Here is a 461,373-nt window from a genome sequence, read left to right on the forward strand (position 1 = left end):
TTATCGGCTTCTTCGTTGCCTTTATGCCGCTGTATATTCTCGGCTTTATGGGAATGACGCGTCGTCTGAGCCAGCAAATCAACCCTGAATTCCACGCCTTACTGGTTGTGGCATCCATCGGTGCAGTGCTGATCGGTATCGGTGTGCTGTGTCAGGTGATCCAGTTCTACGTCAGTATCCGTGACCGTCACCAGAACCGTGACCTGACGGGCGATCCGTGGGGTGGGCGTACGCTGGAGTGGGCAACCTCTTCTCCTGCGCCGTTCTACAACTTCGCTGTCGTGCCGCATGTTGACGAGCGTGATGCGTTCTGGGAAGCGAAAGAGAAAGGTGAAGCTTACAAGCGCCCTGCCAGCTATGAAGAGATTCACATGCCGAAGAACACCGGCGCTGGTGTGATTATCTCCGCATTCAGCCTGGTATTCGGTTTTGCCATGATCTGGCATATCTGGTGGCTGGCCATCGCTGGCTTCGCTGGCATGATTGTGACCTGGATTGTGCATAGCTTTAATCAAGACGTGGATTACTACGTGCCGGTTAAAGAAATTGAGCAAATTGAGAATCAGAATTTTGATCAACTCAGTAAGGCAGGCGTGAAACATGTCAACTGAAACTCTGACTAACCACAATACAGCCCATGCAGAGCATGGGCACCACGACACAGGAGCCAACAAGGTATTCGGCTTCTGGGTCTACCTGATGAGCGACCTGATCATTTTCGGGTCACTGTTCGCAACCTATGCAGTACTGGTTAACGGTACTGCTGGCGGCCCAAGCGGGAAGGACATTTTCCAACTGCCCTTCGTGCTGGTAGAAACGTTCGCGTTGCTGTTCAGTAGTATTACCTACGGCATGGCAATGATCGCCATGAACAAGGGTAACAAATCACAGGTTAATGCCTGGCTGGGCGTAACGTTCTTGTTCGGTCTGGTGTTTATCGGGATGGAAATCTATGAATTCCATCACCTGATTGTTGAAGGCTATGGCCCGGATCGCAGTGCGTTCCTGTCTGCCTTCTTCGCACTGGTCGGCACTCACGGGCTCCACGTAACAGGCGGTCTGATCTGGTTGGTCATCATGATGATTCAGGTGTCCAAACGTGGCCTGACGGCAACCAACAAAACACGTCTGATGTGCCTGAGCCTGTTCTGGCACTTCCTTGACGTGGTGTGGATTTGCGTCTTCACCGTTGTTTATCTACTGGGGGCAATCTAATGAGTCATTCAACAACCGATCATTCAGGTGCTAGCCACGGTAGCGTTAAGTCATACGTAATAGGTTTTGTACTGTCAGTAATTTTGACCGTCATTCCTTTCAGTATGGTCATGAGCGGCACTGCCTCACATAACGCCATTCTTTTCACGGTGGTGGGATGTGCAGTGGTTCAGATTCTGGTGCATCTGGTGTACTTCCTGCACCTGAATACGTCCTCAGAAGAGCGCTGGAACGTGGTGGCTCTTGTGTTTGCCGTCCTGATTATCGCCATTGTCGTCGTGGGCTCCATCTGGATTATGATGAGCGCACACCACAATATGATGATCCAGTAACCGAGCCGTAAAAGATGATTAAGCAATACCTGCAAGTTACTAAACCAGGAATTATTTTCGGAAATCTGATTTCCGTTATCGGTGGATTTCTCCTTGCGGCCCAAGGCCGCATTGATTATCCCCTGTTTCTCGCCACCCTTGTGGGGGTGTCGTTAGTCGTTGCGTCTGGCTGCGTATTTAACAACGTCATTGACCGCGACATCGACAAGAAAATGGAGAGAACCAAAAATCGGGTTCTGGTAAAGGGGCTGATTTCACTGAAGGTAACGCTGGTTTACGCATCGCTGTTAGGTATTGCGGGCTTTGCTCTGCTGTACATCGCGGCTAACCCGCTGGCCATGTGGCTGGCGGTGATGGGCTTCGTTGTGTATGTCGGCGTGTATAGCCTGTATATGAAGCGGCATTCTGTTTATGGCACGCTGATTGGCAGCCTGTCAGGCGCAGCACCACCGGTTATCGGTTACTGTGCCGTCAGCAACCAGTTCGATGCTGGCGCGTTGATTCTGCTGCTGATCTTTAGCCTGTGGCAAATGCCCCATTCATACGCGATTGCGATTTTCCGCTTCAAGGATTATCAGGCCGCCAACATCCCGGTGCTGCCGGTTGTGAAAGGTATCTCCGTTGCGAAAAACCACATTACGCTGTATATCGTGGCGTTTGCGGTCGCAACATTGATGCTGTCTCTCGGCGGTTATGCTGGCTACAAATATCTGATCGTTGCCGCAGCCGTTAGCGTGTGGTGGTTGGGCATGGCGCTGTCAGGCTATAAAAACGCGATTGATGACCGTGTATGGGCAAGAAAACTGTTTGTTTTCTCCATCGTCGCAATTACCTCACTGAGCGTGATGATGTCTGTGGATTCAATGGCACCAGCGCATGAAGTTCTGCTGACCTACCTGCGTTAATCACAACCGCGTTCTATGCGTTAGTAAAAACAGGTGGCTTGTCCATCTGTTTTTTTATGGCTTATTTCCTGCGTGCTACCCTTTGGGCCGCCGCAAGCGACGTTGAAAAACACGCTTTGCGCTTTTTATTTCCCTCTCCCCTCCTCCGCCAAATCACGTAACAAACCTATCGTTTACTGTCTGGCCAATAACGCACTAAAATAGCGCCAATTGTTTTCAGAGGTACGCATGAACGATAATAAAATGACCCCTGGCGAATTACGCGCCACATGGGGCTTGGGAGCCGTTTTTTCACTGCGCATGCTCGGCATGTTCATGGTGCTGCCTGTGCTAACGACTTACGGCATGGCATTACAAGGCGCCAGTGAAGCACTGATCGGGATTGCGATTGGTATTTATGGCCTGATGCAGGCTATTTTCCAGATTCCCTTCGGCCTGGTCTCCGACCGTATCGGCAGAAAGCCTCTGATTGTTGGAGGACTGCTGATTTTTGCAGCCGGCAGCGTCATCGCCGCACTCAGCGACTCTATCTGGGGCATTATCCTTGGCCGGGCTTTGCAGGGCGCGGGCGCCATCTCCGCTGCCGTCATGGCATTGCTTTCCGACCTGACGCGTGAACAGAACCGCACGAAAGCGATGGCATTTATCGGCGTAAGCTTCGGTGTCACCTTTGCTATCGCGATGGTCGTCGGTCCTATCGTTACCCACGCCTTCGGTTTACAGGCGCTCTTCTGGGGTATCGCTCTTTTATCACTCGCGGGCATTGTTATTACTCTGACCCTGATTCCTTCCGCACCAGCACACGTTCTGAATCGGGAATCCGCGATGGTACGCGGCAGTTTTCGCAAAGTACTTGGCAATAGCCGTCTGCTGAAACTGAATATCGGCATCATGTGCCTGCATATTTTATTGATGTCGAGCTTCGTCGCCCTGCCCCGCGCGATGGAGTCCGCTGGACTGGCACCACAGGACCACTGGAAAGTCTATTTGGTCACCATGCTGATCTCCTTTGCAGGCGTTGTACCTTTCATTATTTATGCCGAAGTGAAAAGGCGGATGAAGCAGGTCTTCATCGGCTGCATCGTGGTGCTGATCGCCGCAGAGGTGGTCTTATGGGGTTCAGGTAACCATCTCTGGCAAATTATCATCGGCATACAGCTGTTCTTCCTGGCTTTCAACGTGATGGAAGCACTGTTGCCATCGCTGATTAGCAAGGAATCACCAGCGGGATATAAAGGCACGGCGATGGGCGTTTACTCCACCACGCAATTTATTGGTGTAGCCATTGGCGGGAGTCTCGGCGGCGGGCTGTTTGAGCTTTATGGCGCTTCTGCCGTGTTTATGGGTGGCGCAGCCATTGCGGCCATTTGGCTACTCGTCAGCTTCACCATGCAAGAACCACCTTATCTAAGCAGTTTGAGAATCGCGCTGTCCGATGTAGCGTTGCAGGATCGTGAGCTGGAACAGAAAATGCGTACTCAGCCCGGCGTTGCCGAGGTCGTTATCGTGCCGGATGAGTACAGCGCCTATGTGAAGATCGACAACAAAAAGACCAGTCGCCAGCAGCTAGAACAACTCGCAGGCCAGATCTGATTAAACAAAAGGCCAGCTTTCGCTGGCCTTGCTGTTCATCGACAAATGATGAAGAAGCATCAATCCCGGAAGTTGGTAAACTGGAACGGCTGCCCCAGATTCCCACCGCGAATCAACGCCATCACGCCCTGCAAATCATCACGTGATTTGCCTGTAACGCGAACTTGCTCACCCTGAATCTGTGCCTGTACTTTCAGCTTACTGTCTTTAATCAGCTTGACGATTTTCTTCGCCTGCGTGGTTTCGATGCCCTGCTTCAATTTGGCTTCCACGCTATACGTTTTACCGCTGTGCTCGAACTCTTCCGGGACCTCTAACGCCCCGCCTTCAATCCCGCGCTTCAGCAATTTCTCGCGCATAATATCAATCAGTTGCTGGACCTGAAAATCAGACTCGCTGGTCGCTTTAATGCTTTGCGATTTCTCATTCAGTTCAAAGCTGGCCGGAACATTGCGGAAATCCCAGCGTGTGCTCAGCTCACGCGTGGCATTTTCCACCGCGTTGCGGACTTCCTGCATATCAATTTCCGAAACAATATCGAAAGATGGCATAATTCGCTCTCCTGACAAATGTGGCTGGCGAGCATAATAACCGCTCTTCTGCGATAAGCAAGATACCAGACACGATCCCGATTTTTACTCTACATCGGGTAAACAGGCCGAATAGCACAAGATCGTGACATGAATGATAGCCTATGATGGCAGAACAACAGCGCCCGCATCAAATAAGGGAGACGCACATGAAAATCACCGTTCTTGGCTGTGGCGCGCTAGGCCAACTTTGGCTCGCCGCGCTGCATCAGCAAGGGCATGATGTCCAGGGATGGCTGCGTATTCCGCAACCTTATTGTCCGGTCAATGTCACGATGCTGGACGGCCAGCACTGTAATCTCAACCTGACAGCTAACGATCCCGAACACCTTGCCCAAAGCGAATTGCTGCTGGTAACGCTAAAAGCCTGGCAGGTTTCCGATGCCGTTACCGTACTGCTGCCACAGCTCAACCCACACTGCACAATTCTGCTTTTACACAACGGGATGGGCACGCGAGAAGAATTACCGTCGCTACAGCAGCCACTGGTACTGGGTATTACCACTCATGCCGCACGGCGCGACGCAAACAACGTCGTGCATGTTGCCGCAGGCACAACGCATATCGGCACGTTTAATGGCGACAGCAGCCAAAGCCATCTGGCCGAAGTGCTGCATCAGGCCTTACCTGATGTCGCCTGGCACACCAATATTAGCGCCACCTGCTGGCTGAAGCTGGCGGCTAACTGTGTCATCAACCCACTCACGGTGAAATATCACTGCACCAATGGCGAGCTTTCTGCGTACCCGGAATTGATTGCGTCGCTTTGTCAGGAAGTAGCCAGCGTCATGGAACGAGAGGGTTTCCATACATCGCGAGACAGTCTGCTGCTCTACGTTAATCAAATTATTCTGAACACCGCAGCAAACACCTCATCAATGTTGCAGGACATCATCGCTCAGCGACATACCGAAATTGACTACATTACCGGGTATTTACTGCACCGTGCGCGCCTCCACGGCCTGACGCTCCCCGAAAATGCCCGCCTGTTTGACTACATTAAGCAAAAGGAAAATGATTATGACCGCATCGGCACTGGTGTGTCTGGCACCTGGTAGTGAAGAAACTGAAGCCGTCACAACCATCGATTTGCTTGTCCGGGCAGGCATTCAGGTAACGCTTGCCAGCGTAGCCAGCGATGGCAATCTTGAAATTGTCTGCTCACGCGGGGTAAGGCTACTGGCGGATGCGCCGCTGGCTGCCGTTGCCGATCGGCCTTTCGATGTGTTGGTATTACCGGGGGGGTTGCAAGGTGCGGAATGCTTCCGCGATAGCCCAATACTGGTGGAATGCATCAGACAAGCGCATCTGGAAGGAAAAATTGTCGCCGCGATGTGTGCAACCCCTGCGCTGGTGCTTGAGCATCATCAACTGTTCCCCGTGGGAAACATGACGGGCTATCCGGCCTTCAAAGATCGCATCGCGCCAGAGAAATGGATGGAAAAACGTGTCGTCTACGATCCTCGAGTGAATCTGTTAACCACACAAGGGCCGGGCACCAGTATGGATTTCGCTTTGAAGATCATTGATTTGCTGCTGGGGAGAGAAAAAGCCGCCGAGGTCGCCGCACAGCTCATCCTGCCGCCGGGAATTCATAACTATCGTGATTAGCACTCACGTGCTTTATAACCGCCGCGATGAAAAATGAAGAAAAAGGCGCTTGCGCGCCTTATTCCTATTACGGTCGGTAGACCTTCACATTGCTAAAGCCTTGCTCGCGCAGGTACAGCGCCTGCAAGCGGCTCATTACGCCACGCTCGCAGTAAAGCAGATAGGTTTTGCTCTGATCCAAATCGCCAAACTGCGTACCCAGCTTGTAGAACGGTAAGGATTTGATTTCGATCTGATCAAGCTCAAGCGGCTTATCGTCCTGTTCATCCGGCGAGCGGATATCCAGCAGTACGTCAGTTGGGGCAAATGACGCGACCGTTTCGACTTCAACCACTTCTTGCTTGGTCTGCTCGGCGATCTGACGGATATCAATATTCCGCGCTTCGCTTACCACACGCTCCAGAATGGCAAAATCAAAGTGGCTTTCTTCAGCCTCAATCTTCGCTTTTACCGCCTTCACCGTCGGGCTTTTCGAGATCACACCACAGTATTCCGGCATCGTTTTGGCGAAATCTTCCGTCCCCAGTTCGCGAGCCTGTTTGATAATGTGTTCTTTATCATGAGAAATCAGCGGACGTAGAATCAGCGTATCAGAGGCATTATCGATCAAACGCAGATTGGTCAATGTCTGGCTGGAAACCTGCCCTAACGCTTCACCGGTCACCAGCGCCTGAACACCGTAACGCTCAGCAATTTTGGAGGCCGCACGCACCATCATGCGCTTTAATACGACGCCCATCTGGCCGTCGTCAACCTTCTCCAGAATTTCACCTACGACAGGATCGAAGTCGATAGCAATGAAACGCACTCGGTGTGAGCTACCAAAACGGTTCCACAGATAATGTGCGACCTGTTTTACACCAATCTCGTGCGCCGCACCGCCAAGGTTAAAGAAGCAGTAATGCACGCGACACCCACGACGCATCAGCATGTAGCTGGATACACCGGAGTCAAAACCACCGGAAATCAGCGACAGCACATCTTCCTGCGTACCGATCGGGAAGCCGCCGATCCCTTCATAACGTCCTTTAATCAGCAGCAAACGGTCCTGCTCGATTTCCAGATGCACGGTAACCTGCGGTGCTGTAAGGTTGACCCGCGCCGTTTCAATGTGCTGGTTCAGACCACCGCCGACGTAGCGTTCCACGTCCTGTGAACTAAACTCATGCTTACCGCGGCGTTTCACTCGTACACAAAACGTTTTGCCTTCCAGTTGCTCACGATACAGCGCCAGCGACTGCTCAAAGATATTGTGCACATCGGTGTAGGCGTGATCTTCAACTTCCAGAATATGATGGATACCCGGAATTCTCGTCAACGCATCACGAATCGCCGAACGCTGGCTTTCGTCTTTGGCCCGAACTTCGATATGATCCCAGTGACGGACAACCGCCAGCGTTTCATCATAGTGTTTTAATACGTTGCGAATGTTTCCGGTTAGAATCTTGATAAAGCGCAATCGCACAGATTGGCTCTTGATGGTGATTTCCGGGAACAATTTAATGATAAACTTCATGGTGGCTGTCGTTACTTGGTCAGAAAGGTGTAAATAAATTTACCCTGAGTACTAAAATCACGTTATCGGTAAAATCAGCCGGCACAGAGATGATTTTACCAATAGCATCCAGGGCGCGGAGTATATCATTATATGAAGTTATACTGTGCACCCTAACCGTATAATTGTTATGCATCCACGGATGAACACACGTAACACCACGCTCTGCCGCCACAAGCCAACGGCGTATAACACCAGGATTCTGAAACCACTATGCCTAAGAAAACCGAGCAGCCAGTCAGCTTTGAAAGCTCGCTGAACGAACTGGAAAAAATCGTTACCCGTCTCGAATCAGGCGAACTGCCGCTGGACGATGCGCTGAATGAATTTGAGCATGGCATCCAGCTCGCTCGTCAGGGTCAGCAAAAACTGCAGCAGGCGGAACAGCGCGTACAAATCCTGCTGAGCGACGATCCCGATGCGCCGCTGTCACCGTTCACGCCGGATAATGACGCGCTATGACCGATTTCAGCACGCAACTAAGTGCACACTACCAACGCACTAACCGTATGTTGGGGCATTTCATCGCCACCCTCCCCTTTCAGAGTAGTCCACTGGTTAATGCAATGGAGTATGGCTCACTCTTAGGGGGCAAACGCCTGCGCCCATTTCTGGTTTATACTACGGGTGAACTGTTTGGCATGCCGTTAGAGAGTCTGGATGCCCCTGCAGCGGCAGTAGAATGCATCCATGCTTATTCACTGATTCATGACGATCTGCCAGCGATGGACGACGACGATTTGCGCCGCGGACAGCCGACCTGCCACATCAAATTTGGCGAAGCCAATGCCATTCTGGCGGGAGATGCATTGCAAACGCTGGCATTCTCCATTCTGGCCGATGCGCCGATGCCGCAGGTCTCTGACCGCGATCGGCTGGCGATGATCTCAGAATTGGCTCAGGCCAGTGGTGTTGCAGGCATGTGCGGCGGGCAGGCTTTCGATCTGGAAGCGGAAGGTCATCAGGTCGATCTGGCAGCGTTAGAGCGGATTCACCGCCACAAAACTGGCGCCTTGATTCGCGCCGCTGTCCGGCTGGGCGCACTTGCCGCCGGTGAAACAGGACGCGCAGCCTTGCCCCATCTGGATCGCTACGCTAACGCGATTGGGCTCGCTTTTCAGGTTCAGGACGATATTCTCGATGTTGTTGGCGACAGCGCGACAACAGGCAAACGTCAGGGTGCAGACCAGCAGTTAGGTAAAAGCACCTATCCCAGCCTTCTGGGGTTAGATAACGCACGAAAAAAAGCACAGGAGCTTTATCAGGAATCACTGGCATCGCTGGACGATCTCGTCACATCCAGCCCGATTCCTCTGAATATAGCCCCACTACAAGCGCTGGCGAATTTCATCGTTGAACGCGATAAGTAATTACCTAATGAGTCTCTATGAGTTTTGATACCGCGAAGTACCCTACATTGGCATTAGTGGAAACACCGGATGAACTTCGGCTGTTGCCGAAAGATAGCCTGCCGAAGCTGTGTGATGAGCTGCGCCAATATCTGCTGGACAGCGTCAGCCGTTCGAGCGGCCATTTTGCTTCAGGATTAGGGACGGTTGAATTAACGGTTGCGCTGCATTATGTCTACAACACTCCTTTCGATCATCTGGTGTGGGATGTCGGCCATCAGGCTTACCCGCATAAGATCCTGACGGGCCGCCGCGATCGTATTTCAACGATCCGCCAAAAAGGCGGTTTGCATCCCTTTCCGTGGCGTGATGAAAGCGAGTATGACGTATTAAGCGTTGGGCATTCATCTACCTCAATCAGTGCTGGACTGGGGATGGCCGTTGCTGCCGAGCGTGAAGGCAAAGGCCGTCGTACGGTTTGTGTCATTGGTGATGGCGCGATTACCGCGGGTATGGCCTTTGAGGCGATGAACCACGCGGGCGACATCCGCTCCGACCTGCTGGTTGTGCTGAACGACAATGAAATGTCGATTTCGGAAAACGTTGGCGCATTGAACAACCATCTAGCGCAACTGCTATCCGGCAAGCTCTATGCCAGCCTGCGTGAAGGCGGCAAAAAGGTGTTATCCGGCCTGCCACCAATCAAAGAACTGGTGAAACGCACCGAAGAACACCTTAAAGGCATGGTCGTGCCGGGTACGCTATTTGAGGAGCTGGGTTTTAATTATATTGGCCCTGTCGACGGCCATGACGTTCAGGCGCTGGCGCACACGCTGAAAAACATGCGCAGCCTGAAAGGTCCGCAGCTTCTGCATATCATGACGAAAAAAGGCAAAGGCTACGCTCCTGCCGAACAAGATCCGATCAGTTGGCACGCGGTGCCAAAATTCGATCCAGCCAGCGGTACCTTGCCGAAAAGCAAGGAAGGCGCTCAACCCACCTATTCAAAAATCTTCGGTCAATGGCTACAGGAAACGGCAGCCAAAGACAGCAAGCTCATGGCGATCACGCCAGCGATGCGTGAAGGTTCCGGTATGGTGCAATTCTCCCGCGACTACCCGCAGCAATATTTTGATGTGGCCATTGCCGAACAGCATGCCGTGACGTTCGCTGCTGGTCTCGCGGTTGGCGGCTATCATCCGGTTGTTGCCATTTATTCGACGTTCCTGCAGCGAGCCTACGATCAGGTTATCCACGATGTGGCAATCCAGAATCTCCCGGTTCTGTTTGCTATCGATCGCGGCGGTATTGTGGGTGCGGATGGGCAAACCCATCAGGGGGCATTCGATCTCTCTTTCTTACGCTGTATTCCGAACATGATCATCATGACACCCAGCGATGAAAATGAGTGCCGCCAGATGTTGCACACGGGCTATCACTACCAGAAAGGCCCTACGGCGGTGCGTTACCCACGAGGAAACGGTACGGGTACTGAACTGACACCACTATCAGAACTGCCAATCGGTAAAGGCGTGGTTCGTCGTCAAGGCAAAACGATCGCGATTCTGAACTTCGGTACGCTATTGCCAGAAGCACAGATTGCGGCAGAGAAGTTAAACGCCACCCTCGTCGATATGCGTTTTGTGAAGCCACTCGATGAAGCGTTACTTGAAGAACTGGCACAGTCTCACAGCACGTTTGTGACGCTGGAAGAGAATGCGATCATGGGCGGTGCGGGAAGCGGCGTGAATGAATTCCTGATGGCAAAACGTCTTGCAGTCTCGGTGCTGAACATCGGGCTACCGGACGTATTCATTCCGCAAGGTTCGCAGGAAGAAATCCGTGCCGATCTGGGCCTGGATGCTGCGGGCATCGAGCGCAAAATCACGCAGTGGATGGAATAAGCGATTTAAACGACAACCGGGGCACATGGCCCCGGTTTACTAATGCAATGGTTCAGTAATACAGTGGTTCAATAATTCGACATCGTCAGAATATCGGCCAGTGATAGCCGATAAAATAGATAATCCCCGCTGAAATCACTCCCGCGACGATATCATCGACCATAATCCCCATACCGCCATGCACGTTGCGATCAAACCAGCGAATCGGCCAGGGTTTCCAGATGTCCAGACAGCGGAAAACAACAAACCCTGCCGCTACCCACTGCCATTCATCCATCGGAATCGCCATCAGGGTAATCCACATACCGACAAATTCGTCCCAGACGATGCTGCCGTGATCGTGAACACCCATATCCTTCGCCGTCTGGTGACACAGGTAAACACCGATACAAATACTCAGCATGACCAGCAGCGAATACAATTCAAGCGGCAGGAAGGACATGAGATACCACAGGGGAATCGCCGCCAGCGATCCTACCGTGCCAGGCATCCAGGGAGACAGGCCGCTGCCAAACCCCGTCGCCAGCAGGTGCCACGGGTTGCTCAGCCGTAAGCGGCGTTTCGCCACCTCAGCGCCTTTCGTCTTGCTCGCGGAATCAGTTTTGCTCGCTAAAATGGTCATACCCCTTCCAGTTCAGCTCGGTCGCTTTATTATCCCTGAAAAAGCGTACCCCTTCAGATGCAGGCCCGATTTGCCCGATACAGGTGTAGCTGGCACCGAGATGCCCCAAAGCCAGCTCCAGTGCACCACGGTTAATCTCTGGTACGGTAAAGCACAACTCATAGTCTTCGCCGCCAGATAGCGCCCAACGCAACGCCTGCTCTTCATCAACGCAGCCTCGCAGCCAGTCTGATTGCGGGATCGCGTCCAGATTAATCCGCGCACCGCACTCGCTCGCTTTAAGTATATGCTGTAGATCGGATATAAGGCCGTCGGAAAGATCGATAGCCGAATTGGCCAGATCGCGCAGCGCCTGACCTTGCAGGATTCGGGGTTGAGGGCGGAGATGACGCTGGATCAATCCCTGACGAGCCTCTTCATCATCAACGTGCAGCGTATTCTGTAGAATAGCCAGACCTGCAGCGCTGTCGCCTAATGAACCAGTAACATAAATCCAGTCGCCAACTCTGGCTCCGCGACGCGTCAACGCCCGACCAGCAGGCACAAGGCCGTGGATAGTCAGCGTCAGGCTCAGTGGACCGCGCGTCGTATCTCCGCCAACCAACTGCATACCGTAATAATCAAGTAGCTCGAACAAGCTGTCGCTATAGGCGGACAGCCACTGGCTATTGCTTGTCGGTAGGGTAATGGCCAGAGAAAGCCAGGCAGGATCGGCGCCCATTGCAGCCAGATCGCTTAAATTGACCGCCAGAGATTTGTAACCCAGATCGGCGGGATCGATATCGGGTAGGAAATGAACGCCAGATACCAGCGTGTCGGTACTCACCGCCAGCATCTGCTTATCTGCCACCGTCAGTAACGCACAGTCATCACCAATGCCTAACTCAACATCGCGACGTGAACTTCGGACCCGATTAAAATAGCGGGCAATAAGGTCAAACTCACCTTCAACCATAACCTTTCCAGCCAGCCTATCATTCAAAAGCGATCAGGGCCGGATATCCGGCCCTGATTCGATTCATTTTACTTCTTGCCTTTCCGTACACTCGGAGCAGCTTTATCCAGCACGCCATTCACAAACTTATGACTATCTTCGGCGCCGAAGACTTTAGCCAGTTCGATGGCCTCGTTAATCGCCACCTTGTAAGGAACGTCTTCGCGCTTGCTCAGCTCAAACATCGCCAAACGCAGAATCGCTTTCTCAACCTGTCCCAGTTCCTCAATTTGGCGAGACAGGAAAGGTGCCATCAGTTGATCAAGCTTCTCAGCCTGAGTGGCAACCCCCGCCAGCAATTCACGGAAATAGGTAATGTCGACATCTTTGACATCCTGCTCGCTCAGGAATTGGTGTTCAACATCGGCAATATCATTTTTAGATAACTGCCAGGAGTAAAGCGCTTGAACCGCACATTCACGAGCGCGGCGACGAGCAGCAGGTTTCACGGAATTCCCCTTACTTAATCAGGCTTACTTAATCGCTTTCAATACATTAATCATTTCTAGCGCGGTCAGGGCAGCTTCAGCACCTTTGTTACCCGCTTTCGTACCAGCACGCTCAATCGCCTGCTCAATGCTTTCCGTCGTCAGAACGCCGAAAGCAACAGGGATTTCGCTGTCCATCGCAACGGAGGACAGGCCAGAGCTACATTCGCCAGCAACAAATTCAAAATGCGCTGTTCCACCACGGATAACCGTTCCCAGAGCGATAACGGCATCATACCCGCCGTTTTTCGCGCTTTTAGTCAGCGCACGAACCGTCAATGGCAGTTCGTAAGCACCCGGCACCCAAACAACGGTGATATTTTCGTCTTTTACCTGACCGATGCGTTTCAATGCATCAATCGCACCTTCCAGCAGGCTGTCGTTAATAAAATGGTTAAAACGCGCAATCGCAATCGCCACACGGGCATCAGGAGTAGCAACAACACCTTCGATAACGTTCATAGCTTTCCTTGTATCTGGTCTTTATAGCCCGCAGGGGGGCGGATTCTATCATAATTTTTGTGGGCACGTATCCGGTTTTGTCGGACCTGCGCCACGTATTTACATACACATCAGAATTTAGGTTTCAGGCGTAATCGCAAATCCGGACCAATCTGCCGAACCTCTGCGATGTCAAATTCCGGAGCCTGAGACAGTTGATCCAACCCTGGCAAGAGGCACAGCGAACGGGCGTTTTCACCCAGCAGTTTTGGCGCAAGATAAACGATAAGTTCATCAACGACACCCGCATTAAGCAGCGCACCAGCCAGACTGGCTCCGGCTTCAACCCAGACAGAGTTAATCTGCCGTCTCCCCAGCACCATCATCAGCGCTACCAGATCAACGCCGCCATTGTGCTGCGGTAAGGTGACCTGCTCAACGCCCTGTGGCCACGCCTGTTCATCTGCTTGCACCCGCGCCAACCAGGTTTCACCCGGTTGGCTAACAATCCGATGCTGCGGTGTGACACGCCGCTGGCTGTCCACAATCACTCGTACGGGCTGCCTGAGATCCGCTTCTGAATAACGAGTCTGCACATCGGCACCCAGCTCTGACCACCGCACCGTCAGAGAAGGATCGTCAGCCAGCACCGTCGCACTACTGCTCAAAATCGCTGCGCTCTCCGCACGAAAACGCTGCACATCCTGCCGCGCCTGCGGCGAGGTAATCCACTGACTTTCTCCCGAGGCCATCGCAGTACGCCCATCCAAAGATGCCGCCATTTTGAGCTGCACGTAAGGAAAGCCTGTCCGCATGCGCTTCAGGAAACCTACATTGACTTTCTCTGCTTCAGCCATCATCAAACCATGGCTGACAGCGATCCCCGCCTGCTGCAAACGATGTAAGCCACGACCTGCGACCTGCGGATTGGGATCCTGCATCGCGGCAACCACACGGGAGACACCAGCAGCAACCAACGCATCAGCACAAGGCGGCGTTCGGCCATGATGGCTGCACGGCTCCAGCGTGACATAGGCTGTCGCACCACGTGCGCGCTCCCCTGCCATTCTCAACGCATGAACCTCAGCATGAGGTTCGCCTGCGCGGAAATGATAGCCTTCACCGACAATTTCACCATCGCGCACGATCACGCAGCCAACATTGGGATTGGGTGCCGTCGTAAAACGGCCACGACGCGCCAACTCTAACGCACGCGCCATGTATAATTCATCCTGCGGCAAGTGGCCGTTTTCCTGAAAAACGCTCATTCCCGAACCTCTTATCTCTCTCAAATCAACGCGACTTAATCCTGCAAACGCGCAATCTCTTCGCCAAATTCGCGGATATCTTCAAAGCTGCGATACACCGATGCAAAGCGGATATAAGCCACTTTATCCAGCTTTCTCAACGCTTCCATCACCAGGTTGCCGACCATCTTGGTGGTAACTTCACGTTCACCGGTAGCACGAAGATGAGATTTAATGTGATTAAGCGCCATTTCGACGTCATCAGAACTGACCGGCCTTTTTTCCAGCGCTTTCAGCATACCGCTACGCAATTTATCTTCATTAAAAGGCTCGCGTACTTCATTGCTTTTGATGACTCGCGGCATCACCAGTTCAGCCACTTCAAACGTGGTGAAGCGTTCATGACAAACCAGACACTGCCGACGACGGCGTACTTGGGAACCTTCGCCGACCAGACGGGAATCAATGACTTTGGTATCAACAGCGGAGCAAAACGGGCAATGCATGATGTGTCCTGACCAGTAATCCTTAACGTAGACACAGTTTACCCTGAATTAACGGACTAACCAAAACTCCTGATCCACGTTGCGAAGGGTTTCGCATCTCTTCCGGTAATAGGATGAAAAAAGCTGTCTCACCTATGACTTAGGCATAATCACAGCTAAACTCAGCAACAGGGATCAACGGATCAATGAATAAAACATCGAAAGGGGAACCACAGATATGAGAACCCGATATCGCGTACTGACCTTCCTGCCAGCGCTGCTTTTGCTCGCTGGGTGCGCCGAACAGCGCCAGATGCCAAAGCTACAAAATCAGATAGGTCAGTTAAACCAGCAATTACAAACGCTGACCGACCAGGCCACGGCATTAGAGCGGCAAAATGCGTTGAATTCCCAATCCACTTCTGGCGTTTATTTACTGCCCGCAGCACAAACCAGCACGATGCTGGAAAGCAGCATTGGCAGACTCAGCGTGTCGTTACGCAATATCGAGACGGAAGCGAACGGAACAAGCGCGTTACTGCATATTCGCACGCTTGATGCGAAGGGGTTACCGGCCTTTGGCGCACAGCTTGACTGGGGGCGACTCGACCCGGTGAGTGGTCAGCCTTTAGCGGGCGATACACAAACACAGTCCTTTGTGGTTTCCCCTACGCTGTTACCTAAAGCCGAAGCCGTTATTGAATTACGCCTGAGCGGTTTACCACCGGAAGAACTCGGTTTTGTTCGCTTACATCAGGTTCAGGAGATACAGAGTCCGCCTCCTGTTGCCGCCACCGAGTCCCCTTAATATATCCGTCATACTTCAAGCCGCATGTGCGTTGGCTTTCCTCGCTCACCCCAGTCACTTACTTATGTAAGCTCCTGGGGATTCACTGTGTCGCCGCCTGCATGCAACTCGAATTATTTAGGATATCAACACATTTCCCAACGCTAAGATGCAAAAAACCCCGCAGCGATGCGGGGTTTTCATGCTTACCGTCAGCAGATTAAGGCAGGATAGACGGTTGGTCCGCCCCTTCTTTTTCCACTTTCTGAACAATCAGGTGTTCACGCTTCATACCCAGTTTCAGTGCCAGAGCAGAAGAAACATAGATAGAAGAGATCGTACCGATGATCACACCAATAAACATCGTCAACGAGAAGCCATGCAACAAGGCGCCACCGAAGACCATGAGGATCACGATCATCGCCAACGTGGTCGCTGATGTGATAATGGTACGGTGAAGCGTCTGCGTCAGTGAAATGTTGGTGATTTCGTAAGGTGTCCCACGACGAACCTTGCGGAAATTCTCACGAATACGGTCAGATACAACGATCTTATCGTTAAGTGAATAACCAATTACCGACATCAGTGACGCAATGATCGTTAGGTCAATCTCAATAGAGAACAGAGACAATAGACCCATCGTGATGATCACGTCGTGCCCCAAAGCCAGTACAGCCCCCAACGCCAGACGCCATTCAAAACGAAAACCGATATAAATGAGGATAGCAATCAACGCAGACAGCAGCGCCAATGCGCCAGCCTGTGCCAAATCGCTACCCACGCTCGGCCCGACGAATTCAATACGTTTCACCGTTGCATGCTGCTGGAAGGTATCATTCACCACCTTCAGCACTTTGTTACCGAGCGCTTCGTTCTCACTGCCAGAAACCGGTGGCATACGTACCATCACATCACGGCTGCTACCGAAATTCTGTACCTGCGGCTCTGAAAACCCAGAGGTCTCTAACGAACTACGCAAGACATCAAGATCGATTGGTTTCTCAAGGTTAATCTCAATAACCGTACCACCGGTAAAATCGAGTCCCCAGTTAAAACCACGAACACCCATAATCGCGATAGAAGCAATGATCAGCAGGGTGGAAATGGCAAATGCCAATGTGTCCCAGCGCATGAAATCATAGACTTTACGCCCATGGTTTAGTTGTTCAATGTTGTATTCCTGTTCCTGTGCCACAACGCACTCCTCAGATAGACAGCTTGTTGATGCGTTTACCGCCGTAAAGCAGGTTAACGATGGCACGAGTACCGACGATCGCCGTAAACATTGAGGTCGCAATCCCAATCGCGGTCGTGATAGCGAACCCTTTGATAGAACCGGTACCAACCGCATACAGGATGATGACTTTAATCAACGTCGTGACGTTCGCATCAACAATGGAGCTGAATGCCCCTTTGTAGCCCTCATGAATAGCCTGCTGCACGGAGCGACCATTACTGAGCTCTTCCTTGATACGTTCGTTAATGAGAACGTTAGCATCCACAGCGACCGCCAGTGTAAGCACGATACCCGCGATACCCGGCATGGTTAGCGTCGCGCCTGGCAGCAGCGACATCACGCCGACAATCAATACCAGGTTAGCAACCAATGCACTGGTCGCGATGACGCCAAATTTCTTATAGAAGAAGACCATGAAGAGGATCGATGCGATCAAGCCCCACAAACAGGCCTCCAGACCCTGAGTGATGTTTTGCATCCCCAGCGTTGGCCCAATGGTACGTTCTTCCACAATCTGAATCGGCGCAATCAGCGCACCCGCACGCAGCAGCAGAGACAGCTGACGCGCTTCGTTCGGATTATCAATACCGGTAATACGGAAGCTGTTACCCAGTCGCGACTGAATCGTCGCTACGTTGATCACTTCTTCGTGTTTTTCCAGTATCGAACGGCCCGTTGCATCTTTCTTACCGCTGTCTTTGTATTCCACGAACAGCGTCGCCATCAGCTTGCCGATACTGTCTTTAGTGAAGTTGGACATGGTGTTACCACCAGCACTGTCCAGAGAAATATTCACCTGAGGACGGTTGTATTCGTCATTGCTTGATGTTGAGTCAGTGATGTGGTCGCCCGTCAGAATGACGCGTTTGAACAGCACAACGGGTGAACCGTCACGCATATTCTTCACTTCGGAATCGCCCGGCACGCGGCCGTTCGCCGCTGCGGTCGCATCAGCATTACTGTTGACCAGACGGAATTCCAGCGTAGCGGTGGCACCAAGAATTTCTTTCGCGCGCGCTGTGTCCTGAATACCCGGTAACTCAACAACGATACGATCGGCACCCTGACGCTGTACCAGCGGTTCGGCAACGCCCAGTTGGTTTACACGGTTACGCAGGATATTGATGTTCTGCTGTACGGCGTATTCACGCGCTTCACGCAGACGTTCGTCAGACATCACCGCGCGTAGCAGGTTGCTGCCGCTGCTGCTGAGAACCAGATTGCGATGACGGGACGTCAGATAGTTGATACCGTCATCACGCGTTTGAGCATCACGGAAACGAATTTCGACGCCGTAATTATCAATTTTACGCACTGAGGCATAAGGGATGTTCTTCTCACGCAGATCGCTGCGCAAAGAGTCCATGGTTTGTTCTTGCAGTTTACCCAGCGCCGTATCCATATCCACTTCCATCAGGAAGTGAACGCCGCCGCGCAGGTCGAGCCCCAATTTCATCGGTTCAGCGCCTAACAACCGCAGCCAATTTGGCGTAGCAGGAGCCAGGTTAAGTGCAACGACGAATTTTTCGCCCAGCTCATTAACGAGCGCTTCACGCGCGCGGAGCTGAACATCAGGGTTAGAGAAGCGAGCCAGAATTGCACCATTTTCCAATGCAATCGACTTACTGGTAATGTTTTGTTCTTTTAAGACATTCTGGACTTGGATCAGCGTCGTTTCGCTGGCGGCGGTTCCCCGCGCGCCAGTAACTTGTACCGCCGGATCCTCACCATATAGGTTAGGAAGTGCGTAGAGCAGGCCGACGAACAACACCACGACCAGCATCAGGTACTTCCACAAAGGATAACGATTTAACACGGCAGTTCCCTTCGGGAAAATCGGAAATTACAGGGCCTTAATCGTGCCCTTCGGCAGCACGGCAGCCACGAAATCACGTTTGATAACCACTTCATTGGTTTCGTTCAACGCAATCGCAATATAGCCAGTTTCGGACACTTTAGTCACGCGACCAACCAGACCACCGGTCGTTAATACTTCATCGCCCTTGCTGATAGAATCCATTAACTTTTTGTGTTCCTTGGCGCGTTTTTGCTGAGGACGCAGGATCATAAAGTAGAAAATCAGACCAAAAACGGCCAGCATAATAACCAGAGAGTACGGGCTTCCCTGAGCCGGAGCGCCGGTTGCAGCTACAGCATCGGAGATGAAAAGACTCATTTAAATATCCTCTTTTTTGTCAAAAGATAAGCTATCAAAAAGATAAATTATCAACCTTACAATCGTAAAAACGCTTCACAGCAAAATGCTATTCATAGCAAACAGGCTTCAGTTGCTTGCGGCAACGTCTTTTTCAGCCAGCGGCGGAATGGGTTTACCTATCCGTTGGTAGAAATCCACCACAAAGTGCTCTAATTTACCCTCTTCAATGGCCTGACGTAAACCCGCCATTAAACGCTGATAATAACGCAAGTTATGAATGGTATTGAGTCGTGCTCCGAGTATTTCGTTGCTACGGTCAAGATGATGCAAGTAGGCGCGGCTATAATTGCGACACGTGTAGCAATCACAGTGTTCATCCAGCGGACTCACGTCATCTTTATACTTAGCATTACGGATTTTCACCACGCCATCAGTAACGAAGAGGTGTCCATTACGTGCATTGCGCGTTGGCATCACGCAGTCAAACATATCGACACCGCGACGTACGCCTTCGACCAGGTCTTCCGGCTTACCAACGCCCATCAAATAGCGCGGTTTATCTTCTGGGATCTGCGGACAAACGTGCTCCAGAATGCGGTGCATGTCTTCTTTCGGTTCGCCCACCGCTAAACCGCCCACAGCGTACCCATCAAAGCCAATGTCTACCAGCCCTTTTACGGATACATCACGTAAATCTTCGTAAACACTTCCCTGAATAATGCCGAACAGCGCGTTTTTATTCTCCAGCTCATCGAAACGCTGGCGGCTACGTTTTGCCCAGCGCAGTGACATCTCCATCGAGCGCTTGGCGTAATCCCAGTCGGCAGGATACGGCGTGCACTCATCAAAGATCATTACAATGTCGGAACCGAGATCGTGCTGAATCTCCATTGATTTTTCCGGGCTAAGGAAAATCGAATCCCCATTGATCGGGTTACGGAAATGCACGCCCTGTTCAGTAATCTTGCGAATATCACCGAGGCTGAACACCTGAAAACCACCGGAGTCCGTCAGAATCGGGCCATGCCACTGCATGAAATCGTGCAGATCGCCGTGCAGCTTCATGATTTCCTGACCGGGACGCAGCCACAGATGGAACGTATTGCCGAGCAGAATCTGCGCGCCGGTATCTTTTACTTCTTCCGGCGTCATGCCTTTCACCGTGCCGTAAGTCCCCACGGGCATAAAAGCCGGGGTTTCCACCACGCCGCGTTCAAAAATCAATCTACCGCGTCGCGCACGGCCGTCCGTTGTTTGTAATTCGTACTTCACTTAGCCTCCAGCATCAGAAAAACAGTCTGATGGTAATGATGTATTAATGCCTGACAGAGCGTGGTCTGTGGCATCGCTATTATGCAGAAAGCAGGGTTTATCCCACTTTTTCCTGTTCGGCCATCGGGTTGTGCGTAATAAACATCGCATCACCGTAGCTGAAAAAACGATACTGCTCTGACACCGCCTGGCGGTAGGCAGACATCGTGTTCTGGTAGCCAGCAAAGGCCGACACCAGCATGATTAACGTCGATTCGGGCAAATGGAAATTGGTCACCAGCACATCGATAATGCGGTAGTGATAACCTGGATAGATGAAAATTTTGGTATCGCCGAAAAACGGTTCGATTGGCGCGTTCTGGCTGGCCTGTGCGGCACTTTCCAGTGAGCGTACCGAGGTGGTGCCAACGGCTATCACACGGTTTCCACGCGCCTTGCACGCCAGCACGGCATCAACAACGTCCTGCGGCACTTCGGCATATTCGGCGTGCATGATGTGATCTTCGATCGTATCGACGCGAACAGGCTGGAAAGTCCCCGCCCCCACGTGCAGCGTTACAAACGCCATTTCGATGCCCTTCTCGCGCAGCGCAGCCAGCATCGGCTCATCAAAATGTAAACCCGCTGTCGGCGCCGCTACGGCACCCGGACGCTGGCTATATACCGTCTGATACAGCTCACGATCGGCGTCTTCATCAGGCCTGTCGATGTAAGGCGGCAGCGGCATGTGGCCGATATCATTCAGGATCGACAGGACATCACGGGAATCATCGAAATGTAGTTCAAACAGCGCATCGTGGCGAGCCGCCATCGTCGCTTTAACGCTTTCATCATCGCCCAGCAGCAGCTCTGTACCCGGTTTTGGCGCTTTTGACGCCCGAACGTGCGCCAGCACCCGATGATCATCCAGCACGCGCTCCACCAGCACTTCCAGCTTGCCGCCACTGACTTTACGGCCAAAGAGACGAGCTGGAATCACACGCGTATTGTTAAACACCAGCAGATCGCCGGGATTCAGTTTATCCAGCAGATCGGTAAACACGCCGTGCGTCAGATCTCCCGTCGGCCCGTCCAGCGATAGCAGACGGCAACCACTGCGTTCCGCTTGTGGATAATGGGCAATCAATGATTCAGGAAGTTCAAACGAAAAATCGGCAACACGCATGGCAATTCACTTAGCTGTTAATACATTAAAAATGGGCGGCCTAGTCTAGAGCCGCAAACGCATGGCTGCAAGAAATAAGCACGCGGCAGGCGTAACGCATCACAATCCGCACCACATCACGTTCAGCGAATGCCCACACCGACATATAAGAGGACGTGCACAATAAAAGAAGAAGCGGATATACTAAGGCCATGAATTTTCTCGCTCACCTCCATTTGGCCACGCTGGCCGACAGTTCTCTATTAGGCAATCTGATGGCGGATTTCGTGCGCGGCAACCCGCAGGATAGCTATGCTGACGAGATCGTCGACGGCATCCGCCTGCATCGCCGCGTCGATTCGCTGACCGACAGCCTGCCGGAAGTCAAACAGGCGCGTCAGTATTTCAGCGATGAATTTCGCCGCGTTGCGCCCATTACGTTGGATGTGCTGTGGGATCACTACCTTGCGCGCCATTGGTTACAGTTGGTGCCGGATACGCCCCTGCAAACCTTTATCGATGGCGCACAGTCACAAATCGAACCACATCTGGCGCACACGCCTGAACGTTTTCAGAACCTGAATCGCTATCTGTGGCCGGAGCGCTGGATGACGCGCTATGCAGAGCTGCCGTTTATCGCCGATGTGTTGCACAGAATGTCGGTACGCCGTCCTAAACTGGCGGCGCTGTCCGGTTCTTTTCAGGATATCGAGCAACACTATCACCAATTTGAAATACTCTTCTGGCAGTTTTATCCACGGATGATGCAATTAGCGAAAGCGCAACAGCTGTAAGAAAGATCGCAACGTTTCCATTTTTCTACGCAACATATACCCTAAATAATTCGAGTTGCGTGACAAAACGTGAGCGTTTTGAACAACGCTCTGCGTTGGTCCTTTAGGACAAGGCCATGCGGCCTTGTAACGCGGCAAGCGCACGACAAATCGGTTTTAAACCGATTTGAATAGCGCTAGCGCTAGCCCGAAGGGGGAACCTCATTTATGAGGTTCATTAGTCCCCAGGAGCTTACACAAGTAAGTGACTGGGGTGAGTAAGAATAGCCAACGCACAAGCAGCTTGAAGTATGACGGGTATTGTCCTTTCAATTAAAAGGGTTAATCTATTCCCTTGAAAGGAAATAGCGATGAGTTCAATAGACAAAAGCTATCTCATTGATTGGTCTCTTTGCCTGTATTCACTCGGGCAGAATCCCTATACTGATCGCTGTTTTTTATATCATCCGATCATTAACCGCTATCTACAGGAGTAATTATGGTCCTGGTAACTCGTCAAGCCCCAGACTTCACCGCAGCTGCCGTTTTAGGCAGTGGCGAAATCGTCGAAAATTTCAACCTGAAGAAGCACATCAACGGTAAAGCTGCCGTGATCTTCTTCTGGCCGATGGACTTCACCTTCGTTTGTCCGTCAGAACTGATTGCTTTCGATCACCGCTATGCCGAGTTCAAGAAACGCGGCGTAGAAGTGGTTGGCGTTTCCTTCGACTCCGAGTTCGTACACAACGCATGGCGTAAAACCCCTGTGGACAAAGGCGGCATCGGCGAAGTGCAATACGCAATGGTTGCTGACATTAAGCGCGAAATCCAGAAGGCCTACGGCATTGAGCACCCAGAAGCCGGTGTTGCACTGCGTGGTTCTTTCCTGATCGACAAAAACGGCGTGGTTCGCCACCAGGTGGTGAACGATCTGCCACTGGGTCGTAACATCGATGAAATGCTGCGTACTGTTGACGCGCTGCAATTCCACGAAGAGCACGGCGAAGTGTGCCCAGCACAGTGGGAAAAAGGCAAATCCGGTATGGGCGCGTCACCAGATGGCGTAGCGAAGTACCTGTCTGAAAACGCAGACAAGCTGTAATCCCTCATCGCTGCCCTAAGGGGTAATGTGATAATCAAGCCAGTTGCTATGCGACTGGCTTTTTTTTGCCTGTGATATTTCCCTCACCGCTTCTCCGCATTGCTCAACGCTTCCTAACACAACGATCTCAGAGAATACAAAAGGTTGACTGGGAGCGCTAAATCCTTAGCCTTAAAGCCACATCGTGTTAATGCACGACAGATTCATTGGAATAAAGGAGAACGCATGCAACAAAATCTCGCGCTGTGGCTGAGAGAAGCCGGAATACAACACGCTAGCATCATTGCGTTACTGATTGTTCTTGGGCTGATATTGCTCATTTCTGCCGTCATTCATCTGATTTTGCATCAGGTTGTGCTGAAAAGAATGGTGCTGCGTTCACTCAATAAGCCAGGGAAAACCGAGGGGCACGGGTGGAAACAGGCGCTAACGCAACACAACCTGTTTAATCGGCTGGCCTTCCTGCTACAAGGGGTGATCCTCAATATTCAGGTCTTCGTATGGCTGCCTTCGCAAAGTGAAACCCGTGAAGCGCTCATCATCTGCTCCCAAGTGTGGATCATGATTTTTGCGCTGCTGTCCCTGTTTTCGCTACTCGATGTTTTGCTCAACGTCTCCGCACGAACCAAAGTCGCTGCACAGTTGCCGCTACGCGGCATCTTTCAGAGTCTGAAGCTGATTGCCACCATCGTTATCAGCATCATGGTGGTGTCATTACTTATCGGGAAATCCCCGCTGATTCTGATTAGCGGTTTAGGCGCGATGGCTGCCGTGCTGATGTTGGTGTTCAAAGATCCGATTATGGGATTGGTCGCGGGCATCCAACTCTCCGCCAACGATATGCTAACGCTGGGAGACTGGCTCGAAATGCCAAAATACGGTGCTGACGGCGCTGTTATCGACATCGGGCTGACAACGGTAAAAGTGAAAAACTGGGACAATACCGTTACCACCATCCCCACCTACTCGCTGGTGTCCGACTCTTTCAAAAACTGGCGTTCGATGTCGGAATCAGGGGGACGGCGTATCAAGCGTAGCATCAACATCGATACCACCAGCGTGCATTTCATGACGGAAGACGAACAGGCACGCTTGCTGCGCAGCAAGCTCCTGTCGCCTTATATTCAAAACAAGAAGAGCGAACTGGAGCAACACAACGCACAGTCCGAGTCCGATCTGACCTCACCGCTGAATGGCCGCCGCCTGACGAATTTAGGCACGTTCCGCGCCTACCTTCAGGTTTATCTACGCACTCATCCGGGGATTCACAAGGGGATGACGCTGATGGTACGGCAGCTCGCGCCAACGTCAGAAGGGGTACCACTGGAAATTTATGCGTTTACCAACACAACCGCCTGGGTCGATTATGAAAGCATTCAGTCCGATATTTTCGACCATATCTTTGCGATCTTACCGGAGTTCGATCTCCGCATTCATCAGACGCCAACCGGTCACGATATGCGGGTCATGGCACAGCAAATAACGACGCCGAAAGCGTAATATCTCATGCAAAGGAACAAAAGCGGCTGACAAGCCTATTTACCAAATGAAAACGGGAGTGACGGAATAGAAGAGTAAAGCGTTTGCGCCAGGGATGGCGCAAGCCGAGCTTACATGGACGTACTTGCAGCGTCTTTACGATCTATCCGTTACCCCCGCTCTGCGGACTTTTTCAGCAACCTCGCTTTTTCTGATGCAAGCGACGCGCTTAATTCTGTGCAACCACCGCGTTCTGACGCTTCTTCTTCCAGACATAGCCCACTAAAAGCAGCAATATCCAGATAATACCGACATACAGCGACACACGTGTGTCCGGGAAGTAGCCAATCAGACCGATGATGAAGAACAGGAAGATAATGCCGAACACGGAGGTCGCGATACCGCCGCGTAGTGGGAACGCCAGCGCCTTCACTTCATCCGGACTCAGACGGCGGCGGAACGCAATCTGAGAGAACAGAATCATGATCCACACCCACACCGTCGCAAACGTTGCCAGTGAAGCAATCACCAGGAAAACTTTGCCGGGCATAATGTAGTTCAGGTACACGGCGACCAGCAGCGCCATCATCATCACAACGACCGTTACCCACGGTATGCCGCGTTTGGAAATGCGGCTAAATACTTTCGGCGCGTGCCCCTGCTCCGCCATCCCGTGCAGCATACGGCCTACGCCGAAGACATCGCTGTTAATCGCCGACAGCGACGCAGTAATCACAACAAAATTCAGGATACCTGCCGCAGCCGTAATGCCCATATGTTGGAACGTCAGCACAAACGGACTGCCGTTAGTACCAACCTGATTCCACGGATAAATCGACATAATCACGAACAGCGTACCGACATAGAACACCAGAATACGCCACGGCACAGAGTTAATCGCGCGAGGGATAGACTTCTGCGGATCTTTGGCCTCACCGGCGGTAATCCCGATGATCTCCACGCCGCCGTACGCAAACATCACCAGTTGCAGCGAGAGGATCATCCCCATCACACCGTTACTGAAGAACCCGCCATTGCTCCAGAGATTATGGATACCGGTCGGTTCGCCGCCGTTGCCAATCCCCCAGACAATGATGCCGATCCCGGCAACAATCATGATAATAATGGTGGCAACTTTGAAGAAAGAGAGCCAGAACTCCAGTTCACCAAAGGCTTTCACATTCATCAGGTTGATGGCGCCAATGATAAGCACCACGCTCAAGACCCACACCCAGTGCGGCACGGCGGGGAACCAGACGCCCATGTAGATGCCAAACGCAGTCACATCGGCGATGGCGACAATCAGCATCTCAAAGCAGTAGGTCCAGCCAGTGATATATCCCGCCAATGGCCCAAGGTAATCTTGCGCATAGCGAGAAAACGAACTGGACTGCGGGTTGTGTACCGACATTTCACCCAGAGCGCGCATGATGATATACGCGACAACTCCACCGATCAGATAAGCCAGTAACACGCTGGGGCCAGCCATTTGGATCGCACTCGCGGAACCATAAAAAAGACCGGTTCCGATCGCTGAGCCAAGGGCGATAAAGCGAATATGCCGCGTGCTTAACCCACGCTTGAGCTTGGAAGATGGTTGTTCCATTGATAAGCAACCCTGTCTTATAGAAAGAAAAACATTACAAAAAGAAAAACCACAGGCAAATACCTGTGGTGCAGAAACCCAACGTTGGGCCGGAGCAGTACGATATTCCTACCGCTCCAGCGCTATCAGGCATTAACGATATTATTGATGTACCGTAACTTCCTGACGACCACACACTCTGTCGTAAATCACCGCGACCAGCAAAATCAGCAGTGACGGTGGCAACCATGCCAACCCTTGCTCACTCAGCGGCAGGTTGAGGCTCCACTCTGGCAACAGCGATTTGAAAGCCGACGATTTTATACCATCAACCATGCCAAATAACAGACTAACGAGCATGACGGGCGCCACAATACGTGAAGCGCTATTCCACCAGCGCAGCGTAAAGCTCAATAAAACCAGAATGATACATGGCGGATAAATCGCTGTCAGTACAGGAATAGAAAGTTGGATCAGATGGCTAAGACCCAGGTTCGACACCACCATTGAGAAGATGCCCAGCACAAACACCAGCGTGCGGTAAGACAACGGCAGGTATTGCGCAAAGAATTCAGCGCAGGCACAGGTTAGCCCCACCGCCGTCACCAGACAGGCGATAAAGATTAACAACGCCAGGAAGCTGCTCCCCATATTGCCAAACGAGTGTTGTACATAGGCATGGAGAATTTCAGCGCCGTTCTGCGCCTGTGGCACCAGTTCGCCACTGACGGAACCAAGCTGGAACAAACTCAAATAGACGAGAGTCAGGCCAATACCGGCAATCAAGCCCGCCCACATCGTGTAACGCGTCAGCAGCATAGGGCTTGAGACCCCACGTGAACGCGCCGCATTGACGATCACGATACCAAAGACCATCGCGCCCAGCGTATCCATCGTCAGATAGCCGTTGACGAAGCCATTGGAGAACGGCAGTTGCTCATACGCTTCCGTCGCGGGAATTGGCGTACCCGCAGGCCACAGCACCGCCGCAATACCCAATACCGCCAGCGCAATGATCTTCAGCGGCGCGAGCACATGACCAACCGTATCCAGCAGTTTGCCCGGATACAGAGAAATCGCGATAACAATGGCAAAGTAAATCAGGCTATAAATCAGCAGCGGAGACGCTCCGTTGCCGACCAGAGGAGCCAGGCCGACTTCAAACGACACGGTTGCCGTACGCGGCGTAGCGAACAGTGGCCCAACAGCCAGATAGCACACCGTGGCCAGAACCACGCCCGCTTTTTTACCAATCGGCGAGCTGAGCGCATCTACGCCACCGCCAACCCGAGCCAGTGCGATCACGGTCAACACCGGTAGACCAACTGCGGTCAGCAGGAAGCCGATCGCCGCCGTCCAAACGTGCTCTCCCGACTGTAATCCCACCATAGGCGGGAAAATAATATTCCCAGCCCCCACGAATAAAGCAAAGGTCATAAAACCTAATGCCACAATATCTTTGGACGTTAAACGATGACTCATAGTTATGTCGTGTTGCCTGTATCAAATCGATAAAAAGAAAGCTGTGTCGTTTATCGCCGCCAAAAACCGTTTACCAAGAGTTAGCTCGAAGCATGATGCCAACACTCCGGCGGCGCGAAAATGGCGGTCATAGAAGTTATTTTTTGCACAGCCATATTGGGTGCTAAGTAAAACGTTTATAGCGTAAAAAGACAAGCAGAGATCCAAAAACCAGAGTATCCAGCCTAACTATGCCAAAAAATAAGAATATAAATTGGTTTATCTCGTTTTGCATAACACATGATTTGCGCATTTATCGATATTTCATTGCAATAAAACTGACAAAAATCGGGATAAAATGCGTTGTTCGATCATAAAAAAACATATTTCACAGAACGCCGCGGGTAGAGAGCAGAAGAATGAGCACAAAAAAGGCCGGATCGAATGATCCGGCCTTTATTTATCCATTACAGTGATACGGTTATTTCACTGAGTGTCACCACACGCGATTGGCAATATCTACGACAAGCTTCAGCTTATTCCACTGCTGCTCTTCCGTCAGGCTATTGCCCTCTTCCGTTGAAGCAAAACCACACTGCGGGCTCAGGCAAATCTGGCTGAGATTGACATATTTTGCCGCTTCCGCGATACGCGCCTGCACCACCTCAGCATCTTCCAGTTCACCGTTCTTCGTGGTAATCAGTCCCAGAACGACTTGCTGATGCCCCGGCTTCACAAAGCGCAGCGGCTCGAATCCGCCCGCTCTCTCGGTATCGTATTCCAGGAAGAAGGCATCGACATTGACTTCGCCAAACAGAATTTCTGCCACAGGCTCATAGCCGCCTTCAGAAATCCAGGTCGAACGGAAGTTACCCCGGCAAACGTGTAAACCGATCACCAGATCCGCAGGCTTATCTGCCAGCGCTTTGTTCAACACGTCGGCGTATGTCCGCGCCAGCTGTGCCGGATCTTCACCACGTTCACGGATCTGGCGTTTTTGATCGTCAGAACACAGGTAGGCCCACACGGTGTCATCCAGTTGCAGGAAGCGGCAACCTGCGTCATAAAATGCATGAATCGCATCGCGCCAGGTTTGCGCCAGATCGTCGAAGTAGTCGGCCAGATCGGGATAAACCGTCGCATCAATCGCTTTACGTCCGCCGCGGAAATGCATCACGCTAGGGCTAGGAATCGTCATTTTAGCGACTGCATCGCCAGAAATGCTGTTCAGGTAGCGGAAATGATCGAGCATCGGATGCTGAGGGTTGAAACTCACTTTATCTACGACGCGAATCGCATGAGATTTCGTCTGAATACCGTTGAATTGAATACCGTGATCGGCTTCGTAGCGCTCTACGCCGTGTAAATCAGCAAAAAAGTCGAAATGCCACCAGGCACGACGCAGCTCACCATCCGTCACAATCTGCAAACCCGCTTCGCGCTGCTTTTCTACCACTCGCAGGATTTCACGATCTTCAATGTTGCGCAGCGCGATATCATCAATCTCGCCCGCTTGATGTTGAAGACGCGCCTGTTTGATGGCCTCGGGACGCAAGAAACTGCCGACGATATCTGCACGGAAAGGGGATAAGGTGTTCGCCATGTGTCGCTCCTGACATGTTGCCAGCGTGGATCCTCATAGAAGAAGCGAGCTGGCAGATAGTTTCAATATGAAATATTTACCCAGAGGGATAGTTACATTTAATCTTATTTAGCCATCTGGACGTCTAAATTTAAAACTATCCTGTCACGTGACAACCCACAGGGCAATGGAAGAATTTTCACATTACATGAAGAAAATTCATGTAATGTGAAACATCGCCAATTCGTGGGTAAGAAATATTACTCTGGCAGGCCAATCTGCTGACGCGCCTGACGACGCGTTTCTTCCGGCAGCGGTAAATAACCATCCTGATTCACCAGCGACTGCCCCGTTTCGGACAGTACACGATCTAAAAATGCCGCTGTCAGCGCTTCCAATGGTTGGCTGGGCGCTTTGTTCACATAGATGTAAAGGTAACGGGTGTAGGGGTATAAACCGCTGCGGATATTTTCAGTCGAGGGGTAAATGTAATCGGTCCCTTGCGCGGCTAGCGGCAGCATTCTCACACCGCTGGTACGAAAGCCTACGCTGGCATAGCCTATGGCATCAGTTGACGCAGCAACCGCCTGTACAACGGATGCCGAACCGGGTAGTTCATTGACTTGAGGAAGGAAATCCCCCCGGCATAGCGCCTTTTGCTTAAAGAACCCATAGGTTCCTGACGCAGAATTCCGCCCATAGCGCAGTAGCGTGCGTTTTTCCCAACTGCCCTGTAGACCAAGATCGCCCCACTGTTTTATCGGCTGGTGGTTACCGCAGCGCTGCGTAATCGAAAAAATAGCGTCCAACTGCGACAGGTTCAGCCCAGGCAACGGGTTATCCTGATTGACCAGCACGACCAGCGCATCCATCGCGACCGGCACCGCCAGCGGCGGATAGCCGTAGTGCTGGACGAACGCCTCTATTTCGCTGGCCTTCATCGCCCTGCTCATCGGCCCAAGCTGCGCGGCGCCCGATGCCAGAGACGTCGGTGCAGAGGATGAGCCGGCGGCCTGAATCTGTAAATTCACGTTCGGGTAATGCTGGTTGAAATCCGCCGCCCAAAAGGCCATCAGGTTAGCCAGCGTATCCGATCCCGCGCTGGAGAGGTTGCCCGCCAGCATCTGGCGAGGCTGCGCAGCACAAAACGCGCTGAACAGCAGTAAAAAAGCGCCCGCAATACGAGTGGCGGATGTCATGGGTAGCGTTTTCCGTCAGGCCGAAGGTTTCACCGTATTTTCAGCCAGAGAGGCAGGGACAATCAACCGATTCGGCAACGTAAAGACAAAACGCGAGCCCAAACCATCCTCACTCATGATTTCCAGACGGGAATCGTGGTGGCTGAGCGCATGCTTAACAATCGCCAGCCCCAGGCCACTGCCGCCTGTCTGGCGTGAACGCGCCTTATCGACCCGGTAAAAGCGCTCAGTCAGGCGCGGCAAATGCTCGGCCGCAATGCCCGGCCCGTTATCGCTGACCTGAAATTGCGCCCCCTGCGGGATCTTCTGCCAGCAGACTTCGATACGCGTTCCCGCTGGCGTATGGTTGATCGCGTTATACACCAGATTGGATACCGCGCTGCGCAGCTGTTCTTCATTACCAAACACGCGAAGATTTTCGTTCACACGAAAGACGATCTCATGGCGCCCCTGACTCAGGGTTTGCGCTTCACGCTGCAATACACGCAGCATCAATGGAATATCGACTTTTTCATTCAAATCGATCGCCGTCGCCGCTTCAATACGGGACAAGGTCAGCAACTGTTTGACCAGCCCGTCCATACGCCGGGTCTGTTCCTGCATGGTATTCAGCGCTTTTCCGCGCAGCGCCGCATCCAGCGTTTCTTCCTGCATCATTTCCAGATAGCCCTGCAAGACCGTCAGCGGCGTACGCAGTTCATGGCTCACATTGGCAAAGAAGTTACGTCTGGCGCCTTCGAGCTGGTGCATCTGCGTAATATCACGCACGACCATCAATAGCTGCCCTTCGGAATAGGGCATCACGCGGAATTCAACATGGTGGGAATTATTCAGCTGCAACGTGAGAGGACGGCTAAAATCTTGCCCTTTCATGTAATTCGTGAATTCGGGGTAACGTAGTAAGTTGAGGATATTCTGACCGTTATCCTCCGGCCAGCGGAAATTGAGCAAGTGCTGCGCCAGATGATTACACCAGAAAATGGTTCCTTCTTCGGTGGTGATAACTACAGCATCCGGTAGGGATTCGGCCCCGCTGCGAAAGCGTTTGATCAGGAGCGCCAGTTCACGGCGTCGACGTCGGTTACGCAGTTGCATCTGGTAAAGCCCGTAAAACAGCGGCTCCCAGCTCCAACGACCGGGCGGTGGCGTCATGCTGCGGTCAACCCACAGCCAATAAGAGAGTTTCAGCTGGTTATAAAAATTCCAGCAGAGTAAGCCTAAGACGGCGACCAGCAGAAACCAGGGCAGATAGCCAAAAATCAGCCCCAGTAACAACGCGGGCAAACAAAAAAAAGCCAGCTCCAATGCCAGCCTTTTCCAGGATAAACGTTCTAGCACGTTAATATTTCTCCGGTTACGATCACCTCAGTAACGCGTTGAAAAACGGTAGCCCGTTCCCCGAACGGTTTGCACCATTTTATCATGTCCGCTGGTTTCCAGCGCTTTACGCAGGCGACGAATATGGACGTCGACAGTACGATCCTCAACATAAACGTTAGTGCCCCAAACGTGATTCAGCAACTGTTCCCGGCTATAAACACGTTCAGGATGCGTCATAAAGAAATGCAGCAGCTTAAATTCCGTCGGCCCCATATCCAGCGCATGTTCTTCCGTCGTCACACGATGTGAGGAAGGATCGAGGCTCAGGCCACGCATTTCAATGACTTCTTCCACCGCCATCGGTGAAATACGTCGCATCACAGCTTTGATTCGCGCCACTAATTCTTTGGGTGAAAACGGCTTGGTAATGTAATCATCCGCGCCCACTTCAAGGCCGCGTACGCGGTCTTCTTCTTCACCGCGTGCGGTCAACATCATCACCGGAATATCACGCGTCAGTGCCTCGCGCTTCATATGCTTGATGAATTGCAGGCCCGAACCTCCTGGCAGCATCCAGTCCAATAACACCAGTTCTGGGAACGGCTCCGACAGTTGCGTGACCGCACTGTCATAATCTTCGGCTTCAACTGGCTGATAACCATTTTGTTCCAGTACAAAGCAGACCATTTCACGAATTGGTGCTTCATCTTCCACGACTAATATGCGTTTTGCCATTGTTAATCCTGTCGTTAATCATCGTCGCTGTTAGCAAGCGAAAGGCATTATGCGTCAGTTTTATGACAGATTTATGAAAAACACACGGCCCTCTGCGCGCGATGTTACAACGCATACATCCGATTTTTCGAGCCGCTTTCCAAACTCAGGATTCCACCGCGACAGCCGGCATCCCGGCTATATATAATCATCGCATTACGATGACAGAGCACCCTTCCCTATAATGACAACGTCATCCACCGCCACGCGGCATGAATATCGAGAGAACACGATGCGCATTATCCACACCGCCGATTGGCATTTAGGACAATATTTTTATACCAAAAGCCGCGCGGCTGAACATCAGGCTTTTCTTCACTGGCTCATCGCTCAGGTGGAGCAGCATCAGGTCGATGCCATTATCGTCGCAGGCGATATTTTTGATAACGGTTCTCCCCCGAGCTATGCCCGGGAAATGTATTATAGCTTCGTAGTAGAACTACAGCGTACAGGCTGCCAGCTCATCATTCTCGGTGGAAACCATGATTCCGTCGCGATGTTAAATGAATCCCGTGATTTGCTGGCCTGCCTGAACACGCGCGTGATTGCCTGCGCCAGCGACGATCCCGTCCAACAGGTGCTCCTGCTGGAAAACCGTCAGCAGCAGCCCGGCGCCCTGCTCTGCGCCATTCCCTTTTTACGCCCGCGCGATGTATTGACCAGCAAAGCTGGACAGTCCGGTGATGAAAAACAGCTGGCGCTACAAGAGGCCATCACGGCGCACTACCAGCAGTGTTACCAACTGGCTTGCCAAAAACGCGATGAACTCGGCCTGCCGCTGCCGATTATAGCCACCGGGCACCTGACGACAATTGGTGCCACCGCCTCCGAATCCGTGCGCGATATCTATATCGGTTCGCTCGATGCGTTCCCTGCTCAGGCTTTTCCCCCTGCGGATTATATCGCGCTCGGCCATATTCACCGCCCGCAGCGCGTGACTCAAAGTGAGCATATCCGCTACAGCGGTTCGCCTATTCCGCTAAGTTTTGACGAACTCAACAGTGAGAAATCTGTTTGTCTGGTCAGTTTTACACCAGACGCGTCGCCGCCAATTCCCCCGCAGATAGATACGCTGCCCATCCCCGTCACCCAGCCGATGCAGTTGATTAAGGGCAGTCTGAGTGACATTGAACGACAGCTGTCCGCGTTCCAGCACTATCAGGGTGACAAGCCCGTGTGGCTGGATATCGAAATCAGCACACAGGATTATCTTAGCGACATGCAGAAGCGCATTCAGGCAATGACCGAGAACCTGCCCGTTGAGGTGCTTCTGCTACGCCGCACGCGTGAGCAACGTTTACAGGCGATGACCCGGCAAGATAAAGAAACGCTGAACGAGCTCAGCGTACATGACGTTTTTGAACGTCGTCTGGCAACGGAGACAGACATGGAAGAAGGCCGCCAGCAGCGGGTTCGCACCCTGTTTAATCAGGTTATTGATGAACTGGAAAATAGCGAGACTGCCAAATGAAAATCCTCAGTCTGCGCTTAAAGAACCTCAACGCGCTGAAAGGCGAATGGAAGATCGACTTCACGCAGGAGCCCTTTTCCAGCAATGGCTTATTTGCGATTACCGGCCCCACTGGCGCGGGAAAAACCACGCTGCTGGATGCCATCTGTCTGGCGCTTTACCACGAAACGCCGCGATTGGGTCAGCTTTCCGCCAGTCAGAATGACCTGATGACGCGTAATACCGCAGAGTGCCTTGCTGAAGTCGAGTTTGAGGTGAAAGGTGTCGGATACCGCGCCTTCTGGAGCCAGCGTCGAGCAAGAAATGCGCCAGACGGCAACTTACAATCCCCCAAAGCCGAACTTGCGCTCATTGAAGACGGCAAAATTCTGTGTGAAAAACTCAATGATAAGAAAGAGATGATCACACAGCTCACCGGGCTGGATTTCGGCCGTTTCACGCGATCCATGATGCTATCGCAGGGCCAGTTTGCCGCCTTCCTCAATGCAAAACCAGATGACCGCGCAGAGCTACTGGAAGAGCTGACCGGCACGGATATCTATGGCCTGATATCTGAGCGCGTCTATGACAAGCACAAGCAGGCAAATGTCACATTGAACACGCTACAGGCGCGTGCATCCGGTATTCAGCTGTTGACCGATGAGCAGCGTCAGCAGGTGGAAGCACAGCTTGCCGAACTGATCCAGCAGGAACAACAGGGCAACGTTGAGCGTGAGCAAGCACTGACTACGCTACGCTGGTTTGAGCAACTAACGCAGCAGCAAACGTCGGTAACTCATACGCAGGCGCAATACACGAGCGCCGAATCCGCCATTCAGCAGGCCAGGCCGCAGCTCGACAAATTAGCCAATAGCGAACCGGCAGAAAAACTGAGGCCGCTACATCAGGATAAAGAGCGCTATCGGCAGGCGTCCCTGGCACTCGCCCAGCAGATTGAACAACTCAACGGCAAGCTGGCCGCAGAACAGCTGGCGTTAAGAACGTTACGTCAGCAAGAAGAAAAAGCGGAACAGGACGTTAGTGAGCACAAGCAGATACGACAACAGCAAGAGCAACTGATCAACGAGCAGGTTGTGCCGCTTGACCATCGCATTGCTACGCTGGAACAGCAAAAAAACCAGCAGCAGGACGAACTGGCAAAAACGCAGGCTCGCCTGCACGCCGACGAGGCTAAACAAACCCAGGTCGCAGCAGAACAACAGCAGGCTAAACGGCAGCTTGAACAAATCCAGTCTTACCGCCAGCAACATGCACATCATCAGCAGTGGGGAGAGCTGTTGCCTCTGTGGCGCACCCAGTTTCGGCAGCTACACCAGTTACAGGACGAGCACCAGAAGCTGAACCAGAAACAGGCACAGCATACGGCAGAGTCGACGGCACGGCAGCAAGAAGCCGACAATCTGGCGGCACAGCAGCGTGAACAACAAAAAGTCGTTGATGCTGTACGCCAGCAGTTCACGCAACACGATGAAACGCGGCAACATCAGGACACGCATCAGCCACTTTCCACTCTGCACCAGCGCTTTAATCAGCTTATGGATCAGCAGGCGACATGTCGACAACTCGCCACTGTCAGCGACCAATACCAGCGCCTTCAGGTGCGCAAGCAGCAACATCTCGCCAAACTCGTTGAGGCACAAGGCCATATCGACCAGTCAGAAATATTGCAGAAACAGCAGCAGTCTGAACATCAGCAGCGCAGCGAGCGTCTGGCCGATTTGGAAACGATATATCGGCAGGAAGTGCATATCGTTAAGCTGGAAGCCGAACGGCAGCGGTTACAGGCCGGAGAGGCGTGCCCGCTGTGTGGCTCAACCGAGCACCCCGCTATCGAGCGATATCAGGCACTACAACCGTCTGAAACCCAACGGCGTCTGACGGCGTTACAGCAGGACGTAAACCAGTTAACCATCGCGCTGGCGAATACCACTGCTGAACTGAACGCACGCTTACAGCAGCGGGAGCAGCTGCAATCGGAACTTGCTCAATGCGATAGCGAACATCAGGCTCTGCTGCAACACTGGCAAAGTGTCAGTGAGCGCTTACAAGTTAGCTACTCGCTGGAACAGCAGGACGAGATAGCCGTCTGGCTTACACAGCGTGAAGCCGAAGAACAGGCCATTCGACAGCAGATTGCCGCGCGCGAGCAGTCGCAAAAACTGTGGCAGGAAAGTAAGGATTTACTGACTGCTGCAGAAGCATTATTACGGGATCTCGAACAGAAAATCGCGCTGAATGCCCAGCAACAAACTTCGCTAGGCGTTACGCAGGAAGAAACAACGCAGTCGCTGCAAAACGTGCACCAACAGATCACGCAACATACTCAGGACATCACGCAAACGCTGGCAACGGTGGGGCTTCTTCCGCCAGACACTGACACACAAGATGGCTGGCTGGCTCAGCGTGACAGCGAATGGCAAAACTGGAAAGCCAAAGAGCAGGAGCAGTCTCGCTTAACCCCTCTGTTAGCCACGCTGGAAAGCGATCTTCAACATCTGCGTCACAGCGTAAGCGAGGCAACACAGCACATCCAAACGCAGCAACAGCAGTTGGCACAGCACCTCGCGCAGCTCAACACAAGCCAACAAGAGCGACAGGTGCTATTTGGGGACAAGCAAATCACCGATGTGCGCGAACAGCTACAGCGAACCAGCCAGCAGTATGACGATGCACTCAGGTTCGCCCAGTCATCCCGTCAGCAAACCGAAACGGCGTTAAGCCGTCTGACGGGAGAGCTGGCTAGCACGCAGCAGCAATATGAACAGAGCACGCGCCAGCATGAGAGTGCAACCGAACGCTTTACTCTGGCGTTGCAGCAAAGCACCTTCGTTGATGAAACCGCCTTTCTCCATGCACTGCTTGATGAGCAGGAACGTCAGACGTTGCAGGAATTCAAGGAAACGCTGCATCAGCGCTTGCAGCAAGCGGCGACACTGCGCCAGCAGGCTGAACAGACATTACTGGAACATCAACAAAAACGGCCAGCATCCCTGACGGAAGACGCTACGCAAGAAGCGATACAGCAGCAGTTGGATGCGCTGGACGACACGCTGAAAACTAACCTGCGGCAGCAGGGGGAATTCCAGCGTCAGTTATCTGACGACAAACAACAGCGCCAGAATCAACAGGATTTACTCAACGAGATCGCCCAAAGCCAACAAAAGAATGACGACTGGGAGACGTTAAACTCGCTGATCGGCTCCAGTAAAGGGGATAAATTCCGCAAATTTGCTCAGGGGCTGACCTTGGATCATCTGGTCTATCTCGCCAATCTCCAGCTTTCACGCCTGCACGATCGCTATCAGCTCAAACGTAAGCCCGGTGGCGATCTGGAACTTCTGGTGATGGATACCTGGCAGGCGGATGCCGAGCGCGACACAAAAACGCTATCCGGCGGCGAAAGTTTTCTGGTCAGTCTGTCGTTGGCGCTGGCGCTGTCCGACCTGGTCAGCCATAAAGCCAGTATCGACTCGCTGTTTCTGGATGAAGGCTTCGGCACGCTGGATGCCGAGACGCTGGATATCGCACTGGATGCGCTGGATAACCTGAACGCCTCGGGTAAAACCATCGGCGTCATTAGCCATGTTGAAGCCATGAAAGAGCGAATTCCGGTACAGATCAAAGTGCAGAAGGTTAACGGGCTCGGCGTCAGCCGGCTGGCGCCGCAGTACGCCGTTTAGCCATCATTCGATCTGCAATTACTTCGTCTTCGGCCAAAGCCAGGCGGCTCCGCGTACCCCACTGGAGTCGCCGTGTATCGCCTGACGCACGGGCGTTTCGCACTCGCCGCCAAAGATCCATTGTTTAATCTTTGCCGGCACGGTCTGGTAAAGGCGAGAAACGTTGCTCATTCCGCCCCCCAGCACCACTACATCAGGATCGAGCAGGTTAATCACATGCGCCAGTGACTTCGCCAGCCGATGTTCATAGCGCTGCAACGCCAGCTCGGCGATGGGATCGCCCTGCTCCGCTAAGGCAATAATTGCTTCGCCCTTGTGCGGCTGGCCGCTCAGACGCTGGTAATCCGCGGCAAATCCGGTACCGGAGATAAACGTTTCAATACAGCCGGATTTGCCGCAATAACAGGGAACCGTCTGCCGATAACGCAGCTCGTCCTCATCCATCCAGGGCAGCGGGTTATGTCCCCATTCTCCAGCAATACCATTGCCGCCGACGTGAGCCTGACCGTTCAGCGCAATGCCCGATCCGCAGCCGGTCCCAATGATGACCGCGAAGACGGTTTGCTTCCCTGCCCCGGCACCGTCAACCGCCTCTGAAACAGCGAAACAGTTTGCGTCATTGGCGACCCGCACCGGCCGATTCAGCAGCGTGGCGAGGTCGAGATCCAACGCCTGACCGTTAAGCCAGGTGGAGTTGGCATTTTTTACTTTGCCGGTAAACGGCGATAGCGTGCCGGGGATCCCTACGCCGACGCTGCCGCGACAGCCAATCGCTTTTTCCGCCATCTCGACCAGCGTGACAATAGTCCGTAGCGTTTCCGGGTAGTCATTTCTTGGCGTCGGCATACGCTGCCGAAAACGTTCCAGCCCTTCATCATCCAGTGCGATAACTTCCGTTTTCGTCCCGCCCAGATCGATACCGATTCTCATGATGTCTCCCCCGTGTTGTAAATAGGTCGGCGTTCCCCGAAAAATGAGGTGCTGACAAAGTTGGTCGAGCAGTAATCGTTCTTGTTCCGCAACAGTCAGTTTGTTACCGACCTGAAAATGTTCTTAATAGAGATAATCAGAGAAAGCAATCTGCTGTCACTCAAAGCGTGATAGGTATTCCTCTGAATCCCGGTATTTTATTCCACATTACGGCCTCGAATTCGTTATCATGCGCGCAACATTACAAACCCGCGTGCAAACCTGCGCGCCCAGTCAGGGATAACACCATGTTGTGGTTTAAAAACTTAATGATTTACCGCCTAAGCCGGGATAGTGCACTGTCTAAAGATAACGTTTTATCTGCAGATGAGCTGGAAAAACGGCTCAGCGCTTTCGCGTTCACCCCGTGCGGCAGTCAGGATATGATGAAAACGGGTTGGGTATCACCGATGGGATCGCATAGCGATGCATTAACGCATGTCGTTAATGGGCAAATCGTTATCTGCGTCCGCAAAGAAGAAAAAATCCTGCCTTCTCCGGTCATCAAACAAACCCTTCAGGCCAAAATCGAACGTCTGGAAGCGGAACAGCACCGCAAGCTGAAAAAAACCGAAAAAGATTCGCTGAAAGATGAAGTGCTGCATAGCTTGCTGCCGCGTGCGTTCAGTCGTTTCAGTCAGGTCTGGATGTGGATCGACACGGTTAACGGCCTGATTATGGTCGATGCCGCCAGTGCTAAAAAAGCGGAAGATACGCTGGCGCTGCTGCGCAAAACGCTGGGGTCACTGCCCGTTGTGCCACTGACTATGGAAAATCCTATTGAGCTGACGCTGACCGAGTGGGTACGCTCCGGTGAACCGGCAGCTGGCTTCGTGCTACAGGATGAAGCAGAGCTAAAAGCGATTCTGGAAGACGGCGGCGTTATCCGCTGTAAAAAACAGGATTTGGTCTGCGATGAAATCGCCGTCCATATTGAAGCAGGCAAGCTGGTCACCAAGCTGGCGCTGGACTGGCAGGAACGTATTCAGTTGGTCTTGTCCGAGGACGGTTCGGTAAAACGCTTGAAGTTCTCCGATACGCTGCGGGAACAAAACGACGATATCGATCGGGAAGATTTTGCGCAGCGGTTTGATGCCGATTTCATTTTAATGACCAGCGAACTGGCTGCATTGATTGCGAATCTGATTGAAGCGTTGGGCGGAGAAGCCCAACGTTAATACGATCGATTGTTAATACTATCGCTCGTTAATACTATCGTTCGTGAATACTACCGATTATTAATACAGTCGGTGATTGCCCGCCACCGTTCTGGCAGCGGGCAATACCTCCTCAGTGACAAATCCGTTAGACCCGGAATGCCCCGACGACGGCGTTCAGTTCTTCCGCCTGTGATTGCAACGCACCTGACGCAGCAGCAGATTCCTGCACCAGCGCGGCGTTTTGTTGCACCATCGAATCCAACTGTGCGACCGCCTTGTTGATCTCGTTGATACCGCGCATTTGTTCATCCGCCGCATGCGTAATTTCAGACATCACCGAGCTCACCGTAGACACGCCACCGACAATTTCATTCATCGTGTCGCTGGCCTGACGAACCTGCACAGAGCCAGACGTCACGCTGGAGACCGTCGATTCAATCAATTCTTTAATTTCTTTTGCGGCCTGCGCGCTGCGCTGTGCCAGGCTGCGAACCTCACCGGCAACCACGGCGAAGCCACGGCCCTGTTCACCCGCACGCGCAGCTTCTACCGCTGCGTTAAGCGCCAGAATGTTAGTCTGGAATGCAATGCCATCAATCACGCCGATGATATCGCCGATTTTCCCAGACGCGACCACGATCTCTTCCATCGTGACAATCACATCGGAAACCACTTTCCCGCCCGTGCCCGCATCTTTCGACAGCAGCAGCGCTTTAGCGTTAACCTGTTGCGCCGATCCTGCCGACTGCGTCACCGCCGCAGAGATTTCCTCCAGCGAGGCCGCCGTTTGCTGAATGCTCGACGCCGCAGATTCGGTGCGTGCAGAAAGATCGTTGTTCCCCGCTGAGATTTCATCCGCCGCTACCTGAAGCGATGCGCTGATATCCCGAATCTGGATCATGACCTGACTGATCTTATCGACAAAGATATTAAACGAGCGGGCAATTTGCGCGACTTCATCATGCCCTTCGTCCGGCAGACGCTGCGTCAGATCGTTATTACCGTTGCTGATATCATCCATCGCATCACGGATTTGCAGCAGGCGCTTGAGCGTTGATGTGATAATGAAACCAATCACCAACGTGCCCAACAGCGCGATGGCAACTAGCGTGATGACCGAGGTAGACAGCAGAGAACGCATACCCGCCGTCGCTTCAGCTTTGTCCAACGCCACCAGCATGAACCAGCTCGTGCCGGTAATCGGTTTTGCCAACACCAGTTTTGTCGAACCGGAAAAATCCACATCGCGGGCACTATCCGCAGAAAGAATGTCGTTCAGGTTAATCGCAGGAGCAATCTCGGTGATATTTTTCAGCGTCAGCTTTTCATCTGGGTGCGCAATAATCGTACCATTACGGTCAATCAGCACGCCGAAACTCCCCGGACTCGGGTTGATCGCTTTGACGTTTTCGATCACGCTCTTCATGGTGACGTCGCTACCGACGACGCCTCTGACGGTTCCCCCTTCCACTACAGGCGCAACGAAAGACACGACCAGCGTATTCGTTACCATATCCACGTACGGCGCGGTCGCTAACGGCTTACCTTCTTTCACAGCCTGCTGATACCAAGGTCTGATGGTAGGGTTGTAATCGGCAGGAATACCACCGGGATCGGCAAACTTGGCCGTGCCATTGGCGTAGCCCATGTAGACGTTCAGGAACCCGCCGGAAGCCACGATCTGTTTAAATAGCGGGATCGGATCTTCATCCTTTATGGCGCGATCGTGCAGAGCTGAAATCATCTGCGTTTTAGAAGCAACCCAGTCGCTGATGGCTATACTATGACTGGTTGCTACCGCATCCAGCGTATTTTGGATCGATTCCTTATTCGCGTTATTGGCGATGGTGTAATTTAGAAAAGTATTGATAACCAGTGAAAGTACAACAATGGTCGAACAGGCCGCAAGAATGCGGGAGCGCGTCGTTTTCAGCATAAAATACTCTTTGCATAGAATAGTTATACTATCCATAACGGCACAGCAAAATAAAACTTGAATGCGATCACATTCCACCACCGCCATTTATCTTGAAACCCAGAACAACACTTAATACGTTCAACCATATCCTGATATAAAAAAAGACACCAAATGGAGTTGGAATCAATTAACCAATATAACAACCTTATAAAAACAAAAATTAAAGAATAAAAAACTTATCATTTACCATAAGATAAAATTATCAGTAAATCCTTTAATCTATTGTATTTTAACAATCTAGGGATTATTCCTAATAATTACCTCATTCTTTTATACGATTAATTAATCAACACCATTAAATAAAATGGCTCATATATGGAATATATGAGCCATGCTACAAAAAAGAGCGATAGATTTCGTAACAGCGAATTATGCTGGAAATTATGGGTATGGGTTATTTTTTATGTGGCAAGATAACAACGCATTTTCAGTATAGACTGAATAATACCAGTGGTATTATAGAATCTACGCAGGCTGGCAGGATCAGAGAAGAATGGAACATGCGCATACTCAATTAATAGCACAGCTTACTCAGCGCTTTGCGACTGCAGACAATACCCCGCTCTACCTAAAATTTGCCGAAACGGTAAAAAATGCCGTACGTAGCGGCATGTTGGAACATGGCAATATTTTGCCGGGCGAACGCGACCTGAGCCAGCTGGCCGGCGTATCGCGCATTACCGTGCGTAAAGCCATGCAGACGCTGGAAGAAGAAGGTGTGGTCACTCGTGTGCGCGGATACGGTACGCAAATCAATAATATATTCGAGTATTCGTTGAAAGAGGCGCGCGGGTTTTCACAACAGGTTGTACTGCGGGGTAAAAAACCGAATACGCTGTGGGTGAACAAACAAATTGTGAAAAGCAGCAAGGAAGTGGCTGAACAATTGGCTATTGCGCCGGACACCCCCGTTTTTATGTTGAAACGTATTCGCTATGTCGATGAGGATGCCGTTTCAATTGAAGAGTCGTATGTCCCTGTTGATCTGATCGCTGACGCTGAAGATATCGGCGTTTCACTGTATGACTATTTTCGCAGTCAGAATATCAATCCGCAGCGTACACGCAGCCGCGTCAGCGCACGCATGCCTGACGCCGAGTTTCAGTCCCACATTCAGCTTGATAATAAAGTACCGGTTCTGGTCATCAAGCAGGTTGCGCTCGACCCACAGAACCGGCCCATTGAGTACAGCATCAGCTATTGCCGTAGCGATCTATACGTGTTCGTCTGCGAGGAGTAACCGGGCGCGAAGTTCAGCCTGCGTGGGTGCGCAGTCTCCGCCACGGTGGCTCACGACATATGCGGCAACAGCATTCCCCAACGTGATGGCATCCGCCAGCGACCAGCCAGCAGCCAACCCCGCGAGTGTTCCTCCGGCGTGACTGTCTCCCGCACCGATGGTATCAACCACCGTTGCCGGAAACGGAGAAATGCAGCCCTCAGAAGCGGCATCGAAATACCATGCCCCCGCCTTGTCCTGACGAATAATCACCGGTGCGCGGTACGTCTCTGTCCAGGCGCGCCCCAGCGTTTGCACATCCGCTGACACACCGAGCATTTCTGCTGCCACTTCCGCTTCCTGACGATTAAGGGAAACGATGGGGCGAAGCGCCATAATACGCGCCATCAGATCGGGAGAAATATCAGCAATACGTGGGCCAAAATCGATAAATGGGGTGACGTTATGCAAGGTTTCCAGCCAGCTCACCAGACGCCCGCCGCACGGTGCCGCCAGTTGGTAGCCCGAAAGATAGACCAGACTCCCTGATGGGACAGATAACGATGCCAGCCAACTGTCGCTCCACTGGTTCTCAACACCGCTGAAGGACATAAAAGTCCGCTCGCCGTCCGGTTCAACCAACGCCAGACACCAACCGTTGTCTCCCGCGTCGGTTTGTACCACCGTGGTCAGATTCTGCTTTTCCAGACTATGGCGAATGATATCCGCCCATACCCCTTGTCCGACAGGCAGGGCATTTTGTGCATCGATGCCGAGACGTTTAAGCGCAATCGCAATATTCAAGGCGCAACCGCCAATATTCACGCTTTGCTGCTTGAGCTCGATATCACATCCGCGATACGGCAGTGCGTACGCATCGGCAATCACATCAATGACCGCGGCGCCAATAATAGTTAGCGGCTGACGTGCCGTGAGTCCATCCAGTTTTGCGACAAGTTCGCTGGCCTTCATCACGCCTCCCGTGCTGAGCGATATTGCAGGAGAAGGCTGGCGTAGCGACCAAAATCAAGCTGGTTAATATCATCCAACTCCTGTTTCAGCGCAGCATTAATCGCCGTTACCCCGTGTAGCGCACCGCATATCGCCGTCGCCATCGCCCCGATCGTATCGGTGTCTCCCCCGAGGTTGGCACACAGAATCGCACAGCGGTTTGGATCCGTTTGCGCTAATTCCACCATCGCTATGGCGGTCGCGACGGATTCAATGGTGCTTGTTCCCGCGCCAATCAATTGATAAAGCTGCTCGCTGGCGCTTTCCGTACCGTTTGCGTTACGCACGATATTCAGTGCCAACTCCAGACGCGCGGCGAGGGAAGCGCTAAACGTCGTGATACGTTTTTCCTGCGCGTGGCGTGCTACAGACGGTAATGCATCAACGATCGCCTGCCAGTTGGCGCCGTCAATCGCCCGGGAGATTGCCCAGGCAATCACGACCGCCCCCGCAATCGCCACATCAGATTTATGCGTGGGGCTGGATGCCAGCGCCACCTGATCGATAAACGCATCGAGATCGTGGGTTGGCAGCAGGCAGCCTAGCGGAGAGGCGCGCATTGCCGCGCCATTCGTTACGCCATTATTTTCCAGTTCGCTGACTGGCGTGCCCTGGCGGATCGCTTTCAACGCAATTTTAGAGGTGGGGCCGAGCACATTTTTATTAAAGGCATCGAACGATTCCGCCCATTTAAGGATGTGACGGCCAATCGCATCGGCATTGATTTCACCGTCACATTCAATGATCGCGTCGGCCAGACTCAGCGCCATCGAGGTATCATCCGTAAATTCGCCGCGACCGAAATAGCACGCCGCATTGTTTTCCGCCGGGCCGGGTAAAAAGCGATCGATCCAGCCAAAATGCGCTTTCACGCGCGTTCGGGGCCACAGTTCCGATGGCATACCCATCGCATCCCCTAAAGCCTGCCCATATAAGGCACCGAGAATACGTTCTTGTTTCATTTGTTTTCCTCTGTACTGAAATGCTGATTTGCACCGTCTACATCAATTGTCGAGATCGTCTTATCCGATTCACGGAAAAACAGGATAAAGATCAGCGCAATAATCGCGATCATCACCGCGCCAAACAGCCACATGCCGGTCCAGTTGAAGGTTAGGCCGTTAACCGGCTCGCCGTGGGCGAAAAGCTTCTCCATCATCACCCCACCCAGACGATATCCCAACAGGCTGCCGAATCCCTGACAGCAGAGCGTAATCAGCCCCTGCGCCGCCGTGCGCATATGCACCGGCGCTTTTTTATCAACGTAGATATAAGCGGTAACATAGTAAAAATCGTAACTCACGCCGTGCAACAGAATGCCGAGGAACAGCAGCGCATACGTGAAGTAGTGGTAAGCATCGCCGTAGACGAAGAACACATAGCGGATCGCTGCTGTAATCAGCCCCAGCAACAATACCTTTTTAATACCAAAGCGCTTGGTGAAAAACGGTAGTGCCAGCATGAAGAAAATTTCTGAGAATTGACCCAACGTCATCCAGCCCGTCGCGTTTTTCATGCCGACCTCGGTGAGGAAGCCGGTGGCAAAAATGTAATAAAACGCCAGTGGCATCGCGAACAAGAAGGAGCAGACAAAGAACACCAGAAAGTTTTTGTCTTTCAGCAACACCACTGCGTCCAGCCCCAGCATGACTTTAACATCCAGCTTGCCGGTGCTTTTCGGTGACGTATTGGGCAGGAAAAGCGCAAAGCAACCGAGCAGCGCAGAACTGGCGGCCGTAATCAGTAACGGAATATTGGTCGGAGAGATATCGCTAAATCCAAGCCACGTCGGTAGAAATCCGCAGACGATACCAGAGGCGATCCAACCGATCGTGCCCAATACGCGAATGCGTGGGAAATCTCGTTCTACGTCGGCAACATGCGAGAAAGCGATACTGTTAGTCAAGGCGATCGTAGGCATATAGGTCAGCGAATACGCCAATAGCAGCGGGAAGAAATACATGAATTCTGTTTGCTGCGCCGCCAGGTACATCAGTATCGCGCCAGCGAACATCAGTACGGCCAGCACCTTTTGCGCGGCAAAAAAGCGGTCGGTGAGTGACCCCACAAGAATCGGCGACAAGATAGCGGCAATAGCCGTACAGGCATACGACCAGCCGATTTCCCCCGCCGTAAATCCGCTTTTGCTCAGATACAGCCAGAGTGGAACAAACCAGGCTCCCCAGATAAACCATTCAACGAACATCATGAACGACAGCTTTGCTGTAGTTTTCATATTTACATCCTTCATGACAGAGTAAGGTACACCTTTAAAATACCAATTAATAATACCTTTTAAATACCTTTGGGTTCGTTATTTGAGCTACTTAACATTTTTGTAGCATTCTTTATAACCATTAGAAGAAGCGTGGCAGAAAAGCGTGAGCAGGACGAGATGAAAAGCGGGGATGGCGCAGAACCGGTATAAAAAACGCCGCGTCATGTAGCACACGACGCGGCGAGAATGGGTAAAGTTTATAAAATAGAGTATATATTACAGGTATTTACATAAATAAGAGGTTGGCTCAACCACCTGTAAATTGAATTCACTTTTTCCCGGAACGAAGAACGTTTCTCCCGGAGTGAAAACCTGCCAATCCGGTGCGCCTGGCAACAGCACTTTCAATGCGCCGGTGATGACCGTCATTTCTTCCGGCTGCCCGGTTCCAAACGTATATTCACCCGCATCCATGACGCCGACACTCGCGCGGCCAATGCCGTCGCCTTCAAAACCGATTGATTTGACCTTCCCTGCAAAATACTCATTTACATTCAGCATAGCGCGGCACCTATCGTCGAAAAATTCAGAAAATTCATCTTAAAAGGAGAGTCGCGCCACTGTCACGATCTATTCATTGAAAGTTAGTGTTCGGTAACACTGACTGGTGATTATTTTGCCAGTGTCCGCTTACCGTCCTACGCCGCCGACAAACGCAGCGCTTTCAACACGCTTGCCACAATCGCTTCCGGTGCCTGCGAGGCATCGATAACGTGGTGCGCGACGCCGCGATAAAGCGCCTCGCGCGCGGCCAGCACATCGGCCATCTCCTCCGCGATAGGACGACCAGTCAGCGTCGGCCGCTGGTTATCCTGCGGGTTTTCTTCCAGTCGCTGAGCCAGCAGCTCTGCATCCGCATGGAGATAAATAACGGTGCCTTTATCATGCATAAAACGCCGATTGGCTTCCGCCAGCACCATACCGCCGCCCGTCGCGATGATGCAGCGGTTAGATGTCACCTGCTGAAGCGCCAGACTTTCACGCTGGCGGAACCCATGCCATCCTTCCTGCGCGACCACATCAGCCACCGTCATGTTGGTCGTCTGCTGCATAAACAGGTCGGTATCGACAAAGTCATATCCCAACGCCTGCGCCAGCTGATGCCCAACGGTGGTCTTCCCACAGCCTCTGGCACCAACCATAAAAATGGGGTGTGTCATGTAATGACGTATCCTTTTTTTACTCACCCGCTCCGTCATACCTCAAGCAGCACGCGCGTCGGCGCGTCCCGCAGCTCGAACTATTTCGGGTATCAAAGATAAATGGGGGTGATTACCTGCTTTGTCGTGGGCTGAATCATACCGATAAAATCAGCATAGAGGGAAGTGACTTCTCTTTGGGAATGAAAAGTTGAATAACGAAAAGTCAAAATGGGATGACAGGAAATATACCCTAAATAATTCGAGTTGCAGGACAAAACGTTAGCGTTTTGAACAACGCAAAGCGTTGACCCGCAAGGGCGAGGCTCATTTATGAGTCTCGTAATGCGGCGAGCGAGGGCATCCCGATGAGCTTACTGAAGTAAGTGATTCGGGTGACTGACAAACCTACCAGAGGCAGGTTTGAACGCTGCTTGCAGCGGCCCCAACGGGGCGAGGTACACGCCAGTGTGCCGAGTAACGACGCCAACGCACATGCAGCTTGAAGTATGACGGGTATAAAAAGCCCCGCGTTTAAGGGCGGGGCTATGACACAAAAAACCGCTCAGGCGATTAATACGTGTGGAAGTAATCCTGAATCACCGCAGGATTCGTCGTTTTCGTCAGCGCCAGCATCAGCAGAATGCGTGATTTAGCCGGGCTCAGAGAATCGGCAACCAGACCAGGCTGTCCTGCATCCGGTGGTACGATGCCACTGCCAGTACGGCTGGAACGAACGACAACAATACCTTTGCTTTCCGCTTTACGGATGCCTGCGTCGCCGCGTTTGGATACGCTACCTGCGCCCATCCCCGCATACACAATGCCTTTTACGCCATGTTTGATGGCCGCGTCATACATGTATTCTGGATCGTCCTGATAGCCATAAATAATGTCGACGGCGGGCAGTTTATCGATGTTGGTCACGTCAAATACGGAACGTGTGGTGTGGATTTTGTCCAGACGGGTCTGGTAGTAAACTTTGTCACCGATAATCACGCCCAGATAACCTTCTTCCGGAGCTTTAAAGGTATCCAGCGTAGAGGCGTTGGTTTTGCTAATGAAACGAGCAGAACCGATACGGTCGTTCAATACAACCAGCACACCGCGACCACGTGAGTTTTTATCCGCTGCCACTTTGACCGCACCGTACAGGTTCATTGGACCGTCGGCGCTGATTGCCGTTGCCGGACGCATCGCTGCGGCAAAGACCACAGGTTTGTCACTCTTCACCGTCAGGTTCAGAAAGTAAGGCGATTCGTCGAGCGTATCCGTACCGTGCGTAATGACCACGCCATCAACATCGCTGCGTGCCAGCAGCTCGTTCACACGCTTGCTCAGCTTCAGCAAGACATCGCTGGTCATATTCTCACTACCAATGCTGGCAACCTGCTCACCGGAGATATTGGCAAGCGTTTTCAGCTCTGGCACCGCTTGAATCAGCGTCTCTACGCCCAACGCACCCGCTTTATACCCCGTGGTTTGCGTGTTAGCTGCTGCGGAACCAGCAATCGTACCGCCCGTTGCCAGAATGACAATGTTAGGTAGATTTTCTGCCGCATTTGCCAGAGACGAAAAACAAACAAAAACAACAACGAATAATGCGTTAAACATCCTTTTCATAACATATACCAACTTATTGAGTTAAGTGGCAGACCAGATACGTCAGGTGACTGATCTGTAAGTGAAAAACCTCAACTCTGTTGGCAGCCTGCCAACATTGGCGCTTATAATGCCCCAGAATTCAACGAATTAATATATGCCTGTCAGACTTCACACTAACGGTGTGCCATGACTCACAGCGCAGCATTCAGCTGCGCGAATTTGCGCTACCGGCTAATCTGCGCCACCGCATCCTGCGAGGCCTGTTCACGCGCATCGCCTGTCAGTTCAGACAGCGTCCCCTGATGCATTTCAAGCAGGCGATCGGCATGTTCAAAGTAGTGATCGTCATGGCTGATCGCCACAATCGTTTTCCCCAGTGCGCGTAGTTGCGGTAACAGCTCAAGATAGAACACGCGGCGGAATTGCGGATCCTGATCGGCAGCCCATTCATCCAGCAGCAGGATGTCCCGCTGTTCGGCGACAGCCAGCAGCAGCGCAACACGCTTACGCTGCCCCTGAGAAAGCTGTAAATTCATCACCTGATGATGCTCCAGCGTCAGCTTATACCGCATGTTCAGACGATCCAGCCAGCTGTCGACCAGCGCCGTATCCGGTGCTGTTCCCTGCGGGCCCATCATCTGCCCAAACAGGTGGAAGTCGGTAAAAATGGCAGAAAATAGCTTTTGGTAATCCGCTCGCGTTTCCGTCGTAACGGGACGATTATCCAGCAGTAACGAGCCGGAAACCGGGGTATAAAGCCCTGTCAACAGCATCGCCAGTGTCGATTTTCCGCTTCCGTTACCGCCAATCAAAAACACCAGTTCGCCACGCTTTATCACCAGATTGATCGGCCCGACTTCAAACCCGGAATCGTTATAACGAAACACCACATCACGCAGTTCCAGCGTCTGCCAATCCGCAGGGGCAATGGCAGCGGAAAACGGTTCCTGATAATCCGCTAAATCGAAACGTTTCAACTTATTGAACGCGACTTGCGCACTCAGTAACGTCGGTAGCGCGCCAACGGCCTGTAGCATCGGCGTGCGTAAAAAAAGCAGCGTCAATGAGTATGTCGCGGCAACATTGGTATCCGCCCAGCCAAGATTGTTTGCCATGAAAAAGACCGCGCCAATCACGCCCAGCATCATAATATTCGACCAGTTCACCGCACTGAGGTGAAAGGTATCGGCACGAATCACGTTCTGTCGGTAATCCTGCGCATTGGCCTGATAAACCTCTTCATACAGCTTCTGCGCCCGTTCACGATTAAGCGTCAGTTCTTTACGCCCATTAATCACGGTTTCGTAATCTTTCTGGAGACGATCTTCCGCTTCCCGCACCTGAGTAAGGTGGCTATACACGCGGGAAACCAGCATAAATCCGCCCCAGAGCGTTATCGCAATCCAAACGGACGTCACCACCAGCATTTTCGGGGAGAGCCAGGCCAGATAAGCCGCTGAACCGATGGTGAGCACGATGCCCTGAATCAGTTCCGGCAGACGCACAAACGCAATCGTGATATTGCGGATATCGCTGGACAGGCTGGCAAGCAGCTGCGCACTGCCGATCTGCTCGATACGCGCAATATTGGTGTCCAGAATACGCTTGATAAATTGCCCACGCAGACGATAAACGAAATGGTGCCCCAGCGTGGTCAACGCCAGTTGTGACACCAACGTCACGCCCATCAGGAGCAGCAACAAGCCCAAAAATTGCGGCAACACACTCAACGATTGATTGACCGTTTCAATCAATTGCAGGTTGATAAAGGCAATCAGTCCGATGCCCAATGCGGCACTCAACAAACTTAACAGGATAACGGCAAGAAAGGGCCAACGGTATTGTTGGTAAACGATGCGGAGCAACTCCATAACAACCTGGTCTCTATAATGAAAACAATCGCCCGCAGTTTAATGGCGATGGCCGTGATATCAAGAATAATTCTCATATCCAACGCCGCGCCAGCGTTCTCCCCCCATCCAGCATCGCTAATACAACGCATTAAAAAAAATGATGAATGACCACGCTTAGTTATCATTTAACCGACGACATGCATCGTTAGCATTCACCTTCCATCGCTAATAACAATAAACACAAATTGATACAATCAATATAGATATAAACACCCTCCCGCTAGTGAGGTCTCTGGGCTATCACGCGCAAAAAACCTATTTCTATACGATAAAGAACGCTAAGTGATGGTAATTAAACATGATAATTAGTGGGGTAATGATTTAATCAGGAAATTAAAACGGCTAAGCCATTTAATACGTAAGAATATTGTCATATTTTTTATTTTCAAAACATTTCAAAAAAGTTGGATTTTTGGTTAAGCCACACCTATAAATATCAAGAATAGGACAAATCTCATACTGTGAAGATTCCCTATGGAAAGGGGCATACTCAGCATTCAATTTAGCCAAACTTTACTGTTTTCTAAACCAGGCCTGTTTTTGTGCACCATTTTGGTTGCGCATATACCTATACACTCCCGTTGCCGCATCGAACTGACGGGGATGTATCCAGACAATGGTTTCAGATGATAAGTAAGAGGCTATTTCATGTCAGATATGAATGTTATTGCTGGAAATGTGAATATCCTGTCGCGCCAGAATGGCCAGTTCATAGAAAACATTCCACAGGGTACAAGGAACGTTGAACTACTGGAAAGCAGCACGGTTCGAATTCATGGCACGCCAGATATGGTGTCTCGCTATGAGCGCGTCAGCAACGATCTTATCTTGCACATGAAAGACGGTACAACCGTCCGCTATGAAAGCTTCTTCACGCTGGATGCCGCGGGTTACCACAGTGAGCTGATTTTTGATGATGGTACGCGTCTCATCCATGCGCAATTCTCTGGTGCAGCAGCGGCTGAAGGGGCAGCACTCGCGGCAGAAGCGGTTGCCCTGACGCCAGAATATTCTGCGCTGGGCGATATGACGTCATTACTAATTGGTAGCACCACCACCAGTACACTATCTACAGCCTCACTGGGCAGCATATTGGGGGCGGTTGCTCTCGGCGGAGCCGCTGTTGCAGGAGTGGCGGTCGCCGTGGCCTCATCAAGCGACGATGACAACACCTCCACTCCACCGCCAGAACCCTTAACCATTGATGCCTTTGCCGGAAATAACGGACTGAACCGTACGGAAATCGGCCAGCCTCATATCCTCAGCGGGAAAACAACGGGCGTCAGCGCGGGGCAAACCGTCACCATCACGTTGAACGGCGTGGTTTACACTACCACCGTTGCCGCCGATGGAACCTGGCGTTTTACCCTGCCAGCGGATGCGTTTACCGGTCTGGAAGACGGCATTTACGCATTGAAAGTCAGCGTGCCGGGTGCGAACGGCGTGGTCCATGAGAAAACCCTCGATCTCACCATTGATACCCTGCCTCCGCATTTAACCGTGGATAAATTTACGGGCGACAATTACCTCACCGTAGGAGAACTAGCGAATGGCCAGGTTCTGAACGGAACTGGTGAGGCGGGCCGGAACGTCACCATCACGCTCAATGGGAAAACCTATACCACGACCATTAATGCTGCCGGTAACTGGACTCTGACCGTACCTGCCGCAGATCTTCGCGCACTGAGCGAAGGCGAACACGCCATGTCGTTTACGATCAGCGATAATGCCGGCAATGTCACCGTGGTCAACCGCACCATTATTGTTGATACCACACCGCCGGAACTGACCCTGTCACCGTTTACCGGAAACAACCTGCTCACCGCCGACGAACTGCAGTCTTCGCAGTTTGTCTCCGGCACGGCTTCCCTATCAGATGTCGGCCAGACCGTAACCGTAACGTTTAACGGCACGACCTACACAACGACGGTAGGAAGTGATGGCTCGTGGAGCGTTTTCATTCCTTCCGGCGATATGCAGGCGTTGACTAATGGCACTTACAATCTGGTGGCGTCATTAACGGATAAAGCAGGTAACACCACGACACTGCCTCCGCAAACCATCACAGTGGATACTAACGCCGAAGCGGTCAACATCAGTATCGTCTCGACGGATGACCGCCTGAATGCCGTAGAAGCGGGACAGCCGCTGACGGTCAGCGGGACCACCGCCAACGTTGCTGCAGGCCAAACGGTTACCGTCAGCCTCACCGTAGCGGGGGCAGTAAAAACCTACACCACAACAACGGGGGCAGACGGCAAATGGTCTGTGGACATCCCCAGCGCCGATCTGCTTCTGCTGCCAGACGGCAGCCACACTCTCACGGCCAGCGTTCAGGGAATAAGCGGTAATACCGTCACCGTCGACCACACGCTGGATGTACACATCAATACTCTCCCCTCCATCACGCTGACACCGCCGTTCACCGACGGCGTATTAAATGCAGCCGAAGCCGCGCAGGATCAGGTCATCAGAGGGGAAACCGGAATTAATGGCAGAGGGCAAACGGTTAGCCTGACGATCGGCGGGAATTACGTTACCGGAACAGTCGATGTTAATGGGAACTGGACGGTGACGATCCCCAAAGACATCCTGCAAAGCCTGCCATCGGATAACGTCAGCGTGCTGGAGATTGTCGTCCGCGATATCGCAGGCAACGAAACGACCGTGACGCAGAATATCAGCGTGGACACCACGCCGCCGACGCTCAACGTCTCCGCTATCGCTCAGGACGATGTCCTCAACGGCGCAGAGCTGGCCGTCAATCAGGTAGTCAGCGGAACGGCGTCACTCAGTGAAGCAGGCCGCGTAGTCACCGTTGCGCTCAATGACAAAACCTATACCACCACCGTCGGCAACGACGGAAACTGGAGCATCACGCTGCCGACAGCCGATCTGGTGGCTATCGCGGACGGTAACCATAATTTGACCGTCACGCTGACCGATACCGCGGGCAACACCACAACGGTTACCCGTCCGCTGACCATTGACAGCGGCACGACCACCGCACCAACCATTACCATCAATAACGTCGCGGACGATAACGTCATTGATGGCGCAGAAGCCAAAGTCAGCCTGCAACTGAGCGGGACGACCACTAACGTTGAAGCGGGACAAGTTGTCACCATTAGCCTGAATGGGAAAACCTATCTCGCGACCGTGCAGTCCGGCGGCGTCTGGAGCGTCAACGTTTCAACCGCAGATATCGCCTTGCTCGCGGACGGTGCGCACAGCATTAGCGTCAACGTGAGCAACAAAGCGGGCAACGCCGCGAGCGGAAGCCGCGATATCAGCGTGGATAAATCTGGCGACAGCATCGCCATCAATATCATCGCCAGCGACAACCTGCTAAATCAGGCAGAGTCACTCCAGCCGCTGGCTATCAGCGGTAATACCGCCAATGTTCCCGCAGGACAAACGGTTACCGTGACGCTGAACGGGAAAAATTACACCACCACCGTTGCTGCGGATGGCAGTTGGACGCTGCAAATCCCCAGCGCAGACCTCCAGCAACTGTCAGACGGCAATGCCACCATCAGCGCTAGCGTCAATGTAGCGGGTGGAACCGTAACGGATGCGCAGACGCTGGGTGTTCACATCCATACGCTGCCGCAGCCGACGATTGATACCCCATTTGGTAACGGTTCACTGAACGGCGCAGAGGCGCTGGTTAGCCAGACGATTACCGGCCATACCGGCATTAGCGGTGCCGGGCAGACGGTCATCTTGTCCCTCGGCGGGAAGTCTTACACAGGAACTGTTGATACGGCAGGTAACTGGAAAGTCACCGTCCCTGCGGCCGATCTCCAGCAACTGCCGGAAGGAAACAACACGCTGTTGGTCACGGCACAGGATGCCGCAGGCAATCAGGCTGGTAAGACGTTTGTCAGCCATACCGACTTCACCGCCCCGACCCTGACTATCGGCACCATTGCCGGCGATGACACCATCAATATGGTCGAATCGCAAAGCAACCAGACCGTCAACGGCACCGCCTCAATCAGCGAAGCGGGTCGTACTGTCGTTATCACCTTCGATGGACAGTTCTACACTGGCGTTGTTGGCAATGATGGCAACTGGAGCATCAACTTACCCACAGCGGCCCTGCGCGGCATGGCCGATGGCAGCTACACCCTGTCCGCGTCGCTAACCGATGCTGTCGGGAACACCGCCAGCGTCGAGAAATCCGTTACGCTCAGTGCAGACCCTGCGTTCCAGCCCACGATCTTCGTTAACGCTTTTGTTGATGAGAATAACGTTATCACCGCGGCCGATCTCAAAGTCAGCCAGTGGCTGACAGGCACCAGTTCGAATGTAGAAACGGGTCAGGTCGCCACCATTCTCCTCAACAAAAAATTCTACTTTGCCACGATCCAGAGCAGCGGCAACTGGAGCGTAGAAATTCCCGCTGAGCATATGGCTGAACTCAGCGAGGGAACGGTATCGATCTCTGCCAGCATTACCGATATGGCCGGTAACGAGGGTAGCCATGAAATCTGGTCCTCGATCGACACCAACAATGACAGCATCTCCATCAGTATTGTCGCACTGGATAACCAGATTAATCGACTTGAAGCCTCACAGCCGCTAACGATTTCAGGCTCGACGGTCAACGTTACGCCAGGAGAAAGCGTTACTGTTACGCTCAATGGCAAGACCTACACGGGCACCATCGCCGCCAATGGCAGTTGGAGCGTGATCATCGACAGCAGTGACATGCTCGCCTTACCGGATGGCACAACGACCATCATCGCCAGCGTGGCCAACCCCGGCGATGTTCCTGTTACCGCCAGCCGCACTATCGATGTTCATATCAATAACCTGCCGCAGCCAACGATAAACCAGCCTTTTGGTGACGGCATACTGAACATTACCGAGGCCGCCAGCGGGCAGAGTCTGACGGGCAAAACGGGAATCGCCGGTGGGGGTCAAAGCGTCCTCGTCACGTTGAACGGGAAAACTTATACGGCAATCGTCGATAATCAGGGCAACTGGAATGTCGCGCTTCCCGCCGCCGACCTGCAATCCCTCCCGTCCGGCGTACAGACTATCCGTGTCGAAGCCACTGACACGGCGGGCAACAGCATAGAGAGCACGCGCGATGTTACCGTCGACCTGACCAGCCCCATTCTGACCTTGAAGCCGCTGACTGGCGACGGCATCATCAACGCCGCCGAGAGTCTGAACGATCAGGTCATCTCCGGTAATGCGCTGCAATCCGATGCCGGACGCACCGTCACTGTCACGATCAACAACAAAAATTATCAGGCTCAGATTCAGGCCGACGGTAGCTGGAACGTCACGATCCCCGCTGCCGACCTTCAGGCTCTCGCTGACGGTAATTACACCGTGACGGCAACCTTGACCGGCGCATCAGGCAACAGCGCCACCAGTACCGGGTCATTAACGCTGGATGCCAGCCCGGCTAACCAGCCCCTGCTCACCATCAATGCCATCGCGCTCAATAACATCATCGACGGGGGGGAAATCAACGTCGCGCAAATCATCAGCGGCGGCAGTCTGAATGTTGAGGCAGGACAACGCGTTACCGTCACGCTCGGCGACAATACCTACACCACAACGGTTGACAGCAACGGCCAATGGCGCGTCAGTGTACCGTCTGTCGATCTCCTTCATCTGGCGCAAGGCGCACATACCGTCACGATTGGCGTCAACGACGTCAGCGGTAATCCGGCAACGCTCAGCCAGACGATTACGGTGAATACCTCATTGAGCGGCATCGCCATCGATACCATCGCTGGCGACGACAAACTGAATCAAGCAGAGGTGGCGCAAGATCTGACCGTCAACGGCAGCAGCCAGAACGTGGCGGCAGGCACCACCGTCACCATCATGCTGAACGGGAAAAGCTACGATGGCGTGGTACAGCCGGACGGTTCCTGGAGCATCATCGTATCGGCGGCTGACGTCAGCGCACTGGCCGACGGCACGTCAACCCTCACCGTGACAACGGTAGACAGCGCAGGGAATGCGTTGAGCGGCAGCCGTACGATCGATGTGTTCACCCACAGCAGCCCAACGCTGACGCTGAACACACCATTCGGCGATGGCATACTCAATGCCGCAGAGGCTGGCGTTACCCAGACGCTCAGCGGCACAACCGGTATCGCCTCACCAGGGCAAACCGTCACCGCCACACTTGGCGGCGTGACGTACACCGGGATTGTTGATGCAGCAGGTAACTGGACGATTTCTCTGCCTGTGAATAGCCTGCAAAATCTGCCGAACGGCACCACGGCATTGCAGGTTAGCGTCAGCGACGCAGCCGGAAACAGCAGTACCCTGACCAGCAATATTACCGTGGCTCGCACGCCGCCTACGTTGACGACGGCAAGTTTTGCGACCGACAACATTCTGAATAGCACCGAGGTGCAAAGCAGTCAGTTGCTAACCGGCACCGCTTCGCCATCCAGCTCGGGGCAAACCGTTACTGCCACGCTGAACGGCAAAACCTACAGCGGCACCGTCGGCAGTGATGGCACCTGGAGCATCACGATTCCATCAGCCGATCTCAGCAATTTGTCCGATGGCAACTACAGCATTGTGACGCGTCTGACGGATACCGCTGGCAATACCACTACCGCCACACAGGCTATTGTCGTCGATGCCAGCGCGCTAAACGCACCAGTCGTCACGATTGGCACCTTCGCTGGCAACAACATTATTGATGGCGCGGAAGTCCGGGTCAGTCAGGTGCTCAGCGGCACCAGCAAAAACGTTGAGCAAGGCCAAACGGTGACGATTAGCTTCAATGGCAAAGCCTATACCGCACAGGTTCTGTCGAACGGGAGTTGGAGCACCACGATCTCAGATGCGGATATGGCACTGCTGACTAACGGCAGCCAGACCATTACCGTCAGCGTGAGCGATGTCTCCGGCAATATCGCGACATCCAGCAGCACCGTCACGGTGAACACCAATGCGAGCGGGCTGTCTATTGCGCCAATCACCGGGGATAACCAGCTAAATGTGCTGGAAGCAACAAACGGCATTACGATTAACGGCAATACCGTTAACGTCGCGCCAGGCACGAATATCAACGTCATACTCAACGGGAAAACCTATACCGTGCTGGTGCAGTCAGACGGTACCTGGAGCGCAAACATTCAACCTGGCGATCTGCAAGCGCTGGGGGATGGCATCATCGCGGTGCATGTCACAGCGGTCGATCAGGCGGGTAACGCTCTGTCGAGCACACAACAACTGGGCGTGAGCATCCATAATCCACCCGTTGCCTCGCTGAATACCCCATTTGGTAACGGCTACCTAAACGTGAGTGATGCGCAAGCCGGGCAGACACTTTCCGGCACCACGGGGATTCACGCCGTGGGTCAAACCGTCAGCGTCACCATCGGTGGTATCAGCTATACCGGCACGGTTGACAGCAATGGCAACTGGAGTCTTCAACTCTCGCCAGCCATTCTGGGGACGCTAGCAGACGGCGTGCAGAATATTTCCGTTACTGTTACGGATACGGCAGGCAATACCTCTACCGTTCAGGGTAGCGTATTTGTTGACTTGACCCCACCGGTGCTGACCATCAACCCAATTGGCATCGACGATATCATCAACATCGCGGAAAGCCTGCAGCCAGTGGTCATCAGCGGTACGTCGCCTGTTAATGACAGCGGTCGCCCTATTATTGTCAACGTCACCATCAACGGTCAGATCTATCAGGGACTGGCACAGGCCGATGGCACATGGAGCGTCACCGTACCTGCTGGCGACTTGCAAAACATGCCGAACGGCGTTACGGCAATCACCGCTACCTTGACCGATGCCGCCGGCAATACCGGCACCGTCAGCCACTCGATTGTTCTGGATACCGACCCCGCGAAAGCACCAACCCTGACGATCGCGACGCTGTCGACCGACGATTATCTCAATCTGGCCGAATCGAACCTGCCATTAACCATCAACGGCAGCAGCCAGAATGTGGAACAAGGCCAGCAGGTCACCGTCACGCTCAATAACCAAACCTACTTTGCTACCGTAGGCGCGGATGGCAGTTGGAGCGTACAGGTTCCGGCAACGGATGTCGGCAATGTGCCTGATGGCAAGCAAACCGTGAGCGCCAGCGTGACGGACGTAAGCGGCAACCCCGGTTCAGCCACACACTCGATTACCGTCATTACCGATGCCGCCAACCTGCCCGGCATCACCATTACGACCCTATCTGGCAACGACGTCATTAGTGCACAAGATACGCAATCCGATTTGATCATCTCGGGTTCTACAACGAATGTTCAGACAGGACAGCGAGTCACCGTCACGCTGAATAACAAAACCTATCTGGCGACCGTTGGCGCTGACGGAAGCTGGAGCACAACCGTTCCCGCCAGCGATGTGCAAAATCTGCCGCAGGGCAGCCAGAATGTGACCGCAACGGTCAGCGACATCGCACAGAACCCGGCTACGGCAACCCATCCGGTTACCGTCGATACCGTTCCACCCTTGCTGTCTATCGATATGTTGGTGGACACCAGCGATATCGGTCTGGCGGACGCGCTGGCCGGGCTACCGTTAAGCGGCAAGGCCGAAGCGGGATTGTTGGTCACGATCAAAGTCGGCACGGCCGTTTATAGTGCGGTCGCCGATGGCAACGGCATCTGGCAAATCGCCATTGCGGCGAACGACCTGCTGGCATTGGGCGACGGTGTGAAAACACTGGCAGCCAGCGTGACCGACGGCGCTGGGAATGCCAGTGCCGCCAGTATCGATATCACGCTAAAAACACAGTCGCTTCCAACGCTGACGCTAGATTCTCTCTATGGCAACAATGTTCTCACTAGTGCAGAACTGGCGACGGAAACCACCATTGGCGGCAGTTACACCAATCTCCCTGTAGGAACAGCGATTCAGGTCACGATCGGGGCGTACACCGTAACCGGCGTAACGCTCGCGGGCGGCCTGTGGAGTGCCACCATTCCCGCCAATGCGCTGAGCATACTGGCGGATGGCAACGTGCAGGTCAGTGCGACAGTAACAGACAGCGCAGGCAATACCGGCAGTGCAAGCGGCGCGCTGGACGTTGTCATCCACACCAATTTCGCCATCACTATCGCCACACCGTTTGTCGACGGCGTGCTAAATCAGGCGGAAAGCACGGTGGACCAGTTGCTGACGGGCACAACGGGGCTGCTTGACCCAGGCCAGAGCGTGTCGGTTTCGGTAACCAACGGCACGATCACTACCACCTACAGCGCTACCGTAGCGGCAAACGGCCAGTGGAGTGTGACGCTGCCCGCCGCCGATCTCGTTGCATTTGGTGACGGCACACACACCATCAACGTCACCGTCACGGATCATGCTGGCAATACAGGAGCAGGAAGCGGAACGTTCTCCAGCGTCATTGTCGGGGTTCCCGTCGCCTCGCTGGATACCCCTTTTGGCGATGGCAAACTGAGTCTGGCTGATGCGCAGCCGGGTGCTATGCTGTCCGGGCAAACGGGGCTCACCAGCAACGTGGGACAAACCGTGTCGGTTAGTATCAACGGCACGAATTTCCCAGCCACAGTGAATGCCGACGGCAGTTGGACACTGTCGTTGGCTAGCCAGACGCTGATCGACCTACCGGATGGCACAGTGAATTTCACCGTCATCGTGACCGACTCTGCGGGCAACACCAGTACTGCAACGGCCACAGCGAGTGTGCTGACCACCACCCTGCCCGTGGCAACATTGGATCTGCCTTTTGGCGACGGCATCCTTAACGCCACTGAAATTCAGGCCATTCAGACATTAACCGGTAAAACCGGTATTACCAGCGCGGGTCAGGAAGTCACCGTTACGGTGACCAATAAAACCACGCTGATAGACACCACCTTTACCGCCGTCGCTGACGGGTTGGGCGGCTGGTCCAGAGAGCTGTCCCCTGCCGATTTGGCGATCTTTACCGAAGGCAATTACAGCATTAGCGTCAAGGTCACCGACTGGGTCGGCAACGCCAATACCAGCACCCCGCGCGATGTTAGCGTAGCGCTGACGCTGCCTGCCCCGCTTATCGACGTCGTCCCCTTTGGTATCGATAATATTCTGAGCAGCGCCGAAGCCGCATCCGCACTCACCTTCTCTGGCCGTACGCAGATTGGTGGCAGCGGGCAAAGCGTTAAACTGGAGATCGATCTCAACGGCATCCGCTACACCGCGACGGTAGACAGCGCTGGCAACTGGTCAGTGACGCTGCCTCCAAATGCGTTGAATTCGCTAACCGACGGCCAGCATACCATCACGGTGACCGCCGTCGATGCAGCAGGCAACGTGGGCTCCGCACCGATTGCTTTTACCAGCGATTTCACCCCACCAGCCATTACGCTGAATACGCCGTTTGACGATGGTTATCTGAATATCGCTGAGGCCGCTTCGCCTACAGGCATAACCTTAAGCGGCAACGCGGGGGATGCAGCCAGCATGACCGTCACGCTGGGAGGGCAAACGCTTGTTACGCAAATTAACGGAGGAGTCTGGACGGCTGAACTGACGACAACCCAGCTCAGCCAGCTTGCTGACGGTACACAGAGTATCGTCATCACGGCGACAGATGCCGTAGGTAACAGCACCACGCTGAATTCTCAGGCCATTCTCGCCGTGAAAGCCGCCCCCACCGTCTCCATTACCACCTTCGCGGGTCTGGACGGCCTTGACTATGCCGAAAGCCGGACTACGCAGTCAGTCAGCGGTACCTCGACCGGGCTGGAAGTCGGCCAGAACGTGACTATCAGGCTGAATGGCCTGGATTATCAAACCCAAATTCTCAACGGTGGCTTATGGAGCGTTAACATCCCTTCCTCTGCGTTGCTGGTGCTGGCCAACACGACCTATTCACTTTCTGTCAGTGCAGAGGACCGGGCCGGAAATCCAACGCAGCCATCCAGCGTTAACTTTAACGTCAACCTGACGCCGCCTCCGACGGTGATGACCATTAACCCTATCTCGACCGACAACATCATCAACGCCGTCGAGATCAACGGCAATATCACGATTTCCGGGCGTTCGATCGGGCCAGCGTCAGCGATGACCTCGGTACAAGTTTCGGCCAACGGAGTGCTACTTCAGCCTAGTCCCATCACCGATGTCAACGGCAACTGGAGCATCACCATCCCGGCTCTGCCGACATTCTCCTCGCAGGGTGAGGTGTTCATTACCGCCACGTCGCTGGACGCGACCCTGACAACCATCGTCACCGTGGACACCATTGCCCCTACGCTGGATATTGTCTCCTTTGCCTCGGACAACGTGCTCAGCGCCACGGAAATGAGTACGGCACAGGCGATTACCGGTACGGCATCCATTACAGAAGCAGGACAAATCGTTTCGATTAGCCTGAATGGAAAAACCTACAGCGCGCAGGTTTCCGCAACAGGTGCCTGGAGTGTCAACGTTCCCGCCGCCGATCTGGCACAGCTAACCGACGGCAACTACACCATCACGGCGACCCTCGCCGATAAAGCGGGCAATAGCACCACCACGACACAGACGGTTGCCGTCGATACCGCCATCCCACTGCTTAGCGTTACGCTGTTTGATGACAATATTCTGACGTTGGCAGAGGCGCTGGCGGGAGGGGCGATTACCGGGACAGGCGAAGTGGGCGCCACCGTTACGCTAACCGCAGGCCCGCTGACAGGCACAACCACTGTCGGCCCGAACGGCAACTGGAGCATTCCGGTGCTGTCCGCCAATCTGCAAAACCTGATCGATGGGCCACAGGTTATTGGCGTAACACTGACCGATACCTCCGGCAACACCACACACCTTGATGTCACGTTGGATGTCGCGCTGAATAAGACGCTCGGCGCAGGCATTACCGATATCTTCGGTAACGACGGTATCCTCAATCTGGCCGAATCTCTGGTGACACAGGTCATCAGCGGTAACGCGACCGGTGACTATCTGGGTGCGAAAGTCCAGGTCACCGTGCTGGGAAATACGGTGGAAGGCACCGTGGGCGCCAACGGCGCCTGGAGCGTCGCCCTTGCTCCAAATCTGTTCACAGGCCTGAGCAATGGCTTACTGGCGGTTAACGTCGACATCATCGATTCGCACGGCAACGTGAAGAATCAACTGGTCAACATCGACGTGTTGAAGTCCCTGCCGGTCATCAATTCGGTTGTGGCCTTCACGGATGGCGCATTGAATGCGGCGGACGTCGCGACCAGCCAGATTATCAGCGGCGTGGTCAGCAACGTGGACATCGCTGCTGGCGCAACGGTCGCCGTAACGTTGGGCAACAAGATTTACACTGGAATTAGCGTCGGTGCAGGTGGAGCCTGGAGCCTGTCTGTTCCCGCCCTCGACTTGCAGGCCCTGCAGGATGGAACGCTGGCATTGGGCATCGCGGTCACCGATCACGCAGGCAACACGGCCAGCCAGATCGTGAACGTCCCAACAGTGATCAGAAACCTGCCAAGTATTACGTTGAATCCGGTCTTTGGCGATAGCCTGCTTAATCTGGGCGACCTGCTGGTCAACCAAACTCTCAGCGGTACAGCCACCGGCCTGGCAGGCAGAACCATTACGCTGAGCATTGCGGGTTCACAAATCGCAACGGCCGCCGTCGGCGTTGATGGCAAATGGAGCGTTGCCGTCACCCCAAGCGTACTGGGGATCCTGCAAGGGCTGGGCAGCGGTGATTTCACCGTAGCCGCTACCGCGACAGACAGCGTAGGCAATACCGCCAGCGGCAATGCCGGCATCAAGTTCGATTTTGCCCAACCGGTGATTACGCTAAACCCGGTATTTGGCGGCGATGGCTTCATCAACGCGGCAGAAGCGCTGGTGGCGCAAACGATCAGTGGCGTGGTCACCAATGCCAGCGCCGGATCGCAGGTTGCGGTTACCCTTGGCGGTAAAACCTTCCTGTCTACGGTTGGGGCGGGGGGCGCGTTCAGCCTGACGCTGCAACCGTCCGATCTCAGCGCGTTGGTCGATGGCAACACCACGCTGAATGTATCGATCACAAACACCTCCGGCAATACCGGCACGATCAACAACGCCATCAATATTATTGCCAAAAACCTGCCGACGATTAGCCTGGGTTCACTGTTTGGCGGCGATGGCTTCCTCAATGCTGCGGAAGCGGCACTGACACAAACGATTAGCGGCACCACCACCAACGCCATCGCGGGCTCATCCATCGTCATACGCATTGGCACGTTGACGCTAAACGCGACGGTCGGCAGTGACGGCACCTGGAGCGCCAGCGTCACGCCGCTGCAACTGTCTGGACTGGCCAACGGTAACCTCACCGTCAGTGCGACGGTGACCGACCCGGCAGGCAACAGTAATAGCATCAGTGCAGGTCTCAACGTTTCCATATTGCCGCCGACTATTACGCTCAACCCGCTGTTCAACAACGGCGTACTGGATCTCACCAGCTTGTTGAGTGCACAAACCATCAGCGGGACGACGACCAATGTGGCAGCCGGTACAGCGATCAACGTCACGCTGGGCAGCAAAACCTACACTACAACGGTCGGCGCAAACGGTAGCTGGAGCCTGCCAGTTCCTAACCTCGATCTGAAAGCTCTCACAGATGGCATCACCAACATTGGCGTTCGTCTGGTTGATGCAGCGGGTAACGTTGGCCAGCAAGCCGGTACCGTCAGTGTGGCGATTAACGGCCAGCCGACGCTGACCCTAAACCCGCTCTTTGGCGGCGACGGCCTGCTCAATGCGGTCGAGGCTGCTGCGGGTCAGATTATCAGCGGAACCAGTACCAATGCGATAGGCTCCACTATCCAGATCTCGCTAGGCACCAAGACCTACTCTGCCGTGGTGCAAAGCAATGGTTCCTGGTCCGTCAGCCTGCCTTCACTCGATCTCAACAATCTGACTGACGGCACGCTTTCTCTCAGCGCCTCTCTGACCAACGCAGCAGGAAAAAGTGCCAGCGTGGGGGCTTCGATCGGCGTGGGCGTTCACACATTGCCAACGGTCAGCCTCGGCTCTCTGTTTGGCGGGGACGGCTACCTGAATCTGGCCGAAGCAGGCATCAACCAGCTCATCAGCGGCACCACGACCAATGCGGCTGGCGGTAGCGTCACGCTGACGGTGGGCGGACTGGTGCTCACCGCTGCGGTAGCCAGTAACGGCACCTGGAGCATCAGCGTGCCGAGCGCCAACCTGCTCAACATTGCCGATGGCAATTTGACCGTCGGCGTCACCGTCGCCGATCGCTATGGCAACACTAACAACACCAGCAGCAATGTGATCGTGAAAACGCACCAGTTGCCGCAGTTGGGTATTGATGCCGTGGGGTCACTGATCGGGAATACCATTGGTCTGCTGACGAACGGCGTCACCATCAGCGGAGCATCGCGCTATGTTCAGCAAGGCGCTAAGGTCACCGTCACGCTGCTCGGTCAGACACTACAGGGTACCGTCGGCGCCGATGGCAAGTGGAGCGCTCACTTCAGCAGTTCGCTGCTGGGCATCAACGCTTTCAACGTGGGCGCGATTTTGACAGCGCTATTGGGAACAGCGGTTGAAGCCTCCGTCACCGATCAGGCGGGTAACTTCACTGGCGTATCCGCTGGATTAACCTCCGGTATCTCGCTCGGGTTACCGCTGATGAGCATGATGGCGCTGGATGTTGACGACAGCAGTCTTGCGCAGGTGTCTTCGCTGTCCAGTGAACAGCTTGATGGCGAGGAAAGCGCCGTAGTGCAACCTCTTCAAGTCAGCTCGAAAATGGCGGCTGCCACGCTCAGTGAGACACACACCATCGACAATAGCGCCAGCACCGAAGTGGAAGACAACGTTTATGCCATCGGTGGCGTCGTTGTCAACCTGGCCGACGGCACTGTGCAAACGGGCACGGATGTCGAAGGCGGAGAAGGCGACGACATTATTACGCTTTCAACGCTAGACTTTACCCAGATCGACGGTGGCGACGGCATTGATACGCTGGTTCTGGATGGCACCGAGCTCAATCTGGACCTCACGGCGCTGGGGCTGAAAATCGATAACGTAGAGATCTTCGATTTAGGCCAAAACGGCACCAACAGCATCACGCTGGATCTCGACCGAGCCCTGAATGTTACCGACCGACCAGAAGATGATCTGCTGATCGTCGGGGGCGAAGGCAATCAGGTGAACCTGATTCCGGGCGAAGGAGCCTGGAGCACGGTAGGACAGCGCGATATTGATGGCCAACGCTTTGATGTCTACCACCACTCATCGCTGGATAGCGCCAACAACCTGGGAGATGTACTGGTGCAGCAAGGCCTGCTCGTCAATATGGTGTAACAACAGCCCTCTTATGATGAGGTTTTACTGTTACCCGGCGTAAAAATTATGCAGCGGTGGGCATGAGCACCGAGTGAGCGGCATGGATGCCGCGAAAGTCAGTGCCGCGTAGGGAACGCGTCACTGGCGGCTCGAATCGTGCTCATGAACACCGCTGGAACCGCGCCAGCGGCATGATTTCCGCCAAAAGCCTGGGGTCTCGGGGCGAGCGGCGTTTGAGCCGTCCCGAGTCGGGCGCGTGCTACGAGGTAGCATAAAAATAGCGACATTATCGCGCACGAAACGACATCAGCAGCGGCATAGAAATATGACGAAGAGGGAAAGCGGAAGGGGTATTAACGCATTTTGCCAGCGCCCTCTCCCTCCTTTAAAGGAACTAAAACAAAGAGTGATGAAAACAGGGGTCATTGATGCACACACCATTTTTTATCAGGGGCATGTTTTTTCCACACAATCGCGCTTTTTTGACTCACACATTACGCCATCACACACCGCGTTATGTACTGGCCCTCGGGCTCGCCTGCAGTAGCTTCGCAAGCCTCTACAGCCCGCCGACGCTCGCTCAAACCGTCGCGTTTGACTGGTCCGCCGCACCAACAGAACAGCAGGTCGATAGCCTGGATCTCAAACAGGCCATTCTTCGCGCGTTTGCACGCAACCCACAAATCGCACAGGCTTCGGCACAAATTCGCGTCGGCGACGCCGATCTCCGGGCCGCACAAAGCGCCTGGTTCCCACAAATCGGCCTCAGCGGCAACGTCGGCCAGTCCGATCAAAGCGATACCGGCGGCACGATGAGCAACAACTCCACCGCTGGCATCACGCTGAAACAGCTGCTGTATGATTTCGGTAAGACAGGCGGCAGCATTGATGAGCAGCACAGCCTGTCAGATGCCTATCGCTATCAGCTCTATGGCGTCATGACCACGGTAGGTCAGCAAACCTTACTGACCTACCTGAAAGTCAAACGCTATCAGGAATTGGGTCAGGCAGCAGATCGCAATATCGCGTCGCTCAGTCAGGTCAAAGACATCGCGACGCTCCGTTCCGAGGCAGGCCTCAGTACGCAATCCGACATCCTACAGGCGGAAACCCGCATCGCGGGCATGAAGGCGACGCTGGAGCAATATCGTGCGCTGGAGCGCTCCTCGCTGGCGCAACTCAGCGTGTTGACTGGCGTTCTCCCCACCACCCTGCCCGATCTGCCCCGCGCGCTGCTGCAACAAAAGATTACGCTCAAGACGCTCCCTTACCAGCAGAGTAATTCGGTATTAAGCGCACAGTCCAAGCAGGAAGCCTCGCGCCACCGCATTCGTCAGGCGGAAGCCCAGCACTGGCCTACCATTGCCGTGCAGGCAGGCCGTACCCGCTATGAAACCAACCGGCGTAATTACTGGGATGACCAGCTACAGCTGGTTGTAGAAGCCCCGCTGTATCAGGGTGGTGCCGTCAGCGCACGCGTTGATGCTGCATCAGGCACGCGCGAAGCCGCACAGGCTGAAGTCGAAGCGGCAAAGCTGGATATGAACCAGAAAGCCTCAACGGCCTATGCCGACCTCATCGGCGCACAGCAGCGTGAAAAAGCCAGCCAGCAACAAATCACCAGCGCAACCTACACCCGCAACGTTTATCAGGATGAATACAAACTCAGCAAACGCAGCCTGAATGACCTGCTCAGCGTTGAACAAGACGTATTGCAGGCCGAAACCTCACGCATCGGCGCGCTATACGACGGCTGGGAGGCAGCGGTTAACTATGCCGCGGCCGTCGATAATCTGCTGGATATGCTGGGTATTGAGCGTCATCAAGCCACTGGCGAGACGTTACCGTCGCTGTAAGCCGGCTCACCTGCCGGATAAGAACATGCAGGAATGTGAATGACACACGTAACCCAAACTGAAATCTGGATTGCCGCCATGGCCCGCGCCGCCGCTCACTATGGACAGGTGGTCGATATCCAGTCGGTACGCCAGCAGATGCGCTGGTACGAACAGCAGCCCATTGCCCGCCAGTTAGAACAAATCAGCCATCTGATGGGATTAAGCATCAGCCTGCGACACACGGAGAAGCTCCGCTGGCGCAACAAGATCTTGCCCGTGCTGGCAGAAACCGACGACGGTGGCGTCATCGTCATTGAGTCGTTAAATGATGAGGGCATCGCCACCTACTGGCTGAATGACGGGGGTGACCTTCAACGTGAAGCTGAACTGACGGAACTCATCAAACACAGTCAGGGGATTATCGTGCTGGTCGGCATCGCCGAGCGTGGCCGCGATACCCGCATCGATGATTTCGTCAAACCGTACCGCAAGCACTGGTTCTGGCAACATTTTCGCGGTGCAAAACGGCAGATCGGGGAAATTTCTCTCGCGTCTATCGTAGGTAACGTTCTGGCATTGGCGGGGATTCTGTTCTCCATGCAGGTGTATGACCGGGTGATCCCGGCGCAGTCGATTCCCACCCTGTGGGTGTTGTTTTTCGGCGTACTGCTGGCTGCCGCATTAGAGTACGCCATCCGTTTATCGCGCACCGTCGTCTCCGATCTGATGGGCAAAAGCATCGATCTGCACGTATCGGGGATGCTGTTCGCCCGTGCATTGGCGATCAAAAATGAGGCCAGACCGAAATCCACCGGCTCGTTTATTTCACAGCTGCGGGAAATCGATCAGGTACGTGAGCTGCTGACGTCCACCACCGTCGGGGCAGCCGCCGATATGCCGTTCGTCTTTTTATTTCTCGGTATCATGGCGATGATCGGCGGGCCACTGGTGCTGATCCCCATGCTGGCGATCCCGCTGATTGTGATCCCCGGCCTAATGCTGCAATGGCCGATGGCGAAGCTCGCCAAGGAAGGGATGCGCGAAAGCGCGTTGCGGAATGCGGTGCTGGTCGAGTCCATCGAAGGGATCGAAGATATCAAAGCGTTACAGGCCGAACCCTACTTTCAGCGCCAGTGGGAGCAGACGCACGAAGTCAGCGCCGCCATCGGGATGAAACAACGCGTCTGGGGCGCACGACTCAGCGGTTGGGCGTCGACCGTCCAACAGCTCACCTATGCCGGCATGCTGGTGTTCGGCAGCTATCTGGTGCTGGCGGGCGATATCACCACCGGTACGCTTGTGGCCTGTAGTCTGCTTTCCTCGCGCACCATCGCGCCACTCATGCAGCTAACGATGGTGTTTTCCCGCTGGCAGCACGCCAAAACCGCCATGACCGGGCTGGATGACATTCTGCAAAAACCGCTGGATCGGCCGGAAGAGGGCAAAATGGCGCACTGCCCGATCCTTCAGGGACACTTCCAGCTCCACAACGTGCAATACAGCTACGATCCTGAACAGGGCGATACCGCCTTGCAGGTCGGTAAGCTGGAGATCAAACCGGGCGAAAAAGTGGCGCTGCTCGGTAAGGTTGGGGCGGGTAAATCCACCCTGCTCAAGCTGCTTGCCAATCAGGCGACCGCGACGCGCGGCAAAGTCATCATTGATGGTGTCGACATCAGTCAGATCGATCCGGCGGATGTCCGCCGCCAGTTAGGTTTTCTGTCTCAGGAATCGCGTCTGTTTTTCGGCAGCCTGCGGCAAAACCTGATGCTCGGCAACCCGCACGCGACCGAGCAGGAGCTGTTGCAGGCGCTACGTATTAGCGGCGCGCTCAGCCTGATCCAACAGGATGCTTCCAGTCTGGATCGCATCATTCATGAAGGTGGACGCGGTTTGTCCGGCGGGCAGCGGCAGATGATTCTGCTCAGCAGGATGCTGTTACGTAATCCCCAGATCGTCCTGCTGGATGAACCCACCGCCTCGATGGACGAACAGTTGGAAAGCCACGTTATCCACCAGTTAAGCAGTTGGCTCACGGGGCGCACGCTGGTGCTGGTGACACACCGCCCGGCGCTGCTCAAGCTGGTTGACCGCGTGGTCGTGATGGATGGCGGGCGCATCGTGGCAGATGGCCCACGTGACCAGATTTTGAAGGCCGTCAGTAAACCGGCAGACAGCGCACAGAGCGTGGCGTAAGGGGAGCACAATGAGTAGCATCACTATCCATGATGACCTGAAACGTCAGGGGCGGCGCGTCTCCGTCATTATCTGGCTCAGTCTGCTGGGGCTGGTCGTGTTTTTTATCTGGGCCACCTTCGCCGTGCTGGATGAAGTCTCGGTCGGGAGCGGCAAAGTGACACCGTCGACACGTGCGCAGGTGATTGAAAGCCTGGACGGCGGGATCATCGGCCAGTTGTATGTGCAGCAGGGCAACGTCGTCGAGAAAGGTCAGGTGCTGGCGCAGTTGGACGTCAACCGCTTCCAGTCGGTCTACGGTGAAGCCTTCTCCCGCGTGCAGACGCTGCGGGCGTCCGCCGAACGTCTGTACGCCGAGCTCAGCGGCGAACCGCTCAAATTCAGCGCGGAAACTCTGAAGGAACCGGCGCTGGCTGCACGCGAGCGCCAGCTTTATGAATCACGCTTGCGTAATCGCGATGAAACGGTCGCCAATCTGCAACAATCGATGCGGCTGGTGGAGCAAGAACTGCGGATGACAGAGCCGCTGGTGCAGCGAGGTGCCGCCAGCGCCGTCGAGGTGATTCGGTTACGCCGCCAGATTAGCGAAATCCGCGGCAAAATCGATGAAGCCCGCAACCAATACGCCGTACGGGCGCGGGAAGAACAGGTCAAGAACAACGCCGATCTGGAAGCACAAATGGAAGTGGTCAGCGGGAAAGCCGACCAGCTCAAGCGTGCCACCATTACGTCACCAGTACGCGGGATTGTGAAAGACATTCAGGTAACGACCGTTGGCGGCGTGCTGCAACCGGGCGGAAAGCTGATGGAAATCGTACCGCTGGAAGATCAGTTGCTAATCGAAACGCGCATCAATCCGCGTGATATTGCCTATATCCGGCCGGGTTTGCCTGCCACGGTAAAAATCACCGCTTATGATTCCTCCATCTACGGCAACTTAACCGGTGAAGTCGAAAGCGTGTCGCCCGACACCCTTCAGGACGAAGTCAGGCGCGATCAGTTTTATTATCGGGTCTATGTACGCACCACGCAGGCGGAGCTGACCAATAAAGCCGGGGAGAAATTCCCCATCGTGCCCGGTATGGTCGCCAGCGTGGAGATAAAAACTGGCCAGAAGAGCGTGCTGGACTATCTGATTAAGCCTTTGAACAAGGTCAATGAAGCGCTGCGTGAACGTTAAACTCACGTATGGTAGAACGAGCGTAATTGACAAAAAACAGCGCCGCCGGTTTCCCGTGCGGCGCTGTAATGACAAAACAACGTAGTGATCAAATTACTTCTTCACGGTGACGTTCTTGATCTGCCATGTGCTGTCGCTCGTCAGTTTGACGTTCTTCATCGTCACTTCGATCGGCTTTTTCGCGTTCTCGCCGTTCAGCACAACCACACCTTTGGTTTGGGAGGTAATATCTTTAAACGTAATGTCGCTCCAGTCAGGCACATTACTTCCCTCTTTCTTCTCATATACCGTATCAATCACAATCGGCTTCGCCACATTCTTCATGACCACATTGCTATACCGAATGCCGTTGACCACCCCGGCAGCCGATTTGTCACTCTTAATGCGCAAGCCATTCGTGGTGCCATTCATGTTCAGATCATCGACGGTGACATTGTAAACCCCCATCGTTTCGCTGCCGATCGACATACCGTGACCCGTTCCGAATTTATTATGCAAAATGGAAATATTGCGTGTCTCGGCACGGCCTTTATAGGCTTTGATCGCCACGTTATCGTCACCCGTCGAAATATTGCTGTGGGCAATCGTGATGTTTTTTGATGACATCGGATCGATACCGTCGGTGTTTCTCGCGGTGGACGGGGTTTTGATCGTGGTTTTCCACGCGGTGAAACCATCACCATCGCTGAACACGACGTGGAAGTTAGGGGAGTTAATGAGAGAGACGTTATACAGTGTGAAATTCTTACTCTTATTAATCTGAATCAGCCGCGGGGTATTCTGTTTTAGCTTTTTCACTTTGGCGTCAGCAGCCAGATCCCACCAGCTCACCTTTTTATCCTGAAGCTTCACGCCCCCTTGCCCATCAATGATGCCCGGCCCATAGATTCCGCTGTTCGTCGTACTCGTGGCGGTAATAAATGCATTACAACCTTTACCGTTGTTATCCACTACGCCACAGGATGACGCCGCATTCTCAAAAGACTTGGCATTATTCACAGCTCGTAGCGTCACCCCGCTATCGATTAATAAGCTGACGCCCGAAGGCAGAGAAAGTGGACCGCTCAGAAAGACGGAGGAACTCCCCGCGCTCAGCCTGACCGCTTTGCCTTGTCCGCAGTTATTCAACGCTTTTTGAATGGCGCTGGTGGCCGTGCTGCTGTCCGCTTTCAGTACCGTACAGGAGGACGGTGCTTTCGGCTCGCTCACCGTTCGTGAGTCAGAAGCAAATGCCGATGCGCTGAACAGGCCGATAAGACCCAGTGATAGTGATAAAACTCGCTTACCTGATTGATATTCCATGTCAAACCTTCCCTTATATCCCCGTCATACTTCAAGCCGCAGGTGCGTTGGCTTCTCTTAAATACTCGGCCCGTCGTGGGCCTCGCCCTAAAGGGCCGCTGCGAGCAGCGTTCAAATCTGCTCCCGGCAGATTTGTCACCCCTGTCACTTACCGGTGTAAGCTCTTGGGGACTAATGAACCTCATAAATGAGGTTCCCCCTTCGGGCTAGCGCTAGCGCTGTTCAAATCGGTTTAAAACCGATTTGTCGTGCGATTGCCGCCTACCCGCAACTCGAATTATTTAGGGTGTAGATATCCGCAACGTTATCGTGACTAAAAAGGAATGCCATTTTCCTTTGGATTAATAAGAAAAATAAAACGCCTTTATAGAAACTAAAAATTGTCGAATATGCATATGTAGATTAATAAAAAGTCCATTTACATAAAAAGTTGTCTATTTTTTAGAAAAGGCATTCTGTTTTATGCATGATTAAATTATCACCAGAAAATTAAATGAAGTATCAACAGAACGTGGAAAGAAACCGAATCCTGTCACGAGCAGTAAAGGGGGAGTGGTAAGATTTTTATCTCTTCAAGCCATTCACTTTTCTTATTTCTTTAATAAGAACCTTCCGAATATTTATTAGTTTATAACAAATAATTAAATAAAATATAATAAACAAAAGATAAAATTAAATATAAAATAATCACAGAGTAAATTAAATAATCTGATTAATCTCAACAATTCTGACGAATCATTATTCATTTCAAATTCTCTGCTATATAATCCTTTTCGATGCGCAAGGACTCCCTCTTTATTTAGAATAAATGAAGAGAAAAAATATCCGTTTAATTTACAAGGAAAAACACATGTTTAAGTATTTAACACCGATATTTTTATGTACTGCTGCTTTTTCTTTTCAGGCTCAAGCTGATGACACCATGCTGATGCTGCTGAAAAAAGATAATGCCACCTATTTAAGCTGGTCTACCGATGCAGGCAACCTTGTTCGCCAGGATGTGTATCGCAGCACCAGTAATAATCAGGCGAGCAGCGAAAAAATTGCAGAGCTCAATTCCACCGACAGAACCTTTACCGATTTAACCGCCAATCCAAAGTCGGATTATTGGTATTGGGTGGATACCGTTAGCGGCAATAATAATGTACTGAAGTCCAACGCAGCACCGACCAACCCAAGTCTGGAGCCAGCACCACTGCGCGCTGCTTCACTTAAAGCAGCCAGTTCAGAATGTAAAGCGGGAGCGGTAATTAAAGATAAAACCGTCGACTGCGGGGGAATTACTCTGGGTCTGAGCTGTAAGGGCGACAGTGATAAGCAACCTCCCGTTATCACGCTGGAAAATGCCACCATTAAAAACCTGCGCATCTCCGAAAAAGGCGGTTCTGACGGTATCCACTGTAAATCAGGCAACTGCCGTATCGAAAACGTAATCTGGGAAGATATCTGTGAAGATGCGGCGACCAACAACGGCAAAACCCTGACCATCGTCGGCGGTGTCGCACATAACACCACCAATGGCCCTGGCGGCAAGCCGGACAAAGTACTGCAACAGAATGCCAAAAACAGCCACACTATCGTACAGGGCAACTTCACTCTGACGGGTCAACACGGCAAACTGTGGCGTTCTTGCGGTGACTGCACCAACAACGGCGGTCCACGCAACCTCACCATTATTAGCGCAACCGTTAACGGCACCATTGATAGCATCGCGGGCGTAAACCGTAACTTTGGTGATGTCGCTGAAATCCGCGATCTGCGTATTAAAAACTACAAAGAAGGCAAACCGCCTGTATGTGAAGAGTTTACCGGCGTAGAAAAAGGCAAAGGTAACTCTCCTAAACACGGTGAATTCTGGGATACCAAGAACTGCAAAGTCAGCCGTTCAAACGTTAAAGCTCTGTAATTCTGCCAGCAAAGTTCACGTCTAAGTTGCTATATCCTCTGGGGTTCTGACGCATCAGCCCTCAACAGACCGTGCTTATTCAAGCACGGTCTGTTCTATTTCATTGCCCTTGCTGCAATTCGTTAAACAGCGTGCGCTTCAGCGCCAGTTCAACACCACGCAACTCCGCCAGCCCTTTCAGACGACCAATGGCCGAGTAGCCGGGATTGGTTTTCTTCTTCAGATCGTCCAGCATTTGGTGCCCGTGATCCGGACGCATCGGGATCGGACGGCGATCGCCTGCCTTCTGACGACGTAGCTCCTCCGCCAGAATGGCATTAATGATCGCCACCATATCCACATCCCCTTGCAAATGCGCCCCTTCGTGGAAGGAATTGGGATTGTCTTCACGACAGGTCGCACGCAGATGAGTGAAATGCACGCGATCGGCAAACGTTTCCAGCATCGTAACCAAATCGTTATCGGCCCGTACGCCGTAAGAACCTGTACAGAAGGTAAAGCCGTTATGCAGGCTATCGACCGTCTGTTTCAGCCAGCGCATGTCGTCAATGGTAGACATCACTCGCGGTAGCCCAAGGATTGGACGCGGCGGATCGTCAGGGTGAATCGCAAGGCGGATACCTGCCGCTTCCGCAACAGGCACAATCTCACGCAGGAAATGCCCAAGATGCTCACGCAGTTTGGCATGGTCGATGCCATCATACTCTGCCAGACGGCTACGGAATTGCTCCAGCGTATAGCCCTCTTCAGACCCCGGCAGACCCGCGATAATATTCCCCGTCAGACGCGCAATCTCTTCTTCACTCATCGCTCGGAAGTAATCGGCAGCCTGTGCCTGCTCACCTGCCGTGTAATCTTTTTCGGCACCGTGGCGTTTCAGGATGTGCAGCTCAAAAGCCGCAAAGGCAATATGATCGAAACGCAGTGCTTTTGAACCATCCGGCAGAACATACTCCAGATCGGTTCGCGTCCAGTCCAATACAGGCATGAAGTTATAGCACACGGTATCAATCCCGCACTGCGCCAGGTTACGCAGCGATTGCTGGTAATTGGCAATATGCTGCTGATAATTCCCCGTCTGGGTTTTGATCTCTTCATGCACCGGTACGCTTTCCACCACCGACCACACTAGCCCCTTCGCCTTCAATTCGGCTTTGCGCTTTTCAATCTCCTCAATCGACCAGATTTCGCCATTGGGGATGTGGTGCAGCGCCGTCACCACGCCGGTCGCTCCCGCCTGCCGAACATCATCCAGTGAGACAGGATCGTTCGGGCCGTACCAACGCCAAGTTTGTTCCATACCGAGTTACCTTTTTCGCCAAGATAGTTGTTTCATCAATAATGAGGAAAAGCCTACCTCACCAGAACAAAGTGTCAAACGAAACACACAAATTGATTGACCAATTACACAAAAAAACCGTTTTTTGGCCTAACACCTGTAAAAAAAGCTATAAAAGTGAAGGTGAAATAAGGAAATGGATTTTTTGGTCTGATATCTTTCTCTCCGTGCACCGATGTGATGCAGGAGAGCAAGTGTACGCAGAAAGGAAATATCGGGGGGAATCAGGATTCCAGACGGGAGGGAACGGACTCGAACAGGTAACCATCGAACGCCGGATCGTCCACATTCGAGATTTCCAGCAGTTTGATTTTTACGTTCTCCAGATGCTGCCACATCGCCTGACGCGCCATGTTTACATCACGACGAGACACGGCGCGCAGGATCTGCTCATGATCGTCCAGCCACTGGCGCTGATAGCTGAAATCTTCGGTATGGGAGTGGATGCCCTGCCACATCGGGCTGCGTTTACGCGCCTGCCACACCTCATACACCATGTTGGCTAAGACGCTGTTTTGGGTAGACTGCGCCAGCAGGCAATGGAATTGTTCATCGGCGCTTTCATCCACGCTGCCGTTCTCAAGCGATGCCCTTTCTTGTTCAATGGCCTGCCGCATTTTCACGATATCGCTTTTGGTCGCCTGCATGGCGGCAAACGCAGCAACCTCGCCCTCCAGCAGTTGACGCGCCTGCATCAGCTCAAAGGGGCCATAGCCGCTGTCCACCACGCCATCTTTTCCCTGCGCGGTTGGCAGTTGCATGACATAAACGCCAGAGCCTTTACGCACCTCGATCAGCTTTTCCAGCTCCAGCATGATCAGCGCTTCACGCACCACGCTACGGCTGACGTTGTAGGTTTCAGCAATATCACGTTCGGGAGGCAAGCGATCGCCAATCTGATAGTTGCCCTTCAGAATTTCCGCGCGAAGATTGTCGCCAATCTGCTGATATAAACGCATACCGCCATCCCTTTATTCAACATCGGCCATCGCAATATTGGCCTGACCAAAAGACAGAAAAATGCCCAATTTGTCTGAAGTATAACATGAAGCCCCACTACGCCGCACGTTGAGCAATCTGCACGCGAAATAATTTCAGATATAGTGTTGTCGAAACGCCATTACCCCGTTCGCGATCAGGTTGATGTTGCCCAATCGGCAAGGAGCATAAATGACAATAAACGTATTCCGGTTCGTTTCGTGGACCACCTGGAAGCAGGTGATGGCGAGCCTGTTCGCTCTGGTCGGTGTGCTTTTTATCGTGGGGTGCAATAGCAATCCGCGTGATATCACACCATTAGGACAAGCGTCATTCGAGCGTTATCAGCAAGACACGACGCGTTGGGTAGAACAACACCGCGCCTTCCAAACCACGGATAAACAGTTGGAATTACGCTGGAACACTCCCAGCGAAACACGCCCTGCGGGTCAGCCGCATAAAGCGATTTTGCTGGTGCACGGGCTGGGAGATTCACCCGGCTCATTCATTGACGTCACGCCGCAATTGGTCAAACAGGGATTTCTGGTCAGAACCGTGCTGCTACCGGGGCATGGCACCCAACCATCCGATCTGCTGCACGTCACCGTCGATGACTGGCGCGAAGTCGTCGCCGAGCAGGCCGCTATTCTCAGTAAAGAAGTCGATGAGGTCTATCTGGGCGGCTTTTCCACCGGTGGCAATCTGGTGCTGGAATACGCGTTGCAACACCCTGCAATCAAAGGGCTGGTGCTGTTTTCGCCCGCGATTAAATCCAATGAAAAATATGACTTCATGACGCCGCTGCTGTCGGTGTTTACCGACTGGCTGATGCCGCCTCGCCCCGGCTACCCACAGCAGTTAGCAACCCGCTATATGCGCGTGCCGACCAACGGCTTCGCCCAATATTATTATTCCAGTAGCGGTGTTCGTTCACAGCTCGCCAAAAAGCCTTATGACAAACCGGTATTAATCGTGCTAGCAGAGCATGATTCCGTCGTCGATACGGCCTATATTGTCAATATGTTCGATACCCAGTTTACCCACCCGCGCAGCCGACTGATCTGGTATGGCGATCGCCCTGCTGGTGTCCACTCCTCGCGCGTTTTGGTGCGTACGGGTTCGCTGCCAGACTGGCGCATCAGCCAGTTCTCGCACATGTCGCTCCTGTTTTCGCCAGACAATAAGGAATACGGAAAAACCGGTGCGATTGTCATTTGCGCTAATGGACAAACCAATAGCGACCTGGCGGCCTGTGCGGATCGCAGCACGCTGTGGTATTCCGACTGGGGATACGTGGAAAACGGCAAAACCCACGTGCGCCTGACCTTTAACCCCTATTTCGACTGGCAAAATCAGATCATGGCCAACGTATTGGACGCGCAATAACCTTATCGCAAACCGGGAGTTGTCATCATTTGGTCATCAAGGTCGGGTATTTTGACTTAAAGACAAATCCGCCCAAAGATTAGCCATGATCGCCATGCCCGTTCCTTGCGCCCGACCGCTCCTCCGGGGTACACCGGTGGCGCGAGATCTTTGCATTCCCTTGCCGGACGTTTCTCCTAACACCGACAACGCCACCGTATTGCAGTTATTCAGTAAAAATAAAGAGTGGGTCAGCCTGCCTGTCGTTGAGGATGGACGCCCTTTCGGCTTAATCAACCGCCATATTTTTCTCTCACAGATGTCGCGGCCTTTTTATCGCGAACTGTACGATAAAAAGAGCTGCATCGCGTTTATGGATAAAAATCCGCTGATTGTTGATGCGCTGGCGTCGTTAAACGACGTTGCCGATCAAACGGTGATCACCGGTGATAAATCGCTGACGGACGGCTTTATGATCACCGAGAATGGGCGTTATATCGGTATCGGACTGGGCATCGATTTGATCAAGGCCGTCTCCGATATGCACCTGCGCCAGCATCAGCAGATTATGCAGAGCATCGAATATGCCAGTGTGATTCAGGCCGCGATGCTGACGACATCAACGCAGGCGATGTCCCGCACGCTTGCCGACTGGTGTTTAGCCTGGGAACCGCGAGACTGTGTCGGCGGCGACTGCTATGCCTTTAAAACCTACCAGAACGGCTGGTTTGCCGCCGTCGCAGACTGTACCGGACACGGCGTGCCCGGCGCATTTATGACGCTGATTTTCTCTTCCGCATTAGAGCAGGCGCTGACACAACACGGTCCGATGCTGCCAGCGCAGCTATTACAGGCAATCAACCGCCATATTAAAGATACGCTGGGGCAGCGTGACGAAACGCGCCAGCTCTCTAGCTCTAACGACGGCTGCGACGCCATGCTGGTGTTCTGCGATATGACGCGCAATACGCTGACGTTTGCCGGCGCGAGGATGCCAGCCTTCATGCTGCAACGCCAGAACGGACAGCTGACGCCACTCCAGTGCGATCGTATGGGAATCGGTTATACCGAAACGCCTTATGACTACCAGTGGTCGAGCTATGAATTGCCGCTCCATGATAACGATATGTTTTTTACCACCACGGACGGATTGACGGACCAAATCGGCGGCGAACGCAGGATTATGTTTGGAAAACGCCGGCTACAGGAGCATCTCCAGCACTATCAACACCAGCCGATGCGTGAACTGGCTAACCAGCTTCTGTCGGCACACAAGATCTACCAGGGCGATCAGACCCGACGAGACGATTTAACTTTTTGGGGCTTCCGACATTGTTCGACTTTTGTTTAATCAGGCAGGCAGAATGATGCCAAACATCAAATACACTGAATTTTTTTCGCCCTCGCACCAGCATGACATCACGCTGTATTACGTGGGCTATTTTTCACAAAACATCATCAGTTCACTGGCTGAAACCATGCGGCTACAGCTGGAGAAAAAGCAGCTTCCTGCCGGTATCCGCCGTCGACTGTTCTCTACCTTCGTCGAAATGGTGCAAAACATTACCCGCTATTCCGCCGCCCCGCTAACGGCGCTCGATCAGCCCGTCGAGGTCCGTCATGGCTCCGTCTGTCTGGGTTACGAAAATGGCAAATACTTCCTGCTGTGCGCTAACCCGATACACCCCGACGATGTCGAGACGCTGCGGGGACGCCTTGAGCCGCTGCGTGGCATGACGCTTGATGAAATCCGACTCGCGTACAAGGCCTCTCTGCGTGATGAAACCCCGTCATCAAGCAAAGGCGCGGATATGGGGTTGTTAACCGTCGCGCGTGATGCCAGTGAGCCACTCCAGTTTACGTTTCGGGCCGACGCATCAACGGGGCTATCTACGTTTTATCTGAAGGCAATCATTTGACATGAAAAATATAACAACCTTAAGCAACCTCCATATTTCGGGGACATCCTGTACCCCGGCCGTTGATTTTCACTTTGACACACACCGTCTTTATCTTTCCGGCGAATCTTATCCTGAGAATGCCGCGGCGTTTTACCGTCCGCTGCTTACAGAGATTGAGGCGTATCTGCTCGCGTTGACGACCTGCGCGGAAACGATGCCACCGGATGAGGCACTGCCGAGCATCGAGATTCACGTCTCCCTGATTTATTTCAACAGCTCCAGCACCAAGATGCTGTTCAGTTTATTCAACCTGCTTAATCAGGCGGCGGAACAGTCGCTATCGATTGCACTGTATTGGTATTACGACAAAGACGACGACATTGCGGAAGAATTTGGTGAAGAACTGCACATCGACTTCCCTGCCCTGACCTTTCACAGCACGATTTTGAGTGATAACCATGAGCACAATTGAATTGTTTACACCGGAATACGACATTCTGCTCGCCGCACGCAACATCGCTAACCAGCAGGAAAGACCTGCTGAAGTCTATCGCGACACGCTGCTGGCGTTAACCGACCATTACCAGCGGCTGGTACGAGAATCGCACCGCCTGATATCACGCAGCGATCGCGCAGAGAAGGAGCTGAACCGCTTGAACGCCCAGCTCAATCAACTGGCGGTAGAATTGGAATACAAGGCCAGCCACGATCCGCTGACTAGCGTGTATAACCGTGGCGCGATTATTGAACGCATCAACCACGCGCTCGAACGCAATCAGGCAGCGCTCATCGTGCTGGATATCGATCACTTCAAACTGGTGAACGATACCTACGGTCACCCTACTGGCGACGCCGTCATTTGCGATCTGGTATCGCGCGTGCAGAACGTGCTGAATACCACAAGCAGCATTGGCCGCGTTGGCGGTGAAGAGTTCACCATTCTGCTGGAAGGACATACGCTCATGCAGGCCGTCTCGCTCGCCAGCCGCCTTCATCAGGATCTCAACAGAATGCCGCTCAGCGTACTGCCACAACAGCGCGTTACCGCCAGCTTTGGCGTTAGTTGGGCACCACAAAAAACCCGTTTCGATGCGCTCTATAGCGCAGCGGATGCCGCACTCTATCAGGCCAAGGAAAAAGGCAGAAATAGAGTGGAATTTCAGTAAGTCGCGTGCCGGGCGATTGCCGTCGCCCTGACTCGCGACCATAATAGTGGGTATCGGCTTCTCCGAGACAGATTCCCGCTATGCGATTCGATTTAACCGATCTCCGGCTGTTTCTCAATATTCAGAAGGCAGGCAGCATTACCGGTGGCGCAGGAGCGTCCAGCCTGACCGTTCAGGCCGCCAGCGAACGTATCCGCGGTATGGAAGAGGAACTTGGCGTACCGCTGCTGCTGCGGTCAAAGGCTGGCGTTTCTCTCACCGACGCGGGATTTTCACTCGCGCACCACGCCCACATCATCCTGCGTCAGGTAGAACATATGCGCAGTGAATTACACCAATACAGTAAAGGGCTGCGCGGCCATATTCCGCTGCTGTGCAACTCTGCGGCGCTGAATGAATATTTACCCGCCCTGCTGGGTCGCTATCTGGTGGTCTGTCCGCAGATATCCGTAACGGTGAATGAAAAACTCAGCCGTGACATTGTTAATGCAATCCGCAATCAAACCGCCGATCTCGGCATTGTGGCCGATTCCGTACCGCTCGACGGGCTGGAAACGCGCCCGTTCCGTCAGGACGAACTGGTCGCGGTGGTTCCTCGCGCCAGCCTCTGGTCTGACGCATCGCAGCTTACCTTTTCCGATATTGCCGACGCCGAATTTATCGGGCTTAGCGAAGGGGCGGCGTTACAGGAGCACATCGACGAGCACGCCAAAAGGCTGGGGAAACGTCTGAATTACCGCGTGCGCCTTGCCAGTTTCGACGCTGTTACTCAGGTGATTCACAGCGGTATCGGCATTGGCATTCTTCCGCGACATGCCGCACAGCGCATGATGGAGCGGCTGGCTATCCGCACGATCCCGCTCGCAGACGGCTGGGCTACGCGTAATCTGGTTGTCTGCACCCGTCAGTTTTCCGCGCTGCCCGGTTATGTTCAGGATTTCGTGGCGTTTATTACAGCCGAGAACGCCGCTTAAAGCAGCCCGCGCATGGCCATGTATCCACCCAGCGCTATCAGCCCGATGAAAAAACAGCGCCGGAAAACCTGCTCACTAATCGCGTGGCGCAGGCGTTGTCCCATCATCATGCCCAGTAACGCGGGGATCAGCGCTAACATCGACTGCCAGAGATCGATGCCCTGTAGCCCGATTCCCTGCATCAGTTGTAACGCCAGCCCTAGCGTGGAAACGGTAAACGCCAGCCCCAGCGCCTGTACCAGATCGTTTTTATTGAGTCGCAGGCATTGCAGGTAAGGCACGGCAGGAATCACGAAAACCCCCGTTGCCGCCGTGATAGCACCTGTGATGTAACCCACCAACGGCGACAGCCAGATTTCATGACGGCCAGGCTGCGGCAAGGTGGTCGCCAGAATCCCCCACAGGCCGTAAACTACCAAAATGCCGCCGAGCGCCGCGCTCGTCCATGACGATGACGAAGTCAGCGTCGGCAGGCCACTCCAGAGCGTCCCGATAATAATCCCGGCAAACAGCGTCCAGAACCGCTTAATCAGGCTAAGAAAGGCGGGGCCGCAGGCAAGCTGCCAGATGTTGGTCACCAGTGACGGAACAATCAACAACCCCGCCGCGCTGGCAGCCGGCATCACCAGCGTTAACAAGCCCATGGCGATTGTCGGTAACCCCAGACCAATCACGCCTTTCACCACACCAGCCAGCAGGAACACCACCATCATCGTCGTCATTCATCGCCTCAGTTTGCAACGTCATAGGAAGATCCCTACGTATGAATATTCCAATGAGACGGCTGTTGGTGTCGATGCGGATTGTATTGAGGGTGATTCAGGGAAAATTGGAGGTAAAGGAAGGATTGGGAGGATTGATATTCTCGAGGGCTCTCGCAGTCACATGTTTATGCAGGCTCAGAGACCGTTTCGTGCGCAACAATATCGCTATTCTCATGCTACTGCGTCGCTCACGCCCGACGCAGGGCGCTCAGTCGCCGCCGCCCTGCGAACCCTGGCTTCCGGCTAAATTATGTCGCTGCGCGATGCCATCGGTGTTCATGACCGCTAATCGAGCCACCAGTGACGCGTTCCCGACGCGGCACTGGCTTTCGCGGCATCCATGCCGCTCACTCGGCGGTCACGCTCACCGCTGCATAATTTCTTATGCCGGATAACGGCCAACCCCACTTACGTCCCTGCATTATGTAAGAGACAGACCCGGCGAATGGGGCTACCAACACCAAACAGCAGATATCTTAGTAACTCTGGCCTTGGCGCGCGCGGCCTACGGCCTCACCCAGTTGCCATACGGCCATCGCATAGTGTGTGCTGTGGTTGTAACGCGTGATGGTGTAAAAGTTCGGCAAGCCGTACCAGTATTGGTACCCCGTACCGATATCCAGACGCAGCAGGCTGGCTTCACTGTATCCCGCCAGCGAATGCTGTGGCGTTAATCCCGCGGCCTGTAGTTCAGTGAGCGAGTAACGGGTATTAAAACCATTCGCCAGCAGTGGTGCCTGACCGTTTGCCTGCACCGCCACAGGGGCGCCCTTCACCCACCCGTGCGCTTTGAAGTAATTCGCCACACTGCCAATCGCATCCACCGGATCCCACAGGTTGGTATGCCCGTTGCCGTCGAAATCCACGGCGTAATTCTTGAAGGATGACGGCATAAACTGCCCGTAGCCCATCGCCCCCGCGTAAGAGCCGCGCAGGCTGAGCGGATCGTTGCCTTCTTTACGCGCCATCAGCAGGAACGTTTCCAGCTCGCCCGCAAAGTAATCGGCACGTCGCGGGTAATCAAACGCCAGCGTTGCCAACGCATCGATGATGCGCGTTTTCCCCATGACTCTGCCCCAGCGGGTTTCAACGCCAATAATGCCGACGATGATCTCAGGCGGAACACCGTAAATGTTTTGGGCACGCTGTAACGCATCCTGATATTGATTCCAGAACGCCACGCCGTTCTGCACGTTGTCTGGCGTAATAAACTGATTACGGTAGCGGTTCCAGGCACCGTTCGGCCCTGAAGGCGGACGCGAAGTCGGGGCTTGTTTATCCATCAGGCGGATTACCCAGTCCAGACTCTTTGCCTGGACCAGCACATCATGCAGTTGCTGGCGATTAAAGCCGTGTTCCAGCACCATTTTATCGACAAACCGCGCGGTAGCCGGGTTGGTCGCAAAATCGCCGCCTAACGGATGGACGTTGTGTGCAGGTTCAAGCAGGAAGCCGCCTTTAAAAGGATTACCTGAAGGCGCTTCTGCGGGAGGGGGAGCAGGCTGACTGCTACAAGCCGAGAGCAAGACGAGCAGAGGGAGAAAACGAACCAAATGACGCATCAGATATCCGTATAGCCAGGTAAGAAATCAATATCAGCTATGGTAAAGGATTGTCTGATGTGAAAAAACCAGCCAGAGGTGAAAAAGTGCCGCGCGCCGACCGAATGGAAGGCCAGCACGCGCCATCACACTCAAATCAGTTTTTCTTCACAAACTCGGATTTCAGCTTCATCGGACCGAAACCGTCGATTTTACAATCAATATTGTGATCGCCTTCCACCAGACGAATGCCCTTCACGCGGGTGCCGATTTTCAGCGGGGTCGAACTGCCTTTTACTTTCAGGTCTTTAATAACCGTGACCGTATCGCCATCTGCCAGCAGATTACCGTTGGCATCTTTTACCACTAAAACGTCATCCTGCGCCGCCGCATCGCCTGCTGCGGACCACTCATTTCCACATTCCGGGCAGTTAAGCATTTCGCCTTCTTGCCAGGTATATTCAGAACTGCATTTTGGACAATGAGGTAACTGTTGCATGATAAACTCCTGAAAAATTCACGATAAAAAAGTAATAAATATCATTAGGTAACTGCCATATTCTCTATATTTTACCCTTTTATGCGTATTTTTGATAGTGAAGCAGCCTTTATCGTGATTTCATTGCCTACCCGATAACGTTTCACCTCTTGCCGCCAGAAACGCCAGCAAGGTGTCTTGCGTGAGCGCTTTGGAGTACAGCCAGCCCTGCGCATAAGCGACGCCAAGGCTTTTCAGATAGGCTTCCTGAATCGGGGTCTCAACCCCTTCGGCAACAATGTGCAGATTCAGACAGTGCGCCATGCTGACAATATGAGACAGCACGATATCGGTGGGTGAATGGTTATTAATGTTTCCAACAAAGGATTTATCGATTTTAAGCTTATTGGCTTTCACCCGCTCAAGATACGACAGCCCGGAATACCCGGTCCCAAAATCATCAATGGCAACATCAACGCCTTTTTGTTGATACAGCCCCACCATCGGTGCCGCTTTTTGTGGTTCGATCATGGAGGATTCGGTTAATTCGACATTCACATTGGCGCCAGCGAGATTATGTACCGCAATCTGCTCCATGAGATAATTGAAAACGGACATATCTTCAAATTCTGCCGCTTCAAGATTGATGGAGACAAACATCTCAGGGTAGCTTTTCTTCAGTACGCTGGCCGTTTGTAGCGCCTCATTAATGACGAAAAGCGTTAACTCTTTCATTAGCCCAACCTGGCGAGCCATCGGAATAAAGGAATCTGGTGAAATTAATTGCCCGTCCGAATGACGCCAGCGTATCAACGCTTCACATCCCACGATCTGAGAGGTATTCAGTTTAATAATCGGCTGATAGTGCAATTCAAACTCTTTTTGTACCAGTGCCTTATTTAATAGATGGTAAGGATTTTGAATTGCCTGCGATGTTCTGGAGATAAGTCCCGCCAGAAGTAGAGAAAGCCCTGTAAAAATGGGAAGAAAATAGAGGAATAACATAAAAGCAAAACGATAAGCTTTAGGCTCGTCAGCGTTAACCACTAATACAATGTTACCGTTTGGCATCGGCTTCAAACGAAAATATTTATTGCTGTGGTAAAATCGTTCTGTTGCAGGAGACTGGCCAAAAAGAATTAAAGCGATATTCGAAGGGTGCTCATTCGATATGATGACCATTCCGTTATCTTTTTCAACAAAAGCATATTTTATATTGTGGCTATAAGAGGGAATGTTCATAAAAGAATTCGGATTGAGGACGATGAGATAATTCGACAACCCGACATAAATCATCCGGCGATATCTGTTAAGTGTATTATCCGCGTTATACCAGACCCGGTATTTATTTTTATAGATAAGATCCGGCGAAAGCAGTGGAGAACGGTTTATATCACTTAACATCAAAGAACAACGGGGTCGATTATCCTCGACATAAATCACATCTTGCACATAATCATTGGAATAAGAAGCACGCCTGAGTAGCTCCATATGTTCACTCGAGCACGAACGAAACGTGTTTTTATCAAACACATCCAGCACTCTGGTCGCCTGCGCCATTATTTCTTCAGCATGCCCGACGGCGACATCAGAAAAACTCTCCACATCATGCTCAAACTGTCTTAACGTCACAGCCGCATACACCAAAAGAACCAGCGCGCAGATAGCAGCAAAAAGACAAAAAAAAGCAGAAAAAATCAGGAAAAAACCGCGCTTAAAATAGAGCGTTTGAAAATAGGCTAACAGGCTTTTTTTCATAGAGGAGACGCGTCATCATCATGAGAAATCCAACATAGCACACAACCCTTCCCCACTATCTAGCCATATCCTAAATAATTCTGATTCTACTACGTCGGCAACCATCCTCCCGAATATCCATACATACAGCATGCGATACATTTATTCTCTTAAAAAACAGAATATTGCCTCACGCTTCCTCTGTCGTGGCGATTTCATCTGATGATTTAATTGTAATGAAAACCATTATCATATTAACATAGCGCCCCATTACTACTTTTAGCCATTGATAGCTGTTTTTATGTCTGACTATACCTCCCCTCTCTGTTGGTTTAGCGCTCGCATTACTACAGAACAACACTGGCGTGAACAACATCTCTCCAATAAAAACCCTAATACGGACCGCTCCGTACTTCCTACATTCAAAGGGCACCGAAATACTGCCCCGCACTCTTTGCTGGGAAAAAACCAGCTTCACTATTAATGGAGTTACGCTATGTTTGCTCTGATTCGCGTTGCCCTGATTGCAACACTTTGTCTGTTCGGATTAGGTCGCGCCAATGCCGTCACGGTGCAGGATGAACAAGGTTCCTTTACGCTAGATACGCCACCTCAACGCATTGTGGTGCTGGAACTGTCTTTTGCCGATGCGTTGGCTGCGATAGACGTCAGCCCAGTTGGCATTGCCGATGACAACGATCCCGATCGAATTATGGCCGATGTACGTGAACACATTAAACCCTGGCATTCCGTTGGCACACGCGCACAGCCAAGCCTGGAAGCTATCAGCGCACTGAAGCCAGATTTAATTATCGCCGACAGTAGCCGTCATAGCGGTATTTACACGGCGCTGAAGGCCATTGCGCCTGTGCTGCTGCTGAAATCGCGTAACGAAACCTATGAAGAAAACCTGCACTCTGCGGAGATCATCGGCAAAGTGCTGGGGAAAGACAGCGCGATGCAGGCTCGTCTCACCCAACACCGCGAAACCATGAAAACCTACGCCAACCAGCTTCCCAAAGGGACAAGTGTCGCCTTCGGTACTTCACGCGAGCAGCAGTTTAACCTGTACTCCAGCGAGGCCTACACTGGCAGCGTGCTGGCCGCACTCGGCCTGAGCGTGCCTAAACCGATTAACAATGCGCCAATGGCCTCCATCAATCTGGAACAGCTGTTGGCGATTAACCCGCAGTGGCTGATAGTGACGCACTACCGCGAAGAAAGTATCGTTAAACGCTGGCAGCAGGATGCGCTCTGGAACATGCTGGAAGCCCAGAAAAAACAACAGATTGCCGCCGTAGACAGTAACGCCTGGGCGCGGATGCGCGGTATTTTTGCTGCGGAACGCATCGGCAGCGACACGGTGAAGATTTTTAAGCATCAGCCCGTTAGCGTCAGCAGCGAGCAATGAGGCAAGATTTTCATCCGTTCTGGCGTTGGGGATTGCCGATAGCGGCACTGCTGGGCGTGTTCTGGCTCAGCCTGTTCTGTTATTCCGCGATCCCCATTCCCGCATTGAGCGCCGTCAAGGCGCTGATAACCGGCTCGCCTTCTTCACTACCCGAGGCGCTAGTGCTCAACTTGCGTCTGCCACGCAGTCTGGTTGCCATTCTGATCGGCGCCAGCCTGGCACTGTCCGGCGCTCTGCTCCAAACCCTGACTCATAATCCTCTGGCCTCACCTTCTCTGCTCGGTATTAATAGCGGCGCAGCGCTGGCGATGGCACTGACCAGCGCCTTCAGTTCTTCACTTTCCGGTTACCCTATCGCCTTTGTTGCCGCTGGCGGTGGCGGCCTGTGCTGGCTGGTCGTCATGGCTGCTGGCGGCGGCTGGCGACAAACGCTCGACCGTAATCGGCTGATTCTGGCGGGTGTTGCGCTTTCCGCCCTGTGTATGGCCTTAACGAGGATCACGCTCCTGCTGGCGGAAGATCACGCCTATGGCATTTTTTACTGGCTGGCGGGGGGCGTATCGCACGCGCGCTGGGTGGAATTCTGGCAACTCTTCCCGTTTGTCATTACCGTCACGCCCGTTGTTCTGTTGATGGCTAACCAGCTTAATCTGCTGAATATCGGTGATGTCAGCGCCCATACGCTGGGCGTCAACTTAGGTCGGCTGCGCCTCATCCTCAATCTGGCAGTGCTGCTTTTAGTGGGCGCCTGCGTGAGTGTGGCCGGTCCGGTGGCGTTTATCGGCCTGTTGATACCGCATCTGGCGCGTTTCTGGATCGGTTACGATCAGAGAAAACTGCTCCCTATGAGCATGTTGATGGGCGCAGCGTTTATGTTACTGGCCGATCTGCTCGCCCGCGCACTCGCCTGGCCGGGCGAGCTGCCAGCCGGCGCAGTATTGGCGCTCATTGGCGCCCCCTGTTTCGTCTGGCTGGCAAGGAGGCGAGGATAATGCGCCCCGTTATTGTGTTTATTTCAATCACACTGCTCCTACTGACGATCAGCATTCTGTCGCTGCGCCTGGGAGCCATTCCGCTGCCGTGGTCGGCGCTGATGAGCGGCTGGTACAGTGCCAACGAACATCATTATGTGCTGACGCAGTATCGTCTGCCACGTGTGCTGCTGGCGCTGTTTGTCGGCGCGGCGCTAGCCATTTCCGGCGTGTTGGTGCAAGGCATTGTACGTAACCCGCTGGCATCACCGGATATTCTCGGAGTGAACCACGCGGCGAGTCTGACGACCGTCAGCGTACTGATGCTGGTACCTGCACTGCCGGTGATTTGGCTACCGCTTCTCGCGTTCATCGGCGGCATCGCTGGGCTACTGCTGCTGAGACTGATCGCGGGAGCGTCATCCCCGATGCGGCTGGCGCTTATCGGCGTCGCGCTGTCCGCCACTTGGGCAAGTGTCACCGATTACCTGATTCTCTCGCGACCGCAGGATATCAACAACGCGCTGCTGTGGCTGACGGGTAGCCTGTGGGGACGCGACTGGTCATTCGTCATGGTCGCGTTGCCTGTCCTCTGCGTGCTGATTCCGCTCAGCCTGCGATTTTGCCGCGATCTGGATCTCCTGGCGCTGGGCGACGACCGCGCCAGTACGCTGGGCGTCAACATCAGGCGCATCCAGTTCTGGGGACTGGCGCTCGCCGTCGCGCTCGCCGCAACCAGCGTAGCCGTCTGCGGCCCCATCGGCTTTATCAGCCTCGTGGTGCCACATCTCATTCGCTACTTAGTGGGAGGACGGCACCGCTGGCTCCTCCCAGCTTCTGCTATTGCTGGTGCGCTGGTTCTGCTGCTTGCCGATCTGCTGGCACGCACGATAAACCCACCGATGGAATTACCCGCTGGGGTACTCACTGCCATTATCGGCGCCCCTTGGTTTTTTTGGCTTCTTGTGAGAATGCGCTAAATGGAACTGACAACACAAAACCTGACGGCGGGCTATGGCGACAAACGCATTCTTGACGAGCTGTCACTGTCGTTACCCGCCGGAAAAATTACCGCCCTGCTCGGCCCCAACGGCTGCGGCAAATCAACTCTGTTGAAGTGCTTCGCCAAACTGCTTACCCCGGAATCCGGCGCGATTGAGCTCAACGGCAAACCACTCTCTGCATTCTCTGCCCGCCAACTCTCGCGTCATCTGGCGCTATTGCCGCAGCAGCACTTGACGCCAGAAGGGATCACCGTGCGTGACCTGGTAGCCTACGGGCGTAGCCCCTGGCTATCGCTATGGGGACGACTATCACAGGACGATCGCCAGCGCGTACAGCGTGCGATGGAGAAAACGCACATCGTCGACCTCGCCGACAAACGATTAACCGACTTGTCCGGGGGACAACGTCAGCGGGCATTTCTGGCAATGCTGCTGGCACAGGATACCCCCGTCGTCCTGCTCGATGAACCGACCACCTACCTCGATATCAATCATCAGGTTGAGTTAATGAAACTACTGCGTGAACTCAATCAGGCTGGCAAAACGGTCGTAACCGTCCTGCACGATCTGAATCAGGCCAGCCGCTACTGCGATCATCTGGTAATGCTGGCGGGTGGGCGCGTGATAGCGCAGGGATCGCCGCATGAGGTCATGACGCCGACATTACTACAGCAGGTGTTCAGCATTGATGCGGAGATCCACGCAGAACCCGTATCAGGGCAGCCGATGTGCGTGGTGCGGTAACGCCCCCAATCAGTCTACACCGTAAAAATAAAAGACCGCGCGGCCAGCACCGCAGCGGTCTTTACGTTATTGGCATCATCATTCAAGCGCGTTTGCGCCCGACTTAAGACATGCGGCGGGGAAAACCTGACGTTATCTTCCTTCAAACTGCTTAATATTATCCGCAACAAAGATAGCGTTAAATTCATGGACATCATAATTAGCCAAATCTAACGGGTAATAGACATCCTCGGCGAGGATTTTTTCTAAAGCGTCCCGATTTTCCGCCTGTGCAATAATGACACCCGCGTGCTCTTTATCTTGATAAGGGCCAAGAATTAAAAAATTGCCTTCTTTAAAATATTTGGCGAACCAGTGACGATGCTGTTCGAAACGCTGATCCGCTGTCTTGTCATCAGTATGGCTGTCTTTTAGAGAAATATTAATCAGGAACATATCGCCACCTCAAAGGCTGTTTATTTTTTCGATGAGTTTTTCTGCATGCGCTAGCGCACGTACCCGCATATCAACGCGCTGCTCTTCGTTTTTAGCAATATAAGAGAGATTTCCCGTATATATATGCCCCGCCCATTCCATTCTACAGAGATTAGCAAACTGCTTGAGCGGCGGAAGGAAATCCTCTATTGGATAGTTTTGTATTCCACCATATTGATACATGCTTTCTGGCGCGCCCGATGTAAAGGAAAGGAGTAGTTTCTTTCCCTTCACTTTATCGCCAGTAGCGCCATGTGAAAAACCATGAACAAATACATCTTCAATCCATTTCTTCATTAATGAAGGAACGCCGTACCAAAAGAAAGGGAATTGCAGGACGATAATATCAGCATTCATCAATCGTTCCTGCTCTTTAGGAATATCGAAAACATAGCTGGGATAGAGCTTATCCAGGTGAATCTGTCTCGCATCCGGAAGAGTCTGTTCCAGATTATCCAGAATAATTTTATTAGCAAAAGAGTTATCTAAATCGGTATGCCCGGAAATAATCAGTACATTTTTCATATAGCATTCTTTTTCAAAATGACATTCATAAATTTAATAGAGTAAGCCCTTATTCTCGCGAGAGGGCTTCTTGTACAGCAGTGATAGATATTTGGCCTACTATGCGGCAAACCCACCATCAACCGCATAGTCAGAACCCGTCACAAAACTGGCTTCTTCTGAAGCCAGAAATGAAACCACATACGCGACATCTTCAGCTATATAAGCAATCCGCGAATTTTGTTTTGCTGATTCTTTTAATGCGTCGATGTTGCGCCCCAGAATCACGACATGACAGCCATGATCGGCCAAATGCTTAGCAATTGTGCGCCCAATGCCAGAACCGCCTCCGGTAACCAAAGCGACTTTATCATTAAATTTTGCACTCATGATTCACTCATATCCTGTCGATCGCTTGAACATAATTGTCTCAGTATCATAAACGGTCATTTATCGATGTTAAGGCCACATTGGGTTGAACGATCATTAACTTAAGGTTGTTAGTGATCGCCCTGATAACGCGTTATAATTTATGTCCAAATGAATTAAATTCAATTAATATCAAACAGTTAACCTAAGGTAAAATGCAAATGGAACTCTCTCAGCATGTCCGGGCCATTTTATCGTTTGTCGAAGCTGCTGATGCCGGGAGCTTTGCTGCTGCGTCCCGCCAGCTAAAAATAAGCCCGGCGGCAGTGAGCAAAAATATCGCCAATCTTGAGAAGGTTCTTGGGGTGCGCCTAATGAACAGGACAACAAGAAGGTTGGCATTAACAAAAGAAGGAACCGTATTTCTTGAGCAAGCCCGCATTGCGTTGGGTGCGTTAGAGAACGCCGTTGATATGATCGTCACCGAAAAGCTGGAACAGCTCATGTAAAAATTTCAACGAGCGCAGCGTTTGGCGCTGAATTTATCGTGCCTGAGCTTCCAGCATTAATGAATCAATATTCTAATTTGACGGTAGAAGTAGATTTTGATGATAGGGTGACGGACTTAGTCAATGATGGATATGACATCGTTATTCGAGGCGGTCGAATTATTGATTCTTCACTGATATCAAGACCTATTTGCCAAATGAATACCATTCTTGTTGCCTCCCCCGATTACCTTAATAAATATGGCATCCCCAACACTCCCGCTGAACTTAAAAACCACGTGCTGATTGCGAGAAAATTCCTTAGCGGCCGCCTCTCTCCCTGGGGATTTAAAGCAAAAGATAATAGTATGAGTTTTATTGAACCCACCGGCGCAAAAATTACGCTTTCCGAGCCAGCATCATTAGCACGATTAGCCGCGTTAGGATTAGGTATTGCTCAGGTAGGTGTTCACAATGCCATACCATATTTAGCGGCGGGAAAGCTGAAAATTGTGCTATTTGACCAACATGATGCAGGCAGCTACGAGATGGTCATTCAATATCCGCACCGGGCATGGATTGCCCCACGAGTGCAAATCACCGTTGAATATTTATTGGGTCAGCTTAAAAACAATAAAACCTTAAATGTACCTCTCACATCTCTGTCTCAATATTGCGTCGGCAATTCTCCCGATGACGTTTCGTAAGTACACCAGCAGTGCAGCCATCTCATAAAAATATTTATGCCCCCTCGAAAATAGCTTTGTTAGCCGCAAACCACCGAAACCGCTACTCTGCGTATATTGCATGGAATCAATGCACGTAGTGGAAACAACATCATGGCGATTAACTCAAACCACCCGAATTTAAGGAAGAGTAGTATGGGATTAAAATTACACCATCTTAATGATTCACGGTCTGTTCGTATCCTCTGGTTGCTTGAGGAAGCGGGGATACCTTATGAGCTTGTCAGATATCAGCGGGATGAAAAAACGCATCTGGCACCAGCCTCATTGAGAGCGATACATCCGTTAGGTAAATCACCGTTGATTGAAGAAGATGGAAAAATCATCGCAGAATCCGGCGCTATCGTTGAATACCTGATCAATCGCCATGCAAAACACCTGGCCCCGGATGCAAGCGCGGCCGAATACATTGACTATCTTCAGTGGATACACTTTGCAGAAAGCTCCGCCATGCTTCCGGTTTTATTGAAGATCTTTGGCGAGTTTGAAAAAAATACGGGCACCACGCTGAATTTCCTCGAAGGTTACGCTGACAACGAATTCGAGAAAGTCTTTTCATTCTTAGACGATTCGCTATCTTCACGGGAATTTATCGTGGGCGATAAGCTGAGCGGCGCGGATATTATGCTGGGCTTCGTTATTAATATTGCCGTCGAGCGACTCGCTTCCAGAGAGCGATTCCCGAATATTCAGCGCTACTCACAGCGCCTGAAAAACCTGCCGAGCTGGCAAAAAACTCAGGTCATTGAATCACGCGCAGAATAAGGGATCAGCGCGAGGCATCACGCCATTGGGAATACTTGCGTACCGCCTCGCGCGACCAGACTATTGTAGAAAACTGGCCCCTCTTATCTTTTTCACACTGATAAACTAGCCCAATATAAAGAGTTGTACAGTCCCTCCTGCTCTCCTCTGGTTAGTTAAGTTAAAAATAATTAGCATGTTAATCACTTCAGAAATCAATCATGCTGAGTGATATACACCACACGATAACCACTATTGACTCATTGATTAAAAAATGTAGAAATTACCCACCCATAAGGAAAAAGGATTTATGGGGCAGGATTATGGATAACATTAGGGAATAAATAATGGCAAATTTGATCTATCTAAAACTCACTGGCATCAAACAAGGTCTTATCTCTGCGGGCTGTTCAAGTGCAGACTCGATTGGCAATAAATATCAGATTTCCCATGAAGATGAGATTTTTGTTTATGAGTTAATGAATCGAATAACTCGGCAGGATAATGTTTCCCTCAATCCTGTGGAAATCAGAAAACCGATAGATAAGGCAACGCCTCTTCTGGCACAGGCATTAGGTGATAACGAAAAACTAACCTGTGAATTCCTGTTCTACAGGACCTCTCAAGCGGGTGGCAACGAACTCTATTTTAAAATGGTGCTAAGAGACGCCATTATCAATGACATTCAGTTTTTCTATCCTAACTCATTAACACATAATGAAACCCAGCCACAGGAAAGCATTTCGTTCAAGTTTGCATCAATCGAATGGGAGCATGTGGTAGCAAGAACCAGTTCTTTCCTCTTATGGACTGATTCAGCTTACTAATACATAACGGTGGGCGATAGTGTTAACATATTGCTACGCCCTATAAAGTATAATAAAAGTTAGGAGAAAAAAACCATGAATGACCAAGAGATAGAGAAAGAACTCTTAGAGAATGGTTTCACACAGAATGATATTAACTTCATGAGAAAAATAATCTCTCGTGGTGGGGATAGTGAAGAGACACTATTGATGTTAATGCACACACTAAAAAGCAGATTTCACACCGGATGCTTTTTATGCGTTGTTCTAATCGCTATATTTATAGCAATCCTGATTATAAGAAATGACATTATTGTCATCTCGGTATATTTTTCATTCACACTTATTTTTGTTTTTCTTATCTATTATATTACCCCAATGAACTTAGCATACAAATCATACTCCTATCTAAAGAAAAAAGAAAAAACGGGCTAATCTAGCCCATTATCTTAAAGAGAGTCATCTTTATATATATAAGACATTATTCGTATCTTATTTCCAGCCCCGATCATCTTCAACATCAGTGATGCTCTGCTCATCGTATTTATTTTTCTATAATAATCGCTTGGAATATATCGAAAAAGCCTCCAAGCATCGGGTTTTAGTGTTAATTTTACGATGCCATAGAATGAAGTGACAAGATCGACTGAATGATAAGCTAACAGGCCTGATTTTTTATCAAACCCCAAAAATTCTGCTGTACGTATATAACCAGACTTCATAAATCCAATTTCATTATCATTCCCAATAAGATGGAAAAAACTCTCTATGGATGAACTTGCACCAGTGAAGGCAATGTGAGCACCAATAAACCTCCCAATATATGTTGTTGCACCAGCAAGAATACCAAATCCAGAAACAAACTGAGCACCACCAACCATCACACCAATTGCATTTATTGTATAACCAATTTCCTTCTCTCTTTTCTCCATGTTGATGGTAATAAATACCTTGGCTTTCTCAAGAGAAAGCATTGTTCCTTGTCTTTCAATATTGGCACATTCTTCCTTAATGTTATTAATAGCAATCTGACACTCCGATGAGCTACTGGCATTTCTAACGATGTCCAGATTTCCATTGGAAAAACGCCGAATTTCATCCTCAAATTTTGCTTTAAGAAAAAGATCGTTAATATGGCGAGAGGAAACAATTCTGGCCGTTTTCATTAGATCAAACGCGGCGGCCTGAGCCATAGCCAAAAAATATTGATTATTAACACTATTTCTATTTAGGTAATTGTCCATATCTCGCATCCTTGACGTTAAAGAACATTGATAACCATCATCCATTCCCTTGGTTATCTGTTTTGCTAATCAGCTAACTTTCAGCCCTTCGGCTCAATCCGTTACTTTCTCAATTCCTGACGAGCCAGTTGTTTGAACCCATTGCCGATGGCTAACATCTTCTTTTGCTACTGCAATCTTACCCTATGGTTGACTGCGCTATTGGGCAGAAATGTCGCCCATTATAAGCTCAATAACATTGATTGTTCCCCGACTTGACTCAACCCTCACCTCGTTGACCTTATGCCTTTTCCAGACAAACTTGCGAGCCGCCTCGCGCGCCTGAGCAATAGAGGAAAAATCGCATACGCATCCCGGTCCCAGTCTGGTAACGTCGTCTGACGCCAAATAACGGCCACCAGTGATAAGATAGCGCATTCGCGGGTGATGTTTTTCATCTGCCAGCCAGTATACTTCTGGCATTCAATTTCAATGCTCAGGTGGCTAACCATCAGCAAGGTTGACCATCCAACCCTGCGCCATCACCTGAACAAACAAAAGCGTTAAGACTGAGTAAAATCACTATGAAAGATTCTACCGACAAGGACTTCACCGCCCACACGCCCATGATGCAGCAGTACTTTAGGTTAAAGGCTGAGCATCCGGAAATCCTGCTGTTTTACCGCATGGGTGATTTCTACGAACTGTTCTATGACGATGCCAAGCGGGCTTCCCAACTGCTGGACATTTCGCTGACGAAGCGCGGCGCCTCCGCAGGGGAGCCGATACCGATGGCGGGCGTCCCTCATCACGCTGTTGAAAACTACCTTGCCAGATTGGTGCAGATGGGCGAATCCGTCGCTATCTGTGAACAGATCGGCGATCCGGCCACCAGCAAAGGTCCGGTAGAACGTAAAGTCGTACGTATCGTCACGCCGGGAACCATCAGCGACGAAGCACTCTTGCAGGAAAAGCAGGATAACCTGCTGGCAGCGATCTGGCAGGATAATCGGGGATTCGGCTATGCCACTCTGGATATCAGCTCAGGGCGCTTTCGTGTGAGCGAGCCGACCGATCGGGAAACCATGGCGGCCGAACTACAGCGCACCAACCCGGCGGAGTTACTCTACCCGGAATCCTTTGAGTCCATGGATTTGATCGAGAACCGCCACGGACTTCGCCGTCGTCCTCTGTGGGAGTTTGAACCAGATACCGCACGCCAGCAGCTTAACCTGCAATTTGGCACCCGCGATCTGACCGGTTTCGGCGTAGAGCAGGCCAAGCTCGCATTACGGGCCGCCGGTTGCCTGCTGCAATACGCGAAAGACACCCAGCGTACCTCGCTGCCGCATATCCGTGGGATTACCATGGAGCGCCAGCAGGACGGCATCATCATGGATGCGGCCACCCGCCGCAACCTTGAACTGACGCAAAATCTGTCCGGCGGCGTGGAAAATACGCTGGCTGCCGTGCTGGACTGCACTGTAACCGCCATGGGCAGCCGGATGCTGAAACGCTGGATTCATATGCCCAGCCGCGATATTGATGCGTTGCAACAGCGCCAGCAGGCTATCAGCGCGTTGCAGGACATCACGCCCGATCTGCAACCCTATCTGCGACAGGTCGGCGATCTGGAGCGTATTCTGGCGCGACTCGCGTTGCGCACGGCACGCCCACGCGATCTGGCACGCATGCGCCACGCTTTCCAACAGTTTCCCGATATTCGTGAGCAGCTTGCACCGCTGGAGATTGACTCCGTTCGTCGTCTGGTCAGCCTGATTGGACAATTTGATGAACTACGCGACTTGCTGGAACGCGCGGTTGTCGAAGCACCACCCGTGCTGGTTCGTGACGGTGGCGTCATCGCGCCGGGCTACAATGCGGAACTGGACGAGTGGCGTGCGCTGGCCGATGGTGCCAGCGATTATCTGGATCGTCTGGAAATTCGTGAACGAGAAAAACTGGGACTCGATACGCTGAAAGTCGGCTTTAATGGCGTACACGGCTATTACATTCAGGTAAGCCGTGGCCAAAGCCATCTGGTGCCGATCCACTATGTACGCCGCCAGACGCTGAAAAATGCCGAACGCTACATCATCCCCGAACTGAAAGAGTACGAAGATAAGGTTCTGACCTCGAAGGGCAAAGCGCTAGCGTTGGAAAAAGCGCTCTATGATGAGCTGTTCGATCTGCTGCTGCCACATCTGGCCGAGCTTCAACAAAGCGCAGCCGCGCTGGCTGAGTTGGATGTCCTGACGAATCTGGCCGAACGTGCCGATACGCTGAATTACGTTTGCCCAACGCTGAGTGATAAACCCGGTATCAAAATCACGGGCGGCCGTCACCCTGTCGTCGAGCAGGTGCTTCGTGAGCCATTTATTTCGAACCCCCTGTCGCTGTCGCCACAGCGTCGTATGCTGATTATCACTGGCCCGAACATGGGCGGTAAAAGTACCTATATGCGTCAGGCCGCACTGATTGTGCTGATGGCGCACATCGGCTGCTTTGTGCCTGCGGATCAGGCGGTTATTGGCCCCGTCGATCGTATTTTCACTCGCGTGGGGGCCGCGGACGATCTGGCATCTGGACGCTCTACCTTTATGGTGGAAATGACGGAAACGGCGAACATTCTGCACAACGCCACGGAAAACAGCCTGGTATTGATGGACGAAATCGGTCGTGGAACTTCAACCTACGACGGCCTGTCACTGGCTTGGGCCTGTGCCGAAAATCTGGCGAACCGCATCAAAGCCATGACGCTGTTTGCAACGCACTACTTTGAGCTGACCACCCTGCCGGAAAAAATGGAAGGTGTGGTGAATGTTCACTTAGATGCACGCGAACACGGCGATACCATTGCCTTCATGCACAGCGTACAAGACGGTGCGGCCAGCAAAAGTTATGGTCTTGCCGTTGCCGCTCTGGCTGGCGTACCGAAAGAAGTGATTAAGCGCGCACGCCAGAAACTGAAGGAGCTGGAAACGTTGTCGAATAATGCGTCATCCAGCCATATTGATGGTGCGCAGTTGGCGCTGCTGGGCAATGATGAGCCGTCTCCGGCCATTGAAGCGCTGGAAGCCATCGACCCTGATGTGCTCACGCCACGTCAGGCGCTCGATTGGCTTTATCAGCTAAAGAAAATGCTCTAGCGCGTAATCGATACAAAAAAGGCACTGAGAATCAGTGCCTTTTCTTTTTAACGCAGCGTTAATCTATTTGTGTATCGCAGTTTGCTCGTGCTCTCATACGTGCTTTATCGCTGCCGTTAGGGACCACAGCCTTCACCATCTGCCCTTCTTCCATCGACGGAATCACGGCAAAGTGCGCAGTAAGAACAAGTAATACCGGTTCAGCGGCTTTATCTCTCACGCGAAAATATTGTCTCTCCAACTCCGCGCTATCATCCATCACAAAGGTCTTTCCTGTCGCACAATCAGAGAAGGTCGCGACGTCCGCCATATAACGGTACATTCCCTTCATTACCATCGGCGTGTTTGGCAAAGGCTGCTCGGTTGCCGTCAGTTGACGAGGAAGGGATGAGTTGATGGGCAAACCTTGCTGATCCAGCATTTCAAGTGAGTTGTCGACTGGGCGGAAGTAACGTTTTTCACCCGCGCTATCCGTCAACACCAGCTTATCCGCAGTACGGCGCCACTGCCCATAGGAGGCAAACGTGTTGTTACCCTCTCGCGTTGTTTGGTACTGCTCGCGCAGAACAAACGTGCCATCTTTTTCCAAAAACAGTGACGTATCAATCCCCCCGCAGTCCGCACAGGGTAAAACGCCACGATAACTTTGCGCCATTGGTTTAAGGGGCTCTTCCTGAACTTGTGAACGGGTATGGCACCCGATCAACCCAGAAATCCCTGCAATCAACAGCACACCGATAGCCAGTTTTTTCATCATTATTTTCCTGCCGTCTCTGCCCTGTTTTTATCGTTCTTACTCAATGTCCTGGAACGTGTCCGGTCTGTTATCATCCCTGAGTCTGAGGAATTTTCCACTCAGAAAATGCTATTTCCAGACTATTCTTATCGTCAGACAACCAGATCGTTCCTTCCTGTATCGTTGCCTGCAATGCCATCGTGCGCGCGGCCAGTCCGGCAAGCTGAGCCAGTTGATTATCATCCAAAAAGCGAATGGCCAGATTCTTGTACCCGGAAACCTTACTCGATATCGCACTCCACCAGACCTGTGCCGCGCGCTCGCTGTAAGCGTATAGCACTACGGCGCGGGACTGGTTGCAGGCTTTCTTCAGCCGCTTTTCATCCGGCAAGCCTAGCTCAATCCACAATTCCAGTTCCATCGTATCGTTGCGTCGCCAGATTTCTGGCTCGTCATCGGCACTGAGCCCTTTGGTAAAGCGTAGGTTTTCATCAGCATGGCAAATCCACGCTAAAAGCCGCAGCATCATGCGCTGCTCCGTTTCAGACGGATGCTGCGCTATCGTCAGGTTCGCGTCGTGAAAAAAATTCCGATCCATATCGGCAATATTGATTGCTGCTTTGTAAACCGTTGCTTTTAGTGCCATCAGTAACCTCGTCGTTATTCCCTTTAGTTTACTTGAGTTAGCGCCATCCTCACAGTAAAGGTGATATCTGCCACGTAACTGATAGATTAGGCCTCTAAGGACTACTGATATCCTGTTAGTGCCTATGCTATAGTCGGTTTGATAAATAGAGTTTATCTTCGTAGGCTTACAACATCGCGCACCGCAACAGGTGATGATGCATGAATATCTACCGAGCTAAGCTTTCAAGGGAGGATATAGTGCAAGAATACTGTGAATTAGTACGTCGCTTATACGCAGAGATCGCCAGTGGCGATCTGGGCTATATACCCGATTCGCTGGGTTGTGTTTTGAAAACCCTGGATGGCATTGCCGCGAATGATGCGCTGCCATCCTCCGTCAGGGAACAGGCTGCTTTTGCCGCCGCTAACTTATTGGTGAGTGATTATGTCAATGAGTAATGAATATCAACCCATCAACTGTGATGATTACGACAGCCTGGAAGCCACTTGTCAGCAGAATCTGACGCTGACGCTGGAACTACGCAATGGTGAAGTTGTGACCGGTAAAGCCAGTGACATGATCTCCCGTAAGCAGGTCGAATATCTGGTGATCGAAGCCTCCGGTGCAACGCGCGAACTGCGCCTCGACCACATCGTCAGTTTTAGTCATCCTGAAATCGGGAAGGTCGTCGTCAGCGAATCCTGACAGACCTCTCCTTTCATTCAGCGGCAAACGCTGAACAAACGCTTCCAAAACGGACAACGCAGGTTGTCCGTTTTTATTTCAGCACGTGTCCGCGTCAGCTTTTATCCAGACCGCTTTAGCTTTTTCCCAAGCCTTATTTTTCCCAAGCCTTATCTTTCCCAAACAACGTGCCATACGGGCTGATGTTCTCTCACCTGCCCTTCACGCGTGACGAACCGTCCCACGGCCGCAATCAGTTGCTCGTTGTAAAACACCAGTGGTGTGTGGTCGCGCCACCAGGGCGGAACGCCCAGTTCCTGCCACAGTTTCTTGATGTGCCGCCCGTGGGCTCTGCCGACAATATGCACGGTTCCCTGGGTCGAAAAGCGGATGCTCACCGCCTCACCGTTTTCTGGCGCACGAACTGCCATCCCGTTATCGGCCAACCGCAGCGTGCCGAGATTGTCGGGGAGCGATAGCGAGCATGACGTCGGCTGCCACGGCAGAATGCAGTCCTGTAGCGAGGTCATCAGCGGCAACAGGTAGAGATGCTGACGAAAACGGCGGATTTGCAGCTGATGTAACTGCAATATCGGTTCCGCATCCTGACGGCTCATCGCGACCTCATCCCAGAGTCGTTGCAGCTGTTCACGCGAGGGCATCGTCGCCCCTTGCTGCGCCAGCCAACGACGCAGCAGCGCAAAACGACGCACCGGGCTTAGCGGCACCAGACCGTCAATGCTCAGCGCCCCATCCGGCTGACATAACGTCTGTAATGATTCCTCCAGCAACTCATCGAGTAATTGTTCCTGTTCGGCACACAGCTCAGCGCTACGCGCTACTGCGGAGGAGAAATGCGGCCAGCGCTGCGTCAAACGCGGTAAAATCTGGCGGCGTAGAAAATTGCGGTCGAAACGCTCATCCTGATTGCTGTCATCTTCAATCCAGTGAAGCTGATGCCGCTGCGCATACGCTTCCAACTGCAAACGAGAAAACCCCAGCAGCGGACGAATGAGACGATGCTGCCCCAGCGTACTTTGTGCCGCCATCGCAGACAATCCGGCAGGCCCGCTTCCGCGTTTAAGCGCCAGCAAAAACGTTTCGCTCTGGTCATCAAGATGCTGCGCCGTCAGCAAGGTTTCTCCCTCTTGCAGATGCGCTTGCAGTGCCTGATAACGCGCTGTTCTGGCAGCCGCTTCAATACCGCCGTTCTGCGCCTCAACCACCACTGGCAGCGAGGCAAACGACACCCCCCAGCGTTCACACTGCTGACGACAATGTTCAGCCCAGCTATCTGCCAGCGGGTTTAAGCCGTGATGGATGTAAGCCGCGCGAATAGCCAGCCCAGAACGCCGACGTACAGCCACCAGCAGATGCAGCAACACGCTGGAGTCCAAACCACCGCTGTAGGCCAGCAGGAACGACCCGCATCCCGCCGTTTGTGCCACGATCGTCTGGAGCAATCCATCGTCAGGTTCAGTGCAGTTCACAACATCAGATCTCATACAGTTCTAAGGGCAAGCCGTCAGGATCGGAGAAAAACGTAAAGCGCTGCTGCGTTTCAGGATCGATCCGTACGGGTTCGCAAATAACGCCAGATTGCTCCAACGAGGCGACGGCCTGTTCAACGTCAGCCACGGCAAAAGCCAGATGGCGCAGGCCACAGGCTTCTGGCCGACTCACGCGTGCAGGTGAATGGGGGAAAGAAAATAGCTCGATGGTATAACGCCCATTTAGAGAGAGATCCCCTTTCCACGACTGTCGCGCATCACGGTAAACCTCATGGTTCAACGTAAACCCCAGCACATCACAATAAAACGCCTTGCTACGTTCATAGTCAGAGGCAATAACCGCAATGTGATGGACATCAAGCAACTTCAGCATGCTTCACCCCCTCATAGCAAAAAATCCGCTGTCATTTCTGACAACGGATTTTCAGAGTAACGCCAGAATCGCCTGATTTATAATACTGCAATCAATCAGACAATCACGCTATCAGCAGTAACCATAGTTCATCAAACGCTGATAACGGCGGTTTAGCAGTTCTTCTTCCGTCAGACCGTCGAGGTCGAGCAAATCGGCCAGCAGTTGCGCTTTCAGCGACTCGGCCATTGCCGGGACGTTACGGTGCGCCGAACCCAGCGGTTCAGGAATCACGGTGTCGATCAGCTTCAGCTCTTTCAGACGCGGCGCAATGATACCCATCGCTTCCGCTGCCAGCGGCGCTTTATCCGCACTCTTCCACAGGATAGATGCACAGCCTTCCGGTGAAATAACCGAGTAGGTGCTGTACTGCAACATGTTGACCTTGTCGCCCACGCCGATAGCCAACGCACCGCCGGAACCACCTTCACCGATAACGGTACAGATGATTGGCACTCGCAGCGTCGACATTTCACGCAGGTTGCGTGCAATCGCTTCAGACTGACCGCGTTCTTCCGCGCCAACGCCCGGATAGGCGCCCGGCGTATCGATAAAGGTAATGATCGGCATCTTGAAGCGTTCGGCCATTTCCATCAGGCGCAACGCTTTGCGATAGCCTTCCGGTGCTGGCATGCCGAAGTTACGACGAATTTTTTCTTTGGTTTCACGTCCTTTCTGATGACCAATGATCATCACCGGACGCCCATCCAAACGGGCAATCCCACCGACAATGGCTTTGTCATCGGCATAGGCGCGATCGCCAGCCAATTCATCAAAGTCAGTAAAGATGTGCTTAATATAATCAAGCGTATAAGGACGTTGTGGATGGCGCGCTAACTGCGCAACCTGCCAAGCGCCTAAATCAGCGAAGATTTTACGCGTCAATTCAACGCTCTTCTCACGCAGGCGCTGGACTTCTTCGTCCAGATTAATATCCAATTTTTCGTCTTGACGGCTGACTGCGGTCAGCGAGTCAATTTTCGCTTCCAACTCTGCAATCGGCTGCTCAAAATCAAGAAAATTCAGACTCATAGTATTCCTATATTAGTCAAATTCCAGTTCCACCTGCTCATTACCCACTAATGTGCGCAGCTCGTTCAGTAGCGCATCGGCAGGCGTTACACGCCATGCTGCGCCGAAACGTAGTCGGGCGCGCGCATCTTCACGCTGGTAATAGAGATGCACTGGGATCGTCCCCGATCGATGGGGTTCCAACGATTGGCGGAGACGGTTTAATAGCTGGTCATCAATTTGCCTGTCAGTCAGCGAGATAGCAAGCCCGCGCGCGTATTTTTCCCGCGCTTCACTGATATCCATTAACTCTCGGACGGTCATTTTAAGCCCGCCGCTGAAGTCATCAAAGCTGACCTGTCCACTGGCGATAAGGATACGGTCTTTCTCAAGTAAATGCTGATATTTTTCCAATGCATCGGTAAACAGCATTATCTCAAGCCGACCGGAACGATCGTCCAAGGTACAGACACCAATACGGTTACCCCGCTTGGTTACCATGACGCGAGCCGCCAACACCAGCCCAACGGCAGTGGTCATTTTACCCCGATCCGTCGGGTGCATATCTTTCAAACGCACGCCACCGGCATAGCGTTCGATTTCCTTAATATATTGCGTGATCGGGTGGCCGGTCAGGTACAGCCCCAGCGTTTCCCGCTCACCATCCAATACGACCTGCTCCGGCCACGGTGGCACGGTGCTGTAGGATTGTTCAACCTGCTCGGGCGCCTCGGCCAACACGCCAAACATATCCACCTGACCAATGGCTTCCGCTTTCGCATGCTGATCGGCGGCCTTCAACGCATCAGCTAATGAATTCATCAGCGCGGCACGGTGCGGCCCCAGGCGGTCAAAGGCCCCGGACATGATCAGTTTTTCCAGCACGCGGCGGTTCAACTTTTTAATGTCGGTACGCGCACAGAGGTCAAACAGTTCTCTAAAATAACCGCCCTGATTACGCGCCTCGATAATCGCCTCAATCGGGCCTTCACCCACGCCTTTAATCGCGCCGATGCCGTAAACAATCTCGCCATCGTCGTTCACGTGGAAGTGATACAGACCGCTGTTGATGTCCGGAGGCAAGATTTTTAACCCCATCCGCCAACATTCATCAACCAGCCCGACCACTTTATCCGTGTTGTCCATATCGGCCGTCATTACCGCCGCCATGAATTCAGCCGGATAGTGTGCCTTCAGCCACAGCGTCTGGTAAGACACCAGCGCATAAGCCGCAGAGTGCGATTTATTAAAGCCGTAACCGGCGAATTTTTCCACCAGGTCGAAAATTTTAACGGCCAGTTCGCCGTTCACGCCGCGAGCTTTGGCACCATCTTCAAAGCCACCACGCTGCTTTGCCATTTCGACCGGGTTCTTTTTCCCCATCGCACGACGCAGCATGTCCGCACCGCCCAGCGTATAACCCGCCAGTACCTGGGCGATCTGCATAACCTGTTCCTGATACAGGATAATGCCGTAGGTCGGCTCCAACACAGGCTTGAGTGACTCGTGCTGCCATTCGATATCAGGATAGGAGATCGCTTCACGGCCATGCTTACGGTCGATGAAGTTATCCACCATGCCGGATTGCAGCGGGCCGGGGCGGAACAGCGCCACCAGAGCGATCATATCTTCAAAGCAGTCAGGCTTCAGGCGTTTGATCAGGTCTTTCATGCCGCGCGATTCAAGCTGGAATACCGCCGTGGTTTCCGAGCGTTGCAGCATGTCGAAACTTTTCTTATCGTCGAGCGGAATGGCCGCGATATCAATCGGCTCCTGACCTTGCTTCGCGCGACGGGCGTTAATCATCTCCAGCGCCCAGTCGATGATGGTCAGCGTACGCAGGCCGAGGAAGTCGAACTTCACCAGTCCGGCATATTCCACGTCGTTCTTATCAAACTGGGTAACCGGGTGGTTCCCTTCTGCATCGCAGTACAACGGCGCGAAATCGGTAATCTTGGTGGGGGAAATCACCACCCCACCCGCATGTTTACCGGCGTTACGCGTTACCCCTTCGAGCTTGCGCGCCATATCAATGAGGGCCTTAACTTCCTCATCGGCCTCATAAATTTCCGGCAGCTGCGGCTCAGCAGCAAAGGCTTTTTCCAGCGTCATACCCGGATCGGGCGGCACCAGTTTTGAAATACGATCGACAAACCCATATGGGTGCCCAAGCACGCGCCCTACGTCACGAATAACCGCTTTCGCCGCCATCGTACCGAAGGTAATAATCTGTGATACCGCATCGCGACCGTACATTTCCGCAACGTGATCGATCACTTTATCGCGTTTTTCCATACAGAAATCGACGTCGAAGTCAGGCATGGAAACACGTTCAGGGTTGAGGAAACGTTCGAACAGCAGGTCGAATTCCAGCGGATCCAGATCGGTGATTTTCAGCGCATAGGCCACCAGCGAGCCAGCACCGGAACCACGCCCCGGCCCAACAGGCACGTCGTTATCCTTCGACCATTGAATAAATTCCATTACGATGAGGAAGTAACCGGGGAACCCCATCTGGTTAATCACGCCCAGTTCAATATCCAGACGCTCATCGTACTCTGGTCGCCGCGCAGCGCGCACTTCCGGGTCAGGGAACAGGAATTCGAGGCGCTCTTCCAGCCCCTTTTTCGAGCACTCAACCAGAAAGTCTTCCGTGGTCATGTCACCCGTCGGGAACTGCGGCAGGAAATATTCACCCAGACGAATCGTTACGTTACAACGCTTGGCAATTTCTACGCTGTTCGCCAGCGCTTCGGGGATATCAGCAAAGAGCTCGCACATTTCCTCTTCGGAACGCATGTACTGCTGCGGGCTGTAATTACGTGGACGTTTAGGGTCGTCAAGCGTGTAGCCATCGTGGATAGCAACGCGGATTTCGTGAGCGTCAAAATCATCAGTGCTGATAAAACACACTTCATTGGTCGCCACCACGGGCAGCCCGTGCTTCGTTGCCAACTCGACGGCAGCGTGCAAATAGCTTTCTTCGTCGGGGCGTGACGTGCGGATAAGTTCCAGATAGTAACGCTGGGGGAAGTGCTCCTGATAAAACGCCAGACACTGCTCTGCCTGTGTCTGGTTGCCGCGCAGCAAGAATCGACCAACATCACCCCGGCGACCACCAGACAGTAAAATCAGTCCTTCACGATGCTCAATCAGCCAATTCCGGTCAATTGTCGGCCCGGCAGCACCATAACCCCGCTGGTAAGCCTGAGAAATCAGCAGCGTGAGATTCTGGTAGCCTTCATTATTCATGGCCAAGATAGTGAGATGCGCGAGTTCATCCCCTAATTCGTCGCTTTCGACACAGAAGTCTGCGCCGATAATAGGCTTGATGCCCGCGCCATGCGCGCCACCATAGAACTTAACCAGCCCACACAGGTTGGTGAAATCGGTAATCGCCAGCGCTGGCATGCCAAGTGCCGCCGCCTTTTTTACCAGCGGACCGACTTTAGCCAGCCCATCGATCATGGAATAGTCACTGTGAACACGCAGGTGAACAAAACGTGGTTCGGCCATCTCCAGATCCCAGAATTTATCGATTAGTCAGCATGGCAGGCACGACTACGTGCGCACGCCACACCGAGAGTTAATGATGATGTTTTACGCCAGCCCTAATGCTCGTTTGACTGGCGCGAAGCTCCGACGGTGAAACTCAGTGGCACCCAGCGCGGCCAGTTTCTCCAGATGGAAAGCCGTTGGGTAGCCTTTGTGTTGGGCAAAACCATAAGCGGGGAAGCGTTCATCCAACTCGACCATCTCACGATCGCGAGTCACTTTCGCCATAATCGAGGCCGCGCTGATTTCTGCCACGCGACTATCCCCTTTAACAACCGCCTGAGAAGGCATCGGCAATGCCGGGCAACGGTTACCATCAATCAGAACAAAATCGGGTACAACAGCCAATCCGGCCACCGCTCGCTGCATTGCCAACATGGTAGCATGCAGGATATTCAGTTGATCAATCTCTTCCGGCTCAGCCCGGCCAAGGCTCCACGCCAGCGCCTTCTCTTTGATTTCATCATAGAGTGCTAGCCGGCGTTTTTCACTCAGCTGTTTAGAATCTGCCAGCCCGACAATTGGCCTAGTCGGATCAAGAATCACCGCCGCCGTCACGACAGCACCAACCAGAGGACCGCGCCCCACTTCATCAACGCCAGCGATACAGGTCGCCTGCGGATAGATAAATATTTCACTCATGGCTTTATTAACATGGTCTTACGAATAGGGTTTTATTAACGCGGCTTGACTAATTCCAGTACCGCCTGAGCCGCTTGCTCATCAGCGTTACAGCGAATCTGCTGATGCAAATCCACAAATGTCGTACGCAGCGCAGCCGTTTTATCCGAATCTGCAAACAGCGGCAATAGCGCAGCGGCCAGCTTGTCAGGTGTACAGTCGGTCTGAAGCAATTCCGTCACCAGTTCACGCCCAGCCAGCAAATTCGGCAGCGACACCCACTGTGTTTTGACCAGACGCTGTGCCAGCCAGAAGGTAAAGGGTTTCATGCGGTAACCCACCACCATCGGGCATTTTGCCAGCATACACTCCAGCGCCGCCGTACCGGATGCCAATAGCGCCGCATCACTGGCAATCATAGCTTCCCGCGCCTGTCCATCCAGCAGATGCACGCGCAAATCGGGGGCCACACTGCTTTTGATCTGCTCAAACTGTTCACGCCGCTTGCTGTTCACCAGCGGAACGACAATTTCCAGATCGGGAAAATGTTCGCGCAGCAGTACAGCGGTCTTGAGGAAATCGGCACTAAGCATTTCTACTTCTGCGTTGCGGCTACCCGGCAGCAGCGCCAGACAATGTGCCTCTGGCGCAATGCCCAACGTCGCACGCGCGGCCTGCTTATCGGGATGCAGCGGCATTGCATCGGCCATCGTGTGGCCGATAAAGCGACAAGACACATTGAAACGATCGTAAAACGCTTTTTCAAAAGGCAAAAAGGCCAGCACCAGATTGGTCGCTTTACCTATTTTGAAAACGCGTTTTTGACGCCATGCCCACACGGACGGGCTGACGTAGTGAATGGTATTGATGCCGCGCTGCTTGAGGTTCCCCTCCAGCGTGATGTTGAAATCAGGTGCATCAATCCCCACGAAGACATCGGGCTGAAGCTCGCTGAAACGTTGGGTCAAATCCCGCCGAATTTTCAGCAGGCGAGGAAGCCGACCCAGCACTTCAACAATGCCCATGACGGCCAGCTCTTCCATCTCGTACCAGGCTTCACAGCCTTCAGCCTGCATACGCGGTCCAGCAACGCCGACAAACCGCGCATCGGGCACCTTTTCTTTTAGCGCTCGGATCAGGCCCGCGCCAAGGATGTCGCCGGAAGTTTCCCCGGCGACCAGCCCAATAGTCAAAGGACGTGATGACATGGATTAACGAATGATGCCGCGAGTAGAACGGGCAAAGAAATCGGTAAACGCCTGCACAGCCGGGTGTTCCGCCGCCAGAGCTTCAATTTCCGGCTTCACTTCGTCCAGCGTTTTACCGCTGCGGTAGAGCAGTTTGTACGCGTTACGGATCGCGTGCAGAGTATCTTTCTCGAATCCACGACGCTTCAGACCTTCAATGTTCAGGCCAAACGGCGTGGCATGGTTACCCTGCGCAATAACATATGGCGGCACATCTTGCGCCACACCGGAACATCCGCCCACCATGACGTGAGCACCAATGATGCAGAACTGGTGTACCGCCGTCATCCCACCGATAATCGCAAAATCATCGACGGAAACATGGCCGCCCAGCGTTGCGTTATTCGCCAGAATACAGCGATTGCCCACTACGCAGTCGTGCGCGATATGCGTGTTGATCATCAACAGGTTATCGCTACCGACTTTAGTCAACCCACCGCCCTGTGTCGTGCCACGGTGAATCGTGACGCTTTCACGGATACGGTTACGATCGCCAATCTCAACGCGGGTCGGTTCCCCGGCATATTTGAGATCCTGGTTCACTTCACCAATTGACGTGAACTGATAGATTTCGTTATCGCGACCAATTTTAGTGACGCCATTGACGACGACATGTGATTTCAGCACCGTACCTGCACCGATCTCAACCTGAGAACCGATATAGCAGAACGGGCCAATATGAACGCCAGCGCCAATGATGGCACCGTCTTCAACAATCGAACTTGGGTGAATAAAGGCGGTTTGATCAATCACGTTATCAGGACTCCCGACGGCGAGCACACATCATTGACGCTTCACAGGCCACTTCGCCATCAACTTTGGCAACACCTTTAAAGCGTGCAACGCCGCGACGCTCTTTGATGAATTCAACTTCAAGGATCATTTGATCGCCTGGCTGTACAGGGCGCTTAAAGCGCGCTTCGTCCACAGCGGCGAAATAGTACAGCTCACCCGGCTCCAGTTTTCCCACGCTTTTAAACGCCAGAATACCGGTGGCCTGAGCCATCGCTTCCAGAATCAGCACGCCGGGAAAAATCGGTTTGCCCGGGAAATGGCCCTGGAAGAAGGGTTCGTTGAAAGAGACGTTTTTCACCGCCCGCAGAAACTTCCCTTCTTCAAAATCCAGTACCCGATCAACCAGTAAAAATGGGAAACGGTGCGGTAATAGTTCTAAAATCTCTTCAATATGCAGAGTATGAGTGTCAGTAGTCAAAATACTCTTCCTGTCCATAAAAACTGATGCCATCAACAACACGGCCTGCGCAGACCCTAAATTAGGTGTCTTCAGGCAGGCCGCAAATAAAAACGCGAGTGATTAAACGTTATCGACTTTTCGTTCAACGGCTTTCAACCGTTTGCTTATCTCATCAATATTCATCACCAGCGCTGCGGTTTTACGCCATACTTTATTGGGTTGCAAAGGAATGCCCGAAGAGTATACCCCAGGTTCTGTGATTGGTCGCATGACCATCCCCATTCCCGTTACCGTCACTTTATCGCAAATCTCCATGTGCCCGTTGATTACGCTGGCACCGCCGATCATGCAATAACGACCAATTTTCAAGCTCCCCGCCATAATGACGCCACCCGCTACCGCGGTATTGTCGCCAATCACGACGTTGTGCGCAATCTGACATTGGTTATCAATGATAACACCATTGCCAATGACCGTATCATCCAACGCGCCACGATCGATGGTCGTGCTTGCGCCGATCTCAACCCGATCGCCAATTCTAACCGTGCCTAACTGCGGGATTTTTACCCAGTTACCGCGATCGTTGGCATAACCAAAACCGTCTGAACCGATAACCGTTCCTGACTGGATCAGGCAATGATCACCCAGCTCAACGCGGTGATAAATCGTTACATTTGCCCACAAACGAGTACCGGCACCAATGCGGGCATCTTTGCCGATGAAGCAGCCGGGACCAATGACAACACCATCACCCAACTGTGCGCCAGATTCGATGACGGCATTTGCACCAACGGATACCTGCTGCCCCAGCGTTGCGTCTGGCGCAATAACCGCGCTCGGCGCAATATCGGTTGCCGGTTGTGGCGTGGTATCCAGCAGCTGTGCCATACGCGCATAGGTAAGATAGGGATTCTTCACTACCAGCGCAGCAACCTGACAGTAAGGTAAATCCGCTTCCGTCAGCACAACAACTGAGGCTTGCGTCCCAGCCAGTTGCTCACGGTAACGACTGTCGGAAAGAAACGTAATTTGCCCAGTTGTTGCTGAATGCATAGAAGCAACACCGGTGATGACGATATCGCCATCACCGTGTAATTGTGCATCCAACTGTTGAGCTAACGCGTCCAGTCGAATTGAATACATGTATTATTTAACCTGTTTCAGCACATCAGCAGTAATGTCTTTCGCATTGGCGACATACGCAACCGCGTTAGCATCAATCACAACATCATAGCCTTCTTTGGTTGCAACAGCTTTTACTGCATCCTGAATACGGCTCAGGATTTTGTTGCGCTCTTCCATCTGACGACGGCGGTTGTCCTGATCAAAAGCCTGCGCTTTAGTAGAGAACTGCTCGCGCTGCGCCATGACGTCCTTCTCCATTTTGCTGCGATCGCTCGCTTTCATGGTAGAACCATCACGCTGCAACTTCTGCATCTTGGTCTGTAAATCGTTTTCCATAGATTGCAGTTCAGAAGCACGGCCTTTGAACTCGTTTTCCAGCTGTTTGCCAACGGTTTCACGCTGCGGCAGTTGTTGGAAAATGCTGGAGACGTTAACAACGGCAATTTTGTCAGCAGCCTGAACGCTGGCTGAAGCAGCCAATGCTAAACCGAGGCCTGCGGCACATAACCACTTTTTCACTATAAACTCCTCAACCTAACCTATTTGTGTCTTAACACTTTAATTATGAGCATCGCGTCGTAGTATGAACGGCTTATGTTCAACCGTTCATATTTACGAACAACGAGGCGACATTCCCTGCATACGACCTATTGACGTCACACTACCAGGTTTTGCCAATGTTAAACTGGAATTGTTCCGACTTGTCTCCATCGTACTTTTTAACCGGCTGGGCATAGGAGAAGACCAATGGCCCAAGCGGAGACATCCATTGCAATGCAATACCGCTGGAAACACGGAAGTTGCTCGCCTTGCTGTAATCCGGTACGCCTGCGGCAATCGTTGCAGGGGTATTTTCCCAGTGGGTATCCCACACTGTACCACCATCAACAAAGAAGGAAGTACGGACGGAACTCGCGTATTTATCGCTGATAAACGGCGTCGGCACGATCAGCTCCGCACTCAACACCACCATCGCATTCCCCCCCACTGCGTCATCCAGATTAGTCGAATCGATTGGGCAGTTAGCATAAGAAGATTCGCTGCCATTACATTTGTAATACGCCGCCTTAGGACCGATCGTGTTGGACTGGAAACCACGCACCGTGCTGGAGCCACCGGCGTAGAAGTTGTCGTAGAACGGCACTTCTTTACTCCCGATACCATCAGCAAACCCTGCACGCGTACGCCCCATCATGACCCATTTTCCGCTGTCTGTCAGCGGGTAGTAGCTCGCCGAATCAAACGTCAGTTTGTAGTATTCGTTATCCGAGCCCGGAACGGTGACTTTAGCATTTGCAGACGCACGCGTTCCTTTCGTCGGGAAGTAGCCGCGATCAAGATTGTTATACGACCATCCCGTATTCAGGAAGAAATCGTTCGCTTTGACATCTTCGCTGGATTTGACATTTTCGCCAACTACAGAGGGATTGACCCCCACGGAATCCAGGTAACGCCACATCGCCACCTGCGGTAGCATATCCGACAGATCGTTATGTACATAATCCAGACCGACACGCAGTGAGTTATTCTCGTTAATCGGGAAGCTCAGCGTGCTGCCAACACCGTAACTCACGTTGGTATAGTCAGACAAATCGGCATCGTACGCTTCAAATTTGTTATAGAAAATGCGGCCACCGAGGCTAACACCATCGACGGTAAAGTACGGGTCGGTCAGCGACAGCTCGACATAGGTCTGATAGTCGTTTTTAGTTCCACTGATACCAACGGAGTTACCCGTTCCCAGCCAGTTATCCTGCTGAACCCCCGCCTGGAAGCTCACACCGCTTTCCGTACCGAAACCGACACCAAAGTTGAAGGTACCCGTATTACGCTCTTTGACTTTATACGTTACATCAACCTGATCGGCCACACCGGGAACGCGCTGCGTTTCTACATCAACGCTTTCAAAGTATCCCAGTCGGTTTAGACGCTCTTTGCCCTGTTCAACCAGATCGTTACCTAACCAGGCACCTTCCATCTGGCGCATTTCACGGCGCAGAACAGAATCTTTCGAAGTGTCATTACCGTCAAAACGGATATGACGCACATAGAAGCGGTTACCCGCATCAACGTTGATGTTTAATTTCACCGTCTTGTCTGCGTCATTAATTTCCGGCTGTGTTACCACGCGCGGATAGGCATAGCCATAACGACCCAGCAGCTTCTTGATGTCCTCTTCCATCCGGGTCACTTTCGTCCCGTTGTAGAGTTCACCTGGCTCGATCTTCGTCAATCCTTCGATTTCCGCAGAGTGACCAGCCAGATTGCCTTTCACCGCTACGCCGGACAGCTTGTACTGCTCGCCTTCCGTCATATTGATAGTGATATAGATACCTTTCTTATCTGGCGTCAGACTCACCTGCGTGGAATCGATGTTGAAACGCGCATAGCCGCGATCCAGATAGAAACTCCGCAGGGTTTCCAGATCGCCAGACAGTTTTTGTTTCTGGTATTTACGGTCACCGACCACATTCCACCACGGCACTTCGTCACGCAGTTGGAAGCGGGAGATCAATTCGTCGGAACTGAATGCTTTGTTACCGACAATATTAATCTGTTGGATCTTGGCGGAAACGCCTTCCGTGAAGACCAGTTTCAGGTCTACACGGTTACGCGGGAGTGGCGTGACAACGGCTTTAACCGACGCACTATATTTACCCACGCTATAGTAGAAATCTTCCAGTCCTTTTTCGATGCTAGTGAGCGCGGTGCGGTCTAACGCTTCACCGACGCGCACGCCAGAGGCCTCCAGGTTTTCTTTCAGCATGTCGTCTTTGACGGACTTATTGCCGGAAAACGTGACGCTGGCGATTGTCGGACGTTCTTTCACCTGCACAATCAGCGTGCCGCCATCGCGCAGGACGCGAACATCTTCAAAATTTCCGGTCGCAAACAAGGCACGGATGGTGTTACCGATATCATCGTCGCCGATGGTATCACCAACGCGGACTGGCATACTGAGTAGTGCCGCTCCGACGGCAACCCTTTGCAGGCCCTCGAAATGAATGTCCTTCACTACGAACCCGTCTGCACCGTATACGGTTGCGCTGCTGAACAGCAGCGACGCTATGAGCAACTTTTTGATCGCCATCGTTGTTATGCGTTTTTCCTAACCTAATCCCGCGCCTAGAGACGAGAGAAATCATTGAAAAGTGCGAGTCCCATTAACAACATCAGCAACACTGTACCAATGCGATAGCTAACGTCCTGCACACGCTCAGAAACCGGCCTGCCCTTCAGCTTTTCAACCGCAAGAAAGAGCAGGTGTCCACCATCCAATACCGGCAGAGGGAACAGATTGATGATCCCCAAATTGACGCTGATTAAGGCCAAAAACATCAGGTAATAAATCAATCCATAATCTGCTGACATTCCTGCGCCCTGAGCAATCGAAATGGGACCACTCAGGTTGTTTAGCTTAACATCACCCATAACCAGTTTCCCTAACATACTGACGGTCAATTTCATCAGTTGCCAGGTTTTATCTGTTGCCTGGTAGATTGCGCTAAACGGCCCATACTGGCGCACAGTTCTGTATTCTTCAGGCAGTGGCGTCACACTTGGCATAACGCCCGCCAGCCCTTCAACTCTGCCACTCCCCACAGATTTGCTGTCCGGCGTTAACGTCAACGGTACTGCTGCACCGTTTCGTTCCACCTCCAGAGCAATAGATTGTCCGGGGTTATCACGCACGGCGATGACGAAATCCCGCCATTGCGCTAGTACCTGCCCGTCGACTTTAACGATCCTATCTCCGACTTGCAAACCTGCTTTTTCCGCCGCCGACCCTGCCTGTACCTGGTGCAGTACTGGCTCGATTTGCGGACCGCGCGGAATAATCCCGAGCGAGGCGGCCGGATCTTGCTTATCAGGCTCGAACTGCCAATCGCGTAAATCCAGCGTTTTTTGAACGACACGGTCAGAACCTAACGGTGCGCTTCCGATTACAACCTCGCTATCGCCGATTTTACCGATCAGCGCCAGACGCGCAGTATCCCAATCAGGCGTTTCGATACCATCTACTGACTTTAGTTCCATTCCCGCCGACATTTCCGCTTGCGCCGCGATGGAGTTGGGCAGTATTTCACCCACTACCGGGCGCACGCCTGGCACGCCGAGAATAAACACCAGCCAATACGCCACAATGGCAAACAGGAAATTGGCAATCGGACCGGCGCTGACGATCGCCGCACGCTGCCAGACCGTTTTACTGTTAAATGATTGGTGACGGAATTCTGGCGCAACCGTGTCGACACGCTCATCCAACATCTTGACGTAGCCACCAAGTGGAATCAGCGCAATCACGAATTCGGTACCGGTACGATCGCGACGACGCCATATTGCGCGACCGAAGCCAACGGAGAAGCGTTCTACCTTCACACCACAGCGGCGAGCCACCCAGAAATGCCCAAACTCATGGACGGTGACCAGCACACCCAGTGCGATGATAAACGCGGCAAGATTCCAGAGAAAACTCAGCATAAATAGCTCTACCGCTTTATTCTAAGCCACTTTAAACAGCAGCAGCATCAGGCAAGAGAACACAGGAACCGCAGCAGTCAGGCTGTCGATACGATCGAGCACACCACCGTGCCCCGGAATCAAATGGCTACTGTCTTTGATGCCCGCCTCGCGTTTGAACATGCTTTCCGTCAAATCACCCAGTACCGAGGCCAACGCAGCAGCGATAGAACATATCAGCAGCGTCGATGGTGCCACCGTTAATGGCGCGTAAAGGCTAAACAGCACAGAAATGAGCGCTGAGGTCGCCAGGCCGCCAAGAAAGCCTTCCCAGGTTTTGCCCGGCGAGACTTTTGGCGCGAGTTTACGCTTACCAAACAGTTTACCGAACATGTAAGCACCGCTGTCCGCCCCCCACACCAGCAGCATGACGTAGAGCAGCCACCAGGCACCCGAGAACGGATTAATCGCGTAATTATAATGACGAAGCGCGACCATGCCCCAGAAAAACGGCACGATCGTCATGATGCCGAACACCAGCCGCAATGCGCGCGAATGGCGCCAGAATGAGGCGGAAGCCGGATAGAACAGAACCAACAGAAGCGCCACACCCCACCACGCCAGCGATGACCAGAGTGCGATACTGATCTGCGGAATATGAACGGAATAATGGTAGGCCGGAAGTGATAACAGCATCAGCGCCAGCAAGAAACCACACAGAATCGCGAGCCACAGGCGTTGACCATAAGAGGCAAACCCCGCCAGTTGACCCCATTCCCATGCAGCCAGCATACAAACGGCCAGCGTAACAAGCGTGAATCCCAGAGGAGGCAGCAAGAAAAGAGCCGCAATAACAATCGGGATTAAAATAAAAGCAGTAATCAGGCGATACTTCAGCAAAAGTTCCCCCTAGGATGCATCAGCATCGATAGGTGTTGTTCCCCCGAAGCGGCGCTCGCGTTGTGCAAAAGCATTCAGCGCACCTTCAAAGACTTGTTCATCGAAATCAGGCCAGAGGACATCAGTAAAGTAAAGTTCAGCATAAGCAATTTGCCACAGAAGAAAATTACTGATGCGGTGTTCTCCACCGGTTCTGATCACCAAATCAACCGGAGCCAGATCATTCAGACAGATGTACTGACATAATGACGCTTCATTAATGCTATCAGGGCGCAGAATGCCTTCCTGGACCTGCTCCGCAAGTTGCCGTACTCCCTGAATAATATCCCAACGGCCGCCATAATTCGCGGCAATATTCAGTGTGAGCCCCTGATTCTTTTCTGTCAGCGCCTCTGAACGGCGAATGCGTTCTTGTAAACGCGGGCTGAAGCGACCGATATCTCCGATCACCCGCAAGCGAACATTGTGCTTGTGCAGGCTTTTTACTTCGCTATCCAGCGCCCGAACAAACAGCTCCATGAGTGCGGATACTTCCTGCGCAGGGCGGTTCCAGTTTTCACTACTAAATGCGTAAAGCGTTAGTGCGTCCAGCCCTTGGCTTACTGCAAAACTGACTGAACGTCGAACAGCCTTTACACCAGCCTGATGGCCAAAAATCCGCATTTTCCCCCGGCTTTTCGCCCAGCGACCATTGCCATCCATGATAATGGCAACATGCCGCGGCCCGGCGGGTGGCAGATCGTTAGTATTTTTTTGATTATCGGACGGCATAACGCGTACTTATTTCCTCAAGCAAGAAATACAACAGTCCTTCCGTAACATCAGACCCCGTTAGCGCAAAAAAAGCCGTGAACGATCACGGCTTAGCTTCATTAGTCGATTAAACAATCGTTCGCATAATCAACCATTGAGTGGCGCAGACTATACCACCTCCACCGCACATGAACAAATTGTGCCATGGTCTATCCGGCTATCGCGCGTAGTGTGTCAGGATCTGTGTTGCGGCCTGTCTGGCCCAGCGATCGATGTAAAGAACATCATCAACACTGTCGGGCTCTGGTAATGTAAGTTGTTCAATAACATGTCGATTTACCGCCGCAATATCCGTAAAGCGAATCTGCGACTGCAAAAATGCGGCTACCGCAATTTCATTCGCGGCATTCAATGCCGTCGTGGCCGACTGGCCCTGATTACAGGCATCAATTGCCAACTGCAAACAAGGATAGCGCGCATAGTCCGGTGCCAAAAATGTCAACGCACCAATCTGGCAAAAATCTAACGCTTTTGCGCCAGATGTCACACGCTCGGGATAAGCCATCGCATGAGCAATCGGCGTACGCATATCGGGCGATCCTAGCTGTGCCAGAACGCTGCCATCACGGTAACGCACCATCGAGTGAATCACTGACTGCGGATGAATAATGACTTCCATCTGCTCGGCAGAAGCGTTAAACAGCCAGCGAGCTTCGATATATTCCAACCCTTTGTTCATCATCGTGGCAGAATCAACCGAAATTTTGCGTCCCATTGACCAGTTTGGATGCGCACATGCCTGATCCGGCGTCATGTCCGCCAACGCCGACACCGCTGTCTCACGAAACGGTCCGCCAGACCCAGTCAAAATAATCCGTTCGACACCATGCTGCGACAATGAAGCGTAGCCTAATTGACGCTGAATTTGCTCAGGTAAACTCTGAAAAATCGCATTATGTTCGCTATCAATCGGTAAAAGCTGTGCGCCACTTTGCGCTACGGCGTCCATAAAGAGACGTCCACAGGTAACCAGTGATTCTTTATTCGCCAACAAGACCTGTTTTCCGGCATGGATTGCCGCCAGCGTCGGCAATAATCCTGCCGCCCCCACAATCGCGGCCATGACTTGATCGACACCATCCAATGCAGCAAGGTCACACGCCGCTTGTTCCCCCGCCAAAACCTCTGTTTTGCAACCGTATTCCGCCAACTGTTGGCGCAGAGCTGTTGCAGAAACTTCATCGGCCATTGATGCGTAGGCAGGTTGGAAAGTGAGGCACTGCTCCAGCATCAGCTTGACGTTGTACCCGGCAGATAACGCACGTACAGCAAACTTATCGGGATTGGCTTTAATGACTGCCAGAGAACTGACGCCGATAGAGCCAGTGGAACCAAGAATTGTCAGTTGCTTCATTAAAAATGCTCTGAATAACCGGATTTGATGACAGGAAGGTACACGAGTCTGAGACGATTACCATGATATATCTCTGCTATCGATCACAGTCACGACAGCCGCAGACCTATACATAGCAAAAAATTGTTTACTACCCAGAGGGGCTGGCCTTCACCCATTCCTTGTACAAAAAATAAAGCGCCGCCGGAAAAAGGGGCAAGCCCACACGTTTCCTGCGACGCAATATCTAACAGGCTGATTAGAACTCCATCAGCTCCGCTTCTTTTTCTGCCAGTGCTGTATCTACTTTCTTGATGAAGTTGTCAGTCAGTTTCTGCACGTCGTCCTGTGCGCGACGTTCTTCATCTTCGCTGATCGCTTTATCTTTCAACAGCGCTTTCAGTTTATCGTTAGCATCACGGCGCACGTTGCGTACAGAAACACGGCCCTGCTCTGCTTCACCACGGACGACCTTGATCAGATCTTTACGGCGTTCTTCTGTCAGAGGTGGCAACGGAACACGGATTACTGTGCCAGCAGAAGACGGATTCAATCCAAGATCGGAAGCCATGATCGCTTTCTCAACCGCCGGGCCAAGCGTACGATCGAATACCGTGATCGCCAGCGTGCGGGAATCTTCTACGACAACGTTAGCAACCTGACGCAGTGGCGTTGCGCTGCCATAGTATTCAACCTGGATGCCATCGAGAATGCTAGGCGATGCACGGCCGGTGCGGATTTTGCTGATCTGGTTTTTAAACGCTTCAACACATTTGTCCATGCGCGTTTCAGCATCTTTTCTGATTTCATTAGTCACGTTGTGAACCCTTGAAAACTGGTTGCCTGGCGGACCATGTCAGGACACGATCCGGTGAATAATTAATGCCAGCGCTCGGCTGACGTATGGAGCAATACTGACAATATATTACCCCATAATTGACGTTACTGGCTGATTAACGTCCCTTCTTTTTCACCCATGACAACACGACGCAGTGCGCCCGGTTTGTTCATGTTGAAAACACGGATCGGCAAATTATGGTCACGCGCCAGCGTGAACGCAGCAAGATCCATCACTTTCAGTTCACGTTCTAACACTTCCTGATAGGTCAGTGAATCGTATAACGTTGCTGAAGGATCTTTTACCGGATCGGCAGAATAGACGCCATCGACCTTGGTCGCTTTCAATACGACATCCGCTTCAATCTCGATGCCGCGCAGGCAAGCTGCAGAATCCGTGGTAAAGAAAGGGTTACCTGTTCCGGCGGAGAAAATCACCACGCGATTATTACGCAGCAGGCTGATCGCTTCCGCCCAACTGTAGTTATCACAGACGCCATTCAGGGGAATCGCAGACATCAGGCGAGCGTTCACATAGGCACGGTGCAACGCATCACGCATTGCCAGACCATTCATGACGGTCGCCAGCATTCCCATGTGGTCGCCCACAACGCGGTTCATACCCGCTTTAGCCAGACCCGCGCCACGAAACAGGTTACCACCGCCGATAACCACACCGACCTGAATGCCTAACTCAACCAGTTCTTTCACTTCCTGAGCCATGCGATCCAGAATGCTCGCATCGATACCAAAACCTTCAGTTCCCTGTAAAGCTTCGCCACTGAGCTTCAGCAGGATTCGTTGATAGACGGGTTTTGCATTGGTTGCCATGGTGTTCTTATCCTACAGGCTGTCGTCGTATTGGGGGGTTGTAAACATCAAAACTGTTCCACCCGACTCCCTATCTGAATGCAGGAAGCCAAGCGAACTAAAACTATTGGGGCTGGATAAAAAGGAACCGCCAACTGGCGGCTCTTTTTTTTACTGATTAAGACTGCTTACTCATCGCTGCAACTTCAGCAGCAAAGTCAGTCTCAACTTTCTCAATACCTTCACCCACTTCGAAACGGATGAAGTTAGTCACGTCAGCATTGTGCTCTTTCAGCAGCTGACCAACAGATTTGGCTGGATCCATAACGAAAGGTTGACCAGTCAGAGAAACTTCGCCGGTGAATTTCTTCATACGGCCTTCAACCATTTTCTCTGCGATTTCTTTCGGCTTGCCAGACTGCATCGCGATTTCCAACTGAACCTGGTACTCTTTATCTACCACTTCAGCAGACACGTCTTCAGGCTTAACGAATTCAGGTTTGCTTGCAGCAACGTGCATAGCAAGGTGTTTAACCAGCTCTTCGTCAGCGCCTTTAGCAGCAACCAGAACACCGATGCGCGCACCGTGCTGGTAGTTACCCAGAACTTCGCCTTCCAGAGCAGAAACACGACGAATGTTGATGTTCTCACCGATTTTCGCAACCAGCGCAACACGCTCTTCTTCGAACTGTGCTTTCAGCACGTCAACATCAGTGATTTTGCCTGCAACTGCAGCGTCCAGCACTTTGTCAGCAAATGCCTGGAAACCACCATCTTTAGCAACGAAGTCGGTCTGGCAGTTAACTTCCAGAATCACAGCGTAGTTACCGTCGATCTTAGTCTTGATTACGCCATCAGCAGCAACGTTACCTGCTTTCTTCGCCGCTTTGATCGCGCCGGATTTACGCATGTTTTCGATTGCCAGCTCGATGTCGCCGTTAGCTTCAACCAGCGCTTTCTTACATTCCATCATGCCCGCAGCGGTACGCTCACGCAGCTCTTTTACCAGGGATGCGGTAATTTCAGCCATTCTAAAATCCTCGGAAGATTTGTTCTGCCCGGTCGTCACGACCAAACAGCTTTAAAAGTGAAAAAGGGGCCATAAAAAGGCCCCTAACCAAACTAGTACTACCTGGTTAATAAGGGCTCAGCGAGCCAGACTTATTATTCAGCTTCTACTAAGCCTTCTTCTGCCTGCACAGCCAGATCCTGAGAACGGCCTTCGCGGACAGCAGTAGCAACAGCGCTCAGGTACAGGCTAACTGCACGGATTGCGTCATCGTTACCAGGGATGATGTAGTCAACGCCATCTGGATCGGAGTTGGTATCAACCACTGCGAATACCGGAATACCCAGGTTGTTAGCTTCTTTGATTGCGATGTGCTCGTGATCGGCGTCGATAACGAACAGCGCGTCTGGCAGACCGCCCATATCTTTGATACCGCCCAGGCTGTTTTCCAGCTTGTCCAGTTCACGAGTGCGCATCAGCGCCTCTTTTTTGGTCAGCTTGTCGAACGTGCCGTCTTGAGATTGGGTTTCCAGATCTTTCAAACGTTTGATGGACTGACGAACGGTTTTCCAGTTAGTCAGCATACCGCCCAACCAACGATGGTTCACGAAGAACTGATCGCAGTTGTTGGCTGCATCTTTTACCGCTTCGCTTGCTGCGCGCTTAGTACCAACGAACAGAATTTTGCCTTTGCGAGAAGCAATTTTGCTCAGTTCAGCCAGAGCGTCGTTGAACATTGGTACAGTTTTTTCAAGGTTGATGATGTGAACTTTGTTACGCGCACCGAAGATGAATGGCTTCATTTTCGGGTTCCAGTAACGGGTCTGGTGACCAAAGTGTACGCCAGCCTTGAGCATATCGCGCATGGAAACAGTTGCCATGATTACCTCTATTAATTAAGTATGGGGTTATGCCTCCACATGTCCCATTGCGCCGACCCCATCCGGTGAAACACCTCAGGAGCACCCCGGCGAACGTGCCGACATGTGTGTGTTATTTACACAAAGTGAGTTTAGTCGATGTGGTTGGGTACCGTATAACTGATAACCAGCCGGATCATCGGCGCGCTTTATACCATAAATCCCCCTACGACACCAACATTTGTTATTCATTAGTCCACGAATCAGAATGATAGTTTGGCAAGCCAGCGGCATGACTGGTAACATAAGTTATTAGTTATTCATCTTAATTCTCGTGTCTTAAATGGCACCTGCGGACAACCACCAATGGCAATTTCAATTAAAACTCCTGAAGACATCGAAAAAATGCGCGTCGCTGGCCGTCTGGCTGCCGAAGTCCTGGAAATCATCGAACCCCACGTGGTGCCGGGCGTGAGTACTGCTGAATTAGACAGAATCTGCCACGATCACATCACCAACAAGCAGCAGGCCATTTCTGCTTGCCTGGGCTACCACGGCTTCCCGAAATCCGTCTGCATCTCTATCAATGAAGTGGTATGCCACGGAATTCCTAGCGACGAGCGTATTTTAAAAGATGGCGATATCGTCAATATCGACGTCACTGTCATCAAAGACGGCTTCCACGGTGATACATCAAAAATGTTCATCGCTGGTAAACCAACTATTCTGGGCGAGCGCCTCTGCCGCATCACGCAGGAAAGCCTCTATCTGGCGCTGAAAATGGTTAAACCTGGTATTCGCCTGCGCACGCTGGGCAAAGCGATCCAGCAGTTTGCAGAAGGGAATAACTTCTCCGTAGTGCGTGAGTATTGCGGTCACGGTATCGGCAAGGGTTTCCACGAAGAACCACAGGTTCTGCACTACGATGCGGATGACGGCGGCGTGGTGCTGCAGGCGGGTATGGCATTTACCATCGAGCCGATGCTCAATGCTGGTGATTTCCGTATTCGTACGATGAAAGACGGCTGGACGGTAAAAACCAAAGATCGCAGCTTGTCGGCGCAGTACGAGCATACTATTGTGGTAACCGATAACGGCTGCGAAATAATGACGTTGCGAAAGGATGACACCATCCCCAACATCATCACGCATGAACAGTAAACACTAAGCCGGCAGATGCCGGCTTTTTTTGGGCTGCGCTATGACAGATAACCGCTTTTCGCCAGACAGTACGCCACCTGACGCGTCCTCACCAGACAGCCCTGTAGACACCATAGCATCCGCTCAGCTCCCCGCATCACCGCTGACCTACGCGGATGACATGCTGAACTGCCAGACGCTAAAACAGCAGTTGGAACTGTTTCAGCTTTGGCTCGGTTCAGAATTCCGCTCCGGCGTCAGCGCGGAAAAGCTCATTGATGCCAGAACCTTGTTCATCGATCGCCTGTTGCAGCGGCTGTGGTACTTCTACGGTTTTGAAAATATCGCCCAAACCTCTCTGGTCGCCGTAGGCGGATATGGCCGCGGTGAACTACACCCACTTTCTGATATCGACGTGCTGGTATTAAGCCAAACGGCGCTGAGTGAGGAACATTCCCAACGCGTCGGCCAATTCATCACCCTGCTGTGGGATCTGAAACTGGAAGTCGGTCATAGCGTCAGAACGCTGGAAGAGTGCTTACAGGAAGGGCGTGCCGATATTTCCGTCGCAACCAATCTGATCGAATCACGCATGATATGCGGCGACGTCGCCCTGTTTCTCACGCTGCAAAAACACGTATTCAGCGATGAGTTTTGGCCGTCATCCGCGTTTTTTCCGGCAAAAATCGCCGAACAACAGGAACGCCATCAACGCTATCACAGCACCAGCTACAATCTGGAGCCCGACATCAAGAGCAGCCCAGGCGGGCTACGCGATATTCACACGCTGCTGTGGGTCGCAAGACGCCACTTCGGCGCCACCTCGCTGAATGAGATGGTGGGGTTCGGCTTCCTGACAGAGGCAGAACGTAAAGAGCTGAACGAATGCCAAAGCTTTTTGTGGCGCATCCGTTTCGCTCTGCATCTGATCCTGCCGCGTTACGACAACCGGCTGCTGTTCGACAGGCAGCTTAACGTCGCACAGCTGTTGCAATATCAGGGCGAAGGCAACACGCCAGTAGAGCGCATGATGAAGGATTTCTACCGTATGACGCGTCGCGTCAGCGAGTTGAACCAGATGCTGTTGCAGCTCTTTGACGAAGCGATTCTGGCACTGGATGCGAGTGAGAAGCCTCGTCCGATTGACGATGAATTCCAGCTACGCGGGAATCTGGTGGATCTGCGTGATGAAAACCTGTTCATTAAAAAACCAGAAGCCATCATGCGCATGTTCTACCTGATGGTGCGTAACCGTGACATCAGCGGTATTTACTCCACCACGTTGCGCCAATTGCGCCATGCTCGTCGTCACCTCGCCAGCCCGCTCTGCACCATCCCGGAAGCACGTCAGCTATTCATGAATATTCTGCGCCACCCGCATGCGGTGAGCCGTGCGCTGCTGCCAATGCATCGCCACAGCGTGCTGTGGGCGTACATGCCGCTGTGGGGAAACATTGTCGGTCAGATGCAATTCGATCTGTTCCATGCTTATACGGTGGATGAGCACACGATTCGCGTCCTGCTCAAGCTGGAAAGCTTCGCCGACGAGGAAACGCGGCCACAGCATCCGCTGTGCGTAGAACTCTACCCTCGCCTGCCTCAGCCCGAATTATTGCTGCTGGCCGCCCTGTTCCACGATATTGCGAAAGGCCGCGGCGGCGATCACTCTGAGCTGGGTGCGCAGGACGTGCTGGAATTTGCCGCGCTACACGGGCTGAACTCACGCGAAGCACAACTGGTTTCCTGGCTGGTGCGCTGCCACCTGCTGATGTCCGTCACCGCCCAGCGTCGCGATATTCAGGATCCCACCGTCATTCAGCAATTTGCCACCGAAGTGCAAAGCGAAACCCGCCTGCGCTATCTGGTCAGCCTGACGGTTGCGGATATCTGCGCCACCAATGAAACGCTGTGGAATAGCTGGAAGCAAAGCCTGTTGCGTGAACTCTATTTCGCGACGGAGAAACAGCTGCGCCGTGGCATGCAAAATACGCCAGATTTACGCGAACGCGTCCGACACCACCGCTTGCAGGCGCTAGCATTGCTGCGTATGGATAACATTGATGAAGAAGCGTTGCACCACATCTGGAGCCGCTGTCGAGCTGATTATTTCCTACGCCACTCGCCAAACCAGCTTGCCTGGCACGCGCGTCACTTGCTGGAGCATGATGTCAACAAACCGCTGGTGCTGATCAGCCATCAAGCCAGCCGCGGCGGTACAGAGATCTTTATCTGGAGCCCAGATCGACCCTATCTTTTCGCGGCGGTCGCCGGCGAGTTAGATCGACGTAACCTCAGCGTGCACGACGCGCAGATTTTTACCAGCCGTGACGGCATGGCGATGGATACGTTTATCGTACTGGAACCCGACGGCAGCCCTCTGGCGCAGGATCGGCATGAAATGATACGCCACGCGCTGGAACAGGCGCTGACACAGCGGCATTATCAACACCCACGCGTACGCCGACCGTCGCCTAAGCTGCGCCACTTTAGTGTGCCAACAGAAGTCAACTTCCTGCCGACACATACGGACAGACGCAGCTATATGGAGCTTAGCGCGCTCGATCAACCGGGGCTGCTGGCACGTATTGGTGAGATTTTTGCCGATCTCAACCTGTCGCTGCACGGCGCACGCATTTCTACGATCGGCGAACGGGTGGAAGATCTTTTCATTCTGGCCGACAGCGACAGACGGGCATTAAAGCCGGAATTGCGCCTTAAATTGCAAGAACGGTTGACAGAAGCCCTTAACCCAAACGATAAAGTACCATTGAGTTAATTTTTACAATCAGGAAAGAGAAATCAGGATGCACCAACAACTACAGAACATCATTGAGACGGCTTTCGAGCGCCGCGCTGAAATCACTCCGGCAAACGCAGATACCGTTACGCGTGAAGCCGTCAATCAGGCTATCAGCCTGCTGGATAGCGGCGCCCTGCGCGTTGCAGAGAAAATCGACGGCCAGTGGGTTACCCATCAGTGGCTGAAGAAAGCCGTACTGCTCTCTTTCCGTATTAACGACAACCAGGTGATGGAAGGTTCGGAAACGCGTTATTACGACAAAGTGCCGATGAAGTTTGCGAACTATGACGAAGCCCGCTTCCAACGTGAAGGGTTCCGTGTAGTGCCACCAGCAAGCGTGCGTCAGGGTGCGTTTATTGCTCGTAATACCGTACTGATGCCGTCTTACGTCAACATCGGTGCTTACGTTGATGAAGGCTCAATGGTGGATACCTGGGCAACCGTTGGTTCTTGTGCCCAGATCGGTAAAAACGTTCACCTGTCCGGCGGCGTAGGCATCGGCGGTGTTCTGGAGCCGCTGCAGGCGAACCCAACCATCATCGAAGACAACTGCTTCATCGGCGCACGTTCTGAAGTGGTAGAAGGCGTGATCGTGGAAGAAGGCTCCGTTATCTCCATGGGCGTGTTCATCGGCCAAAGCACCCGCATTTACGATCGTGAAACTGGCGAAATCCACTATGGTCGCGTACCGGCTGGCTCCGTTGTGGTTTCCGGCAACCTGCCGTCCAAAGATGGTAGCTACAGCCTGTACTGTGCCGTTATTGTGAAGAAAGTGGATGCGAAAACCCGCGGCAAAGTGGGTATCAATGAGTTATTACGCACCATCGACTAAACTAGAAACGGCGGGTTAATCACCCGCCGTTTTTTTATGCACGAACGATAAGTTATTTATATGTTCCCTAAATACTTCGGTATGGCGGGTATACCCTAAATAATTCGAGTTGCAGGAAGGCGGCAAGAGAAGGAGTCCCGATGAGCTTACTCAAGTAAGTGATTCGGGTGACTGAACGCAGCCAACGCACATGCAGCTTGAAGTATGACGAGTATAAACAGCGTAGGTTCTCGCTGGCATAATAATCAGGACTCTATAGAAACCGAGAAGGTGACGCTATGTATGACAATCTAAAAAGCCTGGGCATTACCAATCCCGATGATATCGATCGCTATAGCCTGCGTCAGGAAGCGAACAACGACATCCTGAAGATCTATTTTCGTAAAGATAAGGGAGAATTTTTCGCCAAAAGCGTGAAATTCAAATATCCACGTCAGCGTAAGACCATCGTGGCAGACAACAGCGGGCAGGGCTATAAAGAGATCAACGAGATCAGCCCAAATCTGCGCTATGTGATTGATGAGTTAGACAAGATCTGCCAACAGGAACAGGTTGAAGTCGATCTGAAACGCAAAATCCTTGATGATCTGCGTCATCTGGAAAGCGTCGTTTCCAACAAGATTACCGAAATCGAAGCGGATTTAGAGAAGCTGACCAAGAATCGCTAAAACACGATCATCGCTAACAGGCCGCAACGAAAACGGGAGCACGACTGGCTCCCGTTTCTCATTTCAATACGGCATTACTGCGCATCAACCAGGTCTGCCCATCCTTCAACCCACGGACATGAAATCACTTCCGGTTCAGGATGTTCGACGGCATCAATGTCCAAAACATCTCCCAGACGCTTAGCACCGATTTCCTGCAATAGCGCATCGAAAAGATGCCCACCCGCGCAGAAATTCGGGTAACTGCTGTCACCCAACGCGATCACGCCATAGCGCAGCGCAGGCTGGTAACCGCCTTTATCACGCAGTGCGGCGTAAAGTGGAACGATAGAATCAGGTAGTTGGCCTTGTCCCGTCGTCGACGTTACAACTAAAACCGTCTGCTCGCGATAGTCCAGCCAGGATTCCAGCGTCGCATCTTCAAAGACTTTAACCTCATGGCCACGCTCCCTGAGGATATTTTCGGCTTCTTCGGCCACCAGCAATGCATTCCCGTAGACCGTACCAACAAAAATACCAATCTGCGCCATGCTTCTGACTCCCTTTTGAATTCGATGTGTTTGATATAAAAGCTATACAAAAGCTATATAAAAGTAATGCGGCAGATATTACCCGATGAAATGCTCGCTATCCTGCCCCGAGTCAGCGGGAAACTCAACCCCTTCAAAATCAGGGAGAATGCCCTGCCAGCCAAACTGAGTCATCACGCCCTGCCACGGCGCATCCCAGCGAGCTTGCAACGTCAAGGGCTGTCCGCTCACTGGATGATTCAGTTGCAGTTCGCTGGCATGCAGCATAAGTCTACCGCAGGAGAAATGCGTCTCCATGCCGCGGTTGTGTCGCAGGTCACCGTGCGCGGTATCGCCGATAATGGGATGACGAAGGTGTGACATATGGCGACGGAGCTGATGCTTACGCCCGGTCTGCGGTTTCAGTTCCATCAGACTGTAGCGTGCCGTTGGGTAACGACCGATGGCAACCGGCATTTCGACCTGCGCCAAAGAACGATAATGTGTGACAGCAGGCTGCGGCGCCTTATCAGGATTAGTGAACTTGTCGGCGATCTTGTCCAGCTCTTCGGTGAGTGCATAGTCGATCACGCCGTCATCCAGCACATAGCCCCGTACAACGGCATGATACATTTTCTGCATCTGGTGTGATTCAAACTGCTGGGATAGCGCACGCGCCACCTCGCTGGACAACGCGAGCAGCAACACGCCGGATGTCGGCCTGTCGAGACGATGAACGGTATACACGTGCTGGCCGATCTGATCGCGCACGGTCTGCATCACCACGACCTTTTCTTTGCGATCCAGCCAGCTACGGTGGACTAACCAGCCGCTGGGTTTATTGACGGCGACCAGATGCTCATCCTGATAAATAATCTCAAGCATCGTGTACTGCGCCATCCTGTGCATCCGGGCGGAACAGTTCATCAAGCAGCCCGATACGCAACAGGATCGCCGCCGTCTCTTCTGGCGTGCCTTCCAGCGCTTCTTCAAAATAGGGAAGTAAAGCCAGCTCAGCGGGCAGCGCTAATTCGCTATCCAACAAGGCATGCATGCGCGGCAAAAAGACCCACTGCAACCACTCTTCGGGTTTCATGGTATCCAGGCTGAAAGGCTCCGTGCTGTTAAACGCCTCATCTTCCGGCGGAACAACCTGCCAGAAAGGACTTTCTCTCAATGCGCGCTCAATATCGAATAATGACTGACGGACCTGATTCTCTCTACTCATGCGGTTTCTCGCCCTTGAAGCCAACAGTAATGGCGGCAAAGCATAGCATTGATATCAGCCTGACCCAATCGACACATGTTGACCACGCGCTATCACGGATCTCCAGACATTAGGCTGTCAGAGGCAAAAAAGTGGGGGTACTGATTGCTCAGTACCCCCGGTTCGTTTTATAGCTATCCCGCTACACATTTGCATCCCTGCTCATCCGTGAAAACTTTTCCTTTTTGGTCATCCTGACCCACAATCCTTGCTGGCGTCCCACTTTCTTCCTGACGTTTCCATCCTGTATCTTCCGTGATTCAATCCCTTTAGGCTCCTGCCCCACCGATATTCCTAATCGGCTCTCGGTCTCCTTCCTGGAGGTGTCCTTGATTTCATCCTGAAACCGTTTTTCTTCCTGAAAACTGCGCTTCTTCCTAAAACAGTGTTTATCCCTAAAACAGCGTTTCATCCTGAAACTGTGTCTCTTCCTGAAACAACGTTTCGTCCTGAAAACAACCCGAGTGCAGTAACGCTATTTTGTTACCGACAGTTACCGTCACACACACTGTAACCGGTTACTAACTTAAGTAATAAGATGTATTAATTGTCAGCTTTCGGCAAGGGGCAAGTGACAATGTTTCTCAACGCCCCTTAAGCAAGGTAGTGTATTTTTGTCGCAATTAGCTAATTAATAATGAAAAAATAAAAATGAAACATATTTTCAACATTAAAGATAAGACATTTCTTACAGCAAATGTAAGAGATCTCTCACAAAGCCGAAAGTGAAATTCGATTAACCATTAGACCGCTAACGGGTTAAGGCCAAACAGAAACGCTGCAAGCGTCGGTGCCAGGATCTGGCGCTTTTTCGTGCCGAATTCTTCCAGGATGATTTCACCGGAAATATTACACAACGACACCATTGTCATCTCAGAATCGGTCGTCGCCAGAAACAGCGTCGGCGTAAGCTTAAGGCGTTTCTGCGTTAACAAATGGCCAATCAGATTCTCCTGCATGCGGGTGAAATCGTCTTCACTCCACACCTGTAATAGCTGGCAAGACAGCGAATCGAACTGCGCCGCCATATCCCCGGCATATTGCGCGGTGTAAAAAGCATGGACATCAGGATGCAGGCTGATTTCCAGCGCACGCTCCACGCCATCCAATGCGGCTGCAGGAGCAAAAGGCTGTGGCGACCAGTAAACCGTATCCTCATGATTTTCGACAATACACGGGGAAGGTATACCGTAAAGCGCTTCACTGGCGGGCAAATGTCCCTTCTCCTGTTGCCAACAGTCAACATAGCGCTGGGTAAACGCCGCCAGCGCCGAAACGACCTCATGCTCCATAATTTTTCTCATCACTCTTTTAGTCAGGTTACACTATTCGCCATCACGCTTATCACATCAAGGTAACAGCATGTCCGTTTATGACAAGCACCAGGCCCTGAGCGGGCTGACATTGGGCAAACCCACTCCCTACCACGACCGCTATGATGCCGCCCTTCTGCAACCCGTGCCACGTAGCCTGAACCGCGATCCACTCGGCATTCATCCTGATAGCCTACCTTTTCATGGCGCAGATATCTGGACGCTCTACGAGCTTTCCTGGCTGAACAACCGTGGCGTGCCTCAGGTAGCCGTCGGTGAAATGCATCTCAATGCGGAAAGCCTGAATCTGATTGAATCAAAAAGTTTTAAGCTGTACCTGAACAGCTTTAATCAGACGACATTCGACAGTTGGGAGAGCGTACGCGCGACGTTAGCCAACGACCTGGCGCACTGTGCACAGGGGGACGTCATCATCACGCTTTTCAAACTCAGCGAGCTTGAAGGTCAGCCGCTAGCAGGATTCACCGGCGAATGCATCGACGATCAAGACATACAGATCGACAGCTACGACTTCAACGCCGACTATCTGGCGACAAACGAGCAGGACGCGCCTGTCGTTGAAGAAACGCTGGTCAGCCACCTGCTGAAATCCAACTGTTTGATCACCCATCAGCCCGACTGGGGCTCTGTACAGATCCACTATCGCGGCAAACGCATTAACCGTGAAGCACTGCTGCGCTACATTGTCTCGTTTCGTCATCATAACGAATTTCATGAACAGTGTGTGGAACGAATTTTTAACGACATCATGCGCTACTACCAGCCGGAAAAACTCAGCGTTTACGCCCGCTATACCCGACGCGGCGGGCTGGACATCAACCCGTGGCGCAGCAATACCGCGTTTAACGCGCCAAATGGACGCCTGCCGCGTCAGTAACTGACCGATAAGTCGCAGGCTTGCACGGTAAGATACCCTAAATAATTCGAGTTTCAGGACAAAGCGTTGGCATGTTAGGGCTGAGTATTTGAATGAAGCCAACGCACATGCAACTTAAAATATGACGGGTATATGCGTGGCGTCACGCAAGTTAGGCGAGAGACTGCTGCCAACATTGGAAAAAATGATGGCAGCGCGTTAAGGTGGTATGCCAGACAACAAAAGATCCATAACGTCTGAACGGTACTCAAGTAGGTTTCATTTAGGCTCGCGGCGTTTAGTGCCAGCACATCCCGCGTAGCTTCTTAGATGAATGACATTCGTGCCGTGTTGCTGAAGCGTCGAGCGTGTAGCAACGGAACGTGCTCTCGGCAGCCAGCATGGCATCGCGAATTATATTGCGTTTCAAGGAGCAAAATTGATTACACATATCAGCCCATTGGGATCGATGGATTTGTTATCGCAGTTGGAAGTCGACATGCTGAAAAGCACGGCCAGCAGCGATCTCTACCGTTTGTTTCGCAACTGTTCCCTCGCCGTACTGAATTCCGGTAGCCAGACAGATAACAGCAAAGAACTGCTGTCTCGTTATGAAGATTTTGATATCAACGTGCTGCGCCGCGAGCGCGGCGTCAAACTGGAACTGGTGAACCCGCCGGAAGACGCTTTCGTTGACGGCAATATCATTCGAGCCTTGCAGGCCAACCTGTTCGCCGTATTGCGCGACATTCTTTTCGTCAATGGTCAAATCGCCAGCGCGGGCCGCTATCAGAATCTGAATCTGGAAAATTCCGCCCATATTACCAATCTGGTGTTCTCTATTCTGCGTAATGCCAAGGCGCTCCACGTCGGGGAAGAACCGAATATGGTGGTTTGCTGGGGCGGCCATTCGATTAATGAAATCGAATACCTGTATGCCCGCAAGGTAGGTAGCCAGCTCGGCCTGCGTGAACTGAACATCTGTACGGGCTGCGGTCCGGGGGCGATGGAAGCGCCCATGAAAGGTGCCGCCGTCGGCCACGCACAGCAGCGCTATAAAGAAGGACGCTTCATCGGTATGACCGAGCCGTCCATCATTGCGGCCGAACCGCCAAATCCGCTGGTCAATGAACTGATCATCATGCCGGACATCGAAAAGCGTCTGGAAGCGTTTGTCCGTATCGGACACGGCATCATCATTTTCCCCGGCGGGGTCGGAACGGCGGAAGAGTTCCTTTACCTGCTAGGCATCATGATGAACCCGGAAAACAGCGAGCAGGTGTTGCCGATTATCCTGACCGGTCCGGAAGAAAGCGCAGACTATTTCCGCGTGCTGGACGAATTCATCGTTGGCACGCTGGGACGTCAGGCGCGTCGTTACTACTCAATCATCATTAATGACGCCGCAGAAGTCGCTCGTCAGATGAAGAAAGCGATGCCGCTGGTGAAAGAGAGCCGTCGCCACACCGGCGATGCATACAGCTTTAACTGGTCACTACGCATTGCGCCCGATCTGCAACTGCCTTTCGAGCCGACACATGAAAACATGGCCGATCTCAACCTGCACCCGAACCAGCCGGCTGAAGAGCTTGCAGCCGCACTGCGCCGGGCATTCTCCGGTATTGTGGCGGGTAATGTGAAAGAAGTTGGCATTCAGGCGATTGAGCAACGTGGGCCGTACAAAATTCATGGCGATCCGCAGATGATGAAAAGCATGGATACGCTGTTGCAGGGCTTTGTCGCACAGCAGCGCATGAAGCTGCCCGGCAGCGCCTATATCCCCTGCTACGAAATCTGCTCCTAACGGTTCACCGATCGCACCAACGCGGGGAAGCCTAGCTTCCCCCCCTCTTTATCACGGATAGCACTATCAGGGATTACGCGATGCCCGTCCATTTGCTGATTGTCGACGCGCTCAATCTGATACGTCGCATTCATGCGGTACAAGGTTCGCCCTGTATCACAGCATGCCAACATGCGCTGCATCAGCTCATACAAAACAGCCAGCCTACGCACGCGGTGGCCGTCTTTGATGATGAAGATCGCGATACAAGCTGGCGTCACCAACTCCTGCCTGACTACAAGGCGGGTCGTACGCCAATGCCGGACAATCTGAAACAGGAATTACCGCAAATTAAAGCGGCATTTGCCGCAGCAGGCGTAGCAAGCTGGCATAGCCCCGGCAATGAGGCCGACGATCTGGCGGCTACGCTAGCCACCAAGCTGTCATCAGCGGGTCATCAGGCAACGATTGTGTCGACCGATAAAGGATACTGCCAGCTATTAGCGCCACACATTCAGATCAGGGACTACTTCCAGAAGCGCTGGTTGGATCTGCCGTTTGTTGAACAGGAGTTTGGTGTGTCGCCGCAGCAGCTTACGGACTATTGGGGGCTTGCGGGCATTAGCAGCAGCAAAATACCGGGCGTCGCAGGTATCGGCCCTAAAAGCGCCGCACAACTATTGCAACAGGCAGGGAGTCTGGAAGCGCTCTATCAACAATTAGATGGCGTGCCAGAAAAGTGGCGTAAGAAGCTGGAACAACATAAAGAAATGGCGCTAGTCAGCCGTCAGATTGCCACACTGCGTACCGATTTAACGCTCAATGGCAATCTGCAACAGTTGAGGCTACCAGTGCAGAGTGTCGCCCAGTCGGATCCTCACTAGCGACACACATGAATATGGATGCGTACCCATTACCCCAGATACGCACCCACATGCTGTTACCGCTCGTCGCGACGGCCGGGCACTGCACTCCAGAAACGACGGACATGCACGGTGATTTCTTCGCGGTCATGATACAGGTGCTTGGCATGCACTTCGGCATTAATGCCATTTTCACTCAGGCGTTCTTGCAGCACCGCCAGATTATGCGACACCTCTTCATAACGCTTCTTCATCGGCAGTTTCAGGTTGAAAATGGCCTCGCGACACCAGCCTTTGATCAGCCAATCACTCATCAGGCTGGTGACTTTCGCGGGTTTTTCCACCATGTCGCACACCAGCCAGTACACGTTATTACGCGGTGGCTCAAAGCGGAAACCGTCCGCCTGATGGTGCATCACCTGCCCAGTCTCCATCAGGCTCGGCGCCATGGGTCCATTGTCTACCGCATAAACCATCATGCTGCGTTTAACCAGTTGGTAAGTCCAACCGCCGGGACACGCGCCTAGATCCACCGCGTACATTCCGCTGCCCAAGCGCTCATCCCACTCATCCGCAGGAATAAAGACGTGAAACGCTTCTTCCAGCTTCAATGTCGAGCGGCTTGGCGCATCAGAAGGGAATTTAAGCCGTGGGATACCCATGTAAAACGGCGAGTTGTTATTGCTATAGGAGTAACCGACATAGCAGCAGCCTGGGGCAATAAACAGCACATGCAGTACGGGCCGATCGGCTTTTTCATAACCCAACAGAATTTTATGTTCGCGCAACGCCGCACGCAGCGGCACGGTAAATTTGCGGCAGAACTTCATTAGCTCTTTGCTTTCGTTGGTATCGGGAACTTCAACCCGCAGTTCTCCTGCACGTTCAATAGCTCCCGACAACATGCCGACAATTGGCGTGATACGATCTTCCGGCGGCAGATCGCGCAGCAGTTCACCACTCACGAACATCTGACGGGAAAAAATCAGCTCATGAAACGGCAGCGTTTTCACCAGACGCTCAGCATCTTCATGCTGGTAGCATTCAAATACGACGTAGCCGCTGTTTTCTTTTACCCGCGCGAAACCATAGGCATCATGCTGCGTGGCTTTTTCCGTTATTTCCGCCGCACATTCTTTCTCAAACCCAGGGCGGCAATACAAAATGACTCTATTCATGGCGTTCAGCCTTTCTCTTCAGACGCAGTGCGCCAATCAATAATAATATCCATCCCACCAGAAAACAGGCTCCGCCAATCGGCGTCACATAAACCCACAGTTTCAGGTGAGAAAGCGCCAGACAGTACAAACTTCCGCTGAAGAGTACCGTTCCCAACGCCAGAAAAACGCTGCTCCAGTAAAACCACAGATTGGTTCGCTGTTGCATCGCAACCGCCAGCGCCAGAATCGCTAACGTGTGAAATGCCTGATATTCAAGGCCGGTTTTCAACCAACCCAGCTCCGTTGCACCCAGCGTTTTGCTAAGAACATGGGAACCAAATGCGCCCAGCGCGACAAAAGTAAAGCCGCTGATAGCAGCAAATACCAACATGAAACGACTATTCATCGTTATTACCTATACGTTATTACCCATAAACGAGGTTGCTGACAAAGACCGCCGTTTTCATTCTGCAAATAGATCTTTCATCAGTCTGAAACGTAGTTATCTACGTGAGTTATTCAGCTAATCAGCCAGCGACACAGCCTCAGCGCGTGCCGTTGTCATAGCGAAAACGAAATTTCTCCTGCTCGCTGGCAGCCCGCGCCAGAATCCAATGGCGAAAGGCGGCTATTTTACCCAGTTCTGCCTGACTGTCATGACATACCAGATAAAAAGCATTCCGGCTGACCAGCACATCGTTAAACGGACACACCAGTCGCCCAGCTTCAATTTCCGTTTGCGCCATCACATTATTCGCCAGCGCCACACCTTGCCCGTGGATGGCCGCCTGCAACACCATGGCACTGTGGCTGAAAATCGGCCCCTGCTGTACGTTAATTTGCACCCCAAGCTGACGCGTATAGGACAGCCAGTCACGGCGCGACGCATCGTGCAGCAGCGTATGCGCCACCAAATCATCAGGCGTCTTTAACGGGTGGCTCCCCGTCAGCAATGCTGGTGAACAAACTGGCAGGAGATACTCAGCGTACAGCTTTTCTACCCGTAGTCCCGGCCAGTTCCCCCGGCCGTAGAAAATCGCGACATCCACGTCATCTGCCAGACGATCTTCATCGCGATCCACCGCCTGAATACGAACATCAATCCCAGGATAGTCGGAGTTAAAGCTCGACAGACGCGGTACCAGCCAATGAATGGCAAAGCTGGGCAGCAGGCTAACCGTCAACGCACCTTTGGCGCTGCGGGATTGCAGCTTACGGGTTGCGTCATTCAAAGATGAGAAGATCTCTTTGATATCAAGATAGTAACTTTGCCCCTCTTCCGTCAGCAGCAGGGAACGATTACGACGGCGGAACAATTTAAGCCCCAGAAAATCTTCCAGTGACTTAATCTGGTGGCTGACGGCAGCCTGCGTAACAAACAGTTCTTCTGCCGCCTTGGTGAAGCTTAAATGGCGAGCCGCCGCATCAAAAACGCGCAATGCGTTGAGCGGAGGGAGACGTTTTGACATGAATGAAATCTTTTGGTTTACGCTAAATCAGCGATTGATCAGGTACATTCGTACCCATTAAATCTTAAGATGCAGAAAGGCAACAACGGGAAAGATCGCCTGCCAATTAGCTGGCTAAGCGATTAATACCAGTGGCAACAGCCAGATTCTCTGCAACGAAAAGATGACGGGTACATATATTAGTTTTTGTAATCCGAGACATTATAATTTGTCCGTTGAGGATGTACCAGCAAATACCTATATTAGCGCAACTTCCTGGGCCGGAACGAAAAGTGCGGATGGGTGACCTGAGGTGCTTTTGGCTTGTGGTTGTGATGTTGTGTTTGCTATTTGTTTGTCTGCCTTTTGCAGATGTGGTAGCGAGTCTACCCTATTCACTTCCTGTACATTTACCCTGTCTGTCCAAAGTGATTTTTTGTGTAGCACCGCAAATTGCGGTGCTTTTTTTTTTGCTTACGTTTCACACCTGAAATGCCATGACACACCGATCTCAGTCTGGCACGGCTTAACAGGCAACGTGTGATGATGGGCAAGCAGCACTACTTCCCTTTCACCATTTCTTTCACATTATCACGATTAATTTGCTGCTGCTGACCGTAGGCATCGGTATAGCTGATCATACCCGTCTCATCGTCAACCTTCGGTTTACCCTCTGCAACGATGGTGCGCCCGTCATTGGTGTGCATGACGTAATTACTGGAGCAGGCTGCCAGAGAAAACGCCATCACGATAGCGGCAAAAATAGAAATTTTATTCTTCATAGTTAACCCTCAATGAATTTAAATGTTTTCTAGTTAACCTTATTCATCAGGAAATCCTGAAAATTAACACTTTAAAGCGTAGCAACAGTTTCTTTTTTTTCCATAAAATCGCATTAGGCATAGTCCTAAACTTGTCTCTCTCGACAAAATGGGACAGGATCGGTCCTCCAAAAGAGGATGCTCATGACACCGTTTAACCCTGCCACCTTTCGCCAACAGTTCCCCGCCCTCCAGCATTCGACGGTGTATCTTGATAGCGCCGCGACCGCGCTGAAACCACAGCCCGTCATTGATGCGGTGCAGGCGTTCTATTGCAGTGAGAGTGGCACGGTGCATCGCAGCCAGCATCGCGGCGCGCAGGCGTTAACCCAGCGTTTTGAGGACGCTCGTGAGCAAGTCGCCACGTTACTCCATGCAGACGATCCGCGTTCTATTGTCTGGACCAGAGGTACGACGGAAGCGATCAATCTGGTCGCGCAGAGCTATGCCCGCCCTCGCCTTCAACCGGGCGATGAGATTGTTGTGAGTGAAGCGGAACATCACGCCAACCTCATTCCGTGGCTGATGGTGGCGCAGCAAACCGGCGCGAACGTGGTGAAGTTACCGATAGGCGCGGACTTCTTGCCGGACGTTGAACAGCTCGCCACGCTGATCACGCCCAAAACCCGCCTGCTGGCGCTGGGGCAAATGTCAAACGTGACGGGCGGTCAGCCCGATCTGGCGCGCGCGATTGCGCTGGCTCACCGCTATGGCGCGGTAGTGATGGTTGACGGCGCACAAGGCATCGTTCACTGTCCACCCGATGTGCAGGCGCTGGATATCGATTTCTACGCATTTTCCGGTCACAAACTTTATGCCCCAACCGGGATTGGCGTGCTGTACGGTAAAACCGCCCTGCTGGAAAGCATGATGCCGTGGCAAGGCGGCGGGAAAATGATGACGCAGGTGTCCTTTGACGGCTTTAAACCGCAGGCGATTCCACAACGGTTTGAGGCCGGAACGCCACACATTGCAGGCGTACTTGGCCTGTCTGCGGCGGTAGACTGGCTGACCACACAAGATCAGCGCGCCGCAGAACAGCACAGCCAGAGTTTGGCACAGCTCGCTGAAACCCATCTGGCGCAGTTCCCCGGCTTTCGCAGCTTCCGTAGCCCGCAGTCCAGTGTCCTATCCTTTGATATTGCTAATGTGCACCACAGCGATCTGGTGACGCTATTAGCCGAAAGCGGCATTGCGCTGCGTGCCGGACATCACTGTGCGCAGCCGCTCATGGAGGCGCTCGGCGTCAGTGGCACGCTCCGCGCCTCATTTGCTCCGTACAATAACCAACAAGATGTTGCTGCGCTGATCGCCGCGGTAGGCAACGCCCTTGAATTACTGATCGACTAAACCATGAACGAGACAACTGACGCTATGTATCCTTTTGAGCACAGGCATCCTTTCGGCCACGCCATCACCGCCGCCGAACTGCTGGCGCGCTTCGATACCTGTCGCGCATGGGAAGATCGCTATCGGCAGCTCATTTTGTTGGCAAAAGCGCTGCCAGCACTGCCAGATGCACTAAAAACCGAGGATATTTCGTTATCCGGTTGTGAAAATCGCGTCTGGCTGGGTTATCAACGCCAAGAGGACGGCAGGCTACATTTTTACGGTGATAGCGATGGGCGTATCGTACGGGGATTACTGGCGGTGTTGTTAACCGCCGTTGAGGGAAAAACGCCAGAAACGCTATTACAGCACGATCCGCTGGCGCTCTTTGACATGCTGGGGTTACGCGCTCAGCTCAGCGCTTCACGTTCAAGCGGGCTGGCAGCGCTGGCCGCAAGAATCAGGGACATTGCAGAACAAGAAGCAGCGAATAAGTAGCGACATTCGCGCGACTTCTGTGCCACTGGCTTTCTGTTACTTCCCAGATGCTCTTTCCATTTTCGCCATCATCTTCTTCAGCGCATGGGATACCGCAACAAACCCGAAGGTTGCGGTGACCATCGTCGCGGCGCCAAAGCCTGACGCGCAATCCATACGCATTACGCCATCTGCCGTGCTGCGAGACGCACAAACGGAACCGTCAGGCTGCGGATAAACCAGTGGCTCGCTGGAAAACACACAGTCGATGCCCAGCTTTCCTTTACTGTTCTTCACCACGTTAAAATCGTGCTTTAACCGCTCGCGCAGCTTGGCCGCCAGCGGATCTTGAATCGTTTTCGCCAGATCGACCACTTCAATCCGGGTCGGATCGATCTGTCCGCCTGCACCGCCGGTTGTCACTACCGGGATCTTATAGCGGCGACAGTAGGAGAGCAGCGCCGCTTTCGGACGCACGCTGTCAATGGCGTCAATCACATAGCTGAAGTTTTGATTGAGCAGTTCGGCCACGTTTTCCGCACTAATGAAATCATCCACGCAGGTGACGCGACATTCCGGGTTGATCGCCAGAATACGTTCCGCCATCACTTCCGTCTTCGACTGCCCGGTGTGCTGACGCAGCGCGTGGATCTGCCGGTTGGTATTGCTGACGCACACATCATCCATATCAATCAGCGTGATCGCGCCGATGCCGGTACGCGCCAGCGCCTCAGCCACCCAGGAACCGACGCCACCAATACCAATCACACAAACATGAGCCTGAGAAAACAGCGCCAGCGCTTGTTGACCATATAACCGCGCGGTGCCACCGAAGCGTTGCAAGTAGGCTTCGGATAATTGCGTACTCATTCAACCAACCTTACGAAAACAAAATCACAGAAGAATAAAACAGTGAGAAAAAGCGGCTCAGGATAGCGCTAAACCCGCACGACATCCACCAGACAGCTCATGGCATTCGGCCCCTGTGTCAGCGGCGACGTGCCAATATCCAGCGTCAGTACATTCGCATTGCCAGACTGCTCAACCGGATGCCACGTTTTCTGCCCAAATCCCGGCTCAAACCAGGCACCGGTGGACATGATCACCACGCCCGGCGTGACGCCGTCGGTAATCTGTACGCCAGCCAGAATACGACCACGCGCATTTCTGACTTCCACCTGTGAACGGTCGGCGATATCCCGCGCAGCAGCATCCTGCGGGTGCATGTAAAGCGTCTCTTTTCCTGCGGTTTTATTCGCGGCAACCTGCGGCGTCGCGGCAAGTTGGCTATGCAAGCGGTCGGACGGCTGAATGGAAATAAAGTGCAGCGGCCATTCTTCCGTGCTTTTTGCTCCCAGCCATTCAACGGGAGGCTGCCACTCAGGGTGCGGTGCAAAATCGGCATAGCCATAGCTGGCAATCGCGGAGCTGAACAGTTCTATTTTACCGCTGGGCGTACTGAGCGCATGCTGCTGCGGATCGCGGCGGAAGTCCTCAAAGAATACAAACGGCTTTTCATCCATCGGGATTTCTACATGTCCCTGCTGCCAGAAATCCTCAAATGACGGCCAACTGTCGGCAACGCCTCGCTGCCTTGAACGGCACTCGTCATAAAGGTGTTCCAGCCACTGCCGCTCACTGCGATTTTGCGTGAACACATCGCCATAACCCAAACGTTCCGCCAGCTCGCTGAAGATATCCACGTCATTACGCGCCTGATGCTGCGGCGCAATCGCCTGATGCATGGCAAAAATAAAGCGATCGCGGGACGAGCCACCGATGTCATTACGCTCCAGCGTGGTGGTAACAGGCAGCACGATGTCAGCCATCTGCGCCGCTGGTGTCCAGACGATATCCTGCACAATCACCGTATCCGGTTTGCGCCAGCCGTCTACCAGACGGTTCAACTGCTGATGATGATGGAACGGGTTACCGCCCGCCCAGTGAATCAGATGAATATCGGGATAAGTATGGGTTTCGCCCTGAAAGGTATAAGGCGTGCCGGGATGCAAGAGCATATCGGCGATGCGCGCCACGGGGATCGCCCGTCCTGCATTCGGGCTGGATGGCGAAGCCGGCGCAGGCGTTGAAATACGTTCGTTTCCGACGCTATTCATCGAACCGTGGCCGAAGGAGAAGCCGCCACCCGGTAAGCCCACTTGTCCCAGCATTGACGAAAGCGCAATCATCATCCAGTACGGCTGCTCGCCGCGATGCGCGCGCTGCACGGAGTAAGAACAGGTAATAAAGCTACGCACGCCAATCAGTTGCTGCGCCAGACGCCGGATACGCTCGGCGGGAATGCCCGTGATGTCGCTGGCCCATTCGGGCGTTTTCACCACACCATCGCCGCGGCCGTGCAAATAGTCGCTCAGTTGTTCGTAGCCAACACAGTAGCGTTGCAAGAAATCTTTATCGTCAGCGCCCAAACGCTGAATCTCATAGCCCAATGCCAGCATCAGAGCGACATCGGTATTCGGGCGAATAGGAATCCACTCGGCGTTCACAAACTCAGGGCAGTCATCACGCATCGGGCTGATGTTAATGACCGGAATCCCTTTCGCGACTAACGTTTCCAGCGCAGGCTGAAGCGTATGGTGCCCGGCACCGCCGGATGCCACCTGCGCATTTTTCAACGCAAGACCGCCAAACGCGAGGAAAATATCACAGTGTTCGGCGACGCTGCGCCATTCCGTCACCTTGCCCGTCAGTGGATGAAAAGTACCAATCACATACGGCAAAAAGAACTGCGCCGCGCCCCAGCTGTAATTCCCCTGCTGATCGACCGCACCGCCGCCGGAGAAATAGAAGCGTCGCACCTGAGAACGCGCATGGTGATAGCGCCCGGCAGACGACCAGCCGTAGGAACCGGCAAAAATGCCGTCTGCGCCGTAGCGATCGCGAATACGGTGATTCTCCTGTGCGACCAGATCGAGCGCCACATCCCAATCAACTTCAACAAAATCTTCCCGACCACGTAACGTTCTGTCGCTATTTTCACGTTTCTGAAGCCAGGAACGTCGCACCGAAGGCCGGCGGATGCGCCGGTCGGAATACACCAGCGGCGCGATGGAATCGAGCATGGCGGAAGGTGCCGGATCGTCGGAAAACGGCTCACATCGAATCAGCCTGCCGTCTTCCACCACAGCGGTAAACGCGCCCCAATGCGCAAGATGCGGATAACGTTTAATCGCCATAACAACCTCAGAGAAGAATCAATTTTGTTGATAATTAACCAGCAGCGAAGAACCCGATCCATTCGCCGTACTGCTTTGTGCGTTCTTCAACACCCAAACCCGTCCATAGTGGTTATAGAAGCCAGCCGAGTGGCCTGCATCCGGCCCAATACCCTGATACATATCGAAGTGCTGGCCTTTAATCGCACCACCGACATCCAGTGCAATCATCAGGCGCATTTCATACTTGCCGGTGAATTTGCCAACGTTATCCAACAGCGGCACTTCCATTAACAGAGCCGTACCTGCCGGAATCAGAGAGCGATCGGAGGCGACGGAGGCTTTAGCCACCAACGGCACGGCGCTTGCCCCTTTGACTGGTGCAGACATCATTGGCTTGAAGAACACAAAAGAAGGATTCTGCTCAAACAGTTCACGCACTTCATACTCGGTGTGCTGCTCCGCCCACTTGCGGATGGCCTGCATAGACATCTCTTCACGCGGGACTTCACCACGATCGATCAACACCTTACCAATACTGCGGTAGGCATGGCCGTTTTTGCCAGCATAGCCGAAGAACGTCAGCGGACGCCCATCGCCAAAATCAATATAGGCGCTGCCCTGCACTTCCATCATGAAGTTATCAACCAGCGAGTTGGTCCAGGCGAGCACCAGACGCTCATCCAGCGCACCGGCATAAATGCCAGCACGATCCGGCAGCCGACTGTTCTTTCTACCTTTTGACGGCATGGCATATAAAGGATGGCGGAATTCCCCTTGACGGGTATGGCGCGCCTGCAATACCGGCGTGTAATAACCGGTGAACTGCACGTTACCAAAGTTATCAACGCCTTCCATCTGCCAGGCGTTCAGACCAAACTTACTCAGTTCGCGGGTGTCCGCACCTGACATCATCCAGTTTTCAATCGCCTGAAAGGTCGTATTGTTACGCGAATACAGATTAGGTGACGCCGACCGGATTTCAGAAACCTGCGTCATGAAATCACGTGCGTTGACCGGTTTTCCTTTGGCATTGGGTTCATTCACCAATTCCAGAGGCTGGTTGAGGTGACCATCTTTATATTGCTGCCCGCGATCGGTTGGCCTGGATTGACACCCTGCCAGAATGGCAATGACCACTGCGGTCAGCACATATTTTCCCCACCGTCCCTTCATCTTTGCGCTCGCTTTTTACATCAAAAAATTTACCGTCGAACGATAACAAACGGCTATCGATAAAGGAATGGGACAGTACATAAATCCACGGTTCAAGCGTGTGCTGGTCGGCATGCGGCACAGTAAAAGGTGGGGTTTCCACTCAGCACCACATTGCGGTCACAAAACAACCTATAAGGCGGTAAATCAATCACCTGACAGCCAAATACCGCGCTTTTTATAGAAATAGGTTGCATCAATACTCATGGAGAGTATAGTGCGCATCCACGGACGCGGGGTGGAGCAGCCTGGTAGCTCGTCGGGCTCATAACCCGAAGGTCGTCGGTTCAAATCCGGCCCCCGCAACCAATTGATGTGAGTCGTCCATCAAGAGAAGTAAAATAGTCAGTAGTAAAAAAGTTAGTACGGACGCGGGGTGGAGCAGCCTGGTAGCTCGTCGGGCTCATAACCCGAAGGTCGTCGGTTCGAATCCGGCCCCCGCAACCAATTGATGTGAGTCGTCCATCAAGGGAAGTAAAAGTAGTAAAGAAAGTCATACGGACGCGGGGTGGAGCAGCCTGGTAGCTCGTCGGGCTCATAACCCGAAGGTCGTCGGTTCAAATCCGGCCCCCGCAACCAATAAGACTATTTTCAAGTTCGATTAAGAACTTAGCGATAAAGCACCTTAACGGGTGCTTTTTTGTTTTCTGCGCATCTATTTTCTCTGAACCGCGCCGGTTAGACGCGGTCATCGTATGACATCAGCAGCACCAACTACTGCTGAGCCTGACTGGCAAAGTAAGCTTTAATACCTGCAAAAATGGATTCGGCAATTTGCTGCTGGAAATGGCTGGTGCGCAGCTTGCGCTCTTCCTCCAGATTACTGATAAAAGCCGTCTCAACCAGCACTGAAGGAATATCCGGCGCTTTCAGTACCGCAAAGCCAGCCTGATCGACGCTGTTTTTATGCAGACGATTCACCTTGCCTAAGCGGGTCAGGATCTCTTTACCAAACTTCAGGCTATCGCTGATAGTGACGGTCTGCACCAAATCGAACATGGTGTGATCCAGATAGCGATCGCCGCTCATGCTTACGCCGCCGATCAAATCCGATTCGTTCTGAGTTTCTGCCAGAAATCTGGCGGCGGTACTGGTTGCGCCTTTCTTCGAGAGCGCAAAAACCGACGATCCTCTTGCCGCTCGATTGGTAAACGCATCCGCATGAATCGAAATGAATAGATCGGCACGCTGCTTGCGCGCTTTCGCCACCCGCACGCGCAGCGGAATGAACACATCTTCATTGCGCGTCATATATGCCTTCATGTTGGATTCATTATCGATCAACTTGCGCAGGCGGCGAGCGATTTGCAGCACGATGTCTTTCTCACGCGTTTTATTCTTGCCAATCGCACCAGGATCTTCACCGCCGTGACCGGGGTCGAGCATAATAATCAGCGGACGATCCCGCCCTGCCTTCCCGGCTTTCGGCGCTTCTGCGGGCAACGTGCGCTCCAGTTCGCCCTTGTTGTAATCCTCCAACAACGCCAGCAGCGGATCTTCTTCGTTATCGTAGCGTCCTGCGGCAGGGTACAAATCCAGTACCAGTCGATGCTTGAATTCGGCCACCGGCCCCAGCGTAAAGACTTTGGTCGTCGCCTGCTGCTTGAGTTCCAGCACCAAACGCACCGTGCTTTTATCAAACTGGCCGATGCGCGCCTCTTTAATCAACGGGTCATTATCCTGCTGAAACTGGCTGGCTATTTCCTTCAATACGCTGTTCAGATGAACATTTTCAATATCCACCACGATACGTTCAGGGTTACTGAGACTAAACTGGTTATATTTCAGCGGGTGATTGGATTCCAGTGTGACGCGGGTATAGGCGGAGGATGGCCAGACGCGCACGGCAACGACCTGTGTGGTCGCCGCCATCCCGACACCGCTTACGCTTAACAGCCAGGTTGCTGCTGCGCTTTGTAATAGACGTCGTCGAGTCAGATGATGATTCGAATTAGACATGCCGCTCCGATCTGATTGCTGTGCGTTATCCTGAATTTTTGTTTGCTAATACATGGGATAAGCGATCAAAAAGTGAATAAAGGTAAAAATTGTCAAAAACTTTAACGAATCTGCCCGGTGCTGTCATGCAAAAATCATCTGCAGGCCTTATAACAGGCGGATATCATAAATTTGAAGCATTAACCTCGCTTTTCTGGTTAATACTTCCTCTTGCGTTTTACGTCATAAAGAATAAAAATACAGAAATTACGAATAAAAATGCAAAGAGGGCTCGCAGTGAAGGAACGTAGTACAGAACTGGTTCAGGGCTTCCGCCATTCAGTTCCCTATATCAATGCCCACCGTGGCAAAACGTTTGTCATCATGTTAGGTGGCGAAGCCATTGAACATGCCAACTTCTCTAGCATCGTAAATGATATCGGGCTGCTGCACAGTCTGGGGATCAAGCTGGTGGTCGTTTATGGCGCTCGCCCCCAGATCGATGCCAACCTGACAACGCACCACTACGAGCCTCACTACCATAAAAACACCCGCATCACCGACAGCACCACGCTGGAATTGGTCAAGCAGGCTGCGGGGATGTTGCAGTTGGACATCACAGCTCGACTGTCGATGAGCCTGAACAACACGCCGCTGCAAGGCGCCCACATTAATGTCGTCAGCGGTAATTTTATTATCGCGCAGCCGCTTGGTGTGGACGATGGCGTGGACTACTGCCACAGCGGCCGTATTCGCCGTATTGATGAAGAAGCCGTTCACCGCCAGTTGAATAGCGGCGCAATTGTCCTGCTCGGGCCGGTTGCGGTTTCTGTCACGGGTGAAAGTTTCAATTTAACCTCCGAAGAGGTCGCGACCCAGCTCGCCATTAAGCTGAAGGCAGAGAAGATGATCGGCTTCTGCTCATCTCAGGGCGTGACCAATGAAGAAGGCAGCATCATTTCCGAGCTGTTCCCGGATGACGCACAGCGGCGTATTGACACGCTGGAACAGGCTGGCGATTACCATTCAGGCACCGTCAGATTCTTGCGCGGTGCGGTCAAAGCCTGCCGTAGCGGTGTACGCCGTAGCCATCTGATCAGCTATCAGGACGACGGCGCGCTGCTACAGGAGTTGTTCTCACGCGACGGTATCGGTACACAGATCGTGATGGAGAGCGCCGAACAGGTTCGCCGCGCGACCATCAATGACATCGGCGGTATTCTGGAACTGATTCGCCCGCTGGAAGAGCAAGGTATTCTGGTGAGACGCTCGCGCGAGCAGTTGGAAATGGAGATCGACAAATTCACCGTCGTGGTACGCGATAACCTGACCATCGCCTGCGCTGCACTGTATCCGTTCCCGGAAGAGAGCATTGGCGAAATGGCCTGCGTCGCGGTTCACCCGGATTACCGCAGTTCATCACGCGGCGATATGCTGTTGATGCGCATTGCCGCTCAGGCACGTCAGCAAGGTCTGCAAAAGCTGTTCGTGCTGACGACGCACAGCATCCACTGGTTCCAGGAACGCGGCTTTTTACCCGCCGAAGTGGAAATGCTGCCGAAGAAAAAACAGGCGCTGTACAACTACCAGCGTCGCTCAAAGATTCTGGTGCTGGATCTCTGAGCTATTCCACTCGATAACGCTTCTCGTGGCCGACCGTAAAATCGGCCACGATCGTTTATCAACTTATGGCTGCTTGCCAAATTCACAGCTTAGCGTTGTCCACTTCCTTGCCTGTTCACTTAGCGTAAATCCCAGCCCCAGACGATCGGATACCCACATCCGCCCATCGCGCAACTCTAGCTGCTCGTTGAAAAGCGGATTCAGCCACTCGAAGTGTTCCAACCAGGGTTCAATCGGATAGGCCGCGGCCAGATGCAAATGCACTTCCATCGCAAAATGCGGCGCCAGCTTACGTCCATGCTTCGCGGCCAAATCCATGATCTTCAGGAAAGGAGAAATCCCGCCCACGCGCGGTGCATCCGGCTGCACAAAATCACTGGCGTTACCGAGGATCAGCTGTTCATGCTCGCGGAAACTGGTCAGCATCTCGCCAGTGGCAATCGGCGTATCCAGCGCCGCCGTCAGCGCAGCATGGCCTTCCACGTCGTAGGCGTCCAGCGGCTCTTCAATCCAGATCAGGTTAAAGGTTTCCATCTTTCTCCCCATTCGAATCGCCGTTTCGCGATCCCACTGCTGATTGGCATCCACCATCAGCGGGAAATCGTCTCCCAGCGCTTCGCGCACTGCTGTGAGGCGACGAATATCCTCCGCCGTATTCGGCTGCCCGACTTTCAGTTTTATCCCACCGATACCACTTTCACGGGAGATCACGACATTTTTTAATACCTGATCCAGTGGCGTATGCAGGAAGCCGCCGGAGGTGTTGTAGCACTGCACGGAGTCGCGGTGTGATCCCAACAGCTTAGACAAGGGCAAACCTGCCCGCTTGGCTTTCATGTCCCACAGGGCGATGTCGAGCGGAGAAATTGCCTGCACCGCCATTCCACTGCGGCCAACCGATGCCCCGGCCCACAGCAGCTTGGTATAGATCTTATCGATATCGTTCGGATCTTCGCCCAACAGGTTATCCGCAATCTCTTTCGCATGCGCATAAATGCCCTGTCCACCCGCCCGCTTGGAGTAGCTGAACCCCACGCCTTCAAACCCATCACGGCTGCGAATTTCCGCAAAAATAATCGCCACTTCGGTCAGCGGTTTCTGCCTTCCGGTCAGCACTTTCGCATCGCTAACCGGCGTCGCTAGCGGCAAAAACGCCAGAGAGAGTTTTACCCATTCAATTCGATCGCCCGACTCGGCAGACGTTCTGACGTTCGTGACTTTCGCATAGCTCACCGCTGCTGAATTTGCACTGATGGTCATGTCTCACCTCATAAAATGATTGCGCTAACATTCATAAACAGAAAAGACGATAGCGATAAATGAAGAAAAAACATGCTATTCAGATCACATAATAATCATTACCACGATAAAATCGTTCATTAATCGCCATCATTAATGATTGCGCAATCACCACGAAAAGTAAGAGGATATAACAGAAATACTGTGTGGCTAGCCCAGAAGCCAACCCCAAAAAGCGACACAATTCGGCGGGTTGCCAGAGATACAGGCGACTGGAAAACCGATATGCCATCAACGATAATCCGACGACATGTAAATGCGCGCACAGCCTCAGAAGGGAACCCGTGATTGAAACGCGATAAGAACGCCAGCAGCACTCCACCGCGAGCCCCCACGCTTGAAGATGTCGCACGTGCCGCAGGCATTTCACCCATGACCGTCAGCCGCGCGTTGAACAACCCGAAGATTGTGCGAGCGGAAACCGTAAACAGGGTGATGGAAGCCGTCCGCGCTACGGGCTACATCCCCAACATGTTAGCGGGCGGATTGGCTTCCAGACGCAGTAAGCTGATTGCCGTCGTGGTGCCGCAGATCAATAACAACATGTTCGTTGATACCGTTCAGGCGATAAGCGATGAGCTGGCCGCTCGCGGTTACCACATGCTGCTGTGCGTCGCGGGCTATACCAATGAATCCGAGGCGGAGCTTGTCGCCACCCTACTTTCTCGTCGCCCAGACGGCATCGTCCTCACCGGTATTCACCACACGCCCGAACTCAAACGTCTTCTGCTTAACGCCACGATTCCCGTTGTTGAAATCTGGGATCTCACACCAACACCGCTCGATATGCTGGTTGGTTTTTCCCATGAAAGTATCGGGAACGCTATCGGACATTATTTGCTGGGTAAAGGACATTCGCGCTTCGGTCTGGTGTGGACAGAAGACACGCGTGCCGGACTGCGTAAGAAAGGGATTTACGACGTCATACAGAAACAACCGGGCAGTCATGTACGTGAGGCCATCGCTCCCTGGCCCGCCACACTGGCCCTCGGGCGACAGGGGTTGAACGATCTTCTCGCCGATGGCGAGAATTTTGACGCCATTATTTGCAGTTCCGATACGCTGGCACAGGGCGTAATGATTGAAGCCGCAGCCAGAGGATTAGCGGTGCCGAAGAAATTGGCAGTGATGGGATTTGGCGATCTCGATTTCGCCGCTCACAGCATACCGAGCATTACCACCGTCAGGATCGATCGCTGGAAAATCGGCACCGATGCAGCAGCAATGCTGGCAGAAAAGATTGAGGGGAAAAGCGTGCCCTTCCCCATCGTGGATATTGGTTTTTCACTAATTGAGCGCGAATCGGCCTGACGTTAATATCTAATCAAAACAGTTCACTATAAGTAGTATCTCTCAAGAACGTGCCATTAACGCGCTAATTCGCGCTTCCAAACCGCTATAGCGCTGCGTTGGCGTCTTCACCGCACGACAGAGGATCCTGATGTCGGTATAGAGAGATAAACGCTGGCGTGCACGGGTGATGGCGGTATACACCAACTCCCTCGTCAGCACCGGCAAATAGTGGTTAGGCAACACCAGCGCGGTATGATCGAACTCCGACCCTTGCGATTTATGTACCGTCATCGCATAGGCCGTTTCGTGCGGCGGCAAACGGCTTGGTGTGACGTCTTTGGTTTCGCCATTCGGCAAGGGGAAAAACACGCGTAGTTCACCGCTTTCCCCCGTCATGGCGATACCAATATCGCCATTGAAGAGGCCCAATGCGGCATCATTCCGTTCAATCATGACTGGGCGGCCGGGATACCAGCGGTTAAGCGGATTACGACTGCGCTGAATCAGCCCAGCCTGATGCAAAGCCTGCTCGATGCGCTGATTCAGCCCTGCTACACCAAACGGCCCTTCGCGCAGCGCGCACAGCTGACGATAGCGCTGGAAGGCAAGCAGCACAGCATCCGGCGAGGCTCCCGCAGCAATCAGTTGCAGATAATCACGATACCCTTCAACACACTGTGTCAGCATGGCCTGATACTCTTCAGCCTCAGCTAATGGACTACAGGTGATATCAGCAAACTCACCGTTCAGCACCGCACGCACGCGAACATCATCGCCGCCGTTCACTGCCAGCGCCAGTTGGCCAATACCGGAATGCGGATCGAAACGGTAGCTCCGGCGCAACAGACAGATGCTGTCACTGACCGTCGCCTGTCCTTCAGGACCACTTTCATCCAATTTACAGCCCGTCAGCCGCTGCAGTTGCTGCGCCCGCGCACGGCTATAGCCCGCCTCGGCAAAACGGCAGATATCCCCTAGTACTGCTCCCGCCTCGACGGACGCCAGCTGATCGCGATCGCCAAGAAAGATAATTCTGGCGTGTGGCGGAAGCGCAGCGATCACATTCGCCATCATCGGCAGATCGACCATCGACGCCTCATCCACAATCAGCACATCCAGATGCAGCGGATTGTCCTGATGGTGACGCAGGCGCTGACTATCCGTCACAGCGCCCAACAGTCGATGCAGCGTCGTCGCCTCTTGCGGAAACGCTTCCCGCTGTTGAGGCTCCACAGACAGACGATGCAGAGCCTGCCCCAGCGACTCCGTTAGCCGCGCAGCCGCTTTCCCGGTCGGCGCGGCTAATTGAATACGTAACGCCTCTCCCGTATTCAACTCAATCAGCGCCGCCAACAGCCTGGCGACCGTCGTGGTTTTCCCCGTCCCCGGTCCGCCGGAAATAATCGCAATGCGGCGCGTCAATGCGACAGCAGCGGCCACCTTCTGCCAGTCAACCTCTTCGCCCGCGTCAGGAAACAGCCGATCCAGAACCGATCGGATCGCAGGTTCATCAATCGACATCGTATCGCGCTCGCTGGCGATAAACCGCGCTACACGTCCCTCACTCTGCCAGCTACGCTGTAAATACAGTTTTTCTCCTTGCAGCACCAGCGGCGTTGACGTCGTGCCGTCACTGACAGCATCAGACGCCAACAAACGCTGTTGCCATGCAGAAACCGTGTTTAACCCTGCCTTCGTAAGCAGCTGCTGCGCCAACTCAGGATCGCGGCCGTCAAACAGCGTCTGTGCCTGCAAATTCTCCAGCGGTAAACACACATGCCCCGCGCCCGAATGCGCGCTAAGACAAGCGGCGGCTAGCAGCAGATCGGGCTGCGTCTCATCCGCCAGCATTCTGGCAAACTGAATATCCAACGGGCGCAGCAGCCGTCGCGCCAGTGCCGTTTCAAGTAAGGCAATCATGAGGGAATTCCTGTATCAGCATCGTCAGGCGTCTTTCCCTTGAAGAGCGTATCAAGCCCGAAAACAAATTCAGCGGAGGGACGACAAGCAAAGATGCCATTGCCGGGGTGAGATTCCTCAACGCCGCGTAAAAACAGATAAAACACGCCGCCAAAATGGCGCTCATAGTCGTAATCCGCAATGCGGTGACGGAGATAGCGATGCAAGGCCAGCGTGTAGAGCTGATATTGCAGGTCATAGCGGTGTTCGGCCATCGACTGCATCATGGCTGTCTGGGTGTACGCACTGGCATCAGGGCCAAGCCAATTGGATTTGTAGTCCAGCAGGTAATAGCGCCCTTCCCAGCGGAACACCAGATCGATAAACCCTTTCAACATACCTTTCACCTGCTGAAAAGAGAGTGCCGGACAGCGAGCAGATAGCGGATCGTGATGCTTTGCCAGCCGATCTAACTGCGCCGCCTGTATCGGTGCCTCGATCGGGATATAGAACTGCAATTCAGCCTGCTTATCTGCGTTATCCAACGCCGATAGCGTAATCCCCTGTTCGTTAAGCGGCGTCTGCAAAAGCGTATCCATCCACGCCTTCAACACTGGTTGCCAGTGGGCTTCAAACCCCTGTAGCTGCAACTGCTCGGCCAGCCAGGCATCATCAACGGGTTGAGTGAAATCCAGCGTTTCAAACAGGCTATGCAAAAACGTCCCCGGACTCGCGCCGCGCGGGAACGTATGAGGCGTCAGCTGGGCTTCATCCGTTTCCTGACGTTCACCTATCGCTTCAATATCCAGACGCGGCACCAGATCCTGCGCGCCTGCAGTACCATGTTGCTGAAGCCCCGAATAGCTGGTGACTCGCCAGCCATCGCGCAGTTGGCGTTCAATGTGGCGAGCCCGCAGCTCTGCCAATTCAGGTCTATCCGGCTGCCAGCGCTGTTCTTCCGTGGCCTGTAACGGTGTTAATGCGACACCGTCACCGACCATGCCTTCCAGCTCGCTAACCAACGTGGCAGCCTCAGCTTCTTTACCGCGCTGGAGTAAATAACCCAACGCGCTCTGGTGCATATCGCTGCTGCCGTCTTTCTTACGTGACCGCTGAATCGGTGCGACGCCGACGCTACAGTGATAAATAGAACGGGTCAGCGCGACATACAACAAACGTAAATCTTCCGCCAGCCGCTCTTCTTCCGCCAGCGTCTGGCTTTCTTCATGATTTTGCAGATCCAACACGGCCTGATAGCTCTCGCGATCGTGATAAATCCCCTGATCCTGCACGCGGAAGTGGCTAATGAAAGGCAACCACACCAGCGGATATTCCAGCCCTTTCGATTTATGGATCGTCACGATCTGCACCAGATGGCGATCGCTTTCCAGACGCAACTGCTGATTCTCTGCCTGCGGATTCGGCTGAACAATCTGTTGCGATAGCCAGCGTACCAGCGCGTGTTCACTGTCGAGCGTTGCCGAGGCATCCTGCAACAACTCGCCGATATGCAGAATATCGGTAAGACGACGTTCCCCTTCCGCACTCGCCAGCAGGTTCTCCGCCAATTGATGGCGACTCATCAGTGCACGCAGCATGGGCAGTACGCCTTTCTGACGCCACAACGCGCGATAACCCGCAAATTCATCTACCAGCGCATCCCACGCGGTTTCACTTTGCCCTAATGCATCAACCTGCCCAGCATCCAACCCCATCAGAGCCGTCGCCATCGCGCTGCGTAACGTGCGCTCCTGCTCTGGAGCCAGCACCGCCTGCAACAGCCACAACATATCGCTGGCTTCCGGCGTACTGAATACGCTGTCGCGATTGGACAGATACACCGAAGGTATAGACAAACGGCTCAGCGCACCACGAATCAGCGAGGCTTCACGTCGGCTACGCACCAGCACGCTCATGTCGGATGCCTTGACCAGACGCCGGGAATCATCGGTAACCAACCAGGCTTCATTACGCTGGCTGGCGGCGAGCCAGTCACGAATCTGCGCCGCACACTGGCGCGCCATCCGCTGCTGGTAATCCCCTATGCCAATCGGTTCTGAACCCGTTAGCCAGAATTGCAGTGCAGGCTGCGGCTTCCCGGCAACCTCAAACACCAAACCGCGCTTAGATTCGGCAGGCTTGACCGGTAGGAACGGGATGTTTTGAAAAATAAAAGGATATTCGAGGCGTTCAAATAGACGATTAACGCCATGTACCATCTGGTGTGACGATCGCCAGTTCGTGCCCAGCGTATAATGTGCAGCCACTTCTCCGCGCGCGTGCATGTAGGTAAAAATATCCGCACCGCGAAACGCATAAATAGCCTGCTTAGGGTCACCGATCAACAGCAGCCCACACTGCGGCTGCCCAACATACAGCGTCCGAAAAATACGGTACTGCTGGGGGTCGGTATCCTGAAATTCATCGATCATCGCCACCGGATAGCGTTCGCGAATGGCGCTGGCAAGCCGTTCCCCACCCGGCTGTTGCAATGCAACATCCAGACGGCTCAGCAGATCGTCAAACCCTAGCTCTGCACGCTGCCGCTTTTCCTCACTCACTGACTCCCGGATTGCCGACAGTGCACGCACAATCACTAAATCACGCAGCGACAGCGGTGTGGCGAGCAGCCGGTCTGTTTCCTCAAAGAGGGCATGAACGGGCGGTTCCCCTTTCTTCGTCTTTTCAATGAGCGCTTGCTGGGAAAACCGTACCAGATCCTTCGGCAGTTGGTAATCCAGCGTCGGCTGCTGCTCTGCCCACAGCGTAACTTTCTGTAGCCAGTTGGGTAGATGCTTACTGCTGTAGCTGCGTTTATCGACGCCAGAAGCACTAATCAACGCTTCCAGGTCCGCTGCTGACGCCAGCCAGCGTTGTTTATACGCGTCGATTGTCGCCACGATCTTATCGTGCCGACTCTGCAGCGTTTCGTCCTCTTCTGGCATCAAGCGAAATGCAGGCGCTTCACCGTGCAGATAGGGAGCCAGGTCGGTCAGCAGGTTTTCCGGCCCTTTCCACTCCAGGCCGACAATACGTGCGACCTCTACCGGCAACGGATAGCAATAACGACGCCAAAAGTCGGCGCAGGCCTGACGGCGCAGCGGCTGCTCATCTTCTATCAGCACCTGTTCAAAAAGCACACCAGACTCAAACGCATTGGTACTGAGCATACGCTGGCAGAAACCGTGGATCGTGTAGATCGCCGCCTCGTCCATTTGTCGTTCGGCAGCCAGCAAGACATCGGCCGCATCGCGATGGTCAGAAATCTCCTCCAGCAGTTGTGCTAGCGAAGCATCTTTAGGCTTCTCCGACTCTTCACCCTGCGCACTTTTACGCAGGCAGGCGATGCGTAAGGCGTGGATTCTGGCTCGAATACGTTCTCGCAGTTCTTCGGTCGCCGCCTCCGTAAAGGTCACAACCAGAATTTCCTCGACCAGTAGCGGACGTGGGTAAGCGGCTTGCTTACCCAGCCCCAGTAGCAGGCGCAGGTAGAGCGCCGCCAGCGTATAGGTTTTCCCTGTTCCGGCCGACGCCTCAATCAGCCGCTCCCCCAGGAGCGGCAACGTCATGACGTCTAATGATTGTGGCGCGGCGCTGTTCATTCTGCTGAAACCTTACCGACAGCTTCCGATGCGGCAGCCTCTACCGTCGGCTGTGCTGCGGGGGCAGGGATCATCGCAGGCGCTTTCTCATGCGGTAACGTTTTCTGCAACGAAGATGCATCCGCGTAGGTGTGCCATCCCTTCGGCGCAGCATAGTCAGCTTTACCATGATGGCTACCGGAAACCTGTGACAGCACGGCGAGCCCTTCAGGCTTCAGCGCCTTCTGGAAGAAATCAGCCACTTGCGTCACCGTCAGCGGTTTGATTTGTTCAAGCAGTTTCTCACGCGAGTCAAAAGCAAAGTTTTCCTGATCCAGATCTTTACGCAGTCGGCCAGCTTCTTCGCCCAATGTTTGCGGACGCTGATTCAGTTCATTCATCACGCCTTGCTTATACTGCGCAAATTCTTCTTCACTCATTTCACGCAGCCGTTTTTGCGCTTTCAGGTAAAAATCTTCATAGCGCTGATAGAGATAAGCCGGCTGCTTGCTATTACTTTGCAGCAGGAAACCAATGCCCATCTGTCTGCCAACAGACGCCGGGAAGGCAAACACGGCATAGCCCAGTTGCTCTTCTGTTCTCAATTGGCTATAGAACCAAGGCTGGACGATCTGCCCCAGCACGGAGCTGTATGCCATACTCTGCGTTTCCGAGTAACCCGTCGGTACATACACCGCCGCTAACGCAGAATCCGTGCTGCTGCCAGGACGCTGTAGATTAGCAAGCTGTGTCTTACTGATTTTGACATCATCGCTGCGCGACAGATTTTCACCATCGGCCTTCAAATGCGCTTTCAGCGTATTTGCCAGTTCGGTGACTCGCTCTGGAGCCAGATTGCCGACGACCAGCATTTCCGGCGTGGCTTTTTGCAGCAGATCTTTACGGTAGTTAACCACGTCCTGTAAACGGATATCCTTCAGCAGCTTACGGCGTTCACCACGCTCGAAGTAAGGCAGTTGCGACACAGCCTGAATCGGCTGTAATGCCTGTTCAAACGCTTTTGATTTCTCTACCGCATCCAACTGCTGCAAATACCAGGATTTTGCCTGTTCTAACTGCTCTTCCGTCGACGTAAAGGAGGCATAGCCATCCGCCAACGTCAGTAGCAACCGTGGTAAATGCTGGGTATAGCCATTGGCGTTAATCACCAGACCATCATTGCTGCGGGTGGAGAAACTGATGCCACCAACCGAGGCCTGATAGCTGAGTTCATCCAATGCCAGCCCCGCCAAATAATCATTTAACGCAAACAGCACCTGATTACGGGCGGTACTGCGCGCTTCCTGATTCCGCAGAAACAGCGTGATTTCCGCTTTCGGTTCATCGGCGAAGTAGTGGCTTGGCATATACAACACGCGTAGCCCCGGCTGATTCAGCAGGAGCGTCGGCTTAGTCATCGCCTTATCGGCTTTGATCAGGGAAAAATCATCGGGGATATACGGATTGATCGTTGGCAACGACAGCGACATTTTCTGTCCCAGCGTTTTCCATTTTGCGAATGTGGCCGATGGAATTTTATCCATCTCGTACGGCGCATCGACAAAATAGGCCACTTTATTATGCGGTTCATTCGGACTGATGACCCAGACGCGTGCGTTCTGCGGCGTCATTTCGTCCAGACGTGCGGCGATAGCCTTTGGATCATAACGATCCGCAACATACTGCGCATCCAGCGTATGTTCGACCGGCACGCTCAACATGGTATCCACCAGCCATTCGATGTAGTCCATATCCCGACTGATGGACGGATAGCGGAAATCCAGATCCAGAACATGCGCGATTTCATCAAAATAGCGCTGTTGAATCCCCTCGGTACGGATTTGTTGCAGGTAACGGAAGATGGCGGCAATCACCTCGTCACGCTGTGCCAGACCTTTATCGGTCAGCGAGGCTGAAATTGCAAACATGCCGCCGTTACGGTCAATGATCGGTGAAGAACCTGCACCGATAGACTCAACCAGACCTTCCTTTTGTAACCAGTCAGAAAGCGTATTCTGGCTGCGGTTACCGATCAGATAGCTAATGTAGGTATCCGTCTTGCTACGAAATTCCTGGCTAATATCGCTGACGCGAAACTCAATACGCAGCTGTTTTCTTGGCTGTGCGGGAACATAGTGAATCATTACGCCGCGCTGCTTCTCCGTCGTGACAGGAACGGTAACCGCGGGAACGCTGGCGTTGTGATTGGCAATACGCCCGAATGTGTCGGCCGCCAGTTTCGCCAGTTCCGGCAGAGGTTGATTGCTGTAAATCACCCCTTTCATCAGGTTGGCCGAGTAGTATTTCTGATAAAACTTCACCAGTTCATCATGCAGTTTGCTACCGGGTTTATCGCTCAGGGTCTCAAGATTGCCCCCCGAAAAACGCGCGCTCGGGTGCGCCGGATTCAGCGTCTCTGCACCTACCTGCGCCATGCGATGACCGTCACGCGAACGCGCCATCGTCAATTCCGCATTGACCGCGTTACGCTCACGATCGGCATTCACCGGATCGAGCAGCGGTTCCGCAATCGCATCGGCCATGCGATCGACCGCTGGCCGCAGCGCATCATTTTCCACTTCCAGATAAAATGCCGTGCGGTAAGACGCCGTGCTGGCGTTGTGGCTGCCGCCATGCTTTTTCAAAAATTCGGACAGGGCTTCCGGCTCAGGGTAACGTTTCGATCCCATCAGCACCATGTGTTCAAGGTAATGCGCTAGCCCCAGTTGGTTATCAGGATCGTTCAGCGAACCAATAGGCAACGCCAGTGATGCCAAGGATTTGGGTGCCTGCGGATCGGAAACCAGCAGAACGGTCATTCCGTTATCCAGCTTGATCGCCTGATATTGCCGCGGATCTTTTTCGCTTTTTCGAATGGTCTGCGCCAGCGGCTGCCAGCCTGTTTCTGCCCAACTCGCCGGAAGCCAGAATGTGAATAAAAGAAACCACCCGGTAATCCAGACCCACTGTTTACGCATGCAATTCTCCAACCTCATATCCATCACTTTTCACGTTGCAGTGCGTTATCTTCTCGCACCTCGAAATCGACTCGGGTATGACCCAAAACAAACTCATCACGCCAGATTAGAGCGGAACGGTGGCAGTAGCCAGATTTGCGCCGCTTCAATCACCTCATTCATTCGTTTTTCATCCAACTCACGAATAATACGTTGCAGGTAATAATCCTCACCTTCCCCCCGCATTCCCATATTACCCTGCCAGGCTTGCAGTAAGCGGGCTCGCGCCTTGTTTTGCGTCTCTTCATCCGAGCGCAGGCTATCGCTTTCGCGATCATAGCATTCAGCAAGCCAGGCGCTTCCCGCTTTATTGAGCAGTAACAGCGGCTTGATCATTCCCCGCCGATACCCCTCCAACATCAGAGCAAGATGTTCTCTGGCCTGCGTTTCCGACAGGGCTGCAAAGCGCCACGCGGTATCTTCCCGCCCATACAACCGACTTTCCCCCTGCCCACCCGTCGCACAGTAGGCCAGGTGTTCCAACCACAGCGTAATGCCGTCTTTCATGGAAAGCGTGCCGGGGCGCCAGCGTAGCAGGCCATCCGGCTGCACCTGATTTAGCCAACCGCTCACGCGCACGCCGTCAAGGAGGATATCGACTTCCCGACTCACCGACAGCGAGGACGTTAATTCATCACGCACGCGCGCAGCCAGCTGCGCCATCTCCTGCTGTTGTTCCTGCCAGTAAATTTCGCCAAACGCCCCATAGGGCAATTCACCCGCAGCTCTGGCACGGCGATACAGTTTTTCCGTATCGCCTTCATTAATCAAGGTATTAAGCAACTCACTATTCAATTGGTAGCGATTAAGGCTATCAACCACGAAGGGCTCTTCATCCAGCAGTTCATCGCTATGTAGCATGAAACTCACGCCAAGCCGCAGTTGAAAAAAGGCTCGCACAGGATGACGATAAAAACGCTTCAGATCGTCCAGACTCACATCGCTATCCGTTGTTCTTTCGGACAACGCTTCACGATCGAAATCAGGCTGGGCCTCCCCTTTTCGGTTCGCCGCCGCCAGCCATTCTGCCGCAAAGCTCAATGGCTGCGGTGCTGGCAGAAAGTTATCTGCATCGAAAGGCATACGGCTATGTTCACGGCAGAGGTGCTTCATCACCCGTTCCGCGCTGCTATCAATATCCAGCGTTTCATCCCCCGGCAGGACGTAACTTTGCGCGATATATTCCGTCAGTTCGCTAACCAATACGGAAGGATAGCGGCGTGTATTATCCTGAATCGAGCGCCCGATATAGCTGATATAAAGTTTGTGCTGCGCCGACAGCAGCGCTTCAAGGAACAGATAGCGGTCGTCGTCACGTCGGCTACGATCGCCACGCTTGATCTTCCGCCCCATCAGATCGAACCCGAGCGGCGGCAACGTTCGGGGATAGACACCATCATTCATCCCCAGCAAACACACGACCTTGAATGGGATAGAACGCATCGGCATCAGCGTACAAAAGTTGATCGCACCGGCCAGAAAACGCTGGCTGAGCCGTTCCTGATCGAGACGCCGCGACAATTCATCACGTAACCGGGAAATCGGCACCTGCTGTGGATAATGCGCCATCGTCCCCATGCCAATCACGTACTGCCACTGTTTTTCAACTAACGCCAGCGCCGCTTCGGTCTCGCTGTCAGCATCAAAGAAGGTTTCGATCAACTCTCGACATAGCGGTAGCCAGTCGACAAGCACTCGTGGTTGAGACAAGCGCTGACGCCACTGATGAATCTGCATCAGCAGTTCGGCCAGTTGACCAGCCAGTTCCGCAATCAATCCGCTGGATTCATCGTAAGGCAACACGCCCTGCCAGTCGCCGACCTGACTGTCCATCGCATAGCCCAACAGCATTCTCGTCAGACCGAAACGCCACGTATGCTGGCCCGTTGGCGGCAGCATGAGATCGCGCACGTTGTCGTCATCCAATCCCCAGCGCACGCCGGATTCCACCACCCACAGGCGCAAACGCCGTAACCCTTCTTCCTGAATACCGAAACGAGCGGCTAACGCGGGGACTTCAAGCAACGCCAGAACCTGTTCCGCCGTAAAACGGCTTGTCGGTAAATCCAGCAGGCTGATTACCGCCTGCAAGGCGGGATGCGCATGTCGCGCACGCTGATCGGAGATGGCAAAAGGCAGGTAGCGGTTGTCTGGCGCGTTGCCAAACACCGCCTGAATAAACGGCGTATAGCTGTCGATGTCCGCCATCATCACAATGACGTCACGCGGCATCAGTTCAGGATCGTCCGCCATCATAGCCAGCAAGCGATCGTGAAGCACTTCAACCTCACGCTGGGGGCTATGGCAGGCGTGAAAATCAACCGAACGATCGTCGAGCGCCAGCAGACGCTTTTGCATGCTGCTGTTCTGCGTCTCGTGACTAACCGCGACTACCGCGTGGTCTTCCAGCTCAAGGATATCGCGCTGCAGGGTTTGCAGCAGATTTTCGCCATCCGACTCAACAAAGGCATCGACCTCCTGCACATTATCCAACTCAGCCAGCAGATAAAGATTATCGCGCCCCAGCTTTCCCCACGATGCTAGCAGCGGATTATTAATCAACTGGTTACCGTCGTCATTGAACAGCGTTTCTGCCTGTCCAGGATCGCGAAATAACGGACGCGTTTCATCCGTCTGAACGCCGTCAAAGCGATGCAAGCGCCGGTTGCGGGCTTTTAGCTTCGCCAGAAACTTATAGTCCTGAATATCGCTCCAGTAATGGCGACAAGGATTGGTAAATAGCAGATGCACGTCAATGTGCCGCGCCAATGCGTTCAACGCCTGTAGATAGATGGGAGGTAACGCCGAGATACCACAGATAAAAACGCGTGGCGGCAGGCCTTTCGGACATGTTTTTGCCTGCTCTAACGCATTAATAAAGCGTTGATACAGAATCGCATGGTGCCATTCGGGCTGCGCCAGTTCGCGAGTGTAGTCCACCAGCGCACGCCACAGCGCAGACTGCCACAGTTGGTTCCCGCCGAGATCGTCAACCTGTTTCCCTTCTTGCCATGCCTTGATCCACTCTGGGCGATAAATCAGGTATTGATCGAAAAGATCCGCTACGCGCCCGGCAAGCTGATGCAGCTTACGCTGGTTATCATCATCCTGCAGATAGTGGTTAAGTGCCGAAAAATCAGGTTGTTCCAGTAAATCGGGCAGCAAATGCATGAGCTTCCACGTCATTGCATCCTTGCTGAAGGCGCTTTCTTTTGGAATATCCGGCAGCACGTGGCGACACATATTCCACAAGAAAACACCGGGCAGCGGGAATTGGATATTGGCAGCAATACCGAAGTGCCCAGCCAATTCAATTTGCAGCCACTGCGCCATCCCCGGACTTTGCACCAAAATCACTTCCTGCTGGAAGGGATCAGCAAGCGGCTGACGTTTTATCAACTCAACCATCAGTCTTTTCAAGATATCCAACTGATTGGAGTGATAGATTCTAAACATTCTGGCTCCTGCTCGCCGTGGCTTACGATTGATAATTCATAGTTTACCCAAGCACGCCGACTAAACAGGCGGCGTTCGGCAAAACCAACGGTTTAGTGTAGCCTGATAGCGACGTGGCGTCATGACTCTTGCCGTTACCTGACGGCATTCTGGGCTCTGTAACTGCTCTGACACACTAAACTGCCAGTTTTTGCTAAGAGATGCTTCATGACCAAGCGCGAACGGATCATACGACACACCCGCTTCATAAGCGTCCAGTTGCTGCATAGCGAACCGCCACGCCTGACGCTGCTGCCACTGATGCTGAAATGACTGCTGTAAAATCTGGTGATATTGCAGTAACCCCATCAGAGACACGGCAAACAGTAGCGCCGCCACCAGCGTTTCCGGCAGGCTAAAACCGGATTGATGACTCACGAGCCCCTTATTCACTGCGCTATTCTGTTGCATCACAGCGCGTCACCTCCTTATCAGGACAAAAATCCAGCCAGCCGTTAGCCAATGGTTGAATCGCGATCTGACCCGGCGACAGCGCCAGAAATGACACCCGCTGGTACAGCTTCAGCGTTCGAGTCGACGCGGGGAGCATCCCTTCACCACGCAGTACGCCTTGCTTACCATCCGAGGCAGCCCGCAAACACACCACGAGCTGCTCCGCTGAGAGCTGCTGACACTGCCAGCTTTCGGTTGATACGCGCCAACGCAGTCCTATTCCCCAGTTCAGCGAGGACAACGCCTGATTGAACGCTCGCAGATAATGCCGTTCATCGTTTCCTACCTGAATGGCAGACTCAAGCTGACGTTGCAAACCAGACATCAACAGCAGGCCGATAACGGCGATTAGCAACACCATAGCCAGCGTTCCGCTTCCCTTTTGCAATCCTTGCTTCATTGGTTACGTCCCAATATCAGGCGGACAATATGCTGCTTAACCGCAGGGCGTTTCGCCCAGTATCCCGCCAGTTGCAATTCATACAGCGCTACACCATTTTGCGTAGCCAAACGCTGTAACCGGAACAGCGTAAGTACGACTTCCTGCGGATCAAACAGCTTTTCCCATCGATCGCCCTGACAATTGTGCGCTCCGCTCTGAATTTCCAATGATCGACTGCGCAGGCGATAGCCAAAAGATTCCGCATCCTGTTGTTCCCCGCCATCCCACACCCCATTCCGGTTCAGATCGTAAGAGACATTCATACAGCTGTTTTCCGCTTCTCCCGGATAATTCCCCATGCTGATCGCCTTGCCCTGACAGCTCCCCGCACAAAAACCGGCCCGACGGATGTCTTTCTCAATCCCCATCGCTACCTGACTGAACAGTTGTTCCAGCCGGAAAAGCTGTGCGCTGTCCTGACTTTGGCTGCGCAACAGAGGGTAGAGCTGTGCCGCCGACAGCATAATCAAACTACCTAAACTCAGCGCTAACAGGATTTCCGGCAAAGTGAAGCCGCGCTGCTTACACTTCGGCCTTGGTTGTCTCAACGTCATGGCTATCAACATAGAGGAATCGCCAGAACAACTTGCGATTCGCTGCACAGACGCATACGTCCCCTCACCGAGATAATGAGACGCAACTGACCCGCAGAATTCGACAACGAGATGTGCCCGGCCTGAGCCGCATTACGCAAACCAAAGAACGTAAAAATGCTGCTGGTGGATTTTGCCAGCACGACCTCCTGCGTACGGCGAACGAACTGCCCTGGATGGTTCTCACGGCACGTTTCCTCCGCCTGTTTCTCATTCTGCCCCGCTACCATGCACCATAGCTCCCCCTGCGGTATAAGCTTCACCGTCCGGGTCTCGTTATGCCAGTAGGCATTCGCCTGAACCCGACTCAAAAAATCCAGCAACTGCTGCGCACTCTGCTCCAGACGAATAGCCTGCTGATATTGAATCCAGCCATGCAGGCCGCCGCCTGCCATCAGCGCCACGATCGTCAGCACAACTAAAAGTTCAAGCAAGGTAAACCCCCGCTGTTGTCGATTCCCTGTTTTCATGGCGTCAGGATAATAAGTCCTATCAGCAAGAACAGCGCGTTAACGGCGTTATACGTAGCGGCTCGCAATGTTTTACTGCAACGGTGTAACAACGGAAAAAAGCTGCGGAGAGGTGGGGAAAATGAGGAGACAAAAAGGGCCGCATTACGCGGCCCTGAAAAGTGTGGGGAAGTTTTAGATGGCAACGGGCGCTTTGATGGCGGGATGCGGATCGTATCCCTCGATTTCAAAATCTTCGAAGCGGTAGTCGAACAGCGTATCTGGACGGCGCTTAATCACCAGTTTAGGCAGCGCGCGCGGCTCACGACTCAGCTGCAATTGCGTCTGTTCCAGATGGTTGTTGTACAGATGCGTGTCGCCGCCAGTCCAGACGAAATCACCGACGTCCAGATCGCACTGCTGCGCCACCATGTGCACCAGAAGCGCATAGCTGGCGATGTTGAACGGCAGGCCGAGGAAGATATCGCACGAGCGCTGATAAAGCTGGCAAGAAAGTTTGCCATCCGCCACGTAGAACTGGAAAAACGCGTGGCACGGTGCCAGCGCCATTTTGTCCAGTTCACCCACGTTCCAGGCAGACACGATAATACGGCGAGAATCTGGATCCTGTCTCAACTGGGTCAGAACATTCTTCAACTGATCGATCTGACGGCCGTCTGCGGCTCCCCACGAACGCCATTGTTTACCGTAAACCGGCCCCAAATCACCGTTCTCATCTGCCCACTCGTCCCAAATACTGACTTTGTTTTCATGCAGATAAGCAACATTGGTATCGCCGTTCAGGAACCAGAGCAGTTCATGGATAATCGAACGCAGGTGGCATTTTTTGGTGGTAACCAGCGGAAACCCGTCTTGCAAGTTGAAACGCATCTGATGGCCGAAAATGGAACGCGTGCCCGTGCCGGTACGGTCGGCCTTCGGCGTGCCCTCTTCAAGCACTTTTTTCATCAGATCCAGATACTGTTTCATACTACCTCACCACAAATATTAAAGAAGGACAGCGGATTATTGCTGTGCGGGCTGACGGCGATAGGCCCAGACCATCATCAGAATACCGGCGATCACCATCGGCAGCGACAGGATTTGCCCCATGCTGAACAGGTCGCCAAACAGACCCAGTTGCGCATCCGGCTGGCGGAAGAATTCGGTGATAATACGGAACGTGCCGTAACCGATCAGGAAAAGCCCTGAGACGCTGCCCATCGGCCGGGACTTACGAATAAAGAGATTCAGAATAATAAACAGTGCCACGCCTTCCAGCATCATTTGATACAGCTGGGAAGGATGACGCGGCAACATGCCGTACTGATTGAAAATCGCCTGCCACTGCGGATTGCTAACGGCCAGCATCATATCTTCGCTGCGCGAGCCAGGGAACAGCATGGCCCACGGCGTATCGGTCGTTACGCGTCCCCACAGTTCGCCGTTGATGAAGTTGCCCAAGCGGCCAGCGCCCAGCCCGAAAGGAATCAGAGGGGCAATAAAATCAGCGACCTGGAAGAAATGGCGTTTGGTGCGATGCGCGAACCACAACATGACGCAAATAACGCCCATTAAGCCACCGTGGAATGACATACCGCCATCCCAGACTTTGAAAAGATAGAGCGGATTTTCAAGAAATGACGGGAAGGCATAAAACAGGACGTAGCCCAAACGCCCGCCGACGAAGACCCCGAGGAACCCCATATACAGCAGGTTTTCGACTTCATCTTTGGTCCAACCGCTACCCGGTTTATTCGCCCGACGCACCGCCAGCCACATGGCAAATACAAAACCCACCAGATACATCAGCCCATACCAGTGCAGCGCCAGCGGGCCAATTGAGAAAATCACTGGATCAAACTGAGGAAACGCCAGATAGCTTGTCGTCATCATTCACCACATATTTTATTGTGTTATCCCTGCTTGCGGGATCGTCATTGATAGGCAAAAGGCAGGAGAATGAATCCGTTCCTGCGAACCGCGGTGGCGAATCATAGCATACGCACCCGCGCTCGTTGACCGCTGAGGGGAAAAGTTCTGTAAAACATTGAGTCGCTATTAAACATTTACTCGCAATTAAAGCTCGATGTATCCGTCAATATCGCCCCACGTCAAATTAGCGCCCGCCGCGAATTAAGCCGCCTAATCCGCGCTCTTCCATGAAGATTGCCGCCCACTGGCGGACTTCCGCCGCACTCTGTGCGCCTAGCAATTGCTGCACTAACGCCTGCGACTCAGCCAGCGTAATTTGACGCAGCAGATATTTAATTCGCGCCACGCTGCGCCCGTTCATACTGAGCGAGCGATAGCCCAGGCCGGTCAGCAACAGTGCGCCGAGCGCTTCTCCCGCCATTTCACCACACACGGAAAGCGGAATGTTATGCCGCTCGCACTCCACGGCGATCATATTCAACGCCTGCAACATGGCAGGATGCAGACTGTCATAGAGCGATGCCACGTGGGCATTATTACGATCTACCGCCAGCAGGTACTGCGTCAGATCGTTGGTACCAACCGAAACAAAATCGATGCGGGAAGCCAGATGAGGAAGCAGGAACAGCATCGACGGTACTTCGATCATGATGCCAATCCGCGGTTTGGGCTGTGGGAAGCCGAGTAATTCTTCGACCTCACCCGCAGCCTGATCGATCAGGCGACGTGCTTCACTGATTTCATCCAGACTGCTGATCATTGGCAGCAGAATACTGAGGTTGCCGATATGCGCGTTAGCCCGCAACATAGCGCGCACCTGAATCAGAAATATTTCAGGCTGATCGAGCGTAATCCGAATACCACGCCAGCCAAGACACGGGTTCTCTTCGCTAATGGGCAGATAAGGCAACGGCTTATCCGCGCCGATATCCAGCGTACGCAGCATCACCGTGCGCGTAGGATAAAGCTGCAACATGCTTTGATATTGCGCCATCTGTTCATCTTCGGACGGAAAACCGCTTTGCAGCATAAAAGGAATTTCCGTACGGTACAGACCCACGCCATCAACCTGATTGATAAAGCGTTTTTCGTGTTCGGCACTTAACCCCGCATTCAACATGACCTGAATACGTTCGCCACTTTTCAACACGGCAGGCTGTTCCATTTCGCCTTCGGCCAAACGGGTTAGCTCATTTTCTTCCGTCAGCAGGCGCTGGTATTCCTGTACCAATACCGGTTCAGGATCGACCAGCAACTCACCGCGATAGCCGTCGATGATCAGCAGACGCTGGTGCAGCAGGTCGGGCTGAATATCCGCGCCCACCAGCGTTGGAATGCCCATCGCCCGTACGAGAATCGCCGCATGCGAGTTGGCGGCGCCGTCATACACGACAACACCCGCCAGCCGCTCTGGCGGGAGCTCCGCCAATAGCGTCGCCGTTAATTCGTCCGCCACGAGGATAAAGCGCTCAGGCCATTGCCCCATGATTTGCGCGTTATCATCAAGGTGAAACAGCAGTCGTTGCCCTAACGCGCGCAGATCGCCCGCACGTTCACGCAAGTAGGTATCCTGCAAATTGGTGAACTGCGCAGCAAAACGTTCGATCACCAGCTTCACTGCCCACTCGGCGGCATTGCCCGCATCCACTTCCTGAAAGAGTTCACGCTTGAGTCGCGCATCATTCAGCAAGTGCGAGTACAAATCGAAAATCGCCGCGCTCTCTTTCTGCGCACTGGCGCTAAACCGCTTGCTGAAGCGACGGAATTCCGCCGTTGCCTCTTCCAGCGCCTGCGTTAAGCGGGAGCGTTCACGCTCGCTGTCCAGACTCGATGCAGGGAAAACCTGCTCCAGAGAAGGCTGGGTACAATCCTGCCAGCCAGGGGCGATCGCCACACCGGGGGCGGCCACCAGCGCTTTAACGCGCGTCTGACGGTATTGACCGAAGAGCGTTTTGATCTGCGAAAGGGAAAGAATCGCGGCCATCTGCGTGGCCAGCGTCACCATGAACGACTCTTCGTTTTTATCAAACTGACGATGTTCACGCTGCTGCACCACCAGTACGCCGAGCAGATGGCGACGGTGGATAATGGGAACGCCAAGAAAAGAGCGGAAATGTTGCTCTTTCACGGCGGGGATATATTTGAAACTGGGATGAGCGCGAGCATCGGCCAGATTGATGGGCTCGGCACGTTGCCCGACCAGCCCGACAATACCTTGCCCAAACGCCAGCGTCACCGTGCGCCCGCGCGGTTTTTTCAACCCGCGCGTTGCCATCAGGTAATAGCATTGACGATCGTGATCGGCCAGATAAATGGAACAGACTTCCGTGTCCATAGCCTGACAGGTCTCATTGACCAGAATGTCCAGCGCATCACTAAGGCGGGCCGTTGCCGCAACGTTTTCGACAATTTCTCGCAAGCGCGTGAGCATAATGTGCCTGAATTACCCTCTTTTTCGCCGGGGACCGGATGGGGTCGCCACCCGAGCCGCAACACTCTCCTGAAGCAGTATCACCGGGTTGATAAATTCCTTCATCACGCGACGATACACATCTCGCTTAAAAGAGACGACCTGACGTACCGGATACCAGTAACTCACCCAGCGCCAGCCATCAAATTCCGGCGTGCCGCTGCTCTGCATATTGATATCCGACTCATTACACATCAACTGTAGCAAAAACCATTTCTGCTTTTGGCCGATACAGACCGGTTTTGTATCCCAACGCACCAAACGCTTTGGTAATTTATAGCGTAACCAGTTACGGGTAGATGCCAGTACGCGCACATCCTTTTTTCTTAACCCGACTTCTTCAAACAGTTCGCGGTACATCGCCTGCTCAGCACTTTCACCGGGGTTAATTCCCCCCTGCGGAAACTGCCAGGAGTGCTGACCATAGCGCCGGGCCCACATCACCTGCCCCTGCCGATTACAAATTACAATACCAACGTTTGGGCGGTAGCCATCATCATCGATCACCGGACTACCTCAATAAACATCAATGCAAAGATGACCTGATTGTTTCACACTCCCGTCAGGCGGTAAACCACTGCTTAGAAAGCATGTGATACTAATAAAAGTAAGATAACCCACAGATAAGATCAAAGTTATAAACATGTGAAGGCTGAAATTCGCAATTTATTCACTTTTTCTGTGGACATCTTTGTGCAGAACCCATGAAGAAGTGAGTAAAACTCTTTTTTCATGAAGAAAAAATATTACTGTAAATTAAAAAATAGTGCTTTTTATTCATAAAATTACAGTCCATCGAATTGGCAATATCGCCCCCTTTATTTTTGTTCAAATGGCATACAACACAAGATTGGCGAAAGATCGCACTATGCCGTTTTTATCCACAGGGAATGCCTCAAAGTCAGGCAATAAATAGGCAAAAACAGCAAAATGACCGGGAGTCAAGGCTGTAAATCGAACCAGTAATTCATGTTTATGTGGGTTATCCAAGAAATCTGTGGATAACCTAGTGTAAGATCCTGTTTATTGTCGGTGGCTATACGTGCACAGTTTGCAAAGCGATGTGCAGCGATCGCCATCACACTAAAAAAAAGCACTATGAATCATGCTATTATTGTTTTTCTCCACAGCCTTACAGACTGTGCATGAGTACGCCCTATCTGTTGTATTTTTTTTGAGCGGAAAAATATCGAGCGATACGCTATGAATTCACCCACGGTTCACACGACTGCGCCGCCACATGAGCAAGCTTTGCTGGAACGCGCGCAATCCCTCGCAGGTTATAATCTCGCGGAATTAGCGGACATCGCTCGCCTGCCCCTTCCCGCCAACCTGAAACGCGATAAAGGCTGGATTGGCGTCTTGCTGGAACGTTTTCTGGGGGCAAGCGCAGGCAGTAAGCCCGAGCAGGATTTCCCCGATATCGGCGTTGAGCTAAAAACCATCCCGATTGATGAACAGGGTAAGCCGCTGGAAACCACCTTCGTCTGCGTCGCGCCGTTAACAGGCAACAGCGGCGTAACCTGGGAAAGCAGCCACGTACGGCACAAGCTCGCGCGGGTGCTGTGGATTCCGGTGGAAGGCTCGCGACACATTCCGTTGGGGGAACGCCGCATTGGCACACCGCTGATCTGGAGCCCCAGCGAAGAGGAAGAGGAACAGCTGCGCTGCGATTGGGAAGAGTTGATGGATCTGATCGTGCTTGGTCAGGTAGAAAGCATCACCGCCCGACATGGCGAAGTGCTGCAACTACGCCCCAAAGCGGCAAATAGCCGGGCCTTAACGGAGGCCATCGGCGAATTTGGTCAGCCGATTCTAACGCTACCACGCGGGTTCTATCTGAAAAAAACCTTTACCGCGCCGCTGCTGGCCCGCCACTTTATGCAGCTCAGCAACTGAGCGTCATTAGGCTATGCTTCATCAGTGCGATACTTCGTCGTACACTGATTTATACGCCGCCATCGTGCGACAAAGGAATATGATCAGGGAAAAGCCTAACGCCAACCCTGAGTAAAAAGGGACGCCAGCACATGAGCCGCATGCAAAGTATGAAGGGTATCGACACTTTCGCTTGCCTACGCACCGAGCTGGCAGAGTATAATATCGTTTACGTTTCGTTTAAGGTGTATTGATATAATGTTTGATTGGATTGTTGATCCGAACGCTTGGTTGGCATTGGGAACGCTGACTATTCTGGAAATCGTTCTTGGGATCGATAACATTATCTTCCTGTCTCTGGTTGTCGCCAAACTGCCTAAAGCCCAACAAAACAAAGCGCGCCGCATCGGGCTGATGGGGGCGATGTTGATGCGTTTGGGACTACTCGCGTCTATTGCCTGGGTCATGCGTTTGACTGACCCACTGTTTACCGCGTTCAACAACGAAATTTCCACGCGTGACCTGATTCTGTTCTTCGGGGGGCTCTTCCTGATCTGGAAGTCGAGCAAGGAAATTCACGAAACCGTCGAAGGCGGTTCAGAAGACCATACTTCCAAGGTGTATTCGTTCTTTGGCGCGATTGTGCAAATCATGCTGCTGGACATTATCTTCAGCCTGGACTCGGTGATCACCGCCGTCGGTCTGTCTGACCATCTGTTTATTATGATGGCTGCCGTCGTTATCGCCGTTGGCGTGATGATGTTCTCCGCACGCCCTATCGGTGAGTTTGTCGAACGCCACCCCTCCGTCAAAATGCTGGCCTTGTCGTTCCTGATCCTGGTCGGATTCACCCTGATTCTGGAAAGCTTCGACGTTCACGTACCAAAAGGCTATATCTACTTCGCGATGTTCTTCTCGATGTCCGTCGAGGCACTAAATCTGTTGCGCAGTAAAAAAGAGAAAACGGCACCCTGATCGATGTATCGCGTACGCTTTCGCGTCATACAGGTTAACCGGGCGGCAAATTTCCGCCCGGTTACACAAAATTAACGTCCTCAACACGCATTTTTTCCATTATTCCTACGTTCCCCCTCGCGACCATTTGCTAGACTCATTTAAGTTTTTGTATTTATTAATGGGTTAATACGATGAAAGTACGGATGAAGATGGCAGTGACACTGGCGTTATTATTTACCCTTGCGGGCTGTTCCAGCGACTACGTGATGGCGACAAAAGAGGGGCAAATGCTTCTGACGCAGGGAAAACCCGTGCTGGATAAAGATACCGGACTACTCAGCTATATTGATGAGCAAGGTAACCAGAAACAGATCAACAGCGACCAGATCTCCCAGATCGTGCAGCGCTAACGGCAACGTTAGCCCGATCTTCCCCCATCGGGTGACGTTCTCTGGCAAAATCCCGCTTCCCCACTCGTCACGGCTTCGTTATAGTCGAATTCAGGTGTGTTCTCCCAAACTCATTGGAATCGCAAAAAATCATGCGGAAATGAGGAGAAATACGCCTGCTATTTTCAGACATAAGGAAGCTGGCAATGCAATATCACCGTATTCCCCATAGTTCTTTAGAAGTGAGCGTGCTGGGTCTTGGTACGATGACCTTTGGCGAACAGAACAGCGAAGCAGACGCTCATGCCCAGTTAGATCACGCCATTGCCGCAGGTGTTAACCTGATTGACACAGCAGAAATGTACGCCGTTCCTCCGCGCCCGGAAACACAGGGGTTAACCGAGAGCTATATCGGTTCCTGGCTGAAATCCCGTGGCGGTCGTGAAAAACTGATTGTGGCGAGCAAAGTCTCCGGTCCTGTGCGCGGAAACGATCACAGCATCCGCCCACAGCAGGCGCTGGATAGAAAAAACATCCGTGCCGCGCTGGATGCCAGCCTGCAACGGCTGAACACCGACTATATCGACCTCTATCAGTTGCATTGGCCGCAGCGCCAAACTAACTGTTTTGGCAAGCTGACCTATCAATATACTGACGACAAACCGGTCGTCACGCTGCTGGAAACGCTGGAAGCACTGAATGAACAGGTGCGTGCCGGTAAGATTCGCTACGTCGGCGTCTCCAACGAAACCCCGTGGGGCGTGATGCGCTATCTGCACCTGGCGGAAAAACACGATCTGCCGCGTATCGTTTCAGTTCAGAACCCCTACAGCCTGCTTAATCGCAGCTTTGAAGTCGGCTTAGCAGAAATCAGCCAGCATGAAGGCGTAGAACTGCTCGCCTATTCGTCACTGGCGTTTGGTACGCTGACGGGTAAATACCTGAATGGCGCAAAACCTGCTAACGCACGCAACACGTTGTTTAGCCGCTTCACCCGCTATACCGGTCCGCAGGCGCAGGCAGCGGTTGCCGAGTACGTGGCGCTGGCGCAAAAGCACGGTTTGAATCCGGCACAAATGGCATTGGCGTTTGTGCGTCAGCAGCCGTTCGTTGCCAGCACGCTGCTGGGCGCGACCACGCTGGAGCAACTGCAAATCAACCTCGACAGCCAGAATCTGACGCTGGACGGCGAGATCCTTGATGAACTGGAAGCGATCCACCGTCGGTTCACGTTCCCGGCACCGTAAATGCTCAAAACAGGGCTACAGAGATTCATCGGCATTTTACCGTTATCCGGCGTAAAAATTATGCTGAGGAGATAGCAGGCTTAGGATGAGCCGCAGGGACAATGAGATGGACGCTCCATCTTAACGGCATCAGATGTGCCAGAGTATGAGTGTCAAATCTCAAAAGAAGGAGCGTCCAAATGCAAGTATCTACCCTTGGTATCGATCTGGCAAAAACGTTTTCGTTCTTCATGGTGTCAATCACACCGGCCAGACCGTGCTGAAAAAGAAACTCTCGCGGGCAAAGTTTGCTGAGTTCGTTATCCGTCTCGAACCCTGTCTTATTGGGATGGAGGCGTGTTCATCCAGCCACCATTTTGCCCGGATGTTTATCCGCCACGGCCATCAGGTCAGGCTGATGCCACCGCAGTACGTCAAGCCTTACGTCAAAACCAACAAGACCGATGCGACGGATGCGGAAGCCATCTGCGAAGCTGTTACTCGGCCCAATATGCGTTTTGTTCAGGTCAAAACCGTTGACCAGCAGGCTGTGCTCGCCCTTCATACGGAGCGGGATATCATTATCCGGGAACGGGTCGCCTGTACGAACAGCCTGCGGGCCATGCTGAGCGAGTTTGGTTTTGTGATGGCAACAGGCAGAAAAGCGCTGAAGCAGGGCGTTCCAGAAATTCTTGAAGACGGAGAAAATGAGCTATCACCGTTCGTTCGAGCCAGCACATTACGCCAGATGGCGCATATTGATGCGCTGGATGACCATTTGGAGCTTATCGAACAACAACTGAAGTCATGGGCCGAAACACAGGCAGCCTGTAAACGCATGACAAAAGTGCCTGGCGTCGGACTGCTGACGGCGACGTATCTGGTCGCGTCAGTGGGTGACGGAAAGCAGTTCAGCTGTGCAAAACAGTTCTCAGCCTGGATGGGTTTGACACCGCGTGAACATTCCAGCGGAGGCAAACAGCATCTGGGGCGGATAAGCAAACGGGGCGATGGTTACTTCCGTTATCTTCTGGTGCACGGAGCCCGGGCAGTCGCTTCCGTGATTGAGCGACACCGGGAAGACATGCAGTGGCTCGACAGACTACTGAAACGCAAAAATTACAATGTTGCGGTAGTGGCACAGGCGAGTAAAACAGCACGGATACTGTGGTCGATGCTGGTCCATGAAACCGACTATCGCCCCCTGCGGTAGCCTGAGCACCGCTCAGTCTTTGTTGGGGTTCAGAAAGGGTAAAACGCAGTCCGGAATTGCAGGTGTAATCAAAAAGATGGCAAAACAGGTAAGACCGCAGGTGAGGTAAACCGGTTCGCCGATGGGCACGATAGCCCGTAGTGGATGCTTGGTTCTCACCTGGCGGATTTCATCATGGTTCGGGGCGCAGAAGCCCCATCAGAAACCGGATATATGCCTGCAGTTACCGATTTTACATCTTGCTGAAAAACGCCTTGTTCAACCGGGAGCGTCCATATACGTGGCGAAAGCTTGCGCCACGCCGGGAGCGTGTCGCAAGCGGTCCGTTAAGCCTGATACCGACGAAGGCATCGCGTAGCGACATAATTTAGCCGGAAGCCAGGGTTCACAGGGCGACGGCGACTGAGTAACCGTGTTGCCGGTCAAGCATTTTAATGGGTTACTATCCCATAATTTTTATCATAGGGTTGCTGAGTATGAAGTACGCCATAACATAGATGAACCAATTTCTCATCGCCGCACCTATTGCCAACATCTTCGACTTTCCTTTTAGCAACAGCCGTTCGTACTGCGCTTTTACATGATGATTATGGCTGATGGCAGCTATGGCACCCATATAGAGTTTTGCCCGAATGCCTGGTGGCCCTATTTTTGATAACCTTGCCCGACCACGTACCGAGCTGCCTGAGCGACGTTCAACAGGGATAACCCCCAGATATGAGGCCACCTGTTCTGCACTCCTAAAGTTATTGCTTCGGATTATTGCTAGCATGTTCCATCCGATTTGTTCACCAATACCACTAATCGACTTCAGAAGTGTCAGGTCATTTTTTAGCCTAGGATGCTTATCTATATGCTCCGCGATCAGACGCTCAATCCTTGCCAGTTCGTCCTTTAAATTTTGCTCAATCGATTCCAATGACCCCAAAATTTCTTCTGGAGGTCTTGTGGATTTTAGCGTGTTCAGACGATTTTCTATGCGTTGTTTATCATTCAGCAGATTATCCCTGTGCTGTAGCAATGCCTTGAGTTTCCTTACTGCTTCCGAAGGGGGAGCCCAGCTATCCGGTTGTTTTAAGCAGCCGTAACAGGCAAGCACATAAGCATCAACCTTATCCGTTTTGGTCAATATCCCCATTCCTTTGGCGAATTCTCGTATCCGATGTGGATTTATCACGGACACCAGAATACCAGCCTGATGGAGACCATAGGCCAGGTGTTCGTGATAAATACCGGTGGATTCTATTATGATATGAGCCTGAACGGGCTCGCACTTTTGCAACGCTAACCATTGCGCCAGAGATTCTGTCGAGCTTGTGCCATTGGGTAAAACTTTTGTCTTACGCTTACCTTTAATGCCATCAACCAATAAGCACACATCAATAAAACGTTTACTGATATCAATACCGACGTAATACATAATGATTTCCCTTTCACAGAAACCGTCACGCCCGTTCCGCTTGTACATTCAGAGTCAATTCAATGCTCTTGGTAACCGTTCAATGTCAGTGTTGGCGTGAAAGGTGAAACAGAGGGTTTTAACTCAATCACAAGGTTTATCTTTGCCGCCCGTTGAAACTCTTTCTGTCCCATGTGGGGATAGCTAATCACCACATGGGATAAGATACAAGCCGCCCTGTGTCGGGCGCGTGCTACGAGGTAGCATGAAAATAGCGATATTGTGGCGCACGAAACTATCTCTCTGTCTGCATAAAAATATGACTAAAAAGCCCTCATTCGAGGGCTGCGCTATTTTTGGGTTGAAAAAGCGGAACGTCTTTGCCGGTGATATAGCGCTTGCGCAGCCAGGCTGATATCCCATCCATGACCATCACTATCGCAACTAAAATCAGCGTGATAAACATCACGACATCCCAGTTCCATAAGCGCATGTTCTCCGCATAGACCAATCCGATGCCCCCTGCGCCGACAAAACCTAATACGGCGGCTGAGCGGGTATTCGACTCTATCTGGTAGAGACTGAGTGCCAGAATAACGGGGAATGACTGCGTGAAAATACCAAAGCGGTGCTTTTGTAGCGCATTAGCGCCTAACGCGCTCAGGCCTCGTCCGGGTGAACGCTCGACGGCTTCATGCCCTTCGGCGTAGAGCTTGCCGAGCAGACCAATATCCTGCATGACGATAGCCAACAACCCTGCCAGCGGTCCCAGCCCGACAGCCCGCACAAATATCAGCCCCCAAATCGCCATATCAATACCGCGCATCATGTCCAACAGGCACCGCACCAGCAGCGCAATCGGCCGTAATCCGCGGCGCTGCATGATGTTACGCGCCGCAAAGAAGGAGAGTAACAGCGCGATGCAGGTTGCCGTTACCGTACCGGCAAACACGATCGACAGCGTGATGGCAATTTGCGACAGGTAATAACCAAAGGGCCAATTGGCAAAATCATGCCAGACGAACATGCGTAAAAAATAGCGCCCTAGCTGCGCCGCGCCATTAAGCCACTGCGTCCAGCTAATGCCAAAGGTCTGAAAAAAGAACAGGTAATACAGCATAACCGCCAGCGCCAGCAGTATGACCCGGCGTAGATAGCGCGACTGTATGCGAAACAGTTCAGGATGCTGCGTTTTCAATTGTTCTACATCCGGCGACGTTACCGTTCTCATATCACTTTCCTTCTACCACGCGGCGGCGTAAATAGCCGGAGACACCATCCAGCAGCGATACCACAGCAAGAATCAGCAACAAGGTCATGCTCACCTGATCGTAGCGATCGAGCTTAATGTTGGTCATCAGTTCCTGACCAATACCGCCCGCCCCCACCAGACCAAGAATGGTGGAAGAGCGGAAATTAATTTCCATACGCATAAAGCTGTAGGAGAGAAAAATCGGCTTTACCTGTGGCCAAAAAGCAAAGCGCATAATCTGAAGTTTGCTGGCGCCACAGCTTGCCAGACCGCGTACCGGCCGATCTGACGCACTTTCCAGAGACTCATAAAACAGTTTGGTTAAGCTGCCGACAGTGTGCAGCGCCAGCGCAATAAAGCCGGGCATAGCGCCAATACCAAAAGCCATAACAAACATGACCGCCCACCCCAGTTCCGGCATGGTGCGTAAAAAGGCCACCAGCGCACGAATAGATACACGCAGCAGCATCGAAGGTTGCGTATTCGAGGCGGCACAAAATGCCAGTATTGTGGCCGCCGCCACCGCAATGATCGTGGAGGCCAGAGCCATTTGCAGCGTTTCCCAGATCAGCGGCAGCTGTATGGGCAGCCGATATCCCCAATAAGCCAACGAGCCTTCGGTGTGAACGTTCGCCAGAAGCTGTTGCCAGTGCAATACAGGCAGCGTATCGCGCACATAGCTGAAAAAATTCGGCAGAGCATGCCAGATAGTTGCGGGACTGAACTCGGCGACCTTACCCGCCCCCAGAAACAGGCAGACCAGCAGCAAAGACCACAGCAACGCCTCGCGCTTTTGTCGCCCTTTAATTTGTTGATAATAGTGCTCAAAGTCATTATTCAAAGCTGTGTCCTGTTTACCGGACGTCATACCATGACGTTGATTAGCGGACCGAAAATGTTGCCGCCCGTTCGATATCACGTCCGAACGGGCGTTTAGGGAGTGGCGAAGCGCCCGCTCTCGATCAGCGGCTGCCTTTCGTCAGTTCGCGTTTCATGTCGATGATGTGTTTGTAGTCATTCAGGCTTGCCGGGCCGATGTGCTGAGTACCGCCCATCGCTTTAACAAAGCATTCATGCTGTTCTTTATCCAACTTCATCACCGCAGTAATGACCTTCTGTTTGAAATCCGCGGGGAGCTTGTTGCTGACCAAAATCGGCCCATTCGGGATCATCGGAGATTTCCAGATAATACGGAGTTGCTGCATCAGGTTCGGGTGATCCATGCGGATCAGGCGGGTAAACGCACCGGCGGTATAGCCCGTGTTGTAATCGCCTACCATCGATGTCCAGGCGACGGCACCGTCAAATTGGCCGTTCAGTACGCCCAGAATGTCCTGCTCGTGGCCGCCAGAGAACGTTACGCTGGAAAAGAAATTGTTGTATTTGTTGTCGTTGTTCCCACCAAACTTCTGTTTGAATACCTGATTGGGCACCAGAAACCCCGAGGTTGAATCGGGATCGGCAAAGCCAAAGGATTTCCCTTTCAGGTCTTCCAGTTTTTTGTAGGAGCTGTCGGCTTTGACCACCACCACAGAGTAGTAGCCGCGCGACTGGTCTTTATCGTCAACGGCAATACCGACAATATCCACCGCATTAGGATCTTTCAGATAGACGGAGGCGAAAGACGATGGCGACATGCTCAAAACCAGATCGACTTTTCCTCCCAGTAAACCCTGAATGACGCCGGAGTAGTCAGAAGCGTTACGCAACCGAGTCTCAACCCCTAACTCTTTATCAAGGAACTGTTTGACGCACTGATTATCACCGATCTGCTGTGTCGCATTTTGCCCGCCCAAAATCCCCAGATTCAGCTCTTTCGGCACTCCCGCCGCCGTGGTGCTGAAGACGGTCAGTGAACTGGTTAACATCATCGCCAAACCAAAGATCTTTCTCATTGCTATCCCCTGTTTTCATGTCAAAGGCCATCGTGTTGAACGCGCATTGTTTTAAATCGACATTGTTTTAAATCGACATTGCTTTAAATCGACTTGTGTTAAATCGATATTGTGTTAAACCCACATGTGTTAATGCGCGTTCAGTTCATCGCCATACAGCGTATGAAGCAGCGGCTCATCCAATCGCATTGGGTGACCGTCAAAAACAATGCGCCCCTGAGCGATCCCGATGACGCGCGTACAGTAGCGCTTCACCAGATCCACCGAGTGCAGGTTAACCATGACGCTAATCCCCTGCTGGCTCACTTCCCGCAAGACATCCATAATGCGGCGGGTATTCTTGGGATCGAGCGACGCGACCGGTTCATCGGCCAGCAGAATTCTGGGCTGCTGCATGAGAGCCCGACAGATGGCGACGCGTTGCATCTGACCGCCAGAGAGGTTTTCCGCACGCTGTAGCGCCTGCGGCAACATGTTTACCCATTGCAACAGTTCGATGGCGCGAGCGCGGTCCTCGTCGGAAAACACACGAAACAGTGACTTGAGCGTAGAGGTTTGGCTAAGGCGGCCTAACAAGACGTTAGTGAGAACATCCAACCGCGGAACCAGACATAAATCCTGAAAGATCATGCCGCAATGGGCGCGCCATTGGCGTATCTGGCGCGGGCTGAGCTTGATAATATCCTGCGGCTGCTCACCGCTGTGGTTGATAATTTCACCGCCGGAGGCGGGAATCGTGCCGTTTAACAGATGCAGCAGCGTCGATTTTCCCGCTCCGGAGCGGCCAATAACAGCAACCAGTTCCCCCGTGTGCAGATCGAAGTTAATGTCGTCTAGCACTCGATGTTGTGGAGACCACGCTTTCCCAACGCCCCGAACGGACAACACCTTTTGCGACCGAACGGGCTGTAACTGCGTTTTAAATTCGAGGCCGGATTTCAATAATACCTGTGCCATCTTAGTATCCTCATGCGGTGAGGTCGCTCACTCATTAAGAACAGACGGCGTGATAATTTCATGAACAATTAATGATTAAAAAATGACCATTTGCAACGATTTGCAACTCTCTCTTTGTCCACACCACCTCCCACAACGAAGGCAATCAACCGGTTAATACACTTTCTGCCCTTTTGCCCAGACATGACGAATATGAACATGGCCGTGAAACGTATGTGCCAGAACCAAATCGGCACGTTTCCCTTCGGCAATCACACCGCGATCGTGTAACCCAATAGCGCGGGCAGGATTGCGTGTCAGCAGGGTAATAGCGCGCGGCAGGTCATAAGGATTACTCTCGTCCTGGGCAAGACGAAATGCGGCATCCAACAGGCTGGCGGGGTAGTAATCGGAAGAGAGAATGTCCAGCAATCCCAGTTGAGCCAGTCGACTGGCTGACACGTTGCCGGAATGCGAGCCACCGCGTACCACGTTGGGAGCCCCCATCAACACCAGCAACCCACGTTCGTGTGAGCATCTCGCCGCCGCTTCGGTAGTGGGAAATTCAGCAATTGCGCTGCCCACCTGAAGGGATTCGTTAACGTGTTCTATCGTCGCATCATCATGACTTGCCAGAGTGATCCCTTTTTCACGGCAGAGTGCTGCAATGGCGAAGCGATTGGGCTTAGACCAGCGAGCGGCCAGCGCCATCTGTTCCTCCTCAAACGCGGCCATCTGCTGATTACTGAGATGATATTTTCCCTGAAAATACTCACGGTATTTCTGCACCGAGGTGTACTGCCGCTGGCCGGGTGAGTGATCCATCAATGACACCAGCAAGAGATCGGGCGTATTCATCAGTTGTTCAAACAGCGGAACCGTGGCGTCATACGGTAACTCACAGCGCAGGTGCAATCGGTGTTCAGCGCGGTTGAGCCCTTTTTCCTGCCCCTGACGGATGGCGTCGATCATTTTATCGAGGTTATCGAAGCGATGCCCGCCGTCCCGCACGTCACCCACAGCAATCGCGTCCAGTACGGTGGTGATGCCATTCGCTACCATCAGTGCGTCGTGACTGCTCATTGCCGAGTAAGCAGGCCAATCTACTTTTGGCCGCGGGGTAAAAAATTTATCGAGATTATCGGTATGCAGTTCCACCAGCCCCGGCAGCAGAAAACCACCCTCACCATCAATAGCCTCGGGCAATTGGCTACATGCGCTGCTGACACGGAGAATCACGCCGTTTTGCACGTCCAGCGATCCATAAATCACCTCATTTTCCAACACCAAATGGACATTATTGATAATCATGTTGCTGCACCCCAGGATAAGGTTGCATGGTGTGTAAATGCGTGGCGAGTCGGTTACGCACCGCACTGTCATGGAAAATACCGACAATCGCCGCTCCGCGTTCACGGGCTTCTTCAATCAGTTGAACCACCACATGGCTATTGCCACTGTCCAGCGACGCAGTCGGTTCATCCAGCAGGAGAATCGGATAGTCGGCGATAAATCCCCGGGCGATGTTCACCCGCTGCTGTTCACCACCGGAGAAGGTCGATGGCGGCAGCGACCATAGCCGTTCTGGCACGTTGAGCCGGGCAAGCAGTTGTCTGGCGCGCGCTTCACATTCGCTCCGCGCAATCCCGCGCTCCAGCAGAGGTTGAATAACGACATCCAGTGTAGAGACGCGGGGAATTACCCGTAAAAACTGGCTGACCCAGCCAATGGTGTCGCGGCGAATGGCAAGGATTTGCCGTGACGAGGCGTTCACCAGATCGATCCAGTGCTGGTGATGCTTGACCCAGATGTGGCCGCGGTTAGGCTGATAGTTGGCATACAGCGAGCGCAGCAGCGTGGATTTACCACTGCCGGAATGCCCATCCAGCACCACACATTCCCCTGATTTGACCTCAAAATTGGCATCATGCAACACGGGCAGCGATGCTCCGTGCTGATTGTGTAACACGAAGACTTTATAAACATGTTCAACGCGCAGTTGTGTGTTCATGGCGTGTTCCGATTGATTACAACCTGATTCACCCGCGATGACGCGGGATTCATAGGGCTTCGGTCAGTTCAGGACTGACGAAACCAGCAGTTGCGTATAAGGGTGTCTGGGATCGTCCAGCACGCGGTCAATCAGGCCGCTTTCGACAACCCGCCCTTGTTTCATCACGATCAGGTGGTGGGCCAACATCCGCGCGACGCCCAAATCATGCGTCACGATCACCACCGCCAGATTCAGTTCACGCACCAGAGTACGTAAGAGATCCAGCAGGCGAGCCTGCACGGAAACATCAAGGCCGCCCGTCGGTTCGTCCATGAAGACCAGTTTGGGACGCGTCACCAGACTACGGGCAATTTGCAGGCGCTGCTGCATCCCGCCAGAAAAGGTGGTGGGCAGATCGTCAATACGCGCTACCGGGATCTCCACATCCTGCAACCACTGGCTGGCCTGCTGGCGAATCTCGCCGTAGTGGCGCTGCCCGGCGGCCATCAGCCGTTCACCAATATTGCCGCCGGCCGAAACCTGCGGACGCAGGCCGTCAAGCGGATACTGATGCACGACGCCCCATTCGGTGCGCAGCAGCCGTCGCCGCTCACTTTCGCTCAGGCGATATAAATCGCGCCCCTGATACTCAATCGTTCCCTGCTGTGGCGTTAAACGTGCCGAAATAGCCTGTAATAAGGTGGTTTTTCCCGACCCCGACTCCCCGACAATCCCCAGCACTTCACCCGGAAAAAGTTCAAACGAGACGTCTTCAAAACCCTTTTCCGGCGCATAAAGGTGCGTCAGGTTATTGACCGCCAGCAGCGGCTGTTCACTGCGGTTCATGGCTGTTTTTCTCCTGCTGCTGACGGCAGTAGTCGGTATCGGAGCAGACAAACAGACGCGATCCTTCATCATCTATCACGATTTCATCAAGGTAGCTGTCATGTGAACCGCACAGCGCACAGGGCTGTTCCCAGCGCTGAACGCAGAACGGGTGATCGTCAAAATCCAGACTTTTTACGTCACAGTAGGGAGGCAGGGCGTAGATGCGCTTTTCTCTGCCTGCGCCAAACAATTGCAGCGCCGGCATCCTGTGCATTTTGGGATTATCAAACTTTGGAATGGGTGACGGATCCATCACGTAACGGTCATTCACCTTCACCGGATACGCATAGGTTGTCGCAATATGGCCATAGCGGGCGATATCTTCGTACAGTTTCACCTGCATGATGCCGTACTCTTCCAGCGCATGCATTTTGCGCGTCTCAACCTCGCGCGGCTCAATAAAACGCAGCGGTTCAGGGATAGGAACCTGATAGATCAGGATCTGATCTTCTTTCAGCGGCGTTTCAGGAATGCGGTGGCGCGTCTGAATCAGCGTGGCCTCGACGGTACGTTCGGTGGTCACCGCCCCGCTCACACGCTGGAAGAAACGCCGGATGGATACGGCATTGGTTGTATCGTCCGCGCCCTGATCAATCACTTTCAGTACATCGTTTTCACCAATCAGGCTCGCGGTAAGCTGAATGCCACCGGTTCCCCAGCCATAGGGCATCGGCATTTCCCGTCCGCCAAACGGCACCTGATAACCGGGAATCGCTACCGCCTTCAATATGGCGCGACGGATAGTCCGTTTGGTTTGCTCATCAAGATAGCCAGGGTTATAGCCGTTTAACTCATGCATCGTTGCTCTCCTGATACTCCCGGCGCAGACGTTTCAGGAGTTCCAGCTCGGCCTGAAAATCGACGTAATGCGGCAATTTAAGATGAGAGACAAATCCCGCCGCCTCGACGTTATCCGCATGCGACAGCACAAACTCCTCGTCTTGCGCCGGACTGGTCACCTGTTCGTGATGCTCTGCGGTTTGCAGCGCACGATCCACCAACGCCATCGACATGGCCTTACGTTCCGCCCGACCAAACACCAATCCGTAGCCTCGGGTAAAGTGCGGCGCGTCCTCCTCCCTGTCGGTAAACCCGTTAACCATTTCGCATTCGGTCAGCAGGATCTCGCCGATTTCCAGCGGAAATCCCAGTTCCTCCGGCACGATCTCCACCGTGACAAAGCCTGTGCGGATCTCTCCGGCAAAGGGATGGGTACGGCCATAGCCGCGCTGTGTCGAGTAGCTCAGGGCCAGCAGGAACCCTTCATCCCCCCGCACCAGCTGTTGCAGACGTGCCGAACGCGGGGCCGGATAGCTCGGGGGATCGCGGGTGATATCACAGGGTTCGCTGCCGTCATCCTCTTCCCTGACGGCAAACCCTTCGCGAGTAATCAGATCAAATATCAGCGGACACGCGGCTTCCAGCGGCATATCCGCACTCGACGGCGCAGGTGTGTCACCATTGACAAGCAGCGTGAAATCCAGCAAGCGGTGAGTGTAATCGTAGGTAGGGCCGAGAACCTGACCGCCCGGCACATCTTTGTAAACTGCCGAAATACGTCGCTCAATCCGCATGTTCGCCGTCGTTAACGGCAGGCTGTCGGCCAGACGTGGCAACGTCGTGCGATACGCACGCAGGAGAAAAATGGCTTCCACCACATCCCCACTGGCCTGTTTAATCGCCAGCGCCGCCAGTTCACGATCGTAGATACCGCCTTCGGTCATCACGCGATCGACGGCCAGACCGAGCTGCTGTTCAACCTGCTGGCAATAAATTTCCGGGATGTCACGATCCCCACGGCGCAAATCTTCCTGTAAGCGATGGGCATTTTCGATCGCTTTCTCTCCCCCTTTCACGGCGACGTACATCAGCAGACCTCCACATAAGTGGTGCGCGGTAACGCCATCATGGCATCGGCACAGGTGAACATCAGATCGATACCTTGCGGAAAAGGATCGGGACGGTGGCAGAGATAACGCAATATGTCCGGCGGCAACGACGGGTCAACGATACGTGAGGTTTCCAGCCCCGGTCCGCTCAGGCGTATCGGCGTGCCGCCGCTCAGAGAGGAAACGTCGATGATGACCGTGGTGCTCTTTTCCGGCGACATGTCATCCCCCGCCGAAAACCGGGACAGCGAGATTGCCGATGAGGCACGAAGCAAGGCGAAAACCGCCGATTCATCTCCGGTCAGTATCGCACCGGTATGAAAACGCAGGTTGCTGCGGAGGGTTTCATCATTCAATGCGTCATCCAGCCAGAGCGGCGTGTCACGATCGACCAGCGTCAGCATCACCGCCGTCGCGGCAGGAGACAACTCTCCCCACCCATGTTGTAACGGCAAAGTCACCGTTACGCCCGGTTCGCTAACCGCTTTGAGGATGCGCCGAAAAGCACATTGCGCGTCAGCCACCGGCTGCGCAAAGCTCGCCTGTATAGACATCAGTTATCTCCGCGAACCAGCGTGAAGAAATCGACCTTGCTACTGGCAATTTGACGTGCGCGCCGTTGGCACAACTCGGCGCGCTGCGCTGCCAGAGGCTGGATGAGGTGCTCCTGCAACCGATCGTGGTTTTCCGGCAGTTGCAATAGCGCATCGATGAGGGCGCAGCGCTCTGCATGGGCTTTATCTCGCCCAGCGATATAGCTGTACCCGCACGTACCGTCAGCCAGACGCACCACGGCACGCGTTATCGTCATATCCCCCAGCACAAAGCGCTTGCCCGTTCCTCCCATTCTCGCCTGTAGACGAGTCAGGCCAATTTCAGCCGCGCGCAGGACGGCATACTGCGGGTGCAGATTGAGCGCGTGCCAACGCTTCTCCAGCTCGGCAACCGGGCTGAATGCCAGCACCGAGAGCCAGTGTTGACGGCGTGTTTGCGTATCCATCTAGTGCTCCAGCGTCAGTTCGATCATATCGCCACGGGTCAGGCTGATGGAGTACTCGGCGATCTCACCGTTTGCGGTTTTATTCAGCGTGCGTAAACACAGCAGTGGAGACTGCGCATCGATTTCCAACAGTCGGCTTTCCTTAGCCTGAGCCAGCCGCGTGCTAATGCGCGTTTGCGTGCGAACCAGCGCCTGATTTAGCCGCTCGGTAATAAAGTCGTGCAGTGAGCCGCGAGTGAACTGCTGTAGATGCGGCCACCAGGAAAGGTTGGGCAGGAAGTGGTTAATAACGCAGACCGGAATACCATTAACCCGACGCAGCGTGCGCAAATGGATGACGCTATCGCCTTCATCACAGCCCAGTGCGGTGGCAATCTCTTGACTCGCCGGACTCAGCATGGCCAGCAATCGTTCGCTGGAAGGGCAACTGCCTTGATCCAACAGGTTCTGACTAAAGTGAGCCTGCGCATGCAGCGGGTAGTCGTAAGGCCGCATAAGCACCAAAATACCCACACCGTGACGGCGTTGAACCAGCCCTTTTTTCACCAGGTCATCCACTGCCCGGCGTAACGTATGGCGGTTAACGGCGTAGTGCGTAGCCAGTTGCTTCTCAGAAGGAAGGTAGTCGCCACATTTATAGCGTTCGCGTAGCGCTTCTTCTAGCCGGGCAGCAATCGCCTGATAGAGAGTGGTCGGAGGTCTGGACAACTGCATCATAAAAAATCTCCCATAAACAGGGGGCATTAATACGATTCGGAAGGAGAACGCTGGAGTGCATAAATATTGAACAATATTGGCGGGAAAATATGTCGGTATCGTTAATCAGACGTGGCACAAAAATGAACTTTTTTCGATAGGTGGCCACCGCTGTATGGCTGTCGATAACGCAGGGCACAGGGCAAAAATCCTGTATCCAACGCCCCCACACAGCATTACCAGCGTGCGGGGGAATTTTCACGGTCAGAATGTCAGGCCAAACTGCATTTTGGCGCTGTTTTCACTCATTTTATCGCTTACCACCCCCTGATAGCCCAGCAACAGCGTCGCATTTGGCTTAATCGCCAACGTGACGCCCGCTCGCAATAGCAGCGCATCGCGAGCGTCAGTCGCAGAGCGGATCGTATACGCCTCGCCGCCTTGCACAAAACTCAGCCGCGTCTGGGTTCGGTCCGACGTCAGACGCCGCTGATAGCCCGCATCGGCATAGAGCCTGACGGGAGAGAGGGAAGACCAGCGCGCTTCGCCACGTAAGCCCAGCGTTGAGTATCCCGCGCCACTGCCCTGACGTTCCCAGCGCAGCGCGGCATCGCTACCGTGTTCCTGACCACCCGCGAGATCGAGCCAGGCATACGAGAGATTGCCATAAGGTTCAACGCTTAAGCTGTCATTGAACGCGAATCGATGGCTTCCCTCCGCAAATCCTTGAACAAGGTTTGCATGATAGTCCGCCTGAGCGCGACTAATGAGACCAGGCACCTGAATGTCTCGCTCGCTGTCCATATCCAGATAGCTGTAGAGCAGACCGGAGCGCCACGCTATTCCGCTATAGGTCGTTCCCCAATAGCTGCCGATGTGATAAGCCGTCACATCGTTACTGGCGGCGCGCGCCTCGGTTTTGATTTTGCTTTTCTCTGCGCCGACGACAAATCCAAGCGTGCTGTTTTTACCGATTGGGCTACCGTTACCGATTAAGAAACCATAGCCACTGTGATTAACGCGCGAGGATTCAGCGGTCTCATCAAACTGGCCATTGTTAGCCCACGAACTCAACCAAAGCGACTGTGCATTTTCATCGTGCAGCGCGCCGTTGATCTCGTCGCGCACATACCGACTACGTTGGAGTAATGCGGCACGCGAAGCCGCGTAGATCTCACCATCGAGGTTATCAAACGCCGTTCGTGCCGCGCCTTCACTGCGGCTGTTAGCAATAGCAGAGAAAACCGAGCCACGTTGCTGGCTCTCGACAGCCTGTGCGACGACGCGTTGATTACGACTGGTGGCGACGTCGTTAAAGGCACGACTATTACGCACCACGTCCAGATAAGCCTGCTTGTTGCTATAGCTCAGCGTATCTTGCAGGAAAGGCTGGGTTGAATTGGACGTTAATCCATCAAAGCTGCCGTTCAGGGTGCCGCCGACATTCAAGAGGGTAAAACGATCGCCCAGTGACTGCGACGGCGCATCCAGCACCACGCTGCCCGCTAGTGTTGCATCCTGCGTGACATTCAACCCGTCGGCGTTACCCTGCTCATCAATCTCATAGTGATATACGCTGCCAGACTGAAACACCACATTACCAACCGTTAATGTGCCAACCGATGCACCGGGTGAAAGCGTTGAACCCTTCTCAAGCGTAACAGTGCCTGCGATTTTGCCATGCCCGCCTAGCGTCGCGGTAGATTGCACCCAAACATCCCCCGCCAGACTGCCGTTGCCCTGCGCGACCTTACCCACCACGACGCTGCCGCCTTCAACAATGGTCGGGCCAAGATAGGTATTATTACCCGTCAGGTAGAGCACCCCTGTGCCCTGTTTGCGTAAACCAACATCCAACTGATACAGGGAACTCCCGCTGGTTGTATTTTTCACCTGAGCGATATCATTGCTCCAAGTGCTGGAATATCCCTGCGTATCAACCCCGTAGATCGCGTAGTTACCGTTAAAGGTTCCACTACTGAGATCGCTGTTGCTTAACCGCTGCGCGTTCAATGCGCCCGGCCCCTGCACCGCTTTGTAAGCGTTAACGATCCCTTGACCAAACAGCGACTGGTAATCCTCCGTCGTCAGCACATTGATATTTTGCGCGCTGGCGCGGGCCAGAATCGCGCTACGAACCTGCTCATCCGTGAGGTTGTCAAAGAACGCATCCTCCCTGACTCGAGCCAGAAACGCGGTCATTTCCTCATCGCTAAATGTGATGGCATTGCCGGTTGCATAAACATTGAGTTCGCTATTGAGGTAGTTCTGGTGGTCATCGTAATTCTTTTGGATGAGCAACACCGCACGTGGGGTGTTGCTACCGGAAAGTGGTGTCGCCGTGGACAAGAGAACATCGGCGAGCTGTTTACCGTTCAGATACGGAAAGGCCTCAGACGCCAGCGCGGCAACACCCGAAACGTAGGGAGTCGCAAATGACGTGCCGCTGAACGTCTCAGTCGTGCTGGCATCTCTGGTAGAAACAATATTCACGCCCGGCGCAAGCAGCGTGTAAGCCGACGACCCAAACCCCAGATTGCTGAATGATGCGATGAACGCCGCGCTGGAAGGGCGTTGAGAAGGATCGTAAGCCACAACGTTTAGCCAGTTATTGGCAATCGTGTTCTCAATACCATACGCATCTAAAAGCGTCGGTAACCCGGAAATAATCGACGGCGTCAGGTGCCCTTCGTTCCCGGCAGCAAACACCGTTAACTGACCCTGCTTTGCCATTTCCTCGCCGATCACGATATTGTTATTGATGATACCCTCTAGCAATTCAATCTGACGATCGATGCTAAATGTCTGTACCGTGTCATTAAATATGCGGTATCCCCAGCTATTATTGACGATCTTGATATCTGGACGATCAAGCACGTTAAGCTGGGCGTTAACCAATGTTTGCGATGAAAATGTCGTTCCTAACGGCAACAGACTCGCCTGATACGCGATACCATGAATGCCGCTATCGTTTTTCGCAGCACCAATGACGCCCGCAACCGCGTAGCCATGAAACGCGCCATCCCACGGAGAGGAAATCCACCCAGCCCCCTCGTCCACCCGCCCGGCAAACTCATCACCGCTTAGCTCACCGGTGGCATCAATAACCGCGACACTAACGCCCTTTCCTGAAAAACCGAGACCGTAGGCCTCTGCCGCATTGATCGAATCCAGCGCGGCACCGTTGCGCTCGTACTCCGTCGTGCGAAAATTATCCGCGCCCCATAACGTTACAGGAAAAAACAGCAATAAACCCATCGCAAAAACAGGGTAACGAACACCACCACGCTCGCCGTTCACACCTGTATGACGCGGCTTCATTGCGATGAGCATTTCCTTTTCTTTCAACACATTGCTTTTAAATACCTGATTTTTCCACACCGTTTGCATTAACAACATCCCTTTAAGCACACATGTGATTGTCACTCTACGTTACCGACAAAAATAGTCATAACGCATGAAGGTAACAATTGATGAATGGACTATGGATGAATGTTATAAAGCACCCGGCTACGGGTAAGGGGGACCAAACAGAATAAGAAGATACGAAAAATTGGGTGAGAATAGTCGAACGATCAAAAACGGGCCTCAGCCCGTTTCCTTAAGCGACTTCAAGCGGGTTCCACTTACTTCAGCGTCTGCAACAGGCTCTTGCGCTGGTTTTCTAACGACGTGACGCGGCTACATACATCGTTGCCAAAGCGCTGGAACTCCAGTTCCTGATTATTCCACTCGGCCTGAATCGCTTTCTGCAAACCACCGAGGTTGCCCATCATCGCCTGTAGCGGGTTACCGCCGCTGGACATCTGTTTTACGCCCATCTCGTTCAGGCTATCCTGCAAGACGCCGCCCATGCTTTGCTGCACGATCTGCTTGCCATCTTGCTCAACCTGCTTAATCGCCTGATGGTGGAACGTCAGGCCATCGCTACGGTGTTCGATAATACGGTTCATCTGCTGCTTGAGCTGTTTATCCAGCGTAGTCAGACGATTGCGCACATTGCTGTCGCTGCCGAGCTCCTGCACGATCACTTTATCCAGTGCGACTCGCGCTTTTTCCAGATGCTGCTGCGCGCCCTGATCGATCCACGGCAGTTGCTGGCGTATATCCGCCTGATAGGCTTTGGCTTTCTGGCGCTGTTCGGCGTTCAGGGTCAGCGGCGTACCGTTACGGACGATATCGCCCTGCGGAGAAAGCTGTAAATTACCGCTGGCACCCACGACCTGTACGTGCTGCGGACTGATAATGATGTCGTCCTGCGGATTCACGTTGCACTGGTAGGCTGCCTGCGCCTGCCAGGACAGCAGCATCAATAAACCCAAGGTCATTTTACGCGACATATTTTCTCCTGAAGAAAACAACGGCAGTGGCGGGAAAGCGGCAATGTGTCCTTTGATGAGGCGGGTAACGCCTGAGCCACAATCAGCTCAGGCATTTTTTGCCTGGATCAAAGCGTTGGCCTAAACCAAGGCTTTTCTGCTTTTACTTATTTTCTGCTTTTACTTAAGCAAAAATTACAGCAGGTTTTCTGGCAGATCCCACCAGATATCGAACAGATCGCTGACTTTCACAGCCGTCAGTTTCTGTTCTTCCAGCCAGCGGCTAACCAGTTGGCGGTGCTCTTCGGTACAGTGACCCAGTTTTTGCAGGCAGATGAGACCTTCCCAGTGCAGATAACCGCTGCCTTCAAATGCCAGCCCCTGTGGTTCAATCACTTCATCGACGAACTTATCCATCAGTTGATCGATGTCTTCTACGCTAGTGCCTTCAGGAAAGCGGAAGCTGACCGAAAAACCTAATTCCTGAAATTCATCAATGTGCAGTTTTTTACGTAAACGACGGCTACGAGCTTGTGCCATTTTATTTTATCCTCTCAAACATCAGATCCCATACGCCATGCCCCAAACGCTGGCCGCGCGCTTCAAATTTCGTCAGCGGTCGAGAATCCGGCCGCTCAACGTAGTCATTCTTATCGGAAAGGTTGCGGTACCCGGCGACAGACGTCATCACTTCGAGCATATGTTGCGCATAAGGTTCCCAATCTGTTGCCATATGGAACACACCGCCGACTTTCAGCTTACTCTGTACCAGTTCGACGAAAGGCACCTGAACGATGCGACGTTTATTATGACGGGCTTTGTGCCACGGATCGGGGAAGAAGAGTTGAACCATGGACAGTGAACCATCGGGGATCATCTTCATCAGCACTTCGATCGCATCGTGACACATCACGCGCAGATTGCTGATTCCCGCCTCCTGTGCGGAAGCGAGGCACGCCCCCACGCCCGGCAAGTGAACTTCAATACCGAGGAAATTCTGCTCAGGATGCTGTGCCGCCATCGTCACCAGCGAGGCGCCCATCCCAAAACCAATTTCCAGCACCACTGGCGCGTCACGACCAAATAGCGCGTTAAAATCTACCTGTTCGGTCTGATATTCCACGCCCATCACCGGCCAGTAGTTATCCAGCGCCAGCTGTTGCCCGTTGGTCAAACGTCCCTGACGGCGGACAAAACTGCGGATACGACGCATCGGGCGTCCGTTTTCATCAAATTCCGGTGAAATGACGTTGTTAATCATAAAGAGTGCTTACTTGCTGTCCGATTTCGTTAAGGAAACGCGCATTATGCAAGGATACCGTGGTTTAGCAAGCCCACCGCCTCGGAAAGTTCCGGTTTACAGCACATTCACTCTGTGCTGGAATCGCTGTCAAACTTTTTACCTGTCGGATAGTGACCCCATTTTATGATGCAAGCGCAACAGTTCGCCCATCAGGTGCTGGACTGGTATCAACGCTATGGCCGCAAAACCCTGCCGTGGCAGCTTGAGAAAACTCCCTATAAAGTATGGCTATCCGAAGTGATGTTGCAACAAACGCAGGTCACCACGGTTATTCCCTATTTCCAACGCTTTATGGAACGTTTTCCAAACGTGAGCGCGCTGGCGGCAGCACCGCTGGACGAAGTGCTCCACTTATGGACCGGACTGGGCTACTACGCCCGTGCGCGCAACCTGCACAAAGCGGCCCAGACCATCGTGTCACGTCACGGCGGCGAATTCCCCACTACATTTGATGAAGTCGCAGCGTTGCCGGGCGTCGGACGTTCCACCGCTGGCGCCGTGCTGTCACTCTCTCTCGGCCAGCATTACCCGATTCTCGACGGCAACGTGAAGCGCGTGCTGGCACGCTGTTATGCCGTTGACGGCTGGCCGGGCAAGAAAGAGGTCGAAAAGAAGCTGTGGGCGCGGAGTGAAGAGGTCACGCCAGCCGAGGGGGTCAGCCAGTTTAATCAGGCGATGATGGATCTCGGCGCAATGGTCTGTACCCGCAGCCGCCCCAAGTGCGAGCTGTGCCCACTCAACACCGGCTGCATGGCTTACGCCAACCACAGTTGGGCGCAATACCCCGGCAAGAAACCGAAGCAGACGCTGCCGGAGAAAACCGGCTGGTTCCTGTTGATGCAGCAAGGCTCTCAGGTCTGGCTGCAACAGCGCCCTGCCGTGGGCCTGTGGGGCGGGTTATTTTGCTTCCCGCAGTTCAGTGAACGTCGGGAATTGGAACTCTGGATGCAACAACGTGGTCTGAATCCTGATGGATTGCAACAGCTTGTCGCGTTCCGCCATACATTTAGCCATTTTCATCTGGATATCGTTCCGCTCTGGCTGGACGTATCGCAGAGCGATCGCTCACAAAACAGGTCCTGCATGGATGACGATGCGGGTCTCTGGTATAACTTAGCGCAGCCGCCGTCTGTCGGACTGGCCGCCCCGGTAGAACGCCTGCTGAGGGAGCTGGCTCACCCGCAGTCTACACATTTGAATGCCTGCGCAATTGATGAGGAAGAAGCATGAGCAGAACGATTTTTTGTACTTTTTTACAACGCGACGCCGAAGGGCAAGATTTCCAGCTTTATCCCGGCGATCTGGGCAAGCGCATCTATAACGAAATATCTAAAGAAGCCTGGGCGCAGTGGCAAACCAAGCAAACCATGCTGATCAACGAGAAAAAACTCAGCATGATGAATGTTGACGACCGTAAGCTGCTGGAACAGGAAATGATCAAATTCCTGTTTGAAGGGAAGGACGTACACATCGAAGGCTATACGCCTCCGAGCCACTGAGATGGCGGGCTTTCGAGCCCGCTTACGTCCCAATTCCGACACGGCTTGTTATATGAAGAAAATGTTAGCGCTGCTGGTCATTGCACCACTGCTGGTTTCCTGTTCGGGAAACAAAGGGAATACCAACGACGAAGAGTTTATCAAGGATACCAACGCCTTCGATATTTTGATGGGCCAGTTTGCCAACAACATCGAAAATATCTGGGGTATCAATGAAGTTCTGATCGCCGGCCCGAAAGACTACGTCAAATACACCGATCAATATCAGACGCGTAGCCACATCAACTTTGATGCAGGTTCAATCACGATTGAAACCATTTCGGCGACCAATTCCGTCGCCAGCCTGCGCCAGGCGATTATCACCACCCTGCTGATGGGCGATGACGCCAGTAACACCGATTTGTATTCCGACGCTAATGATATTCAGATCAGCCGCGAACCGCTGCTGTATGGCCAGGTGCTGGATAACACCGGACAGCCGATCCGCTGGGAAGGCCGTGCCGCCAGCTTCGCGGATTATCTACTCCAGAACCGTCTGCAAAAACGCACTTCCGGCCTGCACGTTATCTGGTCGGTCACGATGCAGCTTGTCCCTAACCATCTGGATAAGCGTGCACACAAATACCTGCCGCTGGTGCGAAAAGCCTCCGAGCGTTACGGCATTGAAGAGTCGCTGATTCTGGCGATTATGCAGACAGAATCGAGCTTCAACCCCTACGCCGTCAGCCGTTCCGATGCGCTGGGTCTGATGCAGGTGGTACAGCACAGTGCGGGACGCGACGTCTTCAAGATGAAAGGGAAATGGGGACAGCCGAGCCGTAGTTACCTGTTCGATCCAGAACAAAATATCGACGCGGGTACCGCCTACCTGTCGATTCTGAAGAACAGCTATCTGGCCGGTATTGAAAACCCGACGTCGAAACGCTACGCCGTCATCACCGCGTATAACGGTGGCGCAGGCAGCGTGTTGCGCGTCTTCTCCAGCGACCGGGATCGCGCCGTGGGCATTATCAACAGCATGTCACCAAGCGATGTCTACCAAACACTGACGACGAAACACCCGTCTGGTGAATCACGCCGCTACCTGTACAAAGTGAACACGGCGCAGAAAAATTATCGCCGCTAATTCACGCGCACCACAAAACGCCGCACTACCGGGTTTATTCCGGTAGTGCGGCTTCATTATTTTTCCTGATTTCTGCACGGCGAAAAATAGCACGTATAACAATGGTTTTCTTCCCTACGCGACCTAAAACGCTATTTAGTCCCTCTTTTTTCTACTTCCGTATCAACAGAGCAGGTCAATAGAAAAATCCAAACCGATAATAAACGCTCGATTAACGCCAATAAACATCCCTATTCCTTGCTATTACACGAAAAAAGCGAGTGAAAGTAGGCATTAAGCACAATATTAAATTTTACTTAATTCAATAAATCATTTCGTGTTAATTAAAAAAATAAGAATAATTAATTATGAAAATAAATTCATAGTAATGAGTAAAATTAACCGCATCATCGATTAGCTCTACTACCGATGTGATTAACGTAGCAAGAATGACAAAAAATTAGTACGCTATTAATAATAATTTTTAACTACCACGATGCGGTATAAAAAAAATCATTAAAGGAAAGCATCACAAAAAAACGCCATAGTGGCGATAAGGAAATCCAGCCAGTAAAATCGCTACCGAAATTATTTACAGTAATATTATTCACAATACTAAATAAGGGATCTGTTATGGAAAACACCGTAGGGAAGCAATACTCAAAAAAATGGCAAACCCGTTTCGCGTTTTATAATGAGTTTGGTGGGCCTAAGTCACCGGCCTTCAAGAATGGATTTAAAAATGCAACATTTGGCACCAAGATGCTGCTGAATTTCAACTTCATCGCGTTCTTCTTCAGTATCATTTATTTCTTTGTGCTGGGACTCTGGCGTAAGAATCTGACGCTATTTGGTATTTCAGTTGCCGTTGGTGCAGTTTTTGCGAGTATTGAGGTCTTTGGCAACATCCGACTTCCCGAATATACGGAAATAGCCGTCAGATACGGTCTCTGTTTGATGTGGGCATCAACGGCTAACTACGCCTACTATCTGAAAGAAACCCAGAACAGCAAAAGCTGGAACCCGTTTGAAGGCATGTTCTAATCTTCTTTCACATAAAATGCCGGCCAGCATGTGCTGGCCGTATTCCCTGATATTGGCGCAAAATTTACCAGTCGTTCTTCCCACTTCAGGAAGTCCATTAGGTATAGAACCAAAAAAGTCTATTAACGTTTAATTTTTTTAAATTGCTGTGTTGTAGCCGTTAACGCGGTTTCTGTCGGCAGCCGCTCCATTGAGCTAGCACCGTAAAAACCATCGCATTGCGGGCAGTGATCCATAATGAACTGTGCGTCCTGCGGTGTTGAAATCGGCCCGCCGTGGCACAGAACAATCACATCTTTACGTATCGCTTTCGCCTCATTCGCCCAGTGATTAATCAACGGAACGCAATCTGCAAGATTCAGCGCAGTTTCCGCCCCAATGTTGCCACCGGTGGTTAACCCCATGTGCGGCACAATAATGTCCGCCCCCGCTTTCGTCATCGCGACAGCGTCCTCCGCACTGAACACATAAGGTGTGGTCAGCATGTCTTTTTCATGTGCCAGACGAATCATGTCCACTTCCAGCCCATACCCCATGCCGGTTTCTTCCAGATTGGCGCGGAAATTACCGTCGATCAGCCCAACGGTTGGGAAGTTTTGCACGCCAGAGAAACCCAGCGCTTTCAGGTCATCCAGAAATTTATCAAACTGACAGAAAGGATCGGTTCCGTTCACACCCGCCAGCACTGGCGTATGTTTCACAACGGGCAGAACCTCTTTCGCCATATCCACGACAATCTCATTCGCGTTGCCGTAAGCTAACAGGCCAGCCAGAGAACCTCTCCCCGCCATGCGATAGCGCCCGGAGTTGTAGATCACAATCAGATCGATACCGCCCGCTTCTTCACATTTTGCAGACAGCCCCGTTCCCGCGCCGCCCCCGATAATCGGCTCGCGGCGGGCGATCATTTCACGGAATTTTGCCAGCAGTTCCTGACGATTCATGCCTGACTTCATACTTTTTCCCTTCTTATTTCACTAACGCCCGAAACGCATCGACAGCCGCATGGGCAAATAAAGGATCGTTAATATGGAAAGGCAGACGAATAATCTTTCGTCTTGCCGTTTGCTGCACGACGCTCTCCAGCGTGCTGATAAACGCGTCACGCGCTTCCGGATGCCAGAATGCCTGCTCCGGCGCATCCAGCGCAGAGAAGCCGCCTTCGGGGATCAGGAAGCGCACTTCGCCTTCACAGCGGTTAAGCTTCTCCCCAATCCAGCGCGCCATCGCGATATTCTCGTCTATTGTGGTACGCATCAGAGTGACCTGTGCGTTGTGGTTGTAGAACAGACGATGCGCGTATTTCTCCGGTACGCTGGCGGGGGCGCCAAAATTCACCATGTCCAGCGCCCCGCAGGATGCCACGTAAGGCACCTGCGTCTTGGCTATCGCGTCAAACCGTTCCGGCCCGCAGGCCAGCACGCCATCAAACAGTAAATCACACACTTCCGTCGTCGTGAGATCGAGCACGCCAGTGAGCAAATGGCTGTCCACCAGCTTTTCCATCGCTTTCCCGCCGCTGCCCGTCGCATGAAAAACCAGACAGTCAAACTCCGCTTCCAGCAATGCACTGGCTTCCTGAATGCACGGCGTCGTTACGCCAAACATGGTCAAGCCAATCGCGGGCTTATCTTCATGATGTTCCTGAATATGAAACTTCACAGCACCGGCGATCTGGTGCGCCGCGTTGCCAAGAATCTGACGAGAAATGCGGTTCAGACCCGCTACATCGGTAACGGAATACATCATGCTGATGTCGCTGGCACCGATGTAGCCGGAGATATCGCCGGAAGCCATCGTCGACACCATCAGTTTCGGCATGCCAATCGGTAATGCCTGCATCGCGGGCGTGATCAACGCCGTACCGCCGGAGCCGCCCAGCCCGATTACCCCGGCAATATCATCGCGGGACAACATAAAGTGCTCAAACGCAACGGCCATGGCACCAATTGCCTGACCTCTGTCATGGCAAAACAGGGCTGATGCGCCCTGTGGGTGGTACGATGCCACCGTTTCTGCGCTGATATCTATCGTCTCTGACACCCGAGCATCCGTTGACGGACGTGTCGTTGACAGATCGACCGTGACGGTTTTCAAGCCTGTCGCGGCAATCAGATCGCGAACGTAAATCTGTTCTTTCCCTTTAGTATCAGCTGTACTTGCAATATAAACGCTGCCAACTTTACTTCCCACTTGGTCTCCCTCCTACCATTAGTGAAACGATTAACAGATTGATATAAATAACAATTACAAGAAACCAAAAACAGATAAGATTAATTTGTCGCCATATTGAGACTTGAGTATCAGAAAGACAAATCATTAAACACCCAAATGAGACAAAAGTCTCAAAATGTTATGTACGGCATTACATTAACAGTAAGAAAGCTTGACGTGGCACAAGAATCACTCAATTTGCTATAGTTCTGGCGATAACGCCGTGCTGCCCGATAGCTTCCGGCCCGAAAATTCAATGAGGTCTATGTGATTGAACGGGATGAAAAACTGACATCAACACGGGCGAAAACCCGTCGTTTATTGATTGATACCGCTATGAATATGTTCGACCAAGGCATATTCCCCTCCATTACCGATGTTGCCGCTGCGGCTCAGCTTTCACGCGCGACGGCTTATCGTTATTTTCCGACGCAAAGTGCGTTAGTCTCCGCCGTGGTCGGCGAAAGCCTCGGCCCCATTCTGGCGTGGCACCCGACACAACCGCATGCCAGCGAACGCGTTGCCGAACTGCTGCATTTTGCTTACCCCAGGATGCTGGAACATGAAGGCGCGCTGCGTGCCGCTCTGCATCTGTCACTGCAACAATGGGCCGACCGTCGTTCTAATCGCCTCCATACAGATACGCTGACGCGTGGCAATCGTAAACGTCTGCTCAAGATTGCAACCGAACCGCTGGAAGGGAAAATCACGCCGGAAGCACAACAGCGGGTGATTTATGCCTTATCCCTCATTTACGGTTCCGAGGTTTTTCTGGTGCTGAAAGATATCTGGCATCTGGAAGAAGACAGTATTCAGGATGTGACGCAGTGGGTCGCCAAAGCCATTTTACGGCAGGCTGAAGAGGATGCCGCGCAGGCCGATTCACCCAAAACCTAATGAATACACTCACGCTGCATCCCGCCATGTGGCCGGATGCGCAGCAATGGAAGAACACACGTGCCAAGGGAACACATGATGCTGAAAGGTAGACGTGCGATTGTCACGGGCGGTGGCCGCGATTTTGGACAAGCAGTCTCCGTCTGGCTGGCTCGCGAAGGGGTAAAGGTCGATCTTTGCGCCCGCAAACTGGCCGATGCGCAGGCCAGCGTAGACATCATTCATCAGGAGGGCGGCACGGCTCGCGCCTATCAGTGCGATATCGCCAATCCTGATTCGGTCAGGGATTTTTCCGCACAACTGCTGGAAGACAGCGCGCCCGTCGATATTCTGGTGCTAAGCGCCGCACAATGGCTGGAAGGCGCGTTGGGGGAAGAAGACACCGATACGGATATCGTCAGCACCATCAACTCCGGCCTGACCGGATCTATCCTGCTCACCAAAGCGCTATTGCCGAGCTTACGCCGTTCACCAAGCGCCGATATTCTGGCGATGGTTTCGGTCTGCGGCCTACCGCAGTTCCACGATTCTATCGCTCACCCTGCGTTCTTTGCCGCCAAGCACGGCATGAGCGGTTTTAGCCAGAATCTGGCGCACCATGTCGCACAGGAAAACATTCGCGTGACAGGGTTTTATCCGCCAGATTTTGAAGTCACCGGCCTGGATGACTATCCAACTAGCGAGGAAAAAATGGGCGAGCACCTGCTGAATGCCCGCTCGATATGGGAAGCGATGCGTTTCGTGCTCATCCAGCCGCGCAGTTGCCATATCAACGCCATCCATTTTCAAGGACCAACGCGCGCGGATGTCGGCGCGTAAACTGTCGCTTTTTTGCTTTTCCCGTCCCGGTCTTGCTCGCCTAACCGGGGCGGTAATATTTCCCGTCTGATTCCCCGCCCCCCACACCATCACGCTCTGACACACTTTCCCTTTATCCATTTTTTGCCACAGCACACAGGAAAAGGTAGCATCGCTGCCGTTGTTTTCTGCCATGCGGCTTACCACGCGCAACGCCCCGAAGGGTGGCGGACATAAAAAATGTCGCAGGCGAAAACATAATTTCTTGAATTTGAAATAATAATAGTGAACGCGTCACCATAGGATGCGTGACAGACAGGAAAACACCGACATCAATGGCACAACATTCTTCCCCTCATAGCGAGCATCATGCCGCCGGGCAACGCCTCCACGAAAAGGGTTATCACCAAAGTATCGGCAACCGCCACGTACAGATGATCGCGATCGGCGGCTCTATCGGCACCGGGTTATTTCTTGGCGCGGGTGCGCGTCTGCAAATGGCTGGGCCCGCGCTGGCGCTGGTCTATCTGGTTTGCGGTATCTTCTCTTTTTTCATCCTACGTGCTCTGGGTGAGCTGATCGTTCATCGCCCCACCAGCGGTAGCTTCGTCTCGTATTCACGCGAGTTTCTGGGTGAAAAGGCCTCCTACGTGGCTGGCTGGATGTACTTCCTCAACTGGGCGATGACCGGGATTGTCGACATCACCGCCGTCGCGCTCTACATGCACTACTGGGGCACCTTTGCCGATGTCCCGCAGTGGCTGTTCGCGCTGGGTGCGTTATCCATCGTCACGCTGATGAACCTGATTGGCGTGAAGTGGTTTGCCGAAATGGAGTTCTGGTTCGCGCTAATTAAGGTTGCGGCCATCGCCATTTTTCTGGTGGTCGGTACGGTCTATCTTGGCACGGGCAGTCCGCTGGACGGCAACACACCCGGCCTGCACCTGATTACCGATAACGGCGGCCTGTTCCCACACGGTATTCTGCCCGCGCTGGTGCTGGTTCAGGGGGTGATATTTGCCTTTGCCGGCATCGAGATCATCGGGACAACCGCAGGCGAATGTAAAGACCCGGAGAAAGTGCTGCCGAAAGCGGTCAACAGCGTCATCTGGCGTATCGGCCTGTTCTACGTCGGTTCTGTCGCGCTGTTGGTCTGCCTGCTGCCGTGGAACGCTTATCAGGCAGGACAAAGCCCGTTCGTCACCTTCTTCAGCAAGCTGGGCGTGCCCTATATCGGCACGATCATGAATATCGTGGTGCTGTCCGCCGCGCTGTCCAGCCTGAACTCCGGCTTGTACTCGACGGGGCGCATCCTGCGCTCGCTGTCGCTGGGTGGCTCGGCACCCGCGTTCCTGTCGAAAATGAGCACGCAGTCTGTGCCCTATACCGGTATTTTGGTCACGGTCGGCATCCACATTATCGGTGTGGTGCTGAACTACGTGGTGCCATCGCAGGTGTTCGAGATCGTTCTGAATATCGCTTCGCTCGGCATTATCTGTTCCTGGGCGTTCATCATTCTGTGCCAAATGCAGCTGCGCAAAGCGATTCGTCAGGGGAAAGCCAAACCGGTGGCATTCAAAATGCCCGGTGCGCCCGTGACATCGTGGCTGACACTGGCTTTTCTGGTGAGCGTGTTGGGATTGATGGCGTTTGATTACCCGAACGGCACCTGGACGGTTGCGACGATTCCGGTATTGACGATCATGCTGATTATCGGCTGGCGCGGGCTGAAAAAGCAGCGTGAAGCCGTGGCGCTCTCCGACCAGCAGGAATCCAGTCTGCGTTAAGACAGAAAAAACTCAGGCTCGTTTCCGAGCCTGAGTTTGAGGTTACTGACAAAGTCCGTAGAGCGGTAGTAACGGATAGATCGTAAAGACGCTGTGAATACGTCCATGTACGCTCGGCTTGCGCAGATATGAATCTCATCCCTGAGATTCACCCTTTCAGGGCCGTCGCAAGCGACGTTCAAAAACGTTCCTGACGTTTTTGTCCCTGGCGCAAACGCTTTACTCTTCTATTCCGTTACTCCCGTTTTCATTCGGTAAATAGGCTTGTCAACGGTCTGAAGATAAATGTAATTACTGTTCTACTACGTAACCATACAGGCGCTTGCTGCCATCTTCTTCCGCGACGCTATAGACGCCCTGCAATTCTGGGGAGAAGCCCGGCAGCAGGTTAATGCCCGCTTCCAGCGCCAGAAAATAGCGTTGTACCGCCCCGCCCCAGGTTTCCCCCGGCACGACGCACAACACGCCCGGCGGATATGGCAATGCGCCTTCTGCTGCGATACGTCCTTCTGCTGCGTCGATAGGAATCAGCTCGATATTCCCGCGCACAAATTCCCTGTTGGCATCCTGTGGCAACATCACCACGGATGGAAACTCGGTTTTGCGGAACATCGCTTTTTGCAGATCTTTCACGTTGTGCTGAGCGTAAAAATCATGCATTTCCTGACACAGCCGACGCAGCCGGTAACCACGATAACGCTCTTTGTATTTCTGATACAGGCTGGGCAGCACTTCACTCAGCGGCGCATCACGGGCAATCAGCGTCTCGAAATGCACCAGCGCATTCACCAGCTCCTGCATTTTTGCAGCGTCTTCCGCTGGCGTTAGCAGGAACAGGATCGAGTTCATGTCGCATTTTTCCGGGATAATGCCGTGCTCGCGCAGGTAGTTAGCCAGGATCGTCGCCGGAATACCAAATTCGGTATAATCGCCGCTAATCGCATCAATACCCGGCGTGGTCAGCAGTAATTTGCAAGGATCGATAAAGTACTGGTCCTCGGCGTACCCTTCGAATGCGTGCCATTTCTCGCCCGGCTCAAAGTTGAAGAAGCGCACGTCCTGCGCGATCGTCTCCGTATCATGATCCTGCCAGAGCGCGCCACCCACCGTCACAGGCACGAACGGTTTTATGAGCGAACAGCGTGTCAGCAGCTGCTTACGCGCCTCAATGCCCAGCTTCACGCAGTCCATCCACATCCGACGCCCGCTTGCCCCTTCGTGCATTTTGGCATTGATATCCAATGCCGCGAACAGCGGGTAAAACGGACTGGTTGAGGCGTGCAGCATAAAGGCGTTATTCAGCTGTTTATGGTTGCAGAAACGGCGCTGGCCTTTGATGTGCGTATCTTTCTTGTGGATCTGCGAGGTCTGCGAGAAGCCCGCCTGCTGCTTATGCACCGACTGAGTGACAAAGATGCCCGGATCGTTCTCATTCAGATCCAGCAACAGCGGCGAGCACTGCTCCATCATCGGGATAAACTGCTCATAGCCGACCCAGGCGGAGTCAAACAGAATGTAGTCGCACAGGTGCCCGATGCTATCGACAACCTGACGCGCGTTATAAATGGTGCCGTCATAGGTGCCGAGCTGGATGACGGCCAGACGGAACGGACGCGGCTCGTTGGCACGCTCCGGCGCGACTTCCGCGATCAGCTTGCGCAGATAGGCTTCATCAAAACAATGCGCATCCACGCCGCCGATAAAGCCAAACGGATTGCGCACGGTTTCCAGATAGACTGGCGTCGCGCCCGCCTGAATCAGCGCACCATGATGGTTGGATTTATGGTTGTTGCGGTCAAACAGCACCAGATCGCCACGCGCCAGCAGCGCGTTCGTCACTACTTTGTTCGCAGAGGACGTGCCGTTCAACACGAAATAGGTTTTATCGGCGTTAAACACACGCGCAGCATGCTTCTGCGCCTTCTTCGCCGCCCCTTCGTGAATCAACAAATCGCCCAGTTTGACGTCCGCGTTACAGATATCAGAACGAAACACATTCTCACCGTAAAACTCAAAAAACTGACGCCCCGCCGGGTGCTTGCGGAAGAACTGACCGCCCTGATGCCCCGGACAGGCAAACGTCGTGTTTTTCATGTTGACGTATTTGGTCAGCGTATCGAAAAACGGTGGCAACAGGGTATCCTGATAGGCTTTCGCCGCTCGCTCCAGCACGTTGGCGTGCTCGCCGTCGTCATCAAGAACCAGCCATTCGCTGCCCGCAGGCAAAACATCCAGCTCTTTATCTTCGTCAGGCTCTTCGACAAACGCCGGGATACTAAAGCCAGTGTGCTGCAATATCGACAGAATGCCGCTACGGGCTTCCTCAATCGAAACCACGACCGCCGCCACATCGGTGAAGTCGGTCTGACTCAACGCGACAATCTCGCGCGTTGTGATTAAACGGGTGGCAACCGCTGCATTCGCCGCAATTTTTAACTGTTTCATGTAACCAAACCCAAACGGTTAAGGGTAAGTGTACGTGCCTGGAAGACACCGTTCAGGGATAACAATCCCGACCAATCACAATGCCAATCAATAACGACAAGCGTATGATCCCTACAGGTCAACTGTAGGCCAAGAATGGAAAAACTGGAGCCAGCACCATCCGATAGACATCAGTAAAAGCAGAGGCGTACTCTATTTTTACTCATGCCTAACAGTGAGCGAACGAACGCCTCACCGCATGGTGAAGGAGGATAATCGACAGGAAGAAAAGTAAACCGCGCAGCGGTGGAAAGAAGAAACACGCAGTGACGTCATCAGCGAGCTGGCGCGAGCGTTTTGCACCATGAGCAATGAATCTGACATATCGGCGATCCTCTTTAGCTATACGCTAACTACGCTTAAAGGGGCGTTCAGGTGAACGAGACGTTAAAAAACCGCGCAATAGTGGCATTATTCTTCATCAAATTCAACAATCCAGCCCGCACTCAACGCGGTAAAAAGTGCAACGAAACATGCCGAGCGTATACGGGAAGACGCATGAGTGCGCTATACCCTAAATAATTCGAGTTTCAGGCAGGCGGCAAGGGAAGGAGTCCCGATGAGCTTACTCAGGTAAGTGATTCGGGTGACTGAGCGAAGCCAACGCACATGCAACTTGAAGTATGACGGGTATAAGCGTGCTGAAAGGATCGCCAGAAACTGGCTAGCAAATAATACAATTGCCTGAAAATAGCGCAGGCGCTCCGCTTTGTGACAGAAACCCGTTGACGCCACGCGGCCAATACGGTTTAATGCGCCCCGTTGCCCGGATAGCTCAGTCGGTAGAGCAGAGGATTGAAAATCCTCGTGTCCTTGGTTCGATTCCGAGTCCGGGCACCACTAATTCTTAACCCTCGCCTTTGGCGGGGGTTTTTCGTTTCTAGCGCGTGGACTCTCCATCGAACACCGTTCGATTCTCTACGAAAGCGCTATCCCGCCTCCCCTTCCCCATGATTCGGGCTCATACTCCGATAGCGTGACGGCCAGATCTCCTCAGGCCGCTTTCCCAATGCACAGGCAATTAACCTTTCACCTTTGGGCCAATGTCTTGTTAGTGCGTTAGCAAGTGTTGAAGACGCTAATCCAGATGCTCTTGATACCGCGGCCAACGTTGTTCCTTTCTTCCTTAAGCCAGCAATAATGTCTGCCGGATGCCAATCGTAATTATCCATTTATCGACCTCTCCCTGTGATGAATTGCGCCAATTATCCCATTTTGGGATAAAAAAGGAAATGATTGATATTCGATTTTGGGATATCTATCAAGGTCACCAAAATGGCATCGATTTATTCAAATGAATATCAATCAGTTATAAAAACACTGCGAGAGGCCAGAATCGAAAAAGGCATGACCCAAGAAAATTTGGCGAACGCTTTAGGTCGACCTCAGTCTTTTGTAGCCAAAATCGAGAATGGGGAACGTAGGCTGGATGTTGTTGAATTTGTCCACATCGCTCACCTGCTATCTGTAGACGCTTCCACTATTTTAGAAAAAATAGCGAATAAAATACAGAAAGATAGCATTAAGTAATCAATACAAAAAAACCACTTATCCCGTTTTGGGATAAAGCAGTGAGCGACTGATATTTGATCCCAAATTTTATGGGGTTGAATCGATGGCTTCTGTTTACTCTGATGAATATCAGATCGTTATCAAGGCATTACGTGAAGCACGCATTGTCAAAGGGATCACACAGGTAAACCTGGCGCTAGCGCTGGATCGTCCTCAGTCGTTTATCGCCAAGGTTGAGAACGGGGAAAGAAGGTTAGACATCGTAGAATTTATTCACATCGCCCGTTTACTTTCTCTAGACCCCGCCAGCATTATTGCTAAGATCCCTGCAAAATATAAAGCGCTTGGTTAAAGAGGAACACGGCAATGAAACGCCGGATTAGCATTGCCGTGGACAAAGATGACTATCAGATTCTGAGTGCTGCCGGAGTTAATATTTCCGAGCTGGTGAATGACGCCCTTGGCAAAGAAGCCCGCCGCATAAAGACTGAGGCGTGGAAGAAGGAAAACCGTGAAGGGATGGAAAACGTCGCCCAATTTATCGCAAAGAATGGTTCTTTTGCGGATGAAAACAGGAACTGGTGATCGTGTAATTCGTTGTTTATGAATACAAACGAGCCAGCAAGTAAAAAAGCAGAGTGATATTGTCGACACACCAAAGCGGCACATGGTCATTCCACTTATCGAATCGCATCATCTGTCTGAGAAAGTGAATAAGACGTTGTTCCGTCTGATCCGCATCGATGGCGAAGATTATCGGCTGATGGCCACGGAGCTGTAAGCACACCCGTTTTAGTTCCACGCACTTTTTGAGATTTCCGGGTTTTCAGCCATCAGACGGTACTCTTCCGGCGTCAGGTTATTCAGGGATTCATGGGGCCGCTCACCGTTATATTCAGCCAGCCAGCGCTCTGTAATTTCCCGTGCTTCATTCAGTGTTCTGAACAGATAAAAATCCAGTATTTCGGTCCGGTACGTCCGGTTAAAGCGTTCGATAAATGCGTTTTGCGTCGGTTTACCCGGCTTGATAAAGTCCAGCATCACGCCATGCTCTTCGGCCCATTGAGCCAGCGCCAGCGATATAAGTTCTGGCCCATTATCCATCCTCATCTTCAGCGGATATCCACGGTTTGCCACGATCCTATCCAGTACCCGGACAACACGCTGGGCCGGGATATTCAGGTCAATTTCAATGGCCAGGGCTTCCCGGTTAAAATCATCCACCACATTGAAGGTTCTGAAGCGTCTGCCGCAGACCAGCGCGTCGTGCATAAAATCGATGGACCAGCTCTGGTTCAGCGCCTCTGGGGTCGCCAGTGGAGCCGGATTACGCACCGGCAGACGTTGCTTTCCTTTGCGACGAAAATTCAGTTTCAGAAGACAGTAAATTCGGTGAACACGCTTGTGATTCCAGGTATTCCCCTGCCTGCGCAATACCTGAAAAAGCTTCTTAAATCCGTATCGTGGATAGCGTTCAGCCATCACTAGCAGCCCCTGGATCACCGATTCATCACGCCGGGTATCTGGCTGGTATAAAAACACCGTCCTGCTCAACGATAACGTCCTGCATGCCTGACGTATGCTCATCGCAAACTGCGAGGTCAGATAACTGACGAGCTCACGTTTTATCGCTGGTTTTAAAGCTTTTTTTCAATAACATCTTTTAGCGCCCGGCATTCCAGACTGAGGTCGGCAAACATCTGTTTGAGCCGCCGGTTCTCGTCTTCCAGATCTTTGATCTTTTTAATATCAGCCGCTTCCATCCCGCCGTATTTTGCTTTCCAGTTGTAATAGCTGGCTTCGGATATAGCGGCTTCGCGGCAGACATCTTTGACGGTTCGTCCGGCTTCGACGGACTTCAGAACGGCGATGATCTGGTGTTCAGTGAATCGGATCTTGCGCATAGCGATCTCCTCAGGGGACATAGTTAGTATGTCGGAAGATCTCTAAAAGTGAATGGTCCGCTTTACAGGGATACTTACAGAGCTATCGAGCGTACCTGTTAAAGTCATTGGTGAGGCTATCGTGGATCTTGGCGAGTATTCGGATGAGATTAAGTATGCTATTAATCTTATGTTTTGGGGGATTTGAAAAAGATTAAGAGTGTTCAAATTACATTTTATGCATAGCGATCTCAGCAAACTAGCATAATCAGTATATGACTGCTCTCTTACCTTTTTTCAGCACAACTTTCTTAGGAAACCATTTAAAACTGATACTGAGAGAGTTCTTTAAGCATGGCGGTAAGTTCATTAATTGTACTGACCTTATTAGATTAAGATCCTGCCCCGGGGAGCAGGACTTTATCACAGGCATGAAAAACTAACGATTTATTGTCCCTTTAAACGAATTTTTCGTCGTTTACTTTACCGATAAATTTTTAGATCTAATTATTAACCCATCGTTTATCCCTAATAATGATTTTCCTATATTCTTTGTAAGAGTAATGCTTGGGATGTAACCAGAATTAATGATTTCACGATATAAACAATCAAGAATACTATTATTATTTTCAGGTATTCCTTCTTTCATTTTAAGAGAAAGAAAATTTGAATTCTTTAAAGGTTTAATAAGAATTTGTCCAGAAAGTGAAGTTACCTGACTATGAGAATCGATGTGTTCCATAAAATCTGTTTTAACAAAGACTATATCTTCTCTTAAAGAAAGATCTGCCAAATCCTTAAATGATAATAGTCTATGTTCATTTTCTTGTACAACACAAACATATGCAATATCAATTGGATCCACTCCAAAATAACAAAGACCATGCGACAAAATACACTTATCTAGTGGCTGAATCCCTTCTTCCTCTAATATTTTTATTTGCTCTAAAGCCCAAGATTTCATGGCTTCATCAGATGCAGAATAGCCTTTACTTTCTCTTCTTGCTGATTGAGGTAAATAATTAATATATCCCATATAATGTTCTCCACTTCGATGATGAACACTAGTATTAAGGCCACCAACAGTGTTTAAACTTAAAAAATCCTGCTCTGTAGTTAATGATACGGATATTGCTGCTAAGCCATGCAACTGATCATTATAAATAATTGGCCTTAGCCTGTGAATGTTCTTATTTATATAATCCTCAATATTTGAGGATTGATAATTTGAGAAAGATATCTTTTTTAGCCAATCACTGTAATCTTTTTCTTTTGTTATATCTTTGTGGATTTCTATAAAACTTGAATCATTTAATGAGAAAAAAACCGAAACATCAAGTGCGGCACATATGGATGAAATGTAGTCCCCAATAGACACTTCAATATTTTCAGCCCCTATCTGACTGCGTTTTATTAAAATTTTATCTGTGCCTGCTATTATATCTCTCTTTAAATTCAGTTTTATTTGGGTGGAAATATTGGAGTTAAAATCCTCGGGGGTTTCGTTTTTAAGAAGAGGTCGTAGGGATAGACCATTATTAAAATTTAACTGACGTACATCTGAAACCCCTCCATTCCATGGTCTACTAGAGACCCTAACTTTATCAGCCCCCATAAATACAGAATAAAATCCAATTCCAAATTGACCAATAGATTTAAATTTTGAGGAGCGGAGCCCAGGAAACTCAGTTTGTACTAAAGACGATGTCCAAAAACTTGTACCAAAATCTAACAATGGGCCAGTTAATACCCGCAAAGACATACCAATGCCATTGTCTTCAACATATAAAAAATAATCATCATTAGTGTTTTTCAATCGAATGGTTATCTCCCCCCCAAAATTATTATCGATCTCTCTTCTAGCATGTATAGAGTCTCGAGAGTTTTGTATAAGTTCTCTTATTATTACCTCAAATATATCACAACTCTCACCATATAATTTTTTACCACCAAGAGAACTTACAAGATTTTCCAAATTACTTACATGGATTTCAGCCATGCAAGGACTCCATCCCTCAGTTTGAACATATTTTGACATTAACTCTGGTGATTCAGTCCCTTTAACTCTTTTAACTTGGAACTGAGGTGTTTCAACTTGCCTTTCCTCAAGTAAAGCATTAGACGACCGAATCTCTTTTTCAATCATATTGATTGTGTCATATATAACCCACCAAGCTTCTGATTCTTTCTCCAAAAATTTACGTGTCGACGTAAATAATAGAGTGGACTTAGTACTGTCGGATTGATCTAAATCTACTGATGCCAATTTATTTTGAGCTTGCCAGTGAGTATATGAAATACCTCTTCTTTTAATTAATGCATGAAGAAAATCAGGGGCTCTTTCATTATCAATGTGAGCAGCATCCGCACAACGGACCATACAAGCAATTTTTATAGGGTCAATTCGCCAATCACGTGGAAAACCCGGTAATACATTAACCTGGTTAGGCAATTTATTCGCAACATCTTCAATTGGCCAATGATGACTTGCAGCAATTTGACCAATCAACTTTCCAAGATGTTTTCTAAGAGTATTGTTCTCTATTAGAAATAACTGGGCTTTCGTTTCTGGATCTATCCAGCTTTTTTCGGTTAACAACTCGGCTTGATGTGCATGGAGAGATCTCAATGCCGAAAAATCAGCAATACTCTCTGCTTCAGTAACATCAGAAACATCCTCAGAAATACTTGCATAAGAGTCTTTCCAAATAAGAGTTTGACGAACTCCTTCAATCCCATTGTCATAAGCTTCAAAGCATAAAGCTGAGTCATGTAATAATACCGCACCACCAAATACAAATGCCTCAAGAGGGTTGAGTGGATAGTTATCACCGCATATTAGATCTGCAACTTCCCATAAAGCATCTAAATGGCTTATGTCATGCTGAGTTAGTCCAGGTAAAACCGATGAAATTTTTGCAACTAAAATTGCAGCATTTTCTCTAAATTTAATAAAAGATGTTCTTAATTCATCACGTTTTTCTTTATACATATCATCGCTCACCTCTTCTAAGGTCCGGTGCCACAACTTTGTATATTTTATTCTTTCTATTGACAATGTCATATCCTCTTAGTTAAATCAATTAAGTTACAGTGCTGCACATGTGCTTATTTCTTTTATTCAATAGCAAACTCTAACTAAATAGCTATTCAGAATAGTAGGTCACTTGAAGAGAACCCAGTCTGAATTGGGTTCTGATCAATATAAGTATCCCGGTTAAAAGAACCGTCCATCTCTTGATATTCACGGGCACGCATCAATTTCAAATTGATAAACTCCCCACCAAATCCCCCAACGTCACCATCAACAGCATCGGATCAATCGGTGAAGGCTCAAACCCCACGCGTAGGTAAAATTCCCGTGCTTCATCAGACAACGCATGAACCAACATCCCGCGAATGCCGATAGTATCAGCGACCTGAATCACTCTAAGCCCAGCATCACGTACCAGAGCACGGCCAACACCCTGACCATGCAATGATTTATCCACCGCCAGACGACCCAGTACCACGACCGGAATAGGATCGGGCATATTGCGACGAAAACGTCCGGGAGCGGCATTCGTTGCCACGGCACTGGAGGCCAATGAGTAATACGCCAACACTTTTGAATCATCGCAACTGACAAAAGTTCGCGATGCGCCAGTGACCTGATTTTTCATCGCCCGTTGTTTTAGCCAGTTGTCCATGGACTCCACGCCGCAACAGAATGAAGATAGTACATGTTCGGCGTGGAGTGGCTCAGGAGCGGAGATCATTTTTTCTGTTCCCACGGTGCAGACGTTTGCATGGTTTTGCGCAGCGCGGCATTCGGGGAAGGAGCCTGATCCAAGCGAGTAAGGAATTCCTGATAAGCGTCGGGATCTGCCATGATGATGCGCTGATCGATCAACGCTTCCTCTGCGGCGGCACGCGCAGCCTCAAGGACAAAATCAGTGCGATTTTTTCCTCTGGCCTTCGCTGCACGATCAATCAGATCCCGTTCTGCGGGTTTGATGCGTAAATTCAATGTTTCGCGTTTAACAGAAACGCTGTTCGTCGCTGGCATGATCTTATCCTCCGCCATACTCTCTGGATATTAATCATACAGCAATCGTAACGCTAATGTCATTACGACTTATCAGCATCATTGGGAATTGAACCGAAGGTTTTTTATCGCTAGTGCCCTATCATTCTGATCTACCTATGAAAAAATAGGTCAAATTACGGATCTTAATAACAGGCGAGAATAAAATTCATACCTCGAACATTACCCATCAAACCTCCTCAGAAACCTGACCAGTTTCCCGCAGCGTTCCCGGTGCGTGGCCTACGATACGTTTAAATGCCCGGCTGAACGCCGCCAGCGATCCGTAACCCAGACGTAGCGCCACCGTTTCAATCGGCTGATGTTCATGACGGATGTACTGGACAGCTAAGCGCATGCGCAGCTCGCTGAGATATTTTACGGGCGTGGTGCCAGTTGCGGAGAGAAAGCGCTCGGCGAAAACGGAACGGGAGGTGCCCGCCTCTTTTGCCAGTTCCGCGACGCTCCAGTTGACGCCCGGATTCTGGTGCATCGCGTAAATCGCTCGGCTCAGCCTCGGGTCACGCAATACCTGCACCCAACCTGTTGCCTTACCGCAGCCGGCTTCAACCCACCCGCGCACGATGAGCGCCGCGACAACATCGGCTAGCCGCGCCAGAATGCCAGCAAAGCCCACCTGACGTGTCATCGACTCACGCTCCATAGCGACAAGAAGCGGATGGATTTCCGGCCAGGTCGACATCAATCGACTCACCATCATGACTTCCGGCATCGCTTTGATCAGCGGCTGCATTCCACCCAGTTCAAAGTCCATACATCCGCTGAAGATGACCGTGTTCTCGGTATCTGGGCAGGGCTTGCAGTCTATCGCACAGACCGAATTACAGATCGCTTCGCTGGGAAATGCAGAGACTGGCGTGACGTCAGCCTTTTCGTCAGAGAGCAGCGCATGCGAATTCCCGTTGGGGATAAACAGCGCATCCCCGCTTTTTAGCGCAAACGTCGCACCACTCTCCATGCGCAGCAGCGCCGTTCCCTGACTGACAAAATGAAACTGCGCCTTGCCGGGCACGTAGTGGAACGCCACACCAAAGGGAGCATGGGTTTCAATTCGGCGATATGTCACCCCGGAAAGACGCATCCCGCGCAGAAGTTCGCTGATCAAATCGGGTGACTGAACGGTCATGGCAACAACTCCGGACGAATAATCAATAAGTGAAGAGTATATGTCATAGATCGTCCATGTGGAACACTCTATGCTTCGTGACGGTTGTCACATTTTTCTAACGAGAGAGCAACAGATGAATTCATGTATAGCGGCAAGTGAGGCCATCGCGCCCGCAAAACCCGCCTGGCGAGCCGTTTATTCACTGGGACTGGGGGTATTTGGCCTGATTACGGCTGAGTTTCTACCAGCCAGTTTATTAACGCCGATGGCGACCAGTTTAGGCGTCACGGAGGGAATGGCAGGCCAGGCGGTGACCGCGACGGCGCTGGTCGCGCTGGTGACCGGATTGCTCATCACATCGGCGACCAAAAGTATCGACCGCCGCTGGGTGTTGATGTTTTTCTCGGTGTTGCAAATCATCTCCAGCCTGCTGGTGGCGTTTGCTCCCAATCTGCATGTGCTGCTATTCGGGCGCTTACTGCTAGGCGTTGCCATTGGCGGGTTCTGGGCTATGTCTACCGCCACGGCGATGCGTCTTGTGCCTAAGGATAAAGTGCCTAAAGCACTCGCGGTGATCTTCTCCAGCGTGTCGATTGCCACCGTGGTTGCCGCGCCGCTTGGCAGCTATTTGGGGAGTTTGATTGGCTGGCGAAACGTCTTTATTCTCTGCATTCTGCCGAGCGTTGTGGCGCTGTTTTGGCAATTGTGGGTGTTGCCATCGATGAAGCCGGAAAGCAGCGGTAGCCTTGGAACTCTGCTTCGCGTGCTGCGCCGTCCGGGCATGATCGGCGGATTGCTGGCAACGGTGCTGATCTTTAGCGGACATTTCGCCTTCTTCACCTACCTGCGACCGTTTCTGGAAACCGTCGGGCAGGCGAGTGTCGAAAGCATTTCCCTGATTTTACTCGGCTTTGGCCTCGCCAATTTTGTCGGAACCTCGATTGCTGGGTATCTGCTGGCGCGAAACTTACGCCTGACGTTGGCGCTGGTGCCCTTTGTGATGGGCGTTCTGGCGCTGACCATGGTGGCCTTTGGACATCTGGCAATGCTGGACGGCCTGCTGGTAGCAATGTGGGGATTTGCGTTTGGTCTGGTTCCCGTGGGCTGGTCAACCTGGCTTGCGACCACCGTACCAGACGAAGCCGAAAGCGCAGGCGGTTTACTGGTAGCATCGATCCAATTTGCCATCGGCGCGGGTGCCGCAGGCGGCGGGGTGATATTTGACCTCAACGGAGTCAGCGGTGTATTTGCGGGCAGCGGAATATTACTGGTATCGGCAATGGTGATTGTGCTTGCGGGCGTACGGGTTCGCACACAATAAAACGCTATGCCACACCCAAGCACGGGTGTGGCATTTGTCACTTACCATTCTTTTGAACTATTAGCGTCATCCGATCGGCCAGACGATTCGAGAATTCCCTATAGGAAATCGAACGTCTCCTCACCCGGCTATAAATCTTCCAATAGATTTTTGGAAAGCTGTCGCAGCATATTCAGATCTTCATCGTTCATCCGCATGGAACAACGCATCTGATTCGGAAGATCGACAATCCGTTCTTTCAGCGCAAGCGCCTTGTCAGTCAGCACCACTTTCTTCATGCGCTCATCACCCGCAACCGCAACCCGGTTTAAAAACTCCTTGGCTTCCAGTTTCTGGACAAGCGGTGTCAGCGTGCCTGAATCAAACAGCGTTTTCTCACTCAGTTCTTTGAGCAGGATATTGTCCTGATCGTACAGGGACAGAAGGACGACAAACTGCGGGTAGGTCAGATCGAATTCTTTCAGCAGCGGCCGATACTGACGAATCAGTGCATTGGCGACCGAATACAAAGAGAAGCACAGCAATTCACCCAATGTACTGTTTTCTTTCATTTTAAATACTCCGTTACTCACAAGCTTAAAAAAAATTATAAATAACGTTTGACTGAAAGTAACTTGCACGCAAGTATTATATACGCAATTTAATCGTTCGATTACAAAAAGCAACCTGATTGAACCTATCAACCGCACGATTTTAAAAAGGGCCAACATCATGAAAACCGTCTCCACCATCCTGACTTCTGCCGTATTCGCTTCTATGACATCCGTCGCGGCTGCTCAGCCGATCAATGCCCCTACGCCGACCGCTGGCGTAAAGGCATTTCTTGATGTCCTGAATTCCGGTAAAGGTAAACCGATAGAACAAATGACTCCGCAGGAAGCGCGTCAGGTTCTGATCGGTGCCCAACAGGGCGTGAAACCGCCAGCCGCACAGGTATCTGAAAAAACCATCCAGGTGAACGGTCAGGCTATTAAGCTGCAAATCGTGAAACCGGAAAATACATCCGGCACGTTGCCCGTGTTCATGTTTTTCCATGGCGGCGGTTGGGTATTGGGTGATTTCCCGACCCATGAGCGTTTAATCCGCGATCTGGTCAAGGCGTCTGGTGCCGCAGCGGTGTACGTGGATTACACCTCGTCCCCTGAAGCACGCTTCCCTGTAGCCATCAATCAGGCTTATGAGGCAACGCAGTGGGTGGCCGAGCACGGTCAGGAAATTGGTGTGGACGGTAGTCGTCTGGCGCTGGTCGGCAACAGCGTCGGCGGTAACATGGTCGCGTCTGTTGCTCTACAGGCTAAACAGTTCGGCGGACCGAAAATTCGTTATAACGTCATGCTGTGGCCAGTAACGGATGCGAACTTCGATAACGCGTCCTATAACCAGTACGAAAAGGGCTATTTCCTGACGAAAAATATGATGAAGTGGTTCTGGGATAACTACACGACCCGTGCGGCAGACCGTAACAACATTCTAGCCTCCCCACTGCGTGCCAGTACTGAACAGTTAAAAGGCTTTCCGCAAACATTGATTCAGACGGCAGAACTGGACGTACTGCGCGATGAAGGCGAAGCGTTCGGACGTAAGCTGGATGCGGCCGGTGTACCCGTAACCGTGACTCGCTATAACGGCATGATCCATGACTACGGCCTGCTGAATCCACTGAGCGAGGAGCCGACCGTCATCACCGCGCTGGAGCAGGCAGGTGCAGAGTTGCAGAAACACCTGAAATAACGGCTTGATATATCAACGGTTCCAAATGATAAAAGCCCTGACTATATTAGCCAGGGCTTTTAAGGTACTGCAGATTTAAGATTTAACATTCATTGGCTTAATAACATTTTACTACTATTGGTACTGCTTCAAATGTACACGTTTATAACAGATAATATTGGGTACTAAAATGAGCTAAACCTCCCTATATTTACTGATTTAAACAGTCTGCCAACCTTATCGCCATTCAAAGATATGGCAGGTTAACAAGTACATCCCCATCGCGATATAGACTCTTTGATGCGTGGCCTTACTCCCGTTGCGATATCTTTCACTCACTAAACCAACACCTAATCGCAACCAATAAAAACAAAATCATGGCCTTACATCATCGCGCTTTCACCCCATTTTTGCGATTGTCGGTACTGACTACGTGGCTTTAAAGCATCATCGAGTGAGAGTATGAATTTTTCTCAACATCGACTCCCCATACAAAAATATTGCGTGACCTGTATCGCAAAATACCTATTAAAGAACATATTCGATGTCTTTAATATCACAGCAGGCTGAAACTTTATTGCTGTAATTCCAATCTACGGATTTTAAAAACGGTGTCAATACTGTTTTTAATAACATGGCTTTAATAACAGTAATCATTAGAAAACGATGAGAAAAACATAGAAAAATAGAGCACTTGCAATATTCACCTCTGCGACACCGCGTTTAATTTAATCTCAACGACCGTATGGCCAGTGGTTATTTTCTTTGTACCAACGATGATTAATCCACTTAACGTCAGAATATCTTCCATATCTCTCAACGTTCTGTATCGCGTGCCATCCTGGCAGATGACGGATTGAAAAAGCGCATTCATCAATAACCTTGGTGAGGTTTCCTCATGCTCTAGCAAAGGTTCGATAATTAATAGCGTTGAGTGCCCAATTGATTGCGCGATGGATTTTAATATTTTCAGGCAGAATTCGTCGTTCCAGTTATGCAATATGTTTTTAAGCAGATAAATATTATAACCAGAAGGAATAGCCTCAAAGAAACTGCCGGGAGTGAAAACCATTCTTTCTTTCAATTCAGGATAGTACTGTGCGACACGCTTTTCACTTCTGGTACAGACACCGGTCATGTCGAAAAGACAACCCGTTAAATGATGATACTGCTTTATAAGCTCAGTCAGAATAACGCCGCTACCGCCGCCAATATCAACAACGCTGCCAGCCGTTTTAAAAAGCGACGCATATTCTTTAGCCAGCACATATCCAACCGGGCGCGATAAATCCCGCATAGCGAGATCGTAAATGTCTGCTCGCGATGCAGAGTTTGCCAAGTGCTCATATAATGTCAGCCCAAAGACCTGCTTAAAGCCCGATTCCCCCGTACGACTCGTATGCAATAGCCCATCAAACCCCTGATAGTATTCATTGCCGAACAGCATACAGAAATGCTTCATTGAGCTTGCGTGCTCAGACATCAGCAGCGCAGAACGTGCATTATTTTTAATAATACTTTCATCTTTCACGTCAAAAAAGCCAAAGACCTCAAGCACCTTGATAATATCAAAAATGTTCTCTTCACTCGCCTGACATTCCTTTGCTAATTCAGCGATGGTTGTCCCCTGCTCCCCTATTTTATCTGCTATCCCTATTTCCGCTGCAACGCATAATGCTTTTGCGGCCAAAGGCATCATCATGATTTCTGAAATACTTTTAATATGCTCAGCGGAATTCATATATCTCCCTTTATTCTCTGATTTCATAGCGAGGATGGGTTTACGATCTAGCTCGTCATTGATGACGATACGCAAAGTATGCGGAAATGAGGCTAAAAAAATATCATCCGTTTGGCCGAACGGTAATCAGCCATCTACCGTCCGGCCAGAATAAATAAGAGAGTAAAGCGGTATGCTTAAAAGATATTATGGCTTTAAAAATAGGATTGATTATCGATGGTTTAAAATAACGATGTCTGGAAAATGCGGCCACCAATATGGCGCGCGGCATCAATGCACGCCTCTGGCGTTCCCAACTCCGGCATCAGTAGCATTTCAGACGTCAATACTGAAGCGCCGCAGTAGTCAAAAATCCCGTGATCGATCTGTGCATGAAAGGCGTCAGAATAGCCACGTTTTTCAAATGTTCTCTGGTTGGCAGCGCCCAGCGCTACAAGGTGCACCGGTAAATGCCCCAGTTTCTTTATTACCTGTCCATCAGCCGTTTCTTCATACGCCCAGCCGTTTGAAAACACGCGGTCGATCCACCCTTTCAACAGCCCTGGCATGGACCACCAATAAATCGGGAATACCAGTACCAACGCATCCGCGCGATCAATACGGGACTGCTCTGCAACGACATCAGGCGGCGTTGCTCCGGTACGCTGAAAAGCCGCCATATCGGATGCAGAAAACACCGGGTTAAAGCCTTCCTGCGTCAGATCCGCAATTTCGACCGTATTTTCCGGGTTCGACTCAGCGATCCCTTGCGCGATAGCGCCAGCAACACTGTGGGTTAGCGAGGTATGAACAGGATGAGAAACGACAAGTAATGCATGCATTCCGGGTACTCCCTATTGCTATAGAACGACGTCAGTTATACTCTTATATACTAACAGTAACCTACCATTGGTAGGTTACTTTTGGTATATAAGGATGTCAACAGGATAATTCGGCAATGCCCACATCACAGACCCGACAGCGTTTATCGAGAGAAGCGCGCCATGTACAACTGATCAAAGCCGCCTGGCAGATTATTCGAGAGGAAGGTACGGAAGCGCTGACGCTCGGGCATCTGGCGGAACAGGCTGGCGTAACGAAGCCAGTAGTTTACGATCACTTTACTAACCGTTCGGGGCTGTTAGCTGCACTTTATAAGGAATATGACGCTCGCCAGACGGCGATTATGGATGACATTATCCGCAAGACGGAGCCCATGCTTGATAAGCTGGCCGCCGTCATTGCCACTTCGTACATTGATTGCGTACTGCTTCAGGGCCGTGAAATGCCCAACGTCATGGCGGCGCTTACCGGAACCCCCGAGCTTGAACAAGTCAGGCAGGAATACGATGCCATCTTCACGGATAAATGCCGCGATCTCTTTGCCCCATTCTGTGCGGGTAAACCGCTTCATGATGCCGCATTACGCGCGATGCTTGGTTCCGCCGAAGGATTATCTTATGCCGCGGTGAAAGGGATTATTACGGAGCAGCAGGCTAAAGATGAACTGTTCCACGTGATTATTTCTATGGTGCAACGGTGTAGCGCGGGACAATAAAACTCCCGTCTCCTATTAGGGATAGGCGTGAAGGGTCAGCACGCCATCCTGACCATTTTACCAACCTGTTCTCAGAATGATTCAATAACGTCTGTTGTATTTAACACCTGCCAATCCCCCTCAGCTATTTTCCCTAGTCCATTTCATAATTTACAAACCAACTTATCAGTTCTATGTTTTCTAAGCAGGTCATTGTTATTTTCAATTTCGTAGCACGAATATGATTTTATATTCCAACCATTACATACTTCAATATATAAGGAATACTCATATGCCTAATACTGATGATGCCCTAATAAATGCGATCTTAGCCAATAATAAACTGATGGCAATCAATGATTGTCCGGGTGTTCCTGCTCAAATGAGTCGTGCTGTTTATGGAAAGACACAGGATGATTCAGGCAGTGGAACTGTGATTGAAAATAACAAAGATATGCAGAAAAATATCAATATCGCCATCGGGTTCCCTGGAGCCAATTCAGAGACCGCCGTGTGGCATTTCCTTATGGGGCCGACTGTGCACCACTTTGTCGTCATTCCCTGGTATCAACACACAATACCGCAAGGGTGGGTTTATACCGTTTTTATGGCGTATGAGAATGAATACTCAGTTGAAAAATATGTAAAACATACCGCACCAGCACCTTCGGCCGCTAAGGGTTACAAAAAAATATGGACCACAAATGATCTAAGCAAAATGTTTTCAGATCTGCTGACGAGCGATACCGCGTGGCAAGAATATTTTGGTCCAGCTGGCAAGCCTACAGCAAAAACAATAAAATACTGGAAATACAAGGTAATTCCTTTAAATACCGCAATCAATAATGTAAATAATTATAGATAGAAAAAATCCAAATATTTTAGTAATAATCACAGCGATTATCGCCAGTATCGTACTGGCGATAATATTTTAATTAATAAGCTAAAAAATAAAACCCAACGGTTAGAACAAGTTTTGAAGAAACAATGGAGAGGACGTCCATCAAGCTTGATTTTCTGTAGGGAAAACAATTCCCCACTGGCGTCTGAGTTCATCCATTGATGCCATAATGGATAGCGTCTCACTCAGAGGCATAATATTACTCTCTGTTTTATTTTCTCTCAGGCACGACATGACTTCTGCGGCTTCGTAATTATATCCATTTCCTTCAAGCGGGATCGTTATCGTCACCGGCTCTTCACCAATGACGAAGAGCGTAGCAGATGTCGCCTTAGCGAAATCAGGGATTACAATTGATCCTTTGTTGCCAATAATTCTGGCTTCTTTCACTGTTGGCGTATTTATCGAACAGGATAACACGGCAAGCTGGCCGCTTTCATATTGAAATGTCATTGCAGAAAGCTCATCCACGCCGGTCTCATATAAACTGGCAACACCTTTAATACAAACTGGTTCTTTTTTTAATACCCAGGATGCGAATGATATGGGATAAATGCCCACATCCATTAATGCCCCTCCGGCACGATGCAAACTGATTTTTCGCTCTTCCGGCTCGCCTTCCCGTCTAAAACCAAAATCAGCGGTCACCATTCGAATAGGGCCAATCAAGTCTGCATCAATCCACTCTTGTACTTTCTGCATAATGGGGAAAAAACGGCTCCACATTCCTTCCATCAGGAAAACATTTTTCTCCCTGGCAACGCGAATAACCTCCTGTGTTTCCTTAACATTCAGAGTAAAAGGCTTTTCACACAGAACCGGTTTATTATGATTTAAACACAGTAAAATATTATCTTTATGCGCACTATTAGGTGTCGCGATATAGACAACATCCACCTCGCTATCTCTAACCATTTCCTCATAGCTACCGTAATATTTCTGCGCTTCATAATTTTGACCAAACTGGATAGCACTTGCTATAGAACGTGAGGCGACAGCATAAAGCTCTGCATCTTCTAAACTTTGCAACCCTTTCGCAAAATTTTTCGCGATAGTCCCGGTACCCATAATTGCCCATTTAATTTTTTTCATATTTTCACTCTTAAAAAATCAGGAAACGTGGCTTTTATATTTCACAAAGACAAAAAGGCGTCATAAATACAGTACGACATCACATCTGGCGAACCAGATCCACAAAGTTACGAACGCGCGGCGAGTTATCCGATTCTCGCGTGACCAGCGCCATACGAAGCTGAGCACTAGCATCAGACAGAGGGATAAAACACACACCTTTCGGCTGCAACTGATCCATCGGCTGCGGCAGTATCGCCACCCCCATTCCAGCGGCAACCAGGCCAATTTGAGTCATCGCTTCCCGTGCTTCCTGCGTAACATTAGGGATAAAACCCGCCTGTTCACAGCACATCGTCACGTAGTCAGAAACGCTGGCACCAGCCTTCGCCGGGTAGCCAATAAAAGGCTCATCGCGAACCTCAACGATCCCCACGTCGGTACGCCCCGCCAGCGGATGATCGTCAGGCAGGACAAGGCACAGACGGTCGTTGCGAATCCAGCGCAACGTCAACCCATCAGGTGCACGTGGCCCGTTAAAACGCACACAGCCGATATCCAACTCACCAGCTAATAGCGCGGTAAACTGGAGGTGAGTGAACATTTCTTTCAGCGTAAGTCGCACTTCAGGGTATTTTGCCCTGAACGTTCTCAGCGGCGTTCTTAACTCCTCCACCAGCAGGCCTGTGGACGTAAAACTGATTTTTAACTCCCCTGCTTCTCCGCGTGAAATTCGCTGTAATTCACTGGCAACACCTTCACTACTTTCCAGAATCTCACGGGCGCGAATCAGAAAGTGCTGACCGGCCTCTGTCAAACGCACGCTACGTCGGGTTCGCTCGAACAACAAGACACCTAATTCTGCTTCAAGCGATTGGATTTGCTGCGAAAGTGGAGGTTGACCGATATTTAGACGCACCGCAGCACGCGTAAAATGCAATTCCTCGGCGACCGCGATGAAATAACGAAGGTGACGGAACTCCATTTATATCCTCAAATGAATCAATACATCACTAAATATATATTAGACACATATTTCAGTCCAAATTAAGATGACTCCCGCTGTGGGCATCGCCCACATACACCGAGGCTGGCATCAGCGATACCTTGCCTGGCGGTGTTCACGTTTGCCACATTATTCATCGCGTCTTACGCCGTGTGTTCTATTCCCCCAAGGCTGTTACCACTCAACAAAGGATTTATCATGGCGTCTGAGCTACTTATCCTCATTCCAATCGCCTTCATTGCAGGTGCGATTAATGCCGCCGTTGGCGGCGGTGGACTGATCAGTATGCCGATGTTTTACAGCACGCTTCCTCATTTCACGCCGGCCCAAATTATGGGGATCGATAAATTCTCTTCCGTCATGGGACATTTAATGTCCGTTCGGCAGTTTGCAACTCGATTACGCTTACCATGGCGGCTCATGCTGCCAACAGCCCTTGCGGCCATCACCGGTGCTTACATCGGAATCCGCATGCTGGATTTCATGCCGTCTTCCTGGATGCGCCCGGTTATTATCGTTGTACTGGCGATCATGGTGGCTTACACATGGTTTCGCCCCAGTTTTGGTAGCCAGGATACCAGTCAGGAGCCGACACAAAATGACCTCATCAAGGGCGCGGTTCTCGGGCTTGTGATTGGATTTTACGACGGCTTTATTGGGCCGGGCACGGGCAGCTTTTTACTCTTCCTTTTCATTCGCTTTTTCCATTTTGATTTTCTGCGTGCAACGGCCTGCGCTAAGGTCGTCAATTTCGGCACCAATTCCGCGACGCTCCTTTTCCTGATTCCAGCGGGGCTGATTAATTATGGGCTCGCATTCCCACTCGGCATCGCAGCCATTTGCGGTTCAATTGTAGGGACACAGTTAGCGTTAAAAGGAGGGAATTATTGTATTCGTCGTCTGTTCCTGATATTAGCAGTGACGCTACTGATTAAACTGATCTGGGAAACGCTACAGCATTAACACGCCTTTACTCGTCGGGTCGGTGAAAAACCCGAACCGTATCAATAATGGTGCTGATATCACCGCCATTTAGCGTGGTTTAAAATTGACCAAAATCAATAAAAACACTGTAAATACATTAATTTACCTTTCTATACACCCCACCTTTTGACCTTCCCGTAGGGGGAAGGTGTAACGTCATAGCCAGTGATTCCAGATGATGACTCTATTGAGGGGAAATAATGATGAAGATAAAGATGATGGCAGCGCTACTCGCACTGACATTGAGTGGCTCAGGTTTTGCCGCGTCGACTGACGCCAACGCATTCCTGGCTAAACAAGGGCTGGCAGGGAAAACGGTCGAGCAGATTGTCGATACGATCGATCAATCGCCGCAGGCAAGACCGTTACCCTACAGCGCGTCGATTACCAGCCAGGAACTGAAATTATCTGATGGACAGCAGCAGCATAGCTATCCGCTGGGAAATAAATTCTATCTCTCGTTTGCACCTTATATTCAGCAAACCCACCCCTGCTTTAACCACAGTTTATCCGGGTGCCAGGGTGAGCTCGCCAATACGGCGTTTGATGTAAAAATCACGGATAAAGCCGGTAACGTCATCGTGCAAAAAACCATGAGCAGCCATCAGAATGGTTTTGTCGGCGTCTGGTTACCACGCAATATTGAAGGAACCATCAATGTTACCTATCAGGGACGCGTAGCAAGCTCACCGTTTGCAACCTATGACGACAGCCAGACTTGCATGACGACACTGCCACTGAAAGAACGGGCGTAAATAGAAAACGGTGTAAACACTCATCAAAAAACCCCAGCCACACGCTGGGGTTTTGACTTAAAGGGAAAACAGACGAATTATCGCCTATACGCCCCGTTTTCTTACACCGCGCCCGTGTCTACACGCTTACCGATGTCTTTTAGCTGCGAGTATTTTTCTAGCAGGCCGGGTGCGTCGTCCAGACTCATAGCAAACATCCACATGTAGGTCATCACCGAATAGATATGCCCGGCATTGGTCCCACCGTTGAGTGTCATGTACACAATTGTCAGTGAAAACAGTACGGCGGCGGCGGCACCGATAGCCAAATAACCCAGCGCCTCACGATCTGACAGGCGAATACGCAACCCGGCCAGAACATGGTAATGCTTGGTTAGCGAAGCCTCAGTCGCGCTACTAACAAAGCCCACTTCTTTTTCCAGACGGTTATTTAACTTGCCAAACAAGACTTCATTTTTGCGGGTGTAACCCGGCAGGAATAAAGTAAAAAACAGCAGGATAGCGACGCAGGCAACGCCCGCCCAGAATTCAATGACCAGCAGCATCACAGCTGCGCCAGTGATCGACGCCAGCGACGTAATCAGCACCGGTAGGTGAATTTCAAAAAAGTCCACGAACTCGCGTGAGAGCGCCACCCGTGCTGCAATGGTCGAATGGCTATGGTTTTCTTTTCTCTGCGCCAGAATAACCGGCACGGCCAGCGCAGCATAAATGCGTGCGAACGTGCGGGTATCCACACTGCGTCGTGCGGCACCAATTGCCCACATAATAAACACCATCAGTGCATACAGCACTGCGTGCCAGGCCTGAGCATTCAGAATCGCGTTAATGGCGAAGCCCGCCATCAGGGGATAAAGCAGATAAGTGACATTCTCCGCCACCACCAAAAGCAGGGTGAGAATCAGTTTTTTGCCATGCCGCTTTCCAAGTTTTTTAAGGGTGACAGCGGCACTATGCGAAACCTTGACCGGTTCGCTGATATTATGGGTTTGCATGAGAATAGCATCTGACAGAGTTATACTTGAGCGGTTGCTCAAGAGTAAAAATTGTATTTGAGCACTTGCTCAAAGTCAACGCGGGGACGGTAATGAAAGAGACAACGAAAGCGCTCAAAGACAAAATCCTTGATGGCGCAATCGAGCTATTTATTGAGAAAGGCATAGAGAAAGTGACGACGCGTGAACTGGCGGAACACGTTGGTATTTCACGCAGTCATATTTATCACTACTTTCCTGACTGGCAGACGCTGTCGATTGAGGCGCTAACGGCATTCATGCTGGCGGATTTGGCAGACGTCGCGGCGGACATCGCCACATTGCCGCCAAAAGAGAAACTGCATGAGCTGGTGAAAAATTACCTGCCGGATACCACTGACGTCATCTGGAATCTGTATGGATCGCTATGGCAGCTGGCCGTTCACAACACCGCTTACGCTGAACTCGCCCACGTCATGACAGAGAAATGGTCTGCCTTACTGGAAGAGATTATTGCATCAGGCGTCGCGTCCGGTGCCTTTAAAAATGCCGATATTCAGCGCGTTTCTCGCCAGTTGGATGCGCTGTTAAACGGCTACTCTGATCATCTGATTATTAATCCATCCCCGGCCGATTTTCAGCAGGCAATTGAAGATATTGATGATTTCATACAACGCGTGTTGTGAAGCACGTGAACAGCACGCCCAAAATGGCGATGACATCCAAAACAGCGATTAATGTGTACACGCCACGTCAATACACATTAGTCACGGGTGTTACATGCCATTTTTGATTGGACGGTGCTAATCAAGTAGGAATACTTCGTTAACATCTCAAACTGGATGACATCATTTTCAGCCAGAATAGGGATTGCCTCATCGGGAGCGTTATCATTACCGTTTTTATTCATCGCGATATTGTTAACCACCAGACGATTCCCTTCCCAAACAGAATCAAAGCTGAACGTACGCCGAATCGTCAGCGGCACACCATCCTCGCCGATGTAAAAACCGTTGACTAGAACCAGCGCTCTATTTTGATTATTTAAATAAAAATAGACGTCATATTCCTTTCTGATGTTCTGATCTTCAGTGTAGAGTTTTACTTCCCCCTGACATATCAGTGGCTTTCGGTATAAATTGCTTTTTAAATAAAAAAAGGTCCCCAGAGAAAATGAAATAAAAAGCACTAATGTGGTGCAAAAAATTTTCTTTCTGACTTTAATTATTAACATAAGTTACACATCTACTCCCGTTCTTCTTACAGGAAATAACGATTTCACTTTTCTTATCCAGCATTCCAGAGATAACAATTTTTTTCGACAGGAAGAACAATGTGTTCTCTGAACATAAATTTTCATAGTCGGTAGGAAGTGGATAACCCACGCTGTCATATAAATAGAAAAGATCGCATTTCCCGCTCATCTTCACATCAACAAGGTGTCGATACGGGAAACGGTTTGCGTTATCTAACGCGAACAGAATAACCCCTACTATCACTATCCAGATGAGAAGGCACCGGGTGTATTGCTGTGTTTTTATGGGCTCAGATATGGCGTGGTGTTTTATGGAGAACGGCTTTTTTTCTTTATAAACATCCTCTTCCACTTTCTCTTCTATGTTCTCTTCTATGTTCTCTTCTACGTTCTCTTCTACCGCCTGATGTGATATTTCTTTCTCTCCTCCTCCCCTATCCGCCTCCGGATAGGAAACAACGCTTTCAACATTAAAAACAATACCCAACTTGGGGATAGTCACTATCGAATCCGCCAGGTCAAATTCGCGTAATACCTTCCTTAACAGAGATAAATAGTTGTTTAGATTATTAATAGAGGGGGAAAGCGCATGCTTTTCCAACGCCTCTTTTAACAAAAAATCTCGGCTTAACGTTACCCCCTGATTATCAATTAGCAAACTAAGCAATCGAGAAATAGGAAAGCTCAAAGAAATTGCTTCATTTTCACGTTCTATCCATGTCAGTGTCCCCTCTCCCTCATTGAAAATGATTAAATCATTAATCAAATAAACCATACGTCCTTTTTCCATCAAGATTAAGAAGCGTTATTCGTTTGTTATAATCCACCCGGCACATACATTATTCACGATAATAAAACCTATGGAATAATCTTAAAATCACTGCACTACAGTAAAAAAATCATCTATAAGAGAAAAATCAATTATATAGTGCCTTACGGACTCGTAATCAGGCAAGGATAAAAAACTTACCTATTTGTTGTCAAAGATTATTTAACTTTCACTTAAGCCTCATACAAACAAAAAGACATTTCATTATTTTTATAAACCCATCGATATTCAACACCATTCCACATCAAAAACAGCGAATGAAAAATAACACATTGAATTAAAATAAATTATCTCAATAGTTATATTTATAGTGCCTTATTCCCCATAGGGGCATAAAAATCAAACAACAGAATAAAAACCTAAATAAACATAAATTTAAAACATTTAATCTAAATAAAACTAATCAATTCAATATATTTGACCAAAAAACTCTCCAACACTACGATCCATCTAGTTTCAGTGTCATCGATTGGGGAAGCGGATCAATATATTCAGTCCGTGCAAGGCGATAAGCCGTCACCCGTCAGAAAAGGCATTGTAAAGGTATTACAAAAGAAATGGCACTACTCATTATGCATGAATGCGTTCGCATTCATGAGAGTAGCGCGCATGTTTTAAATAATGTAACCAATAGAGAGAGCGTAATATGAAACTATCAAAGATCACCCTGGCATCCCTCATCTCCGTGATATTCTCTGTCGGCGCACACGCCGCGGATTCACATAATGGAACGGTGACGTTTAAAGGGAAAATTATTGATACTCCTTGCTCAGTATCTCAGGAAGATTTGCACCAAACGATCGAGTTTGGCGAAATCAGCAAAACCGTGTTGGAAAACGGCGGCACGTCAGAAATTAAACCGTTTGATATCACATTAAAAGATTGCAGTCTGGATACCGCCACCAGCGCCAAAATTGTTTTCTCCGGCGGCGCAGCATCCGGCACCAATAATGAAATGCTGGCATTAAACGGCAGCGCAACTGGTGCAGGTATTGCCGTAGAACGCGTCGGCGAAAAAATTAAATTCGACGGAACCACGCCAGCTGTTCCTGCTACGCCATTGGCAAACGGGGATAATGTTTTCTCCTTCACATCCTATGTCGCCAAACTCCCAACCCCACAGGAAGGTGAGTCACCAACAATCACCACAGGTGCTTTCTCCAGCACAGCTAATTTTGTTGTGTCTTATCAATAAAATATTGATGCGCTAACCATCCATTGCGCTAGCAGCAGGGTATAGGCAATCAAATGGGGAGGCCACCTCCCCTAATACATTCTTTATTCCACACGTGGTTTTACGTACATGGATATCTACAACGCTGCATCTGTTCAAGCACATATTCCTATGGCAATGAAGAATCTTACGTTCAAAGAAAAAATAAAATCAGCCTTATTTCGCTACGGTTTTTTTATTTTTTCTTTGAATACAACAGCGCTCAGTGCAACGGAATTTAACGTGAACGTACTGGATGTCGATGAGCGTAGTGACATTGATCTTAGCCATTTTTCCGATCCTGAATACGTCACGCCCGGCACCTATCTTTTATCAATAAAAGTGAATGCGCGTGAAATACAGCAGGAGATGATTAGCTACCTGCCGGAAGGCAACCATCAGGCTCGGCCAACAGCCTGCCTCTCGCCTGAACTCGTTGATAAGCTGGCGCTGAAGAAAGAAGCACGCGACAAGGTCGAGCGATGGAATAACGGCGAGTGTGTCGATCTGACGCCCATTGCCGGCGTGAAAGTGTCTAACCAGATAGGTATGGGAACGCTGAATATTACGATCCCTCAGGCCTGGCTGGCGTACAGCGATAGCAACTGGATTCCGCCCGAACAGTGGGATCACGGTATCGGCGGGGCGCTGCTGGACTATAACCTCGTGGGTAACGTACGTCGTGATACCCATGGCAGAGGCACATCACACTATCTCAGCAGCTACGGCACTGCCGGGTTTAATCAGGGAGCCTGGCGCTACCGTGCCGATTACCGCTATTTTCTGCAAAAATCGCTCAACGGAAATCGCGATCGTTTCTCGTGGGATCAGTTTTACGCCTATCGCCCGCTTCCTACGCTTTCAGCCGATCTCAAGCTGGGTGAAATGTATTTCAGCAGCAACCTGTTCGATAGCTATCGCTTTACCGGCGTGTCATTAGCCAATAACGACAACATGCTCCCACCTTCGTTGCGCGGCTACGCCCCCGAAATTCGCGGCGTCGCTAAATCAAACGCTACGGTGACCGTCACGCAAAATGGCCGACTGATCTATGAAACCACCGTGCCAGCTGGCCCCTTTGCGATTCAGGATCTGAAGAACGGCGTCAGCGGCACGCTGGATGTCCGCGTGACGGAAGAAGACGGCACGGTGACGACGTTCCAGACTGAATCGGCCAACCTGCCTTACCTGACACGGCCGGGACACGTGCAGTATAAACTCGCAGCCGGTAAACCCTCGAACACCAACCATCGCCTGCAAGGCCCTGCCTTTTCTGCCGCCGAGGCCTCATGGGGGTTATCTAACGCGTGGTCGGTGTACGGGGGCAGTATTTTGTCCGATGGCTACCAGTCCTGGTCGGCAGGCATTGGGAAAAACCTCTACCTGCTGGGCGCGCTGTCCGCTGACGTCACGCAGTCACGCGCAACGCTCCCAGCGACGTCGTCGCAAATGGGCCATGCGTTCTCACTCAACTGGTCTAAATACTTCAACTCGATCGATAGCCAGATCAGTTTCGCGGGCTACCGCTTTTCAGAAAAAACCTACATGAGCATGGCGCAGTACCTCTACGCACTGAATCTGGATAACCGCTATCGCAATGAAAAAGAGCGCTACACCATTACGCTTTCCAAAAATTTCGCGACGCGCGAGTCATCCTCATGGCTGAGCGGGCTATCGACCTATGTCACCTATACGCGCCAAACCTACTGGAATGAAGCCGAACAGGATCGTTACGGGGTTTCGCTGAACAAATACTTTGATATCGGCGCCTTTAAAGGGATTGCTGCAAATTTCGCGGCCTATCGCACCGAATTCAACCGCCGTACCGATGACAGCCTGTACCTGAGTTTTTCCATTCCGCTCGGGGAGCGGGATCGTCTGAGCTACAGCATGGGGCGCTATAACGACAGCAGCAATCAGACGCTGACCTATTCCAATAACGCCGATCCGCGCCGAACCTGGAACCTGAGCACACGGTACGACAGCAAAGAGCATACCTACCTGAGCGGCAACTATACCCATCTGGCACCGATGACCGATGCCACCGTGGGCGTAGCCTGGCAGCAGGATCGCTATACCTACCTGAACGGCTCGCTGCGCGGTGGGATTACCGCCACCCGCCACGGCGTTGCGGCACACCCGAAAGGCAATCAGGGGGGCACCCGCATCATGGTCGATACGGAGCAAGCGGGCGTGCAGTTCAGCGGCAGCCAGGTCGAAACCAACCGCTATGGTCTGGCCGTGATTGCCGGGACCAGCAGCTACTACGACGTGTCGACCCGCATTGATTTACAGAAATTACCGTCAACCATCGAAGCGATAACGACGGTCGTTCAGGGCACGCTGACCGAAGGAGCAATCGGCTATCGCAAATTCGACGTAGTGAGCGGAGCAAAAGTCATGGCACACGTCGCACTGGCCGATGGCACCTATCCCCCTTTCGCCGCTCAGGTCAAAAACAAGAAAGGCCGCGATATCGCCATGATCACCAACGGCGGGCAAGCCTATATCACGGGCGTCTCGCCTGATGAAACGCTGTCCGTCATCTGGGAGGGAAGAACACAGTGTTCCATCACCCTGCCCGCGACCTTAAATCACCTTGATGTGCTGCTGCTTCCCTGTAAATAAGCGGCGCGAAGAAATAGAAAAGTTTGGAGAGTACGTTATGAAACACACCTTTTATCAGCGAGTCGCTGGATTCCTCATCGGCTGCCTGTTTTTGATGCCCTCAGCCTATAGCGCCCTGAGCCTCGATCGCACCCGCGTTATTTTTAACGACGAGGAACAATCCGCGACGGTCATGTTGATGAACCAAAACGCGGAGCATCCCTTTCTGGCACAGTCCTGGCTGACGGACGATCGTCACAATAAAGTGAACACGCCACTGATGGTGCTGCCGCCTCTACAGCGCATCGAAGCGAAAGGCTATAGCCTGATCCGTCTGGTCAAGACCGAGCAAATCAGCCAATTACCGGCCGACCGCGAATCGCTGTTCTACCTTAACGTCCGGGAAATTCCGCCCAAGACGGACAAGCCCAACGTATTGCAGATCGCCATTCAGTCTGAAATTAAGGTGTTCTTCCGCCCCCGCGGTGTCAAACCAGCCAAAGATGAAATATGGCAGGAAAAACTGACCATTCGAAAAACGGGAAACACCTTTCAGGTAGAAAACCCAACACCGTACTACATCACCGTCAGCGACATCCTGAAACAGCCTAAAGCGACACGCGCCAACCCGACCAGCCTGCTAAAGGGGAAAGCCTTTATGGTTGCGCCACGCTCAACCCTGCCGATTGCGGTGAATGACGGGGCGATCGATCGCTTCTATCTGTACTACGTCAACGACTACGGCGGCCATCTGGAACTGCCCTTTACCTGCGTACAAAACCAGTGCCAGCCCACAATCCATAAATAAACGACAGGGAACTCGCCATGTCTTGGTCAGCTATTCATCCACATCGCCATGTCGCCCTCTGCGCTTCGCTCTTTTTCGGCCTCACGGCGTTTAACGCCAGCGCGTTGGAATGCCGGCTGGGCACCGTGACTGGTCCGGTAAATGATTATGAGGATATCGGTACGCTAAAGATCCCTGCGACCTTGCCTATTGGCAGCCGCCTCTGGACATCAAAACCCTACACCCGCAGCCTGGCCTGCTGGGCATACCAATCCGTGCGCCCACAGGGTGAGATGTCCTACTTCTACCCCAATCCTGAAGGCAAGGTCATCAGTCAAGGCGTTGGGATTGGCATCATCTATAACGGACAGGATCTCGGTGTGATTACCAATGGCGGAACCACCGCATCCCGCGTGTCGACAGGACAGTGGATCCAGCCAGGTCCATCAGGTTCATCGCCGCCGTCCAACCCGAGCATGCTCAATGTCACGGTACAGCTCTATCTCGAAAAAACTGGGAATATTACCGATACCACGGCAGGCGTGGATTCGCTGCGCGTCTTCCAGATTGATGGTGAAGGAGGCATCAATAACAAACCCGACAGCAACTATGGGCTAAGCCTGTCAGGGCTACACGGCATCGACATAATGCAGTGCGCGGCGAAAATCAACGTCTCGCCCGACAGCTATGTCGATTTCGGTACGGTCAGAGCGTGGTCTGGCTCGGAAGCTAGCGCACTGGCGCAAACAGAATTCTACATCAACGTATCAACCGATGGAGGAGAAGACTGCGGCAAGGGATTCGATCTGGACATCAACTTTGATGCCTCTTCACGGGGAAATTCGCTCGTCGGGATAGACGGCATGAATATGGGAAATGGCTCCACGCTGAAGATAGAAGATATTCGCAGCGGCAATAACGTGGTGTTTAACCAGTTCATCGGTTTGGTTGACGGCCTGACAGCATCGAGCGGCGTGATTGAACGGCGCTATACGGCACGACTCTACGCCTCCGGCCCTGCGGTAATCGGCAACACCGAGAAAAACATAATCCTACGGTTTAATTATCATTAATCCGTCTTCCTACGCGAGATCGCAACGATGATAAAAAATAACACTATGGTCGTGAAAAGCAGGTCGCGCAGCACTCTGCTCGCTTTTACGTTTGGTATTATGGTGCTGCATTCCAGCGCCGCTTTCACACAGCAGATGACATCGCTGGACGAACATGAAATGACCTTCCACGTTTTAGTCGTCAACGCCGCTTGTAATGTGAGTACGGAGAGCAAGGCGATTGTGGTGGACATGAGAGAAGTCTCCGAGCGCTATTTGAAAGCCAATAGCTATGGCGACTGGCATGACTTCACGATTAACCTCACAGACTGCAATCTGGATACTTACCAAAACGTCACTATTCGCTTTTCAGGAAAAGAGGAGCCGCTGTTGCCCAAGCGGCTGGCGCTGGATACACCTTCCGGTGCCAAAGGTATCGCGGTTGGCATTTATCATGCGAACAAACTGGTCAGTATCAACAGCAGCACGGACAGCATTGTGCTGCAAAGCGGAGACAACACCATTCCTTTTTCGGCCCGCATCGAAAAGATACGCGACGATCTGATCAAGTCCGGTGATTTTATGGCAACGGCGAACTTCACCTTGAGCTATTTATAGCGGGTTGAGGGAAAAGTCGAGGCCGCCCCTGTTTTTTACCAAACACCGGCGGCACAAGCATTATTCACCCACGGCTAAAGTTACTTGTTAGCCGCTCCCCCTATTCGCTAGCGGCTAAAAACCAGCGGAATTCTTTTCGAGAACAGAAAATAGGGGATCCAGACGGCAATACCAAAGACCGCAGAGGAAATCGCACGGATATCACCAGTATCGAGCTTAGCATTAAACAAGTAAGCCGGTAGCACTGTCATATACCCCACCAGCAGCGCGCTAATGAAATAGTATGCCACCATCACATTCCGCGTGCGTTTTTTACGTCGGAAAAAGGTCATTGCGGTGAAAATTTCCAGTGCAAACATAGCACACAGGAAAAACACCAAGGCCAATGCGTAATAGCCGAGAAACCCAGTGTTCCTAAAATGAATAACCATCGCATTGATAATTTCGTACAACGAAAACGGCGTAGTAACGATAGAGAGAATAATCCCCAGCGCCGGGAGGTAGAGAATACCGTTAATCTTCTGTTGTTCTTGTTCTTCACATGTTGCGCACAGACCAGATTCTTTACGTGCGTCGTTATCACAGTTTAGGCACTTCATTTTCTGAACTCCCTGTAAAATGTTCCAAAAGAAAAAGACGGCTTCCCGTCTTGATATCACACGTCATTGTCGCTTACTCCCGAAGCGATGTTAACCTCTATTCCGCCATCAATTCACGCAGCATCCGTTCAGGGTGATTAAGGAAAGCACGTGTGACCTGATAGTGTTCCGTGTCCTCGTACGCGACCTGCTGTATTCCGTCTTCACCAAACTGAAAGATCGTGGCATCAGGATATGCCATCAGGATCGGAGAGTGAGTCGCGATAACAAACTGCGATCCTTCACGGATGAGATCGTGCATGCGGGCAATGGCAGCCAGTTGCCTGCTGGGCGACAGCGCGGCTTCCGGTTCGTCGAGTAGATAAATTCCCTCTTTACCAAAACGGTTGAGCAGCAACGCCATAAAGGATTCAGAGATTGTTCATGCAGCGAATGCCCGCCATAGGCATTAATCACTGGCGGGCAATGAGTGAAAATATCCTAGCATGCGGTAAAAGAAAAAACGCCCGTATCGCTGTGATACGGGCGCTATGCTGATTCCCGACAACGGTGCTTCACATCGTCGGGTCAGTCACTCACATCACTATCAGCGTACTGGATTAGAACGCATAGTTAACGGTCATCGAGACGCTACGCGGCGTGCCATACACGGCATAAGGCGCAAGATAGTCGTAGTACTCTTTATCAAACAGGTTGTTGATATTCGCCTGTACCGCCAACTGTTTGGTCACCTGATAGCGGCCAAACAGGTTAACCAACGCATAGCTACCCTGCTCGGCGCGCAGCGTAGTGTTTTGCGGGCCAGAGCCTTCCTGCCAGATGCCATTTTGCCAGTTCACGCCGCCGCCAACGGTTAAATCCGGCAACGTTGGCACTTGGTAACGGGTAAACAGCTTGAACGACGTGCGCGGCTGCTCTGGGTTGACCGACTTACCGTCCTGATCGTCAACAACATAGCGCGAACCACCAAACGTCATTTGCAGGTTGTCCGTCACCGCACCGTTCACTTCGAATTCGATCCCTTTGCTGACGACACCATCAACTGAACGATAGGCGAATTCTCCACCACCGCCCGGAATCGCGATCCCCGTTGATTGCCCCACATTATCCTGCTCAATACGGAAAACAGAGACCGACGCCGTCAGACGGCTGTTATACCAGTCCCCTTTAACACCGGTTTCGTAGTTTTTACCCGTCGTCGGAGACAGATATTTTTTATTAATATCTTTATACGTTTGCGGCTGGAAGATATCGGTATAGCTGGCATACGCTGACCAAGTATCGTCGATGTCATACACCAGACCAACATAAGGCGTCACGCGGTTGTTGCTGGTATCCCCCGTAGAACCGATGATGCTCCAGTCGGTATAACGCGCCCCCGCGATCAGGTGTAGCGGATCGGCCAGGGAGAAACGGGCTGAGGTATAAAGCGATTTTTGGCGCGTGGTTGAGTGCTCATAGTCCGCCCAAACTCCCCCCACAAAAGTTCCATTAACCCAAGATCCCCATGTCGGATCGGCAATGTTGCCATTCCAGTTATAGTAATTGCCCATATCTGTCGGGCTGATCGTGGCTTGCGTGTTATAGAACTGGCTACGCTGTCGACTGTAGCTGCCACCTATCACCAGCTCATGCTGGCGTCCCAGTAACTCGAACGGACCAGAGGCGTAAGTATCAATCGCATCAACTTTACGAGTGCCCTTATTCCATCCACCGTAAGCACCGACATTAGAGCCATACGGATCGACAAGTAGCCCGGTATCTTTATCCGGGAAACCGTTGGCATACATCAGCTTGGAATCGAAGTTGGTTTCGCCATGTGTTCCGTTCATACGCACCTGCCAACCGTTATCAAAACGCTGAGTCAGATCGGCAAAGATTTTTTTCGACGTTTTATCGGAGTAGCTCCAGTTTGGTGCAGAGTTAAATTTGCGCCCAAAATTCGTCGGGCTACCATCGGTAAACCATGTTGGCAACCCACCCCAAGTTGGGCTATCCGTGTTGTGTTCCTGATAGTCATAGCCAAGCGACAGCGTGGTGGAATCGGTGACATCGGCATCGATCACGCCATAGAGGAATTTTTTGCGGCTGTGGTAACGATCGAGCCAGGTGTCATTATCCTGATAACCCGTAACCACACGCCCACGCACGTTGCCAGACTCCGTCAGCGGCGCAGACAAATCGGCCACCATCCGCTGTTTATCCCACGAGCCGTAGCTGCCGGATACCGAGCCTTTAAATTCGCGACTGTCCGCATGCTTGCGCACCATGTTCACCGCCGCAGAAGGGTTACCTGTTCCGGTCATTAGCCCGGTCGCCCCGCGTACTACCTCGATACGATCGTAGATTGCCGTGTCTGAGCCAGAATCACCAAAATCCCAGATTTCATTAACGACCGTCGGAATACCATCGAACAGGTAATTAGTGATACGGAAGCCGCGAGCGAAATACGTTACACGCTCGGAGTCGATAATTTTAGAGGACACACCCGTCGTATTCGCCATCACCTCACCAATCGTTTCAAGGTTCTGATCTTCGATACGCTGCTGGCTGATAATGCTCACCGACTGCGGGATATCACGCGGCGTCAGCGTCATCTTCGTTCCGGCGTTAGTCACTTTCACGCTGTAATCCTGCGGAGCACTCGCCTCCGCATTAGCGTTGGCGTTCGCACTGACAACCAGCGTATCGCCTGAGGCGGGATTTTCTTCGGCAGCAGCCTGAGCAGGCAGGAAAGAGGCTGAAATCAACAGGGCGAGAAGAGAGACTCCGAATGGTTTTGCTCCGGCCAGCGAAGAATCACAAACGCGCGTTTTTCCGGCGCGAGTAACTCTAAAAGACATGGTATATCCTCGGTTAACTGATGGTGATTTTGGCGAGATGCTGAGGCGTTTCTTGTCAACATTTGCACAGAAAGGTAAATGATAACTATACGCATTATTATTGTCATTTCAATGAAAGGATTAATTCACTTAAAATACAACTAGATAAAAAAGAACAAATCACCACACCGTTAACAAGGCATGTTACAAAAAGAACATCCGAGGCATTTACAATAGACCGGCCAACCCAAGGACAGCCAGCGGCAGTGCAACGCCTGCGAGCAATGTCTGAACCGCAATGATGCCCGCCATCAGCGGTGCATCACCACCCTCGCCTAATTCGGCGGCAATGCCGTCATACTGCGCAAGAATGTCCCGCGCCTGCTCCACCGCACGATGTCCGGCTTCCGTGAGTACCGGAACGCGACGTGAGCGATCGAAAAGTAACACGTTGAAGTCTTCTTCCAGGCTGCGAACATGCAGGCTGACGGCAGATTGCGTCAGGCACACGGCTTCAGCTGCGCGGGCAAACGATCCATACTGAGCAATCGCGACTAACGTGCGTAAAGCTTTTAACGACATGCAACCCACTCTCCGGCCTATGCGTGAATAAAAAACATGAATAGAAAAAATGGCGCGCGAGTGCGCGTTCCGCCAGAACTACGCCATGAGAAGAATTAGCCATGCTATGGCAGGCAAAGGCATGACAGGCAATAACAATGTCGCCTTTTTACACAGGTTGCAACATGTGCTGGCGGAGGAGATGAGCAGGAGAGAAACGCCAGCGAAACGGTAATATGTTTCGCTGACATAAACCGGGCTGGCGATAAGTTAATCAAGGAGAAAAATAGATGAGTAACTTACTCATAAAAAACATATTTTTCGACAAAACGTACGTTTTCATTATAAATTATCTGGTATTTTCCCTGGTGAGGCAAATACGTACTGACTTTCTGATTTTTACCAACATTCAATCAATGAATATCAGATTATGTTTTTTATCATAGAACGATACAGCAACCTAAGAACGGGTGAAATCCACTCTTGCCTAAACATGCTTGATATGGTAAGGAAGCATTAATATTAGAAGTATAATTTAGCGTGCTAATAATGAGGTCTTATTGTAATGAATCTAAATATTACTAACACACCAGATTCAGATGAAGAAGAATTTGTAATAGCAAGTCTTTGGAAACACAATGAACAGTTCGATGCTGTTGATATTTCCCCCTTATTTTTAAATTTCAAAGATGATGAAAATAATATTATCGCAGGGCTAATATCCAGAACCTGGTGGGGTGCATTAGAAGTTCAATATCTTTGGGTTAGTGAGAAGCATCGTAAAAGTGGGCTTGGCCGTCAACTCATGCAGGCTGCTGAAAAAGAAGCATTAAATCGTGGCTGTCATTTGGCTTACGTGGACACATTCGAGTTTCAGGCCAAAGGATTCTACGAAAAACTGGGATACAGAGAATATGGAAACCTGCCGGGATATGCGCACAAGCATACTCGACATTACTTAGCCAAATTGATCCGTTGAATTAATTCCAGCCTATTAAGGAGGGCAGGATGCCATCATCACAAGAAAACATGACTGATTATATTCGCAATCTGATTATTATGATGGAGTGTTTAAATGAACCATGGGGTATTAAAGACTTATCATCACGCCATGTTTATATGAATAAAGCCGCTTACCTTTATACCAATACGCCAATGCGTTTTGATATTGAAGGACGGCTAGATGATGAATTTCCTGCCAGCTGGGCGGAGCTTTCTGACGATCTAAAAGAACATGACAGGCTTACAGAGAATAGTGAACAGAGAGTTACTGTCATCGAAACACATTATTGGTATGGAAAGAAAACGCTGACCCCCTTTGTCAGCGAAAAGATCCCCATCTTTGATGAAAATAAGCTCTGCATTGGTACAATATGGAATGCCAGACCTCTGGATACGCGGTCTCCGCTTATATATATAGACCAAAAGAAGCCAACCACGTTGCAAACGGACTTAACGACCAGCATATTCACGAAATCAGAGTTAGATATTATATTCCTGATATTGCAGCGACTTTCAAATAAAGAAATCGCCAGAAAAATGAACGTATCACCAAAAACAATAGAGAACAGAATATATAATATGTATCAAAAGGCAGAAGCACATTCTTTACCTCAATTTGAGGAATTTTGTCGCCATCTTGGAATCGATGGTTATATACCTAACTCTCTCATCGAGAAAGGCATTCAATTTATATAAGAGAACATATCCATATGGAAAAAATAGATGATTACCCCGTCAGCCGTGTTCCGCTGAGTGTCCGGCTGCCTTTTTTAAATGTGGCATTAGTCCACATCGGCATGTTAACTGCCCTGGACCAGTTTATGTTAGGTGCAGTACTCGGCCATTCCATGACGCTAAGCCAGGCATTTCTCGCCATCTTTATTGGTAGCGCCATTTTTGGTGTGGTGACCGTGGGACTGGGCTACGCGGGAATGAAAGAAGGTATGTCCGGCAGCCTGCTCGCACGCTGGTGCGGATTTGGCCGTATAGGTTCCGTCCTGATTGGGCTGGTCATCGCCGTTAGCCTCATCGGCTGGTTCGGCGTCCAGAATGCCGTATTCGCCAAAGCGCTCAATTTCGCAATGGCAGATAAACTCGGTTTTAGCTGGTCCGCCGCCCTGTCCGGCATTGCGCTGACGCTGCTGGTTGCCTTTGGTTTCAGGGCATTACGCTTCACAGCCAAAATTGCCGTACCGATGTTTGTTATTGTCGTCGGCTATATTTCGATCATGACGCTCTCCGGTCACAATATTGCTGAACTGATCGCCTCGGCACCTAACGGCGCGGCGATTTCGATTAGCGCAGGGGCGACGATGGTCGTAGGCGGCTGCATCGTCGCCAGCTTAATTACGCCTGATATGACGCGCTATTCCCAAACAGGAAAACACGTTTTCTGGATGACGATGCTGTCGATTATCGTCGGGGAATTTATTGTGAATGGCCTTGCCATCATTATCGCCCGCGCGCTCAATACCGCAGACGTTGTGACGATCATGTCCCAGGCGGCTGGTGGCATCGGGCTGATTGCCGTCATATTTTCGACATTGAGAGTGAACGATATCAACCTGTATTCTTCCTCTTTAGGAATCGCCAATGCCATAGAAGGCGTCACGGGGAAAAAATTACGCTATGTCTCGATCACGCTGGTGATTGGCCTCATTGGCACCCTGCTTTCCGTCGCCGGTATTCTGGATCGCTTTATCGATTTCCTGACGCTATTAGGCGTGCTGTTCCCCCCAATTATCGGCGTGATGCTGGTTGATTATTATATTTTACGAACCCACAGGGCGCTGCTCGATGCCAGTCGTGCCGAAGGTCAATTACCTGACAGCGCACAAACACCGCTGATTGGCTGGCCTGCTATTATTGCCAGCATTGTCGGTGCTATCGTTGGATTAGCCTTTGAGTGGGGCGTACCGGCGTTTAATTCGATACTGGCAGCCAGCCTGATTTATTGGATAATAAAGCATTACACCAATAACCATGTGTATTTTAGGAAACCAGAGCATAACAAAAATTTAAAATGAAATAGGTAACAAGATAAAATTCATCTATAATCCAATCGGCCTCTTTTCATAGAGGCCGATATATTTTTACTTAAGCAAATTAGCTCCTGAATAATTCAAGCTGCATTCAGGCGGTGACGCTCAGGCAGTTTGAAGCATGACGGATATAGGCCATGATGGCCTTGGGATGGGCCTTATCTATCAACGAGAAATTCCCTCTCGCGAAATAATAAGGCTGATTAGCAATATTCATGCTAGGAAAAGGATTTATGCCAAAAATAAAAACACTTCTCACGCCATTAAACTGTCTGCTTGTTTTAAGCGGTGCCTTAATGGTCAATACGGCAAACGCCGCCGAGGCTTGTGTCGCGGGTAACTGGCAGGTGGATAATATTGTCAATGATATGCCACCAGTGAAATACCAGACTGAGCACTTTGCCTTACGTTGGAATAATAACGACGTTAATCTTAATGATGCTATTTCTGCCGGACAGAAGCTGGAAAAAATTTGGGATAAGTATATTAACCAAATTCAATTCCCCGAGCCTTATTGCAAGCAGACGGTCAAATATAAGGCCAGCATCCATATCGATCCTACTTTTGGGTTGAACGGCGGTATTATTCCGAGCAGCGGTAACATGGGGATGTGGATTTCCCCTCCAGCCCTTAAAGAAATTGGCGGATTAGCACACGAATTCGCCCATGCGCTGCAAGGGCAAACCGGTGGTTTCCAGAGTCAAGGCGGCGATAACTATGTTGGCTGGATTTGGGAGTCGCACGCTGACTGGATGTCCAATCAGTTAGATGAATTGCGCAGTACATCAGCTTTATGCTCAGAAATGCTGGTCAACTATCCGCATCTCTATCTGGGGTCAACACGCGACCGTTATTGTAACTGGCAGTTTATGGAATATCTGAAGAATCGCTTTGGCTATGGCATCATCAACGATATGTGGTCAAAAGCGCCAAAATCAGGTGACAGTACCCAATCTACCGTCGATCCTTTCTCGGTATTGCGTACTAACATGGGGTGGAGCCAGTCTGAATTCAACGATGTTTTCGGCGACTGGGCGATGCACAACGTTAACTGGGATTATATCGATCCAGACGGTTTTGACCGCGGCCGTGTTTACCGTTCAATCTACGGCGGCTATGGTGCGGTACAACCCTCGCTCAGCAATGCCGATCGCCTGCTGAGAACCACAACGCTTGAACCCGTTGTCGGTGCCAGCGCTAACCTGCGACGCTTCTCCGTACCGTTCGATCAAGCTCCGCAACAACTGGGCTACAACATCGTTCGGCTAATCCCGGAAAGCGGCGCGACGAAAATCACCGTCAAATTCCGCGGTATGGTCCAAAGCAAACCTGCGATTACCCGTTTCCCGGGGCTGAAGAACGACCCATCAACCATACCACAGCCTAATTCCGACTGGCGCTGGGGGATTGTTGCTATCGGTGCGGACGGCGTTTCTCGCTACAGTGAACTACAACGCGGCGCGTCTGCCACGGTGAAAAACTTCACTATCCGTCAGGACGATCGCGGCATTTACATGGTGGTCATGGGGACACCGTCGCAAATGCAGAAGATCAAGTGGGATCAGGCTTACTACTCTCTGTATCGCTACCCGTGGATGGCAGATTTCACCGGCGTCTGGCCGGAAGGTAGTCAGCCAGGCGCACCGAATCCAACCGATAACGGCTCTCGCCATCCAAACGGCGGTGGCTGGGTTTCCAACGCCGCAAATGTCGCTCCTACTGCGTACGTTGGGCCTTATGCTCGCGTCATCGGAGGGACCGTGAGGGATAACGCTAGAATTGAAGATCGAGCGACGATCCTTAACGGAACGGTAGAAGGACGCGCAGTTGTTAGCGGCCTAACAGTGTTACAAGGTAATACCGTTGTACGTGATAACGCGCGACTGCATACGATCTTCAAGGGGCCAGGCGCCTTTGAACATGGGATCGTTCTGTCAGGCAATGCACAAATGCGTGGAGATGCAGAAATTCGCGGCGTTTCCGCGTCGCAGGGTGTGTTCTATGGCTTTATTGATGGAAATGAAGTCAAAAGCAGCGCAGCCGGTGCTTACCTGACCGAAGCCGTGCCAGAAGTGACGGCCGTTCCGGTCTACAGCACGAAGTAATATCACCACAAAAAGGGGAACCGGCTCAGAACCATGTTACGTCGGTTCTCGGATCCCCATAAATACACAGGCCGCCATGATGGCGGCCTGTTTGCATAGCACAGATTCTTAGAATAGTGCGCCAGGCGGCACGTCTTTATAAGTATTCAGGTAAGCCGCCAGCATTTTTTTAAAGAAGTTACGCACTTTTTTCACCTTGGTTTTACTTAGCTCGTTATTCTAATGACGCGATGGGATTGCTCTTGTCTTACTGGCAGCGACCTGCCTTATGGCGATGAATTGTACAAGCCTTGTTGAGCAAAAGCCAATTTTTTGTGATGAACATCACACAACGAAATTCACCGACACTCTTTCTCCAACCCGCGCACTACTCACGCTGATTTTCTTTTGTTGCGAATCATTACCCTCAGTGACCAATACGCCATGAGCTATGCTATGCTCATGATGAAAGACGAAATTTTAGTCACTGCACGTTATTAATTGAGCGCTATTCACTGTCAGCTAGCACACTTTTCTTCACGCGCAGTCACCACGGTTTCGCCATTGGTTATTCGCTGATGAAGGCTCGTTCCGACCCCCCATGGAAACCTGGAAACTTAACCTCTTCTCTGCCTGGCTGGGATGCTTTTTCACCGGGCTGGCCATGAGCCAGATATTGCCCTTCCTGCCACTGTACATTGAGCAGCTTGGCGTTAATTCGCACGAGTCACTAAGTCTGTGGTCCGGTTTGATCTTCAGCTCGTCTTTTCTGATCTCTGCCATCGTTGCGCCACTGTGGGGAAGCCTCGCCGACCGTAAAGGCCGCAAGCTCATGCTGCTGCGCGCCGCACTCGGTATGGCGATCGTGATGTCGTTGCAAGGGCTGGCAACCAACGTGTGGCACTTGTTCATCCTGCGCTCGCTCATGGGGCTGACCTCTGGATACATTCCCAATGCAATGGCGCTGATCGCCTCGCAGGTTCCGCGTGAAAAAAGCGGCTGGGCGCTGGGCATGTTATCGACCGGGCAGATCGCCGGCGTCATTCTCGGCCCCTTATTCGGCGGCTTTATGGCCGACTACATCGGGCTACGCATCGTCTTTTTCATCACCGGCGGCATGCTGTTTACCAGCTTCCTGATTACGCTTTTCGCGATTAAAGAAAGCGTGGTTAAAGTCACCAAAGAGAATCGACTCAGCGGGAAAGCCGTCTTTGCTTCCCTGCCGTATCCGGCACTGATTATCTGTCTGTTTATTACGACGATGATGATCCAGATGGCGAACGGCTCCATCAGCCCTATTCTAACGCTGTTCATCCGCGATCTGACGCCCGGCACGGACAACATTGCCTTTATCAGCGGCGTGATTGCCGCCATTCCCGGCGTATCCGCTCTGCTATCTGCACCGCGTCTGGGTCGTTTAGGTGACCGGATCGGCGCACACCGCGTCCTGATCGCCGCACTGGCGATCAGCGTACTACTGTTCCTCGTCATGGCAGCGGTACAAAGCCCCACCCAACTCGGTATCCTGCGCTTTATGTTGGGCTTTGCCGATGGCGCGCTGATGCCAACCGTACAGGCGCTATTAGTCAAATACAGTAGCCAGCAGGTAACAGGCCGAATCTTCGGCTATAACCAGTCATTTATGTATCTGGGTAACGTACTGGGGCCGCTAGTCGGTTCCGGTGTGTCCGCCATGATGGGATTCCGCTGGGTTTTCATCGTCACCGCCTTCCTGGTGCTGTGCAACACGCTACAGCTCTTTTTCGCCTTCAGGAAACCACGCGGAAAAGGATAGCTCCCCCTCCCTAAGCAACGATATGCCATGAAAATCGCATCTTTCCTTGCAAAATCAGGAGTGCGATCACAGAACTGACATACCTATTATCTATGCTCCGACGATACTTCTGTCAAATCGACTCATATCAAAAGAGCCCCCCATGAAACACACGTTGTTAGCACTGCTGGTTGCCGGATTTTTGCCGTTCAGCGTTCAGGCCGAAGGAGAAAAAGTGACGCGTTATGTCGTCACCTTCCCGGCCAGCGATCATGTTTCATATCAGGGCAAATTCGCCAAAAATTTTCCCAACGCTCTGCCTGTCGGTATCGGCTCTGGTCTTTACTTCACGGGCAAACAAGGCGATGACCTAATGTTCACTACCATCACCGATCGTGGCCCGAACGCCGATGCGCCGTTGGTCGGAGAGAAAGAGGCCAAAATCTTCGCTAGCCCCGATTATGCACCGCTAATTATGGATATTCGGGTGAGCGCGAAAGCTGCCGAAGCCATAAACCCACGCTCGCTGCACGATGCCGAGGGCAACATCACCGGCCTGCCACTGCCTGCGGATTTTATCGGTACCACCAACGAAGTGGCGCTGAATGACGCGTTACAACCGCTCAGCACCAGCCAGCGCGGGCTGGACACCGAAGGGATCACGCCGGATGGTAAAGGTGGCTTCTGGCTGTGTGACGAATACGGCCCGTTCCTGATCCATATTGATGCCAGCGGGAAAATTCTGCAAAAATTTGGGCCAACGCCTACGGGCAATGAGCACTCCGTTGCCAGCGGCTTACCAAACATCATCAAGTGGCGTCAGCCGAATCGGGGCTTTGAAGGGCTGACTCGCCTGCCGGACAGTACGATTGTCATGGCCGTGCAAAGTACGCTGGATATCGACGGCAAAACCAAAAACAAAGCGCAGTTTACGCGTCTGGTGATGTTTAACCCGGAAACGCAAACCAGCCGCATGGTGGGCTACCCCATCAACATCGACAGCTATAAGAAAGCAAAAGATGCCAAGATTGGCGATATCGTCGCTCTGGATAATCAACGCATCCTGCTGGTCGAGCAAGGTGCGGATAAAGACAAGCAGATGCAGAATCGCATCTATCTGGTCGATCTCAGTAAAGCGAGTGACCTGACGCCATTCGATGCCGATGGTAAATCGCCAGAATTTGACGACCTCGCGCAGTTGGAAAAGCGCGGTATAACGCTAGCGCACAAGCAGGAGTTGGTGGATCTGCGTAAGCTCGGCTGGCAGCAGGAGAAAGTAGAAGGTCTGGCGCTGGTGGATAAACAAACGCTGGCCGTCATTAACGACAACGACTTTGGCCTGCAATCTGTTCTGCACTCTCCCGTGAAAGCAAAAGACAAAGCGGACGACTATCAGGTCACCGCCGACGGCAAACTCACGCGAGACGGAAAGGCGGTCGATACGACGTTGGAAATCAAACCGTTGCAGAAACCAGAAGCCGATAACGAGCTGTGGTTGATTCATCTGGCTCAACCGCTGAAATAGCGATTTCAATAAGATAGCGCGCAGCATGGGTCTCCATCGGAGGCCCATGCTAAACGCCCCAAAAAGGCTGATATAACACGCTACGCGCATTGGTTTTCATACAAAAATCAATGCGTGCTTCCCATACCTCTCCGCAATACAGATCAAAACTTTTTCTAGCACGATTTCCCTCGACACTTCAATAAAGAAAGCCTTATTTTCAGCACACGGTATGCACCACAGATCAAAAAATACAGATACAGAGCAACAAGGGAATCACACCGCCTTTTTCCGTTGCTTAATAATCGACAGGTTATGGAAAACCGGCACGGTGTTGGTAATCGATGAAGTGATTCAACACACATGTTAAATAGGGAAGTTAAACTGCCATGAAAAAAATACTGCAACAGCGACACAACGAGAATTCAAACACATCTATTGATTCACACGCTAAAGCAGAAAAGCCGGGGTCATTGCCTCGCCGCCGCTTTTTACAAGCCGGAACGAGCGTGGCTTTCAGTGGATTATTAGGGCAATTCAAAGGTAATTTTCTCACTCGAGCCATCGCCGCAGTGGCAACAGGCGCTATTGCGCCCTCAATTTATGCCAAAGATCGAACCTTCTCGCACCCAGGTCTCTTGCATACCGAAGAGGATTTTTCTCGCATTCGAGAAAAGCTCGCCAGAAAAGAGAGCCCCTGGACAGAAGCATGGGCGCCTTTTATTGCCGATCCGTATTCGCAGAAAGGTGCCAACCCTCGTGCAGCAGAAACGCTGATACGTGGGGGCAATGGGCAAAATTTCCCGATTTTATATATCGACGTTCAGCGTTCCTATCGTCTGGCGGTACGTTGGAAAATCACACAGGACACGTCCTATGCTGATGAAGCCTTGCGATATCTCAACGCGTGGTCTTCTACTCTAAAAACAATCACAGGCAACGCAGACCGTTGGTTAGCCGCGGGTATCTACGGTTACCAGTTTGCTAACGTCGCAGAAATTATGCGCACTTACTCCGGCTGGGCCAAGGTTGACCTTGAGCGTTTCCAGAACATGATGCTGACCATTTTCTATCCGATGTCGCGTAATTTTTTAGACGTTCATAATGGCGCGGACATCACCAACTATTGGGCTAACTGGGATCAGTGTGCCATTGCCAACATATTGGCGATTGGCGTGCTGTGTGACCGGCCGGATATCTATCAGGAAGCGCTTGATTACTACAAATATGGCCAGGGCAACGGTGCGGGCATGCAGGCCGTGGTTCATTTACACCCCGGCTATCTGGGTCAGTGGCAAGAAAGCGGCCGCGATCAGGGGCATACCACGCTAGGAATGAGCTTAGGTGTGGCATTTTGTGAAATGGCGTGGAATCAGGGAGACGATATTTACGGCTATGCCAACAACCGTTTTCTCGCGGGTGCCGAATATGTCGCGAAATCGAATCTTGCCGACACAAGCGGTGCCTATCATTCCGTGCCGTGGAAAACCTATCGTAACCGACACGGCTGGATGGAAGGGTTAGGCACGGTGAGTCAAGGGAACAACCGACCCTGCTGGGAAACCATCTATAACCACTACGCCAAACGCAAAGGGATTGATACGCCCTACGTCTATAAACAAGTGCAGAGACTTTCACCAGAAAACGGCGGCGGCGGCGATGGTACGGGCTACGGAACGTTGCTGTATACCCGCGAACTGGCCGTCGAGAACGCTGCCCTGAAACCCACGGGGTTAACCGCTTATCGCCGTGGACAACGCATTGAACTGTCATGGTGGGGTGTCGTCGGTGCCACCAGCTATACGCTTGAGCGTTCAGCCTCGGTGAATGGCACATTTAGCACCATCGCTTACGACATTACCGATGTTCTGACCTACACCGATCAAGACATCGCTACCAGCGCAACCCGCTATGACTATCGCGTTAAGGCTATTGTAAATGGCGCGGAAACCTCAGCGTCTAATACAGTCAGTGTCGTGATCAAAGCAGAAGAAATTTTCCATCTGGCGTTCAATGAAGGTTCGGGAACCATGCTGGCTGACAGCACAGGAAAATGGGGAAACAGCACTTTACACGGCGGAGCCACTTGGGGAACGGGGCCAGACGGCTCCGGCGTTGCATTGGTTTTAGACGGCGTCGATGGCTATGTCAGCCTGCCCGGAAAAGTGATGGAGAATTTGGGAGATTTCACCGTCGTTACCCGCTTCTGTGCTGACGACAGGCGAGTCTGGGCGCGTATTTTCGACATGGGTTCCGGCACCCGTCGCTGGATCGCGCTGTTACCGTTTAGTAATGCCGGAAAGATGTCCTTCCGAATGTCGATTCTCCATGGCTATATGATGGAGGCCTTTGAAAGCACGACGGATACCTTCCCACTTGGTCGCTGGGTCACTGCCGCAATGACAATGTCGGATAATGTCGCCGTTCTTTATATTGACGGTACCGAAGTGGCGCGCAGCGACACGTTCACTCAGGCACCTTATCAACTTGGTGAGCTGAATGCCGCGTATCTTGGGCGTTCTCAATACCCGACCGATCCTTATATGAAAGGCCGATATGATTATTTCAAAATTTATGATGGTGCCTTGAGCGGCAGTGAAATTGCGGCGTTATCGCGCTGAGGTAGTAAACCATGAAAACGGGGCGCGTAAAACGCCAATGCAGTGATAGCGATAACAGGATAGGATGACGTCCCGCACTCGCTGAGGACAATGGCTTCAGCGAGTGTTTCCCATGAGATTATTTAACGCGGCAGCTACTCAGGCGTGCTCGAACCAATCGCTATTCTGTTGCGCAATCGGCGTGATCGAATAGATCATTTCCTGCAAATGCTCACGAATCGCTTTTTCCGCCGCATCGGGATCGCGCGCTTTCAGGGCGCTAAAAATCAGGTAGTGCTGTTGGATTAGGCTTGGCGGAGGAGAAACCTGACTCAGGCTGAGAAAACGCACGCGATCCATCGTTGCTTTGATCGATTCGATGGTTTCCCACGCCAGCGGACAGTTAGCAATCTGTATCAGAAGCTGATGGAAGCTGTCATCAAGGCTAAGGAACTCGCGCACTTGTTCATTCTGCGCGGCCAGTTCCTGACGGCGTAAGTTGTGCTCCAATGTTAGCAGTTGCTCATCTGTCACCATTTCGGCTGCCCGACGCACAATGGCACATTCCAGCGCCTGACGGATAAAGCGAGCATCCGCCACGCGCTGCTCGGAGATCTTCATCACAAACGTACCGCGCTGCGGCATGATCTGCACCAGCCCGGCTTCGGCCAGCTTGATAAAGGCCTCTCTAACCGGCTGGCGGGAAACATCAAAACGCACAGAGATTTCTTTTTCAGACAGCAACTTACCCGGCGGAATATTGCATTCCACAATGTCTTTACGCAGTACGCGATAAATTTGCTGGTTAACTGGTTCGCGGTTGTTAATCTGAAAAGAGGTGTCCATGCCTCTGTGCTTAGCCAAGAAATTTAGCGCTTATGATACACGCTTAGCGCAGCGAGTGTCAGTGTTACCGAACTCGCCGCGCTTTTCGGTCTACCAGACTATCTTCTGCAACGTTTCTTTCACGCCCTTCGCTAACAATGACAGATAGTGCTGCGTCACCAACGCTACAAAAGCGGGGTTCTTCGGTAAATCCTCACCAAAAATCGCCGTCAGCGTCAGCAACGCCGCGATTCGGCTTTCACCCTCTACGCTGTGTTGCACGGTTTCAGCAATCATCTCTTTCAACGGATCGCTGATTTTAATCGGTTGCCCTTGCTCATCTATACCACCGACATAACGCATCCACCCCGCCACACCGAGCGCCAGCGCATCAAAACGGCTGCCGTTCGCCAGATGCCAGCGGATCGAATCCAGCATCCGCATAGGCGGCGAGATCGACCCCCTGCGTACGCAGCGTCGGTGCCTGCTCACGCAGCATCAGATGGTGTGCCGCCGCGACCAGCGCACCGTCCTGCATACACTCGCTGATGTGCTGGTAGCCAGCGAGGCGGTAAAAGAGGCGTCGGAAGACACGTATTCACAGGCCAAAGCGAATTAATACCGCCCGGTTCTCCACACGCAACGCTCTCAATACGCGAAACACGGCAGCGGGAACGCGGCGGTCACACACCGTGTTGTAAGAATATTAATCACATCAAGGAAAACATCATGAAACGCTTCAGAAAACGTGTACTCGCGACGCTCTGTCTCTCGATGATGAGCTGGTCTACCGCACAAGCGGCGGACGCAGCAAAGCCGGAAATCCCGAAAAGCGCCGATATCGTGATCATCGGGGCAGGTGCGGCTGATACCTCGGCAACCATAGCTTCCGCGGAAAAAGGGGCAAAAATCGTCTTTCTTACTGGAAAAACAGCCTGTTGTCGGTGGCACAGGTAATTTTGCCGAAGGCATCTTCGCGGCCAACAGCAGCATGCAGAAACGTCAGGGAATCGTGGTGACGCCCGATATGGCCTTTAAGACCATCATGGAGTACAGCCACTGGATGGCCAATCCCTTCGTGGTTCGCGCCTTCGTAAACCGTTCCGCAGACACCATTGAGTGGGTGAAGTCGAAAGGCATCAAATTTGAATACATCGGCCCCGGTGGCCCCGGCGGTATGTTGACCTGGCATGTGATTGACGGCCCCGGCCACGGACGCCACCTGATCAAGACATTCCACGAGCAGTTTAAAAGTATGGATGTCACCACGCTGGTGAAAACGGCGGGTAAAGATCTGGTCGTGAAAGACGGTAAAGTCACGGGCTGGCGAAAGAGATGGGCGTTGATGCCAGCGTGTTGAAGCATACGCTGGAAGAAAACAACCAGTTTGCGGCACAAAAGCGGGATGAGGTGTTTAACAAAAACATGGATTACCTGCGTCCGGTAAAAACCGGCCCGTTCTATGCGGTGAGAATGCAGCCTGCTGCGCTGGGCACACTCGGCGGCGTGAAGATTGACGAGAAAATGCAGGCAATCGATAAATCCGGTGAGGTCATTCCGGGTTTGTACGTCACGGGTAACGATGCGGCCGGTATGTATGGCGATACCTATGATCTGCTGTTAGGCGGCGGCACGTTTGGCTTTGCGCTCAACTCCGGTCGTATCGCGGCAGAAAGCGCCCTCGATTACATGAAGTTCAGCAAAAAATAAGCCCTACCCTTAAACCTAGTCTCGATCGTTTGAGCATCGAGAGACACGGCGGAACCACAGGGGAAGCATCCCTGTGGTTCGCCTATCCGGCTTTACGAAATGTCAGGTTAAAACGGCATTCGTCGGACATCCCTTCCGGCACGCTGTCGCTTTTCAATGGCAGAATGCCGTGGAAATAGAGCCGTGATTCACCGCCCCAGACCACCACATCGCCATGCGTCAGCGCAACACGCTGCGCTTTATCACTGCGCGCCATGCCGCCAAACAGGAACGTCGCGCTGAGCCCCAGCGAGACGGACACGATCGGCTGGCGAAAGTCCCGTTCGTTTTTATCCTGATGCAGAGACATGCGCGTGCCGACGTCATAGCGGTTGATGAGGCAGGCATCCGGTTCAAAATCAGCAAAACCAGCTTCACGTGCCGCCTGCTGTGCCAGCCGGGAAAAGACTTCCGGCATGACTGGCCACGCCTCTCCGCTCAGTGGATCGTGTGAGGTATAGCGATAGCCGCGTTCATCCGTCACCCAGCCGAGTTTCCCGCAGTTGCTCATCGCCACCGACATCACAAAGCCGCCTGGCGTCACCATATTCCGCAGCGGCGCACGCGCGGTGACGGCTTGCAAGGCCGCAAGCAACGCCGGGGCGTCGTCATAAGCGCGCCCACGCAGGATAAACGCCCCCGAAGCCAGCGTTTCCGTCCAGCGACGCGGCGCTTCATCAGCAAATAAGTCAAAATTCACGATAACGGTTCCCCTTGCGGATGCGTGCCCTGCTCTTTCTCCACCCGCTCTTTATCCAACTGTTCTTTATCCAACCGCTCTTTCTCCAGCAGGGCGCGTTTACGTACAACACCCCAGCGATAGCCAGATAGCGCCCCATCGTGCCGGACTACGCGATGGCAGGGAATCGCAACCGCCAGTCGGTTGGCCGCACAGGCACCCGCGACCGCACGCACGGCGGCTGGCGCACCAATGCGTTCAGCAACCTCACGGTAGCTCAACGTTTCTCCTGCGGGGATCGCGCGCAGCGCCTGCCAGACACGCTGTTGGAATGCCGTACCGCGAATATCCAGCGGCAGCGTCAGCCCGATAGCCGGATCGTCGACAAACCCGACAACCTGCGCCATCCGTTGCTCAAACGCCGCATCGCCGCCGATCAGCTGTGCGTGAGTAAACATCTCCTGAAGCGAGTTGATCAGAGGTTCAGGATCGTCTCCCAGCAGGATCGCGCAGATCCCCTTCTCACTTTCCGCCACCAGCACCTCGCCGAGTGAACAGCGGCCAATAGCAAAGCGGATCGTCATCCCTTTCCCTTTATTCTGAAACGCCGTTGGCGTCATCCCTAAATGCGCGCCCGATTCGGCATAAAAACGCCCGCTAGCGTCATAGCCCGCTGCCGTAATCGCTGCAGTTACGGCACTCTTTTCCACCAGTTTTTCACGTAGCTGGCGATGACGGTGGCCGCTGGCATACTGTTTGGGCGTCAGGCCGGTTAAGGTTTTAAACACACGATGAAAATGGAACGCGCTTATCCCCACGGCCTGAGCCAGCACTGCCAGCGTCGGCGGATACTCTGACTGCTCAATTATCCGGCACGCGTGGGCAATTTGCTGCGCCTGCTGTTCCTGCCGCGAAAGCGTTCCCTGACGACACCGCTTGCACGGACGGAATCCCGCCGCCTGCGCCTCATCGGTCGTCGCGAAAAACACCACATTTTCACGTCGGGGTTGGCGCGACGCACAGGAAGGCGCACAGTAAATCCCCGTCGTTTTCACCGCATAGATAAAGCAACCGTCAGCCGCGCTATTGCGCGTCACTACCGCCTGCCAGCGCGAGTCGGCATCCTGAAACGGCGTACCACCCAGCATCGTATCGTTACGCATTTGTACACCTCACTCCCATCTCGGCATTACTGCCAATCTTACTATTACTGAAAGTCATGCCATGCGCTAACGCTAAACCGAAGCGACCTTGGGTACACGTCCCACTCTTGCTTTTTCATTCGGCTCCCCCCCGATGTTGCTATTTCCATCGTCATTTATGGTTACTTTTTGAACAAATCTGTGATGCGAATACATGGTACACGGTGAAGCTCAGGTTTTTTTCTCTGCAAGCGGAGGGTAAACATGAGCGGAAATAGCGTTCACTGGAATGGCGGTTTGCATCATGATGCCGTGCAAGTGATGTCACGCGGCGGGGGAATCATCGTTTCGCCAACCAAAGTGGGTTACATCATCATGGCTTCAGACAAGGTCGGGCTGGAGCGCAAGTTTGACGCCAAACAGCGCAACCGCAACAAGCCGGGCGTCGTGCTGTGTGGTTCCCTCACGCAGTTGAAAGCGCTGGCGCAGTTGAATCCAGAAATCGAACGGTTATATCAACGCCATTGGGACGCCGATGTGCTGCTAGGCTGCATCCTTCCCTGGCGCGATGAGGCCTTAGCGCAGATCCCTAAAGACGGCTCGAAAGCGCTAATGATGGACGATCGTAAAACCAGTTGCTTCGTGATTAAATTCGGCAAACCGAGTGAAATCCTCACGCAGGCGCTGTGGGAAGGGTACGGTAAATTAACCTTTGCCAGTTCAGCCAATCCATCAGGCAAAGGAAACCGAGGCGAGGTGAAGGGTATCGGTGAACGTATCAGTGCTTTTGCCGATCTGATTATCGAAGCCGACGATTACGTGAAATCTATCCAGCCGCATCAATCCCATGACACACGCTATGAGCAAGGTGTGATGGTATCGATGGTGGATACGGACGGCCAGTTGATACCGGAACAGAAAGGCAGACGAAGCGTGTATCCATGCCCGACGCTGATACGCAAGGGGCTGGATGTGGACAAGGTGATGTCACTATTGTCTGACACCTTCACCACCTGGGACTATCGGCACGGCGATTATTATTAAGGTGTAACAGCGGCATAACCTGCCGCTGAAATATCCGTCCAAGCAGATGACACGACAGCGTGTAATCCTCCTCGCCATTTCTTGCTTTTTTATCCGAATAATCCTTTCCACATGGCACGCCATGCGGCAATCTCCTATGCTCGTTTTCTGCCCTTTGCATTCTCATCACGGAAGCCGTTTATGCCATCCCATCCGCCGTTGGATTTCACGCAGCAGGCCAAAACCCATCTCAGCGCCATCAATGCGCGCTGGGCCAGCCTGATCGAACAGGTTGGCGATTGTCGCCATCAGACCGCGCCACACCGGGAACCCTATGAGGCACTGATGCGTGCCGTTGCCTATCAGCAACTGACGACGCGAGCCGGGGACGCGATGGTCGCGAAGCTCCTGCGGGTACATGACGATGCCTTTCCCAGCCCGGAGCAGATGCTGGCCTGCTCCACCGACACGCTGCGGCAGTGCGGTTTTTCTGCCCGCAAAGCGGATACGCTACACGGTATCGCGCAGGGAGCGCTGAGCGGTTTGGTGCCTAGCCTCGAACGAGCCGCAGAGATGGATGATGACACGCTCATTCAGCAGTTGACGTCGCTCAAGGGGATCGGGCGCTGGACGGTAGAAATGTTTTTGATTTATTCGCTCGAACGCACCGATATCATGCCGCTCGACGATCTCGGTATTCGTCAGGGGTTGCGCTACGTTTACGATTTGCAGGATATGCCGAAACCGCGCGATTTGCAGGCACTCAGCCTGCAATGTCAGCCTTATCGCACGGTGGCGTCATGGTATTTGTGGCGTTCGCTGGAGCTACCGGCGTATCAGCACTTTAAACTGACACACCGGTAACGCACAGAATTAACGTAAATGAATTAGCGCAGACGGGAGCTGGTCGACACCTGACGAACGTGGCGACGGCGGTTCACAATGCGTTCCCGCAGGGTGTCGTAGGCCCAGTTATACACCACAGTGTACGGCAGGAAGAACAGGAAGAAGCCGATCTCCACCATCAGCGCCTGCCACAGCGTGACGTTCAGCATCCACGCCGCCAGCGGCAGACCAATCAGGATAAAACCGCCTTCAAACCCCAGCGCGTGGGCGATACGAACCGGTAGCCGGCGCTTCACACGATCCGCAGGCCACAGACGATCGAATATCGTGTTGTAGATCATATTCCAGATCATCGCGACGCTGGACAGCATGATGGCTAGAGCTCCCATATCGAAGAGTGGCTTATTCAGCAGCCAGGCACCCGCCGGCGCACAGATCGACAACGCGATCAGTTCAAAGCCCACCGCATGGTACACACGCTCACGTAAGGTTTTGCTGGTTTTGTTCTGCATAACACATTCACTTTTATTTATTGCAAGTTGCTGGTCAATTTTCGCCATGACCATGGATGGCATCGTATTACGGCCTTATTTTCATCGCATAAGGTGGTAGAGTACAGTTAGATTCCATCGATAAAAGCGATAGAGGTACAATGCGTTATTCACCAGAATCCTTGCTGGCGTTTGTCACCACCGTTGATGCGGGCTCGTTTTCCGCCGCCGCCCGACGATTGCATAAAAGCCAATCCACTATCAGCGCGGCTATCGCCAATCTGGAGGCCGATCTGGGGCTGACGCTGTTCGATCGCTCCGGTCATCAGCCCACGCTCACGCTGGCGGGCAGAAAAGTGCTTTCCCACGTACAGGCGATTTTATCTGCCAGCGAAGATCTCGATGAACTGGCAATCCGTCTGGCCGACCATATCGAACCCCGTCTGACGTTTATGCTGTCCGACATCTGGCAAGCGGCTCACTACGAACCTGTACTCCAGCGTTTCGCCCAGCAATTTCCTGATATTGAATTTGAGTGCCTGATTGCAGAAGGCGATGACGTGATCGATCTGCTGCAAATGAACCGGGCGCATGTTGGCATATTACGCGCTCAGGCGGATTACCCGCCCGATGTTGCCGCCGCGCGTTTGCAGGTTAAGACGGAAATGGCTCTCTTCGTGTCGGCAGCTCACCCGCTCGCCGCTGAAAAAACCGTGACGCGCAGCCAGTTGGCGACCGTCCGTCAGCTCTATCTCAATACCTATAAACGCAGCGACCAGCTGCAACCAGAAGGGATCGTCTGGTCTGCGCCGTCCTACCTTATGCTGCTGGAAATGGCGCAACAAGGGCACGGCTGGAGCATGCTTCCGCGCTGGCTGGTGGCGCAATACGATCGGAAGAAGCTGGTGGAGTTGCCTGTGGCGGGCTGGCCGCAGTGGATTGACGTCGACGTTGTCTGGTCTAAACCCCATCCACCCGGCCCTGCTGGGCTGTGGATGATCGACAATCTCCTTGCTCAACAAGAGAGTACGCTACACTATGGTGACACTCGCTGATTTATCTACGGAGCAATCATGACGTTTTCCCCACAGGAGCGTGAGGCGCTGCTGGCCGTAAAAGGCGTTGGCCCTGCGGTAGTCGCCCGTCTGGAGCAAATGGGCTTCACCACGCTGACGCAGTTGAGCGAAGCCGACGTTAGCGATATTGTGGCAAACGCCGCCGCACTGACGGGCTCAACCTGCTGGAAAAACAGCCCGCAGGCACGTGCCGCCATCACCGCCGCGATTACGCTGGCAAAATCACATCAGTAATCACATCGGCCACAGCACCGTGGCTGTTGTGGCGATCTCGTTTTACGTCAAGCGATAAAAAGCCAATAACGATTTCTTTATATCGCCATTAAATAACATTAAAGAATAAATGGTTATTGTTTTTAATTTCACCATTTACTTTACTTAATTAAGTCAGTTATACCCTAAATAATTCGAATTTCAGGCAGGCGGTAAGAGAAGGAATCCCGATGAGCTTACTCAGGTAAGTGATTCGGGTGACTGAACGTAGCCAACGCACATGCAATTTGAAGTATAACGGGTATAAAAGAGGAATATCTTCACGTTAAACCGCGTGCCATTTCCCGTGGCGTCCGCACACAGGAAACCTGTGCTGTGCCGCCATTCCATCCGCCTTCTACAGAAAAAAATAACACGTACATCCCTATTATTGTGATGTACCAAAGTAGTACTTCCCGACAAAAAACCATACTATTATGGTGATTACTACTTTTGTATTCGAGACATCCCTGTAGTGCTGCGGTAATACGCCTTAATAATAAGATGCTGAATCCTATAAGGTGAAAAATTTACTAATTAATGCAATTGCAAGTGAGAAAAAAATGTCGAATAAACCCTTCTATTACCAAGATCCTTTTCCACTCAGTAAAGATGACACCGAATATCGCCTGCTGAGCAGCGACTTTGTTTCTGTCGCACAATTTGAAGGTCAGGACATCCTGAAGATCGAGCCAGCCGCGTTGACCCTTCTGGCCCAGCAAGCCTTCCACGATGCCTCTTTCATGCTCCGCCCCGCTCACCAGCAGCAAGTTGCCGATATTCTTAACGATCCGGAAGCCAGCGAAAACGATAAATACGTTGCCCTGCAATTCCTGCGCAACTCAGAAATTTCCGCCAAGGGCATCCTGCCGACCTGTCAGGATACCGGTACGGCGATCATCGTCGGTAAAAAAGGCCAGAACGTCTGGACCGGCGGTAACGATGCCGAAGCGCTGTCCAAGGGCGTATACAACACGTTCATTGAAGACAATCTGCGCTACTCACAGAACGCTGCGCTGGACATGTACAAAGAGGTCAACACTGGCACCAACCTGCCTGCGCAGATTGACCTCTACAGTACCGAAGGCGAAGACTATAAATTCCTGTTCGTCACCAAAGGCGGCGGTTCCGCTAACAAAACCTATCTGTATCAGGAAACTAAAGCGCTGTTGACGCCGGGTAAGCTGAAAAGCTTCCTGATCGAGAAAATGCGTTCTCTGGGCACCGCGGCCTGTCCGCCGTACCACATCGCGTTTGTGATTGGCGGCACGTCGGCAGAAACCACGCTGAAAACCGTTAAGCTGGCATCGACCAAGTACTACGACGAACTGCCGACCGAAGGCAACGAGCACGGTCAGGCGTTTCGTGATGTCGCGCTGGAGCAGGAAATTCTGGAAGCCGCGCGCGATCTGGGTCTGGGCGCGCAGTTCGGCGGTAAATATTTTGCGCACGACGTGCGGATTATCCGTCTGCCACGCCACGGCGCATCGTGCCCTGTAGGTATGGGCGTGTCCTGTTCTGCTGACCGTAACATCAAAGGCAAGATCAACCGCAAGGGGATCTGGCTGGAGCAGTTAGAGCAGAATCCAGGTAAATATATTCCTGAGCATCTGCGTGAAACGGGCGAAGGCGATGCGGTTAAAATCGACCTGAACCGTCCGATGGCCGAGATCCTCAAGACGCTATCGCAATATCCGGTATCCACCCGTCTTTCCCTGACCGGCACCATCATCGTGGGCCGTGACATTGCTCACGCCAAGCTGAAGGAGCGTCTGGATAACGGCGAAGGCCTGCCGCAGTACATCAAAGATCACCCGATCTACTACGCGGGTCCGGCGAAAACACCAGAGGGCTACCCGTCCGGCTCGTTAGGCCCTACCACCGCTGGCCGTATGGATTCCTATGTCGATTTACTGCAGGCCAACGGCGGCAGCATGATCATGCTGGCAAAAGGCAACCGCAGCCAGCAGGTGACCGACGCGTGCCATAAACACGGCGGTTTCTACCTCGGCAGCATCGGCGGCCCGGCAGCGATTCTGGCACAGAACAGCATCAAGAGCCTGACCTGCGTGGAATACCCGGAGCTGGGAATGGAAGCCATCTGGAAAATCGAAGTTGAAGATTTCCCAGCCTTTATTCTGGTCGATGATAAAGGCAACGATTTCTTCCAGGTGATTCAGAGCGCCAAGTGCGTGAAATGCGGTTAACTCACTTCTGCTGTGATTAGAGGTTAGCCACTAACGCCAGCCGAGCGGGAGTAACGGATAGATCGTAAAGTCGCTGTAAACACGTCCATGTGCGCTCGGCTTGCGCCATCCATGGCGCAAACGCTTTACTCTTCTATTCCGTTACTCCCGTTTTCGTTCGGTAAATAGGTTTGTCTACGGTCTACAGCGCCCCGATTTTCGGGGCGTTTTTTATTTGATGCCCAGCCGCTTCGCCAGACGGTGTAGGTTGCCGCTGTCTATTTCCAGTTCTCTCGCGCAGGATGACCAGTTGCCCTCATGGCGTGCCAGCGTATGTTGGATGATCCGACGCTGATAGTCGTCCGTTGCCTCTCGCAAGCCGCCGCTGATGAAGTAATCCGGTACGCTGCCGGTAGCACTCGGTGCTCCTGCGGGGGTATGAACGGGCTGGGTGGAAAGTTCAAGATTGAAATGCTCAGGGCCTAACAGCACCTCACCCGATTCCTGTCCCGCTCTTGCCAGCACGGTGGCACGGTAAATGGCATGCTCCAGCTCGCGCACATTCCCCGGCCAGTCGTACTGTTCCAACAGCGCGCCCGCGTCTGCCGTCAACGCCAGCCGCGCCAGCCCCAGTTGCACGCGGCTACGCTCACAGAAGAACCCGGCCAACAGCGCCACATCCTGACTGCGCTCACGTAGCGGCGGTACAGATAGGGGAAACACGCTCAGACGGTGGAATAAATCGGCACGGAAAGCACCATCCAGCACCGCCTGCCGCAGATCACGGTTAGTCGCTGCGAGCACGCGTACGTTCACTTTCAGGCTGCTGTCATCCCCCACGCGCTGGAGATCGCCATACTGCAATACGCGCAGCAGCTTAGCCTGTAGCGTCAGCGACAGTTCGCCAATCTCATCCAGAAATAGCGTGCCGTTATCCGCCATTTCAAACTTGCCAGTGCGGTGATGGATTGCACCAGTAAATGCGCCCTTCACATGGCCAAACAGTTCACTCTCTGCGACCGATTCCGGCAGCGCGGCACAGTTCAGGTACACCAGAGGATGAATTGCCCGGCTGGAACCGCGATGAATCGCGCGCGCCACCAGCTCTTTACCAACGCCAGTTTCTCCCATAATCAGCACGTTCAGATCGGAACCCGCGACGATATCGACCTCTTTCTTTAGCCGCAACATCGGCTCCGACAACCCCACCATTTCCTCCACGCTTTCCGCCACGGGACTTTCGGCACGCACTGGTGCAGGCAACTGCCGCTCAAGGCGTTCCATCAGCAGCGCATTACTCAGCGCCGCCGCCGCCATCGCCCCCACCAGCCGCAGTTCTTCATCACTAAAATGGTCGAACTGGCAGGGATCCATACCGTCCACGGTCAGCGCCCCGATCAGGTTCTGATTGGCAAACAGCGGCAGGCCGACGCAGGCGTGCACCTTAAGATCCTCCTGACTGGGGATCAGGCCGTCATACGGATCGGGAAGCTGGCTGTCCGCCGGAAAGCGTACCACGTCACCCGCACGGGCAATGGCCTCCAGACGGGGATGATCGGACAGACGAAAGCGTCGCCCCAACACGTCCGGCGCCAGACCGTCGATCGCCAGCGGGCGGAACAGCTGATTTTCGTAGCGTAACAGCGCCGAGGCATCACAGCGCAGCAGCTGGCGCAGGCTGTTAATCAAGCGCTGAAAACGATCCTGATTCGATAGCCCCATTTGCAGCTCGATAGCGATGCGGGCAAGGGCATTGATGGAGAGCGTCATGGTGTGTCCTAATGACAAATCTGTGTCATTAAGACAATAGTCAACCCATGTCATTTTGACAATAACTATTTATTAAATCGTTACAAATCAATAAAATAAAAAATGGCACGCTTCCTGCAATCTCTACAGCATATTTCCCGACTATGACTATTGAGGTTTCAGAACATGGCAATTCACGTTAAGAACAATATCCACTGGGTTGGACAACGCGACTGGGAAGTGCGTGATTTTCACGGCACGGAGTACAAGACGCTACAAGGCAGCAGCTACAACAGTTATTTGATTCGCGAAGAGAAAACCGTACTGATCGATACCGTCGATCATAAGTTCAGCCGTGATTTCGTCCAGAATCTGATGGCGGAAGTGGATCTGAACACGATTGACTACATCGTGATCAACCACGCCGAAGAGGATCACGCCGGCGCGCTGAGCGAGCTGATGGCACGGATTCCCAATACGCCGATTTACTGTACTCACAACGCGATCGATTCCATCACCGGTCACCACCACCACCCTGAATGGCATTTCCACACGGTCAAAACCGGCGACACGCTGGATATCGGCAACGGCAAGCAGCTGATCTTTATCGAAACGCCGATGCTGCACTGGCCGGATAGTATGATGACCTACATGACCGAAGATGCCGTGTTGTTCAGTAACGATGCGTTCGGCCAGCACTACTGCGATGAACACCTGTTCAATGACGAAGTGGATCAAACTGAACTGTTCGAACAGTGCCAGCGCTATTTCGCCAACATTCTGACGCCATTCAGCCGCTTAGTGACCGCCAAGATCCACGAAGTGCTGGGCTTCAATCTGCCGCTGTCGATGGTCGCAACCTCACACGGTGTGGTATGGCGTGACGATCCTGCCCAGATCATCCACCTGTATTTGAAGTGGGCGGACAGCTATCAGGAAGATCGCATCACGCTGTTTTACGACACCATGTCCAACAACACTCGCATGATGGCCGACACCATCGCGCAGGGCATCAACGATGTCGACCCCGGCGTCGCGGTGAAAATCTATAACGTCGCCCGCCACGACAAGAATGAAATCCTGACGCAGGTCTTCCGTTCGAAAGGCGTGCTCGTCGGTTCATCCACCATGAATAACGTGATGATGCCGAAGGTCGCCGCCATGCTGGAAGAGATCACTGGCCTGCGTTTCCAAAACAAAAAAGCCTCAGCGTTCGGCAGCTACGGCTGGAACGGCGGCGCGGTCGATCGCATTCAAACCCGTCTGATGGACGCCGGTTTTGAAACTACGCTAGCGCTGAAAACCAAGTGGCGTCCTGACGGTTCCGCGCTGGAAATTTGCCGCGAGCACGGCCGTGAAATCGCACGTCAGTGGGCGCTGCATCCACTGGATGATACGCCTGCCCGTCGCGTCATCTCGCCAGTAAAACAGACCACGGTGGCGCCGCAAACCGTAAGCGCCCCGCAGAGTGTGAGCGCCCCCGCCGAGAGCGCCTGTGGTTGCAGTGAAGTCGCTGCGCCACAATCAACCGCACAGCCAGCGGCACAATCAGAAAACGGCTGTATGCAGTGCAGCGTCTGCCAGTGGATTTACGATCCAGCGCTTGGTGAACCGATGCAGGATGTGACTCCCGGCACTATGTGGTCGGACGTACCAGACAGCTTCCTCTGCCCGGAATGCGGGCTGGGTAAAGACGTTTTCAATCCGATTCGCTAAGGAGAGGATGATGAAAGATATCGTGATTATTGGCGCAGGCTTTGCCGCCCGCCAGCTTATTCGACAGCTCCGCAAGCTGGATGCGCACCGCCCTATCCGCCTGATCACCGCTGACAGCGGCGATGAGTACAACAAGCCGGATTTGAGCCATGTGATGAGCCTGCAACAGCACGCCGACGATCTGACCAAGATGCAGGCGACCGCATTTGCCGAAGAAAACCGTATTACGCTGCTGGCGAATACGCGCGTCACCGCCATCGACCGCCATACGCAACAGGTTGTCTGCGGCACGGAGCGTTACGATTACCACAAACTGGTGTTCGCGACCGGTGCCAGTGCGATGGTGCCGCCAATTCCAGGACGCGAGCATATGCTGACGCTCAATAGCCAGCAGGAATACCGTACTCACGAAAGTCGGCTCTGGCAGGCCGAACGTATACTGGTACTCGGTGCCGGGTTGATTGGCACCGAACTGGCGATGGATCTGGGGCGCGCGGGAAAACAAGTTACGCTGGTTGATTGTGCCAGCAGCATTCTGCCCGCGTTGATGCCGCCCGAAGTCAGTGCACGTCTGCAATTCACTCTGACGCAGCAAGGGGTTTCGCTGCTGCTGAACACGACCCTACAGCAGTTGGAGAAAACCGAAACTGGCGTGCGGTCGACATTTACCGATGGCCGAACCGTCGACGTGGATGAAGTCATCTCCGCTATCGGCTTGCAGGCCAACACGCAGCTGGCGAAAGCGGCAGGTTTGGCAGTGCAGAAAGGCATTCAAACCAATACACAGTTACAAACCAGCGATCCACAGATTTATGCGCTGGGCGACTGCGCGGAGATTGGCGGTAAGCTCCTGCCTTTCCTGCAGCCCATTCAGCTCAGCGCAATGACGCTGGCGAAGAATCTGTTAGGTGCCAGTGAAGCACTGGCGCTGCCGCCGATGCTGGTTAAAATCAAAACGCCGCTGTTTCCCTTGCAGATGGCGGGGGGTACCACAAGTGGCGACCTGCACTGGCAGCAGGAATGGAACGAACAAGGTATGGTAGCGAAAGCGCTGGATAGTCAGCAGGTGCTACGCGCCTTTGTGGTCGGCGGAGAGCGGATGAAAGAGGCATTTCCGCTGCTGCGACAGCTTTCCACTGTAACTTCAACCACGGCCTGACACGGCAAAATAAATAATGCATTTAAAATACATATTTCTGGTCAGCCTGCGTGCGGATTAATAGAATACGGCTATAGCTTTTGGAATTTACAGACCGAGGTAAAAATGCAAGATCTCATTTGTTATAAGAAGATGCCACAGTGGAACAGCCAGACGCTGCCTGCCGCGTTCCAGGAAAAGCACAACACGCAGGAAGGCACCTGGGCAAAATTGACCGTGCTGAAAGGGGAAATGACCTTTTCCATGCTGACCGAAGACGGCGAGACGCTGGAGACGTTTCACTTCACTGAGCAGAACCAGCCGCCGTTTGTTGAGCCACAGGCGTGGCACCGCATCGTTTCTTTCTCTGACGATCTGGAATGTCAGCTCAGCTTTTTCTGCTCAGCGGAAGATTTCTACCATAAAAAATACGGTCTGACGCGTACCCATTCAGAAGTGATCAACGCCGTGCAGCACATCAAACCGGGCAAAACGCTGGATTTAGGCTGCGGCGGCGGGCGTAACTCGCTGTACCTGAACCTGCGCGGATTTGATGTAACCGCCTGCGATAAACACGAACAGAGCATTGATTCGCTGAATAACATCATCAAGAGCGAAGCGCTGGAACACATTCGGGCGGGTGTTTACAACATCAATCTGGCGGAAATCAAAGAGCAGTATGACTTCATTCTGTCGACCGTCGTGCTGATGTTTCTGGAACGTGACCGGATTCCGCACATCATCAGCAATATGCAGGACAGCACGGTTAACGGTGGCTATAACCTGATTATCGCCGCGATGTCGACGGAAGATTGCCCGTGCCCAATGCCCTTCTCCTTTACCTTTAAAGAAAACGAGCTAAAGAACTATTACGCCGACTGGGAGATCCTCAAATACAACGAGGATATGGGTGAACTGCACAAGACGGATGCGCACGGCAACCGCATCAAACTGCGCTTCGCCACGCTGCTGGCAAAAAAGCCGTAAGTCGCTAAAAACGCTATTCGTTAAAAACCTAAGTCGCTAAAAACTTAGGTCATAAAATAACAAAGGGCCGATAAATCGGCCCTTTTGTCTGCGTGGTATCTGCGTGAATCAGCTGGCTTTGCGCTCTGCCGCTACGCGGTAAGCCACCAGATCTTCAATCGTCAGTACCGGCATGTCGTGCTGTTTGGCAAACGCGATCACTTCCGGCGCGTGCGCCATTGAGCCATCATCGTTCGTCAGTTCGCACAGAACGCCAGACGGCTTCAGGCCCGCCAGCGTCATCAGGTCAACCGTTGCTTCAGTGTGACCACCGCGCGTTAACACGCCACCCGGCTGGGCACGCAGCGGGAATACGTGACCAGGACGATTCAGATCGCTCGGCTTGGCGTTATCCGCAATCGCGGCACGAATAGTCGTCAGACGATCCGCAGCAGAAACCCCCGTCGTCACGCCTTCGGCGGCTTCGATGGTTACGGTGAACGCCGTTTGGTAATGGCTGGAGTTCTTCTCCACCATCATCGGCAATTCCAACTGCTGGCGACGCTCTTCCGTCAGGCACAGGCACACGATGCCACTACCGTGACGAATCGTCAGCGCCATCTGTTCAACGGTCATATTTTCAGCGGAGAAGATCATGTCACCTTCGTTTTCACGATCTTCATCATCCAACACCAGCACGCCGCGGCCATGACGCAATGCATCAAGCGCGCGTTCTACGCGTTCAGCAGGATTGCCAAATTCAGAAAGTAATGTCTGATTCATGGTAAAAACCTCAATGTTATTATGAATTACCAGAATCAGGGCGAGCTTGAGGAGTAACCACTACTACTGGTTGCATAGCAATGGCTAACAAAAATAACGCGAGCGGGCATACAGCCCGACAGATACCGTTACTCTCTCCCATCCGGACTATAACCGTCGGCCCCGGAATTGCACCGGATCTGCTGACCCCACGTTGCGAAATCGATAATAAAATCGGAAAACGCAGCACGAGCGCTCGCGGGCTTCCAGTATGTATACTGGTTTACCGCCGGTGGGGAATTACACCCCGCCCTGAGAATAAGCGGGTTTACTATAACGCTAATACCTCGACAGGGCAATTGATCCGCCGCAGGAAATAGGGCAAAACGTATGCTGAATTACAGTAAAATTATGCTGAATATGTGCAAAGCAGGGAGCGGATTTAGTTTATCCATCCCACAACTCGCATTACACTTGTTATACCCTAAATAATTCGAGTTTCAGGCAGGCGGCAAGAGAAGGAATCCCGATGAGCTTACTCAGGTAAGTGATTCGGGTGAGTGAACGCAGCCAACGCACATGCAACTTGAAGTATGACGGGTATATAGTAGTGACCTTACATAACCTAATCAGGAAAGCGACATGATTGACCCAAAGAAGATTGAGCAAATCGCCCGTCAAGTGCATGAATCTATGCCAAAAGGCATCCGGGAATTGGGTGATGATGTGGAGAAAAAAATTCGTCAGGTCTTGCAAGCACAGCTGACCCGATTGGATTTGGTGAACCGTGAAGAGTTTGATATTCAGACGCAGGTTCTGCTCCGCACGCGCGAGAAGATTGCCCGTCTGGAACAGCGCCTGACGGAGCTGGAAGCGAAATTGTCTGCGGAAGAAAAGCCCGCCGCAGCGCCGGAAAACGACTAATCCTCACATACCCCGTCATCATCGCGATGCAGCGCCCTAATCAGGGCGTTGCTCGATTCCCAGCACCGCAACATTCAGAAGAAACGAACTCAGTGGGAAACCAGTTCAACCTGCTTGCGCGGCAGGAACAGCCATAGTAGGGCCAGCATGATTAACGCATACAGCGATTTCCAACCGATCATCAGCAACAGCGCGCAGCAGAGCATGCCTCCGATTGCCGCCATGACTCTGGCGCGCCCTTTCAGCAAGTGCCACCCAGCCAGCATACACAGCAAATAGATCAGCACAAAGATGCCGTTCGCGTACACAATCAGCATATCCAGCGGTAGCCTGAGCCAGTAAATCAACAGACAGCACACCAGACAGCAGGTCACCACAACCGACAGCGCATTTACCGGTGCCTGCCCTGCGGACAGCTTCGCCAGCGCACTGCCTTTCGCTGCCTGCGACCAGACGAGACGGGCGAATCCCTGGGTGTAGATATTCACGCTGGCAAAGCAGGCCAGATACCCGACAAAGCAGGCAATCCACAGTGCATGTTCGCCAAATAGCTGTACGACAATACCCGGTAGTGAAGCCGTTGCGGCAATCCCTTCACCATAAGCCTTAAAATGCAGTACGGCCACCGTACATCCCCAGTAAACCGCGCCAGCAACCAGCATACCGATGAGTAAAGCCCGTGGGAAATCCCGCTCCGGTACCCGAAATTCCGTCGCCATATGGGCAAACGCTTCAAGGCCGACGAAGCACCAGAACATCACCGCCAGCGCACCAAAGGTGTTAGACCATGACAGTTCCTGTACCGACGGCCAGGGGATATGTGCAGGCGTAATATCGCCCTGCCACCAGATAGCAACAACCAACCCCACCACCAACATCGCGATAATAATCTGAATGTTGGCGCTGGATCCTGCACTGCGCAGGCCAAGCAGCCAGATACCGCCCAGCGTCAGCAACTGTACGCAGAGCAGCCCCAGATCGCTCCAGCCAAATGCTGCCTGCCAGAACCCGGCAGCAATCTGCAAAGCAGCGGGTAGCCCCAGCGGAATAACGGAAAGAAATAGCCAGCCGGTCACTCGCGCCATACGCGGCCCAAAGGCCAGATTAACAAAGTGTGCTGCGCCGCCCGCATTAGGAAAATGTTGCCCCAGTGCGGCAAAGCCAATCGCGATAGGAAAAACAAACAGGATCAAGATCGGCCACGCCCACAGGCTATCCTGCTGCGCCAGCTGTGCGACCAGCGCAGGAACCGCAAACACGCCGGTTCCTAGCAGAGAGGTAGAAAGCAGCCCCACGCCCTGAATCAGGCCAAGCTCTTGTTTTAATCCTTTTGCTTCACTCACAGCATTTCACCCTTTTCTTGCCTTTCTACACCACGCCCCGATCGAAGAATAAAAAAAGCCTCCCTTAACGGAGGCTTCTTTCTCACCCACTGCATTCACACACGTTATGCTTTCACATGCACTATTGATGCTTTCACGCGTTGGCTTTCAGCACATCGCGAATGCGGGCTTTGTAGGATTCGACCTTCTGCGGCGTCATCATACGACGTTCATCATCCTGCACCACGCCGCCAACATCGTCAGCAATACGCTGCGCAGACTGTAACATCAGTTTAAAGTTTTGGCTGGCGTCGCCATAAGACGGCACCATCATGAAAATAGATACACCAGGCGTCGAGAATTCGGACATCGCGTCCACATTAAACGAACCGGGCTTAACCATATTCGCCAGGCTAAACAACACCGGCCCTGCGCCTGCGGGGTTCACATGGCGATGGAAAATATTCATTTCACCAAACTGGAAACCAGCCTGAAGCAGACTTTGCAACAGCAGTTCGCCGCCAATAACACCGCCCTGATGCGCCACGACGTGCAGCACCAGAACCGCTTCTTTTGCCGCTACGGGTTCAACAGGCTCAGCAGGTTGCTGAGGCTGCGCAGGCGCAGGCGCAGGCTGAACTTTCTCATGCAACGAATGCGCAGCAGGCTGCTGTGGAGCGGATGGCGGCGCATCGTACGCAAACGACTCACGCGGTGTGTCGATGCTCGGCTGAGTAGGTGTTTCTCTGGGATTAACAACCTGCGGGTTGCTATCGCCACGCACTTGCGAACGCGGAGAATCCACCGGCGTGGCTTCATCCAGTAAAGGATCGTAAGAAGAAGCGGGAGACAAATGCTCGAACGGCGATGTCGCCTCCGGGCGCATCTCTTCGCGTGCACTGTTGTTATCAAATGACGAACTGCTAAATGACGGCTCATTCTGCTGCGAACGCGCACCCTTCACGCGAACTTCGCCAACGCCTTCATCTAGCTCATCAAGCGGCGTTTCATCACGCGCTTTCTTTGCACGTTTAACCGGGCGGTCACGAAAAAGGGACGAGCGCTCTTTACGGCTAGTCCACAAGCCGTGCAGTAACAGCGCTATTATAGCGATCGCGCCAACAACGATTAATATCAGACGCAAGTCCTGCATCATTGCTATCCCAATTGTTCTAACAATACATTGCCACCACGGCAAATACTTATACTACTAACTCTATTTGCCTGAGTACACAAGTGCAAGCCTGCGCGGTACTTTATGACAATAAAGATAGATACAACGCACTTTTTTGCTGTTTTTTCATCCAAATGCGGGCTAGTCAGCATAAGATCATCCCGATATGATGCCTCAACAAACAAATGACTGAGTATATTGTCACTATGTCTTTCGAAAAACCGTCTTACGGCAACACCGCAGGCCAGGTTCGCAGCGGAATACACTATTTTCTTGCCGGATGGCGTTTGATCTCACTACCGGGCATCCGGCGTTTCGTCATTCTTCCCCTACTCATGAACATTGTGCTGATGGGGGGGGCCTTCTGGTGGCTTTTCACCCGGTTAAATGACTGGATTCCCCAGCTCATGAGCCACATTCCAAGCTGGCTGCAATGGCTCAGCTACCTCATCTGGCCACTCGCCGTCCTCTCCATCCTGCTGGTATTCAGCTACCTATTCAGTACGATCGCCAACTTTATTGCCGCACCGTTTAACGGCTTGCTGGCGGAGCAGTTGGAAGCAAAACTAACCGGCCAAACGCTGCCGGATAGCGGCATACTCGGCATCGCCAAAGATGTCCCGCGGATCATGAAGCGTGAGGTCCAAAAGCTGGCGTATTACCTGCCCCGCGCGATTGTGCTATTGCTTCTCTATTTCATCCCCGGCATCGGGCAAACGGTCGCGCCAGTGCTGTGGTTCTTGTTCAGCGCATGGATGCTGGCGATTCAGTACTGTGATTATCCTTTTGATAATCACAAAGTGGGCTTTTCCACCATGCGGCAGGCATTACGTCGTCATAAGGTCGCCAATATGCAGTTTGGCGCCTTGGTCAGCCTGTTTACGCTGGTGCCTTTTTTGAATCTGGTCATCATGCCCGTCGCGGTATGTGGGGCAACGCAGTTGTGGGTGGATCGCTATCGGGATCTGTCCGCGACGCTGCCGAAAAAAGCGCCATAAAAAGACCGTGTGCACTGGCTTATCAAGGCCAGTGCTTTCTATTGTAATGAAAAGATATTTCTTAAGAACATAACGATATAGCAATTCTTTACTTCACTGAAAGGTGTGAACGGGTATTCTCTCTACGTTCGCAAAAATTTCATACAGTTATAAGGACAGGCTATGAGCAAGATCTACGAAGACAATTCTTTCACAATCGGCCATACGCCGCTGGTTCGCCTGAACCGTATCGGCAACGGACGCATTCTGGCTAAAGTGGAATCCCGCAACCCCAGCTTCAGCGTAAAATGCCGTATCGGCTCTAACCTGATTTGGGATGCAGAAAAACGCGGCGTTCTGAAACCAGGCGTTGAGCTGGTTGAACCGACCAGCGGAAACACAGGGATTGCTCTGGCCTACGTCGCAGCGGCTCGTGGTTACAAACTCACGCTTACCATGCCGGAAACTATGAGCATCGAGCGCCGTAAACTGCTGAAAGCGCTGGGCGCCAATCTGGTGCTGACCGAAGGTGCCAAAGGTATGAAAGGCGCCATTGCCAAAGCAGAAGAGATCGTTGCCAGCGATCCGAACCGTTATCTGCTGCTACAACAGTTCAGCAACCCCGCTAACCCGGAAATTCATGAGAAAACCACCGGCCCTGAAATTTGGGAAGATACCGACGGTCAGGTTGATGTCTTTATCTCTGGCGTCGGTACTGGCGGTACGCTGACCGGTGTCAGCCGCTACATCAAGAACACCAAAGGCAAAGCTATCATCAGCGTAGCGGTTGAACCTACCGATTCACCGGTGATCTCTCAGGCACTGGCAGGCGAAGAGCTGAAACCAGGCCCGCATAAGATTCAGGGTATCGGCGCAGGTTTCATCCCGGGTAACCTGGATCTGAAACTGATTGACCGCGTAGAGAAGGTGACGAACGAAGAAGCGATCAGCACCGCACGTCGTTTGATGGAAGAAGAAGGCATTCTGGCTGGGATTTCTTCCGGTGCCGCCGTTGCCGCAGCGCTGAATTTGCTCAAAGAGAAAGAGTTTGAAGGCAAAACCATCGTCGTTATTCTGCCTTCTTCCGGCGAACGTTACCTCAGCACGGCACTCTTTGCCGACCTGTTCACCGAGCAGGAACTGCAGCAATAATCCTTCGGTCACTCTCGAACAATAAGTGACCAATGTGTTAAAAAAGCACCTATTTAGGTGCTTTTTTGTGGCACACTTCAAACTTTCCACCACATACAGATTGCTTTTCTACATCAGGTTTAGTATTTAACCGAACAATTATTTTGATGCGTGAAATTAATGTCAGACAAACGCCACGCCCGACCACATTGTCTTTTGTCTTGTGCAGAACGTTTTTTGTCTTGCGCACGATAGCCACATCGCCATTTTGCGACCGGGGTTAAGATAATGGGTAGCGGAAGCTATGGTGTTTGATGGTATTTTATCCAGGAAATACGTTTGACGGTTTTCTTGTCGCATCGTGGTTCGCCCCTGTAACATAAGTCAGGAGCTAACCAAACAGGCTAAAGTTCAGTGAATCAGCTAAACTTTAGTTCCACAACATTAATCTAATCCATAAGTTGGGGAAAAAAGCATGTTCCAGCAAGAAGTGACTATCACCGCACCGAATGGCCTGCACACTCGTCCCGCTGCTCAGTTCGTTAAAGAAGCCAAAGGCTTCACTTCAGAAATCACCGTGACGTCCAACGGCAAGAGCGCCAGCGCTAAGAGCCTGTTCAAATTACAAACACTCGGCTTAACCCAAGGAACTGTGGTTACTATCGCTGCGGAAGGCGAAGACGAACAGAAAGCGGTTGAACATCTGGTCAAACTGATGGCTGAGCTCGAGTAATCGACGAGTTTTTTAGTGAACACCAGAATCGAGTAAGGTAGGGTTATGATTTCAGGCATATTAGTATCACCGGGTATTGCTTTTGGTAAGGCACTGTTACTGAAAGAAGATGAAATTCTCATCAACCGGAAAAAAATCTCTGCGGATCAGGTAGAGCAGGAAATTGAACGTTTTCTGACTGGCCGTTCCAAAGCATCCGCACAGTTGGAAGCTATCAAGAAGAAAGCGGGCGAGACGCTGGGCGCAGAGAAAGAAGCCATCTTCGAAGGCCACATCATGTTGCTGGAAGATGAAGAGTTCGAGCAGGAAATCATAGCCCTGATTAAAGATGAACATGCTTCCGCCGATGCCGCTGCGTTTTCTGTTATCGAAAACCAGGCCAAAGCGCTGGAAGAGCTGGATGATGAATATCTGAAAGAACGCGCCGCAGACATGCGTGATATCGGGAAGCGTTTGCTACGCAACATTCTCAATATGACCATCGTCGATCTGGGCGATATTCAGGATGAAGTCATTCTGGTTGCAACGGATCTGACGCCGTCAGAAACCGCGCAGTTGAATCTGGATAAAGTGCTGGGCTTCATTACCGATCTCGGTGGCCGTACGTCCCACACCTCCATTATGGCCCGTTCGCTGGAGCTACCAGCTATCGTCGGCACGACCAACGTGACGCAACAGGTCAAAAACGGCGATTACCTGATTCTGGATGCGGTAAACAACCAGATCTATCAGAATCCGACCGCAGAAAAAATTGAAGAATTAAAAGCCATTCAGCAGCAGTACAACGCTGAAAAATATGAGCTGGCCAAGCTGAAAGATCTGCCAGCCATCACGCTGGATGGTCATCAGGTTGAAGTCTGTGCCAACATCGGTACCGTGCGTGATGTCGCCGGTGCTGAGCGTAACGGCGCAGAAGGTGTCGGCCTGTATCGTACCGAATTCCTATTCATGGATCGTGACTCTCTGCCTACCGAAGAAGAGCAGTTCCAGGCGTACAAGGCAGTTGCCGAAGCCGTTGGCGCTCAGGCAGTTATCGTCCGTACCATGGATATCGGCGGTGACAAAGACCTGCCTTACATGAACCTGCCGAAGGAAGAGAACCCGTTCCTTGGCTGGCGTGCTATCCGTATTTGTCTGGACCGTAAAGAAATTCTGCACGCCCAGTTGCGCGCCATTCTGCGCGCATCCAGCTTTGGCAAGCTGCGTATTATGTTCCCGATGATTATCTCTGTGGAAGAAGTGCGTGAGCTGAAAGCCGAACTGGAGATGCTGAAAGCACAGCTGAGAGAAGAAGGTAAAGCCTTCGACGAAAGCATTGAAGTCGGCGTAATGGTGGAAACCCCTGCCGCTGCCGCAATCGCGCCACATTTAGCCAAAGAAGTCGACTTCTTTAGTATTGGGACAAATGACTTAACCCAGTATACTCTGGCAGTTGATCGCGGTAATGAGCTGATTTCTCATCTCTATAACCCGATGTCCCCCGCCGTCCTTACCCTGATCAAACAGGTTATCGACGCGTCTCATGCCGAAGGCAAGTGGACGGGGATGTGTGGTGAGCTCGCCGGTGACGAACGTGCTACACTACTGTTATTGGGAATGGGTCTGGACGAATTCAGTATGAGTGCGATCTCTATCCCAAGCATCAAGAAAATCATCCGTAATGCGAATTACGAAGATGCGAAGGCGCTGGCGGAGCAGGCATTAGCTCAACCGACAGCACAAGAGTTAAGCAATCTGGTGAGCCGCTTTATTAAAGAAAAAACGCTCTGCTGATTCTGCTATTACCTAATAGGTTTCAAGGTGGCAATCAGCATCCCCGACAGGCGATAACCTCGCGGTCGGGGTAGCGAAAAACGCCAATGCCACAACGACTTGAAAGATTAGGGTATACGCTGGCCCAATATTAATGCTTAGGAGAGAATCATGGGTTTGTTCGATAAATTGAAATCTCTGGTTTCTGACGACAAAAAAGACACTGGCAGCATCGAAATCATTGCCCCGCTGTCCGGTGAAATCGTCAATATTGAAGATGTTCCTGATGTCGTATTCGCAGAGAAAATCGTCGGTGACGGTATTGCCATCAAGCCAACTGGTAACAAGATTGTCGCACCGGTAGACGGCACCATCGGTAAGATTTTTGAAACCAACCATGCGTTTTCCATCGAATCTGACAGCGGCATTGAGCTGTTTGTACACTTTGGTATTGATACCGTTGAATTGAAAGGCGAAGGCTTCAAGCGCATCGCCGAAGAAGGCCAGCGCGTGAAGAAAGGCGATCTCGTTATCGAGTTTGACCTGGCTCTGCTGGAAGAAAAAGCGAAGTCTACTCTGACACCAGTGGTTATTTCCAACATGGACGAAATCAAGGAATTAACCAAACTGAGTGGTACGGTCGTTGTCGGCGAAACGCCGGTTATCCGTATCAAAAAGTAAACCGCCCTTCTACGGATGGTCTACTACGTTTGCACGAAACGGCACCCGGATGGTGCCGTTTTCGTTTCAGGCGTTCCAACGTGGTACACACAGGCGAATCACTAATCCACGCGGTTCACCGTTGTCCGCCTCAATATGCCCACCGTGCGCCAGAACAACTTTCCGGGTAATCGCCAGTCCCAGCCCATAGCCTTTTCCAGACAGCGGCGAATCAACACGGATAAAAGGATCGAAGATGCTGGAGAGCTTACTTTTCTCCACGCCGGGCCCCTGATCGGCAACCTGAATCGTCCACTCATGCTCGTTGCCAATAAGCGACACGGACACCTGCTGTTCGGGGGCGGAAAAACGTAGCGCGTTGCGCATCACATTATCAACCGCCCTGCGCATCAGCTCCGCGTTGCCTTTAATTGTGTAGTCCTCGTCTTCATCCGCCGCGAGCAGAATTTCAACGCCGGTAACCTGCGCCTCATAGCGCGCATCGTTGACGACGGCCGTCACCAGCCCCAGCAAATCGAAATAGGCTTCCTCAATACCAGAATGCTCCGTGCGCGACAGCGTCAGCAGTTCACCAATCATCTTATCCATCAGCAGCGCCTCACGTTCGATACGCTGTAAGGAGTTCTCGACATTGTCCGGGTTCTGCCTTATCAACCCGATAGCAAGCTGCAAACGCGCCAGTGGGGAGCGCAGCTCATGGGAGACATCATGCAGCAACTGTTCACGCGCGCTGGCCAGACTGTCCAGCCGCTCGACCATGGAATCGAAATCGCGCGCCACATCGCTGATTTCATCATGACGCCTCTGCATCACCGGTAGCAGGCGTACGTTCAGATCGCCCTGTGCAACCTGATCAAACCCCGCACGGATCTGGCTAAGTGGGCGTGCCAGACTCCATGCCAGTACCGAACTGAACAACAGGCCACCAAACCCCGCAATAATCACAAACGGCACGGGTACGTTAAGAAACTCGACCGGACGAGGAGGACGGAATTCGCTGCGCAACAGCTCGGCGTCATAACGAATTTGGTACCACTTTCCGCCAGGCCCGTTGACCTGCTTGATAATGTGCGAGTCACGCTGCGCCTTACGCTTATCCGGCACAAAATCATCACCAGGCATCCTGGCCGTCTGTGGTGCGGAAATCAGTTCCTGCTCTGACAGCGGCAACGGCGATTCCGTGACGGAAATATATTTCTGTTCTTCTTGCGGCAGCAGCGACATCACATCGTTCAGCTCACCCAAACCACCATGTTGCAGCGCCGCTGCCACCATCTCCGTTTGCATCGTCGCAATGCGGGACACCACGATCTCTTCCAGCGGCTTATGCCGCTCGCCATAAAACGAAAAAGCCAGCCACAGCAACTGAGACATGACGAGGAACGTCAGCCAGAAACCGAGCAGTATCTTCCAGAAAAGCCTTCCACGAATCATCATCAGCGAATCCGGTATCCCACGCTGCGCACGGTTTCAATCGTCATAGTGCTGCCCGGCAATGCACTGAGTTTCTGACGAATATTGCTGATGTGCACATCCACGCTACGGTCATAGGCTTCACGACGACGCCCCAGACATTTTTCGGACAGTTCATCTTTTGACACCACCCGCTCGGGGGAACGTAACAGCAGCTCAAGCAAATTAAACTCAGACGCGGTCAAATCAAACGGCTGCCCACGCCATTCGCTGATGCGCGTTGCGGGGTTCAATACCAGATCGCCACTGGCCGCCACGCTTTCATCCCGTTTTGTACTGGGCTGATCGTCATAGCGACGTAGCACCGCCCGCAGCCTTGCCACCAGTTCACGTGGGTAGCACGGTTTAGGCATATAGTCATCCGCGCCCATTTCCAGACCGATAACCCTGTCGATGTTGTCACCTCTCGCCGTCAGCATAATCACGGGAAGCTGTTGGGTTTTTCTGATCTGACGCAGCACGTCAATCCCGCTCATATCCGGCAGCATGACATCCAGAATCATCGCGGTGTAATCTCCCGACATCGCACCATCAACGCCTTCTTTGCCCGTCAGCACCCGAGAGGTCGAAAACCCTTCCGCATTCAAATACTCACAGAGCATATCGCCCAGCTCTACGTCGTCATCGACCAGTAAAATATTCATATCCTGTCCTCATTAATCGGGTATACCCTACAACATTCGAGTTGCGGAAAAAATGCACATACCGTTTGAAGTATGGCGGGTATAGATAATGTATTCTCAGGCCTGGCGTTAATATTCGCAGCCAGATTTACTTAATCCTTACCATTTCTTTCAGCAAAGATTACCGCTACCTTTACAGACTCGGGGTAAATTACTCACCTGCGTTATTTACTTCCGTTCAGATGCATTCATTAAGGACGACTCCCCCTGATGCAATCACGATTTTTTACACGACGCCGTACGACGATCGCGCTTGGTGTTATCGCCGCTGCCGTACTTATTCATCTGTTTTTCAACAAGCCAGCACCCGCGCCAAGCACGATGACCACCGCAGCAGAGATTGCGGATCTCGAACAGACGGTACTCGCTGACGGCAAAATTGAGGCGCAGAAACAGGTCAGCGTCGGTGCTCAAGCCTCGGGACAAATCAAAGCGCTGCACGTCGAACTCGGCGATAAGGTCACAAAAGGGCAATTGATCGCCGAGATTGATGACCTCACCCAGCAGGACACGTTAAGAAATGGCGAAGCGGCGCTAAAAAACATTCAGGCTCAGCGAACTGCCAAACTGGCGGAATTGCGTAACAACGAATTGAGCTGGCAGCGTCAGCAAATGTTGATGAAACGCGGCGTTGGCGCTCAGGCCGACTACGATAGCGCGAAAGCCACGCTCGACGCCACCCGAGCCAATATCGATGCGCTGGACGCCCAGATCGTTCAGGCACAAATTACCGTCAACACAGCCAAGGTTAACCTCGGTTATACCCAGATTCGTTCACCAATGGATGGCACCGTGGTGGCGATTCCGGTTGAAGCGGGCCAAACGGTCAACGCCATCCAGACCACGCCGACCATTGCCAAAGTCGCCAATCTGGACACCATGACCATCAAGGTGAAAATTTCAGAAGCCGACGTCGTCAAAGTGAAAACCGGCATGCCCGTGTGGTTCAGTATTCTGGGCGAACCGAATAAGCGTTACGAAGCCACGCTGAGCTCGATTGAACCCGCGCCGGATTCCATCAATACGGATTCAACCACGACGTCATCCAGTTCCAGCAGCAGCACCAGTTCTTCATCCAGCACCGCGATCTATTACAACGGCCTGTTTGATGTGAAGAACCCTGACGGCGTATTGCGCATTTCCATGACGGCACAGGTGTATATTCTGCTGTCTTCGGTGAAAAATGCCATTGTCGTCCCAGCAACGGCATTAACCTCGCGCAATGGCATGTGGTACGTGCAGGTCATGAATGCGAACAAGAAGATCGAATCGCGGCTGGTCACGCTCGGCCTCAATGATAACGTGCGCACCCAGATTCGTTCGGGGCTCAGCGTTGGGGAGCAGGTGGTTGTCAGCCCGTCGTCCGGTGATGTCGCGTCCACGCATCCCGGCCCACCGATGGGGATGTAATGCATGTCCACATCCTTACTTAAGCTGACTGGCATTACCCGCCGCTTTTCCAACGGCGAACAGGACGTTACCGTCCTCAAGGACATCAACCTGACGATCAATCAGGGAGAAATGGTGGCTATTGTCGGCGCATCCGGGTCGGGAAAATCCACGCTGATGAATATTCTCGGCTGTCTGGATAAACCGTCCTCCGGTGATTACCAGGTGGCAGGTCGTGCCGTTGGTGAGCTGGACAACGACCAGTTGGCGGAACTGCGTCGCGAGCATTTCGGTTTTATTTTCCAGCGTTATCACCTGCTGGGCGACCTCAGCGCGCTGGGGAACGTCGAAGTACCGGCCATTTATGCCGGTAAGAGCCGGCTGGCACGCCGTCAGCGGGCAGCAGAGCTGTTAACCCGTCTGGGACTGGAAAATCGCCTCCACTATCGTCCCAGCCAGCTTTCCGGCGGCCAGCAGCAGCGCGTGAGTATCGCCCGTGCGCTGATGAACGGCGGTGGCATTATTCTGGCGGATGAACCAACCGGTGCGTTGGACACCCACAGCGGCAACGAAGTCCTGAGCATACTCCGCGACCTGCACAAACAGGGCAATACGGTCGTGATCGTCACCCACGATATGACGATTGCCGAACACGCTCAGCGCATCATCGAATTGCGCGATGGCGAAGTGATTGCCGATCGACAAACGCGTCCCGAAGAGGCGACGGCACCGTTGCCTGAAGCCGCAAGCTCCCCGGCAACCTCTGCCCTGAATCAATTCAAAGACCGCTTTATTGACGCATTTAAAATGGCGCTGTTGGCGATGAATGCCCAGCGGATGCGCACCTTTTTGACCATGCTCGGCATTATCATCGGCATCGCCTCCGTCGTCTCGGTGGTCGCACTGGGAAAAGGCTCACAGGAACAAGTGCTGGCCGATATCAACTCGATGGGCACCAGCACGTTGGAAATTTTCCCCGGCAAAGATTTCGGCGACATGGATGCCAGCGCCATTCAAACGTTGCGAGCCAGCGATATTCAGCCGCTGACTCAGCAGCCCTACGTGCATAGCGTCACACCTTCTATTTCCACCAGCGTAACGATGCGCTATGGCAACATTGCCGTTTCCGCCAGCGTTTCCGGGGTTGGCGAGCAGTTCTTTACCGTACGTGGCTACACCCTGCAACGCGGTGTGCTTTTCCCTCGCAACAGCGTCGATGAACTGGCACAGGACGCGGTGATTGACAAAAATACGCTTAACAAGCTCTTTCCCCACGGCGAGGATCCGATTGGGCAAGTCATTCTATTGGGCTCGCTGCCCGTACGAATTATCGGCGTCGTCAGCAAGAATCAGGGCGGCTTCGGCAGCGATGAGAATCTGAATGTCTGGGTGCCGTACACCACCGTAATGAAGCGCATGGTTGGGCAATCCTACCTGAAAAGCATCACGGTGCGGGTAAAAGACAATATCGATATGAACGTCGCCGAGAAAAGCATCACCACCCTACTGACGCAGCGGCACGGTACGAAAGATTTCTTTATCATGAACACAGACAGCATTCGTCAGATGATCGAGAAAACCACCACGACACTCACGCTGCTGGTGTCGATGATCGCTCTGATTTCGCTGCTGGTCGGCGGTATTGGCGTAATGAATATCATGCTGGTGTCCGTCACCGAGCGAACCCGAGAGATCGGCGTCCGTATGGCGGTCGGCGCGCGCACCAGCGATATCATGCAGCAGTTTCTGATCGAAGCCGTACTGGTCTGCCTGTTCGGCGGCATCATCGGCGTGGGGCTATCGCTGGCAATCGGCGTACTATTCGCACAGTTCAGCAGCAATTTCGCGATGATCTATTCCAGTTCCTCGATTATTGCCGCATTCCTGTGTTCCAGCCTGATCGGCATTATTTTCGGCTTCTTCCCCGCCCGTCGTGCGGCACGGATGGAACCGATTCACGCGCTGGAGCGGGAATAGTCATCAGTCAAAGACCCCGGTGGACAGATACCGATCGCCGCGATCGCAGGCGATCGCCACAATCACGCTGCCGGGGTTTTCCGCTGCAATCCGCAACGCACCCGCCACCGCCCCGCCGGAACTGACGCCGCAGAAGATACCTTCCTGACGCGCCAGTTGCCGTAACGTATTTTCAGCATCGACCTGCGTCATATCCAGAATACGATCGACCAGATCGGCGCGGAAGATGCCTGGCATATAGTCCGGCGTCCAGCGGCGAATGCCGGGAATATGGCTGCCTTCCGCAGGCTGTAGCCCTACCGTGCAGATTGCCGGATTCTGCTGCTTCAGATAACGACTGACGCCGGAAATCGTGCCGGTAGTGCCCATGCTGGAGATAAAGTGGGTCAGCTTACCCGCCGTCTGCTGCCAAATCTCTGGGCCAGTCGTGAGAAAGTGCGCCAGCGAATTGTCCGGATTATTGAACTGATCGAGCGTTTTCCCCTCTCCTGCCAACACCATTTGTTTTGCCTTATCCCGCGCGCCTTCCATCCCCAACTTGCGATTAACCAGCACCAGCTCTGCGCCATACGCACGCATTGCGGTCTGACGTTCATAGCTCATATTGTCCGGCATCAGCAGACGTAGCCGGTAGCCTTTTACCGCCGCAATCATCGCCAGTGCAATGCCGGTATTCCCGCTGGTCGCCTCGATCAGTCTGTCACCGGGGGCGATGTCGCCGCGATTCTCCGCCTGCTGGATCATGGAGAGTGCCGCCCGATCTTTTACCGATCCGGCAGGATTATTCCCTTCCAGCTTCAGCCAGATTTCACTCTTCAACCCCTGCGTCAGGCGCTGCAATTTCACCAGCGGGGTATTACCAATACAATGCTCAAGCGTTGTCACAAGTTGAGTCCTAAAAAAACCCACGCGTACGGCGTGAGTGAGGAAAAAGATAGAAGTTAGTGTTTATTCATTTGCCGCTTCACGCGCCACTGCAAGGCGCTTTTGATAAACAGCGTCAGTATCGCTATCACGGTTAACAGCGCCGCCGCGGTAAACGCGCCGACACTGTTATAATCCTGATGCAATAATTCGACCTGCAATGGCAGCGTATAGGTTTCACCACGAATCGAGCCAGACACCACGGATACGGCGCCAAACTCGCCAATCGCCCGTGCATTGGTCAGAACCACGCCATACAGCAGCGCCCAGCGAATATTCGGTAACGTCACTCGATAGAACACCTGCCAGCCTGATGCTCCAAGCAATACCGCGGCCTCTTCTTCCTGACTGCCCTGACTCATCATCACCGGAACCAGTTCCCTGACCATAAACGGGCAGGTCACGAATATCGTCACCAGCACAATGCCAGGCCATGCAAACATCAGCTGTAGCCCCTGCTCATCCAACCAGCCGCCAACCGGGCCGTTAGTGCTGTAAAAGAGCAGATACAGCAGACCCGCCACCACTGGCGAGACGGCGAAGGGAATATCGATCAGCGTGAGCAGCAGTTGCCGACCGGGGAACTGAAAGCGTGTGACCAGCCAGGCCAGCAGCGTACCAAAGACCAGATTTACCGGTACGACAATCGCGACCACCAGCAGCGTGAGACCGATCGCATGCAGCATGTCAGGATCGCTCAGGTTTCGCCAGACGCCCCCCAGCCCGTGCGCCAGCGCTGCGGCAAAAATTGACACCAAAGGGATGACCAGCATGATGAGCGATAATATCACACCCAACGCAATCAGCGCTGTCCTCCCCCAGTTGCGTTCCTGCCTAACGGAATGAGTCTGGCGCCGCGGCGTCACAGTAGGAATCTCAGCCATTACACGCTCCGTGTCCGTTGACCAAAGCGGCTTTGCAGCACATTGACGGCAAACAAGATCAATAAGGAAGCCGCTAGCACAACGGAAGCAATCGCGCTGGCAGCAGGGAAATCAAACTCCTGCAAGCGGATAAAAATCATCAGCGAAACGACCTCCGTCTGCCAGGCAATATTCCCTGCAATAAAGATGACCGCGCCAAATTCGCCCAGACTGCGGGCAAACGACATCGCGGTGCCCGTTAAGAGCGCCGGGGTTAATTCCGGTAAAATGACATAGCGAAAACACTGCCAGCGATTCGCCCCCAGCGTCTGCGCCGCCTCTTCGTATTCCGGACCCAACTCTTCCAGCACCGGCTGAACGGTCCGCACCACAAAGGGAATACTGGTGAACGCCATCGCGACCGTAATCCCCAGCCAGGTGTACGATACCTTGATACCGTATTCTGCCAGCCATGCGCCGTACCAGCCGGTCGTTGAAAACAACGCGGCCAGTGTCAGCCCTGCTACGGCCGTGGGGAGCGCAAAGGGTAAATCCATTAGCCCATCCAGCAAGGCGCGACCGGGAAAGCGATAACGCGTCAGAATCCACGCCATTAACAGGCCAAATCCCGCATTAAATAGCGTCGCCAGCCCCGCAGCCAGAAGCGTCACCTTGTAAGCGGCTACTACCTGCGGATTGGAAATCACCGTCCAATACTGCGCCAGACTCATTTCGGAGAGCTGCATCACCAGCGCACTTAACGGCAGCAGCAGAATCAGGCAGACAAACAGCAGGCTGCTGCCCAGACTCAATGCGAATCCCGGCAGCACTCGTTTACCTGAACCAGAGAAGAGGTTATCCGACCTCAAAGCCATTACTGACGACCAGCAGCCAGCAGCTTATCCAGTTCGCCACCCGTGTCGAAGTGGGTTTTCATCACCTGTGGCCACGTTCCGAACTGATCCTCTACCCGGAATAAGGTGGTTTCCGGGAAGCGGGATTTCAGCGTTTGCGTTAATTCGGGGTTATTCACGCGGTAGTAAAAATCGGTGATAATTTTCTGCGCTTCCGGGCTATACAGATAATTCAGATAGGCTTTTGCCGCCTGCTCGGTGCCGTTCTTCTCGACATTCTTGTCGATCCACGCCACAGGGAACTCCGCCAGTACGTTGACCTTCGGGACGATCACCTCGTAGTTCTCGGCACCATACTGATTACGGATGTTATTCACCTCAGATTCAAAGCTGATCAGCACATCACCCAACTGACGTTCCACAAACGTGGTGGTTGCCCCGCGACCGCCGGTATCAAATACTGCAACGTTCGCCAGAAAACGGGTTATCCACGCACGGGTTTTGGCCTCATCGCCACCGTTGGCTTTGCTGGTCGCGCCCCAGGCCGCAAGATAGGTATAACGAGCATTGCCGGACGTTTTCGGGTTCGGGAAAATCAGTTTCACGTCGTCGCGCACCAAATCGTTCCAGTCGTGGATCCCTTTAGGATTGCCTTTGCGAACCAGAAACGCCATGGTGGAATAGAACGGAGAGCTGTTATTCGGTAAACGCGCTTGCCAATCGGCGGGGATCAGTTGCCCGCGATCGTGCAGGATCTGGACGTCGGTCACCTGATTATAGGTCACGACATCGGCCTTCAGGCCTTGCAGAATAGCCAACGCCTGTTTAGACGAACCGGCATGCGATTGTTTGATCGTCAGCGGATCGTTAGGGTGTTGCGACAGCCACTGTTTTTCAAAGCCGGGATTGAGCGCTACAAATAGCTCACGCGACACATCATAAGAGCTGTTCAGCAGCTCGGTAGCAGAGACAACACTCTGCCCACCCAGCAGCAATGACAGCGCCAGAGAACCTTTCACCAGCCAGCCTTTCACCTGTACTTGATTCATCTTATGTCCTGCCAGAGTTAGCGCCTATTCGGTAGGCTTTGTTATGGGGGATCTATCGTTTGCATAGCCATTTTTTGAAAAAAATGCACTTGTCAGTGCAACCCAGTGTAGGGGGAAGTGACGGTTAACATATAACCTTTATATATAACATTTCGGAGTTTTTAAGCGCTAAAGGGCATAACCCCGAGGCAAGAGAAACGTAAAGAAAAGGGGCGATCAAATAGCCTGATGGGAACTGAAACGTTGAGAACGGAGAGAATTGGTAAGAATGGATGCCTGCGCAGGTGCAGGCATCAGGAAAACGCGTTGGATCTTACAGCGACAACAGCTGATCCAGAGAAGGCGCGAAGAAGTAGCTGCCGCTGACGGCACGCGTAAAGCGCAGCATCTCATCACGTTTACCGTCACGATCGCCGAACATGCTCAGCAGTTGCTGCTCAATGTTATGCAGACGTGCGCAGTAGGCAATAAAGTAGAGCCCATTTTTACCGCTCGCGGTGCCATAAGGCAGGCTCTGACGCAGAATCTTCAGTCCCTTGCCGTCTTCCTTTAAATCCACACGGCTGAGATGCGACGTTACAGGGCGCTCATCGGAAGACAGCTCTTCATTATCCTGCTTCGTACGCCCGATCATCTGTTCCTGCTGCTCCACGCTAAAACGCTGCAGCTGCTTCAGATTGTGTTCCCAACGTTGGGTAAACACATAACTGCCGCCTGCATCCGGCTGGCCCTCCGGGATAATCGCCACGGCATGACGGGCATCACCCTGCGGGTTTTCCGTGCCGTCGATAAAACCACTTAAATCGCGATCTTCCACCCAGCGGAAGCCGTGCGTCTCTTCCTCGATACGAATCGCCCCACCAAACGCGGCCAGCGCCGCCTGAGCCAGTGTGAAGTTCACATCATGGCGCAGCGATTGGATATGGATCAGCAGATCGCGCTGCGTGGCAGGAGCGAGCCCGTTGCCCAACGGCGTAAAGGGTTTGAGTTCCTCTGCGCCGCGGTTGCAGTCCAGATCGCGCCAGACATCGTTGCCAAATGCCAGCACCGCGCCTAATCCCGCGTCGGGATACTGCTGCTGTAACGCTTGTAATGTCTGACAGAATTTTTTGCATCCCTGCCGGATAGCATCAAACTCTCCCTGAATCATCGCTTCCATAAAAATGGCAAAACGGCGGTGTTCCAATAAAATACCGCTTTGAATTGGTGTCATTTCTGCTTCCTCAAGCGTCAGTTTTTTCTTTTGTTGTTATGGCTTACTACGGTCGTGATACCGAATACGGATACCGAAAAAGATATCAGGCGGCTCAGGTATCATACCGGAAGCCGCCTGACTTTTACCTTGCGTAAAGACAAATTAGTCCGTTACGAGACACCCTTTTATAAAGCAGATGTGTTACGCGCCTGCGCGTGCCACACGATTTTGCTCACCTTCCAGGTCTTCAGAATATCGTCCGGCGGCATCAAGCCTTCCGGGCCGCTCCATTCGCCGGAATAGACGTAGCTGATGTGCGTACTCTGCGGTGCGGCACATTCCACGCTCCGCGCATCATCACCTTGTCCCAACTGGCAGGACTCGAACGCTTTGCTATAGGTATTGCTAAAAGCGTCACCGATTTTCACGCCACCTGCGCTGCCAATCGCGGGATCCATGACCTCAACTTTGCGCACGCTGCCCTTCGGCTGACCGCTGATGATCATCTTCACGTCTTTACCATCCAGCGCCTGATAAAACGCGACCAGTTGACCGTTGGAGGTACCCATTCCGCTACGCAGTTGATAACCACCATCCAGCGCGCTCTGTAGCGCCCCTTCAGACAGTGGCGTACCGGCATTGATACCACCGACACCCGCATCACTCACTTCCAGCGAACTACCGAACCAGTTAAACGGTGACAGGCTGGACCAGGAGAAATGGGAAAGCGTGCTGCATCCACTCAGCACCAGCGGTAAACCCAGCACCAGCGATAAACCCAGCGGGCGAAAATTCATGGTATGTACTCCTCAAGATTGAGCGGCTTCCGTCGTCAGCCACCCTGTAAGATGGGGATTGGAGTCTGCAAGCGACGAAAAGTGCCGTAAAAGACGGGATAATCTTGTGAGGGATTATAGAGGGCATACGAAAAGAAACCTACCAGAACCGCAGGCCTCCCGGCACTCGGAAGGCCTGCGGGCAACATCAACTGCGCTGTGAGGCAAAATCCGTTAAGTCATAACGATGCGAGAACAGATCGTCCAGCTCCGTCTGGTGCGTAATCGCCACCACGGTACACGCAGGCAACGCCATCTTGACCAGCGCCAAAAGCTGCCTGGCGGCGTCATGATCCAGATTGCTGGTCGCTTCATCCAGATAAAGCGTATCGGGTTTGGCAATCAGCGCGCGGGCAAAGGCGACACGCTGCCGCTCTCCACCGGAGAAGACGCGATCCCAATTCAGTTGCTCATCCAGGCGATCGCGCCACGCGCCGAGCCCGACGCTATCCAGCGTCTGACGCAGCATTTCGCTGTCAGCCAGCGGCGGGTGCGGATAGCAGAGAATCTCCGCCAGCGTACCCTGCCCCAGATAGCTTTGCTGCGGTAACAGCAGACTACGCCCTTCCGGTGCCTGCCAGCGACCATCGTAATAGGGCCACAGGCCGTTTAACGTACGCAGCAGCGTTGACTTCCCTAGCCCACTGCGGCCAGCAAATTTACTCCAGCTCCCCGCTTCGCAGCTCAGATCCACATGTTGCAACAGCGGAGAACCCTGCGGCGTGGTGAAAGAAAGCTGATCAATACGTAAATCCTGTCCTACCGGCGCATCGACCTGTTCAGACTGGTGACGTTTGATTTCTTCCTTAAACTGGCTCAAACGCGCCATACTGGCAGAAAGAATCACGAACTCTTTGTACTTATGGATAAACCAGCTCAACGCACCGTGTACTTGCGCAAACGCCCCGCGGATCTGCATCAACCCACCCAGCGTTACCGTTTTACTCAGGAAAGCAGGCAGAGCGGCAAAGACCGGCACAATCTGGCTTACACGCATATAGCCTGTGGTGAAGAAGCCCAGATTACGCTCGGCATTCATAAAACGCCCCCAGTTCGACACGATGGCAGAGAAATGCCGCTGAAGATGGCTTTTCTCTTGCGCTTCGCCGCCGTACAGCGCGATTTGCTCGGCGTTATCATGCTTACGCAGCAGCGCCGCACGGAAATCGGCCTCTGCCTTTTGCTTCTCATAATTAATATTATGCAGACGTTTCCCGACCACATGCGTAATCAGGCTGCCGAGCAGCGTATACAGAATAGCTATCCAGACCAGATAACCTTCGATTACCCACTCTTTGCCAAACAGCGTAAAGCGCTGAACGCCCGATAATCCCCACAGAATGACGACAAAAGAGAACAAACGCGCGGTCACGATCAAAAATTCGATGACCAGACTAACGGCTTTGTCGACAAACAGGTTGATATCTTCGGCAATACGCTGGTCTGGGTTATCAATCTTGCCCGCAACTGACATCCGATAAAATGCCCGCTTCGCCAGCCAGCTATCTACCAGCTCAGCGGTTAACGCGGTACGCCAGCGGATAATCAGCAGTTTGGTAAACCACTCCTGATACACGATCGACCCGATATAGAGCAGGATGTAAACGCCGTATTCTTTCATCAGAGACAGCAGCAAATTGCTGTCGAATGCGCCTAACGCATCATAAAACGTCTTACTCCATTCGTTTAACAACACATTGAGATAGACGATCATCCCACCCATCGAAATGGTTACGAGCAGTAGGAGCCATGCCTGCCAGCTGCGTTTGCCGCCCCAGAAGGGACGGCACAGATCGACAAACTGTGCCATAACCTTCTTCACTCTTTCACCTCTTGCGGCAAGGTGATGTAAAGCACGCGGTTATCCGGGTTATACAGCTTCGCTGACATCGCACGTACGCTGTCCAGCGTGATGCTGTCCGCGAGTGTAGAGACGCTGCTCAGATAACGCGGATCGTCATAGTGGCGATAGCTCAGAAGCAAACGGCGTTGTATGGTCATCAGATCGCCCTGACGCCCTTTTTCCGCACGGATGAACTGTGCTTTCTGGTCGTCCACATCTTCCTGAGTAATCGTCGTTGGCAGTTCAGCAAAGACCTGCTCAGCCAGTTTCCACAGCTCCTGCGCACGCTCAGGTGCACTGCTGAAGCTCACTTCGGTCTCAATACGCTGTTTTTTATCTTCCAGTTCGCTATCGACACGCATGCGGTAAATACCCAGCGCATCATCACGCAGGCTCGTCTTGAGATATTTATTCGCGATATTACGAGCAACGCTCACCTGCACCGCCGCCTGTGGTGTCCACGTATGCGGCGTGAAACTCCAGGTGCGGATATCGGCGCGCGGTTCGATACTGATAGCCGATGTCGCCTCACGTTTACCCGGCAACGCCAGATATGATTTTACTTCGCTGGCAGGCTGGCGCGGGATTGTCGCTAAATAGCGCTCAACTTGCGGTAACAGCTGTGCAGCAGGCATATCCGCGATCAGATAGTACGTCACGGGTGCAGAAGCCGCTTTATGCCACTGTGACAGCAAGGCTGGCGCGGAAACGTGCTTCAGTTCTTCAATTTCAGGCTGCTGCCAGGCTGGCTCGCCAAAACGTAATTTGGCGATATCACTGGCTCGTTTTCCTGACACGGACTGATCGTCATTGGCCTTCTGACGCGCCAGACCCATCATGCTTTCTTTCATCACATCAGGATCGATACCCGGCGCGACATTCATTTCGCGGTATAGGCCAAAAAGATTCGCCAATTCCTTAATCGGAGCCAGTCCACTCAGCGTCAACTGATCGGCATCATGAGAAACCATAATCGACAGGGATTTCTCTTTTTTCCAGTTAGCGAGCGCTTCTCCACTCCACGTTGCGGGACCACTTTGCTCAACCAACTGGCTTGCCAACTGCGCCTGCCACGGGTTCATTGACGTCGCCATAAACCCAGCCTGACTCACGGCGGTCAGCCAGACTTTTTTACCGGCTTCCGGCGCACGCAGCCATACCACACGGTCACCGTTGCTCAACTGCCACTGCTCTACCTTCTGTGCGGCAAAGGTCTTCACCGCCGTGCGTTTTCCGCTTTGCGTCACCACTGGAAGCTCAGGAATGACTTTCTCCTTTTCTACCTGCAGCGGTGCCAGCGGTGCAGCGGCCCACTGCGCCTGTAACTTACGAATCGCCTCTGGTTTAGGCAGCGTGAACGGCGTCGCGCCCGGCACGCTAAACTGCACCAGCGTATCCGGTGAAGCTAACCAGCGTTGCAAATGACGATTCACGTCTTCAGTCGTGATGGTGTCCAGCATTTCCAGCGCCTCTTTACCACGCTGCTGGCTGCCGACATAAGGGCGATCCTGCTGCCAGACGATGGTCAACTGCTGAACCCAATCCGCAAATTCACGGGTTTCGGGGGTATCACTCATACGCTGCGCGACTTCACGGATATCGGATGTGATCTCCGAAATATCCTGCGCATTTAACGGATAGCGCTTTAACCGCTCAATTTCTTTCAGCACAGCGGAAATGGCAGCGTCATGGCCACCCGGCATTACATTCGCAAAAAAGCCCAGCGCGGCCGTCGTTTTACCGATATCCGATTTACGCGCGACCAGACTACTGGCGTCCTGCGGCAATTCGGTTTTCTGTCGACGAATCTGGCGCGTGAGCGCAGACATCGTGATTTGCGTCAGCAAACGATGGCGCAGCTCAGGCTGACCGAAGGTATCTTTGTCATTGAAACGATAGACAAACGACACCTGGCTGCTACCGCTTTGGCTATCCTGCAAGCGTGCAACTTTGAGTTGCGGTTTCAGTAACGGCTCGTAGTAATCACGAGCTGGCACAGCAACATTAGGCAGCGGTGCAAAATAGCGTTGAATTTCACGTTCCGCATCGGCAGGCGTGATATCACCAATAATCATCAAACGCATATTCGACGGGTGATACCAGCGCTGATAGAAATCCTGTAATACGCTGGCCGGCGTTTCATTAATCGACTGTTCCGTGCCAATCGTCGGGCGGGAAGGATAACGGGAGTCGTGGCGAATTGCCTGTACACGCTGCTGGTTCATGCGTTCCGCTACGCCCAGCTTGCCACGCCACTCTTCCAGAATAATTTTTCGCTCATCGTCGAGATCGGCTTGCGACAACTTGGCATGCCCCGTCATCTGGCTCAGCGCCTGTAACGTCGTCCCCAGATCGCGATTCCCTTTTGGCGGGCTCATCATGTACATGGTGCGCTCGTAGTTGGTCACGGCGTTATAGCTCTGTCCGCGTCCCCATCCCTGCTTGTGCAGTTCCGTACTCACACCTTGAGGAAACGCGTCACTGGCGCGAAACACCATGTGTTCCACCATGTGCGCCACGCCGGATTCATTGTCTTTCTCATCAATCGAACCGACATCAACAATCAGGCGAATATCCACCCGCGATTTCTGCCCCTCCAACGGCACGAGGGTATAACGAAATCCGTTCGCCAGCGTTCCTTCTTTAAAAACCGGCAACGGACTTTTTATTTCTTCAGCCTGGCTCACCACGCTTCCCGCTAACAGGCCGACAGCCGTTAGCGATAACCAGCAACATTTCTTCCAGTTCATAACAACCTTTTCGTTTTTATTTTGCCTGAGAGGCAATTTCTTAGCGCATAGATGCAAAATGCCCCGTCATTCGTCGCATGCTGACGAATGACGGGGCATAGGATTTACCAGGTGTAAGCAACACCAAGCCAGAACTGACGGCCGGGTTTATAGGTAACAGTGCTGTTAGTAGAACTCACCTTCTGCTGAGTTTCTACTACGTTATCCAAAACGTTCAGCACATCCAAAGTAATATCCAGCGTCTGAGTTTTGTATACCGGTTGTGAATAGGAAAAACGCCAGTCGTAGGAGATAAAGTCATCGTATTGAGTTGAGATATACTCTATAGCGCTTCCTGTAAAGCTAGGATCCGCGCCGCACGCTGAGCTCCCGCCAGGACACACCGTCGCCGATGATAAGGTAGTATACCCTTTGTAACCAGAGGTATAGCCGACGCGTTGCCCCCAGTTGAGACGAATCGCTGGGAAGTAAGTATCTACATTCAGGAAGGCAGTCCAGGGCGTATTGAAGTCCATGGCATCCATATCGCCTTTATACATTAACTTATTGTCAACAATCACCCGACTCTCATCTGAATTCACATCATCGTAATAAGCAATTGAGTTAGCTTTATTTTCTGCGATACCAGCTCCAAATTTCCAATTCACTTCAGCAAAACTGAAGCGGTGCGGACTGATAGGTTCGACTTCCAGAGACAATGTATTCCCTTCTGTCCGGCCAGCATTATTCATCACGCGGTAGCGTTGCCCAGCAACGGTCATTGATTCAGCACCAAACTGATCTTTCCCCTTGCGATTAACCCATTTGGCGGTCCACACAGTATTCATAACGCGCTGTGATAATCCCAGTGTTATCTCGTCACTATAAGGCGTGTTTAAATCAGAAATATCATAATCAAGACCCGCAATTCTTGCAGGGTTGGAAATCCATGGATCGTTGGCTGACGTACGGTTTTGAATAATATTCGTGTTAATTCCCTGACGCAGCTTATATGACAGCATATTCGCGCCATAATAGCGATTCGCCCCACCAAACAGACGTGTTGACCGATCGCCAAAAACATCATAAGAAGCAGAAAAACGGGGAGCGAAATTTAAATTTCCTAGGAAATCATCATAACTAGCACGCACTCCGGGGGTCACTTCTACACGACCCAAAGAAATACTATCCTGAAGGTAAAGAGCGTAATTGGTATAGCTTCCCTCAACGGTACGCTCTGGATATAGAGTCCGACTTTTGAAATATTGTTCCCCGTCAACGCAATAATCATCCCCAGATTGACACACTACATTCTTATCTATCGTTGGTGTAGCACGGCTTGAGCTAACATCGCTAAAGCGGCGGTATCTTGTATTATAAGAATCAACTTGCCAACCTAAATCTAACTGATGCTGGGTTCCCCAAATTGCTAAAGGGTTAAGCTCATAGTTCTGCTTTAATGTAATTGTGCTTTTTTCTGTTGCAAACTTTCCGTATCCTCCTATCAATGAATTTTGATAGGTACGGGCAGGAGAGGAACTAATCCAATCTATTTGCTCGGAAATAAAGTTAGAAGATGTATTATAACGCTGCCAAGTAGCAAAATAGCTCGCCTCATGTTCAATTTTATTCTGCTCGTACTGGTACCCAGCAAGACTGGTCATTTTCCCCCAATTGGCATTGTGCTCCCACTCCATATTGAAGCGGTAGCCCCCCCCCGTATTGGTAAATGCCCCATTTTTAACATCTCTTTTGTAATATTTAGATTCGTGAGGGGAATACATGCCCATCATGCGAACAATATCGCCGTTATCCGTCAGATAAGTACCCTTTAAAAGATAAGTTTCACTAATCCGTTCCTGATCTTTCCATGTCTGCAGGTACTGCTGATAATATGGAATATCTGACTGCTGGCGGTTATAGGCAAAAATAAAGCCCGCTTTATCACTCAATGGCTGATTAAATGTAGCCGAATAAAACTGTTTCTTAAATTTCGGTTGGTAGTAGAGGTTAGTAGCAGAATAAAATTCCTCACTGATATTAGAATCAATGTGATAGCTAGTCCAACTGTCACTTGTGGTGCGGTAAGAGACTTTTCCAGATGCCTTATCCAACTTGGGATCCATGAGTTTGGCATCTACCACACCACCGGTAAAATCACCGTATTTAGCAGATATATTACTGTCAAATACTTCCAGTGATTCAATCAACTCGGAGTTAATCCAGAACGATTGCGTCCCCCCCGCAGGTAAATCTGTCGCGTTATAACCATCAGGATCTCCACTCAATACTCCCTTATTAGCTCCGGGATTGATATTGTTATTATTCGATAACCCATCGATCATAAAATTATTGTTATAAAACTTCTCACCGTGGAACGAGACGTTCTCTGGTGCCAACTCACCCAGCGTATTGCTGCTATTCGCCGTATTCGAGAACTGCACTGCGGGGTTATTTCTTAATAACTCAGGTATCGAACCATTGCCGGTTGGCATCTTCTTAATTTGCTCGGCATTAATAATCTGCGTCCCCATCGACTGACTCGTCGGGGTTGAGCGAACTAAAATCGTATCTTCGCCGTTTCCTGAAGAAGAATCACCCTGCTGTTCTTCTTCAGTTTCTGCATTGTTTTTCTGCTGACTTTCATCAACAGAGTTGTCGTTTTGCTGTGCGAGTGCAGGCCCTGATAATAATGACAATAGCATCATTAAATAGACGTTCTTATTCATTTATTCAAAATCCCCAGTGAACCCTATTAATTGAAAAATAAAATTATTTTTTTAATTACTGCATGTACATGTATTGCTAATCATCAACCTGAATATGACCATTCAGTTTGAATACGATGGAAACCACCTGATTCTCTACGGGGGCTTCTGTTCGATAGCGCCAACGCGCCATGTCTTTCACCACGTCATCGCCAAATACGCCGTCTGGCGTTTCAGACAGAATCTGTACGTTAGTGACCGTACCGCTACTGGTAATATCGAATTTGACGCGCACTTTTCCTTCCACGCCCAGCGCTTTTGCCCGAGCGGGATAATTCACGCGGCGATGCAGAGCTTTGAAATTTTGACTATTGCTTTTACCTGCCCCACGAGTCGCCTGACCGCTATCGCTTTCTCCCGCTTTGGCCGTTGTTGCGCTCCCAGGCATACCAACCGAAGATGGCATGGGAGAAGGAGCATCACCGGTTTGCGCTGTTGCTACGGGAGACTCACTCTTCTTCTCGGTCTGTTGTGTCTGCTGCGTTCTGGCCTGCTGCGGTTCTTTCGGCTTCTCTTCCGGTTTCTTTTCAGGCTGTTTTTTCTCACGCACGGGCGGCTTTTTTTCCGCAACGGGTTTGCGCTCAATGACAGGCTGTTTAATTACGGGATTAGGGTGTTCTGGTAACGGCGTTAAAATCGGCATCACGACGGGAGTCGGTTGAGCAACGGGAGGATCGGCTACGGGTGGCGACGTGTCGGCAGCCTGTGACATCGCAGCAGCCATCATGGTCACCTGCATACTTCCGCCCGCACTTCCTGCCATATCTTCAATGTTTTCTTTTGGGGAATAGTGCAATAGAAAGAAAACTGCCAGTAACGCATGCGCCACACAGGACAACACAAAAAAGGCCAGAGAACGCCAGTTAGGCACATCGGGGGTCAATGCTGTTGTTGGAGAGGAATGAGTAAGAGGAGCCAGCAATGCGCTGCTACTAGTGCGATTCGCACCCAGTAATGCCCCCTGAAGATTGTCACGACTCACTATCCAACTCCATCTCTTGAACTTCAACTTCCTGGTGTCAGTCGTGCAATCACAATCTTCCAGGCGATAAAATGTAAGCAAGATCAGAACATGAAAAAACATGTCAAGATACAGCATGCAACATTAATAAATAATAATACAAATGATAATCGTTTTACAAATGAAAACTATTACCCATAAAGTCTAACAAATTGCATGTAATACCATTACAAAACTAAGCAATACGTTGAGTTAAAAAGGAAAAAGTGCGCTCATGAGGCGCACGTTTTACTGAAAGAGGAGTCTGAAGAGGGAAGCGGTGCAGAGGTTACGGCTTAGAACGGGTGAAATAATAATCAATATTCCCGATCTTCAATCAGGCGTTTTCCCAGCGTGACGCTATCGACGATCTCATAGTCGAGTTTTTCATACATGCCGATCACAGCATCATTGTCCTCACGCACCATCAGGTGGATCTTCGGACAGCCGCGGGCAATGAGTTTTTTCTCCAGGCGGCTAATCAACGCATTCGCAATGCCGCGTCCGCGAAAATCAGGGTGTACGCCCAGATAGTATGCCGAACCACGATGGCCGTCGTAACCGCCCATCACCGATCCCACGATTTCGCCGTTCACCTCTGCGACCAGAAATAGATCGGGGTCGTGATTAAGCTTACGTTCGATGTCCATTTCAGGATCGTTCCACGGGCGCAGCAAATCGCAGCGTTCCCAGAGGGTGATCACGGCTTCAAAGTCATCCTGCCTGAATATGCGGATTTCCATCACAGTCGCCATTTTGCAATAAGGTAAATCGTGATTATCGCGTGATTTTTATCAGACGCAATCCAAAATTGCGCGCCGCTATCAGGAATCACACAACGGGTGACCGGGGATCGATTTTATTGATGGTATACTGCCAGCCTGATTATTGTGCCACCCTCGCTAGGGAAACGAGATGCCTACTATGTCTGACGTCAACGCGGTAAAACATTTTTTTCTTAGCTTACAGAAGGATATCTGTCAGCAGCTTGCAGCGATCGATGGCGGAGCTGATTTCGCCGAGGATGAATGGCAGCGTGCCGAAGGCGGCGGCGGATGCAGTCGCGTGCTGTCCGGCGGGCGCGTCTTTGAACGAGCCGGCGTAAACTTTTCCCACGTTACCGGTAAGTCATTGCCGCCTTCAGCCAGCACCCATCGTCCCGATCTGGCGGGCCGCAGCTTTCAGGCGATGGGCGTGTCGCTGGTCATTCACCCACTGAGCCCTTACATCCCCACCAGCCATGCTAATGTGCGCCTGTTTATCGCCGAGAAACCGGGAGAAGAACCCGTCTGGTGGTTTGGCGGCGGGTTCGATCTTACGCCCTATTATGGTTTCAAAGAGGATGCGGTGCACTGGCACCAGACCGCTCACGACCTATGCCAGCCGTTCGGTGACGAGGTATACCCGCGCTATAAAAAGTGGTGCGACGATTACTTCTTCCTGAAACACCGTAACGAAGCACGCGGTATCGGCGGACTCTTTTTCGACGATCTCAACGAGCCAGATTTTGCTACCAGCTTCGCCTTCATTCGTGCCGTCGGTAACGGGTTCCTCGATGGCTATCTGCCCATCGTCGAGCGGCGTAAAGACCTGCAGTGGGGAGAGCGCGAGCGCGAATTCCAGCTCTATCGTCGTGGTCGCTATGTGGAATTTAACCTGATTTGGGATCGCGGAACGCTGTTTGGCCTGCAAAGCGGCGGACGCACCGAGTCAATTTTGATGTCCATGCCGCCGCTGGCGCGCTGGGAATATCAGCACCAGCCTGAGCCGGGTAGCCCGGAAGCCCTGCTGTATCAAGATTTTTTACCGGCCAGAGACTGGCTGGCAGAAAGTCACACGCACAACAAGGAAGCATAAGTCATGCAGATTTGGGTCGATGCCGACGCCTGTCCGAACGTCATCAAAGACGTGTTATTTCGCGCAGCGGATCGCACACAAACACAGGTCACACTGGTTGCCAACCAGACCATAAAAGTGCCGCCGTCGCGTTTTATCCGCACGCTGCGCGTCTCATCAGGTTTTGATGTCGCCGACAATGAAATTGTACGCCGCGTCGAAGCGGGCGATTTGGTGATCACCGCTGATATTCCGCTGGCAGCAGAAGTGATAGAAAAAGGCGGTGCCGCGTTGAACCCGCGCGGCGAGCGCTATACGCCGGATACCATTCGGGAACGGCTGAACATGCGAGATTTTATGGACACCATGCGCGCCAGCGGGATACAAACCGGTGGCCCCAGCGCATTAAGCCAGCGGGATCGTCAACAGTTCGCTAATGAACTGGACAAGTGGTTACAGCAGGCGAAAAAGCCGTAACGGTCTGAAGCACTCGCCATCCCGCCGCTTCTGCTTGAGCAGACAAGGCAGGATGGCGATGCGTACTTAGCGATAAACCGGCAGTAAATCGAAGCTGGAAAGAATATGTATCAGCGCGGTGCCGATACCAAATAACAGCACCAGCGCAATCATCGCATTGCCGCCGCGCACGCGGAACAGCGGGCTACCGAAACGGACGCGCGACGCGCGAGCCAGCAGCGCTGGCGTAATCACCGCCCACACCGTAGCCGCCAACCCGGCGAAACCAATCGCATAAATAAAGCCGTTCGGATACAGCAGGCCGCCGATAACAGGCGGAAGAAAAGTCACCAGTGCCGTTTTCGCTCTTCCCATCCGGCTATCGTCAAACTTCAGCAAATCCGCCAGATAATCGAACAGCCCCAGCGTTACGCCGAGAAACGAACACGCAACGGCAAAGTTGGAAAAGACGGTGAGCAACACGTCCAGATAAGGACTATTCAACACCCCACCCAACGCCTGCACCAGCACATCAATATTCCCGCCCCGTTCGGCAATCCCGATGAAGTCAGGGCGAGCGATATTCCCCATCGTACCAATCAGCCAGATGGTATACATCGCCAGCGCCAGTACGCTGCCAATAAACAAACAGCGTTTGATGATTTGCGGTTCACGGCCGTAGTGCTTCACCAGACTGGGAACGTTGCCGTGGAAGCCGAAAGACGCCAGGCAGAATGGCAGCGTCATCAGCACATACGGAAGATAGCTCGGTGCTTCCTCCGCCACATTGAGTAAAACAACGGGCTTAACATTCCACAGCAGACTGCCGAATGTCATGAAAAAGGTCAGAACTTTCGCCGCCAGGAAAAAAGCCGTCATGCGGCTGACTGCAGCAGTACTCCACCACACGGTTAGCGCGACAAACAGCGCAAACAGGAAGCCGCCGATCCGGGCAGAGAAATCGATCGACATCTCAGCCAGCGTGTGATGGATGATTGAACCACTCGCCGAAATGTAGGCGTAAGTCAGAATATAGAGGACGAAGGCGATCGATATGCCGTTAACGACATTCCAGCGCTGACCCAGCAGATCTTTAGTCAGCGTATCAAAGCTGGAGCCAGTCGGATAATTGAGGTTGGCTTCCAGTATCATCAAGCCCGAGTGATACATACAAAACCAGGTAAACACCAGCACGGCAAATGACCAGAAAAACCAGGCCCCCGACATCACCACCGGCAGGGAAAACATCCCGGCGCCGATAATCGTCCCTGCAATAATCATCGACCCGCCAAACAGCGAAGGAAGACGTTTTTCTGTACCGCTTTTTTCTACCGTATTTTCTTGCACTGCGCGTGTTGCCATAACCGATATTCGCTCGTTGTTTTTTATCGATTCCGGGGAAGATCCCCTAAAGACGAGGCGGGATCATGGCACAAAACGAAAATTATTCCATTGATTCATATTAGCTAAGCGACTATTTGGTCGATAAGCTGAGAGAATAAAAAAACCCAGCCAACAATCGACTGGGTTTATCTGTATTACTGGAAATAATTTACAGCGGTTGAGTTTGCGCTTCCACCACTGCCAACGCCACCATATTCACGATCCGACGCACCGAAGCAATTGGCGTCAGGATGTGTACCGGCTTCGAGATCCCCATCAGTACTGGCCCCACCGTCACGCCTTCTGAAGACGACACGCGCAGCAGGTTATAGCTGATACGTGCAGACTCCATATTCGGCATGATCAGGATGTTAGCCGAGCCTTTCAGCGGGCTGTCCGGCATCTGCTCGCGGCGGATCGCTTCCACCAGTGCGGCGTCGCCGTGCATCTCGCCGTCAATCTCCAGTTCTGGTGCCAGTTTGTTGACCAGCGCCAGCGTTGCCCGCATCTTCTGCGCCGTCGGAGAATCCGAGGTGCCGAAGCTGGAGTGCGACAGCAGCGCGACTTTCGGCTCGATACCGAAACGACGCACGCTTTCTGCCGCCATCAGGGTGATTTCCGCCAGCTGTTCCGGCGTTGGATCTGCGTTGACGTAGGTATCAGCGATAAAGGTATTGCCGCTCGGCAGCATCAGCGCGTTCATCGCACCCGCCGCATGTACGCCCTCGCGGTAGCCGAATACTTTCTCAACCACATCGAAATGCTCTTCATAGGTGCCAATCGTGCCGCAAATCAGCGCATCCGCTTCGCCACGGTGAACCATGATGGCACCAATCAGCGTTGGGTTGCCGATCACCGCGCGTTGTGCTTTTTCCTGCGACACACCGCGACGTTTCATCAGTTGAAAATACTCGCTCCAGTATTCTTTGAAGCGCGGATCCGATTCGTTGTTAACCACTTCGAAATCTTTACCGATGGTCAGTTGCAGCCCCAGTTTTTGCAGACGCATTTCAATCACGCTCGGGCGACCAATCAGAATTGGGAACGCCAGACCCAGCGTTACCAGTTCCTGCGTAGCATGCAGCACGCGAGCATCTTCACCTTCCGCGAATACCACACGCTTCGGCTGCTGACGCGCCTGTGCGAAGATCGGTTTCATGAACAGGTTAGTTTTGTAGACGAACTGGGTCAGTTTTTCGATGTAGGCATCGAAATCCTCGATAGGGCGCGTCGCCACGCCGGAATCCATCGCCGCCTTCGCCACTGCCGGTGCGATCTTGATGATCAAACGTGGGTCGAACGGTTTCGGAATCAGATAATCCGGTCCGAATGACAGATCCTGATCGCCATAGGCAGAGGCCACCACTTCACTCTGCTCCGCCAGCGCCAGATCGGCAATCGCGTGCACGCAAGCCAGCTTCATCTCTTCGTTAATCGTGGTCGCGCCCACATCCAGCGCGCCGCGGAAGATGAACGGGAAGCACAGGACGTTATTCACCTGATTCGGATAGTCCGAACGACCGGTACAGATAATCGCATCCGGGCGCACTTCTTTCGCCAGCGGCGGTAGAATTTCCGGTTCAGGGTTTGCCAATGCCATGATCAGCGGGCGCGGCGCCATGGTTTTCACCATATCCTGCGTCAGTACGCCAGGGCCGGAGCAGCCGAGGAAGATATCCGCATCAGGGATCACGTCTGCCAGTTTGCGCGCGCCGTTATCTTCTACTGCATAGGCCGCTTTAGTTTCTTCCATGTTTTCATCACGGCCGTGATAAATCACGCCGCGCGAATCACATACGACAATGTTGTGCTTCTGAAGGCCCAGCGCCACCAGCAGGTTCAGACAGGCGATAGACGCCGCGCCAGCACCGGATACCACCAGACGTACGTCAGAAATATTTTTTTCAACTACGCGCAGGCCGTTCAGAACCGCGGCAGTACAGATGATCGCCGTGCCGTGCTGATCGTCATGGAAGACGGGAATCTTCATGCGCTCACGCAGCTTCTTCTCGATGTAGAAGCACTCCGGTGCCTTGATGTCTTCCAGATTGATACCGCCGAACGTCGGCTCCAGCGCAGCGATCACGTCGATCAGCTTGTCTGGATCCAGTTCATCGACTTCGATATCGAAAACATCAATGCCGGAGAATTTTTTGAACAGAACGCCTTTACCTTCCATTACTGGCTTACCGGCCAGTGCACCGATATTGCCGAGGCCGAGAACGGCAGTTCCGTTAGAGATCACGGCGACCAGATTGCCGCGCGCAGTATATTTGTAGGCTGCCAGCGGATCTTCCGCAATTTCCAGACAGGGTGCGGCGACACCGGGAGAATACGCCAACGCCAGATCGCGCTGCGTCGCCAGCGGCTTCGTCGGGGAAACCTGAATTTTTCCGGGGATCGGATACTGGTGGAAATCAAGGGCACTTTGCTTTAGCTGTTCATCCATTTTATGTACCTTTTCGGTTTTGTTGTGTTGTGTCTGTAGGGTCGAGAGTACCCAGTATAGTGTTTGCCAATAGCTAAACTACCGAGAATGGCAAAAACTAAGGGGGAATGCTGGTTAATATAGTTATTTTATTTGACGGTTTTTTGTTCAGTAGCCGGATGCGCTACAAGCGAAAATCGCGCGGTGCAGGTACACCACGCGATAGAACAGAGAGTCAATAGAACAGATGGCGATGAGAGAAGATAGGGCGAAACTAGTGTTTGGCGGAGATCAAACTCAACACCGTGTATTAGCTCAGACCTGATCAAAGACTACATTCACAACCTGCTCAACATCGACATCTCTAACGATGAAATGTTGTACCTGATTATTCATATCGTCCGCATCACCCCGGAACAGGAAGCGCTCCCACCAGACGATAAACTGATAAGCGATTTCCCTACCGCTGCGGCACGTCTTCGTTCCGATGACCTCACAAGTACAACAGGCACAAGAGTAAATCCCTGATAGCCCCGTCTGGACAAGATAGACCCCACGCGGTGATACAGCGATTACTGAAGGTTTTATCGCATTTTTAGTTACCGGGCATGTTCAATCCATAAGGCATTGGCTACTATCAAGCTCATAGGCAAATTATGGAAAATTTTTGTGGCAACGATTACAGATATCGCTCAAAAAGCCGGAGTGGCAGCCTCAACCGTTTCTCGCGTACTTAACAACGATCCCAGCCTGTCCATCACCAAAGAGAAGCGCCAACTCATCAAGCAAATTGCCCATGAGCTGGCATATTTATCGCCCACACAGCGTAAGCAGCAGAAAAAAAAGTTAGAGAACTCGCTTGTGGTACGCTCTCATTTCAAAATGGATAATGACAACGTATTAAACCTCGCTGTCGTCCATTTTCTTACGCCCTCAGAAGAGCTCAACGACCCTTATTTCACCGCAATGCGTATTGGTATAGAAAACCGCTGCCACCATTTTAATATTTCGTTGCGTAATCTCTTCACCACCAATTTATCATCCAATAGTCAGACGTTAGCTCAGGCGCAGGCGATCATTTGCGTAGGTCACTTTAGCGATAGCGATATCGCCTTAATCTATTCATTAAATAAGAACCTGATTTTTATCGATTCTGCGCCCCTCGGTAAACAATGTGATGCCGTGCTTTTTGATCGGGAAGCGGCTGCCCGTGAGGTATTACATTACATTGTTAAGAGCGGTGCCCAGCGCCCCGCATTTATCGGGAACAATGAGAGCCGACTGCATGTATTTCAAGAGATAACCCAACAATACGGTATCTACCACGAGTCGCGATGTAAGGTCAGCCAGTTATTCTGTATTGAGTCCGGCTATCAGGCGATGAATGAGTTACTGCAACAAAAAGAGTGGCCTGATGTCGTGTTCGCCGCAACAGACATTATCGCGATTGGCGTGTACCGTGCGGTTCAAGAGAAAGGCATTACCATTCCCAGACAAATAAAAGTGGTCGGGATGAATGATATCCCCACGGCACAGCACCTCAACCCCAGCTTGACCACAATGCGGCTCTACCCTACTGAAATGGGCGAAGCCGCCGTCGATCTGTTTTTAGAGCTGGTAGCGGGACGCTATTATAAGAAACACGTACAGGTTGGTTATGAGATGGTCTGGCGCGAAAGCTTCACACTCAGCACGATGTAACGGTATCCGTTTATAATACGTCCCTGCTATTTCTGACCTTTGCAAGCAAGCTACGCGGCCATAAAGCATCAATTAGCGGTTATTTTCCATAGCTGATTCCATCCGCCGTTATCATTCCATTGGATACCTGCTGCGCCATTCTCTGTCGAGCGACTGCTGATATCCAAAAGCTTTCCGCTATTCCTATTCATGATTTTATAATAGCCATCACCTGCATCCAAAATCAGCCACTGCTGGCTAAAATGCCCGGTGTTGTACATTTGGATAATTTGCGCCCCTTCATCATTGGCACTGGAGGCAATATCGATGTACTTTCCACTATTAACATTCACCAGATTAAAATAACCATTACCAATCGCGTTGAAATAAAAACGCTGGCTGTCCCAGTTGCCATCGCTGTATTGTTCAAGCAATGCGCTATCTTCATGCGAACCGCCCACGACATTGAGCGATTTACCGCTGTGCCGATTCGCGATCTTATAGCGTGTGCCGTTGATAAAATTGATTTGCGATTCAGCAAACGCGTCCAGCGCCCGGGTAAATTGCAATACATTGTTTGAAACGCGCGTCGTCGCCCCTAATGCATATCCATCCGGCAACACACTGGCATTACCCGCAGGTTCCCAATAAAAAACCCCAATCCCCTTATTTCCCGGCACCGCTTTAACAAGATTAATCGTATCCTTAATCGTCCAGTAACTGTCTGTCGGGTTAGTTTCCAAACCACCGACTTCAACAACCATGACTTCCTTACCATACCGGCTCGCCATATCATTGAGATTGCTAGCCAGTGCGCCAGTGAGTTCCCAATAGTTCTTCCCCTCCCAATAGGGATAGAATGAAAAACCAATCACATCGGTTTTCCCACCGTGCGTGGTGAGGAAATTGTCAAAAAACCAGCGAGCGTTTGAATTATTATCCCCATGCGCCAAATGGCTGATCACCTTAGAGGAAGGACTGACCGCTTTAACCGCATCATAGCCCGCATTCAGTAGCTGCGTTAAATTGGCAAACCGACTGGTACTGCCTTCCGGTAATAAAATTCCCGGATTCATTTCGTTGCCAACCTGCACCCACTCAGGTGTCACGCCTGCGGATATCAACGCGCTCATCACCTCATGTGTATGATTATAAACGGCCGTCGTTAACTGGCTAAGATTGTAATTCGCCCACGCAGCAGGCTTGATTTGATGACCAGGATCGGCGAAAACATCGCTGTAGTGGAAATCCACCATGACGCGCATTCCCATCGCTTTCGCACGCTGTGCGGCTGCTACCACACGAGTTTTATCCGTATAGCCGAGCAGCGTCCAGGTCGTATTATCTTTATGCCATAACGCGCTGGGATCGGGGTTAACAAAAATACGCAACCGCACAGCGTTTATGCCGTGATCGCGCAATATCTGCAATACATCCCGCTGAGTTCCGGTATCGTCACGCCAGGTGACTCCCCGATCTTCCAATTGCTTTACCCAACCAATATCTGCGCCATAAGCAAACGGCTGCGCCGCTTTAGCCAGAGTGGTCGCCATGAATCCTATAAATAGCATTAACAATACAGAGATCATTCCTGAATAATTATTCTTTTTCATTCATTTCTCCTTGAGATAACACTCTTAAATAGTATTTATTACATAAATACCCAGGTACAGATTCAAGAATAGCGTGCGACATTTATAAAGAATAAATCTCACACAATAAACCAAGCAGCCAATATTAATGGCTGCCTGGCTAATTCCCTTACCTTTTCACTTATTCAATATGGCGTTTTCTATAGCGTTATTCTCACCATGAAAGATATTTTTTAATTAATTCGCTTTCCGTTTTCATCAAAGAAATGCAGATTTTCACTACGACATGTCAGCGGAATCGTTGAGTAAGGCGTAATACTATTATCACCCGACAAATGCACTTTGAAATGATTCACACCAGAATAGGCACCAAAAATATACGTCGCATTACCCAGCCTTTCAGTAACCTCACTATTGATCGACAAACTGACATCCCCGCCATTCGGGTCAATACTCAGGTGCTCAGGACGAATACCCACGGTAATTTTCTGATCGGTGTGCAATCCGTGGTTGGCAAGATTCACGGAAAGTGTATTGAGCTTATTGATCAAGATGCTCACGCGATTGCCTTCAATCTGAAGGACTTCGCCTGGTAGAAAATTCATATTCGGCGAACCGATAAAACCGGCAACAAACAAATTCTCCGGCTTATGGTATAGCTCCATCGGTGTGCCAACCTGCTCAATATATCCTTTGTTCAACACTACGATTTTATCCGCCAGCGTCATCGCTTCCACCTGGTCGTGCGTCACATAGATCATAGTGTTACGCATTTCCTGGTGCAGTCGGGCAATCTGCAAACGCATTTCCACGCGTAATTCGGCGTCGAGGTTTGATAGCGGCTCATCGAATAAGAATACTTTAGGATCGCGTACAATAGCTCGCCCAATTGCAACACGCTGACGTTGGCCACCGGACAGTTGCTTCGGTGTACGATCTAATAAGGCTTCGAGCTGAAGCGTCATCGCCGCCTTCCGCACCATCTCTTCGACTTCGGCTTTAGGGCGCCCATTCATTCTTAACCCAAATCCCATGTTTTCAGCCACGGTCATATGCGGGTACAGCGCATAGGATTGGAAAACCATCGCAATCCCCCGCTCTGCGGGATCAAAATGGTTAACTAAACGGTTATCAATATGAATTTCACCATCCGTGATCTCTTCCAGTCCAGCGATCATCCTCAGCAATGTCGATTTACCGCATCCCGATGGGCCAACGAATACCACAAACTCGCCAGAATTAATTTCAAGATTGATACGATGGATCGTCTCCGTCTTATCGTAACGCTTCACTATATTTTTTAGTAAAATATCAGCCATGTGAACCTCAAACTTTAATTTTCCATTGAGAGCGTATTACTTTACCGCTCCCGTCATGCTGGCGATAAATTGCTTCTGCATGGCAAAGAAGATAAGTAAACTGGGAAGTGTAGAAATAACTGTTCCAACCATAATCAATCCGAAATCTGGAGAATAAGCGGAAGCAAAACTCGATAGCACCAGATTAATCGTTTTTAATTCATTAGATTGAAGGACAATAAGCGGCCAGAGAAAGGCATTCCACGACGTCATGAAAACAATAATAAAAGCAGCGGAATAGCTGGCACGCATAATTGGCACGTAGACGTACAGGAAAATTTTCCACTCAGCGACGCTTTCCACACGTGCAGCATCAATCAACTCTCTCGGGAACGTTTTAGTACACTGCCTAAAGTAGAAAATAATAAAGGCCCCAGCCACTGTCGGCATGATCACGGCAAAGTGTGTATCCAGCAACCCCGCCTTACCAAACATGGTGAAGAGCGGGATCATTAACGCCGCGAACGGGATCATCATCGTCGTTAATAGCGCCACATAGACACGTTCACGATTCTTGCTGGCATAAATTTCAAACGCATAGCCTGCGATAGAGCACACGACAAGCGTTGACACCGTACTGATCAACGCAATTTTTGACGTGTTCCAGAACACCAGCGCCAGATCCACCTGGCTCGTCAGATTGGTAAAATTGACTAGTAATTGATCGCCAAACGTGAATTTCCCCATGTTAATTTGGCTGGTACTATTCGTGCTCGACACCACCATCCAATAGAAAGGGAAAAGCGAAAAAATGCTCATCAACACGAGAAAAATATGCATGAGTATGCTGTTAACTTTACTTTTTCTCATATCATCCCTTCCGTGCTGCTTTAAACTGAATCAGTGCCAATATTGCTGAGAAAACAACAATGACGTACGAAACCGTTGCTGCATAGCCAAAGTTAGGCACAAACTTGAATGACAGGTTATAAATATAAAGCGATAACGTCAGCGTCGCATTTGCCGGGCCACCATTCGTGATATTCATCGCTTCATCAAACAGCTGTAATGTGCCAATAGTTGATGTCACGCTGGTAAAAAGAATAACCGGTTTCAATAAGGGGATCGTAATGAAGAAAAATTGCTTAATAGGGCTGACGCCATCAACTCGGGCAGCCTCGTAAATCGACTTATCAATATTCTGCATCGCGGAAAGATAGAATATCATGTTATATCCCGTCCAACGCCATGTAATGGCAATAATGATGGTCACCTTCGCCCAGAAAGGATCGGATAGCCACGGAATCGGATCGTCAATAACATGAATAAACAGTAAGAATGAATTAATCACGCCATCCAGTTCAAACATACTCTTGAAAAGAATTGAGTAGGCAACCAGTGAGGTTACACAAGGCAGAAAGATCGCTATTCTAAACCACTGGCGATATTTAAGCTGAGACGAATTCAAGCAAGAAGAAATAGCCAATGATAATAAAATCATAATAGGCACTTGGATTACCAGAAAGGTCAGCGTATTCCACAGTGCCGTTTTGAACATAGGGTCATTGAATAAACGAATGATATTTCCCAAGCCAACAAATTGTGTCACCACACCCCGGCCGGACTGAAAAGAGAGCCAAAGTGATTTGAAAATAGGGTATATCGTCATTAAGGCAATTAACCCAACGGCGGTAGCGACAAAAGCCCAACCGTTGATGTTATAAAGCCTATTCATTTTAGGTTTATACATCATTATCACACCATCGATTTCTGGAGAGAAATACTTGAGGGCTTCCCGCCCTCAAGCTCACACTCGCTACTGCATAATCTGATTTTTTAATGTCGTTTCGGCGCGTTTTAAAACGTCATCGACAGAATCGCCTTTCAGTAATGCAGGTATTTCAGCAGCAATGGCGTTATCCACTTCCTGGGTATACATACCGTAGGAAACCTGTGGGATTTCAGTCACCCATTTAGAAAAATCAGCGAACACGGGTTGCCCGCCAAAGAACGGATCCTGTACCGCGTAAGCAGGGCCGGAAGTGGCTGGAAGGAAGGTGGCGAGCGCACCGCGATCAACCAACAGGGTTTGATACATATTGCTATCCGCCGCGAAGGTTTTCTGCAAAAACTCGATCGCCTGTTTAGTATTTTTGCCGCCCTTTAAGACATACCAGCTCGATCCCCCCTGATTGGAGGCATGTACCGCTTTGTCGAGGTTCAGCCGTGGAATCGGCGCGACACGCCATTTTCCTTTCTGATCTTCAGCGCTTTTAATTGAACCAATCACCCATACACCAGAAACCACACTCGCCGATTTCCCGGCATTAAAACTCCCGACAAAACTCGACCAACCAGAGATAGGACGGGCAATTTTCGCGTCGTTAATCGCTTTAATCGTTTTTAATGTTTCTTTCAGTGCATTGTTTTTGGTGAGATTGAGTTGCCCCTGATTATCGAAGAACCATTCTCCACCGGACTGCATCATAATATGAGGAAGCACCACATCGTTCATATCGTAGGTCAGCATATCAACGCCGGTTTTCGCTTTTACCTGCTTACCGATTTCAATATATTTATCCCAGGTAATATTCACCATATCGCTCTCTTTATATCCGGCAGCCTCCAGATAATCGAGTCGATAGAACATTCCCGCTACGCCGGAATCAAAAGGGACACCGTATACCTTGTTCCCTACCGTCATCACTTTCGTTTTATAAGGCGCAAACTGGCTATAATCGATGGCATCCTGTAATGGGATAAACGAGTCAGGATAAGCCTGAAGATATTTCTGAGCATTATAATCTTCAATCAGCACAATATCAGGAAGGGAGTTTTTAACCCCTGAAGCCAACATGGTATTTAATTTCTGCTCAATGTCTTCTTTACCTGAATCGATCACTTTTAGACTGAAACTTGGATCGGCTTTTTTATATATCGACGATGCCTCATGCATTGCCGCAACATTGAAATTAGGATCCCAGGCCCACACGGTGACTTCAGCAGCCAGGCTATGACTCGATAAACCCAGCGTGAGGAATGAAACTGCAAATAGGGTAGATACTTTATTCTTGATCTTCATCAGAGCAGTCCTTCTTTACTTTTTGTAAAGAGAGAATATGAGTTACTGCATAATGAAGCAACGAGTTACACCGCTTACATTCTTTCATCCGGTGATACGGGTCACACAACAGGGAGAAAAATGACTAAATATTCGATCTAAATACAAAAAATTTAGGAAAAATTTCCTCCTATAATGCCCATAATCGTCGATTAAACTGATTAAAATAAAAACAAAAATCGCCTCATCCCATTGAAAACAAAACAAAAAAAGACGTTATAAAAAGTTTACTCAGCTAATATTAACCATAATCACACCGTCACCATGAAATGACGCAAAAATGAAAGCGTTACCACACCAAATCAAGCGGCACACAGGGATATCCGTGTACCGCAAACATGTCTACGCGCCGGCAAACCAGCCGCGAATGATCGCGTGCTGTAGCAGCATGATGGTTTTGCCGTCTTTAATCCGGCCATCGTTCATCATCGCGACAGCTTCGCTGAATGGCAGTTCCAGCACCTCGATATCTTCATCTTCCACACCGCCGCCAGCATTATCCCGTAGCGATTCATCGTATTCGGCAGCAAAGAAATGCAGCCGTTCTGTGACACCGCCGGGCGACATATAGGCATCGAACAGCTTTTCAACGTTACCCACCGCATAACCGGTTTCTTCTATCGCCTCGTTGCGGATGCACTCTTCGGGCGAATGATCGTCCAGCAACCCCGCGCAGGCCTCCAGCAGCATGCCACTTTCGTTACCGTTGACGTAGGTAGGAATACGGAACTGCCGCGTCAGGATCACCGTGCCTTTTGCCCGGTTGTACAGCAGAATCGTTGCGCCGTCGCCACGGTCATAAACCTCACGAATTTGGCGCACCACGCCGCCATTCTTTCTTTTTAAATCAAAAACATACTTGTGAAGGATAAACCAGTGGTCAGATAGCAGCTTCTTTTCGACGATATCAATGGGGGACGACATGCAAACACCTCGGCGATCGATGGCTGGAAGGACTCATTTCATTTATAAAAGCCGGACCATCATATCCCCTTTTAACTCAGGTATAAACGAGCAGGAAAACGCATACCTAACGGGAATAACGGCATAATTAAAAACTAACCACATGATTTTTATGACTTAGTGCCACACTTCCATTTCGCTCTTTTCGTCCATCCCTGGTTTCTCGTCTATGCTATACCCTAAGTTATTCGCGTTTCAGGAAGTCACGCTGCGCTTTCGTTATCTTCATCATTACTGCCAATTCTCTATCGCGCTTACCGCATCGCTTTCCTGATCCGCACAAATTCCATACCGCATCACTTCTCCAACAACATCATCGAGGTAGATAACATGAGCCATTTCATTTTCTCTTCACCTAGAAAATATGTTCAGGGTCGCGGCGTACTGGATGAGCTGGGCGAGCAGCTTAAGCCGCTGGGTACGAAAGCCTTTCTGATGGCAGACGGCATCGTGTGGGACATTATCGGACAGCGCGTCGATGTTTCTCTCAAGCAGGCGAGTATCGGCCACCATTACGAGCGCTTCAACGGTGAGGCTTCCAGCAACGAAATCACGCGCCTTGCCAAGCTGGCACGTGACGCAGGGACGAATATCGTGGTCGGATTAGGTGGCGGCAAAACGCTCGATACCGCGAAAGCCGTTGCCGATGAGCTAAAACACAACGTGGCTATCGTCCCGACCGTGGCCTCAACGGATGCGCCGTGCAGCGCACTGTCCGTCATCTACACCGACGACGGCGTATTTGAGTCTTATCGTTTTTACGACAAAAACCCCGATCTGGTGTTAGTCGATACAGCTGTATGCGCGCAGGCACCTGCCCGCCTGTTCGCCTCCGGCATTGCCGATGGGCTGGCTACTTTTGTCGAAGCACAGGCGGTTTTGCGCTCTCACTCACTTTCCATGCTGGGCGGAAAACCCACACTGGCAGGTATGGCGATTGCCGAAACCTGCGAAAAAACGCTGCTAACCTACGGCTACAGCGCCTATAAAGCAGTGGAGAAAGGCGCGGTCACGCCAGCGGTGGAATCTGTGGTTGAAGCGAATACGCTGCTTTCCGGTCTGGGATTCGAGAATGGCGGGCTGGCAGGCGCTCACGCCATCCACAACGGTTTTACCGCGATTAAAGGCGATATCCACCATCTCACGCACGGGGAAAAAGTCGCCTACGGCACGTTAACGCATATGGTGCTGGAGCAGCGTCCCGATGAAGAAATCGCCCGCTACATCCGCTTCTACCGCGCCATCAACATGCCAACCCGGTTAAAAGATTTGCATCTGGAAAATGAGCCGTTTGAGAATCTGGTCAAAGTGGGTGAACTGGCATGCAGCGATGCCGATACGCTGAAAAATCTGGACAGCGGGTTAACGGCAGAAGACGTCGCCCACGCGATTGTTGCCGTCGATGCATTCAGCAAAACTATCGCTTAGCCGTAACCGCGGTAAAAAGCCTGACGTCAGCAAAATCGATCCAATGGCGTCGGGCTTGGCATATCAGATGTGCCCTTCCCTCCACATCACAACCACAAAACGTTCTCGTTGCGTCATCAACCTGCTCACGACTATTCACTTTTATTTGATGAGAAAACGGGCAGGATAACGACATGTTCTCTGTACTTTGGGTTGTCGCATGATGGATCGTCCCCGCCTGGTTCCCCTATCGGATACGCTGACGCTTGCTCTTTTCGGGACGATCGTGCTGGCATTAGGTATGGGGCTTGGGCGTTTTTTGTATACGCCGATGCTGCCCGTGATGCTGGAAGAAGGCCGTTTCACCTTCAACCAGCTTTCCTATATTGCCAGCGCGAACTACGCTGGCTATCTGTTCGGTAGCCTGCTTTTCTCTTTCAGCCGCCGCACCTCAGCTTCTCAACCGATGTTCCTGCTGTTTAGCGCCGCCGCCGCGACCGGCGTTTTACTTCTCGCGATGGCAATGACCACCAGCACGACACTGATTATGGTTATTCGTTTCCTCGCCGGGATCGCCAGTGCGGCGATGATGATCTTCGGCTCGTTGGCCATTTTGCACCACACCAGACAGGCTCGCGTTATCGCCTCGCTTTACGCCGGAGTAGGCGTAGGGATCGTATTAGGCAATGAATACATCATCATCGGACGGCATTACGCCCTCACCGCCGAGCTATTATGGTGGGGAGCCGCGCTGCTATCAGCATTGCTTTTGCTCGCCTTATTTATCCTTTCGCCGCCTAAATCCAGCGTCGCGCCACAAACTATGGCGAATAACGATGAGCCGCCTCAGCTTGGCTGGAGGCGACTTGCGCTGCTGTACGGCCTTGCAGGATTCGGGTACATCATCATCGCCACCTACCTGCCGTTGATAGTGACTGCACTGGATATGCCGCGTGTATCTCTTCATCTCTGGTCGCTGGTTGGGCTGGCCATCATTCCCGGCTGTTTTTTCTGGCTGTGGGCCGCCAGTCGCTGGGGAACCTTGCCCTGCCTAACGGCAAACCTGCTCATTCAAGGCGTATGCGTCCTGCTGACGCTGTATAGTCACTCGCCCACGGCGTTGATACTCAGCTGTATCGGCTTTGGTGCTACCTTTATGGGAACAACGTCGCTGGTGATGCCCTTAGCCAAACGGCTACGCGTGCCGCACAGCATCAACCTACTTGGTCTGGTAACACTCACTTACGGCATTGGCCAAATTCTTGGCCCGCTGCTCACCAGCGCGTTAACGAATAACAACGCTGTCGCCCCAGCCATTCTGTGCAGCGCAGCAGCACTTTTCATCGCGGCAGGACTCTGCTTCCCTTACCGTCGTCCACAACCCTAATCCCGGAGAACACATGCCATACGTCAACATCAAAATTACCAATGAGGGCGTCACCGCTGAACAAAAACGTCAGTTGATTGAGGGCGTGACCCAACTACTGGTCGACGTGCTCAACAAAAACCCGAAAACCACCGTGGTCGTGATTGATGAAGTCGAAACGGACAATTGGGGAATCGGCGGCGTGCCAGTGACGGAACTGAGGAAGGTCAGTAAGAAGTAAGAAGTAAGAAGTAAGAAGGTTAACAAATAACAAAACGGTGCCACGCGATGTGGCACCGGACTTATATCCCCGACATCGTATCAATGAGCAGATACATATTCAGGGACACGACGAGCACGACAATGAGTTGCCCAATGCGCTGTACCCATTTTCCGTTGACCATCGTCCCCATCAGTTCACGGTTACCCGTGAAGGACAGCAGGGGAACCAGCGCCAGCGCAATCCCGAAACTCAGCACCACCTGACTTAACACCAGCACGCGCGTTGGATCCATACCGGACAGGATCACAATAAACGACGGTAGCATCGTTACGCTACGACGTACCCACAGCGGGATGTGGAAGCGCACAAATCCCTGCATCACCACCTGCCCCGCCAGCGTGCCGACAACCGTGGATGACAGGCCTGCCGCTACCAAACTCAGACCGAAAATCACCGCAGCGGCTTTACCCAACAGCGGCTCCAGCGTGAGATAGGCTTTATCCAGATCGGCGATATCCTGATTGCCGCTGAAATGGAAGGCTGCCGCCGCCGTCGCCATCATCGCTAGATTGACGAATCCTGCGATGGTCATTGCAATCGCGACATCGACTTTCGTTGCCGAATAACGCTCAGCACGAGTATGGCTGCCTTCGTGCTGCGTCAGGGAAGAATGAAGGTAAATCACATGCGGCATAATGGTCGCCCCCAGCACGCCCGCTGCCAGCAGCACGGCATCGGAGGTCGGCAGACTAGGCATTGCCATGCCTTTGGCTAACGCGGACAGCTCAGGCTGCGAGAAGACCAATTCGACAATATACGCCGCCGCAACAAACAGCAGCAGACCGCCGATGACCATTTCCAGCGGCTTCTGGCCGCGCTGTTGCAGCATTAAAATCAGGAAAGTGGCAATAGCGGTAAGAATCGCGCCTTCCAGCAACGACACGCCCAAGAGGAGTTTGAAACCAATCGCCGCACCGATAAACTCGGCGAGATCGGTCGCCATCGCAATAATTTCGGCCTGCACCCAATACGCCCAAACGGCCGGGCGCGGAAAGCGATCGCGGATATGTTCCGCCAGATTCTTACCCGTTGCGATCCCCAATTTGGCGGACAACAGTTGAATCAGCATCGCCATCAGGTTCGCCCACACCACCACCCACAGCAGCGTATAGCCATAGGCTGCGCCAGACTGGATGTTTGTGGCGAAATTACCCGGATCGATATAACCAATCGCCGCGATAAACGCCGGCCCCATCAGAGAAAGTTTGACCTTCCTTGATGTACGGCTTGTTGACTCAATAACACGGCTACCCGGCATAGTATGACCCTTCTAACACTGGTGTTTTACTACTCTCACAGAAACGATAATGATTATCAAGTGCATTTAGAGAGGTGATACCAATTCTTTTGATAGTTAAAGATGATGAGTCATTCAAAACCTAAAAAACATCTTTTTTATCAAACAAATCTTAACAAAATATAAACAAAAAACCCCATGCTGGGCACGGGGTTTGGAAATGAAGACACGCTGTAGATACTGCGCGTAAAAGCAAAAACTATCAGTCTTGTGCTTTTGATACCGCAACCATCGCCGGACGCAGCAAACGGCCATTCAGCGTATAGCCTTTTTGCATGACCATCATGACATGGTTCGGCTGGTGATCGGCCGAAGGTAACATCGTCATTGCCTGATGCACTTCTGGGTTAAACGGTACGTTTACATCACCGACAACCTCAATACCAAATTTGCGGACTGCATCCAGCAATGATTTCAGCGTCAGTTCAACACCTTCAATCATCGCAGCCAGTGATTCATTGGCTTTATCCGCCGTATCCAGCGCGCGTTCCAGGTTATCGATAACTGGCAGCATTTCGCTGGCAAATTTTTCTACCGCAAATTTATGCGCTTTCTCAACATCCATTTCCGCACGGCGGCGAACGTTATCCGCTTCAGCACGAACACGAAGCATATTGTCACGCTCACGCTGTTGCAGTTCGCTCAACTGGGCTTCCAGCTCGGCGATGCGCGCATCACGCGGGTCAGCTACGTCTGCCGTCTCTGGCGCGGCATCCGCTTGCTGCCCTTTTGCTGCTTCCTTTTGATCCAGCACTTGCTCGTCAGGCGTTTTCTGTTCTTTACTACTCATGAAATTCTCCGCGGTTTAGCATTAATCTCGCTAGTTGCTTATTATGGGGATCAAAATCGGGGATTCAAGGGAACCCGTCATATATTGGTTCCCACCGCTGCCGATACACCACGCTGAGGACAAAACAGCAATGAACACACCGCTTACAATGAACAGGCCGTTTAATTGTATTGGCATTGTCGGCCATCCGCGCCACCCAACGGCGCTGGCAACGCATGAGATGCTTTACCACTGGCTCACCGACAAAGGTTACTCGGTTCTGATCGAGCAGCAGATCGCCCGTGAATTGAATCTGAAAGACGCTCCGACAGGTAGCCTTGCCGACATTGGCCAGCAAGCGGATTTGGCGGTTGTCGTCGGCGGTGACGGCAATATGCTCGGCGCAGCGCGCGTGCTGTCGCGCTATGACATCAAGGTGATCGGTGTGAACCGTGGCAACCTCGGTTTTCTGACCGATCTCGACCCTGACCATGCGCAGCAGCAGCTTTCTGACGTGCTCGACGGCCATTACCTGAGCGAACAACGCTTCATGCTGGAAGCGCACGTTTGCCGCGCCAACCAGCCCGACAGCATTAGTACCGCCATTAACGAAGTGGTGCTTCACCCGGGAAAAGTCGCACATATGATTGAATTTGAAGTCTATATTGACGACAAATTCGCCTTCTCCCAACGTTCAGATGGCCTGATTATCGCCACCCCCACGGGCTCAACCGCCTATTCCCTTTCCGCTGGCGGCCCAATCCTGACGCCGTCGCTGGATGCCATCGCACTGGTGCCTATGTTCCCGCATACGCTGTCAGCCCGTCCGCTGGTCATCAACAGCAGCAGTACGATCCGGCTGAAATTTTCCTGCATTACTAATGACCTGGAAATCAGCTGCGACAGCCAGATTGCGTTACCGGTACAGGAAGGCGAAGAAGTGCTCATTCGCCGCAGCGAGCACCACCTAAATCTGATTCATCCAAAAAATTACAGTTATTTCAATACACTAAGCTCAAAACTCGGCTGGTCAAAAAAATTATTCTAAAATTCTATCCAGCTACTTTACTGTATATAAAACCAGTTTATACTGTATGTAATCACATGTGATTACATACAGAGGCTTATCATGCTGGCGCAACTCACTATCAGTAACTTCGCCATCGTGCGCGAATTAGAAATCGATTTTCAGTCAGGTATGAGCGTTATCACCGGAGAAACCGGTGCGGGGAAATCTATTGCGATTGATGCCCTCGGTTTATGTCTGGGAAATCGTTCTGACGCCAGCATGGTCAGGCCGGGCGCTGCACGCGCCGACATTTGCGCCCGTTTTGCGCTGGCAGATACGCCAACGGCACGCCAGTGGCTGGAAGAAAACCAGTTGGATGACAGCAACGAGTGCCTGCTACGCCGTGTCATTAGCGCCGATGGTCGCTCACGTGGCTTTATTAACGGCACCGCCGTGCCGCTGTCTCAACTGCGTGAACTCGGCCAGCACCTGATTCAGGTACACGGGCAGCATGCTCATCAGCTACTGCTGCGCCCCGATCATCAAAAACACCTGCTGGATGCCTATGCCGATGAACCGAAATTGCTGGTTGCCATGCAGCAGGTTTGGCATCAGTGGCACCAAAGCTGCCGTGCACTAGCGCAACTGCAACAGGCAGCAATTGAGCGCGAAGCGCGCCGAGAACTGCTGCAATATCAATTAAAAGAGCTGAATGAATTCGCACCACAGCCCGGCGAATATGAACAGATTGACGTTGAATACAAGCGTCTGGCGAATAGCGGTCAGCTACTGACGATGAGCCAACAGGCCATGCAACTGCTGAGCGAAGACGAAGAGCAGAACATCATCAGCATGTTGCACAGCGTAAAACACCAGCTTGGCGAACTCATCAGCATGGATGACAAACTGTCTGGCGTGCTGTCGATGCTCGAAGAAGCAGGTATTCAGCTTAGCGAAGCCAGCGATGAACTACGCCACTACAGCGAGCAAATGGATCTCGACCCAATTCGTCTGTATGAACTGGAACAGCGCCTGTCACGTCAGCTCGCGCTGGCACGTAAGCACCATGTTGCTCCAGAGGCGCTTCCCGCATTCCATCAACAACTGCTGGAAGAACAGCAACAGTTGGAACAGCAGGAAAGCGACCACGACGCGCTCAGCGCCTCCGTCGGTGAATATCATCAGCAGGCATTGCACCTCGCAGAACAGCTGCATGTGCGCCGTCAGCACCACGCCAGCGAGCTGGCACAGCTCATCACCACCAATATGCGTGAGCTGGCGATGCCACACGGCCACTTCACCATTGATGTGAAGTTTACGCCGGACAGCCTGACGGCTACTGGTGCCGACAATATTGAATTCCGCGTGACCACCAACCCTGGTCAGCCACATCAGACACTGGCGAAAGTGGCCTCGGGTGGCGAGCTGTCGCGTATCGCGCTGATTATTCAGGTGATCACCGCACAGAAAATGGACACGCCAGCGATGATCTTCGATGAAGTCGATGTGGGGATTAGCGGGCCAACCGCCGCCATCGTCGGCAGAATGCTGCGCCAGCTCGGTGAATCAACGCAGGTTATGTGCGTGACGCACCTGCCGCAGGTCGCAGGCTGTGGTCATCAGCATTTCTTCGTCAGTAAACAGACGGATGGCGCAGAAACGGAAACGCTGATGCAACCGTTAGATAAGCGCGCTCGGCTACAAGAATTGGCACGCCTTCTGGGCGGCAGTGCCGTGACCAAAAACACGCTGGCGAATGCTAAAGAACTGCTGGCGGCCTAAAACCCACCGCCGATAAGGGCAAGAAAGGTGCATCGCAGGTAAAAAAGCTCAACTTTTTTACCTTCCTGAGGTCATACAATCGCCTTGCAGGTTTCCAAGTCCTGCAAGGTCTATTATCATCGGCAACCTATGCCCTTAAGGAATGTAATCACTATGCGCTGTAAAACGCTGACTGTCGTCGCCGCGGTGGTTGTTATGCTGACTGCCGGTTGTTCCACACTGGAGAAGGTGGTCTATCGGCCGGACATCAATCAGGGAAACTATCTGGCACCGGCTGACGTTGCAAAAATTCACACCGGCATGACCAAACAACAGGTCGCTTATACGCTGGGTACTCCTATGATGCAGGATCCGTTTGGCAGCGATACGTGGTTTTACGTCTTCCGCCAACAGCCTGGTCATGAATCGGTAAAACAACAGACGCTGACGCTGACCTTCAGCGGCAGTGGCGTGTTAACCAACATCAACAACAAGCCTGCACTGGATTAATACGCTTTCCACGCTGCTCAGTTGAATCAGGATGAACGATACTGGCAATCAGGCAGCACTTTAAGACGAGGCCCAAAATAGGCAGAGTACTTAAGGGAAGCTGGCGCACACGCGGTTTGATGTATGGCAGGAATAACAGCAGGCAAATCTGAAGATTTCAGGTTTGCCTGTGTTTTTTGTAAGGACATATCGGTCGGAACAATCGGTGGGAACACCCTATGTCGTTTAACGATATCACTCAGGGTTTGCTCTTAGAACGCTCGGCACGCTGGCGGCGTAGCTCTTTCGGATCGGCAATCAGCGGGCGATAAATTTCCACGCGGTCACCATCCTGTACCACATCGGCCAGCTTCGCCGCACGGCTGTAGATACCGACTTTATTCACCTGTAAATCGATATCATGACGCAGTTCCAGCAGACCCGATGCCACAATCGCCTGTTCAACTGTACTGCCTTCTTCCAGCTTCACCGTGCGCAGATACTGACGTTCCGGCAACGCATAGACCACATCAACCTGCATTGCGGACACTGTAGACCTCTTTTGCTCGCTGCGTGAAAGCTTGCACCATATTTCCCGCCAGCTCCTTGAATACTTTGCCAAAAGCGAGTTCAATCAAGGCATTGGTGAATTCAAACTCAAGATGCAGTTCGACTTTACAGGCATCGGCGCTCAGCGGCGTAAAATGCCAGTCGCCACCCAGTTGACGGAAGGGGCCATCGACCAGTTGCATATTGATATTCTGGTTGTTCGTCAGCGTATTACGTGTGGTAAAGGTCTTGCTGATACCTGCTTTGGAAACGTCTACGGCAGCGGTCATCTCTCCTTCTGAGGAAGAGATCACCCGACTTCCCGTACACCCCGGTAAAAACGCGGGGTAGGAAGCGACATCATTCACCAGCTTGTACATCTGTTCAGCGCTGAACGGCACCAGTGCAGAACGACTTATCTTTGGCATACTATTTTCCGTGATTCATAAAACGCGCAAAATAATAGCACTGATAGTCCGACAGGCAAAAATTCTGCGAAGCTTATCGCACGATATCATTAACCACGACACGGACGCACGGCGGGGATTTCATTCCCAATGACATCCAGTATAATGACGGCACTATGACAAAGAAAAAAGCATACAAACCCGGTTCCGCCACCATTGCGCAGAACAAGCGCGCCCGTCACGAATACTTCATTGAGGAAGAATTTGAGGCTGGTCTTGCTCTGCAAGGATGGGAAGTCAAATCACTGCGCGCAGGCAAAGCCAACCTCAGCGACAGCTATGTCACCTTTATGAACGGTGAAGCTTACTTGTTTGGTGCCACCATCACGCCGCTGAATGTAGCGTCATCACACGTTGTTTGCGATCCTATTCGCACGCGCAAACTCCTGCTCAACAAACGCGAGCTAGAGTCGCTGTTTGGCCGCGTCAGTCGTGAAGGCTATACGGTCGTCGCGCTGTCCATGTATTGGAAAAATGCCTGGAGCAAAGTCAAAATTGGCGTAGCGAAAGGCAAAAAAGATCACGACAAGCGTGATGACATTAAAGAACGTGAATGGAAGTTAGACAAAGCCCGTATCATGAAGAACGCCAATCGCTAAGCCACTGGCTTAACAACGGTAAGTTCTGATATACTGGCGACAGTTTCTTGGGGGCTGATTCTGGATTCGACGGGATTTGCAAAGCCCAAGGTGCATGCCGAGGGGCGGTTGGCCTCGTAAAAAGCCGCAAAAAAATAGTCGCAAACGACGAAAACTACGCTTTAGCAGCTTAATAACCTGCTCTGAGCCCTCTCTCCCTAGCCTCCGCTCTTAGGACGGGGATCAAGAGAGGTCAAACCCAAAAGAGATCGTGTGGATGCCTTGCCTGGGGTTGAAGCACTAAATCTAATCAGGCTAGTTTGTTAGTGGCGTGTCTATTCGCAGCTGGCAAGCGAATGCAAAGATAGACTAAGCATGTAGTACCGACGGTAGAGTGGTTCCGGACGGGGGTTCAAATCCCCCCAGCTCCACCAATTTAGGTTCCGGTTATTACCAGATAAGGCCGGAAACGTGAAAAAGCCGCTAGCCGCAAGGTTCAGCGGCTTTTTTATGCCTGTAATAACCCAACTATATCGACCTCTACCGCTACAGGAACGGCAGTTACTGACCATGCAGAACCTTGTAGAAGCCTCTGCCACAGCATGGACAGAGATCAAGCTTGGACATTCTGACCAGCTGAACGCGAACATATTGTACCGCTCCCTCGATCTGATTCTGAAATAAGCAAATATGTTTGAAGTCATGTAAAATATCGACAAAACAAGATGTTGATACAAGGTCATGGATAGATGCGCCGTCTCTATAAAAAAGCGATAACTTATTTATTGTCGAAGGATTTTCTCGTTACTCTCCTCGTCTTATCCATCATGCTAGCTATTTTCTGGTACATGCTTTGGGCTTCGCAGCTGTCACGTCGCACGATACTGATCGAGACATTTCCTGAACTCACTATCTACCTGATCTTTGGGCTCATTCTGGGGCTTATCTTTGCTGGCCGGGCGCTCTACTCCCGCTCGGTAAAGAAGAAACTAAAGCACACGCTAGAAATGTTTTTCGGCGGCTTTGTGCTAGGGTTTCTTTCCATCGTAAATATTTTTGACGTGTACGTTTACCTGTTCCCTGATGAGGTAATTAGTTACACATCCGACTATAAGATTGTTTTTCCTGGGCCATCGACAGGGAAAAGTAGTCGTTGCGAAGCCGGCATATGGGTTAAAGATGTCCATACCGGGCAATTTAAACAGCTATGCACCAACAGAGAAATGCTGTTTAAAAAAAGGCGGCAAGGAATGGATGCACTATGGATCACTGCGCGAGTCAATAAACTCGGTACGTATATTGTCGATTATCGATTTACCTACAAGTAATCTCACCTGCAACCTCACAAACCCCACTGCTTTGCTGACGCGTTCAGTAAATCGAATAAATTAAGTACCAAAAATCGGCTCAGGTAGATTTCCGGTATGCAATAAAGATCAGCAGCCCCCCAAATGAAGTTATGCGTGGAAATTATGTCTTGCTTACACGTCTGGACATCACCGATAGCGTAATTTTACATCCCGAAAGCAAATAATAACAATTAGTTATAACTTCAAGTGTAAATTAACGTCAGTTTTTAAAGTGTGGACTGAATGACATCGCACGACTCATTCACCTCCTATCGCTGGTGATAATACAGATATCGGAATGTTGAAATCTATTTCATACGACTAAAAAGAGGTGTTACTGCTATGTTCAGAAAATTATCTCTCCTGAAGTTCGTTGCCATTTTTTCTATTTCACCCTTTGTATTTGCCAAATCGGACATACTGCGTATCGGCGTCGATTTAACGTACCCGCCCTTTCAGAGCCTGGATAAAAATGGTAATCCATCGGGCTTTGATATAGAAGTTACCGATGCCATCTGCCAATCAATAAATGCAAAATGCGACTATATCGTCAATACATTCGACTCCCAGATCCCCGCCCTTCTGGCGAAAAAAATAGACATCATTGTGCCGCTTGGGGTGACGCGTAAGAGAAAAGAATCAATAGATTTCAGCGACTATGTTTTTCATGTCCCCACCAAGCTTGTTGCAAGAAAAGAGGCCAATCTTCTTCCTCAGGCTGAGTTGCTACGCGGAAAAAATATTGCAGTGCAGCAAGGCACGATTCAGGAAGCCTACGCTAATAAATATTGGCTCCCGGCCGGCGTGATTGTTAAAAGCTATCCCGATCAGGAAGCCATTTATGAGGATTTATATTCAGGAAGAATTGAAGGTGCGCTGTGCCCCTCCGTTGCCGTCGAGTTTGGTTTTTTAAAAACCCCACAGGGTAAAAATTTTGAGCTAAAAGGCCCGGAAGTAACCGATGCGGATTTATTTAGCCTCGGTTCCGCATACGGTATACGCAAAGAAGATACGAAGACAAAGCTGCTCATTAATCAGGGGCTGAAAGATATCGTCCAAAAAGGCCTATATGCAAAAATACAGAAACGCTATTTTGGCGATATTGATTTAAGCGTGAAGGAATAATATCAGGCACGGTGAATGGGTTCTTTTCATGCTCAGCCGATCTCCCTAGCCTACCAGAAGGCCGGGGAGATTTTGCCGAAGCGAGAGTTTACTGCCTTTCCTCCGACCAACCTCAGCAACAGAATCTTAATGAAAGAGGGAGAGCGCCATTATCCCCTTTTCTGTTACTATCTCGCGTTGGAAAATAGCGATATATATGTGAGTATATCTCGCTTCACATCATCGCTCTCAATCACGCTTTCACAATGAACTACACGCAGGAGAAATCATGAGCCTTCACCTCTGGCTGGCTTATACAGGCATCATCATCGCCCTGATTGCCATTCCGGGCCCATCCGCCTTAATCAGCATGTCGCACGGTTTACGCTACGGCGCTTCACGCGCAACAGCAACCGTACTCGGCGGCGTCAGTGCGGCAATGATTTTGATGTCCTGTTCAGCATTGGGGCTAGGGGCCATCCTCGCTGCGTCAACCACCGCCTTCATGGTATTAAAAATTATTGGTGCGGTTTATCTCATTTGGTTGGGCATCGCGTCATGGCGCTCTAAGGATATGAGCACTGCGGAACAGGACGTGCAGGAAGCCTCGGCTCCTGGCTGGTTTCCGCTATTCCGTAAGGGCTTTCTGGTTGGGATCAGTAATCCGAAAGATCTGCTGTTTTTCGCCGCGCTCTTCCCAAATTTTATCGATACCAACGCCCCGCACGCCTTGCAGCTCGTCATTCTGGCGGTAACCTGGGCGGTCTTCGATTTCAGCATCATGTTTATCTATGCCTGCACCGGTCGTCGCTTGTCGGGTCTGTTTTCCAACCCACGCCGCATCAAGCTGTTTAACCGCTCGACGGGCGGGATCTTTATTCTGGCAGGCACCACGCTGGCAGCGTCAACACGTTAATTGACGGGCTCCTGCTGCTTTCAGGCTGGCAGGAGCCACACCGTTACGATGCCGTGACAAAATCCGCAATGCCTTTCTCGTCCATCCGATAGCGAACCCACTCATCCTGCGGCTTCGCGCCAATGCTTTTATAGAAATCGATCGCGGGTTGGTTCCAGTCCAGCACGCTCCACTCCAGCCGTCCACACTGTCTTTCCTGCGCAAGACACGCAACCTGCTTCAACAACGCTTTGCCTGCTCCCGCATTACGATATGCCTGCGCGATGTAGAGATCTTCCAGATAAATGCCGTATTTTCCCAGCCAGGTTGAGTAGCTCATGAAGAAAATCGCATAGCCGACAGGCTTATCGTCAATCTCGCAAATCAGCGTTTCCGCTGTCGCCCCCTCGCCAAATAACGAGTTTTCAATATCTTCAAGCGAGGCAAGCACTTCGTGACGCGCCTTCTCGTACACGGCAAGCTCGATGATTAAATCCAGAATCACGCTCGCATCTGATTTCTGCGCGGGGCGGATGACGATATTCATAAAGGTTCTCTTCTCCAGTGCTAACTTCCAAGACTAACAATAATCAAGACTTGCCATGCTACCGGATTAAAAATACTGTATGAACTGCATTTCCTACAGTGACTGATGAACAACATGCATCTGGATTTACGGCGTATCGATTTAAATTTGCTGGTGGTATTTAATAGCGTATACCAGCATCGATCCGTCGCTGCGGCGGCAAAAGAACTGGCGATGAGCGCATCGGCGGTCAGTCATGCGCTAACGCGACTGCGCAATACATTTTCCGATGAGCTGTTTTTTCGTGTAGGCAACACCATGCACCCGACTGTATTGGCGGACGATATCGCGGAGCCGATCGCGGAAAGTCTGGCGCTGCTGACGCAAGGCCTGACGCCGCGCCCGCGCTTTAATCCCGCGCGCAGTTCGGAAAGCTTCACCTTCTCCATCACCGATTACACCGCATTTTCAGTCTTTCCCACTCTGATGGCGCAAATGGAAAAACTGGCGCCCCACATCAAATTCAATCTGGTCTATTCGCCGCAGAAAGTCGCGATTACGGATTTGCTGGCAGGGAAAATCGATTTTGCTCTAGGGTTCACCGACATGACACAAGCGGAGAACAGGGAAATTGAGGAGATAGACTGGATTGAAGACAGCTATGTCATCATCACTGCCGCTGGTTATCCATCAGGCAAGACGCTTACGCTGGATGATTATCTCGCCGCCCGGCATCTTGTGGTTACGCCCTGGAATGAATCCCGTGGGGTGATTGACTACGCGCTGGATAAGCTCAATAAGAAACGTCATATCGCGCTGAAAACGCCATCGATGATGAGTGCACCGTTTATCATCGCCGATTCAACGCTGATCATGGCATTACCGCGCAATATCGCGACAATCTTTGCACAACTCCTGCCGCTACAGATTCATCCTCTGCCTTTCACTGTGCCGTCCTATCGCGTGAAGATTTACAGCCATCGCCGTAATAGCCGTTCGGAAGCGAGCCAGTGGATTAAAAACCTGTTACACAGCCTAGTGACACATCCCATTAGCTAGCCTGATTCTCCGCCATCTCGCACGGTTACAGCCATACTTTCGCTCCGAAATTACCCCCAATTACGGGTCCAGAGAAACGCGAGCAGAGCGCTGTTTTCCCGATAAATAGATCCGCAAGATAACTTGTCATACAGGTAAATCGACAGAAAAACCAAATTAATCTATTGATATAAAATGGAAATAACTCCGCATATCTTCTGCCTCACGCTATTTTCCCTGTCATTTTTTTGTGACCTGTCTAACACATACCAAGAAACGTAACCTTCTTAATAAAATCCGCAATAGTTAATCCCCACCAAGGAGATAACAATAGCCGCGAGCCTGGCAAGAAGTTCCTCAATCATCTTTGGAGTTTCCAATGACCAACAATAATAAGCTGAGCGTTGCGGAGAAAATCGGCTTTGGCATGGGCGATGCCGCCTGTGGCATCGTCTATTCTTCCGTAACCATGTTTCTTACCTACTTTTATACGGATATCTATGGCATTTCCGCCGCTGCGGTAGGGGTTATGTTTCTGGTGACGCGCGTGCTGGACGCCATCGTTGATCCTCTGATTGGCATCATTGCCGACCGCACTAAAACCCGCTGGGGGCATTTCCGCCCGTGGCTGGTCTGGTTTGCCGTCCCCTACGCCGTGATTGCCGTACTGGCCTACACTACGCCGGAACTGAACGGCACGGGTAAACTGGTTTACGCCTACATTACCTACACGCTGCTGATGCTGTTCTACACCTTTATCAACATCCCTTACTGTTCGCTCGGCGGTGTCATCACCAGCGATGAAAAGGACAGGATTTCCGCACAGTCTTACCGCTTTACCATCTCTTCAATGGCTGGGCTACTCGTATCGGTCGGCACGCTGTGGCTGGTCGACTGGATTGGCGGTACCAATAAGCAATTGGGCTATCAGGGCACGATGATGATCATGGGCTGCCTGGCCGTCGTGATGCTGTTTTTTTGCTTTTTCACCACTCAGGAACGCATCAATCCTGCGGTGGATAAAAATCAGAACGTCTGGGACGATGTCAGAAACCTGCTGAGCAACGATCAGTGGCGCATCGTAGCTATTATTACGTTCTTTTCCAGCATGGCAGGTGTCATGCGCGGTGCGGCGACGCTGTATTACGCAACCTACCTGATGGTAGGGCCAGAGCAAGGCAGCGCCGCCGGAACGGCAATGAAATCAGCCTTTATTACCACCAGCGTCGTCGGCACCATTATTGGTGCAATGATGGCGGGCTACTTTGGCAAGCGATTCAGCAGCATAAGCCTGTTCAAGAACATTAACCTGCTGCTGGTGTTTGTCGGCGTCATCCTGTTTATGGTGCCGCCACAGTGGCTGGCGGTCGTCTTCCCGCTCTACTTTTTGATCGGCTTCTTCCACCAAATGTATCAACCGTTCAAATGGAACATGATGGCGAATGCCGCCGATTACGGCGAATGGAAAACAGGCCGTCGCATCACTGGTCTGTCATTCTCCGGCAACCTGTTCGCACTGAAACTGGGTATGGCGGTTGCAGGTGCGCTGGTCGGCTTTTCACTCGGCTGGTTTGGTTATGTTGCAGGTTCCCCCACACAAACACCGCTCGCCACTGCTGGTATTATCGGCCTGCTGAGCATCGGGCCCTCGCTCTCCTATCTGGTTCTGTATTGGCTGGTTCGCTTTTACAAGCTGGACGATAAGACGATGGAAAACATTCAGGCTGATTTGGCAAAACGTCACAGCACATCTGACCGCGCGCCGGAAAGCGAGCTTCCTGTCGATCAAGGCCTGACGCCAAAAGGGGCAGCCTGATCGCAAGACCTGCGGGTAGCACGCTACCCGCCTTTACTCTCAGGACGATGACATGAGTACAGCACATTCTCCCTGGAACCCAGATTTGGGCGACGGACGTTATAAGAATCCGATTTTATGCGCCGACTATTCCGATCCTGACATCGTGCGCGTAGGTGACGACTTTTACATGGTGTCGTCTAGCTTTAACCACATGCCCGCGCTACCGATCCTGCATTCTCAGGATCTGGTGAATTGGACGCTGATCAACCACGTATTCAGCCGATTCGATCTGCCAGAATACGAACACTTTCAGCCTGGAAAAGGCGTGTGGGCGCCCAGCATTCGCTATCATGCCGGAAAATTCTGGGTGTTTTTCAGCACGCCCGACGATGGGATCTTTATGTCACAGGCTGACGATCCCAAAGGCGAATGGAGCAAACCGCACTGTCTGAAACAGGCGAAAGGCTGGATCGACCCCTGCCCGTTCTGGGATGACGACGGCACCGCCTGGTTAATCCACGCTTTCGCCTTCAGCCGCAGCGGTAAGAAGCACCTGCTGCAACTGTGCAAGATGGCAGAAGATGGTCGTTCCCTGCTTGATGAAGGGAGGATCGTTGTCGATGGACGGGCAACACAGCCAACCATAGAAGGGCCAAAGCTGTATAAGCGCAACGGCTGGTATTACATTTTCGCCCCAGCAGGTGGTGTTCCAACCGGCTGGCAAACCGTGCTGCGTGCACGCTCGCTGGAGGGGCCGTGGCAGAGCCGGATCGTACTGCATCAGGGAAGCACATCGGTTAATGGCCCGCATCAGGGCGGCTGGGTCGAATTAGATAACGGTGAAAGCTGGTTTGTACATTTTCAGGATCGCCATGCCTATGGTCGAGTCGTTCATCTACAGCCAATGCGCTGGAAGGATGATTGGCCGCTGATCGGCGAACAGCACAATGCGCAGGGGTTAGGGCAACCCGTGCTGGAAGCAACCAAACCTTGTGTTAATACCCCTATTGTCATGCAACAGCCATCAACCTCCGACGATTTCTCTTCGGCTACGCTGGGACGACAGTGGCAATGGCAAGCAAACCCTGACGAGCGCTGGCTGGCGCTAACCCATCCGGGGCTTCAACTGTTCTGTCAGCCCATGCCTACCCGCGCAGGTGAACCTTCCTGGTATGACGTACCTAATTTGCTGATGCAAAAATTTCCGGCCGAGGAATTTGAGTTCACCACGCAGCTAACACCCGTTCTGGAACAGGAGGGGGATCGCTGTGGCCTGATGATTTATGGCGAGCGTTTCGCTTTCCTCGGCATAGAGAAAGGCGCGGAAGGTCTTGAATTGGTCACCGGATTCGGCTGGATGAGTGATGCGCAGCAGTTGGAGCAACATCAAAGGCGTCTGGCAGTGCTGCCCGAACAGCAGAACATTACCCTACGCGTCACCGTACGGCAGAACGCTATTTGCCAGTTCTCCTGGCAGGTCGATAACGGGGAATATAGTGTGTTGGATGATAGCTTCGCCGCAGGTCCGGGCAAGTGGGTAGGCGCTAAAGTAGGACTATACGCGCTGACGACGGCATCAGGAAACAGCGGGGGTCATGCTCGGGTTAAAGAGGTGAACGTTACCGCTATCGAACAATAGCCCGATAGCGGCTATAGGAAAATCACGGGTCTGGCTGTCTGAGCTTAAGTACCGTTCTGGTAACACATTGCTCCGGTATTACACGCCGAGAGCATCAGCAGCCTGCTCGCTTTCCACTTTGGAAAAGTGCGCGTAGGTCAGTGCATCGAGTAGCGCTACGCGATCGATCGTCGGATAAATCTCCGGGCTCTGCAAAAGCTGGCCGACGTCCTGAACACTCAGTTGGGGATAGATGGCGTGTAATGCAACAGCGATGTCGCGTGCGGCATAGCCCAATTTATGTAAAATCACCGCAACCTGATGGTGTGTTATCACATCCTGATAAACGGTATAAAGCACATCAGCAATTAATGTCGACGTCAAAACCGAAATACGGGACACATCCCCCGCACGTCCACCCAATGCCTGAAGAATATGATCGACAGCCTGTTCCGGCGTTTTTCCCTGCGCCTGTTGTGAAGCCAGTACGGAAACCAATTTATTTTTTATTTCATCATTTGCCATCGTTCGGTTCCTTCATACATTCATTACAGATGTTATTTTAGTATAAGCACGCTACCTGTCATGGCAGTAATGAGCAAACAAAATCATACGCTGATACTCTTGAATAGGTACAAAAAGACATCAACTCGCTCTGAGGTGTATAATAACGACCATCTTTAGGAAACGCGGATTCTCCCCCATAATGCAAGCAATACACATGCAGTTTGAAGTATGACGGGGATAAAACACAGTTTGATACAACTCCGCATACATCGTTCCACCCTCTTTTTTCCTGAAATGCGATAATCCCCCGATAAAAATCGTATTTTCGTTTATGCCCAGTCATTTTCATCGCCCGAAAAGACCATGTAAAATTAAGGGCTTAGTGAGCAAGAAGGCTATAAGTCATGATCACCACCGACGCTAATAACGCAGTCGCCTCTGTGGCCTGGCGAACCAATGAAGTCATCGCCATTTACCCTATCACTCCCAGTTCCAGCATGGCTGAACAGGCAGCTGCCTGGTCGAGCGACGGCGGGCTGAATATATGGGGAGATACGCCCCGCGTTGTGGAAATGCAATCCGAAGGTGGCGCGATCGCTACCGTCCACGGCGCATTGCAGACGGGTACACTCGCAACCACATTTACCTCATCGCAGGGTCTGCTGCTGATGATCCCCACGCTGTATAAGCTGGCCGGTGAGCTAACTCCGTTTGTCCTGCATGTTGCGGCCCGTACGGTTGCGACGCATGCGCTTTCCATTTTTTGCGATCATTCTGACGTCATGGCCGTGCGCCAGACGGGCTGCGCCATGCTGTGTGCCAGTAATGTCCAGGAAGCGCAGGACTTTGCGTTGATTTCACAAATCGCCAGTCTGAACAGCCGTCTGCCGTTTATCCACTTCTTTGACGGTTTCCGCACCTCGCACGAAATCAATAAGATTGAGCCACTGGGCGATGAGGTGATCCGCCAGCTTCTGCCACAGCAGGCCATTGATGCACACCGTGAGCGAGCACTTACACCGGAACGTCCGGTGATTCGTGGTACCGCTTCTAACCCAGATACCTTCTTCCAGGCGCGCGAAGCAACCAACCGCTGGTACGACGCGGGTTATGAGCACGTTGAGCAGGCGATGAACGATTTTGCCGCCGCGACAGGACGCCAGTATCAGCCGTTTGAATACTACGGGCACCCTGAGGCGACTAAAATCGTCGTCCTGATGGGCTCCGGCGTTGGCACCTGTGAAGAGGTGGTCGATACGCTATTGATGCGCGGTGAGAAAGTCGGCGTGGTGAAAATTCGCCTGTACCGTCCATTCTCTGCCAAACATCTGCTGGCCGTGATTCCGCAAACGGCGAAGAGCATCGCAGTGCTGGACCGCACTAAAGAGCCGGGAGCGCTGGCAGAACCGCTGTATCTCGATGTGATGACCGCGCTGGCCGAGGCGTTCTCCGCAGGTGAGCGTTCACTTATGCCGCGTGTGATTGGCGGGCGTTATGGGCTATCTTCCAAAGAATTTACCCCACAGTGCGTACAGGCGATCTTTAATGAGTTAGCACTTGCCAACCCACGGCCGCGCTTCACCGTGGGTATTTATGACGATGTCACCAATCTGTCTCTGCCTCTGCCGGAACAGCATTTTCCTGGTAATGCATCGCTCGAAGCCCTGTTCTACGGTCTGGGCAGTGACGGCACCGTTTCTGCAACCAAGAATGCGATAAAAATCGTCGGCGAAACGACGCCGATGTTTGTGCAGGGCTACTTTGTCTATGACTCGAAGAAAGCTGGTAGCCTGACCGTTTCCCATATGCGTGTAGGCCCACACCCGATCAACTCAGCCTACCTGATCGATCAGGCGGATTTCGTCGCCTGTCATCAGTGGCAGTTTATCGACAAATACAGCATGGTCGAACGGTTGAAGCCCGGCGGTGTTTTCCTGATCAACTCGCCGTATAGCAGCGACGATTTGTGGCACCGTTTACCACAGGAAGTGCAAGCAGAGCTGAATCAGCGCAACGCCCGTGTGTACTGCATCAACGCCGCCAAGATTGCCCGCGAATGCCATCTGGGGGCGCGCATCAACACCGTCATGCAGATGGCGTTCTTCCATCTGTCACAGATTCTGCCAGCCGATGTGGCAGTAGAAAAACTGCGTACCGCTATCGCCAAAAGCTACGGCAGTAAAGGTCAGGAACTGGTTGAGCGCAACTGGCAGGCGCTGAGCGCCACATTGGAGGCGCTGGCAGAAGTGCAATTGGAAGCCGTCAACCCAGACAGCCCGCAGCGCCCGCCAGTGGTTTCCGACGCCGCGCCCGATTTCGTCAAGACCGTCACGGCCGCTATGCTGGCGGGTCTGGGGGATACGCTCCCTGTATCAGCCCTGCCGCCCGATGGCACCTGGCCGACTGGCACGACCAAGTGGGAAAAACGCAATATCGCGGAAGAGATTCCGCTGTGGCAACCTCAGCTTTGTACGCAGTGTAATCACTGTGTCGCCGCCTGTCCGCACTCGGCTATCCGCGCCAAAGTCGTCCAGCCTGACGCGATGGAAAATGCGCCCGCTTCACTGCAATCTCTAGATGTGAAAGCACGCGACATGCGCGGCCAGAAATATGTGTTGCAGGTTGCTCCGGAAGACTGCACCGGCTGTAACCTGTGCGTGGAGGTCTGTCCGGCCAAAGACCGCCAGAATCCAGAAATCAAAGCCATCAATATGGAATCCCGTCTGGATAACCTGACGGCAGAAAAAGAGAACTTCGATTTCTTCTTGCAACTGCCGGAAATCGACAAATCCACGCTGGAACGTATTGATATCCGTACTTCTCAGCTAATTTCACCGCTGTTCGAGTACTCCGGCGCTTGTTCCGGCTGTGGCGAAACACCGTACATCAAGCTGCTCACTCAACTCTATGGCGATCGTCTGCTGGTCGCGAATGCGACGGGCTGTTCATCGATTTATGGCGGTAACCTGCCTACTACGCCGTGGACTACCGATGCCAACGGCCGCGGACCAGCCTGGGCTAACTCACTGTTCGAGGATAATGCCGAATTCGGTCTGGGCTTCCGCCTGAGCGTCGATCAGCACCGTCAGCGCGCCGTGCGCCTGCTCAACAAGCTGGCTCCGCAACTGCCGCCGGATCTGGTGAACGCATTGCAGGAAGAGTCCATCGCGCCCGATCTGCGCCGTCAGCAGATTGAACAACTGCGTGGGCTGCTGTCAGCCATCAATGACACCGACGCCAACGTGCTGGCGAGTGAAGCCGATCACTTTGTCGATAAATCTATCTGGCTCATCGGCGGCGATGGCTGGGCGTACGATATCGGCTATGGCGGTCTGGATCACGTCATGAGCTTGAGCGAAAACGTCAACGTACTGGTTCTGGACACTCAGTGTTACTCCAACACTGGTGGTCAACAGTCCAAGGCGACGCCTCTGGGCGCAGTGACCAAGTTTGGCGAGAAAGGCAAACGCAAAGCACGTAAGGATCTCGGCATCAACGTCATGATGTACGGCCACGTGTATGTCGCGCAAATCTCACTGGGCGCACAGCTGAACCAGACGGTCAAAGCGATTCAGGAAGCAGAAGCCTGGCCGGGCCCGTCGCTGATTATTGCGTACAGCCCGTGCGAAGAGCACGGCTACGATCTGGCATTCAGCCACGACCAGATGCGCCAATTGACGGCAACGGGCTTCTGGCCGCTCTACCGCTTCGACCCACGTCGTGCCGAAGAAGGGAAAGCCGCGCTGGTTACCGATTCTCGTCCGCCATCAAGCAGCCTGAGTGAAACGCTGCTGAAAGAGCAACGCTTCCGCCGCCTGAATAGCATGATGCCGGAAGAAACCGCGCAGCTCTATGAAGAAGCAGAACTGGATCTGCGTCGCCGCTTTGACTTCCTGACCATGATGGCCGGTAAGGCAGAGAAAAACCCGCAGGAATAACCCTTCCTCTTCCAAACCGGCTTCGGCCGGTTTTTTTATATCTGCTTTTTCCGGGCTCTTCCCTCCGTCTGTCGCGTTGCCACATTGCTATACAAATTCAGCAACAATTTCGTGCTCCACACCATCCCTATTCGTATGCAATACCGTATACGCGCCCAACGCTCATGGCACGGTTTGTCAGGCACGGTAAAGAGGGGCTGACAAGACGAAAGTTACCTTATACTTTATGAGATTATTCGCTCGTTACGGTATCAAACCGCTATCAAAGATGCAGAGGAAGAAACATGAAAGGAAAGTTCGCACCATCGCAAATTGCATTGCACTGGCTGGTTTTTCTGTTGCTCGTTGTGACCTATGCCACCATCGAACTACGCGGATTTGCTGAACGCGGTTCACTGCTGCGCACCGTGATGATCGTGACGCACTTTAGCTGTGGCGTCACCATACTGGTTCTTATGCTGGCACGTCTGTTCTTACGCCACCGGCATACCTCCCCCGCCATTACCCCACAGCCGCCACGTTGGCAAAGCGCGCTGGGATCCCTCACCCACGCCGTTATTTACCTGCTATTTATCACGCTGCCAATACTGGGCGTTGCCTCACGCTATTACAATGGCCGGGACTGGATGCTTTTTGGTATCAGTATGCCAACAGCCGCGACGCCGAATTTCGATCTTGCTGAAACACTGATTGGCTGGCATGAAACGCTGGCGCCATTAGGCTACTGGCTCATTGCCGCGCATACCGCCGCCGCTCTGTTCCACCACTATGTCATGAAAGACAACACGCTACTGCGCATGATGCCAGCCAAGCGCGATTAATCAGGCAACGAAGGAGCAAGCATGAAAGTCGCACTGGGGCAATTCGCCGTTGACCGCGAGTGGCAACAAAACGCCACAACCATCGCTGAGTACATGTCAGCAGCACAACAAAACGGGGCTGACCTGCTGGTGCTGCCCGAAGGCGTGCTGGCGCGTGATATCACCAATCCCAATATGGTGCTCACCGCTGCTCAGCCGCTTGATGGCCCGTTTATTTCGCATCTGCTGGAAGCCAGTAAAGGCAACAACCTGACGACCATGCTGTGCGTGCATATCCCGAATGGCGAAGGGAAAGTCTGGAATACGCTGCTGGCGTTGCGTAACGGTGAGATCGTTGCTCAATACCGAAAACTGCACCTGTACGATGCGTTTTCCGTACAGGAATCGGAAAACGTACTGGCAGGCGAAGAGATTCCACCGCTCTTGACCATCGCTGGGTTAAACGTCGGGCTGATGACCTGCTATGACATTCGCTTCCCTGAACTTGCTCGCCGTCTGGTGCTGGACGGCGCAGATGTACTCGTTCTCCCCTCTGCCTGGATTAAGGGGCCGCTGAAAGAGGCGCACTGGGAACTACTGGTGCGGGCCAGAGCTCTGGAAAACACCACTTATCTCGTCGCCGTTGGCGAATGCGGCGTCAAGAATATCGGCAACAGTATGGTGGTCGATCCTTTAGGCGTTGTTGTGGTTCAGGCACCGGAAACACCGGCTCTCATTTATGCCGACATTGAACCGGAACGACTGGCCTATGCTCGTCAGATTCTCCCGGTACTCGCGAATCGACGCTTTCAAAAACCCACATTAGACGGGGAAAATTGAGTGGTGTTTCACTCTACGCCGTTTTATTTCTCATTCGTGCGCCAAAAAGTGTGATTAGTTACACATGTTGTTTCCCTCGGAGGCCGTTCTGCACATATAATGCGCATCCGGTCGCATCGCGACCTTAGCAGACCAGCCTCCTGATTCGGGGGGTGCATTTACCACTCAAATAAAGAAACGAAAATGAGTATTCGCGCGATCTTTACTTTAGTTCTTGCTGCCGCCGCATTCAGCCAGGCCGCTTTTGCCGTTGTTTATCCTCTGCCTGCGGCGAACAGCCGACTGATAGGCGAGAATATCGAAATCACCGTACCGGAAGATAGCACGCAGCCGTTGGAACATTTTGCAGCACAGTTCCAAATGGGTCTGAGCAACATGATGGAAGCCAACCCGGATGCGGACGTTTATCTGCCTGTTCCCGGCAGCAAAATGGTGATTCCTCATCAGCTGATTCTGCCGGACGCACCGCGTGAAGGCATTGTCATCAACAGCGCAGAAATGCGTCTGTACTACTATCCGAAAGGCTCCAAGACCGTAGTCGTTTTGCCAATCGGGATTGGTGAGTTAGGTAAAGATACGCCGATCAACTGGACGACGTCCGTTCAACGTAAGAAAGCAGGTCCAACCTGGACGCCAACCGCGAAAATGCATGCAGAATATGCGGCACGCGGTGAAACACTGCAAAAAGTTTTCCCGGCAGGCCCGGATAACCCAATGGGGCTGTATGCGCTGTACATCGGTAACCTGTACGCGATCCACGGCACCAACGCCAACTTCGGTATTGGTCTGCGCGTGAGTCACGGCTGCGTTCGTCTGCGTGCCGATGATATTAAATATCTGTTCGACCACGTTCCAGTTGGTACACGAGTTCAGTTCATCAATGAGCCAGTAAAAGCCACCGTTGAGCCAGACGGTTCACGTTATGTTGAAGTTCACAATCCGCTGTCTCGCACGGTAGAAGAATTCCATTCTGATTCTCCGGCACCAATCAGCATGACGCCACAAGTGAGCAAAGTTCTGGCCGACGCCAGCGTGAACACTAGCGAAGTCGATCAGGCAATCCAGAGACGTTCTGGTATGCCGACCAAAATCAATGGTCTGATTGAACAAGCCACCCCGGCTATTCCGGTTGAATCTGCGGCGGCACCTGTCGCACCAGAAGCACAGCCGCAAGATAGCCTGAATGCGGAGCAAAATGCCGCACCGGTTGAATCACAGCCGACGACTACAGCGACCGACGCCAACCGTTCGTAATCGCTATAACGCGTTGGACCCGTTCAGGTGTCCAACGCGTTTCTTTATTCCCCTACCGTTTACTGCTTCTGAGAAGCATCCAGCGCCTGCGCCACATCAGCGATGATGTCGTCAATGTGCTCAATGCCGACCGAAATTCGGACCAAATCCTCACTCACGCCCGCTTTCGCCAGCTCTTCCGCATTTAACTGCCGGTGTGTGGTACTTGCCGGATGGCACGCAAGCGATTTGGCATCGCCGATATTGACCAGCCGTAAGATCATCTTCAGCGCATCAATAAAGTGACCGCCAGCCGCTTTCCCACCTTTAATGCCAAAACTGATAATCCCAGAGGCTTTGCCCGAGGTAATTTTGTCGCAGTTTGCTTTATAGGGACTATCCGGCAAGGCGCCATAGTTCACCCAGGTAACCAGCGGGTGTTGATTCAGGTAGCTAGCCAACGCTTCCGCATTGCTGCAATGGCGTTCGATACGCAGGCTGAGGGTTTCCAGCCCCTGCAACAGCAAGAACGTGCTGTGAGGAGAAAGCGCCGCGCCCGTATTGCGTAACGGCACAACCCGGCAGCGCCCGATATAGGCCGCCGGACCGAAAGCGTCGGTATACACTACGCCGTGATAAGAAGGATCGGGCTCGTTCAGTAACGGGAAACGCGCTTTATTCGCCACCCAGTCAAACTTGCCGGAATCGATAATCGCACCGCCAATCGTGGTGCCGTGACCACCGATATATTTGGTCAGTGAGTGGACGACGATATCTGCACCGTGTTCAAAAGGCCGGCACAGCACGGGGGTCGCCACGGTATTATCGACAATCACCGGGACGCCGTGGCGATGTGCAATTTCCGCGATTTTGGCAATGTCCACGATGTTTCCCGCCGGATTCCCGATAGATTCACAAAAAACAGCGCGGGTGCGTTCATCAATCAGCGACTCCAGCGTCGTAAAATCATCAAAAGAGGCCATTCGCACTTCAACGCCCTGACGCGGCAAGGTATGGGCAAACAGGTTATAGGTACCGCCATACAGTTGGCTGGTGCTGACGATATTGTCCCCAACCTGCGTGAGCGCCTGGAGCGAATAGGTAATCGCCGCCATACCGGATGACAGCACCAGTGCGCCAATGCCGCCTTCAATAGCAGCCAGACGTTGTTCAAGCACCGCGTTCGTCGGGTTCATGATACGGCTATAGATGTTGCCCGCCACTTTCAGATCAAACAGATCGGCACCGTGTTGCGTGTCGTCAAATGTGTAAGACGTCGTCTGGTAAATCGGCACGGCTGCGGACTTCGTTGTCGCTTCAGATTCATAACCATGATGTAGCGCGAGGGATTCAAGTTTCATCTTACGAGCCTTTTTGTCATTCGTTGGAGTGAGGAAAATATCGACACAAAATAGCAGACTGCGCTCGGGAAAAGCACTTGATGATGTAGAAGAAATGGAGATAAGTTAGTAAAAACAAGACTAAATTTCAGCGTTACATTATTACGCTGAAGCTCCCTCACAAAACCGTACGCGGCCTCAGCACTGAATCTGAAAAAGCGATAAAATTTGCGCAGAGAAAAAAACGTGCGCACCGTAACCTATCTGCGCGTCTCGTATTGCACCGCCTGTAAATCACAGCTACTTTTAACGTCATGGATCCCCCCACCCGAAAGCCCAATAAATGACTGATAAAATAAAAAATATCGCTACCTGCGAATTACCTGCCAGCGTCCAGTTCCCCCGCTACGATCGTAAGGCGCTGAAGCCGCGTATCGTTCATATTGGTTTTGGCGCTTTTCATCGTGCTCATCAGGCACTGCTCACCGATCGCGTGCTGAATATGGTGGGAGGAGACTGGGGAATTTGTGAAGTCGTGTTATTCAGCGACGACACCATGATTAATGCGCTGCGCCAGCAGGATCATCTGTTCACCGTGCTGGAAAAGGCTGCGACGAGCAATCAGCCCATTGTCGTTGGTGCCGTGTGTGAATCGTTACATGCCAAAATAGAAGGTATTAACGCTATTATTGAGAAACTCGCCGCGCCAGAAACTGCCATTGTTTCCCTGACGATTACCGAAAAGGGCTATTGCATGGACGGTACGAGCGGCAAGCTAGATCGAACCAATAAGCTGATTCAACAGGATCTCATCGATCCTCGTCGCCCCGTATCGGTGCCGGGCCTGCTGGCGGAAGCGCTGCGCTTGCGCCACGAACGTGGGATCGCACCGTTCACCGTCCTCTCCTGCGATAACGTGCCGGAAAATGGCAAAACGGCCAAAGCCGCCGTGTTGGAATCGGCCGGGATCAACGATCGAAACCTGATCGATTGGATCGAAGCTCAGGTTTCATTCCCAAATACGATGGTGGATCGCATTGTCCCAGCGGCAACGCCGGAAACGTTGCAGGAAATTGCCGATCACCTTGGCGTCGCCGATCCCTGTGCGATAGCCTGTGAACCCTTTATTCAATGGGTGATCGAAGATCATTTCACTGCCGGACGCCCCGAATGGGAAAAAGCTGGCGTACAGCTGGTACATGACGTACTGCCGTTTGAAGAAATGAAACTGCGTATGCTGAACGGCAGCCATTCATTCTTGGCCTATCTGGGCTATCTCGCTGGTTACGATCACGTCAGTGACTGTATGAACGACGAGAACTATCGCCGTGCCGTGTCTCATCTCATGCTGCTGGAACAGGCACCGACGCTCAGCGTGGTAGATATCGACCTGAAAGATTATGCCGTCCAGCTACTGACCCGTTTTTCCAACCCGGCGCTCAAGCATCGGACGTGGCAGATTGCCATGGACGGTTCACAGAAGCTGCCTCAGCGCATGCTGGAATCGCTACGGTGGCATGTGAGCAACGGCGGAGACTACCGCTGTCTGGCATTGGGAATCGCTGGCTGGATGCGTTATGTCAGCGGAAAAGATGATGCGGGCAACCCGATTGAAATCCGCGATCCGCTGGCTGACAAGCTCAGGCACGTCGTTGAGGAAACATCAGACAGCGCCGAGCGAGTCAGTGCGTTTCTCAATATTCGTTCTATTTTCGGCGAGGATCTGCCGACCAATCACGATGTCTTTAACGCTATCGCGCAGGCTTACCTGAAGCTGCGCGATCACGGCGCAAAGAACACCGTGGCTGCACTGGCACAAGACTTTAAATAACGATAAACCCAAGCAGACCAAGGTACAACGCACTTTGGACACCCAGCGCCAAAGTGCGGCTTTTCCCTTTTGTTTCATCCAGCCACGGCAGCGATGACCAGCTCATCCCCCCACCAATAACGGCAATCACCAACAGCGCCGCGGCGATCAGCCAGACGAGCTTATCCAGCAGCGAATTGGGAAACAAAATTTGCATTGCGGAAACGACAAGAAACAGGGTGGCGCAACGTAATACCCCAACCAGAATCCCCGCCCGATCTCTCAGCCCACGCGGAGCGGAAGAAGGTAACCAGGCCTGAAAAGCAAACAACCCAACCACGGCAATAAAGACGACATAAATAACGGCGTAGATCATCAAATGACTCACGTTACGGCTCCTGATAAGGGGATACGATCAAGTAAACTGGGCGGGATGATGACGATATTTCCTCTCTGAGGTCAATGCGTTATTTCATATCACGCTATCGATTTGTGGGGCAGCGCTCAATGTCGGCTCGCCGCCAATCTGCGCGCGTACCGCTCTGCTGTAAGAAATATACATATTTTGTAACTTAAGCACATAAAGGCAGGATCAAAAAATTATAAAAAGCAAATTAAAATATCTTATTTCATGATCTGTCTGACAGATCGTCATTAAAAGCGCGCGAAAGCGTGATCGTCAGTTTACTTTCTTTTCAATAGAGCAAATTATAAAGAAATGATAGTTCAATCGAACTGAAATATTGTTTCATATTTGTAATTAGGCTGATCATGAATAAACCAATCTCTTTTAAACATACGTTCTGCTACGGCAGCGCGAACCTGCTTGGCAGTGGCGCGCTTGCTATCAGCGGCGCATGGCTGATGTACTTTTACACCACATTTTGTGGATTAACATTAGTTCAGGCCGCTGCCATTTTCTCCGTTGCCAGCATCATCGATGCTATCAGTAACCCTATCATGGGGTACATCAGCGATAACTTCTACAACACCCGTATTGGTCGCCGGTTTGGCCGCCGCCGCTTCTTTATTTTGCTCGGTGTCCCGCTGGTTCTGGTTTACCCCATGCTGTGGGTTGATGGCTTTGGTTTTTGGTACTACCTGGCGACATACGTGCTGTTCGAGCTGATTTACACCTCGATTATGGTGCCGTATGAAACGCTGGCGACCGAAATGACTTCCGATTTCAAACTGCGTTCTAAACTGACGGGTTCTAAAGCCATTTTCGGCAAAATCGCCAACTTCCTGGCGGCATTTATTCCCGGGCAGTTTATTGCCGTCTACGGTAAAGACTCCTCGACGCCATTCTTCTACACCGGTCTGGTCTACGGTGCCATTATGTGTGCGGCAATGATCGCGCTGTATATGACGTCCTGGGAACGCCCGGTCAACGAAATCGTCCGTGAAAGCACTTCTAGTCTGTGGCAGGCGATGAAAAAGCTGAGCGTGGATATGGTTTCGACCTTCCGCCTGCGTATTTTCCGCAAGCATCTGGGAATGTACCTGTTTGGCTTTGGCGCTGAGTGGCTGTTCGCTTCCGCGTTTACCTACTTCATCGTTTTTGGTCTGAAACAGAACACGGCGCTGGTATCACACCTCAATAGCTTCAGTTCGGTCATGCAGCTGATTTCTACCGCGGCCTTCATCGGTATCTGCGTCAAAATGGGCTTTGCGCGACCGTTCCGTTTAGCGTTGATGATAGTGATTGTCAGCGTCATCGCCTATGCCGCGCTTTATTTTGCTAACTGGTCAGAAGACATGACCATCTTTGTTCTGTTTGCCATCACTGCCGTATTTGGCCTGAGTACAGGTGGCATCTACTACATTCCCTGGACGGTTTATACCTTCCTGGCTGACGTGGATGAAGTCCTGACCGGTCGTCGCCGTGAAGGTATCTACGCGGGTGCCATGACGTTTGCCGGCAAAATGGTGCGTTCTGTGATTGTCTTCGCCATGGGTTGGACGCTGAGCCAATTCGGCTTTGTCTCCGGGCAGTCGGCACAGCCGGAATCAGCCGTGCAGGCGATTGTTGGCGTGTTCTCACTGGGCGTTATCGGCCTTGCGCTGGTTGCCATTTACTACACAACGCAGATGAAGTTGGATCGTAAGAACCACGCCATCCTGTTGGAAGAAATTGCACGTATCAAAGCGGGTGGCACCATTGCCGATGTACCGCCTCACGCACGTGCTGTCGCAGAAGAACTGACAGGTTGGGAATATGAGAAATGCTGGGGCAATAACCCGTTAGGCGTTCAGTCTGAAGAGACAAAACCGCAGGTTGCTACTGCGCAGCATTAATCAATAGACTAGCGTCTATCGAAGGCAGGTATCAATTAAAACTGTCATCAGCTAAACCCAATCAGCCCAATCTCGTATTGGGCTGATTCATTTAGCGCTTCATATTTTGATTAACTGAGCGAGCAGGATATGGCAGAGGATTGCATCATCAATCCTCTGCCAAAATGCAGCATTAAATCAACGAGGCTTCTTTCAATTCACTTTTCAGGTAAGCGTAATATATCGGGGCCGCAATCACACCGGCCAACCCAAAGGCCGCTTCAAACACCAGCATCGCCAGCAGGATTTCCCACGCGTGCGCTTTGATTCTTGTCCCAACGATTTGTGCATTCAGGAAGTACTCAAGCTTATGAATCAGCATCAAATACACCAGCGCAACCAGTGCGATCGGCAGCGAAAGCGATAAACCCGACAGGAAAACAATTGAGTTGGAGATCAGGTTGCCGATGACCGGTAGCAAACCAAAAACAAACGTGAGCACCACCAGCGTTTTAGCAAACGGCAGATGAATACCGCACAGCGGCAAAGCGCCAAGAATAAAAATGGCAGACAGCACCGTATTAACCGCAGAGATTTTCACCTGAGCGAAAACAATGTTGCGGAACGATGCCGATAGCAAGGTAACCCGACGCAGCAACTCCGCTTTGAGCAAAGGCTTTTCCGTGTCCTGATCGACGTTATAAAGCGACACAATCGCCCCCAGCACCATACCGATTAGCATCGTCACAAACCCATGCAGGAAACTTTTCCCCATGTTCTGCAACATGACAATATGTGCCTGAACCCATTGCAGCAGTTCGCGCTGAAGCTCTTCAATACTGACAGGCAAATACCCCGGTAAATAGTGGGCGACCTGCTGCTGGATATCATTGAGGATGTATCCAATACGCACGTTGAATGCCGCCGTATCCTTCATTTCCTGCATCAACAGCCCGACCAGGCTACCAAACAGTAAGCTCAGCAGGCTGACCACCAATGTGCTGATCACCGCGACCACAATCCAGCGAGCGCGCTTACCGCTGATGACCCGTTGAAAATAGGGCGTCAGTAAATTCACAATTTCATACACCAAAAAACCGGCAATAAAGCAGGCCAGCAGGCGTAAAGGCAGCAAGATAAGCAGGCCACCCATAATAAAGAAAAAGCTCAACAGGCGAGCTTGTTTCAGGTTCAGTAACTGCATGATGACATCCCGTATGAAGAGGCAACGCCGAGAATACTCGTTGTGGAGTATGCTACGCCTTTTTCGGTATCAACAGATTGATATATATGCGCCAGATTTGCGTTTCGTCTGCGAGTGATAACCAACCAGATAACAAACAGAGAATATTTTTGGTGTTTTATCGGTGAAATACCAGCAGTGTTTTAACTCGGCTGGATATCCACCCACCAGGAAAAACGTCGGCTTACCTTCACCGGCAGCGTTCGCGCAACGGCATCGAGCAGGCGATCGGTTTCATGCAGCGGAAAAACGCCCGAAATCCGTAGCGTTGTAACAGCGGAATCAACATGAAAATAGCCACTGTGATAGCGGGAAACTTCATTAATGAACTGCCCTAGCGGCATGTTATCCGCAACCAGTTGCCCTTTACGCCAGCTCTGGCGGAAATTCTCAACGGGAGTCGGTTCACTGCTCTTGTCGCGGGTAAAGATAACCTGTTGCCCTGCCATCACCCGTCGTGCGGCAGGGACTGCCGTTTGTAGCAAAACCTCACCGCTAAAAACGGAAAGCACGCTATGGGCGGATGTATAGCGCAGTGCTAATTGGCAGGTATGCGCAGAAGCGGCGAGATCGCCATGGGGTGTAGTCAACCGGGCTGCATGTGCCGTTTGGTTGTCCAGCATCAATTCACCTTTGATCAATTGAAACGTCAGCGGCTGAGACAACGCAGGGTTGCCCTGCTGATTCAATGCCGAATCGGTATTGAGCCAGAGCGTCATCCCCGTTTCGATGCTGAGTTCACGCGTTTCTCCCATACCCGTACGGTAATCGGCAGCATATCTTTCCCACGGCAGACTAAAGCCCGCGCCTCCGGTAAGGCTGACGATTGCCAATAATTTCAGCATACGCCGGCGTTCCTCACCCCGCTTACTCAGCACCGAAGAGGCTAACTGGCTGTCTACCGCATGGAAGCGGGCATGAATCTGTTCAACCTGCTGCCAGGCAAGCTGATGGGTGTCATCCTGACGTAACCAGCGCTGCCATGCCTGACGATCGTGCTCGGAGCAGTCTTCGTCATACAGCGTGGCATACCACTCAGCGGCAGCATAAAGAACATCTTTGGGAATAGAAGACGTAATAGAGGAAATCATAAGTCCTGACACAATAGACAATTCAGCATCGCCTGTGCCATATATTTTTTTACCATCCGCTCGGAAACGGCTAATTGTTCAGCGACCTGTCGATAGGTCAAACCGTCAAGATGCACCAACAAGAATGCCTGACGCACTTTGCCGGGCAGCGTCGCCAGCATCTGATCGATGGCCAACAGCGCATCAACCACCATCGCCTGCTGCTCCAGCGAGGGAGCAAAATGAAATTCCTGCTCTGCCAGCACCTGAAGGTAAGCATTCTCGATATCTTTACGCCGCCAGTGATTCACCATCAGCCCATGCGCCACGGTCGTCAACCAGGCGCGCGGTTCACGGATACGATCGCCCTGAGGCTGGCAGATCAAACGTAGGAACGTATCCTGCGCCAGATCCGCAGCCTGCTGTGAACACCCCAAACGCCGACGCAACCACGCCTGTAACCAGGCATGATGGTCATGATAAATCTGCTGAACGTTTAAGGTTTCAGGCTGATTGGGGCAGACAGCGGCGGGACTCTTCACGGTATTCGCTCAATGTGACAGCAATGAAATGATTTTCATTATCATTAAAAGCAAAGTCAACGACTATTCACGTCTATGGAGCGGATTACGGTAAAAAAGGGGGGATTGCATCGCGAGTGGTGGAAAAAAGAAAGAAGCCCGAAGGCTTCTTTTAGTGATGTTTGATACGGGAGATTACCAACGATAGCTGACGTTCGCGCTAACGTTGCGGCCTTCACCGTAGTAGCACCAGTAGTTACACGCGCTGACATACTCACGGTTTGTCAGATTGGTTGCGTTGACCTGCAAGCGCCAGTCTTTGCTGAAATCATAGGCGATCATCGCATCCCACAGCGTATAAGCAGGAACCTTCATGTCCGCCGTATTGGCGATATCACCGTAAGAACTGCCCACATAGCGTACGCCGCTGCCGATGCTTAACCCTTCCAGCTTGCCGTTAAAGGCATAGGTCGCCCAGCCAGACATAATGTGTTCAGGCAAGCCCGGCAGGCGTTTGCCCACTTCACCGACGGTACCTGATTTGGTCGTCTCCACTTCGTTGTATGTATAGTTTGCCGTCAGCGTCAGACCCGTATAAACCTCACCGCTCAATTCCAGCTCAAGGCCGCGTGAACGCGCTTCCCCCGCCTGAATAGTCATACTTGGGTTACTAGGATCCGTCGTTTTAACGTTTTTTTGTTCCAGATTAAACAGGGCAGCGGAGGCATAGCCGTTAAAGCCTTCCGGCGTGTATTTCACGCCAATTTCCGTCTGCTGGCCTTCTTCCGGTACATAAGGGCGTTCGTAACTATCGCGGCCTGACACAGGAAGGAACGATTCCGAATAACTGATGTAAGGGGAAATACCGTTATCAAACAGGTACATTACCCCGGCAGTCTTGGTGAACTTGGTATCATCAGTGCGGGTATCAGCGCCTGATGAAAAATTACGGTCACGAGATTTCGCCACGTCGTAACGTCCACCCAGCAAGAAAATCAGACGATCATCGTACTTGATCTGGTTCTGGACGTAATAACCGGTCTGATGGCGACCAGAGCGGTGATCAAAGAGCTGACTATCCGGTGACGTATAGTTACCGTAAACCGGGTTAAAAATATCGATAGGGGCACCAAAGGAGTACAGGTTCGCATCGCGGCTTTGCGTATTGGCACGACGATAGTCGAACCCGAGCAGCAGCGTATTCTCAATATTCTCCCACTGCCATTCGCCAACCAGGCGGTTATCGGTAGCCCAGTTTTGCGCAAAACCGTCGCGGTAGGTCAACCCACGATTGGCTAACCGATCGCTGACAACATTCGTTACCGGATCGGTATACATCCCCAGCACATAAGCGCCGCGCAGATCCATATTCAGATAGGAATAATTCAGGTTCTGGTGGAACGTCCAGGTGTCATTCAGATGATGCGTGAATTCATAGCCCAGATTGAACTGACGGGTATCGTGATTGTTAATCCCCGGTTCACCCAGTGAGGTTTTATAGCCAACTTTACCAAACGGCGTGTTATGCAGCGTACCGTACGGCAGTTTAAAGCCATTGGTCATGTCGGATTTCGTATCCATGTAGCTGGCTAACACGGTCAGTTCCGTATTTTCCCCAAGGAGCGTGACGCTAGGTGCTAAATAGAAACGCTTACTCTTAGAGAAATCCACCTCACCCGAGGTATCGCGCGCCAGCGCAACAACCCGGTATAGCACTGAGCCGTCATCGTTTAACGGACCTGCACTGTCAACAGCCAAGTGGCGATAGTCGTTAGAGCCGTATTCCAGCTCCACTTTCCCCTGCGGCAAACGCGTAGGACGTTTGGTGATGACGTTAACCAGACCACCCGGCGGGTTTTGCCCGTACAGCACCGAGGCTGGGCCTTTCAGGACTTCGATACGTTCAACGCCGAACGGTTCAATCTGCTGGCCATAGAACCCATCTTCATTCAGCGTCGCTAGGCCATTCTGGAATCGGGATTGATCGCTAAACCCACGAATGGTCACCCATTCGGCTTTATTATCCGGCCCGTATGGCGTAGCCAGAATCCCGCTGCTATAGCGCAGCGCCTGATCGATCTTTTGTGCTCCACGCTCTTCGATCTGCTTCTCTGTGACAACGGCAACCGCACGTGGCGTCTCTGAAATCGGCACATCCAGCTTCATCGCGGTATTCGGTGGAGCGGTGACAACGATCCGATCGTTTTTAGTCGTAGCAGGCGCGGTAACGGGGACTGGCGCAGTCGCCGTACGCTGCACTAGCGTCACACTGCCATCGGCGCTGTACTGTGCACTGAGGCCACTGCTGCTGAGAATCTGCTGGAAGCCCTGTTCGACGCTGTAATTCCCCTGCAACCCAGCACCGCGTTTACCCGCGACCAATGCCGGATCGTAAGAAAGTAATACACCCGCCTGTTGGGCAAATTGATTGAGCACCTGATTGAGCGGACCGGACGACACCGCATATTGTTGGACAGGTGCCGCAGACGCGCATAGACCGCCGCCATCGGCAGCACTGAGGCAAACGATGCCCCAAGTACCCCAGCACGTAAAGCACGCGCCAACAGGTGGGTACGGAATTTAACCATTATTTATCCCCTATCGCATGAGAAACGCTGTTTTCAGAATCTATGCCAATCGAGGGAGCAAAAAGGGGAACTGAAAATCGAAAAATAATTGAAATAATACGTTCTGAATCAGAATTATTACGAAAGACGCATTGTCGATATTGGTAAACCGATACCGTTGCTAATAAAAAAACTGGCGTCCGTTTTATCAAAAAGTGCTATATGCCAATGAAGGCTATATCAGCCTAACGTTATCTATAATTAGACGAGAGTCTACTTACTCATTTGTCACTCTTTAAGATTCAAGATGCTAAAAATAAAGAAATTTTTAAGAGCTTCTTACCAAGGTTTAATAAATCATCATGTTTAAAGGAATAATTCATGAGGAGGCGTAAAGAAAAGAGAATAGACGAGAAGAAGGTCAGGATAGTATCGAAACGTTTCGCTGTTTATTTTAAAGAGGCATATTATATACAATAAAATATATAACCCTCTATTTTTATTAACTTTTAACTTTATCACCGTTAATAAAGAACGTTTTTCATTCTTCATTCACGAACAATCGGCGCGACTTTATCACCCTGCTGGCCGCAAGTGGTTACCAGATAATAACCTACGCAATCGGTTGCTGTTGAAAAAGCGATGATAAATTAGCAATAACAATGTTATTAATAGCAACAGTTTTTCTTTTGCCGTTATTTTCCACTGGAAAATACACGCTTCTAGTCTTCCGGCCAGATAATCTACGATGATGCAAGCTTATGACGCCAGATTTGCCGAAGGCTCAACCGTATCCTGGTTCAGGATCAGCAAAGAAAGCACCCGGTTTTCAACGTTCAGCTTAGAGAAAGACAGCGTACTTAGTTGCTTTTTAGCAAAGCCATCAGACAACAAATCCGAGACCACCCGCGTACTTAACACGTTGGAATTCGTTATAAAGTCGTGATAGGCAAACTTCACGTTGATAGGTAGCACATCATCAATTGAGACGGGCGTATTCATTTCAGCACGCAATCCAAAATGGGCGTTGAAGGCAGAATTCGCGCAAACGACCTTACACTTTTCGTCAATCACCGCCACAGCACGCCGATCGTTCTGAACTGGTTGAGAAAGCATGCCTAAAATTTCATTCCGGCCAAATATCAGACTCATTGTTTCCTCTGCATCATGCTATGTAAAAAGATATCTCACAGCGCGCCATGACCTCACGGCACACCATTGATAAGCAATCAACCTACCGGAATTTAAAAGGTTTCCGGACTAATAGTGTTCTTCCCCACCCCAGAAAATCACCTAATGAAAATAGTGAATTTCGCTAACCGGAACCGTTTATACGTTCTCAGGCTACCGGGGCTCAAACACCTGCCGCCTTACTCGGCGTCAGTGATGTTGGGTATATCTATGTTATTTATTTTTGGAAACCGGATATTTCTGAATAAGACACACAAAACAACACTTCATTTTTCTTTTTGTCAGCAGCTAGCACACGGCATCTTTACTCTTTTTAAGAAGGTCCACATCTGTGCTGTGGAACCCACTTAGAGTGTAGATTATTCACACTTATCTGCCCGTTGATAATCAGATAAATCTATTTCATTAATAGCCTACATATAATTAACAACCGAAACAAAATCATAACAAATGAAACACGGGCGAACGCGCTAAATAGCTGGTCCACGTAGAAATATACTCTGAACGGGGTTTTTACTATCGGCTGAATAAACGGGATCTTTATGCCTTTTGATCGTAAAGGGCGATCAAAAACTTGATAACAATAGATATAATCTATTGAAAACAATGAATTGATCGTTAATGACATTATAACAGCACAGATAATTCTGCTGACGATCATATTGTGACATACATCACTTATCGCGTTTTGGCTACCACGAAAAAACTGCCTGTTTTCTGAACCAAAAGACTATCTTTTAAGTAACGCCTCACTGCTTTTCCTGCATTGCGTGATCAATCGCGCAAAAAAGAAACAAAGATAACTGGTTAACTACAATTAACCATTATTTGACATAGCATTAACATGTTTAAGGAGAAGCGCTATGACACAACATAATAAACATGCCATTCCCACCGCAATTGCGGAAAATGCACTGATAAATGCCCAGCAATACGAAAATATGTATCGGCTGTCCGTTGACGATCCCGCCGCTTTTTGGGGTGAGCAGGGAAAGATCGTCGATTGGATCAAACCCTATAAAACGATCAAGAACACCTCATTCGACCCTGGTCATATCAGTATTCGTTGGTTTGAAGACGGCACGCTAAACGTGGCGGCAAACTGTCTGGATCGCCATCTGGCCGAACGTGGTGATCAAACGGCCATCATCTGGGAAGGTGATGACGCGACAGAAAGCAAGAAAGTCACCTATCGCGAACTGCATCAGTCCGTGTGCCGTTTCGCCAATGTGTTGAAGTCACAGGGCGTCAAGAAAGGCGATGTTGTTGCCATTTATATGCCGATGGTGCCGGAAGCCGCCGTAGCCATGCTGGCCTGCGCCAGAATTGGGGCGATTCACTCGGTGATCTTCGGCGGGTTCTCCCCTGAAGCCATTTCTGGGCGCATTATCGATTCCAGTGCCAAGCTGGTTATTACCGCCGATGAAGGCGTACGCGCCGGGCGGGTTATTCCACTGAAGAAGAATATTGATGAAGCGTTAAAGAACCCGAACGTCACCACCATTTCCAGCGTTATCGTTTTCCGTCGTACAGGTAAGATCGGTGAGTGGAAAGAGGGGCGCGATCTGTGGTGGCACGATCTGGTTGAAAAAGCAGACGATCATTGCCCGCCAGAAGAGATGAATGCGGAAGATCCGCTATTTATCCTTTATACATCAGGCTCGACCGGTAAACCCAAGGGCGTGTTGCACACCACGGGCGGCTATCTGGTTTATGCTGCACTGACTTTCAAATACGTCTTCGATTATCATCCCGGCGATATTTACTGGTGTACGGCAGATGTCGGCTGGGTCACAGGGCACAGCTACCTACTGTACGGCCCACTGGCATGCGGCGCGATTACGCTGATGTTCGAAGGTGTGCCAACCTGGCCAGACGCCAGACGCATGGCGCAAGTGGTCGATAAACATCAGGTCAATATTCTCTACACCGCTCCCACCGCGATCCGCGCGCTGATGGCTGAAGGTGATAAAGCGATCGAAGGCACATCGCGTGAATCACTCAGGATCATGGGTTCCGTCGGTGAACCGATCAACCCGGAAGCCTGGGAATGGTACTTTAACAAAATCGGCAACGGTAAATGTCCTATCGTCGACACCTGGTGGCAAACGGAAACGGGCGGTTTCATGATCACCCCACTGCCCGGCGCGATTGAAGCAAAAGCCGGCTCCGCGACACGTCCGTTCTTCGGTGTACAGCCTGCGCTCGTCGACAACCTCGGTAACCCGCAGGAAGGCACTGCGGAAGGCAATCTGGTCATCGTGGATTCCTGGCCGGGTCAGGCACGCACCCTGTTTGGCGATCACGATCGTTTCGAGCAAACCTACTTTTCTACCTTCAAAGGCATGTACTTCAGCGGTGACGGCGCGCGCCGTGACGAAGATGGCTATTACTGGATCACGGGCCGCGTTGACGACGTGCTGAACGTTTCCGGCCATCGTCTGGGGACGGCAGAAATCGAGTCAGCACTCGTTGCCCATCCCAAAATTGCCGAAGCAGCAGTGGTTGGCATCCCACACCATATGAAAGGACAGGCTATTTACGCCTACATCACGCTGAACCACGGCGAAGAGCCGTCTAGCGAGCTGTATACGGAAGTTCGCAACTGGGTACGTAAAGAAATCGGCCCGATTGCGACTCCAGATATCCTGCACTGGACTGACTCTTTACCGAAAACGCGATCCGGCAAAATCATGCGTCGTATTTTGCGTAAAATCGCCGCCGGTGATACCAGCAATCTGGGGGATACCTCAACGCTGGCCGATCCTGGCGTCGTCGAAAAACTGCTCGAAGAAAAGCAGGCCATGAGTACCGCCTCTCAATAACCCTCTGATCCACCGCTCTCTCCATTCCCGTAAGCCATAACGTGGCTTGCGGGGATGTGGCTGGCGATAAATCAGGTGGTGACGTCGCGGTAATACTCAACCCTACAGATTACTGGAGACTTACGATGAATGATGCCATTTATCAACGGATTGAAAGTAACCCCTTATTCAGAGAACTGGTCAACAAACGGCAGCGTTTCGCTGTTTTTCTCTCACTGATCATGCTGGTGCTTTATGTGGGTTTTATCCTGCTCATCGCCTTTGCACCTGGCTGGCTGGGAACGCCTATCAGCCCGGGTTCCAGCATTACCCGTGGTATTCCGATTGGTGTGGGATTGATTGCGATCTCCTTCATTCTGACAGGCATTTATGTCTACCGCGCTAACGGTGAATTTGATCGTCTGACCAAACAGTTACTGGATGAGGTAAAGCAATGAAAATACGCTTTATGATGCTGTTCGGGCTTTTGACGCTGCCGGTGCTTGCGTGGGCGGCAGATGCCCTCACGGGGGATGTTCAACGCCAGCCGTTGAATATTCAAGCCATCGTGATGTTTCTGTTGTTCGTCGGCGGTACGCTATATATCACCTATTGGGCGTCGAAGAAAACCCGTTCACGAAGCGATTATTATACGGCTGGCGGCAACATTACCGGTTTCCAGAACGGGCTGGCGATTGCGGGTGACTACATGTCCGCCGCGTCCTTCCTCGGGATTTCTGCGCTGGTCTATACCTCCGGCTACGACGGCCTGATCTACTCACTCGGCTTTTTGGTCGGCTGGCCAATTATTCTGTTTCTGATCGCTGAGCGGCTGCGCAACCTCGGACGTTATACCTTTGCTGACGTCGCCTCCTACCGTTTGCAACAGCGCCCGATCCGTAGCCTTTCCGCCTGCGGTTCACTGGTGGTTGTAGCCCTGTACCTCATTGCACAAATGGTGGGCGCGGGGAAACTTATCGAACTGCTGTTCGGCCTCAACTACCATGTGGCTGTGATACTGGTCGGTATTCTGATGGTGATGTACGTCATGTTTGGCGGCATGCTCGCCACCACATGGGTACAGATTATTAAAGCCGTCCTGCTGCTATTCGGCGCCACCTTCATGGCCGTCATGGTCATGAAATCCGTCGGCTTCAGCTTTGACGCGCTGTTCAAGCAGGCAATGGCGGTTCACCCAAAAGGCGCTTCGATCATGAGCCCGGGCGGACTGGTTTCTGACCCCATCTCCGCGCTGTCCCTCGGGTTAGGCCTGATGTTCGGTACCGCCGGTCTGCCGCACATTCTGATGCGCTTCTTCACCGTCAGCGATGCCAAAGAAGCACGAAAGAGCGTGTTCTACGCCACCGGGTTCATGGGTTATTTCTACTTCCTGACCTTCATCATCGGCTTCGGCGCCATCCTGTTGGTCAGCGCTAATCCGGCGTTTAAGGACGCGACAGGCGCACTCATCGGTGGCAATAACATGGCGGCGGTGCATCTGGCTGATGCGGTCGGCGGCGACTTCTTCCTCGGCTTTATCTCCGCTGTAGCCTTTGCCACCATTTTGGCGGTCGTCGCCGGTCTGACGCTGGCAGGTGCTTCTGCCGTGTCCCACGATCTCTACTCTAACGTGATCAAAAAAGGGAAAGCGACAGAGCGTGATGAGCTGAAAGTCTCGAAAATCACCGTGCTGGTGCTGGGTGTCGTGGCGATTTCGCTCGGTATCCTGTTTGAGAACCAGAATATCGCCTTCATGGTCGGTCTGGCCTTCTCCATCGCTGCCAGCTGTAACTTCCCGATCATTATCATCTCGATGTACTGGTCAAAGCTGACGACACGCGGCGCCATGATTGGCGGCTGGGCTGGGCTGCTTACGGCTGTTATTTTGATGATATTGGGGCCGACTATCTGGGTGAAAATCCTCGGTCACGCCACCCCCATTTACCCTTACGATTATCCAGCGCTCTTCTCCATGCTGGTCGCGTTTATCGGTATCTGGTTCTTCTCCATCACCGATCGCTCCGAAGCGGGACAGCAGGAACGTGCACGTTTCCATGCGCAGTTTGTCCGTTCACAAACCGGCGTCGGCGCTTCAAAAGGCAGTTCCCACTAATCTCGCTCTTATTGGCCCGCTTTCGCGGGCCAATTCTTCTCTGACTCCAACACTCCGCGTTATTAAAACTGGTTTACTCCTCGCTTAAGGTCACTACGTCGTACATCACGCTGCCGCCTTTTAATTGCAGTGTGATTGTGTTGTTGCCGTTTTTCAGCAAGTGGGATGACACAGGGATGCGGGCTACGTGATAACGACCGCTTTGTAGCGCACCGCGATAAATGGTTTTGTCGTTTTCGTAAGTCAGCGTTTCCAGCGTCTTGCCGTTTACCGCTACCGCCAGCTGTGGCATGGTCGGTTCACTCATGCCGCTATTGCTGGCTGCCGCCAATGCGATATTCAGGAAATAGTTTTTTTTCTCAGGTTGCAGGGCAAAACGGATATCCCATTTTCCCGGTTTGGTCTGCGCGTAATACCAGTCGCGTTGATAGTCGCTACGGCCAATATCGAACGTCAGATTGGCCGGCACCTCATGTTGCCAGCGGGTGTTGCGTGCCTCGTCGCCAAAGCGGAATTCACTCGCCTGCCGATTTGCCTGTCCAATCGCCCAGATAACGGGTTCGGCTTTAGGAAGAGCAATCACCGGCAGGGCTTGTTTATCACCAGAAACAGACAGCGTTTGTTCCGCCAATATTCCCGGCTGCGTACCGCTATTGGCGTAGACCGCAAGGTGGTAATTGCCCGGACGGACATGGGAAATCGCAAAATTCCCCTGTGTGTCTATCGTTGCCTGATACGAATAACCGCGGGTTTGTACATCAAACGGTTCATCCAATGATGATGAAAGCACCACCGTCACCGGCTGCTGGCTGGCAACGCGTCCGCTAACCTGTGTGCGATCGCGCACATAGCGGGAATCATCCACCCATTGGTACGGCCAACTGACAGCTTCCGTCAGCGCCTGACGCCGGGCATCTGCCAGCATCCGCTCGGTATCGCCCTGATTGATATACAGCAGCCACGGGCCGTAGAATTTTTTCCAGCCCGGAGGCGCTACCATATCTGGCGTACCGAAGTGTGAACCCGTCATGTAGTTCAAAATGATCGCATCCTGATGCACCAGTAAATCCTGCTTGAGCGCATCACCGGAGAAATACTCCCGATTACCGTGAATCAACCACGCCCCGACGCCATTACCAAAAACACCCCAAAAAGGCGCAGCACGCATATAGCCAGCAAAATCATATTTGGAATAGATACTGCCATCCGGTAGCCGCCAGGTTTCATCTTGTACCTTCGGCGAGGCTTCAAGCTGGCTGTAGAGCAGCGGTTTACCCTGACGATCGCCGTTATAGAGATGGTCTAACCGGGCAGGATCGAAGCGGTATACGTTACGTAATTCACTGACTTTAACGTCCTGACTGCCGCGATTCTCCGCCACTACATAGCTGTAAAGTCCACTAACGCCGCGACGCATAATCAGGTGATATTCAAGCCGCAACAGCCCGTCCCGCTCGTCGATATAGGCGACATGCGCCATCTCACGATCGTTGCGCAGCACCTCTACCCGCTCGGGGACAAAATCTTTGACGCCTTTAGCATGAACATCGTTGACATAATAATCGAGGTAAGCGCTACGAGTTTTGCTCGGATCGCGCGCCGCACCGGACAAATTCGTGACGATATTTTTGCCTCCCGTCACCATACGCACCGCGCTGCCATCCTCGCCAAATGCGACGCTGAGTAAGCCGTTATCCAGCACGGTATTCAAACCAGAAACGGATAACGACACCGCATTATCCTGCGCGCTATAGCTATAGGGCGCCAGCATGGCCCCCACCAACAACAAGACAGATCGCTTCACAGTCAGCCCTCTTGTATTCCACTGTTTAGACAGAAACGTTTATCGCGATGATTCGGGCTACGGCAAATGCCAGATATTAGGGGAAACACGGTGATGAGGTTCCCGCAGGGACACCTCGCACCGTGGTAGCCCCGTGTATCTCGGTATGGCACCAAACCTTGTCGCTGAAATTAAAAATTTCTGCCATTTTAAATAGATAGGATAGGGATATCAGGAACAACATAATCGAGGGGATAAGCGCCCTCCTTCACGTCACTGCCAGCAGAAACAGGAAGCTGGCAATGACAGGAAGAAAGTCAGGATCGACATCGCAGAAATCAAAACTGATCAGAATGACAGTTCGCGAATCAGTACCGCAGACACCACCTTCCAGCCGCGAACCAGCAGGCTTTGCGCCTCGCCGTCCATCACCACCGTGCCGCGCAGCACCTGCGGCTGAGCACGATAATCGTCCGGCAGACTGAGTAGCACGCGATAAACGGCCTGTTCAGGGTGCAGTTTGCGCTGTGCATCGCTCAGCGTGGCAATATCGCCGCCGTAAATCGATGCCAGCTCTGGCGCAGCGTTCAGATCGCGGGTGGCCGTGCTGGCGATCTCCACAATGGTGAGCGGCAGCGACAAGCGGCTGACATCCTGTAAATAAAACGTCCCCTTTGCGCCCGTGTGAAGTCGCTGCCAGTCTTTTTCCGACACGAACGCTTCCACCAACCCGCCGGTCGGCTTGGTGACAACCGCTAGCCATTCACCCTGCCCCAGCCACTCACCCGTTGCCAACGGCGTTGCCATGTCAGCCACCACGCCGTCTATCGGCGCACGTACCGTCAGTTGTTCTGACTGACGCTGCAATACCTGTAACTTTTGTAACGCCGCGTCGTGCTCCCGCTTCACTCGCAGGTGGTCACCAGCCGCTTCCTTGTTGAAAACCTGAAAGGAACTTTGCCAATTCAGCGTAGCGATTTGTCGCTCCAGCTGTTGCCGTTCGTGCACCAGCGCGTCAGACGACAGCGTAAATAGCGTCTGTCCCGCGCGCACAGGCTGACCCACCTGTACTTCAATGCGCTGAACCATCGCAGGCACTGGCATATACAGGCTGCTTTGCTGTTCCGCCCGCAGCAGAGCTGGCGCATACACACCGCGCTGCCAGGGAATCATCAGCAAGAGCAGAACTACAGCGCTCACGGTCAACGTTGTCGTCATATTACGGTTCATACGGTAATCCTTACGGCGTTTACTCCATTCGCGTACTTCATTCACCACTGGCATCACTACGAAGTAGCCGATTTCAATGGCGAAAAGCAGCATCCCCAGCAGCTTGAACGCCATGTGGTAAACCAGAATCGCGATACCGGTAAACAGGAAAAAACGGTATATCCACACCGCGAAGGCATACCCCACCAGCGTGCGTTGTAGCCAGCGGGGAAAGTGTTCCGGCGGCGCATCCCCCAAGCCAAACAGCCATTCCCGCATCTGCCAGCGGCCGATCGCAAAACCCCGATTTTGCAGGTTCGGCACCTGTAACCCATCGGAAAGCAGGAAATAGCCATCGAAACGCATCAGCGGGCTGAGGTTAATCGCCAGCGTCATAATCCAGGTAGTCGTTGCCAGCATAAACGCCGCGCTGCGCAGCATACCGTCCGGCAAGAAGCTCCATGCCAGCGTCGCCCACGCCGCCAGCACCAGTTCGGTCATCATGCCTGCCGCACCAATCGCCATTCGCTGTCGGCGGCGGGTGAGTTTCCACGACCCAGAGGTATCGGTATACAGCACCGGCATCATCACCAGAAATGCGACACCCATCGTGGCAACCCGCGCACCAAAGCGCTTGCAGGTGTAGGCGTGGCCGAACTCATGCAGGATCTTGGTAAAACACAGCGTCAGCCCCGCCAGCGCTGCACCTTCCAGCGTGAAGAAATGCAGAAAGGTATGCTTGAACGTTTCCCACTGGCGTCCGGCAAGAAAGAGCCCCAGCACGGCCACCAGCAGCGTCAGTTTGAGGAAAGTCCGACTGAAAAACGGCTCAACCCACCGTAGCGTCGCGCCCAGAAAACGATCGGGATGCCATAAGGGAATACGGAAAAACAGATAGTTCTTCAACAGCTTGCGCCAAATGGAAACGCGCGACTGCTCTACCTGACGAGAAAATTGCGCCAGCGCGTCATCGCCGGAAACGCGCGTCAGGCTGTTAGCCTGCAAGAAACGGTTGAAATACTGCACATCGCTGTCATCGAGCGTTAGCGCAGAAGTTTGGTTAACCTCGGCCACAATCTGCGCCGCGTTCCCCATCGACCAACGCGATAACATCGCCATTTCTGCCCAACCGATACGGAAATAGAGACCACGCAACGGATCTTCCAGCGTCCAACTGGGGGATCCGTCGCGATTAGCCGGCCCGGCGTGCAGGATCAGTTCATCGCGCAGCGGGCTGAGTCCGGCGGCTGGGGTCGCACCTCCGGCCATCGTTAAACCCCCAGCCAGACGCGCAGAGAGGCCAGCGGTTTACGCAGCAGGTAGACGAACAATACCGTGCGTTTCCCGTACAGCTTAGCCGTCCCCTTCAGGCCCACGCGCAGCTGTGGATCATCCTGCGTAAAGCGAGCCCGCAACCGATAGGCCATCACATTATCCGGCGTTGGCGCGGCGCGGTAGCCAATCTGCTCAAGCCGCGCGTCCTGTGCCGAATTCGGTGCAACATTGAGGAACAAGCGCACATCCGCGCCGTTTTCCAGCGCAATCGCATCCGCTGCGGGCAACTGGATCTCCAGTTCAACATCGTGCGGATCGGCGATCATCATGATGCGTTCTCCCACCGCCACCGAGCGCCCAATCCAGTCGTTGCTATCATCAAAAATCGCCACGCCGTCGCGCGGGGAAGTAAGCTGCATGCGTTCTTGCTGACGTTGGAGAAAATCCATGTCGCTCTGCGCCTGCTCGCGGCGGCTTTGCAGCACGGCCAGACTGGCTTTGCTATTGGCATCGAACAGCGCCTGCTGCTGTGCCTGACGATACTGGGCATCAGCCGTAGCGAACGCCTGCCGCGCGGATTCCAGCCGATTTTCCAGTTCGCGCACGTCCAGCCGCACCAGCGGCTGATTGGCACTGACACTCTGATTAGGACGAACCAGAATATCATCCACCACGCCCGCCACAGGCGCACGCACCATTACCGGACGGTGTGCGACGATCTCTGCCGGTGCCAGCACCGACTGGCGAACCGGGATCAATAAGATCAACACCAGCGCCACGATCCCCGCCAGGATCAAACGACGTTTCTTCGGACTGGTGTTGGTCTGCCGACGACGTTGCTTCAGCAAACTCGACCAGGCGTGCGCGTAGGCGTCCGCCAGTTTTTCCAACAGCACGATCTCAGCAGGCAGCCACGCGCTGTCCCGCGCTAGTACCAGCACCAGCGGCGCATCACTCTGCGGTAAACGCAGCGGCAACCAAAGTAAAAACTCCGGCAGATGTTCCTGCCACAAAATTTGGTCATCGGCAGGCAGCTCGCGGCATTGCAGCGTCTGCGTTTGACGCCCTTCTTCCTGCCACTGGCGGCACAGGCGACTAAATTCGGTACAAAATGGCGCGTTGTGATCGAGCGATGCCAGCCCGGAAGCCGCCTGCAAGCGCTGTTTATCGCAGTCCCACAGCAGCGCCTGACGATACTTCACTACGTTATGCGTCTCGTTGACGATAAAAAACGCCAGTTCATCCAGCGTTTCACGCGCTCTGGCACGGCTTTGCAGTTGTAATAGTTCGGCCAGCAGCGCCAGCCGGATATCCTGTTCAGTTTGTGCTGCGGTCGTGTTCCGTTCGGTCATGGCGACACGCTGCTTGCATCAGGCGGCACGATTTGCGCCACGCCGCTCATGCCCGGCAGCAATCCGGCGGTAGACTGGGTAATCCGGCCAAAGACTTTTACCGATTGACTGACCGGATCGATCGCTGACGAGAGCCGACTAATTTCCGCCGGATAGCTCAGGCCGGTTTCATCCAATGTAACCTGAAACGCGCTGCCCTGCTTCAGCCACACCAGCCAGCGCGACGGCACGATCATTTCCAGCTCGAACGCGCTGTCATCATAAATTGCTAACAGCTCTTTGCCTTCCGGCACCGATTCCCAACGCTTCACTTTGGTTTCCGTTACGCGACCGGAGAACGGGGCTTTGATGGCACAGCGTTGCAACATGGCGCGATTGACGCCACTTTCGGCCTGCGCCATTGACACCGACGATCGCGCCTGATCGACATCCGACAGGCTGATCGAATTGAGCTTATCCAGCCGATCGGCAATCGCCAGCTTCTTACGCGCGGCATTCTCTGCGGCGTTTGAGTAGTTCAGCTTTTCGCGCAGCACGGTACAGTCAAACGTCACCAGCGTATCGCCCTGCTTGAAGTGTTCCCCCTCTTTCACCGCAATATCCGTCACTTTCCCGGCAATTTCGCTGGATAATACGGTATAACGCTGCGCGCTAAGCTGTACGCGAATGTCTCCCGTCGTCGCAGCCTGCCCCCACAGGGGCAGGCTTAACGCACTCACCAGTAACAGCGGACGCATCATGCCGACAGCCATTAACGCGAACCTCCGGCCTGTAGGGATTGCAGGTTATCCCACATATCCGTATTTACGACGCGGTATGGTTTCCCCGCGTTGGCCGATGGCGTTACCGCCACAGGCGTGATGGGTTTCGCGATAGCGGAACCTGTTGCAGAAGCGGTGACGGCAGGAGCCGTCGTGGTGGCTGGCGTAGCCGGTGTTGACAGGGACAGACGCGGAACCGCAACGCCACCTTTTTCAAGGTTCCCTGTGGTGCGGGCAATCGAGTTGCTCAGCGCCGCCAGACTGACATCGTTCACGTTATCCGGCAACACATCCAGCCCAGCAGCCTGATACACCGCGCCCAGCGCGTTCTGCACATCGGCAAAGCTGCGGTCACGCGCTCGGGTGGTCAGAATGGTTTCGGTGCTGACGCGTACCTGCTCCATTTGCGTTTCGGCACGATGCTGTACGCTGAGCGTGGTCTGGTTGAGGATACCGCGCTGAATCCGCGCCAGTTCCTGATAGCGACCGAACATCCGCGTACTCTGCTGATACTCCTGCCAAGCAACGTTCACCTGCGTCAGCACCGCCATGCGTAGCGCCTGACGACGAACTTCCGCCAGATCTTCATTCGCCTGTCCGGCACGTTTAACCGACGACCACGACAGCACGTTCAGCAGGTTGCCGCTGACCTGAACGCCCGCGTTTGCCCACTGGTGATTGACCAGATAGCTGTTGCTGTCACCGTTGATACCGGCAAACAGCGATACACCCGGCAGCAGGCGCAGCAGCGATTTGCGGGTTTCCAGTACGCTATTGCGTGCCAGATAGCTCTCTTCACGCACTTCCGGGCGTTTAACCATCGAGAAGTTTTCCAGATCGTCGAGCGAGTAGGCCATCTTCGGCGCGACCAGACTGCTTTCGCTCGGTACAACGACATCGTATTTACTCGACGGCGGCAGGTTCATCAGCGCGGCCAGACGGGATTTCGCCACCACCAGATCGCTGTCAACGATTTCCAACTGGCGTACCATCTCCAGCATGTTTTTCTGGAAACGCAGCGCCTCAACCGGTGCCAGCAGACGCTGTTGCTCAGTCTGACGCGCGTATTCCAGCGCCTGACGCGCCTGCGTCAACGCAGTCGTCACTTCTGGCTGCAAACGCTGTGCCGTTGCGGCTTCCCAATAGGCTGTCCGCACCTGACGGGTAATATCCGCGACCACACGACGACGACGCTCTTCCGCCGCCAGCGATTTGTTCGCTTGTACTTTGGCGTTGAAATAGCTGATACCAAAATCCAGCACGTTCCAGCTCATCGTCAGATCGGCGGTGCGCTGGGTCTGATCCTGACTGGTGGACGCTTCCAGTGATTGCCGACCCGTAGTAACCGACTGGCTGCTGGAACCGGCGACGTTATCGCGGGTTTGCAGGCCAGCGCGGGCGGTCAGTTTGGGTAACAGCATGTCCAGATTCTGTACGCCCAACAGGTCATCTTCCATCGCCTGTTCCATCAGTGCGACCCGCTGTTGCAGGTTATATTTCAGCGCACGGGCAATCGCCTCATCCAGCGTGATCGTGCCGCGCACCGGTTCCTGATTGGCGAACATCTGCGTTCTGTCGCTCAACGCCTGTGCGACCTGCTGTTCGATCGTCACCGGCTCCGGCTTGACGGCACAGCCTGCCAGCCCCAAACAGGCAAGGGTCACCGCGATCCGTAACGCCCGGGAACCCGCGGTGCGTGGTGTAGCCTCGTGTTGAACGTTCTGATGCTGACTGTCGTGTTGCTGGCTATCCCAGAAATGCGCTATGTGCTGATTCACCCGGGTTCTCCCCATCTTCTATTTGTCTGTTCCCTTCATCTGGCAGGCGGTAAGTTGGTTACCGCCTGCAAGCGCCTGGGTTAGTGGTTAAGTAATAAAATCTCGTCTCAGTATTCGATCTGCGCTTTACCAGATTTGCGCTTGGCTACGCACGCAGGCTGCTCAGTTCACTGAGCGCCGCCAGCAGCGCATCTTGTTCCGGCTGATGCTGACGCAGCTGTTCGGTAAAGGCGGTTTTCCCCGCAGGCGCTAACCGTTCGACATCCCGGCTTTCAGCGGGCTGTATCGTGGGGTTGGCTGGCCCTTGCATCGCACCACGGTCAGTCGCCATCTCGGTGCCAGCACCCTGTCCGGTTTGCAGCGTAATCGGTACGATCCGGCTGGTGCCATCTGCGGCCTGCGCTTTCAACGCCAGTTGAATCTGATTAACCTGCACGGCACTGGCATCGGTAATGCGCACCACGCCGCTGCGGGCATCAAACTGCACCCACGCAGGCAGAGGACGACCGTTTGCCAGTTGCAGCGTCAGCGTGGCATTGCCTTCACGCACGCTGAACATACGCTGCGGCAGGCTAAAGGCGAGCGCGCCGGAGGCATCCGGCTGTAACGCGCCCTGCACGCTGCTGAATGCCGATTCCAGCGCCGTTGTCTGACCGCGCACGCTCAGGAATAGGTTGGAATCCGTCGGAGAAACGGCGGCGCTGTCACGCACGGTGGTACTGGCACGCGAAGAGAAGTTGACCTGATCCAGCGTCGGCATGAGCTGTGACATCACCGGATCGAGTACCCAAGGCGCATCCGACTGCCGTGTCGAACCCGCATCACGCTGCCGTGCAGGTTCAGCGACAATGTTGGTTGGTAGCGCTTGCGCCTCTGGGCGAGACAGATCGGCAACAATCGCGCCCAGCGGCTGTTCACGCTCTCTTTCATCCGCATCGGTGGGCAGGCTCACGCCCTGCTGTACCAAAATCACCGGTGCCGCTGTGGCGGTGTTGTCAGGATTGGCCGGCTCCGTCGGCGTACCGGGATCAACCGGCGTCGACGCGGCGTTGACCGTCAGCGCCACATTCAGCGCCGTCGCGTTGCCCGCGCTGTCCGTAGCGGTAATCGTCAGGTTGAACATTCCTGCCGTTGACGGAGTACCGCTGAGAGTACGGCTTGCGCTATCAAAACGCACACCTTCAGGCAATTGCTTCTCATCAACAGTGAACGTCAGCGCATCGTTTTCAGGATCGGTGAACAGTGAATCCGGTAAGGTATAAGTCCAACTGGTGCCAACCTGTGCGGCAGGCGGGACAAAGGCATCGCTATTTCCCACAGGTGCATGATTCACACTATCGGAAATCGTCACCGTCACCTCATAAGGCGTGGAATCCTGTTCTCCGTCATTCAGCACCACGCGGAGTACCACTGAACTCTCACTAACCACGACTGTGCTACGCCAACCAATCTGGCGCACAAGAGCAGTCGCTTCATCACGAGAAAGACTGGCGGTAAACGTCACAGAAGCACGGCCATCAGCCTGACTCAACGTTGCCACAGGTTGCCCATCTTTACTGATAACGTTACCCGAGATGGTAAAACCGTTGCCGGCAATCATCTCAAAACGATCGCTTGATGAAGGAGATTCACGCTGAAACACAACAGATGCCCCACGGTAATCCCCTGCCCCACCATTTGCGGCATCTAATTCCGCATCGCTTAAGGTCAATGTCGGTGCTGCCGCTACCGCAGAGCCCCCATTGGTATAAGAAGCACTGAGTGGAGTCTGACGCATAACCACAACCGAATCGGCAAGGATGATGATCTCACCTCGTGGTGATACCGCTATTCTCCGGGCATCCGCCAGATTAGTCTGAGCATCAATGCGTCCCAACGTATCTGCCGAATAATAAGCCAAGGAACCATCGGATAAGGCGACATACAGCGTTTTATCATCCGCTGACAGTGAAATGTCTTCCACCGTCGCGGTGCCATTGATTGTGCCCAAATGCGTTAACGACCCTGCAGCGTTGAGGCGAAAAGCATCTATTTTCAATGGATGGTTGCTTACCGTGGTTTCCCCTGTCCATCCGTTAAAGGAGCTGGTACGGCTATTCGCGATAAAGATCGTTTGTCCGTCGGCACTGACAGATAAATGTTGCACATAGTCCAGATTCACGACCTTACCGGTGCTGTCCGTTTCCCCTGAATGGAGATAGGTCAGCGGAGTCAACTGACCCGTTTCACTATTACGTTGATAAACAATGAGTGATGAACCGTTGCTGGGGTTGGTGACCACATAAACTTTATCCCCCTGCGTGATGACTTCCGCCGGTGCCCACAGATAAGGCGGTGCTGACATATCACTATCAAGATCTTGAAGATGGGTAAGCGTGCCAGTCGTGGTATCTCGTCCATAAACAACAATCGTCAGTTGAACCCTCAGATAAAGATTTTTACCATCATCCGACAATGTAATTTGTTCAGCATCCCAGACCTTTATCTGATCGCTTTGCTCTGTCAGATTACCTTCGCTATCGAGAGAAAAAGTAACAATAGTGCTTTCACTGCCATTTTTTTGCAGGGCGTATAAATTTGCACCATCAGACGTCATTTGGAGTTGGATGACACCGCTGGCAATAGTACTCGTACGCGTGTGTGTCAGGGTGCCATCGGCATTGCGGGTAAATAGCGCAATGTGACCTTGCTGGTCAGCAATATATACGCGGCTACCGTCCGCAGACACCGCACTGTTCGTTGAACCCGTCAGCCCAAATGCCGACAATTCCAGAGTCTGCAACCGATCCAAATCGCCAAATGACAGAACAGGATCGGTGTTGATGGCTGGAACATCATTAATCTGCGTAATGTCTATGATTAAGGCCGTAACCTGAGACTCCAGATAACGATCGGACAACGTCACCGTCACCGCAACCTGTGCGGCAGGCGTATGGCTGTCGCTGGAGTAGGTAATCTGACGTAGCGCGTTCTGCACATCTTCTGTGGTGGGGATGGTGCCAGCATTCGCGTTAAAGCGGATCGTCAACACACCGTCTTTATTACTGACCTGACCGATAGTAACGCCGTCTTTTTGCAGCGTATCACCGGATAGCGTCAGGCCGTTACCCTCGTTAAAACCAAGCTTATCCAGTGCTGTTTTACCGTCACCCAGCGTAATCTTCAGCGTTGCACCGTCATAATTACTCTTACCGCCGTTGAGTTTGTCCATCTGCGCATCGGACACCGTTGCATCAGGTACCAGCACGATAGGCGCGGCACGTTCGGTATACGTCGGAGTGGTAGCCGGCACGGTGATAATCGGCGCGGTATTGGTTTCTGACGCAGGCACCAGCGTTAAGGTAATTGCCTGCTCTAACGTGGTTTCCGGTGCGCTGCCACTATAGTTATTCTCCTTGATCATCAAGGTAACATGGCGTTCCCCGCTAGCGTCGCTACCCAGATAGTTGTAGCCGATGCTGTCAATGATCTCAGCAGTGCCACTACCGTCTTTCCCGACGTACAGGAGAACCGTTGCTTTACCGTCTTTCACCTCAACAGAATATTGCAACCCACTGGCGGTGCGCGGTGTACCGGTAGATTTTTCGAGCACGATCGTACTGCCATCGACGCTGATCGTCTCATTGGGCCCTGACACATCAAACGTCAGCACCACCTGCCAGATAGTTTGCCCGCTCTCAATGGTGTCGATATGCGTATCTTTAAACAGCTTAACGAACTCGCCGTTGCCCGGAATCTGTGGATTCAGCACCGTCGTGGTCAGCACAGCCGGATCGTTTACGCCGATCAGACTAACCGTCACGTCCATCGTCGCAACATTATTGTCACCGTCATTAATGCTGAAGACGAATGTCGGCGCCGAGCCCGCATGTTCAGGATCCTGACTGGTGTTCTGGTAGGTAATCTGGCGCAGCACATTTTGCGCATCGACTTTTGTCACCGCAGCCGTAAAGGTCACCGTCAATACACCATCAACCTGCGTAAAGGTAGCGATCGTGGCACCATCTTTGACGATGTTGTTACCATCCAGCGCTAAACCGTTATCGGTCTTAAAGCCGAAGGTATCTTCCGGTAGGCCACCCTCTTGTCGGCCTACCGTGATGCTGGCACCGTTATAGTTACCCGCACCGTTATTTAACGCATCTAACTGTGGATCGGACAGACGGCCTGACGGCAGCAGCACCGTTGCGTCAGTGTCTTCGGTATAGGAGGCACCTGCTGTCCCGACATTCAACACATGAACTTTATCGCCACCAATCAGGTACAGCTGCTTACCGTCTGCACTCAGTTCTACATTTTGTAGATCCGAGAAGGAAATATTGAGCGGGCTATCCCAGCCGCCGCTAATCGTATGTTTCAGCGTCAGACTGCCATCCTCGGCACGAGCGAAAACAGAAATATTCTTACCAATCACGAACAGCGCCGTGCCATCGGCAGAGACAACCAGACCGGTTGCCAGCGCTTCACCAGAATCCCCCCCGTCATTGACAAACGGCACCGTTGCGACCAGCGAGAGTGCCCCATCGGCCCCCACCGTTATCGTATTGAGCGTGTACTGAATGCCATCAGCATTAATCGCATACAGGGTTTTGCCATCAGGTGAGAGGGCAAGTGAATTGATGTAGTACGGGTCATCGCCTTCAGCACGAATCTGGGAAACCTGAGTGAGCTTGCCCTCAGCATCAATACTGAAACTAGTGACGCCAACGGTATCACCTGAACCCGACACGAACAGGTAACGCCCTTCAGGATCAAGCACGAGACGGCTCGCCCCGATCAGGTTATCGGTCTGAGAAACCGACGTCAGGGTACCGTCCGTCCCGCGCTTAAACACCAGCACGCTGCGGCTGTCATTATCACTGCCAGACTGGGCAGCGGTGAGATAGAGGTAATCGCCTTGAGAAACAATGTGAGAACGCACATCCAGCGAATGGCCACCTAGTGCCGCCTGATCGAGGACACCGGCTTGCGTCAGTTCCCCATCGCTGCCAACGCGGAAGAGGGTCACCGCGTTGCCTTCACTGCCTACCACATACAGGTACTGCCCATCGGCAGACAGGGTAACGTCTGATGCCCCCGCCAACGCGGCATTGTCCACAATCTTATCAAGCTCTCTCGTTTCATCGTTATACACGGAGCGATAGTTATAGAAGGTCTTCGACAGGGTAAACTTGCCTTCTTCGTTACGGACAAACACGCTCAGTACCGCTGAACCACTATCCGGCGAACTGACAACGTAGAGCGTTTTTCCGTCAGCAGACAACGCGGTGTCTTTTACCCCTCTCAGTACATCCACATAATTATTAGAGTCATTGCCCTCAAGATTGTAATCATCCTGAAGGGCGCTAGATTCACCGCCGATCGTCGGGGTTTGTGCAGGGTCGGAGGCGGACACCACATTAATTTTGCTATCGATGGTGATGGTCGAGTGGATATTCAGATCGGCCGTGTCGCTCCCATCGCTCAGGCTTTTCAGCGTCACCGTGACATCCCCGCCGGCCACGGTTTTATCGAGTGGCTTATAGGCAATACCGTCGATCAGCTTCGCGACATCATTAGGTTCAAATGCGCCAGATTCAGATGAAGCGACGCTAACGGTGATGGTTGTCGTCCCACCACTAACCTCAACGGTATAGCCGTATTTTCCATCGCCTTCCGTCGTTTTTGCGCCATTAGCGGCTTCCAGCGTAATTTCCGTATCGTCGATGACGATTGCCTGATTCGCCCCCGTGCGATTGACGGTAATCACCAACTCTTTCAGCGCCTGCCCGCCTTTATCCGCTGACACGCTAACACCGCTGAACAGATCGATCGGTTCGAAGCTGCTGCTGGTGTCGGTAACGGTGACCGTTGCCTTAACTGGCGTGGCATCAACACCAGGCGCGGTATCCGTTGCGGCAACATGCGCAGCCACATCCACAGCAGTGGTCACAGCGGCGGCGTCAAACATCATGCGCGGTTCCAATACCCACGCCTGACGCGGCGTGCGCGTTAAGCCTGAACCAGATTTTGAGCGGGAAAAAGTCATCGTGTCATGTCCTGTAATAAAAGGGGCAAAGCGCGTCATTCCTGGCTACATTCAGCGATCATTCAACCAGCCGAACATAGCCGCCCTCGGTTTCGATCTGGCCGGCGATACGATCCAACCGTTGAATCAATTGATCCTCAACGCCCTCTGCGCCGAAGCCTGCACCATCGATAAAGCTCATGCGTTTTTCGCCCTCGGTACAGACCAGCAGGCCCGGCGTCGCTTCTCTGTCGAACAGGTTGCGGCCAAAGTCTTCAGGGTCGCCGGGACGAATACCGACAAAATAAAATTTGATGTTGCGCGCGCGGAAGCTGGAACACAGATCCTGGAAGCGCTGTGCGGCAAAGGAACGGGCAGGATCCGTTCCGGTCGAGCCACGAAATTCGTTACGATTGAAGTTGTAGCTGTCGGTGTCGAACCAGTTACCGATGGTGTTAGCCATCATGACGATCACCTTTTGCCCATCACCATTGCCGTCCAGATTGAAATCCAGCGGTAGCGTCGTATCACCCCAGCCGTCTGAACCTCGCATGTTGGGTGACAGCGCCGCCCCTGCCCATGACATTGCGATCGCATAGTTGGTGTTAAAGCGTGGGGTAAACTCGGCAATACGCTGATTCAACTTGCTTTCTTCATTAGTCAGCGGCATCAATGCCGCATTCGGGCACCCTCGATCCGCGACGATAAAGCGGGTGTCTACGGCATCGGAGTTGTTATCCCACGGATAGAGATCGGGGTTAGGGCCACGCCAGGTAATCGGTGGTGCGCCGGGGCTGCCGTTTTGCGGCAAATCGTGGCGGTAGTACACGCGGAATTGCCCAACGGGCGGCTCGTCCCAGAAGAAGTTTTCTTCTCGGCCCAGCCCACGGTACATGCACAGCAAATTCGCCCGGCGATCCGGGAAACGACGATCGGCAAGGCTACTGACAACCCCGCTGGCAAACAGTGAACGCAACTCCGGTGGGTTTAACGCACTCGGCGTAGACCAGCGACGAATGCGATTCGCGTCTTCCGCGTCATACACGTTCACCGACTGACTGTACGGCACCAGTGAGAGCCACAGGTTGTCGCGTTTACCGTCCGCGCTGCTTAGCATGCGTTCGACAAATGAGCGGCTAACGATTTTCAGCGAACGGATATCGGCATCACTCATATCCCCCGTCACTGGCATAACAAGGGCAATTTCAGTCGGACGGTTGATGACCTCAGAAGTCGAATACACTTCCTGCTTTCTCGCCCCGAGGCTCATCAGGCTGGGTTTGGTTTCGAAAGCGACAGTGACGGTATAGGTTTTACGCGTCGCGCTGTTACGTCCTTCCGCAACGGATACATCACTCGCCACCAGTTTTTCACTTAGGGCCTTATTCATCCCCAGATTATTTTTGACGTATTCATACGCCAGTTTATTGATATCTTCCTGACTGTATTCTTCACCATTAATGGTCGCCTGATGCCCGACAGCCAGCGCAGCGGCATCCGTCGCACGTTTGATTTGCGTCGCATCACCGGTTGCCGTAGAGGTATCGACGATAAAAGCCGCCGTCACCAATAAGGCCATCGCGCCCAGCACATAAAACCCTGTGCCTGCACCCTTTTCCTGCTGAATAAAAGCAGACAGGTGTTCACGCCAGAACAGAGAGGTTCTGCTATCGTCTTTTTTTACTCTTCTGTTCTGTAAGGTTTTTTTCATTCCTTCCTATCCTGTATACCTGGATTCAGCGCGTACTCAACCCGCCCATCAAGCGGGAAAATAAAAACGACATGGCTCACACGTTATTTGTCTTAATGGTTTCGTTATTTCGGTAACGAGGCTCTCGCTACCGTTTGCGGTCTATTTGCCGCTTCTGTATTTTCTATAAAACCGTAGCTATTGATCTTTTTCTTCCAGACCGGCCTCTTTTCTGAGTACGTCATCCAGTTCAACCACACCGATAGCCACCCGGTTGACCGACGAGGCGTGCAGCAGTCCCCCCAGCGACAACCCGCCCAACAGGCTCACATCTTTCCCCTGACGACAGATCTCGACCACCATCATGGAGGTGTTCTTGCTGCCTTCCTTAGGATCCTTTTCTGGTAGTTCAGGGAGATACTCTTCATCCGGCAGCGTTTCACTTTCCGCACACAGCGACTCTGCTGTCCCTTTGCTTAACTGCCAGTACAGCTCGCCGGTCTGACGCACGTTGCTGATTAACAGTTGATAATTGCCTAACCCTTCCGTTGGCAGCACCGTATCGAGCAGACCTTGCAAGCCTTTCTCATCCAGCTTCTGCTGCATCGCCAGTATTGACGCGATGGCACCCGCACGCTGTTCCATACGCGTACGCTCCAGCCCGACGGTGTAGATATCCGCACACAGCGAACCAATCGCCAACACAATCGGAAACGCCAGCGCGGTTTCTACCGCAGTAGAAGCACAACGAGAAAACCAGAAGCGGCGGAGTCCATTCAGGAAATAACCCGTTTTCAACGAACGGCTGGTTTTCAATGAACGACCGGTTTTCAATGAACGATCAGTCATTGCGCAGTTCCGTCCCAAACACATGCTTGTACTGATAGCGGAAGGTGTCTCCCAGCGTTAACACCTCCGGCAGTGGCGTAATAAACGCCTTTTTAATCTGCACCGTCACGGACCACACGGGGAGCGTTGTCGTCTCTTCGCCATTGGGGTTGTCCTGACTGCTATTGCCGTTCGTCAGCCCGCCAAGCTGGCTCAAATTGTCGAAGTGCAATACGCTGACGGTTAAATCATCTTCCTTGAGGTAGCCGTATCCCGCTTCAACCATCCGTGCCTTTAGGCGCGTTCCCATCTGTTCCGCGCTGTCCGACGCCAGATTGTCGAGGCGGAAAGCCTGCACCGCTTTATCCAGCGCAGCGCTGCCAGCGGCAATCACCAGCCCGATGCGCGCCAGTTCAAACAGCATCATCACCCCGACCAGCACTACCGGCACCAGAAACGCCACTTCCGTCGCGATCACGCCGTGCGTGCTGCGCCAGTGACGTTCATGGCGCGGCACGATTCCTTGCACGGTGCCTTCATCACGCCACGGGCCGAGATTACGAAGCCACGCCATTACTCAGGCGAACTCAATTGCAGGCGTTGACGGCTGGACAGCAGCAGCGCTTCGCCACGGGATTTATCCTGTTGCATCTGCTGTAGACGCTGATGGAGCTCGTCAATCAAGCCATCAATACGCTGTGGCTGTGCAATGGTCGCCAACGCCGAACGTGCGTCATCCTCTCTGCCGCCAGAAAGGTAGGCCAGCGCCAGATTCAGTCTGCCGGTTGCATTACTCTCATCCACCGAGCGCAGCAGAGAAATGGCTTTATCCGCGTTGCCGCTTGCCAGCCATGAGAGCGCCAGGTTGTTGAGTGCCGCGACATCTGCCGGGTTTATCTGCAACGCTTTTTCAAACAGCTGGCGCGCTTCTGCGTGTTTACCTGAGGCATCCATCACCACGCCCATGCCGTTAAGAGCGCCTGCATCGTTCGGCTGTGCTTTTAGCGCACAGGCAAAGTCGGCTTGCGCCATCGAATTACGTCCTAATGCCAGCTGCGCACGCCCCATTCCAAGACACACCGCCAGCGCTTCTTCCGGCGTCATTTTGTTGGTATCGCCGCCCAACGCCTGACGTGCTCGCCCGTACAGTTCCAGCGTTTGCTGCGGTGAACGCGCCAGCGCTGCGACGCTGGCATACTCCAGCATCTCTGCGCCTTTCAGCGCATCGCGGCTGTCGAGACGCGCGTACACTTCCGTCGCGGCCTCAACACGTCCCTGATCGCGCAGCAGGCGTGCCAGACGCAGGCCTTCATCTTTACTGCCTTTAATCGCCATCGAGCTGCCGCATCCCGCCAGCACGGTGCTGACAATCAGCAGTGCCAGCATGGGCGCGCCGCGCTTAAGTTTTGCTACCAGATCGACCATCTTCGATAACTCCATCGGTTGTCACCGCCGTGATTTCCGGCACATACCGGGAATCGATGTTTTAAAAATCAATGTGTTGTAAATAAAATGCTATTGCGCCAGCAGGCGGACCACTCGCACCAATGCAGGCGACGCCATAATGGCGATAATCGGTGGCAGAATGAGTGCCATCAGCGGCACGCTCAGCTGCGCTGGCAATTTACCCGCCTTCTCTTCCAGACTCAGAATCAGCGTCTTGCGGCTTTCATCCGCAATCGTGCGCAACGCCTGAGACAGCGGCGTACCGTAGCGCTCCGCCTGAATCAGCGTCGCCACCATACTTTCGATCTCGCTGACGCGGGTTCGCTCCGCCAGATGTTTCATCGCCAGCGTACGATCCGACAGGATCTGTAATTCGGCGGCGGTATAGTGCAGTTCATCCGCCATCTCCGGTGAAGACAGCCCCAGCTCCTTCGATACCACCTGCAACACGCGCCCGATAGGCAGACCGGCTTCGGCACAGACCACCATCAGATCCAGCGCATCCGGCACCGCTCGCGCCAGCTTTTCGCCCCGGCTTGCCGCACGCCACTTCAGCCACCACTCCGGCACCATAGAACCGACAAAGAAGCCAATCAGCCCCGCCGCAACGCCCGTCAGCCCCGCACGGTCAGCAGGCGGCAACCATCCCCACACCAGCGCGATAGCGAACAGCGCACCGGCGGCAAATTTTCCCATCACCAGCCAGCCTACCGCTTCGTTGCGACGGATCCCGGCCAGATCCAGCAGGCGGCGCAGGTTGCGGCGATCGCGCTCCGATCCCGACAGGCGCTCGCCCTGCGTGGCAACGGGCTGCAACAGCTTCTCTAGCAGGGGAGATAATGTGGTTCCCTGGCCTCTCAGGATGTTTTCCTGAGAGGCCGCCTCTATAGAGGCGACGGGCAGATGCCCGCGCATGCGAATTTCCAACTGCTTGTATTGCTGTGTTTTATGCTGTGTACGTGCCAGGTAAATCCCGACCACCATCAGCACAAGCGCCAGCAGCAGTAAGGGATCGTCAAAAACAGTCATGAATGGCTCTCCCTTTACCCTATTCGCTTAACCATCACGTGCGTGATCAACATGCCGACTGAGACGCTGCACAAAGCATAAATCAGCACCGACGTTCCCACCGGATCAGAAAACAAGAAACTGAAATCGTCCGGCGACTTCATGTACAAATAGGCCAGACAGCCGGGGAACAGCGCCGCGACAATCTTGGCGGATGCCCGCGCTTCCGACGTTTTGGATTGCACTTTCAACTGCAACTCGCGACGTTCACGCAGCGTGGCCGACAGACGCTCCAGCGTTTCCCCCAGTCGTCCACCCGCTTCCTGATTGATGATCAGAATCACCACGAAGAAACGGTATTCGGACATCGGCACCCGCGTAGCAGAAGCCTGAATCACCTGACGCAGCGGAATCCCCAGCCGCAACCAGTGATCTATCGTCTTGAATTCATTCGCCAGCGGCCCGGTCAGGTGCTCAGCGACAATAGAGAAGGTGTTAGCAACCGGGACACCAGCACGGCAGCTGCGGGTTATCGCATCAATCGCTTCCGGCAGGCTCTCACGCAGCGCTTTCAGATGTTTTTGCAACGTCGAACGGAACAGCAGCATGCCGATACTGACAAACAGCACCAGCGTAAAAATCAGCCCCATCGTGAGCGGCAGCAGGGTGCGCTGCCCCAGAATCATGCCGAGTATCAGGCTAACCGCCGCCAGCGCAAGAGAGCGTTGAAGCAGGTTCTTTTTCCAGCCAATGAACGTCATCTGCGCCCACAGGATCGCCAGCCAACGTCCGATCACTGGGACACCCATCAGCGGCGTTCTGATCTCATCACGCAGGATCGAATCAGATGCCACTGCGGCAGCCGACGGGCTGACCTCGTTCAAAATCTGCTGCCAGCGTTGTTCGCGCTGCATGCGCTGCTGCCGTGATTTTCTCCAGGCGTTGACCGCCAGAAGCAGCATCAGCACGCTGCAAAACACCAGCAGCGTAATCAGGTTCAGACGTGCGTCACTCATCAGCGTCTCCTCAACCCATCACTGCGCATCAAACAGATGCGATTTGTCGCTGTAGAACTGCGGGCGCTGAATGTGCTGAACATATTCCCCCGTCAACAGCCCCTGTCCATCCATCCCCTGAATGTTGAAGCTGAACAGATCCTGAAGCTGGATCACTTCGTTCTCCATGCCACACACTTCTGTGATGGACACCACGCGGCGCATACCGTCGCGCATACGTTCGATCTGCACGATCAGGTGAACCGCGCTGGCGATCTGGCGGCGGATCGCCATCAGCGGCAGTTGCATGTTCGCCATCATCACCATATTTTCCAGACGCTGTATCGCATCGCGCGAGGTGTTGGCGTGTACCGTACATAGCGAACCGTCGTGGCCGGTGTTCATCGCCTGCAACATGTCAAAGCTCTCGCCGCCGCGCACCTCACCCAGAATGATGCGGTCGGGCCGCATACGCAGGGCGTTACGCATCAGATCGCGCTGATCGACGCGGCCAGTACCTTCGGCGCTGACAGGACGCGTTTCCAGTCTCACCACGTGCTCCTGCTGCAATTGCAGTTCGGCGGCATCTTCGATGGTAATGATGCGATCGGTGCTGCCGATCTTCTGCGACAGCGCATTCAGCAAGGTGGTTTTACCCGCGCCCGTTCCGCCGGAGACGATCACGTTAACGCGCGCCTGCATCGCTTTGTTCAGCACATCCGCCATCGCGTAGGACATGCAGCGGCGCTCTGCCAGCATTTCCAGCGACAGGTTGCGGCGCATAAATTTACGGATCGAGATCGTGGTGCCGTCAATCGCCAGCGGATAGGTGATGACGTTGACGCGGCTACCGTCAGGCAGACGCGCATCCACCATCGGGCTGGCTTCGTCGATACGACGCCCCACTGCGGCAGCAATACGCTGCGCGGTGTTAAATACATGTTCTTCGTCAATGAAGGTAATCGGCGACAGTTCTAGTTTGCCAAAGCGCTCGACAAACACCTGCCCCGCACCGTTAACCAGAATATCGTTGACCGTGTCATCCGACAGCAGCGGCTGGATCGGCCCGATCCCGGTCATCTCGTCCAGCATTTCGGCGGCGATGGCTTCCTCTTCCTGCCGGGAAAGCTGTAAGCGCTGCTCATCACAGATGCGGCGGATCACCGTCTCGATCTGCACCAGCAGCTTGTCACGCCCCATCATCGCCGCTTTACCCGCGTCGATCTGATCGTAGAGCTGTGCGCGGATAATCCGGCGCTGGCTGGTTCGGCTGTCAGTCTGGCGCGCGGCTGGAGCGGATCCAGACGCGGAGCTCGCCGCAGGCTGTGTACGGTTCTCCGCAGCCGGACGCGTTTTCAGTTCTGCCACATTGGCAGCAGGCGCAGGCTGAGGCGTGCTTTTTCCTGCTTCACTTTTTTGCAGGTTATTCTTGCGAATCAACATAATCCTGAACCCCAAAAAACAGTCTGTAACCCGTTGAAAAACGGCGAGCGCTTAACATCATCAGGCACGTTTTAACCAACGCGAGAACCAGCGTTTTTCCGCCGGTCTGGCGCGTACGCCGCAGGCCAGATCGACCAACTGGCGTAATCCCTGCTGGAAAGCGGGTGCCGCAGCCAGATTCAGTGCGCCGAGCGTCAGGCTTTGCGACAGCGCGTGGCCCGCGTTCGGCAGCACGACATCAATCTTCCGGCCAGTAAATTGTTCAAACTGCTCGCGGCTTAGCGGCGCGGTCGAGGCAAAACGGCTCTGGTTATGTACCAGCAACAGGCGTTGCCCTTCGCTTTCGTCGCCGATTTCATTCAGCACGCGCCGCACATTACGCGCATCCTGAAGCGTCAATTCCGTCACGATGATGCGCAGATCCGCGTAGGTCAGTACGTCCAGCGCCCCGGTCGGGTAACTGCTGGGCAGATCCCAGATCACCTGGTTGAACATGCGGCACAGCGCCCCGCCGAGATTCAGTACGTTATCCACGTCCACCGGGCTCAATTCACCCAGTTCCGGCTTTTGCGCCAGCAGATGCAAACGGGTATCCACACGCAGCATGGCGCGCTGGAGCAGTCGGGTATCCAGCTCCTGAGTTTCCAACACCGCCGCCAGCCCTGCATCATCGGTTTGCCCTTGCAGCAGCAGTTGATCGCCGTTACGACGATCGAAATCCACCAGCGCGACGGGCAAATGACGCTCGCCGGACAGCAGGCGGCTCAGCCCCATCGCGACGGTACTTGCCCCACTTCCGCCGCTGGCGCCGACGACCGCAATCGTCCTGCCCATGCGGGCATATTCCGGCCCGGCCTGTTGGCCTTCACATTTCGCCAGCGTTGCTGCCAGCAGATCCAGCGTGAACGGCTTGACCAGATAATCCACCACGCCAGCCTGAAGCAGCGCGCGGTACAAGCCGACATCCTGCTCTTTGCCCGTCGCAATCACCTGGCTGGTGGGACCACAGACGCTCAGCAGCTCTTCCAGTGCCGGAAGCGGCCAGTGCGCGCCTTCCAGATCCACCAGTAAAATACGTGGCGGAACATTCAGCTCACACCATTGACGAGCAGCCGCAATACCGCCGGACATCACCGGTACATCCGGCTGTTTCAGGCGAGTGAAAAGATCGCTGATATCGGCCACATCGCGTACGTCATTGGCGAACGCCACCAGCGGTAGCGCCAGTTCTTCACCATCGTTAGGGGTAATTTCACTCATGGAATGTCACGCCCTTAATCTTCTTCAAAGTTAATGTCGATGAGCTCTTTCACTTCACCTTTGTGATAGCGTTCGATGCTATTGACCGCCGCTACGCCATCCGCATCATCCAGCGCTTTCGCCTGAATCAGATCGCGTGGTTCGGCGACCATCATCGCCAGATTGTTTTGTGTGGCGCAGCCAAGAGAACCAATGGCTTCATAAGGCTTCACCATCAACTGGTTGGGATCATTAATCGTACAGCGGGTGGTTTTGACCACCAGCGCCTCGGAGATCACTTCCAGATCGCCGTTCTGACCACTCGCCGTAGAACGGCGCATCTGTTTCACATTCTGTGGATTAGCGCCGGCATTTTTCAGCACGGTCGCCAGTCGCCCAGCCATCTGCTCACCGCTCGCACTGTGCGGAATCAGCGTGATCGTTTGTGCCGATAACCGCCCCTGATCCTTCAGCATGATATTGAGCTGCTTTAACGACTCAGGGAGGAAACCCCGCCCGTTCGGCGCAGCCAGTAACGGCACGGACACCGATGACGGCTGGACGGCGATGGGTTGCAGAGCAGGTTGGTCAAAACGCTGCATACGTACATCGTTAATCGGTTTATTCCATCCGCAGCCTGCCAGCAGAAAAACGGCGGTCAGTACCGCTGCACGCAGGGGCAGAGGACGAAACGGAGGGTGGTTGCTATTGATCGTTTTCATGTGTTATTTCCCCTCGCGAACTCAGTAGAGATAGCCGATAGATGCAGAACGTGGCATGGACGAATCCAGCATTTTTACGCCTTGCCCCGGCGTCTGAAGATCGCCTGCATTAACCGGTTCAACCACATAAGCGGTCGCGATAATCACCAATTCCGTTTCTTCCTGACTGGTGGCTTCGCTTTCAAACAGGCGGCCAAACATTGGGACGCTACTCAGCCCTGGCACGCCGTTGATTGTCTGGCTACCGGCGCTACGCAACATCCCCGCCAGTGCAAAGCTCTGTCCGCTGGCCAGCTCTACCGTGGTATCCGCACGACGTACCGTTAAGGCCGGAATACGCGATCCGCCCTCCAGCTGTACGGAACCGACGTCCGTGAGTTCACTGACTTCCGGTGCAATGTGCAGGCTGATACGGTTGGCAGACAGCAGCGTTGGCGTCATGCGCAGAATCACGCCGTAGGATTTGTAATCGATGCTGACGCTGTTGTTGGTGATCAAAACGATAGGTACTTCACCACCCGCAGCAAACGCGGCGGTTTCCCCTGACATCGCCGTCAGGTTGGGTTCGGCCAATACGGTCGCCATGCCCTGCTGGTTCATGGCGGTTAACAACCCACTCAGTCTGGAGCGGCCGAAGTTCAGGAAGCCAGAATCTGTTGGGTTAGAAAATCGTCCGGTTGTAGCGTTGAACAGATTCAGACGCGAACCGCTGCCCGCACTCATATTCCCGCTGCCGGTGCTCAGCGATGCCGCCCAGTTGAAGCCCAGTTCGCTGGTCAACTTGCGGGACACTTCCACCACACGCACCTGAATATTGATTTGCGAAGGTGTTTTAATTTTCAGTTGGTTGATCACCTTGCCGGAGGATTCGCTGGAGCCTGGCAATTTTTCGCCACCGCCTCCACCACCGCCCTGCCCGCCCGAGGACGCGCTGATGTAAGCCTGTATGCTGTCGATGACGCGTTTGGCATCCTGCGGGGTATCCACGCTGCCGCGCACAATGACACCGCTGGGAATCGAGGCTTCCAGTTGGATATCCGCACCGGGGAATTCACGCTTCATGCGTTCACCCAGCGCTTTCAAATCATGTTCAGACACCAGGCGAATGGCATTGATGACATTGCCATTTTCATCCATCGCATAGAGCGTGGTGACACCGACACTTTTGGCGTAAACGAACAGGTTACCCGGCGAAGGCAGTTCAAAACTGGCGATATTCGGATCGGCCACCAGCACGCTATCCGGTGTATCAGCAAGTTGGAGTAACCGTCCCTGATTGACCGTTAGGTGAACTTCATCAGTGATAGGCGCTGTAGATACCCCAGCAGCTAGTGTGGTCGCAGGCAACATCATCGTCGTTAGCGTGACAGGCAATACCGCATTAAACAGGCAAGCAGCCAGCAATCGTTTGCACGTACCCCGAAAGTCCGATTTCAAAAACAGCGAAAACATCGTCATTTACTTAATTTCCGTAATGGGCTTCATTGTTCTATGAGCAGCTCGCGGCTCCCCGCAGGCTGTCAGATTGCGTACTCGTCTTATCGGGAGGGGAACGTCACCACGTCTTTTTGCTCACCGCGATAGACCTTCACTTTGTGTCCGCCGGATCCTGCAGATAGCGCCCCGTAGATATCGGTTGCTAGTGGAACCGTAGTCACGCTCTGTCGTTCCTTCAGCGGATCGACAACATCATCCTGCGTGGCACTGCGCAGCGATAAATGCAGAATTCCCAGTTCTTTAGCGACGGTCAGTGCCTCAGCCTGCTGCGGCGTGACTTCCAACGTGACGGTTTGATAGGTAGCAGGACGAGAACGCACGGCTGACTCACGACTCTTGGCTGCGGCATCAAGCGTCGCGCCATCTTCCATCGCATCCAAACGTGGATATACCGGCGTACCGACCTTATCATTCAGTGCCAGCACTCTCAGATCGCGAACAATGGTCTGCGAAGCCAAAAGTGGCATCACAACTGGCTGGTTACGGCTAACGGGTAACTCTGACTGATCGTCTCGTCTCATGCTGAGGATCACATCAACACGATCGCCTGCTGAGACTAGCCCAGCATTGCTCGCAATCGCGCTGGTAGGAACGGAGATAGCCCGCATCCCTTTATGCAGCACGGCGGCAACAAAGCCCGGTTCATTGGGCTTCACAACAACATTACTGCTAAGCTGTGTCCCCTCCTTTACCGTTTCACGCAGGGTTGCGCCAAATAGCAGAAACTGACTATCCCGGCCGCGAACGAAGTTAAACGAACGGGAAACTGATTCATCAGTGGTTTGCCAGCGTACTGAGCTAGAATCAATGAAATCACCGGGATGCAGATCTTTTGCTGCCACCAAGACAGCGATTTTTTCCGGCGCTTTAGCCACTACCGGAGGCGGCGCAGGGGGTTCAGAAGAGAGATGGCTACGCACCACCAGCGCAACAATGCCTGCCAGCACGAGCGCGCCTGACAGTACGTATGTAGAGTTCACTTTCATTTCAACTTGCCTACCCTAGCGTGTGTGTCTTAAAGCTGCGACAGAATTAAAACAAGGGAAAAATCAGGACATACATCGCGCCAAACGCAATGGCGACGCCGTAAGGTATGCCTTGAGAAAGGTCGGCGGGCAACGCGGGTGGCATAGGCAACCGACTCTTGAATATCCGGTTGGTGGTTTGAATGCCCATCGCCACAGCTGTGGGTACGGTATTCAGCAGCGGCAGGCTAAGCGCCAACACACCGCCAGCCAGCGCCGTCACCATGACGAAAACGATCTGGTGCCCTTGCCCAACCCACAGGCACAGCACACTCATCAGCTTGACATCCCCGGCACCTAGTCTGCCGGTGAGGAAAAGCAAAAAACCCACAACCAATACCGCCGCCGCACCTGGCAGCGCCCAAAGCGTTTTCCGTAATGCCAACATATCTAACGCACCGGATTGCAGGACATGTGAAGCGCTGAAGAACAGCCAGCCCAGCAATAAAATCAGTACCGCCCGATTGGTAATTTTGCGTACTAACAGGTCGGTACTGATGCACCACAGCAGGCAGCCCATCAGCAATGCCGTCTGCGGCCAGTGCGTGTAATCCGCCATCTCGCGTTTATTTCGCTGCGCCGGATGTACCGCCGCTGGTGCCCGTACCGGTAATTTGATCGGCGATTTGGCTGAATTTCTCATTCAACGCTTTCACGAAGATACCGTCACCGCCGAAAATAGCGCCAATTGCCGCCGCCATTGCAGCTGCAAGAATGCCGTATTCGATTGCCGTTACACCGCTTTCGTCACGCAGGAAAGAACGTAATTTTGCTTTCATGTTTTTCATGGGAAGAGCCTCTAATCCGCAGCCAAAGAAATCATGGCCTACTCGGGAATTCGGGGGCGCCATGATGATAATAAGATTAATAATGAGACTTATTATCAAGCGTCGCAAGCAGCAGAACATTAATATTCGTTAATCTTTCCATACAAAAAATTATCAATATAAATCAATAATTAACACAAATTCCGTTACAGAGAAAATTAATAGATATTCATATTTTTTGAAGGGATATTCATAAGAAATCGAGAGAGGCGTGTCGTGGCAAGCTGGGGGAAAATCGCTCGCCACATGTCTGTTCATCGTAAGAAAAAGCGCATTAACAGCGATTAAGGCATAGGTAGACGTTCAGGCCCGGCTCAGAGGAGTCCAGATAGAGCTTGCCGCCGTGCAGGTCGGTAATCGCCTGTACCAAAGACAGCCCCAACCCATAACCGGACTGAAACCAGGTATCCAGCCGCTGAAAACGCTGTAGCGCTTTGGTATGAAGCGCAGGCGGAATCCCCGGGCCACGGTCAGCGACGCTCAGGGCGATCCAGCCGCGATACAGCGTCACGCTCAAGGTGATGTATTTCCCCTGTGCCGCGTATTTCAGCGCGTTCTCCACCAGATTGGCCAACGCCTGAAACAGCAGCGCACGGTCGCCAAAGAGTTGGATTCCGGCTTTGATTTCAATTTTCAGCCGACAGCCGCGTTCTTCCGCCAGCGGCTGATAATATTCGGCAATTTCTTCCAGCAGTTGGCGCGCTTCAATGTTCTCAAACTGGTGCACACAGCGCCCGCTTTCGATTTCACCGATGCGCATCACGGTACGGAACAGACCGAGGATTTTGTGCACCTCGTCCACCGCCAGATTCAATTCATCACGCACGTCGTTATCCAGCCCTGCACGTTCCGTCAGGTTGAAAAGACGATTTTGCAAATGCGTCAACGGTGTACGCAGTTCATGCGCGACATGGCTTGATGTGTTGCGCACCTGTTCCATCAGGCGTTCAATCCGCTCCAGATTCTGGTTAATGTCGGCGCTCAGGCTGTCAAAATCATCGTCATAAGGCGACAGCGGCATGCGCACCTGCTGCTCGCCGCTGCTGTAGCGATGCAGCGCCGCACGAATTTTCTCCACGCTGCGCAAACTGCGTAAACTGAAATGGCGGCTGACAAACAGGCAGAAGAGCAGCACGATAAACAGTCCCGCTCCCGCCACAAGCGGGATCGTCCTCACCCGTTCCAACATGGGTCGGATGTTGTAGGCGGTAAACAGCACACCTCCATCATCCAGCATGACGGACAACCCGATCAGATTGGGGTCGTCTGGGCTGGAAATTTCGGCCTTAAGACAGCTGACATCCATCCGGCAATCGGTACGCTGCCGCATTTCCAGACGATGCGTATTGAAAGAATCGCTACTTAAAGGATGCGTTCTTAGAGGGTGATTGTGATACAGAATATCGCCCTGTTTATCCATCACCAGAAACAGCGGTAATTCATCCCCTTTCGCTCGATTATCCTGACGTAATTGCGTAATCAGACTGTCAGCATTCGTTAAACGCGACTGCATTGAGTAATCGTAAATATTACCCAGAATAACTTCACGGACATGCGTTCTAATCAACGTTTCGCTGAGTGAACTGAAGCCGACAATACACATCAGCATCATCAATAAGAACAGAAAAACAATGGTTATTGCCTGACGAAAATTAGAGGTACATAAAAAGCCGGGATATTGGCTTGCCCCGAGTAATTGCCAGTGTTTTATTTTTACCTGCCAGCGCTGCCCCAGCTTCTTTATTTTTATTTTATTCAGCGTGGCTGCCAACATCAGTTTTTTCCTTATCTACCGCGCCTAATGCGTAGCCCATCGCCCTCAACGTTTTAATTAATGGACGCGGGAAGCCTTTATCAATTTTCGCCCGCAGCTTTGACATATGAACGTCGATCAGATTGGTTTGCGGATCAAAATTGTAACCCCATACGCGCTCTAACAGCATGGTGCGCGTAATGGCCTGCTCCGGATTTTCCATCAATATAATCAGTAACTTGATTTCTTTATCGGTCAAATCGATACGCTTGCCGCCGCGCCATGCAACTCGCTGCATACGGTCAAGCTGCAGGTCTTCAAAAGTCAGCATAGAAGGATTATCCACGTGGCGTTTACCGCGCCGCGCCATAATATCCAGACGTAATCTAAGCTCATTAAAATTAAAAGGCTTGCCGAGATAATCTTCTGCGCCAAGCTCTAAGCCCATCACCCGATCGACATCACGATCCAGTGCGGAAAGCAGCATAATAGGGGGATGACGCGAGCCTTGTAATTCACGTAATACCGTAAATCCGTCCATGATGGGTAACATTCTGTCTAACAGAACGACATCATAAACTTCATCCTTGATCGCTTTTAATGCGTGTGCGCCATCGTGCACCATTCGGCAAGAATGGCCGTGGGAATGTAATTTAGACCCCAGCCAATGGCACAGCACAGAATCATCATCAACCACTAATACACGCATAATTTTCCCCTATAAACGTGGCTTATTACCTAATTAATTCAGGGTTAATGTCCGTTTATTTTTATCTGGTCCTTCAAACAGCCATTCACCCCACACGATGTTGATACCGTGCGGGCCGTTTTGTGCTTCTGGTTTTTTACTTTTCTGCTTTTTACTGCTCTACTTTTCACCTATGAGAAAAGTCCTACGGATAATAACAATCATTATCATTTAGTGACAAGCAGTTTACAATCGCCTGACGTCGTTCTTAGACTGGACGCATAAAAAACATCCCCATCACTTACGCCATGGGGATGCAGAGGAAGAAAAGAGAAAAGAAAGAAATCAACGCGGTAACGGGGATCGCCTCACCGCGTTTTACTCATTTTCGATCAGAAGCGCTTCCATCAGATCGAGATCGCGCAGCATTTTTTGCAACGTCTCATTGCTTATCTGCTGCGTGGCACGCAGGTGATACAGCTCCGCACGTTCGGAGTTCAGCGCGGTCAAACGGAAACGCCGCTCCAGATTCTCGATCAGCAGGCCGTTTTCAGGATCGTCTTTATCGATTAGCCTTCGGCGTAAGTTACCGATGACGCGCGCGCTGACTTCTTTCAGCACCTGCTCATCAATGTTTTCCTCTCGATCGGCCGCCAGACGCTCCTCCATTTTGTGCATACTTTTTATCGCCACTTCTGCCACCGCCATACGTGCCATGCGGATTTCTTTGGCGTGTGCGGCTTTATCCGCCACCACCACACCGCGCAGTAGAAATGGCAAGGCCAGCACGCCGCACAGCAGAGAAAACAGAATGACGCCCGTGGCGATAAACACTAACTGATAACGTGACGGGAACGCGGTGCCATCAGTCAGCAGCAGCGGAATAGACAGCACACCCGCCAGCGTAATCGCCCCTCGCACACCGGCAAAGGACGCGATCCACAGTTCGCGCGTAGAAAACTCGGCGAAGATCATCGGGCGCTTTTTCTGGATGTGCATGCTGTATCTTTTCATCACCCACAGCCAGCAGAAACGCAGCAGCAGCAGAGCACCGTAGATGATCGCGATATCGGTAAACAACATCCAGGTTTCAACCGTTGGGTCCAATTCCGCCTGCGTCACCGAAGTTTCCAGAATGTCAGGCAATTGCAGACCCAGCATGATGAATACCATGCCGTTAAACACGAATTCCAGCATCGACCACACGCCGTTTGCACGCAGCCGCATCGCCAGTGGTGCGCTACGGATGACGCCCGATTGACCGATCGTCATCCCCGCCGCCACCGCAGCCAGAATACCCGACACACCAATGTGTTCCGCAATCAGATACGACGCGAAAGGCAACAGCAGCAGCAGCACGATCTGCGTCGCAGCATCGTCACCGCTCCAGCGGCTGATAATGCGCAGCGATTTACCGAATATCCAGGTCACGCCGACGCCCGCCAGCAGCCCGCCCAGCGCCACCTGCATGAACTCCAGTGTGGCACCGGAAACCGTAAACACCATCGTACCCATCGCAATCGCAACGGCAAATTTTAGCGACACCAGACCGGACGCATCGTTCATCAACGCTTCGCCCTGCAAAATGCCCATCAGTTTTTTCGGAATACGATCTTCACCCACGATGCCAGAGAGTGCGACGGCATCCGTTGGTGACAACACAGCAGCCAGCGCGAAGGCCGCAATCAGCGGCATGCCCGGCACCATCCAGTAGATGAAATAGCCGATGCCCACCACGGTAATCAGTACCAGAACCAGCGCCAAACCAATAATTTCCCGACCGTGTCTCAGAAACTCACGCGTAGGCGTTTTCCAGCCGTCGGCAAACAGCAGAGGCGGAATGAAAAGCACCATAAACAGCTCGGGATTGAAATCAACGTGCAAACCGAACTGAGGCCAGGCCAGGATGGCACCCAGCGCGATTTGCATTAAAGGCAGGGGAATTTGAAAAGGTAAAATGCGGGTAACTACCCCGGACAGGGATACAACCAGGGTCAAAATAAGAATCGTAAAAAATATTTCCATGCTTTCCTTAGACGTACTCCTAAATCAAAAAATTCTGCCTGTTAGCGAGCAAACACCCCTTCCATATTTAACGCATTTAGTCCGGTATGAAAATGGATTTTTGGCCGAAATTTAGATTAATAACAAGATTGATTATCACACAAGTGACATCAACCCAAAGCCAATAAAAGGGCACATAAAATCGCGTTTGGCGTGAGAAATAATAGAGAAGGAAAAGAGGAAGGAAAGACGAGGAATAACAGACCTTCTGAACGGCGCCAGAAGGTCTGTTAGAAGGGATTACAGCGCCCAGCCGCCAGCGTAGAACACCACCAACGCGACAGCGATAATAACGGTACCAATGTTCAGTTTACGCCATTCGCCAGCGCAGATACGGCCTAATACCAGCGCGCCAAAGCCCAGCATAATACCGGTCACGATGTTACAGGTCAGTACGATGAATACGGCACATACCAGACCGGACATCGCGTCCACAAAGTCATCAAAGTTCAGTTTGGAAACGTTGCCCAACATCAGCAGGCCGACATACATCAGCGCGGGCGCTGTGGCATAGCCAGGCACCAGATACGCTAACGGAGAGACAAACAGCAGCAACAGGAACAGCACACCCACTACGGTTGCCGTTAGGCCAGTTTTGCCCCCCGCCGCCGTACCCGCTGCGGATTCGATGTAGACCGCTGCCGGTGATGTTCCGACCAGACTGGAGAAAATACTGCTCACGGAGTCTGCGGTCAGTGCCTTACCACCGTTGATGATTTGTCCGTCTTTATCCAACAGATTCGCCTGTCCGGCTACGGCACGGATCGTACCGGTAGCATCGAACACCGCTGTCATCACCAGCGCCAGTACGCTCGGCAGAACCATCGGCTGCAATGCACCCATGATATCCAGACTGAAGATCAGCGACGAACCGTCAGCCGCCGTCAGGCTCGGCAACGCAAAGAAGCCAGAGAATTTTACATTCGGGTCAAAAATCAGCCCCAGAATAGAGATCGCGATGATAACCAGCAGGATACCGCCCGGTACGCGACGCTTCTCTAAACCGATGGTCGCCGCCAGCCCCAGCAGGGACATAACGACAGGGAAAGAAGTGAAATTGCCCAGTGCGACCGGCAAGCCATCAATCGGGTTTTTTACCACCAAGCCCACACCGTTAGCGGCAATAATCAGCAGAAACAGGCCAATACCAATCCCCGTTCCGTGCGCCACGCCCATCGGCAGGTTACGCAAAATCCAAGAACGGATGCCAGTGACGGAAATGATGGTAAACAGAACGCCCATCAGGAAGATCGCACCCAACGCCACAGGAATGCTGATTTGCTGCCCCAGCACCAGACTGAATGCGGTAAACGCCGTCAGTGAAATCGCACAACCAATCGCCATTGGCAGATTAGCCCACAACCCCATCAACAGCGATCCCAGACCGGCAACCAGACAGGTTGCAACAAATACGGCCGCAGGCGGGAAGCCGGCCTTGCCCAGCATACTCGGCACCACAATCACCGAGTAAACCATCGCCAGAAACGTCGTCAGGCCAGCTAACACTTCCTGACGCACATTACTGCCGCGCTGTGTAATTTTGAAAAAAGCATCAAGCGTGCCCTGCGAGCCTGCCTGACGGGTGGTGTTTGACATGGTGGTATCCCCTGAAATGCCATTATTATTTAAGATCAATTTGACCGGTTCCCGCAGCCTTGCTCCGCGAATGCACCCACATCACTGGCGCATCATGAACCGTATGGCTCCGCCCGCAAACGATTAACTCGCTGAATGCAAAACCGGAAAACGTTGTTGTATCAAAACATTACCGTATAAAGACATTGCTGTATCAAAACAGGCGGTACTAAAACGAGCTGGATAAAACGGCGTCTGGCAATGTGAAGCGCACGATTATCCCGCTTCACCCGCGCGTATTTCAACTGCTAATCGAGACAATTTACCTATCTTACTTAATCTGTCCGATAAGGACGCCTTCAGCCAGTACACCTAACGTTCAATCGGGCAACTCGCTGAAAACGCGTCAGTATGAAGAAAAAGCAGAAACGGTTTTTAGACGGAAATCAAAACAGCGGTTTACTCCTCACAAACTGATCGTTCATTTTTTTGTGATTCTCATCACAAAAAAGTTGACCACCCGTATCAGTGCGAGTATTCTTAAAAACGTGAACAGCATCACAGAAAAACAATCAACTAACAATGAGGAAATGACCATGAAACTGCTGAACAAAATCATCGCTATGTTTGAAAACATCAACATCAACTTTGGTACTTTCAACCAATAATTATTTAAGAATCGTGGGGATAAAAAAGATGCGCGTTGTCCGCAAAATCAATCAAATATTAAAAGCGTTGGGCAAAACCTATCGCGGTGTTAACCCCCACGCTATCTTCCGTTAATCGTACTCAGTACGTTAACCACCATAAAATGGCTGCCATCCGGCGGCCATTTTTGTTTTACACGATACGTAACGAATTCTGCCATCACCAATACAGCGATGGCGCAGAAGCGCCATCAGATATCACACGTGCTGATGCCATCAGGCGTAGAGCGACACTTCCCCAGCCGGGCGCGTTTTAAAGCGACGGTGCAGCCAGAGATACTGCTCAGGCGCACGCATGATTTCTTTCTCAATCACCTTATTCATATAACACGCCGCAGCCTGTTCATCATGATAAGGGTAATCCTGTAATTCGGGCTGAATCACCAGCTGATAGCCAGAGGCATCAGGCTTACGAATCAGCACCGTCGTCATCATCGCCGGTTTTGCCAGACGACTGATCGTGTACGTGCCGCTGGTTGTCGCCGCATTTTTCACTGCAAAGAACGGGGCAAACACGCTGCCTTTAGGGCCGTAATCCTGATCGGGCGCGAACCAAACGGCTTCTCCGCGTTTCAGTGCTTGCACCATGCCACGCAGATCTTTACGGTCGATCATCGCCTTGTTCGAACGAGAACGTCCCCAGGTTTGCACCATTTCCATCGCTTTATTATTGTGCGGACGGTACATCGCCATCATCGGCCGACATAGCCCCATCGCCCTGCCGCCCAGTTCCAGCGACATAAAGTGAATACCAATCACCATCACGCCCTGGCCTTTTGCTGTAGCCTGATGTAAATGCTCCAGTCCCGAAACATCAAACCAGTGACGCACGCGACGATCGGACCAGAACCAGGCCATGCCCGTTTCGACCAATGCCATTCCAAGCGACGCAAAGTTGCTGTCGATCATCGCTTCCTTTTCGTCGTCGGAGATCGTAGGGAAGCATAATTCAAGGTTACGTCTGGCAATCGACACCCGACGTTTAAGAAAAACGCGGGACAAGCGACCCGCATTGCTCCCGATTTTCATCAGCAGCGGATAAGGAAGTTGAACTAATAAAAACAGCACGCCAAGGCCGAACCAAGTCGTCCAATAGCGTGGGTGGAGTAATGCCCTGGTAAAAGTTTGCTTAATTTTCATGATACTCGTCTTTAAGTGATTAACAGCGTACCGCATAAAGAGTCGTACTCATCGCGCTACATCTATCATGACACTTATTTATAGGAATCGTTTCAGCTGTGTGGAAAACTAGTTCTGACCGTTATCACGCATGAGGTTAAAAAGCAGGATGAACATGCTGATAACACAGAGGGGATGTTGAGCAACCGATGAACGGTTGACGGCAGAAGAATCATACCCGATTCATTCTTAATAAAGGAGTGGTCGGATAAGAAATATTCGCAATATCGCGTAGTCTAACGTTAACATCTTGGCATATATCAAAAAAGCGATTCGCTCCCTGGCGTTAAGACAGCGTCGATGACAAATAATAAGATAATCAAGGATTTGATGGAAAATGACGATTTCTCTCCCTTCCCGCCTCCCTATACTAGCCGCTCTCATCGCGAGTATCCCGGCCCTGGCGTTTGCCACAACATTCACCGATAGTTCTTTCTCTCATAAAGACTGGGAAGTGGTCTGTGATAACACGCTGACGTGCCGAGCAGCCGGCTACTCATCCGAAGAGCAGTACGCGGGGGAAGAGCAAGATGTTCCTGGAATTTCACTGCTTCTCACACGTCATGCCGGGCAAAATACGCCAATAACGGCAGACGTCATGCTCGCTGAGGTATACCAAGCGATTCCTAAAGGCACCACACTCACGCTAACCATTGATGGCGTGGATAAAGGCCTGCTCACCCCGACCAGAGACAATCTCTGGCAGCTAAATGAGAAACAAATTCCCGTCGTATTGCAGGCTCTAAAAGGAAGCGGGAAAGTAGCTTTTCGTCACAATGGTGCCGTTTCCGAACTGTCCGGGGCCGGTGCCTACGCCGTACTGTTAAAAATGGATGAGAAACAAGGTCGCATTGGTACAACAGACGCCATCACCAAAAAAGGAAATAAAAGCAGTGCGTTACCTGCCGTACCAACCCCTGTTATCTACGCAGCAGTCACTAAACAGGTGCCATCGCGAAATCTGACAGACGCAGAACAGTCGGCTATCCAGAAAAAACTGCTTAAAACGCTAAATAGCGACTGCGATAGATTGCTACCGCAAGATGACCAAAAAGCGGAGCCTATTGAGCTCACTCCACTAAATGACAGCCTGTCTCTGCTCAGCACCCTTTGTTGGCGCGCGGCTTACAACGAAGGCTACGCCTACTGGATCATCGATAACGCCATGCAGACTCAGCCACAGCTCGTGACGACAGATGGCACAGATTACGAAAATGGTGAAATTACCTCTGCACATAAAGGACGCGGACTCGCGGACTGCATGAGCTATGAATCCTGGACATGGGATGGCAAAACATTCCAGCAAAGCAGTGTATCGACCACAGGTTCATGCCGCATGATTCAACTTGGCGGCACCTGGGATTTACCCAGTTGGACGACAACCGTGGTGCAGCCGGGTAAATGAAAGGAATTGAGGTCATGCTATGACCTCAAATTCAATCATGGGAAAAGCTGTCGCGGAAGAATAAAACCACGCCTGAATTGACTAAACAAAATCAGTCAAGCAGCGTTGTTCCATAGGAGTTATCAACGGTGCAAAGCCAGTTCCCATCAGCGTCTTTCCTGAACACATAGGTAGCTCGCCGGGTGGTTGTGACAATACTGCCCTGCTCATCTGGATAATGCAGAACGGTTTCCATGATAACTAAAGCGTCTCCACCGCCCTCGATGACCTGCATATTGCCTTGTTCAACAACTAATTGATTTTTAAAATAATCGGCAATAGCGATAAATGCTTTTCTTATGTCATCTTTGCCTCTTGCAACCATGCCTGGCTTGATAACAAGTGCGGCATCCTCGGCGTAATAACGCATCAGAGCATCAAAATCTCGCTCAGATATTGCTTTATCGCAGGCCTCAATAATTTCGCGTATCGGATGTGGCTTCATAAGCGTTGACCTCAGTAAAGTGACATAGAATATTCTGGTTTGAAAAAGACCTATCCATCTGCTGCTAATAATATAATTACCACGTCATAACAACGTTAATGCATACAAAAAGGAGGTTACTCAATGATTTCGAAGGATAACGCAGAGCACTACGTCTGGGGCGATAACTGTGATGGATGGTATCTCGTCAAAAGACAGGATATGAGTATCATTCATGAAAGGATGCCATCAGGAGCTAAGGAAAAACGTCATTATCACTCAGAATCAAGACAGTTCTTCTTTGTGCTTGCTGGTACCCTAACGATTGAATTAGAAGGAGAAGCACACATAATCACTGAACATCAAGGTCTTGAGATTCCTCCCAGTGCAAAACATCAGGCCAAAAATGAATCAGATGATGATGTTGATTTCATTGTCGTCTCACACCCGACGACTCGGGGAGACCGTATCGACCTTCTATAGGTCATTCAGCATATAGGATGTAGCGTGACATCATGTCCTATACATTCTGAGGTATAAATTTCGCTAGCCGCGTTTTTCCCGAATGACTGAAAAATAGCGGTAAATCTTGTGATTACTGGATTTGTTGGACTTGGGTGGACGTTGAGAGAAGTGTAATTGGAGCGAGTGAAGGGAATCGAACCCTCGTATGCAGCTTGGGAAGCTGCCGTTCTACCATTGAACTACACTCGCACACAGAAGCGAATGGCATTATAGCGCTGTGCCGTTGCCGAGCAAGTAAAAAACCCGGCAACATGTTGATATTTTAGCCGGTTATTCAGCCGTGGAGAGCGGCAGAAACAGCGTCTCATAGCCGCTGGAAATAACGTGCCAGGCAAAGTAGGCAAATAACAGCGTGGAAATCAGGCTGCAATAGAATGAGATACGCTCTTTCAGCAGCCGCTGACCGTACTTCACCAATGCGGCGAGGAAGAATGTCCACAGCACGCCGCCCAAGAAAAAGCCCAGCAGAAACAGGCTGATCATGAAAGCTGAGCCATCGGTAGACTGCGCGATGATAGTGCCGCCAATCGCCGCAAACCACAGCAACGCCGTTGGTGACGCCAGCGCCATGCCGACGCCGCTGAAAAACTCGGTATAGCGGGCAGGTGGCGCAGTAAAATCCGCCCCATTCGCTGTCGCAGAAAGGTCGGCGAAGCGTTTAACCTGATAGTCACGCCATGCTGCGCGCGCCATACTGAACGTCATCCAGATCAGAATCAGCCCGCCGCCAATCCACAGCACCCAGCGCACGGGCGTCAGATTAAAGACGACCGCCAGACCCAGTACCGACAGCGTGGCATAAAATAGATCGCCGAAACAGGATCCCAGCCCGATATAAAATGCCGAGCGCGGCCCATACCGCAGCCCACGGTTAATAATCGCGGTATTGACCATCCCCAAATCGAGACACAGCGACAGGGATAGCAGCATCCCCGTAAACACAACCAACAGCATGGCATTCCCTTCAAACAATAAGCAATAACGCGAGTCTAGAGCCCAAGGGAAACGCTGTATTGTCAAAAATTGATACGGCGGAACTGCCCCGGTGTCATGGCGTTATAGCGGTTGAAGGCTTTCGTGAAATGCGCCTGATCGGCAAACCCGACATCGCCCGCGACCTGACTAATCGCAGTCCCCTGCCGCAGCAGTTCCCGCGCTTTACACATGCGCCGCTGCATCAGCCATGCCAGCGGCGGCAACCCAACCGCCTGATTAAACGAGCGTACCAGATGAGCGACCGACAGATTCTCCTGCTGCGCAAGCTGGTCGAGCGTGGGAACATCACTGAGATCGCTCAGCAATCCATCTTTGATCCGCGTGATCCGCTCTGCTTCTTTAACCTGACTTTGAAATGGCTCGTGATGCTGGTTTTCCATCAACCCCGCGAGCAGCAGGATAATGCGTTCCTGACGCGTGCTGTCGTCCAAATCAGAGATGACCAGCTGTTTTAACTCGGCTGCCAATTGCGGCGACGGATTCCAGCCCCGTGAGAATCGAAAGGTTTGGTGGAAATAATGCTCAAACGCCTGCGGGTGAACGTACAGCGATGCGCACTGCCAGCGGTCAAACGCGTTCTCGCTGCCTTGCAGTTGGTTGGGATTGTAGGTTGTCACCATATCGTTGGTGGCAACAAAGGTTTCTCCATCCAGCCAGACCGTTTCCAACCCGCTGAGATTGGCACTGATGACGAACTCATCGTGCGTATGTCGTGGAAAACTGCGGCCGTTGGTTAACAGCGCCAGTTCGAACCAGGCATCGCGGTACGTCATCATGATGGGTGTTCCGGCAGTGAATGAATGCCTGAAAATATCATCTTCCCCCGTTGGGCGACAATCACAGAATGACGGCAAGAATGCGGAGATAAAACGGGATAAGTGAAGAGACTATCGAGGTGAGATCGAGATAAACGGGGATACCACGGTGAGAGATGTCCCAACGGGAATCTCATCCCCGTGTTTTCCCTAATATTTGGCATTATCGATAATAAAAAAACCGGTGCAGTTGCACCGGTTCAATAAAGTATGACAACAATATCAGGCTGGCTTTTTACGCTCAGCTGCTTACTTCTGTGGACGCATCGCCGGGAACAGGATCACGTCGCGGATGGTGTGGCTGTTAGTGAACAACATCACCATACGGTCGATACCGATACCCAGACCCGCAGTCGGCGGCAGGCCGTGTTCCAGCGCCGTCACGTAGTCTTCGTCATAGAACATCGCTTCGTCATCGCCCGCGTCTTTCGCATTCACCTGCTGAGCAAAACGCTCTGCCTGATCTTCGGCATCATTCAGCTCGGAGAAGCCGTTACCGATTTCACGGCCGCCGATGAAGAACTCAAAGCGATCGGTGATTTCTGGGTTCTGATCGTTACGACGCGCCAACGGCGACACTTCAGCTGGATATTCGGTGATGAAGGTCGGTTGGATCAGGCTGCTTTCTGCCGTCTCTTCGAAGATCTCGGTAACGATACGGCCCAGACCCCAGCTTTTCTCGATCTTGATCCCCAGAGATTGAGCGATCGCAGTCGCTTTCTCCAGATCGTCCAGATCGGCGACGTTGGTTTCAGGACGGTATTTGCAGATCGCTTCACGCATCGTCAGCTTCTCGAACGGCTTACCGAAGTCGAATGTCTGGTCACCGTATTGCACCGTCGTCGAGCCCAGCACGTCCTGCGTCAGCGTACGGAACAGGTTTTCCGTCAACACAATCAGGTCTTTATAATCGGCATACGCCATATAAAGTTCCATCATGGTGAATTCAGGGTTGTGACGTGGGGAAACGCCTTCGTTACGGAAGTTACGGTTGATTTCGAACACGCGTTCAAATCCACCAACGACCAGACGCTTCAGGTACAGTTCCGGCGCAATACGCAGGTACATATCGATGTCCAGCGCGTTATGGTGCGTGATGAACGGACGGGCAGATGCACCGCCTGGGATCACCTGCATCATCGGCGTTTCAACTTCCATGAAGCCGTGATCGACCATAAAGCTACGGATCGCCGCCATCACTTTGGAACGAATACGGAAGGTATTGCGAGATTCGTCGTTAGCGATCAGATCCAGATAGCGCTGGCGATAGCGGGTTTCCTGATCGGCAAGGCCGTGGAATTTATCCGGCAGCGGACGCAGCGCTTTAGTCAGCAGACGCAGTTCGGTGCAGTGGATGGACAGTTCGCCGGTTTTGGTTTTGAACAGCTTACCGCGCGCGCCCAGAATATCGCCCAGATCCCACTTCTTGAACTGCTCGTTATAGATGCCTTCCGCCAGATCGTCGCGGGAAACATACAGCTGAATACGGCCACCGACGTCCTGCAAGGTCACAAAAGAAGCTTTACCCATGATGCGACGGGTCATCATACGGCCCGCTACGGTCACTTCAACGCCCAGTTCTTCCAGCTCTTCGTTCTCTTTGCCATCGAACTCAGCGTGCAGACGATCGGACGTGCTGTCACGGCGGAAATCATTCGGGAATGCGATCCCGGTTTCACGCAGCGCCACCAGCTTCTCACGACGCGTTTTTAATTCGTTATTCAGATCCTGCGCCTGATCGGCACCCTGTGATTGTGATTCAGCCATGTGAATTCTTATAACCCCGCTTTTAAACTTGCTTCAATAAATTTGTCCAGATCGCCATCCAGTACGGCCTGAGTGTTACGTGTTTCCACTCCGGTACGTAAGTCTTTGATGCGCGAATCATCCAGAACATAGGAACGAATCTGGCTGCCCCAGCCGATATCAGATTTGTTGTCTTCCATCGCCTGTTTCTCAGCATTTTTCTTTTGCATCTCAAACTCGTACAGCTTGGCTTTCAGCTGTTTCATCGCCTGATCTTTGTTTTTATGCTGAGAACGATCGTTCTGACACTGCGTGACAATACCGGTAGGCATGTGGGTAATACGCACCGCAGATTCTGTCCGGTTAACGTGCTGACCACCCGCACCGGATGCGCGGTAAACGTCAATACGCAGGTCTGCCGGATTGATTTCGATATCGATATCGTCCTCAACTTCCGGGTAAACGAACGCGGAGCTAAATGAGGTATGGCGGCGGCCGCCGGAATCGAACGGGCTCTTACGTACCAGACGGTGCACGCCGGTTTCGGTGCGCAGCCAGCCAAATGCATAGTCACCGATGATCTTGATGGTGGCGGATTTCGTACCAGCCACGTCACCGTCTGACTCTTCAATAATTTCGGTTTTAAACCCTTTGGCTTCCGCCCAACGCAGGTACATACGCACCAGCATGCTGGCCCAGTCCTGCGCTTCCGTACCGCCAGAACCTGCCTGAATATCCAGGTAACAATCCGCACTGTCGTACTGGCCGGAGAACATGCGACGGAATTCGAGCTGGCCTAATTTATTTTCCAGCGCGTCCAGTTCTACCGTGGTGTCATTGAACGTATCTTCGTCGTCTTCTTCCACCGCGAGCTCAAGCAGACCGGCTACATCTTCCAGACCCTGAGTCAGTTGATCGATGGTATCTACGATGGCTTCCAGCGAGGAGCGCTCTTTTCCCAATGCCTGAGCACGTTCAGGCTCATTCCAGACATCAGGCTGCTCCAGTTCGGCGTTTACTTCTTCGAGGCGTTCTTTCTTGGCATCATAGTCAAAGATACCCCCTAAGAACGGCACTACGTTCAGACAGATCCTGAATGCGGTTTTTTACCGGATTAATTTCAAACATGATTTTTTATATTCTTACGTTAAGTCGTTGACAACGGAATGGTGTAACCCGCCATTCTAGCGGATAAAAGGCCCATTTTATAGACTTTCTGCCCGCGGTATTCAGTTCACACGGCTAGCGCGGCCACAGATGTTGAATCAACAATTGCACCGAACGTTTACCGCGAAACTCGTTAATATCCAGCCGGTACACGATTTCCACTTCTTTGATACTCGGATCCGGCCAGATGCTGGTATCAACATTAAACGCGATGCCATCCAACAACGGCACCTGCCCTGTCGTGCCGACCGGTTCAAACATCGCTTTTAAATGACGTTCTTTGAGTAGACGGGGTTGCAGAATCCGAAAGCGCCCATCAAATGTCGGCTCAGGGAATGACTGGCCCCACGGCCCCGCATAACGCAGCATTTCTGCTGTTGAGAGCAGATCCAGTTCCGGCAGTACCAGTTCACCGTCGGACCAGACGACGCCTTCCAGTTGAGACGGATCGAGCCATTCGCCAACCAGCTCGCCGAAGCGCTGACGGAAATCCTCGAACCGATCTTCGTGCAGAGATAATCCTGCCGCCATCGCATGTCCGCCGAATTTTTCCATCATACCGGGATACAGCGTATCCAGCCGTTCCAGCGCATCGCGCAGATGCAAACCCGCAATGGAGCGCCCTGACCCTTTCAGCATGCCGTCGCCCGCAGGCGCAAAGGCAATCACCGGGCGATGAAAACGCTCTTTAATACGCGACGCCAGAATACCGACAACGCCCTGATGCCACTCCGGGTGGTACATCGCCAGCCCGTATGGTAACTCAGTACGGGTGCGTTCCAGCGATTCGCACAGATGCAGCGCTTCTGCCTGCATTCCCTGCTCAATGTCCCGCCTGTCCTGATTCATGTCATTCAGTTCGTTGGCAAGGATGCGCGCTTGTACGATGTCATCGCTGAGCAGTAATTCGACGCCGATCTTCATGTCGTGTAGTCGACCGGCGGCGTTCAGCCGTGGGCCTAACGCAAAGCCTAAATCGCTGGAGACCAGTTGGCTGGCATCGCGGTTCGCCACTTCCAGCAGCGCCCGAATACCCGGACGACATTCGCCCGCACGAATGCGGTTCAGCCCCTGCGCCACCAGAATTCGGTTATTGGCATCCAGCGGTACGACGTCTGCGACCGTGCCCAGCGCCACCAAATCCAGTAATTCGGTGAGATTCGGTTTCACCAGCCCCTGTTGCGTAAACAAGGGTTGCGTAAACCAGTCACTATCACGCAGGCGCACGAACAGCGCCATCATCAGATAAAACGCGACACCTACGCCCGCCAGCGCCTTAGAGGGAAACTGGCAGTCAGGCAGATTGGGGTTAATCATGGCGTCGGCGTCAGGCAATATTTCGCCCGGCAGGTGGTGATCGGTCACCAGCACGGTGATACCACGGCGATGCGCATCCTCGACGCCCGCGTGAGAAGAGATTCCGTTATCCACGGTCACAATCACTTCTGCACCTAGTGCAGCAGCCTGCGCCACGACTTCCGGACTGAGCCCGTAACCGTCTTCAAAACGGTTAGGCACCAGATATTTCACGTTCACGCAGCCCATGCTGCGCAGCGCTAATACAGTAAGCGCAGTGCTGGTAGCGCCGTCGGCATCAAAATCGCCAACGATGACAATACAGCGCTTCTCAGCCAGCATTTTTTGCAGCAGGTCGACCGCGTTATCAATTCCACTTAGTAACCGGTAATTGAGTAAACCACTCAGGCTACGTTCCAGCTCCTGAGCCGCTTTAACGCCACGCTGCGCATAGAGGCGACGCAGCAAAGGCGGAAGGGTGTCAGGTAAATCAATGTCCTCCGCCAGCGGACGCCGACGGAGTTGGGTAATCATATCCACGTAGCATTAACCGCCGGTTTTCTTCGAGGCTTTATGTGCTTCCAGCATCGCCAGCATTTCTTTTGGCCCTTGGTATCCCGGCACGACCATACCGTCTTGCAGCACGATAGCAGGAGTGCCCTGCACGCCAAATTGGATGCCCAGTTGGTAATGTGCGGCGATATCGGTTTTGCACGTTGCTGGCGAGATCGCGTCGCCCTTCATCGCGCTATCAAACGCTTTATTACGATCGGCCACGCACCAGATAGACTGCATATCTTTTGCTGCTGGCGATTTCATGCCCTGACGCGGGAAGGCCAGATAACGCACGGTAATGCCCAGCGCGTTGTAATCTTTCATCTGTTCATGCAGTTTGTGGCAATAGCCGCAGGTGATGTCAGTGAAAACAGTAATAACGTGTTTTTCCTGCGCGGCTTTATAAACAATCATTTGTTCCTGTAGCGCATCCATCTTGCCGATCAGGATTTTATTGGTGGTGTTGACCGGCATGGTGCCGCTCACGTCATAAAGCGGGCCTTGCAGCAAATGCTTGCCGTCTTCGCTGATATACAGCACGCCACTATCGGTAATGACGGTTTTCATACCCGCCATCGGCGAAGGCAGGATTTCCGCCCCCTGCATATCCAGACGCGTCAACGTCTGTTTGATCGCGGCATCATCGGCGTGAGCAAAGTTGGTTGCCGTCGCTACTAGTAAAGAAAGCAGTAATAACCCTTTTTTCATTTCATCAATCCTGTTTGTGTCGCAACGCCATGGTGAATACGTCGCTCGTAGCAATACGCCAAGGTGGTTGGCGAGAGGCCCCGCCAGTCAGATAACATCCTGTTACTCTGTCTACTTACTCTATGCTATGCGCGCGGATGGTGCTGCTGGTGAAGCTGTTTCAGCCGCTCCGTCGCCACATGGGTGTAAATCTGCGTCGTGGAAAGATCGCTGTGCCCCAAGAGCATCTGTACGACCCGTAAATCCGCGCCGTGGTTCAATAAATGGGTAGCAAACGCGTGGCGCAAGACGTGCGGTGAGAGCTTTTCGCTGTCGATGGACGCCAGTACCGCATAATACTTGATACGGTGCCAGAACGTCTGGCGCGTCATTTGCCGTGCTCGATTGCTGGGAAACAGCACATCGAGCGTTTGCCCATTCAGCAGCCACGGGCGACCATGTTCCAGATAATACTCGATCCAGTACACCGCTTCTTCACCGAGCGGCACCAATCGTTCTTTATTGCCTTTTCCCAGCACGCGAACCACGCCCTGCCGCAGGCTGACATCGCTCATCGTCAAACCGACCAGCTCAGAAACACGCAGCCCCGTCGCATACAATACCTCAAGCATGGCCTTATCGCGTAATTCCAGCGGCTGTTCAATGCTTGGTGCGTTAAGCAACGCATCAACCTGCGCCTCGCTCAAATCTTTGGGTAGACGCTGCGGCAGTTTCGGGGAGGATAGCACCGCACTGGGATCGTCGCTGCGCAGCTTTTCCCGATAAAGGTACTGGAAGAAGCGACGCATCGCGCTCAACAAACGGGCCGAACTGGTCGCCTTGTAGCCGCCATCAACCCTATCGGCGAGAAACGCCTGAAGATCGAGCGCCTGCGCCTGCAATAAGTCGTTATCATGATGTGCAAGCCATTCCGCAAGCGTTCGCAGATCCAACCGATAAGACGCCAGCGTATTCTCGGCCAGATTTCTTTCCAGCCACAGCGCATCGAGAAACTGTTCGATAAGCGCCTGATCGTGTTCTTGCATCGCGGTGTCCTTCCTCACTGATTGGCAATATTATGCCGATGAAGCGGCGACTTTACACCTTCATCAAGACCGTATTCTCTCGCAGCCAGAATTGTGCGCGTTCTCACATATCCCGCGAACATCAACATCGCCATAACATTCTCCGGCAAAAATAAGGCTGTGGCACATTATATTTTATGTATTGAGAATATATCGGAACAGGCTCCTTGAAGCCGCGTGCCGACTGGCATTGCCCTTACTTAATCAACGTTGAAAAGCCGATTTTTCTGTGCGTAGAATGGTCGTTCGTGTTGTTAAAATAAAGAAACATTATGCAAGCCACCACCATCACTCCCACGCTCGATGCCGAAGCGGAAGCGCCACCCGTAAACTCACGCAACAAAGTGATTGTTGCGTCGCTGATTGGCACCGCCATCGAATTTTTCGATTTTTATATCTATGCCACTGCCGCGGTGCTAGTTTTCCCGCACATTTTCTTCCCGCAGGGCGATCCGACTGCCGCAACGCTACAGTCGTTGGCCACCTTTGCGATTGCCTTTGTAGCCCGCCCTATTGGCTCGGCGGTGTTCGGTCACTTCGGCGACCGTGTCGGACGTAAAGTCACGCTGGTCGCTTCTCTGCTGACCATGGGGATTTCAACCGTTCTGATTGGACTGTTACCGACCTACGAAACCATTGGTATTTTTGCACCAATTCTTCTGGCACTGGCACGCTTCGGTCAGGGTCTGGGACTGGGCGGTGAATGGGGTGGCGCGGCGCTGCTAGCGACGGAGAATGCCCCATCCCATAAACGTGCGCTGTATGGGTCGTTCCCCCAGCTTGGCGCACCGATTGGCTTCTTCTTCGCAAACGGCACCTTCCTGCTGTTATCCTGGCTGCTGACGGAAGAGCAGTTCATGAGTTGGGGCTGGCGCGTACCGTTCGTCGCATCCGCCGCGCTGGTGCTGGTTGGCCTGTATGTTCGTATCTCTCTGCATGAAGCCCCGGTCTTTACCAAAGCGGTCAAAGCTGGCAAACAGGTGCGTATGCCGCTGGGAACGTTGCTTAGCAAACATATGAAAGTCACGATCCTCGGCACCTTCATCATGCTGGCGACCTACACGCTGTTCTACATCATGACCGTTTATTCCATGACGTACGGCACTTCGCCTGTGCCTAAAGGGCTTGGCTTCTCACGTAACAGTTTCCTGTTGATGCTGATGATCGCGGTGATCGGCTTTGGTCTGATGGTGCCGGTTGCAGGCTATCTGGCAGATGCCTTTGGCCGCCGTAAGACCATGATTACCATTACTTGCCTCATGATCGTCTTTGCCATGCTGTTCCCTTATATGCTTGGTTCAGGCAATCAGGCGCTGGTGATGGGCTTCCTGGTGCTGGGTCTGAGTATCATGGGACTGACGTTCGGCCCGATGGGTGCCTTGCTGCCAGAGCTGTTTCCGACAGAAGTACGCTACACCGGCGCGTCATTCTCCTATAACGTCTCGTCGATTCTGGGTGCATCAGTCGCACCGTACATCGCAGCGTGGTTGACGGCCAACTACGGCCTGTTCTACGTCGGCGTTTATCTGGCGGCCATGGCGTCACTGACGCTGATTGCGCTGCTGGCGACCAGAGAAACACGTCACCAGTCTTTGGGATAAATGTCCCTTCAGTGAGGGCCACGGCCCTCACTGCACCTTTCCTTACGCCAGTTCTCCTTTTAGAATACCGACATCCGGCGGCATCATTCGCCTGTCACATACTCTCTGTGACCTAAAGCGAACACGCTCTTCTTGATAAAAATTGTTTATAAAGAACTGAATATGAAAATCGGTCTGTTTTACGGCTCAAGCACCTGCTACACCGAAATGGCGGCGGAAAAAATTCGCGACATTCTGGGCGAAGAACTGGTGGATCTGCACAACCTTAAGGATGTCGAACCTCAACGTATGGAAGACTACAGTACGCTGATTCTCGGCATCCCAACCTGGGATTTCGGTGAGATTCAGGAAGACTGGGAGAACATCTGGGGTCAATTAGCGACGCTAAACCTCAAAGGAAAAGTCGTGGCGCTCTACGGTATGGGCGACCAGCTTGGTTACAGCGAATGGTTCCTTGATGCGTTGGGCATGCTACATGACCAACTGCTGCCGCTGGGTGTCACATTCGTTGGATACTGGCCGACAGAAGGCTATGACTTCATCAGTCCAAAACCGCTGGCCGCTGACGGTAAACACTTTGTCGGGCTGGCGCTGGACGAAGTGAACCAATACGATCTCAGCGATGAACGGTTAGAGCAGTGGTGCGAACAGATCCTGCAAGAAATGGCGTCACTACTGTAAACAGTAAGACTCAACAGAGGTAAGCACGATGAAAATGTTACTCATAGCGGTCGCAGGATTGTTGCTTGCCGGTTGTGCTCAAACAGATACGCAGGAATACGCCAGAAATCTGGGCGGTAAATGCGATGTGCCGCAATATTACGCTATCGATTTCTCAAGGTTTGATGAAACTGCGCAGCAAATCGCGCACGCAACGGGCTGTGGCATCATCACCGATACCACGCTGACTGGCGCGATTAAGCCGCATCCCGTCAAAGGCTATCTGACCAGACGGGAAGCGGTGTTTATGGCGATTCAGGGAACGTCGTTGAAGGTGACCCAGCAGGAACCGGATACGATTACCGTTGAGTAATACGTTCACGGATACCTTACCGGTATCCGCATCCGTTGAAGTGGCTTAGCGCTTTTGTAACCAGCGGGTACGCGCGGCGGTATCAAGGAAACTCCACGCAACAAAGCGGCTTTGCTTCTGGCCTTGCGCCATATCAATGGTTCTGACCTTTTCCGCGTCAACCGCTTCCAGCGCGCGATAAATCTCCGGCAGGTTCTCTTTGCGTGACACCAGCGACGTAAACCACAGGCACTGGCGGGCAAAACCGGCACTCTCCTTGATCATCTGGCCAATGAAAGCTGACTCGCCGCCCTCACACCACAGCTCATCCTGCTGGCCGCCAAAATTCAGCGGTGAGCGTTTATCCAGCCCCAGGTTATGCAGTTTGCGCTGCGATCCCTGACGCGCATCCTCAGCGGAGGCGTGGAATGGCGGATTACACATGACCGCATCAAACGTCTCGTTCTTGTGAATAATCCCTGCGAGTATCGCTGTGCTGCTTTTCTGACGGCGCAGGCGAATCGCTCGGTTCAAACCGGGATTAGCCTCAATCGTCTGGTTGGCCGCTTTCATCGCTATCGGATTAATTTCGCTGCCGGTAAAACGCCAGCCGTATTCACGATACCCAATCAGCGGATAAATGCAGTTGGCGCCGCAGCCGATATCCAGCACGGACGCCTCTCGCGGCACCACCGAGTGGTTATCTTCCGCCAGCAAATCAGCCAGATGGTGAATGTAGTCGGCACGGCCAGGAATCGGTGGGCACAAAAAGCCGTCTGGAATTTCCCAATGTTCAATCTGATAAAAATGCTGTAACAGCGCCTGATTCAGCGTTTTCACCGCTTCGGGATTAGCAAAATCCACTGACTCATCGCCGTAGGCGTTCACCGTGACAAACGGGACAAGCGCGGGATAGCTCTGTTTGAGCGTGGGAAAATCATAACGGTCGCGATGGCGATTACGAGGATGCAGACCATTTTTTTGCACTGCGGGCTTAGTCATCAGTTATATCCAATCAATTTCAAAGTACGGCCAGACGATGACCCAATAAAGCCTATGTTCAACACACCGCTATCTCGCCCAGTTTTTCTGCTGCAAAAGAAGCTGACGCAGATGACGCCATTCGTCATCGCCCATGCTGTCCGATGCCAGCCACAGCTGCTGTCTGTCTTTACCGTTCACTGCCTGCAATGACAGCAATACGCCATTTTTCAGCAACCACGGTCGTTTAACGATCTGCCATTCCTGCTGCCGCCAGTTCAGGGTCGTTTCGCTGAGCAAAACGATTTCCCCCTGCCGGGATTTGATATTCCTTTGGCTACGGATAAAACCGAACATCACCATCGTGACCAGGCATAGCCACAGCCATGCATAGCCGTCCGGCCACGGCGCCAGAAGAATGAGCAATACTAATAGGCCATGCACAATCAATGAAAGCAGTTGCATACGCCAGGAAACGCGAAGATCACATTGCCACTGGGCCACGATCTTTATTTCGCGTTTGAATAAGAGAAATCATGCGTTTCAGCTCTCCGTCTTTCGGCTCGCCGTGGTTCATCAGCCAGTTGAATAAATCGGGATCATCGCTTTGTAACAGGCGCACAAAGGTGCGCTTATCGCTGTCACTGAGTGTGTCGTAGTCATGCTCAAAAAACGGCATGATCGCGATATCCAACTCACGCATACCCCGGCGGCATGCCCAATGAATGCGTGATTTATTATCGATTTCCATGTTTCATGTCCACCTTGTTATCGCAACTTGCCGCTAGTGTACTCCGATTCCGGTAGCGGGTATCAACTAATAGTAACATTTTGACATAGTTTACCCGCGTGCGCCGTGCCGAGCGCGCCGATCGGTATCAGGATGTGCTATGCAATAACGCTGCGTGAATAACCACTTGCAAACCCTGAGCGCTCTTTTACCATTAAGCCATTCGGGTATCGCCCTTAGCGCAGGATTGTACTATATGGTTAACCAACATACGGCTCATCAGCTTCCTTTTGCATCACAACCCCCATTGGCTTCCGCTCAGTTGGCTCCCACGCTCATCTCGCTGGATGACTGGGCGCTGGCCACGATGGTCGGGCCGGATACCGTCAAATACCTTCAGGGACAGGTCACCGCAGATGTCAGCGCACTCGCTGACGATCGGCACATCCTTTGCGCCCACTGCGACGCGAAAGGGAAAATGTGGAGCAACCTGCGCCTGTTCCATCACGGCGAAGGCTTTGCTTTTATTGAACGTCGTAACCTACGTGACGCCCAACTTAGCGAACTGAAAAAATACGCCGTTTTCTCGAAAACCACCATCGCACCGGACGACAATGCTGTACTGCTTGGTGCGGCAGGGGCGGGCATCCGCGAACTGCTGGCCTCTGCATTTAGCCAGCTTCCAGACGCCGATCACCCTGTTGTTCAGCACGCAGGGGCAACCTTACTGCATTTTGCCCATCCCGCAGAACGTTTCCTGCTGGTGCTGTCTCCTGAACAAAGCGCTTCGCTGCTTGAGCAGCTCGGCGATAAAGTCAGCCTGAATGACAGCCGCCAATGGTTGACGCTGGATATCGAAGCAGGTCAGCCCATCATTGACAGCGCAAACAGCGCGCAGTTCATCCCGCAAGCGACTAATTTACAGGCATTAAATGGGATTAGCTTCAGCAAAGGGTGCTATACCGGTCAGGAAATGGTCGCTCGGGCAAAATATCGTGGGGCGAACAAGCGTGCGCTTTACTGGCTGGCGGGTAAGGCCAATCAGGTGCCGCAAGCGGGGGACGATCTCGAATTGCAGCTCGGCGAGAATTGGCGTCGTACCGGTACGGTGTTGGCGGCTAGCCAATTGCAGAACGGCGAGGTGTGGGTACAGGCGGTGCTGAATAACGATCTCACCGCAGAGAACGTCCTGCGCGTACGTGAAGATGCCGACAGCCAGATCACCGTTCAGCCTCTGCCGTATGAAATAACGGATTAATTCGGCGGGTGACATCGCGCATGAACCAAACGGGTTCATGCGCTTTACACAGGCTTAAATATAAAGATAAATCGCCAGAAAGTGGCAGACGCTCCCACCCAATACAAACCCGTGCCAAATCGCGTGATTATAAGGAATACGCTTGCAGGCGTAGAAAATCACCCCCAGCGTGTACACCACGCCGCCGACTGCCAGCAGCGTCACACTCCCTGGCGCCAGTTTCATCACCATCTGATAAATCACCACCAGCGACAGCCAGCCCATCACCAGATAGGTAATCAATGACAGCACTTCAAAACGGTGGGCAAACGCCAGTTTGAAGATCACACCCAGCAGCGCCATCCCCCAGATAACAACCATCAGACCATGCGCCAGCGGTGAATCCAGCCCCACCAGCAAAAACGGCGTATAGGTTCCGGCAATCAACAGATAGATGGCGCAGTGGTCGAATTTTTTCAGCCACGGCTTAATACGCTGAGACGGTATCGCGTGATACAGCGTCGACGCCAAAAATAGCAGGATAATACTGCCGCCATAGAGGCTGTAGCTGGTAATCGCCACGCTGCCGGCGTCATTGTTGACCGCCTGAACCAGCAATAAAACCAGACCCACAATCCCGAAAATCACACCGATTCCATGGCTTATGCTATTCGCAATTTCCTCTGCCAGAGAGTAATCCGGCATCTGTGCATTTTTTGACATCAATAGATTCCGCAATATTCGGCAACGATACACATTTCACATCATCATGCGCTGGCGTTATCCGCCTTACCTTTCCCGGTTTCATGCAAGGAAAGCTAGCGCAGGTGTTTAACCTTTGAGCAGAGTAACTGAGAATAGTTTCAGTGTACACGTGTAAGCTAAAATAATTATTCTCCCATAACCTCTCTGACTTAACGTGTAATCATGCATGTCAATCTCGGGCAACATCCCCTACAATGATCGACCTTGATATCTCCCTGTTTTTTGAAGGGCTCTGCCGTTTTTACCGGTTATTCGCATCAACGGTCATCCGGTTCTGACGCTCACAGCGCCTTCCCGTGGTTTTCACTACATCACGTTTTCATTGCATGATTTTTACTGCATCGTTTTCACTGCAAGAGGTAAGCTTTTCATGTCATCTTCCCCATCCACTCTGAATTTCGGCTCCATGACCGATGTTTTCGGCTTTCTGATAGAAATCGATAAATTAAAAAGTGTGCAGCGCCGTAACAAAATCATCGGCAGCGAACGTCACGAAGACTCTGCCGAACACAGCTGGCATTTCGCCGTCGCCGCGATGGCGCTGGCACCTTATGCGGGTGAAGGCGTGGATATTCAGCGCGTGATCCAAATGGCCCTGATTCACGACATCGTCGAAATCGATGCAGGCGATGTGATCGTTTACGATCTTTCCGCCCGTCTGGCGATTCACGATCAGGAAGTCGCCGCCGCCGCCCGCATTTTTGGCCTGTTGCCGGAGCCGCAGCGCCAGCAATTCCACGATCTGTGGGAAGAGTACGAAGCCAATGAAACGCCCAGCGCCCAATTCGCTATGGTGCTCGACCGCGTTATGCCGATGCTGATGAACCTGTCGAATGCGGGTCAAAGCTGGGTGGAAAACGGTATTCGTCTGGAACAGGTTCTTGAGCGGGCGGAGTTCATTGCCGCGATCAACCCAGAGCTGTGGCAATACCTGAAACAGCATCTGGAAGAGGCCAAAGCCAAAGGGTGGTTGCTATAATTCGGTTTTCCCGCTAGCCGGGCATCCACGTCAGGAGAGGGTGATGTCTTTAAAAACAATCGCGAATAACCTGGGTTTGTCCGTAGCAGCGGTGAGCCGTGCTCTGAACGGCCATCGGGATATCTCCGATGCCACGCGCCAGCGTATTCAGGAAGAAGCGGAGCGTATCGGCTATCGGCCCAATACCCATGCGCGTCGCCTGAAAATGGGTAAAAGCAACGCCGTCGGGCTGGTCTACCCCTACGCCTCTTCTCTGAGTAACGATATCTTTTTTGAGATGATTGGCGCGATCAGCCACAAGCTGGCACAGCATGAGGTCGATTTTCTCCTGCTGGCCGACGAGCAAGATGCCTGTCAGGGTGCTGCCCGGCTGATCGCCAGCCACCGCATTGATGCGTTGATTGTGGCGCATACGTGCGAACAGGATGCACGACTGGCGCTATTGCAACGCCACAACGCGCCTTTTCTGGCGCTGGGGCGCAGCCAACTCCCCCACCCTTACGCCTGGTTCGATTTTGACAACCGTGAGGGCATGGCGCTGGCGACCGAACACCTGATCGCGCTCGGCCATCGCCGTATCGCTATTTTAACTGAAGACCATCCACAGGCGTTCATCATGCAGCGTCGTCAGGGCTATCGCGATGCGCTACAACGCCACAACCTGCCGTTTCACGATGCCTATCTGTGCTGTGTCAGCCCCACGCGCCGTGCAGGATATCAGGCCATGATCGACCTTCTGGCGCTGCCTGAACCGCCAACGGCGATAGTGATGGATGGCAATGTGCACGGCGACGGTGCCGTTGCCGCGTTACAGCAGGCAGGCCGGCTTTCTGGTTCTCATCCCATCGCTCTCGTGATGTACGATGGCCTGCCGCAGGACAGCCTGACCGACCTCAACGTGACTGCGATAGAACAGGCCACGCGCGAGCAGGTTGGTGAACAGATTGCCAGCATGACGCTGGCGCTTATCGCAGGCGAAGCCGTAGAAAATTTGCAGGTGTTATGGCAACCGACGTTACGCATCGGTAAGACGAGCTTTCCCGCCTAATCTATTCCGCCCTCTTCCACCTTTTATAAAGACATCAGTTGGTTTATTGACACCAGCCGCCAGCGAGATATTCTTCACATCTTCATCGCAACCTTTCTCTCTTCCTTAACGATTATTTTAACAAAATCACATTTCTTAAACGTTTAAGTTGATGGCTTAAACGTTTAAGTTCTCACTCAGAGGAACTAATCAAGTTGTAATTGGGAGCCTTCCTCATGATGCGTGATCTTGTTCAATTAACCAGCGCGCGGTGCGATGTCATCGTACGTTGCTCCCCGGCGGCGGAAATTCTCTACTGGGGGCCACGGTTACGTGGTTTTTCGCCAGAGGATATTGTTTCTCTGCAACGTCCCGTGGCGAATGGTCGTCTGGATGTGGATCTTCCTCTGACGCTGGCGATGGAATACGGACGTGGTCAGTTCGGTTCACCGGGGATTGAAGGGCACCGCTCAGGTTATGACGCCGCGCCGATCTTCACGACAACGCAGGCTGACGTTCAGGGCAATACGCTAACCATCACGGCAGAAGATACCCTGGCAGGACTGCGTCTCACCAGCGAACTGCGTCTGGATCCGCAGACCGATGTGCTGCAACTGCGCCACACGCTACAGAATCTGCGTGCTGATGTCTGGCAAGTACAGCGTCTGGCCGTCACGCTCCCCGTCCCGGAACGGGCGAGCGACGTCATGGCGTTTCACGGCCGCTGGCTACGTGAGTTTCAGACTCACCGTCTCACGTTGCAGCACGGCGGCTTTATTCAGGAAAGCCGTCGGGGAAGAAGTTCCCACGAATATTTCCCCGCGTTTATCCTCGGTGAACCCGCGTTCAACGAGCAACATGGCTCAGTATGGGGCGTGCATTTAGGCTGGAGCGGTAACCACCGCCTGCGTGCCGATATCAAAACAGACGGACGCCGCGTTATGCAGGCGGAAGCCCTGTATCTGCCGGGCGAAATCACGCTGATGCAGTCGGAATCTCTCACTACACCGTGGGTCTACGCGGCTTTCTCAGATAGCGGCTTGAACGGCATGAGCCAGCGCTATCACGCCTTCCTGCGTCAGTCCCTCATCCAATTCTGTGGTGATAAGCCACGTCCGGTGCACCTCAATACGTGGGAAGGAATCTATTTCGATCACGACCCTGAATACATCATGCAGATGGCGAGCAAGGCCGCCGACGTCGGCGTGGAGCGCTTTATTATTGATGACGGCTGGTTCCGTGGGCGTCACCACGACCGAGCCGCGCTCGGCGACTGGTATCTCGACGAGGAAAAATACCCGAACGGGCTGATGCCAGTCATCGAGCATGTCAAAGCACTGGGGATGGAATTCGGCATTTGGGTCGAACCGGAGATGATCAACCCCGATTCCGACCTGTTCCGCGCCCATCCCGACTGGGTGCTGCAATTGCCCGGCTACGCACAGCCTACGGGACGCTATCAGTACGTGCTGAATTTAAATCAGCCCGATGCTTTCACTTACCTGCTGGAGCGGCTGAGCTGGCTGCTGGGCGAACATCCTGTCGATTATGTGAAATGGGATATGAACCGTGAGCTGGTGCAGCCCGGTCATGAAGGGCGGCTGGCCGCCGATACGCAAACCCGACAGTTCTATCGTCTGCTCGATACCCTGCGCCAACGCTTTCCTCATGTTGAGTTTGAATCCTGCGCGTCCGGCGGTGGTCGTATCGACTACGGCGTGCTGGAACGCACCCAGCGGTTCTGGGTGTCGGATAACAACGACGCGCTGGAACGCCAGACCATTCAACGCGGCATGAGTTACTTCTTTCCGCCCGAGGTGATGGGGCAACACATCGGGCATGCACGGTGCCATGCCACATATCGACGTCACACCATCGCCTTCCGCGGCCTGACCGCCCTGTTCGGCCATATGGGCATCGAGCTGGATCCTGTAAAGGCCGATGACGGCGAGCTGGAAGGCTATCGTCACTACATCCAGTTGCATAAAACCCTGCGTCCGCTGCTGCACAGCGGCACCACCTGGCGGGTCGACATGGCGGACGATACGGTGCAGGCCACTGGCGTGGTAAGCCACGATCGGCAGCACGCTGTTTTTCAGGTAGCGCAGCTGCGTATGCCGGAGTATTCACTGGCGGGCACGCTTCGCTTCCCCGGCCTGCAGCCCGACGTTCGCTATGAAGTCACACTGCTGGATGGCCCGGAAATCAAAACGGTGCGCGAAGGCGGCGGTACAATGCGCGAGCTCCCGCCCTGGTTACGCCAGCCAATCGTGGTTTCGGGAGATTGGCTAATGCAGGCCGGACTTGCCCTCCCCGTTCTGACGCCGGAGACCGCCATTCTGATCGGGCTTTCCGCGGTGACGGATACCGCTGGCAGCTAGCTTTTTCCCGCCCCGTTGAGCCAGTATCAACGGGGCGAGATGCCCTTATTTCACGTCCCGCAGCGCGGTTTTATCCACATAAGGCTTCATGATGCCGTCCGCCTCTTTTTGTGCAGCGGCAGCGGCATCATCAACCTTTTTCGCCGGATCGTTTAGCAGCGCCGCCAGCTGATTTTCCATCGCTTTACGCACCGCGACCGTCTCATAGGTTGCATACCACGGATGGGCATATTGCAGCTGTGACAGCGCAATCGCCGCACGCGGATCTTTCGCCAGATAATCCTTCATTTCCGGCAAATCATAGGCCGCCATACGCGGCGCGAAGTAGCCGGTAAAACGGCTCCAGTTGCCGCTAACTTCCGGGCTGACCAGATAGTTCATGAACTGCCAGGCCGCTTTCTTCTGCTCTTCGGAAATCCCTTTGAAGCTCACCAGACTCGCCCCGCCGATGGTCACGCCGCGACGCTCTTTTTCCGGCATCATCGCCACACCCAACTGAAAATCTTTGGTATTTTCGCGCATAAAGCCCAGCGCACCGGTGCTCAGCATCGTCATACCCAATTTACCGGAGAAAAACGCGGCGCTGATCTGTTTGGAGTTCAGCACGCCAGCCGGCATCACTTTGTCGCGGTACACCAAATCACGCCAGAACTGGAGCGCACCTTTGGTCGATGCCGTGTTGTAATAGACTTCGCCTGGGTAGTCAGCATTGTAATACGCCCCGCCGTTAGCACGCGTCAACGCAGACAGCATCCAGCCGCCGTAGTCATCATTCGTGGACGGAATCATGATGCCCCACTGCCCCTTCGCCGGATCGGTCAGCTTTTTCGCGACCGCAACCACCTCATCCCAGTTTTTCGGCGGTTCGTTAAAGCCCGCCTTCTTCAGCATGTCTTCGTTGTAATAGAGGATCGGCGTCGAGTTATGGAATGGGATCGCGTAGGTCACTCCCATCACCTGCGCATTCTGGTGCAGCGCAGGCCAGAAATTTTTGGTCAGGAAAGGCGTGGCTTTTTCGTTGCCGTATTTGAACAGTTCATCCATCGGCAGGATTTCATCTTTGATGACCAGATCGGCGGTGAAGTTGGCCGACATGATCACCAGCGCTGGCGGATCGCCCGCTTTGGCGGCAGCTTCCGCTTTCACTTTGGTCGTGTCGTAATTGCCGGTGAAGATCCCGCGCACTTCAACCTGATCCTGCGATTGGTTGTACTCTTTGATGATGCGCGTCATTTCCATCGTCAGCTTGCCATCAACCGGTGCGGGGAACATAAAATCAATATTCTGTTTTGCCAACGCCGAGCCAGACATCAGCAAGGTGATTGCCAGCGCCATCATACGAGGCTTACGCATGTCTTTTCTCCTGGGATAAATTACGGGCGGTTTGCCCGGAAAACCAATGACAATCCTGCGGTGAAAAATGAAGCACAACGGACGCGCCAACATCCGGCACGCCATCGCGATTTGGCCGACGGTAGCGAATATTGCCCAACGGCGTATCCACATGTATCAGATACTCCGCGCCAAACAGCTCCCGCTGCTTCACCGTTCCCGGCAATGACAACTCGCCGTCTGACGCGGCGTGTTCGGTAATATGCTCAGGGCGAATCCCTAGCAGCACATGGGTTAATGAATGCGTTTCGTCACTGGCAGGCAGCGCCATGGGCAGCGTCTGTAAAATCGCGTGGCCGTCGGTGCAGGGCAGTGTTACGAGGTTCATCGCGGGCGTACCGATAAATCCGGCGACAAAGACGTTAGCCGGATGCGAATACAGCTGCTCCGGTGTGCCGACCTGTTGCAAGACTCCGCGATCGAGCACGGCGATCCTGTCAGCCATCGTCATCGCCTCAATCTGATCGTGCGTGACGTAAACGGTGGTCGTTTTCAACTGCCGATGCAGATCCATAATGCCGTCCCGCACATCGCTGCGCAGACGGGCATCGAGATTCGACAGCGGCTCATCCATCAGAAATAAATGCGGATCGCGTACGATCGCCCGCGCCATCGCCACACGCTGCCGCTGGCCGCCGGACAGTTTTCCCGGTTTGCGTTTCAGTAGTGGCTCAAGCTGAAGCAGGCTGGCAACGCGCTGCACACGCTGTGGATAGTCCGCTTTCGGCTCACCGCGCATCCGCATCCCGAACGTGATGTTCTGCTCGACCGTCAGGTGCGGAAACAACGCATAGTTCTGGAAAATCATCGAGAAATTGCGCTGCTTCGGGCTCCACGTCGTAATGTCGTCATCACCCAGCAGAATTTGCCCGTCACTCACCTCTTCCAGTCCGGCCAGCATGCGCAGCAGCGTACTTTTGCCACAGCCAGACGGCCCGACCAGCACCAGAAATTCGCCGTCAGCAATATCCAGCGACAGCGATGCCAGCGCCTGCGTATGCTCGAAGCGTTTGCTGATATTACGTAACTGAATCACGGCCATTACGCATCCACCGGACAGCTGATTCGCGGATCGTAGAGGTAAGGCCCGGAGTTCGAGGCGATCGACTGGCTATAGCTCACTAGCCCGGTGACCGGCACATAGCGGTGCATCACTACGCTGGCAGGCTCCAGGTTGTAGTACGACGTGTCGTCATAGTAGAAATATGGCACCTGATGGACAGTGCCCGGTACAGTGGCAATAATCGCCTGCCGATGCTGCGTCATAATCAAACGGTGCGTATGGCCGCAGAAGATCCGCGTAAGCTGCGGGAAACGTTCGATCAGCGTCAGCAACTCGCTCCCATTTTCGCAGGCGATCCGATCCATATGCGCCGATCCCAACGGCAGCGGCGGATGGTGCATGAAGATCGCCGTTTCGCGCGTGCTGTGCTCTTGCAATTGCTGCTCCAGCCAGCCCAGCGTGGACGGCGTCAGCCAGCCTTTCGCCTGCCCGGCCAGACTGGTGTCAATGAACAGCAGGCGCATCGGGAAGTCATCTACCGCATAGCGGATATTTTCGGGATCATCGCCCAATTGCGGGCAAAGTGGACGCATCGCGTTGAGAAAATGCTGTTTGTCATCATGGTTGCCCGGGATCACGTACATCGGGTAATCCAGCATCTGCAACACGCGTTGTGCCACTTGATACTCCTGCGGGCTTCCGCAGTTGACGATATCGCCGCTAATCACCACCGCGTCCGGCCGCTCGCTCAGCGCGTTGAGCTGATTAATGACTTTGGCATTTTCCCCGTTAATATCAATAAATTCATAGAGCTTGCGCCCCTCACTGCGAAAATGCAGATCGGAAATCTGTGCCAACAACATAACCACCACCTCTATCGTTATTTCGCCCGTTGGCGATTCACTTAATGCCCGAGAAGCCGAAGCTGCTCAGGAACTGCTTCTGGAACACTACGAAGGCCACCATCAGCGGCAGGCACACCAGCAGCGTACCCGCGCAGATCAATCCCCACTGCCCGCCGGACTCCGCCCCCATAGCAAACGACACCAGCCCGATGGTCAGCACCTGTTTGTCTGGGTCGTTAAGCACCATCAGCGGCCAGAGATATTCGTTCCAGTGATAGGTAATGCTGACCGTGGCGAACGCCAGAATCGACGGCCAGGTCATCGGAATCAGGACGTGAAACACCACCTGCCACCAGCGACAGCCTTCCATTAATGCGGCTTCTTCAATCTCTTTGGCGATATTGAGAAACGCCTGACGCATCAGAAACACCCCAAACGCCGAGGCGAAATACGGCATCATTACGCCGGTCAGGGTATTGAGCAGGCCGAGCTGTTTGAGCGTCATCATGTTTGGCACCATCATGACGACAGGCATGATCATCAGTTGAATCAGCAGCAGGTAGAACAGCAGCGTTTTGCCGCGAAATTCGTGGTAGGCAAAGATGTAGCCCGCCGTGGTGATCGTCACCAGCTGCACCAGAAACGTGCCGACCGCAAAAATCAGCGTGTTGGTGTAAAGCTGTAGCCAGTTGGCGCTGTCCCATGCGTCGCGGAAGTTATCCAGCGTGAGCGGGAAGCGCGGCAGCAGCGAGGCCATATCCACGCCAAAGCTGCTGGAGCTGACAGAAGAAGACAGCATCCAGATAAACGGGCTGACCCACAGTAACGCAGCGCAAATCAGCAGCAGCGGCAACGTGAATCGCGTCGTGATGCGAAGCGGGTTGGTCACGCTTCGGTTTTCAACGTGCTGACTTTTCATGCTCCGAACGTCAACAATCTGATTTTCAGCGCTCATAGTGTGCCCCCTTCTCCAGCACTTTCAGATTCATAATGGAAAAGGCGAACAGCATCGCCAGCGTCAGGAAGGTAGCCGCAGAGGCTTTGCCCAGATCGTGCGTATCATTCGCCAGATCCTGGATGTAATAGAGCAGCACGGTTGTAGCGTTATTCGGTCCGCCGCGCGTCATCACGGCAACATGGTCGATCTGGGTAATGGCGTAGATAAAAGCGATGGTGACGACGAAAGCGATGGTTGGCCGCAATAGCGGCAGCGTGACGTAGAAAAACACCTGACGCCGTGAAGCCCCTTCCATCAGCGCCGCCTCGCGTGCGGAAGCCGAAACGGCTTGCAGACCGGCGAGAAAAAACAGCATGTAGTAACCGGCGAATTTCCAGATACCGATGACGCTTACCGCCACCAACGCGCTGTCGCTCATGCCGAGGTAGTTGTTATTCATCGGGCCGAACACTTTCGCCAGATAGTAATCCAGCAGCCCCAACCCCGGCATAAAGATGAACAGCCATAGCGTCGCGGCGCTCACCAGCGGAATAATCATCGGAAAGAAGAAAGCGGTACGCAGCCAACGGTTAACACGCGTGTTTTCCCACAGCAGTACCGCCAGCAACAGCGCCAGCAGCACGCCGGGCACCACCGTCATCAGGATATACAGCACGTTGTTCAGCAAGGCCTGCCAGAACACCGCGTCCTGCACCAAACGCACAAAATTATCCATCCCGACGAACAGCGGCGCATCGGCATTCAGCCGGGTGTCATACAGGCTATCGATGACCGAACGCAGCAGGGGAAAATAGGTAAAGGCAAGCAAAAAAACCAGCGTCGGCAACAGCACAAGATAGGGAAAAAATTTTGCACGCATAACTCAAAGGCCGCTCAGTGTGAAACACAGAGGCCTTACCCTAGAACGCTAGCGTGTCACTGGGGCGTCAGTTTAATGACAGTTTGTTTTCGGATAGGGAAAATATGCTTGCGAATGATTTCCCCTATTTTGGCAGGTGATTTGCGGTACGGCTCGAAGTACCTAAAAATACGTCTGGGAAGAGCAGTTAACTTTGCTGTATCATTTTTAACCTGTAGAATGATAAGGAGTCAATCATGCTAGGGCTTGAAGCTATGGCTATCGTCAACCAAGGGCCGGATAAGATAGAGAACGTTTTCAATAACGTGTCTCAGCCCATTGAGCGGTCCATATCTGACTTTGACAGAAGTCACAGGAATTCTGTCTCGAAAAAACAAGCATCCGATGCACTGAAAGTCATCTACAGAGTCATGACCCCCGTTGAAAGAAGCTGTGAGAAATATAAAGAGTTTATCGATATTCTTAGCAATGGAACTGATGAGAACATTGCGGCACTAGGCATTCAGCGCAGTGACATCGACAAGCTAAACGATCAGGTTAATCAAATAGATCATGGCATAACGAGACTGCTTTATACCTTCTTTGTTGCCGAAAATAACAAAGCCTGGTTGCCACATCTCACCACGCTTATGACAATGAAAAACCACGCGATCAACACGTTCATTGAATACAAGAAGTTGACTATGGCTTTAGCCACTCTCGGCACTCAGTTTCTTCCTCTTGAATACGAAGAAGCAGAGGAATTTAGTGATGAAGAATTAGCTGCTTTCAAAAAGTCAGTTGAAGACAGCCACAAAAGACTTGGCATGGAGCCGCCAGCATGGAAAACCGCGTAAGCATTATTGTTGATGCCGCCGCAGGTCAATTGGAAAATTTCTTTGCTAAAGCATTAGCAAATTATAAAAACAACGGAAAAGTCTCTGCATATCTTGGAAAGATGGGCGGTTTTGAACGTTCACCTCAATCTACCCTTTCTGGGATTTACAAATCTCATATTCGTATTCCAGGAGAAGAGACCCCGTGGCCAGCATCACAGCCCCTTCATCGCAGAGTAAGCGATAATTTTTTAGTGTTTGCGATACACAATATCCATCCCCTACATATTCAAGTCATTGCGATTATTAAGCCAGATGGTCATGAAAAGATTAAGAAGCTATTACCCACTATTATAAAAATAACGGAAAGCAAATTTCAGTCTCTAAATGAAAGACAGCTTAACTCACTCTCTTATTATAAATAAGAGATACCGAATATTGAGGAATGATTGAATAAATCCAAAGCTCCTTCTGGAATCAGTTTCAAATTCCCCACGAGTAAAATAAATTAGGCCTCGCATGCGTTAAAACACATGCGAGACCAATATACCACGCGGAACGTATTAATAATCGCTCATCGGCACACACGAACAGAACAGGTTACGGTCGCCGTACACATCATCCAGACGCTTCACGCTCGGCCAGTATTTGTGTTCGCTGCCAGCCGGGAATACCGCCAGTTCGCGGCTGTACGGGTGCGTCCAGTCCGCCACCAGCTCCGCCTGCGTATGCGGTGCGTTCACCAGTGGGTTGTCGTCCAACGGCCATTCCCCCTGCGCAACGCGGTTGATTTCGGCACGGATCGCCAGCATCGCGTCAACAAAGCGATCGATCTCGACCTGACTCTCCGATTCCGTTGGCTCTACCATCAGCGTACCCGCGACCGGGAACGACATGGTCGGCGCGTGGAAACCGTAGTCGATCAGGCGCTTGGCGATATCCATCTCGCTAATGCCGGTACTCTCTTTGAGCGGACGAATATCCAGAATGCACTCGTGCGCCACGCGACCGTCACGGCCGGTGTAAAGCACCGGATAAGCCTGCTGCAAGCGCGTCGCGATGTAGTTGGCGTTCAGGATCGCCATCTGGCTAGCCTGCTTCAACCCTTCCGCGCCCATCATGCGGATATACATCCAGCTAATCGGCAGAATGGAGGCACTGCCGAACGGTGCCGCAGAGACTGCGCCCTGCTCCGTTAACACACCATCGATTTTTACCACCTGATGCCCCGGCACAAACGGTGCCAGATGCGCTTTCACGCCAATCGGCCCCATGCCCGGCCCGCCACCGCCGTGCGGAATACAGAACGTTTTATGCAGATTCAGGTGCGAGACATCAGCGCCAATGTAGCCCGGCGTCGTGATGCCGACCTGCGCATTCATGTTCGCGCCGTCCAGATACACCTGACCGCCATATTGATGCACGATCTGGCACACTTCGCGGATCGTCTCTTCATAGACGCCGTGAGTGGATGGATAGGTCACCATGATGCAGGAAAGCTGTTCGCCCACCGCCTGCGCTTTCTCACGCAGATCGTGCAGATCGATATTCCCCTGCTTGTCACAGGCCACCACCACCACGTCCATCCCCGCCATCTGCGCCGATGCTGGGTTCGTACCGTGGGCAGAACTCGGGATCAGACAGAGATGACGACCCGCTTCATTGCGGCTTTCATGATAGCGACGGATCGCCAGTAGCCCCGCGTACTCGCCCTGCGCCCCCGAATTGGGCTGCATGCAAATCGCGTCATAGCCAGTCAGTTGAACCAGCCAGCCCGATAGTTGCTCAATCATTTGACGGTAACCCAGCGCCTGTTCCGGCGGGCAGAACGGATGCAGCTCAGCAAATTCCGGCCAGGTAATCGGCAGCATTTCCGCCGCCGCATTGAGCTTCATGGTGCAAGAGCCGAGTGGGATCATCGCCTGATTCAGTGCCAGATCCTTACGTGCCAGACGGTGCAGGTAACGCATCATCTCGGTTTCGCTGTGATAGCGGTTGAAAACCGGATGCGACAGGATCGCATCCTGACGCAGGAGCCCGGCAGGGATCGTCGCGGCTTGCTGGCTAATGGCCGCATCAAGCGCCTCGATATCCAACCCGTGATCGTCACCTAACAGCACCGCAAACAGCGCCAACACGTCTTGACGGGTGGTCGCTTCATCCAGCGTGATGCCCACGGCGCTTGCCAAATCGCTGCGCAGGTTGATGCCAAAGCTTAATGCCCGACTCAGTACCGCGTCTTTGTCCGCAACTTCAATGGTCAGCGTGTCGAACCAGCTGCGATGGCGCAGCAGCAGTCCACCCTGCGTTAACCCTGCCGCCAGAATATCGGTCAGACGGTGGATGCGCCCTGCGATACGTTTGAGCCCTTCCGGCCCGTGGAATACCGCATACATCCCGGCAATGTTGGCCAGCAACACCTGCGAGGTACAAATATTGGAGTTCGCCTTCTCACGGCGAATGTGCTGCTCACGCGTTTGCATCGCCATACGCAGCGCAGTGTTGCCTGCCGCATCGCGCGACACGCCGATGATACGTCCCGGCATAGCACGTTTATGCTCATCACGGCAGGCAAAAAACGCCGCGTGCGGTCCGCCGTAGCCCATCGGCACGCCGAAGCGCTGTGCGGAACCGAAGACGATATCCGCGCCCTGTTTGCCCGGTGCGGTCAGCAGCACCAGCGCCATGATATCCGACGCCACACAGCTGACGACCTTACGCGCTTTCAGTGCGGCCATCAGGTCGCTGTAATCGTGCAGTTCGCCCGTCGTCCCTACCTGTTGCAGCAGTACGCCAAATACCGCATCGTCTTTCAGCGCATCTTCCGCCTTACCGACGACAATCTCAAAACCGAAGGTTTCCGCACGCGTACGCACCACATCCAGCGTTTGCGGATGCACGTCGTCGGCGACGAAGAAACGCTCAGCCTGTTTGAGTTTGCTGATGCGTTTTGCCATCGCCATCGCTTCCGCCGCCGCGGTTGCTTCATCCAGTAGCGAAGCGGAAGCCAAATCCAGACCGGTTAAATCCTGTGTGACCTGCTGGAAATTCAGCAATGCCTCAAGACGTCCCTGAGAGACTTCCGGCTGATACGGCGTATAAGCGGTATACCAGCCAGGGTTTTCCAGCACGTTGCGTAAAATCACCGGCGGCATCAGTACCGCGCTGTAACCCATACCGATGTAGCTTTTATAACGTTGATTGCGTCCTGCAATGGCCTTCAGCTCAGCTAACGCCTCATGTTCCGTCGCCGCCTCTCCCACCGCTGGCGGGCTGGGCAATTGAATATCCTGCGGGACAATCTGACGAATCAACGCATCCAGCGATGTCGCCCCCACCACCGACAACATGTGCTGCTGTTGGCTGACGGAAGGACCGATATGGCGCTCGATAAACGCGCCGTCATGTTCGAGTTGACTGAGTGTCTGGGTCATTACAGTAATTTCCTGCATTAATCGTGCTTGCATCAATCGTGATAGCTGCCGCGTTGAAAGACGACGTGGCGCATAAAACAAAACGCCCCCGGTTCAACAAAACCGGGGGCGTGATAACTACTCGTCTTCTTCTAACGATGCCTGATAGCCTTCGGCATCAAGCAGTTCGTCCAAATCAGACTCATCAGAAATTCTGATGCGGAACAGCCAGCCATCCGCATAAGGCGCGCTGTTGACCAGTTCAGGGGAGCTTTCCAGATCGTCGTTCACTTCCACGATCTCACCGCTGATGGGCGCATAAATATCCGACGCCGCTTTTACCGACTCCGCCACCGCGCAGTCATCGCCTGCGGCGACTACCGTGCCCACTTCCGGTAAATCGATAAAGACCATGTCACCCAGAAGCTCCTGCGCGTGTTCGGTAATGCCCACGCTGTAGATACCGCCGCCCTCGTGCAGTACCCATTCGTGCGACGTGGTGTATTTTAATTCTGCTGGTACATTGCTCATTGCATCCCCTTTCCTAAAGTCGTTAATCCCGTGCGCTACCCGTCATACTTCAAGCTGCATGTGCGTTGGCAATACTCGGCTCATCTCTGAGCCTCGCCCTGAAGGGCCGCCGCAAGCGGCGTTCAAATCGGCTAAGCCGATTTGTCCTCGCTCACCCCAGTCACTTACTTGTGTAAGCTCCTGGGGATTCACTGTGTCGCCGCCTTCATGCAACCTGAATTATTTAGGGTATGACATAAGAAGTTATTCAATACTGAACGATGGCTTTTCCAGCGCGGACAAAGCCGGGCTTGGTGACGTGGACGGGCAGTTCGCGGTTACGAATCTGCACAATCGCCTGTTCACCAATTCCCAACGGAACACGCGCTAGCGCAATGCTCACGCCAAGCGTTGGCGAGAACGAGCCGCTGGTGATGACACCTTCGCGCATCACGCCATCACTATCAGTAAAGCGCACAGGTAAATCATTGCGCAATACGCCTTTTTCCGTCAGCACCAAACCAACCAGTTGATCGGTTCCTTTTTCACGCTGATGCGTTAAGGCTTCACGCCCGATAAACTGGCGATCCTCCGGCTGCCAGGCGATCGTCCAGCCCATGTTGGCCGCCAGCGGCGAAATGCCCTCATCCATATCCTGACCGTACAGGTTCATTCCCGCTTCCAGACGCAGCGTATCGCGTGCGCCCAGTCCACATGGCTTCACGCCCGCGACCAGCAGTTGCTGCCAGAAATCGACCACTTGCTCATTCGGCAGCGCGATTTCATAACCCGCTTCGCCCGTATAACCCGTCGTGGCTACGAAGAAATCCCCCGCCTGCTTGCCAAAAAACGGCTTCATGCTGGCAACGGCAGCCACGTCGGCATCACTCAGACCTTTTGCCTTCAGGATTGCTTGCACTTTTTCCTGCGCCTGTGGACCTTGTACCGCGACCAGCGCCAGATCCTCACGCTCACGAATTTCAATACCAAAAGGTGCAGCGTGCTGTTCAATCCAGGCGAGATCTTTTTCGCGGGTCGCAGAGTTCACGACCAACCGGAAATAGTCTTCCGTAAGAAAATAAACGATCAGATCGTCGATGACGCCACCGGAAGCATTCAGCATGCCGGTATAAAGCGCTTTGCCCGGCTGTGTGAGTTTGGCGACATCATTCGCCAGCAGATAACGCAGGAATTCACGCGTTCTCGCACCATGCAAATCGACGATAGTCATGTGGGAAACATCAAAAATACCGGCTTCCCGGCGCACAATATGATGCTCATCCAGTTGAGAACCGTAATGCAGCGGCATCATCCAGCCGTGAAAATCCACCATTTTGGCACCATCGGCCAGGTGTTGTTGATACAACGGGGTCTGCTTTGCCATTCTTCATCCCTCTTCAGCGCATGGCGTTCAGGCGATAAAACACACTGCGCAAACGATATCTTCTGACTGAACTTACCACCGAAGCGCAGGTTAAACCACACTCTCAGACATAAGATAAATTATATAGAAGGCGAAGAAAGTCGAATCGTCCACAAAAAACAAAGCAGCGTAACATTCTTAATAAAAGACAAAACTAAGCATATAATTTATTTAAACCAGCAACATTCACAAATTAATGGCATTAAAGCTGGATAACTCAGGCAATACCGACCACACAAGAACACCATTCGAATTAGATAATCTAATGATAAAAACAGCACTAAATTAGATTTTTTCAATCAAAAATCCACAACGGATCCCAGCCTTACTCTTTTCCTTATACCGCCATCATCACGATTCTGTGAGGCGCTTCTCAGGCGTCTTTATCTCAGTGCCAACACACAACGTGGCATGGCAGCAGGTAGAAGGCGCTGTCAGTCAACCTTATCCATACTGATTACATGGAATTGTGCGGCATGTATTTTTCGCTTTATCAAAATTAAACGTGATTAGGAGATAAATGATGGCTAACAGAATGATTCTTAACGAAACATCCTACTTTGGCGCAGGCGCTATCGCCCACATCGTCGATGAAGTAAAACGACGAGGATTCAGGAAAGCACTGCTGGTGACGGACAAGGATTTGGTTAAATTTGGCGTCGCGGCCAAGGTCACTGAGAAGCTGGATGCGGCAGGGTTACCCTACGATATTTACGATGAGGTGATTCCCAATCCAACCATCAGCGTGGTGGAAAAAGGCATTGAACGATTCAAAGCATCACTGGCTGATTACCTGATTGCGATTGGCGGCGGCTCACCGCAGGATACCTGTAAGGCTATCGGGATTATTATCAATAACCCTGAATTTGCCGATGTCCGCAGCCTCGAAGGCGTTGCGGCCACCCGACGCCCCGCCGTCCCGATTATCGCGATCCCGACCACCTCAGGTACTGCCGCAGAAGTCACCATCAACTACGTCATCACGGATGAAGAAAAACGCCGCAAATTCGTGTGCGTCGATCCGCATGATATTCCGATTGTCGCCATCGTCGATCCCGACATGATGGCGAGCATGCCAGCCTCACTGAAAGCTGCCACGGGGATCGACGCCCTGACGCACGCCATTGAAGGCTTTACGACCAAAGCCGCCTGGGAGCTAACCGATACGCTGCACCTGAAGGCCATTGAAATTATCAGCCGCTCGCTGCGTGATTCCGTCGCAGGGAAACCAAAAGGCGTGGAAGAGATGGCGCTGGGGCAATATATCGCCGGTATGGGATTTTCAAACGTTGGGCTTGGTCTGGTACACGGCATGGCGCATCCACTCGGCGCGTTTTACAACACCCCACACGGCGTAGCGAATGCCATCCTGCTGCCGCATATCATGGCCTACAACGCGGACTATACCGGTGAAAAATTCCGGGACATCGCCATTGCGATGGGGGTAACAAACGCGGCAGCAATGCCGATTACCCAAGCGCGAGAAGCCGCCATTAACGCCGTTCGGCAACTTTCTCACGATGTAGATATTCCGCCGAGACTGCGCGATGTCGGCGTGAGAGAAGAAGATATTCCGGCACTGGCACAGGCCGCCTTTGACGATGTCTGCACCGGCGGCAATCCGCGCGATACGAATATCGACGAGATTAACGCGCTGTATCGGTCTATTTATTGACGCACACTTGGCACCACCCGCAATGCACCGCGGGTGGCTATTCACTATTGCGGGATCTTCTCTTCAATACGCTGAATCAGGTAGGGATAAAACGGGTTAGAGGACAGCCGCAGCAGCGTATCCAGATCGACAACCAGAGCGGAACGTTCTCCTCTTGGGGTAATTTTCCCCAGCGGCAGACCAAATTCGGTAGGGTTCTGTGAGAAACGACCATACAGCGAATCCGAATCTGGGAACGGCAGTGATACGTGCGATAGCGAATACACATCCGATGGATAGTCCATCCCCAGCTCGCGAGTCTGTTCCTGCCCCGCCCCTGCAGCAACATCGAACGCCACGGCATGAGAACTGTTCGGCGCAGCGTTAGAAATCACCGTCGTATCATAATGACGTGGAGTGGCAGGTAATAGCTGGCTGACGGCACCATTCGTCGACTCACGCAGAAGCGGGCCAAAATTGACGGTACGATTGACATCAAAGAGAACCAACTGGCTCCCGTTAGCTGGCAGCAGGTTATAAAACGCCGTAATGACCGCACGCGTGCTTACGGTGAAATCCATCACCGATTGGAACGTCAGCACTGGAGGTAGATCAACCAACGCATTCGCTTGCGCTTTACGGCTTAACTGACTCTGAAGTTCATGGGTTAACAACCAGGATTGGCGCGCACCATTTACCGGAAATGAGTTGTACTTGAAGGGATTAAATTCCGGCAAGATGCCCAACCAGGCAGACTTGGCAAAGGCCGGAAAGATAGCGGGTAGCCCAGCCAGCCCCGCAAAACGCGCATAGCTGGTAATACCGATCATCGGGGAAATAAGGATAAGCTGATCGGGACGCGCAAGTGCAGGATTATCCAAGGTATCCAGCGTGTACTTCAACGCCAGCGCCCCGCCGTTGGAAAAACCGACGATATGCAGCGGCAACCTTTGACCCTGTTGTAACGTCAGGTGCGACGTCGTCTCACGCACTGCCAGACGCGTGGCTGCCAGCCAATCTTCCCATTGCACATCGGTCAGCGCCCCCGGCACCGTCCCGTGCGCAGGCAAGCGAATGCCAACAACGAAAAAACCACGCTGACGATAGCGTTCCGCGATATGCCGCAAACTATAGGGTGAATCGGTCAGACCGTGCAGCATCACCACCGCGCCTTTCAGTTCCCCTTCCGGCGACAGTTCATAGGATCGGTTCCAGTCATGCTGGAACTTCCCAGGGTAAACCGGGCTACCCGAAAAATAGCGGTTAACCGGACGCTGCTCATCCTCATCCAGTTCCTGAGTGACATGCTGATTCACCTGCTGAAAGATAAGTGCTTCCTGCTTTAAATACGCAGCCCAGTCGCCCTTATCCAGCTCATCCGTTGACAGCTCATCCGGCACGTAGGTGTGCCACGGCGCTAGCGGCGGCCCACTTTGCGTGTCATAAATACGAATAGCCAACAGCGTCATTGCAATAACACCGATGACGATAAGACCGCGTCTGATGAGTCGCCGTACAGATTTCAGCATGGTGTGTCCCTTCCTGTTACCGTGTGACCATGCAGATGATTCTAAAGAAAACTATCCAGCGACACACCGTATTATTGAGGGAGAAACGATGCTGCCCCGCCCGATACCCTACGGGCGGGTAACCCATTAAAATATCAGATCAGCACGCTAATATTCAGATTCCCCATCAGCCAGTGGTTATCGGAATAATCAACCGGAATCGCAATCACCGCGGGGCCGTCAACATCCATCGCCTGACGGAGTTTGCTAACCAGTTCATCCGCAGATTCAACTGCAAACCCTTTTGCGCCAAACGCTTCCGCATACGCCTTGAAATCAATCGGGCCAAATGTCACGCCCGCCGGGCGATGGTATTTATGGATTTGCTGGATTTCCACCATGTTATAGCCGTTATCCACCCAGATAATATGCAGGAGATTGCTTTTCAGGCGCACCGCTGTTTCCAGCTCCATGCTGGACTGCATAAACCCGCCGTCGCCGGAAACGGACACCACTTTTTTGCCGGGCTGTATCAATGATGCGGCTATCGCCCAAGGTAGTGCTACGCCCATGGTCTGCTGGCCGTTGGTCATCAGAATCTGCCGCGCCCGGAAGCTATACAGATAACGCGCCAGCCAGATATGAAAACTTCCCATGTCCACACACAGCGTGACATCTTCATTCACGATATCCTGCATCGCCCGCACCAGACGCAGCGGGTGAATTGCAAATCCTGCCATGTTGATGGCGCGAGTACTGAGATCGTGACGCTGACGCTGACGATCCTGCAATACGGCCTGCGTGCCCGCCGATAAGATAACTGGCTCGCTGATACACGCATTCAACGCATCCACCGTCATCGCGATATTCCCGAGCAGCTCGATATCAGGGTGGTAGGCGCTGTCGATCTCAGCCCGCAGCACATCAATATGGATCAGCGTTGCTTTGCCGCTATTCCATAACACCGGATCGTACTCAACCGGGCTGTAGCCCACGGTAACGATCACGTCCGCCTGTTGCAGCAGTTTATCCCCAGCCTGATTATTGAACAGCCCAACACGTCCGGCAAAGTGACCAAACTGCTGCTGGTCGATCACGCCAGCGGCCTGGTACGTGCTGGTAACCGGCAGTTGGCTGCGGTGTAAAAAACGACGCAGCGCCTCTGCATTCTCCTGCTGGCTAGCCATTAACCCAAGCAGTAACACCGGATTTTTAGCCTCCCGCAGTCGTTTAGCCGCCTCGGCAACGTCACTATGTGGCGCACCGTTTAACAGCGGTAAATTCGGACAAGCCAGAATCGGGCTACTCACCGGTTCATTGACGATATCCTGTGGCAGGCTGACAAACGCCCCCCCTGGACGGCCGCTTTCCGCTGCCCGAAACGCATTCGCCAGCACTTCCGAGATGGCACTGGATGCGGTGACTTCCGCGCTGAATTTACTGACTGGCTGAAACAGGCTGACGGTGTCCAGACTCTGGTGCGTCAGTTTAAGCTTATCCGCACGCTTAACCGCCCCGCCTAATGCCACAACCGCATCACCTTCTGCGGTCGCCGTGGCCAGCCCGGTGACCAGATTGGAGCAGCCGGGGCCAGATGTCACCAGCGTCACCCCCGCTTTCCCCGTGAGGCGACCTATCGCCGCCGCCATAAACGCACCGTTCGCCTCATGCCGTACTGGGATCGTTTGAATCGTCGAGTCTTCCAGCTCATCAAACACGCGATCGATTTTAGCGCCGGGAATACCAAAAATATGCTTTACGCCCTGCGCTTCCAGGTGTTTTACAATCAGCTCGGCTCCGCAACTCCAGCTTTGCTGCTCGGTGGACTTTTCCATGACATAACTCCGATGAAATGACTAGCTCTCTACTGACTTGATTACGCTATTGAGGTTTTCTGAGGACAGATCGGCATTGAGAAACTCCCGATCCTGAGGCAGATCGATGATCAGTTTGGCAACCACACCAAACGTTAGCGTGCCGTGTTCGACGTCATAATTCAGAATATGGCCGCCGCCCTGGCGATCGTCAGTAATGAAATGTTCGTGGTAACCCGCGACATTAATTCCCTGAGTGTAAGCTGGACTACGAAAACCAATAACGCTGCCGTTACGGTGCTCAAAATGAAATGTCGGCTGTCCTTCAACCGCTTCCTGCATGGGTTTATAAGGCCGGCACTGCCGGGGGACGGTACGGGTTTCAACACAGCGAAAATTCCCGTCAATCCGCAACGCGCAGAATAAATTATCCGTGCCCACAATCTCGTCGATCTGGCGATGTACGTCTTCACGCGAGGTCCAGCAATCAAAACGGATCGTTTCCGTCGGGCGAAAGAATGTCATGACGGCGAATGGCGTTTTCTGCTCTGGCTTCGCCGCGCGTGCGCTGCCATCGGATAACAGCTGGAAAATCTGGCTATTTAACGCAACCAGTTCCCCATCCAAACTATTAAATGTTCCTAATCCAAAATCACCGTGTTCCAGCAATTCAGCCATCGTTCGGTTACCTTCATATACGCCATTTATTAGCCCGCTCATTAATGAGGTCTGATAAATAACGCTGTCTGCACGCTGCCGACGAAAATCATAGGCATAGCTGGCAAAGGCTTCCTCACAGGATTGTTCACTGACATTCGTTTTCATACATTCCTTCTCACCGCACCGATTACTTAAACACCGCTAATATTTAGATAAAGATTGACGCGGGAGAGAACAAAATTCCAATATGCAATTAAGGGCATTTCAAGATCGGAAAGATATGGAGTTACGTAAATGGAACTACGCTACCTGCGCTATTTTGTCGCCGTTGCACAAGCCCGACATTTCACGCGTGCGGCAGAAAACCTAGGGATATCACAGCCCCCTCTTAGCCAGCAGATCAAGAAATTCGAGCAGGAGATCGGCACGCCGCTGTTCAAGCGACTGACGCGCGGTGTAGAAATGACGGAGGCGGGACAGGCACTGTATGAAGACGCCTGCCGTATTCTGCAACTCACCGATTCGGCGATCGCACGGACAAGGAGTATCGCGCGAGGCGAGAAAGGTAGCCTGAACGTGGGTTTTTCACCCTCGGCCATGTACCACCCCACGGTGCTTTCCCTACTCCATCGCTACTGTCAGCAGCATCCGTACGTCCAACCGCAGCCAAAAGAAGAAAACCCGGCAACGCTGATTACTGCGCTGCAAGAACGCAATATCGATATCGCATTTCTGCGTTTACCCTGCGAACTTAGTGATGATATTAACGGGGAAATTTTGGCCGAAGAGCCGATGAAATTGGTGCTACCCGCAGGGCATTCACTGAGCCATAAAGCGCAAGTCTCGCTCAGCGAACTGCGTCAGGAACCGCTGATTATTTTCCCACGTGAGGTGTGTCCGGGGTTGCACGATATGATTATCCGCACCTGCTATCTGTCGGGTTATGGTCCCAAACCCAGCCCATTTGCCCCGCAGCTGACGGCAACGATCGGGATGGTCGCCGCCGGCTTCGGCATTACCCTGATACCGGAATCACTCGCCTGCATTAAGGCCGATAATGTGACCTATCACGATATCGGTATGCCCGAAATCCATACGCAAATCGCGGCTATATGGCGTAAACATGAACGATCGGCCGTTATCGTGAATCTCATCCACCTGATACGCCAGCATCTGAGCAGCCAGCATCCCGATTAACGCCACGGTAAAGAAAATTCCGACAATCTGCTCGTCAAAAAGCTAGTAATTGATATAAATTCTTATATGATATTAGTTATCATTATCACTTTTAACGGGTGGAAAAATGCTGACAGCAATGATCACAGCCTGCGGGCTATGGAGTGTGAGCTGGTGTATGGGGAAGCATCTGTCCAGCGCCTGGGGCGTGCTGCTGCCTTGTGCCATTATGCCGCTACTGGCGCTGCTCGATCTGAACCTGACGCACCTGAAAGTGATTATCGCCATCGCCCTGCTGGCGACGCTTGTGATGCTGTTCCATCAACGCTTACGCCACTATTTACTGCTGCCGTCCTGCGTTGCGCTCGCTGGCGGGTTGGCGGCACTATCCGTTATGTTTAACCTGACGACGCTGTAAATCAACGCGGAGCGGTGCACACATTCAGAAAGGTCAGTGAACGCGGAAAAGCGTTATAGATACAGAAAGGGATAAAAGAGAATAAACAGGAAAGAAAATCAGGAAGATACAGAATAAATCTGTGGTGCGAAGAGAGGGACTTGAACCCTCACGCCCGTAAGGACACTAACACCTGAAGCTAGCGCGTCTACCAATTCCGCCACCTTCGCACTGGGAACGTTGTTTGTCTTATGCAGTAAGACTGCTTTATGCGGAAAATCAGCTTTATGCGCTAAATCTATTATGACATGGTGCGAAGAGAGGGACTTGAACCCTCACGTCCGTAAGAACACTAACACCTGAAGCTAGCGCGTCTACCAATTCCGCCACCTTCGCAATTCTGTCATGCTGCTCATGCAATACTGATTCACTGCTTCGGTTCGACAAACGAGAACCGTCATAGTGATGTTGGTGCGAAGAGAGGGACTTGAACCCTCACGTCCGTAAGAACACTAACACCTGAAGCTAGCGCGTCTACCAATTCCGCCACCTTCGCAACACTGCTTTACGCAATATCACTACGGGGGCGAATTCTAGAGGTTTTCGCGTTCACGTCAATGATTATTTCCTCAGGGATGCGGGGTTTGCTGCAAAAATCATCATCTCGCGGCAGCGCTGTGCGTAAAGAGTTCATCGAGCCATTCTATAAACACCCGAATCCGTGGCGCGAGAAAACGACCGGGCGCATACATCACGTAAAGCGGCATCGCGGGCGGTGGTATTTCCGGCAGGATCTCCACCAACTCCCCGCTTTCCAGAAACGGGCGCAGGCCGCGACGCGGCGCCTGAATAATCCCCAGTCCGGCACGGGCGCTGGCGATGTAGGCATCGGTGCCATTAACCTGTAACGCACCGGGCAACATACGCGTAATGCGTTCATCGCCCGACATGAATTCCAGCGGATAAAGATATTCAGTACGCAGAGAGAAATAGCCGACCATATGATGCCCTGACAGGTCATCAAGCGAACGTGGCACGCCGTATCGCGCCAGATAATCGGCCGACGCACAGGTAATCTGCGGCATTGACGGCAAATGGCGGGTCGCCAGCGTCTCGTCGTCCGTCTGCCAGGCGCGCAGCACACAGTCGACGCCTTCACGTAGCACATTAATCGCCGCATCGTTGGCGCTTAGCATCAGCGTCACCTGCGGATAACGCGCATAAAAGTCCCCTAACGCCGGGACGACAATGTCCCGCGCCAGCGAATGCGGCATATCCACCCGCACTTTCCCAACCGGCTGCTGCTTTTGCTGCGTGAACAGCGTGTCGATCTCTTCAATTTCCGCAAGCAATTGCAGACAGCGCTCATAATAAACGCGCCCTTCATCGGTGATCTGCACCTGACGGGTCGTACGTTGCAGCAAACGTACTCCTAACCGCCCTTCAAGCTGCTTGATGGTATTGCTCACCGTCGCACGCGGTAGTGCAAGCCGTTCTGCTGCACGGCTAAAGCTGCCCAGTTCGACAATACGCACAAAAACCCGCATCGACTGAATATGATCCATCGCCGCCACCATTGTTAGCTATTTTTGAATAGTGTTGCATAAAAAGCGGTATTTATCTTTATTGGATAAACAACCAGACTGCTTTCACTGCCAACGAGATGAGGAAGATGACAATGCAACAGCGCAAATTAGGTGCGAACGGTCCACTGGTGTCAGCGATTGGGCTAGGCTGCATGGGGATGAGTGATTTCTACTCCACCGCGCAGGATGAAAAAGAATCCATCGCCACGTTGCATCGCGCACTGGAGTTGGGCGTCACACTGCTGGATACCGCCGATATGTATGGCCCACATACTAATGAGCAGCTTCTCGGCAAAGCAATAAAAGGCAAGCGCGAACAGGTCTTTCTGGCGACCAAATTCGGTATCATCCGCGACCCGGCGAACCCCAACGCACGCGGCATCTGCGGTAAACCGGACTACATCCGCCGTTCGGTGGAAGGCAGCCTGACGCGCCTTGGTACGGACGTCATCGATCTTTACTATCAGCACCGCATCGACCCGACGGTTCCCATTGAAGAGACGGTCGGTACGCTGGCCGAACTGGTTCAGGAAGGCAAGATTCGCTATATCGGCCTGAGTGAAGCCTCTGTCACCACGCTGGAACGCGCACACCGCGTACACCCCATTACGGCGTTACAGAGCGAATATTCACTGTGGACGCGCGATATGGAAGCCGACATTCTGCCCACCTGTGAGCGTCTGGGGATCGGATTTGTGCCTTACAGCCCACTGGGGCGCGGCTTCCTGACCGGTGCGATTCGCAGTCCGGACGATCTGGCCGCCGACGATTTCCGTCGTACCAATCCACGTTTCTCGGGGGAAAATTTCGGCAAGAATCTGCTGCTGGTCGAGAAAATTAACCAACTGGCGCAGGAAAAGCAGGTGACGCCATCACAGTTAGCGCTGGCGTGGGTACTGGCACAGGGCGAGCATATCGTGCCGATTCCGGGCACCAAACGCCGCCGCTATCTGGAAGAGAACGTCGCGGCGCTGGAGGTCACACTGACGCAAGAGGAACTGGCCGCCATTGATGCTATCTTCCCGCCCGATGCCGCAGCAGGTGAACGCTACGGCAAGGAGAGTATGGCAGCCCTTAATCAGTAATTGGGATTACCGACGGCCTTTGCCTGTGCGCGGCGGACGACCCACGGTGGCCTGATACACCTTGAAGCGCCCGGTCTGCGCCAGCACTTCATGGCTACCGAATGCGGCATCTAACAGCGCGGGATACGGCAGGAAGGCATTAGCGACGATGCGCAACTGCCCGCCAATCGGCAGATGGGTCACCGCGCCACGAATCAACATTTCCGCGGCTTGCAGACTGGTCTGTAAGCCGTCGTGGAATGGCGGATTGGAGACGATCATATCGAAGCGGCCATTAATGTCGGAATAGACGTTGCTCGCAATCACCGCGCCTTCCAACGCATTCGCCGCCAGCGTAGCTTTGCTGGACTCCACCGCCGCCGCGCTGACATCGCTCAACGTCAGGCGGATTTTCGGCGACTGTTTCGCCAGTACCGATGCCAGCACGCCAGCACCGCAGGCGATATCCAGCACTTTGCCTTTCATGTGCGGCTCAAACGTAGACAGCAGCAGTCGACTGCCCGGATCCAGATCATCACGGCTGAAGACGCCCGGAAGCGTTTTGACGATCACGCCATCCGTCACATACTCATCCCACCAGTCATCCAGCGTGAAGCTGGACTGCTTATCAATTCGACCATGGTAAAGCCCGCAGCGGCGTGCACTGTCGATTTTCACCAACTCGACGAAGTCAGACAGCACGGTTTCGGCGCTGCGCACGCCGCTGCGGTTTTCCCCAACCACGAAGATCTCCGCGCCGACTGGCAGCAAGGACAACAGATTACGCAACTGGAATTCCGCTTCCTGTTTGCTTTTCGGCCAGTAATAAATCAGCGTGTCGCTATCCGCCACCAGCGCCGCATCCGCCACCAGACCGAATTGCGCATTCTCGCCAAGCGGCTTTGTCATCTGCTGCCAGTGGTGATATTGGTTGCAATGGACACGCACTGACGCCGCCTCAAATTGCGCAGGCAGGGTATCCTGCAAATCACCGGCAAACAGAACGCGGCGTGAGAGAAATTCATCGCTATGGCGCAGTATAACTTCACTGGCGGGGGTTAATGCGGACATCAGGCTACGGCTCCTTAATCATTGAGCGGGGGATTATATACGCTTCGCTCCCGAAGTTGCAGCGCGCAGAGGAAATAACCGCGCCGACATTGGCGCAGCCTGACGGGGTTTGTTAGCATAGGCACGACGCATTTTCTCGCCCGCCAGACAGGATAACGCATGGAATCAAGACGTGACAGGCTGCTACAGCAACTGGGAATTACGCAGTGGACGCTGCGTCGCCCGACGGTGCTGCAAGGCGAAATCGCCGTCAGTCTGCCCGCACAGGTGCGTCTGGTGATCGTCTCCGCCGAGCCGCTGGCCGATGATGAACCGCTGTTGGCCGATGTCCTGCACAGTCTGGCGCTGACTCCTTCACAAGCCTATCGCTTGACGCCGCAGCAGATCGAGATGCTGCCCGCCGACGTACGCTGCCATAGCTGGCGGTTGGGTATTGAAGAGCCGATTGCGCTACAGGGCGTTCAGCTTTCCAGCCCTCTGCTTTCCGAACTTTATCAAAATGCCGACGCCAAACGGGCGCTGTGGCAACAGATCTGTGAACATGAACACGATATCTTCTCTGACGCCAGCTGACCTGGCGCAAGCCTTTAAAATTGAACAGGCCAGCCATGCCTTCCCGTGGACGGAAAAAACGTTTGTCAGCAATCAGGGAGAACGTTATTTCAACATCAAACTGAACCATGACGGTCAGCTTGCCGCTTACGCCATTACCCAGGTCGTGCTGGATGAAGCGACATTGTTCAATATTGCCGTACACCCCGATCACCAACGTCAGGGATTGGGTCGCCAACTGTTGGAACACCTGATCGACGAAATGGAGCGACGCGGAATTCTGACGCTGTGGCTGGAAGTCCGCGAATCAAACGCACGTGCCATCGCGCTGTATGAGAGTCTGGGATTCAACGAAGTCTCCGTGCGCCGTGATTATTACCCTACGGCACAAGGTAGAGAAGACGCGATTCTCATGGCGCTGCCGCTCGGCTAACCTCTTTATCTTTATCTTTATCTATATCTATACTCTAAATAATTCGAGTTTCAGGAAGGCGGCAAGAGAAGGAATCCCGATGAGCTTACTCAGGTAAGTGATTCGGGTGACTGAACGCAGCCAACGCACATGCAACTTGAAGTATGACGAGTATACGGCGGGTGCCATAATGTGCGCCCCGTCCCGCTCTGCCTTTTTTCCTGCCAGAAAAATCCTCGCAACGTGATCGCTACAAATAAAACATTGTTTCTTTTTTATCATAATAACATTCCATTTCATGTTTCTGGTTTACAGGCATGCATGGTTTATCCGTTATCAACGAGGAATAATATGAAAAAATACACTCTGGCTACGACGCTTCTGTGCGGCTTATTCTCTCTTTCCGCTTACGCGGTACAAGTAACGGCGGTGACAGCCTCCGCTTATGATTCAGACAAGGGCCACAAGCCAGCCAACATTGCCGATGGCGACGTAAAAACGCGCTGGGCGGCAAATGGTGAGAGCTGGGTTCAGTTAGAACTGGATAAAGAACAATCGGTTGAGAACTTTGTTCTTGTTCCTTTCAAAGCGGACGAGCGCAAACTGAAGTTCTCCGTCTCCTACTCCACCGACGGTAAAACCTGGAAAAAGCTAGCTGACAATCTGGTCACCTCCAGCAATGCCAAAGACGGTGAAAAATTCACTTTCCCTGCCGTTAAAGCCAAGTTCTTCAAACTGGATACGTTTGGCACCGATGTAAACAAATGGAGCGCGATCAACGAGATCAGCTTTAACAGCGCTGCACAGGTTCCTGCTCAGGCCATTAAGTAACATTGTCGGCTGGCCTGACGTTGAGGCCAGCCTTTTCCGATAGCGTTGAGTCGCATCACGCCCGATGCCGCTACCGAACGTGATGCATTTCCGCTTTACTACCCACGCGTTTCTTACGCGTCCTCGCCCCCCATCGGTACCCACATTTTCCTTAGCGTTGAAATAAAAATCATTCTCAACTAAGATGCGCCTGAAATTTGACCTCCTATCGTTCCGGTTCAGGCACCAGACATGTCATCAGCCAATATTGATACCTCAGCAGATATGCATCAGCTCTATTGCCAGCATCATGGCTGGTTGCAGGGGCTATTACGCAAACGGCTGGGGAATCTGTGTGATGCGGCCGATCTGGCGCAGGATGTCTTTGTACGGCTCTTGCTGAAGCCACGTCAGTTCGACAGCCACGCGGGTGCGCGGGCTTATCTGAGCGTGATGGCGCAAGGCATGTGCGTCGATCTCTGGCGCAAGCGGGAAATCGAGCGCGTCTGGCTCGCCTCGCTCGCCGAACAGCCGGAGCCGGTTGCCCTGTCAGCGGAAGACAGCAATATCATTCTCGAAACCCTGTATCAGGTCGATGCCATGTTGCGTGCGCTGCCCGAGAAGGTGCGTGCCGCTTTTATCATGGCGCAGGTACAGGGACGCCCCTATCGGGACATTGCCGATGCGCTGGGCGTTTCCGAACGCATGGTGAAAAAATACATGGCGCAAGCCATGCTGCATTGTGTGCTGCTGGAAGCGGAGATAGACGCGGACGGTCAGGACGCTCGTTCATGAATAACCCCAGCCTGAACAAACCCAGCTTTATTGCCTTGCAGGAGGCGTCACAGTGGTACGCCCAACTGTGCGATCGGGAACCTGGCGATGAGCACTATCATCACTGGCAGCGCTGGATGGACGAAAGCGAGGAGCACCGCCATGCGTGGGAGTTCGTGCTCACGGTCAGCCAGCGTTTCCAGCCGCTGCGTGGCGATGGCCAACAACCCGCGCTGGATACGTTGCTGCACAAACCTGCGTCGATGACACGTCGTCGCGCGCTCAAACTCGCTGCGCTGCTCAGCACCGGCACACTCCTCTCCTGGCTGACTTACCGCCACACGCCGCTAAAAGACTCGCTGCTGGCGATGACGGCCGATCATCACAGCGCGGTAGGAGAAATCAAATCGCTGACGTTACCGGACAACACCCGGCTGTGGCTGAATACCGCCAGCGCGATTGATATCCGCTACAGCGACCAGCGGCGGGAAATCGCCCTGCTGGCCGGGGACATTCTGATTGAGACCGCTGCCGACGCGCGACCTTTCTTTGTCACCACCGCGCAAGGGCGCATGCAGGCACTGGGCACGCGTTTTAGCGTCGCGCAAGAGCCGGAGGCCACCACGCTGACCGTTTACCAACATGCGGTCGATGCCAACGCCAAATACGCCTCTGCCGCACGTCGGGTTAACGCTGGCTACCATCTGCGCTTCAATGCCGACGGTCAGGGTAACATTTTGCCCAATCAGCAGAACGATGCCGACTGGTCACACGGCAGGCTACAGGCGGACAACATGCCGCTGGGAGAGGTTGTAGCGCAGTTGTCTCGCTATCGTCATGGCTATCTGGCGTGCCAACCCGCCATTGCCGATTTACGCGTGATGGGCACCTTCCCCTTAACCGATACCGACATGGCGCTGAACATGCTGGAGCAAGCCTTCCCGGTTCGCATCCATCGCCGTTTTCCGTGGTGGGTGACCGTCGAACCGCGCTGATATCGTCCGCATAACCGTCCCCTTTCCGGATACTGCTTTTTAGGGGACAGATAAAAAATTTTCTCTTTTGAGTTCCCCTTTTCCTGCTGTCGTTCGATTCACAGTAAAACCACCAATTTTTACTCTGGGTCAGAAGGCGAATTTTCATGGCATTGATTCCATTTTTCTCAACACAGCGCACTCCTTCCAAACTGGCGATTGCCGTTCATCTGCTACTGTGCGGCGCACCGCTTTTCGCGCATTCCACCGCAACCGCCGCAGAAACAGCAGCAGTGGCGGCAACCAAAACCTACGCAATTCCTGCCGGACCGCTTAACCAGCAGCTAAACCAGTTTGCCGCCCAATCGGGCGTTTATCTGGTCGGCGATGCACAGTTGGCGACAGGAAAAACCGGTCCGTCCCTGCAAGGGAATTACAGCGTCGATGGCGGATTTTCGGCTCTGCTAGCCGGAAGCGGACTTCAGGTGATTCCGCAGCCTAACGGCGCCTGGCGCTTACAGAGAATACCGCAGGGAGATGAGATGCTGGTCGTAGCGGGGGTCAATCGCAACGGCGTGACCGAAGGCACCCAGTCCTACACCACGCGCAGCATGAACACCGCGACACAGCTGAACCTGTCGCCGCGAGAAACGCCGCAGTCGGTGAGCGTCGTGACGCGCCAGCGTATGGACGATCAGAATATGACCTCGCTGGATGAAGCCATGAAGCAAACCACCGGCATTAACGTGGTCAATCAGAATAGCTTTCAAGTGAAATACGAGTCACGCGCGTTCGCGATGGACAATATCAAAGAGGATGGCGTCAACCAGTCGTCGCAAAATAGCGTAATGAACGCCTTTCAATCGACCAGTGAATCACCCGATCTGGCGATTTACGATCGCGTCGAAGTTCTGCGTGGCGCTTCAGGTCTAACACAGGGCAGCGGGGAACCCGGCGGCACCGTCAATCTGGTACGTAAAAAACCGACCTACGAATTTCAGGCGTCTGCCAGTGCAGGAATCGGAAGTTGGGACAATTACCGCAGCGAGATAGATGTTTCCGGTCCACTCAATGACGATGCCAGCCTGCGCGGCCGTCTGGTGGGCGTATACCAAGACAAACAGAGCTTCACGGATTATGTCGGCAGCGAACGTAAGGTACTGTTCGGGACGTTAGCCTGGGATATCACACCCGATACCACCGTGACAACAGGAATGAATTGGCAGAAAACGGATGTAGTGCCCGATCTTTATGGCGTGCCTTTCGGCACCGATAAGAGCAACTTACACCTTCCGCGTTCAACGTTTCTGGGGGCGAGTTGGAACCGGATTAATTTTGAAAGAATTAATCCCTTTGCGGAATTAGAGCATCGCTTTAGCAACGACTGGACACTAAAAAGTGCGCTCAACTACACACGAGCCACGTCGAAAGAACGCTATATCGGTATTATGAACGGTACGGCAGGCGTTAACCCGCAAACCGGTGTTAGCCGGTTAAACAATGCGCTGCACTATGACAACAAGAGCGATCAATGGGGCTATAACCTCAGTGTGAGTGGTCCGTTTGAGCTATTGGGACGTAGCCATGAGCTGGTGTTCGGCGGTGACTATCAGAAAGAGAACTTCGACAACGCTATTGGCCGTATTGCTAACACCACCAGTGCCAATATCTATAATTGGGATCCTAACTCAGTCGCAGAACCCGATTGGTCGAACCTTAGCCTCTACAGTTCCCGTTATAGAGAACAATATAATATTTATCAGCGCGGGCTGTTTACTACCACACGCTGGGAGCTGGCCGATGACTGGAAACTCATCCTCGGCGGTCGCTACAGCGCTTATAGCTACGACTACTATTACGATAACCAGCGCAACACCAGCGACAAAGAATACAGCAGCCTGCACGTTCGCGATAAATTTGTCCCTTATAGCGGCCTGCTATGGAATTTTGCCGACAATTACACCTGGTATGCCAGCTATGCTGAAATCTATAAACCACAGAGTGCACGCGATAAGGACGGTAAGCTGCTGCCCGCCATTACCGGCACCAACTATGAAACCGGCGTTAAAGGGGAGTTTTTTGACGGCGATCTGAATGCTTCACTGGCACTGTTCCGCATTATTCAGTCCAACCGTGCGATCACCGAAGCAGACAGCTCCGTTTGCCAAGATCCTAATAGCGGCTGTTCCCGTGCCGAAGGCAAAGTACGCAGTCAAGGCGTTGAACTGGATGTCACAGGGCAACTGGCTGAAGGCTGGCAGATTCAGACGGGTTATACCCTGACTAACAGTAAATATCTGGAAGCATCAGAGAGTGATAAAGCGGCACAGTTCAGCCCACGTACGCCGAAGCATATGTTCAAGCTGTACACCTCATACAATCTGCCGGGTGAGCTGAATCAATGGACGATTGGCGCGGGCATGACCGCCCAAACGGGTACACAAACTTATCCCAACCGCGCTTTTGGCCTGTCTCAGGGCGGTTATACGCTGTGGAACGCGAATGTTCGCTATCAGTACAGCAAGAACCTGAGCTTTAATCTGGTGGGCAATAACCTGACGGATAAAACTTACTTCTTAAACCTGAACAACCGCCACCGCAGCGGCAACAACTATTACGGCGATCCGCGTAATTTCATGTTGACCGCAAAGTGGAATTTCTAAGCGAATATGCCTGCCAGCCTCTGCTGGCAGGCCATCGCTCACCCCATTATGCAAACGCTTAAACGCTTTTATTCTCTGGTCGCATCTTTCTGGCTGACGACACGCGCCATGCTGTTGTGGTTATTGCTGTTGCTGATTATGAGCCTGACGCTCTCCGTCGTCTGGATCAGCGTGCAGTACAATAACTGGAGCAGGGATTTTTACGACGCGCTGGCCGACTACTTTCAGCACGCCTCCATCTACGATATGGCGGTGCGCTATCTGGCCTATACGCTGCTGTTCGTGTTGGTGATCATCTGCGGCAACTGGCTCAAGAAACAGCTGATTATCCGCTGGCGCGATACCATGACGCATCAGTATGAGCAGGATTGGCTGCGCAATCACGCCCACTATCAGCTCAGTGCCGGGCTGGATAACCCCGATCAGCGTATCGCGGAAGATATTCGCCTGCTGATCGAACAAAGCCTCGAACTCCTGCTCTCGTTGCTGAAAAATACCGCCCGCTTTTTCTCTTTTATCGCCATTCTATGGCAGCTTTCCGGCGTTCATACTTTCACATTAAGCGGCTATACCATCACGATACACGGCTATCTGGTGTGGATTGCCCTCGCCTACGCCGCCCTCGCCAGCGTGGTCACACATCGGCTGGGGCACCGCCTGCACAAACTGAATATTGAACGTCAGCGGGCGGAGGCCGACTACCGCGCCACGCTGCTGCGGGTGCGGGATAACAGCGAACAAATTGCGTTTTATCAGGGGAGTGACGCCGAGCAGCAGCGGATGCGGCAACATTTCCTGCCCATCGTGCAAAACTGGCAGCGCCTAATGGCGCGGGAATTTCGGCTGGAAAGCTTTACTACCAGCTATTTCCGTTTCAGCCTGATTATTCCGGTGTTCGCTACTCTGCCGCTGTTTCTTGCTCGTCAGGTTAGCCTTGGGGCGATTATGCAGGCGCGATCCGCCTTCGGCTATGTGCTGGATGCCTTTGGCTGGTTTATCGATGCCTATCGTCAGCTAGTTCAATGGTCTTCCACCATTGAGCGGCTGTGGGAATTCCAGCAGCGCTTACAGCAGTTGCCTGCACCAGAGACGCCGCGTCATGAAGGTCATGCCCTGTCTATCAACGTGCTATCCGTACCGCGCCCTGATGGTTCGCCGTATTTCGCCCCGCTGACGCTCACACTTCAGGCTGGCGAATGGGCGGCGTTCAGCGCAGCCAGCGGCACGGGAAAAACCACGCTGCTGCGTGCGCTGGCGGGATTGTGGCCTGTTTCACAAGGAGACTGGCATTTCCCCGCTGGCCACACGCTGTTTTTGCCGCAAAAAGCCTATTTGCCGCAGGATACGCTGCGTCAGGTACTGTGTTATCCGCAAGTACAGCGAGTCGATCGCTCACAGCTCGCGAAGGTACTGGAACAAACCGGGCTGGCCTCGCTGATTCCTCGTCTGGACGACACGGCAAACTGGAGCCGGGTGCTATCGGGCGGCGAACAACAGCGCCTGTCACTCGCCCGCGCGTTGCTGCTGCGCCCGACGCTGCTTTGTCTGGATGAAGCCACCAGCCAGCTTGATGACGCAGCGGCGCTTCAGCTGTTAGATCACATCAGGACTGCGCTGCCACGCACTATCGTGTTAGCCGTCAGCCATCAGCCTGCCGTACTGGCTTGCTTCACACATCAGATACGCTTAACGCCACTCGAGCCAGAGAAGAAAATACGCACGGAGAACAACATTGTCGATCCTTCTGTTACGGTGCCAGGGGCGGATAGACAGCAGGTTTCTTACGGCAGGATATGAAGGGAAATATAGAAAAAACAGCCCGGAACGGATGTCCGGGCTAGTATGATATTACTCGTTATCGCCCAGCAGAACGGATTCCAGCGCGATTTCGATCATCTCGTTAAACGTATTTTGACGCTCTTCTGACGTAGTCTGCGCACCCGTACGAATGTGGTCAGAAACGGTACAGATGGCCAGCGCTTTCGCACCAAACTCTGCCGCGACGCCGTAGATACCGGCCGCTTCCATTTCCACACCCAGAATGCCGTATTTTTCCATTACGTCGAACATCTGCGGATCTGGCGTGTAGAACAGATCCGCGGAAAAGATGTTGCCTACGCGTACGGAAACATCGCGAGCTTTGGCAGCATCAACCGCATTGCGAACCATATCGAAATCGGCAATCGCCGCGTAGTCGTGATCTTTGAAACGCATGCGGTTCACTTTGGAATCCGTACAGGCGCCCATACCGATCACCACGTCGCGCAGCTTAACATCTTCACGTACTGCACCGCAGGAACCCACGCGAATGATCTTCTTCACGCCGAATTCGGTGATCAGTTCTTTCGCATAGATTGAGCAGGAGGGGATCCCCATACCGTGACCCATCACCGAAATTTTACGGCCTTTATAGGTGCCGGTGAAACCCAGCATGCCACGCACGTTATTCACTTCGCGGGCATTTTCCAGAAAGGTTTCTGCAATGTACTTAGCGCGCAGCGGGTCGCCCGGCATCAGTACAACGTCCGCGAAATCACCCATTTCTGCATTAATATGTGGCGTAGCCATGCGTTTATTCCTTAATTAATCAAGTTCACGTAAAAACGGTGTGTTTTACAGTATCGATTTACCGTAGTCCATAGGCGACAGGCCAAAGTAGGCCGCAACGGTCTGCCCGATATCGGCGAAGGTTTCACGGTGACCGTATGAACCCGGCTTCACGTTCGGGCCATAGATCAACACGGGGACATTCTCACGGGTGTGATCGGTACCGTGCCAGCTCGGGTCACAGCCGTGATCGGCCGTCAGAATCAGGATGTCGTCGCCTTTTACGCGGGACAGCATTTCCGGCAAGCGACGGTCAAACAGTTCCAGAGCGGCAGCATAACCCGGAATATCGCGGCGGTGGCCGTAGGCAGAATCGAAATCAACAAAGTTGGTAAATACGATGGTGTTGTCGCCCGCGCTATCCATCTCTTTCAGCGTGGCGTCAAACAGCACATCAATACCGGTCGCCTTCACTTTCTTCGTGATACCAACCTGCGCATAGATATCGGCAATCTTCCCAACGGAAACCACTTCACCGCCTTTTTCATCCACCATCTTTTTCAGAATGGTCGGCGCTGGCGGTTCAACGGCCAGATCGTGACGGTTGCCGGTACGTTCGAAGTAGCCGGGTTTGTCGCCGATAAACGGACGGGCGATCACGCGCCCGATGTTGTAGCCCCCTTCGGTCAGCTCTTCGCGGGCAATCTCGCACAGCTCATACAGCTTATCCAGGCCGAACGTTTCTTCATGGCAGGCAATCTGGAACACCGAATCCGCAGAGGTGTAAAAAATCGGCTTACCGGTTTTCATATGCTCTTCGGCCAGTTGATCCAGAATCACCGTACCCGAAGAGTGGCAGTTGCCCAGATAGCCCGGCAGATTGGCGCGTTTCACCAATTTATCCAGCAGATCCTGCGGAAAACTGTTCTCCTCGTCTTTAAAATAGCCCCAGTCGAACAGGACCGGCACACCGGCAATTTCCCAATGGCCAGACGGCGTATCTTTACCCGAAGAGATTTCACTGGCGTGCGCGTAAGCACCGATGATGTCCGCGTTTTCATCCAATCCTGCCGGGAATGTACCCGTTGAAGCCTCAGCGGCTTTACCCAGTCCCAGACGGCTCAGGTTCGGCAAATGCAGTGGGCCGCTGCGCCCTTTATCCGCCGTTCCTGCCGCACACGCCTGAGCGATATGGCCCAGCGTATCCGAACCCGCATCGCCAAAACGTTCTGCATCCGCACTGCTGCCGATACCAAACGAGTCAAGAACCATAATATATGCACGTTTCATTCTTTCTCTCCTGCGCAACTCTGCGCTAACGCCCTGCCTACCGACAGGGGAACATCAATTCAAAACAGCCAATAACTGACTCTGGCGATCACGCTTCCGCGCTCACCCGGCGATAGACCATAGGGGTCTTTTCTGGTGCCGTGTCGCCCAGTTGGATTGCGGCGCGAACCTCATTTGCCGCCTGCTGCCATTGCGCTTCCGTATTGGCATGGATCACCGCCAGCGGGCGCTGCGCGTCAACGCGCTCACCCAGGCTGATCATGCTATCCAGACCGACGCTGTAATCGATCGTATCGGTAGCCTGACGGCGTCCGCCGCCCAGCGATACGACTGCCATGCCCAGAGCGCGGGTGTCCATCGCCGTCACGATGCCTTCCCGCGTCGCGAACACTGGCTTACTCAATGTCGCCACCGGCAGGTAGCGATCGTAGTGTTCGACAAAATCACCCGGGCCGCGCTGTGCGGCCACCATGCGGCCAAAGACTTCAGCGGCTTTGCCGTTATCCAACACCGCCTGCAGGCGTGAACGCGCGTCGTCTGCCGAGCTTGCCAGCCCACCCGCCAGTAGCATCTCGCCACAGAGCGCCATAGTAACATCATACAGACGCGGATTGCGGTTCTCCCCCGTCAGGAAACGTACGGCCTCCCGCACTTCCAGCGCATTACCCGCGCTAGAAGCCAGCACCTGATTCATGTCCGTCAGCAGCGCACTGGTGCGACATCCCGCGTTATTCGCTACGCCGACAATCGCCTGCGCCAGCTGTTCGGACAGCGCGTAGGTCGGCATAAACGCCCCAGACCCCACTTTGACGTCCATCACCAGCGCATCCAGCCCTTCAGCCAGCTTCTTCGCCAGAATCGACGCGGTAATGAGCGGGATGGAGTCGACCGTGGCGGTAATGTCACGCGTGGCGTAAAAGCGCTTATCCGCCGGAGCCAGCGAGGAGGTCTGCCCAATAATCGCGACGCCGACCTGCTGGATGATGCGACGAAAATCGTCATCGTTCGGGAAGATATCCAATCCCGGAATCGCTTCGAGCTTATCTAACGTGCCACCGGTATGTCCCAAACCACGCCCGGAAATCATCGGAACGTATCCCCCGCAGGCAGCGACCATCGGCCCCAGCATCAGCGAAGTGACATCACCCACGCCGCCGGTAGAGTGCTTGTCCACCAGCGGGCCGTTCAGGTTCAAACTCTTCCAGTCCAGTACCGTGCCGGAATCACGCATCGCCAGCGTCAGCGCCACACGTTCATCCATCGACATGTCATGAAAATAAATGGTCATCGCCAGTGCCGCGATCTGGCCTTCAGAGACGGTATTGTCACGAATACCGTTGATAAAGAAGCGGATCTCTTCTTCGCTTAGCGCTTTTCCGTCACGCTTCTTACGAATAATTTCCTGAATCAGAAACAAGGTCTGTACTCCTGATGAATTCTGATATGGCCCCGCAGCCTATCGCTGCAAGCGCATGTACTGTTGTGAGCTAATGCCGTCATAAACAGAATGCTGTCATGAAAAAAATGTGGTCACGAATAACATCGTGCGTCGTATGCGTGCGATCAGTAGCTGTCCTGTGGAGCGACGGCGGCATGGCCGAGCGTCGTCAACAGGCTTGCCAGCAGGCTGGAGGCGCCAAAGCGAAAGTGCAGCGCCGTCGCCCATTCGGCGCCCATGATATCGTCTGCCAGTTGCAGATAGATGGCGGCATCTTCCGCGTTGCGTACGCCACCCGCGGCTTTAAATCCAACGCGTTCGCCTACGCCTTTATCACGGATCGTCTTCAGCATGATCGCCGCGCTCTCTGGCGTCGCGTTCACGGGAACTTTGCCGGTTGAGGTTTTAATGAAATCCGCCCCCGCATCAATCGCAATCTCACTGGCCTGACGAATCAGCACGTCTTGTTTTAGTTCACCCGTCTCGATGATCACCTTCAACAGCACGTGGGCATCCTGACACACGGCTTTACATGCCTGCACCAGCTCAAAACCGATCTGCGCGTTGCCTGCTATCAGGGCGCGATAGGGGAAGACGACATCAACTTCATCAGCGCCGTAGGCGATCGCCGCTCTGGTTTCTGCAACCGCGATGTCAACATCATCATTGCCGTGCGGGAAGTTGGTTACCGTCGCAATACGGATATCCGGCGTACCCTGCTCACGCAGGACCTTTTTCGCCAGGGGGATAAAACGGGGATAGATACAGATAGCAGCAGTTTTCCCTGCCGGGCTGTTCGCCTGACGGCAGAGCGCCGCCACTTTTTCATCCGTATCATCCTCATTCAGCGTAGTTAAATCCATCAGCTCCAGCGCACGTTGCGCGGCCGTGGTCAGCTTGTTCATACAACTCTCCAACTCGTCAGCCGGTCTAACCGGCCTGAACATAAACTGGTGTAAAACCAGCACGTTTGGCGAGCGGACTTGGTTCCTTGAAGATAGCGCTCAGGAGAAACAACCTGTAGCGGCACCGAGATCCTTCTCACCGCAATCAGCCTTCCTCTACAATTCATCCTGTGATGATTTCAACACCGAAAGAACGATACCGAAAGAAACTCTTTATACACGTGGGCATATCAAACATTTGAACACGCCATGCCGGACTATTTTGTGCATTCATTCACACTTGATGTAAGAGAAATGCAATAGATAGTGATTATATGTGATTTCAATCACACATACTTCCCTGAATAAGGCCAAGCCGGGGGAAGAGAGCTGACAGCCTTGTCGGCCAGCTCCGCCCTTCATAAAGGAATAAAGAGGCGGCAGCACGCGGTCACAGATCGCCCGATGCTTCTGGTTGAAGTCATATATACCCTAAATAATTCAAGTTTCAGGACAAAACGTTAACGTTTTGAACAACGCAAAGCGTTGACCCTTTAGGGCGAGGCCCATTTATGCGCCTCGTAACGCGGCAAGCGAAGGAGTCCCGATGAGCTTACTTGAGTAAGTGATTCGGGTGACTGAACGCAGCCAACGCACATGCAACTTGAAGTATGACGGGTATGTAGTAAGCATAGCGCTTTCTCCCTAAACACAGAGAGAAAGCGCAGGCAGAGCAGGAAAATTATTTCCCTGCGGAAGGTTTACGGTAATCCAGTGCGGGTTCCCGGTCGCCTAATAGCGGCTTATAGTGGAAGTTCTCGCCACGGCTCTTATCAAACTCAGCTTTCGCCTGTTGAATCAATGCAGGATCGCTCAGTAGCTTGGCCCCTGTAACGGCCAGCGTTTTAGCCGCTACGTCCATGCCTTTATAGCCAATCGCCATGCCGCCGGATGCCACCGCCTGCCAGCTGTGTGCCGGCACACCAGGCACCCAGGTCGCCGTTCCCAGCCCGACCGTCGGCACTACCCAACTGACATCACCCACATCGGTCGATGCATATCCCGTTTGACCAAAATGATACGGCGCAATATTCGCGGCACTGGAAAGCGGCGGCAATTTGGCTTGATCCAACGTTTTTTGTAACGCAGTGGCGAAATCCGTATCCGCCTTATCCCACTGTGGTGCCCCAACACTTCTGAGGCTGTCATCCATCACTTTTCCCAACACGTTGTTCGGCAACAGGCTGTACACGCCGCCGAGAATTTCAAACTCATAGCGCGTTTCGGTTCCCAGCGCAGCACCCTCCGCCGCTTTACGGATACGATCGGTCACGCTGGCGACCACGGCCGGATCGGGATGACGCACGTAGTAATACACTTCGGCGAAATCCGGCACCACGTTCGGCGCTTTGCCGCCATCGGTAATCACATAGTGAATACGCGTTTCCTGCGGCACATGTTCCCGCATCGCGTTCACCATAAAATTCAGCGCCTCCACGCCGTCCAGCGCCGAACGCCCTTTCTCTGGTGCCAACGCGGCATGCGCAGAGCGGCCATAGAAACGGAATTTACCGTTCACATTCGCCAGCGAATAATCTTGCGCGGCCGAATTTTCATCGCCCGGATGCCAGTGCAGCATCACATCCACATCCTTAAACAGCCCCGCTCGCGTCATATACACTTTACCGGAACCGCCTTCTTCAGCCGGCGTGCCGTAAACCCGGATTTGGCCAGGTTTTCCCGTCGCCTCCAGCCACTGCTTCAGCGCAATCGCGGCGCCTACCGACCCCGCGCCAAACAGGTGATGCCCGCAGGCATGTCCGGATTCAATGCCAGCAACTGGCGAACGCTCCGGCGTCGCGGCCTGGGAGAAGCCCGGCAGCGCGTCCATCTCGGCCAGAATGCCGATAACCGGCCCACCCGCTTTCCCCGCCGTCGCCACAAACGCAGTCGGAATGCCCGCGACACCCGCTTCAACGCTGAACCCGGCCGCTTTTAGCTCATCCTGTAGCAGCCGGGACGTGTTGGTTTCCAGATAACCCAGCTCGGGCTTCGACCAGATCTGCTGAGCAACGGTTGTCATTTGGGTAGAGTAGTTCGCAACGGCATTCACAATCGTTTCCCGATCTTTCTCTGCCAGTTCAGCTGCATAACCCAGTGAGAGGAAACAAGAAGAGAACGCTACGGCCAGCGCGGGGGTATATATCGTTTCAGTGTCATACGTTTTTCCCTATCCGTAAAAGAAGTGCATCGTGGTGAAGAACGGCTATTAATGCGATGCAGTGCTAGTTATTTGAAATGCTGACTGTTTGAAGTACTAATGGTTTGAAATACGATTGGTGTGAAATACGATGAGTAGGACGTGCTATTTATGTTTAGCTGGGACAAATCACTTTTTCAAACAATAATCCATAGACAAGACCATGACTGAACACATCGAACATCCCCAGTGGTATCTGTACATACTGCGCACAATCACCGGAGCGCTGTACACGGGTATCACGACGGATGTCAGCCGCCGCCTGAATCAACATCAAACGGGAAAAGGGGCGAAAGCGCTGCGGGGGAAAGGGGAGCTGACGCTGGTGTTTCACTGTCTGGCGGGCGACCGCTCAAACGCACTCAAACTGGAATATCGTATTAAGCAGTTGAGCAAAAGCCAAAAAGAAAGGCTGGTACAAGACCAGCCTCAGACACTATGCATTTCAGACACAATGTATTGATGTGCTATCGGTTAACAAATCATGTTAGAGAAAGCGGTTAAACGGTTCGGCGTATTCAACCAGACCGGTCGCCTGTTCAAATCCGCTTTCGCCTTCAGATGAATTTTCACCAGCAACCTGATTGTCCGCCAGCGGGTAGACCTGAAACGTCGATTCACTGTCCGGCCAGCGGCAATGCAACTGGTGCTCTGTAGCCGGAACGAAACCAAAGCGGGAATAGTAAGCAGGCTCACCCAGCACAACGACCGCGGTATAGCTAAATTCATTCAGCGCATCCAGGCCTTCGTAAACCAGCTTTTCCCCCACGCCCTGTCGACGCAGACTTTCGTCTACCGCCAACGGCGCAAGCGCCACCCACAACCGATCCTCACCTTCGATCAGCACCGGGCTGAATGCCGCGTAGCCCACCACACCACCTTCATCGTCGGTTGCTACAACGCCAAGCGTCAATAAGCCGTCTTCACGCAGTTGATGCACCAGATCGGCTTCTGCACCCGTAGGAAAAGCGCGGCGCAATAAGCTGTCGATCCCGGCGGCATCAACGGGAATTTCCACCCGAACTAGCATGATACTGGCGCGTGATTTGCTGTTTGCACCACGCCCTCCTGTAAACCAGCTTCAACAAAATTCGCCAATTGCAGCAGGCCGATACGCAGCGGCGCAGGCATGGCTTCAAGCTCAATGGCGTCCATCAGGTTCTTCACATACAAACCTAACTCGGTATCGCCTTCAATGCGCAGACGACGCTGGAAAAAGAGCGTATCGGGATCTTCTTTACGCGCGGCGATCAAAATCAGATCGTTCGCGTCCGCACTAAAGCTGACATCCGGCGTCTCATCATGGCTCACCACCAGACGGCCATCGCGCAGCGTCATAAACCACTGCAAACCGACGTCACGTACCTCAATTTTCAGCCAGCGGCTTTCGAGAAATGCCAGATCGCCCTCCTCCAGCGCCTGACGGAACTGCCAGCCCAACATCTGTTCCAAAACCTGACGCTGTAGCGCAAAGGGGGTGAACTTGAGTGGCTTACCTAATAAGCTCGGCCCCTGACGCACAATCTGCGCTCGTAGTTTTTCCAACACTGGCGTACTCCTCTTAAAGCAATCTGACTGTTCAGATAATCTGCAAACATTTTGCCACATCCACCGCGAGCGGAAGAGGTCTATGTCAATAATTTAGTCGGTTATCCGATTATGCCCAACAGATTTTGTCCTTGCGCAACGATTAGCACCATAAACTGCCTTAAATCAAAGTCCTTACCTGATGGGTTAATTAAGATTCTCAATCGTTAACAACATTCATCGACTGATAAAAAATCGTCGTAAACGGTTTTCAGCATCGCTCGCGACAACCCGCAAGGGTGATGGCAGAACGCCGTCATCAACAGCGATCGTCAGTCTAAACATCATTGATCGTACGAGCCGCGACGGCCCCGAAGGGATTAATGAAGGATTGTGTATGGAATTGCTTTGCCCCGCCGGCAACCTGCCGGCACTGAAAGCGGCCATCGATAATGGCGCAGATGCGGTCTATATCGGCCTGAAGGACGACACCAACGCACGTCATTTTGCCGGGCTGAATTTTACCGATAAGAAACTCCAGGAAGCGCGCGAATACGTGCACCGCCATCGGCGTAAACTGCATATCGCCATCAATACGTTTGCTCACCCGGACGGTTATCAGCGCTGGCAGCGAGCCGTGGATATGGCAGCACAGATCGGCGCCGACGTGCTGATCCTCGCCGATATTGCCATGCTGGAGTACGCCGCCGAACGCTATCCTCACATTGAGCGTCACGTGTCGGTGCAGGCTTCGGCGACAAACACTGAAGCGATCCGTTTCTATCATCGCCATTTTGATGTATCACGCATTGTGCTGCCACGTGTGCTGTCCATCCATCAGGTGAAGCAAATCGCCCGCACCAGCCCAGTGCCGCTCGAAGTTTTTGCTTTCGGTAGCCTGTGCATCATGGCGGAAGGCCGCTGTTATCTCTCGTCTTATCTGACCGGTGAATCACCGAATACCGTGGGTGCCTGTTCACCCGCGCGATTCGTACGCTGGCAGCAGACGGAGAGCGGCATGGAATCACGCCTGAACAATATTCTGATCGACCGCTATCAGGATGATGAAAACGCCGGTTATCCCACGCTGTGTAAAGGCCGCTACCTCGTTGATGGGCAGCGCTATCACGCGCTGGAAGAACCCACCAGCCTGAACACGCTGGAGCTTCTGCCTGAGTTGATGGCCGCCAATATTGCCTCCGTGAAGATAGAGGGTCGCCAGCGTAGTCCGGCCTATGTCAGCCAGATCACGCAGGTATGGCGACAGGCTATCGATCGCTGCCGCGCCAATCCTGAGACATTCGTGCCAACACAGGCCTGGATGGACGCGTTAGGTGCGGTGGCCGAAGGCACGCAGACCACACTCGGTGCTTATCACCGTAAATGGCAGTAGTGGGAGAACACATGAAATACGCATTAGGGAATATTCTCTACTATTGGCCGAAAGAGGACGTCGAGGCATTTTATCAGGCTGCGGTAAGCAGCAGCGCCGATATCGTCTATCTCGGCGAAACCGTGTGCAGCAAACGCCGACTGATGAAGGTGGCGGACTGGTTCAACGTGGCCCGTGAAGTCGCCAGCAGCGGCAAGCAGGTGGTGATCTCGACGCTGGCGCTCTTGCAGGCTCCGTCTGAACTTACGGAACTGAAGCGCTATGTGGAAAACGGCGAGTTCTTGCTGGAAGCGAACGATCTGGGTGCAGTTAACATCGCAGCCGAGCGCAACCTGCCGTTTGTCGCCGGACACGCGCTCAACTGCTACAACGCGTACACCCTACGTGTGCTGCATAAACAAGGCATGGTGCGCTGGTGTATGCCAGTCGAGCTTTCTCGTGACTGGCTGCAAAACCTGCTGAATCAGTGTGACGAGCTTGGCTTTCGCCATAAATTTGAAGTAGAAGTGCTCAGCTACGGACATTTGCCGTTAGCCTATTCCGCCCGCTGCTTCACTGCGCGTTCAGAAGATCGACCAAAAGACGAATGTGAAACCTGCTGCCTGAGTTACCCGCAAGGCAGAAAAATGCTGTCGCAGGAGAACCAGCAGGTCTTTGTCCTGAATGGTATCCAGACGCAAAGCGGCTATTGCTACAACCTCGGCAACGAGCTGACATCGATGCGGGATCTGGTCGATATTGTCCGACTGTCCCCGAACGATATCAGTACGCTGGCGATGTTGGATAAATTCCGCGCCAACGAACAAGGCACTGCACCATTAGCGCTGGAAAATCAGGCCGATTGTAACGGCTACTGGCGCCGCGTCGCTGGCCTTGAGCTTGTCCCATAAGCCATATCCTATCCGGGCGGCCAGCCGCCCTTTTCTTCCTAAGCGCACCTTTGAACTACGTATAACCGTGACATTCCCGCATACTGATCTGACTTTCATCATTGACTGACGGCATTAGCATCCATCGCTCAGGTGGAGTCAGTGAACAACAAAGTGAGTCATATTATGTCCACACCTTCTCAAGCTGCTGTGTTTTCCGTCCTCGATCTTGCGCCTATTCCGCAGGGTGCGACAGCACGTGACGCCTTCCATCGTTCGCTGGATCTGGCGCAACATACAGAAAAATGGGGCTATCACCGCTATTGGCTGGCGGAACACCACAGCATGACCGGTATCGCCAGCGCAGCAACCTCAGTGCTGCTCGGCTACCTTGCCTCGGGAACGGCGCGCATTCGTCTCGGCTCCGGCGGCGTGATGCTGCCGAACCACTCACCGCTCGTCATTGCAGAGCAATTTGGTACGTTGGAATCGCTGTATCCCGGCCGCATCGATTTGGGATTAGGCCGCGCACCCGGCACCGACCAGCGCACCATGATGGCACTGCGCCGTCACCTCAATGCCGATATTGAAGATTTCCCACGCGATGTGCAGGAACTGCAACGCTATTTCGCCGATGCACAGCCGGGCCAACCAGTGCAAGCCGTTCCGGGACAAGGTTTACACGTTCCGATCTGGCTATTGGGTTCAAGCCTGTACAGCGCACAACTGGCCGCAAGACTGGGGTTGCCTTTTGCCTTCGCCGCCCATTTCGCGCCCGATATGTTGCTGGAAGCGTTCCATCTCTATCGCGAACACTTTATCCCTTCAGCCACCCACGCCAAACCTTACGCGATGGTCTGCGTGAATGTAGTCGCGGCAGAGAGCGATCGGGATGCACGCTTCCTCTTTACCTCGATGCAGCAACAGTTCATCAACCTGCGCCGTGGTACACCGGGTCCGCTCCCCGCACCGGTAGAAAACATCGACACGGTCGGATCACCTGCCGAGCAGTTTGGCGCGGATCAAGCATTACGGCTGTCCATTGTTGGCGATCGCGCTAAGGTGCGTCATGGATTGCAGAGTCTGTTGCGAGAAACACAGGCGGACGAAGTGATGATCAATGGCCAAATATTTGACCATCAGGCACGCCTGCAATCTTTTGAAATTGCGATGGATGTGCGGCAAACGCTTTAACGTACGTTGATAGATTTGTTTGAACCAAAAAAAACGACCCTGAACGGGTCGTTTTATATTGCAGCTGATTTTGTTACGACAGCCTGTATTGAAGCAAGCTGAAGTGAAGCTTACGCGTCAGCAGGACGACGACGTGGCGCGCGTGAAGCACCGTCACGGTTATCACGGTTGAAAGAACGCTCGCGACGCTCACCACCGTTACCTTCACGACGTTCACCACCGCCGAAAGAGCGACGTGGAGCAGCGCCATCACGACGTTCGCCACCAGGACGGCCACCGCCACGACGTTCATGCGGCTGAGCATCACCCAGCAATTGCATGTTCATCGGTTTGTTCAGAATACGCGTGCGGGTAAAGTGTGATAACAGGTCACCCGGCATACCTTTCGGCAGTTCAATCGTCGAGTGAGACGCGAACAGCTTGATGTTACCGATGTAGCGGCTGCTGATATCGCCTTCGTTGGCAATTGCGCCAACAATGTGACGAACTTCAACACCGTCATCACGGCCCACTTCGATACGATACAGTTCCATTTCGCCTGCATCACGACGCTCACGGCGTTGCGGACGATCACCGTCACGGCTTTCGCGAGAATCGCGCGGATCGCGGCGACGATCGCCACGTGAATCACTACGGGAATCATCACGATCGCGGAATTCGCGACGAGGACGGAACACAGGATCCGGTGGCAGAATCAGAGGACGTTCACCCTGCGCCATTTTCAGCAACGCCGCAGCCAGCGTTTCGACATCCAGCTCTTCCTGCGGTTGCAGTTTAGTCAGCAGCGCGCGGTACATATCCAGATCGCTACTTTCCAACTGCTGCTGTACTTTAGCAGCAAACTTAGCCAGACGGCGTTGACCCAGCAATTCTGCATTTGGCAATTCCACTTCAGGAATCGTCAGCTTCATTGTGCGCTCAACGTTGCGCAGCAGGCGGCGTTCACGGTTCTCAACAAACAGCAGAGCACGACCCGCACGACCCGCACGACCGGTACGGCCAATACGGTGAACGTAAGACTCGGCATCCATCGGGATATCGTAGTTGACGACCAGGCTGATACGTTCAACGTCCAGACCACGCGCCGCAACGTCGGTCGCGATCAGGATATCAAGACGGCCATCTTTCAGACGCTCCAGCGTTTGCTCACGCAGCGCCTGGTTCATATCACCGTTCAGCGCGGCGCTGTTGTAGCCGCTACGTTCCAGGGCTTCAGCCACTTCCAGCGTTGCATTTTTGGTACGAACGAAAATAATCGCCGCATCAAAATCTTCTGCTTCCAGGAAACGCACCAGCGCTTCATTTTTACGCATACCCTGCACCGTCCAGTAGCTCTGGCTGATGTCTGGACGCGTGGTAATGCTGGATTGAATGCGAACTTCCTGCGGATCTTTCATGAAACGGCGCGTAATGCGGCGAATCGCTTCAGGCATGGTCGCAGAGAACAGCGCAGTCTGATGTTCAGCAGGGATCTGAGCCATGATGTTTTCAACATCTTCGATGAAGCCCATACGCAGCATTTCATCGGCTTCGTCCAGTACCAGACCACTCAGGTTGGACAGATCCAGCGTACCGCGTTTCAGGTGATCCAGCAGACGACCCGGCGTACCCACGACAATCTGCGCACCCTGGCGCAGCGCGCGCAGTTGCACGTCATAGCGTTGGCCGCCGTACAGTGCGACGACGTTAACGCCGTGCATATGTTTGGAGAAATCATTGCAGGCCTCTGCTACCTGCACCGCCAGCTCACGGGTCGGTGCCAGCACCAGAATCTGTGGTGCTTTAAGCTCAGGTTTCAGATTGTTCAGTAATGGCAGAGAGAACGCTGCTGTTTTACCGCTACCGGTCTGTGCCATACCCAGCACATCGCGACCGTTCAGCAGGTGAGGAATACATTCCGCCTGAATCGGAGACGGTTTTTCATAGCCCAAATCAGTCAGGGCATTAAGGATAGAGGTGTTCAACCCCAAATCGGCAAAAGAAGTTACTAAATCAGTCATGTACACGTGCCTCATTACACATGGCGGCCAGTCTACATAACTCGTCGTGAAAATTTTCAGTCATTTTCATTGAAAAGTGTGAACCGGCTCAAATTGGATTAAAAAGCGAACAAAAAAGCCCTCACCCGTGAAGGTGATAACCGAAGTTTTTCAGGCTGATTAGATGTTCGTCAGCTATTGCTGGTCCGATCCTGATAGGTCGTCTTGCTCTTGGCCTAATAGCGCCAATTCCAACAATGCATAGCGGTGCTCAACAAAGTTATGGACGTTGTTGGCAACCGTCAGCTTGAACAGCGCCAAAGCGGTGTTCTTGTCCCCCAGACTTAGGTAGTGCTTACCTAAATAGAAGTCAGTTTCACTGAGATGCTCAGCGAGCGAAGTGTTATCCGTAGCTTCTTCCTGTAAACGCTGCATCAGTGTTTTTTCACTGATACCACCCAGGTAGAATTCGACAATATTCCATCCCCAAGGCCCTTTCTTGGCGTCGTCATAGCGTTTCTTCAACGCAACTTTGGCCGTCTCTGGATTGATTTCTCGCTCCACAAGATACAGCCACAACGAACGGAAAGGATCATTCGGATCGTCTCGATAAAACGCCAGCAGATCATCCTGCGCTAACAGGTAGCGACCGCCGTAATACAAAGCGATGCCCCGGTTTAAACGCGCGTAATTGTAAGTTGGATCAAGCTCTAGTACAGAATCAAACGCTTCATAGGCAGCATCAAAATTGCCTGCCTGCGTTAAATAGATACCCAAATAGTTAAAAACTTCTGGAATATCAGGGCGGATCGTCAACGCTTGTGAAAAATCATTCCGCGCCAATGCCCGTAACCCGAGACTATCATACAGCACTCCGCGCTCATATAATAGCTGTGCTCGCTCATCATCGGTTAATGCCCGGCTTGCAAGGATTTGTTCCATGCGCGCCAGAATCACTTCCTGCTGTAAAGTAGGCTGTAACGGAATCGCCAATACTGCGTCTTTACGCCAATCCGTGTTGCTGCATCCTGCCAGCATGAGTGCTGTTGCAACATAACACCAGCGCAAGAAAGGCTTCATTTCCCACTCCCGAAGACAAACATTGGATGAACATCCTGTCCCGGACTGCTCAACGCAAGGACATCCATACCCTTACGATAGACGAGGCACCTTGCCATGATAATCAGGCAAGGTGCCATAAGACTGTTTTCTAACAGTCGTTATTCCTCAGAAGACGGGGCTGCCGCTTCCTGAGTTGGCGCTGTTGCTTCTTTGATGCTTAAGCGTACGCGGCCCTGACGATCAACTTCCAGAACCTTGACCGATACTTCCTGACCCATTTGCAGGTAGTCAGTCACTTTCTCTACGCGCTTGTCGGCGATCTGAGAAATATGCACCAGGCCTTCTTTGCCGCCGCCGATAGCGACGAAAGCACCAAAGTCAACGATGCGGGTAACTTTACCCTGATACACGCGGCCAACTTCGATTTCAGCAGTGATCTCTTCAATACGACGAATCGCGTGTTTCGCTTTTTCGCCGTCGGTTGAAGCGATCTTCACAGTACCATCGTCTTCGATTTCAATGGTGGTGCCCGTTTCTTCGGTCAGCGCACGAATCACAGAACCACCTTTACCGATGACATCTTTGATCTTATCGGTGCTGATCTTGATGGTGTGGATACGTGGTGCAAATTCAGAGATATCACCACGTGGTGTGCTGATTGCCTGTTCCATCACGCCCAGAATGTGCAAACGCGCACCTTTGGCCTGATTCAACGCAACCTGCATGATCTCACGGGTAATCCCTTCGATCTTGATATCCATCTGCAGCGCGGTGATACCTTCACGGCTACCGGCAACTTTGAAGTCCATATCGCCCAGGTGGTCTTCGTCACCCAGAATATCGGACAGCACAACAAAGTTGTCGCCTTCTTTCACCAGACCCATCGCGATACCTGCAACGGCTGATTTAATCGGCACACCAGCATCCATCAGTGCCAGAGACGCACCGCAGACAGACGCCATAGAGGAAGAACCGTTGGATTCCGTGATTTCAGATACCACACGGACGGTGTACGGGAATTCGCTCGCCTTCGGCATAACAGCCAACACGCCACGCTTAGCCAGACGACCGTGACCAATTTCACGACGCTTAGGCGAACCAACCATACCCGTTTCACCAACAGAGTACGGAGGGAAGTTGTAGTGCAGCAGGAAGCGATCGGTACGTTCGCCGGTCAGTTCGTCGATGGTCTGTGCGTCACGCTCGGTACCCAGCGTTGCAGTGACCAACGCCTGAGTTTCACCACGGGTGAACAGCGCAGAACCGTGGGTACGCGGCAGTACGCCAGTACGCACATCCAGACCACGAATCATGTCTTTTTCACGGCCATCGATACGTGGTTCGCCAGCCAGCACGCGGCTACGCACAACGTTTTTCTCGACGTTGCCCAGAATTTCCTGGATCTCACCCGCGTTCAGCGTTTCATCTTCTGCCTGCAGAGCAGCTTCAACGTCAGCTTTGATGACGTCAACTTGTGCATAACGCTCTTGTTTTTCAGTGATGCGGTAAGCGTCACCCAAACGAGCTTCAGACAGAGCCTGTACACGCTGTTCTAAAGAAACATTCACTTCTGGCGCATGCCAGTCCCACTTCGGTTTGCCCGCTTCGGCAACCAGAGCGTTGATGTTTTCGATCACAACTTGTTGTTGATCGTGGCCAAATACGACTGCGCCCAGCATCTGGTCTTCACTCAGCAAGTCGGCTTCGGATTCCACCATCAGAACCGCGCCTTCTGTACCTGCAACAACCAGATCCAGACGGCTTTCTTTCAGCTCATCTGTCGTTGGGTTCAGAACATACTGATCGTTCAGATAACCAACGCGCGCAGCGCCGATAGGTCCGCTGAACGGAATGCCAGACAGGCTCAGCGCCGCAGAGGCACCAATCATGGCAACGATGTCAGGGTTAACCTGCGGGTTAACGGAAACCACGGTCGCAATCACCTGAACTTCATTCAGGAAACCTTCTGGGAACAGAGGGCGGATTGGACGGTCGATCAGACGAGAAATCAGCGTTTCGCCTTCGCTTGGACGGCCTTCACGACGGAAAAAACCACCAGGGAAACGTCCGGCAGCGTAGGTACGCTCCTGATAGTTAACCGTTAATGGGAAGAAACTTTGGCCGGGTTTGGCGTTTTTCGCGCCGACCACGGTAACGAATACCGCGGTGTCATCCATGCTTACCATCACAGCGGCGGTAGCCTGACGAGCCATCATACCGGTCTCTAACGTAACGGTATGCTGACCATATTGAAACTTACGAACGATCGGATTCAGCAAAATAATATCCTTAGCTGGGGCGCGCTACACGTATTCAAGATAAACGCGCCAGTGAACTCCCGACCTTTACACTACATCCTCACGACTAATGACAACCCTTATCTTGCTCATGCAGATAAAGCCTCTCATTAGCCGCGCGAACCTCTGTAATGAAAGATCATATTAACAACAATACACTACTCTGTTTTGCTAACGCTTCCTAGAAGAAAGGGGCCAAAAGAGGCCCCTTCCCACTGAAACTCAGAAGACTTAGCGACGCAGACCCAGACGCTCGATCAGGCTGGTGTAACGTGCTACATCTTTACGCTTCAGGTAGTCCAGCAGCTTACGACGCTGAGAAACCATACGCAGCAGACCACGACGGCTGTGGTGATCTTTTTTGTGCTCAGAAAAGTGGCCTTGCAGATGGTTGATCTGCGCAGTCAACAAAGCAACCTGAACTTCAGTAGAACCACTATCGTTAGTGCCACGACCGAAGTCTGCTACGATTTTAGCTTTAGCTTCAACACTTAGAGACATTGTAATACTCCAATATTATAGATAAAAAAACGGGCGCCGATCTCTAATTCAGCCACCCAGCAGTCAAGCCGCGCTATTCTACCCTCAGCGTTCTGCGATAGCAAGGCAGCAACGGGCGGGTTTACACCGGATACTCAACAACCAGACGCCGTGGCGCAACGCGACCATCGCCGTCGATTTCACCCATACCGATAAACGTGTGCGCGTCGCCTTCGGTGATTCTCACCATACCGTTCAACGGCGCATTCGCGGCCTGAACGGGCTGCCCCAGCTTCAAATAACCGGCGACAACGGGCGTCAAATTCACTTCAGGAAAATCAATGACCGGGCTTTCCATCGGCATGAGCAGCGGATCGAGACTCAGCGAAGGCGAAAGCTCTTGTGCCTGAGCCTGCTCGACCAATGTGGCCAACTGCTCCAGCGTTACCATTCTTTCGATAGGATACGTAGCCACCTGCAAACGACGCAGGTAAATCACATGCGCGCCACAGCCCAGCTTTTCGCCCAAATCATCAATAATGGTACGGATGTATGTCCCTTTAGAACAGTGGATTTCCAGCTCCAGCTCATCCCCTTCCCAACGAATGAACTGCAGTTCGTACACGGTGATTTCACGTGCTTCACGCGGAACAGTCAGCCCCTGACGGGCATACTCATACAGCTTACGCCCCTGGTATTTCAGCGCTGAGTACATGGATGGCACTTGCTGCGTGGTGCCACGAAAGCCCTCCAGCGCCTGCTCCAGTTCCGTAGCAGAAAAACCAATCGCTCGTTCTTCAATCACGTTGCCATCGGCATCAGAGGTGTCGGTTCGCTGTCCAAGTCGAGCAATAACACGGTAGCGTTTATCTGAATCCAGCAGGTATTGGGAAAATTTCGTCGCTTCCCCAAGGCAAATCGGCAACATACCGGTGGCTAATGGATCCAATGCCCCCGTGTGGCCCGCTCTGTTAGCGTTAAAAATCCGTTTTACCTTCTGTAAAACATCATTAGACGACACGCCCTGCGGCTTATCTAATAGCAATACGCCGTGTACATCACGGCCACGGCGACGAGGACGACTCATTAATCCTCCTGATCTTCGCCCGTAACAGAACGACGTTCCGTATCGTTTCTGACCACATTGGTCACCAGGTTGGACATTCTCATCCCTTCAACCAACGAGTTGTCGTAGGAGAAGGTCAGTGCCGGGACAACACGCAGACGCATTGCCTTACCAACCAGTGTACGAATAAAACCAGAAGCATCCTGCAGTGCTTTCAGCGCCGTTTTAATTTGTTCTGGCTCGTTATCATTCAGGAAGGTCACAAAAACTTTGGCATACGCCAGATCGCGAGAAACTTCCACACCGGATACGGTCGCCATGCCGATACGCGGATCTTTTACTTCACGCTGAATGATAATGGCGATTTCTTTTTGCATTTCCTGCGCAACGCGCTGGGTGCGGCTGAATTCTTTTGCCATGATAAATTCTCCAGTAAAAATCGGGGGGCACTAGGCCCCCCTTACGAATAGCTTACGTCGTCGCTGCAAAAGAATTACGCGATCGTACGTTTGATCTCAATCGTTTCAAAGACTTCGATCATATCGCCAGGGCGAACGTCGTTGTAGTTCTTCACGCCGATACCACATTCCATGCCGTTACGAACTTCGTTAACGTCATCTTTAAAGCGGCGCAGAGATTCCAGCTCGCCTTCGTAGATCACCACGTTGTCACGCAGTACGCGGATCTTGTTGTGACGTTTCACGATACCTTCCGTCACCATACAACCGGCGATAGCGCCAAATTTCGGTGATTTAAAGACATCACGAACTTCAGCCAGACCGATGATCTCTTGCTTGTATTCCGGCGCCAACATACCGCTCATCGCCTGCTTCACTTCGTCAAGCAAGTCGTAAATGACGGAGTAATAACGCAGATCCAGGCTTTCTGATTCAACAATGCGGCGTGCTGATGCATCTGCACGAACGTTAAAGCCAAGGATAATCGCATTCGAAGCGGCTGCCAGCGTGGCGTCCGTTTCTGTGATACCGCCCACACCGGAGCCCACGATCTTCACTTTCACTTCATCAGTAGACAGTTTCTGCAGTGAATCGGAAATCGCTTCACAAGAACCCTGAACGTCAGATTTCAGCACGATGTTCAGTTCAGAAACTTCACCTTCTGTCATGTTGGCAAACATGTTTTCCAGTTTAGATTTCTGCTGACGAGCCAGTTTGACTTCACGGAATTTACCCTGACGATACAAGGCCACTTCACGCGCTTTCTTCTCGTCACGAACAACCGTCGCTTCATCACCTGCGGCAGGCACACCGGACATACCGAGAATTTCGACAGGAATAGAAGGACCTGCGGACGTAATTTCACGACCTAACTCATCACGCATCGCACGGACACGGCCATATTCAAAGCCGCACAGCACGATGTCGCCTTTATTCAGCGTACCTTCGCGAACCAGTACGGTTGCAACCGGGCCGCGACCTTTATCCAGGAAGGATTCGATCACTACACCGTTTGCCATGCCGCTACGGACTGCTTTCAGTTCCAGAACTTCGGCCTGCAACAGAATCGCATCCAGCAGTTCGTCGATGCCCGTACCGGCTTTAGCGGATACGTGGACAAACTGGGATTCGCCGCCCCACTCTTCCGGCATAACGCCGTACTGAGACAGTTCGGTTTTCACACGATCGGGATCGGCTTCAGGCTTATCGATTTTGTTGACTGCAACAACAACCGGAACCTGAGCAGCTTTCGCGTGCTGGATCGCTTCGATGGTCTGAGGCATCACGCCATCATCCGCCGCCACAACCAGTACGACGATATCCGTTGCCTGAGCACCACGAGCACGCATTGCGGTAAACGCGGCGTGTCCCGGTGTATCCAGGAACGTAATCATACCGTTGTCGGTTTCAACGTGGTAAGCACCGATGTGCTGGGTAATACCACCCGCTTCACCCGCTGCGACCTTGGTTGAACGAATATAGTCAAGCAGAGAGGTTTTACCGTGGTCAACGTGACCCATGATGGTCACGACCGGTGCGCGCGCTTCCGCTGCAACACCCGTATCACGGTCGCTCATTACCGCTTCTTCCAGCTCGTTCTCACGACGCAGGATGACTTTATGGCCCATTTCTTCTGCGACAAGTTGCGCAGTTTCCTGGTCGATAACCTGGTTGATCGTTGCCATCGCACCCAGTTTCATCATCACTTTGATGACCTGAGAGCCTTTAACGGCCATTTTGTTAGCCAGTTCAGCAACGGTAACGGTTTCACCAATCACAACATCACGGTTGACCGCCTGAACAGGCTTATTGAAGCTCTGCTGCAGCGAGCTTGGCTTACGCTTGCCTTTGCCACCGCGGGTAACGGCACGCGCTTCTTCACGGTCGGCTTTAGACTCAGACTGGCGATTGCCTTTCTTCTGCTTGGTTACTTTGCCAGCGCGGCTGCGGCTGCGGCGTTCGCCTTCAACCTGACGGTCATTTTCATCTTCCGCTTCACGGGCATGATGAGACGTCGTCACATGATAATCGGCAGATTCTTCAGGTTTAGCGCTTTCCGCTTCCCAACGACCTGCATTCTCTTCGGCCATACGACGGGCTTCTTCAGCAATGCGACGGGCTTCTTCTTCAACTTTCAGACGTGCCGCTTCTTCCGCTTTACGCTTAAGTTCGGCAGCTTCCGCTTCGCGCTTTGCTTTCTCGGCCTGGGCCGGCTTGGTCATATTTTCGTTTTGTTGGTTCGTCACTTTTTCTTTTTCCGCTACATCACGCTTAGCTTTTTCAGCGGCTTCACGTTTGGCTTGCTCGTCGGCAGCACGCTTCGCTTTCTCAGCAGCTTCGCGCAGTTCAGCCTCGCGTTTAGCCTGCTCTTCAGCGGCACGTTGTGCCTGTTCTTCCGCTTCACGCCGTGCCTGCTCTTCCTCTTCCGCCTGTTGGGCATCAATCGGATCGCGTTTTACATAAGTGCGTGTCTTGCGGACTTCGATCTGCACCGACTTACTTTTACCGCCAGTGCTGGGGACATTTAACGTGCTGCGCGTTTTACGTTGCAGCGTCAGTTTACCCTGCGCATTACCGCGATCGCGGTTCAGGTGCGCCAATAATGTTTCTTTCTCATGCTGGGTCACAGCGTCCGATGCAGACTTGGTCATTCCCGCATCAGCAAACTGCTGTATCAGGCGGTCAACCGGAGTTTGAATCTCTGCGGCCAGCGATTTTACGGTTACATCTGTCATGCTGTTCCTTTCCTGCTACAGTTCGTTATTCGTTGTCGTCGCCAAACCAACAGATATTACGTGCGGCCATAATCAATTCGCCCGCTTGCTCATCATTGAGCCCTTCAATATCTGTCAGGTCGTCAACGCCCTGTTCAGCAAGATCTTCCAGCGTACAAACACCGATCGCAGCAAGCTTGAACGCCAACTCACGCGACAGCCCAGGCAAGCTAAGCAAGTCTTCAGCAGGTTGACCGTCACCAAGGCTTTCTTCATGCGCCAGTGCCAGCGTTGTTAATGCGGCTTTAGCACGCTCACGCAATGCTTCAACGGTTTCTTCATCAAGGCCTTCAATAGCCAGCAGTTCCTTGATTGGTACGTAGGCCAGTTCTTCAAGTGAAGAGAAACCTTCTTCAACCAACACAGTGGCAAATTCGTCATCAATATCAAGATGCTTGGTAAAGACGTCGATTGCAGCATGTGCTTCAGCTTGATGCTTGGCCTGAAGATCTTCCACTGTCATCACGTTCAGTTCCCAACGGTCGTCTGAACGATGCTGTTTCAGCAGTTGAGAAGCCAAACGTACGTTTTGCCCGTTACGACCAATCGCTTGAGCCAGATTGCTCGACTCAACGGCGATATCCATCGTACAGGTATCTTCATCAACCACGATCGATACCACATCGGCAGGTGCCATGGCATTGATCACAAACTGTGCAGGGTTGTCATCCCACAGAATGATGTCAATACGCTCACCGCCCAGCTCGCTGGAAACCGCTTGCACGCGTGCGCCACGCATACCAACACAAGCACCGACGGGATCGATACGCTTGTCATTCGTCTTCACTGCAATTTTCGCACGTGAACCCGGATCGCGGGCAGCAGCCTTAATCTCGATAACTTCTTCACCGATTTCTGGCACTTCAATGCGGAAGAGTTCAACCAGCATTTCCGGACGGGAACGGCTGACAAACAGTTGAGCACCGCGAGCTTCAGGACGAACGGAATACAGCACGCCACGAATACGGTCGCCAGGGCGGAAATTCTCACGAGGCAGCATATCTTCGCGGCCGATTACCGCTTCTGCGCTGGTGTTAGAGCCATCGATTGGTCTGACTTCAAGCGAAATATTATCACGGTTCACCTTCTTCACGACACCGGTGATAATCTCGCCTTCTTGCTCACGGAATTGATCAACAACCATCGCACGTTCGGCTTCACGAACTTTCTGTACGATAACCTGTTTTGCCGTTTGCGTCGTAATGCGGTCAAAGGTTACGGATTCAATTTGATCTTCAACGTAACCGCCAACATCAAGAGAGGAATCTTCAAACTGCGCGGCTTCAAGCGTAATCTCACGCGTTGGCTGAGTGACTTCATTCACCACTAACCAACGACGGAAGGTATCAAAATCGCCTGTTTTGCGATCGATGCTGACGCGAACATCAATTTCCTGCTCGTATTTTTTCTTGGTCGCTGTCGCCAGTGCGGTTTCCAGCGCTTCAAAAATCTTCTCGCGCGGGACGGCTTTCTCATTGGAAACTGCTTCAACAACAGCCAGAATCTCTTTGTTCATCCTAGTTGCCTCATCCAAACTTTAAAAGTGGGGTACAAGATTCGCTTTCTGGATGTTGCTCAGCGCGAATACTTCATCTTTGCCTTCCACTGTTATGGTGATCATTTCGCCGTCAACAGCTTTGATTACACCCAACCATTTACGGCGATTCTGGACTGCCATACGCAGCACCACTGTTACCTCTTCACCGACGAAATGCAGATAATGTGCTGCCGTGAATAAGGGACGCTCAAGCCCTGGAGACGAAACCTCCAGGTTATAGGCAACAGTGATTGGATCTTCGACGTCCAATACCGCACTGACCTGGTGGCTGACATCAGCACAATCATCAACAGTGATGCCATCTTCACTATCAATATAGATACGCAGCGTCGATTGGCGACTGCGGATGAACTCAATCCCAACCAACTCGTAGCCTAAGGCGGCAACGGGTGCTGAAATC

General features: G+C 52.4%; 386 protein-coding genes, 8 tRNA genes, 1 other RNA gene, 6 pseudogenes and 1 riboswitch (2 of these 402 only partly in view). Of the genes and pseudogenes, 162 read left to right on the forward strand and 239 right to left on the reverse strand.

Features of this window, described 5'->3' with window-relative positions; all coding sequences use genetic code 11:
* The 5 genes from cyoB to I2D83_RS16780 form a co-directional block, all read left to right on the forward strand.
* Positions 1-611: the final stretch of a cytochrome o ubiquinol oxidase subunit I gene (gene cyoB, locus I2D83_RS16760; RefSeq protein WP_015839341.1), read on the forward strand. Its footprint begins 1,381 nt before the window's first position; 611 of the gene's 1,992 nt are visible here — the last part of the coding sequence; its start codon lies off the left edge, out of view; it ends in the stop codon at positions 609-611.
* Positions 601-1,215, forward strand: coding sequence for a cytochrome o ubiquinol oxidase subunit III (locus tag I2D83_RS16765; protein ID WP_015839340.1), 615 nt, complete (start codon positions 601-603; stop codon positions 1,213-1,215). Before cyoB ends, I2D83_RS16765 begins: the two co-directional genes overlap by 11 nt.
* Positions 1,215-1,547 carry a cytochrome o ubiquinol oxidase subunit IV gene (locus I2D83_RS16770; RefSeq protein WP_015839339.1) on the forward strand — a complete coding sequence of 111 codons (333 nt, stop codon included), beginning with the start codon at positions 1,215-1,217 and terminating at the stop codon, positions 1,545-1,547. Before I2D83_RS16765 ends, I2D83_RS16770 begins: the two co-directional genes overlap by 1 nt.
* A 14-nt stretch (positions 1,548-1,561) precedes the next feature.
* A complete protein-coding gene (gene cyoE, locus I2D83_RS16775; RefSeq protein WP_005976015.1) occupies positions 1,562-2,452 on the forward strand; it encodes a heme o synthase in 891 nt (296 codons plus the stop codon).
* Positions 2,453-2,680: 228 nt separating this feature from the next.
* Positions 2,681-4,045, forward strand: coding sequence for an MFS transporter (locus tag I2D83_RS16780; protein WP_182099313.1), 1,365 nt, complete (start codon positions 2,681-2,683; stop codon positions 4,043-4,045).
* A 59-nt stretch (positions 4,046-4,104) separates the two neighbouring features.
* Here the strand turns inward: I2D83_RS16780 and I2D83_RS16785 are convergent, their stop codons facing one another.
* Entirely contained in the window at positions 4,105-4,596 is a 492-nt protein-coding gene (locus I2D83_RS16785) for a YajQ family cyclic di-GMP-binding protein (RefSeq protein WP_015839336.1), read from the reverse strand.
* Positions 4,597-4,784: 188 nt separating this feature from the next.
* Between I2D83_RS16785 and panE the strand changes: the two genes are divergently transcribed.
* Together panE and yajL are read left to right on the forward strand one after the other, a co-directional pair.
* Entirely contained in the window at positions 4,785-5,693 is a 909-nt protein-coding gene (gene panE, locus I2D83_RS16790) for a 2-dehydropantoate 2-reductase (RefSeq protein WP_180778283.1), read from the forward strand.
* Complete coding sequence (yajL, locus tag I2D83_RS16795) at positions 5,656-6,246, forward strand: protein deglycase YajL (protein ID WP_205946951.1); 591 nt, start codon at positions 5,656-5,658, stop codon at positions 6,244-6,246. Before panE ends, yajL begins: the two co-directional genes overlap by 38 nt.
* Positions 6,247-6,313: 67 nt before the next feature.
* Here the strand turns inward: yajL and thiI are convergent, their stop codons facing one another.
* On the reverse strand, positions 6,314-7,762 hold the full coding sequence (thiI, locus tag I2D83_RS16800; protein ID WP_181838250.1) for a tRNA uracil 4-sulfurtransferase ThiI: 1,449 nt from the start codon (positions 7,760-7,762) through the stop codon (positions 6,314-6,316).
* A 252-nt stretch (positions 7,763-8,014) separates the two neighbouring features.
* Between thiI and xseB the strand changes: the two genes are divergently transcribed.
* From xseB to dxs, 3 genes are read left to right on the forward strand one after another with little or no spacing between them, the layout of a single operon-like run.
* Complete coding sequence (xseB, locus tag I2D83_RS16805; protein WP_012773714.1) at positions 8,015-8,263, forward strand: exodeoxyribonuclease VII small subunit; 249 nt, start codon at positions 8,015-8,017, stop codon at positions 8,261-8,263.
* Positions 8,260-9,171: a (2E,6E)-farnesyl diphosphate synthase gene (ispA, locus tag I2D83_RS16810; protein WP_180778280.1), complete on the forward strand. Its 912-nt coding sequence runs from the start codon at positions 8,260-8,262 to the stop codon at positions 9,169-9,171. Before xseB ends, ispA begins: the two co-directional genes overlap by 4 nt.
* Before the next feature lie 17 nt (positions 9,172-9,188).
* Positions 9,189-11,054: a 1-deoxy-D-xylulose-5-phosphate synthase gene (gene dxs / locus I2D83_RS16815; RefSeq protein WP_181848126.1), complete on the forward strand. Its 1,866-nt coding sequence runs from the start codon at positions 9,189-9,191 to the stop codon at positions 11,052-11,054.
* 85 nt (positions 11,055-11,139) lie between these two features.
* Here the strand turns inward: dxs and pgpA are convergent, their stop codons facing one another.
* From pgpA to nrdR, 6 genes are all read right to left on the reverse strand, one after another.
* Entirely contained in the window at positions 11,140-11,676 is a 537-nt protein-coding gene (gene pgpA, locus I2D83_RS16820; protein WP_205946952.1) for a phosphatidylglycerophosphatase A, read from the reverse strand.
* Positions 11,651-12,631 (reverse strand): thiamine-phosphate kinase, encoded by a 981-nt coding sequence (thiL, locus tag I2D83_RS16825; protein ID WP_180778278.1) that lies wholly within the window; start codon positions 12,629-12,631, stop codon positions 11,651-11,653. Before thiL ends, pgpA begins: the two co-directional genes overlap by 26 nt.
* A 68-nt stretch (positions 12,632-12,699) precedes the next feature.
* Complete coding sequence (nusB, locus tag I2D83_RS16830) at positions 12,700-13,119, reverse strand: transcription antitermination factor NusB (protein WP_012773709.1); 420 nt, start codon at positions 13,117-13,119, stop codon at positions 12,700-12,702.
* Positions 13,120-13,143: 24 nt separating this feature from the next.
* Complete coding sequence (gene ribH, locus I2D83_RS16835) at positions 13,144-13,620, reverse strand: 6,7-dimethyl-8-ribityllumazine synthase (protein WP_012773708.1); 477 nt, start codon at positions 13,618-13,620, stop codon at positions 13,144-13,146.
* A gap of 110 nt (positions 13,621-13,730) precedes the next feature.
* Positions 13,731-14,867, reverse strand: coding sequence for a bifunctional diaminohydroxyphosphoribosylaminopyrimidine deaminase/5-amino-6-(5-phosphoribosylamino)uracil reductase RibD (gene ribD, locus I2D83_RS16840; protein WP_205946953.1), 1,137 nt, complete (start codon positions 14,865-14,867; stop codon positions 13,731-13,733).
* Positions 14,868-14,902: 35 nt separating this feature from the next.
* Positions 14,903-15,352: a transcriptional regulator NrdR gene (nrdR, locus tag I2D83_RS16845; RefSeq protein ID WP_010282042.1), complete on the reverse strand. Its 450-nt coding sequence runs from the start codon at positions 15,350-15,352 to the stop codon at positions 14,903-14,905.
* A gap of 217 nt (positions 15,353-15,569) precedes the next feature.
* On the opposite strand from nrdR, the gene I2D83_RS16850 reads away from it, so the two are divergent.
* Complete coding sequence (locus I2D83_RS16850) at positions 15,570-16,139, forward strand: SadB/YajI family lipoprotein (protein WP_181830012.1); 570 nt, start codon at positions 15,570-15,572, stop codon at positions 16,137-16,139.
* 199 nt (positions 16,140-16,338) lie between these two features.
* On the opposite strand, the gene secF is transcribed toward I2D83_RS16850, so the two are convergent.
* The 5 genes from secF to queA form a co-directional block, all read right to left on the reverse strand.
* Positions 16,339-17,250 carry a protein translocase subunit SecF gene (gene secF, locus I2D83_RS16855; RefSeq protein WP_220273867.1) on the reverse strand — a complete coding sequence of 304 codons (912 nt, stop codon included), beginning with the start codon at positions 17,248-17,250 and terminating at the stop codon, positions 16,339-16,341.
* Between the two features lie 73 nt (positions 17,251-17,323).
* Positions 17,324-19,171, reverse strand: a complete 1,848-nt coding sequence (gene secD / locus I2D83_RS16860; protein ID WP_180778274.1) for a protein translocase subunit SecD — start codon at positions 19,169-19,171, stop codon at positions 17,324-17,326.
* A 27-nt stretch (positions 19,172-19,198) separates the two neighbouring features.
* Positions 19,199-19,531 (reverse strand): preprotein translocase subunit YajC, encoded by a 333-nt coding sequence (yajC, locus tag I2D83_RS16865; protein WP_012773703.1) that lies wholly within the window; start codon positions 19,529-19,531, stop codon positions 19,199-19,201.
* 108 nt (positions 19,532-19,639) lie between these two features.
* Entirely contained in the window at positions 19,640-20,785 is a 1,146-nt protein-coding gene (tgt, locus tag I2D83_RS16870; protein ID WP_205946954.1) for a tRNA guanosine(34) transglycosylase Tgt, read from the reverse strand.
* Positions 20,786-20,882: 97 nt separating this feature from the next.
* Positions 20,883-21,950: a tRNA preQ1(34) S-adenosylmethionine ribosyltransferase-isomerase QueA gene (queA, locus tag I2D83_RS16875; protein ID WP_205946955.1), complete on the reverse strand. Its 1,068-nt coding sequence runs from the start codon at positions 21,948-21,950 to the stop codon at positions 20,883-20,885.
* A gap of 191 nt (positions 21,951-22,141) precedes the next feature.
* Here queA and I2D83_RS16880 point away from each other — a divergent pair, with 191 nt between their 5' ends.
* From I2D83_RS16880 to I2D83_RS16890, 3 genes are all read left to right on the forward strand, one after another.
* Positions 22,142-22,723 (forward strand): acyl carrier protein phosphodiesterase, encoded by a 582-nt coding sequence (locus I2D83_RS16880; RefSeq protein WP_012773700.1) that lies wholly within the window; start codon positions 22,142-22,144, stop codon positions 22,721-22,723.
* A 478-nt stretch (positions 22,724-23,201) separates the two neighbouring features.
* Positions 23,202-23,804, forward strand: coding sequence for a peroxiredoxin C (locus I2D83_RS16885; RefSeq protein WP_010299049.1), 603 nt, complete (start codon positions 23,202-23,204; stop codon positions 23,802-23,804).
* A 225-nt stretch (positions 23,805-24,029) separates the two neighbouring features.
* Positions 24,030-25,304, forward strand: a complete 1,275-nt coding sequence (locus I2D83_RS16890) for a mechanosensitive ion channel family protein (RefSeq protein ID WP_181844601.1) — start codon at positions 24,030-24,032, stop codon at positions 25,302-25,304.
* Between the two features lie 208 nt (positions 25,305-25,512).
* On the opposite strand, the gene proY is transcribed toward I2D83_RS16890, so the two are convergent.
* From proY to phoB, 6 genes are all read right to left on the reverse strand, one after another.
* Positions 25,513-26,889 carry a proline-specific permease ProY gene (gene proY / locus I2D83_RS16895; protein ID WP_012773697.1) on the reverse strand — a complete coding sequence of 459 codons (1,377 nt, stop codon included), beginning with the start codon at positions 26,887-26,889 and terminating at the stop codon, positions 25,513-25,515.
* Positions 26,890-27,030: 141 nt separating this feature from the next.
* Positions 27,031-28,350, reverse strand: a complete 1,320-nt coding sequence (gene brnQ, locus I2D83_RS16900; RefSeq protein ID WP_205946956.1) for a branched-chain amino acid transport system II carrier protein — start codon at positions 28,348-28,350, stop codon at positions 27,031-27,033.
* A 475-nt stretch (positions 28,351-28,825) separates the two neighbouring features.
* Positions 28,826-29,932, reverse strand: a complete 1,107-nt coding sequence (locus I2D83_RS16905; RefSeq protein ID WP_012773695.1) for a cobalamin-independent methionine synthase II family protein — start codon at positions 29,930-29,932, stop codon at positions 28,826-28,828.
* A 239-nt stretch (positions 29,933-30,171) separates the two neighbouring features.
* On the reverse strand, positions 30,172-31,110 hold the full coding sequence (locus I2D83_RS16910) for a PstS family phosphate ABC transporter substrate-binding protein (protein ID WP_181829881.1): 939 nt from the start codon (positions 31,108-31,110) through the stop codon (positions 30,172-30,174).
* A 15-nt stretch (positions 31,111-31,125) separates the two neighbouring features.
* On the reverse strand, positions 31,126-32,448 hold the full coding sequence (gene phoR / locus I2D83_RS16915) for a phosphate regulon sensor histidine kinase PhoR (protein WP_012773693.1): 1,323 nt from the start codon (positions 32,446-32,448) through the stop codon (positions 31,126-31,128).
* Positions 32,449-32,475: 27 nt separating this feature from the next.
* Positions 32,476-33,165: a phosphate response regulator transcription factor PhoB gene (gene phoB / locus I2D83_RS16920; RefSeq protein WP_005975981.1), complete on the reverse strand. Its 690-nt coding sequence runs from the start codon at positions 33,163-33,165 to the stop codon at positions 32,476-32,478.
* A gap of 271 nt (positions 33,166-33,436) precedes the next feature.
* Between phoB and sbcD the strand changes: the two genes are divergently transcribed.
* Together sbcD and I2D83_RS16930 are read left to right on the forward strand one after the other, a co-directional pair.
* Positions 33,437-34,675 (forward strand): exonuclease subunit SbcD, encoded by a 1,239-nt coding sequence (sbcD, locus tag I2D83_RS16925; RefSeq protein WP_205946957.1) that lies wholly within the window; start codon positions 33,437-33,439, stop codon positions 34,673-34,675.
* Positions 34,672-38,355, forward strand: coding sequence for an AAA family ATPase (locus tag I2D83_RS16930; protein WP_205946958.1), 3,684 nt, complete (start codon positions 34,672-34,674; stop codon positions 38,353-38,355). Before sbcD ends, I2D83_RS16930 begins: the two co-directional genes overlap by 4 nt.
* A gap of 18 nt (positions 38,356-38,373) precedes the next feature.
* On the opposite strand, the gene mak is transcribed toward I2D83_RS16930, so the two are convergent.
* Positions 38,374-39,285, reverse strand: a complete 912-nt coding sequence (gene mak / locus I2D83_RS16935) for a fructokinase (RefSeq protein ID WP_182099299.1) — start codon at positions 39,283-39,285, stop codon at positions 38,374-38,376.
* 287 nt (positions 39,286-39,572) lie between these two features.
* Here mak and rdgC point away from each other — a divergent pair, with 287 nt between their 5' ends.
* Positions 39,573-40,502 (forward strand): recombination-associated protein RdgC, encoded by a 930-nt coding sequence (gene rdgC / locus I2D83_RS16940; protein WP_012773689.1) that lies wholly within the window; start codon positions 39,573-39,575, stop codon positions 40,500-40,502.
* Between the two features lie 127 nt (positions 40,503-40,629).
* Here the strand turns inward: rdgC and I2D83_RS16945 are convergent, their stop codons facing one another.
* A complete protein-coding gene (locus I2D83_RS16945; protein ID WP_012773688.1) occupies positions 40,630-42,420 on the reverse strand; it encodes a methyl-accepting chemotaxis protein in 1,791 nt (596 codons plus the stop codon).
* A 535-nt stretch (positions 42,421-42,955) separates the two neighbouring features.
* Between I2D83_RS16945 and I2D83_RS16950 the strand changes: the two genes are divergently transcribed.
* The gene (locus I2D83_RS16950) at positions 42,956-43,702 is read left to right on the forward strand and encodes a GntR family transcriptional regulator (protein WP_181848138.1); all 747 of its coding nucleotides are present in this window, start codon (positions 42,956-42,958) and stop codon (positions 43,700-43,702) included.
* Here I2D83_RS16950 and I2D83_RS16955 read toward each other — a convergent pair.
* The 7 genes from I2D83_RS16955 to I2D83_RS16985 form a co-directional block, all read right to left on the reverse strand.
* Entirely contained in the window at positions 43,676-44,653 is a 978-nt protein-coding gene (locus I2D83_RS16955) for a PfkB family carbohydrate kinase (RefSeq protein ID WP_181848139.1), read from the reverse strand. The two genes, I2D83_RS16950 and I2D83_RS16955, sit on opposite strands and share 27 nt — an antisense overlap.
* Positions 44,653-45,654 (reverse strand): ADP-ribosylglycohydrolase family protein, encoded by a 1,002-nt coding sequence (locus I2D83_RS16960; RefSeq protein ID WP_181829877.1) that lies wholly within the window; start codon positions 45,652-45,654, stop codon positions 44,653-44,655. Before I2D83_RS16960 ends, I2D83_RS16955 begins: the two co-directional genes overlap by 1 nt.
* Positions 45,651-46,928 (reverse strand): nucleoside permease, encoded by a 1,278-nt coding sequence (locus I2D83_RS16965; RefSeq protein ID WP_205946959.1) that lies wholly within the window; start codon positions 46,926-46,928, stop codon positions 45,651-45,653. Before I2D83_RS16965 ends, I2D83_RS16960 begins: the two co-directional genes overlap by 4 nt.
* Positions 46,929-47,186: 258 nt before the next feature.
* Complete coding sequence (ppnP, locus tag I2D83_RS16970) at positions 47,187-47,471, reverse strand: pyrimidine/purine nucleoside phosphorylase (RefSeq protein WP_012773683.1); 285 nt, start codon at positions 47,469-47,471, stop codon at positions 47,187-47,189.
* A 137-nt stretch (positions 47,472-47,608) separates the two neighbouring features.
* Positions 47,609-48,130 carry a shikimate kinase AroL gene (gene aroL, locus I2D83_RS16975; protein ID WP_012773682.1) on the reverse strand — a complete coding sequence of 174 codons (522 nt, stop codon included), beginning with the start codon at positions 48,128-48,130 and terminating at the stop codon, positions 47,609-47,611.
* A gap of 552 nt (positions 48,131-48,682) precedes the next feature.
* Positions 48,683-49,732, reverse strand: coding sequence for a type II asparaginase (locus I2D83_RS16980; RefSeq protein ID WP_374189909.1), 1,050 nt, complete (start codon positions 49,730-49,732; stop codon positions 48,683-48,685).
* 206 nt (positions 49,733-49,938) lie between these two features.
* Positions 49,939-51,585 (reverse strand): multidrug ABC transporter permease/ATP-binding protein, encoded by a 1,647-nt coding sequence (locus I2D83_RS16985; RefSeq protein WP_205946960.1) that lies wholly within the window; start codon positions 51,583-51,585, stop codon positions 49,939-49,941.
* Positions 51,586-52,275: 690 nt separating this feature from the next.
* Here I2D83_RS16985 and I2D83_RS16990 point away from each other — a divergent pair.
* From I2D83_RS16990 to I2D83_RS17005, 4 genes are all read left to right on the forward strand, one after another.
* The gene (locus I2D83_RS16990; protein WP_205946961.1) at positions 52,276-66,897 is read left to right on the forward strand and encodes an Ig-like domain-containing protein; all 14,622 of its coding nucleotides are present in this window, start codon (positions 52,276-52,278) and stop codon (positions 66,895-66,897) included.
* A 410-nt stretch (positions 66,898-67,307) separates the two neighbouring features.
* Entirely contained in the window at positions 67,308-68,735 is a 1,428-nt protein-coding gene (locus I2D83_RS16995) for a TolC family outer membrane protein (protein ID WP_205946962.1), read from the forward strand.
* A 39-nt stretch (positions 68,736-68,774) separates the two neighbouring features.
* Positions 68,775-70,913: a type I secretion system permease/ATPase gene (locus I2D83_RS17000; protein ID WP_180778257.1), complete on the forward strand. Its 2,139-nt coding sequence runs from the start codon at positions 68,775-68,777 to the stop codon at positions 70,911-70,913.
* Between the two features lie 10 nt (positions 70,914-70,923).
* Positions 70,924-72,093, forward strand: coding sequence for an HlyD family type I secretion periplasmic adaptor subunit (locus tag I2D83_RS17005; RefSeq protein WP_205946963.1), 1,170 nt, complete (start codon positions 70,924-70,926; stop codon positions 72,091-72,093).
* Between the two features lie 93 nt (positions 72,094-72,186).
* Here the strand turns inward: I2D83_RS17005 and I2D83_RS17010 are convergent, their stop codons facing one another.
* On the reverse strand, positions 72,187-73,395 hold the full coding sequence (locus tag I2D83_RS17010) for a glycoside hydrolase family 28 protein (protein ID WP_205946964.1): 1,209 nt from the start codon (positions 73,393-73,395) through the stop codon (positions 72,187-72,189).
* 850 nt (positions 73,396-74,245) lie between these two features.
* Between I2D83_RS17010 and pelI the strand changes: the two genes are divergently transcribed.
* Positions 74,246-75,301 (forward strand): pectate lyase PelI, encoded by a 1,056-nt coding sequence (gene pelI, locus I2D83_RS17015; protein WP_012773674.1) that lies wholly within the window; start codon positions 74,246-74,248, stop codon positions 75,299-75,301.
* Positions 75,302-75,401: 100 nt separating this feature from the next.
* Here the strand turns inward: pelI and uxuA are convergent, their stop codons facing one another.
* Together uxuA and I2D83_RS17025 are read right to left on the reverse strand one after the other, a co-directional pair.
* On the reverse strand, positions 75,402-76,601 hold the full coding sequence (gene uxuA / locus I2D83_RS17020; RefSeq protein WP_205946965.1) for a mannonate dehydratase: 1,200 nt from the start codon (positions 76,599-76,601) through the stop codon (positions 75,402-75,404).
* 263 nt (positions 76,602-76,864) lie between these two features.
* Positions 76,865-77,599, reverse strand: a complete 735-nt coding sequence (locus tag I2D83_RS17025) for an FCD domain-containing protein (protein ID WP_012773672.1) — start codon at positions 77,597-77,599, stop codon at positions 76,865-76,867.
* Between the two features lie 211 nt (positions 77,600-77,810).
* On the opposite strand from I2D83_RS17025, the gene I2D83_RS17030 reads away from it, so the two are divergent.
* The 6 genes from I2D83_RS17030 (at position 77,811) to I2D83_RS17055 (ending at position 83,024) form a co-directional block, all read left to right on the forward strand.
* Positions 77,811-79,004, forward strand: coding sequence for an alpha/beta hydrolase (locus tag I2D83_RS17030; RefSeq protein WP_205946966.1), 1,194 nt, complete (start codon positions 77,811-77,813; stop codon positions 79,002-79,004).
* 85 nt (positions 79,005-79,089) lie between these two features.
* The gene (locus I2D83_RS17035) at positions 79,090-80,334 is read left to right on the forward strand and encodes a SpoIIE family protein phosphatase (protein ID WP_180778253.1); all 1,245 of its coding nucleotides are present in this window, start codon (positions 79,090-79,092) and stop codon (positions 80,332-80,334) included.
* Positions 80,335-80,347: 13 nt separating this feature from the next.
* Complete coding sequence (locus tag I2D83_RS17040; RefSeq protein WP_012773669.1) at positions 80,348-80,902, forward strand: SiaB family protein kinase; 555 nt, start codon at positions 80,348-80,350, stop codon at positions 80,900-80,902.
* A 1-nt stretch (position 80,903) separates the two neighbouring features.
* Complete coding sequence (locus I2D83_RS17045; RefSeq protein ID WP_012773668.1) at positions 80,904-81,356, forward strand: DUF1987 domain-containing protein; 453 nt, start codon at positions 80,904-80,906, stop codon at positions 81,354-81,356.
* On the forward strand, positions 81,343-82,050 hold the full coding sequence (locus I2D83_RS17050) for a GGDEF domain-containing protein (RefSeq protein WP_012773667.1): 708 nt from the start codon (positions 81,343-81,345) through the stop codon (positions 82,048-82,050). Before I2D83_RS17045 ends, I2D83_RS17050 begins: the two co-directional genes overlap by 14 nt.
* An 80-nt stretch (positions 82,051-82,130) precedes the next feature.
* Positions 82,131-83,024 (forward strand): LysR family transcriptional regulator, encoded by an 894-nt coding sequence (locus I2D83_RS17055; protein WP_205946967.1) that lies wholly within the window; start codon positions 82,131-82,133, stop codon positions 83,022-83,024.
* On the opposite strand, the gene I2D83_RS17060 is transcribed toward I2D83_RS17055, so the two are convergent.
* The 4 genes from I2D83_RS17060 to I2D83_RS17075 form a co-directional block, all read right to left on the reverse strand.
* Entirely contained in the window at positions 83,021-83,746 is a 726-nt protein-coding gene (locus I2D83_RS17060) for a sulfite exporter TauE/SafE family protein (RefSeq protein ID WP_205946968.1), read from the reverse strand. The two genes, I2D83_RS17055 and I2D83_RS17060, sit on opposite strands and share 4 nt — an antisense overlap.
* A 518-nt stretch (positions 83,747-84,264) precedes the next feature.
* The gene (gene mltB, locus I2D83_RS17065; protein ID WP_012773663.1) at positions 84,265-85,350 is read right to left on the reverse strand and encodes a lytic murein transglycosylase B; all 1,086 of its coding nucleotides are present in this window, start codon (positions 85,348-85,350) and stop codon (positions 84,265-84,267) included.
* 136 nt (positions 85,351-85,486) lie between these two features.
* Positions 85,487-85,828: a zinc ribbon domain-containing protein YjdM gene (locus I2D83_RS17070; RefSeq protein ID WP_010285776.1), complete on the reverse strand. Its 342-nt coding sequence runs from the start codon at positions 85,826-85,828 to the stop codon at positions 85,487-85,489.
* 120 nt (positions 85,829-85,948) lie between these two features.
* Positions 85,949-87,565 (reverse strand): EAL domain-containing protein, encoded by a 1,617-nt coding sequence (locus tag I2D83_RS17075; RefSeq protein WP_205946969.1) that lies wholly within the window; start codon positions 87,563-87,565, stop codon positions 85,949-85,951.
* 475 nt (positions 87,566-88,040) lie between these two features.
* Between I2D83_RS17075 and I2D83_RS17080 the strand changes: the two genes are divergently transcribed.
* The 4 genes from I2D83_RS17080 to fecE are packed head-to-tail and all read left to right on the forward strand — an operon-like array spanning position 88,041 to position 91,674.
* Positions 88,041-88,955 carry a Fe(3+) dicitrate ABC transporter substrate-binding protein FecB gene (locus I2D83_RS17080; RefSeq protein ID WP_181848151.1) on the forward strand — a complete coding sequence of 305 codons (915 nt, stop codon included), beginning with the start codon at positions 88,041-88,043 and terminating at the stop codon, positions 88,953-88,955.
* Positions 88,952-89,947 carry an iron-dicitrate ABC transporter permease FecC gene (gene fecC, locus I2D83_RS17085; protein WP_181845424.1) on the forward strand — a complete coding sequence of 332 codons (996 nt, stop codon included), beginning with the start codon at positions 88,952-88,954 and terminating at the stop codon, positions 89,945-89,947. Before I2D83_RS17080 ends, fecC begins: the two co-directional genes overlap by 4 nt.
* The gene (gene fecD, locus I2D83_RS17090; protein WP_205946970.1) at positions 89,947-90,906 is read left to right on the forward strand and encodes a Fe(3+) dicitrate ABC transporter permease subunit FecD; all 960 of its coding nucleotides are present in this window, start codon (positions 89,947-89,949) and stop codon (positions 90,904-90,906) included. The genes fecC and fecD overlap by 1 nt, the downstream gene beginning before the upstream one ends.
* Complete coding sequence (fecE, locus tag I2D83_RS17095) at positions 90,907-91,674, forward strand: Fe(3+) dicitrate ABC transporter ATP-binding protein FecE (RefSeq protein ID WP_205946971.1); 768 nt, start codon at positions 90,907-90,909, stop codon at positions 91,672-91,674.
* Positions 91,675-91,806: 132 nt separating this feature from the next.
* On the opposite strand, the gene I2D83_RS17100 is transcribed toward fecE, so the two are convergent.
* From I2D83_RS17100 to I2D83_RS17110, 3 genes are all read right to left on the reverse strand, one after another.
* Complete coding sequence (locus tag I2D83_RS17100; protein WP_205946972.1) at positions 91,807-92,109, reverse strand: YciI family protein; 303 nt, start codon at positions 92,107-92,109, stop codon at positions 91,807-91,809.
* A gap of 9 nt (positions 92,110-92,118) precedes the next feature.
* Positions 92,119-92,673 carry an NAD(P)H-dependent oxidoreductase gene (locus tag I2D83_RS17105; protein WP_205946973.1) on the reverse strand — a complete coding sequence of 185 codons (555 nt, stop codon included), beginning with the start codon at positions 92,671-92,673 and terminating at the stop codon, positions 92,119-92,121.
* A gap of 99 nt (positions 92,674-92,772) precedes the next feature.
* Positions 92,773-93,042, reverse strand: a complete 270-nt coding sequence (locus tag I2D83_RS17110) for an SDR family oxidoreductase (RefSeq protein ID WP_205946974.1) — start codon at positions 93,040-93,042, stop codon at positions 92,773-92,775.
* 200 nt (positions 93,043-93,242) lie between these two features.
* On the opposite strand from I2D83_RS17110, the gene I2D83_RS22420 reads away from it, so the two are divergent.
* From I2D83_RS22420 to I2D83_RS17130, 5 genes are all read left to right on the forward strand, one after another.
* Positions 93,243-93,530: a LysR family transcriptional regulator gene (locus I2D83_RS22420; RefSeq protein WP_241007234.1), complete on the forward strand. Its 288-nt coding sequence runs from the start codon at positions 93,243-93,245 to the stop codon at positions 93,528-93,530.
* 38 nt (positions 93,531-93,568) lie between these two features.
* On the forward strand, positions 93,569-94,216 hold the full coding sequence (locus tag I2D83_RS17115; protein WP_241007235.1) for a substrate binding domain-containing protein: 648 nt from the start codon (positions 93,569-93,571) through the stop codon (positions 94,214-94,216).
* 174 nt (positions 94,217-94,390) lie between these two features.
* Positions 94,391-95,020 (forward strand): glutathione S-transferase family protein, encoded by a 630-nt coding sequence (locus I2D83_RS17120; RefSeq protein WP_205946975.1) that lies wholly within the window; start codon positions 94,391-94,393, stop codon positions 95,018-95,020.
* A gap of 326 nt (positions 95,021-95,346) precedes the next feature.
* Positions 95,347-95,826: an Hcp family type VI secretion system effector gene (locus I2D83_RS17125; protein WP_194429724.1), complete on the forward strand. Its 480-nt coding sequence runs from the start codon at positions 95,347-95,349 to the stop codon at positions 95,824-95,826.
* Between the two features lie 75 nt (positions 95,827-95,901).
* The gene (locus I2D83_RS17130) at positions 95,902-96,240 is read left to right on the forward strand and encodes a hypothetical protein (protein WP_194429723.1); all 339 of its coding nucleotides are present in this window, start codon (positions 95,902-95,904) and stop codon (positions 96,238-96,240) included.
* 14 nt (positions 96,241-96,254) lie between these two features.
* Here the strand turns inward: I2D83_RS17130 and I2D83_RS17135 are convergent, their stop codons facing one another.
* On the reverse strand, positions 96,255-97,049 hold the full coding sequence (locus I2D83_RS17135; protein ID WP_194429722.1) for a DUF4225 domain-containing protein: 795 nt from the start codon (positions 97,047-97,049) through the stop codon (positions 96,255-96,257).
* Between the two features lie 563 nt (positions 97,050-97,612).
* On the opposite strand from I2D83_RS17135, the gene mutS reads away from it, so the two are divergent.
* Entirely contained in the window at positions 97,613-100,177 is a 2,565-nt protein-coding gene (gene mutS, locus I2D83_RS17140; protein ID WP_205946976.1) for a DNA mismatch repair protein MutS, read from the forward strand.
* A gap of 58 nt (positions 100,178-100,235) precedes the next feature.
* Here mutS and nlpE read toward each other — a convergent pair whose 3' ends face one another.
* Positions 100,236-100,931 (reverse strand): envelope stress response activation lipoprotein NlpE, encoded by a 696-nt coding sequence (gene nlpE / locus I2D83_RS17145; protein ID WP_043881723.1) that lies wholly within the window; start codon positions 100,929-100,931, stop codon positions 100,236-100,238.
* Positions 100,932-101,004: 73 nt separating this feature from the next.
* Positions 101,005-101,559 (reverse strand): YaeQ family protein, encoded by a 555-nt coding sequence (locus I2D83_RS17150; protein WP_182099276.1) that lies wholly within the window; start codon positions 101,557-101,559, stop codon positions 101,005-101,007.
* 239 nt (positions 101,560-101,798) lie between these two features.
* On the opposite strand from I2D83_RS17150, the gene I2D83_RS17155 reads away from it, so the two are divergent.
* Together I2D83_RS17155 and rof are read left to right on the forward strand one after the other, a co-directional pair.
* A complete protein-coding gene (locus I2D83_RS17155) occupies positions 101,799-101,999 on the forward strand; it encodes a YaeP family protein (RefSeq protein WP_010285748.1) in 201 nt (66 codons plus the stop codon).
* Positions 101,986-102,246 carry a Rho-binding antiterminator gene (gene rof / locus I2D83_RS17160; RefSeq protein WP_012773648.1) on the forward strand — a complete coding sequence of 87 codons (261 nt, stop codon included), beginning with the start codon at positions 101,986-101,988 and terminating at the stop codon, positions 102,244-102,246. The genes I2D83_RS17155 and rof overlap by 14 nt, the downstream gene beginning before the upstream one ends.
* 149 nt (positions 102,247-102,395) lie before the next feature.
* On the opposite strand, the gene tilS is transcribed toward rof, so the two are convergent.
* From tilS to rpsB, 19 genes are all read right to left on the reverse strand, one after another.
* A complete protein-coding gene (gene tilS / locus I2D83_RS17165; protein WP_205946977.1) occupies positions 102,396-103,730 on the reverse strand; it encodes a tRNA lysidine(34) synthetase TilS in 1,335 nt (444 codons plus the stop codon).
* A complete protein-coding gene (locus I2D83_RS17170; protein WP_012773646.1) occupies positions 103,720-104,109 on the reverse strand; it encodes a VOC family protein in 390 nt (129 codons plus the stop codon). Before I2D83_RS17170 ends, tilS begins: the two co-directional genes overlap by 11 nt.
* Positions 104,110-104,220: 111 nt before the next feature.
* Positions 104,221-105,180: an acetyl-CoA carboxylase carboxyl transferase subunit alpha gene (gene accA, locus I2D83_RS17175; protein WP_012773645.1), complete on the reverse strand. Its 960-nt coding sequence runs from the start codon at positions 105,178-105,180 to the stop codon at positions 104,221-104,223.
* A gap of 12 nt (positions 105,181-105,192) precedes the next feature.
* Complete coding sequence (dnaE, locus tag I2D83_RS17180) at positions 105,193-108,675, reverse strand: DNA polymerase III subunit alpha (protein ID WP_181829857.1); 3,483 nt, start codon at positions 108,673-108,675, stop codon at positions 105,193-105,195.
* 84 nt (positions 108,676-108,759) lie between these two features.
* Entirely contained in the window at positions 108,760-109,356 is a 597-nt protein-coding gene (gene rnhB / locus I2D83_RS17185; protein WP_012773643.1) for a ribonuclease HII, read from the reverse strand.
* A 35-nt stretch (positions 109,357-109,391) separates the two neighbouring features.
* Positions 109,392-110,543, reverse strand: a complete 1,152-nt coding sequence (gene lpxB, locus I2D83_RS17190; protein ID WP_194429717.1) for a lipid-A-disaccharide synthase — start codon at positions 110,541-110,543, stop codon at positions 109,392-109,394.
* Between the two features lie 3 nt (positions 110,544-110,546).
* Positions 110,547-111,335 carry an acyl-ACP--UDP-N-acetylglucosamine O-acyltransferase gene (gene lpxA, locus I2D83_RS17195; RefSeq protein ID WP_012773641.1) on the reverse strand — a complete coding sequence of 263 codons (789 nt, stop codon included), beginning with the start codon at positions 111,333-111,335 and terminating at the stop codon, positions 110,547-110,549.
* A gap of 4 nt (positions 111,336-111,339) precedes the next feature.
* A complete protein-coding gene (gene fabZ / locus I2D83_RS17200; protein WP_010284842.1) occupies positions 111,340-111,795 on the reverse strand; it encodes a 3-hydroxyacyl-ACP dehydratase FabZ in 456 nt (151 codons plus the stop codon).
* A 102-nt stretch (positions 111,796-111,897) separates the two neighbouring features.
* Entirely contained in the window at positions 111,898-112,920 is a 1,023-nt protein-coding gene (gene lpxD / locus I2D83_RS17205) for a UDP-3-O-(3-hydroxymyristoyl)glucosamine N-acyltransferase (RefSeq protein WP_194429716.1), read from the reverse strand.
* A 3-nt stretch (positions 112,921-112,923) separates the two neighbouring features.
* Positions 112,924-113,421 carry a molecular chaperone Skp gene (skp, locus tag I2D83_RS17210; RefSeq protein ID WP_012773638.1) on the reverse strand — a complete coding sequence of 166 codons (498 nt, stop codon included), beginning with the start codon at positions 113,419-113,421 and terminating at the stop codon, positions 112,924-112,926.
* Positions 113,422-113,563: 142 nt separating this feature from the next.
* Positions 113,564-115,993, reverse strand: a complete 2,430-nt coding sequence (gene bamA / locus I2D83_RS17215; RefSeq protein WP_205946978.1) for an outer membrane protein assembly factor BamA — start codon at positions 115,991-115,993, stop codon at positions 113,564-113,566.
* A 35-nt stretch (positions 115,994-116,028) separates the two neighbouring features.
* Positions 116,029-117,384 carry a sigma E protease regulator RseP gene (rseP, locus tag I2D83_RS17220; RefSeq protein ID WP_012773636.1) on the reverse strand — a complete coding sequence of 452 codons (1,356 nt, stop codon included), beginning with the start codon at positions 117,382-117,384 and terminating at the stop codon, positions 116,029-116,031.
* Positions 117,385-117,405: 21 nt separating this feature from the next.
* On the reverse strand, positions 117,406-118,263 hold the full coding sequence (gene cdsA, locus I2D83_RS17225) for a phosphatidate cytidylyltransferase (protein WP_012773635.1): 858 nt from the start codon (positions 118,261-118,263) through the stop codon (positions 117,406-117,408).
* Positions 118,264-118,272: 9 nt separating this feature from the next.
* Entirely contained in the window at positions 118,273-119,034 is a 762-nt protein-coding gene (ispU, locus tag I2D83_RS17230) for a (2E,6E)-farnesyl-diphosphate-specific ditrans,polycis-undecaprenyl-diphosphate synthase (RefSeq protein ID WP_180778214.1), read from the reverse strand.
* A gap of 199 nt (positions 119,035-119,233) precedes the next feature.
* Entirely contained in the window at positions 119,234-120,430 is a 1,197-nt protein-coding gene (ispC, locus tag I2D83_RS17235; protein WP_180778213.1) for a 1-deoxy-D-xylulose-5-phosphate reductoisomerase, read from the reverse strand.
* 238 nt (positions 120,431-120,668) lie between these two features.
* Positions 120,669-121,226, reverse strand: a complete 558-nt coding sequence (gene frr, locus I2D83_RS17240) for a ribosome recycling factor (protein ID WP_012773632.1) — start codon at positions 121,224-121,226, stop codon at positions 120,669-120,671.
* A 125-nt stretch (positions 121,227-121,351) separates the two neighbouring features.
* Positions 121,352-122,077, reverse strand: a complete 726-nt coding sequence (pyrH, locus tag I2D83_RS17245) for a UMP kinase (protein WP_012773631.1) — start codon at positions 122,075-122,077, stop codon at positions 121,352-121,354.
* A 157-nt stretch (positions 122,078-122,234) separates the two neighbouring features.
* A complete protein-coding gene (tsf, locus tag I2D83_RS17250; protein WP_012773630.1) occupies positions 122,235-123,086 on the reverse strand; it encodes a translation elongation factor Ts in 852 nt (283 codons plus the stop codon).
* Between the two features lie 134 nt (positions 123,087-123,220).
* Complete coding sequence (rpsB, locus tag I2D83_RS17255) at positions 123,221-123,946, reverse strand: 30S ribosomal protein S2 (protein ID WP_010284816.1); 726 nt, start codon at positions 123,944-123,946, stop codon at positions 123,221-123,223.
* A gap of 345 nt (positions 123,947-124,291) precedes the next feature.
* Between rpsB and map the strand changes: the two genes are divergently transcribed.
* From map to I2D83_RS17275, 4 genes are all read left to right on the forward strand, one after another.
* Positions 124,292-125,086, forward strand: coding sequence for a type I methionyl aminopeptidase (gene map, locus I2D83_RS17260; protein WP_012773629.1), 795 nt, complete (start codon positions 124,292-124,294; stop codon positions 125,084-125,086).
* A gap of 40 nt (positions 125,087-125,126) precedes the next feature.
* Positions 125,127-127,841: a bifunctional uridylyltransferase/uridylyl-removing protein GlnD gene (gene glnD, locus I2D83_RS17265; protein ID WP_205946979.1), complete on the forward strand. Its 2,715-nt coding sequence runs from the start codon at positions 125,127-125,129 to the stop codon at positions 127,839-127,841.
* 28 nt (positions 127,842-127,869) lie between these two features.
* Positions 127,870-128,697: a 2,3,4,5-tetrahydropyridine-2,6-dicarboxylate N-succinyltransferase gene (gene dapD / locus I2D83_RS17270; protein WP_012773627.1), complete on the forward strand. Its 828-nt coding sequence runs from the start codon at positions 127,870-127,872 to the stop codon at positions 128,695-128,697.
* Between the two features lie 278 nt (positions 128,698-128,975).
* Positions 128,976-129,365, forward strand: coding sequence for a DUF3461 family protein (locus I2D83_RS17275; RefSeq protein WP_010284811.1), 390 nt, complete (start codon positions 128,976-128,978; stop codon positions 129,363-129,365).
* A gap of 74 nt (positions 129,366-129,439) precedes the next feature.
* On the opposite strand, the gene I2D83_RS17280 is transcribed toward I2D83_RS17275, so the two are convergent.
* The 4 genes from I2D83_RS17280 to syd form a co-directional block, all read right to left on the reverse strand.
* Positions 129,440-129,895 (reverse strand): flavodoxin, encoded by a 456-nt coding sequence (locus tag I2D83_RS17280; protein WP_012773626.1) that lies wholly within the window; start codon positions 129,893-129,895, stop codon positions 129,440-129,442.
* Between the two features lie 78 nt (positions 129,896-129,973).
* On the reverse strand, positions 129,974-130,759 hold the full coding sequence (gene truC / locus I2D83_RS17285) for a tRNA pseudouridine(65) synthase TruC (protein ID WP_043881888.1): 786 nt from the start codon (positions 130,757-130,759) through the stop codon (positions 129,974-129,976).
* A complete protein-coding gene (locus tag I2D83_RS17290; RefSeq protein WP_012773624.1) occupies positions 130,752-131,102 on the reverse strand; it encodes a YqcC family protein in 351 nt (116 codons plus the stop codon). The genes truC and I2D83_RS17290 overlap by 8 nt, the downstream gene beginning before the upstream one ends.
* 782 nt (positions 131,103-131,884) lie before the next feature.
* Positions 131,885-132,433, reverse strand: coding sequence for a SecY-interacting protein (gene syd, locus I2D83_RS17295; protein ID WP_012773623.1), 549 nt, complete (start codon positions 132,431-132,433; stop codon positions 131,885-131,887).
* 70 nt (positions 132,434-132,503) lie between these two features.
* Here syd and queF point away from each other — a divergent pair, with 70 nt between their 5' ends.
* The 3 genes from queF (at position 132,504) to xni (ending at position 135,998) form a co-directional block, all read left to right on the forward strand.
* Positions 132,504-133,352, forward strand: coding sequence for an NADPH-dependent 7-cyano-7-deazaguanine reductase QueF (queF, locus tag I2D83_RS17300; protein WP_182099272.1), 849 nt, complete (start codon positions 132,504-132,506; stop codon positions 133,350-133,352).
* Between the two features lie 418 nt (positions 133,353-133,770).
* Positions 133,771-135,135 carry a nucleotide 5'-monophosphate nucleosidase PpnN gene (ppnN, locus tag I2D83_RS17305; protein WP_012773621.1) on the forward strand — a complete coding sequence of 455 codons (1,365 nt, stop codon included), beginning with the start codon at positions 133,771-133,773 and terminating at the stop codon, positions 135,133-135,135.
* Positions 135,136-135,215: 80 nt separating this feature from the next.
* Complete coding sequence (xni, locus tag I2D83_RS17310) at positions 135,216-135,998, forward strand: flap endonuclease Xni (protein ID WP_012773620.1); 783 nt, start codon at positions 135,216-135,218, stop codon at positions 135,996-135,998.
* 56 nt (positions 135,999-136,054) lie between these two features.
* On the opposite strand, the gene rlmM is transcribed toward xni, so the two are convergent.
* The 4 genes from rlmM to I2D83_RS17330 form a co-directional block, all read right to left on the reverse strand.
* Positions 136,055-137,155, reverse strand: coding sequence for a 23S rRNA (cytidine(2498)-2'-O)-methyltransferase RlmM (rlmM, locus tag I2D83_RS17315; protein ID WP_205946980.1), 1,101 nt, complete (start codon positions 137,153-137,155; stop codon positions 136,055-136,057).
* Positions 137,148-137,543 carry a DUF423 domain-containing protein gene (locus I2D83_RS17320; protein WP_012773618.1) on the reverse strand — a complete coding sequence of 132 codons (396 nt, stop codon included), beginning with the start codon at positions 137,541-137,543 and terminating at the stop codon, positions 137,148-137,150. Before I2D83_RS17320 ends, rlmM begins: the two co-directional genes overlap by 8 nt.
* A 139-nt stretch (positions 137,544-137,682) precedes the next feature.
* The gene (locus I2D83_RS17325; RefSeq protein ID WP_012773617.1) at positions 137,683-138,606 is read right to left on the reverse strand and encodes a transcriptional regulator GcvA; all 924 of its coding nucleotides are present in this window, start codon (positions 138,604-138,606) and stop codon (positions 137,683-137,685) included.
* A gap of 539 nt (positions 138,607-139,145) precedes the next feature.
* Complete coding sequence (locus I2D83_RS17330) at positions 139,146-139,367, reverse strand: YgdI/YgdR family lipoprotein (RefSeq protein WP_012773616.1); 222 nt, start codon at positions 139,365-139,367, stop codon at positions 139,146-139,148.
* Between the two features lie 183 nt (positions 139,368-139,550).
* Here I2D83_RS17330 and csdA point away from each other — a divergent pair, with 183 nt between their 5' ends.
* Both csdA and csdE read left to right on the forward strand, forming a co-directional pair.
* A complete protein-coding gene (gene csdA / locus I2D83_RS17335) occupies positions 139,551-140,756 on the forward strand; it encodes a cysteine desulfurase CsdA (protein WP_205946981.1) in 1,206 nt (401 codons plus the stop codon).
* 3 nt (positions 140,757-140,759) lie between these two features.
* A complete protein-coding gene (gene csdE / locus I2D83_RS17340; protein WP_205946982.1) occupies positions 140,760-141,233 on the forward strand; it encodes a cysteine desulfurase sulfur acceptor subunit CsdE in 474 nt (157 codons plus the stop codon).
* 36 nt (positions 141,234-141,269) lie between these two features.
* Here the strand turns inward: csdE and tcdA are convergent, their stop codons facing one another.
* From tcdA to mltA, 3 genes are all read right to left on the reverse strand, one after another.
* Positions 141,270-142,082 (reverse strand): tRNA cyclic N6-threonylcarbamoyladenosine(37) synthase TcdA, encoded by an 813-nt coding sequence (gene tcdA / locus I2D83_RS17345; RefSeq protein WP_205946983.1) that lies wholly within the window; start codon positions 142,080-142,082, stop codon positions 141,270-141,272.
* Positions 142,083-142,150: 68 nt separating this feature from the next.
* On the reverse strand, positions 142,151-144,409 hold the full coding sequence (locus I2D83_RS17350) for a molybdopterin-dependent oxidoreductase (protein WP_205946984.1): 2,259 nt from the start codon (positions 144,407-144,409) through the stop codon (positions 142,151-142,153).
* An 18-nt stretch (positions 144,410-144,427) separates the two neighbouring features.
* On the reverse strand, positions 144,428-145,564 hold the full coding sequence (gene mltA / locus I2D83_RS17355) for a murein transglycosylase A (protein ID WP_012773611.1): 1,137 nt from the start codon (positions 145,562-145,564) through the stop codon (positions 144,428-144,430).
* A gap of 271 nt (positions 145,565-145,835) precedes the next feature.
* Here mltA and I2D83_RS17360 point away from each other — a divergent pair.
* The 3 genes from I2D83_RS17360 to I2D83_RS17370 all read left to right on the forward strand — a co-directional run bounded on the left by I2D83_RS17360 (position 145,836) and on the right by I2D83_RS17370 (position 146,182).
* Positions 145,836-145,912, forward strand: a tRNA-Met gene (locus tag I2D83_RS17360).
* 61 nt (positions 145,913-145,973) lie between these two features.
* Positions 145,974-146,050 (forward strand) — tRNA-Met (locus I2D83_RS17365).
* Positions 146,051-146,105: 55 nt separating this feature from the next.
* Positions 146,106-146,182 (forward strand) — tRNA-Met (locus tag I2D83_RS17370).
* Between the two features lie 135 nt (positions 146,183-146,317).
* On the opposite strand, the gene amiC is transcribed toward I2D83_RS17370, so the two are convergent.
* Positions 146,318-147,562 carry an N-acetylmuramoyl-L-alanine amidase AmiC gene (amiC, locus tag I2D83_RS17375; protein ID WP_181848174.1) on the reverse strand — a complete coding sequence of 415 codons (1,245 nt, stop codon included), beginning with the start codon at positions 147,560-147,562 and terminating at the stop codon, positions 146,318-146,320.
* A 258-nt stretch (positions 147,563-147,820) separates the two neighbouring features.
* On the opposite strand from amiC, the gene argA reads away from it, so the two are divergent.
* Entirely contained in the window at positions 147,821-149,164 is a 1,344-nt protein-coding gene (gene argA / locus I2D83_RS17380; RefSeq protein ID WP_180778202.1) for an amino-acid N-acetyltransferase, read from the forward strand.
* Positions 149,165-149,227: 63 nt separating this feature from the next.
* Here argA and I2D83_RS17385 read toward each other — a convergent pair whose 3' ends face one another.
* Both I2D83_RS17385 and I2D83_RS17390 read right to left on the reverse strand, forming a co-directional pair.
* On the reverse strand, positions 149,228-150,424 hold the full coding sequence (locus tag I2D83_RS17385; protein ID WP_205946985.1) for an L-talarate/galactarate dehydratase: 1,197 nt from the start codon (positions 150,422-150,424) through the stop codon (positions 149,228-149,230).
* A 79-nt stretch (positions 150,425-150,503) separates the two neighbouring features.
* Positions 150,504-150,695: a hypothetical protein gene (locus tag I2D83_RS17390; RefSeq protein WP_205946986.1), complete on the reverse strand. Its 192-nt coding sequence runs from the start codon at positions 150,693-150,695 to the stop codon at positions 150,504-150,506.
* 56 nt (positions 150,696-150,751) lie between these two features.
* Between I2D83_RS17390 and I2D83_RS17395 the strand changes: the two genes are divergently transcribed.
* Positions 150,752-151,774, forward strand: a complete 1,023-nt coding sequence (locus tag I2D83_RS17395; protein WP_205946987.1) for a LacI family DNA-binding transcriptional regulator — start codon at positions 150,752-150,754, stop codon at positions 151,772-151,774.
* 42 nt (positions 151,775-151,816) lie between these two features.
* On the opposite strand, the gene recD is transcribed toward I2D83_RS17395, so the two are convergent.
* The 12 genes from recD to rppH all read right to left on the reverse strand — a co-directional run bounded on the left by recD (position 151,817) and on the right by rppH (position 170,597).
* The gene (gene recD / locus I2D83_RS17400; RefSeq protein ID WP_205946988.1) at positions 151,817-153,676 is read right to left on the reverse strand and encodes an exodeoxyribonuclease V subunit alpha; all 1,860 of its coding nucleotides are present in this window, start codon (positions 153,674-153,676) and stop codon (positions 151,817-151,819) included.
* A complete protein-coding gene (recB, locus tag I2D83_RS17405; RefSeq protein ID WP_205946989.1) occupies positions 153,673-157,257 on the reverse strand; it encodes an exodeoxyribonuclease V subunit beta in 3,585 nt (1,194 codons plus the stop codon). The genes recD and recB overlap by 4 nt, the downstream gene beginning before the upstream one ends.
* The gene (ptrA, locus tag I2D83_RS17410; protein ID WP_205946990.1) at positions 157,254-160,214 is read right to left on the reverse strand and encodes a pitrilysin; all 2,961 of its coding nucleotides are present in this window, start codon (positions 160,212-160,214) and stop codon (positions 157,254-157,256) included. Before ptrA ends, recB begins: the two co-directional genes overlap by 4 nt.
* Before the next feature lie 96 nt (positions 160,215-160,310).
* Complete coding sequence (gene recC, locus I2D83_RS17415) at positions 160,311-163,709, reverse strand: exodeoxyribonuclease V subunit gamma (RefSeq protein ID WP_205946991.1); 3,399 nt, start codon at positions 163,707-163,709, stop codon at positions 160,311-160,313.
* 60 nt (positions 163,710-163,769) lie between these two features.
* Positions 163,770-164,159, reverse strand: a complete 390-nt coding sequence (locus I2D83_RS17420; protein ID WP_205948213.1) for a prepilin-type N-terminal cleavage/methylation domain-containing protein — start codon at positions 164,157-164,159, stop codon at positions 163,770-163,772.
* Positions 164,146-164,601 carry a YgdB family protein gene (locus tag I2D83_RS17425; RefSeq protein ID WP_205946992.1) on the reverse strand — a complete coding sequence of 152 codons (456 nt, stop codon included), beginning with the start codon at positions 164,599-164,601 and terminating at the stop codon, positions 164,146-164,148. Before I2D83_RS17425 ends, I2D83_RS17420 begins: the two co-directional genes overlap by 14 nt.
* Positions 164,598-165,209 (reverse strand): prepilin peptidase-dependent protein, encoded by a 612-nt coding sequence (locus tag I2D83_RS17430; protein ID WP_205946993.1) that lies wholly within the window; start codon positions 165,207-165,209, stop codon positions 164,598-164,600. Before I2D83_RS17430 ends, I2D83_RS17425 begins: the two co-directional genes overlap by 4 nt.
* On the reverse strand, positions 165,203-165,706 hold the full coding sequence (locus I2D83_RS17435; protein ID WP_194431701.1) for a prepilin peptidase-dependent protein: 504 nt from the start codon (positions 165,704-165,706) through the stop codon (positions 165,203-165,205). Before I2D83_RS17435 ends, I2D83_RS17430 begins: the two co-directional genes overlap by 7 nt.
* Before the next feature lie 174 nt (positions 165,707-165,880).
* Positions 165,881-166,675 carry a thymidylate synthase gene (gene thyA, locus I2D83_RS17440; protein WP_180778193.1) on the reverse strand — a complete coding sequence of 265 codons (795 nt, stop codon included), beginning with the start codon at positions 166,673-166,675 and terminating at the stop codon, positions 165,881-165,883.
* A 36-nt stretch (positions 166,676-166,711) separates the two neighbouring features.
* Positions 166,712-167,578 carry a prolipoprotein diacylglyceryl transferase gene (lgt, locus tag I2D83_RS17445; RefSeq protein ID WP_103971920.1) on the reverse strand — a complete coding sequence of 289 codons (867 nt, stop codon included), beginning with the start codon at positions 167,576-167,578 and terminating at the stop codon, positions 166,712-166,714.
* 226 nt (positions 167,579-167,804) lie between these two features.
* The gene (gene ptsP / locus I2D83_RS17450) at positions 167,805-170,051 is read right to left on the reverse strand and encodes a phosphoenolpyruvate--protein phosphotransferase (protein WP_205946994.1); all 2,247 of its coding nucleotides are present in this window, start codon (positions 170,049-170,051) and stop codon (positions 167,805-167,807) included.
* 12 nt (positions 170,052-170,063) lie between these two features.
* A complete protein-coding gene (gene rppH, locus I2D83_RS17455) occupies positions 170,064-170,597 on the reverse strand; it encodes an RNA pyrophosphohydrolase (RefSeq protein ID WP_012773594.1) in 534 nt (177 codons plus the stop codon).
* Positions 170,598-171,293: 696 nt separating this feature from the next.
* On the opposite strand from rppH, the gene mutH reads away from it, so the two are divergent.
* From mutH to I2D83_RS17480, 5 genes and pseudogenes are all read left to right on the forward strand, one after another.
* A complete protein-coding gene (gene mutH, locus I2D83_RS17460; protein WP_012773593.1) occupies positions 171,294-171,989 on the forward strand; it encodes a DNA mismatch repair endonuclease MutH in 696 nt (231 codons plus the stop codon).
* A 237-nt stretch (positions 171,990-172,226) separates the two neighbouring features.
* Positions 172,227-172,943, forward strand: a complete 717-nt coding sequence (locus I2D83_RS17465; protein WP_012773591.1) for a TerC family protein — start codon at positions 172,227-172,229, stop codon at positions 172,941-172,943.
* Positions 172,944-173,116: 173 nt separating this feature from the next.
* A complete protein-coding gene (locus I2D83_RS17470; protein WP_043881720.1) occupies positions 173,117-173,335 on the forward strand; it encodes a YgdI/YgdR family lipoprotein in 219 nt (72 codons plus the stop codon).
* A 185-nt stretch (positions 173,336-173,520) separates the two neighbouring features.
* Entirely contained in the window at positions 173,521-174,561 is a 1,041-nt protein-coding gene (locus I2D83_RS17475; RefSeq protein WP_205946995.1) for an NADP(H)-dependent aldo-keto reductase, read from the forward strand.
* Positions 174,562-174,740: 179 nt separating this feature from the next.
* Positions 174,741-175,753, forward strand: a pseudogene (locus tag I2D83_RS17480) (IS110 family RNA-guided transposase).
* A gap of 431 nt (positions 175,754-176,184) precedes the next feature.
* On the opposite strand, the pseudogene I2D83_RS17485 reads toward I2D83_RS17480, so the two are convergent.
* The 17 genes and pseudogenes from I2D83_RS17485 to trmB all read right to left on the reverse strand — a co-directional run bounded on the left by I2D83_RS17485 (position 176,185) and on the right by trmB (position 193,281).
* Positions 176,185-177,173, reverse strand: a pseudogene (locus I2D83_RS17485) (IS110 family RNA-guided transposase).
* A gap of 313 nt (positions 177,174-177,486) precedes the next feature.
* The gene (gene phnE, locus I2D83_RS17490) at positions 177,487-178,383 is read right to left on the reverse strand and encodes a phosphonate ABC transporter, permease protein PhnE (protein WP_205946996.1); all 897 of its coding nucleotides are present in this window, start codon (positions 178,381-178,383) and stop codon (positions 177,487-177,489) included.
* A 1-nt stretch (position 178,384) separates the two neighbouring features.
* Entirely contained in the window at positions 178,385-179,272 is an 888-nt protein-coding gene (gene phnE, locus I2D83_RS17495) for a phosphonate ABC transporter, permease protein PhnE (protein ID WP_205946997.1), read from the reverse strand.
* A 94-nt stretch (positions 179,273-179,366) separates the two neighbouring features.
* Positions 179,367-180,275 carry a phosphonate ABC transporter substrate-binding protein gene (gene phnD / locus I2D83_RS17500; protein ID WP_413232281.1) on the reverse strand — a complete coding sequence of 303 codons (909 nt, stop codon included), beginning with the start codon at positions 180,273-180,275 and terminating at the stop codon, positions 179,367-179,369.
* Positions 180,276-180,428: 153 nt separating this feature from the next.
* The gene (phnC, locus tag I2D83_RS17505) at positions 180,429-181,256 is read right to left on the reverse strand and encodes a phosphonate ABC transporter ATP-binding protein (protein ID WP_205946999.1); all 828 of its coding nucleotides are present in this window, start codon (positions 181,254-181,256) and stop codon (positions 180,429-180,431) included.
* 153 nt (positions 181,257-181,409) lie between these two features.
* Positions 181,410-182,546: an alpha-D-ribose 1-methylphosphonate 5-triphosphate diphosphatase gene (gene phnM / locus I2D83_RS17510; protein ID WP_205947000.1), complete on the reverse strand. Its 1,137-nt coding sequence runs from the start codon at positions 182,544-182,546 to the stop codon at positions 181,410-181,412.
* Entirely contained in the window at positions 182,533-183,246 is a 714-nt protein-coding gene (phnL, locus tag I2D83_RS17515; protein WP_205947001.1) for a phosphonate C-P lyase system protein PhnL, read from the reverse strand. The genes phnM and phnL overlap by 14 nt, the downstream gene beginning before the upstream one ends.
* Before the next feature lie 63 nt (positions 183,247-183,309).
* The gene (gene phnK, locus I2D83_RS17520) at positions 183,310-184,074 is read right to left on the reverse strand and encodes a phosphonate C-P lyase system protein PhnK (protein WP_180778185.1); all 765 of its coding nucleotides are present in this window, start codon (positions 184,072-184,074) and stop codon (positions 183,310-183,312) included.
* Positions 184,061-184,915: an alpha-D-ribose 1-methylphosphonate 5-phosphate C-P-lyase PhnJ gene (locus tag I2D83_RS17525; RefSeq protein ID WP_181829829.1), complete on the reverse strand. Its 855-nt coding sequence runs from the start codon at positions 184,913-184,915 to the stop codon at positions 184,061-184,063. Before I2D83_RS17525 ends, phnK begins: the two co-directional genes overlap by 14 nt.
* Positions 184,908-185,984 (reverse strand): carbon-phosphorus lyase complex subunit, encoded by a 1,077-nt coding sequence (locus tag I2D83_RS17530; RefSeq protein WP_205947002.1) that lies wholly within the window; start codon positions 185,982-185,984, stop codon positions 184,908-184,910. The genes I2D83_RS17525 and I2D83_RS17530 overlap by 8 nt, the downstream gene beginning before the upstream one ends.
* On the reverse strand, positions 185,984-186,559 hold the full coding sequence (gene phnH, locus I2D83_RS17535; RefSeq protein ID WP_205947003.1) for a phosphonate C-P lyase system protein PhnH: 576 nt from the start codon (positions 186,557-186,559) through the stop codon (positions 185,984-185,986). The genes I2D83_RS17530 and phnH overlap by 1 nt, the downstream gene beginning before the upstream one ends.
* Positions 186,559-187,005 carry a phosphonate C-P lyase system protein PhnG gene (gene phnG, locus I2D83_RS17540; RefSeq protein ID WP_181829826.1) on the reverse strand — a complete coding sequence of 149 codons (447 nt, stop codon included), beginning with the start codon at positions 187,003-187,005 and terminating at the stop codon, positions 186,559-186,561. The genes phnH and phnG overlap by 1 nt, the downstream gene beginning before the upstream one ends.
* The gene (gene phnF / locus I2D83_RS17545; protein ID WP_180778427.1) at positions 187,006-187,719 is read right to left on the reverse strand and encodes a phosphonate metabolism transcriptional regulator PhnF; all 714 of its coding nucleotides are present in this window, start codon (positions 187,717-187,719) and stop codon (positions 187,006-187,008) included.
* Positions 187,720-187,965: 246 nt separating this feature from the next.
* Entirely contained in the window at positions 187,966-191,091 is a 3,126-nt protein-coding gene (locus tag I2D83_RS17550) for an autotransporter domain-containing protein (protein ID WP_181848193.1), read from the reverse strand.
* A 236-nt stretch (positions 191,092-191,327) separates the two neighbouring features.
* Positions 191,328-192,041 carry a YggN family protein gene (locus I2D83_RS17555; RefSeq protein ID WP_180778181.1) on the reverse strand — a complete coding sequence of 238 codons (714 nt, stop codon included), beginning with the start codon at positions 192,039-192,041 and terminating at the stop codon, positions 191,328-191,330.
* 174 nt (positions 192,042-192,215) lie between these two features.
* Entirely contained in the window at positions 192,216-192,560 is a 345-nt protein-coding gene (locus tag I2D83_RS17560) for a YggL family protein (RefSeq protein ID WP_194431693.1), read from the reverse strand.
* 1 nt (position 192,561) lies between these two features.
* Entirely contained in the window at positions 192,562-193,281 is a 720-nt protein-coding gene (gene trmB / locus I2D83_RS17565; protein WP_012773573.1) for a tRNA (guanosine(46)-N7)-methyltransferase TrmB, read from the reverse strand.
* Between the two features lie 165 nt (positions 193,282-193,446).
* On the opposite strand from trmB, the gene mutY reads away from it, so the two are divergent.
* From mutY to I2D83_RS17585, 4 genes are all read left to right on the forward strand, one after another.
* Positions 193,447-194,553 carry an A/G-specific adenine glycosylase gene (mutY, locus tag I2D83_RS17570; RefSeq protein ID WP_181845469.1) on the forward strand — a complete coding sequence of 369 codons (1,107 nt, stop codon included), beginning with the start codon at positions 193,447-193,449 and terminating at the stop codon, positions 194,551-194,553.
* Positions 194,550-194,822 (forward strand): oxidative damage protection protein, encoded by a 273-nt coding sequence (locus tag I2D83_RS17575; protein WP_005975842.1) that lies wholly within the window; start codon positions 194,550-194,552, stop codon positions 194,820-194,822. The genes mutY and I2D83_RS17575 overlap by 4 nt, the downstream gene beginning before the upstream one ends.
* Positions 194,823-194,874: 52 nt before the next feature.
* Positions 194,875-195,948 carry a membrane-bound lytic murein transglycosylase MltC gene (mltC, locus tag I2D83_RS17580; protein ID WP_043881719.1) on the forward strand — a complete coding sequence of 358 codons (1,074 nt, stop codon included), beginning with the start codon at positions 194,875-194,877 and terminating at the stop codon, positions 195,946-195,948.
* A 612-nt stretch (positions 195,949-196,560) separates the two neighbouring features.
* Positions 196,561-196,971: a DUF2628 domain-containing protein gene (locus I2D83_RS17585; protein WP_205947004.1), complete on the forward strand. Its 411-nt coding sequence runs from the start codon at positions 196,561-196,563 to the stop codon at positions 196,969-196,971.
* A gap of 122 nt (positions 196,972-197,093) precedes the next feature.
* Here I2D83_RS17585 and I2D83_RS17590 read toward each other — a convergent pair whose 3' ends face one another.
* Positions 197,094-197,927, reverse strand: a complete 834-nt coding sequence (locus I2D83_RS17590; RefSeq protein WP_181845472.1) for a phosphoenolpyruvate hydrolase family protein — start codon at positions 197,925-197,927, stop codon at positions 197,094-197,096.
* Positions 197,928-197,940: 13 nt separating this feature from the next.
* A complete protein-coding gene (locus I2D83_RS17595; protein ID WP_205947005.1) occupies positions 197,941-199,164 on the reverse strand; it encodes a Tm-1-like ATP-binding domain-containing protein in 1,224 nt (407 codons plus the stop codon).
* Positions 199,165-199,452: 288 nt separating this feature from the next.
* Here I2D83_RS17595 and I2D83_RS17600 point away from each other — a divergent pair, with 288 nt between their 5' ends.
* The 3 genes from I2D83_RS17600 (at position 199,453) to ansP (ending at position 202,667) form a co-directional block, all read left to right on the forward strand.
* Positions 199,453-200,082: a TetR/AcrR family transcriptional regulator gene (locus I2D83_RS17600; RefSeq protein ID WP_012773566.1), complete on the forward strand. Its 630-nt coding sequence runs from the start codon at positions 199,453-199,455 to the stop codon at positions 200,080-200,082.
* 78 nt (positions 200,083-200,160) lie between these two features.
* Positions 200,161-200,901 (forward strand): SDR family oxidoreductase, encoded by a 741-nt coding sequence (locus I2D83_RS17605; protein ID WP_205948214.1) that lies wholly within the window; start codon positions 200,161-200,163, stop codon positions 200,899-200,901.
* A 314-nt stretch (positions 200,902-201,215) separates the two neighbouring features.
* Positions 201,216-202,667, forward strand: coding sequence for an L-asparagine permease (ansP, locus tag I2D83_RS17610; protein ID WP_205947006.1), 1,452 nt, complete (start codon positions 201,216-201,218; stop codon positions 202,665-202,667).
* A gap of 291 nt (positions 202,668-202,958) precedes the next feature.
* Here ansP and I2D83_RS17615 read toward each other — a convergent pair whose 3' ends face one another.
* Positions 202,959-205,112 (reverse strand): ornithine decarboxylase, encoded by a 2,154-nt coding sequence (locus I2D83_RS17615; protein ID WP_205947007.1) that lies wholly within the window; start codon positions 205,110-205,112, stop codon positions 202,959-202,961.
* Between the two features lie 231 nt (positions 205,113-205,343).
* Entirely contained in the window at positions 205,344-205,475 is a 132-nt protein-coding gene (locus I2D83_RS22525; RefSeq protein WP_256553759.1) for a hypothetical protein, read from the reverse strand.
* Between the two features lie 440 nt (positions 205,476-205,915).
* On the opposite strand from I2D83_RS22525, the gene I2D83_RS17620 reads away from it, so the two are divergent.
* A tRNA-Phe gene (locus I2D83_RS17620) sits at positions 205,916-205,991 on the forward strand.
* An 89-nt stretch (positions 205,992-206,080) separates the two neighbouring features.
* Here the strand turns inward: I2D83_RS17620 and I2D83_RS17625 are convergent.
* On the reverse strand, positions 206,081-206,323 hold the full coding sequence (locus I2D83_RS17625; protein ID WP_205947008.1) for a helix-turn-helix domain-containing protein: 243 nt from the start codon (positions 206,321-206,323) through the stop codon (positions 206,081-206,083).
* 103 nt (positions 206,324-206,426) lie between these two features.
* Between I2D83_RS17625 and I2D83_RS17630 the strand changes: the two genes are divergently transcribed.
* The 4 genes from I2D83_RS17630 (at position 206,427) to I2D83_RS22425 (ending at position 207,444) form a co-directional block, all read left to right on the forward strand.
* Positions 206,427-206,681: a helix-turn-helix domain-containing protein gene (locus I2D83_RS17630; RefSeq protein ID WP_205947009.1), complete on the forward strand. Its 255-nt coding sequence runs from the start codon at positions 206,427-206,429 to the stop codon at positions 206,679-206,681.
* Between the two features lie 85 nt (positions 206,682-206,766).
* The gene (locus I2D83_RS17635; RefSeq protein ID WP_205947010.1) at positions 206,767-207,015 is read left to right on the forward strand and encodes a helix-turn-helix domain-containing protein; all 249 of its coding nucleotides are present in this window, start codon (positions 206,767-206,769) and stop codon (positions 207,013-207,015) included.
* 14 nt (positions 207,016-207,029) lie between these two features.
* Positions 207,030-207,248, forward strand: a complete 219-nt coding sequence (gene ccdA, locus I2D83_RS17640) for a type II toxin-antitoxin system antitoxin CcdA (RefSeq protein WP_205947011.1) — start codon at positions 207,030-207,032, stop codon at positions 207,246-207,248.
* An 82-nt stretch (positions 207,249-207,330) separates the two neighbouring features.
* Positions 207,331-207,444 carry a hypothetical protein gene (locus I2D83_RS22425; RefSeq protein ID WP_241007237.1) on the forward strand — a complete coding sequence of 38 codons (114 nt, stop codon included), beginning with the start codon at positions 207,331-207,333 and terminating at the stop codon, positions 207,442-207,444.
* A gap of 11 nt (positions 207,445-207,455) precedes the next feature.
* On the opposite strand, the gene I2D83_RS17650 is transcribed toward I2D83_RS22425, so the two are convergent.
* A protein-coding gene (locus tag I2D83_RS17650) for an IS3 family transposase (RefSeq protein WP_205946711.1) occupies positions 207,456-208,567 on the reverse strand; the annotation gives its coding sequence in 2 pieces (ribosomal slippage) (positions 207,456-208,306 and positions 208,306-208,567; 1,113 coding nt in all).
* Between the two features lie 76 nt (positions 208,568-208,643).
* Here I2D83_RS17650 and I2D83_RS22600 point away from each other — a divergent pair.
* A pseudogene (locus I2D83_RS22600) lies at positions 208,644-208,754 on the forward strand (type II toxin-antitoxin system toxin CcdB); the annotation flags it as partial.
* 270 nt (positions 208,755-209,024) lie between these two features.
* Here I2D83_RS22600 and I2D83_RS17655 read toward each other — a convergent pair.
* From I2D83_RS17655 to I2D83_RS17670, 4 genes are all read right to left on the reverse strand, one after another.
* Positions 209,025-211,538 carry an HD domain-containing protein gene (locus I2D83_RS17655; protein ID WP_205947012.1) on the reverse strand — a complete coding sequence of 838 codons (2,514 nt, stop codon included), beginning with the start codon at positions 211,536-211,538 and terminating at the stop codon, positions 209,025-209,027.
* Between the two features lie 271 nt (positions 211,539-211,809).
* On the reverse strand, positions 211,810-212,304 hold the full coding sequence (locus tag I2D83_RS17660; RefSeq protein WP_205947013.1) for a GNAT family N-acetyltransferase: 495 nt from the start codon (positions 212,302-212,304) through the stop codon (positions 211,810-211,812).
* Positions 212,301-212,594: a type II toxin-antitoxin system TacA family antitoxin gene (locus I2D83_RS17665; protein ID WP_205947014.1), complete on the reverse strand. Its 294-nt coding sequence runs from the start codon at positions 212,592-212,594 to the stop codon at positions 212,301-212,303. The genes I2D83_RS17660 and I2D83_RS17665 overlap by 4 nt, the downstream gene beginning before the upstream one ends.
* A 208-nt stretch (positions 212,595-212,802) precedes the next feature.
* Positions 212,803-213,759, reverse strand: a complete 957-nt coding sequence (locus tag I2D83_RS17670) for an AraC family transcriptional regulator (RefSeq protein ID WP_205947015.1) — start codon at positions 213,757-213,759, stop codon at positions 212,803-212,805.
* A 115-nt stretch (positions 213,760-213,874) separates the two neighbouring features.
* On the opposite strand from I2D83_RS17670, the gene I2D83_RS17675 reads away from it, so the two are divergent.
* Positions 213,875-215,062, forward strand: a complete 1,188-nt coding sequence (locus I2D83_RS17675) for an MFS transporter (protein WP_205947016.1) — start codon at positions 213,875-213,877, stop codon at positions 215,060-215,062.
* 128 nt (positions 215,063-215,190) lie between these two features.
* On the opposite strand, the gene I2D83_RS17680 is transcribed toward I2D83_RS17675, so the two are convergent.
* Positions 215,191-215,613 carry a MarR family winged helix-turn-helix transcriptional regulator gene (locus I2D83_RS17680; RefSeq protein ID WP_039283843.1) on the reverse strand — a complete coding sequence of 141 codons (423 nt, stop codon included), beginning with the start codon at positions 215,611-215,613 and terminating at the stop codon, positions 215,191-215,193.
* A gap of 160 nt (positions 215,614-215,773) precedes the next feature.
* On the opposite strand from I2D83_RS17680, the gene I2D83_RS17685 reads away from it, so the two are divergent.
* Positions 215,774-216,793 (forward strand): alpha/beta hydrolase, encoded by a 1,020-nt coding sequence (locus tag I2D83_RS17685; RefSeq protein ID WP_205947017.1) that lies wholly within the window; start codon positions 215,774-215,776, stop codon positions 216,791-216,793.
* Between the two features lie 682 nt (positions 216,794-217,475).
* On the opposite strand, the gene I2D83_RS17690 is transcribed toward I2D83_RS17685, so the two are convergent.
* Both I2D83_RS17690 and I2D83_RS17695 read right to left on the reverse strand, forming a co-directional pair.
* On the reverse strand, positions 217,476-218,513 hold the full coding sequence (locus I2D83_RS17690; RefSeq protein WP_241007238.1) for a methyltransferase: 1,038 nt from the start codon (positions 218,511-218,513) through the stop codon (positions 217,476-217,478).
* Between the two features lie 221 nt (positions 218,514-218,734).
* Positions 218,735-219,334 carry an NAD(P)H-dependent oxidoreductase gene (locus I2D83_RS17695; protein ID WP_182099239.1) on the reverse strand — a complete coding sequence of 200 codons (600 nt, stop codon included), beginning with the start codon at positions 219,332-219,334 and terminating at the stop codon, positions 218,735-218,737.
* A gap of 116 nt (positions 219,335-219,450) precedes the next feature.
* Between I2D83_RS17695 and I2D83_RS17700 the strand changes: the two genes are divergently transcribed.
* Positions 219,451-220,050 carry a TetR/AcrR family transcriptional regulator gene (locus tag I2D83_RS17700; protein ID WP_205947018.1) on the forward strand — a complete coding sequence of 200 codons (600 nt, stop codon included), beginning with the start codon at positions 219,451-219,453 and terminating at the stop codon, positions 220,048-220,050.
* Positions 220,051-220,321: 271 nt separating this feature from the next.
* The gene (locus I2D83_RS17705) at positions 220,322-220,894 is read left to right on the forward strand and encodes a hypothetical protein (RefSeq protein ID WP_181848212.1); all 573 of its coding nucleotides are present in this window, start codon (positions 220,322-220,324) and stop codon (positions 220,892-220,894) included.
* 138 nt (positions 220,895-221,032) lie between these two features.
* On the opposite strand, the gene I2D83_RS17710 is transcribed toward I2D83_RS17705, so the two are convergent.
* Both I2D83_RS17710 and I2D83_RS17715 read right to left on the reverse strand, forming a co-directional pair.
* Positions 221,033-222,022: a Gfo/Idh/MocA family protein gene (locus I2D83_RS17710; protein WP_205947019.1), complete on the reverse strand. Its 990-nt coding sequence runs from the start codon at positions 222,020-222,022 to the stop codon at positions 221,033-221,035.
* A 79-nt stretch (positions 222,023-222,101) separates the two neighbouring features.
* Complete coding sequence (locus tag I2D83_RS17715; protein WP_205947020.1) at positions 222,102-222,986, reverse strand: LysR substrate-binding domain-containing protein; 885 nt, start codon at positions 222,984-222,986, stop codon at positions 222,102-222,104.
* Positions 222,987-223,205: 219 nt separating this feature from the next.
* On the opposite strand from I2D83_RS17715, the gene I2D83_RS17720 reads away from it, so the two are divergent.
* Together I2D83_RS17720 and cueP are read left to right on the forward strand one after the other, a co-directional pair.
* On the forward strand, positions 223,206-223,970 hold the full coding sequence (locus tag I2D83_RS17720) for a sulfite exporter TauE/SafE family protein (RefSeq protein ID WP_205947021.1): 765 nt from the start codon (positions 223,206-223,208) through the stop codon (positions 223,968-223,970).
* 221 nt (positions 223,971-224,191) lie between these two features.
* Positions 224,192-224,746, forward strand: coding sequence for a copper-binding periplasmic metallochaperone CueP (cueP, locus tag I2D83_RS17725; RefSeq protein ID WP_180778155.1), 555 nt, complete (start codon positions 224,192-224,194; stop codon positions 224,744-224,746).
* Positions 224,747-224,847: 101 nt separating this feature from the next.
* Here the strand turns inward: cueP and I2D83_RS17730 are convergent, their stop codons facing one another.
* Positions 224,848-225,741 carry an ABC transporter six-transmembrane domain-containing protein gene (locus I2D83_RS17730; protein ID WP_012773523.1) on the reverse strand — a complete coding sequence of 298 codons (894 nt, stop codon included), beginning with the start codon at positions 225,739-225,741 and terminating at the stop codon, positions 224,848-224,850.
* Positions 225,742-225,833: 92 nt separating this feature from the next.
* Here I2D83_RS17730 and I2D83_RS17735 point away from each other — a divergent pair, with 92 nt between their 5' ends.
* Positions 225,834-226,406, forward strand: coding sequence for a TetR/AcrR family transcriptional regulator (locus I2D83_RS17735; RefSeq protein ID WP_182101085.1), 573 nt, complete (start codon positions 225,834-225,836; stop codon positions 226,404-226,406).
* Between the two features lie 77 nt (positions 226,407-226,483).
* Here I2D83_RS17735 and I2D83_RS17740 read toward each other — a convergent pair whose 3' ends face one another.
* Both I2D83_RS17740 and I2D83_RS17745 read right to left on the reverse strand, forming a co-directional pair.
* Positions 226,484-226,954, reverse strand: coding sequence for a FidL (locus I2D83_RS17740; RefSeq protein ID WP_181829803.1), 471 nt, complete (start codon positions 226,952-226,954; stop codon positions 226,484-226,486).
* Entirely contained in the window at positions 226,941-227,750 is an 810-nt protein-coding gene (locus tag I2D83_RS17745; protein ID WP_205947022.1) for a winged helix-turn-helix domain-containing protein, read from the reverse strand. Before I2D83_RS17745 ends, I2D83_RS17740 begins: the two co-directional genes overlap by 14 nt.
* Before the next feature lie 700 nt (positions 227,751-228,450).
* Here I2D83_RS17745 and I2D83_RS17750 point away from each other — a divergent pair.
* From I2D83_RS17750 to I2D83_RS17770, 5 genes are all read left to right on the forward strand, one after another.
* Entirely contained in the window at positions 228,451-228,999 is a 549-nt protein-coding gene (locus tag I2D83_RS17750; protein WP_012773519.1) for a fimbrial protein, read from the forward strand.
* Between the two features lie 261 nt (positions 229,000-229,260).
* Entirely contained in the window at positions 229,261-231,645 is a 2,385-nt protein-coding gene (locus tag I2D83_RS17755; RefSeq protein WP_241007239.1) for a fimbria/pilus outer membrane usher protein, read from the forward strand.
* Between the two features lie 37 nt (positions 231,646-231,682).
* The gene (locus I2D83_RS17760; RefSeq protein WP_205947023.1) at positions 231,683-232,432 is read left to right on the forward strand and encodes a fimbrial biogenesis chaperone; all 750 of its coding nucleotides are present in this window, start codon (positions 231,683-231,685) and stop codon (positions 232,430-232,432) included.
* 17 nt (positions 232,433-232,449) lie between these two features.
* A complete protein-coding gene (locus tag I2D83_RS17765) occupies positions 232,450-233,484 on the forward strand; it encodes a hypothetical protein (RefSeq protein ID WP_205947024.1) in 1,035 nt (344 codons plus the stop codon).
* 27 nt (positions 233,485-233,511) lie between these two features.
* On the forward strand, positions 233,512-234,081 hold the full coding sequence (locus I2D83_RS17770; protein WP_181829800.1) for a fimbrial protein: 570 nt from the start codon (positions 233,512-233,514) through the stop codon (positions 234,079-234,081).
* A 107-nt stretch (positions 234,082-234,188) separates the two neighbouring features.
* On the opposite strand, the gene I2D83_RS17775 is transcribed toward I2D83_RS17770, so the two are convergent.
* From I2D83_RS17775 to I2D83_RS17790, 4 genes are all read right to left on the reverse strand, one after another.
* On the reverse strand, positions 234,189-234,680 hold the full coding sequence (locus tag I2D83_RS17775; RefSeq protein WP_180778144.1) for a DUF2569 domain-containing protein: 492 nt from the start codon (positions 234,678-234,680) through the stop codon (positions 234,189-234,191).
* A gap of 97 nt (positions 234,681-234,777) precedes the next feature.
* The gene (locus I2D83_RS17780; protein ID WP_225181431.1) at positions 234,778-235,083 is read right to left on the reverse strand and encodes an AAA family ATPase; all 306 of its coding nucleotides are present in this window, start codon (positions 235,081-235,083) and stop codon (positions 234,778-234,780) included.
* Positions 235,084-235,279: 196 nt separating this feature from the next.
* A complete protein-coding gene (gene fhuE / locus I2D83_RS17785; RefSeq protein WP_181846950.1) occupies positions 235,280-237,523 on the reverse strand; it encodes a ferric-rhodotorulic acid/ferric-coprogen receptor FhuE in 2,244 nt (747 codons plus the stop codon).
* A 207-nt stretch (positions 237,524-237,730) separates the two neighbouring features.
* Positions 237,731-238,084 (reverse strand): LysR family transcriptional regulator, encoded by a 354-nt coding sequence (locus I2D83_RS17790; protein ID WP_228483978.1) that lies wholly within the window; start codon positions 238,082-238,084, stop codon positions 237,731-237,733.
* Positions 238,085-238,628: 544 nt separating this feature from the next.
* Here I2D83_RS17790 and I2D83_RS17795 point away from each other — a divergent pair.
* The 4 genes from I2D83_RS17795 to I2D83_RS17810 all read left to right on the forward strand — a co-directional run bounded on the left by I2D83_RS17795 (position 238,629) and on the right by I2D83_RS17810 (position 243,212).
* Positions 238,629-239,042, forward strand: coding sequence for a GNAT family N-acetyltransferase (locus tag I2D83_RS17795; RefSeq protein ID WP_181846952.1), 414 nt, complete (start codon positions 238,629-238,631; stop codon positions 239,040-239,042).
* Between the two features lie 29 nt (positions 239,043-239,071).
* The gene (locus I2D83_RS17800) at positions 239,072-239,761 is read left to right on the forward strand and encodes a helix-turn-helix transcriptional regulator (protein WP_205947025.1); all 690 of its coding nucleotides are present in this window, start codon (positions 239,072-239,074) and stop codon (positions 239,759-239,761) included.
* Between the two features lie 14 nt (positions 239,762-239,775).
* Positions 239,776-241,092, forward strand: coding sequence for a cytosine permease (locus I2D83_RS17805; RefSeq protein ID WP_205947026.1), 1,317 nt, complete (start codon positions 239,776-239,778; stop codon positions 241,090-241,092).
* 248 nt (positions 241,093-241,340) lie between these two features.
* Positions 241,341-243,212, forward strand: coding sequence for an Svx/AvrXca family virulence/avirulence protein (locus I2D83_RS17810; protein WP_194431666.1), 1,872 nt, complete (start codon positions 241,341-241,343; stop codon positions 243,210-243,212).
* A 108-nt stretch (positions 243,213-243,320) separates the two neighbouring features.
* On the opposite strand, the gene azuC is transcribed toward I2D83_RS17810, so the two are convergent.
* Positions 243,321-243,377 (reverse strand): stress response protein AzuC, encoded by a 57-nt coding sequence (gene azuC, locus I2D83_RS22605; protein WP_125176151.1) that lies wholly within the window; start codon positions 243,375-243,377, stop codon positions 243,321-243,323.
* Between the two features lie 415 nt (positions 243,378-243,792).
* Between azuC and I2D83_RS17820 the strand changes: the two genes are divergently transcribed.
* The 3 genes from I2D83_RS17820 to I2D83_RS17830 all read left to right on the forward strand — a co-directional run bounded on the left by I2D83_RS17820 (position 243,793) and on the right by I2D83_RS17830 (position 249,090).
* The gene (locus tag I2D83_RS17820; RefSeq protein ID WP_205947027.1) at positions 243,793-244,986 is read left to right on the forward strand and encodes a multidrug efflux MFS transporter; all 1,194 of its coding nucleotides are present in this window, start codon (positions 243,793-243,795) and stop codon (positions 244,984-244,986) included.
* A 142-nt stretch (positions 244,987-245,128) separates the two neighbouring features.
* Positions 245,129-246,490, forward strand: coding sequence for an esterase-like activity of phytase family protein (locus I2D83_RS17825; RefSeq protein ID WP_181846956.1), 1,362 nt, complete (start codon positions 245,129-245,131; stop codon positions 246,488-246,490).
* Positions 246,491-246,858: 368 nt separating this feature from the next.
* Entirely contained in the window at positions 246,859-249,090 is a 2,232-nt protein-coding gene (locus I2D83_RS17830; RefSeq protein ID WP_181846957.1) for a LamG-like jellyroll fold domain-containing protein, read from the forward strand.
* A gap of 138 nt (positions 249,091-249,228) precedes the next feature.
* On the opposite strand, the gene I2D83_RS17835 is transcribed toward I2D83_RS17830, so the two are convergent.
* The gene (locus I2D83_RS17835; RefSeq protein ID WP_205947028.1) at positions 249,229-249,915 is read right to left on the reverse strand and encodes a GntR family transcriptional regulator; all 687 of its coding nucleotides are present in this window, start codon (positions 249,913-249,915) and stop codon (positions 249,229-249,231) included.
* A 90-nt stretch (positions 249,916-250,005) separates the two neighbouring features.
* Positions 250,006-250,462, reverse strand: a pseudogene (locus I2D83_RS17840) (mannitol dehydrogenase family protein); the annotation flags it as partial.
* Between the two features lie 161 nt (positions 250,463-250,623).
* On the opposite strand from I2D83_RS17840, the pseudogene I2D83_RS17845 reads away from it, so the two are divergent.
* A pseudogene (locus I2D83_RS17845) lies at positions 250,624-251,604 on the forward strand (FAD-binding protein).
* An 82-nt stretch (positions 251,605-251,686) separates the two neighbouring features.
* Here the strand turns inward: I2D83_RS17845 and alkB are convergent.
* Together alkB and ada are read right to left on the reverse strand one after the other, a co-directional pair.
* Positions 251,687-252,343 carry a DNA oxidative demethylase AlkB gene (gene alkB / locus I2D83_RS17850; RefSeq protein ID WP_205947029.1) on the reverse strand — a complete coding sequence of 219 codons (657 nt, stop codon included), beginning with the start codon at positions 252,341-252,343 and terminating at the stop codon, positions 251,687-251,689.
* On the reverse strand, positions 252,340-253,485 hold the full coding sequence (ada, locus tag I2D83_RS17855; protein ID WP_205947030.1) for a bifunctional DNA-binding transcriptional regulator/O6-methylguanine-DNA methyltransferase Ada: 1,146 nt from the start codon (positions 253,483-253,485) through the stop codon (positions 252,340-252,342). The genes alkB and ada overlap by 4 nt, the downstream gene beginning before the upstream one ends.
* 243 nt (positions 253,486-253,728) lie before the next feature.
* Here ada and I2D83_RS17860 point away from each other — a divergent pair, with 243 nt between their 5' ends.
* Positions 253,729-254,508, forward strand: coding sequence for an L-threonylcarbamoyladenylate synthase (locus tag I2D83_RS17860; protein WP_205947031.1), 780 nt, complete (start codon positions 253,729-253,731; stop codon positions 254,506-254,508).
* Positions 254,509-254,688: 180 nt separating this feature from the next.
* The gene (locus I2D83_RS17865; RefSeq protein WP_180778125.1) at positions 254,689-255,351 is read left to right on the forward strand and encodes a DNA-3-methyladenine glycosylase family protein; all 663 of its coding nucleotides are present in this window, start codon (positions 254,689-254,691) and stop codon (positions 255,349-255,351) included.
* 23 nt (positions 255,352-255,374) lie between these two features.
* On the opposite strand, the gene I2D83_RS17870 is transcribed toward I2D83_RS17865, so the two are convergent.
* Positions 255,375-255,845: a multidrug/biocide efflux PACE transporter gene (locus tag I2D83_RS17870; protein WP_180778124.1), complete on the reverse strand. Its 471-nt coding sequence runs from the start codon at positions 255,843-255,845 to the stop codon at positions 255,375-255,377.
* A gap of 140 nt (positions 255,846-255,985) precedes the next feature.
* On the opposite strand from I2D83_RS17870, the gene I2D83_RS17875 reads away from it, so the two are divergent.
* From I2D83_RS17875 to fumA, 3 genes are all read left to right on the forward strand, one after another.
* On the forward strand, positions 255,986-256,879 hold the full coding sequence (locus I2D83_RS17875) for a LysR family transcriptional regulator (protein ID WP_012773483.1): 894 nt from the start codon (positions 255,986-255,988) through the stop codon (positions 256,877-256,879).
* Positions 256,880-256,897: 18 nt separating this feature from the next.
* A complete protein-coding gene (locus I2D83_RS17880; RefSeq protein ID WP_205947032.1) occupies positions 256,898-257,134 on the forward strand; it encodes a helix-hairpin-helix domain-containing protein in 237 nt (78 codons plus the stop codon).
* A gap of 581 nt (positions 257,135-257,715) precedes the next feature.
* A complete protein-coding gene (gene fumA, locus I2D83_RS17885) occupies positions 257,716-259,359 on the forward strand; it encodes a class I fumarate hydratase FumA (RefSeq protein ID WP_012773481.1) in 1,644 nt (547 codons plus the stop codon).
* 210 nt (positions 259,360-259,569) lie between these two features.
* Here the strand turns inward: fumA and norR are convergent, their stop codons facing one another.
* A complete protein-coding gene (gene norR / locus I2D83_RS17890) occupies positions 259,570-261,108 on the reverse strand; it encodes a nitric oxide reductase transcriptional regulator NorR (RefSeq protein WP_205947033.1) in 1,539 nt (512 codons plus the stop codon).
* Positions 261,109-261,273: 165 nt separating this feature from the next.
* Here norR and norV point away from each other — a divergent pair, with 165 nt between their 5' ends.
* From norV to tehB, 3 genes are all read left to right on the forward strand, one after another.
* Entirely contained in the window at positions 261,274-262,803 is a 1,530-nt protein-coding gene (norV, locus tag I2D83_RS17895) for an anaerobic nitric oxide reductase flavorubredoxin (protein WP_205947034.1), read from the forward strand.
* Between the two features lie 7 nt (positions 262,804-262,810).
* Positions 262,811-263,962 (forward strand): NADH:flavorubredoxin reductase NorW, encoded by a 1,152-nt coding sequence (gene norW / locus I2D83_RS17900; RefSeq protein WP_205947035.1) that lies wholly within the window; start codon positions 262,811-262,813, stop codon positions 263,960-263,962.
* A gap of 105 nt (positions 263,963-264,067) precedes the next feature.
* Positions 264,068-264,928: an SAM-dependent methyltransferase TehB gene (tehB, locus tag I2D83_RS17905; protein ID WP_205947036.1), complete on the forward strand. Its 861-nt coding sequence runs from the start codon at positions 264,068-264,070 to the stop codon at positions 264,926-264,928.
* Between the two features lie 108 nt (positions 264,929-265,036).
* Here the strand turns inward: tehB and ribB are convergent, their stop codons facing one another.
* Positions 265,037-265,690: a 3,4-dihydroxy-2-butanone-4-phosphate synthase gene (ribB, locus tag I2D83_RS17910; RefSeq protein WP_012773476.1), complete on the reverse strand. Its 654-nt coding sequence runs from the start codon at positions 265,688-265,690 to the stop codon at positions 265,037-265,039.
* 126 nt (positions 265,691-265,816) lie between these two features.
* Positions 265,817-265,993, reverse strand: a riboswitch (FMN riboswitch).
* Positions 265,994-266,311: 318 nt separating this feature from the next.
* On the opposite strand from ribB, the gene ubiK reads away from it, so the two are divergent.
* A complete protein-coding gene (ubiK, locus tag I2D83_RS17915) occupies positions 266,312-266,593 on the forward strand; it encodes a ubiquinone biosynthesis accessory factor UbiK (RefSeq protein WP_012773475.1) in 282 nt (93 codons plus the stop codon).
* 89 nt (positions 266,594-266,682) lie between these two features.
* Here the strand turns inward: ubiK and yjeH are convergent, their stop codons facing one another.
* Both yjeH and zipA read right to left on the reverse strand, forming a co-directional pair.
* On the reverse strand, positions 266,683-267,936 hold the full coding sequence (gene yjeH / locus I2D83_RS17920; protein WP_205947037.1) for an L-methionine/branched-chain amino acid transporter: 1,254 nt from the start codon (positions 267,934-267,936) through the stop codon (positions 266,683-266,685).
* A gap of 133 nt (positions 267,937-268,069) precedes the next feature.
* On the reverse strand, positions 268,070-269,071 hold the full coding sequence (gene zipA / locus I2D83_RS17925; RefSeq protein WP_205947038.1) for a cell division protein ZipA: 1,002 nt from the start codon (positions 269,069-269,071) through the stop codon (positions 268,070-268,072).
* Between the two features lie 224 nt (positions 269,072-269,295).
* Between zipA and cysZ the strand changes: the two genes are divergently transcribed.
* The 5 genes from cysZ to crr all read left to right on the forward strand — a co-directional run bounded on the left by cysZ (position 269,296) and on the right by crr (position 274,363).
* Positions 269,296-270,087, forward strand: a complete 792-nt coding sequence (gene cysZ / locus I2D83_RS17930; RefSeq protein WP_180778115.1) for a sulfate transporter CysZ — start codon at positions 269,296-269,298, stop codon at positions 270,085-270,087.
* Positions 270,088-270,249: 162 nt separating this feature from the next.
* Positions 270,250-271,218, forward strand: coding sequence for a cysteine synthase A (cysK, locus tag I2D83_RS17935; protein WP_012773471.1), 969 nt, complete (start codon positions 270,250-270,252; stop codon positions 271,216-271,218).
* Positions 271,219-271,672: 454 nt separating this feature from the next.
* Positions 271,673-271,930 (forward strand): phosphocarrier protein Hpr, encoded by a 258-nt coding sequence (ptsH, locus tag I2D83_RS17940; RefSeq protein WP_005971891.1) that lies wholly within the window; start codon positions 271,673-271,675, stop codon positions 271,928-271,930.
* Positions 271,931-271,975: 45 nt separating this feature from the next.
* Complete coding sequence (gene ptsI / locus I2D83_RS17945) at positions 271,976-273,703, forward strand: phosphoenolpyruvate-protein phosphotransferase PtsI (protein ID WP_012773470.1); 1,728 nt, start codon at positions 271,976-271,978, stop codon at positions 273,701-273,703.
* Positions 273,704-273,853: 150 nt separating this feature from the next.
* Positions 273,854-274,363, forward strand: a complete 510-nt coding sequence (gene crr, locus I2D83_RS17950; protein ID WP_010284368.1) for a PTS glucose transporter subunit IIA — start codon at positions 273,854-273,856, stop codon at positions 274,361-274,363.
* A 66-nt stretch (positions 274,364-274,429) separates the two neighbouring features.
* On the opposite strand, the gene I2D83_RS17955 is transcribed toward crr, so the two are convergent.
* Positions 274,430-275,800, reverse strand: a complete 1,371-nt coding sequence (locus I2D83_RS17955; RefSeq protein WP_205947039.1) for an ATP-binding protein — start codon at positions 275,798-275,800, stop codon at positions 274,430-274,432.
* Entirely contained in the window at positions 275,800-276,480 is a 681-nt protein-coding gene (locus tag I2D83_RS17960; protein WP_012773468.1) for a response regulator transcription factor, read from the reverse strand. Before I2D83_RS17960 ends, I2D83_RS17955 begins: the two co-directional genes overlap by 1 nt.
* A gap of 249 nt (positions 276,481-276,729) precedes the next feature.
* Between I2D83_RS17960 and I2D83_RS17965 the strand changes: the two genes are divergently transcribed.
* Together I2D83_RS17965 and I2D83_RS17970 are read left to right on the forward strand one after the other, a co-directional pair.
* A complete protein-coding gene (locus I2D83_RS17965; RefSeq protein ID WP_012773467.1) occupies positions 276,730-277,929 on the forward strand; it encodes an efflux RND transporter periplasmic adaptor subunit in 1,200 nt (399 codons plus the stop codon).
* A gap of 3 nt (positions 277,930-277,932) precedes the next feature.
* Positions 277,933-279,885 (forward strand): MacB family efflux pump subunit, encoded by a 1,953-nt coding sequence (locus I2D83_RS17970; RefSeq protein ID WP_205947040.1) that lies wholly within the window; start codon positions 277,933-277,935, stop codon positions 279,883-279,885.
* Between the two features lie 3 nt (positions 279,886-279,888).
* Here the strand turns inward: I2D83_RS17970 and cysM are convergent, their stop codons facing one another.
* The 11 genes from cysM to I2D83_RS18025 all read right to left on the reverse strand — a co-directional run bounded on the left by cysM (position 279,889) and on the right by I2D83_RS18025 (position 294,689).
* Complete coding sequence (gene cysM / locus I2D83_RS17975) at positions 279,889-280,770, reverse strand: cysteine synthase CysM (RefSeq protein WP_181846973.1); 882 nt, start codon at positions 280,768-280,770, stop codon at positions 279,889-279,891.
* 56 nt (positions 280,771-280,826) lie between these two features.
* Positions 280,827-281,693, reverse strand: a complete 867-nt coding sequence (gene cysW / locus I2D83_RS17980; RefSeq protein ID WP_205947041.1) for a sulfate/thiosulfate ABC transporter permease CysW — start codon at positions 281,691-281,693, stop codon at positions 280,827-280,829.
* On the reverse strand, positions 281,693-282,547 hold the full coding sequence (gene cysT / locus I2D83_RS17985) for a sulfate/thiosulfate ABC transporter permease CysT (RefSeq protein ID WP_205947042.1): 855 nt from the start codon (positions 282,545-282,547) through the stop codon (positions 281,693-281,695). The genes cysW and cysT overlap by 1 nt, the downstream gene beginning before the upstream one ends.
* Entirely contained in the window at positions 282,547-283,575 is a 1,029-nt protein-coding gene (locus I2D83_RS17990) for a sulfate ABC transporter substrate-binding protein (protein WP_181829765.1), read from the reverse strand. Before I2D83_RS17990 ends, cysT begins: the two co-directional genes overlap by 1 nt.
* 313 nt (positions 283,576-283,888) lie before the next feature.
* The gene (locus I2D83_RS17995) at positions 283,889-284,788 is read right to left on the reverse strand and encodes a Dyp-type peroxidase (protein ID WP_205947043.1); all 900 of its coding nucleotides are present in this window, start codon (positions 284,786-284,788) and stop codon (positions 283,889-283,891) included.
* 167 nt (positions 284,789-284,955) lie between these two features.
* On the reverse strand, positions 284,956-285,567 hold the full coding sequence (locus I2D83_RS18000) for an RpoE-regulated lipoprotein (protein ID WP_012773460.1): 612 nt from the start codon (positions 285,565-285,567) through the stop codon (positions 284,956-284,958).
* Between the two features lie 187 nt (positions 285,568-285,754).
* Entirely contained in the window at positions 285,755-287,428 is a 1,674-nt protein-coding gene (locus I2D83_RS18005) for an ABC transporter ATP-binding protein/permease (protein ID WP_194431639.1), read from the reverse strand.
* Positions 287,425-290,199 carry a M16 family metallopeptidase gene (locus tag I2D83_RS18010; protein ID WP_205947044.1) on the reverse strand — a complete coding sequence of 925 codons (2,775 nt, stop codon included), beginning with the start codon at positions 290,197-290,199 and terminating at the stop codon, positions 287,425-287,427. The genes I2D83_RS18005 and I2D83_RS18010 overlap by 4 nt, the downstream gene beginning before the upstream one ends.
* A gap of 104 nt (positions 290,200-290,303) precedes the next feature.
* Complete coding sequence (locus I2D83_RS18015) at positions 290,304-292,907, reverse strand: TonB-dependent receptor plug domain-containing protein (protein ID WP_205947045.1); 2,604 nt, start codon at positions 292,905-292,907, stop codon at positions 290,304-290,306.
* 76 nt (positions 292,908-292,983) lie between these two features.
* Positions 292,984-293,928 (reverse strand): TonB family protein, encoded by a 945-nt coding sequence (locus I2D83_RS18020; RefSeq protein ID WP_181846980.1) that lies wholly within the window; start codon positions 293,926-293,928, stop codon positions 292,984-292,986.
* A gap of 335 nt (positions 293,929-294,263) precedes the next feature.
* Positions 294,264-294,689 (reverse strand): GNAT family acetyltransferase, encoded by a 426-nt coding sequence (locus I2D83_RS18025; RefSeq protein ID WP_010301346.1) that lies wholly within the window; start codon positions 294,687-294,689, stop codon positions 294,264-294,266.
* A gap of 181 nt (positions 294,690-294,870) precedes the next feature.
* Between I2D83_RS18025 and hemF the strand changes: the two genes are divergently transcribed.
* Both hemF and I2D83_RS18035 read left to right on the forward strand, forming a co-directional pair.
* Entirely contained in the window at positions 294,871-295,803 is a 933-nt protein-coding gene (gene hemF, locus I2D83_RS18030) for an oxygen-dependent coproporphyrinogen oxidase (protein ID WP_181829883.1), read from the forward strand.
* Between the two features lie 3 nt (positions 295,804-295,806).
* Positions 295,807-296,259 carry a YaiI/YqxD family protein gene (locus I2D83_RS18035; protein WP_180778100.1) on the forward strand — a complete coding sequence of 151 codons (453 nt, stop codon included), beginning with the start codon at positions 295,807-295,809 and terminating at the stop codon, positions 296,257-296,259.
* A gap of 66 nt (positions 296,260-296,325) precedes the next feature.
* Here the strand turns inward: I2D83_RS18035 and mtr are convergent, their stop codons facing one another.
* Together mtr and maeB are read right to left on the reverse strand one after the other, a co-directional pair.
* Positions 296,326-297,600 (reverse strand): tryptophan permease, encoded by a 1,275-nt coding sequence (gene mtr, locus I2D83_RS18040; protein ID WP_180778099.1) that lies wholly within the window; start codon positions 297,598-297,600, stop codon positions 296,326-296,328.
* Positions 297,601-297,790: 190 nt separating this feature from the next.
* Entirely contained in the window at positions 297,791-300,070 is a 2,280-nt protein-coding gene (gene maeB, locus I2D83_RS18045; RefSeq protein ID WP_180778098.1) for an NADP-dependent oxaloacetate-decarboxylating malate dehydrogenase, read from the reverse strand.
* A gap of 648 nt (positions 300,071-300,718) precedes the next feature.
* On the opposite strand from maeB, the gene I2D83_RS18050 reads away from it, so the two are divergent.
* Positions 300,719-301,750, forward strand: coding sequence for a LacI family DNA-binding transcriptional regulator (locus tag I2D83_RS18050; RefSeq protein WP_181829606.1), 1,032 nt, complete (start codon positions 300,719-300,721; stop codon positions 301,748-301,750).
* A 68-nt stretch (positions 301,751-301,818) separates the two neighbouring features.
* On the opposite strand, the gene I2D83_RS18055 is transcribed toward I2D83_RS18050, so the two are convergent.
* The 6 genes from I2D83_RS18055 to nudK all read right to left on the reverse strand — a co-directional run bounded on the left by I2D83_RS18055 (position 301,819) and on the right by nudK (position 308,664).
* Positions 301,819-303,342: a glycosyl hydrolase 53 family protein gene (locus I2D83_RS18055; RefSeq protein WP_180777562.1), complete on the reverse strand. Its 1,524-nt coding sequence runs from the start codon at positions 303,340-303,342 to the stop codon at positions 301,819-301,821.
* 212 nt (positions 303,343-303,554) lie between these two features.
* The gene (locus I2D83_RS18060) at positions 303,555-304,640 is read right to left on the reverse strand and encodes an ABC transporter ATP-binding protein (RefSeq protein WP_205947046.1); all 1,086 of its coding nucleotides are present in this window, start codon (positions 304,638-304,640) and stop codon (positions 303,555-303,557) included.
* Between the two features lie 36 nt (positions 304,641-304,676).
* A complete protein-coding gene (locus I2D83_RS18065; RefSeq protein ID WP_012773435.1) occupies positions 304,677-305,489 on the reverse strand; it encodes a carbohydrate ABC transporter permease in 813 nt (270 codons plus the stop codon).
* Position 305,490: 1 nt separating this feature from the next.
* Positions 305,491-306,372, reverse strand: a complete 882-nt coding sequence (locus I2D83_RS18070; RefSeq protein WP_012773434.1) for a carbohydrate ABC transporter permease — start codon at positions 306,370-306,372, stop codon at positions 305,491-305,493.
* A gap of 63 nt (positions 306,373-306,435) precedes the next feature.
* Positions 306,436-307,701 (reverse strand): ABC transporter substrate-binding protein, encoded by a 1,266-nt coding sequence (locus I2D83_RS18075; protein ID WP_012773433.1) that lies wholly within the window; start codon positions 307,699-307,701, stop codon positions 306,436-306,438.
* A 381-nt stretch (positions 307,702-308,082) separates the two neighbouring features.
* Positions 308,083-308,664, reverse strand: a complete 582-nt coding sequence (gene nudK, locus I2D83_RS18080; protein ID WP_182101080.1) for a GDP-mannose pyrophosphatase NudK — start codon at positions 308,662-308,664, stop codon at positions 308,083-308,085.
* Between the two features lie 369 nt (positions 308,665-309,033).
* Here nudK and I2D83_RS18085 point away from each other — a divergent pair, with 369 nt between their 5' ends.
* The 3 genes from I2D83_RS18085 (at position 309,034) to I2D83_RS18095 (ending at position 311,717) form a co-directional block, all read left to right on the forward strand.
* On the forward strand, positions 309,034-310,131 hold the full coding sequence (locus I2D83_RS18085) for a glycerol dehydrogenase (RefSeq protein ID WP_181829610.1): 1,098 nt from the start codon (positions 309,034-309,036) through the stop codon (positions 310,129-310,131).
* A gap of 199 nt (positions 310,132-310,330) precedes the next feature.
* Positions 310,331-311,497 carry an MFS transporter gene (locus I2D83_RS18090; RefSeq protein ID WP_205947047.1) on the forward strand — a complete coding sequence of 389 codons (1,167 nt, stop codon included), beginning with the start codon at positions 310,331-310,333 and terminating at the stop codon, positions 311,495-311,497.
* Positions 311,498-311,510: 13 nt separating this feature from the next.
* A complete protein-coding gene (locus tag I2D83_RS18095) occupies positions 311,511-311,717 on the forward strand; it encodes a 2-hydroxymuconate tautomerase family protein (protein ID WP_205947048.1) in 207 nt (68 codons plus the stop codon).
* 61 nt (positions 311,718-311,778) lie between these two features.
* Here the strand turns inward: I2D83_RS18095 and I2D83_RS18100 are convergent, their stop codons facing one another.
* Positions 311,779-313,017, reverse strand: a complete 1,239-nt coding sequence (locus I2D83_RS18100; RefSeq protein ID WP_012773428.1) for an Nramp family divalent metal transporter — start codon at positions 313,015-313,017, stop codon at positions 311,779-311,781.
* Between the two features lie 241 nt (positions 313,018-313,258).
* Positions 313,259-313,846, reverse strand: coding sequence for a nucleotide exchange factor GrpE (gene grpE / locus I2D83_RS18105; protein WP_012773427.1), 588 nt, complete (start codon positions 313,844-313,846; stop codon positions 313,259-313,261).
* A gap of 148 nt (positions 313,847-313,994) precedes the next feature.
* On the opposite strand from grpE, the gene nadK reads away from it, so the two are divergent.
* The 3 genes from nadK (at position 313,995) to bamE (ending at position 317,105) form a co-directional block, all read left to right on the forward strand.
* Positions 313,995-314,873, forward strand: coding sequence for an NAD(+) kinase (nadK, locus tag I2D83_RS18110; RefSeq protein ID WP_043881716.1), 879 nt, complete (start codon positions 313,995-313,997; stop codon positions 314,871-314,873).
* 81 nt (positions 314,874-314,954) lie between these two features.
* Complete coding sequence (gene recN, locus I2D83_RS18115) at positions 314,955-316,616, forward strand: DNA repair protein RecN (RefSeq protein ID WP_180777556.1); 1,662 nt, start codon at positions 314,955-314,957, stop codon at positions 316,614-316,616.
* 153 nt (positions 316,617-316,769) lie between these two features.
* A complete protein-coding gene (bamE, locus tag I2D83_RS18120) occupies positions 316,770-317,105 on the forward strand; it encodes an outer membrane protein assembly factor BamE (protein ID WP_011092444.1) in 336 nt (111 codons plus the stop codon).
* Positions 317,106-317,343: 238 nt separating this feature from the next.
* Here bamE and I2D83_RS18125 read toward each other — a convergent pair whose 3' ends face one another.
* Positions 317,344-317,625: an RnfH family protein gene (locus I2D83_RS18125; RefSeq protein WP_219607080.1), complete on the reverse strand. Its 282-nt coding sequence runs from the start codon at positions 317,623-317,625 to the stop codon at positions 317,344-317,346.
* Complete coding sequence (locus tag I2D83_RS18130; protein WP_205947049.1) at positions 317,615-318,061, reverse strand: type II toxin-antitoxin system RatA family toxin; 447 nt, start codon at positions 318,059-318,061, stop codon at positions 317,615-317,617. The genes I2D83_RS18125 and I2D83_RS18130 overlap by 11 nt, the downstream gene beginning before the upstream one ends.
* A 155-nt stretch (positions 318,062-318,216) precedes the next feature.
* Here I2D83_RS18130 and smpB point away from each other — a divergent pair, with 155 nt between their 5' ends.
* The 5 genes from smpB (at position 318,217) to I2D83_RS18155 (ending at position 322,047) form a co-directional block, all read left to right on the forward strand.
* A complete protein-coding gene (smpB, locus tag I2D83_RS18135) occupies positions 318,217-318,699 on the forward strand; it encodes an SsrA-binding protein SmpB (RefSeq protein ID WP_012773422.1) in 483 nt (160 codons plus the stop codon).
* A gap of 50 nt (positions 318,700-318,749) precedes the next feature.
* Positions 318,750-319,112: a transfer-messenger RNA gene (gene ssrA / locus I2D83_RS18140) on the forward strand.
* Positions 319,113-319,427: 315 nt separating this feature from the next.
* On the forward strand, positions 319,428-320,006 hold the full coding sequence (locus I2D83_RS18145) for a hypothetical protein (protein ID WP_205947050.1): 579 nt from the start codon (positions 319,428-319,430) through the stop codon (positions 320,004-320,006).
* Positions 320,007-320,369: 363 nt separating this feature from the next.
* Positions 320,370-321,152, forward strand: coding sequence for a transporter substrate-binding domain-containing protein (locus I2D83_RS18150; RefSeq protein WP_205947051.1), 783 nt, complete (start codon positions 320,370-320,372; stop codon positions 321,150-321,152).
* Between the two features lie 268 nt (positions 321,153-321,420).
* Positions 321,421-322,047: a LysE family translocator gene (locus I2D83_RS18155; RefSeq protein ID WP_180777536.1), complete on the forward strand. Its 627-nt coding sequence runs from the start codon at positions 321,421-321,423 to the stop codon at positions 322,045-322,047.
* Positions 322,048-322,090: 43 nt separating this feature from the next.
* Here the strand turns inward: I2D83_RS18155 and I2D83_RS18160 are convergent, their stop codons facing one another.
* Positions 322,091-322,573, reverse strand: coding sequence for a GNAT family N-acetyltransferase (locus tag I2D83_RS18160; protein WP_181846996.1), 483 nt, complete (start codon positions 322,571-322,573; stop codon positions 322,091-322,093).
* Positions 322,574-322,678: 105 nt separating this feature from the next.
* Here I2D83_RS18160 and I2D83_RS18165 point away from each other — a divergent pair, with 105 nt between their 5' ends.
* The 3 genes from I2D83_RS18165 to I2D83_RS18175 all read left to right on the forward strand — a co-directional run bounded on the left by I2D83_RS18165 (position 322,679) and on the right by I2D83_RS18175 (position 327,027).
* Positions 322,679-323,611: a LysR substrate-binding domain-containing protein gene (locus I2D83_RS18165; RefSeq protein WP_181829617.1), complete on the forward strand. Its 933-nt coding sequence runs from the start codon at positions 322,679-322,681 to the stop codon at positions 323,609-323,611.
* A gap of 358 nt (positions 323,612-323,969) precedes the next feature.
* Positions 323,970-325,406, forward strand: coding sequence for a glycoside-pentoside-hexuronide (GPH):cation symporter (locus I2D83_RS18170; RefSeq protein WP_181829618.1), 1,437 nt, complete (start codon positions 323,970-323,972; stop codon positions 325,404-325,406).
* Positions 325,407-325,458: 52 nt separating this feature from the next.
* Positions 325,459-327,027, forward strand: a complete 1,569-nt coding sequence (locus I2D83_RS18175; RefSeq protein ID WP_205947052.1) for a glycoside hydrolase family 43 protein — start codon at positions 325,459-325,461, stop codon at positions 327,025-327,027.
* 78 nt (positions 327,028-327,105) lie between these two features.
* On the opposite strand, the gene I2D83_RS18180 is transcribed toward I2D83_RS18175, so the two are convergent.
* The gene (locus I2D83_RS18180; RefSeq protein WP_205947053.1) at positions 327,106-327,531 is read right to left on the reverse strand and encodes a hypothetical protein; all 426 of its coding nucleotides are present in this window, start codon (positions 327,529-327,531) and stop codon (positions 327,106-327,108) included.
* A gap of 386 nt (positions 327,532-327,917) precedes the next feature.
* Here I2D83_RS18180 and nifJ point away from each other — a divergent pair, with 386 nt between their 5' ends.
* The 4 genes from nifJ to I2D83_RS18200 all read left to right on the forward strand — a co-directional run bounded on the left by nifJ (position 327,918) and on the right by I2D83_RS18200 (position 334,345).
* A complete protein-coding gene (gene nifJ / locus I2D83_RS18185; RefSeq protein WP_205947054.1) occupies positions 327,918-331,451 on the forward strand; it encodes a pyruvate:ferredoxin (flavodoxin) oxidoreductase in 3,534 nt (1,177 codons plus the stop codon).
* A gap of 284 nt (positions 331,452-331,735) precedes the next feature.
* The gene (gene cybB, locus I2D83_RS18190; protein ID WP_180777529.1) at positions 331,736-332,272 is read left to right on the forward strand and encodes a cytochrome b561; all 537 of its coding nucleotides are present in this window, start codon (positions 331,736-331,738) and stop codon (positions 332,270-332,272) included.
* A gap of 21 nt (positions 332,273-332,293) precedes the next feature.
* Entirely contained in the window at positions 332,294-333,091 is a 798-nt protein-coding gene (locus tag I2D83_RS18195) for a deaminated glutathione amidase (RefSeq protein ID WP_181829622.1), read from the forward strand.
* 183 nt (positions 333,092-333,274) lie between these two features.
* On the forward strand, positions 333,275-334,345 hold the full coding sequence (locus I2D83_RS18200; protein WP_181847001.1) for a L,D-transpeptidase family protein: 1,071 nt from the start codon (positions 333,275-333,277) through the stop codon (positions 334,343-334,345).
* 59 nt (positions 334,346-334,404) lie between these two features.
* Here I2D83_RS18200 and I2D83_RS18205 read toward each other — a convergent pair whose 3' ends face one another.
* Positions 334,405-335,685 carry an O-acetylhomoserine aminocarboxypropyltransferase/cysteine synthase family protein gene (locus I2D83_RS18205; RefSeq protein WP_012773394.1) on the reverse strand — a complete coding sequence of 427 codons (1,281 nt, stop codon included), beginning with the start codon at positions 335,683-335,685 and terminating at the stop codon, positions 334,405-334,407.
* A 322-nt stretch (positions 335,686-336,007) separates the two neighbouring features.
* Between I2D83_RS18205 and I2D83_RS18210 the strand changes: the two genes are divergently transcribed.
* Complete coding sequence (locus tag I2D83_RS18210; protein WP_181847002.1) at positions 336,008-337,495, forward strand: mannitol dehydrogenase family protein; 1,488 nt, start codon at positions 336,008-336,010, stop codon at positions 337,493-337,495.
* On the opposite strand, the gene I2D83_RS18215 is transcribed toward I2D83_RS18210, so the two are convergent.
* Positions 337,488-337,862: a hypothetical protein gene (locus I2D83_RS18215; protein ID WP_181847003.1), complete on the reverse strand. Its 375-nt coding sequence runs from the start codon at positions 337,860-337,862 to the stop codon at positions 337,488-337,490. The two genes, I2D83_RS18210 and I2D83_RS18215, sit on opposite strands and share 8 nt — an antisense overlap.
* A 383-nt stretch (positions 337,863-338,245) precedes the next feature.
* Here I2D83_RS18215 and I2D83_RS18220 point away from each other — a divergent pair, with 383 nt between their 5' ends.
* Positions 338,246-339,772 (forward strand): MFS transporter, encoded by a 1,527-nt coding sequence (locus tag I2D83_RS18220; protein WP_205947055.1) that lies wholly within the window; start codon positions 338,246-338,248, stop codon positions 339,770-339,772.
* Between the two features lie 172 nt (positions 339,773-339,944).
* Here I2D83_RS18220 and I2D83_RS18225 read toward each other — a convergent pair whose 3' ends face one another.
* The 5 genes from I2D83_RS18225 to I2D83_RS18245 all read right to left on the reverse strand — a co-directional run bounded on the left by I2D83_RS18225 (position 339,945) and on the right by I2D83_RS18245 (position 346,304).
* Complete coding sequence (locus I2D83_RS18225; RefSeq protein WP_180777525.1) at positions 339,945-340,955, reverse strand: AI-2E family transporter; 1,011 nt, start codon at positions 340,953-340,955, stop codon at positions 339,945-339,947.
* A gap of 182 nt (positions 340,956-341,137) precedes the next feature.
* Positions 341,138-342,085 carry a FecR domain-containing protein gene (locus tag I2D83_RS18230; RefSeq protein WP_205947056.1) on the reverse strand — a complete coding sequence of 316 codons (948 nt, stop codon included), beginning with the start codon at positions 342,083-342,085 and terminating at the stop codon, positions 341,138-341,140.
* Positions 342,082-342,606: a sigma-70 family RNA polymerase sigma factor gene (locus I2D83_RS18235; protein WP_012773388.1), complete on the reverse strand. Its 525-nt coding sequence runs from the start codon at positions 342,604-342,606 to the stop codon at positions 342,082-342,084. The genes I2D83_RS18230 and I2D83_RS18235 overlap by 4 nt, the downstream gene beginning before the upstream one ends.
* A 174-nt stretch (positions 342,607-342,780) precedes the next feature.
* Positions 342,781-345,045: a TonB-dependent siderophore receptor gene (locus tag I2D83_RS18240; RefSeq protein WP_241007240.1), complete on the reverse strand. Its 2,265-nt coding sequence runs from the start codon at positions 345,043-345,045 to the stop codon at positions 342,781-342,783.
* 866 nt (positions 345,046-345,911) lie between these two features.
* Positions 345,912-346,304, reverse strand: a complete 393-nt coding sequence (locus I2D83_RS18245) for a hypothetical protein (RefSeq protein ID WP_012773386.1) — start codon at positions 346,302-346,304, stop codon at positions 345,912-345,914.
* 902 nt (positions 346,305-347,206) lie between these two features.
* On the opposite strand from I2D83_RS18245, the gene acs reads away from it, so the two are divergent.
* From acs to actP, 3 genes are all read left to right on the forward strand, one after another.
* Complete coding sequence (gene acs / locus I2D83_RS18250) at positions 347,207-349,168, forward strand: acetate--CoA ligase (RefSeq protein ID WP_012773385.1); 1,962 nt, start codon at positions 347,207-347,209, stop codon at positions 349,166-349,168.
* A 125-nt stretch (positions 349,169-349,293) separates the two neighbouring features.
* The gene (locus tag I2D83_RS18255) at positions 349,294-349,605 is read left to right on the forward strand and encodes a DUF485 domain-containing protein (RefSeq protein WP_012773384.1); all 312 of its coding nucleotides are present in this window, start codon (positions 349,294-349,296) and stop codon (positions 349,603-349,605) included.
* Positions 349,602-351,260, forward strand: a complete 1,659-nt coding sequence (gene actP / locus I2D83_RS18260; RefSeq protein ID WP_180777521.1) for a cation/acetate symporter ActP — start codon at positions 349,602-349,604, stop codon at positions 351,258-351,260. The genes I2D83_RS18255 and actP overlap by 4 nt, the downstream gene beginning before the upstream one ends.
* 73 nt (positions 351,261-351,333) lie before the next feature.
* On the opposite strand, the gene I2D83_RS18265 is transcribed toward actP, so the two are convergent.
* The 23 genes and pseudogenes from I2D83_RS18265 to I2D83_RS18375 all read right to left on the reverse strand — a co-directional run bounded on the left by I2D83_RS18265 (position 351,334) and on the right by I2D83_RS18375 (position 384,246).
* Positions 351,334-353,064 carry a polysaccharide lyase family protein gene (locus tag I2D83_RS18265; protein WP_205947057.1) on the reverse strand — a complete coding sequence of 577 codons (1,731 nt, stop codon included), beginning with the start codon at positions 353,062-353,064 and terminating at the stop codon, positions 351,334-351,336.
* A gap of 327 nt (positions 353,065-353,391) precedes the next feature.
* The gene (locus I2D83_RS18270; RefSeq protein ID WP_205947058.1) at positions 353,392-355,521 is read right to left on the reverse strand and encodes a site-2 protease family protein; all 2,130 of its coding nucleotides are present in this window, start codon (positions 355,519-355,521) and stop codon (positions 353,392-353,394) included.
* Positions 355,522-355,523: 2 nt separating this feature from the next.
* On the reverse strand, positions 355,524-356,879 hold the full coding sequence (locus I2D83_RS18275) for an efflux RND transporter periplasmic adaptor subunit (RefSeq protein WP_205947059.1): 1,356 nt from the start codon (positions 356,877-356,879) through the stop codon (positions 355,524-355,526).
* Complete coding sequence (locus I2D83_RS18280; RefSeq protein WP_205947060.1) at positions 356,876-357,631, reverse strand: efflux RND transporter periplasmic adaptor subunit; 756 nt, start codon at positions 357,629-357,631, stop codon at positions 356,876-356,878. Before I2D83_RS18280 ends, I2D83_RS18275 begins: the two co-directional genes overlap by 4 nt.
* Complete coding sequence (locus I2D83_RS18285) at positions 357,631-359,418, reverse strand: TolC family protein (RefSeq protein ID WP_205947061.1); 1,788 nt, start codon at positions 359,416-359,418, stop codon at positions 357,631-357,633. The genes I2D83_RS18280 and I2D83_RS18285 overlap by 1 nt, the downstream gene beginning before the upstream one ends.
* Before the next feature lie 145 nt (positions 359,419-359,563).
* Positions 359,564-364,807, reverse strand: a pseudogene (locus I2D83_RS18290) (beta-propeller fold lactonase family protein); the annotation flags it as partial.
* A 697-nt stretch (positions 364,808-365,504) separates the two neighbouring features.
* The gene (locus I2D83_RS18295) at positions 365,505-367,136 is read right to left on the reverse strand and encodes a Tad domain-containing protein (RefSeq protein WP_205947062.1); all 1,632 of its coding nucleotides are present in this window, start codon (positions 367,134-367,136) and stop codon (positions 365,505-365,507) included.
* A 177-nt stretch (positions 367,137-367,313) separates the two neighbouring features.
* On the reverse strand, positions 367,314-367,964 hold the full coding sequence (locus I2D83_RS18300; protein ID WP_205947063.1) for a TadE/TadG family type IV pilus assembly protein: 651 nt from the start codon (positions 367,962-367,964) through the stop codon (positions 367,314-367,316).
* Positions 367,957-368,517, reverse strand: a complete 561-nt coding sequence (locus I2D83_RS18305; protein ID WP_012773374.1) for a hypothetical protein — start codon at positions 368,515-368,517, stop codon at positions 367,957-367,959. Before I2D83_RS18305 ends, I2D83_RS18300 begins: the two co-directional genes overlap by 8 nt.
* Positions 368,517-369,368 (reverse strand): tetratricopeptide repeat protein, encoded by an 852-nt coding sequence (locus tag I2D83_RS18310; RefSeq protein WP_180777573.1) that lies wholly within the window; start codon positions 369,366-369,368, stop codon positions 368,517-368,519. Before I2D83_RS18310 ends, I2D83_RS18305 begins: the two co-directional genes overlap by 1 nt.
* A gap of 90 nt (positions 369,369-369,458) precedes the next feature.
* Positions 369,459-370,418 carry a type II secretion system F family protein gene (locus tag I2D83_RS18315; RefSeq protein ID WP_180777512.1) on the reverse strand — a complete coding sequence of 320 codons (960 nt, stop codon included), beginning with the start codon at positions 370,416-370,418 and terminating at the stop codon, positions 369,459-369,461.
* Between the two features lie 14 nt (positions 370,419-370,432).
* Positions 370,433-371,413: a type II secretion system F family protein gene (locus I2D83_RS18320; protein WP_205947064.1), complete on the reverse strand. Its 981-nt coding sequence runs from the start codon at positions 371,411-371,413 to the stop codon at positions 370,433-370,435.
* Between the two features lie 18 nt (positions 371,414-371,431).
* Positions 371,432-372,835, reverse strand: coding sequence for a TadA family conjugal transfer-associated ATPase (locus tag I2D83_RS18325; RefSeq protein WP_043881711.1), 1,404 nt, complete (start codon positions 372,833-372,835; stop codon positions 371,432-371,434).
* Between the two features lie 60 nt (positions 372,836-372,895).
* Positions 372,896-374,095, reverse strand: coding sequence for a CpaE/TadZ family protein (locus I2D83_RS18330; protein ID WP_182101056.1), 1,200 nt, complete (start codon positions 374,093-374,095; stop codon positions 372,896-372,898).
* Between the two features lie 14 nt (positions 374,096-374,109).
* Positions 374,110-374,796, reverse strand: coding sequence for a CpaD family pilus assembly protein (locus I2D83_RS18335; RefSeq protein WP_180777509.1), 687 nt, complete (start codon positions 374,794-374,796; stop codon positions 374,110-374,112).
* A 21-nt stretch (positions 374,797-374,817) separates the two neighbouring features.
* Positions 374,818-376,254, reverse strand: coding sequence for a type II and III secretion system protein family protein (locus tag I2D83_RS18340; protein ID WP_012773367.1), 1,437 nt, complete (start codon positions 376,252-376,254; stop codon positions 374,818-374,820).
* 80 nt (positions 376,255-376,334) lie between these two features.
* A complete protein-coding gene (gene cpaB / locus I2D83_RS18345) occupies positions 376,335-377,279 on the reverse strand; it encodes a Flp pilus assembly protein CpaB (RefSeq protein ID WP_205947065.1) in 945 nt (314 codons plus the stop codon).
* A gap of 46 nt (positions 377,280-377,325) precedes the next feature.
* The gene (locus tag I2D83_RS18350) at positions 377,326-377,877 is read right to left on the reverse strand and encodes an A24 family peptidase (RefSeq protein ID WP_012773365.1); all 552 of its coding nucleotides are present in this window, start codon (positions 377,875-377,877) and stop codon (positions 377,326-377,328) included.
* A gap of 7 nt (positions 377,878-377,884) precedes the next feature.
* Positions 377,885-378,106, reverse strand: coding sequence for a Flp family type IVb pilin (locus I2D83_RS18355; RefSeq protein ID WP_010285252.1), 222 nt, complete (start codon positions 378,104-378,106; stop codon positions 377,885-377,887).
* Positions 378,107-378,419: 313 nt separating this feature from the next.
* Complete coding sequence (locus I2D83_RS18360; protein ID WP_182101054.1) at positions 378,420-379,919, reverse strand: sensor histidine kinase; 1,500 nt, start codon at positions 379,917-379,919, stop codon at positions 378,420-378,422.
* The gene (locus I2D83_RS18365; protein ID WP_205947066.1) at positions 379,897-380,607 is read right to left on the reverse strand and encodes a response regulator transcription factor; all 711 of its coding nucleotides are present in this window, start codon (positions 380,605-380,607) and stop codon (positions 379,897-379,899) included. The genes I2D83_RS18360 and I2D83_RS18365 overlap by 23 nt, the downstream gene beginning before the upstream one ends.
* A gap of 357 nt (positions 380,608-380,964) precedes the next feature.
* Positions 380,965-382,611: a Na+/H+ antiporter gene (locus I2D83_RS18370; RefSeq protein ID WP_012773363.1), complete on the reverse strand. Its 1,647-nt coding sequence runs from the start codon at positions 382,609-382,611 to the stop codon at positions 380,965-380,967.
* 279 nt (positions 382,612-382,890) lie between these two features.
* Positions 382,891-384,246 carry an NCS2 family permease gene (locus I2D83_RS18375; protein ID WP_012773362.1) on the reverse strand — a complete coding sequence of 452 codons (1,356 nt, stop codon included), beginning with the start codon at positions 384,244-384,246 and terminating at the stop codon, positions 382,891-382,893.
* A 242-nt stretch (positions 384,247-384,488) separates the two neighbouring features.
* Between I2D83_RS18375 and I2D83_RS18380 the strand changes: the two genes are divergently transcribed.
* Positions 384,489-384,893, forward strand: a complete 405-nt coding sequence (locus I2D83_RS18380; RefSeq protein WP_182101053.1) for a hypothetical protein — start codon at positions 384,489-384,491, stop codon at positions 384,891-384,893.
* Between the two features lie 255 nt (positions 384,894-385,148).
* Here the strand turns inward: I2D83_RS18380 and lpxP are convergent, their stop codons facing one another.
* On the reverse strand, positions 385,149-386,072 hold the full coding sequence (lpxP, locus tag I2D83_RS18385; RefSeq protein ID WP_012773357.1) for a kdo(2)-lipid IV(A) palmitoleoyltransferase: 924 nt from the start codon (positions 386,070-386,072) through the stop codon (positions 385,149-385,151).
* Positions 386,073-386,448: 376 nt separating this feature from the next.
* Between lpxP and I2D83_RS18390 the strand changes: the two genes are divergently transcribed.
* On the forward strand, positions 386,449-387,516 hold the full coding sequence (locus I2D83_RS18390) for a DUF1176 domain-containing protein (RefSeq protein ID WP_205947067.1): 1,068 nt from the start codon (positions 386,449-386,451) through the stop codon (positions 387,514-387,516).
* Positions 387,517-387,607: 91 nt separating this feature from the next.
* Here the strand turns inward: I2D83_RS18390 and I2D83_RS18395 are convergent, their stop codons facing one another.
* Entirely contained in the window at positions 387,608-388,000 is a 393-nt protein-coding gene (locus I2D83_RS18395; RefSeq protein WP_205947068.1) for a YybH family protein, read from the reverse strand.
* 123 nt (positions 388,001-388,123) lie between these two features.
* Here I2D83_RS18395 and I2D83_RS18400 point away from each other — a divergent pair, with 123 nt between their 5' ends.
* On the forward strand, positions 388,124-388,462 hold the full coding sequence (locus I2D83_RS18400; protein ID WP_180777503.1) for a cupin domain-containing protein: 339 nt from the start codon (positions 388,124-388,126) through the stop codon (positions 388,460-388,462).
* A 157-nt stretch (positions 388,463-388,619) separates the two neighbouring features.
* Here I2D83_RS18400 and I2D83_RS18405 read toward each other — a convergent pair.
* The 8 genes from I2D83_RS18405 to xerD form a co-directional block, all read right to left on the reverse strand.
* A tRNA-Gly gene (locus tag I2D83_RS18405) sits at positions 388,620-388,693 on the reverse strand.
* An 81-nt stretch (positions 388,694-388,774) separates the two neighbouring features.
* A complete protein-coding gene (locus I2D83_RS18410; protein WP_205947069.1) occupies positions 388,775-389,458 on the reverse strand; it encodes a LysE family translocator in 684 nt (227 codons plus the stop codon).
* 62 nt (positions 389,459-389,520) lie between these two features.
* Entirely contained in the window at positions 389,521-390,276 is a 756-nt protein-coding gene (locus tag I2D83_RS18415; protein ID WP_205947070.1) for an AraC family transcriptional regulator, read from the reverse strand.
* A 288-nt stretch (positions 390,277-390,564) separates the two neighbouring features.
* Entirely contained in the window at positions 390,565-392,082 is a 1,518-nt protein-coding gene (gene lysS, locus I2D83_RS18420) for a lysine--tRNA ligase (RefSeq protein WP_180777501.1), read from the reverse strand.
* A gap of 8 nt (positions 392,083-392,090) precedes the next feature.
* Positions 392,091-393,189, reverse strand: a protein-coding gene (prfB, locus tag I2D83_RS18425; RefSeq protein ID WP_012773350.1) for a peptide chain release factor 2 whose coding sequence is annotated in 2 segments (ribosomal slippage) — positions 392,091-393,113 and positions 393,115-393,189 — 1,098 coding nt in all. Because the reading frame shifts where the segments join, the coding sequence is not laid out codon by codon here.
* A gap of 114 nt (positions 393,190-393,303) precedes the next feature.
* Positions 393,304-395,064, reverse strand: coding sequence for a single-stranded-DNA-specific exonuclease RecJ (gene recJ / locus I2D83_RS18430; protein ID WP_205947071.1), 1,761 nt, complete (start codon positions 395,062-395,064; stop codon positions 393,304-393,306).
* A gap of 6 nt (positions 395,065-395,070) precedes the next feature.
* Positions 395,071-395,787, reverse strand: a complete 717-nt coding sequence (gene dsbC / locus I2D83_RS18435; RefSeq protein ID WP_012773348.1) for a bifunctional protein-disulfide isomerase/oxidoreductase DsbC — start codon at positions 395,785-395,787, stop codon at positions 395,071-395,073.
* Positions 395,788-395,912: 125 nt separating this feature from the next.
* On the reverse strand, positions 395,913-396,812 hold the full coding sequence (gene xerD, locus I2D83_RS18440; protein ID WP_012773347.1) for a site-specific tyrosine recombinase XerD: 900 nt from the start codon (positions 396,810-396,812) through the stop codon (positions 395,913-395,915).
* 311 nt (positions 396,813-397,123) lie between these two features.
* Between xerD and I2D83_RS18445 the strand changes: the two genes are divergently transcribed.
* The 3 genes from I2D83_RS18445 (at position 397,124) to I2D83_RS18455 (ending at position 399,485) form a co-directional block, all read left to right on the forward strand.
* Positions 397,124-398,452 (forward strand): MFS transporter, encoded by a 1,329-nt coding sequence (locus I2D83_RS18445; protein WP_012773346.1) that lies wholly within the window; start codon positions 397,124-397,126, stop codon positions 398,450-398,452.
* Between the two features lie 162 nt (positions 398,453-398,614).
* Positions 398,615-399,133 carry a flavodoxin FldB gene (gene fldB, locus I2D83_RS18450; RefSeq protein ID WP_012773344.1) on the forward strand — a complete coding sequence of 173 codons (519 nt, stop codon included), beginning with the start codon at positions 398,615-398,617 and terminating at the stop codon, positions 399,131-399,133.
* 28 nt (positions 399,134-399,161) lie between these two features.
* Positions 399,162-399,485 carry a hypothetical protein gene (locus I2D83_RS18455; protein WP_180777498.1) on the forward strand — a complete coding sequence of 108 codons (324 nt, stop codon included), beginning with the start codon at positions 399,162-399,164 and terminating at the stop codon, positions 399,483-399,485.
* A gap of 45 nt (positions 399,486-399,530) precedes the next feature.
* On the opposite strand, the gene rlmF is transcribed toward I2D83_RS18455, so the two are convergent.
* From rlmF to sdhE, 3 genes are all read right to left on the reverse strand, one after another.
* Positions 399,531-400,466 (reverse strand): 23S rRNA (adenine(1618)-N(6))-methyltransferase RlmF, encoded by a 936-nt coding sequence (rlmF, locus tag I2D83_RS18460; protein ID WP_205947072.1) that lies wholly within the window; start codon positions 400,464-400,466, stop codon positions 399,531-399,533.
* A gap of 69 nt (positions 400,467-400,535) precedes the next feature.
* The gene (locus tag I2D83_RS18465) at positions 400,536-400,910 is read right to left on the reverse strand and encodes a protein YgfX (protein WP_043881709.1); all 375 of its coding nucleotides are present in this window, start codon (positions 400,908-400,910) and stop codon (positions 400,536-400,538) included.
* 19 nt (positions 400,911-400,929) lie between these two features.
* A complete protein-coding gene (gene sdhE / locus I2D83_RS18470) occupies positions 400,930-401,196 on the reverse strand; it encodes an FAD assembly factor SdhE (RefSeq protein ID WP_012773340.1) in 267 nt (88 codons plus the stop codon).
* A gap of 235 nt (positions 401,197-401,431) precedes the next feature.
* On the opposite strand from sdhE, the gene ygfZ reads away from it, so the two are divergent.
* Positions 401,432-402,433 (forward strand): tRNA-modifying protein YgfZ, encoded by a 1,002-nt coding sequence (gene ygfZ, locus I2D83_RS18475; protein ID WP_205947073.1) that lies wholly within the window; start codon positions 401,432-401,434, stop codon positions 402,431-402,433.
* Positions 402,434-402,487: 54 nt separating this feature from the next.
* On the opposite strand, the gene trhA is transcribed toward ygfZ, so the two are convergent.
* Complete coding sequence (trhA, locus tag I2D83_RS18480; RefSeq protein ID WP_012773338.1) at positions 402,488-403,135, reverse strand: PAQR family membrane homeostasis protein TrhA; 648 nt, start codon at positions 403,133-403,135, stop codon at positions 402,488-402,490.
* A 412-nt stretch (positions 403,136-403,547) separates the two neighbouring features.
* Here trhA and I2D83_RS18485 point away from each other — a divergent pair, with 412 nt between their 5' ends.
* The 3 genes from I2D83_RS18485 to I2D83_RS18495 all read left to right on the forward strand — a co-directional run bounded on the left by I2D83_RS18485 (position 403,548) and on the right by I2D83_RS18495 (position 407,564).
* Positions 403,548-404,156: an HD domain-containing protein gene (locus I2D83_RS18485; protein WP_181829659.1), complete on the forward strand. Its 609-nt coding sequence runs from the start codon at positions 403,548-403,550 to the stop codon at positions 404,154-404,156.
* 43 nt (positions 404,157-404,199) lie between these two features.
* A complete protein-coding gene (locus I2D83_RS18490; RefSeq protein WP_205947074.1) occupies positions 404,200-405,204 on the forward strand; it encodes a LacI family DNA-binding transcriptional regulator in 1,005 nt (334 codons plus the stop codon).
* Between the two features lie 215 nt (positions 405,205-405,419).
* The gene (locus I2D83_RS18495) at positions 405,420-407,564 is read left to right on the forward strand and encodes an alpha-galactosidase (protein ID WP_205947075.1); all 2,145 of its coding nucleotides are present in this window, start codon (positions 405,420-405,422) and stop codon (positions 407,562-407,564) included.
* Between the two features lie 45 nt (positions 407,565-407,609).
* Here the strand turns inward: I2D83_RS18495 and I2D83_RS18500 are convergent, their stop codons facing one another.
* Genes I2D83_RS18500 through I2D83_RS18520 form a run of 5 tightly spaced genes read right to left on the reverse strand, consistent with a single transcriptional unit; the run spans position 407,610 to position 412,621 of the window.
* A complete protein-coding gene (locus I2D83_RS18500) occupies positions 407,610-408,917 on the reverse strand; it encodes an ABC transporter substrate-binding protein (RefSeq protein WP_012773333.1) in 1,308 nt (435 codons plus the stop codon).
* Positions 408,910-409,998 carry an ABC transporter ATP-binding protein gene (locus tag I2D83_RS18505; protein ID WP_205947076.1) on the reverse strand — a complete coding sequence of 363 codons (1,089 nt, stop codon included), beginning with the start codon at positions 409,996-409,998 and terminating at the stop codon, positions 408,910-408,912. The genes I2D83_RS18500 and I2D83_RS18505 overlap by 8 nt, the downstream gene beginning before the upstream one ends.
* Positions 409,998-410,822, reverse strand: coding sequence for a phosphodiesterase (locus tag I2D83_RS18510; protein ID WP_012773331.1), 825 nt, complete (start codon positions 410,820-410,822; stop codon positions 409,998-410,000). Before I2D83_RS18510 ends, I2D83_RS18505 begins: the two co-directional genes overlap by 1 nt.
* 37 nt (positions 410,823-410,859) lie before the next feature.
* Positions 410,860-411,723, reverse strand: coding sequence for a carbohydrate ABC transporter permease (locus tag I2D83_RS18515; RefSeq protein WP_369987615.1), 864 nt, complete (start codon positions 411,721-411,723; stop codon positions 410,860-410,862).
* Positions 411,724-411,748: 25 nt separating this feature from the next.
* Positions 411,749-412,621, reverse strand: a complete 873-nt coding sequence (locus I2D83_RS18520; protein ID WP_012773329.1) for a carbohydrate ABC transporter permease — start codon at positions 412,619-412,621, stop codon at positions 411,749-411,751.
* Positions 412,622-412,857: 236 nt separating this feature from the next.
* On the opposite strand from I2D83_RS18520, the gene I2D83_RS18525 reads away from it, so the two are divergent.
* On the forward strand, positions 412,858-413,457 hold the full coding sequence (locus I2D83_RS18525; RefSeq protein WP_205947077.1) for a hypothetical protein: 600 nt from the start codon (positions 412,858-412,860) through the stop codon (positions 413,455-413,457).
* A complete protein-coding gene (locus I2D83_RS18530; protein ID WP_194431586.1) occupies positions 413,442-413,861 on the forward strand; it encodes a type II toxin-antitoxin system YafO family toxin in 420 nt (139 codons plus the stop codon). The genes I2D83_RS18525 and I2D83_RS18530 overlap by 16 nt, the downstream gene beginning before the upstream one ends.
* 138 nt (positions 413,862-413,999) lie before the next feature.
* On the opposite strand, the gene gcvP is transcribed toward I2D83_RS18530, so the two are convergent.
* The 3 genes from gcvP to gcvT all read right to left on the reverse strand — a co-directional run bounded on the left by gcvP (position 414,000) and on the right by gcvT (position 418,743).
* Positions 414,000-416,870: an aminomethyl-transferring glycine dehydrogenase gene (gene gcvP, locus I2D83_RS18535; RefSeq protein WP_205947078.1), complete on the reverse strand. Its 2,871-nt coding sequence runs from the start codon at positions 416,868-416,870 to the stop codon at positions 414,000-414,002.
* A gap of 117 nt (positions 416,871-416,987) precedes the next feature.
* Positions 416,988-417,380: a glycine cleavage system protein GcvH gene (gcvH, locus tag I2D83_RS18540; RefSeq protein WP_012773325.1), complete on the reverse strand. Its 393-nt coding sequence runs from the start codon at positions 417,378-417,380 to the stop codon at positions 416,988-416,990.
* Positions 417,381-417,627: 247 nt separating this feature from the next.
* Positions 417,628-418,743: a glycine cleavage system aminomethyltransferase GcvT gene (gene gcvT, locus I2D83_RS18545; RefSeq protein WP_205947079.1), complete on the reverse strand. Its 1,116-nt coding sequence runs from the start codon at positions 418,741-418,743 to the stop codon at positions 417,628-417,630.
* A 562-nt stretch (positions 418,744-419,305) separates the two neighbouring features.
* On the opposite strand from gcvT, the gene fucO reads away from it, so the two are divergent.
* The gene (gene fucO / locus I2D83_RS18550) at positions 419,306-420,457 is read left to right on the forward strand and encodes a lactaldehyde reductase (RefSeq protein ID WP_205948217.1); all 1,152 of its coding nucleotides are present in this window, start codon (positions 419,306-419,308) and stop codon (positions 420,455-420,457) included.
* 44 nt (positions 420,458-420,501) lie between these two features.
* Here fucO and I2D83_RS18555 read toward each other — a convergent pair whose 3' ends face one another.
* The 3 genes from I2D83_RS18555 to budA all read right to left on the reverse strand — a co-directional run bounded on the left by I2D83_RS18555 (position 420,502) and on the right by budA (position 424,583).
* Entirely contained in the window at positions 420,502-421,965 is a 1,464-nt protein-coding gene (locus I2D83_RS18555) for an alpha/beta hydrolase (RefSeq protein ID WP_205947080.1), read from the reverse strand.
* 134 nt (positions 421,966-422,099) lie between these two features.
* Positions 422,100-423,779, reverse strand: a complete 1,680-nt coding sequence (gene alsS, locus I2D83_RS18560; protein ID WP_205947081.1) for an acetolactate synthase AlsS — start codon at positions 423,777-423,779, stop codon at positions 422,100-422,102.
* Between the two features lie 21 nt (positions 423,780-423,800).
* Positions 423,801-424,583 (reverse strand): acetolactate decarboxylase, encoded by a 783-nt coding sequence (gene budA, locus I2D83_RS18565; protein ID WP_205947082.1) that lies wholly within the window; start codon positions 424,581-424,583, stop codon positions 423,801-423,803.
* A gap of 129 nt (positions 424,584-424,712) precedes the next feature.
* Here budA and I2D83_RS18570 point away from each other — a divergent pair, with 129 nt between their 5' ends.
* Entirely contained in the window at positions 424,713-425,615 is a 903-nt protein-coding gene (locus I2D83_RS18570; RefSeq protein ID WP_205947083.1) for a LysR family transcriptional regulator, read from the forward strand.
* Positions 425,616-425,721: 106 nt separating this feature from the next.
* Positions 425,722-426,012: a DUF1435 domain-containing protein gene (locus tag I2D83_RS18575; RefSeq protein ID WP_043881708.1), complete on the forward strand. Its 291-nt coding sequence runs from the start codon at positions 425,722-425,724 to the stop codon at positions 426,010-426,012.
* 122 nt (positions 426,013-426,134) lie between these two features.
* On the opposite strand, the gene I2D83_RS18580 is transcribed toward I2D83_RS18575, so the two are convergent.
* The 4 genes from I2D83_RS18580 to I2D83_RS18595 all read right to left on the reverse strand — a co-directional run bounded on the left by I2D83_RS18580 (position 426,135) and on the right by I2D83_RS18595 (position 427,556).
* Positions 426,135-426,221, reverse strand: a tRNA-Leu gene (locus tag I2D83_RS18580).
* Between the two features lie 79 nt (positions 426,222-426,300).
* Positions 426,301-426,387 (reverse strand) — tRNA-Leu (locus I2D83_RS18585).
* 73 nt (positions 426,388-426,460) lie between these two features.
* A tRNA-Leu gene (locus tag I2D83_RS18590) sits at positions 426,461-426,547 on the reverse strand.
* Between the two features lie 103 nt (positions 426,548-426,650).
* On the reverse strand, positions 426,651-427,556 hold the full coding sequence (locus tag I2D83_RS18595) for a LysR family transcriptional regulator (protein ID WP_205947084.1): 906 nt from the start codon (positions 427,554-427,556) through the stop codon (positions 426,651-426,653).
* 113 nt (positions 427,557-427,669) lie between these two features.
* On the opposite strand from I2D83_RS18595, the gene I2D83_RS18600 reads away from it, so the two are divergent.
* Positions 427,670-428,662 carry an aldo/keto reductase gene (locus I2D83_RS18600; RefSeq protein WP_205947085.1) on the forward strand — a complete coding sequence of 331 codons (993 nt, stop codon included), beginning with the start codon at positions 427,670-427,672 and terminating at the stop codon, positions 428,660-428,662.
* Between the two features lie 6 nt (positions 428,663-428,668).
* Here I2D83_RS18600 and rsmC read toward each other — a convergent pair whose 3' ends face one another.
* Positions 428,669-429,712, reverse strand: coding sequence for a 16S rRNA (guanine(1207)-N(2))-methyltransferase RsmC (gene rsmC, locus I2D83_RS18605; protein ID WP_181845139.1), 1,044 nt, complete (start codon positions 429,710-429,712; stop codon positions 428,669-428,671).
* A gap of 159 nt (positions 429,713-429,871) precedes the next feature.
* Here rsmC and I2D83_RS18610 point away from each other — a divergent pair, with 159 nt between their 5' ends.
* From I2D83_RS18610 to I2D83_RS18640, 7 genes are all read left to right on the forward strand, one after another.
* The gene (locus I2D83_RS18610) at positions 429,872-430,285 is read left to right on the forward strand and encodes a DNA polymerase III subunit psi (protein WP_012773314.1); all 414 of its coding nucleotides are present in this window, start codon (positions 429,872-429,874) and stop codon (positions 430,283-430,285) included.
* Positions 430,254-430,697 (forward strand): ribosomal protein S18-alanine N-acetyltransferase, encoded by a 444-nt coding sequence (rimI, locus tag I2D83_RS18615; protein WP_012773313.1) that lies wholly within the window; start codon positions 430,254-430,256, stop codon positions 430,695-430,697. Before I2D83_RS18610 ends, rimI begins: the two co-directional genes overlap by 32 nt.
* A gap of 330 nt (positions 430,698-431,027) precedes the next feature.
* Positions 431,028-431,507 carry a discoidin domain-containing protein gene (locus tag I2D83_RS18620; protein WP_137740982.1) on the forward strand — a complete coding sequence of 160 codons (480 nt, stop codon included), beginning with the start codon at positions 431,028-431,030 and terminating at the stop codon, positions 431,505-431,507.
* Positions 431,508-431,738: 231 nt separating this feature from the next.
* On the forward strand, positions 431,739-432,281 hold the full coding sequence (locus I2D83_RS18625) for a sigma-70 family RNA polymerase sigma factor (protein WP_181829674.1): 543 nt from the start codon (positions 431,739-431,741) through the stop codon (positions 432,279-432,281).
* The gene (locus I2D83_RS18630) at positions 432,278-433,255 is read left to right on the forward strand and encodes a FecR domain-containing protein (protein ID WP_241007242.1); all 978 of its coding nucleotides are present in this window, start codon (positions 432,278-432,280) and stop codon (positions 433,253-433,255) included. The genes I2D83_RS18625 and I2D83_RS18630 overlap by 4 nt, the downstream gene beginning before the upstream one ends.
* Positions 433,256-433,401: 146 nt before the next feature.
* Complete coding sequence (locus I2D83_RS18635) at positions 433,402-435,897, forward strand: TonB-dependent siderophore receptor (RefSeq protein ID WP_205947086.1); 2,496 nt, start codon at positions 433,402-433,404, stop codon at positions 435,895-435,897.
* A 6-nt stretch (positions 435,898-435,903) separates the two neighbouring features.
* Positions 435,904-437,694 carry an ABC transporter ATP-binding protein/permease gene (locus I2D83_RS18640; protein WP_241007243.1) on the forward strand — a complete coding sequence of 597 codons (1,791 nt, stop codon included), beginning with the start codon at positions 435,904-435,906 and terminating at the stop codon, positions 437,692-437,694.
* 51 nt (positions 437,695-437,745) lie between these two features.
* Here the strand turns inward: I2D83_RS18640 and deoD are convergent, their stop codons facing one another.
* The 5 genes from deoD to I2D83_RS18665 form a co-directional block, all read right to left on the reverse strand.
* Positions 437,746-438,465 carry a purine-nucleoside phosphorylase gene (gene deoD / locus I2D83_RS18645; protein ID WP_012773304.1) on the reverse strand — a complete coding sequence of 240 codons (720 nt, stop codon included), beginning with the start codon at positions 438,463-438,465 and terminating at the stop codon, positions 437,746-437,748.
* A gap of 45 nt (positions 438,466-438,510) precedes the next feature.
* Positions 438,511-439,734, reverse strand: coding sequence for a phosphopentomutase (gene deoB / locus I2D83_RS18650; protein WP_205947087.1), 1,224 nt, complete (start codon positions 439,732-439,734; stop codon positions 438,511-438,513).
* An 88-nt stretch (positions 439,735-439,822) separates the two neighbouring features.
* The gene (deoA, locus tag I2D83_RS18655) at positions 439,823-441,151 is read right to left on the reverse strand and encodes a thymidine phosphorylase (protein WP_205947088.1); all 1,329 of its coding nucleotides are present in this window, start codon (positions 441,149-441,151) and stop codon (positions 439,823-439,825) included.
* A gap of 146 nt (positions 441,152-441,297) precedes the next feature.
* Positions 441,298-442,077, reverse strand: coding sequence for a deoxyribose-phosphate aldolase (gene deoC, locus I2D83_RS18660; protein WP_205947089.1), 780 nt, complete (start codon positions 442,075-442,077; stop codon positions 441,298-441,300).
* Between the two features lie 721 nt (positions 442,078-442,798).
* A complete protein-coding gene (locus I2D83_RS18665) occupies positions 442,799-444,169 on the reverse strand; it encodes an amidohydrolase (RefSeq protein WP_241007244.1) in 1,371 nt (456 codons plus the stop codon).
* A gap of 310 nt (positions 444,170-444,479) precedes the next feature.
* On the opposite strand from I2D83_RS18665, the gene I2D83_RS18670 reads away from it, so the two are divergent.
* Positions 444,480-444,779 (forward strand): GIY-YIG nuclease family protein, encoded by a 300-nt coding sequence (locus tag I2D83_RS18670; RefSeq protein ID WP_180777469.1) that lies wholly within the window; start codon positions 444,480-444,482, stop codon positions 444,777-444,779.
* A gap of 24 nt (positions 444,780-444,803) precedes the next feature.
* Here the strand turns inward: I2D83_RS18670 and I2D83_RS18675 are convergent, their stop codons facing one another.
* Together I2D83_RS18675 and ubiT are read right to left on the reverse strand one after the other, a co-directional pair.
* Positions 444,804-445,346, reverse strand: coding sequence for a GNAT family N-acetyltransferase (locus I2D83_RS18675; protein WP_181829681.1), 543 nt, complete (start codon positions 445,344-445,346; stop codon positions 444,804-444,806).
* Positions 445,340-445,864, reverse strand: coding sequence for a ubiquinone anaerobic biosynthesis accessory factor UbiT (gene ubiT, locus I2D83_RS18680; protein WP_012773297.1), 525 nt, complete (start codon positions 445,862-445,864; stop codon positions 445,340-445,342). Before ubiT ends, I2D83_RS18675 begins: the two co-directional genes overlap by 7 nt.
* Positions 445,865-446,240: 376 nt before the next feature.
* Between ubiT and ubiU the strand changes: the two genes are divergently transcribed.
* The 3 genes from ubiU to I2D83_RS18695 all read left to right on the forward strand — a co-directional run bounded on the left by ubiU (position 446,241) and on the right by I2D83_RS18695 (position 449,299).
* Positions 446,241-447,236: a ubiquinone anaerobic biosynthesis protein UbiU gene (gene ubiU, locus I2D83_RS18685; RefSeq protein ID WP_205947090.1), complete on the forward strand. Its 996-nt coding sequence runs from the start codon at positions 446,241-446,243 to the stop codon at positions 447,234-447,236.
* An 11-nt stretch (positions 447,237-447,247) separates the two neighbouring features.
* The gene (locus tag I2D83_RS18690; protein ID WP_205947091.1) at positions 447,248-448,126 is read left to right on the forward strand and encodes a U32 family peptidase; all 879 of its coding nucleotides are present in this window, start codon (positions 447,248-447,250) and stop codon (positions 448,124-448,126) included.
* A gap of 165 nt (positions 448,127-448,291) precedes the next feature.
* Positions 448,292-449,299 carry a luciferase-like monooxygenase gene (locus tag I2D83_RS18695; protein ID WP_181829684.1) on the forward strand — a complete coding sequence of 336 codons (1,008 nt, stop codon included), beginning with the start codon at positions 448,292-448,294 and terminating at the stop codon, positions 449,297-449,299.
* A gap of 110 nt (positions 449,300-449,409) precedes the next feature.
* Here the strand turns inward: I2D83_RS18695 and I2D83_RS18700 are convergent, their stop codons facing one another.
* From I2D83_RS18700 to rimP, 10 genes are all read right to left on the reverse strand, one after another.
* The gene (locus tag I2D83_RS18700) at positions 449,410-451,299 is read right to left on the reverse strand and encodes a DEAD/DEAH family ATP-dependent RNA helicase (RefSeq protein WP_180777465.1); all 1,890 of its coding nucleotides are present in this window, start codon (positions 451,297-451,299) and stop codon (positions 449,410-449,412) included.
* On the reverse strand, positions 451,292-451,369 hold the full coding sequence (yrbN, locus tag I2D83_RS22610; protein WP_155116494.1) for a protein YrbN: 78 nt from the start codon (positions 451,367-451,369) through the stop codon (positions 451,292-451,294). Before yrbN ends, I2D83_RS18700 begins: the two co-directional genes overlap by 8 nt.
* Positions 451,370-451,473: 104 nt before the next feature.
* Entirely contained in the window at positions 451,474-452,358 is an 885-nt protein-coding gene (gene nlpI / locus I2D83_RS18710) for a lipoprotein NlpI (RefSeq protein WP_012773292.1), read from the reverse strand.
* Between the two features lie 140 nt (positions 452,359-452,498).
* On the reverse strand, positions 452,499-454,619 hold the full coding sequence (gene pnp, locus I2D83_RS18715) for a polyribonucleotide nucleotidyltransferase (RefSeq protein ID WP_205947092.1): 2,121 nt from the start codon (positions 454,617-454,619) through the stop codon (positions 452,499-452,501).
* 249 nt (positions 454,620-454,868) lie between these two features.
* Positions 454,869-455,138: a 30S ribosomal protein S15 gene (gene rpsO / locus I2D83_RS18720; protein ID WP_010279698.1), complete on the reverse strand. Its 270-nt coding sequence runs from the start codon at positions 455,136-455,138 to the stop codon at positions 454,869-454,871.
* 121 nt (positions 455,139-455,259) lie between these two features.
* On the reverse strand, positions 455,260-456,204 hold the full coding sequence (gene truB / locus I2D83_RS18725) for a tRNA pseudouridine(55) synthase TruB (protein WP_180777464.1): 945 nt from the start codon (positions 456,202-456,204) through the stop codon (positions 455,260-455,262).
* Positions 456,204-456,602, reverse strand: coding sequence for a 30S ribosome-binding factor RbfA (gene rbfA, locus I2D83_RS18730; protein ID WP_180777463.1), 399 nt, complete (start codon positions 456,600-456,602; stop codon positions 456,204-456,206). Before rbfA ends, truB begins: the two co-directional genes overlap by 1 nt.
* Before the next feature lie 74 nt (positions 456,603-456,676).
* Positions 456,677-459,376, reverse strand: coding sequence for a translation initiation factor IF-2 (infB, locus tag I2D83_RS18735; protein WP_012773288.1), 2,700 nt, complete (start codon positions 459,374-459,376; stop codon positions 456,677-456,679).
* A 25-nt stretch (positions 459,377-459,401) separates the two neighbouring features.
* The gene (nusA, locus tag I2D83_RS18740; RefSeq protein WP_012773287.1) at positions 459,402-460,931 is read right to left on the reverse strand and encodes a transcription termination factor NusA; all 1,530 of its coding nucleotides are present in this window, start codon (positions 460,929-460,931) and stop codon (positions 459,402-459,404) included.
* Positions 460,932-460,952: 21 nt separating this feature from the next.
* Positions 460,953-461,373, reverse strand: the 3' portion of a protein-coding gene (gene rimP, locus I2D83_RS18745) for a ribosome maturation factor RimP (RefSeq protein WP_010279686.1). 32 nt of this gene lie beyond the right edge of the window; 421 of the gene's 453 nt are visible here — the last part of the coding sequence; its start codon lies off the right edge, out of view; its stop codon occupies positions 460,953-460,955.

It is taken from the genome of Pectobacterium aroidearum, assembly GCF_015689195.1.
In the GTDB taxonomy this organism is placed as follows: domain Bacteria; phylum Pseudomonadota; class Gammaproteobacteria; order Enterobacterales; family Enterobacteriaceae; genus Pectobacterium; species Pectobacterium aroidearum.

Bases quoted from the DNA above. Each gene is read 5' to 3' on its own strand.
- I2D83_RS16765 (WP_015839340.1), top strand. From the start codon at position 601: ATGTCAACTGAAACTCTGACTAACCACAATACAGCCCATGCAGAGCAT.
- I2D83_RS16770 (WP_015839339.1), top strand. From the start codon at position 1,215: ATGAGTCATTCAACAACCGATCATTCAGGTGCTAGCCACGGTAGCGTT.
- cyoE (WP_005976015.1), top strand. From the start codon at position 1,562: ATGATTAAGCAATACCTGCAAGTTACTAAACCAGGAATTATTTTCGGA.
- I2D83_RS16780 (WP_182099313.1), top strand. From the start codon at position 2,681: ATGAACGATAATAAAATGACCCCTGGCGAATTACGCGCCACATGGGGC.
- I2D83_RS16785 (WP_015839336.1), bottom strand. From the start codon at position 4,596: ATGCCATCTTTCGATATTGTTTCGGAAATTGATATGCAGGAAGTCCGC.
- panE (WP_180778283.1), top strand. From the start codon at position 4,785: ATGAAAATCACCGTTCTTGGCTGTGGCGCGCTAGGCCAACTTTGGCTC.
- yajL (WP_205946951.1), top strand. From the start codon at position 5,656: ATGACCGCATCGGCACTGGTGTGTCTGGCACCTGGTAGTGAAGAAACT.
- thiI (WP_181838250.1), bottom strand. From the start codon at position 7,762: ATGAAGTTTATCATTAAATTGTTCCCGGAAATCACCATCAAGAGCCAA.
- xseB (WP_012773714.1), top strand. From the start codon at position 8,015: ATGCCTAAGAAAACCGAGCAGCCAGTCAGCTTTGAAAGCTCGCTGAAC.
- ispA (WP_180778280.1), top strand. From the start codon at position 8,260: ATGACCGATTTCAGCACGCAACTAAGTGCACACTACCAACGCACTAAC.
- dxs (WP_181848126.1), top strand. From the start codon at position 9,189: ATGAGTTTTGATACCGCGAAGTACCCTACATTGGCATTAGTGGAAACA.
- pgpA (WP_205946952.1), bottom strand. From the start codon at position 11,676: ATGACCATTTTAGCGAGCAAAACTGATTCCGCGAGCAAGACGAAAGGC.
- thiL (WP_180778278.1), bottom strand. From the start codon at position 12,631: ATGGTTGAAGGTGAGTTTGACCTTATTGCCCGCTATTTTAATCGGGTC.
- ribH (WP_012773708.1), bottom strand. From the start codon at position 13,620: ATGAACGTTATCGAAGGTGTTGTTGCTACTCCTGATGCCCGTGTGGCG.
- ribD (WP_205946953.1), bottom strand. From the start codon at position 14,867: ATGAGCGTTTTTCAGGAAAACGGCCACTTGCCGCAGGATGAATTATAC.
- nrdR (WP_010282042.1), bottom strand. From the start codon at position 15,352: ATGCATTGCCCGTTTTGCTCCGCTGTTGATACCAAAGTCATTGATTCC.
- I2D83_RS16850 (WP_181830012.1), top strand. From the start codon at position 15,570: ATGAGAACCCGATATCGCGTACTGACCTTCCTGCCAGCGCTGCTTTTG.
- secF (WP_220273867.1), bottom strand. From the start codon at position 17,250: ATGCGCTGGGACACATTGGCATTTGCCATTTCCACCCTGCTGATCATT.
- yajC (WP_012773703.1), bottom strand. From the start codon at position 19,531: ATGAGTCTTTTCATCTCCGATGCTGTAGCTGCAACCGGCGCTCCGGCT.
- queA (WP_205946955.1), bottom strand. From the start codon at position 21,950: ATGCGTGTTGCCGATTTTTCGTTTGAACTTCCTGAATCATTGATTGCC.
- I2D83_RS16880 (WP_012773700.1), top strand. From the start codon at position 22,142: ATGAATTTTCTCGCTCACCTCCATTTGGCCACGCTGGCCGACAGTTCT.
- I2D83_RS16885 (WP_010299049.1), top strand. From the start codon at position 23,202: ATGGTCCTGGTAACTCGTCAAGCCCCAGACTTCACCGCAGCTGCCGTT.
- I2D83_RS16890 (WP_181844601.1), top strand. From the start codon at position 24,030: ATGCAACAAAATCTCGCGCTGTGGCTGAGAGAAGCCGGAATACAACAC.
- proY (WP_012773697.1), bottom strand. From the start codon at position 26,889: ATGGAACAACCATCTTCCAAGCTCAAGCGTGGGTTAAGCACGCGGCAT.
- brnQ (WP_205946956.1), bottom strand. From the start codon at position 28,350: ATGAGTCATCGTTTAACGTCCAAAGATATTGTGGCATTAGGTTTTATG.
- I2D83_RS16905 (WP_012773695.1), bottom strand. From the start codon at position 29,932: ATGGCGAACACCTTATCCCCTTTCCGTGCAGATATCGTCGGCAGTTTC.
- I2D83_RS16910 (WP_181829881.1), bottom strand. From the start codon at position 31,110: ATGACATCCGCCACTCGTATTGCGGGCGCTTTTTTACTGCTGTTCAGC.
- phoB (WP_005975981.1), bottom strand. From the start codon at position 33,165: ATGGCAAAACGCATATTAGTCGTGGAAGATGAAGCACCAATTCGTGAA.
- sbcD (WP_205946957.1), top strand. From the start codon at position 33,437: ATGCGCATTATCCACACCGCCGATTGGCATTTAGGACAATATTTTTAT.
- I2D83_RS16930 (WP_205946958.1), top strand. From the start codon at position 34,672: ATGAAAATCCTCAGTCTGCGCTTAAAGAACCTCAACGCGCTGAAAGGC.
- mak (WP_182099299.1), bottom strand. From the start codon at position 39,285: ATGAGAATCGGTATCGATCTGGGCGGGACGAAAACGGAAGTTATCGCA.
- rdgC (WP_012773689.1), top strand. From the start codon at position 39,573: ATGTTGTGGTTTAAAAACTTAATGATTTACCGCCTAAGCCGGGATAGT.
- I2D83_RS16945 (WP_012773688.1), bottom strand. From the start codon at position 42,420: ATGCTGAAAACGACGCGCTCCCGCATTCTTGCGGCCTGTTCGACCATT.
- I2D83_RS16950 (WP_181848138.1), top strand. From the start codon at position 42,956: ATGGAACATGCGCATACTCAATTAATAGCACAGCTTACTCAGCGCTTT.
- I2D83_RS16955 (WP_181848139.1), bottom strand. From the start codon at position 44,653: ATGAAGGCCAGCGAACTTGTCGCAAAACTGGATGGACTCACGGCACGT.
- I2D83_RS16960 (WP_181829877.1), bottom strand. From the start codon at position 45,654: ATGAAACAAGAACGTATTCTCGGTGCCTTATATGGGCAGGCTTTAGGG.
- I2D83_RS16965 (WP_205946959.1), bottom strand. From the start codon at position 46,928: ATGAAAACTACAGCAAAGCTGTCGTTCATGATGTTCGTTGAATGGTTT.
- ppnP (WP_012773683.1), bottom strand. From the start codon at position 47,471: ATGCTGAATGTAAATGAGTATTTTGCAGGGAAGGTCAAATCAATCGGT.
- aroL (WP_012773682.1), bottom strand. From the start codon at position 48,130: ATGACACACCCCATTTTTATGGTTGGTGCCAGAGGCTGTGGGAAGACC.
- I2D83_RS16980 (WP_374189909.1), bottom strand. From the start codon at position 49,732: ATGAAAAGGATGTTTAACGCATTATTCGTTGTTGTTTTTGTTTGTTTT.
- I2D83_RS16985 (WP_205946960.1), bottom strand. From the start codon at position 51,585: ATGGAGTTGCTCCGCATCGTTTACCAACAATACCGTTGGCCCTTTCTT.
- I2D83_RS16990 (WP_205946961.1), top strand. From the start codon at position 52,276: ATGTCAGATATGAATGTTATTGCTGGAAATGTGAATATCCTGTCGCGC.
- I2D83_RS16995 (WP_205946962.1), top strand. From the start codon at position 67,308: ATGCACACACCATTTTTTATCAGGGGCATGTTTTTTCCACACAATCGC.
- I2D83_RS17000 (WP_180778257.1), top strand. From the start codon at position 68,775: ATGACACACGTAACCCAAACTGAAATCTGGATTGCCGCCATGGCCCGC.
- I2D83_RS17005 (WP_205946963.1), top strand. From the start codon at position 70,924: ATGAGTAGCATCACTATCCATGATGACCTGAAACGTCAGGGGCGGCGC.
- I2D83_RS17010 (WP_205946964.1), bottom strand. From the start codon at position 73,395: ATGGAATATCAATCAGGTAAGCGAGTTTTATCACTATCACTGGGTCTT.
- pelI (WP_012773674.1), top strand. From the start codon at position 74,246: ATGTTTAAGTATTTAACACCGATATTTTTATGTACTGCTGCTTTTTCT.
- uxuA (WP_205946965.1), bottom strand. From the start codon at position 76,601: ATGGAACAAACTTGGCGTTGGTACGGCCCGAACGATCCTGTCTCACTG.
- I2D83_RS17025 (WP_012773672.1), bottom strand. From the start codon at position 77,599: ATGCGTTTATATCAGCAGATTGGCGACAATCTTCGCGCGGAAATTCTG.
- I2D83_RS17030 (WP_205946966.1), top strand. From the start codon at position 77,811: ATGACAATAAACGTATTCCGGTTCGTTTCGTGGACCACCTGGAAGCAG.
- I2D83_RS17035 (WP_180778253.1), top strand. From the start codon at position 79,090: ATGATCGCCATGCCCGTTCCTTGCGCCCGACCGCTCCTCCGGGGTACA.
- I2D83_RS17040 (WP_012773669.1), top strand. From the start codon at position 80,348: ATGATGCCAAACATCAAATACACTGAATTTTTTTCGCCCTCGCACCAG.
- I2D83_RS17045 (WP_012773668.1), top strand. From the start codon at position 80,904: ATGAAAAATATAACAACCTTAAGCAACCTCCATATTTCGGGGACATCC.
- I2D83_RS17050 (WP_012773667.1), top strand. From the start codon at position 81,343: ATGAGCACAATTGAATTGTTTACACCGGAATACGACATTCTGCTCGCC.
- I2D83_RS17055 (WP_205946967.1), top strand. From the start codon at position 82,131: ATGCGATTCGATTTAACCGATCTCCGGCTGTTTCTCAATATTCAGAAG.
- I2D83_RS17060 (WP_205946968.1), bottom strand. From the start codon at position 83,746: ATGACGACGATGATGGTGGTGTTCCTGCTGGCTGGTGTGGTGAAAGGC.
- mltB (WP_012773663.1), bottom strand. From the start codon at position 85,350: ATGCGTCATTTGGTTCGTTTTCTCCCTCTGCTCGTCTTGCTCTCGGCT.
- I2D83_RS17070 (WP_010285776.1), bottom strand. From the start codon at position 85,828: ATGCAACAGTTACCTCATTGTCCAAAATGCAGTTCTGAATATACCTGG.
- I2D83_RS17075 (WP_205946969.1), bottom strand. From the start codon at position 87,565: ATGAAAAAAAGCCTGTTAGCCTATTTTCAAACGCTCTATTTTAAGCGC.
- I2D83_RS17080 (WP_181848151.1), top strand. From the start codon at position 88,041: ATGTTTGCTCTGATTCGCGTTGCCCTGATTGCAACACTTTGTCTGTTC.
- fecC (WP_181845424.1), top strand. From the start codon at position 88,952: ATGAGGCAAGATTTTCATCCGTTCTGGCGTTGGGGATTGCCGATAGCG.
- fecD (WP_205946970.1), top strand. From the start codon at position 89,947: ATGCGCCCCGTTATTGTGTTTATTTCAATCACACTGCTCCTACTGACG.
- fecE (WP_205946971.1), top strand. From the start codon at position 90,907: ATGGAACTGACAACACAAAACCTGACGGCGGGCTATGGCGACAAACGC.
- I2D83_RS17100 (WP_205946972.1), bottom strand. From the start codon at position 92,109: ATGTTCCTGATTAATATTTCTCTAAAAGACAGCCATACTGATGACAAG.
- I2D83_RS17105 (WP_205946973.1), bottom strand. From the start codon at position 92,673: ATGAAAAATGTACTGATTATTTCCGGGCATACCGATTTAGATAACTCT.
- I2D83_RS17110 (WP_205946974.1), bottom strand. From the start codon at position 93,042: ATGAGTGCAAAATTTAATGATAAAGTCGCTTTGGTTACCGGAGGCGGT.
- I2D83_RS22420 (WP_241007234.1), top strand. From the start codon at position 93,243: ATGGAACTCTCTCAGCATGTCCGGGCCATTTTATCGTTTGTCGAAGCT.
- I2D83_RS17120 (WP_205946975.1), top strand. From the start codon at position 94,391: ATGGGATTAAAATTACACCATCTTAATGATTCACGGTCTGTTCGTATC.
- I2D83_RS17125 (WP_194429724.1), top strand. From the start codon at position 95,347: ATGGCAAATTTGATCTATCTAAAACTCACTGGCATCAAACAAGGTCTT.
- I2D83_RS17130 (WP_194429723.1), top strand. From the start codon at position 95,902: ATGAATGACCAAGAGATAGAGAAAGAACTCTTAGAGAATGGTTTCACA.
- I2D83_RS17135 (WP_194429722.1), bottom strand. From the start codon at position 97,049: ATGGACAATTACCTAAATAGAAATAGTGTTAATAATCAATATTTTTTG.
- mutS (WP_205946976.1), top strand. From the start codon at position 97,613: ATGAAAGATTCTACCGACAAGGACTTCACCGCCCACACGCCCATGATG.
- nlpE (WP_043881723.1), bottom strand. From the start codon at position 100,931: ATGAAAAAACTGGCTATCGGTGTGCTGTTGATTGCAGGGATTTCTGGG.
- I2D83_RS17150 (WP_182099276.1), bottom strand. From the start codon at position 101,559: ATGGCACTAAAAGCAACGGTTTACAAAGCAGCAATCAATATTGCCGAT.
- rof (WP_012773648.1), top strand. From the start codon at position 101,986: ATGTCAATGAGTAATGAATATCAACCCATCAACTGTGATGATTACGAC.
- tilS (WP_205946977.1), bottom strand. From the start codon at position 103,730: ATGAGATCTGATGTTGTGAACTGCACTGAACCTGACGATGGATTGCTC.
- I2D83_RS17170 (WP_012773646.1), bottom strand. From the start codon at position 104,109: ATGCTGAAGTTGCTTGATGTCCATCACATTGCGGTTATTGCCTCTGAC.
- accA (WP_012773645.1), bottom strand. From the start codon at position 105,180: ATGAGTCTGAATTTTCTTGATTTTGAGCAGCCGATTGCAGAGTTGGAA.
- dnaE (WP_181829857.1), bottom strand. From the start codon at position 108,675: ATGGCCGAACCACGTTTTGTTCACCTGCGTGTTCACAGTGACTATTCC.
- rnhB (WP_012773643.1), bottom strand. From the start codon at position 109,356: ATGAGTGAAATATTTATCTATCCGCAGGCGACCTGTATCGCTGGCGTT.
- lpxB (WP_194429717.1), bottom strand. From the start codon at position 110,543: ATGTCATCACGTCCTTTGACTATTGGGCTGGTCGCCGGGGAAACTTCC.
- lpxD (WP_194429716.1), bottom strand. From the start codon at position 112,920: ATGTATTCAATTCGACTGGACGCGTTAGCTCAACAGTTGGATGCACAA.
- bamA (WP_205946978.1), bottom strand. From the start codon at position 115,993: ATGGCGATCAAAAAGTTGCTCATAGCGTCGCTGCTGTTCAGCAGCGCA.
- rseP (WP_012773636.1), bottom strand. From the start codon at position 117,384: ATGCTGAGTTTTCTCTGGAATCTTGCCGCGTTTATCATCGCACTGGGT.
- ispU (WP_180778214.1), bottom strand. From the start codon at position 119,034: ATGCCGTCCGATAATCAAAAAAATACTAACGATCTGCCACCCGCCGGG.
- ispC (WP_180778213.1), bottom strand. From the start codon at position 120,430: ATGAAGCAACTGACAATTCTTGGTTCCACTGGCTCTATCGGCGTCAGT.
- pyrH (WP_012773631.1), bottom strand. From the start codon at position 122,077: ATGGCAACCAATGCAAAACCCGTCTATCAACGAATCCTGCTGAAGCTC.
- tsf (WP_012773630.1), bottom strand. From the start codon at position 123,086: ATGGCTGAAATTACCGCATCCCTGGTAAAAGAGCTGCGTGAGCGTACC.
- rpsB (WP_010284816.1), bottom strand. From the start codon at position 123,946: ATGGCAACTGTTTCCATGCGCGATATGCTCAAGGCTGGCGTACACTTT.
- map (WP_012773629.1), top strand. From the start codon at position 124,292: ATGGCAATTTCAATTAAAACTCCTGAAGACATCGAAAAAATGCGCGTC.
- glnD (WP_205946979.1), top strand. From the start codon at position 125,127: ATGACAGATAACCGCTTTTCGCCAGACAGTACGCCACCTGACGCGTCC.
- dapD (WP_012773627.1), top strand. From the start codon at position 127,870: ATGCACCAACAACTACAGAACATCATTGAGACGGCTTTCGAGCGCCGC.
- I2D83_RS17275 (WP_010284811.1), top strand. From the start codon at position 128,976: ATGTATGACAATCTAAAAAGCCTGGGCATTACCAATCCCGATGATATC.
- I2D83_RS17280 (WP_012773626.1), bottom strand. From the start codon at position 129,895: ATGGCGCAGATTGGTATTTTTGTTGGTACGGTCTACGGGAATGCATTG.
- truC (WP_043881888.1), bottom strand. From the start codon at position 130,759: ATGCTTGAGATTATTTATCAGGATGAGCATCTGGTCGCCGTCAATAAA.
- I2D83_RS17290 (WP_012773624.1), bottom strand. From the start codon at position 131,102: ATGAGTAGAGAGAATCAGGTCCGTCAGTCATTATTCGATATTGAGCGC.
- syd (WP_012773623.1), bottom strand. From the start codon at position 132,433: ATGGAGCATGAGGTCGTTTCGGCGCTGGCGGCGTTTACCCAGCGCTAT.
- queF (WP_182099272.1), top strand. From the start codon at position 132,504: ATGTCCGTTTATGACAAGCACCAGGCCCTGAGCGGGCTGACATTGGGC.
- xni (WP_012773620.1), top strand. From the start codon at position 135,216: ATGCCCGTCCATTTGCTGATTGTCGACGCGCTCAATCTGATACGTCGC.
- rlmM (WP_205946980.1), bottom strand. From the start codon at position 137,155: ATGAATAGAGTCATTTTGTATTGCCGCCCTGGGTTTGAGAAAGAATGT.
- I2D83_RS17320 (WP_012773618.1), bottom strand. From the start codon at position 137,543: ATGAATAGTCGTTTCATGTTGGTATTTGCTGCTATCAGCGGCTTTACT.
- I2D83_RS17325 (WP_012773617.1), bottom strand. From the start codon at position 138,606: ATGTCAAAACGTCTCCCTCCGCTCAACGCATTGCGCGTTTTTGATGCG.
- I2D83_RS17330 (WP_012773616.1), bottom strand. From the start codon at position 139,367: ATGAAGAATAAAATTTCTATTTTTGCCGCTATCGTGATGGCGTTTTCT.
- csdA (WP_205946981.1), top strand. From the start codon at position 139,551: ATGACACCGTTTAACCCTGCCACCTTTCGCCAACAGTTCCCCGCCCTC.
- csdE (WP_205946982.1), top strand. From the start codon at position 140,760: ATGAACGAGACAACTGACGCTATGTATCCTTTTGAGCACAGGCATCCT.
- tcdA (WP_205946983.1), bottom strand. From the start codon at position 142,082: ATGAGTACGCAATTATCCGAAGCCTACTTGCAACGCTTCGGTGGCACC.
- I2D83_RS17350 (WP_205946984.1), bottom strand. From the start codon at position 144,409: ATGGCGATTAAACGTTATCCGCATCTTGCGCATTGGGGCGCGTTTACC.
- mltA (WP_012773611.1), bottom strand. From the start codon at position 145,564: ATGAAGGGACGGTGGGGAAAATATGTGCTGACCGCAGTGGTCATTGCC.
- amiC (WP_181848174.1), bottom strand. From the start codon at position 147,562: ATGTCTAATTCGAATCATCATCTGACTCGACGACGTCTATTACAAAGC.
- argA (WP_180778202.1), top strand. From the start codon at position 147,821: ATGCAAAGAGGGCTCGCAGTGAAGGAACGTAGTACAGAACTGGTTCAG.
- I2D83_RS17385 (WP_205946985.1), bottom strand. From the start codon at position 150,424: ATGACCATCAGTGCAAATTCAGCAGCGGTGAGCTATGCGAAAGTCACG.
- I2D83_RS17390 (WP_205946986.1), bottom strand. From the start codon at position 150,695: ATGGCATATCGGTTTTCCAGTCGCCTGTATCTCTGGCAACCCGCCGAA.
- recD (WP_205946988.1), bottom strand. From the start codon at position 153,676: ATGATTGCCTTACTTGAAACGGCACTGGCGCGACGGCTGCTGCGCCCG.
- recB (WP_205946989.1), bottom strand. From the start codon at position 157,257: ATGAACAGCGCCGCGCCACAATCATTAGACGTCATGACGTTGCCGCTC.
- ptrA (WP_205946990.1), bottom strand. From the start codon at position 160,214: ATGCGTAAACAGTGGGTCTGGATTACCGGGTGGTTTCTTTTATTCACA.
- recC (WP_205946991.1), bottom strand. From the start codon at position 163,709: ATGTTTAGAATCTATCACTCCAATCAGTTGGATATCTTGAAAAGACTG.
- I2D83_RS17420 (WP_205948213.1), bottom strand. From the start codon at position 164,159: ATGCAACAGAATAGCGCAGTGAATAAGGGGCTCGTGAGTCATCAATCC.
- I2D83_RS17425 (WP_205946992.1), bottom strand. From the start codon at position 164,601: ATGAAGCAAGGATTGCAAAAGGGAAGCGGAACGCTGGCTATGGTGTTG.
- I2D83_RS17430 (WP_205946993.1), bottom strand. From the start codon at position 165,209: ATGTTGATAGCCATGACGTTGAGACAACCAAGGCCGAAGTGTAAGCAG.
- I2D83_RS17435 (WP_194431701.1), bottom strand. From the start codon at position 165,706: ATGAAAACAGGGAATCGACAACAGCGGGGGTTTACCTTGCTTGAACTT.
- thyA (WP_180778193.1), bottom strand. From the start codon at position 166,675: ATGAAACAGTATCTGGATCTGATGAAAAAAGTGCTTGAAGAGGGCACG.
- lgt (WP_103971920.1), bottom strand. From the start codon at position 167,578: ATGACGACAAGCTATCTGGCGTTTCCTCAGTTTGATCCAGTGATTTTC.
- ptsP (WP_205946994.1), bottom strand. From the start codon at position 170,051: ATGCTCACGCGCTTGCGAGAAATTGTCGAAAACGTTGCGGCAACGGCC.
- mutH (WP_012773593.1), top strand. From the start codon at position 171,294: ATGAATTCACCCACGGTTCACACGACTGCGCCGCCACATGAGCAAGCT.
- I2D83_RS17465 (WP_012773591.1), top strand. From the start codon at position 172,227: ATGTTTGATTGGATTGTTGATCCGAACGCTTGGTTGGCATTGGGAACG.
- I2D83_RS17470 (WP_043881720.1), top strand. From the start codon at position 173,117: ATGAAAGTACGGATGAAGATGGCAGTGACACTGGCGTTATTATTTACC.
- I2D83_RS17475 (WP_205946995.1), top strand. From the start codon at position 173,521: ATGCAATATCACCGTATTCCCCATAGTTCTTTAGAAGTGAGCGTGCTG.
- phnE (WP_205946996.1), bottom strand. From the start codon at position 178,383: ATGAGAACGGTAACGTCGCCGGATGTAGAACAATTGAAAACGCAGCAT.
- phnE (WP_205946997.1), bottom strand. From the start codon at position 179,272: ATGACGTCCGGTAAACAGGACACAGCTTTGAATAATGACTTTGAGCAC.
- phnD (WP_413232281.1), bottom strand. From the start codon at position 180,275: ATGATGTTAACCAGTTCACTGACCGTCTTCAGCACCACGGCGGCGGGA.
- phnC (WP_205946999.1), bottom strand. From the start codon at position 181,256: ATGGCACAGGTATTATTGAAATCCGGCCTCGAATTTAAAACGCAGTTA.
- phnM (WP_205947000.1), bottom strand. From the start codon at position 182,546: ATGATTATCAATAATGTCCATTTGGTGTTGGAAAATGAGGTGATTTAT.
- phnL (WP_205947001.1), bottom strand. From the start codon at position 183,246: ATGAACACACAACTGCGCGTTGAACATGTTTATAAAGTCTTCGTGTTA.
- phnK (WP_180778185.1), bottom strand. From the start codon at position 184,074: ATGAACCGCAGTGAACAGCCGCTGCTGGCGGTCAATAACCTGACGCAC.
- I2D83_RS17525 (WP_181829829.1), bottom strand. From the start codon at position 184,915: ATGCATGAGTTAAACGGCTATAACCCTGGCTATCTTGATGAGCAAACC.
- I2D83_RS17530 (WP_205947002.1), bottom strand. From the start codon at position 185,984: ATGTACGTCGCCGTGAAAGGGGGAGAGAAAGCGATCGAAAATGCCCAT.
- phnH (WP_205947003.1), bottom strand. From the start codon at position 186,559: ATGTCTATACAGGCGAGCTTTGCGCAGCCGGTGGCTGACGCGCAATGT.
- phnG (WP_181829826.1), bottom strand. From the start codon at position 187,005: ATGGATACGCAAACACGCCGTCAACACTGGCTCTCGGTGCTGGCATTC.
- phnF (WP_180778427.1), bottom strand. From the start codon at position 187,719: ATGCAGTTGTCCAGACCTCCGACCACTCTCTATCAGGCGATTGCTGCC.
- I2D83_RS17550 (WP_181848193.1), bottom strand. From the start codon at position 191,091: ATGCAAACGGTGTGGAAAAATCAGGTATTTAAAAGCAATGTGTTGAAA.
- I2D83_RS17555 (WP_180778181.1), bottom strand. From the start codon at position 192,041: ATGTCGCGTAAAATGACCTTGGGTTTATTGATGCTGCTGTCCTGGCAG.
- I2D83_RS17560 (WP_194431693.1), bottom strand. From the start codon at position 192,560: ATGGCACAAGCTCGTAGCCGTCGTTTACGTAAAAAACTGCACATTGAT.
- trmB (WP_012773573.1), bottom strand. From the start codon at position 193,281: ATGATTAACAACGTCATTTCACCGGAATTTGATGAAAACGGACGCCCG.
- mutY (WP_181845469.1), top strand. From the start codon at position 193,447: ATGATGCAAGCGCAACAGTTCGCCCATCAGGTGCTGGACTGGTATCAA.
- I2D83_RS17575 (WP_005975842.1), top strand. From the start codon at position 194,550: ATGAGCAGAACGATTTTTTGTACTTTTTTACAACGCGACGCCGAAGGG.
- mltC (WP_043881719.1), top strand. From the start codon at position 194,875: ATGAAGAAAATGTTAGCGCTGCTGGTCATTGCACCACTGCTGGTTTCC.
- I2D83_RS17585 (WP_205947004.1), top strand. From the start codon at position 196,561: ATGGAAAACACCGTAGGGAAGCAATACTCAAAAAAATGGCAAACCCGT.
- I2D83_RS17590 (WP_181845472.1), bottom strand. From the start codon at position 197,927: ATGAAGTCAGGCATGAATCGTCAGGAACTGCTGGCAAAATTCCGTGAA.
- I2D83_RS17605 (WP_205948214.1), top strand. From the start codon at position 200,161: ATGCTGAAAGGTAGACGTGCGATTGTCACGGGCGGTGGCCGCGATTTT.
- ansP (WP_205947006.1), top strand. From the start codon at position 201,216: ATGGCACAACATTCTTCCCCTCATAGCGAGCATCATGCCGCCGGGCAA.
- I2D83_RS17615 (WP_205947007.1), bottom strand. From the start codon at position 205,112: ATGAAACAGTTAAAAATTGCGGCGAATGCAGCGGTTGCCACCCGTTTA.
- I2D83_RS22525 (WP_256553759.1), bottom strand. From the start codon at position 205,475: ATGTCAGATTCATTGCTCATGGTGCAAAACGCTCGCGCCAGCTCGCTG.
- I2D83_RS17625 (WP_205947008.1), bottom strand. From the start codon at position 206,323: ATGGATAATTACGATTGGCATCCGGCAGACATTATTGCTGGCTTAAGG.
- I2D83_RS17630 (WP_205947009.1), top strand. From the start codon at position 206,427: ATGGCATCGATTTATTCAAATGAATATCAATCAGTTATAAAAACACTG.
- I2D83_RS17635 (WP_205947010.1), top strand. From the start codon at position 206,767: ATGGCTTCTGTTTACTCTGATGAATATCAGATCGTTATCAAGGCATTA.
- ccdA (WP_205947011.1), top strand. From the start codon at position 207,030: ATGAAACGCCGGATTAGCATTGCCGTGGACAAAGATGACTATCAGATT.
- I2D83_RS22425 (WP_241007237.1), top strand. From the start codon at position 207,331: ATGGTCATTCCACTTATCGAATCGCATCATCTGTCTGAGAAAGTGAAT.
- I2D83_RS17655 (WP_205947012.1), bottom strand. From the start codon at position 211,538: ATGTATAAAGAAAAACGTGATGAATTAAGAACATCTTTTATTAAATTT.
- I2D83_RS17660 (WP_205947013.1), bottom strand. From the start codon at position 212,304: ATGATCTCCGCTCCTGAGCCACTCCACGCCGAACATGTACTATCTTCA.
- I2D83_RS17665 (WP_205947014.1), bottom strand. From the start codon at position 212,594: ATGCCAGCGACGAACAGCGTTTCTGTTAAACGCGAAACATTGAATTTA.
- I2D83_RS17670 (WP_205947015.1), bottom strand. From the start codon at position 213,759: ATGACCGTTCAGTCACCCGATTTGATCAGCGAACTTCTGCGCGGGATG.
- I2D83_RS17675 (WP_205947016.1), top strand. From the start codon at position 213,875: ATGAATTCATGTATAGCGGCAAGTGAGGCCATCGCGCCCGCAAAACCC.
- I2D83_RS17680 (WP_039283843.1), bottom strand. From the start codon at position 215,613: ATGAAAGAAAACAGTACATTGGGTGAATTGCTGTGCTTCTCTTTGTAT.
- I2D83_RS17685 (WP_205947017.1), top strand. From the start codon at position 215,774: ATGAAAACCGTCTCCACCATCCTGACTTCTGCCGTATTCGCTTCTATG.
- I2D83_RS17690 (WP_241007238.1), bottom strand. From the start codon at position 218,513: ATGAATTCCGCTGAGCATATTAAAAGTATTTCAGAAATCATGATGATG.
- I2D83_RS17695 (WP_182099239.1), bottom strand. From the start codon at position 219,334: ATGCATGCATTACTTGTCGTTTCTCATCCTGTTCATACCTCGCTAACC.
- I2D83_RS17700 (WP_205947018.1), top strand. From the start codon at position 219,451: ATGCCCACATCACAGACCCGACAGCGTTTATCGAGAGAAGCGCGCCAT.
- I2D83_RS17705 (WP_181848212.1), top strand. From the start codon at position 220,322: ATGCCTAATACTGATGATGCCCTAATAAATGCGATCTTAGCCAATAAT.
- I2D83_RS17710 (WP_205947019.1), bottom strand. From the start codon at position 222,022: ATGAAAAAAATTAAATGGGCAATTATGGGTACCGGGACTATCGCGAAA.
- I2D83_RS17715 (WP_205947020.1), bottom strand. From the start codon at position 222,986: ATGGAGTTCCGTCACCTTCGTTATTTCATCGCGGTCGCCGAGGAATTG.
- I2D83_RS17720 (WP_205947021.1), top strand. From the start codon at position 223,206: ATGGCGTCTGAGCTACTTATCCTCATTCCAATCGCCTTCATTGCAGGT.
- cueP (WP_180778155.1), top strand. From the start codon at position 224,192: ATGATGAAGATAAAGATGATGGCAGCGCTACTCGCACTGACATTGAGT.
- I2D83_RS17730 (WP_012773523.1), bottom strand. From the start codon at position 225,741: ATGCAAACCCATAATATCAGCGAACCGGTCAAGGTTTCGCATAGTGCC.
- I2D83_RS17735 (WP_182101085.1), top strand. From the start codon at position 225,834: ATGAAAGAGACAACGAAAGCGCTCAAAGACAAAATCCTTGATGGCGCA.
- I2D83_RS17740 (WP_181829803.1), bottom strand. From the start codon at position 226,954: ATGTTAATAATTAAAGTCAGAAAGAAAATTTTTTGCACCACATTAGTG.
- I2D83_RS17745 (WP_205947022.1), bottom strand. From the start codon at position 227,750: ATGGTTTATTTGATTAATGATTTAATCATTTTCAATGAGGGAGAGGGG.
- I2D83_RS17750 (WP_012773519.1), top strand. From the start codon at position 228,451: ATGAAACTATCAAAGATCACCCTGGCATCCCTCATCTCCGTGATATTC.
- I2D83_RS17760 (WP_205947023.1), top strand. From the start codon at position 231,683: ATGAAACACACCTTTTATCAGCGAGTCGCTGGATTCCTCATCGGCTGC.
- I2D83_RS17765 (WP_205947024.1), top strand. From the start codon at position 232,450: ATGTCTTGGTCAGCTATTCATCCACATCGCCATGTCGCCCTCTGCGCT.
- I2D83_RS17770 (WP_181829800.1), top strand. From the start codon at position 233,512: ATGATAAAAAATAACACTATGGTCGTGAAAAGCAGGTCGCGCAGCACT.
- I2D83_RS17775 (WP_180778144.1), bottom strand. From the start codon at position 234,680: ATGAAGTGCCTAAACTGTGATAACGACGCACGTAAAGAATCTGGTCTG.
- I2D83_RS17780 (WP_225181431.1), bottom strand. From the start codon at position 235,083: ATGGCGTTGCTGCTCAACCGTTTTGGTAAAGAGGGAATTTATCTACTC.
- fhuE (WP_181846950.1), bottom strand. From the start codon at position 237,523: ATGTCTTTTAGAGTTACTCGCGCCGGAAAAACGCGCGTTTGTGATTCT.
- I2D83_RS17790 (WP_228483978.1), bottom strand. From the start codon at position 238,084: ATGTCGTTAAAAGCTTTACGCACGTTAGTCGCGATTGCTCAGTATGGA.
- I2D83_RS17795 (WP_181846952.1), top strand. From the start codon at position 238,629: ATGAATCTAAATATTACTAACACACCAGATTCAGATGAAGAAGAATTT.
- I2D83_RS17800 (WP_205947025.1), top strand. From the start codon at position 239,072: ATGCCATCATCACAAGAAAACATGACTGATTATATTCGCAATCTGATT.
- I2D83_RS17805 (WP_205947026.1), top strand. From the start codon at position 239,776: ATGGAAAAAATAGATGATTACCCCGTCAGCCGTGTTCCGCTGAGTGTC.
- I2D83_RS17810 (WP_194431666.1), top strand. From the start codon at position 241,341: ATGCCAAAAATAAAAACACTTCTCACGCCATTAAACTGTCTGCTTGTT.
- I2D83_RS17820 (WP_205947027.1), top strand. From the start codon at position 243,793: ATGGAAACCTGGAAACTTAACCTCTTCTCTGCCTGGCTGGGATGCTTT.
- I2D83_RS17825 (WP_181846956.1), top strand. From the start codon at position 245,129: ATGAAACACACGTTGTTAGCACTGCTGGTTGCCGGATTTTTGCCGTTC.
- I2D83_RS17830 (WP_181846957.1), top strand. From the start codon at position 246,859: ATGAAAAAAATACTGCAACAGCGACACAACGAGAATTCAAACACATCT.
- I2D83_RS17835 (WP_205947028.1), bottom strand. From the start codon at position 249,915: ATGGACACCTCTTTTCAGATTAACAACCGCGAACCAGTTAACCAGCAA.
- ada (WP_205947030.1), bottom strand. From the start codon at position 253,485: ATGCGTAACGATACGATGCTGGGTGGTACGCCGTTTCAGGATGCCGAC.
- I2D83_RS17860 (WP_205947031.1), top strand. From the start codon at position 253,729: ATGAGCGGAAATAGCGTTCACTGGAATGGCGGTTTGCATCATGATGCC.
- I2D83_RS17865 (WP_180778125.1), top strand. From the start codon at position 254,689: ATGCCATCCCATCCGCCGTTGGATTTCACGCAGCAGGCCAAAACCCAT.
- I2D83_RS17870 (WP_180778124.1), bottom strand. From the start codon at position 255,845: ATGCAGAACAAAACCAGCAAAACCTTACGTGAGCGTGTGTACCATGCG.
- I2D83_RS17875 (WP_012773483.1), top strand. From the start codon at position 255,986: ATGCGTTATTCACCAGAATCCTTGCTGGCGTTTGTCACCACCGTTGAT.
- I2D83_RS17880 (WP_205947032.1), top strand. From the start codon at position 256,898: ATGACGTTTTCCCCACAGGAGCGTGAGGCGCTGCTGGCCGTAAAAGGC.
- fumA (WP_012773481.1), top strand. From the start codon at position 257,716: ATGTCGAATAAACCCTTCTATTACCAAGATCCTTTTCCACTCAGTAAA.
- norR (WP_205947033.1), bottom strand. From the start codon at position 261,108: ATGACGCTCTCCATCAATGCCCTTGCCCGCATCGCTATCGAGCTGCAA.
- norV (WP_205947034.1), top strand. From the start codon at position 261,274: ATGGCAATTCACGTTAAGAACAATATCCACTGGGTTGGACAACGCGAC.
- norW (WP_205947035.1), top strand. From the start codon at position 262,811: ATGATGAAAGATATCGTGATTATTGGCGCAGGCTTTGCCGCCCGCCAG.
- tehB (WP_205947036.1), top strand. From the start codon at position 264,068: ATGCAAGATCTCATTTGTTATAAGAAGATGCCACAGTGGAACAGCCAG.
- ribB (WP_012773476.1), bottom strand. From the start codon at position 265,690: ATGAATCAGACATTACTTTCTGAATTTGGCAATCCTGCTGAACGCGTA.
- ubiK (WP_012773475.1), top strand. From the start codon at position 266,312: ATGATTGACCCAAAGAAGATTGAGCAAATCGCCCGTCAAGTGCATGAA.
- zipA (WP_205947038.1), bottom strand. From the start codon at position 269,071: ATGATGCAGGACTTGCGTCTGATATTAATCGTTGTTGGCGCGATCGCT.
- cysZ (WP_180778115.1), top strand. From the start codon at position 269,296: ATGTCTTTCGAAAAACCGTCTTACGGCAACACCGCAGGCCAGGTTCGC.
- cysK (WP_012773471.1), top strand. From the start codon at position 270,250: ATGAGCAAGATCTACGAAGACAATTCTTTCACAATCGGCCATACGCCG.
- ptsH (WP_005971891.1), top strand. From the start codon at position 271,673: ATGTTCCAGCAAGAAGTGACTATCACCGCACCGAATGGCCTGCACACT.
- ptsI (WP_012773470.1), top strand. From the start codon at position 271,976: ATGATTTCAGGCATATTAGTATCACCGGGTATTGCTTTTGGTAAGGCA.
- crr (WP_010284368.1), top strand. From the start codon at position 273,854: ATGGGTTTGTTCGATAAATTGAAATCTCTGGTTTCTGACGACAAAAAA.
- I2D83_RS17955 (WP_205947039.1), bottom strand. From the start codon at position 275,800: ATGATGATTCGTGGAAGGCTTTTCTGGAAGATACTGCTCGGTTTCTGG.
- I2D83_RS17960 (WP_012773468.1), bottom strand. From the start codon at position 276,480: ATGAATATTTTACTGGTCGATGACGACGTAGAGCTGGGCGATATGCTC.
- I2D83_RS17965 (WP_012773467.1), top strand. From the start codon at position 276,730: ATGCAATCACGATTTTTTACACGACGCCGTACGACGATCGCGCTTGGT.
- I2D83_RS17970 (WP_205947040.1), top strand. From the start codon at position 277,933: ATGTCCACATCCTTACTTAAGCTGACTGGCATTACCCGCCGCTTTTCC.
- cysW (WP_205947041.1), bottom strand. From the start codon at position 281,693: ATGGCTGAGATTCCTACTGTGACGCCGCGGCGCCAGACTCATTCCGTT.
- cysT (WP_205947042.1), bottom strand. From the start codon at position 282,547: ATGGCTTTGAGGTCGGATAACCTCTTCTCTGGTTCAGGTAAACGAGTG.
- I2D83_RS17990 (WP_181829765.1), bottom strand. From the start codon at position 283,575: ATGAATCAAGTACAGGTGAAAGGCTGGCTGGTGAAAGGTTCTCTGGCG.
- I2D83_RS17995 (WP_205947043.1), bottom strand. From the start codon at position 284,788: ATGACACCAATTCAAAGCGGTATTTTATTGGAACACCGCCGTTTTGCC.
- I2D83_RS18000 (WP_012773460.1), bottom strand. From the start codon at position 285,567: ATGAATTTTCGCCCGCTGGGTTTATCGCTGGTGCTGGGTTTACCGCTG.
- I2D83_RS18010 (WP_205947044.1), bottom strand. From the start codon at position 290,199: ATGAACTGGAAGAAATGTTGCTGGTTATCGCTAACGGCTGTCGGCCTG.
- I2D83_RS18015 (WP_205947045.1), bottom strand. From the start codon at position 292,907: ATGAATAAGAACGTCTATTTAATGATGCTATTGTCATTATTATCAGGG.
- I2D83_RS18025 (WP_010301346.1), bottom strand. From the start codon at position 294,689: ATGGAAATCCGCATATTCAGGCAGGATGACTTTGAAGCCGTGATCACC.
- hemF (WP_181829883.1), top strand. From the start codon at position 294,871: ATGTCTGACGTCAACGCGGTAAAACATTTTTTTCTTAGCTTACAGAAG.
- I2D83_RS18035 (WP_180778100.1), top strand. From the start codon at position 295,807: ATGCAGATTTGGGTCGATGCCGACGCCTGTCCGAACGTCATCAAAGAC.
- mtr (WP_180778099.1), bottom strand. From the start codon at position 297,600: ATGGCAACACGCGCAGTGCAAGAAAATACGGTAGAAAAAAGCGGTACA.
- maeB (WP_180778098.1), bottom strand. From the start codon at position 300,070: ATGGATGAACAGCTAAAGCAAAGTGCCCTTGATTTCCACCAGTATCCG.
- I2D83_RS18055 (WP_180777562.1), bottom strand. From the start codon at position 303,342: ATGAAAAAGAATAATTATTCAGGAATGATCTCTGTATTGTTAATGCTA.
- I2D83_RS18060 (WP_205947046.1), bottom strand. From the start codon at position 304,640: ATGGCTGATATTTTACTAAAAAATATAGTGAAGCGTTACGATAAGACG.
- I2D83_RS18065 (WP_012773435.1), bottom strand. From the start codon at position 305,489: ATGAGAAAAAGTAAAGTTAACAGCATACTCATGCATATTTTTCTCGTG.
- I2D83_RS18070 (WP_012773434.1), bottom strand. From the start codon at position 306,372: ATGATGTATAAACCTAAAATGAATAGGCTTTATAACATCAACGGTTGG.
- I2D83_RS18075 (WP_012773433.1), bottom strand. From the start codon at position 307,701: ATGAAGATCAAGAATAAAGTATCTACCCTATTTGCAGTTTCATTCCTC.
- nudK (WP_182101080.1), bottom strand. From the start codon at position 308,664: ATGTCGTCCCCCATTGATATCGTCGAAAAGAAGCTGCTATCTGACCAC.
- I2D83_RS18085 (WP_181829610.1), top strand. From the start codon at position 309,034: ATGAGCCATTTCATTTTCTCTTCACCTAGAAAATATGTTCAGGGTCGC.
- I2D83_RS18090 (WP_205947047.1), top strand. From the start codon at position 310,331: ATGATGGATCGTCCCCGCCTGGTTCCCCTATCGGATACGCTGACGCTT.
- I2D83_RS18095 (WP_205947048.1), top strand. From the start codon at position 311,511: ATGCCATACGTCAACATCAAAATTACCAATGAGGGCGTCACCGCTGAA.
- I2D83_RS18100 (WP_012773428.1), bottom strand. From the start codon at position 313,017: ATGCCGGGTAGCCGTGTTATTGAGTCAACAAGCCGTACATCAAGGAAG.
- grpE (WP_012773427.1), bottom strand. From the start codon at position 313,846: ATGAGTAGTAAAGAACAGAAAACGCCTGACGAGCAAGTGCTGGATCAA.
- nadK (WP_043881716.1), top strand. From the start codon at position 313,995: ATGAACAGGCCGTTTAATTGTATTGGCATTGTCGGCCATCCGCGCCAC.
- recN (WP_180777556.1), top strand. From the start codon at position 314,955: ATGCTGGCGCAACTCACTATCAGTAACTTCGCCATCGTGCGCGAATTA.
- bamE (WP_011092444.1), top strand. From the start codon at position 316,770: ATGCGCTGTAAAACGCTGACTGTCGTCGCCGCGGTGGTTGTTATGCTG.
- I2D83_RS18125 (WP_219607080.1), bottom strand. From the start codon at position 317,625: ATGCAGGTTGATGTGGTCTATGCGTTGCCGGAACGTCAGTATCTGCGC.
- I2D83_RS18130 (WP_205947049.1), bottom strand. From the start codon at position 318,061: ATGCCAAAGATAAGTCGTTCTGCACTGGTGCCGTTCAGCGCTGAACAG.
- smpB (WP_012773422.1), top strand. From the start codon at position 318,217: ATGACAAAGAAAAAAGCATACAAACCCGGTTCCGCCACCATTGCGCAG.
- I2D83_RS18145 (WP_205947050.1), top strand. From the start codon at position 319,428: ATGCGCCGTCTCTATAAAAAAGCGATAACTTATTTATTGTCGAAGGAT.
- I2D83_RS18150 (WP_205947051.1), top strand. From the start codon at position 320,370: ATGTTCAGAAAATTATCTCTCCTGAAGTTCGTTGCCATTTTTTCTATT.
- I2D83_RS18155 (WP_180777536.1), top strand. From the start codon at position 321,421: ATGAGCCTTCACCTCTGGCTGGCTTATACAGGCATCATCATCGCCCTG.
- I2D83_RS18160 (WP_181846996.1), bottom strand. From the start codon at position 322,573: ATGAATATCGTCATCCGCCCCGCGCAGAAATCAGATGCGAGCGTGATT.
- I2D83_RS18165 (WP_181829617.1), top strand. From the start codon at position 322,679: ATGAACAACATGCATCTGGATTTACGGCGTATCGATTTAAATTTGCTG.
- I2D83_RS18170 (WP_181829618.1), top strand. From the start codon at position 323,970: ATGACCAACAATAATAAGCTGAGCGTTGCGGAGAAAATCGGCTTTGGC.
- I2D83_RS18175 (WP_205947052.1), top strand. From the start codon at position 325,459: ATGAGTACAGCACATTCTCCCTGGAACCCAGATTTGGGCGACGGACGT.
- I2D83_RS18180 (WP_205947053.1), bottom strand. From the start codon at position 327,531: ATGGCAAATGATGAAATAAAAAATAAATTGGTTTCCGTACTGGCTTCA.
- nifJ (WP_205947054.1), top strand. From the start codon at position 327,918: ATGATCACCACCGACGCTAATAACGCAGTCGCCTCTGTGGCCTGGCGA.
- cybB (WP_180777529.1), top strand. From the start codon at position 331,736: ATGAAAGGAAAGTTCGCACCATCGCAAATTGCATTGCACTGGCTGGTT.
- I2D83_RS18195 (WP_181829622.1), top strand. From the start codon at position 332,294: ATGAAAGTCGCACTGGGGCAATTCGCCGTTGACCGCGAGTGGCAACAA.
- I2D83_RS18200 (WP_181847001.1), top strand. From the start codon at position 333,275: ATGAGTATTCGCGCGATCTTTACTTTAGTTCTTGCTGCCGCCGCATTC.
- I2D83_RS18205 (WP_012773394.1), bottom strand. From the start codon at position 335,685: ATGAAACTTGAATCCCTCGCGCTACATCATGGTTATGAATCTGAAGCG.
- I2D83_RS18210 (WP_181847002.1), top strand. From the start codon at position 336,008: ATGACTGATAAAATAAAAAATATCGCTACCTGCGAATTACCTGCCAGC.
- I2D83_RS18220 (WP_205947055.1), top strand. From the start codon at position 338,246: ATGAATAAACCAATCTCTTTTAAACATACGTTCTGCTACGGCAGCGCG.
- I2D83_RS18225 (WP_180777525.1), bottom strand. From the start codon at position 340,955: ATGCAGTTACTGAACCTGAAACAAGCTCGCCTGTTGAGCTTTTTCTTT.
- I2D83_RS18230 (WP_205947056.1), bottom strand. From the start codon at position 342,085: ATGATTTCCTCTATTACGTCTTCTATTCCCAAAGATGTTCTTTATGCT.
- I2D83_RS18245 (WP_012773386.1), bottom strand. From the start codon at position 346,304: ATGAGTCTGATATTTGGCCGGAATGAAATTTTAGGCATGCTTTCTCAA.
- acs (WP_012773385.1), top strand. From the start codon at position 347,207: ATGACACAACATAATAAACATGCCATTCCCACCGCAATTGCGGAAAAT.
- I2D83_RS18255 (WP_012773384.1), top strand. From the start codon at position 349,294: ATGAATGATGCCATTTATCAACGGATTGAAAGTAACCCCTTATTCAGA.
- actP (WP_180777521.1), top strand. From the start codon at position 349,602: ATGAAAATACGCTTTATGATGCTGTTCGGGCTTTTGACGCTGCCGGTG.
- I2D83_RS18270 (WP_205947058.1), bottom strand. From the start codon at position 355,521: ATGGCCGGAGGTGCGACCCCAGCCGCCGGACTCAGCCCGCTGCGCGAT.
- I2D83_RS18275 (WP_205947059.1), bottom strand. From the start codon at position 356,879: ATGACCGAACGGAACACGACCGCAGCACAAACTGAACAGGATATCCGG.
- I2D83_RS18280 (WP_205947060.1), bottom strand. From the start codon at position 357,631: ATGGCTGTCGGCATGATGCGTCCGCTGTTACTGGTGAGTGCGTTAAGC.
- I2D83_RS18295 (WP_205947062.1), bottom strand. From the start codon at position 367,136: ATGAAAAAAACCTTACAGAACAGAAGAGTAAAAAAAGACGATAGCAGA.
- I2D83_RS18300 (WP_205947063.1), bottom strand. From the start codon at position 367,964: ATGACTGATCGTTCATTGAAAACCGGTCGTTCATTGAAAACCAGCCGT.
- I2D83_RS18305 (WP_012773374.1), bottom strand. From the start codon at position 368,517: ATGGCGTGGCTTCGTAATCTCGGCCCGTGGCGTGATGAAGGCACCGTG.
- I2D83_RS18310 (WP_180777573.1), bottom strand. From the start codon at position 369,368: ATGGTCGATCTGGTAGCAAAACTTAAGCGCGGCGCGCCCATGCTGGCA.
- I2D83_RS18315 (WP_180777512.1), bottom strand. From the start codon at position 370,418: ATGACTGTTTTTGACGATCCCTTACTGCTGCTGGCGCTTGTGCTGATG.
- I2D83_RS18320 (WP_205947064.1), bottom strand. From the start codon at position 371,413: ATGAGTGACGCACGTCTGAACCTGATTACGCTGCTGGTGTTTTGCAGC.
- I2D83_RS18325 (WP_043881711.1), bottom strand. From the start codon at position 372,835: ATGTTGATTCGCAAGAATAACCTGCAAAAAAGTGAAGCAGGAAAAAGC.
- I2D83_RS18330 (WP_182101056.1), bottom strand. From the start codon at position 374,095: ATGAGTGAAATTACCCCTAACGATGGTGAAGAACTGGCGCTACCGCTG.
- I2D83_RS18335 (WP_180777509.1), bottom strand. From the start codon at position 374,796: ATGAAAACGATCAATAGCAACCACCCTCCGTTTCGTCCTCTGCCCCTG.
- I2D83_RS18340 (WP_012773367.1), bottom strand. From the start codon at position 376,254: ATGACGATGTTTTCGCTGTTTTTGAAATCGGACTTTCGGGGTACGTGC.
- cpaB (WP_205947065.1), bottom strand. From the start codon at position 377,279: ATGAAAGTGAACTCTACATACGTACTGTCAGGCGCGCTCGTGCTGGCA.
- I2D83_RS18350 (WP_012773365.1), bottom strand. From the start codon at position 377,877: ATGGCGGATTACACGCACTGGCCGCAGACGGCATTGCTGATGGGCTGC.
- I2D83_RS18355 (WP_010285252.1), bottom strand. From the start codon at position 378,106: ATGAAAAACATGAAAGCAAAATTACGTTCTTTCCTGCGTGACGAAAGC.
- I2D83_RS18360 (WP_182101054.1), bottom strand. From the start codon at position 379,919: ATGTTGGCAGCCACGCTGAATAAAATAAAAATAAAGAAGCTGGGGCAG.
- I2D83_RS18365 (WP_205947066.1), bottom strand. From the start codon at position 380,607: ATGCGTGTATTAGTGGTTGATGATGATTCTGTGCTGTGCCATTGGCTG.
- I2D83_RS18370 (WP_012773363.1), bottom strand. From the start codon at position 382,611: ATGGAAATATTTTTTACGATTCTTATTTTGACCCTGGTTGTATCCCTG.
- I2D83_RS18375 (WP_012773362.1), bottom strand. From the start codon at position 384,246: ATGTCAAACACCACCCGTCAGGCAGGCTCGCAGGGCACGCTTGATGCT.
- lpxP (WP_012773357.1), bottom strand. From the start codon at position 386,072: ATGAAAATTAAGCAAACTTTTACCAGGGCATTACTCCACCCACGCTAT.
- I2D83_RS18390 (WP_205947067.1), top strand. From the start codon at position 386,449: ATGACGATTTCTCTCCCTTCCCGCCTCCCTATACTAGCCGCTCTCATC.
- I2D83_RS18395 (WP_205947068.1), bottom strand. From the start codon at position 388,000: ATGAAGCCACATCCGATACGCGAAATTATTGAGGCCTGCGATAAAGCA.
- I2D83_RS18400 (WP_180777503.1), top strand. From the start codon at position 388,124: ATGATTTCGAAGGATAACGCAGAGCACTACGTCTGGGGCGATAACTGT.
- I2D83_RS18410 (WP_205947069.1), bottom strand. From the start codon at position 389,458: ATGCTGTTGGTTGTGTTTACGGGGATGCTGCTATCCCTGTCGCTGTGT.
- I2D83_RS18415 (WP_205947070.1), bottom strand. From the start codon at position 390,276: ATGATGACGTACCGCGATGCCTGGTTCGAACTGGCGCTGTTAACCAAC.
- lysS (WP_180777501.1), bottom strand. From the start codon at position 392,082: ATGGCTGAATCACAATCACAGGGTGCCGATCAGGCGCAGGATCTGAAT.
- dsbC (WP_012773348.1), bottom strand. From the start codon at position 395,787: ATGAAAAAAGGGTTATTACTGCTTTCTTTACTAGTAGCGACGGCAACC.
- xerD (WP_012773347.1), bottom strand. From the start codon at position 396,812: ATGCAAGAACACGATCAGGCGCTTATCGAACAGTTTCTCGATGCGCTG.
- I2D83_RS18445 (WP_012773346.1), top strand. From the start codon at position 397,124: ATGCAAGCCACCACCATCACTCCCACGCTCGATGCCGAAGCGGAAGCG.
- fldB (WP_012773344.1), top strand. From the start codon at position 398,615: ATGAAAATCGGTCTGTTTTACGGCTCAAGCACCTGCTACACCGAAATG.
- I2D83_RS18455 (WP_180777498.1), top strand. From the start codon at position 399,162: ATGAAAATGTTACTCATAGCGGTCGCAGGATTGTTGCTTGCCGGTTGT.
- rlmF (WP_205947072.1), bottom strand. From the start codon at position 400,466: ATGACTAAGCCCGCAGTGCAAAAAAATGGTCTGCATCCTCGTAATCGC.
- I2D83_RS18465 (WP_043881709.1), bottom strand. From the start codon at position 400,910: ATGCAACTGCTTTCATTGATTGTGCATGGCCTATTAGTATTGCTCATT.
- sdhE (WP_012773340.1), bottom strand. From the start codon at position 401,196: ATGGAAATCGATAATAAATCACGCATTCATTGGGCATGCCGCCGGGGT.
- ygfZ (WP_205947073.1), top strand. From the start codon at position 401,432: ATGGTTAACCAACATACGGCTCATCAGCTTCCTTTTGCATCACAACCC.
- trhA (WP_012773338.1), bottom strand. From the start codon at position 403,135: ATGTCAAAAAATGCACAGATGCCGGATTACTCTCTGGCAGAGGAAATT.
- I2D83_RS18485 (WP_181829659.1), top strand. From the start codon at position 403,548: ATGTCATCTTCCCCATCCACTCTGAATTTCGGCTCCATGACCGATGTT.
- I2D83_RS18490 (WP_205947074.1), top strand. From the start codon at position 404,200: ATGTCTTTAAAAACAATCGCGAATAACCTGGGTTTGTCCGTAGCAGCG.
- I2D83_RS18495 (WP_205947075.1), top strand. From the start codon at position 405,420: ATGATGCGTGATCTTGTTCAATTAACCAGCGCGCGGTGCGATGTCATC.
- I2D83_RS18500 (WP_012773333.1), bottom strand. From the start codon at position 408,917: ATGCGTAAGCCTCGTATGATGGCGCTGGCAATCACCTTGCTGATGTCT.
- I2D83_RS18505 (WP_205947076.1), bottom strand. From the start codon at position 409,998: ATGGCCGTGATTCAGTTACGTAATATCAGCAAACGCTTCGAGCATACG.
- I2D83_RS18510 (WP_012773331.1), bottom strand. From the start codon at position 410,822: ATGTTGTTGGCACAGATTTCCGATCTGCATTTTCGCAGTGAGGGGCGC.
- I2D83_RS18515 (WP_369987615.1), bottom strand. From the start codon at position 411,723: ATGAAAAGTCAGCACGTTGAAAACCGAAGCGTGACCAACCCGCTTCGC.
- I2D83_RS18520 (WP_012773329.1), bottom strand. From the start codon at position 412,621: ATGCGTGCAAAATTTTTTCCCTATCTTGTGCTGTTGCCGACGCTGGTT.
- I2D83_RS18525 (WP_205947077.1), top strand. From the start codon at position 412,858: ATGCTAGGGCTTGAAGCTATGGCTATCGTCAACCAAGGGCCGGATAAG.
- I2D83_RS18530 (WP_194431586.1), top strand. From the start codon at position 413,442: ATGGAAAACCGCGTAAGCATTATTGTTGATGCCGCCGCAGGTCAATTG.
- gcvP (WP_205947078.1), bottom strand. From the start codon at position 416,870: ATGACCCAGACACTCAGTCAACTCGAACATGACGGCGCGTTTATCGAG.
- gcvH (WP_012773325.1), bottom strand. From the start codon at position 417,380: ATGAGCAATGTACCAGCAGAATTAAAATACACCACGTCGCACGAATGG.
- gcvT (WP_205947079.1), bottom strand. From the start codon at position 418,743: ATGGCAAAGCAGACCCCGTTGTATCAACAACACCTGGCCGATGGTGCC.
- fucO (WP_205948217.1), top strand. From the start codon at position 419,306: ATGGCTAACAGAATGATTCTTAACGAAACATCCTACTTTGGCGCAGGC.
- I2D83_RS18555 (WP_205947080.1), bottom strand. From the start codon at position 421,965: ATGCTGAAATCTGTACGGCGACTCATCAGACGCGGTCTTATCGTCATC.
- alsS (WP_205947081.1), bottom strand. From the start codon at position 423,779: ATGGAAAAGTCCACCGAGCAGCAAAGCTGGAGTTGCGGAGCCGAGCTG.
- budA (WP_205947082.1), bottom strand. From the start codon at position 424,583: ATGAAAACGAATGTCAGTGAACAATCCTGTGAGGAAGCCTTTGCCAGC.
- I2D83_RS18570 (WP_205947083.1), top strand. From the start codon at position 424,713: ATGGAACTACGCTACCTGCGCTATTTTGTCGCCGTTGCACAAGCCCGA.
- I2D83_RS18575 (WP_043881708.1), top strand. From the start codon at position 425,722: ATGCTGACAGCAATGATCACAGCCTGCGGGCTATGGAGTGTGAGCTGG.
- I2D83_RS18595 (WP_205947084.1), bottom strand. From the start codon at position 427,556: ATGGATCATATTCAGTCGATGCGGGTTTTTGTGCGTATTGTCGAACTG.
- I2D83_RS18600 (WP_205947085.1), top strand. From the start codon at position 427,670: ATGCAACAGCGCAAATTAGGTGCGAACGGTCCACTGGTGTCAGCGATT.
- rsmC (WP_181845139.1), bottom strand. From the start codon at position 429,712: ATGTCCGCATTAACCCCCGCCAGTGAAGTTATACTGCGCCATAGCGAT.
- I2D83_RS18610 (WP_012773314.1), top strand. From the start codon at position 429,872: ATGGAATCAAGACGTGACAGGCTGCTACAGCAACTGGGAATTACGCAG.
- rimI (WP_012773313.1), top strand. From the start codon at position 430,254: ATGAACACGATATCTTCTCTGACGCCAGCTGACCTGGCGCAAGCCTTT.
- I2D83_RS18620 (WP_137740982.1), top strand. From the start codon at position 431,028: ATGAAAAAATACACTCTGGCTACGACGCTTCTGTGCGGCTTATTCTCT.
- I2D83_RS18625 (WP_181829674.1), top strand. From the start codon at position 431,739: ATGTCATCAGCCAATATTGATACCTCAGCAGATATGCATCAGCTCTAT.
- I2D83_RS18630 (WP_241007242.1), top strand. From the start codon at position 432,278: ATGAATAACCCCAGCCTGAACAAACCCAGCTTTATTGCCTTGCAGGAG.
- I2D83_RS18635 (WP_205947086.1), top strand. From the start codon at position 433,402: ATGGCATTGATTCCATTTTTCTCAACACAGCGCACTCCTTCCAAACTG.
- I2D83_RS18640 (WP_241007243.1), top strand. From the start codon at position 435,904: ATGCCTGCCAGCCTCTGCTGGCAGGCCATCGCTCACCCCATTATGCAA.
- deoD (WP_012773304.1), bottom strand. From the start codon at position 438,465: ATGGCTACGCCACATATTAATGCAGAAATGGGTGATTTCGCGGACGTT.
- deoB (WP_205947087.1), bottom strand. From the start codon at position 439,734: ATGAAACGTGCATATATTATGGTTCTTGACTCGTTTGGTATCGGCAGC.
- deoC (WP_205947089.1), bottom strand. From the start codon at position 442,077: ATGAACAAGCTGACCACGGCCGCGCAACGTGCGCTGGAGCTGATGGAT.
- I2D83_RS18670 (WP_180777469.1), top strand. From the start codon at position 444,480: ATGACTGAACACATCGAACATCCCCAGTGGTATCTGTACATACTGCGC.
- I2D83_RS18675 (WP_181829681.1), bottom strand. From the start codon at position 445,346: ATGCTAGTTCGGGTGGAAATTCCCGTTGATGCCGCCGGGATCGACAGC.
- ubiU (WP_205947090.1), top strand. From the start codon at position 446,241: ATGGAATTGCTTTGCCCCGCCGGCAACCTGCCGGCACTGAAAGCGGCC.
- I2D83_RS18690 (WP_205947091.1), top strand. From the start codon at position 447,248: ATGAAATACGCATTAGGGAATATTCTCTACTATTGGCCGAAAGAGGAC.
- I2D83_RS18695 (WP_181829684.1), top strand. From the start codon at position 448,292: ATGTCCACACCTTCTCAAGCTGCTGTGTTTTCCGTCCTCGATCTTGCG.
- I2D83_RS18700 (WP_180777465.1), bottom strand. From the start codon at position 451,299: ATGACTGATTTAGTAACTTCTTTTGCCGATTTGGGGTTGAACACCTCT.
- yrbN (WP_155116494.1), bottom strand. From the start codon at position 451,369: ATGAAAATGACTGAAAATTTTCACGACGAGTTATGTAGACTGGCCGCC.
- nlpI (WP_012773292.1), bottom strand. From the start codon at position 452,358: ATGAAGCCTTTCTTGCGCTGGTGTTATGTTGCAACAGCACTCATGCTG.
- rpsO (WP_010279698.1), bottom strand. From the start codon at position 455,138: ATGTCTCTAAGTGTTGAAGCTAAAGCTAAAATCGTAGCAGACTTCGGT.
- truB (WP_180777464.1), bottom strand. From the start codon at position 456,204: ATGAGTCGTCCTCGTCGCCGTGGCCGTGATGTACACGGCGTATTGCTA.
- rbfA (WP_180777463.1), bottom strand. From the start codon at position 456,602: ATGGCAAAAGAATTCAGCCGCACCCAGCGCGTTGCGCAGGAAATGCAA.
- infB (WP_012773288.1), bottom strand. From the start codon at position 459,376: ATGACAGATGTAACCGTAAAATCGCTGGCCGCAGAGATTCAAACTCCG.
- nusA (WP_012773287.1), bottom strand. From the start codon at position 460,931: ATGAACAAAGAGATTCTGGCTGTTGTTGAAGCAGTTTCCAATGAGAAA.